This is a genomic window from Shewanella marinintestina, assembly GCF_023283845.1.
GTDB classification, from domain to species: domain Bacteria; phylum Pseudomonadota; class Gammaproteobacteria; order Enterobacterales; family Shewanellaceae; genus Shewanella; species Shewanella marinintestina.
Genome location: NZ_JAKILC010000002.1, coordinates 1 through 350847 on the forward strand (window position 1 = coordinate 1; position 350847 = coordinate 350847).

Genomic DNA, 350847 nt, shown 5'->3' on the forward strand with positions numbered 1-350847 from the left:
AAGCAAATAAGCCGGCATAGCTCAGTTGGTAGAGCAACTGACTTGTAATCAGTAGGTCCCGAGTTCGACTCTTGGTGCCGGCACCATAAAAACAAAAAAGCCACTCAATGAGTGGCTTTTTTGTATCTGCTATTTATAGCTTCAAGTTCAATAACCTTGATAGTATTAAATTCACCATTTAGCACTTCCGTTAGTAACTCGCTCCCCCTCCACTCTAGCCAAAATTCATAAAACCTATGTCGGGGATAAGGCTTTAAGTCATAACCAATCTCTTTTGTAACATAACCAGCAGATGCCCTCATTAATAATTAAGACACTCATAGAGCCAGTCATAAAGCTCTTGTACTCATTACTATGATTCTAAGTGGTCCTATCATATATCAAGCTTAAAATAGCTTGTGTACCTCGTATAGTAAGGTTACTGCTATAGCTAACTGTTGTGTAGCATCACCAGAAATACCTCCGCTTACTTTCAACCAAAGCATAATTGATACGGCACCTAACTAGCACTACGAAATTATGCCAAACTGAAAATAAAAAAGGAGCCTAAAAGGCTCCTTTATAACACAGTAGACTTGATTACCAGCTGCGCATCTTGTGACCTTTTAAGGCGTAGAATAAGATGAATAAATAGCATGGTAATGCAACCCAATAGGCTACCTGAGTATTATCAGCAAAGTGTGCAACCTTACCAAATACTAGCGGTAAAATAGCGCCGCCAGAAATCCCCATAATCAATAGTGCAGAACCTTGAGCGGTATACTTACCCAAACCTTCTAATGCTAGCGGCCAAATTGAAGGCCAAACAAGCGCATGAGCAAGCCCCATGAGTGCCACAAAAGTCACTGTATCAGGAATAACTGGAATACCGCTCCAGCCCCATAAAATATCCGCAATCATAGTGCTTTCACGAGAACCTAAAGACGCACCGATAACACATAAGATCCCCGCAATAGCTGAACCTAACAATGCCTTTTCTTGACTAATAAACTTAGGGATACAAGTCACACCAATGATGTAACCAAATACCATAAACACCATGGTATACGAAGTGAGTGAGGCGAAGTTATTCACACCTAAGCTTTCACCATAAAGACCGATGGTATCACCGGCAATCACTTCAACACCAACATAAGCAAATAGAGCTAAGGCACCTAATACAACTTGTGGGAAATGAGTAATACTGCCCTTTTCTTGGTGATCATCAGCGCCTTCAAACTCAAGCTCTGGTAACGAAGAAAACTTAACAAGACCAATCAAAAATGTCAGTGCGATAGCCATGTAGATATATGGCATAACAAGTCTAGAAGATAGCTCATTGATCTGTGCTTGGCGCTCAGTTTCAGTTAACGCAGCTAAGTGCTCTGCGGTAAAGTTTTCAAATCCAGATAACACTAGCGCTGTAAACAAAATAGGTACAATAACGCCAGCACCTTTGTTAATTAGCCCCATGATACTAATACGCATTGCAGCGCTTTCTTTAGGGCCAATATGTACAACATAAGGGTTTGATGCAGTCTGTAAAATAGTTAAGCCTGTACCCAGCACAAATAGAGCACCAAGAAACAGCATATAATTGGCACTTTGTGCTGCAGGTATAAACAGTAATGAGCCGACGACCATAATCGCCAAGCCTATTGCCATACCATTTTTATAGCCTGTTTTTTTAAGTATGGATGACATAGGTAACGCCATCACGGTATAAGCAATGTAGAAAGCAAACGTTACGAACAACGCTTGAAACTCATTTAACTCACAGATGATTTTAAGGAATGGGATCAGTGAGCCATTAAGCCAAGTCACGAATCCGAAGATAAAAAAGAGCACACCTATAATAGTCATAGGCAGTAAACTGCTCTTTGGGCTAGCTTGAGCCTGAGTCGTTGCTGTCATATTAAACCTGTTTCTTATAGTAATTGATTTTATGATACCAGATTAATCTGTTATCCCATCCTTCATTGTCGCTACTTTGTTGTTGCAGACTTCTAGCTGCTTATTATTTGGCAAGTGCAGTTCACAAGAGCCTAAATTCAACGAAACTAACAGTTCTATCTGGCCATCATTAACGTTGTTATTGATGTCTTAGCCCGCCTATTGTTTCACTGATGTTAAAACATTGCAGCCAAAAAGACAACGCTGTCATTTTTATTTTATTTGTGTTTTCGGATATATCATATGGATCCTATCTCCAATGAGCATGCGGTCTACGCCGCATTTAGAACCAATAATGACAAAACTATTGACGGCGCATGCTAAGCCGAAACGCTTAGCGAATAAAAAGATAAGATCCGACAGCGGTCTTCAGCCTAGCGTTGCCACATCAAAGGTTAAACTTTAACGAAAATTCCGCGCTTGTACATCCAATAAAGCACTAACCATTGCACCAAGAGTAAAGCAATAACACCGGCTAAAGCCTGTACATTATTAGGCAAGCTCGCTATCACACCACCAAATAAACTTTGTGCAGTGTATTTCCAATTAACGATACTGCTAGCGATATAAATCACAATCGAATTACAGCCTATGACGGTAAAGAAAAACGCCCACCTCTGCACTTTAACTACATCAATGATGGCGTAAAACAAAGCCAGCAACAGAATGCTCCACCCCGCTGTAACCAAAGTAAAACTGCTGGTCCATAGAGTTTTATTAACAGGTATCAGTGGTGAGATAAGCCAGCCCAACACAATTAGCGCGATCCCCGAAGCCGTTAATACCCCCACTTTAAACCACTCACCTTTTATATGAGGCTTAACGATAAAGTGACCGACAAACACACCAAATAATGCATTAACCACAGCCGGTATAGTAGATAATATCCCTTCTGGATCTACCGCTGCATTTTGATAAGTGCCCCCCGGTAGTAACAAAGTATCTACCGCTGCATTTATCGAACCAGTAGCACTGAATGCGCCGCTACCATTAAGGGTAATAAAAGGAAATGTTTGCAATAATGCATAACCAACTAATACGCTAACAGCGGTAATGATTTGCGTACGTAAGCTCGTATGCCACACTAATAACGCACAGAAAAACCAAGCGAAAGCAATACGACCTAATACACTGGCATAGCGCACCTCGCCTATGGCAAACGGTGCACCAGTGCCCCAACCATGGTTATAAATAACACCGAACAATAGTAGTAACAGTAATCGCTTTATAGCATGTTTATATAGAGGTGTTCGTTGCGGTAAAGGCAGTTTATCTAAGCGTTTTGGCGATAAGCCTAATGCGACACCAGATAGAAAAATAAACAGCGGAAAAATCAGGTCGTAAAACGTAAAACCATGCCAAGCACTGTGATGCATTTGTGCATCAAACCATTTAAACCCTGCCCAACCAGTTAATACGAGTAAAGCAGCAAATAACGCTTCACCACCTAAAATCCAAAACATATCAAAACCACGTAAAGCATCAAGAGATTTAAGCCTTAATTTCTTTACTGGTTTAATGGTTTGTTGCCCCGAGGGATTTTCCGCTGAGTTAGCTTTTTCAGCAGTAGTATTAGTTATTGTCGTCATCTAAAGAGCCTTTTATTTTAGTTTTATTGGCTTTATAAAGGGTTTGATTAAAACAAAGCCTCCGTAGTATTCACTACTGAGGCTCCATTTAATAGTTCAAGTTTAAGGGATAAACCCTGTGCAGCTCATCAACTGTCAACAACTAGCGAGTAAACGCTAGCTCTCCTCCAATATAGGTCTGCCCCACTTGGTAGTTATCATCAAGAGCCACCATATCGGCACGCCCACCCACTTGCAGCCTACCCATTTGATGACTTAACCCTAAATATTCAGCAGGGTAAAGAGATGCCATACGAATAGCCTCCTCAGGTGCAAGCCCTAGCATATTAACAGTGTTAGCAACGGCGCCAGCCATATCGAGTACGCAACCAGCAAGCTCGCCCGTCACTGCATTTAGCCTGTCGCCAACTCTTAATACCTGAGTCCCAAACAATTCAAAACTAACTTCTTCATCTAAGCCGACAGGTGGCATCGCATCAGTCACTAACATCACCTTGCCTTTAGGCTTAGCATTAATTGCGACTCGAGCAGATGCAGGGTGCACGTGATGACCGTCAACAATTAAGCCACACCAAGCTTCAGTGCTTTCAAGCGCTGCGCCAACCATACCTGGTTTTCTAGAGTCCAGCGCTGACATGGCGTTATAAAGATGAGTAAAACCGTTTGCGCCAGCATCGAGTGCAGCTTTCACTGTATCGTAATCAGCATTAGAGTGACCTAAACACACCTTAACACCTGATTTTACCAGCGCTTCGATAACTTCTGTCGACACATTCTCAGGTGCAAGAGTAACAACTTTAATACCAAGGTCTTGGCGGCTAAAAATCTCCAGCTCTGCATCTGAAATACGACGAATAAATGGCTGAGGATGCACGCCTTTTTTAGGTACGCTTAAGTGTGGTCCTTCAAAATGTACACCGACTACACCCGCAACTTTTTGTTCTAATGCTGCTGCAACCGCATCAGCAGCCTGATGCATGACATTCAGATCATCTGTAATTAATGTCGGTAGAAATGCCGTGGTGCCATATTTAGCATGGGCTTTGCCAATGGCTGCAATCCCTTTGACATTAGGAGATGAGTTAAATAGTACGCCTCCTCCGCCATTAACTTGTACGTCAATAAAGCCAGGAGTGACTAAACGACTTAAACGTGACTCTTTGGCACCTTGCATGGTATCAAATGCCAAGATGTGCCCATCTTCAAACGTGATAGGCAAGCCAGTATGGAGTTCATCTCCATCAAACACGCGATCTGCAATTATCGTTTGCTTCATTTTGTTCTCACTTACTTAAATGTACCGCTATCGTATCGACATATTTGCTTTAGAGTCTTAGGCCAATTAAGCCTTAGCATGTTGTTGCTGAGCGAAAAATGCTGCGCCCCACTCTGGTGGCTGTAAGGTAGGAGACATTTTTGCTACTACATCCTCATCAAGCCAAGGTGCGAGTGGCTCAGCAAGTCCACCTATCATTGAAAATCGCGGGGGATTAACTTCAAATAACTTACGTGCGAGTTCACTGATATACCCCGCGCCTTCACGGACAATATCGAGCGCAACGCTATCTTTCTTTGCAGCACTTTCAAACACGATTCTAGCAAGCTTTGCGTAAGTACTAGATGATTGACCTGCAAGGTTTTCAACGATCCCTAATGCACTATCGACACCAAAATAATCAAATAGTCGCTGGCTCAATACCGTTTTGTCACCAAAGCCATCTAAGTCTAATAGTGCACACTCGCCAGCTTTTAAACCAAGCCAAGCTCCACTGCCTTTATCGCCCAGAGCAAAGCCATGGCCACCGAGAAATAGTTCTGTATCTGCAACTTGTGCATAACCACAAGAGCCTGTGCCTGTAATAATAACGGCGCCTTCTTGGCCTTGATGTGCGCCAATACACGCGGTATGCAGATCAGTCGTCAAATACATACTGGCAAATGGATGCTGCCAAGTCGCAATATCTTGGTAAAGTCTTGGGACATTAACCCCTGCTAAACCTAACCCAGCAATTAAACGCTTGGCGTCGCTCGGCGCCAATCCTGCGTCAGCTAATGCTAGCTGCGTTGACTCTTCAATTGATTGAAACGTTTGAGCTAGGCCATGAAGTGGGTTAGCACGTCCCGCTACCCCTGTGCCTAAAATACGATAGTCACTAGTGTAAATTGTTGCACGGCACTTACTACCACCACCGTCAATTCCTATGTATAGCGACTCTTCTTTCGTCTGGCTCATGCCCATGACAGACCTCTTTATCGTTCTCATTCTTTTATAAACAGAATGGATCTAGACTTTATGTGTAAAAGCCCACCAAGTTAACTTCATGTTACAACAATAATGACAGCGTTGTCATTCGTTTTTTAAACTAGCTTTATAAAACATAAAAAAACGTAGCAACACCTTTGGTACTGCTACGTTCAAGCTTAGTTATTACTTACATATTTTGCAGATAACAACTGTTAGCCAATTGTTACTTAACAACTAATGTGCGACCTTTACGATTACCGTCTGCAGCTATCACTCGAACTTCAACAGGCGCTGTAACAGTTACGCCCTCAGCATACGCTTGCCATTGCCCACCAGCTGACCGATATTCAATATCAAGCCCAGGGAAGATCACATTAGCAAACAGTTTACCGTCTTTTATAACAGCGCCTGGTGTTGGTACTCGGTATGCAATATTAGCCTTATCAAGCTTTAATAGTTCTTTAGCGCCAAGAGTATTGGCTATGCGATACCAGTCGCTGGCCTGCGCGGCACGCATCTCTTCAGTAAAGAAACCACTTTGCTGATTATAAACCGCACCTTGGTATTGATATGGCACTTCCCAATTAGGCTTATGCCAAGCGCGCTCAGCAAGCATCATCACTCTCGGAAACATCATGTATTCAGCAACATCATCACTACGCACCGTTTCACTCCAGAGCTGACCTTGAATACCGGCAAACTTCACTGTTGCTTTTAGCGGGCCGCTGACCACGTTACCAGCTTCATCTTTTATTACAGTATCGTCAGCTTCAAAAGGTAAGTTTTCAATATCGGTCCACTGCTCTGCATTAGCCGGCAAGTTACCTGGCATAAAACTGTGGATTTTTTGCGAGTTAGTGTTTCGACTAGCCCAGTAATAGCCATGCTCTTTCGGGTCGGCCTCATAAGGGAAGTCAAAGTACAAGACTTCAGGCTGACCAAGTACGGCTTCCCAGCCTAAGTTTGCTTGCTGGTGAGCGCGTTTATGGCCGCCATGTGCTACAACATCCCAAATGTTTGACTGCACTTTCTTTGGCATGTTTTCTGGACGAGTATGACTCATGCCATCACTCCACCCAGCAGCTTCAATACCTTTGTTTGCCAATAGCTGAGAGGTTCTTTCGATAAAGTAAGCACCAAGCTCATCCATGCTCTTTACGCCTTTGTCATTATTGGCAATAAAGGCTTTACAGACAGGAGATTCAATCCATGCACCGGCAGTTTCATCGGCGCCAATATGGTAAAGATCTAATGGCACTCCAGCTTGTTTGTGTAGTGCTGCGATTTCATCAATCACCTTATCGATAAAGGTAAAAGTCGACTCCATACATACGTTCAATGTATTGTCGTTATAGTACTGAATCGATGAGTAAACCGTTTTATCATCACTATCAGATAATAAATATTGCTTTGCTTCTTCAGTTTTATCTGCCGCCATTAAGGTGCGGTATCTCGCTTCCATTGATTTAATTGCCGCTCTTGAATGCCCAGGCATATCCATTGATGGAATAACTTGTATTTGTCTGGCGTTAGCATATTGCAGAATTTCAATATAATCTGCTTTGCTATAGTAGCCATTGACCTTAGCATCGCTAAATGGACCACTACCTAACTGAGGTAATAAACAGGTATCTTCGCTTAAGTCATGACAACGCTTACTGCCAATGTCTGTTAATTCAGGTAAGCCATTAATTTCTAAGCGCCAGCCTTCGTCGTCAGCCATATGCAGATGCAATTTATTCAGCTTATATGCTGCCATCTGATCTAGCAGGTCTAAAATTAACTGTTTGCTATGAAAGTTACGTGATACGTCCACATGCATGCCGCGAAAATCATAACGTGGCTCATCATCGATAAAAATAGGATTAACCGCTAATGTTTCTGTATTTACTAACGAAGCAATAGACGCAAGACCATAAGAGAAGCCGGCATCATCAGCTGCAAAAATTTGGATCCCCTCTGCTGAAATATCAAGATGATACTGACCAGCTGAGGTGCTAGTCGTTAATGGTAATAACTCGGTTTTCACTCCTTTAGCACTTTGCTTAACACCAATGCGAGCGAGTCTTTGCAATGCCGCGCTGACAGCGGCAGCCCCCACATCATTAAGCTCAACATTTAAACCTGCATCTAGTGATACAGGCAGCTCTCCGGCTTTCAGCTTAACCTTAGCCGGTGTCGGTAAAATGCTATTTTCAGCAAGGACTGCATCAACAGGTGTATTTAGATTATTGTTATAAAGCACCGAGCTTGTAGCCCACTCAAGCTTATCTGTCTCACGGCGTTTATACTGCGTTTCACTATTGGTATACGCATCCACATAAGGGCGCACTTCCATACCCGTTTCAGCATCAACCGCTAGTTGCGTGCTACTAATAATGACAGGCTCTAGACCTTCAGCCGCAATATAATAATTTGGCATTCCGTCGATTTCAGATAATTGCCAAAGCTCACCGCGGAACTGAATAGTCGTTTTCTCGCCTTTTTTAAGCCCTTTAAAGCCAGCAGCAGGAGTGATTTTATGCAAGTCACCTTGCACACGAGTTATATCAAACTCGTCACCGACGATGCTCTGTATTGGACGCATTTGCGAATAATAAATCGACCAGTCTTTATTATTGATATCAATTGCAGAAGTTAAATCTATTTCAGCTAAGAAGCAGCGGCCATTGCCCACTTCTTTATCACAGTTCTCATCAGGCACATTTGTCACCACGCGATAGCGGATCTCTAATGTATGACCTATTTTATCGAGAACTGACTGCGTGAGTTGAGTGGTTGCGCTGGCAGCTTGAGAGCTCACAGTTACAGGGGATATTTGTTCATCTGCAGCCTGTTTTGAACAAGCTGTGGTTGCCATTGCAACCGCTACCGCTGCTACTATCAATTTAATCTTCATGACTTTCCTTATTCTATATTCTTATTTATAAGCGGAACGATTTAACAAGATCTCGTAACTTCTCCCCCTGTAGAAATAAACGATCACTCGATTGAGCTAGTCTTTCACTATCTGTAGATGCTGAACCTGATGAAGTAACTAACTGATTAAGAGTCATCGATATGCTTGAAGTCACTTCTGTTTGCTCTTTAGCAGCAGCTGAAACGTCTAGGTTCATATTACTTATGTTTGACACAATTTCAGAAACTTTAGTTAATAAGCACTTGATTTCGGTTGAATGCGTTACTGCATCGTCTGATAAACTTTTACTAGAGTGCATAGCATTTACAGTCTCTTTTACACTGCGCTGCACCATTTGAATCATCTTTTGGATCTCGCCAGTTGCCTGCTGGGTTCGGCTAGCTAACGTTCTCACTTCATCGGCAACAACAGCGAAGCCTCGCCCTTGCTCACCAGCGCGAGCAGCCTCAATGGCCGCATTAAGCGCTAACAGATTAGTTTGCTCTGCAATAGCATTGATCACCACCACAACTTCATCAATTTTCTGAGTTTCTTGTTGTAATTGTTCAACTGATTTTGCTGATAGGGTTAACTCTTGAGCAAGACTTTCACTCAAGGCAAGTCCGGAGTCAAATTCACTATAACTATGTTCAACCTTTCTATCCGCATCCGTCGCGGCATCAGCCGTTGCTCCAGCATATGCAGCAACATCATTAGCGCGACTGTTAAGCTGAGTCATTGCTGTTACTGCTGCTTCAGCATCGATTAATTGTGACTGCACACGTTGATTGTTAACGCTGGATAATGTCCCTAACGCTTCTGCATCAATAAGTATTTGCTGAGATGTTTCACTCACTTTGCTAATGCTTAGATGAATTTGACTGACAAATTGATTAAAAGAAGCCGCCAGTCGGCCAACTTCATCTTGGCTTTCAACCGGCAATTTATGACTTAAGTCTCCATCGCCACAGGCAATCTCATCCATAGCGTGAACAATATGCGTTAATGGTGTTGTCACAAGTACTTTTAAGATCACGTAAATTGCACCAATACTAAGTAACAAAATCATTGCAGCCATAAGCAAATACGTAATCAATAAGTCAGTTAACGCTGATTGGATAGGTTGCTGCGAATAAGCAATATTCATTTGTCCAGTTGCTTGCCCATTATGACTAAAGCTCAATTGATGCTTAGTGAGATCTGATTCAGCAATCTTTTCGCTCTGGCCAGCAGAACCTATATCTTGCCCACGATGATCTTGCAGCCCAATAGAATAAATCTGTGGCGATTTAAGCAAAGTCGATAGTACCGCATCTATTTGCTCGAAATCATAATTGAATACAGGTTGGGCCAAGGTGACTTCCAGGTTTGCTAGAGAATTAGTCTGATAATCAACAAACTGCTGTTGTAGGCGACTTTTCTCTAACCAATACGCTCCGCTGAATAAAATACTGATCACTACAAACAGCGCACAAGCTAAACCGATCTGGACCTTTAATGATAAAGACTTCATTTAATTGACTCCCTCAATATCAAATAAATCCAACCATAATTCAGGTCGATTAACAGGTGTTAGGTGATGTAACCCCGGAGTATCGAGTCTAATAATGACCCGTTGGTCAAACTTAGCCTTGGCGTATAATTCATCAATTTTAAAATACTGATTGTACATAGAGTCGAAGCTACCATCTGCCACCATAGACTCTAATCCTTGCTGTAAGTCTTGAGCTAATTGTGGTTGTTCGGGTGATACAAAATAATAAGCAGGCGAACGATATTGCAATAACACACGCTCATCGATTTTTAATGCGGGATCAGGGTGTTTATCTAACTCTTCCCAAATTTCTTGGGCACCTAAGGCTAGGTAATCAAAACGACCACCTTCTAGCATTGGATATAGATTTTTATACTTATAGCTAGTCACTATAGGAAGGTTAGCGGCTTTAATGATATCGGCATCGGGCCAGTAGTGGTTTTGACCTGCGGTAAACTGCGAAAAATCTGATTTTGAATCTACCTGATTAAATTGCTGCTGGGATTGCTGGCGGATAATAAGCAAGCGATTGCCTAGTAAGCCTTTAAATATAGGGATCCTGATCGGTAGGAGTTGCTCTTCAAGTGGCAAAGAGGTCATGCTCCAAAATACATCGACATTACCTGCTAGCGACTCTTCAACTTTACGCTTTTGATTCATATCTGTCGAAAGCTGGCGCAACTGATATTGACTATTGACACGAATTAACGCGGTATTCATTAGCTGTAGTTGCCAACTTTCGGGAATAGTTGTGGTGACCGTTTTCGCAACAACGTATTGGCTTACCACGATAGTAGAAGTAAGCATTAGTGCTAGATAAAAACGTGTTTTAATCACTTTAAGTACTCCATTCAAAACCTGACTAAAGATTGAATCAAATAACTTACTGCATCAGGTAACAACCGCGCCTAATTTAAAATTTTTTCGTCTTTAAAAAAATGGCCGAGTGTAATCAAACACTCGGCCCACAATAGTTTCTGGGGAGAGACTATATAGGAGTAACAAACATATTCGTTTGCTCAAAGGCATAAAGCAGGAGACCTCATCCTCTTCATGCAGACCTTACAAACAACATGTCACACAAGCAGATGACAACGCTGTCATTTGTGAACATACACAAACCAGAACAATATATCTACATTTTTTTGACATTTAAATGTGGTTATTTTTATGCCAAGGGCATTTTTAAGTTAATCAGTCATTCCTTAATAAAAGAGTTGAAACCAAAAATATGACAACGCTGTCAAACATTGATAACATCGCATTAGCTTTTAGCGTGATTAATAGGCAGCGATAAAAAGAATAAACTGGATATCTAATGAATGAGCTGACAAAAAATAGAATCGTTCGCAACTTATGGTCTATCCCTATTTTTTTGGGTTTAGTGGCCCTTTGGTCAAAATTAGTATTGCAATCACCCAACTCATTTGCACTTATTCAAGATTATCTTCACTATATTTTTCTAGGAATAACTGGCGCTATATTTGCCAACTCAACGGGAGCTGGCGGCGGGGTTATTTTCATCCCTGTTTTCAATAGTCTCAACTTAACAAACGAGCAAAGTATCTCTACATCCTTTGCTATACAGTGCTTTGGCATGACAACTGGTGCTGTCGCCTGGTTTAGTTACTACCTACAAAATAAAAAACACAGTTGGACACAACTGCCGTTATTGTTATTGCTGTTAACACCTTTATCTGTTGCGGGCCTATGGACGATAGAATCATTAATGATCCCGCCGTTAGCTAATCTAGAATATTCATTTAGCTTATTTTCAATTCTGCTCGGTATTACGCTAATTTATAGCCATTCCAAGTTAAATAAGTCATTAACGCCAATACGTCATCAAGTAGAGCTAACTGATTTTATTGCACTTGGTTGCATTAGTTATTTAGGTGGGATGATCACTGCTTGGCTTTCTGTCGGTGTTGGCGAACTAATAGTAATTTACCTGTTGTTAAGAAAAGTAGAGCCTACTTTAGCCGTAGCGACGGGGGTCATTGTCACAGCTATAACAGTGTGGACAACGGCAGGAATACACTTATCAGCTGATAGCGATACCAACTTTAATATTGTCACATTTGCAGGGCCAGGAGCCATCATCGGCGCATTAATAGCTAAGAAACTCGCGCTGTTTCTGCCGATAGATAAACTCAAGCTATTCTTTGCAGCTTGGATAATTGTTTCTGGTACAGCAATGTTAGTTATGTAATAAGAATGGCCAAATGCCTTAATCTGTAAACGACAAATAGTAAACCGATAAGCACTTAATAAATAATAACTAAAGGTTAAAAATCAATATGACTAATATCGTTCCACTTAACTCAGATTCCCATCAAAATATATGTATCACAGAATCGAAGGACTACCGCCGTTTTGCCAATGAGCAACTTATTCCGGTAGTGTTTCATGAGTTTCACCACCTAGCCTCCGAATTCCCTCTAGTTTTTGTAAAAAATACAGAAACCGGACAATTTATTCCCGTGGCTATGATGGGGGTTAAACAAGGCTTAAACCTCTACAGCCAAGATGCAAATTGGCCAGCGAGTGTCAATCCACGCGGCTTTAATAATGCCCCATTGTCGCTAGTCAAAACCAGCCAAGATAATGATAACGTGCTTGTTTGTATTGATACTTCGAGCCCGTTAGTCACAACGACAACTGAAGGCTCACACCCTTTATTCGATAGTCAAAAAGAACAAACAGATTATCTTAAAAAACGAACTCAAGCTTTACTTGAAATGGCTGAGTTTAACGAGCAAACCAATAATGTTTGTCAGTTATTAGCATCTAAAAACCTATTTACTAGTAAACAGCTAACGGTCAAGCTTACCCAGAGTGAGCAACCAATCAAAATCGATGGCGTTTATGTTATCGACGAGCAGGCTCTAAACCAGTTAAGCGATGAAGAGTTTCTGTCATTAAAAGCTAACGGATTGCTGCCTTTAATCTACGCCCATCTAGTATCACTGCAGCAAATATCACGCCTAATAGAGCTGCAAAATCAATATGATTTAAGCCACTAATTATGTATCTAAGTCTGCCGAAGATAAGTGTGAGTTAACATCAACGGCAGCTTACTTTTCTCTACTAAAGGCAGATTTAACTATGATCACCACTCCTCCTAAAGAAATCATCATTGTTGGTGGTGGCACTGCTGGCTGGATGAGCGCAAGTTTACTTCAGCATGCATGGGGTCATTTAGGCTGCAAAATTACTGTACTGGATTCAGTGGAGATCCCTAAAATTGGCGTAGGTGAAGGCTCAACTCCGGCATTAAAACGTTTTTTTGAAACTCTTGCTATTGATGAGTCAGAATGGATGCCAAAGTGCAATGCCACATATAAATGCGGTATTAGCTTTCCAAATTGGGCATCAAACTCATCAAAAAATAGTTATTTCCACCCTTTTTACTCCAACATTGATCTTAAAACGGGTAAAGCATTTATCCATAATACAGATTTAAGACGCCAAGGCTTCTTAGTTGATGAACATCCAGATAATTATTGGCTACAGAGTTTTCTTGCTAAGGAGAATCGCTCTCCGAAAACGAATATTCAACTAAATGGTGTTATGGAATACGGCTATCATTTTGACTCAGCTTTATTAGGAGAATACCTGAAAAACAGAGCTAAAAATTTGGGTGTGGGGCATCTATCCGATACTGTGACCCAAGTAAATATGAGTAGCTGTAACCAGATAAAACAGCTATTAACAGCATCAGGACGGAAGCTTGAATCTGAGTTATTTATCGACTGCACAGGTTTTAGTGCATTATTGATAGGTAAAACGTTAAACACAGCTTATAAAAGCTATGCTGACGGCTTACTAAACGACTCGGCTATCGCAATTCCATCATCTATTGATTGTTCTAAACCAATCCCACCATTTACAGAGTCTGCCGCGTTGACAGCTGGCTGGGCTTGGAAGATCCCCCTAAGCAGTCGCTACGGGAATGGTTATGTTTATTCATCTAAACATATTAGTCCTGAAGATGCCGAAGCAGAACTTAGAGCTCATGTCGGTGTAAGTTGTGAGGGAATGCCTGCAAAACATTTATCAATGCGTTTAGGCCGAGTAGAAAAGCATTGGAACGAAAATGTGTTAGCTGTGGGTCTTTCTCAAGGCTTTATTGAACCACTTGAAGCAACAGCGCTAATGTCAGTGCAATTTACTTTAGAGGAATTTATTAACAGCTACTCTCGCAACAACCAGATTCAGCAAAACCTCTTCAACAATAAAGTGAATAGCATACTCGATGCCATTAAAGATTATATTCAAGCACACTACTTTTTAAATACTCGTACCGATAGCCAGTATTGGTCTGATGCCCGCAATATCGACAATTGCTCAAGTAAGCTTAAGCAAATTATCGACGTATGGGATCATCCTACTGGAGATCTTGAGCAAGTACTAACCAATACCAATAGCCTTGCAGCATACCTGACTCCAAGTTGGTACTGCTTACTCGCCGGAAAAGGACGCTTTAATCAAGTAGCGATGAAACCTTTATCAAATGAAAAGGCCGTTAGTATCGAGAGCATTAAGCATTACTTCAATACTGTCACTCAACACTTTCCGCTCCATAAACAACAGTTACAAGCCCTTTATGGGCAGAAATGGGAAAAGCCTAGCTGAACGATTAAATCGTTTGGAACCCATATTGTTTTATTTTCTCTAATAGCTCTCTTTGCGGTGGTAGATTAGCCACCAACTGAGCCGAGATATTATCAAGTCTATGCTGGTAATCATTGGGCATTTGCATCTCAGTGTTTGATATAAATTCAGCTTTAGTTGGAAAATGCATTCCATAAAGCACATAGAGGTAGTTTTCTAAATCAAAAACTTCAAACTTACTAAAGAAGTCCTCTTTATTAGGTACAAAGTTTTGCCAAAGTGCTAAGCGCTGCAAAAGTTCATCTGACATTGTGCCAGTATCACGATTGTCTATCCAAAACTTTGAGTCAGAGCGGTCCGATAGACAGTAATGCATTTTTATAAAATCAACGACCCGCTCCCATGCGTAACTCATTACATGATTGTAGCGTTGACTCATACTCGGTAGATCCTCTACTGACTTAGGAAACCGACTCGCTAAAAAACTTGCAGCAAAATCTGTCAACAAAATCGATGTTGCCTCTAAAGGCTCCAAAAAACCTTGGGCGAGTCCCAACGCAACGCAGTTTTTCTCCCACGAACGCTCTCGGTAACCAACCGTCATCGGAATAGTTCTGAACTGATATTCAGCTAACTTACCATTTAAATATGTATCTAATTTACTAACAGCAGTTTCATCATCCATGTATTTAGAGCTATAGACAAAGCCAATGCCTCGGCGATTGCTTAGAGCTATATCCCAGATCCAGCCTGCCTGATGTGCGGTTGAAATCGTAAAAGGAGGGATAACGTCATTAGGTGAAGTCGGTACTTGCACTACAACCGCTTTATCGATAAATAATTGATCCGCCTTATCAATAAAAGGCACCTTAAGTGCTTTATCTATCATTAAGGAAGCAAAACCACTGCAATCAATATAAAAGTCAAAATCTAATCTGCCTTTGGTATCTGTGATAAGCGACTCAATCTCACCACTTTCTGCCAATATCACCTCTTCCACATTTGCGGTTATATGCTCAACTCTAAAACGCTCTTTTGCGTTTTCAGCTAATAGCTCAGCAAACTTTGCAGCATTAAGGTGATAGGCATAGCCCAAAGCACCTGCATACTCAGCATCACTAATACTTTTGGGCGCTTTATAAGCCTCACAGACAGCATGTTGAGGTGACACTGTTCCAGCATAGGCAACGTGTTTTTTAGCTAACCACTTTTGTGTCAGCGCCTCTCCCATTGCAGATGGCATATCAAAAAGGTGGTGATAGAAGTTATTCTCGCCATGAGCGCTTTTATCTAACCAATTCACAAATTTTATCGACTGCTTAAAGGTTACATCGCAACGCTTAATAAACTCTGTTTCGCTGATCCCAAAACGCTTTAATGACTTACGGATTGCAGGAACTGTACCCTCCCCCACTCCTATAGTTGGAATATCTGCAGACTCAATTAAAGTGACAGATAACGATTTGTGTGCCATTGCTGTTAGGCCTAAATGATTTGCAGCTAACCAGCCCGCTGTGCCTCCGCCAACAATAGCTACCCTTTGAATATCCATAGCCGCCCTCTTATATTTATGCTGAAAAAGAGTCTTAATCTAATAAGTTATCTCCGAAGAGACCGAGTTTAAAAAAAATATGATGTTAAATGTTTAATAAAAAGCCCAGCAAATGCTGGGCTTTAGTTACAACTATATTATTTATATTAGAAGCGTAATGCTACGCCAACTTTGTAACGTGCTTCACCTTCAAAGCTCCATACAGGGTAGTCAGCTTTGAACTCTGGGATAACTTCAGCATCAAGCGGAGCAACACCAGTTTGCACACTATCTTCCTCTGTTAGGTTAACAGCTTCGAAAGTTAGGTCCATCCACTCTGTAACACTGTATGTAGCGCTAAGATCAAGTGTTCCATAATCTTCGTGCTGGCGGTTACCGTAGAAGCCTGGTAGTTCACGCATCATGTACTCACTGCGCCAGTTATAAGCTAGACGCGCAGAGAATGATTCCATTTCGTAGTAACCCACTAAGTTAACTGTGTGCTTTGAAGAATCAGAGAACACGCCAACTTGGTCTGGGTAGTTTTCAGCTGGTGAGCCAGCATCTGCGTACGTATAGTTAGCAGAGTAACCTAAACCATTTTCAAATGAATCTTGAAGCTGTAATTCCACACCTTCAATACGACCGCCAGTAGCGTTATACTTTTCACTTACAGTCCAGCAATCGTATACGCCTACACCACATGCACTGCCGCCTTGAGCGATAAGGTCATTATCATCAATACCAATCTGTTGGTTAAGCTTTTGACGAGTAGAGATGAAAGAGTTTACGTCTTTAATAAAGTAAGTTACTGCTGCAAGACCTTCACCACCAAAGTACCATTCTAAGCTCACATCAGCTTGAGTCGCTTTGAATGGAGCAAGTGATACAGAGCCGCGGTTTAGCTTTTCGTTACCTGGAGTACCGTCATTCAAACCTGGAAGTGTTGAAGTCGCGAATAACTCTGAGTAGTTAGGACGAGAAATAACCTGCGCCGCAGAAGTACGTAGAATAAGGTCTGAAGTTAAGTCAAATGCAACGTTCACACTAGGAAGTACATCGCTATAGCTTGACTTAGCTGTGCTTAAGTTGTCAGCGAACTGACCTGTATCACTCAGCTCATAGTAATCAGACTCAACGTCGGTTGAGATATAACGCAGACCAAAGTTACCGCGAATACCTTCAGACTCAAAGCTAGCCATTGCATATAGTGCAAGGTTCTTTTCATTCAATGTACCGTAACCAGACTTATCGCGCTCGAAACCTGTAATAGCGGCATTTGCGTCTGCAATCATTGCATCAAAATCTGGCTTAGGTAAGGTAAAGCCAGCACCTGATGACATAGTTCCATTGTAGTAATGTGAAGCATCACGTACTGCAATATCACCTACAGTTGCAATATCAGTTTGCTGAGTTACATCGTGGTCAGCATAACGAATACCGGTTTTAAATGAGCTAATTGCACCTAAATCGACCGGAATAGTAAAGTCTAGTTGTGCATATGTTTCTTCATCAGTATTAGGCTGTTTCTTTAGTGCCCAAGCTGCAGTAGAAAGCTGGCCGTTAAAATCTTCAGCGCCAAAGTTTTGCTTAGCTATATCGATATCAATAATCTTACCAGTCGCATCATAGTGACCAGCAAAGTCACCAGGTTGACCGATTGAGTTACCATAGTTAGAAGTTAAGCTAGTACCACCATCAGATTTAGTGTTACCAACACGGCCTTCTACTGTAAAGTTTTCAGCTTCGAAGTTGAAATCAAAATCGATAGTATCCGAAGTCATTTCTGCTTCACGAGCCCATGTTTGAGCCCAAGCAAATCCGCCTTCACCAGTATGAGTAATGTCAGTACAAACACCAGCTGCATTTGTCTGGTTACAAGTATTAACACCCTGCTGTGTAGGGAATAAGAAAATAGAAGTGTTAGCGTTGTTTGCTTTAAGATCTAGTGCTGTATACGTTAAACCAAACTCTAGCGCGTCAGTTGGACGGTACTGAGCAGCAACGTTAAATGCTGTACGTTCACGGTCTTGTTGGAAAGTAGATGGAACAATTTCTCCCCAACCGAGTAAGGTTTCAATACCATTACGCTGATATTCAGTTTGTGAACCTGCACCAGAAACTAAAATACCGAAGTTTTCATCTTCGTTTTTCCAGCTATAAAGGCCAGATAGCTCAGGATCTATCTCTTCAGAAATTGTACCGTAATCGCCTTTAGCGCTAACGAAAGCTGTATTAGCATCAAGATCTAGCGGCTTACGTGTTTTAACGATAACCGTACCGCCAATACCACCTTCAGTGATATCAGCCTGTGATGACTTATAAACTTCGATGCCACTTACTAACTGAGGCGGAAGTAACGAGTAGTTAAAACTACGGTCAATGGCTTGCTGATCAAACCAACCTGTAGATGCAACAGCATGTCCATTAAGTAAAGTACGAGTCAGCTGGCTTGAAGCACCACGAATCGAAACCTGCTGGCCTTGACCAAACTGGCGGTTTACAGCAACACCTGGAATACGACCTAGTGACTCACCCACGTCGCCATCAGGAAACTTACCAATATCTTCAGCTGTTACAGCATCAACAACTGAGTCAGAGAATCTCTTTGCATTAACTGAAGCTTTCATTGACGCTCGCATACCGCGAACTTCAATTTTTTCAATGTTTTCATCTGCTGTTACTTTCGTATCAGCGTCTGCCGCCATGGCTGAAACAGAAACTGCTCCACTCATTAGTAGCGCGATATTTGTTGCTAGAACACTTTTCTTAAAGGTAGATGGTCGCATCTCGTTTTCCCTTCCATAACTTATTATCTTTTTTTATATCCATAACCATTCCAGAATCGGAATGACAACGCTGTCATGTCTAGTGCAAACATTACACAATTATTAACAGCTGCGCCACAACAAAATAACCAACAGGTTAATTTTGCCTACCAAGAATAACAGGCGTGTATTTTTTCAATATTAATTATCATTAAAATACAGTGAGTTAAATATAGAGGTGAATTGTAACGAACAAGTAGACTTTTTTTCTACTTGGTGTTGAAACTTAAAAAGTTAACCACTTCTCATTGCTAAATGACGTAAAACTTCGCACTATACCGTTAATTCTTCGGGCAGAACGCCTTCGAAAAACGCCATTTGTTAACTTTGTGTTACCCCGCTTGTCGTAAAAAGTGAGTGAGTAACTAACGAGAATACGCTTAATGAAAGTCACCATAAATGATGTCGCTAAATACGCTGGCGTATCGATAAAAACAGTGTCACGGGTTACCAACAACGAACCTTCTGTAAAGCAGGTCACCATTGATAAAGTCAATAATGCGATAAAAGAACTTAATTATCAGCCGAACTTGGCTGCAAGAAACCTCGCTGGAACAAAGTCTTATGTAATCGGTTTTATTTATGACAACCCTAACGCTTATTACATCATTGATATGCAAAATGGTATTCTTTCAGCCTGTAAAGATTTAGGCTATGAGCTACTTATTCACCCTTGTAATTCAAGGGCTGACAATATCTGCGAAGAATTAACGACTTTGGTTAAGCACAACCGTTTATCAGGCCTCGTACTCACACCGCCTCTTTCTGAAGACCCGGTGATTTTGGCTGCTCTCGATAAAATAGACGCCAGCTATGTACGTATCGTCGCCGGTGAAAAACTTGAGTCTGCTAGTGGACTAGCAGTTTTAGTCGATGATAGATCTGGTGCTATATCTATTACCCAGCACCTGATTGATCTTGGTCATAAAAATATTGCGTTCTTAAGTGGTGATCATGAGCACGCATCAACAAAAGAGCGTTTAGCAGGATATAAACAGGCATTAGCCAGCAATCAAATTAGCGTGAATAACAACTTTATTATTGACGGTAAATACTCTTTTGAGTCAGGAGTTCAAGGGGCTAAGTCACTATTACAACAAAGCATAAAACCCAGTGCTATTGTTGCTTGTAACGATGAAATTGCAGCTGGAGCATTATTTGCGGCAAGATTAGAAGGTGTGGATATTCCAGCTGAAATATCAATTGTTGGTTTTGAGGATAGTCCATTCTCACGCCAAACATGGCCGAAACTAACTACTGTCCACCAGCCTAATGAAGAGATAGCCCACATTGCAACCGAGCTATTAATCGCTAAACGTAGAGAAGAAACATCACAACTTTCAAAGGTTTTTGTACCTGAACCGGTGATCAGGGACTCAACCGCACAACCAAAAGAGTAAAACATACTTAAACACTCTAAATTACCTTTCAGTTCTGCTTTTTCGCATTACCTATCCAATACGTAGATAATGCGAAAAAGTGGGCAACTAATTAAACCGCCTCTTCGTTTTCTTCACCGGTACGGATACGAATTACACGCTCAATATCAGTCACGAAAATTTTACCGTCGCCAATTTTACCTGTACGGGCAGTATCAACGATAACTTCTAAAGCTTGCTCAAGTAGCTCATCCTGGATCACTAGTTCAATTTTCACTTTAGGTAGAAAGTCGACCATATATTCCGCGCCACGATACAGCTCTGTATGCCCTTTTTGACGACCGAAGCCTTTCACCTCAGAAACAGTCATGCCAGTAATACCGATATCAGCAAGTGATTCGCGCACATCATCTAACTTAAATGGTTTAATAATGGCTTCGACTTTTTTCATTGTAAAACTCCCTAAGAACTTGCTGAAAGACGCAATTTGATTGCGCAGTAGCTTACCATGCAGTAACAAAACTCTGAAGTACAAAGTGATTTATGCAGCACCAAGAAACTAAATGCTCTCTTCATAAAATAGAACAATTACAAAAAAATTATAAACTCGAAGCTATACTTAGCCAGTATTGAGATATTCCCAGTATTTACAGGATGTAAATACTTCAGTAATTCAAGGAAGAAATGGATATGAAGACCAAGCTATTTGGCTTTACTGTTATAGAGCTAATGGTCACTATGGCCGTTGCCACAATTTTAATATCTTCCTCCATACCTTCATTAAAAGCTTTTTATTCTCACGCACGATCAAACTCAAACATTCGAAAAATACAACAATCTGTTCAATTAGCGAGAAACCATGCTGTCGCATACGGATTAAGGGTCACTGTTTGCCCACTAGAAGCGAAAAAGTGCACCGATAACTGGCAAAAAAATATTACAGTTTTCACTGACTCCGGAGACTCTAATATTCTAGACGGAAATGACCAAGTCATTTATAGCATAGGACCTTTCAGTGATAGAGACACTATCAGCTACAATCGTGCAGCTATTCGATTTCAACCAGAGGGGCTTGCTTCTGGTACAAATGGCACTTTACGTTACTGCCCTGATTTACTTGATAGCGAGTATTCGCGAGCTGTTATCGTTAATCAATCAGGCCGAGTAAGATTCTCTAACAAGAGCGTTGACTGTCAATAACGCTTATTTACTCACAAGCGAATTTTCTTGCAAATATAGCAGCCAAGTATTCTTCGCTTAGAGTTTAATCAATACCCTGATTTTGCTAGTATTGACTGCTAAGAACATAAATTTAAAAAGTCAGAGAATGACAGTCAAACAGGGAATAGTCAGATGCAGATTAAACAACTAGGGGTAACGCTCGTTGAGTTGATGGTGACTATTGCCGTTGCAGCTATATTACTGGCGATTGGTGTACCTTCACTCACCTCTATGTACGAAGGCTACCGCGCAGAAAGTAATATTCGTACCATACAGCAAGCCATTCAATTTGGCCGCAGTCATGCGCTTAGTTATGGAACACGTATAACTGTATGCCCACTCAATAATAATACTTGCAACAGTAATTGGATTAACGGCTTTAGCGTATTTGTTGATAATGGAACTCAACATACTATAGATGGTACAGATCAAGTGCTGCTCAATATAGGCGGTTTTAATACGAGTGACTTTATCGACTACGATCAAAATAGTATTACTATCGGCAACGATGGCTTTGTTAGTGGTAGCTTTAGTTCTGGGATCTTAAGCTATTGCCCTGGTAGTAAAACAAGTTCTGATTCAAAAGGCTTACAGTTAAGCGTATCAGGAAAGGTTAAGTTTGCTACAGGTACAATTAACTGTAACTAACAGGCTCTTAAAATAATCTCAAAATACTCGTTTCTGAATGCTAGTAGGCATAACAAGAAGCTATATTCTTACGTTATAAAATAATTTATCAATGGATGTGTAGTCATTAATCACTACACATTCATGGTTCAATTAACGAGCTAAGTTAGCATCCAGCTTATTTGCCACTGCCGACTTAAAAGAAGAACTGCTTTCTACACACTCAAATACCTCTTTAATTAATGGTCTAGCTCCAGGGCCAGACTTAGGTATTTTCTTTAATGGCAGTCGCTTCATGTTATAATGCATTTTATCTGCAGGCCAACGATAGAGTGTTATTTGTTCACTAAAGCTGGTCGCAACATAACACTTATACTCCTTGAGCTCTGTATCAGCAGCCTCACTAGTCGATGATAATAGTACCAAGCCCCCTATTAAAAAACGGATCATTCCCAACACTCCTGAGGGGTCCGAACCCCTGTATCTGTGATTTGAATAGAAGTACAGCTTGTATCACGCGATGCCTGAGCTCCCAGCGCCGTAGCGATAGCAACAAAACTACCAGTACCGGTTGAATCAACACTATAGAAACCGTTTTCAACAACATACGGATCACTAGCTAAGCCTAGCTGTGTCATATCGGTTGCGTAAACTCGATTATCTAAATAATACTGCTCCTGCAAGTTAGCAACTTCCAATAATGCAGCAAGGCCATCGGCACGAGCGCCTTTAGCAACATATTGCACATATGATGGGTATGCTACGCTGGCTAAAATACCAATAATCGCAACGGCAATCATCAGTTCAATCAAGCTAAACCCTTTATTACTCTTCATAGTCTACTCATTAATATGATAATAAATACGATTGACACTTGGCCCACCGCCGACACATTTTTCGTCGCCAGGCTCACAGGTATCTGCAGTATTGTCAGGATCCGGAACTTTCAACATGTCAGATCCCGCTTTGCCGATCCCAATGAGGTACATATAAGAATCATCAGAGCCGTTAGGCGGAATAACTAACTGTGGCGTATCAGGTACTCGCTCACCAATCTCTAAATATTCTTGTTGGTAAGAACGAGTGCCTTTGTGTAAGTCGAAGCCATATAGGCGTCCCATACCCGATATTAAACATTGATTGGCTGATGAGTTATCTCCTGGTACATAAGAAGTGAAAAATACCCGACCTTCAATTATCGATGATGCCGATAAACTTTTTTCACCAGCTGCGCCAAAGTTATAATACCAACCTAGCTTACCACCAAAGCTAATATTTTCGCTCTTCGAATCGGGCGCAGCAGTTGTTACATCATACAAGTCGCTTATCAGCAAGGGAGCTGGTTTGGGGTTACCGATCCCCCCAAATGAACGGCTAATCACATTACGATCTTGTAATACATAAAACATATCTGCCCGACCCAAGTCACTTGGGTGTGGGCGATGACCGGTACCTAAGGTTACCGCATCATATGGCACGTTTTGGTAGGTCGTTGTAGTACTCGTATTTCCCCCCACGGTAACGCTAACCTCAGCAATATTTGTAAATACCGTTTGCGCAATCACAGGTTCGGCAAAGAAGCGCCTATCACTTGCTAACGTATTACCACCAAGATCAGCAAACTTATATGCGGTCCAAGGGTTAGTAGAGTCAGAAGGTGAGCCTGATGGTAAATCCATTCGCCATACATTTCCGCCAGTATCAGATGCGTAGATCCTATCAGTTAGCCCATCACCATCAGAATCAAGTACAGCAACGGCATTAGGCACACTGTCAACAATACCTGGTAGTTGGGTAGAGTTCCCCCCACTGCTAGGCCCAAATGCATGCACTAAGGTTCCGGTTTCAGCATCAACAACAAAAACACCTCTGCCTTGAGCATCGTTTAATCCTACGGCTGCAGAATCTTTTGTTGACGGAGAATAACCTGCACCAAAAATAATAACAGGTTTAGCACTTGCTAAATCAGTGTTTCCCACTGGCCAACCTGGAACCTTGGTCACAACTGGTTCAGCCCAAGTTTGCCCCAGCTCAGACATACCTGTTGAGTCAGGATCAATTTTCCACATAAAACTTGGTGAGTCAGGATCGGTAATATCAAGTGCATAATATGACTTACCTCCACGACGCATTCCGACAAATAGCCAAGCTTTGGTTATGCCACCCGATGCATTCTCTTCGGTATAAGCCACTGGCGAAGAATCTAAGCCGTACACAGAGTGAACACCTGTAGGAACGTTAGCTCTTAGCTCTGCAACATTAGACAGCAATTCATAGGGCATAAATGCCCACGACTCTTCTACATCATCTCCCTTGTCTTTTAGCATATGTAAAAAGCCGTGGTTAGTACCGACTAACACACGAATGTCTGGCGAACCTTGGCTACCAAAGTTAATTGCTAGAGGCTTGGAATGCAGCGGATCGCCAAATATATCGTCGCGCTTATCTGTGGTGCTTGAGTCATTGTCATCATCATCCGAGTCTTCACCAGTTGCCCAACTAAACATACTGGTTAACTGCGTTTTATCGACTCCCATAAAATCTGCAAGCAATGCCTCACTGCCAGCAGCACTCTGTGCATTAGCTTTAGTAAAGCTCTTTAATGCGCCTCCAGAGCCAAAGTTACCATACAGCACTCTTGAATCTGTTCCTCTAATAGCAAGCGACGCACCACCTGTCCGCACATCATTGCCATCCCCTCCCCCTGAAGTGGCCGCACAAACAGCATTAGGAGTCCAATAGGAGCAAGCAGACGATTTAAGATTTCCATCATCATCAATAGCTAAAACACCATTCTTATCGACAATATCGCCACTTCCAGTCACCTTAAACTTTTTAATATTCCCCATCCAACGTGCGCCTTTGTTGGGCAAAAACATTGCATAATAGGCTGAATCAAAAGTCTGCGTTCTATCAAAGTTATTGCTCGCAATTGAAGGAGAGGTAAAGCTAGCGTTAGTTTCTAATATTTGAGAAAAAACTTGTGAAAGTGCAGTTTGCAGCGCGGAAGCATTACTCGCGGCAAAATACTTACCACCACCCAATTCAGCCGCTTTCTTTAAAATAGGCTCAGCACTCGCAGCGCCATCACTAAACCCAATAGTAAAGGTCGTTACAAACTGATCTCCATCAACAGAAGTATTGACATCCTTATTATTCATAATACTTGCTAATGCAGGCAAATAACTGCCATTGACTTTATTATCTTTGTCATAGCCAGCCAATTTACTGACTGCCGTATCGGCCGCACTATCACGACTAGGAGCACCATCGGTGATATAAACTACATATGCTCTGTCAGTACATTGGCTACCCACGAATGGCGAAATATACTTACCATTTTTCTCTATGCTTTGATCTCTTGCAGGTGAAGCACTTCCCGCTTCTAGAGCAAAGTGGGGAGCCGCCCCCCCAAAGTATCGGTACGCTTCATACAAGGTTTCACACAATGGCGTCCATGTTTCAGCATTTAAATTACCAATTGTTTTAATTAGTGATTTTTTTTCTATCGTGTTAAGACGTTTAACGCCTGATATTATCCGTCCACCATCATCACTACTACCATTGTTATAGTTAAACACCGCTAGACCAAAATCCACACTCGGGGTAGTGACGACAGTGTCTTCCATAACTCTTTGAGCAATTTCCAGCCTAGAAATATCCTGTTTAGACTTGTTGCTGTGATACCAAGTTACGTACTTTTCAGTATAAAATGTGACTGACTTACCTATACCAAAATTAGTTAACAAAGCCTTATTTAAAGCAGCCTCTTTATCTACCGTGCTAGAGCTTGAAGAAGCGAGAGTATAGGGTTCTGGCGAGGCTGAAGATCCGAGACTATCAACCGGAAGCCCCTCTGGAATATCTTTAGCATTTTTATAATTAATACTGCTTGGATCTTCAAAATCTTCAAAACAGTCAGTATGTGTTACAGTAGTAGCGAGCGAGTCGGGGAACTCTGACCAAGTACCATTCTCACCGACAAAACTATATTCACGTATAAAACCAGTAAAAAAGCCATAATCCTTAAGATAGGTTTTTGAACGCTTACAACCATTAAACTTGTTTTTTATATAATTAGGGCTTGATAAATCAGGAACTCCGGCGCCTTTGCTATAAAACAATTTTGTTGAGCCACCAAGGTTTTCATCGCCTCTAGGGTAAAAAGTATCAGTGTACTCGTCGGTTCCCATACTGCCTGAATTATCAAAAATAATCAGAACCTGAGGCCGTGAGCCTGATCGAGCTGTTGATTCAAAAACATATAGCTCCGTATCATCAGCGAAACTGACGCTAGATAACATAGCGATACATGCTGCTGTAGCACACAGTAATTTTTTGATCCGCAGCATCATTATTTCCCCGTTGTAAATTCTTGTTCTATCCCGGTAACAACTGTCAGCTGACCAAGATCATTGCGACCAAAAACTGCAGTACTTGATACACTAATACGATTACAGCCTATCGAAGCACCATGGGCTTTTTCTCTACGCTTACAGCCACTGGCTATAGGCTCTAAGGTGTTAGTAACCCCTAACTGTGTATCGTTTGTCACCATAGTACTAGCCAGGTTTATCAGTGTAGCGCCACCATTAACAGAGATAACTCTATCTTGAGCACCTTGGGCTGCCGTCATAGCTTCTACACGCTCTGCCCCTGCTCCAGCCATCTTCATTGATTGATTAGAATTAACCGCCAGTGCCACACCAATAACGGTCATAATAAGCAAAACGATTAATGACAGAAATAGCACCATTCCATGTTCTTTATGCATATATCGTCCTCAATTAGCCCCAATGATTGGATTTTCAAGCACTAATGTAGTTGATACCACTTTACGCCTGAAATGATCACCAGGCGCTGTTATCGTTTTGTCACCTAACTCATAAGTATTATTATTGGTATAGCTATTATCGGCTTCTACTGAGCGGATAAGCATAAATATTCTCAGCGATACAATACGTTGAGCTAAACTGTTATCCCACATCAAATCCGTTACATTTTGTACCGGCATATAACTATCAGCGCTATTGTCACCATTACTATCAAAACCATAAAGCACCCGCATATTCTCAACCCCCTCGACAAGCTGCTCGTAACTGCCAGAAGTTTTCATTCCACCATTACGTAACACTCTGCGCCTAAGAACAGGCGTTCCTGAATCATCTTCAATGTAGTAAACGTGATGTAAATATTCCCAATAACGGGCATTGGTAATGACAGGGGCAGTCTGATCACCGCTAAACAAGACTCCGCGCTGAGAATTAGCTGCAATATAATAACGATTAGCATCATTTGGGACGGCAACCTCAGGCCCTGCTAAGCGTTTAATCTGTAAGACATCGGTAGCAGACTTAACCCCCGTTAGGCAAGTGAGCGATGTGCTAGAAACACCACTTTCATAACCCCAAAGCCTACGAAAGTGGGCCGGAACGGCAGAGGGGAAAGAAGCATTATTAACACCAGAGCCAATACAGTCACTCGCAGTTGCGATTGCTGTAGCATTAATATCGATATTTGTACCAACTTCAAAATCAGTGCCAGTTAAATCGCCCATAAAACCTAATTGGCTGACATCACGTTCTATCAACCACAGCGCAATTCGACCATTTTCTTGTAGCTGATTAAATTGACTTGTCGTCGTGACATTTGTTGCGGACATTACAAACATAGAAAAAATACCCGCAGTTAAAAATAGCCCTACAACCATAGCTACCATTAACTCAACTAAGGACAAGCCTGTTTGGGTAAGTTGTAATTGTTTCATTACACGACCTTAGATAATGACAGTATTAACACTGTATGCACGACGCCTATCACTAGCCGTGCCGCAACCACTGACAAAAGTATCAGTATTGCTTGCTGCAGCATCAGACATTTTACGGATCCCACGCCATGTAATAACCACTGTAACTTCGCCGCTAGCTTGAGCTCGAATACAGGCTGTAGGGGCATCAATCCCTCCCACATTCTGGGAGTGACTATTGACTTCAGCACTACCAGCCATATGCTGTTCCCACTGAAAAAGATCCCACTGACGCGTTTGATTAACAGTGCAAACAACATTAACTCCTGCTGCAACATCACAAGAAGTTCCCGGTTGCAATAAAGACCCGCTGTAAGTACCACTATATGCTGTCAACTGAGTTCGATTAAGCTTCATTCGATTAATAATATCTTGGGCGAAATAAGAAGCTTGAGTCTGCTGAAAAGACTCAAAACTGCCGCGTTTGGATACAAGGTGAAGATTAAATACTCCAACTAATCCAACCACTAAGATCACTAGTGCGACTAATACTTCTATTAAGGAAAACCCGTTTTCCCTAGTTCCCATACTGTCAACCTCTCCACTTTAGTCACTTTATTGACGCGACAGATAGTCTTTTATCTTTTTAAATCTGGTACTTATCTAGTAACGCCTAGCATACATGTTAATGCGTTAGCAGTCTAATGATAGAGAAATGTAATACAGATGTTTGGTGGTTTCTGGTGAAAGCAACTGAATTTTAAACAAAAAAAAAGAGGCAAAAGCCTCTTTTTTTATCGTAAATTATTTGTAGTTTTATCGAAGTTCAGCGGGTACTGCAAAAACAGTATCCTCAAGTTGTCCTTCAACTTCAGTCACGACACTTGGTGCCATCTTAGCTATCGCATCAACGACTTGTTTAACCAGTACCTCAGGAGCTGAAGCCCCAGCAGTAACCGCAACACGCTGAACACCATCAAACCAAGCTGAATCCACATCATCGGCATTATCAACCAAGAAAGACTTTGTGCCTTTCTTCTGCGCCAATTCGCGCAAACGATTAGAGTTAGAGCTATTTTGCGAACCCACGACAATAAACAAGTCGACATCTTCGGCAACGTTACGCACCGCATCTTGACGATTCTGCGTCGCGTAGCAGATATCATCTTTACGAGGGCCTTCAATTGAAGGGTACTTCTTTTGTAAAGAGGCGATTACGTCAGCAGTATCGTCCATAGACAAAGTCGTTTGGGTAACGAAACACAAATTATCAGGATCTTTAACCACAAGGTTTGCCACATCTTCCGGCGATTCAACCAAGTGAACCCCTGCTTCAGGGTTATCGTACTGACCCATAGTGCCTTCAACTTCTGGATGTCCAGCGTGACCAATCAAGATACATTCAATACCTTTACGGCTAGCACGAGTCACCTGCAGATGAACTTTAGTGACTAATGGACATGTCGCATCAAACACTTTAAGCCCACGGGTTTTAGCCTCTTTGCGCACCGCTTGTGATACACCGTGAGCACTAAAGATAACAATACTGTTATCAGGCACTTGATCAAGTTCTTCAACAAACACCGCACCACGATCTTTTAAGTTTTGCACCACGTAACGGTTATGTACCACTTCGTGGCGAACATAAATGGGTGGAGAGAACAGCTCTAAAGCGCGTTCCACAATGCTAATGGCCCGGTCAACGCCAGCACAAAAACCACGTGGATTTGCCAGAAGGATATTCATAATTAAAGTACCTGTACCACTTCAAGTTCAAAAGTAAGCACTTGCCCTGCCAAAGGATGATTCAAGTCAATAGTCACAGAATCACCAACAACATCTCTTACCATGCCGGGGATTTCACTGCCACCAGGGCCTGCAAAACTCACAATAACACCAGGTTCAAGCGTCATATCTGCAGGAAAGCGGCTCTTATCCATATGATGTACAGCATCTGGATTTGACTCGCCAAAAGTATCAGCAGCTTGTAATGTAAAGCTATGTTTATCACCTTCTTTAAGGTTAATAATTTCAGCTTCAAATGCTGGGCTTAAGCTTTCATCGCCCACATTAAACCTTACAGGTTTACCGCTAGAACGTGTGCTTTCTGCAGTTGAACCATCTTCTAGCACGATATTCATATGACATAAAATTGAATGCATTTCTGACACGTAAGTTACTCCTTTACAGCCTTTGCTTTTTTATCATCTTTCCCCGCAAAAAATGAGTCTAAAATGATAAGCGCGGCACCCACGCAAATAGCAGAGTCGGCAATATTAAATGCAGGGAAATGGCTGGTATTCCAATAGAAATGTAAAAAGTCGACAACATATCCATGCTGTAAACGGTCGATAAGATTACCTAATGCACCACCGATAACTAAAGTGTAGGCTAAGTTCAATCGCCACATCTTACTGGGTTGCTGACGTAGCCAAACCGAAAGTAGCACACTAAACCCTACGGCAACAAAGGTAAACAACCAGCGTTGCCAGCCACCTGCATCACTTAAAAAGCTAAATGCAGCGCCGTAGTTGCGCACATAGGTAAAGTTGAAAACCGGTAATAACTGAATCGATTCGTATAACTCAAAGTTTGATAATACCCATTGCTTAGATATCTGGTCGGCAAGAAATACCAACACAACGACCCAATACCAACGCAGACCACTGTCTTTCCAGTTAGTTGGCATTAAATGTTCCTTTTCCATAGATAGCATCTACTCGCATAATTTAACGGTGTTGATAAACAATACAGAATTAACAGACAAAAAAACAACGGCCCTATAAAAGAGCCGTTGCTATTGCATGATTAAGCAAACTGGCGAGTTTCGCCATCGCCTTCAATGTTTGTTACGCAGCGAGTACATAGTGTTGGATGCTCGACAACTGCGCCAACATCTTCTCTATGGTGCCAGCAACGCTCACACTTCTCAGCTTCAGACTTCTTCAAACTTAACTTCAATGAAGCAAGTTCAGTCTCGATTGCATCAGATGGTGCAGATGCTAGCGCAACAACTTCAGTCTTAGACGTTAGCAACACAAAGCGTAATTCATCACCTAAATTCTCAAGTGCTGCTTGCAAAGCTTCGTCAGCATACAGTGTCACTTCAGCTTCTAGTGAGCCACCGACTTGCTTTTCACGGCGTGCGTTTTCAATCACTTTGTTCACTTCTGCACGAACGGAAAGTAATTGATCCCAGTACTCATCACTTAGGTCTGACTCTAATGTCACCGACTTAAGTCCTTCATACCAAGTTTCGGTAAATACATATTCACCGCGCTCACCAGGAAGAAGCTTCCAGATTTCATCTGCTGTAAAGCTTAGGATTGGTGCAATCCAACGCACCATAGCTTCAGAGATAAGATACAGTGCCGACTGACAGCTACGACGCGCATTGCTATCTTCTTTTGCTGTGTACTGTCTATCTTTGATGATATCTAAGTAGAAGCTACCAAGTTCTACAGAGCAGAACTGCATTAGCTTCTGTGTCACTAAGTGGAAGTTGTACTGGTCATACGCTTCTAATAGCTCTTGTTGCAATGCTGCAGCGCGGCGAACAACCCAACGATCCAATGCAACCATGTCTTCAACTGCAACCATATCAGTTTCTGGGTTAAAGCCATTGATGTTAGCAAGTAAGAAACGAGCTGTATTACGAATACGGCGGTATGCGTCTGCACTGCGATTTAAGATCTGATCAGAAACTGTCATCTCACCGCTGTAGTCTGTTGCAGCAACCCATAGACGTAAAATGTCAGCACCTAACTTATTAGTCACATGTTGCGGAGCAATAACGTTACCCACAGATTTAGACATCTTACGGCCTTGACCATCAACGGTGAAACCGTGAGTCAATACTTGCTTGTAAGGTGCTTTACCGTTCATAGCAGTCGAAATCATCAGCGATGACATAAACCAACCACGGTGTTGATCGCTGCCTTCTAGGTACAAATCAATTGGGTGACCATTAAATTCTGGACGTGCAGCAACCACTGACGAGAAAGTAGAACCTGAGTCATACCAAACGTCTAATGTGTCAGTCACTTTACGGTACTGGTCAGCTTCATCACCTAATAGCTCAGATGCATCTAGATCCCACCAAGCTTGAATGCCTTGTTGTTCGATACGAGCAGCTACGCGCTCCATCAAAGACACGCTGTCTGGGTGTAACTCTTCTGTTTCACGATGTACAAATAAGGTGATAGGTACGCCCCAAGTACGTTGACGTGAAATACACCAGTCAGGACGGTTTTCTACCATCTTCTCAATGCGGCTTTGACCCCAATCTGGGATCCATTGAGTTTGCTCAATTTCACCTAGTGCTTGCTGACGTAAACCTTTTTGATCCATAGAGATGAACCACTGCGGCGTTGCACGGAAGATAATTGGTGTCTTGTGGCGCCAGCAATGTGGGTAGCTGTGCTTAATCTGTACGTGATTAAGTAGTGCGCCTTTCTCTTCTAATAGCTCAACAACATTCTTATTAGCTTTAAATACATGCAAACCTGCAAAGATTTCTGTATCTGCTTTATAAACACCGTTGTCCCCTACTGGGTTAGCCACTTCTAGGCCATACTTTTGACCAACCACGAAATCATCTTGACCGTGACCAGGAGCGGTATGAACCACACCAGTACCAGAATCGACAGTCACGTGATCGCCTAAAATAACTGGTACATCAAAATCATAGAATGGGTGGTTAAAACGCAGTAGTTCTAAATCGCTACCTGCGGCAGTGCCAAGTACAGTGTGTGACTCTGCACCAAAACGCTCAACACATGACTCATATAGGTCAGTTGCTAGCACTAGTGCTTGCGCCTGGCCCTCTTTAACCATTTCAACTAAGGTGTACTCAACATTAGCACCTACAGCCAACGCACGGTTAGCAGGTAGAGTCCAAGGTGTTGTAGTCCAAATAACCATTGAAATGTTATGTGCGTAATCGCTTAAACCAAACTTTGCTAGCAAAGCAGGTTTATCGACAACAGAGAAAGCAACATCGATTGCTGGAGACATCTTGTCTTCATATTCAACTTCAGCTTCAGCCAGAGCAGAACCACAATCTGTACACCAATGCACAGGCTTAACACCTTTGTGCAGATGGCCGCTATCAATCACTTTAGACAGTGAACGCACAATATTAGCTTCAGTGCTGTAATCCATGGTTAGGTATGGATTTTGCCAATCAGCAAATACGCCTAAACGGATAAAGTCATCACGCTGGCCATCAACTTGCTTAGCCGCGTACTCACGACACTTTTGACGGAACTCAGCAGCCGTTACTTTATGACCCGGCTTACCTACTTTTTGCTCAACTTTAAGCTCAATAGGCAGACCATGACAGTCCCACCCAGGAATGTATGGCGCGTCAAAACCAGACATGGTCTTTGACTTAATAATAATATCTTTAAGAATTTTGTTTACTGAGTGGCCAATATGAATGTCACCGTTCGCATATGGAGGACCATCATGCAAAATAAACGGTTTAGCATCTTTACGGCTTTCACGGATCTGTTGATACAGTCCGTTTTCGGTCCAAGATTTTAACATCTCTGGCTCACGATTAGCCAAATTACCACGCATCGGAAACTCTGTTTCCGGCAAATTCAAAGTAGATTTATAGTCGCTCATTGATCCTTTACCGTTTTGTTCGCTAAGCTGTTCAGCCTGCATCGCTACCAAGTAGTGCTTTCGCTCTATTGGCATCATCTTTAATTTGTTTTTTCAGCGCATCTAACGATCCGAATGGCTGCTCGTCTCTAATCTTTGCCACTAACTCAACTTCAACAGCCTTACCGTATAGGTCGCCATCAAAATCAAACAAATGGACTTCTAACTGACATACTTGCCCATTAACAGTGGGTCTAAAGCCAACATTAGCAACACCTTCATAGATATCACTATTGTCCCAATACAACTTCACCGCAAACACACCTCTAACAGGTGTTACTTTACGCTTTAAGGCAATATTTGCAGTAGGAAAACCTATTGTTCTGCCAATTTTTTCGCCATGAGCAACCTTGCCACTTAAGGTAAATGGGTGACCAAGCAAACGTCTAGCTTGTTCTAAATTACCTTTTGCTAGCAACTGCCTAATTTCTGTTGAACTAACGCGCTTATCGCCCAAAATAAAACTTTGTGTGCTGACTACTGCAAAACCATGCTTTTCACCGGCTTTACGCAGCATGTCGAAGTTACCTTGACGTTGCTTACCAAAACAAAAGTCATCACCGACAACTAAATACTTTACGCCTAACGCTTTAACCAGCAATTGCTCGATAAACTCTTCGGCACTGTAGTTGGCAAACTTCTTATTAAAGTTAACACACAACAAACGGTCTATTTTTAACTCATCAAGTAAAACGATTTTATCACGCAGCAAGCTCAATCTTGCTGGCGCATCTTCGCCTTGAAACAACTCTTGTGGCTGCGGTTCAAATGTCATCACTGCCGCAGGCAAACCTAAATGTTCAGCCTTTGCTACTAAGCGACTAATCACTTCCGCATGACCACGGTGAACACCATCAAAGTTGCCTATTGTTAATACGCAACCATGATGTTTCGGCAAAATATTATGTATACCGCGGATTAATTCCATTATCTTACACGACACATGAGAGTAAATGGGCGGATTATATACCAGCTAGCCTTCATAATCAGCACTCAAACTGCAGCTTTCATCTTCCAAGGGCGAATTCCTAGTAAAACTAAGCAAATAAAATACGCGACTGCTGCAAATACAATCAATTTAGCTAACGTATAGCTTCGCTCTATAAAGGATAGATCAAGCCATTGAGCTGTGGTGGGGTCAAATTTGAATAACACCAACACCATTATACTTGCGGCTAAAGCCGCTTTTACAAAAAACATAAGCGTCGCTTTATTAAACTTATATACATTAGCTTTATGCAAACCACGATACAGTAAAAATGCGTTTAACAACGCTGACATTGACGTCGCAATAGCAAGTCCAACATAACCAAATGGAATCGCAAATATCAGGTTGAATACCATGTTGCTGACCATGGCGATGATACCGTAGCGCACAGGTGTTTTGGTGTCTTGTCTTGAGTAATAACCCGGTGCCAAGATTTTAATCATCATAAAGCTGAGTAAGCCACTACCGTATGCCATTAAACTGTAAGATGCCATTTCAACATCTTGATAGCTAAATGCACCGCGCATAAAAAGTACCATTAACATAGGTTTGGCTAAAATGATCAAGCCACACATTGCCGGTAATCCAAGCAACACAATCGCTTTTACCCCCCAGTCCATGGTTTTTGCAAACTCGCCACTTTCAGCATTTACATGCCTTTTAGATAAAGCAGGCAAAATCACGGTGGCAATTGCAATTCCAAATAAGCCCAACGGAAATTCAAGTAAACGGTCAGAGTAATACAGCCAACTAATCGAGCCCGTCATTAAAAAGCTGGCTATAAAAGTATCAAGTAACAAGTTAATTTGTGATACAGATACGCCAAACAACGCGGGGATCATGAGGGTTCGAATTTTCGTTACTCCAGGATGATTCCAACCCCAGCTAGGTTTAACCAGTGCCTTTTCTTGCATAAGGAAAGGGATTTGAAACAAAAACTGGATCAAGCCACCTAAAAATACGCCGCAAGCTAAACCAATTTCTGGCTGCTGCATATTAGGAGCAAGAAAAATAGCCGCACTAATAATGGCAATGTTCAAAAATACCGGTGTAAACGCAGATACTGCAAAGCGGCCACGAGTATTAAGAATCGAACCAGCTAACGCAGTAAACGTAATAAACCACAAATACGGGAAGGTAATTTTTAACATTAACGAGGCAAGCTCAAACTTCTCACCATTAGGCTCATCATTAAGCCAAGCAAGAAACCAGCCGCCACCAAATAATGCCGTTAATACCGGTGATGCGATTACACCGATCAAAGTTACAATACTCACCAAAATACCTAAGGTGCCAGCAACCTTACCAATTAACTCATTAACCTCTGCACGAGTGTTTTTCTCTTGATACTCCGTTAAAACAGGCACAAATGCTTGGGCAAAAGCGCCTTCAGCAAATAGTCGTCTTAAAAAGTTGGGAATTTTATTGGCAAAGAAAAATACGTCCGCACTGCTCCCCGCTCCCATAAGGTTCGCGATCACGACATCTCGCACTAAACCTAAAACACGGGAAATCAACGTCATGGCACTCACAATGATGCCTGACTTTACTAACTTCTTGCTCAAAACGCCCCCTGCTCCTGTTTCGGAGCTAAATTACTTTGGCAATATCACGTAAAAATCGGTATTAGCCCTATTGTCTCTTGGTAATACCTGCTAGAATTGCGCCACATATTACACGAGTTAGGTTGAAGATAGCCAAGCTGGTTGGATTATTTTGAGTTAATCAAATTGATTCAATCATTGTCATTGACAAAGTGACATAAATAGGGCATATTCCTCGACCTTAAAAATACCAATCCCAGTTTTAGGAGTTGCACCTTGGCTAATAGCAAGTCTGCAAAGAAGCGCGCGCTTCAATCTGAAAAGCGTCGCCAGCACAACGCTAGCCGTAGCTCAATGCTACGTACTTACGTTAAAAAAGTAATCGCTGCAATCAATGCAGGTGACCACGCGTCAGCTACAGCTGCTTTCGCAGTAGCACAACCAATTGTTGACCGTATGGCGACTAAAGGTCTTATTCACAAGAATAAGGCTGCTCGTTATAAGTCACGCTTAAACGCTAAAATCAAAGCAATCGCTGCTTAATTTTTAGTTTTAAAGTAAAGATAAAAACCGGCCTCGGCCGGTTTTTTTATATCTACAATTTACCACGCCCGCCCCCCTTCATTGCTCTACATATTCTATATTAGTAAATTTTAGGCAAAAAAATAGAGAGGACATGCCTCTCCATTAATCATCTATTTTGTAGCGCTTATACAATCAATAAAAACCAGCCGTAGTAAAAACTAACAACTGGCTTTATTTTACTTAGCGTTCACTAAGCAACCGTTTTTAAGCTATCGCAATAAATGTTATTGAGTAACTTAATGATTTCAGCAACTTCTTCACTCTTTAACGAATAATAAACCGTTTGAGCTTCTTTGCGGGTTTCAACTAAATTATCTTTACGCAACCAAGCTAAGTGCTGAGACAGAGCAGACTGACTTAACCCCAACTTCTTATTCATTTCACCAACACACATCTCACCTTCATTAAGAAGGTAACACAAAATAAACAGACGACGTTCGTTGGCCAACGCTTTTAACAACACAACGGCATGATCTGCTCGTTGTTGCATTAGTTCTATATTCATTACGAGCCATTTCTCCTAAAACAAACCGACGCTCTAATATAGCGTTGCCTTACAGATATAGTCGGGACATAAAGCACACTTTTTGCTAGATTGTTTTTAAAAATGGGATATACGTAATAAAAACAAAGGAAACTTATGAAAAACAACTATCTCAATATGCTTTATGGCGTCATTTTCCTTGGCTTAACTGGTTGCCTGCATACTGATATTAACAACCCAGACAGGGCTATAAGTGCAAAATTACAACAAAAAGCACTAAATTCGACTCTGGCATATGAGCTGGTTGAATCATTAACTGTTGAGGTAGGCCCTAGACTTGCTGGAAGCGAACAAGATTTAATCGCTGTAGAATGGGCTGAAAATAAACTCAACAATTTGGGTTTCGATAAGGTTTATAAAGAAGCGGTACAAGTCCCTGTTTGGCATCGTGGTGAAGCAAAGGCGTCAATTACCTCGCCTTATGCCCAACCATTAGTTATCACTGCACTAGGTGGTAGTATTTCAACCCCTAAAGAGGGTATTGAAGCCAATATAATCCGATTTAATAGCTTAACAGAGTTACAACAGGCTTCGTCAGCCGATGTTCACGGTAAAATTGTATTTATCGACCATGTAACTGAACGACATAAAACGGGTAAAGGTTATGGTAAAAGTGTTGGTGGTCGCTCTAAAGGAGCCATTGCAGCGGCACAAAAAGGCGCCGTAGCGATAATGATCCGTTCGATTGGCACAGATCATGACCGTATGGCACACACGGGTATGATGCGTTATCAAGAAGGCGTAAACAAAATTCCGGCTGCAGCTATGTCTAACCCAGATGCAGATTTAATCAATGCCATGCTTAAGCGCAGCAAAAATATCAAAATAAAACTGCAACTGTCAGCTGAAAACCAAGGCTTTGCTACCTCATACAATGTTATAGCTGAAGTTACAGGTTCGACAAAGCCTGATGAAATTGTGTTGATTAGCGCGCATTTAGACTCTTGGGACGAAGGTACTGGGGCAATTGATGATGGCGCAGGTGTCGCAATTGTTACCGCGGCAGGCAAACTCATTCAGGACTTGCCAGTAAAACCGGCAAGGACAGTTAGAGTTGTATTGTATGCTGCTGAAGAAGTTGGTCTGATCGGCGGCAAAACCTATGCTAAAGCTCACCAAGCTGAACTTTCTCAACATTATATTGCAGCAGAATCTGATTTTGGTGCCGGGCGTATATATCAAATTGACTTTAGAGCCAGTCAGCAAGGCTATGAAGAGCTTACAAAGTTAAGCCAGCCTATGATTACAAACGGAGTCGTTATGGGGAATAACAAGGCCTCAGGCGGCCCTGACGTATCAATGCTTCCTTCAATGGGCGTTCCAGTCGCATCTTTAAGGCAAGATGGCAGCGATTATTTTGATTACCACCACACACCGAATGACACCTTAGACAAAATTGAACCTGCTGCGTTGCAGCAAAATGTTGCCGCTTATGCGCAATTTGCTTATTTGATGGCGCAGTCAAATATTGAATTGCGCCCAATCGTTGCTAAATAATAACCAATCGTTAAAACAAAAAAGCAGCCATTAGGCTGCTTTTAACTGTGTGCATTAGCTAATACTTATTGTTCTTCACGTAAAAACACTGGCTCATTAGCTGTAGAGTCTTTCTCGCTATAGTAATAGCCTGCAGTATTGAACTCAGTAAGTCTCTCAAGAGACTCAACGTTATTATCGAGAATATAACGCACCATCATGCCACGGGCTTTTTTAGCAAAGAAGCTAATCACTTTGTATTGGCCATTCTTGCAATCTTTAAACACTGGCGTAATCAAGCTTGCGTTGAGTTTTTTAGGTTTAACCGCTTTAAAGTATTCATTAGAAGCTAAGTTGACAATAAACTCACAACCCTGCTCAGCAGTCGTTTGGTTTAGCTCATCAGTAATGACATCGCCCCAGAACTGATAGAGATTAGTACCACGTTCATTAGCTAAACGCGTCCCCATCTCTAACCGATAGGCCTGCATTAAATCTAATGGCTTTAGTAAACCATAAAGCCCTGAGAGAATTCTTAACTGTTTTTGCGCCTTCTGCAGGCTCACCTCTGATAACGTATCAGCATCAAGCCCTGTATATACATCACCACGAAAAGCAAATACGGCCTGTTTGGCATTTTCTGGCGTAAAGTCTTTTTGCCACGAGCTAAATCTAGCCACGTTTAAACCCGCAATTTTATCGCTGACCTTCATCAAAGTAGCAATATCTGTTGGCGTCAGTTTGCGGCAAACTTCTATAAGCTGTTCACTTTGATCCAGCAATGTAGGCATTGAATACAGCTCGGTGCCGGGTGGATTTTCAAAATCTAACGTTTTTGCAGGAGAAACAAGAATCAGCATAGCCAAGTCCTTTCAAAAATATTATTTAATTAAGACAATCATACTGATCAAAAACAAAAAAACCACGCTTTAACAGCGTGGTTTTTTAGATTGAGCTAATAACGCTTATAGATTAAGTACGGGCGTCATGAGCAACTTCTTGCGCTTTAATTTCTTCAGCAACTGTTTTGCTTGTCCAGATATCACCTTCTAAGTTTGAAAGCTCAGGGAATTTACTTGCATCAAACGTTGGCGTTTTACCACTTTTAAGCTGCTGGCGATAATCGTTAATCACTCGAATAGCCAAGCCAGATAGTAATAACAAAGCAATGATGTTAACCGTGGCCATTAGGCCCATAGACACATCAGCTAAATTCCAAACTAGACTAATCTTAGCTACAGCACCAAACATCACCATACCCAGAACACATACTCTGAAGATAGGTAGCGCTTTCTTGCTGTTACCAGATAAGAAAATGACGTTAGTTTCTGCGTAAGAGTAGTTAGCAATAATCGAGGTAAAGCAAAACAGTAAGATAGCTAAAGCGATAAAACCACCGCCCCAAGTACCCACGTGCTGGCTTAGTGCATCAATAGTCAGTTTGATCCCGTCACCACTTGAGCCCATATCGCCTGCTAACAAAATAATCGCGGCTGTAGCTGTACAGATAACGATAGTATCAACAAATACCCCCATCATTTGTACAAAGCCCTGCGATGCAGGGTGATTCGGGTTTGGTGAAGCACTCGCTGCTACGTTGGCTGCACTACCCATACCCGCTTCGTTAGAGAATAGACCACGTGCAATACCAGCTTGCATAGCCTGAGCAATGGTATAAGCCACGCCACCAGCAACCGCTTCTTGTAAACCAAACGCACTCTTAATCACTAACATAAATACGTCAGGAAGCTTCTCAATGTTCATCGCAACCACAACAAATGCAATTAAGATGTAAGCGATAGCCATCACAGGTACAACAATCTCAGAGACTTTAGCTACTTTGCGTAAGCCACCCATAATCACAAATGCACTAAGAATAACGATGGCAATCCCCACATACATTGGGTCAAAGCCAAACACTTGGGTCATTGCGCCAGTAATGGTGTTTGCCTGCACTGCGTTGAACACTAGACCAAAGGCAATAATCAGGAAAATTGAGAACAAAATCCCCATCCAACGCTGACCAAGACCTTTTTCCATGTAGTAAGATGGGCCGCCGCGGTACTGACCATCTTCGTCACGTACTTTGTAAACCTGAGCTAGTGTCGACTCAACCATAGCCGTTGCCATACCTAGTACCGCAATCAGCCACATCCAAAATACAGCACCAGGACCTGCAGCGCCAATCGCTACAGCAACACCCGCCATGTTACCCGCACCGACACGAGCCGCCATACTGGTACAAAATACTTGGAAAGATGATAAGCCACCTTTGCTTTCACCTTGGCGACTTTTAAGCATAATTTCGCCAGAATGCTTAAAGTGAGTAAGCTGGATAAATGCCAATCGAATGGTAAAGTACAGCCCGGCACCAACCAGTCCGTATACTAATAATTTTCCCCAAAGCAGTGCATTGAGAAAGTTAACGGTTGTTTCTATCATATAATTTCAATCCCCATGACAAACATAATCTAGCGAATGTTTCGCTGGATTAGGTTCCCCCTGTGTTTGTCCTTCATAAAGTATTTAAATAACAGCAGATTTTATTTTCAAATTATCTTAAACGTGGAAAAGCTACATCACGCCTGCTGTAATCCGCGCAGCAAAATAGCATAGCATTGCTTCAACCCCGAGCGATATAGATCACAGTTTCTCATTTACCTGACAACCGCATCACATCGATCTTTATAGGCAGTTAAAAAACTTAACCAAATTAACATAACAACCACACGCAAACGACCAACATTTAATTGTACAAAAAGCTTTCAAAAAATCAGAGATAGCCCACGTTTTTGTAATAAAATTACAAATATAGTGACTAATATGAAATTTGTTTAACTTTATGATTACGTAAATGGGGTTATTTATGGCACATCAACAAGAAATTGTCGCACTGAAGAAATTTGTGAGAGCAACTAACTTTCTGGCGACTTCACAAATTTATTTGAAGCAAAACGTGTTGCATAAACGCGCACTTGAACACAGCGATATCAAACCAAGGCTGCTTGGACACTGGGGAACCTGCCCTGGTATCAACTTTGTTTATGCAAACGTCAACAGACTTATCACTAAACACAATCGTTCATTTGTTTATCTCGTTGGCCCTGGCCACGGATTCCCAGCAGTACAAGCTAACTTATTTATGGAAGGCTCATTGAGCCACTTTTACCCCGAAACCATTCCATATAATGAAGTCGGTATTACCGATATTTGTCAAAAGTTCTCTGCAGCCTATGGCTATCCATCGCATGCTAACCCTGAAGCTCCAGGGCAGATTCTTGAAGGCGGCGAACTTGGTTACTCATTATCCGTTGCTTGGGGAGCAGTATTAGATAATCCAGATTTAATTGCTGCCTGCCTAATCGGTGATGGTGAGTCAGAAACGGGCCCACTTGCTGCTTCTTGGTACGCTAACCGTCTAGTGTCTCCTAAAAACAATGGCGCCGTGCTACCAATCGTTCATATCAATGGCTATAAAATTTCAGGTCCGACTCGTATGGGCCGTATGAGTCATGAAGAGCTCGATTTAGAGTTTAGAGGTTTAGGTTATCACCCAATCATTGTCGATGATCAGTTAGAAGAGGACGTATACGTGCAGATGGCTGCCGCCATGGACACCTCTTATGCAATGATTAACGATATTCAAACTCGCGCTCGTGCAGGTGAAGATATCGTAAAACCACGTTGGCCTGTGATTTTAATGCGTACAGCAAAAGGTTGGACTGGTACTGCCGAATTTGACGGAAAGAAACTTGAAGGTAACTGCGAATCACACCAAGTTATTGTTAATAAGTGTGCTAAAGATAAAGCGCACTTAGACGCCCTTAATACTTGGCTTGCGAGTTACAAGTTCCATGAGCTTTATCAAATTAATGATAAAGGCGAACTAATCTTTGATGAAGATATTCAAAGCCTACTTCCACCTAAAGAGCTCACTTGTGGTCGTCAGCATTTAAGCTACGGTGGCGAAGTCGTTCGTGCCTTAACAAACCCTGATTTAGAAAAGCTAGCCTACGGAGCAGAAACCCCACGTGGCCAGCGCGGCTTATCTATGTTTAAGATGGGCGAGTGGATGCGGGATGCATTTAAACTCAATCGCGACCAACGTAATTTACGTATCTTCTGTCCTGACGAAACCTACTCAAACCAACTACAAGCTGTGTTTGAAGAAACCAGCCGTGCATGGCAATGGCCAATTGAAAGCTGGGATGAGGACATGAGTCGCGACGGCCGTGTAATAGAGCTGCTATCAGAGAACTTGTTGTTCGGTATGCTCCACGGCTACACAGTAACAGGTCGTCACGCAATGTTCCCGACATATGAGGCGTTTTCTCAAGTTGTATCATCAATGGCTGACCAATACTGTAAATATGTTTATGCCAGCCAAGGTGTGCATTTCCGCAAACCAGTGCCAGCATGTAACGTTGTATTATCATCACTACTTGAGCGCCAGGATCACAACGGTTACTCACATCAGAATCCATCTTTCTTAGGCGCTATGCTTGAGAAACATCCAAAGATTATCTCTGCTTATTTACCAGCAGATGGTAACAGTACACTTGTTTATACCGAGCGTGCTTATGCTGATCGCGACAAGCTAAACATTCTGGTTGCAGGTAAAAAAGACCTACCTCAATGGTTAACGCTTGATGAAGCTCGTCAGCAGGCAAAAGATGGTGTCATGGTTTGGGATTTTGCATCAGACGAAAATCCAGATGTCGTTCTAGTGGGCTGTGGTGACTACGTTACCCAAGAGGCAATGGCTGCGCTTGTGCTTATTCGTGAATTATTACCACGCGTACGCATTCGTTTTGTCAGCGTAACTGAATTAACCAGCAGCGGTTTAGGTAGTTTAGAATTCCAGAACAAGCCTTGGCTAATGGATGAAATCTTTACCGCCGATAAAGGCGTGGTCTTTAACTATCACGGCTATCCAAACACCATTAAGAAACTTGTGTTTGATTATAAAGGCAGTAAGCGTTTCAGAATTAAGGGTTATGAAGAAGAAGGGTCAACTACGACTCCATTTGATATGGGTGTACGTAACGGTACCTCTCGCTACCACCTCGTTATCGATATGGCCTATAAGCTGTTCCAACAAAGTGTTATTGATGAGACTCAACATGTCGCCATTACAACAGATATGTTGCAACGCTTAGTCGATCACAGAAACTACATTAAAGCTAACGGTGTAGATCCTGAGAGCATCGAAAACTGGGTTTGGACACGCTAATCAAAACGCCATTTTGGCGTAATTTAAGCTAAAAAAAGGGCGCTTTTATTATAAAGCGCCCTTTTTACAACCTTTAACTTACACAATAAATCACAATTAAAGTGGAAAATATTACATTTGCAACAGATAATAGTGTCAGCTAGCTAAAATATAAAGGAGCTCCGTAATAAGTGCTGGCCCTGTTTAGAATAATTTCTAACAGACGGAGGCGTTTTATAAATAAAACATAAGGATTTCGAATGATGAACAATACACTAAAAGCAGTTCTGCTTACTTCAATGTTACCTTTTGCTGCAACCGCAGCTGACGGCATGAGCCCCTGGTATGTAGGTGGCGGTGTCGGCATCAATAATTACGAGCCTAATTGCGATCAGAAAACCATGAAGACTTGTGGTGAAGATGATCCATATGCATGGGACGTATTTGCAGGTTACTTATTTAACGACTATTTCGGTGCAGAGGTTGGTTATCGTGACCTAGGCCGTGCAGAATGGGTCGACTATTCAAACAAACTAAATGATGTAGGTGCTAAAGGTATGAACCTTGGCCTTGTGGCATTTTGGCCTTTTGCTGGCAACTGGAGCTTGTCAGCAGAGGCTGGTGCTTTTAACTACGTTATCTCTAACAACAAGCAATGGGGTTCAGAATACTACAGTGACAATGGTGTAGCGCCATACTTTGGTGCAGGTATTGGTTACAATATTACCGATAACCTAAAGATCCAAGCTAAATATCGTCGCTATGAAAACCTCGACGAGGACAAGTGGAAAACACTTGAAATGGAAAGTAACTACTGGGGTCTAGAACTTAGCTACCGCTTCGGCAGCAAAGCAAAACCTGCTCCTGTTGTTGCACCAATCATAGTTGCCGACTCCGACAACGATGGTGTTAATGACGATATGGACCAATGTCCAAATACGCCATCAACTCATCAAGTTGATAACTATGGCTGTACGATTTATGAAGAAACTGAGTACACCTTTGACTTAGAAGCTAACTTTAAAAATAACTCGGCAAAAGTTGAACCTTCATCTCTTGGCGACATTGAAACGTTAGCAGACTTTATCAATCAACACCCTAATGCAGAAGTGTTGATTTCAGGTCACGCTTCTAATACTGGTAGCCCAGCTTACAACATGAAGCTTTCAGAGCGCCGTGCTGCTTCAGTTGCTGATATTTTAATTAATCAGTATGGTGTTGCCCCTGCAAAAGTGACTTCTAAAGGCTTTGGTATCACTCAGCCGTTAATTGAAGGCAGCTCAGCAGAAGCAAACCGCGTTAACCGCCGCATCGAAGCGCATGTAACTGGAACAGAGAAAACACCAGTTCTTAAATAAGCTGTACGATATACAAGCAAAGCTCACGGTTATCACAACCGTGAGCTTTTTTAATTTTGAATCAGCATAAAAAAGCTATACTTCTTGGTTAAACTGATAATCAACACCAATTCTTAGCAAAATCTCGTACTTAGATTACCAAAAAAGACCGTTTAAATGATTTTTAGCAACTTTTGTGTAATTTTTTTTCATATATAGTTGGAATGTTCATTAAAATGGCTTTTAATAGCTGGTAAATTAATTGTCCAAACGATGCTGTTCATAGAGTAAGGATGTAATACGCATGGCCAACACATTAGAACAACTTAAACCTTTCACTACCATTGTTGCCGATACTGGTGATATTGAAGCCATAAAACGTTACCAGCCAGAAGACGCAACGACTAACCCGTCTCTCATTTTAAAAGCATCCGAAATTCCGGAATACAGTGCACTAATCGAAAATGCTATCACTTGGGCTAAAAGTCAAAGTGATGTTCTTGCACAGCAAATTGAAGATGCTGGGGACAAGCTTGCAGTAAATATCGGTTTAGAGATCTTAAAAATTGTTCCGGGCCGTATTTCTACAGAAGTTGATGCACGCCTTTCATTTGACCAAGCAGGCTCTATTGCTAAAGCGCACAAGCTTATCAAGCTTTACCAAGAAGCTGGTATCGATAAGTCTCGTATCCTAATCAAGCTCGCATCTACTTGGGAAGGTATTTGCGCAGCTAAGCAGTTAGAACAAGAAGGCATCAACTGTAACCTAACCTTGCTATTTAGCTTTGCTCAAGCACGTGCATGTGCTGAAGCAGGTGTATACCTGATCTCTCCTTTCGTAGGACGTATTCTAGATTGGTATAAGAAAGATACTGGCCTTGAGTATTCAGCGACTGAAGATCCAGGTGTTGTTTCTGTTACTGGCATTTACAACTACTACAAACGTCATGGCTTTAACACTGTCGTTATGGGCGCAAGCTTCCGTAACACTGGTGAGATCATTGAACTTGCAGGTTGTGACCGTCTAACGATTGGCCCTGCACTTCTTGAAGAGCTACAAAATAGCAATACGCCTATTGTTCAAAAGCTATTACCTGCAACTGAAGTTGTTGCACCTGAAGCAGCAATGACAGAAGCACAGTTCCGTTGGGAGTTTAACGAAGACCCTATGGCGGTTGAAAAACTTGCTGAAGGGATCCGTAATTTTGCCATCGACCAAGGTAAACTTGAAGTGATGCTAAAAGACAAACTTTCGTCTTAATGGAATAGGACTCAAAATGACTGAACTCACTCAACAAGCCACTTGGCAAGCATTAGAGCTGCATAGTCATTCGCTGCCTCATATGCGCGAGCTATTTAGCACTGATCCTCAGCGTTTTAATGACATGTCGACTCAGGATTGTGGATTATTACTCGATTACTCTAAAAACCGCGCCTCAAAAGAGACTATGTCTCTTTTATTCAAGCTAGCTAAAGAGACCCAGCTTGAAGCAAAAATTAAGGCGATGTTTGCAGGTGAAATCATTAATAATACTGAACAAAGGGCAGTACTTCATACTGCTCTACGTGCACCTGCTGACCAAATTATTAATGTTGATGGCAATGATATTGTTGCCGAAGTGCAACAAACTCTGGCAAAAATGGGTGAGTTCGTTGACTCATTAACTTCAGGTAACTGGAAAGGCTACACAGGTAAAACGATTACTGACGTTGTCAGTATCGGTATAGGTGGTTCTTTCCTCGGACCCAAAATTGTGTCACAAGCGCTACGTCCATACTGGACTGGGCACTTAAACTGTCATTTTGTCGCTAACGTAGATGGGACTTCTATTACAGAAAAGCTAAAAAGCTTAGATCCGCAAACAACTTTGTTTGTTATGTCTTCTAAATCTTTTGGCACCCAAGAAACATTAACCAACACGCTAACTGCCAAAGAGTGGTTTTTAAACCAAGGCGCATCACAATCTGATGTCGCTAAGCACTTTGTCGCAGTAAGTTCAAATGTTGCTAAAGCGACAGAGTTTGGTATTGATGCTAACAATATTTTCCCAATGTGGGATTGGGTTGGCGGTCGTTACTCACTTTGGTCTGCGATTGGATTACCTATTGCACTGTTAATTGGCATGGATAACTTTCGCGAATTATTAGCTGGTGCCCATGAAATGGACAAGCATTTTGCCAATACGCCTTTAGAAAACAATATGCCAGTGATTATGGGCTTATTCTCTCTATGGTACGGTAACTTCTTTAATGCTCAGTCGCATGTAGTCTTAACTTATGATCACTACTTAAGAGGTCTTCCTGCTTACTTCCAGCAATTAGACATGGAAAGTAATGGTAAGTCAGTGACTCTTAACGGTACTGATGTCGATTACAGCACAGGTCCTGTTATTTGGGGTGGTGAAGGCACTAACGGTCAGCATGCTTACCATCAGTTATTGCACCAAGGGACAGCACTTATTCCTGCAGACTTCATTATGCCACTAAACAGCCATAACCCTGTTGGTGAGCACCATGTTCAACTTGCTTCGAACTGTTTTGGTCAAACCCAAGCATTAATGCAGGGTCGCACTTATGAAGAAGCACTTGCAGAATTAAGCACGAGCAATCTTGATGATGAGCAAAAACAGCTTATTGCCAAGCACAAAGTGATGCCAGGTAATAAGCCAAGCAATACCATTCTAATGGATAAGCTTACGCCAACAACATTAGGCGCGCTTATTGCACTTTATGAACATAGAACTTTTGTTCAAGGTGCTATTTGGCAAATCAATTCATTTGATCAATGGGGCGTTGAACTCGGTAAGCAATTAGGTAATGACGTACTTGAGCGCCTAACTGCTGACAAAAGTGCCGATGAGCTCGATACATCGAGTAATGGTCTAATCAACCTGTTTAGACAGGGAAACATCTAGCACTAACGCTAAAGTTTAAAAAGCCAGTTTCGACTGGCTTTTTTGTTTTTTAAAGCTAAGCATTCCAAATTTCCCTATAAAAATCTCATTTCTAGCTCCCTTAAAGCCAAATCAAAACATTAAAGCTTCATCTTGATTTAACATTTTTGAAACATTTTAGTTGCACCATGAACAAAAATCATGCTATTAAATTAGAAAAGAAAATAAACAAAAGGAGGTTGCCATGAATCGTCTCGATTATGGTAGTGCGCTAGATAGTATTGTTGAAAAGCCAAGCCGCTCAAGAAGCTCCAATAAAAAGCGCAAATGGCGAGAAATTGAAGTGCTGAAAGAGAAGCATCGTCTGCTCAAAGAGCTTCAAGAAATGGATAATGGCTTTGATGGCGAGTTAGACAGCCTAATGATGTAATAAGTTAATACCATTAAAAAGAGCGCTAGTAGCGCTCTTTTTTGATCTTAGGCTCGTACTACTCAGCACAATCTAAATATTCTCTTAGCTCTTCAAAAAGCGCAGAATCACTCTCATTAAACAATGGATCGTCAACTAAGCGTACTTTACACATATCACGCACTTGCAGCCAATCACTGTCAGTAATAACCTCCCGCCACTTCGGAAATACAATCGTTTCTTCAAATTGCATATGAGTCTTTTGCATACAAACATAACTAGTTAAATCACTGATCAACTGTTCTTTCGAAACAACAATATCACTGAGGATTAAATTCAATGTTGCCATTAATGATGACGATGCTTCACCTAAACGTTCATGCTCTGTTGTCAACTGTTGATTAATATGCTCTCTTCCTAACTTGCTCCAATAAAACTCAGAAATGACCTCTTCTAAAGGGTGATGGCTATGTTCTGCATAGCTTTGCATATACTCTACGATATCGCGGACGACATTGTAATTAATGGCCTCTCCTGCCGCTAACTTAGTGTGTTTGTCGGTTAACACATTTAGCAAAATAGTAATGTGTTTATGATCGTGCATGAGCCTTGCTAGCATAATTGTCTCCACCTTCATCCTCACCCACTACCTCTTATATTAGTAAAGCGTACAAATAACACCCAATATAACAGGCCACTAAAAACTAAATGAATGATGCAGATCAAGCAGTTTTAAACTAATGAACAATCGCTTAGGCATTAAATTAACTAGATAAAAATTTAATGCCTACAAAGATGCCAAGACCACTCTGTTCTCATGCCATAATGCCTATTATTACCCCCAATGGCAGGAACAGATTCAATGCAACAAACTCACTTTATTGGTGCCCATGTTAGTGCCTCAGGAGGCATCGCTAATGCACCACTAAATGCCGCAGCTATTGGCGCCAATGCATTTGCTCTATTCACTAAGAACCAAAGACGCTGGCAGGCTAAAGAACTGGAAACCAAGCAAATAGATCTGTTTCAGCGCCACTGTGATGATGCCAATATTAGAATGGAAGCAATTTTGCCACACGATAGCTACCTAATTAACTTAGGTCACCCAGATGAAGAACAACTCACTAAATCTCGGCTAGCATTTTTCGATGAAATAAAACGTTGTGAACAAATAGGCTTGAGCTTACTTAACTTCCACCCTGGTAGCCACTTACGCAAAATTCCAATCGACGACTGTTTAGCTAAAATTAGTGAATCAATAAACTTAGCGTTAGATTGCAGCTCAGGAGTTACTGCTGTAATAGAAAATACTGCCGGGCAAGGTTCTAATCTGGGTCATAGTTTCGAGCAACTTGCTCAAATAATTGAAGGTGTTGAAGATAAATCTAGAGTAGGAATTTGTATCGATACCTGTCACCTGTTTGCCGCGGGTTATGATATCCGTACGCAAAAAGCTTGTGAGCAAACTTTTGATTTATTCGACAAGATAGTAGGGAATCAATACTTAAAAGCAATGCACTTAAATGACAGCAAAACACCGCTCAACAGCCGTGTCGACCGTCATCAATCTTTAGGCCAAGGTGAAATAGGCCAAGAAGCTTTTGCAAGCCTAATGAAATTAGACGTGATGAAAGGGATCCCACTGATTTTAGAAACTGTGCAGCCGGAGATTTGGCAACAAGAGATAAACTGGTTACGCTTTCTCGCAAAGCAATAACGCTAACAAATCCGTTTAATCGATTAAACGTACCCTAACCTCTTAATGTCTGCATAAGCCTTCAATAAAGATTACATTAAGCATTTATAAATCACGGCAACAACTTTTGTTGGTTCACCTAAATCCGATTGCAGCCAAACAATATGAGTGCCCTTAAGCTCTTCACCTTGCTTAATGGCGCTTAACTTTGCATCCGCTAACGCATTATCTCCACGACCAAAGCCAGTCACCATTGCAAAGCTATCACAGTGCGTAACTTCAAAGTCATAGGCTTCGTTAATCCGGTGATATAGCTCAAAGTCTTCAGTTGCACAGCCGCTTAATAAACTTGCACACAAAACACCTATAACAAAACGCAACACTAGACTGACTCCAATTTAAAATCTGCGGCGCACGATATAGAAGTTTGCAGCCTACATTTGAGAGGAAGATCACACTATGTCAGGTTTCGATGCCACAAGTCGTTGCAGCTGTTAATAAATGTGCGTGCATGCCACAAACATAAAACATCACATAACAGGCAAGTGTCTAATTAAATGAACCGCTACATTTTCACAACAAAAAAAAGGAAGCATTAACAGCTTCCATTTTTATAAAACATTGAATTTTTATGCGGTCAGAACTTTAAAAAGATGCTGTTTTAGCTGGTCAAAATCAGCCTTTATCTCAGCAGATAAAATAGACTTAGGTACCACTCGAGAAAGCGCCTCAGGCAAGTCGAGTTCAATTTGTAAAATCCCCTCCACCACTTCGTTAAATTTAGCTGGGTGTGCTGTAGCTAAGAATATCCCTTGCTCATCTCCTACTAACGTTTGCTTAAGCGCAAGCGCTGCAATAGCGGCATGAGGCTCAGAAAGGTAACCGGCTTTATTTAATGCTTTTACTGACTCAGAAGTTGCAGCTTCTGAGGTCCCGACACCAACGATATCATCAAGTGACCACCCCATAACGGCAGCTATAGCTTCGACACGCGGCCAGTTACTCGGCTCTGCAACATCCATTGCATTTGACATCGTTGCAACTGTTTTAGCTGGCTGCCATTCACCGCTGTTTAAATAACGAGGAACTGTGTCATTACTATTAGTTGCAGCAACAAAGCGTTTAACCGGCAAGCCCATTGCTTTAGCAAATAGACCCGCAGTAAGGTTACCAAAGTTACCGCTAGGTACTGCGATAACAGGATCTGTTTTATGTTGCTGTTTAAACTGTGCAACTGCCTCAAAGTAATAACAAATTTGCGCCAACAATCGACTGATGTTTATCGAGTTTGCAGAATTTAAGTGCAGACCATCGCGAATATCTAAATCTTCAAAAGACTGCTTGACCAGTGTTTGGCAGGCATCAAAATCAGACTCAACCGCAACAGTATGAATATTGTCGCCTAAGGTTGTGAACATTTTCTCCTGCAAAACACTAATTTTACCTTTTGGATAAAGAACCACGACATTGATATTGTCTAGCCCAAAAAATGCGTCTGCAACTGCCGCCCCTGTGTCACCTGACGTTGCAGTCAGAATGTTAATCTTTTCAGACTGTGCTAACTCGTTTAAGCACTGCGCCATAAAACGAGCACCAAAATCTTTAAATGCTAATGTCGGACCATGAAATAGCTCTAAGCTATAAAGGTTATCGTCGGCTTTAACTAGCGGCAACTCAAAATTAAACGCACGCTCAACCAACCTATCAACAGTTTCTTGGCCTAGCTCTGATGCTAGCCATGCACCAATAACTTTTTTGCTTCTTTCGACAAAGGGTAATACTAATAGTCCATCAACATCTTGCAATTGTGGGATCTGCTTGGGAAAGAACAGCCCTCTATCTTTCCCCAGGCCTAACTTGACTGCTTGTGTAAAACTAACCACCTGTGACGGGTGCTTTAGATTATACAGTTCCATGATAACTTCCTTTAATTCTGTTATTAATTCTTATTTAAGCGCTGTTAATCGACGATGCGTGAGCCCTGATTATCGATATGGCAAATATGTGTAAAGCCTTTATCAGCCTCAATATAATGCTCGTTTAACCATTGCTGGGCGCGGTTAGCCACTTCTAAGTCGTCAGTAATGCTAAATAATGTTGGGCCGCTGCCTGAAATCCCTGTCGTCAGCATCCCAAGTTCAGCAAGAGCTGCTTTAGCCTGTGAGTATTTAGGGATTTCACTTGCGCGATAAGGCTCAGCAAGTACATCTTTCAATACCGCAATAGCAAGTTCAGCATCCTGCTTATAAGACGCATGTACAAATGCACTTAGATTACGACCAAAATCAATAGTTGTCTGTTTATCATATTGCAGCGGCATTAGTTGGCGCATTTTAGCAGTAGAAAGCGATATTCCTGGATACGCCACCACCCAATACCACTGCTTGAAATCAGGAATCGCTTCACAAACAGACTTTGGCGTATCTAGCATTAATTGCATGCCGCCCAAGTAGCAAGGAGCAACATTATCGTAATGAACTGAGCCGCTGATCTTGCCTTCAAACTCCCCCATTAAACGCAGTAATTCTTGCTCGTTAAAAGGCTTGTCGAAATACTCATTTAGCGCCATCAATGCTGCGACAACCGAGCTTGCACTTGAGCCTAGTCCACTTCCCACCGGCAAGTTTTTCTCAAGTGTTAGCTGCAAACCGGCTGTTTTATTTAAATGAGTTAAAAAGAACTCAGCACATTGATAGACAATGTTTTCTTGTGGGTTTTGTGGCAATTTATTTGCCCAGTAACCTGTTAACGTGAGTGAAATACCGCTATCAGCCGCAGCAACCTTCACTTTATCGCCAAGTAGACAGCCATCGATTGGCGCAAGTGCTGCGCCCAGCAAGTCAAAACCGACTCCCACATTGCCCATAGAGGCTGGGGCATAAATAGTTACGCTCATACTCCCACCTCACGAGTCCAGTTAAGTGTTCTTAAAATATCTGCAAACGCACCCGCAGCAGTCACATCAGTACCCGCTCCGTAGCCGCGAAGTACAAAAGGAATAGGTTGATAATAACGGCTATAGAATGCTAATGCGTTCTCTCCACCTTTAACGCTATACAATGGGTCTGTTACATCGACTTCTGCAATTTTCACTTTGCAACCTTCATCATCAATTTGACCTACGTAACGCAGAACTTTACCCATCGCTTTTGCGGCTTCAATACGCTGAGCAATTTGTGCATCAACTTCTGCCAATTTTGCCATAAAAGCTTCTACATCACCGGAGGCATCAAATGATTCAGGCAGCACTGACTCAACCTTGATATCACTAAGTTCCAATTCCATACCTACTTCTCGGGCAAGAATAAGAACTTTACGAGCAACGTCCATACCACTTAGGTCATCGCGAGGATCTGGTTCTGTGAAACATTTATCTCTCGCGATAGAAGTCGCTTCAGATAACGTCATTCCTTCATCTAGCATACCGAAAATATAAGATAAACTGCCTGATAAGATCCCGTTAAAACGAAGTAGTTTATCACCAGCAAAAAGTAGCTTTTTCAAGTTATCAATAACGGGTAAACCAGCACCAACCGTAGTTTCATACAAGAACTGGCGACGTTGTTTAAGCGCTGTTTTACGGAGTTCTTGGTAATAAGCCATATCTCGAGTATTGGCTTTCTTATTTGGTGTTACCACGTGCAAGCCAGCATTCATTACATCAAGATATTTGTTCGACACAAAATCGCTTGAAGTACAGTCCACCAACACTGGATTAAGCAACTGCTGCTCTTTGGCCCAAACCAACATGCCATCTAGATCGGCATCTTGTTCAGAGTCGGCTAACAACCCCTGCCAATTGTCCAAATTCACGCCTTGAGCATCGAGTAGCATTTGACGAGAGTTGGCGATGCCACAAACTCGAATAGCAATATGCTGCTCTTTTAACATATTGCGCTGCTGTTTAATCTGCTCAAGTAGTCCTGCTCCGACGTTACCGCAGCCCACTAAGAACACATCAAGATAATGCTGCACATCGAAAAATGATTGATGACAAGCTGAAATTGCATGCTTAGTTTTACGCTGTTCAACTACCGCTGAAATTGAACGCTCAGACGACCCCTGTGCAATTGCAACGATATTGACAGTCGCTTGAGCTAAAGCTTGGAAGAATTTAGCAGCAACCCCTTTGTGAGTTCGCATGCCGTCACCGATAAGCGATACAATCGCCAAATGATGACGCATTTCGATAGGCTCCAAAATGTCGCTCTTAAGCTCTAACTCAAATTCTAACTCTAAAGCCGATTTCGCTTTCGCCGCATCTTCTGTAGCAACACAAAAGCTAATACTGTATTCAGAAGAACTTTGTGTAATGAGAGACACTGATACGCCCGAGCGAGAAATAGCCCCCAATGTGCGACTCGCCATCCCTACCATACCTTTCATGCCAGGCCCTGACACATCAAACATAGTTTGATCATCGAGATTAGAAATCGCCTTAACATTTAGACCAGTTTCATCGGGTTGATCAGAAACCAAGGTACCAACTGCTTCTGGGTTAAAGGTATTACGGATATAACAAGGAATATGATACTGCGCGATTGGGGCAACGGTTTTAGGATGCAGTACTTTAGCGCCAAAATAAGAGACTTCCATCGCTTCTTGATAGCTAAGCTGCGACAACAATTTCGCATCCGACACAACACGCGGGTCTGTATTGTAAACACCGTCAACATCGGTCCAGATCTCGCAGCAGCTAGCACCTAAACAAGCTGACAATACCGCAGCTGAATAGTCAGAGCCATTGCGCCCAAGCGTGACTATATTGCCTTGGTTATCACCTGCAGTAAAACCTGGCATCACCCATACTTGGGCAGAATCTAAGTTAATTGCGTTGAAACGTAACTTACTCGCCTCGATATCAACTGCTGACTCTAACTGAGGACCGTATCCCACCAGCAATGACTCAGGCAGCAAAAGATCTGCACTATGATTAAATGATTTCATCACTTCAATCATTAGCGCTGCCGACAATTTCTCTCCACCGACTAATATTTGCGCTTCAACACTTGCAGGGCATTCACCCAGCAAGCTCATACCATTTAGCTTGCTACTCCAAAGACTTAACTGCTGTTGTAATTTGTCATTAAGCAAGCAATTTTGCTCTGAACTCAAGCTGTCAGCTGCTGCGCCGTATAGATTATTAAAAACTAGCTCTACTTTAGCTAAAACTTGGGCGTAATCACCACCACTCACCGCCACTTCAACCATTTCGATTAGGCCGTTTGTAACTGTCGCTGGCGCAGATAGGACGACAGCAGTGCGCTCTATGCCTGCAGATTGATTAACTATTTCAGCCGCATCTTTAAATCGCTGCCAATTAGCAAGCGATGTACCGCCAAACTTCATAACTTTCATCGTAAACTCCTTTTACCGCTCGCCCAAGAAACAAAAAAGCCCGCTCCTTTTGGGGGAGCGGGCTTGATATTTAGCTTATATCAGGTTGTGCTTAGCCCGCCCCCACGTTGGTAATCGTGGTGGTTGTAATAATGGTTGTGGTCATTAAAACGTGGCTAAACATAAAATTAGGTATTATCCAATTGGATTAATTTGTGTACTAACAGAATTGCTTTTTACTGGGGCGCTGTCAACCCCTAAATTTAACTAAATTGTTATTATTGAGGCTATTAGATAAAAAAGTAGCAAAAGTGTCATAAACTCTTATTTATAAGCATTTGCTGACTAATTATATCAATGATTATTGATTTACGTTAACGTAAACTAAAACCAACAAAAGATTAAACCGCATATAAAACAGCAGCTTAAACATCCAAAAAACATTATAGAAGTAGCATCAATAGCGAAAGAATAATATTAAGCGATAAAACCATCCAACAGCATATTCTCAACAATTTACTCTAAAATTATTTAACAAGCTGTAAGGAAGCCTTTATCTAAATAAAATAGTACAAAGTATATAGATAAGTTCTATACCGAATAAAACTTAGGCAACAATTTTGCACTTTTGACAAATAAAAGATGTGGTTTAGGTAGCAGAAGTGCACTGCGTCTATCGCTTATAGCGTTAAAGCAGGCTAGAATGCGCGCAAATTTCCGATTGGAGCGAATATGAAAATCACCGAAAAATGTGCTGTTAGCATCCATTACCGATTATCAGATGCAAAAGGCCAGCTTGTAGAAAGTTCTTTTGAAGGCGAGCCAATGATCTATCTGCATGGCGCAGAAAACATGATCCCAGGTTTAGAAGCGGCTCTTGAGGGTAAAGTGCAAGGTGACACCCTTGATGTAACTGTAGATGCGGAGCAAGGCTATGGCGCTTACCATGACGGTCTTCGTCAAGAAGTACCACTATCTGCATTTGGCGATATTGAAGACATCGTTCCTGGTATGCGCTTTATTGCAGAGACTGAAATGGGTCAACGCCCAGTACAAGTTACTGAAGTTAAAGATGACGTAGTCATTGTTGATGGTAACCACCCTCTTGCAGGCCAATCTTTAGTATTTAACGTAGAAGTACTTGAAGTACGCGCTGCGACTGAAGAAGAAATTGCCCACGGTCATATCCATGCACACGGCGGCGGATGTGGTGGTCACGAGCATTCTCACGAAGGTGGATGCTGTGGCGGCGGGCACGATCACGGCCATGAAGGTGGTTGCTGCAGCGAAGACGAAACTAAAGAAGCAAAAGAAGGCTGTGATGGTAACGGCGGCTGTGGCTGCAGACACTAATTGCAGTTCTTCAGAGCTAACGCTTTAGCGCTAGTTCTTTAGCATGAATCTAAGCCTGTTTCATTATTCACAATGAAACAGGCTTTTTTTATGACTACAATCAAATCGACTATTTATATTTACTTAGTTTAACGCCTGTGTTGACAGTCTTAATGCTAGCCAACTTAAGTAACAGAATGCTTTAATCATACTTAAGGATGATTAAAGCATTGCTTTGTAGCAAAGCCTGAGTGGTAAAAGGTATCAAAAGCCAAGTTCAAATGGATGGATTCAAACAAAGGGGTTGTTTGAGCTAAAAAATGAAAAGCAAAGGATCTGCAAATGTTATCTAAACCAATCTACGAAGCGCTCCCATTTTGTTATTTATCGCTCGGGAGCCTTAGCTTTATGTTACTCCCTTCTATTTATGCGCAAACACTGGGTATTGTAATCTTTTTATTTGGTAGCCATATTTACCTATTGCGCTCAAGTAATCGCCGTACCGATCCTAAAAGGCGTCGTAAAAAAGGTTGGCTCCCTGCCTTTATTTATGAGCATATACCACGCCTTTATCTACTATTGAGCCTATTACTTCTAAAAGTCGATTCGACTACTATACCAATCATTAGCCTTTTATTGATGAGCAGTGCGTTGTACCTTGCCTTAAGACGCTCCCAATATCGTAAGCACAAAACAACAGATGTGCATTGGCTGTCTTAATGGTTCATTCATAATTGAACTTGATATCTGAAAGTGAAATTAAGCTCCATCCATAATGAGCAGTTTAATTGAGTCTCTTTGCTCTACAGGCATATGCTTAAGATAATTAGAACAGCGTGTAATCGTCGCAATACTAATCTCAAACTCCTGCGCTATTTGGCGCTGGCTCATTTCGCCTTGCAGTAACATTTGAAATACTTTCAACCTACCAGCAACAGCACTGCGCTCTTCTTCTGTTAGCAATAGCTCAAATAATACAATTAAGCTTTGCTGATCTGGTTGCATTAATACCTTCTCTAATACCGAATCCCACTCTGCGCGCATCATAACTCCTATTTACAACTAATCACGTACTAGTGCGTCATTACGCACTGATTGTAGCAAGATTATCGAGCCAATACACTTTTGCTAATACCAATCAGTATAAGAATTAGCGTGGTTCAGAGCACTTTTGGGTAAGCTAACGCAAGGCGAATAACTGAAAGAATGGTAACTCGCTTATAAAGTTGCTCCACCAAAAAGTAGGTAGCCAAAACGCTCTAGAATGCCGAGTTTTTTTGTGGCCCTGATACTGCGACACCCAAGAAACAAGTGGGAGTTCATCCCTCGTTTCTCTATGATCCTCACGCGTTATAAACCACATAGAGCTGGTGAATCTCATTAAAGCAAGACTATACGGATATAGAAGGTAGAGTAGTGCAGGAGCAGTTACCGAGAAGCATTTAATGATCTTGTCTCGGTGTCGCTAAACTCTCGCTGAGCGAATAAACCTTTATATTAGTTGGTATAGATATCACTCATTTGTAACTAAGAGTAACTATTATGAAAAACGATTGGTGCTGATAGGATAAAACTATATACAATGGCGGCAGGACGGATCACATAACACAATAAAAACGTGAGAAATAACCATGAATAAGATTGCAAAGATGAGCCTTATCGCACTAGCTGCAACAACAACGTTCGCAACAAGTGTTTACGCAAATAACTTTAAAGAAGCGGAAGACGCAGTTCATTACCGCCAATCTGCTTTTAGTATGATTGCCTATAACTTTGGTGATATGGGTGCCATGTTAAAAGGCAAGAAAGAGTTCAACGCCGAAGTTTTTGCTATGCGTGCAGAAAATGTTGCAGCGCTATCTAAGCTACCATTAGAAGGCTTCATCGCGGGTTCTGACAAAGGCGACACCGAAGCCCTTGCAAAAATTTGGAGCGATAAAGCAGACTTTGACGCTAAGATGAAGACCTTTCAAGAAAATGCAGCAGTTCTTGCTCAAGTTGCAGCTAAAGGTGATAAAAGAGAACTTAAAAAAGCTTTTGGTAACACAGGTAAAAGCTGTAAAGGTTGTCACGACGTATATAAGAAAGACTAATTAGTCTTTCTGCCACACATAAAAGCCTGTTTAATTAAACAGGCTTTTTAATTGTAAATTCTATACCTTACTTAAAGCATATCAATCACAGGTAACATTAAGTAATTCACAACAAGAGCGCCAATCACAGCCGCAATAACAACAGCTTTAATAACAGAGGCAAAGGCAAGTTCATCAGCGTTAATAGCCGCAACCTTAGACTCGGGTAACTTCTTATAACCACTAAACATGGCACCAAGGATTTTGTCACCTTTAATCATATGAATCCCAACAGCGAGTACATGCACCGCAGCTAAGATTAAAATCAAATCAAAATTCTTCTTATGTAACCAAGTCAACCAACTTGCGGTATCGGAGCTCACTAAAGAATAAAGTGGACCTTCAGTAAAGATTTCGTCTGTGGCAAATAAACCTGTCACTAACTGTACGCAAACTAAGGTAATTAACGTAACTACCATGTAGCCACCAACAGGATTGTGTCCTACAGAAGCTGAGATCCCATCACGCTTAGTTTGAGCAAGATAGTTTATAACTGTTTTGGGGGAGCGAACAAAGTGACTAAAGCGAGCAGTCTCACTACCTATTATTCCCCAAATAAGTCTAACGCCAATTAACACCATCAAGCCGTAGGCTAAAATCTGATGCCATTCCATTTCGCCCGCATCGGCGGTCCACCATAATCCTGCGAGCGAGCACAACATCCCCCAATGGAAAACGCGAGTTGGAATATCCCACACTTTAACTTTGACTAGATTTTGTTCCATGTTACGGCACTCTTGAAAAATAATTCATCTGGTGGCGACATTATAAAGCGGGAATTACCTGAGGGCTATCGAGTTATTTACACTGGGATTTTTGCAAAAAAGGCTAAAGTAGAGTCAACTTATCTAATCCAATATGAGCCAATTTTTCAGGGTTTACAAGGAAATTTGCCCAGTTATTGTCTATATTTGTCTAAGTGATCAAATAAAAAGCGAACAGTTTAAAAGAGCCAACAAAACGTGATTTAGATCACGACTTTTGATTCTGAGATTGGTAGTCTGAATTCAAGGAAACAATAAAAGGTTCGAAATATGATAAAGATTACTAGCAAGCACTTTGAAGTTACTGAATCTATCCGCGAACGTATTGAAACCAGACTAGGTAAGTTAGCAAGACACGATGTGCAGCTAATTAATCCGCACGTTATTATTGAACAGGAGAAGCAAGGGTTTAAAATTGAAGCTTCTGTCGGCATCCCAAGTGCCAAGTTATTTGCCCAGGCGAAACACGACGACCTTTACGCAGCAATTAATGCAATGGGACAAAAGCTGGAGAAACAGCTAAATCGCCTGACTCATAAACCAGAAAGTCAACGTCACGCAGCGCTTAAAGTAGAAGATGATGCCATTGATGACGACTTTGATGACAACTTAGAGGAGGAATACGCAGCTTGATATCATTGTTAAATTTACACGCAAAGCGCACCCTCGGGTGCGCTTTTTAATGCAAAAAACTCAATAACAACAAGTTTTGATTGACACTCAAGCGCCCCACCTTTAGTTTTAATTGCATGAACAAAATCCACACTGCATTTTTTACTTTCTTTTTTATACCCCCTACTTCTGGAGGCGGAATTTCGGTGTAAAAACGAAAGTGAAAATTCCAAAGCCTCCCACATGGGAGGCTTTTTTATGTCAGCAAAGGCAAGTTCTAATTTTTAACTTCAAAAACTCAGTGCGCATTAAAAGATACAGAGGCCAAGATGAACAAACCACAACCTTTAGATCACACTCGTGAACAGATCACTAGTCTCGACAATGACTTATTAGCGCTACTCGCAAGACGAAGAGAACTTAGCCTAGATGTAGCACGCAGCAAAGAGGTTGATGTTAGACCTATCCGCGATACTATCCGTGAAAAAGAACTGCTTTCAAGACTCGTCAAGCAAGGGCGGGAACAAGGGCTAGATGCCCACTACGTGATTTCACTGTATCAAAGCATTATTGAAGACTCTGTGCTCAATCAGCAAGCCTATTTGCATGGTCGTGCTAACCCTGAAACCCAACAGCAACAATATTGCATTGCTTATCTCGGAGCCCGTGGTTCTTATTCATATCTAGCAGCAAGCCGCTACTGCGATAGACGCCAAGTGGAAATGCAAGACTTAGGCTGCCAAAGTTTTGATGAAATTGTGGAAGCTGTAGAGTCTGGACATGCGGATTATGGATTCTTACCAATTGAAAATACCTCATCAGGCTCAATCAATGAAGTTTACGATGTTCTGCAGCACACCAGTCTTGCTATTGTCGGTGAAACAACTATTGAAGTAGGCCATTGCTTATTAGCAAATAGTGGCAGCTCCATTAACGATATCAAAACCGTTTACGCCCACCCGCAACCAATAAGTCAATGCAGTCGCTACCTGAGCCAACACAGCGAATTTAAATTGGAGTATTGCTCAAGCAGCGCCGAGGCAATGGAAATGGTCTGTAATGCTAATGATAATAGTGTCGCTGCAATCGGCAGTGCAGAAGGCGGTGCATTGTATCAATTGGAAGCGGTTGAAACGGGTCTTGCCAACCAAAAAGTCAATCAGAGCCGTTTTATTGTGGTGGCGAGAAAAGCAGTTGAAGTACCGTCACAATTACCGGCAAAGTGCACCCTGATTATGGCTACAGGCCAAAAGCCTGGCGCATTGGTTGAAGCCTTATTAGTCCTTAAAGCTCGGAACCTAAACATGAGCAAACTTGAGTCGCGCCCAATTCCAGGCACGCCTTGGGAAGAAATGTTCTACCTTGATATCGACGCTAACCTCTCTAGTGAGCCAATGCAGGCTGCTCTGAAAGAATTAGAAAGAACTACCCGCTTTATCAAAGTACTAGGCTGTTACCCATGTGAAACCGTTAAACCGACTCAGTTAAGCAATAGTCAGCTAATGATTGAGCCTAACACCTCGAAAACGACCGCGGTTACAACGCCAACTAGCCATAAACAGCAGCGTTTTAGTAAGCAGTATAAAAATGAACCAACTCAAGTAATTTGCGGACAACTTAACCTTGGTAACGGTAATCTAGGTGCTATAGCTCAGGTGCAACTCCCCCTTGATTTACAACAGTTTGAGCAAATGGCCAAAGAGCTAAAAGAATCTGGGTTCCAAGCGGTTGTTATTCAAGGCTTGAGTCAACAAAGCGATCTCATTAGCTCCATCGATAAATTTAAGCATGCCCTAAGTCAATTTAACCTAGTGTGTATTTTAGCGATTGAACATGAAACTGATTTAAGCATGGCAATCCAATTTGCCGATGTGGTAATGCTTGCTGGCAACTTAATGTATAACCAAGCCATACTCAGCCAGCTCGGCAGTTTACTGGTGCCAGTGATTTTAGAGCGAAATGCAATGGCAAGCGTGGATGACTTACTTAATGCGGCAGAAGAAGTGCTCAGCCAAGGCAATCAACAGCTAATCCTATGTGAGTCTGGTGTAACCACACTTAATAACTCAGGTAAACCATCGCTAGATCTAGCCGCTTTAGTAGAGCTGAAGGCGATGAGTCATTTACCGGTTGTGGTTAATCCAAGTTATGCTATTGATGCTGATCAACTAGCAACATTTGCTAAAGCCATTAAGCAGCTAAAAGGTGACGGTGTAATGATGAATCTAAGCGCGATAGATACAACGGCTCCCGTTCGTCCTGATGAGCTAATAAAAGCGGTATTAGGCAACTTGTACCACTAACTCAAGTAAAGATTAAGGTTTGCGCTGAGCCTCGTGCTCAGCGTTACTTTTATCAATTAGACTCGGGATTGTAGTGCCTTGAACCAGTATAGAGAACACCACTACGGCATAGGTCATCACCATTAGAAGTTCACGTAAATCAATGTTACTGCCAGCTAAAATCGATACGCCCGTAGGTAAACTCATCGCCATAGCAAGTGCTAAGCCGCCACGTAGCCCGCCCCAAACTAATATCTTCTCCGCATAAGAGTTATAACGTCTAAAGCGTCTAAACCCGAAATAAGGCAGATAAATGCTGATAATTCGGCCAATAAGCACTATCGGCACTGCCAGTAACATAAACCACCATAGCTCAGCGTCAAAGTGGATCAGTAACAACAATAATCCAAGTAGTAAGAACAGTAATGAATTAAAGAAAGACTCGATCAGCAGCCAAAAACTATCTAGATGCTCCCACTCACTTTCTTTAAGTAATCTAGGCACACTGACATTGCCAATAATTATCCCCGATGCCACCATAGCTAAAGGCCCTGACACGCCAAGCATATCTGCTCCAACGTAGCCTGCACTAGGTACAAGTAGCGTCATCAATAAGTACTGAGTTCGCTCTTCAGAGAAATGCAGCATACCATGTAGCATCGCCGCTAAAATGCCGCCATAAAGCAGCCCACCTAATGCTTCGCGAATAAATAAGCCACTGACACCTGCTACTGTTAGCGGCTCTGTGGAGAAGGCCACCTGAGATATAGCAACAAAAATAACTAATCCAATACCGTCATTAAACAGTGACTCGCCTTCGACTTGAATAGCGATATCTTCTGGCGCACCTAACTGCTTAATTATGGCCAACACAGCAATCGGATCGGTTGGTGAGATCAACGCGCCAAACAGCAGGCAATAACTGAAGTTAAGCTGTAAGCCCAAAAAGCCAGACAACAGGTATAACAAACCGCCAATAACTAAGGTAGAGATAAGTGTCCCGACAAATGCCAGCACAAAAATTTCCCAACGTTGCTGCTTCAATACATTGAGTTTTATCTGCAACGCCCCGGCAAACAATAAAAAGCCTAACATGCCGTTCAGCAGCAAAGCTTTAAAATCCAGCTGTTCTAAGTCGGTTACTAAAGTTGAATAAACTGACACGCCGAAAATCTTACCCGCCGCCAAGATGACGAGGCTTAATCCCAGTGCTAATGCGGTGATCGTTATAGTCTGTTGCCAACGGTGTAATCGGGAAGAAATGAGCGAAATAACTAAGGAAAGTGCAGATAAAAGGCAAAGAATTTCGTAACTAGTCACAGGCGGGTCTCAGTCAGGTTCTAAATGTTAGGATTTGGCTATATAAGATTAGATATTTCGGCCTTCAATAAGACTTAACCAACCTTTAAACACACGCCCCGCAAACCACAAAGCGCCTGCGACATAAAGTGTTGTACTGAGCCATTGTGGGGTAGCGAGATAACCAACAATAAAAACGGTAAACAGGCCTATGATAGACCAACGCTGCCAACGTAAGTGCACTGCCATAGTACTATTTGAATATTGTTGCGGCTGGTAGATATTAATGAGCAGGCTGAGTGCTGCTGGAACAAGAAAAAGCGGAAAACAGGCCATTAAGCCATATAAGAGGTGCGCAAGACTCTTGTCTTCTAGTGCTAGCGGTTGAGAATGTAAAGTTGATGCCATACGCCACTCCATAGAGATATATTATCTAAGACGGTAAGAGACAGGCGCTATTCCATCAAGGCCTGTCATTAACCTTACTTTCTCAAACTGAGTTACGCAACTTTCACCGCTGATTTATTTCAGATTTACATCGATTAGCAAGCCAAATAACCGACTTTTAGCCCTCAAAGTTCTAAGGTTACATCTGACTTTAATTTACTCGAACATGCCAGTACGTAACCCGCTGCAATCTCATCCGCTGTCAGTGCCATTTGGCTTGAAGATTCGACTTCGCCTGCCACCACTTTGCACTTACAGGCGCCGCACACGCCCGAACGACAAGCGGCAATAATCGGTAAGCCTTCTGCTTCAATGCCGTCCAGCAGTGTTTGCTCAGCAGATAAGGGGCGATTTCTGTCACCAATACTCAGCATAAAGTCACTCGTACCAATGGTGTGATTTGCCGCTTGCTCGTTCGCCGCATCGAGTTCTGCACTATCACCTTTAAAACTGCCAAAGCTTTCTTGGTGAAACTTGCTCATATCAAAGTCTAGCGACTCTAGTAGTGCCTTAACTGCATTCATATAAGGCTCAGGACCGCAGACAAATACTGTACGCGCTTTAAAGTCAGGCACTAGGCGAGCGAGATTTTCAGCATTTAAGCGCCCTGCTTGTTTGTCGGTAAACTTAGCGCTAATTCCAACATTAGCGAATATGCCAAGCTCTTCTAAAATATAGTTAAGCTTAAAGTTACCACTTCGCTCAGCCATTTGCGCTATAGCAGCCTCAAAGATTAAGTCGTTATTGGTTTTAGCACTGTGTAAAAAGCTGATATCCGGACCGATTTCAGTATCAGTTAACCAACGAGACATGGAAAACATTGGCGTAATACCGCAGCCCGCGCTCAAAAATAGGTATTTCTGCGCAGTAATATCCACCAAGTTAAACACGCCATCAGGTCCTAAAGCACGCACAACATGCCCAACTTCAAGGTGATCAGCCAGGTAGTTAGATACCTTGCCGCCAGCAATTCGCTTCACCGTTAATACAATTGAATAGGGACGTGAAGGTGATGAGCTAATAGTATAACTGCGGCCAATTTTCTCGCCGTTAATTTCAAGTAATAACGTCAAAAACTGCCCCGGTTTGAAGTGGAACTTAACCGGTTGTGTGCCTTGAAAGCGAAAGCTCATCACGTCATGAGTTTCATTCCACTTTTCAACACAAACTAACTGATGCTCACCCGATTGCCACTGCTGGGCAAAAAATGGATCTGGCATAGAAACCTGACTACTGATTGCTACATTCATACGACACCTACCTATCACACATTAAAGCGAACAAACTTTAAAACTAAAAAATGGCCACACGCTGGTGACCATTCTTGACTTAACTTTCACCCAATCAGTTAATGCTACGCGACGTTAAGCACGCGGTTTAAATCAGCTTCAACTGTGGTGGTGTTACGAAGGCCAAACTTCTCCTCTAGCACTTTAGCTAGATTAGGCGTTAAGAATGCTGGCGCAGTTGGGCCTGTCATGATGTTTTTCACACCCAGAGACAATAGGGTTAGCAGTACCACAATCGCTTTTTGCTCAAACCAAGAAAGGACTAAAGTAAGCGGTAGTTCATTGATGTCACACTCGAACGCTTCAGAAAGCGCAATCGCAAGCTGAATAGCCGAGTAAGCATCGTTACACTGACCAATATCCAATAGACGTGGAATACCATTAATGTCACCAAACTCAAGCTTGTTGAACTTATACTTACCACAACCTAGGGTCAGAATAACTGAGTCAGCCGGTGCTTGAGTCGCGATATCAGTGAAATAACCACGCTCTTGCTTATCACCGTCACAACCGCCTACCAAGAAGAAATGCTTGATTGCACCACTCTTCACATTTTCAATTACGGTAGGAGCCGCAGCCATTAGCGCGTTACGAGCAAAACCTATGGTGATTAGATGGGGGATCTCATTATAGATGAAGCCTTCTAAAGACTCAGCTTTAGCAATAACCTCGCTGAAATCGTCACCAATGATGTGAGTCACACCAGGCCAACCAACGATACTACGAGTGAAGATACGGTCAGAGTAATCACCAACATTTGGGTCGATGATACAGTTAGATGTCATAACAACTGCGCCAGGGAATGTAGCAAACTCTTTTTGCTGATTCTGCCATGCACTGCCATAGTTACCCACTAAGTGTGAATACTTTTTAAGTTCAGGATAAGCCAGTGCAGGCAGCATCTCACCGTGAGTGAAGACGTTGATGCCTTTACCTTGGGTTTGCTCAAGGATAAGTTCAAGATCTTTCATGTCGTGGCCCGACACTAAAATCGCCTTACCTTTAACAGACTTAGTATTGACTTGAGTTGGCTCTGGGTGGCCAAAGGCGTGAGTTTCACCTTCATCTAGCATTGCCATTACGCGGTAGTTAAGCTGACCAATCTGCATTGCAGTATTAAATAGCTTATCAGCATCAACAGAGTCTTCACCAAGAAATGCCATGATCTGGTGGAACTCACCAGCCACTTCATCGCTAGTTTGTTCTAACACACGAGCGTGCTCCATATAGGCTGCAGCGCCTTTAAGACCGTATAAGCAAAGTAAACGTAAACCCATGATATCTTCATGAACTTCATCTTTACCGCGGTTAGGCACAGCTTGAAGCGCTTGAGTTAGCATTTCAGGTTTGCTAGTACCAAGTACCAACTGCATTGGCACATTCATTGGTTTGGCATCAATGCTTAGTTCGCTGCACTTAGCTTCATAAGCCGCTTTTAAGCGATTGCGGAAGGTTTCAGCTTGAGTTGTATAAGCAATAATACGCTCATCATCAAAATTCACATTGGTTAGTGTCGCAAAGAATGCTTTAGGAACGAAGGTATCAATCTCATGATCAACAATACCTACTTCACGAGCAAGGGCTGCGTATGAAGATACGCCTTGTAAGATATAAATAAGAAGATCTTGTAAGTCTGAAGTATCTGAAGACTTACCGCACATACCTTGCGTGTAGCTACAGCCATTACCCGCAGGTGTTCTAATTGTTTGCTCACATTGAATACAAAACACGACACTAACTCCTATAATTTAATCATGCATTTTATTTGCATGTTTTGAGGTTAGTCTACGCTTCTTGAAAATTTGCAAAAGGACTTTCTATGATTAAAGGCTGAAACTATGAAAGAGATCACTTTTAGTTTTCACTAATAAAGACTGAAAGCCCCAACGTGAAAACGATTTAAAACGTTTATTTTCAATAGTTAAGGTTATTCATATAAGGGGCTAAAAAGAGGAGGAACTGAAAAAACTCCGTCAGGGAGGGATTTAAGGAGTACTGATAAGCATTATCAACTGCAGCCTAAATTCAATAGCAAAACATAAAAAAGGCGCCTAAGCGCCTTCTATAACATATATTCATTTTTGCTAAAAGCGGATGCTAATCATCAGCCTTAAACTGTTAGCCGGTTTTCATATCGTTAACTGATTGCAACATCGCCCGGCTCTCTCGTTGGAACTGTGGCGCAAAGTCACCAAACCAACGCGAAACTTCAGCAAACTGCTCAACAAATGCATCGCGATTACCGGACTTTAGAATAGATAATGCTTGGGAGTAGTTATCTAAATAGTCACCAATCGCTACTAAACTTTCTTCTTGAGCAAAAATAATGTCGGCATATAACTCTGGGCTTTGAGCAAACAGACGCCCTACCATCGCCAGCTCTAAGCGGTAAATTGGCGAGCTAAATTGCAGTAATGACTCAATATCGGCTTCTTCTTTGTATAGGTTTAAGCCGTATACAAATGAGGAGAAGTGTCGCATCGCCTGCACTAACTGCATGGCTTTATCATGCTTACTAGGCTCAGCTTCAACAATGCGTGCGCCCCAAATTTCGATTTGCTCAATCAGCCATTGGTAAGCATCACTATCACGGCCATGGCACACCACCACAACTTGCTTAGCTAAACTGCCAACATCTGGACCAAACATAGGATGTAATCCCAGCACCGGACCTGAGTGTGTAGCAAGCATAGCCTCTACCGGCGCGCCTTTAATCGATGTTAAGTCAGCTAAAATACAGTCTTTAGGCAAATTGGTTAGCTTGTCAGCAATCAATTCACAAGTAATATTGATTGGCACGGTGACTATTACTAGGCCCGCACCATCAAAGATGCTTTCGCTATTGACCCAGTCATCTTTATCTAAGCTTTTTACTTGGTAACCAGACAAAGTCAGCATTTGCGAGAACAAGCCGCCAAGCTTGCCTTCACCGCCTACAATAACTACATGGCCTAAATCTTGTTTTATTTGCTTAAAGCCAACATCTTTCTCATTGAGGTAAGACTCACGCATCAAACGACGCAGAATATCTTCAATCAGCTGCGGCTCAACATTCATGGCTTTGGCTTCAGCGCGGCGTTTAGCGAGCATGTTAGCTTCACGCTGCGGCGCATAAATAGGTAAACCTGCACCATGTTTTACGGCGCCAACTTGGGCGACTAAATCGAGACGCTTTCTAAGTAAGTGCAGAAGCTGCTGATCAACACCATCAATTAAGCCTCTTAAGTTTTCAAGCTCTGCTGTCGTCTTCTCATTCATCAATCTATCTTCCATCAGCCATTTGCTACTTTGAGCATATCAAATCGAGTCGGTAATATTGGGGCTAATAAGCTAGCACCATCGCGCAACAAGGTTTCCGTGGTTTGCCAGTCGATACACGCATCTGTCACCGATACACCGTAAGCCAGTTCATTCATCGGTATGTCACTGCTTTGCTTACCCGCATTTAAGTGACTTTCAAGCATAACACCAATAATTGATTTATTACCCAAAGCGATTTGGTTAAATACGTCTTCACAGACAGGCTTTTGTTTGTTGTGATCTTTTGACGAATTGCCATGGCTGCAATCAACAATTAAACGTGCACTTAACTTTGCCGCATGCAGCTGCTGTTCACACTCTGCCACACTCGCAGCATCGTAATTTGGCGCTTTACCGCCACGTAAAATCACATGGCCATCAGGATTACCTGCCGTTTGTAATAGCGCAACCTGCCCTTTTTGGTTGATCCCCATAAAACGATGGCTACTTGCTGCAGACTCAAGTGCATTAATGGCGACACCTAACTTACCGTCGGTGCCATTTTTAAAACCAACTGGCATAGATAGACCCGATGCCATTTCACGGTGCGTTTGCGACTCAGTGGTGCGCGCGCCAATCGCTGACCAAGTGATAAGCTCAGACATGTACTGTGGGCTAATAGGATCTAATGCTTCTGTTGCCACGGGGAGTTCAAGCTCTGCTAGCCAAATCATCAACTCTCGGGCTTTTCTTAGGCCTTTATCGACATCAAAGGATTCATCCATATCAGGATCATTAATCATGCCCTTCCAGCCAACAGTAGTGCGCGGCTTTTCAAAGTAAACCCGCATTAATACAAAGAACTCATCACCTAATTCGTCATGCAGTTTTTTAAGCTTAAGCGCGTACTCTTTAGCTGCATCAATATCATGGATGGAGCAAGGGCCTGAAATCACTAATACGCGGTTATCGCGCTTATGCACTATATCTGCAACGGTTTTGCGTGCATTAAGTACATATTGATAAGCATGCGTAGACAAAGGCAGATCGCGCTTTAGCTCTTCTGGCGTGACCAGCACTTGCTCTGAACTAATATGGACATTGTTGATTGTGTCTTGTTGCATGATTATCACCTGTATTTATGCTTACTGTATTTCGCTGCCAGTTGCTATTTCACTGAAAAACGTCTCGATTTGTTTGCTTGTGATTGTTATAAATTCAACCTCAAGTAATATTGTAACGGTACACCATTACACCTTGAGAACACTATGCCTATACAAGCAGTTGAGATCAAGCACTGATTTTAAATAATGAAAAATTTAACTGTAGGAAAACGAAGTAGAGGACAGAAGAAGGCTTACTAAAATTTAGGCAACAAAAAACCGCCATATAGGCGGTTTCTCGTGCGAACACTGCATCTTTTTTTTAGCGAGTACTAAATTACTTAGTAGCAAGCTTCTCACGGATACGTGCAGACTTGCCTGAACGATCACGTAGGTAGTAAAGCTTAGCACGACGAACACGGCCGCGACGCTTAACTTCGATGCTAGAGATGATTGGGCTGTGAGTCTGGAACGCACGCTCAACACCTTCACCATTAGAGATTTTACGTACTGTGAATGCAGAGTGAACGCCGCGGTTACGCTTAGCGATTACAACGCCTTCAAACGCCTGTAGACGCTCTTTACCGCCTTCTACAACACGTACTTTAACAACTACTGTATCACCGGCACCAAATTGTGGTACGTCGGTTTTCATTTGCTCTTCGTTGAGCATTTTGATGATGTTATTCATTAAATAAACTCCATACTAGTAATAACTGCGCTTCGACTAATCATCTTGTTTGATGCTGTCAACAAATTCGGCTAAAAGCTTCTCTTGTTCGCCAGTCAGAGCTAGATTTTCAAGTAATTCTGGTCGTCTCAACAAAGTCCTACCTAGGCTTTGCTGTAAACGCCAGCGTCTAATATGTTCGTGGTTGCCACTTAGTAATACGGCTGGAACATCCAGTCCATCCAAACTTTCAGGACGCGTATAGTGGGGACAATCCAGTAATCCGTCAGAGAAAGAATCTTGCTCTGCAGAAGCTTGCTTTCCTAGCACGCCAGGAACCAATCTTGAAACTGAATCAATCAGAGTCATCGCCGGAAGCTCACCGCCCGAAAGCACGTAATCTCCTATTGACCACTCTTCGTCCACTTCAGTTTGAATAATGCGCTCATCAACACCTTCGTATCGACCACACACTAAAACCAAACTGGATGATTGAGCTAACTCTTCAACGCCTTGCTGTGTCAGCTTACGGCCCTGAGGAGAAAGGTAAATCACCTTCGCATCTTTTCCAGCTGCAGCCTTAGCTGCATGGATGGCATCACGTAGAGGCTGCACCATCATCAACATTCCAGGGCCACCACCATAAGGGCGGTCATCCACTGTTTTATGTTTATCATGGGTGAAATCACGGGGATTCCACGTTTGCAACTCTAGTAACCCTTTACTAACTGCACGACCCGTTACACCAAAGTCTGTTACGGCACGAAACATCTCGGGAAACAGGGTTACTACCCCTAACCACATATGTTCTACCTCGACTTAAAAGTCCGGATCCCAATCCACTAAAATCTGTTTTGCTGCCAAATCCACCTTTTGGATGAACTGGTCAGTAACAAAGGGAATCATACGTTCCGCTTTGCCAAAGCCATCTTTCGCGTTTGCTTTAACTAAAAGTACGTCATTTGATCCTGTTTCCACGATCTCTTGCACTGTACCCATGTTGTAGCCTTTGGTATTGGTAACTTCACAGCCGATAAGATCTCGCCAGTAGAATTCATCTTCTGGTAAATCTTGCATCTGATCCGCTGGCACAGCAATCTCACAATTAGTAAGCGCTTGCGCCTCATCCCGTGTTGATACGCCTTCAAGACAAGCAACGACGGCTTTACCTTGGAAACGCCACTGGGCGACCTTAACCTCGCGCCATTCGCCTTGTTCTTTAATAAGCCAAGGTGAATAGTCAAAGATACCTTCAACAGAGTCGGTATAGGTAGTGATCTTCAACCAACCTTTAATGCCATAACTTGAACCGATTTTGCCAAGGATGACGGGTTCTTGTTTACTACTCATCAATCTATACCTTAACGCTATTAAGCAGCAGCTTTACGAGCGTCTTTGATCAGTTTTGCTACACGATCAGTAGTAGCAGCACCGTTAGCAACCCAATGCTCAACACGGTCAAGATCTAAGCGTAGAGCTTCTTCTTGGCCACGAGCTACAGGGTTAAAAAAGCCAACGCGCTCGATGAAACGACCGTCACGGGCGTTACGGCTGTCAGCTACAACGATGTTATAAAATGGACGCTTTTTTGCGCCGCCACGAGCTAAACGAATGGTAACCATGCGTTTGGTATCCTCTAATGATTTGCTTTTTATCAAGCAAAAATAAAAACTGAAACTCCGTGTTCGCGGAGAGCCCCAGATAGAAAGCCGGCAGATTTTACCTGACTGACCGACGAATGCAACCGTAATCGGCGTTTTTTACACCTAAAACGATAAACAGACCAGAGCAAGTTTTACTCTAGTCTGTAAATTTAGCTTTGCAGAATATAAATAATGCCTAGCGGCCGGGCATTTTCATGCCTGGTGGAAGCATACCGCTCATACCACGCATCATCTTTTTCATGCCACCTTTTGACGACATTTTCTTCATCATCTTCTGCATTTGCGTAAACTGTTTCAATAAACGGTTCACGTCTTGAATTTGTGTGCCGCTGCCCATCGCGATTCTGCGCTTACGCGAACCTTTGATGATATCAGGGCGTTGACGCTCACCTGGTGTCATAGAATTGATAATAGCTTCCATCTGCCCAGTCATCTTGCCGTCTTGAACTTGAGCAAGCGCTTCAGGTGGTAATTGACCCACACCCGGTAGCTTCTCAATCATGTTCATCATGCCGCCCATATTCTTCATCTGCTGCAACTGCTCACGGAAATCTTCTAAATCAAAATTTCCGCCTTGCTTTACTTTAGCAGCAAGCTTCATGGCTTTTTCTTGATCGACGCCGCGCTCTACCTCTTCAATAAGAGAAAGCACATCGCCCATACCAAGAATACGTGAAGCCACACGATCAGGGTGGAACGCTTCTAGTGCGTCGGTTTTTTCACCAACACCTAAGAATTTAATTGGCTTACCTGTGATATGGCGAATCGATAATGCCGCACCGCCGCGTGCATCACCATCAACTTTAGTTAAAACCACACCGGTAAGTGGCAAGGCTTCATTAAAAGCTTTCGCTGTATTTGCCGCATCTTGACCTGTCATGGCATCAACCACAAACAGAGTCTCAACTGGCTTAACCGCCGCATGAAGGTCTTTAATTTCGTCCATCATGGCTTCATCGACGTGCAAACGACCTGCAGTATCGACAATAACCACATCAATAAACTTTAGCTTCGCGTGCGCAATGGCAGCATTAGCAATATCGACTGGCTTTTGGCTAACATCTGATGGGAAGAATTGAACGTCTACTTCAGCAGCTAAGGTTTCTAGCTGCTTGATTGCAGCAGGACGGTATACGTCGGCAGAAACCACAAGTACAGATTTCTTCTCACGCTCACGTAAGAATTTAGACAGTTTTGCAACACTGGTGGTTTTACCCGCACCTTGCAAACCCGCCATCATGATTACAGCTGGAGGCTGTGCCGATAGGTCTAAAGCTTCATTCGCTTCGCCCATCGCATTTTCAAGTTCGCTTTGAACGATCTTAATAAAGGCTTGGCCTGGACTTAGACTCTTAGAAACCTCTTGTCCAACAGCGCGTTCTTTAACGCTATTTACGAATTCACGAACCACAGGCAAGGCAACATCGGCCTCAAGAAGTGCCATGCGGACTTCGCGTAAGGTTTCCTTAACGTTTTCTTCCGTTAAGCGACCACGGCCACTGATATTTTTCAGAGTCCGTGACAATCTGTCAGTTAAGTTCTCAAACATTATCCAGTTCTTTACCGTTTAAAATTTACATTGATGGGGCTGTATTATAGCGATGCCCAGATATTATGCTACAGAATGACGCAAGTAACTTTTATAACTAGGCCTTACAATCGATAAATATTTAACAAAAATCGCTGTTAGGACAAAGAATCAGCCAATTTTTGCAATCAAGGTCACTGCCCAAAAGACCTTTGCTCATGTTATTCTAGTTGACAACGTTATCGGTGAATTCTGAGATATAAAACCTAATAACGTAAGCAAAGAGACCTAAAGCGATAATTTCGCTCATTCTGCGATTTAACTCCTGTTTGAATCAGGCTAGTATGCAACTCGTTTGGTCAGCTTTAGTTAAACGTTATTAAGTATGCGTAACGCATCAGACTCATAAACAATAGGTTAATACTCAATGGTCATTTTTTCCGCTTCAGCCATGTTATTTTATAGTATTGCTTTGGTTCTCGTCGCAAGTCGCCTGTTTCATGTAGACGGACCAAACAGAAAGCTCGTCGCAGGATTTGCAGCTGTAGGCGTGGTGTTGCATGCTGCAGCCCTATCTCAAACCATAATGACAAGTGACGGGCAAAACTTTAGCTTAACCAACGTAATTTCGATGGTTAACTGGATTATTACCTTTAGCTTTACCATTTTGTTATTCAGACTCAAAGTCATCGTAGTATTGCCAGTAGTCTACGTCTGCTCAATCATTTCTGTTGCGCTATTATGGTTAGTACCACCAGAATACATCATTCACTTTGAGATCCATCCTGATGTACTCGTTCACGTTGTCTTGTCACTAATGGCGTACAGTGCATTAATGATTGCGGCGCTTTATGCGATTCAATTAGCAATTATCCAGAACCGTCTTAAGAACAAGAAAATTGTGATGACATCGGCTATGCCACCGCTGATGACCGTCGAAAAACAGCTATACCACTTAGTGATTGTAGGCGTAATTTTATTGAGTTTGTCACTCGCCACAGGCTTTATCTTCTTAGATGATATGTTTGAAGAAGGTAAAGGACATAAAGCGGTATTATCGATTATGGCTTGGTGTGTTTATATCGCCATGTTAGCTCAGCAATACTGGGTTGGTTGTCGTATTCGTACCGCCGTTGCTTATACTTTAACAGGCGGCGTACTGCTATCACTTGCCTACTTTGGTGCGCGCATTGTTAAAGAGTTAATCCTCCGCTAAGCTTCATTTTCGTCAATTGACCCATCGCAGCTTGATGGGTCAAACTTGACACTCTTTAGAAAGTTCTGTAATTAGTTATTTTTATAGCGCTTTATCTAGCTTGAATTTTCGCCCTTTCTTTAAACAACAGCGGAGCTCCAACTCTTGGACGATATATCCACTGGCGTACTTTTATCTATTCTGTTCGTCTTAATCCTACTGTCTGCTTACTTCTCTGGCTCAGAAACAGCCATGATGTCACTAAACCGTTATCGTTTGCGCCACTTAGCTAATAGTGGTCATAAAGGGGCTAAGCGCGCGATAAAAATGTTGGAACGACCAGATAGATTGATTGGGCTCATTCTTATTGGCAATAACCTCGTTAATATTTTAGCGTCAGCGATAGCGACCATTATCGGCATACGTTTATTTGGTGACGTGGGGGTCGCCATCTCGACCGGTGTATTAACGCTCGTCGTCTTAGTCTTTGCTGAAGTCACTCCTAAAACTGTTGCCGCGCTTCACCCAGAACGTATCGCCTTTCCCTCCAGTGTTGTCCTACGAGTATTACTCACAGTACTTTCTCCTTTCGTAAAGGTCGTCAATTTTATTACCTCTACTTTTTTACGCTTGCTTGGCATCCACTCAGTAAAAGCCGATGATGCCTTAAGTCAAGAAGAGTTGCGGACAGTAGTAAACGAGGCTGGCGCCTTAATACCACAGCGCCACCAAGAGATGTTGTTATCGATTATGGATCTTGAGAAAGTTACTGTTGACGACATCATGATCCCGCGTAACGAGCTTTACGCCATCAATATAAACGATGATTTTAAAAGTATTAATAAGCAGGTTATTCAAAGCCCGCACACAAGGGTGTTGCTATACAGAGATACCGTAGATGATGCGGTTGGTTTTGTACATTTAAGAGATGCATTGCGCTTACAATCGAAAGGCCAATTTAGTAAGTCTTCCTTACTGCGTGCGGTAAAAGAGCTGTACTTTATTCCCGAAGCCACGCCGCTTAATGTGCAGCTATCTAACTTTCAGCAAAATAAAGAACGCATAGGGCTAGTTGTAGATGAATACGGCGACATTCAAGGTTTAGTAACCCTTGAAGACATTTTAGAAGAAATAGTCGGCGACTTTACCACTTCTATGGTCACCACTCCGAGTGAAGATATTACCCCTCAGCAAGATGGCAGTTTCCTGATTGAAGCAACAATAAACATACGCGACCTCAATAAAGAGATGGAGTGGCACTTCCCGATTGATGGTCCTAAGACCATCAATGGTTTAGTACTTGAGTACTTAGAAGATATTCCAGAGCCTAACACCTCCATGCGTTTATATGGCTACCCGCTGGAAGTGATAGATGTCGCAGACAATATGATAAAAACGGTTAGAGTCATGCCACAGCATTACCTTGCGCCTAAGACTGCAGATTAGTCGAGCAATGCTCTACTCACAATAAAAGGCGCTATCGCGCCTTTTTAATTATCTATGTTTATCGCTAATACCACTTAACCTGCTTTTCTTGCGGCCTCTAACGCCCTACGTTTATCTCGAGCTAGAGGCGTAATATCTGCGAGTAACTGCTTTTCTAGCCCGAACATAAAGTAAACCTCTGCCATCAAAAAGAACGGTCCTATTAACAATTGATTTAAGTCATCGACAAAAGCTGGCTTGGCTTTCTCGTAATGATGGCCAATAAATTGGATCACCCAACCAACAAAAAATACCACGACCGCAATCCAAAATGCATGGGATATTTGCGCCACAAGGCTTGATGTATAAAGCACGGGAATAATAAAAATCGTTAAACCAATGGCAAGTCTTGCATGTAATAGGAAATAATAGAGAAGCACGCCGACTGTAAAAATCGTGGCAACATTAAACGTGATGACGGGCTCATTAGACACGGCAAAATTAACAGGTATTAAATTCAGTAATAAAAATAGTGACCAAATAATCAAAGGTACGCCCACAAAGTGAGTCCGAATATTTTTAGGATTTAAATGCACACTCTTGTAGGTTGATAACTGCTCTTCGGCGGATTTCATCTGCTCTTCTCCATATAGGCTTGCCAGTATAGAAACATTGCTAGGGTTTGTATTCGCAAACGTTTCTAACATGGCGACTGTATTTGGCTCAGCGGGGCATAAATCGCACTAATCTCTCGATAGGCGTATTTTCAATGCCCCATTAACACTAGCCAAATTTAACTAAATATTAACCTAATGGATCTTGTCGCATTTTAATAGAGTAAAAATTCAAATTAGCCCTTTAAGCTGCATTACTCTGCAATAAAGCAGCTTATGCTAAGTCACCGCCGCCCTCTTCGCAAAGGGATTGTCCACTAGTGACTAGTCTGTTGTTGAATAAGTCACCCATTTAGATAAGTCATCATCAAAGTAGCTTTCTTGGATGATCTTACCTTTGCCATCAAGCTTTTTTATCACCACTGCCAGGCCATTCTCATCATAGATTTTAATCTGTTTATCTGTCACCACGCCGTTTACATAAGTACGCTTGGATATTAACTGGCCATTGCAGTGATATTTAGTAAACTCGCCATCTTCCACGCCCATATTGTAATGTTCGCGAGAATCAACTCGACCATTTTCACCACAAAAGGTTAACTGCACCCCATGAAGGGTATTGAGTGGGTTATAGCCATAATGTTGCTCTGAGCGTCGTTTGCCATCGGAGCGGTATGTTTCTAATATGCCGGTATTGGTTACCCTGTTGTAGGTAAATTTGCTTCTTAAGCGACCATTACGATAGTAAGTTTTCTCATTGAGCTTTTTATAATCGGCATAAATAAATTCACTCTCGCTCTCAAGCAGGCCATCTGCATAATAGTCCTTGTGACGTTGGCGCTTTTCACCATCAACAAAATAGTACAGACGCCATTCTCGGCCTTTTTCATAACTAATGCTCTCGACTTCTTTGTCGCCTTCGAATCGCTTATAGCTGAGGATTACGCCCTGCTCATCATAAAGCCAATGCTCCATTTTTACGCCAGCTTGATAAAGTCGCACCCACTGCGGCTTTCCAGTGGTGGAAAAGTGATAACTAATCTGCTTTCCATCTAACTTACCCGCCTTATACCAAGCCGTTTCATTGAGTTGATTGTTTAGCGTCGAGAAGCTATAGCCGTGTTCGAGTCCATCTTGATACTGAGTCACTCTATAAAACGCCTTACCATAAGCATAATTAGTCGCAATGCCGGTAAATAACTCACCTCGATAATACTCAGGACAATCGCTTTGATACTGCTTACTGCAGCGAGGTTGATCTAGGTCATCCTCATTAACTGGAAGCTGCACATTGCCGCTACACGCTGACAACAGCCAAAAACTCAATAGTACAATCAGTGGGTATCGGTTTTTATTTACATAAAACAACATAACAACGACTCTTATATTTGGATAAAGACCCCATCGGCCAACCTAAGTAATTTTCGCCAATATCAGCACTTAGAGCCTCGCTTGAGGACATGCAGGCAATCAAACAGCTGCAGAATACACAGAGCAACAATGATTAACAAACCCACAGCGTCGATAATCCGTAAATTCATAAGCAAGCTCACTTAAATCAATTAAAAAACGCTTTTACGCAAAATAAACAGCCAGCAAACTTATGAAAGCCAATCATAAATATTAACTGGAGTTAATTTCACATTCTTAATTAAAGGCGTATAGTTTTTTAAAGCTATTGATGAGTTCCACTACACTTTAATGAAGAACTTAATTACTCCTAATTTATTGTATGGAGACACCGTAAATGACACAGTTATGCTCACTTGCCCAACCTGGCGTATTATCTAATCCTAGTTCTCACGTTGAATACTTGACGTTTTCATTGATCCCGACAGCAGAATTAGCCACTGTCATAACCGATGGCATTAGTGCTATTGCTGGGATAGAGAAATCAATCAATCATAAAGATCTAACCGCAGATCTAAATATCTCAATCGGTTTTTCATCCAATGCATGGCCACAGTTGTTCCCAGACTCTCCAATGCCTGCTGAATTGCAGGTATTTCCAGAAATGCGTAATGGCGAGCGCCACTTCCCGTCAACACCTGGCGATATCTTCGTGATGATCAAGTCTGAAAGGATCGATCTCAACTTCCAAGCCGCTAAGTACATTCGCAATAGCTTTAGCGAGATAGCCTGCTTAACAGAAGACATACAAGGTTATAAATACTTAGATAATCGTGACATGATTGATTTTGTCGATGGCACAGAAAACCCTGATGGTGATGAAAGAATTGAAGCGGTATTGGTTGCCGATGATATTGAAATCCATCGCGGTGGCAGCTATTTACATGTGCAACGCTATATCGATCGCCAAGGTTTATGGGACAAGCAGACAACTGAATATCAAGAGCAAGTCGTTGGGCGCACTAAGATGGACAACATTGAGCTAAGTGATGAAGAAAAGCCTGCATGGGCGCACAACGCTAAGAGCAAAGTTGAAATTGATGGCGAAGAGATAAAAATGCTCAGGCAAAACCGTCCCTACGGTAATGCAATGGAACATGGCACTATGTTTGTAGGTTTTGCTGCCACACCGTCGATTATTAACACTTCACTGACTCAGATGATTAATGCCGATGATAATGGTCACTATGACCGCCTATTAGACTTTGTTGAAGCTAAGACTGGCTGCTTGTTCTTTATGCCCTCAAAAGCTTTTTTAGACCAGTTTGACGATGAATAGAGCACTTATTCATCTAAATTGCCTTTAACTGAACACTTTTAACAAAGCGTAACAATACGCTACCTGCGACTTAACGAACTAAGGCTTAAGCGAGTTATTTAACTTAAGTCTTAGTTCGATTACACTCGGGATAAATAATTGCCAGCAATCTCAACATGAACTTCCCAGCCCTCAGTATCCAAACTATTGACATAACCAATCGACAAACCGTTCTAGCACTAGAACTTAATAAAGACCAAAACGACTTTATTGAATCCATCTCCGACTGTTTACTTGAAGCCAAAGAAGATCCACGCTTCACCCCGGTAGCCCTTTATTATGGCGAAGATATCGCTGGATTTGCCATGTTCGGTCAATTTGAAGAATGCGAACAATTAACGGTTGATGAGCAAACAACACAAGCCAATAAAAATCCGTCAAGCAGAGTGTGGTTTGACCGATTTTTGATTGATAAGCGATTTCAAGGAAAAGGGTTAGGCAAAGGCTTCGCTAAACTATTACTCACAGCTCTTTTTGACCGCTTTAAGTGCAAGCAAATACACCTAAGTGTATATCCCAACAACGTTAATGCTATTGCCCTTTATCAGCAGCTTGGTTTTGAGTTTACTGGCGAACTCGTTTGTAAGGGAGAACAGGTGATGAGCTGTCAATTCGATGTATTTAACACAAACAGTTAGCTTTAAAAGCCTCTTTTAATGCAGCTATTCAGCTGCATTAACTGCCGCGCGATAACAATCTAAGATTCTAAAATCACCGTTGCAGTGGCATAACGCTGCTCATCTGCAATAGAAATATGCGCATGCTTAGCGCCAATCTCTACTAGCCTTTTCGCTGCACCGTCAGTAAACGCTATTAGCGGTGCGCCATTCGCGTTGTTACTGATCTCAATATGCTGGAATGATACTCCGCGGCCAATGCCTGTGCCTAACGCCTTAGCTGCAGCTTCTTTCGCTGCAAAACGCTTAGCAAGATAGCGTCCAGGCTGAGCACTGCTGACAAATATGCTAAACTCAGCAGCTGTTAATACTCGCTTGGCTAAACGGCAACTTAGCAATGCCTCATCTCCTACAGCAGGGATCCGCTCTTCAATCCGCGCTATTTCAACAATATCAGTGCCTAAACCTACAATCATTTTGAGCCTTTATAACAAGCTATATGGCGGTTGTTTGCAAACAACCGGCTAGAATAAACAAAAGCCGAGAGCAAAGGCCTCGGCTATTAATACCAATTAGATACTCGCTTTACTCGCCGCGACGGCCTTCTAACATTAACTGTTTCATGTCACGCACAGCTTTATCTAAACCATCAATTGCCGCACGAGCAATAATGGCATGGCCGATGTTAAGCTCATATAGCTCAGGGATAGCAGCAATAGCTTTAACGTTATGATAATGCAAACCATGACCCGCATTAACCACTAGACCTTTATTGTGAGCATAGCTCGCCATTTCGGTAATGCGCTTAAGTTCTGCAGCTTGCTCGCTATCAGTTTCAGCATCCGCATAGCAACCGGTGTGAATTTCAATAACCGGCGCGCCGACTGCCACAGCCGCGTCAATTTGCGTGCTATCTGCATCAATAAATAACGACACCTTAATGCCTTCTTTGCTTAAGCGAGCCACAGCCGCAGCGATCTTGTCTTGCTGCCCGGCTACGTCAAGGCCACCTTCGGTGGTTAGCTCTTCGCGCTTTTCTGGTACTAAACAAACGTAAGCAGGCTTAATTTCACAGGCAATATTAAGCATCTCTTCGGTAACAGCCATCTCAAAGTTCATACGCGTCTTTAAGGTTTTTGCCAGAGTGTACACATCGCGGTCAATAATATGACGGCGATCTTCACGCAAATGAATAGTAATGCCTTCTGCGCCGGCGTGCTCCGCAACGGCTGCAGCATGAACTGGATCGGGATAATTTGTACCGCGTGCCTGACGTAAAGTCGCAATATGATCGATGTTAACGCCCAATAAGATCCGGCCCATGTTTGTTCCTTAAAAAATAAGCAGAAATAAAAGACGATATTGTACTGATAGGGTTGCGGTTTAGCCAGTCTCGAGAGCTAAACAGTATTTAATTTGTTGTTGCTGAGTCTTGACAGGAATAAGCTAAATCTTCGGTTTCTTGGCAAATAAGCTTCTTGAATGCAGTGGCTTATCGCCAAGTACTGGCGCTAATAATTGTCGCATTAATTTCTTGGCTTCTAGATAGTGCTCTGCAGTCAATGTACGCTGATTCAAGGCAACCAACATTTCGCCAGTGAAAAATCGATGCTGATTGAAAGCTGTTGCAATAACAGGCGTAAAACCATGATCTGGCTCTAAACGATAAAAACCACTTGCAGTGATCGGTGCATCACTTGGGTCAAAATCAAGTGATGGCATAGTGCCTAGCTCTTTTAAAAGTGCGTGTTCAAAGTATCTAAGTTGACTTTGGTTGAACTCTGTCGCCATGGCAATCAAGGTACGATGGTAATCAAAAAACAAGTTTTCAGCGCTATGCTGCACGCTTAAACAACGAATTAACAGTTCATTAAGGTACAACCCAGAATACAAACAGTCACCCGTTAACGGAACAGCAGGACTTGCCGCTTCAACTTGTTTGAGATTCTTAAGATCGGTTTTCCCCTGCAACATAAAGATAATCGGCTGGAAGGGTTGGATAATGCTACGAATAGAGTTTTTAGCGCCGCCTAAGCGTGCAACAGCATCAACTCGTCCCTTACCATCGACCAGTAAGTTAACGATAACGCTACCATCACGAAAATGCCTGCTATGAAGAACGTAGCCACGTTCCATACTGATTATTCCAATTCAATAAGCCCATTTTGCTATGAGCAATATAAGACAATAAAAACGTAATACAAAATTCAATTATAACCAATAAAAATGCCTCTTCTTATTACTAAAAAGAGGCATCATTCGCGGTTAAGTCAATAAGGACTATTCGTCGCCATAACCTAAGCTGCGCAGTGCACGTTCGTCATCAGCCCAACCAGATTTAACCTTAACCCACATTTCCAAGAAAACCTTGTTATCAAACAACGTTTCCATATCTACACGCGCGGCAGAACTGATCTTTTTGATGCGTTCGCCTTTATTACCAATCACCATACGCTTTTGCGTTTCACGCTCAACCAGCACTAAAGCGTTGATCTGGTAAACACCATTTTCCATCATCTTAAACTGTTCGATCTCTACCGTACAATCGTATGGTAATTCGTCACCTAAAAAGCGCATTAGCTTTTCACGTACGATTTCAGATGCCATAAACTTTTGTGAACGGTCAGTCACATAATCTTCAGGGAAGTAATGTGGTGACTCTGGCACTGAAGCAACTGACATATCTAAAATACGCTGTACGTTAGTGCCTTGGGTTGCAGAGATAGGTAAAATCTCATCGAACGGAAACTTCTTCGATAACTCTTCAAGATGCGGGAATAACGCTTCTTTATCTTTGATATTATCGACTTTGTTAATCGCTAGAATTGTCTTACGACCATCGTCACGGCTTTGCAATTTACGCAATACCATTTCGTCATCTGGCGTCCAGTTCATACCATCAACAACAAATACCACTAGCGCCACTTCAGCTAGCGAGCTCGCTGCAGCACGGTTCATTAAACGGTTAATGGCGCGTTTTTCTTCGATATGCAAACCGGGGGTGTCAATAAACACCACCTGACGTGGACCGTCAGTATGGATCCCCATAATACGGTGACGCGTTGTTTGCGGCTTCTTAGAGGTAATACTGATCTTTTGCCCTAAGAGCTTATTCAATAATGTTGATTTACCGACGTTTGGACGACCAACAATAGCAACCATGCCACAATAGGTCACAGCGTATTTAACCGCTGATGACGGGTTGTTCATGTTTGCCAATAGTTCGTCTAAACTTGGCTCGTGGCTTTCAGGTAAATCTTTGTTGTCACTCATTTCTTAATTAACTCCAACACTTGAGCTGCAGCACTTTGTTCCGCTTTTCTACGTGAACTGGCTACTCCAACAACGGCTTGGCTCAAGTCTTCAACAATACATTCAACGGTGAAAGTCTGCTCGTGAGCATCACCTTCAGTATGAACCACTTTATAAATAGGCAGCGGTTTTCTAAACTTCTGCAAATGTTCTTGCAGTAAAGTTTTCGGATCTTTTTGGTTAATTGGTTCAATCACTTTTAAACGTGATTCATACCAACTAAGCACAAGTCCACGGCACTTTTCGATATTAGAATCGAGATAGATAGCGCCAATAATCGCTTCTACAGCATCGGCTAAAATAGACTCTCGTCTAAAGCCACCGCTTTTCAGCTCGCCTGGACCAAGCTTTAGGTAATCACCTAACTTAAACTCAATAGCTATTTCAGCGAGCATTTTTCCACAAACTAGGGTGGCTCTCATACGGCTAAGGTCACCCTCTGTCGCCGCAGGAAACTGATGGTATAGCGCATCAGAAATCACGATAGATAAAATAGAGTCTCCAAGAAACTCTAATCTTTCATTATGCTTATTAGACGCGCTACGATGAGTTAACGCTTGGTCTAAATAGCCTTGTTCACTAAATTCATACCCTAACGTTCGGCACAAACGTGGAATGTTCTTAATTGGTTCCATATTAAACTATTCCGCCTACACGGTTAAAACGAACACCTGTTGGGATCCAAGTCGGTAAAAAGTCTGAAGGCGTTCTATCAAATTCAAAGCTAATCCAAATTGCTACGGCCTTTCCCACTAAATTCTCTTCGGGAACAAAGCCCCAAAAACGGCTGTCAGTACTATTGTCACGATTGTCGCCCATGGCAAAGTACTGCCCTTCTGGCACGATGAACTCCGTCAATGGTACGTTTTCTTGGCGGAAGAAATGGTTAATTCTGTCAGGAATTGCAGGGTTCACCAAAATATCGTGACTAATATCACCTAACTGCTCTTTATAACGAATTAGAGGCATGCCACTTTGAGAGAATTCACCGCGATTAACTTCTGCTCTATCAACCTGCTTAAGCTCCGGACAAGGACTTTGTCCTTCTGCGCAAGCTGGTTGGATATATAGGTCTTTATTGCGGTAAACAATGCGGTCGCCCGGTAAACCAATAATACGTTTAATATAGTCAATCTGCGGATTCATTGGATATTTAAATACCGCCACATCACCACGCTCAGGCTTGCCAGTTTCAACCAAGGTTGAACGCCAAACAGGATCTTTTATTCCGTAGCTAAACTTTTCAACCAAGATGAAGTCACCAACCAATAGTGTTGGCATCATTGAGCCTGATGGAATTTGGAATGGCTCATAAATAAAAGAGCGTAAAATCAACACGAATGCGATAACAGGAAAGATAGACTTTGATGTTTCAACAACTGCAGATTCGCGCATGATGTTATCTACACTTTCTTCGCTCAAATCTGCCTGCGCAGCTTGTGCTATTGCCAGCTTCTCACGGCGCTTAGGTGCAAAAAATAGTGCATCAGCCATCCAAATTAAGCCACTACCTAAGGTCACCAATACTAATATTAGAGAAAAATGGGCTGCCATTATTAATTAACTCCTGCCAAACATAGTCGGGGCATAGCGAAAATGCCATTGTCTTTAAGGTTATACGCCAGTAATGAAAGCGCCGCAAATTGCGGCGCTCAGTCTAGCGATATATTAACAATTCTTAACGAGTTTGCTTAATCGTTAAGCTTCAGTACCGCTAAGAATGCCTCTTGTGGCACTTCAACGTTACCGACTTGCTTCATACGCTTTTTACCTTCTTTCTGCTTGTTCAGTAGCTTCTTCTTACGCGATACGTCGCCGCCATAACATTTAGCAGTTACGTCTTTACGCATTGCTTTAATCGATGAGCGGGCAATAATCTGGCTACCCACTGCAGCTTGAACAGCAATATCGAACATTTGACGAGGAATAAGCTCCTTCATCTTATTCACAAGTGCTAGACCCTTAGTACGGATCAAACCTTTATGAATAATCATAGCTAATGCATCAACTCTATCGCCATTAATCAAGATGTCTAGACGTACCATGTCTGCTGGCTCAAAGCGGATGAAGTTATACTCAAGCGATGCATAACCACGACTGGTTGATTTTAGACGGTCGAAGAAGTCCATAACCACTTCAGCCATTGGCAATTCGTAAGTCAATGCAACTTGATTACCGTGGTAGACCAAGTTTGTTTGTACGCCACGTTTTTCAATACATAGAGTAATAACGTTACCTAAGTATTCTTTTGGAACCAAAATATTGGTTTCTACGATTGGCTCACGCATCTCGGCAATGTTATTAACTGCAGGCAGATCTGATGGGTTATCAACGTAGATAATCTCACCATTAGTCTGAACGATTTCATAAACTACGGTCGGCGCTGTAGTAATTAGCTCTAGGTTGTATTCACGCTCTAGACGCTCTTGGATGATCTCCATGTGGAGTAGACCCAAGAAGCCGATACGGAAACCAAAACCCAGTGCAGAAGACGTTTCTGGCTCGAAGAACAATGACGCATCGTTCAAGCTTAGCTTGTTTAGTGCTTCTCGGAAGTTTTCGTAATCATCGGTAGAAATAGGGAATAATCCCGCATAAACCTGTGGTTTAACCTTTTTAAAGCCGCCTAGTGGCTTTTCAGCACCGTGCTTAGAATGGGTTAAGGTATCACCAACTGGCGCGCCGTGGATCTCTTTAATACCCGCAATAACAAAACCTACTTCACCGGTTTTAAGTTCGGTAGTATCGGTTTGCTTAGGCGTGAAAATACCCACACGATCTGCGTTATAGTTTTGTCCGGTAGACATCACCTTAAACTTGTCGCCTTTTTTCAGTACGCCATTTTTAATACGTACCAAAGAAACAACGCCTAAATAGCTATCGAACCAAGAGTCGATAATCAGTGCCTGCAGAGGCCCTTCTTTATCACCTTCTGGTGGCGGAATATCAGCAACGATAACTTCGAGTACATCTTTAATACCGATACCGGTCTTAGCAGAGCAACGCACAGCATCAGTTGCTTCAATACCAACGATATCTTCAATCTCTTCAGCCACGCGATCTGGATCGGCCTGTGGTAAATCGATTTTATTTAGAACAGGGACAACGTCCATATCCATTTCTAATGCGGTATAACAGTTTGCTAGAGTTTGCGCTTCAACGCCTTGACCCGCATCAACGACTAATAAAGCACCTTCACACGCCGCTAATGAGCGCGATACTTCATAAGAGAAGTCAACGTGACCGGGCGTATCAATGAAGTTTAACTGGTAAGTTTCACCATCATTAGCCTTGTAGTCTAAGGTCACGCTTTGCGCTTTAATCGTAATACCGCGTTCACGCTCAATATCCATTGAGTCAAGAACTTGCGCAGCCATTTCACGATCGGTTAAGCCACCGCATTCTTGAATAAGGCGATCTGATAGTGTTGATTTGCCGTGGTCAATATGGGCAATAATTGAAAAGTTTCTAATATGCTTCATTATGCTGGGATGACTTAACTCGAAGTTGATAAAAATTTTAAAGTGCAGAATTGTACCCGATTGCAGCTTTAATACCAATTTATATAGTGCAATTACTGCGGAAAAGATAACGGCAGCACGAATGCTGCCACTATGAGGCTATCTCAATCGGTTTACCTAAAGACTTGATTATCACAGGTTGTGCATCTGATTCTAACTTCTTAGCAGCTCTCTTTCCTATGTTCCAAAAGCCCAGAGCACCAATGAGAGCTGCAATAATTGAGAATAAATCTGGATGCGTTCCTGCCAATACCGCTAATTGATTACCAATAAAAGCCCCGATAAAAAGACCACTAAGAGGCATCATATACACTAATGCAGCTGCTTTTAAGATAACACTTTCGGGCAACCCCAATTTTAAACGCTCACCTTTTACAAATACTTGTTCAGTTTGAAGTGAAAAGCGTTGTACCTTGGGTGAGAAAGCTTTAGATACAGCAGAAGTGCCACACGAATCCCCACTGTCGCAGTGATTGCAAGCACTTTTGAGTTCAACTTCAACGACCACCCAACCAGAGTTGCCATTCGCGACAACTCTAGCAATTTCTTCCATCATGAGAAAACCTTCATCACTGCAGCATGATGCTCTTGGCAATACGACTCAGCGTCTCTGCAGGCACCTTTCCTACAGCGACCACCTCAGCATTGCCAACTCGCTCAGTCGCAAGTGACAAGCCATTACGGGTCACTAATTCGTCAGGTAATGGTTTATCACCCGCTTTAGCGACATAAACAGAAATACTGGCAAGACCGTCGCTGATGGCAATGTACTCAACAGCTTCTTTACTGCCAATTAAACGATGCTGATCTTTAATCAACACCTTAAAACCTGCGGGTAACCAACTAAACTGCCAATTTTCACCACCATCACGATCAGATTGTGACATTACTGCTGGCCATTCTTGCTTATAAGCCTCTTTTAAGATTGCTGGTACTTCATCAAGCACAAGCAATTCTACAACTAAAAGTTGCTCCAAAAGCTGTTTATCACCGCTTACCATATCAAAACGCAGTGGCAAGTAGGTATCCATGTCCAACCAAACTTGATAACCATAACGATTATTGTCAATTGGAATAATACGAACTAACTGCCCCGGACGACCTGCAATACGGCTGCGACCGCCCAATACAAATTGATAACCGTCTTCTAATTTAGATACGTCATCAGCAAATGCTCCAGGAATAACGCCTTGGATTCGATTTGCATGCACACTGTAAGCCGGCTGGTCATGCTCGATAAAAGTTACAGTATTTCCAACTCTTACAGCATTCTTTGGCGGTCCATTGAGGTGTTCTAAAAAGGCAACTTCCTCATCATTCACTTTACCATGGATATAAACCAAAGGGCGGATATGATCGGCTTGAAGTTGAATAAGGGAAATTTTAAATTCTTGTTCTCGCAGGGCTTGGCTCATATTTTCTAGCCAAGCTTTGGCGGGCATGTCTTCCCGCGCCATAGCGGGAAAACTCATGGCTATGATAGCCAATAGGATTAGACGCAAGCTAACTCCTCATTATTGAGCAACGGGTGTAGTATCGACCTCGCTATTGTCGTCGATATTCACTCCATTATTCAATCTTTGTTGCAACATATGATCTTGAATATAGGCATTAATACGGCGACGCTGGTCAGCAACCTGATCATTAGTGTAACTTTGGTTCTGTTGTACTGCACCTGTTTGTAAACTTACAGGAGACGCGCTACCAATTAATGGGCGTGTATTCAGCACCGGCAGTGGAGAGCTTTCAACCAAAGTTTCTTGATTATAATTTTGCACACCAACGACAGCAACCAAAGCGACGGATGCAGCAATAGCATATTGACCAAATTGCTTAAATAACGGAATAATCTTGCCCGCAGATGCAACCTTTGTCTCAGCGACTTTAGGCTCTTTAGTTACTACTGGTTGAGGCGCTACAATCGCAGGCTCATCTTCAATAGCCGCCATAATGCTTGCACTAAGATCTAAAGACATAGTCTTTGGAAGCTCACCGCGCATCGCATCACCAATCATATGATAATCACGCCACTGCTCATGTGAATCTGCGTCAGCCGCTAATTCAGCTAACGTGTGCTCGTCAATTTCACCATCAACGGCAGCAGATACCCATTCCTGACCTAACTTATCCATTATTCACCTATCTTTATTTAAGATGCTAACGTTCTAGCAACGGCTTAAGCTTTTTATCGATTGCTTCTCGGGCTCTAAAGATCCGTGACCTTACGGTTCCCACTGGGCAATCCATGACATTGGCAATCTCTTCGTAACTCATACCATCGAGTTCTCGCAGTGAGATAGCCATCTTTAATTCTTCTGGCAATGTGTCTAAGGTGTCAAAAACCACCTGTTGAATCTCTTCTGACAGCACGAGTCGCTCAGGTGAGGCAAACTCTTTTAACGCATCACTGCCATCATAGTATTCAGCTTCTTCAGCATCGACATCATTCGCAGGGGCACGTCGGCCCTGTGCAACCAGATGGTTCTTCGCAGTGTTGACTGCGATACGGTACAACCAAGTATAAAACGCACTCTCGCCGCGAAAGTTGGGTAATGCTCGATAAGCTTTAATAAAAGCTTCTTGCGAAACATCAGCAACATCAGCCTGATTTCGTACATAACGAGATATCAGGTTGGCAACCTTATTTTGGTACTTTTGTACCAAAAGGTTAAAAGCGTTTTTGTCTCCACGCTGTACGCGCTCAACTAACTGTTGATCACTTATTTGTCCACTCATCCGAGCCGACTACTCCTAAATCTAATACTGATTTCTCAGCCGCTCGAATCATATTCACTTATGTAGACTAGCGCGTTTCAAAAAAGTTCTAATTAATTTCGCAAAGATCTTAAATTATTTTCTGCAGGCGTTGATTTATTTATATGCGACCAATGAAAGTATCCATATTCAGCGTCATGGTTTACCATAGTCGGACTTCCTGATAACGCTATGATACCTGATGAAACAAGTAGTTGAACACCAATCTGATGTTTTGGTTATCGGCAGCGGTGCCGCCGGTCTCACATTAGCTTTGCATCTTGCTGAAAAATCAAAAGTTATTTTGCTTTCAAAAGGGCCTCTCAGCGAGGGCTCAACCTATTACGCCCAGGGCGGAATAGCCTCAGTCTTTGATGAAGAGGACACCATTGAGTCCCATGTAGCCGACACTCTAGTTGCTGGAGCAGGGCTTTGCGATGAGCCTGTGGTCAAATTTACCGCTGAAAATGCCAAGGCAGCAATGCAATGGTTAATCACTTGCGGAGTCGCCTTCGATAAAGAAGAAGTACCGGCAGGTAGTACCGCTGAAGCGCCTTATCACTTAACCCGTGAAGGTGGCCATAGTCATCGCCGTATTTTGCACGCCGCAGATGCAACGGGTAAAGAAGTGCAAGTCACCTTGCAAGACCGCGCTCGCAACCACCCTAATATTCAAGTACTTGAAAGATACAACGCCATCGATTTGATTACTACACGTAAATTAAATCGCCCGGGTAACCGAGTTCAAGGTGCTTATATATGGAACAGAGACGCTGAACATGTTGAAACAGTTAAGGCGCGCTTTGTCGCTTTAGCGACTGGCGGTAGCTCCAAGGTTTATCAGTATACCTCTAACCCGGATATCGCATCTGGAGACGGCATTGCGATGGCATGGCGTTCAGGTTGCCGCGTAGCAAATATGGAATTCAATCAATTTCACCCGACTTGTCTATACCATGCAGATGCACGTAACTTCTTGCTCACCGAAGCACTTAGAGGTGAAGGCGCATTTTTGCGTCGCCCTGATGGTACTCGTTTTATGCCAGACTTTGATGAGCGAGCTGAACTTGCGCCGCGCGATATTGTTGCCCGCGCAATAGATTATGAAATGAAGCGTTTAGGCTCTGACTGTGTCTATCTTGATATTACGCATAAGCCAGCTGACTTTATTATCAAGCATTTCCCAACTATCCATAAACGTTGTTTAGAGTTAGGTATTGATATCACTACTGACCCAATCCCTGTGGTACCTGCTGCTCATTATACCTGCGGCGGTGTGATGACAGACTTACATGGTCAAACTGACCTCAATGGCTTATATGCTATTGGTGAAGTTGCTTATACAGGTCTTCATGGCGCTAACCGTTTAGCCAGTAATTCGCTGCTTGAGTGTTTGGTGTTTGCCAGAGCTGCTGCAGAAGATATTGAAAGCCAGCTAAACAAAATTCCTATGCCTGGCATTTTGCCAGCTTGGGATGAAAGCCAAGTATCTAACTCAGACGAAGAAGTTGTTATTGCCCATAACTGGCATGAGCTACGCTTATTTATGTGGGATTACGTAGGGATTGTGCGTTCAGATAAACGTCTTGAACGTGCCCTTCGCCGCTGCGCTATGCTACAACAAGAGATCCAAGAGTATTACAGCAACTTTAGAGTGAGTAATAACTTACTTGAACTGCGTAATTTGGTTCAAGTTGCCGAGCTAATTATTCGTTGTGCAATGGAGCGTAAAGAAAGCCGAGGCTTACACTACAATATTGATCATCCCAATAAAGATGCGTCACCAAAGCCAACCATTCTACAACCGGACTAATTAGCTACAATTCTTGTTATTGAGTAGCCAACTGTAATAGACGACATAAATGTCGGTAATTTATGTCGTCTAACATATCCGCCCAAATCACTATTCTCCGAGTTTCCGTTGCAAGCTTAATATCAAACATCACCGCAAACGGCGTGATAACGGGTCTTGCTACAACCATAAACTCAGTTTGTCCCTCTAACTTCCCCTGTCCATCGCTTTTCAGCACAAATCGGCAACGCCATGTTCGTAAGTGCCATAATTGCCAAGTAAAAAAGCTCATGCAAACTGTGAGGAGTAAATATTTAAAATACAGATAAATTAGGCTTTCTGAATAGGGCCAGAAAACAAACGAACTTAAACAGACAAGGGAAATAACGGCCAATGAAAGGCATTGACCGAGAGAAGAGCTCACATCAAAACTATGCTGCTGGGCGTCCACGAACTCTGATGATCATTTCAGCGAATGCAGGATTTGAGCAAACTTCATGCCCCATAAACCATGCAAATAACTCAGGGTCTTCACATTCTAGCAGACTAACAAACGTTGCTTTATCTTCTATAGACATCCCTTCATATTGCTCTTCAACAAAAGGTTGAAACAATACATCTAGTTCAAGCATACCTCTACGGCATGCCCACTTAACTCTAGGTAACTTCATCGGCTCTTGGCTTGATTCAGACAAAGTGAACGCTCCAATTTTATAGGGTTTTATACTCGCTTTAGTGTACCAGCTGGCAAGTATTTGTGTCGATATTGACTCCGCACCGCCGCTGAGTCAAGACAGCTAATCAATTAAAGCTAGGGGGGCTTTGCTTATCAAGTATTAAAACTGTTGAACAGTTAAATCTTTACCTGCAAACAACTCACTGAAATCGGTTTCCAATAAGCGCTTTACCGCAGGGTGCTGGATCATTCGCTCGGCAAACATAACATGGTAAACCTCTTTTATTTCAGAGGTCTCACCTAGAAGCGTCATACCATGAGCTAGAATATCTTGCTTATAAATTGAAGGCGCTACAAAGATGCCTTGCTTAAAGAATCCAAATGTTTTCATCATTGCAGCGTCATCAAACTCGCCCAAAATGCTTACATTCAATGCCTTTTCATCAAACCAACGCACTAACTGTTGCCCCAGAGAGCTGCGCCTTCCAGGAATAAGCAGCTTACCTTGCTCTAAACATTGCGGAAATGGTTTTGAGTATTTCTCCGCTGAAAAAAAGGCAACACCCGACTCACCTAACTGTTTGGATAGAATTTCAGGGTATTTCAAGCTTTCACCAGCACAATCAGACAAAATCATATCTAATTTATGCTCGCGTAAACGTGTCATTAAATCTTCGTGAGTAGACTCATAACAGGCTAAATGCATAGAGCCGTCAGTAGGTACTACTGATAGCAGTACCCTGCTAGTCAAGGCTTTTGATAAAGCAGCTGCAATACCCACTTCAAATAGGATATTTTCATCTTTTTGATAATTCAGTAAGTCTAGCATTTCATAGCTTAAGCTAAACATTTTATCAGCATAGCGAAATACCAACTCTCCAAGCTCTGTTGGCTCAAGAGAGCGACCCACACGCTTAAATAAGCTACCTTTTAAACTCGCTTCAAGCACTCGTATCTGCCCTGTCACTGTTTGTGGAGTTAAACAGAGCGCTTCAGCCGCTTTGGCAACAGTGCCTTTCTTTTGGATCATCCAGAAGTAATAGAGATGGTTGTAGTTTAAATTTGACATGGTAAACACGGCCGTTTGGATAAAAAAAGAGGCAACCAATATAGTTGCCTCGTTATTTCATTTAGGATTACTTAAGACGTTGACAGTCTAATAATCCGGTCATTGCTGTCGTTAAATCATCGGTGGTTTTAATTTCTTTAGCAGAAAAAGCCTCAGCTAAACCTGCGACCAACGCATCCCTATCTGGCAGGTTGTCTTGGCAAAAAGTACGGTTTGCCTCTTGAAAACGCTTACCACCACGATATTTCAGTGCACGTGACTCATAACCGTCACTTTCTAACCTCTGGCCAACAGCTGCTGCTTTATACATTAAAGCACCGTCAACCACGCCCTCAAGATAGTTCTGACAAACGACACTATCAATCTCTTGATTACAAACTTCAATTTGATTTGCCGATGCTACAGAGCTAAAACCCAGTCCAACGACTAATGCTAATAACGTGATTCTCATGCTTTCTCTCCTTTTTCAGGTAGCACCTTAGACAACCAGAAATAACCAATTAGTGCCGATGCTAGTGATCCCAATAAAATCCCTAATCTTGCGTAGTCACCGTACATTTGACTGTCGCCTGTAAAGGCTAAAGAAGAAATGAACATAGACATTGTGAAACCAATACCACACATCACCGCTACAGGGGTAATATGTCTCCAGCCCATACCTTCTGGCAATACAGCAAGTTTTAGTTTCACTGCAATAAAGCTAAACAACATAATACCAAGTGGCTTACCTAGCAGTAATCCAAGAGCAATACCGATAGGTACCGGAGACAATAGTGAACTCAAACTCATACCACTTAGGTCAACGCCAGCGTTGGCAAAAGCAAATATCGGTAAAATAATAAACGTGCTCCAAGGATGTAGGCTGTGCTCTAAACTCTCTGAAGGAGACGAGCCATCTTTTGCTCTCAGCGGAATACAGAACGCAATAATAACACCGGCTAATGTCGCATGAACGCCTGACTTAAGTACGGCTATCCACAAAATCAAACCTACAACACCATATGGTCCAAGTGCGGTAACACCTTTGAGGTTTAATCCGATCAACCCCATAATTGCTACAGCAGCAACAATCAAGCTAATTGTTGATAAATCAGTACTGTAAAAGAGTGCAATAATGACAACGACGCCAAGATCATCAATAATTGCTAGCGCTAACAAGAACACTTTTAGTGCTACAGGTACACGGCTACCTAGTAACGCCATAATACCAAGTGCAAACGCAATATCGGTTGCAGCTGGAATAGCCCAACCCACTTGGGTAATAGGGTCTGAATAGTTAAATATTAGATAAACGGCTGCAGGGAAAACCATGCCACCAATTGCCGCAAACGTAGGCAACGAAGCCTGTGCACGGCTTGATAAAGCCCCTTCAAGCAATTCTCTTTTTACTTCTAAGCCAATAAGCATGAAGAAGATAGCCATTAACCCGTCATTGATCCAGTGAATCAAAGTCTTGTCGATATCAAGGCTACCAAGCCTAACTTGCATTTCTGTTTCTAGAAAGCCGTGGTACATACCCGATAAAGGTGAGTTTGCAAAAATCATCGCTATCACGACAGAAGCCATCAATAAGATGCCACCTGCCGATTCTTGGCTTAGAAAATTCCTAATTGCCCGTTCCATTAATACGCTCCATAAAATCTCAATACTTCGAGTGTAGCTGAATACGATTAACCTGAATAATCGTTTGCGTCAGCCATAAACCTCGGAATATCCGAAGTATTGAATTTAATCCTAATATGAATAAATATCAAACCTCAATAGAATAATCACGCTTTAAAAATCCACATTAACAATAAAGTGCTAAGGATCACACTTTTTTGGGAACTAAAACGGTGATCTATATTACAAGCCTATTATTTACACAAAGTAACAATTAAAAAAACAAACTTTTGACGACTCGAAAATAACGAGCATTTACTCAAATTATCAATTAGCAAACGCTGAAAATAGTATTAAAACAAGCTTAAACCACTAACGTAACAGTGATTTTATAGCAGGTAAAATTAACTTGGGCTTGATTTTTAGGGTGGGGTTCAAAAAAATAGGGGTTAGTGAAATGTTAAATCAAAAACTCGCCGTTAGGCGAGCTTTCTAATTGCAAGAATAGGCAAAAATCACACCGAGAACGGATAACTTATCGCTTCATGGTGTTCATAGCCGGTCACTTCAAAGTCGTCGACAGTAACCCAAGTTTCAAGATCTTCAAGAGACTTAATTGCTGGATTTATTACCAAGGTTGGCGATGCAAAAGGTTGACGCTTTAGCTGCACAGTTTGCATCAACTCTACTTGGTCTTCATAAATATGGGCGTTTACAATCTTATGATAAGCTTTACCTGCTTTATAACCCGTAATTTGCGCCATTAACGCCAACAGTGTAAATACCTGCACTTGATTAAAGTTAAGTCCTAGCGGTACATCACAAGAGCGTTGGAAGCTTGTAAGGTGTAAAGTGTCGCCAACTAACGAGAAGTTGTGAGTATGCATACAAGGTCTTAAACAGCCCATATGAAATTCGCCAGGGTTGTAAAAACTTAAAATCTCGCCTCTATCGTCAATCCCTTGTGATAAATCATCAACAATTTTACGTAACTGATCGATACTCCCCCCATCAGGCTTACTCCATGCACGTCCCTGCACACCATAAACCCGTCCCATATCATCAGCACCTTTACGATGCGGATTATCAAGCCAGGCTTGGTTGTCATTAGCGTTGGCGTTCCATGTATTACAGCCTATAGCACGAAAATCAGCAGCATTATCGTACCCACGGATATAACCTAACATTTCAGCAATAGCAGCTTTATAAAAGCTCTTACGCGTGGTAATTAGCGGGAATTCATTATTATCGACATGGTAAACTAAGTCAGCATTAATCACGGTAAGACAACGTTTACCTGTGCGGCTATTTTCAACCCAAGTGCCTTCGTCAATAATTCGCTGACAAAGATCTAAATACTGCTTCATGATTATTTACCTATATAAAAAACGACTGAGTAATAACTCAGCCTAAAACGAAGACATACTACCGAAATTAATTCGCTAGAGCATTATGCAAAAACAAGTTTAAGACCTACAAGGGTAAGGAAAACAGCAAATATCTTTTTAAGTTTTGCGGTTGGTAAACTTGTAGCGGCTTTGGCACCAACAGGTGCCATCAACATCGATGTTGAAACAATACCAATCAAGGCTGGTAAATAAATATAGCCTAAGGTCCATTCAGGCAAGCCCGCAGCGTCCCAGCCCGCTAAGGTATAACCAATGCTACCAAACAAGGCAATTAAAAGTCCTGTCGCGGCCGAGAATCCAACCGCAAAGCGCATCTGTAATCCGCACCAAGTTAAAAAAGGGACTAATAACACGCCACCGCCAATTCCCATCAGCGCTGCAATAATCGCAATTGCTGTTGCGGCAAAGAATAAGTTCATTGGTGCTGGCATAGCCCTGTTGGACTCAGCCTTAAACGGAAACGCCATCTGCAATGCCATCAAAATAACAAACACAGCAAAGATCTGCTGTAGCGATTTAGCTGCAATCATTTCAGAAATAAAACCAGAACATAATGCACCTAAAACAAACCCTGGCAGCATAGACTTAAATAATGGCCAAGGAATATTAGCTCTTTTATGATGAGCTCGTGCAGATGAAAGTGAGGTTAAAATAATGGCGGCCAATGAAGTTGCTATGGCGACATGAGGAAGTTTTTCAGCTGCTATCCCGACCTGAGGCAAAATATGTAATAACGCAGGAACCGCAATCAAGCCACCACCAATCCCCAATAGACCAGCCATAAAGCCGATGCCAGCCCCTAATACGAGGCAAATACACAATATATAGAGCCAGCTTTCCACAAGTACGACCTTTGATTGTTATTATGATTAAAGCTTAAATTATTTGTCGATACGATAACAAGCCTATGGACAGTTTTAACTGATGACAGCTAATAAACCGCGTTGCTCGCAGTAATGAGTGACTAAGTCTCTTACTTCATCGCCACTATTAAGGCACAGCGCTTGAGCTAGTAATAGGCTTAGTTCTTGCTTTGATACACGTCTTAATAAGTAGTTAATTCGCGCTAAACTTGCTTGGTTCATACTTAACTGCTCATAGCCCATAGCAATAAGCAAAATTGCGCCAATAGGTTCACCAGCTAGCTCGCCGCACACACTAATGGGTAGTTGGTGCTGATTGCAACTTTCAACAGCAAATTTAAGTGCTCTTAGTACACCGGGATGAAAACTATCAAATAAGGGGCTAACGCTTGGATTATTACGATCCACTGCTAGCAAATATTGAGTCAAATCATTAGAGCCAACAGAAACAAAGTCAACTCGTTGCGCCACTTCATCTAATTGATATAACAGCACTGGTACTTCAAGCATAATGCCTACTTTAGGCATAGTGATAATTTTACCGAGTTCAGCTGTTAGCTCGTGACAAGCTTGCTCTAAGTATATAAGTGATAAATCTATCTCTTCTAGATTACTTACCATAGGTAGCAGAATATGTAACTGCTCTGTATCAATAGCCGCTTGAAGCATGGCACGTAATTGAATTAAAAATAGCTCTGGATGATCAAGTGAAAGGCGGATCCCACGCCAGCCAAGAAATGGGTTATCTTCAATAATAGGGAAGTAATCTAAAGGTTTATCACCGCCAACGTCTAATGTTCGCATCACCACGGGCTTGCTCCCAGCAGCTTTTAACACTTTGCGGTATATTTCAAGCTGCTCAATTTCCCCTGGAAAACACTGCTTAAGCATGAACAAAATTTCTGTTCTATACAGGCCTATACCATCAGAATCTGCGCCAGTTTCAGAATCAACGCTACTCAATAAACCACTATTGATGTAAAGGTAGATCCGTTTACCATCAAGCGTCATAGTCTTTAGTGATGACTCTTGAGCATATTGCCTTTGCTGCTCTTCTTGCGCAGCAATCAAACTTTGATACTCAGCTAACACCAGCGCAGATGGCTCAATAATCACTTGGCCACGATTAGCATTAATAATCAGCTTAGACTTTTCAATATTGGCGTTAAGAATACCTTCAACGCCTATAATCGCAGGAACACCCATAGCTCTAGCCAAAATAGCAGCATGGGAGTTAGCCCCGCCAAATTCGGTAACAATCCCCGCTAGCTTTTGTCTGGGAAATTCTGCGAGTAAAGTAGTACTTGCCTCTTTAGCAATTAAAATAACCGGTGTTTCAGGCTCTAAGAATATTTTATCAGGCTCTATCAACTGCCTTAAAACGCGCTGACCAAGATCTCGAATATCACTGGCGCGCTCTTTTAAATACAAGTCAGTCATAGCGTCAAAGTGTTCAATATAACGCTTAGACACTAAACAGACAGCAGTTTCAGCGTTCCAACCGGAGCGAACTTCTTTTATGTACTCACCGCCTAAACTGGCTTTTTCAAGCAGCAATAATAAAGCTTTAAAAATGGAGGCAGCTTCTTCATCTTTCTCACGATCAAAGCGTTGAGACAAACTGATGAGTAAGTCCTTACAACGACCCATGGCATCATTCAGACGCTTTTCTTCTACTGTAACTGAAGCCGCTATAATTTCATCACGCTCAAATGATATTTGCCCTCCCAACACTAGAGCTTGGGCAATCGCAATACCTTTTGAGGCTTGGCTTCCAGTGTAATAGCGCTGCTGTAATCCTGCACTTAACTGCGCTCTATGGGTTAAACCTTTAATTGCGACCGCAAGCTGCGCTGCCAACGTCATCAAGAAGGCTTCTTCGCCTTCACTAAATTGGCGGGCCTTAACTTGTTGAACAACTAACACACCAATTACAGTCTTTTGATAAACAATAGGAACGGCTAAAAAAGCACTGTAGGCTTCTTCGGCAACTTCAGGAAGGAGTTTAAATCTTGGATGAGAAGGCGCATCTGCGAGATTAATCGCTTCTTCACGCTGAGCAACAAGGCCAACTAAGCCTTGTGTTATGGGAAGCCTAGCAGCATTAACAGCCGCAAGCGCAAGGCCATCAGTTGCAGACAATACAAGTTGTTGCTCCTCTATTATATAGATAGAGCAACACTCGGTATTCATCGCTTTTTTGGTTTGCGTTACCAGCTGCGCTAACGCGTATTCAAGATCATGTGCTTGAGCGACAGCTTGGGTAATATCTCTCAGTGTTTTAAGCACTAACGCAAACCTCTCTAATTAGTTTCTACGCATACCTCGTCTTTTAGTATTCGACTCTTTAACCTGTAAAGGTAAAGTGGTCGATGCAAACTCTTTCATGACTTTTCGGTAAACGTCCCTTTTAAAAGAAACGACTTGTCTTACTGGATACCAATAACTCACCCATCGCCAATCATCAAATTCAGGATGACCACTAGCGTTAAGGTCAATGGCATTTTCGGCACTTTTCAATTGTAGCAAAAACCACTTCTGTTTTTGCCCGATACACACGGGTTTACTATCTTGTCTGATTAACCGCTTAGGTAGCCTATAGCGTAACCATGATCGCGTCGATGTTAGAATTTGCACATGTTCTGGCTTTAATCCTACTTCTTCGTATAACTCACGATACATGGCTTCTTCTGCTGACTCTCCATCGTCAACGCCACCTTGAGGAAATTGCCAGGAATGTTGGCCAAATCTTCTTGCCCACATAACCTGCCCAAAGCGATTACAGATAATGATGCCCACATTTGCGCGAAAGCCGTCACTATCAATCACATGGACTCCGAACTATTAACTATTAATCTTTTGATTGTTTCACAAAGCGTGTCCGGCGGCAAATATCAGTTACCCACAAATCATGGGATAAAGTTAGCTTTTTCACCAACCTTATCAACAGCAACAACAATGCATAAGCAATGATATCCACAAAAACTGTGGATATCTCTGTTGGAAACTCAATTAAAGTCTAATAACTTAGATATTTCCCATTGGTTTATTAATTTTACCTTAGCCAAGAAAAACAATTAAAAACCTTATAAAACAATGGATAAATAAACATTAAAGATAACCAATATACTAACCCCCACAAAAACGCTCACAATTTAACCACCCCATTTAAAACTGATAAGTTGGCCCGTAGCCAAATAGGGTTATTCACAAGTGCAACTATTTTTGCTTTAAAAAAAGCAAATAATCCCAGTCTTATAGCATTGACAGATCACATTTATTGCAGTAGCTGCAGATATAACCATAGTTATCCAATAATTCTGTGGATAACTATGTTGGAAAAATAGGGAAAGAACTGGTGTAACTTAATAAAACAACAAAAGCTAATGCCGTCATGGTTAAAGATCATTACTTAATTCATAAACTTAGAGATGTAGAAGACGGTTATCACTCAGCTGTTTTTTTGTAGTACATTTTTTACCCGCATTTAATTTGTACCGCTGCTGAGGTAAAATCACATTATGAAGAAAGCATTAACCTCCCCAAATAGCATCGACGAATTGATGCAACGCGCAGAATCAATGGCAGGCCTAACCTTAGGTCAGTTAGCTCATTATCATGAAATTGAAATGCCTAAGGATCTAAAGAGACATAAAGGCTGGGTAGGTCAATTGATTGAACTAGAGCTAGGTGCGCTCGCAGGCTCAAAACCTGAGCAAGATTTTGTCCATTTAGGTGTTGAACTTAAAACCATACCGATTAGTCGCAGCGGTAAAGCGTTAGAAACCACCTATGTAACAGTGGCACCACTAACTGATATTCAAGGCCTAACATGGGAAACTAGTGTCGTTTACCATAAATTACAACAAGTTCTGTGGATACCAGTACAAGGAGATCGCGATATCCCACTTGTACAACGACAAATAGGTTCGCCTATTTTGTGGCAACCATCATTTGAGGAAAGCCAGTTACTGAAGCAAGACTGGGAAGAGATAATGGAATTTATTGCAATAGGACAGTTAGATAAAGTCACTGCTCGTCACGGGGAAGTTTTGCAACTACGACCAAAAGCTGCAAATAGTCAGGTACTAACAGACAGTATTGGTCGTGATGGAGAACTGACTCAAACCAACCCTAGAGGCTTCTATTTGAAGACGCAATTTACTCAAAAAATACTTTCTAGGCTACTTTGAGGTATTTTTGTACCAAAACAGACACTCATTTGACTTAGATCACAAATACTACTGGTAAAAGTAGGGGGATTTTCTATAAACTAGCGCCTCCTAAAAACAAGTAGCATTTGGATACCCCTTTAATAGTGAAAGCACGTATACAAGCAAAGAAATTGACCTTTGCTATATTCGCTTGGACTTCGGCCATGGCGGCTTTCGTATTCTTTCGATACGCGCAAACTCCGGAACTTCCACAGTGGGCTATTGGCTCCGCTGATTTAGCGACGCTTTCAATTTACATGGGGATTATTTTTGGCAGCCTGCATTGGATGTCGAACCTAATTGCTGACTTTAGCGCAATTAATCGCTTACCTTATGTTTTTTCAGTAGTCTTTAAAGGATTATTCCTGCTACTGGGTGCCACAACATTAGCTTATATCACTCAATACCTAAATATGTGGGCAATTGAGAACCATATGACGACCTTGCGCCAAATGCTAACCGCGCACATTTTATATAGCCCGTCATTCCAAGCACTTATCGTGTACCTAGTTGTAGTCCGAGTGGGCCTTGCCTTTATAGAGCAAATGGCGCTTCTTGTTGGCCCTAGAGTGTTATTTAATATCGGTTTAGGTAAATATCATAAGCCAAGATATGAACAGCGCTTATTCCTTTATCTTGATATGGTCGCATCTACTACTCATGCAGAGTCTTTAGGTGACTACCGTTTTAGCCGTTTGATTCAAGACAGCTTCAGCTTATTGGCCGATACAGTAACCAATAATGAAGCTGAGATTTATCGATATATGGGCGACGCAGTGTTAATTCATTGGCCGCTGAAAGATGGTATTAAAGAAGATCGATGCTTCAATATTTATCATGAGTTCAGTCAGCAACTTAGCTGGCAAAGACAGTATTTTGAAGAACAGTATGGATTTGTACCTAAATTTAAGGCAGCCGCTCATTGTGGACAAGTTGTCGCTGCCGTTGTTGGTGTACAAAAGCAAGAGATTAGCTTCTTTAGTGATGTGCTAAACACCTTAGCTAGACTGCAAGATCAGTGTAACCCATTAGGTCAACGTATGTTGATCTCAGGCTCTTTGCAGTCACGCCTAGAATATAGCGACTCTCAGTACAATCTAAACAGCCTAGGCCCTATAAAACTAAAGGGGAAGCAGCACTCAATTGAAGTGTTTGGTGTTTCGCCTAAAGCCACTTCTGTAGAATAAGTAACAAAGCCGATAACATTATCGGCTTTGTGCCTCATGCAAGATTAATCAACAAGCAACTAATTCTGTTCTAGTGATTGTTCCAATAACTTTTGGATCTCAAGACCTAATGTTCTAAAGGTCAAAATTCGACTCGACGTTTGTCTCCATACTAAGCCAATATCTCGATAAGGTGTCTCGCCAGGCGGTGCCATTGTCGTCAAATCAGTATTATTCAAAATACCTGCATCGATAGCCATTTGTGGTAAAAAAGTGGTTCCTAATTTACAATTAACCATCTGCACTAGCGTATGCAAACTCGTTGCAGCAAAGGGATTAATCTTTTCACTTTCACCTAACTGGCAGGCAGTAATCGCATGGCCGGTAATACAGTGCTCAGCTTGAAGTAAAAAAATACTCTCATCTGGCAAGTCTTGGTAATCAATCGGCTCATGGATCTCATCAGTTAGGTCTCTATGAACCACCATTTTAAACGGATCAATACCTACCTTCATACTATGAAATCCACTTGTATCCACTGGCAGCGCAAGTAATAACAGATCAAGTTCGCCCTTCCCTAACGCATCAATTAGACGGTCAGTCGTATCTTCTTTCAAGAACAGTGTTAAATCAGGATAAGTGTGTTTACAGTGCTGCACTACATTGCTTAACAAAAATGGCGCAATAGTAGGGATACAACCTAAACGGATCTCACCAGTCATTGGCTCACCTTGATGCTTAACCAGTTCGACTAAATCATCGACATCGGTTAGCAACTTACGCGAACGCATTACCACTTCTTCTCCAATAGCGGTAAAGATAAATGACTTGTGGTCTCGTTCAATAAGTTGGTGACCTAATTGTTCTTCAAGGTTTTGAATGCCGCTTGAAAGAGTCGACTGACTTACATGACAGATTTTAGCTGCTCTGTTGAAGTTCTGTTCTTGATGTAAATTCACCAGATAGAACAGATTTTTTAGGCTAGGTAGGTGTTTCATAAAACAGATTACCAATGACAGAATTTATCTAATCACTCTATCATAGATTGCTAAAATAACCGCGGTTAGCAAAGGTTAGAATGTGAAGTGAATCAAAAATGTACACGATAATCGTATTTTCATTGATAAACAGGCAAAAAAATAGCGCAGTGGAATTATCCAAACTGCGCTATTTTCCAGAGTAAAACTAATTAAGCTTTAGACTCTAGGTATTCTTTTAACTGCTGCAAATCTTTAGCTGCAAACTCTGCAATTTGATCTAACCATTCTTTATGGCCAGCATTCCAAGCAGCTTCTTCGCCGTGTTGCAGTAGTTGAGCATATTGCTGAATACGCTTTAAACCAACTGAACCTGCGGCACCTTTGAACTTATGCGCTTCAGAGCAAAGAGTATCTTTATCATTTGCTTCGTATGCACTGACTAGATTGCCTACATATTCAGGCATTAATTGTTCAAATAAAACGACGCTTTTAAGTAGCGTACCTGCACCAATTGCACTGCAGTACTGCTCCAGTGTATTAAGATCCAAGATTGATTCTAATTCAGCTGTTGCCATCTAGGCACCTCTCAAATATTGCCGTATATACAAAAGACGATTTTACCACATAATACCCGCTAAAATCGTGGGCGCAACAACTAGTGTCACATAGGGTTAAAAATCCTAACTTTTTAACCATTTAGCAACCTATCGTTAAACAAAGTTACTCATTAATGACTTACTTATAGCCACTTTAGTTGCTTTTTAATCACGCTACCTAGCAAATTAACAAGCATTTTTCAAATAGGCGCCCTGACCACCTTTCGCTTTAAGATCATCAACGATGGCGACTAATCCATTCCAGCGATAGGCACACCAATCAGGACCTAACAACATAGGCTTTTTAGCATACGCAGTAACACGATGAAATATAACATCTTCAGGAGTATAGCGTATTAGCTCACCAACACTATAAGCATAACTTTCCAGCTCAAGCAGGTTCATTTTATTAGCCCGCCATGCTTTTGCCATAGTACTACCTTCTACTATATGTAGTGGGTGTATCTTTAAACCATCGATGCCAACAGCAAGTACCTTATCTAATGTCTCAAGGTAATCTGAATGGCTTTCTCCTGGCAGACCTAAAATCAAATGAGTACAAACTTTAATACCTAAACTGCGAGCACGTGTGACTGTATCTTCATAAGCTGCAAACGTATGACCGCGATTGATTTTCTTGAGGGTCTTATCATTGGCTGACTGCAAGCCTAACTCAAGCCAAACATCGACACCATCATTTTGGTAGCCAACTAACAACTCAAGTACTTCGTCTGGAACACAATCAGGGCGCGTTCCTACGCAAAGCCCGACAATGTCGTTATCTTGAATAGCTTCATCATACTTTTGCTTCAACACTAAATACTCATCATAAGTACTAGTGTAAGCTTGAAAATAAGCAATATATTTAGAAGATTTAGACGATAACCGCTCGCGGCCTTGTGCTAATTGCTCTTGAATAGAAAGCTCGGTTTTATGTTCGTGACTAAAAGACGCCACATTACAATAAGTACACCCGCCTTTACCTAAGGTACCGTCGCGATTAGGACAAGTGAATTTTGCATCAATTGTCAATTTACGGATCCGCTCTCCGTACTTTTGTTTGCACACACCACCAAAGGTATTAACGTAACTGTCCAGTCCCAACTGCTCTATCTACCCAACTAAAAAATTTGCGCTATTTTAACCAGTTCTGAAAATCATTAATTAGCGCTAGCTCAAATAACCGTAAAGACCCTGTGTGCGGCCAAGACTTTTCACTGCCATAAGATTCTAGTGTAACTACATTACGATGTGCTTATGCATAAATACTCACAACCAAAAGTGATTATCATTTCACTGTATATGCAATAAAAATCACTTTACGCAAAACAGATACAATCAACATTCTCGTTACATTTATCATTTCTTCATTCTCACTAATTTTTAAAATTCTTTTTATTCATAAGGTTATACGAAGCATTTAGCAGCTTACGTTAAGGTAAACTTTGGTTTGCAAGTGTATAAAACAGCGACTTTTAGTTATTTTTTATGCAACAATTTGGTTTGACCTTTGACTAGCATGAGGTTAATTTGATTGATTCGGGTGCATATCTATAGAGATTTTTTGCTTTATCTCCCGAGTTGTATCAGTTGAGGTTAGGGAGTGTAGTAATGAGCTTATATCATCCAAGTTTTGAGCGGGACAATTGTGGATTTGGGTTAATCGCCCAAATGGACGGTGAAGCGAGTCACCGTATTGTACGTACCGCGATTCACGGCCTAGACCGAATGAAACATCGTGGTGGAATCGCAGCAGATGGTCGCACCGGTGACGGCTGTGGTCTATTAATGCAGTTACCTATTGAATTCTTTAAAGCTATTGCCGAAGAAAACGACTGGCACTTGAGTCGTCGTTTTGCCGTAGGCATGCTATTCCTTAGCCAAGATGCCATCTTAGCTGCACAAACTAAGCAACTGCTTGAGCAAGAACTACAGAAAGAAACCCTTAGTGTTGCAGGCTGGCGCGATGTGCCAGTCAATACCGATGTACTGGGTCCTATAGGTAAAGCCAGTCAACCGCAAATTGTACAAGTTTTGATTAATGCTCCTATTGGGTGGCGTGAAAAAGATTTAGAACGCCGCTTGTATATGGCGAGGCGCAGAGTCGAGCAACAACTAACCCACGATAAAGATTTTTACGTGGCAAGCCTATCAGGCCAAGTCATAGTATATAAAGGGCTAATGATGCCAGCCGATCTGCCGGCGTTTTATAGCGACTTAGCTGATATCCGTCTACAAAGTGCTATTTGTTTATTCCACCAGCGCTTTTCAACTAATACTTCACCTAAATGGCCTCTAGCGCAGCCGTTTAGATATCTCGCTCACAACGGTGAAATTAATACGATTACTGGTAACCGTCAGTGGGCTCGAGCACGTGCCTACAAGTTCCATGCGCCGCTTTTACCTGATTTACAGCAAGCAGCTCCCTTTGTGAATGAGACCGGCTCAGACTCATCATCGTTAGACAATATGCTAGAAATGCTATTGGCTGGCGGTATGGACCTTTACCGAGCGATGCGGTTACTTATTCCACCAGCATGGCAAAGTAACCCAGAAATGGATCCCGAGTTAAAAGCCTTTTATGACTTTAACTCGATGCATATGGAGCCATGGGATGGACCTGCTGGTATCGTGATGACCAATGGCCGACATGCCGCCTGTGCCGTTGACCGTAATGGTCTGCGTCCGTCACGTTATGTGATTACCAAAGACCGTATCTTAACTCTTGCTTCTGAAGTAGGTATTTGGGATTACGCTCCAGATGAAGTCATCGAAAAAGGCCGCGTGGGACCAGGTGAACTACTAGTACTCGATACGTTAAACGGTCAATTGTATTCGTCATTTGAGATCGATAACGACTTGAAACGTCGCCACCCTTACAAGCAATGGATGGCAAAAAACAGCAAGATACTCAAGCCAGCTGAAGAGTTTGGCGCCAACGAGCAAGGTAAGCGTGAGTTTGATAGTACCCAACTGCTACAGTACCAAAAACACTTTGGTTACTCGCGTGAAGAACTAGAGCAAGTCATTTGGGTTCTCGCGCAAAAAGGCGAAGAAGCAACGGGCTCTATGGGCGATGACACACCTATGGCTGTACTGTCGAAAAAATCGCGTACTATTTACGACTATTTCCGCCAAAAGTTTGCCCAGGTGACCAACCCACCAATAGATCCATTACGTGAAAAACACGTAATGTCGTTAACGACCTGCGCTGGTCGAGAGCAAAACCTATTTAATGAAACCACGGGCCACGCTTACCGCGTAATGTTTAATTCACCAGTACTACTGTTTAGTGACTTTAATCAGTTAATGGCGCTTGATAGCACTTATTACCGCGCGAATACCGTTGATTTAAACTACGACCTCAGCGAAGGCCTAGAGTCTGCGGTTAAACGCATTTGTGATGAAGCTGAACGTTTAGCTCGCTCTGGTACAACACTTTTAGTCCTATCAGATCGTGCAACAGCAAAATCCAAGCAAGTGATCCCTGCTGCTATGGCAGTAGGTGCAGTGCAGCAAGTGCTGGTAAATAACAGCTTACGCTGTGATACCAACATCATTGTCGAAACTGCATCTGCGCGCGATCCGCATCACTTTGCTGTATTGCTTGGTTTTGGCGCAACGGCGATTTACCCTTACCTTGTCTATGAATGCATCTCAGATCTCGCTCAGCGTAATGGTGTTACCAATACCCGAGATCTAATGCTCAACTTCCGTCAGGGTATCGATAAAGGCCTGCGAAAGATCATGTCAAAAATGGGTATTAGTACGGTTGCCTCTTATCGTTGTAGTCAGCAATTTGAAGCTGTTGGCCTTGCAGATGAAGTGGTAGAGCTGTGCTTTAATGGCGTTATAAGTCGTATTCAAGGTGCAACCTTTGAGCTAATTGAACAAGATCAACAATTGCTGCACAAGCATGCCTTTAGAGCACATCAGCCGTTATCACAAGGTGGCCTTCTTAAATATGTAGAGGGCGGAGAATATCACTGCTTTAACCCAGATGTAGTTAATACACTACAGTCAAGTTTGCGCGACCAAGATTACCCAAGTTACAAGCGTTTTACTGAACTTGTTGATGACCGACCTGTCGCAACTTTGCGCGATTTAATTGAGGTAAAGGGCGAGCTTCCTGCAGTAACAATCGACAAAGTTGAAGCAGCTAAAGCCTTATATCCGCGCTTTGACAGTGCAGCGATGAGCATCGGCGCATTAAGCCCTGAGGCACATGAAGCACTAGCGGTCGCAATGAATCGTTTAGGTGGCCGTTCAAACTCTGGTGAAGGTGGAGAAGATCCGCGTCGCTTTGGCACTGAAGGCAACTCAGCAATTAAACAAATTGCATCGGGTCGCTTTGGTGTTACTGCCCATTACTTAGTTAACGCTGAAGTATTGCAGATTAAAGTCGCTCAAGGTGCAAAACCTGGTGAAGGTGGTCAGCTACCCGGTGATAAAGTCAGTGTCGAAATTGCTGCATTGCGTAACGCACGTCCTGGGGTCACTCTGATTTCACCACCGCCACACCATGATATCTATTCAATTGAAGATTTAGCTCAGCTTATTTTTGATTTAAAGCAGATTAATCCTAAGGCACTGGTATCAGTCAAGCTCGTTTCAGAGCCGGGGGTTGGTACTATCGCTACCGGTGTAGCTAAAGCCTACGCTGATATGATCACCATATCTGGTTACGACGGTGGTACCGGCGCAAGTCCAATTACTTCAGTTAAGTATGCTGGTAGTCCGTGGGAGCTAGGCCTTGCAGAAGTGCATCAATCACTGGTTGAAAATGGCCTACGCCATAAAATTCGTTTACAAGTCGACGGCGGATTAAAAACTGGTAAGGATGTTATTAAAGCAGCCCTGCTCGGTGCAGAGAGCTTTGGCTTTGGTACCGTGCCTATGATCGCTCTTGGTTGTAAATACTTACGTATTTGCCACCTTAATAACTGTGCAACAGGTGTTGCCACCCAAAACCAAAAGCTACGTAACGAGCACTATCACGGTTTACCAGAACGTGTAATGACTTATTTTGAGTTTGTTGCACGCGAGATCCGTGAATATATGGCCACTTTGGGTGCCACCGAATTTGAACAGCTCGTGGGCCGCAGTGATTGGTTAGCAGCTATCGAAGGTGAAACCGCTAAACAACAAGCGCTAGACTTAGCACCTATTCTATACCGTCCTACTGTACCAGAAACCTCGGCAATCACTTGGCGTGAAATCAATCCACCGTCAGACCCTGGCCAATTGAACCAACGCTTAGTTGAAGATTGCAAAGAAGCTGTATTAGCTGGCGTACCTATCTGTGAAATGTTTAGCATTAATAACACTGACCGTTCTGTTGGCGCGAGTCTATCTGGATATATTGCTACCCATGTAGGGCGAGATGGTGCTAAGGCACCAATCACCTTAAAGTTTAATGGCAGTGCAGGCCAGAGCTTTGGCGTATGGAACGCGCCAGGCCTTGAACTGATGCTCTGTGGTGATGCCAATGACTATGTAGGTAAAGGCATGTCAGGCGGCAAGATCTGTGTTTATCCACAACTGGGTAGCCCGTTTAAAGCAGAACGCTCTACGATTTTAGGTAACACCTGTTTGTATGGTGCGTCAGGCGGCAAGCTATTTGCGTCAGGTCAGGCTGGAGAGCGCTTTGCAGTCCGTAACTCAGGCGCAATAGCCGTTGTTGAAGGCTTAGGCGATAACGGCTGTGAATATATGACTGGCGGCATTGTTGTGGTACTAGGTAAAACCGGAGTTAACTTTGGCGCTGGCATGACTGGCGGCTTTGCCTACGTATTTGACCAATATGGTCACTTTACCCCAAGAGTGAATACCGAGATGGTTGATACTCACAAGGTGCAGTCGCCTATTCAGCAGCAACACTTACGTGATTTGATTGAACAACATGTCAAAGAAACTAACAGTGACCATGGCAAAATGATCTTAAGTGATTTCGAGAACTGGTTAGATTGCTTCATTCTAGTTAAGCCTAAGAATGTAGAGCTAAGCGATTTATTAAAATTAGAACAATCAGAACCTGCACTTGCAGTCAGAGCGGGGTAAGACAAAATGAGCAATGATTTCCAGTTTATTGAAGTGGGGCGCAAAGATCCGACTAAACATGCAGCTAAACAACGTGCAACACAGTTTATTGAGATTTATCAACCTTTTGCCCAACCACAGGTAAAAGAACAAGCTGATCGCTGTCTTGATTGCGGTAACCCTTATTGCGAGTGGAAATGTCCACTGCATAATTACATCCCAAATTGGCTTCAATTAGCCAAGCAAGGGCGGATTATGGAAGCAGCAGATCTGGTTCATGAGACCAATACTCTGCCAGAGATCTGTGGCCGCGTTTGTCCACAAGATCGACTTTGTGAAGGTGCCTGCACCCTGAATGAAGAGTTTGGAGCTGTGACTATTGGTAATGTCGAGAAGTACATCACCGATACGGCTATTTCTCAGGGCTGGCGCCCTGATATGTCAAAAGTGACGCAACGTAAAGAGAGAGTTGCGATAGTTGGGGCTGGCCCTGCCGGTCTTGGCTGCGCCGACATATTGGCCCGTAATGGCGTTAATGCCGTGGTGTTTGATAAAAATGTGCAGATAGGTGGCCTCCTCACTTACGGGATCCCGTCATTTAAGCTTGATAAAGAAGTGATGCAAATTCGCCGTAACGTACTTGAAGGTATGGGCATCGAATTTAAGCTAGGTGTCACTGTCGGCAAAGATATCGACTTTAAAGACCTAATAGAACAATACGATGCCGTCTTCCTTGGTATGGGCACCTATACCGCCATGAAGGCTAATTTGCAGGGTGAAGACGCCGACGGTGTGCACCAAGCACTGCCTTACCTTATTGGCAATACACACAATGTAATGGGTACTGAGTGTCTTGAGAATCCTTATCTAAGTCTTGCAGGCAAACGCGTTGTTGTCTTAGGTGGAGGTGACACGGCAATGGACTGTGTACGTACTGCTGTTCGTCAAGGCGCAACTCAGGTCACTTGTGCATACCGACGTGATGAACAGAATATGCCGGGCTCTCGACGTGAAGTACAAAATGCTCGCGAAGAAGGTGTCGAGTTTCTATTTAACCGCCAACCCAGTGAGATTAAAACCGTCGATAATAAAGTGGTCGGGATTGAGTGTATCGAAACCCAATTAGGTGAAGCAGATGAGAGTGGTCGCCGCCGTCCAGAACCTATCGCAGGTAGTGAGCAGGTATTAGAGGCCGATGCAGTTATCATCGCCTTTGGTTTTCAACCTAGTCCCGCTAATTGGTTAGCTGATTACAATATTGAACTGAATGACTGGGGCTTAGTTAAAGCGCCAAAAGTTGCCGATAACCCATTCCAAACCAGCAACCCTAAAGTGTTCGCAGGCGGAGACATGGTGCGTGGTTCTGACCTAGTGGTTACTGCAATAGCTGAAGGCCGTGATGCTGCGATGGGAATATTAAATTACTTAGAAGACTAATGTAATAACTAATAACTGAGTGGTTCCTTATATCAATTGCTTGTGACTTGCGCTCCGAAAGGGGCGCATTTTTTTACTCTATTGAAAATGCCGCTATCAATAGCACTTAATATAGCTCCAAATATTAGTACTTATATTACTTCCTAAGCGAATCCTATAATTAGGCTTGCAGATCGTAATAACTCGCCTTCTACAACAGCTATTTCTCACTTCTTCCCTCTAGCGCTTTTATCTCTGTTTGCTTGCAGTAAATTAAAGGTTACGGTTAAAACTAATTTTAATTCTAAATTTATTTAAGCCTAATATGGCTGAGCTGCACAATTTTAAACCACTCACTTTTACTTATAATAAACAATAATTTACCGCCACCTCTTATTCAATTTAATTTCACAATATTTTTCCGTGAGGCGCGTCACACTATTCAGCAAAGCTTGATAGTTACATCACTAACCATTAGAGTTGTTATTAATTGAACGTTCAATTAACTATTAATTTTATAAAAACAACAACAAATTTAACGTTCCACTTAACAAGCAAAATAACAAGAATTATAAGACTCTGGAGGTTGCTTTTAATGCCACGCCCACCAATGAAAACGGTTCGACAACAACAGCTCATCGACGCCACTCTTATCTCTGTTGAACGTCACGGTTTACACAACACCACCATCAATACCATTAGTGGTTTAGCTGGGTTATCTTCCGGTTTAATTAGTCATTATTTCGGTGGCAAACAGGGGTTGATTGAAGCAACCCAAAAATATTTACTCGACCAGTTAAAACAAGCATTACTTAGTCGCACTCAAAACAAAAGCATGATCCCGTTAGAACGATTACATGCCATCGTAGAAGCTAACTTTACTGAGGTTCAACGTTCAAGACCGGCCACAAAAACTTGGTTAAGTTTCTGGTCGCAAGCAATGCACGAACCCGGACTTGCCAGACTACAGCACATAAATAGCCAACGCCTTTATAGCAACCTTCTGTTTTCATTCAAAAAGATACTACCTAAAGCCGCAGCAATAACAGCAGCTAAACAAGCTGCTGCAATGATTGATGGTTTCTGGCTACGAAGCGCTCTAAGCGGTGCACCGGAGAAAGAGTTCGAACAGGCACAAATTTTATGTAAGGCCTTTATCGAGGCAGTGATCATGCAGTACGGAGAAAACCGATGTCACTAGTTGTCTACAAAAATTATATCCATGGCCAAGCTTTGCAAAATAGCAGCGGCGAAACCTTTGAAGTCATCAATCCAGCAAATGGAGAAGTCAGCTATTTAGTTGAGGTTGCCGATGAAAAAATCCAAAAAGCAGCTATCGACAGCGCTAAAGAGGGCTTTGCTACTTGGTCAAAGATGACCGCAATGGAAAGAAGCCGTATCCTGCTTAAGGCCGTTGCGCTGTTGCGTGAACGCAACGACGAGCTGGCTGCTATTGAAGTACAAGATACTGGAAAACCCTGGCAGGAAGCGTCAGTAGTTGATGTCGTAACTGGAGCTGACTCAATTGAATTTTTTGCAGGTCTTGCTCCCAGTATTGAAGGCAACCAGCAAACTATTGGTGATGATTTTTACTATACTCGCCGTGAGCCATTAGGTATTTGTGCAGGCATAGGTGCTTGGAACTACCCATTACAAATCGCCTGTTGGAAATCAGCACCGGCATTAGCTTGTGGCAATGTGATGTTGTTTAAGCCATCAGAAGAAACCCCGCTTGGAGCACTAAAACTTGCTGAGATTTTTACCGAAGCAGGCCTACCTAATGGCGTGTTTAATGTCATTCAAGGTGATGGCCAAGTCGGCGCTTGGTTAACCAACAATGACGAGATCGCCAAAGTATCCTTCACGGGCGAAGTCGGCACCGGCAAGAAAGTGATGGCAGCAGCTTCAAGCTCACTTAAAGAAGTCACTATGGAGCTAGGCGGAAAGTCGCCACTTATCATTTTTAATGATGCCGATATCGACAATGCTGTATCTGCCGCTATGTTAGGTAACTTCTATACCCAAGGTGAGATCTGCACTAATGGCACCCGCGTATTTGTGCAGAAAGATATCTATCCACAATTTATCGAAAAGTTGGTAAGCCGTACTCAAAACAATATCGTCTGTGGCGATCCTATGGATCCTGAAACAAATTTTGGCGCGCTAATATCCCAAGACCACCAACAAAAAGTACTCAACTACATCGACATCGGTAAACAACAAGGCGCTGAGTTATTAGCTGGCGGCCATGCTTTAATTCCAGAAAATAGTCCTAATGGCTTTTTTGTTGCACCTACCATTTTTGGTCAGTGCACCGATGAAATGACCATAAGTAAAGAAGAGATCTTTGGTCCGGTAATGTGTGTATTGCCATTTAGCGATGAAGAAGAAGTTATTCACCGCGCTAACGACACGCGTTTAGGGCTTGCTGCTGGTGTATTTACTCAAAACATTACCCGCGCTCACCGAGTTATTCATCAGATGCAAGCCGGTATTTGCTGGATCAACGCCTATGGCGCCTCACCAGCAGAAATGCCTGTTGGTGGTTACAAAATGTCAGGGATTGGCCGTGAAAACGGTAGTGAGACCCTAAAAGCTTACACTCAAATCAAAGCCGTATACGTTGGTATGCAGCCTCTTGAAAGTCCATTTTAAGGAGCTGATATGACTGTAACAAATCCACAATACGACTACATAATTGTCGGTGCAGGTAGTGCAGGCTGCGTTCTAGCTAATCGCTTGTCAGCTGATGCCAATAACCGCGTACTACTGTTAGAAACTGGTGGTAGCGATAAGAGCATTTTTATCCAAATGCCAACTGCGTTATCGATTCCAATGAATACAGCTAAATATGCATGGCAATTTGAAACAGAAGCTGAACCTTTTTTAGATAATCGCCGAATGCACTGCCCTCGAGGCAAAGTGCTTGGTGGTTCATCATCAATTAACGGTATGGTTTACGTACGAGGCCATGCTCGCGACTTTGATGAATGGCAACAACAAGGTGCTAAAGATTGGGATTATGCTCATTGCTTGCCATATTTCAAGAAAGCCGAGACTTGGGCTTTTGGTGGAGATGACTATCGCGGCGCCGATGGCCCATTGGGGGTTAACAACGGCAATAATATGAAGAACCCGCTCTACAAAGCCTTTGTTGCTGCAGGTATTGATGCCGGTTACCTAGCCACTGATGACTACAATGGTGCACAGCAAGAAGGTTTTGGACCAATGCACATGACGATTAAAAATGGCGTGCGCTGGTCAACCGCTAATGCTTACCTCAGACCAGTAATAAAACGTACAAACTTAACTGTTATTACCCATGCTCAAGTCCACAAAGTACTATTTTCAACGAAACAAGGCGAGAGCAAGAAAGTGGTAGGTGTTCGCTTTGAGCGCAAAGGCAAAATGGTTGATTTAAACGCAAACAAAGAAGTCATCCTTTCAGCAGGGTCAATTGGCTCACCACACATTTTGCAGCTTTCAGGGATTGGTGCTGCAGACACTTTGGCAAAAGCAGGTATACAGCAAACCCATGACTTACCAGGCGTGGGCGAGAACCTACAAGATCATCTAGAGTTTTACTTCCAATTTAAGTGCCTCAAGCCCATTACGCTTAATGGCAAGTTAGACCCGTTAAATAAACTCTTTATTGGAAGTCGTTGGATCCTAAATAAATCAGGTCTTGGCGCGACTAATCACTTCGAGTCTTGTGGTTTTATCCGCTCAAAAGCAGGGCTTGAATGGCCTGATTTACAGTATCATTTTTTACCAGCCGCTATTCGCTACGACGGTAAAGAAGCTTTCTCTGGTCACGGTTTTCAAGTGCATATTGGTCACAATAAACCAAAGAGCCGTGGCAGTGTTAAAGCCGTTTCCAATGATCCAAAACAAGCACCAAGCATTCAATTCAATTATTTATCTCATCAAGAAGATATCGAAGGTTTCCGCGCTTGTGTACGCTTAACTCGCGAAATTATTAATCAACCTGGATTAGATGAGTATCGCGGTGAAGAGATCCAGCCTGGCACCGATATCCAAACAGATGAACAAATAGATAGCTTTGTAAGAAGTGCGGTAGAAAGTGCCTATCACCCCTCTTGCACTTGCAAAATGGGCGAAGATGCCCTGTCAGTAGTAGACTCGCAAACTCGAGTGCATGGTATACAAAACCTCAGAGTGGTGGACTCTTCGATTTTCCCCACCATTCCTAACGGGAATCTAAATTCGCCAACAATTATGGTCGCAGAGCGTGCCGCCGATTTAATTATGGGCAATACGCCATTAGCACCGAGTCAAGCTGTAGCCATTGTCAGTGATAACTGGCAAAAACAGCAGCGACAAAGACCTGCAGTTAGATAGTTGTCCGGCTTACCTTCTCTAAGGTAAGCCGAGCCCTCCACAAACGAGATGAAGATGTACGGCAATCTAACTGTCGCTTCTTCAAACTGTTTGGACATATACCCAAGAACGATCAGGGTATAGGCCCTACCAGCCTAGGCCTTAAAGGCTAAATGGTTTTAATCGCCATGTTTAATTTATCAAACCTTAACTGTCGTTAAAGCGGCAATTAAGGCTTGAGGGATTTTTGCGGCCAAAATTTGGCAACAAGCAGGCAAAACAACAATAAAAAAAGGACCGAAAAGGACCCATTTCATGTTTTATTTAGAAAAGAAAAACACTAATAAACAGCTAGGAGCTCACTCATGACCACTTGGCTAACAATAGGGATTTTATTTACGTTTGCTGCTATTGCCTTTGTTATTTACCGCTGGGGTAATGTCGAATGTATTGGCGTTACACCTGTACGCACTTTTACTTTTATTGCGATTTTATTTACCTCAGGCTTAGACGTAGGCTTAATCATGTTCCCGCTTACAGAGTTTGCAGGCTATGCGGATTTAGGAGCCAGTCCTGAGTATGGGTTCACTAACCCATTAGCAATTGAGTTTGGGTTCTGGGCATTTTTAATTTGGGCATTTTACTTTTTAACCTGTTTCTATTTTTGCGTAATAGAACCAAGAGTTAAATTCTTTGAAATTCCGCTTATCAAGTTCATTAATAACTTAGTCATTATCGGCACCTGTGCCTTTACTGCTTATTTGTTATTAACCAATCTACCGTGGTACTTGCCAGAAATGGGCGATGGCGAAACGATTGTAAGTAGTTTCTATCTTATCGTATTCGTAATTATTGCAGCGGCGGTGTATTCAAGCACCAGTATACGTTACGTACGCTTATTAAGCTTAGCCAGCACTTGGTTATTCTTGGGACTTATCGTACTCATGTGGGCCGGTGCATTTATGTCAAAAGAATCTGGTATGGGAGAATTCGTTAACACCTTTGCACTGCTCGGCGACTACTTTGGCAATATCCATCACTTTGTACTACCTATCAACGATTACCATGAATTCTACCTATTCTGGTGGTTTGCTTGGAGCATCATGATTGGTCAGTTTACTGCACGCTTTGTTGGTGGAATGAAGACTTATCAAGTCTTGATTGCCATGATGGTATTCCCATCTTTGCCAATCGCGGTGTGGTTTACGGTTCTGTATTACTACAGTGCTAACGAAATCGCCACCACAGGCTTTTATAACTTAGCCATGGTCATGGTTGGTATTACCTTCGTAGTTAACTCGCTCGACTCGTTAATTCGTCTTTATACCGACAACCTAAACCTCACTGTAGAACGCTTTGGTAAGCTTAAGTATATCGTTGGTAACATCGTATTGATGAGCAGCCTCACTTTATTGTTCCAATTAAACTTCCTCGAGATCCAATGGGTTGGCGCCCTTGCTATCGGCCTAATTTTAGGCTGTTTTGGCTACATCTTCGCGACTAAATATAGCAAAGTTGCCGCGATAGAGCGCTCACCAACAGAGAACAAAATTGATTTTAGTAAAATTGAATTAGCTAACTAATAAGAAAAGAGAAATGATGAAAACAACAATTAAAAACCTTGCATTACTAGGCCTTATCTCATTACCAATGACCTCTATGGCTGGCGTAAGCTCAACAGTAAAAGCAACCTCAGATTACACATTTAATGGTGTTAGCCAAACAGACAACGGCCCAGCACTTCAAGCGAGCCTAGATTACGCTGCTGACGCTGGCTGGTATGTAGGAACCTGGGCATCGAACGTGGATTACGGCTCAGCAGATGACACTTGGTTAGAACTCGATTTTTATGGCGGTATGTTCTATCAGCTTAGTGAAAGTGTGTCACTTGACGCGGGGATCGCCTATTACACTTACCATGGCGATTCATTCTCTGACGAATACCAATACCCAGAGGTTTACACTAAATTTGGTTATGGCTCTTCAGTTGGTCAAACAGAGCTGAATTTTTGGTACACATGGGACTACTTCGGCGGCGGTGCAGGCCATTACATTATGATGGCAGCGCATACATTTACGATTGCCGAAGGCCATGACATCCGCATTAGCTTTGACCGTTCAACATCCACCGATATAGACAAGGCGTCTTGGGATGGCGACAAAGCCTATAACCATTACCGCGCCGAATATATGACTAGCTGGAAAGGTTTTGACTTTAATTTAGCGGTTGAAGACACCAGCATGGATATCGACACAGCTGATACTCGTGCGGTATTTTCAGTTGCAAGAACCTTTAATTTCTAAACGACGCTATCAGTCATAGAGACTTGCACCTGATATAAATAGTGCGGTATAACGCTCAAACGTTATGCCGCACTATTTTTTATCACGTTTAACCGCTGTCACTAAAAGCACCTTCTTTTAAGGGCAATAAGCTGTTAATCACGGAGCAGACATGGAAAAGTACGAACAATTATTAATTTCACTGCGCCGAGTGATCCGAGCGATTGATATTCATTCTCGCCAACTCAACAAGCAATCAGGCTTAACAGGCCCCCAGTTAATGGTAATGCAAAATATTGCTCAGCTAGACTCTCCGCTCGCTAAGGATATCGCTAAGGAAGTTGCCTTGAGCCCAGCAACAGTCACCACCATTATCGATAGACTAGAAAGTCGTAACTTAGTGATTAGAACTCGTAGCGAAACCGATAAACGCAAAGTCCATTTATCACTCAGTAACACAGGTCTAGCACTGTTAAGCGATTCACCTAAGCCACTGCAAGAACACTTTATTACCCGTTATCAAAATCTTGAGCAGTGGGAACAAAGCCAGCTGTTATCGTCAGTTGAACGTATTGCAGCCATGATGGACGCCAATGAGCTAGATGCTGCACCGGTACTTTTAGTCGGACAAATTCAAGCAGATGAACAAAACTAGCGCAGCATTAGCCCAACACAAAAATCACCTTGCTCTTAATTTGCGAAGCTTCTATTGGGCCAATATCGTCAATGCCTACGCTCTGCTTGTTTTCGCCTTTAAACCAAAATCGACCAGCATGATCAACTCCCACTAACGTTTTGACTATGTAGCCATAGCGTGGATGCAATAGCTTAATAATATCACCCGCTTTTAAGCCTCTTCTATCAAAGTGCTCTGATAATAAGACAAAATTGCCGCTTTTTAGTCGGGGGAACATGCTGTTCCCTGCGACCTTATTAAAACTCAAACCAAACATGTTGCAGTCTTACTGCGCCAACTTTGGATATGTCACCACTTCGGCAGGCGGATAAGGGCATGGAGCACAATATACTTCAATGCCCTTAGACAACCAAAAAATCTCAGCTAAGCGATTAACTTTAGTAAGCAAATCTAAGGTGGCAGCCCGATCGATATGTTGTTTAGCCTTAGAAGCGGCCAACATAATGCTATGACTAAGTTGATGTAATTCAGGGTACGCATCCAGCTGCGGCTGCTTAATGTAGTCACCCCAAATAACCTGCACTTCATCTTTAACTTTACGGCCATGGAGCTCTTTTTCACTCACCAAACGATTGAACTGCGCTAATTGATTAGCTGTCATTACCGCAGGCTCTGGTAACTCTGCAAGCAAATCAACCATTCTTATCATGGTCAGTACCGCAAGCTGAGCCGTTATCGGATCGTAGATCTTACATGGGATATCGCAATGTGCTGACACCTCAACAAAAGGTCGTTTACTGTCTATTTTATTCAGTAATTTAGCTAACATACTCACTCCTACTCACAATCTTTAATTAACGGTTTGCTTTGCATGATCTTTCGCTGATGATTTCTTCGCTAACGTATGCTTGACTAATTTGTAGCTTAATACTGCCGCGACCAATATTGGCGCCGCCCATAAAAGGTGGATTAGATTAGCTGACTCAGCGCTATGGTCATGCCCAGGATGGGCTAGTACCGACGTTGAAAAAATCGTGAGTGCAGCGCCAATCGCGCTGCTTAGGTATAATTTGTTCATGAATAGTCCTTTATATAATCACTAATAATGATGGCGAATATTTAGCGATAACGGTTTAACACTGATACCTATCAAGCTTGTTTAAACTTCTACCGCTGCAATTGAGTTACTACATTGATTTAGCAAAAATAGCGTTAATGTATGGCACTGCTGCGCATACCAATAACATCTGCCGTTTGCTCTAGCGCTGACACGCAGTCTTCACACATAGGATGCCGCTTAGCAAAATCCAATAATGGCGGGATAGTGATACTTAAGCTTTGAAAAGCCGAACTGCGTACCTCTTCGCAAACCGTTTCATTGGTCGATAAGCTTTGCACTTCTTGGTGAGCATTCTTTAAATAATGCAGCGCTATGTCGCTTTGATTTTGGCACTCATATAAATGCGCTAAATTATGCATACCCGCGACCCAGGCAAACAGTAACTCTCTATCATCCACCTTATGTGACCACTGACTTTCAATCATAGAAACCGCTTGCTGATAGCAACATTGCGCATCTATCCAAGATGCATCTCTAAAGTGTTGATTGCCAGAGCTCATGAGTTGTTGCCAATCTTTCATTTCACCACCGCTGTAGTTATACAAGGTTAATCTCCAAGCATTGTTCCAGCGTATTAGCCGCTAAATGCTCGTAGGCTTTAATGCGTTATTGAAATACGTAATGAAGTAGTACATTCAAAAAGCATTAAATACGAATAATTCTCATTTAAAGTATCATAGGCAGAAAATGGGCTCAAATAGCAAAGACAAAATTTACTTATGTAAAGACAATACAGATGAACCGATTCAGACCTTAAGTAAGCAGATAGAGTAGGCTCTGATGCAGAGGTTTAGGTTTAGTTGCAGAAGTGCAGATTTAGGTGAAGCAAAAACAGGTTGAATCCAGCATACCGTAAATTGATCCTGGATTTAATCCAGTATCAATCGCTAGCCAAATAGAGGGTCATAAAACAGCTATAGGGATCGAGCTGATAATCAGCAAAAGGTAGACACTCTTTAAAACCAAACTGCTGATAAAGTTTCTTTGCAGGTAAAAAAGCCGCCATAGTGCCTGTTTCAAGGCTCAATCTTTGATAACCACGCGCCTTCGCTTCAACAATAATATGGGTTAATAGCTGCTGTGCCACACCTTGACGTAAAAAGTCAGCGGATGTGCGCATAGACTTAATTTCACCATGCTTAAGGTCTAGCTGTTTCAGTGCGCCGCAGCCTGCTAATCGCTCGCTTTGTTGCTGCGAAGTCCACAGACTCCAAAATGTTACGGCCTCACCTTCTAGCCCTGATACATCCAATGCATGCACACTTTCTGGCGGCGAATGGGACGCCATATCCTCATGGTGCGATTTCAAAAGTTCAAGCACTTGTACGTTGTCTAATTGCCCAGCTTTTATTTGCATTAGCACTCCATTAAGTTAATAAGTCTTCGCCTCTGAACTGCAAATAATAGGCTTAATTTAGCTGCAGCAGATCCCACTTCGTACCGTAAAGATCTTCAAAAACAACTACAGTGCCATATTCTTCGACTCTTGGTTCTTCTTTGAAAATTACACCTTGAGACTGCATAATCTCATAATCTCGCCAAAAGTCATTGGTATGCAAAAACATAAAAACTCTACCGCCGGTCTGATTCCCTACTGAGAGTTTTTGCTCATAGGTACTTGCTTGCGCCAACAACAAATTTGTTCCATTTGAGTTCGGGGGTGTAATTAGCACCCAGCGCTTACCATCGCCTAAATCGGTATCTTCAACCAATTCGAAACGCAATTTTTGAGTATAAAACGCAATCGCCTCATCATAATTTTCCACAACCAACGCGATAGCACCAATATTCTGCTTTATCTGTTCTTGCATTTTATTCTTCTGCCTAAGTTAAACAGTTCTAAGTAAAACAACTGAATCTCCACCGCCAGCAAGTGTGTTACAGGTTTTACTAGATAACAAGTATCTATGCTCGGCTTATCTCTCATCTTATCCACAAGGCTTTTTCACTAACACCAAATGCCGTGGTATATTAGCGCCCATATTCATTTAGGTAGTTAAAAAGGTCATTTCATGAAAATCGGTATTATTGGCGCTATGGAGCCAGAAGTTGCGCACTTAATTGAGTCAATGGAAAACCCAAGCTCTGCAACCATCGCGGGTATCGAATTTGTTGCCGGTCAATTAGCTGGCAAAGACGTTATTGTGACACGCTCAGGTATTGGTAAAGTGACAGCGAGCATTGCGACGACGCTACTTATCGAAAAATACGCACCAGATGCCATTATTAATACTGGCTCTGCTGGCGGTTTTGTTGATGACTTAGCTATTGGCGATATCGTTATTTCATCTGAAGTTCGCCATCACGATGTAGACGTGACGGCATTTGGTTACGAGATTGGCCAAATGGCACAACAACCAGCTGCATTTATACCTGATGCAAAGCTTGTGAGTGCTGCGCAAAAAGCGGTTGCTAGCCTTGGTGAAGTAAAAACAATTGAAGGTCTAATTTGCACTGGCGATAGCTTTATTTGCGATCCAGTGCGTACTAAGACTATGCTTGAAAACTTCCCAACTATGGCTGCCTGCGAAATGGAAGGCGCCGCAATCGCTCAAGTTTGTCATCAGTTTAACGTACCATTCGTAGTTATTCGTTCTCTGTCTGACAATGCTAACAATGATTCTCCTGTTGATTTTGACGAGTACATTGTAAAAGCGGGTCACCACTCAGCATTAATGGTTATTGCTTTACTTAAGCAGCTTTAAGCATCACCTAAAGTAATACAAGGGTAGCGCAACAATATGGTTCCAGAGTTTACGAAGATCTTTTCTCAAGATAGTCATCTTTACACTGGAGCCTTAGTGTTATTAGTGTCAATTTTATTGGCAAGAATAGCCCCATTACCGCGCAGCCTACAGCCACTTGAATGGCTATCTCAAGTGGCTAAAAACCTAAGTTTTAAAGTTAATCACACCAACCGCGCACCGTCTCAGCAAATCATTGCAGGTGTGTTAGCCAGTATATTACTGATTGTCCCTTTTTGGGCGATTTTGAGCTTTCTTATAGAGCTTGCAGAGTTTCCTTGGTTCTTTGAAGCGGTCTTCATTTACCTATGTTTGCAAGATGACCATTTTCGCTATATTGCTAATGAAGTCGCGATCTCAATTAAACGCGACAATACTATTCGTGCCCGAAGCTTATTAGAACCTTGGCTTAATAGAAGTACTCACTCTTTATCGAGTGTTGGCTTATGCAAAGCAACCATCGAGCGTCTTTCGACCACTTCAATTTATGGCACTGTGTCAGCTATTTTGTTTTATGCTATCGGTGGCGTACCGCTATTGATTATCGCCCGGATGGTGAAACAATTAGAATTTAGCTGGCCGATATACAATCCACAATTTAAATACTTTGGCCTCCCCATTTATGCTCTAAGCACTCTGCTGCATTTTATTCCGGCCAAGTTATGGACTCTGAGTATCGCTATACAAGGCGGTCCTAAAAGTATAGTGGCACTGGTCAACCCCAAAACGACTGCTACGCCAATGAATGAGTACCAAACCAATGAAGTTGTTGCTTGCGCTTTAACTATTGAACTGGGGGGACCGGTTAAGTTTAATGACGTAAAAGTTAATATGCCTAAACTTTGCTACGGTAATCATCCTAATGAAAACAGTATCCGCAGTGCACTCAAACTTAACTCTATTGCTTTTAGCTTATGGGCAATAGCAATTATAGTGTTACCGAGTATCTGGGCATTACTGCGAGTAATACAAGGTTAACAGCTACTGCAAGCCCTAATTTCCAACCATTTATTCACAAACCGCAACAACTGAAAGCAAGCATATTGTTGCACAGCTGAAAGCATGTCTATATTTGGTTAAAATGTCGCTAATTAGGCGCTTCAGCCATTGTAATCATCTTGTATAAATTGTTGGCATTGGTATCATCCCTTACACACTATGTTATCTCGTTTTAAGGCTGATTCCTTTGTTCGATAATATTCATGTTTCACTAACAACGCCTGCGTTACTTTTCCCTGCAATTTCATTGTTGCTATTAGCCTACACAAATCGTTTCTTTTCCCTAGCGGCGCTTATTCGTAATCTTAGTGCTGATGGTAAACCTATACACACCGACCAGCTAAAAAACCTACGTCAACGCATTAGTATCATTAGACGTATGCAAGAATCAGGCGTTTTAAGCTTTGCCCTATGCGTGCTCTGTATGATTTTTATTTATATCGGCTTTAACAAAACCGGCTCGTTTATTTTTGGCTGTAGTTTATTTTTGTTGCTGTATTCACTACTTTTGTCAGTAATTGAAATTCGCATTTCTGTTGACGCATTAAATATTCATCTGGAAGAGATGGATAAATGATTGATTGGATCTATTTCTTCGATCTCTGTGGTACCGCCGTTTTTGCACTTTCTGGTGCGCTAGCTGCAGGTCGTCATAAAATGGATCCATTTGGTGTCTTGGTACTCGCCTCCGTTACAGCGATTGGTGGTGGTAGTATTCGTGACGCTTTGCTTGGCACTACCCCAGTATTTTGGATCCAAGACCCTAATTATATTACGGTGATTTTAGCCACAGTATTAGTCACATTTATCTTTGTCCGCAAACCTAAACGTGTTCCACGTTATATTTTGCCGGTGGCCGATGCATTGGGTTTAGCATTGTTTACAGTAATTGGTGTAGAGAAAGCTCTCAGTGTAGAACTCAGTGGCATGATTGCAGTAGTGATGGGCTTAATCACCGGCGTTGGTGGTGGTATTATTCGTGATTTACTCTGTCAGCAAGTCCCTATGGTGCTACGCACAGAAATCTATGCCACTGCATCCATTGTCGGCGGGATCTGTTATACCGTAAGCTTACATTGGGGAGCCGCCGATATGTTCGCATTGTTATTTGCAATGAGTACCGCCCTTGTGATTAGATTAGCCGCTATTCGTTGGCACTTATCCTTACCAGCTTTTGATTTAAAGACACCGCAATAATGAGATTAAAATTTTTAGGTTTACTGCTTATATTTTTTAGTTTGCCAAGTTTGGCGAACATTGGTGATATGCCCAAGGAGCAGCAACTTGCGATTAAATACATCCAAGCTTTAACCCATCAAGACTATGCAAACTTAAGCGGGTTTTATAATCGAGAAAGCATCTTTAACGATCGAACTGCCGGACGTAAATACACAGGTAAGCGCCATATTCTTCAGTTTCTCAAACGCGCTCATCGCGGCGTACTGGAATATAACTTTAATATCGAACACATGTTCAATTCTGGCTCACTAGTAGTACTAATTGGGAATTATCGCTATAAAGGCCCTGGCGAGTTGTTTGGTAAACCTGGACGTATTATTGATATTGCCATCCCAGGTGTCACCACTCTCAGTTTAGATATGACCCATGAACGCGTAAAAGAGCACCAAGATCTAATGGACTACCAAACTATGGCGGATCAGCTGTCAGTGCAGTAACCATTGCTTAATACTGCTATTTTATCCGAAATAACAAACCTACTTAGATCACAAAACAACCATAGCTAGGGAAACTTTTCACTTAAGCTCTGTCAAAGTATTAAGAACTTTGCATGCTGTAGGTTGTTATGAGTTTTATTAATGCTATTCGCGTCATCCTTGTGTTAACCCCTATTTTTTGTAGCTCTGCTTTTGCGTTAGAGCAGCCAATAGTGGTGTCATTTGCCGATCAACCCATTAACCAGTTTAATCAGCAACTCAAACAAGCTCAGCAGCAAAAGCGTAGCTGGAGCAAGCAACCTGAAACAATTTCAGCCCACTATGCAGGTAAACGTTTTCGAGTAGCGAGAGTCAAACAGTATCAAGATAAGGTTGTCACTTATAACGTCAGTACAGAAAGTGCTGAACATCCTAAAATGCTCTTGATTTTATCGATGGAGAAACAGCGAAGTAATTGGCAGCTTGATGCAGCGAGATTAACTTGGAGATGTGAAAACGGCCTGCACTTTGGTACAGACCGTTGCTCAAACAGTCATTAGCACAACTTGTTAATAACGATTCTTAGGTTGGCTTAGTAAAGTCGTACAAGCCAACTTATTATAGTTCTTAAACCAGTGTGATTTTAGCAAACTTACGCTTACCAACTTGAAATACGCCTGTAGTGCCAGCATTCAGTTGCAGACGCGTGTCTTCAATTTTATCGCCGTCAATCTTAGCAGCGCCTTGCTTGATCATACGCATAGCATCAGATGTTGAGTTTACCAGACCCGCTTCTTTAAGCAGGTTAGCAATCGCAATACCCTCGCCAGCAGCAATCTCTAACTCTTCAATATCGTCAGGGATATTGCCTTTCTGGAAACGGCTAATAAACTCTTGATGCGCAGCTTCTGCAGCAGCTTCATCGTGGAAACGTGCGATGATTTCTTTTGCTAGTGCAATTTTGATATCGCGTGGGTTAGCACCCGCTTCAACGTCAGCTTTAAACTGTTCAATCTCGCTCAATGGACGGAAAGATAGCAGCTCAAAGTAGCGCCACATCAAAACGTCAGAAATTGACATGATCTTACCGAACATTTCACCAGCAGGCTCACTCACACCGATATAGTTGTGCGCAGACTTAGACATTTTTTTAACGCCATCTAGGCCTTCAAGCAGTGGCATCATGATCACTGTCTGTGGCTTTTGGCCTGCAGACTTTTGTAATTCACGCCCCATCAATAGGTTAAACTTCTGGTCAGTACCACCCAGTTCAACGTCAGCCTCTAATGCAACTGAATCATAGCCTTGTAGCAATGGATACATGAACTCATGAATAGCAATTGATTGACCTGAACCATAACGCTTCTTAAAGTCGTCACGTTCCATCATACGCGCAACCGTTTGCTGTGAAGCTAGACGGATCATACCTGCAGCGCCTAATGGCTCTAACCAAGTCGAGTTAAACTCAATACGGGTTTTCGCAGGGTCCAAGATTTTATAAACCTGTTGCTTATAAGTCTCAGCGTTAGCTAGAACTTGCTCACGAGTCAATGGCGGACGGGTACTGTTTTTACCGCTTGGGTCGCCGACCATACCGGTGAAGTCACCAATCAAGAAGATCACTTCATGACCTAGCTCTTGGAAGGTACGCATCTTGTTCAAAATAACGGTATGACCAAGGTGAATATCAGGAGCGGTTGGGTCAGCGCCGAGTTTAATTTTTAACGGGCGACCTTCTTTCAACTTCTCCAGCAGATCCGCTTCGAGTAAAATCTCGTCGGTGCCACGTTTTATTTCTGCTAATGCTTGCTCTAAATCAGCCATATTGGCGCTTACTCCTGGGAGCCTAATCAAAAAAATATGGGCACTCATGTTACTTGTTAGCAAGCACAAATGAAAGTGTGTACACTAAAGGGATCACTAAGAAAGGGTTAATTTGGTATCAAGGTCAATGGGAAAGGTTATAACTTTATTTAAATTACTGCCAAAATTACATCAAATGCTCTTATGCGGTTTAGTTTTTGTCACGGTAATTATTATCTTTATGCCATCTGACGATGTGCAAGCATCTAAGCAAACTTCTTCTGTGGATGGCGAATACGATGTCAATAAACGCTATAGCGTGCCATTGGCTTTCGGAAATCCTACGCCTCCCGCAGCGTCATTAAGTGAAACCGAACCAAAGCAACGCAGCCGCCCAACTCAACTTGCACCTGCATCCACTAAAACTGTCGAGCAACAAGTTCCAGACAACGCTAAAGCAGAAGTTTTAGCACAAAAAAACAAAACTCCTAAACTCAACGAAAAACGCTTCCAAGTTAAAAGTGGTGACACACTCGCCGCTCTATTTGAGCGTGCTGGATTAACAGCTAAAGATGTTTACGATGTAACTCAACTGCCCAAAGCTAAGAAAAACCTACTAAAAATCATGCCAGGCGATAACTTAGTTATTGCGAAAGGTGAAGACGGTAAACTTGTTCAGCTCAGATACCATCTCGACAAAATCACCACCCTTATTGTTGATAACAGCGTAGACGGTTACCAAGAGCATATTGTCACTAAAACAGTTGAAGCTCGTTCGAAGTTTGCTAGTGCAACCATTGAAAATAACTTCTGGAATGCTGGCGTAAATGCCGGTTTGACACCAAATCAGATTATGCAGTTAGCCACTATTTTTGGCTGGGATATCGATTTCGCTTTAGATCTGCGTAAAGGCGATGAATTTGCGATGATATTTGAAGAAGAGTTTGCCGATGGTGAGTTTTTGAAAAACGGTAATATTTTAGCCGCTGAGTTTACTAACCAAGGTGACCGATACACGGCAGTTCGTTATAAAGACGGTAATTATTATTCAGAAGAAGGCCGTAGTATGCGTAAAGCCTTCTTACGCTCACCAGTCGACTTTAAATATGTTAGCTCAAGCTTTAACCCACGCAGACTTCACCCGGTAACGGGGCAAGTACGAGCTCATCGTGGTGTTGACTATGTGGCAGCCGTCGGTACCCCAATTAAAGCTGCAGGTAATGGCCGGGTCATTAAGTCAAGCTACAACCAATACAATGGTAACTACGTATTTATTAAGCATAACGACACCTATACAACCAAATACCTTCACCTAACTAAACGTAAGGTCAAAACAGGCCAGTCAGTCAAGCAAGGGCAAATCATTGGTACCTTAGGTTCTACTGGGCGAGTAACTGGAGCGCACTTACACTATGAATTTATCGTTAACGGTGTACACCGTAACCCACGTACCATTAAGCTGCCAAAATCAGAGCCGATAGCCAAAAAAGAAAAGGCCCAATTCGCTAAACTTAGCCAAACGATGATGGCAGAGCTTGAGCACAATAAACAGATACAAATTGCAGCGCATTAGCGCTGTAGCACCTTTATCGCACCAGTACAGTTAACTCACTGACCCACCCAGTAGGTTTATAGGCTTAAATCATGGATAAAAAGTATTATATAGGCTTGATGTCAGGTACCAGTATGGACGGCATCGATGCTGTTTTGGTGGATTTTAACCAGCAACAACCAAGGCTTATTGCTACGCATACCCAAGCACTGCCAACAGCATTACTCTCTAGTCTGCAAAAGCTTTGTTTACCGGGAAATGATGAGGTAAACCGTTTAGGTCACCTCGACCGTAGCATGGGAAAATTGTTTGCCAAGGCAACCAATGCTTTGCTAGAAAAAGCCCAAGTGGATAAATCACAAGTCATTGCTATTGGCAGCCATGGCCAAACAGTGCGCCATATGCCAAATCTTGATATGGGCTTTACCTTACAAATTGGTGATCCCAATACCATTGCCGTTGAAACGGGTATTGATGTCATCGCAGACTTTAGGCGTAAAGACGTTGCCCTTGGTGGTCAAGGCGCACCTTTGGTACCCGCGTTTCATCAGCATGTCTTTGCCAGCCCAAACCACCAGCGCATTATTCTTAATATTGGTGGTATCGCCAACGTCACTTATTTACCAGGCAATACACAAGATGTAACCGGCTTTGATACTGGGCCAGGAAACGGCTTAAGTGATGCGTGGATCCAACATCAACTCGGCCTACCTTTTGATAAAGATGGCGAGTGGGCGAAATCAGGCACCACAGATCAAAAAATGCTACAACATCTATTGTCACACCCTTACTTTGCACTTGAGGCACCTAAAAGCACCGGCAGAGAGTTATTTAATCAAGCATGGGCTGAGCAGCAATTATCTGAATTTAGCTACTTAAGCGAAGCTGACATTCAGTCAACACTGCTGGATTTAACCTGCTACAGTATCGCTAATGATGCGCTTAAATTGTCAGAAAATGGTGAGCTTTATGTGTGCGGCGGCGGCGCCTATAACTGTGAGCTAATGCACCGCCTGCATAAACTGTTACCAAACTATAAAGTGGTCACCACCGCCGAGTTAGGCATGGATCCTCAATGGGTAGAAGGCATCGCCTTTGCTTGGCTTGCAATGCGCCACCACCTTGGTTTACCGGGCAACCTTCCCGCGGTAACTGGCGCGTCAAGAGAAGCGGTTCTCGGCTCCTTCTATCCAGCGGACTAAACTCTAATCAACTTATGCTTAATACAACAGCTTGTGCTGTAGCTTTATCACATCTCGCTTATAGTTTTGCGATAGAGTCATCAGCAAGCTGTTGTTATTATGAATATAGGTCATCGCCCCTGAGCGAGGAATACTGCCTGAAGGCAGCTTTAAAATTGGCGTAATAAGTCCAGTATTGAAACGCCAAAAGTTTATCAGCTGATAGCCTCGATGAATTTGTCTAAAGTAAATTCCTTTATCAGTCGCAACCCAGTTATAACCTTCACCAAAATCTTTACCATTAATGATTTCAGTTGGCTCTAATGGATCTGATAACGACAACATCCACAGTCCTGGCTCTTCAAGCCGAGTAAACACTAACTTATCTTCGCTAATGACCTTACCCAGGCGCATATCAAATGAGTTAATAACCTTAGGTAGCCGGTTATCAAGGTAAAACTCTGTTATACCGTCTTTGCTGCGTGCTAGCACCATATCATCATTCCAGCCCCAACTTGGCCGATTATGATCTAAGTATGGCGTTGCCAAGATGCTTATATTAGCCGTTTTCAAATCCAATACATGAATTTTATTGCCTTCGTTTTTATCATCAGGGGCTAAGAAAGCTACCTTAGATCCGTCATGAGACCAACTAGGGTAAGCAACTCTACGCTTGAGATCAGTATGCTGACGCCTTTGTTTACCATCCATATCACTAGTCCAAATCTCATTAAAACCTGTTTCATTAGACACATAAACAATACGCTGAGTAACGGCTGAATAATCAGGGTTACGATAACTATACTCAACTTGCAGTAGTGGGAAAGTCGCTGTAGGAATGGATTGCTCTAACGCAAACGAGGCCACTTGATAGTCCCGCATATAATTGGAGTACACTAACTCATCACTGTTAGGAATTGAACGGGGATAACTTAAACCTTCAACATCTAATGGCAGAATATTCTTATCATCGATCCCCACAATAAAGCCATTTCTAACCCCTGAGTTCTCAGTGCTAAAAATAAGCCGTTGGCTATCTTGGTGCCAACTTAAACCTCGAATATCTTCTAAGCCAAAACTTAAGCGCTGCTCTTGTGCCGTTTTGGTATTGATAATAAAAATATCTTCAGAAATATTACCAAAGCGTCTGGCTACAGCGAGCCAACTACCATCAGGGCTAAAGGCAAGATCTCGGTCTCGATAGCTACAATTTTCGGTACAGGATAACCGTTTAGGCCTTGCCAGCTCATCGGTTAAGGGCAGCTCATATAAACCGGAGCCATAACCTTCGCCCGCATCCCAAATATAGACAAGGCGGCTGCTATCCGGCGCAATATCGATGGCAGAGCTATAGCTATAGCATGCACCGAGTTTACTGGCTTCATTACTATCGAGATTTAGCTTAGTTAAATAACACCTATCTTCACCGCGATGCTCAGAACCGTAATAGAGTGCCGCTCCGTCTGGGCTCCAAACCGCCCTTATTTCGGCAGTTTTCGTTGAAGTTAGTCGTTTAGGTGTTTTTGTTGGATTATGTAAATCTTTCAGATAAAGGCTAGAGTATTTGTTATTGCTACGGCTGCCGTAAACTAGCCAGCGACCATCGGGAGAAACAGCAGGATACAACTCTGAACCGGCTGCCGTAGTTAGGTTTTTCTTTAATGTAGGTACGTAACGAATACTATCTTGATATAAATGATAGCCCCACCCTGTAACCATAATGAGTAACGCCACTCCTCCTGCGAGCATCAATCTTAAATTTAGTCGAGTTAACTGCGTTATCTTTAATTGCGCCTGTTGAAACAAGTCAAGATCATCAACTAAATCGGCTTCATTAAAACAAGGCTCTATCAGGAGGCGATAGCCCATCTTACGCACAGTTTCAATAGCAAGCTCATCACTCTGGCTTTGATTGAGATGTTTACGTAAATGCCAAATTGCATTGGTTAATGCTTTACTACCTACATAGCTATTACCGTCCCAAATATTTTCTATGAGTTCTTCGCGAGTAACAACTTTCGGGTAATGCCGTGCAAGATAGCTAAGCACCTCAATAAACTTAGGTTGAACAGAAACAGATTCAGCTTTGGCTTCATCATTGTCAGCGTTTAAAAAACTTAGGCTATTATCATTAGGGTTAACTTCGCAGTGATTTAATCTAAAAACAGCTTCTTTTCTTATCTCTACCAATTCATTCACCACTCATCCAAGATTTAACGACTACCAACCTCAACCCCGCAGCCACAATTTACATCTATTCAACATAGATAAATCATTTCCCCCCTTAAAGAAAGATACAGCAAAGCAATGAAAAATAAAACAATAGACATTAAATAGACATATAAACAACAAAGAAACGACTCAAGATTGATTGCTGGCAAGAAACAAAATATTTACAACTAACCTCAGTTGACAACCAAGCGTGTTCAAATTGGAAACTCGACAGTATTAACCTAGGAATGACCCGCTTTTATCAAGTGACGTTGTGGGCTAACACGATTAAAGCGTTGGAAAATTATAAAAATAAGGACTGCAATCAATGAAACCAAAGATGAACCTATCCGCTATTAGCTTGGCCATTACTATGGCAGCGCTAACACCAAATACCTTGTTTGCAGCCGAAGCAGCAGGTAAGTCTGAAGCTAAAGAAGAAATGGAAAAAATCGAAGTCACTGGCTCGCGCATTAAGCGTGCTGACTTTGAAGGCGTTGCACCAGTGACAGTGATTACCGCTGATGACATTGCTAATAGCGGCCTCAACTCTATCTCAGAAGTACTACAATCATCAGTTGCCAACACTGGCGGCTCTCTAAACGGTGAAAGCGACGGTTACACTGACAGCGCTAGCTCAGTTAACCTACGTGGTATGGGCGCTAACCGTACCTTAGTCTTGATTAATGGTCGCCGCCAAGCTTCCTTCCCTAGTGCTGCAGGCGGTACTTCAAACTTCGTTGACGTATCAGATATTCCAACAGCAGCTGTAGATCGTATTGAAATTCTTACTGGCGGCGCATCTGCTATTTACGGTTCAGATGCTGTAGGTGGTGTAGTTAACATTATCTTAAAGCAAAAATTTGAGGGCGCTAAAGTTGCCGCTAAGTATACCGAGCCAACTCAAGGTGGCGGAGAGCAGCTAGATCTGTCCTACCTACAAGGCTTTAATACCGATAGAAGCCAAACTTTATTAATGCTCGAATACAAAAAAGTTGAATCGATTCAAACTTATCAGCGTGACGATCTATACAGCCCAGCTTACTATGAAGATGAAGATGGCGATCTACGCTGGGGCGCTGGCCCTTATGGCGATGCATCAGCTTCTAGTTGGTCATCAAGAATCACCGATTACAGTAAGGTTTATCACGAAGATAAATACGTTAACCTTAATGAGCAGCAATGTAATGAACTATTCGGTGACAAAGGAATTTACACGCCTGTTGGCAAATATGATTGTTATTATGACAAGTATGCTGACCGTGGCCTAAAGTCTGCTTACGATCGTGTTAACTTAGTACTTAACTCCACTTATGATTTAAATGATGACTGGCAGATCTACGGCATGATCAATGCTTCATATAAAGAATCGACTAAATATAAAGATGAAAAAGGCTTTGGCACTAGCATATACCAGGATGAAGCTACTGGCGCCTTAAGTTACGATAAATATGAATTTGAAGATGACAACCGCTTCTACCTAGCTCGCAGAATGGAAGAGTATCCAGGGCCACGTACTTACGATACTCAAAATACTAAAGCGGCTATCTCATTTGGTGCAGATGGCACCATAGGTGATTATGAATTAGATCTATCTTGGTCAAGCAGCTACAACAAGTACGAAAAGCAAAACCATCACATGGTCAGAGCTGACGCACTACTTGATATTGTGACTTTTGATCCAAACGATGCAGATCCTTCTAAGTGGTATCCGAATCGTCAATTAACGACTGAACAAGCTAATATGCTTATCGCTGATTCAACCAAGAACTCAGATTCAAGCATGCACCAATTCCAAGCAGTGTTCACCGGTGATTTAATGGAACTACCTGCTGGCACCGTAGGCTTTGCAACAACAGCAGAATGGGCACGTGAAAGCTATGAAGATACCCTAGATGAAGTGACATCTAACGGTGGTTTAATTGGTATGGGTGGTACCGGTGGTAAAGGCGATCGTGACCGTGTTGCGGTTGCTGGTGAGATCCAAGTACCTATTCTAGCCAATATGACCGGCGTTAAATCATTAGATCTTTCTGCAGCGCTACGTTATGACCAATACTTAGATGATTCAGACGTTGGCGGCGCTACTACACCGCAAGTTGGTATTTCATATCGTCCAATTGAAGAAGTCATGTTACGTGCTAACTGGGGTAAGAGTTTTAGAGCACCAGATATGCACCGCCTCTATGCAGGTCGTACTATTGGTTTTGGTGGCACAGATTACCCGCATCCAACTATTCCAGATGAAATCTACGAAGATGATTATCGCTCTATAACGCAAGGAAACTTAAACCTTGAGGAAGAAGAAGGTGAGTTCTGGAATGTCGGATTTGTCGCTAATATTACTGACAATGCCGATATCACCGTTGACTGGTGGAACATTGAACTTGAAGGCGCTGTAAAAACGATCTCTACCGACGAAATGTTAGATGATCCTTCTTACTACCAAACTGGTAACTACAACAGCTGTGAAGAAATGGATGTTGTCGGCTACCTAACGGAGTACGATGATGATGGTATTGAGAACATTGCGTGTATGCGTAAAGGTCCTATTAACAGTGCTTATGAAGCCTCTGAAGGTATTGATACTAGCTTTAATTATCAGTTCCCAGAAACTGCTGTAGGTGATTTTAAGTTTAAAGTTGCTGCCTCATACTTAATCAAGAAAGAGTACCAAGAACGTGTTGATAGCGAAATTGAAGAGCAAACTGAAACAGATTACTTCCCGAAATGGAAAGGTAATGCCAGCCTAAGCTGGAGCTATGAAGATTTCAGAGCAACCGTTGCCTATTACTATACGGGCGAAGCTAAGGGTATCGATTTATTCGAATATCAAGACGAAAACGGTGACGATATTGAATCTATGGAAACCGATACGCTAGATGCATACCAAGTAGTCAACATTACCTTGTCCTATTATGCACCTTGGGATGGTAAGTTCACCGCTGGCGTAAAAAACCTAACTGATGAAATGCCACCTTTGTATGACGTTCGTAATGACAAGCACAATGACTGGCCTTTCTACGAAGATGACAACAGTAGCTATTCAAATACTGGTCGTAGCTTCTTCGTTGGCTATTCACAGAAGTTTTAAACTCGTATAAATCTCCCTTAATAACGAGCTCTGAAGCGCCCATCTAATGGGCGCTTATTTTCCAAGTAATCACTTCTATATCAGGAGATAAGAATGTCTCGAAATTCGCTCTTAATGTATGCCCTGATAACTTTTTGTAGTCAGCTAATATTTAGCTCAAACGCAATTGGTAGCAGCTATCAAATTCCAAGTCCAGCAGTACAAGACGTTGTACAACAGAGTAAAAATGTAAGTACTCGCTTATCTCATAATAAACAGTGGCTAGCCGTATTAACTCCACGAAAACACTTATCTATTGCAACCTTGGCGCAAAGCGAACGCAAACTCGCAGGCCTACGAGTCTCTCCCGAGCGATTAACGCCAAGTCGTATTAAATACACTTATCAAAAACTTGAGTTAATAAGTTTAACTAACGACAACTCAAAAGCCATCAGCATCGACTTACCAGAGGGCATGCTAGCAGCCAAAATCAGTTTTTCTCCCAATAGCCAATTTTTAAGCTATTTTGGACTAAGTGAAGGTAGCGCCAATCTTTACCTTTACGATATCAGCAAAAAACAAAGTTATAAGCTCAACCCTAAAGCACTTAACGCAACATTAGGCCTTAAATATATTTGGCAAAACGACAGTCAAGGCGTTTACACCAACTTGGCTATAGCAGCAGACTTAGGGCAATCTCTTAAAATCAACATCGGGCCCAATATCAGTGAAGCTTATGGTCAAAAAGCACCACGTCGCACCTATCAAGACCTATTAAAAAATCCACAAGACGAAGCTGAGTTCTCCGCCCTAACCACCAGCCAATTAAGTTTTATCGCCTTAGATGGTGGCATTACTCCAATTGGTAAACCTGCTATCAACATTAGCTATAGCCTGTCACCGGATGACCAATACTTGTTAGTAAAGCGTATTTCTGCGCCATTTTCATACATGGTCAAGTACTACGACTTTGCCCAACAAGTGGAGCTTTTTAGTCAATCAGGTCGCAAAATAAAAACCTTAGCCGACCTTGAAAGTAGTGAATATCGAGCACCAGGCAGCGATTCAGTAAGAAAAGGGCCACGCATGATCCATTGGCGCAGCGACAAACCTAATACACTGGCATTTGTAAAAGCGCTAGACAACGGCGATAGCCGTATTAAAGCCGAATTCCGCGATGAATTACTCACGCTATCAGCACCATTCAGTCAATCAGCAACCCCACTAACCCAAACTCCATGGCGCATAAAAAGCGTGCAATGGGGCGAACAAAGCACAGCGTTAATAACTGAGCGTCATTCCGGGAAAAAACAGATGCGAGTGAGTTTGCTCGACGCCTCAGCAACCAGCTCCAAAACATTATCGACTTGGTATCAAAAAGCGATACGCGATACCTATAAAGATCCAGGAAAAGTGCACCGCACTGCTGCAACACTTAATGGAAAAGCACTTGGTAATGTTTTTCAAATACATAACAACAGCCTATTACACTATGGTTTAGGTGCGTCTGCAGATGGTTATCGCCCATTTGTAAAGTCGCAGCCACTAGAAGCAGGCTTAACCGAAATAAGTAGCACTAGCAGTAACATTTTATGGCAATCATCGACCACACAGCTTGAAAATGTAAAGTACATCACTAACCTTGAGCCACTCACGCTGATTATTAGCCGGCAGTCGGCAGATACCCCTGCTCATTTAGTGAAAATTGATGTTGGTACAGGTAAAGAACGAGTGCTCTATCAAAACCAACATTCACTAAAAGCCTACCAAGGCATGACAAGACAATTAGTCAACTACACTCGAGATGATGGTTTACCTCTATCTGGCGTTCTTTACTTACCAGCAGGTTACTCAAAAGAAGACGGCCCTTTACCTGTGCTCATGTGGGCTTACCCAAGAGAATACAAAAATGCGGAAGTTGCTAGTCAGGTTAATTATTCAACCAATCAATATAGTCAAATAAGTAGTAAGGGACCGGTTCCTTTTGTTGCCAATGGTTTTGCCGTTTTCGATAAAGTCGCCATGCCCATTGTCGGTGAAGGTAATGAAAAACCCAATGATAGCTTTAGGCATCAGTTGGTCGCTAATGCAAGCGCGGCCATAGATACACTCGTCGATATGGGCGTTGCAGATAGAGAGCGCGTCGCCATTGGCGGTCACTCTTATGGTGCCTTTATGGTAGCAAACCTACTGGCGCACTCTGATCTATTTGCAGCAGGTATTGCTCGCAGCGGTGCATATAATCGTACTTTAACTCCCTTTGGTTTCCAGCACGAAAAACGTAACTTTTGGGAAGCACCGAGTCTTTATCAACAAATATCACCTTTTACCCATGCCGACAAAATAGATGAACCATTACTATTAATGCATGGCGAAATGGATGCAAACTCTGGCACTTACCCGATGCAGTCTGCAAGACTATTTAAGGCGATACGTGGCTTAGGTGGTCAAGCACGTTTAGTGACTTTCCCTTACGAGAGCCATAGCTATAAAGCCAAAGAGTCGATTATGCACATGTTATGGGAACAAGAAGCTTGGCTAGAGCAATACCTTAAAAAACCAGTAGTAGCGCGTGGAAGTGATGCATTTTCACCTAATCAACCTAATAACCAACAGGTAACGTTCCACTAGTCCACCACTAATTGCCTGCTCATCTAAACAGCGGCTAAAGCGTAAGTTAATAAAACACGCTTTAGCCGCTGAATATAAAAGGATTGCCCTAGTATGATTAGCTTAAACTCTGCGCTTCGTGCATCAGTTATTATATCCAGCCTAATTTACGCCAACTTATACAGCCCCGTCACTACAGCACAAACAGATGCTTCCTTTGCTCCTGTAATTGCAGCAGAATACTTACCTAAAAATATTATCTATCTAATTGGTGATGGCATGGGCCCCGCCTATACCACTGCTTATCGGTATTACAGTGACGACCCTAACACTAAAAGAGTCGACAAGACTATTTTCGATCAATTGCTCGTAGGCATGTCTAGCACGTACCCTGACGATGACACATATGTCACCGACTCTGCGGCCTCAGCAACGGCACTGGCCACCAGCTATAAAACTTATAATGGTGCGATATCTGTTGACCATCAAGGCGGTCCGTTCCCTACTCTGTTAGAAATGGCTAAAGCGCAAGGAAAAGTCACTGCAGTGGTGGTAACTTCACAAATTAACCACGCCACTCCAGCGAGCTTTTTAGCCCATAACGAAAGTCGTAGAAATTATAACCAAATAGCCGATAGTTACTTAAGTAACCTCATTCAAAAACGGCCCATCGCAGATCTCATGTTGGGAGGCGGAACTCAGTACTTTGTTCGTGATGATAGAGACTTGACCGCTGAATTCGAGGAATATGGTTATCAATATGTCGATAAGTTAAGCGATCTTGATAGCCTGGAAAGACTACCTGCATTAGGGTTGTTTGCAGCGAAAGGCTTACCAGCAGCACTTGAGAGTAAAGATCCACATCGCCTAGCATCAATGACTCGCAAGTCATTAGCATTACTGTCAAATCAAGACTCACCATTTGTCATGATGATAGAGGCAAGCCAAATTGATTGGTGTGGCCACAGCAACGATATCGCATGCGCCATGAATGAAATGGATGATTTTGCTAAAACATTATCTTTAGCTAAGCGCTATGTCGACAACCACCCAGACACCCTACTCGTTGCAACTGCGGATCACTCAACAGGAGGACTCACTTTAGGTAGAGATGGCACCTATCAGTGGCGAGGCCAACTGCTGCACCAAGTACATAGTCTGCCAAGAACCATAGCCAAGCTAATCGTTGAGAGCCCTGAAGTTCTCAATGACTTTGCTTCGTTCGGTGCATTTTTACACCCGCATATCGGTATTACGATCAAAGAGAACACCCTAGATGGGCTCAGACGCAAACTCAACTCTCGTTTATCAACCCATAAGCCTCAGCAAGAGATTAGCGACGATCTTAAGCAAGTAATTGATAAGTTGACCTATACTGGATGGACAACTGGCGGTCATGACGCGATAGATGTGCCAGTTTACGCTTATGGAAAGGGTGCGTTGTATTTTAGAGGTCATCAAGATAACACCGAGATAGCAGCCACTCTTATTCAAATGGTAAAAAGTGAACGCTACAAATCTAAATAATATTAAAACTAAGTTATATGCAGACTAAGCAGTACAAAATTAACCCACTGTAGAAGTTTACGCTAACGAAGAGATTGAGTAAGCACTTACACAATAAATTCATGCTGTTTTTATTTACTTTTTTATTTAGAACAACTTAAAGTAACAATGTCTTATTTTAATAATCGGCAAATTGTTAACGACAAACTGCCATGATTTAGAACACAAGGAACTGTTATATGAATATGACTCAAAAAATGACTGCCGAGTTTATCGGTACACTTTGGCTTGTCTTAGGTGGTTGTGGTAGTGCCGTCTTAGCTGCAGCGTTTCCAGAGGTCGGCATAGGTCTACTCGGGGTCGCATTGGCGTTTGGTTTGACAGTACTTACCATGGCGTTTGCCATTGGTCATATTTCTGGATGCCACTTAAACCCTGCCGTATCAATCGGTCTTTGGGCGGGGGGACGTTTCCCCGCATCAGAGCTATTACCCTACATTGTTGCTCAAGTAGCTGGCGCTATTGTGGGCGCTGGTGCGCTATATCTTATCGCCACGGGTCAAGATGGCTTTGCTCTATCTGCAGGCTTTGCGTCAAATGGTTATGGTGAGCACTCTCCTGGTGGCTACAGCCTAACAGCTGCACTTATTTGTGAAATAGTAATGACAATGTTTTTCTTAATTATCATTCTTGGCGCTACGGACTCACGAGCACCCAAAGGTTTTGCGCCAATCGCCATTGGTTTTGGTCTCACCCTTGTTCATTTAATTAGTATTCCGGTAACCAATACATCGGTCAATCCAGCCCGTAGTACTGGGCAAGCATTGTTTGTCGGTGATTGGGCTATTTCACAATTGTGGTTGTTTTGGTTAGCCCCCATTGTCGGAGCAATAATCGCTGGCGTTATTTATAAAGTATTTGATGCTAAAGAATAGCTTGTAATGAACATAAACAGAGCTAAATTAAGCTCTGTTTATGTTCAATTATGTCTAATAGCAAACAGTATAAAAATGTAAACTATCTCTTCCTAGTTCAACAACGCTCTTGTCGCAAAAGCACAAAACGGCTGCAGAATTAGCAAATCTTTATAGTGGTTGGTATAGATGTTATTATCCGCCTCAATCGGCGCGCTTTCATTAGTTTCAAGGCTCGCCTCATTTAATATTAAGAGATGTAAACCATGAGCAACAAAAGCAAAAGCCTTAAACAAATTACTGAAATGACTCCAGAAGCTCGCTACGACTATCTAGTTGAGCAAGTGAAAGAACACAAAACACTATGGTCATTACAGGATTTAGACGGTTGTGTAATGCTGACCACCGAAGAGGAAGATTGTATTCCTATGTGGCCAACAGAAGAAGCCGCTGCCTCATGGGCTGTTGACGAGTGGGCTGATTGCCAAGCACTAGCGATCCCTGTTGATGAGTGGTTAGAGCGTTGGGTTCCAGGTATGCAAGATGACGACCTATTTGTAGCCGTATTCCCAGTACAAGAAGATTTAGGTGTGGTAATTCCACCTTATGAGCTTGAAGAACGTTTAGTGCCTAAGAAGCGTCACTAATCATTAAGAGCCTTTGATGGTAAGCTGCACTAGCTTGCCATCTTGGTCTTTTTATCTGCTAATAAAACGACAAAGAGAATCAAAAAGTGGATAGTGAAAAGCCAGTAATCCCCGCAAAGTCAGAACCTAGCAAAACCTCACACGCTCCTAACGCCACTCATCACACAACAACCACCCAAGCTGAAAAAATCAACATGCCTAAGCGGCTAATTGCCTTGCTTATATTTTTAGTGGCGATCTCTATCAGTGGCTTAATGGCTAAGCAAGGCGTACTTTTTTGTATTCTGACCCTATTTATGGTGCTTGCCATAATTGGTAAACAAAAAGCTGGATTGCTTATGCTTAGGGTTTATACCTCACTGCAGTTAGCAATTGCGAGTGCGCTGCCTATTGTTCTGCAAGATCCTGACAATATGGTACCTGCAGAACCATCTAGCTATGGCATTGGCAGTTTTAGCATGCAGTTGCCTGATTGGTTCGTGTTTGCTGTACTTATCATCTTGTCATTTGTACAGGTTTGGATTGCGTTTACGCCTAAAGTCAGCCGCTACTTCAGCAGAGCACTAAACCTTAATATCATGCGCTAATCTGATCCGCTAGTTAAGCTAATAGCCAAGCTACAGACACAAAAAAGCCGTCATAAGACGGCTTTTTTAGTATTCAGAGTTATCAATCGATATGGATTACACTGAAAAGCTTGCACCACAACCACAAGTTGTTGTTGCGTTAGGATTCTTAACGAAGAAGCGTGAACCTTCGAGTCCAGATGTATAATCCACTTCGCCGCCAACAAGGTACTGTAAGCTCATTGGATCTACGACCAACTGAACACCTTGCTTCTCAACAGTGAAGTCGCCTTCATTTACTTTCTCATCGAACGTAAAGCCGTACTGGAAACCTGAGCAACCACCACCCGTCACGTATACACGTAACTTTAGCGCGTCATTTTCTTCCTCGTCGAGCAAGGTTTTTACTTTTGAAGCCGCCGCATCAGTAAAACGGATTGGCAAAGCATCGTCAGCTTGTTCAGTCATTACTACCTCTTACATCAGTTTGCTGTGCAGAATTATCTAATACCTGAGTGTTTTGTTCAAGTAATATGCCCTGCTCTTTTTCATCCACAAGTAAATCTTGTGCACTATATTCCTGTTCGGTTTGCGATCCTTTAGTCCAGCGGCTCGCAGGAACAACGACTTTGGCCTTCACTCTAGATAAGCTAAAACCTTCTGGCAATGTAAATTCACCATCTAGTACTTGAAAGTATCTAAATTTGAATTTAAACGAGTCATCAGTTAAATCTGCAAGCTTAAGACTAACCGTTTTCCCATCTTGTAAACCCACTAAAGTGATTTCGCTGCGGCCAGACAAAGAGCGCTTACGTTTCTCTAACTGAGTCAATACTAATTTAATTCTATATTGACGTGGCTCCAGACTTTCTTCTAGCTCAAGACCATTAATAGCAACACCATCAGCATTATTTTCAGGTGCCATTACGCTGCGATAAAACGCCAGTTCGCGCTCAAGTTCATTTTGTTTAGCGTTTTGCTCAACAAACATCGCCTGCATATTCTTATTAGCCTCACGCTCGAGCGCCAGTTCAATATTGCGAGCAGCTAATGTTTGAGCTTGTTGCTGCAACTCTTGTACATATTGTGCTGATTTGTCAATTTGAACCTCAACCTTTGGCAAGTAATGTTGCTTGGCGAAATCGTAGCTGAGCGCGCCTAATACAAAGGCTACTATGACTAAAAGCAATAAATACCCACTTGAGGGCCTAATTTGTCGTTCAATCACTTGCAAGCGATCGACCCAACGATGATAATTCGACATTAAGTAACAGTCCCTTAATAAAAAAGCTCACATCTATCTATCAATGTGACAAACATACATTCTGGAAATTACGTGCATCAGGCAATCGTAAAAAAGCGAGAGCAGTTTCAAAAATACCTACATACCGACCTTAAAGACATATTGTCTCAGTCCAAGGTCAGCGTGCAGTTATGTTTGCTCGCATTACTCTTTGCACTTTTTGCATCTGGCGTCATTCTTCTATTTCGATTATTACTAGTCTGGTGCGACACCTTCACCAAGACCCAAGAACTGAATTTTACGGATATCATCGAAGACTGGCGAGTATTATTACCGCTTTTCGGCTCCTTTTTAATCTGGGGTGTCGCAAAAATGGGATCTCAGCGTTATAAACGTATGGGGATAGCCTATGTTATTCACCGAGTTAAGCTACATTACGGTAAAATCCCCTTACAATCTGCTCCAGGCCAGTTCTTTCAGGCATTATTCGCACTAGCGACTAATTTTTCAGTCGGTCGAGAAGGCCCCGCCATCCATTTAGGTGCAGTTAGCGCTAGCGTATTAGCTGAAAAATTTAATCTCCCCGATAACAGTGTGCGAGTCATGTGTGCCAGTGGCATTGCAGCAGGTATTGCCGCTATTTTTAATGCGCCGCTGGCTGCGGTCATCTTTGTATTTGAAGTGGTTCTGCGAGAATACAAAATCCACTACTTCTTCCCTATCATGCTATCGGCAATCTGCGGGGCACTGAGCAGTCAGCTAGTATTTGGCGACGTACATGAGTTTGAGCAGATTGGTGTTGCAGTCATTCCTTTAAACCAATACCCGTTGCTGGCAATTTTCGGTGTGGTGCTGGGTTGTATCGCAGCCTTCTTTAATACCAGCTTATTAAAAGTCACCGAGATGGGCCAAAAGTGGCCTCTGCTAAATCGATTATTACTAGCCGGTGCAGTAACAACTTTAGTCGGCTTAGCCTTACCTCAAGCAATTGGCAGTGGAGAGTTAGCCATTGCGGAAACCATTAACCAGCACCCTAGCATTTTGTTTTTAACCCTAATTTTAATCGGTAAAATTATTGCGACCATTGCTGCGATAGGCTTAGGTATACCTGGAGGCTTAATTGGTCCGTTATACGGCATTGGAGCCTTACTCGGCACTATTTTAGCGTTAATTAGTGCGCTTATGTTCCCAAGCATCGCTCCTTATATTGGCTTGTATACCATCATAGGTATGACGGGTATGATGGGAGTTTGCTTAAGTGCACCGTTAGCCGCGTTAGTCGCATTAATCGAGCTCACCAACAACGCATCGATTATTCTGCCCTCTATGTTCGTGGTTATTCCTGCATTTCTTATCGCGCACCAGGGCTTTAATACCAAGTCGATATTCTTTAGGCAGCTTGAAATCATGGGGCTCGGCTACAAAGTTGCACCGGTAAATCTTGGCCTACAAAAAGTAGGTGTACGCCATTTAATGGATAAGCGTTTTGTGATTGTAGACAATAATGATGAGTTACTTTTAGAAGTATTAAAACGTGCAGAGGGTCGCTCTGTATTAGTCCGTAATAGCAGCGGTTTAGTCGAAATGTTACAGCTTGAACTACAAGTGCGCGATGAAGATACCACCTTAACTCACCACCCTATTCAAGGGTTACCTGACTCCAGCACCTTAAATGAAGTCTATCAACTACTTTCTAAAGAGCGTCGCGGTGAAGTGTATATATACCAACAAAGCAAGGACAATATCGTTGGAGTGATCAATTGGATGGCGCTGCAAAAAGAGATCCGCTCTGGGCAAGTTTAAGCTTTTTGATTACCGCCTAGCAAACAAAGGCATCAGCATAAAACGACTTTCTTTACTTCACAATAATGGTAATACTTTTATTAAGGTAGCGCATTACGCCTACGATAAGCGCGGATATAGTGTTGAACGCTTGCAAGTAAAAGTAAGTACAGGGTTGCCAATATAAACGACACTACAGTCCCTGCAATCAGTCCTACTTTTGGATACAAGTATGCGATTGAGGCAGCATATATCATTAACGCCCCGAGGCCGAAAGGATAATGTTTAATGATGGTATGCGCTTTTGCTGAACCATAACTTAGGTGAATAATCATTAAAAAAGGCAATAAGGTAATTGGAAAAGCCGATAATACTCCCGCCCAATTTTCATTAACGACCTTAGCAATCCCAGTGACAATCAACACGATTAACGCCGCAGTGACAGCCCTAAATAACGTAATTTTAAAGGTGATAGGCAATTTATCATCAACTTCTGCATCGCGTATTTTGCTAAGCAAGCCGCCAAACACCAATACGGCGAGCAAGCTTAAAATAAAACTGATGCTAAGAGTGAAGCTAAATAAGCTAATCAGATAAGCGGCAATTAAAAAGCTACTCACAGCTGCTATTGTCGACAGAAAGCAGTTTAACCCGTTAGTGACCTTTACTCTTAGCAGCAGAAGTGCACTCGTATAGTAATAGCTACAAACCAACACCAAAGACGCACTAAAGCCAGCTAAAGTATAAATTGCGCTGCTAGCAGCAAATTCAGGTGAAATCTCTAGGCCAATGTAAAACAATGCAATTGCCGTCCCGAGTGGATAGCCAGACAAAATCCCAGCCACTTTAGGGCTGACATGTTCTGCTACGAGGGATAATCCAAGCACAGCCATAATAGATACTAAAATTTTGGAAACAAATAACAGCTCAAACATTGGATATGAACTCAGGCCCTTTGGTTTGTTTATATTACTTAACTCCACATTAAAAATAACCCCGCATTAAAATCCATCTAGTTCTAAAATTAGTCCCATTTTGAAATTGGTTTCAACGTGTCCAATAGCTTTGGCTTAAAACAATAACCAACAAAAAATAAACTTAGTACATAACAAGAATTCCAAATCATGCTTAACAAACCTAATAGTTCGCACTGACAATTCAATCTTGCTTACTATCCAAAATAACTAAAATCCAATAAAGCGCCAACCCGAATAACATACAATATTGTTTATAATTCCCCCCTCCAGCGACTAACAACTTAATTCGCGTATATTCAATACCATAGACCAATAATCCAACAACAATCATTACACAACTCCGTTACCACCATTAATTAGCTGGCTAAAGCTAATTAAACGCAAAACCTTTCTAAAAAGTCGATACTTTCACAACTTTTTAGAATTTTTTACAGGCTAAAGGTCACATTTTTCTGTAGTTTTACGAACTCAATCGCCTTCTTATGCCACAAAACGAAAAGATGCATCCGATGGCCTTGATATAAAAACGTTGCAGGGTCGTGATTTGATATTTGTAGTAATCGAGCTCTTTGCAAAGGGAATGTGATTTTCTTATTGAGAAAGCCGCTGACCGAACGTAAATAACATAATCCCGATAAGGGCACGTAATGAGTGTATTAAAAAATAAAATAGCAGCACTAGTCATGATCTCTGCCTCAATGTTTGGCTTCTGTAGCCAAGCACAGGCTGAAGATGATCAGAAGCTGCTCAACATGTGTATCGCTTGTCATGGAGTCGACGGTAGTAATCAATTCGCCTCAATCCCTAATTTAAAGGGGCAAAACGTGCAATACATGGTTGGACAATTAAAGAACTTTAAAGCAGATAAACGCCAAGATAAGACTATGAGCAAAGTCGCCAAACTGTTAACTGAAGAGCAGATGCAGGCTATGGCGATTTATTTCAATACCGGTAAGGAGCAAGATTAATGGCTATCGATAGACGTAATTTTTTAAAGGGCGCTGCGGCGACCTCTGTAACAGCCATGCTGCCACTAAACTGGGCATTTGCATCTAATCGCCCAGCTGGTATTGAGCCAATGGACGTATCTGCTGTTAAGTGGAAGAATGTAGATGACTTACCAAGCCACTTTAAAGTGCTTAACTCAAGCCCATTAAACGCATTCCCTCCAGAACATCTGCTTGCCCCAGTAAAAACTCCAGCCGACGTAGCCTTTATTCGCTGGAACGGTCAGATGCCAGAATTCGATAAGATTGATCCAGATACTTGGGAGTTCACCGTTGATGGTGAGTCAATCGAAACGCCTAAGACATACACTATTGCTGAACTAAAGAAGAAGTTCAAAACTCACACTCAGCAGTTAGTGCTGGAATGTGGCGGTAACAGCCGTGAAAACTTCTACCCCAATGCCAAAGGTAACCAGTGGAGTAATACGGCGGTATTCTGCGCTGAGTGGACTGGCGTATTAATTAAAGATGTATTGGCAGACTGTGGTGTGAAGAGTGACGCTGTTTACACTGCTCACTACGGCGCAGACAAACATATCAGTGGCAAAGGCGCGGCAATATCACGCGGTGTACCAATCGATGCGGCAATGAACGAGAACGGCATGATTGCCTGGGGCATGAACGGCGAAGATATTCCATACATGCACGGTTACCCACTGCGTATCGTATTCGGTGGCCGTCCTGGCTCTGTTTCACAAAAATGTGCCACAGGTATGGGCGTTCGCGATCGCGTACATGACGGTAAGAAAATGGAAGCACCAGCTTACCAAGTACCAAAATTCCCAGTTGCACCTGGTGAGAAAGTAGAAAATAAAGACTTTAAGATTATCGAAGAGATGATTGTTAAGTCGTTAATTACTTCGCCACAAACCGGCACTGAAATGCCACTGGGCAAAACGCTTTCAGTAAGCGGCCATGCATGGGCTGGTATGCGTGATGTGGCAAAAGTTGAAGTCAGCTACGACTACGGTACAACTTGGCAAAAAGCTTCACTCACTACGCCTGTAAACCCAACAGCTTGGCAGCAGTGGAAAGTCGACCTTAAGTTGCCACAAGCTGGCTACTATGAGATCTGGGCACGTGCGACCGATACCAAGGGTGATACTCAGCCAATGGTTCAACCACAGTGGAACCCAAAAGGTTACCTATTTAACGGCTGTCACCGAGTGGCAGTAAGGGTCGTATAATGAGAAAGACTCTGTTTACGGCAAGCTTGCTTGCCTTAAGTTGCCTCTCTCCTGCGATGGCTGCTGATGCAGCTAAAAGCTACCCAGTAGATCCTGTTTCAGGGCTAATTATGGCTCCGGGTTGGGAGATGGTTAACTACCAGTGTAATGCTTGTCACACCTCGTTGATTATTCCTCAAAACAAGGGTAACCGCGAAGTTTGGCGCGATACTATTCAATGGATGGTTGATACTCAAGGTTTGTGGGATTTATCTGACACTTGGGATCCTGTTCTAGATTATCTATCAACTTATTATGATGAGACAGGTATCGACATGAAGATCTTTAGACGTAAGCCTTTGGATAGCGACCAAATGCCGCCTATGCCAACAGCGACTAAGGAAGACTAATATGTTGAAGTATAAAATCATAGCCGGCAGCTTGTCTTTGCTAATGGTTACTGGAGTGTCAGCGCAAGATACCTCTTTTAAGGATACTCTGGCATTACAAGGACTAAAGCTTGAGGCGAAGGCCTTAAACTATCAAGCTGATGCTAGCAAAGGTGAAGCACTGGCTAATCAACGCTGTATCGCTTGTCACGGTGATGCCATGCTCGGCATGATGAAGACATACCCTGACTTGAAAGGCCAAAAAGCAGCTTATCTGTTTAAGCAATTAGTCGACTTTAAGCGCGGCGATCGCGCTGACCCACTGATGCAAGCACAGGCGGGTATGCTATCTGAAAATGAAATGAAAGATGTTGCCTATTATTACTCAACGCAAACAGCGTCTAATTTAAGTCAGTAACAGACCTCTATTCAGTAAAGCAATTAAACTAAAGTCCAAATACCCGAACTTTGCATCGGTGGTTTGGGCTTTTTTATTGCCTGCTAATGTATTCAAAAGCCTTTGTTCAGCTAAAGGAATAAAAACAAAAAAAGAATCTTGGTCTGATTTAGGCTAAATTAAGTTAAGTATAAAGCCCCTCAAACATAAAGGACTGTTTATGCTTAAAAAGCCCCAAACACTTATTGCCCTTGCAGCCATCATGCTAGTCCTTGTCCTCTATGCAGCGAATTCTCAGTTTAACCCTGAAAGTGCAGGTCATACGGTTACGAATAAAACTCAAGAACCAATATCGCTAGAAAAGATTGAAAAATCAAAAACTGACTCTTCTAAACTCCAAGCAGATAACAGTCAAAAGCAAAATGTAACAGCAGCAGATTTAGCCACTACACCTAATTCAAATGAAACTCAAACCAGCTTTACTACCGTATCAGACAAGCGGCCGACCAAAATGCCAAAAGATATTCGTATCAACTCGCTTGATGAGTTGATGGCTTTATTTGATTCACTCAACTACAACACAAAAAGCTGGCAAGAAGGCAATAGAGAGGTTCCTCGCCTTACGTTTGAATCGGTAAGTGAGCGCTGGCAGAAGACTTCTAATGAAATACCGGTACAACAAAAAAAGATGGTGTTCTTTCGCTTGCTTGCACCTCTTATCTTGGTCGCTAACGAGAATATTTTACTAGAACGCAAGCTGATTACCGAAGCGCCGCTAAACGATGCAGTACTACAAAAAATTGCTCATAAATACAAAATCACCAAAGACGACAATACCGCACTTACCGAGGAACAACGCCAGGCACTATTAGAAGAAGTTGATATCATGCCGCCATCATTGGTACTGGCTCAAGCGGCAGAAGAAAGTGGCTGGGCAACATCTCGCTTTACGGTTGAGGGCAACGCATTTTTTGGTCAGTGGGACTTTAGCGGCAAAGGTATGATCCCCAAGCAGCAACGTAAAGAGTTAGGTAACTATGGTTTAGCCCGCTTTGATACGCCACTGGCATCTGTAGAAGGTTATATGCTTAACCTCAACACTAACAATGCCTATAAAAAACTAAGAGAGTTACGGGCAAAGCTGCGGACTCAAAATAAACCCATTACCGGAATGGAACTAGCGGGTACATTAGATAAATACTCAGAACGAGGCCAAGCCTATATCGATGGCATACGGCAGATGATTAGCTACAACAAGTTAGATCAAGTCGATGAAGCTTATTTAAGTGATGCAGCGCCACTGCATTTAATCCCCCGCCCCGACTAATTATTCGTTTTACAACTCACATAAAAAAAGCCGTAAACATTAAGTTTACGGCTTTCATTTAGTACAGCTGAATTTAGTTAAGCTTTCGGTTTTCTCACATAAGGCAAAACCAGTAGCACCACACCCACGACTAAGAAAGGAATACTCAGTAGCTGACCTGCGCTAAACGTCCATGCATCGGCGTACACAGCTTGCTTGACCTTCACCATCTCAATTAAGAAACGCGCACTAAATACTAGCACTAGGAATAATCCAAAAATCGCGCCGTGCTTTTGCTTCATATCAGTCAACTTATAGATAGCCCAAAGCAAGGCAAAAATTGATAAGTAAGCAATGGCTTCATACAGCTGTGCAGGGTGGCGCGGCAGCATATCGACACGCTCAAATACAATCGCCCAAGGTACAGTGCTCGGTAAACCTAAAATCTCTGAGTTAACAAAGTTAGCCATACGAACAAAGAAGCCAAATATTGCCGTGGCAATCGCTAAACGATCCAGTAAGAACAAGAAAGGCAACTTCACCTGGCGCTGATAATAGTACAGCGCTAAAATTGCGCCTAAACCACCGCCATGACTGGCAAGACCGCCTTCCCAGATAGCTAAAATTTTCAGAGGATGACTCAAGTAATACGCTGGGTCATAAAACAAACAATGGGCTAAACGCGCGCCAACGATAATGCCCACCACACAATACATCAGCAGATTATCAAGCGACTCTACCGGTAGGTTTTCTTTAATATAAATGCGTTTCATCACCTGAAAGCCTGACGCAATCGCCAGTGCAAACAAAATGCCGTACCAATGTACCGTGAGCCCCATTACACTTATCGCGATAGGGTCAATATTCCAAATAAAATGGTCCAAACTAAGCCTTCCAAATATATTGTTGTGCATTGAAAATATGATAACTCATGCGCATTTTTACGCTTCAACAAGCTGTTTGGCAAGGTTTTCGCTAGATTTGCCGCAACAGAATGTTTCAAGGCACCGTGATAAGTCAAAAATCTACATAATTTAATCCATTGTTCTGTACTTGTGATATTTATCTGCCTATTAGATTCTGCTATAGTGCCGCCTCAGCCACCCTACATAAATTTGGGCTATAGCGTCGCTATACCGCCCCTCAGAAATTGGAAATATAGGCTGATGACTCAGTTTCAAGGTTCGCACATTCTGTCGGTAAACCAACTTGATTTGGAAGCCGTTGAAAAAGTTTTCTCCGTTGCTACTCGCATGACTCCCTATGCTTTAAGACAAAAACGTACCACTGTTTTAGACGGTGCAGTTTTAGGCAACCTATTTTTCGAACCGAGTACCCGTACTCGCGTCAGCTTTGCTAGTGCTTTTAACCTACTTGGCGGTCGCGTTAACGAAACCGTTGGCATGGCATCATCGTCACTATCAAAAGGCGAATCGCTTTACGATACTGCCCGCGTGCTCTCTAGCTACTCTGATGTCATTGCTATGCGTCACCCAGACTCTTTCTCGGTGAGTGAATTTGCTAAAGGTAGCCGCGTGCCAGTTATCAACGGCGGAGATGGTGCTAACGAGCATCCTACTCAAGCACTTTTAGACCTGTTTACCATTCAAAAAGAACTGGCAGCAGGCGGTCGTGACATAAGCGGCATGAATATCGCCATGGTAGGCGATTTGAAATTTGGCCGCACCGTACACTCGCTTTCTCGCCTGTTATGCATGTATAAAGATGTCAGCTTCACACTCGTATCACCAAAAGAGCTAGCAATGCCTGACTCTGTGATCAATGACATTGAAAATGCTGGCCATAAGATCACAATAACAGACCAACTTGAAGGCAATTTAGATCGCGCTGATATACTCTATCTGACGCGTATTCAAGAAGAACGCTTCCCCTCTCAAGAAGAAGCGAACAAATACCGTGGTAAGTTCCGTTTAAACCAAAGTATTTATACACAGCATTGCAAATCAAACACTGTGATCATGCATCCATTGCCACGAGATTCTCGTGAACAAGCAAACGAATTGGATAACGATCTTAACGACCATCCAAATTTGGCTATCTTTAGACAAGCCGATAATGGTCTGTTAATCCGCATGGCGCTGTTTGCACTGACGTTAGGTGTTGACTCTCAACTTGAGCAGTACGAACGCCCTGTTAATTGGTATTCTCGAAAAGCTGATTTTTAAATCGGCTACAAATTTAAGGATTAAAAATGACTCGTTCTGACGAACTATTTGAACAAGCTAAAAAGACCATCCCAGGTGGCGTAAACTCTCCAGTACGTGCATTTTCTGGTGTAGGTGGATCACCTCGCTTTATCGAAAAAGCTGATGGCGCTTATATTTTTGACGCAGATGGCAAAAAGTATATCGACTACGTAGGTTCTTGGGGCCCAATGATTTTAGGCCACAATCACCCTAAAATTCGTCAAGCGGTATTAACTGCTGTTGAAAATGGCCTATCTTTTGGCGCACCAACTGAACTTGAAATCACTATGGCTGAGAAAGTCATCGAGATGGTTCCTTCAATTGAACAAGTTCGTATGGTGAGTTCAGGTACTGAAGCCACCATGAGTGCTATCCGTTTAGCACGTGGCTTCACTAGCCGTGACAAAATTCTTAAGTTTGAAGGCTGCTACCACGGCCACGCTGACTGCCTACTAGTAAAAGCAGGTTCTGGCGCACTAACTCTGGGTCAGCCAAGCTCTCCAGGTATTCCTGAAGATTTCGCTAAGCACACGCTAACAGCAACTTACAACGATCTAGATTCAGTTAAGGCTATCTTCGAGCAATACCCAGAAGCTATCTCTTGTATCATCATCGAGCCTGTTGCTGGTAACATGAACTGTATCCCGCCAATCGACGGTTTCTTACAAGGTCTTCGTGCTATCTGTGATCAGTACGGCGCACTAATGATTATCGACGAAGTAATGACAGGTTTCCGCGTTTCTAAGAGCGGCGCACAAGGTCACTACGGCGTCACGCCTGATCTAACAACACTGGGTAAAGTTATCGGTGGCGGTATGCCAGTGGGTGCTTTCGGTGGTCGTAAAGATGTGATGCAGTTTATTGCACCAACGGGCCCGGTATACCAAGCAGGTACGCTGTCTGGTAACCCAATTGCGATGTCTGCTGGTCTTGCACAGATGGAAGCGCTTTGTGAAGAAGGTGTTTACGAGCAACTAGCAGCTAAGACTGAGTATATTGCAGAAGGCTTTAAAGCTGCGGCTAATAAGCACGGCATTCCAATGGCAATCAACTACGTTGGTGGCATGTTCGGTTTCTTCTTCACTGACGAAGAAACTGTGACTAATTTTGCTCAAGTGACTAAGTGTGACACTGCGCTGTTTGCTGAGTTCTACCACCTAATGCTAGACGAAGGTGTTTACCTTGCTCCTAGCGCTTATGAAGCAGGTTTCTTATCACTTGCTCATGGTGAAGAAGAGCTTGAGGCAACACTAGCAGCTGCTGATCGCGTATTTGCCAAGCTTGCTAAAGCATAATTACGCTTAAGCATTCGCTTACACGTAATGGCTTAGTTAATAGCTAAACATCAAAGGAACACTCATTAGTGTTCCTTTTTTATATCTGTAACGCCCGTCAATGCAAAGGGGATGCGCTCGTTTAACTTCCCTTTCCTCTTCATCTTCATCTTCAACGCTTTCCGCGCTGCCACAGGAAAATAGGTGGAATACCTTACGCTACACGGTTAACGATAAGTTTCACTAAAAAAACTCTTAGAACAGCATAAATATCCTATTCAAATGATGCCGCATGTCCAGCAAAGACAACCGCAAAATTAGTAAAAACTAAACAATGACAGTTATTATCCCTATTTAGGTTGTAGAATTTAGTTTATATCGCTAAATACCCATAAAACCACCACAACACAGGTCACATTACACGAAAAAGTTAGAGGTAAGTATTAGTTGCCTTATGCTTTTCACTATGGTCTGATCGCCCCCGCTTCACCCACAAACCTTAAAATAAACTTAAATTGGCGACCCAACATAAGTTTAGGTACGTCATAACATCACCAATGTGAGTAGCCCTATGTTGTACGCATTTTTGATTTCACTCGCAGTACTGGCTTTATTAAGTATTGTGTTTGAAGAGGTCACCCACCTCAATAAAGCAAAAACCACGCTGTTTTTTGGCTGTATTTCCTGGATAGCCTTGTTTATGGCAGCTGGCGACCCAAGCCATGAAAAGCTCGTCGAACACCAACTCAATGAAAACCTGTTAGAGATAGCAACTCTTTGGCTGTTTTTAATGTCAACAATGACTTTTGTGGCCTACCTTAATGCCAAGGGCATGATTCAAATCTTGGTGCAAAAGCTGTTTCCTCAGCGTGTATCTGTACGTATGTTGATGATACAAGTCGCGATGTTTTCGCTGGTCTTATCGGCTATTTGTGACAATGTCACTGCAACCTTAGTCTCTCTTGGCTTACTCACGACGTTTAAACTCGATAAGCACATACGTAGGCGTATGGCCGTACTTATTATCTTTGCCGTTAACTCTGGCGGCGTTGCTTTGATTACAGGTGATGTCACCACCTTAATGATTTTCCTTGGCGGTCATGTCGGTATGTCAGAATTGCTCATGCTATTTGTGCCAGCGGCCATCAGCGTCATGCTCTTAGCCTTGCTGTTTTCGTTAAAAGCTGAGGGGCAAGTCAGTACCAGCCCTATCACTAAGCAAGTGCGATCGGTTGATATACTCATTGCGGTGATCTTCTTTACCACTATCGTCATGACGATGGCTCTCAATATCCTATTTGGTATTCCACCAGTTTTAACCTTTTTAACCGGCCTTTCAGTGATGTTTTTAGTTGGACATACGACTAGAAGTGATAAAGAAGAGCTGCAAATCCTTGAGTATATTCGCCAGGTCGAGTACGACACACTGCTATTTTTCTTAGGTATTTTACTGCTAGTTGGCATGCTTAAAGAAATAGGTACGCTAGATTTACTCGCCCAAGTTTACGCTCAGTATGATCCCAACATTTCGAATTTTGTTGCTGGTATTGGCTCGGCGCTGCTAGATAATGTGCCACTGACTGCCGCGCTATTAAAAGCAGAGCCAGTGCTCAACACGCCTGAATGGTTAGGTTTAACTTATGCCGTAGGCGTTGGTGGTTCACTGTTAGTGATTGGCTCTGCGGCTGGGATTATTGCCATGAGCAAAGTGAAAGAATTGACCTTTGTCAGCTACCTTAAATATGTACCAGCACTTAGCCTTTGCTACACAGTCGGTTATGGGCTAACACTGTTTTTGGCTTACTATTTATATAATTAATTGCTATTCGTCAGAATGATAAAAACAAAAAGGCCTAACGTGAGTTAGGCCTTTTTGTTAATGCTGCACATTGTTTTATATGCGCGTTACTCTAGATTGCAGGTACTTTAAATTCAGTACCTTGAATCGCTAGCACCACATCTCTTGGCCTTATTTCAACAATAGTCAATTTACCTTGAATACTGTCGCCCTCTTGCAACTCTGCCCCATCAACATTTAACCAACGGTTATCAGCCACACTTGAATAAACATGAGCATTGATATTGAATTCTGGTACTTGTAGCTGCAACCCTGCTGGTAATTGACCATATTTAGGGATAGCGTCAGACTTAGGTGTTGTAGGAATAGGATCCAGCTTCGCTTCCGTCACTGGTGTTTCTACCGATTTTTCTCGCTCTACATCTTTTAAAGCCGCCTCGAACGCTGCCAGCAGATTATTGTTAGGATCGGGCTCATTTGTTTTCAGTCCCACTTCATTGGCGGCGTACTCAACTTCGTATTTCAAAGAGTCGAGTAAATCGTTACCGCGCTTATTGCTATTGGCCCCTAAAATTATCGGCTCATCATCATTACTATAACGATTATTATCTTCTACGACGGTATTAACTTGCTGCTTTATCGCCGTCTGTGGAAATTCTTGTTCAACACTTTCTTGTGCGTTGAGTAAGGCTGCCATTAATGGGTTGTCTAACGCCTCATCAGAATTATTACTGATGTAATTAGCCGCTTCAGGTTGAGTAAAGTTAGCTCTTGAATTAGCCCCAGCATTAAAGCCTGAGCGACCACTCACTTGCAGCGCAGCCTGTGGTGCTAGCGTCTGCGTGACCGGTAAGGCGACTTTACCCGCTAAGCGCACCCCTTCTATAGGTGCTTTTTGAGTAGAACTATTTTGACTACTGCTGTTTTGGCTAATGCTAGCCGGAGCGGCATGTTCATCAATAGACGAGACTTGCTCAGTTATAGGATAAAGTACTTTACTTACTAGCCAAGCCGCTAAAACCATTAATAGTAATGCAAGCACGAAAAGCGCCGCAAATTTAACGCCTCCACTTGTTGCCTGTTTCGCTTTATATGGCGCTCTTGGCGTTAACACTACATCATGAGTTATGGCTTGAGACTGTTGTTTATCTCGCGTCACAGCATCGAGTAAAATCGACATTAATACAACCTCTTGCTTTGACCTAGGCGCGGGCCAGCCTCACTCAAGTACAAATTCAGCTGTATTAACGTTTGTGAGCCAGCAATGCCATCAGCAATTAATCCATGCTGACGCTGAAACGCCTTAAGCTTTTGCTCAAGTTCAGTGTCGAAATGGTCCACTAACCGTGGCGCGCTATCGGTCACCCGCGCTAAACTATTTTCTAACCACTGTACTTGGGCTTGATTCGCCGATTGACCAATCTCTTTGGGTTGATTTCGTGGCGCCTGCCACAATATTTCAAACGTACCGGTAAAGTGTCGATTAAACCAATCGCGGCTAACCCATAGTTGCTGCTCATTAAGTTGCAGTAGCACTTGTTCGCCTTGTCTAGATATCAAGGTGCCATAGAAAGCTTGTTGGTTATCATCGGCGAGATAAACCACTGCAGGGTAATTTAGCCGTACCAATGAGTGCCAATTACCTTGCTGCTGAAAACAATCTAAGCCTTGCTGCTGCGCAGACTGACAAGCTGATAGACCGATATAGGGTACTTTACCCCACAAGCCCAAAATACTGGCATAAGCGCTATCAATATCTCGACTTTGAGAAATCGCATTATTCAGCACTCGCTGGCTACTGCTTAATTTTTGGCTTTCCACTTTGGCCTGAGCATTCACTTGAGCCGCTGGCTCTGTTTTCGATACTGTTTTTGCAGTATTCACTGCCTGATTATTTTGCGGCAGAAACAGGTATAAGGCAGCGCCAAAAGTCAAAGCTAATGATGCCGCTATTGCCACGGGCTTTAATACATTGTTTTGTTTTGGTTCTTCACCTAACACTTCAGCTGATGCTAGGCGTATCATTTTGTTATCAATCGGCACTTTCGATTGGGCGTAACTCGCCATTAACGCGCGTTCGCATAATAGATTTATCAGGCGGGGAATACCGCCGCTGTATTTGTGTAACGCCTTAATCGCACTCTTATGAAATAGCGGCTCATGACGCCCAGCGACTTGCAGACGATGCTGCACATACAGCGCTACCTCTTCTATGGTTAATGGCAACAAATGGTATCGCGCTGTAATGCGTTGCGCCAATTGACGAAGCTCTTGGCGCTTAAGCAATTGCTGTAATTCAGGCTGACCAATCAAGATCACCTGCAGCAGCTTTTTAGTGTCTGTTTCTAGATTTGTCAGCAATCTTAGCTGTTCTAGCACTTCAGCCCTAAGATGCTGTGCCTCATCAATAATCAATACCGTGTTACGATCTTTACTGTGATTTTCAAGTAAGAATTTACTGATTAAATCCGTTAATTGTTTAAGACTTGGATCCTCGCCATAAACAATCCCGAGCTCATCGCATAAGGTCGCAAGCAGCTCCGACTCTGTTAGCGATGGATTAAGAATAAACGCGGTATCTGTATTATCTGGCAGCTGTTTTAATAGGCAGCGCGATACAGTGGTTTTACCTGTACCCACTTCTCCGGTTAACAATACAAAACCGCCGGTTTCACCTAGCCCATAAGTTAGATGTGCCAGCGCTTCTCTATGGCGATCACTTAAAAACAAATAGTGAGGATTTGGTGCAATAGAAAACGGATTGTCATTTAAGCCAAAGAAAGCCTTATACATGCGAGCTTTTATCCTTTTAAAACCATGCAAAACTTACCTCGATTTTGGGTAAGCACTTTAATACGCTAGTCACACTATACCACTGCCGTAGTGTTAAACACGGGTTAGGCATAATATTAACTAAATTGCTAAAACTAACGCTAGAGCTTTAAATACACTATTAATAGCCAATACGCAGCTCACGTTAAAGCTAAGAGCAATGCTTGTCAAAATTTGCCGCCACTAAATAAGCTTTAGCGCACATAATACCGCTTAACATAAAGCCGTGATTAACACTGTTTTTGAGCCTCGCTGTTATAGTATCAAAGCTGCATTAATTTAATGCAGCTTTGACCATAATGCGGGTAAATATGGTGATGTTGAACAAAACATAAATGCCCAAAGCAAAAACTCGAACCATGTTACAATCACAACCCTGTTATGTAAGTGAGCAATCTTGTGAAAATTTACCTCGTTGGCGGCGCTGTCCGCGATAAATTACTTAACCTTGAAGTGAAAGATCATGACTATATGGTTGTCGGTGCAACGCCTGAGCAGATGCTGGCTAAAGGATTTACTCAAGTAGGCAAAGATTTCCCGGTATTTCTACACCCAAAGACAAGCCAAGAATATGCCCTTGCGCGCACTGAGCGTAAAACTGCGAAAGGTTATGGCGGCTTCAGCGTGGATGCAGCCCCCGATGTCACCTTGGAGCAAGATTTACTTCGCCGTGATCTCACGATAAATGCTATTGCACAAGATGATGCGGGTAACCTATATGATCCTTACCAAGGTATTGTCGATCTTGAAAAGCGTCTACTCAGGCATGTATCAGATGCATTTATCGAAGATCCGCTTCGAGTTTTACGCGTTGCCCGTTTTGCAGCACGCTTTCACTCTTTAGGTTTCAAGGTTGCGCCAGAGACGATGGCATTAATGACTCAGCTTAGCGAAAGTGGTGAGCTAGAAGCATTAACGGCTGAACGTGTTTATGTCGAACTCAATAAAGCGTTATCCACTGATGCCCCGCAAATCTTTTTTGAAGTTTTGAGACAATGCGGTGCGTTAGCGGTTCTATTCCCCGAAATCGAAGCATTATTTGGTGTACCGCAACCAGAGAAGTGGCACCCAGAAATCGATACGGGCGTGCATACATTAATGGTACTAGAGCAAACCGCGAAGCTCAGCAAAGATAACTCTGTGCGCTTTGCCGCTTTAGTCCATGACCTAGGTAAAGCTCTAAGTCCAAAAGAGCATCTGCCAAAGCATCACGGCCACGGGCAAAAAGGCTTACCGTTAATCAAAGCACTATGTACACGCTTTAGAGTACCTAATGACTACCTAGATTTAGCGCTTTTGGTTAGCGATCAACATCAAAATATTCATAAAATCACCGAACTCAGAGCAGACACCATAGTAAAACTGTTTGATAAAGCTGATTTTTGGCGCAAACCCCAACGTCTTGAACAGCTCTTATTGGCCTGTGAAGCAGATAGTAAAGGTCGCAAAGGACTTGAATTGAGTCCTTACCCACAAGCTGCCTATCTAAAAAGCTGTTTTTCTGCAGCCTCAGCGGTTGCAGTTCAATCTATCATTGCACAAGGCTTTAAAGGCGCGGACATCCGTACGCAACTCAATATAGCTAGAATAGCTGCAGTCCAAGAGATTAAAGAGTTACGAGGCATTTAGACTAAATAAAAAACATAATAAGTTCACATTTATGAACTAAGATTATACATACCTTGTTCACGGTTTATTTGCACTTAACTTGCAATTGCTCAAATTTTCACTAAGTTATTCAGAGCTTAGCGTTAAAAGGCATAGCAAAATTTTTTCTCTGTGACATAATTAACGAGTTCAGTTGTGATGTGCAGCTGTGCTTATTTAAACCAACCTATATAAAGGGAATTCCCGATGAATAAAAAAGTACTTATGATTGCTGGTGTAGCAATGACTGCCCTTCTAGGTGGCTGTGCAAACACTACTGCTCTTGAAGAAAGCGTTGCAAACCTAGGTAACAAAGTTGACCAGCTTTCAGCTGAAGTTAGCTCTCTAAAATCAGATCACGGTAAACTGTCTGCAGACATCAACGATGCTAAAGCAGCAGCTATGGACGCACAAGCAGAAGCTCAGCGTGCTAACGACCGTATCGACAACGTAGCATCTTCTTACAAGAAGTAATTACGTTTAGGAGCTTTACCTGCTTTTAAGCAGGTTAGATCCAAAGGCTTGGTTTCGAGTATTACACTTGACCAAGCCTTAAATTTATCTGCTATCAGCGTTGTTAATCTGCTAAACAACGTCTCTATTTACCTTTACTACATTATCCGTAAATATAAACATCACATTCTATGAGCTCACTCCGTAAACTTGCAGACACAAAAAAGCGCCCACTAAGGACGCCTTTAAACAGTATTTGAATCTGTATTTAGCGATTAATAATTAGCTTTGAATATTTACAGGGATCCCTGCTTGGCTAAGTAAAGCGTCATTAGCTTTAGAGTAATCCACTTCATCTTTACCGATAAACTCAACCACACCACGTTTCATTTCACGAACAGTATTATCGCCACCATCAGCGGTAGATAAAGGTGAATGTACCTCTATAAGCTGACGACCATCAGGCTCAGTTGAGGTTTTAACGGTTTCATTAATGATAGTGACCTGCTCGCCGTACTTAACTTTATCAAACAACCATTCAATATCATCTGGATTTAGGCGGATACAGCCCGCACTTACGCGCATACCAATACCAAAATCCTTATTGGTGCCATGAATTAGGTAACTACCATCCCCATAAGAAAGCTGTATTGCAAACTTACCCAATGGATTATCTGGGCCAGCGGGAACAACTCTAGGAAGTACCTCTCCACGTTCTTCTAAGTGCTCTTTACGAATGCTCGCAGGTGGTGTCCAACTTGGGTTAGGAATGCGTGACTTAATCTTAGTGACCATTTCAGGTGTTTCACGACCAACCCGGCCAATACCAACCGGGAAAACATGCACTTCTTTACCGCCTTTAGGAAAGTAATATAAGCGCAGCTCTGCCAAGTTAATCACCACGCCTTTTCGCGGCACATCAGGGAGCAACATTTGCGTAGGGATCAACAAGGTCGTTCCCGGTGTTGGTAAAAATGGATCGACACCGGGATTAGACTGCATCAATTCCAAAATACCAATATTGTATTGCTTTGAAATTGTCTGGAAATAATCGCCCTTTTGCACCACATGTTGCTGTAGCTCACCAACGAGGCGACTACCATCTTGAGCAATAGGATAAACATTAGCAAAAGATGCCAGTGGCAAAAACGCTAAGATGAACAACAGCAAATTACGCATCATCAGTTTTCGATTTCCATTTAGTTGAATAAGCAAAGGTTACCCCGTGCGCAAATTATTTTCTAGTCATCACGTTAATAACAAAGTCGACTTCTAATGTATCGAACTGAGCGTGCTGGATATCATGTCTCACTTTGTCATTTGCTCGCCATGCATAAGGAGTCATCTCAAGCAAAGCAATCGCTTGCTCTCCAGACACGCTTACTGACAACGATATACGTTCACTATGTAACAAGGTTAGCTCTTTCGGTAAATTGTCGCTAACAGGCTTTTCAGATAGATCTGGGTAGATAAATTCACGTATTTGCCATAAATGTCTTGGACCAGCTGCAACCTGCAGTAACACGCCATCTTGCTTTAACACTCGGGTCAGTTCTTTACCTTTTAATTGCTTATCAATCAATGTCACTAAATCAAAGCTATCATTAGCAAAAGGTAAATGCTTAAGTGTTGATACAATGTAGGTTGGGCTACTCTCAGCTTTAGCTGCCGCGAATATCGCATTTTCAGCCTCACAAATTCCCGTTTGGCTTAATGCTAACTCTGGTTTTAACTCGGCTAAAATCCCTTTAATCGTCCGCAGGAAGTAACCATCACCACAATCATAGTCAAGTTGCGATAGTGCCTTTGCCGAGGTCACCAGTGGTAGATCTGCAATCACCTTCGCAATAGCTTGCGCTAACGGAATATAAATTCCTGACTCCAAAACATAACGCTTAGCGCGCATCACTGCACGTGAATCCGCTTTTGGCTTTTTCGGTTGGCTAAATACCCAGTAGCCATGTTCGTTAATGTCAAAATGGTGCTTGTTTTCGCAATGTAACCCTTTTGACTCTTCATGCACCTTAAATGGTGACTGACATACAGGGCAAAGATAAATACTATTCATATCGTGCTCATCATTAGCTTGATAACTAAAACGTTAAAGGAGTGGTCTATTTAAAGAAAAATAAGACCACACAACACCACACCTAATGCTAGGCGATAAATAACAAATGGTGTCATTCCCATCTTACTAATGATCTTTAAGAAATAATGGATACAGATGTAGGCTGCTAAAAACGAAACCACAATCCCTAAGCCTAACGCTTGATAATCGATAGCTTGACCACTTTCTAGTAAGTCCTTAGTCACCAATATTGCAGCACCGAGGCTGACAGGCACGGACATTAAAAATGAAAAGCGTGCAGCTGCCTCACGTGTTAAGCCTAACATTAGTGCTGCTGTAATGGTCGCTCCTGAGCGAGATGTACCAGGGATCAGTGCCATAGCCTGTGCAATACCGATGATGAGAGCCTTTTTCCAACCCACTTGAAACTCGTTAAAACCTTGGCGCTGCATTCTATCTGCCCACCAAAGTAATAAACCAAAGATAATTGTGGTAGCAGCTATGACTTCCATATTACGCAAATGCGTAGAAATAAAATCTTTTGCAGTAAAGCCCACAATAACCGCTGGGATAGTCGCTAAGATAATCCACCAAGCTAGTTTGCTTTCTTCAGTTTGTTTACGGCTAGCAATACTGCCAGTCCATGCGGTAAACATAGAGAATAGTTCGCGACGAAAATACATCACTACAGCTAATAGCGAACCGGTATTTACAGCAACATCAAATGATAAACCTTGATCTTCCCAGCCTAAAATTTGCGCGGGTAAAATAAGGTGTGCAGAACTAGAAATCGGTAAAAACTCGGTGAGGCCCTGAATTAGAGCCAATATAATCACCTGAAAGGTATCCATAACTATCCTAAATTAATATGGGTTTAAGCAGACCAATTAAATTCAACTGGCCATAGGGATTGCTGTTGCTTGTCATAATTATTCCAAAGGGTTTGGTACGACTGATTAACAACAGGGTGCAGCAAAGATGGGGCGACTTCCGCTAATGGCCATAATACAAAGGCATTATAAAGAATTTCAGCCCGAGGTAGTTCTATCGGCTGCGAACTGACAATGTCGTCATACAGCAATAGATCTAAATCTAACGTTCTTGGGGCAAACTTTTTAGCGCCTTTTACTCGGCCGTGATCTTGCTCAATCTGCTTAAAGGTACTGACCACCTCAGCGATTGATAGCTCTGTTTCGGCAGCAACAACCATATTTAAAAAGTTAGTGCCGTCAAAGCCGACCGCTTCACTTTCAAATACAGACGACAGTTCCAATTGTTCAAAATGATAATCAAGATCAGTTAAAGCAGCCTTAAGGTGACGCTCTGGCTCAATATTACTGCCAAGGCTAATAAAAATCTTAGCCATCTATGCGTGACCTCGCTCAATCTCAACACCAACCGCGGACGCTGTAGGCACTGCACCAGGCTTCATCACTTTGACTTTAACCCAAGGCACATTAAATTCAGCCATCACATAAGTTGCGATCATTTCTGCCACAGTTTCAATCAACTCGATAGGCTTTTCGGTAATTAAAGCCGTTAATTTATTTGAGACCGTTTCATAACAAAGGGCATGTTGGTAATCATCACTAGCCGCTGCAGGACGGTTATCCCAAGCCATATCTAAATCAATAAGCAAACTCTGGTGAATTTGCTTTTCCCACTCATAGACCCCGATTACGGTTTCAATTCTAAGCTCTCTAATCAGTACTTTATCCATGATTTCTCCAAAACTCTAATCCATGACACTGAGGTCTGATAAGCTAAAACGGACAAAAGGGATATAATCCGCCGCAAAGCTAAATAATACGCTAACGCTCTTTATAACGAGACCAAAGCAAAGTAGGATAAGCCTCGCTATATAAAGATTAATAAAAAGTTGTCGCTTTTAGAGCAAGGCTGCTAATAAAGTATTTCCGACAGCATTTTATGTACTCATTATGCGTTTAATTGTTCGGTAACGAACCAAGCACAATAAGCACATTCTTTTATGTGGCGCGATAATACCCTAAGACGGATAAGGAAACCAATTTGACCATAACAGTACTCACCATAGTCATGATTTTGGCCGCATATTTTGCAGGCTCAATATCCAGTGCTGTTCTGGTGTGTAAAATGCGTGGCCTTCCTGATCCTCGTAGCCAAGGTTCAGGTAATCCTGGCGCCACTAACGTTTTACGTATTGGTGGTGCTAGCTCAGCCGCTTTGGTACTGTTTTTTGATATGCTAAAAGGTGCAGCGCCAGCATATTTAGCTTTTAGGTTAGGTGTCGACCCAATCGCTCTTGGGATAATTGCTATTGCAGCCTGTCTTGGACATATTTTCCCCATATTCTTTAGCTTTAAAGGCGGTAAAGGCGTGGCAACCGCATTTGGCGCGATGGCTCCCATTGGTCCTGATTTAGCTCTTTGTTTAATGGGCTCTTGGATCGTCATCGCTTTAGTCACGCGTTATTCATCATTTGCAGCTATTTGCACCGCGTTACTTGCCCCAGTTTATACTTGGTGGCTTGACGACAGGTTCACCATTCCTGTCACCATGTTGTCAGCACTAATTGTTATTCGCCATAAAGATAACATTAAGCGCTTAATTCGCGGTGAAGAGTCTAAAGTATCGCGAAAAAAACACTCTAAAATACCGTAAAACGTTAACCTTTCACCCTAGCTACACGCGAAAATAGCTTACAGCTATTACTCAGCAGCTTTACCTAAACACAACCTTGGCAACAGCGGTTTTTAATTAGATTGCTTTTTCGTTATCCCAGTCTATAATCGCGCCGATTCTTACTGGAGATAGATCAAACAAATATCTCCTTCTGACACTACCTCGAATACAGTGCCTACTCAGGCCTGCCAGTACAGCTATCGTGTTTGCTCCCTTTTTCCGAGTACAAAGTTATGCTTCCACAACTAAGTGAAGCTGTGATGGATACTATTGCTGATGCATTGGTTGAAACCGGCTATATCGTGCTGTCCAACACCTTGCCTGCAACTGTTTGCGAACAGTTATTACAAACCTCTAAAAATGCAACTTGGGATGATTTTCGCCCTGCAGCCATTGGCCGTGGCGGTGAGCAACAATTTGTAGAGAGTATTCGTAGCGACCAGATCCGCTGGTTAACAGAGCAACGTCCTGCCGATAAACAATATTTAGATCTAATGACTCAACTGCGCGAAGGCATGAATAAGCGCTTATTTATGGGATTATTTGATTTTGAAAGCCACTATGCTATTTACGAGCCCGGCGCTTTTTATCAAAAGCATTCAGATGTATTGCAGGGTACCCGAAACCGTATCCTGACCTCTGTGTTATTTCTAAACCATGACTGGCAGCCAGAGCATGCTGGTGAACTGGTAGTTTACGATAAGGCCGATAATAAGCTTGAAACCATTACGCCTGAATTTGGTAAATGGGTGGTGTTTTTAAGCGAGCACTTCCCTCATGAAGTACTGCCTACTACAGTTAATCGTTATAGCATCGCTGGCTGGTTCCGCGTCAGTAATGCTAACCATGGTTTTTAACTAGTACACCTTATTCAGAATATAAAACGGCGCTCTAGAGCGCCGTTTTCAAAATCTAATTGTGCAGACTTTAATCTACTGGCTCTAGTGTGTCTAACGGCCATCTTGGCTGTCCTTTAACCGCTAAATCTTCAGTTTGTCCAGCTTTTAAACGCTGTAGGCCCGCATAAGCAATCATCGCTCCGTTATCGGTACAAAACTCTCCACGCGGATAATAAACCTTACCACCTAAGCCTTGCATCATTTCGGCTAAAGACGAACGTAAGCGGGTGTTAGCACTAACACCGCCTGCAATCACAAGATTCTTATAACCCGTTTGCTTAAGTGCTCGCTTACATTTAATTGCTAAAGTATCGACAACCGCTTCTTCGAATGCGCAAGCTATATTCGCGCGAGTTTGATCATCTTTAGGCTCTGCTGCAATGGTATTTGCCGCGAATGTTTTAAGGCCTGAGAAACTCATATTTAGCCCAGGTTTATCCGTCATCGGACGAGGGAAACGGTAACTATTTGGCACGCCTTTAGCGGCGAGTTTTGATAGTCTTGGTCCGCCTGGGTAATCAAGCCCCATAAGCTTAGCCGTTTTATCAAATGCTTCACCTGCTGCGTCATCAACAGATTCACCCAATACTTCATAACGACCAATACCTTCGACACCAACGATCATCGAGTGACCACCAGAAACTAACAAAGCAAGAAACGGAAATGCTGGCACATCGTCTTCTAGCATTGGCGCAAGTAGATGTCCTTCCATATGGTGTACACCTATCGCTGGCTTATCCCAAGAAAAAGCTAAAGCGCGACCAACACAAGCACCTACGAGCAATGCACCAATAAGACCCGGACCTTTGGTATAAGCGATACCATCAAGATCATCAATAGTCATACCCGCATCAGCAAGTGCTTGGCGTATTAAAGGCACAATCTTGCGAACATGGTCTCGTGATGCAAGTTCTGGCACGACTCCACCATAGTCAGCATGCAATTTAACCTGACTATAAAGCGCATGCGATAGCAGGCCCTTTTCATCATCATAAACTGCAATACCTGTTTCATCACAGGATGTTTCTATACCTAAAACCCGCATTATTTCTCGTCTTCGGTTGACATAATTACCGCTAATTCTACCTGCTGTGCTTTAATTACTCCATAGCGCTGTTGCGGTCTGCGGATAATATCGCCGATATTGACACATTCTGATCGCTATAAGGGGTTTACAAGAGGGTCTAAGTCGGTATAGAATTCCGCACCATTTTTAAATTATCTGAGTCAAGTAATTGTCTCAATACAACCTACACCTAAGGGGTGATGGCGTATGCCAATTATTAAAGTACGTGAAAACGAACCATTCGACGTAGCTCTACGTCGTTTCAAGCGCTCTTGTGAAAAAGCTGGTATCCTAGCTGACGTTCGCGCTCGTGAATTCTACGAGAAGCCAACTACTGCACGTAAGCGTGCTAAAGCCGCTGCAGTTAAGCGTCTTGCTAAGAAGCTTTCTCGCGAAAACGCACGTCGCGTACGTTTATACTAATCTCATTATGAGCCTAGTTGATCAGCTAAAAGACCAAATGAAAGAAGCCATGCGCGCGAAAGAAAAGCTGCGTTTGGGGACTATTCGTATGGCACTAGCCGCCGTTAAGCAGGTCGAAGTGGACACCCGCGAGACTCTGACTAACGACCAAGCTATAGCGGTCTTAACCAAAATGGTAAAACAGCGTCGTGACTCTATTGCTCAATATGAAGCAGCAGGTCGTGACGAGCTAGCACAAATTGAAGCAGATGAAATTCTAGTTTTAGAAAAATTTCTGCCTCAACCGCTTTCTGAAGAGGAAGTGATTGCGTTAGTTGATGCAAGCATCGTTGAGATGGGCGCGTCCACCATGGCGGATATGGGTAAAGTAATGGGAGCTTTAAAACCAAAAGTTATGGGTAGAGCTGACATGGCGGCAATTGGCGCTATGATCCGTGCAAAACTTAAGTAACTTTAGTTTTATTGCATGAATGAGCCGTGCTTCTGCGCGGCTTGTTTGTTTTAGAAATTCCCTAATTTTATTTTCGAAATTCCTGATTTCACGTAATTTTTGATTTCACGTAATAAAGGCGGCATTTAACAACACTAATGGCGATACCTCGTGATTTTATTAATGAGCTAGTAGCTCGCACTGATATTGTCGACTTAATCGACCCTAAAGTGCCCCTGAAGAAGGCGGGTAAAAATCACTCTGCCTGTTGTCCTTTTCATAGCGAAAAATCTCCCTCTTTTACAGTTAGCAGAGACAAACAGTTTTATCATTGTTTTGGCTGCGGCGCGCACGGCAACGTTATCGACTTTGTCATGGAATATGACAGACTCGACTTTGTTGATGCCATTGAAGAACTCGCTGGACAACTGGGACTTGAAGTTCCACGGGAACAAGGCACTGGCAAACCACGCGACCAAGAACTCAGTCGCGACTTATATCAGTTAATGGAAGAAGCCAGTAACTTCTTTCAAAATCAGCTTAGACAGCACACTGACAAACAAAAAGTCCTTGATTACCTTGAGCATCGAGGCCTTTCAAAAGAAGTGGTTGAACACTTCAATATCGGTTTTGCACCCGACGGTTGGGATGGCTTACTAAGTCGTTACCGCCAGAACCAAGATTCGCAAGATAAGCTACTCACCGCCGGTATGGTTATTGAGAATGATAGCGGTAAACGCTATGACAGATTCCGTGACCGACTCATGTTTCCTATTCGCGATAGACGCGGACGAGTCATTGGCTTTGGTGGCCGAGTTTTAGGAGAAGGTACGCCAAAGTACTTGAATTCTCCAGAAACGCCCATATTTCATAAAGGCAATGAACTTTACGGTCTTTACGAATTAAAGCAACGCCATAAAAATCCAGAAAAAGTCTTAATTGTTGAAGGCTATATGGACGTAGTTGCACTGGCACAATTTGACGTTGACTATGCTGTCGCTTCGCTAGGAACGTCAACCACAGCTGATCAATTCCAGCTATTACTACGTAGTGCAAAAGAAGTCATCTGTTGTTACGACGGTGACAAAGCGGGTAAAGCCGCTGCCTGGCGAGCGTTAGAAACCGCCTTGCCTTTACTAAAGCCTGGTAATCAAGTTCGCTTTATGTTCCTCCCAGAAGGAGAGGATCCTGACTCTTTGGTTAGGAAAATAGGCAAAGATGCCTTTGAAAAGATGTATGACGAAGCAAGTACGCTTGAGTCTTTTCTTTTTTCAAATCTTATTTTGATACACGGCACAGATGAGGGAGCTCTTGCTAAAGATGCAATCTCGTATATAGAAAAAGTACAAGATACGATTCTTCAAGATGTACTACTGAAGAACCTAGCTTACAAATTAAAGAAAAACAATGTACTCGAATTAAAACGAGACATTTTTATAAATACGAATGCGGCTTCTAATCAAGCCAATAATAAAGCGTTGAAAGGACGTGGTACTCCATTGCGATTAGCCATTGCATTGTTGGTACAGCACCCACGTTTAGGTGAGAACTTACCTGAACAACCAGCGCTAAAACATATACAGATGGCCGGCATTGACTTGCTGACCCTTGTATTAGATTTAACTCGCGGACAAGTGATAAGCAGCGCACAACTACTTGAACAGTTTAGGGGCGATAACCAATTCAGCACCCTAAAAAAACTGACCCAATGGGATCATCAAGTGGCGGATGAAAACTTGCTTCAAAAGTTAAAGGAAACACTCGTTTGGTTAAACAACCAGTATCTTGAACAACGTTATCAAGAACTGAGTATGAAGAAGAACCTAACGAAAGAAGAGCGGTTACAGCTTAGTAAGCTAATTTCAGTGATTAAAAACAAGGCTTAATTAAAAATTCAGCCTCAAAAGTAAACACTTGGACTAGCACAGACAAGCGCCGAAGGCTATAATTGACGACTTGCGTGGCTGTTTTTTGCCCGTCGTTTTAACTGTATTCCCAACTTGGATGATATCTATGGATCATACTCCGCAGTCGCAACTTAAATTGTTGCTCGCCAAAGGTAAAGAGCAAGGTTACTTAACCTATGCAGAAGTGAACGATCACTTACCTGCAGACATGGTCGATTCTGACCAGATTGAAGATATTATCCAGATGATCAATGACATGGGTATTCGAGTCTATGAACAGGCTCCGGATGCTGATGAAATCATGATGTCTGAAGACAGCACCGATGATGATGCTGCAGAAGAAGCTGCTGCTGCACTTGCAACAGTAGAAGCTGAATTAGGTCGTACTACCGACCCAGTACGTATGTATATGCGTGAAATGGGTACCGTTGAACTTCTAACCCGTGAAGGCGAGATTGTTATCGCTAAGCGTATCGAAGAAGGCATCAACACGGTTCAAGCATCGGTTGCGGAATACCCGCAAGCGATTGCCATGATCCTTGAGCAATACGACCGTTACGAAGCTGAAGAAGTCAGACTTTCTGACATTATCTCTGGATTTGTCGATCCAAATGCAGAAGATGTCGCTCCAACAGCGACTCACGTTGGTTCAGAATTATCTGATGATGATTTAGATGATGAAGATGACGATGACGATGATGATGACGATGATGCAGAGGAAGAGGAAGGTCCAAAAGGTCCGGATCCTGAAGAAGCTAAAGAGAAGTTCACAACACTTCGTCTAGCTCACGAAAATGCATTAAGAATTATCGCTGACAAAGGTCGTGGTCACCCAGAGTCGACTGTAGCACTATTTGAAATTGGCGAGATCTTCAAAGAGTTCCGTTTGATGCCTAAGCAGTTCGACCGCTTAGTTAAGAACATGCGCTCTATGATGGACAAAGTCCGTGTTCAAGAACGTTTGATCATGAAGCTTTGTGTTGAACAAGCCAAAATGCCGAAGAAAAACTTCGTCAAAGTATACACTAGCAACGAAAGCAGCATCGAGTGGTTCAACGACGAGTTAGCATCAGGTAAGCCATATGTAGAAGGTCTACAAATGGTTGAATTTGATGTTCAACGTTGCCGTGCAAAGCTTGACGCAATCGAGACAGAAACAGGTCTTGCTATTGGTGCTATTAAAGATATCAACCGTCGTATGTCTATCGGTGAAGCGAAAGCTCGTCGTGCGAAGAAAGAGATGGTTGAAGCGAACTTACGTCTAGTAATTTCTATCGCGAAAAAGTACACCAACCGTGGTCTACAATTCTTGGATCTAATTCAGGAAGGTAACATCGGTCTGATGAAAGCGGTAGATAAGTTCGAATACCGTCGTGGTTATAAGTTCTCGACCTATGCAACTTGGTGGATCCGTCAGGCGATCACTCGCTCTATTGCTGACCAAGCAAGAACGATACGTATCCCAGTACATATGATTGAAACGATCAACAAGCTTAACCGTATCTCTCGTCAAATGCTGCAAGAGATGGGACGTGAGCCTTCTCCTGAAGAGTTGGCAGAGCGCATGTTAATGCCTGAAGATAAGATCCGTAAGGTACTTAAGATTGCTAAAGAGCCTATCTCAATGGAAACGCCTATTGGTGACGATGAAGATTCGCACTTAGGTGACTTTATTGAAGATACGACGCTTGAACTACCTCTTGATTCAGCGACAGGCGAAAGCTTGAAGAACGCGACTCACGAAGTACTAGCAGGTCTTACAGCTCGTGAAGCTAAAGTACTGCGTATGCGTTTCGGTATCGACATGAACACTGACCACACGCTAGAAGAAGTGGGTAAGCAGTTTGACGTAACACGTGAACGTATTCGTCAGATTGAAGCTAAAGCGCTACGTAAGTTACGTCACCCTTCTCGCTCAGAGATCTTAAAGTCATTCTTAGACGAGTAGTCTAGTTATTGATATTGAGTAGCCGTTTTACACGGCATCTCAAATAGAAAAGCTGCCGAATCGGCAGCTTTTTTTTGCTTAAAATTAATGTCGGTAAACAAAATCAGCTGTATTAAACATTCTTACGAATCAAGTTTAGACCTTTCTTATTCAATGCTAAATTTCTGAATTAACCGCAAAAGTTCTATTCAGTTTAACTGCTAATATAAAAACTAACGCAATATTGATTAACAGATAGGCAGTCGTGCTGTTATAAGCAGTTTTTAGCAAAATCGCTGGTGACAAGCAGTTACAAACCTCGTATACTTCTTTCCGCTTTCGATAGTGACGACTATCTTAAGTCGGCCCCTTAGCTCAGTTGGTTAGAGCATACGACTCATAATCGTCAGGTCCACAGTTCAAGTCTGTGAGGGGCCACCAATTTAAACAAAAAAGCCTACCTCGTGTAGGCTTTTTTGTATCTGTAGAAAATGACATTACATCATGTAAAAGCCGTAATCGTCATCAATTCATGCAGTTCAAGGCTACGGATACATTCCCCACAACCTAAATGATTTAAGCTCAAACGAGCCTCTGTCTAGTCCTAAAATAAAAAAGCCTACACAGTGTAGGCTTTAAATATGGCATAAAACTGTCCTGAGATTAGTCGATACTAATATCACCGTCTCTATGGTCATACATATCAGGCGTGGTATGCAGATTGCCTGCAAAGCCAGCTTTCTCTAATTGCCTACGAACCGCTTTAACCTGCTCAGCTGTAACCGGCTCTTTTCTATCACCTAAATAGTAACGAACGAAGCTAATAAGATTTGCCAGCTCAGTATCCGTCAATACATTTTGGAAGCTGGTCATCGGCATAAAATTACGTTCTTCATCTAAGTAGGTCGGTGACAGCCCACGTATTGTCACAGCAATTGTATTAAACGGATCACTGTGCATAATGATGCCGTTATTTAGCAGAGTTGGTGCAATCGGATCTCGTCCTTTACCGTCTTCACCATGACAAGCCCCACAAGTCTCTGCATACAATGAATAAGCATTGAATTGCTTATCAGCATAAGCTTCTTGGGTAAAACCCGTTGGGCTCAGTTGCTGTGTATCTGCTGGAATGGTGTTGTATTCATCGCCCACCAGCAAATACCGTGAGATGGTTTTAATATCATCACGCGTCATTAAACTCGTGCTATTTTTCACTACATCAGCCATACCAGCAAATGCAGAGCCTTTTGAAGAGTGCCCGGTATGTAAAAAGTCGGTTAGTGACTCCATATCCCAGCGGTCTTGATAAAGCTCTTTAGCGCTAATATCAGGCGCGTTCCAGCCATCAATTAAATTACCTTGGAATATCTTCTCAGGGATCAAGGCCTGAGCAAGATTACGCGGCGTATGACACTCGCTACAATGACCAAGTCCCATCACCCAATACTTACCCTGTTGCCACTCTTTTAACTCTTGCTCAGTTAATTCAACATGTTTAGGAGCCTCATAAGATAGCGGCGCTGTATCCATAAAGACCAAGTTCCAACCCAATAGTCCGGTACGAATATTTGATGGAAAGATCATCTCATTCTTATCATTTTGCCTCGCGACTGCGGTAATCGACTGCAAATAACTCCACAAATCCTGAGTGTCTTGCTCTTTTAAATATTGATACGAGGTGTAAGGCATTGCAGGGTAGAGATAACCATGACGGCCCTTTCCCTCATACAAGGCAGCCTTAAAGTCGGCGTAATCATCACTGCCTATGCCTTCACTCACATGCGGGGTGATATTGGTTGAATATACGGTACCAAATGGGGTTTTAAATGGCAGTCCACCAGCAAAGCGCTCGCCACCTTCTGAGCTGTGACAGGCGACGCAATCACCGGCATTAACTAAATATTCACCACGTTTAACCGCTTCAGGATCAAGTGCTGCTAACCTCGCATCGCGTTCTAGACGCTGCTCTGTTATATAAGCGCCAACAGCTAAGATTTCGTTATTACTTAACTGCGATTCAAACCCAGGCATAAGATTATTTAGACCGAAATCAATGGTGTGTTTAATTTCTTCAATACTGCCACCATGCAGCCAAATGGCATCATTGAGTAAGGGCGCACCAATTTGCGTATTGGCAACCGTGCCATCGCCATGACAACTGGCACAATATTGAGTAAATATGCCTTTACCAAGATCAATCTTCACCTGTGGTGCATTTAAATTACGTCGCTCAGGCTGCAGTGAAGCAATGTAATAAGCCATCTTAGTTATTTGATCATCAGATAAAATACCTTTCCAGCCTGGCATTGCACCATGACGCCCCTTTTCTATCGAATGTAAAATCTCCGACTCGCTGCCTCCATAAAGCCACTCATTATCAACCAGATTTGGAAAGTGTTTTTGCCCTTGCGCATTACGGCGGTGACAAGCAGCACAATGAGTTTCAAATAATGATGCACCGCTATTGGTAATCACTTTATTTTTAGCCAGCGCCATTAAACTTTTATCATTTAATGGCGCCATTTCAATTTCTAAATCGGTTACAGGCGAGCTCAAAGCATCATCACTTTGCACCCAGCCCATTAAGCCATTCCAATTACCTAACCCCGGGTAGAGAATTAAGAAGATAACTGACATAACAAATGCGACTAGGTAAGAAATAAACAGCAATCTAGGAGGCGGCGCATCGTTTTCATCAATGCCATCAAAGGTATCAATGGTTTTATGTTCATCAGCACTGTGATTGTCACGCCAATACTTAATAATAACCAGCGCCATAAAACTAAGAAAAATAACGATGAATCCTACTACCCATACATTCCAGAAAACAGTCATATTAACGCTCCTGATCACTGGCTGTGTCTTGCCCTAAGCTTTGCAGATATTGAACCAAAGCCTCCCCTTTACTTACGCCTCTAACCGCAAGCCTCGCTCTTTCAATCTCGTTATCGGAGTATGGAACGCCTAATGTTTGCAGCGCCCGCATTTTGGCTTCAATTTCATCTCCAGTGAGCACCTGTTCAAATAACCATGGATAAGCAGGCATTAATGATGTCGGTACAACCTGTCTTGGATTTATTAGATGGATCCGCTGCCATTGCTCAGAGTATTTTCGGCCCAGATTCGTTAAGTCAGGCCCTGTGCGTTTAGACCCCCACAAATTAGGAAACTCGTAGATATCGTCCGCTTCTTTATTGGCTCTGCCATCACGCTTAACTTCAGGGTCTATGTTTCGTACCATTTGTGTATGACAAACATGACAGCCTTCACTGATATAAACGTCACGCCCTGACACCTCAATTGCTGTTAATGGTTTAGCCAGCGAGTTAGCCCTAATTTCGTCAGTACGTACTAAGTTCGGTACAATTAGCACTACAATTGAGAAACTCGCGACAACCACAGTTGCGACAATGAGGATCACCAAAGATTGGGTAAAGTCTTTACTAAGCATCTTTACTACCCTCCACTAATTCAGTTGCAGTAACCGTCTTATATAAGTTAAATGCCATCAATAACAGACCGAATACAAAGCATGCACCGCCAAAGAAACGTACAAACAACCAAGGAGCTTTAAAGTCCATGGCCTCAACAAAACTGTAGACAAGCGAGCCATTTTCTTGCTGAGCAAGCCACATGTAGCCTTCACCAATCCCAGCAACCCACAAGGCAATAGCGTATAGGGCAACACCTAGATGGGCTAACCAAAAGTGCCATTTAAGTAATCGCTGCGACCAGAGACCGTCCTTTCCCCAAAGCCTTGGAATGAAATAATAAAATACTGCGATACCTGACATTCCCACCCAGCCAAGCGCTGCGGAATGCACATGTCCAATAATCCATTCAGTGTTGTGAGCTAACATATTAAACCAACGGATTGCCAGCAATGGTCCCTCGAATGTCGCTAAGCAGTAATACAAAATAGCCGACATAAAGAACCACATGATGTAATCGGTTTTCAACTTGGCTTTATTCTGCAGTAGCGTCATCGCACTATTAAATGCACCTGCCCATGAGGGTAGCCACAAGATAAGTGACATAACAATACCGATGTTTTGCACCCACACAGGGACTGATGAGTAAACCAGATGATGGGTTCCCGCCCAAGTATAGAAACCGACTAGTCCCCAGAAATGAATAATCGACAAGCGATAGGAATAGATAGGACGTTCAGAGATCTTGGGGATGAAGTAATAGTTCATACCAATGATACCAGCTGTTAATAAGAAACCTACCGCGTTGTGGCCCCACCACCACTGCACAATGGCATCTTGGGCACCTGCAAACACTGAGTACGACTTCATAAAGTAAGCGGGCAAGGCTAGATTATTGAGGATAAAAATCAGTGCAATAACGATGATAAACGCACCAAAAAACCAATTAGCGACAAAGATATGATGTACTTTTCGTTTCGCGATAGTGCCAAAAAACAGTACTGCATACAGTACCCAAACAATGACAATTAAGATGTCTATTGGCCACTCGAGTTCCGCATACTCTTTACTGGTCGTATAACCTAACGGCAAACTAATCAGCGCAAGCATAAGCACCAGTTGCCAGCCCCAAAACACCATCCAAGACAGGCTTCTGTTAAATAACCTTGTTTGACCCGTCCGCTGCACAATATACAAGGATGTACCCATCAAGATATTAACCACAAAGCCATATATCACCCCAGATGTGTGCAAGGGACGTAGACGACCAAATTGAATATATTCAGAATCAAAATTAAGTGCCGGCCAGTAGAGCTGCGCGGCTAATACAACGCCAATAAACATACCCGCTATCGACCAGCCAAGTGCTGCAATAATAAAATACCGAACGACTTTTACATCATAGTTATCAGTGCCTACTAGCATGCCCTACTCCTCTTCTTTTTTCGTGCCCAAAACCGAGTAATAGTAGGAGATGTCTTTCATATCCTGTTCGCTAAGTGTGTCAGCTTGCTGTTGCATCAAAATAGCTAAACCACTGGTGCGCTGTCTGGATTGATAATCTTTTAAAGAGGAGATCAAATACCCCATCTTTTGACCACGTAAATTAGGGTAAGGATCAATAGTAGATATGCCGTCTTCACCGTGGCAGGTCATACAAACCTTGGCTTTCTCCTTGCCAATTTTAAAGCTGGGGTCATAGTCAGCGGCTGCAGCCGTTGTCCAAAATAGTAGTATTAATAGTAGGGATATTTGGTTCATAAGCAGTCTCTTATCTTCTTGTGCACCTTATTGAAACTAGTCGGTATAAATTGAATTGCCACAATTTGCGCAATTATTCACCTATTAATTCGTACGTAATGAACAACGATTGAGTTCAATAATTATTTTTCCGACTTGAACAGCCCTTTGACCGAAATGAATGTGCCTACTGAAATAGCGCATTTCATCTGCGATATTGATCTCACTAAAGCTAAAATTAACAATAATTAAGGCTGGTATTTTTGTGACTTTTATCAAGTATATATCTGACAAGCTATGGGATATTTATGACTCAAATTAGCTTTATCAAACCTAAATTAGAGGTCTTTTATGGATTTTATAAGACATGTTCCCGCGCTATTTTCTTTAATAATGGGAATTGCTATTGTTGAGTGCTGCGTCATCATTTTTGGCGTAACCATAAAACGACTGCAAAATATGTTTATAAAAACCTAAGCTCTACCTGTTTGATAAAGTCCGCTATAGCGGACTTTTTTATGCGAGTAAAGCCTTGGTAAGGACGCCTCAACCAGTATTCAATAACAACTATGCCTATTCACAAACTTGATTTACTCACAGCAATACAGCGCCTATATTTAAAGTAAGCAATCAATCACTAAACAAGCCAATAAAAGCCTTTATCGATACAGCAAAGCTAGGGATATAGGAGGGTGTTATGCGTAGCAAACAAATCCTTTGCCCAACTGACTTTTCAGAAACGGCATCACATGCAATAAGTTACGCAATTGAAATGGCAAACTTATATGAGGTAGGCGTCCGTCTTTTACACGTAGTCGACAAACCCTTTGGCGATAAACACACTCGTGTACTGGCAGAGACGCAAGATCAGCTCAACGAGAGAATGGAAAAACAAGCCGCAATAGAAATGCAACAGTACATTGACTCTATGGATGAGTACTTCCCTTTTGAAAGTGCCATTTGCCATGGTCATCCTGTAGAGCAGATCTTAGTAACCGCGAAAAATATGGATGCTGGCATGATAGTGATAGCCAGTCATGGACGTACTGGCTTAAACCATTTTCTGAACCCAAATACCGCAGAAAAGGTCGTTAACAAAGCACACTGCCCAGTATTAGTTGTTAAATAAGACACTAGCTATTTTTTTAACTTAGTTTGGGTTTATGGATTTAGCTTAAGGGGCGCTGGCTCGCCCCTATGATTCAATGACCGTATTAAACCGACATACAGATATATTTCATCTCTACGTACTCTTCAATCCCAAACTTAGAGCCTTCACGCCCCAGACCCGATGACTTGATGCCGCCAAAGGGAGCTACCTCGGTTGAGATTAATCCCGTATTTACACCGACCATGCCATACTCTAATGCCTCGGCCACTTTCCAGACTAATGAGATATCGCGACCATAAAAATAGGCTGCTAAGCCAAACTCGGTGTCGTTAGCCTGCTGGATAACATCATCAACATTAGAAAACTTAAACAGTGGTGCTAATGGGCCGAAGGTTTCTTCTTTAGCAACCAACATGGTTTTATCGACATCAGTAATAATAGTAGGCTCGAAAAAGTGGCCGCCAATACTGGCAAGCTTACCGCCAGCAAGCAGCTTAGCGCCTTTTGATAACGCATCATCTAGATGAGATTGCACCTTAGCGACTGCATCAGCACTAATAAGCGGGCCGGTTGTAACACCCGGTTCAGTTCCCACTCCGATGTTGAGTTTAGCCACTGCCGCAGCAAGCTTGCTAGCAAACGCGTCGTAGACTTTATCTTGCACATAGATTCGATTAGCGCAGACACAAGTTTGGCCAGCATTACGATATTTTGCGATCATTGCACCTTCAACGGCGGCATCAATATCGGCATCATCGAACACGATAAAAGGCGCATTGCCCCCCAATTCGAGCGACATTTTTTTAAGTGTAGGCGCGCACTGTTGCATCAGCTTTATCCCTACCGGCGTCGAGCCAGTAAACGATAACTTACGCACAGTGGGGTTAGCACATAGCTCATTACCTATCGCTACCGCATCACCTGTGACCACATTAAATACGCCTTTAGGAATGCCAGCTCGTTCGGCTAATTCAGCCAAAGCCAAAGCAGTAAAAGGAGTCTGCGGTGCTGGCTTAACCACCATAGTGCAGCCCGCGGCTAATGCCGGCGCGGCTTTACGGGTGATCATCGCTGCAGGAAAGTTCCAAGGTGTAATGGCAGCCGTTACGCCAACGCTTTGCTTAATTACCATCAAGCGCTTATCAGCCTGGTGACCAGGAATTGTGTCGCCGTATATACGCTTGGCTTCTTCGCTAAACCATTCAATAAAAGATGCAGCGTAAGCAACCTCTCCTTTAGCTTCGACGAGCGGCTTTCCTTGCTCTGTTGTCATTAACAAGGCTAAATCATCTTGGTGCGCTAACACTAATTCAAACCAACGAGTTAACTTACTACTGCGCTCTTTTGCAGTTAATGCCCGCCATGCAGGCAGTGCTGCTTCAGCAGCATCAATTGCCGCTTTAGTTTCATCTGCTCCCATAACTGGTACAGAGCCTATGACATCAAAAGTTGCTGGGTTAGCAATATCTATCGTGCTTTGATTATTTGCATCACACCATTGACCATTGATGTAACATTGCTGACGTAGCAAATTTATATCATTAAGCTGCATGGGCGTTCCTTTATTTGATAACACAATCAGTAAGTTTTTCGATAACTGGCAACAAAAATTCTTGCAACACTGAGGTTGCCGAACCATTAGGACTCTTAAGAAGAGCATTTGTTCCTGTAAACTTCACCCTGCAAAACCGTCAAACTCAGGTCATTGCGAGTAGCTACCCTGTAATGCTTCTTGCAACTGACGATAAGAATTGTGCTCTTCCATATCAGGAGTTAACCCCAAGCTTGCTGCTAATGCCAGTAATTCAGACTTATAACGTGCAAGAGAGGCCTCGTCATCAGTCATGATGGCAAGCTCAGCGAAGTCACCGACTCCAGCTAAGGTATCAACCGTGATATGAAACTCACCTAAAAAGTAGATACTGCGAGTCTTATGTAACTCTAAAACCCGCTCAAATCCCATTGTAAACAGCATGCTTTTAGCTCTATCACTGTCGCTAATATCGACCGCTTCGCAGCGATCCTTTTCGGGCCCTTTAACGATCCACAATTTAATGCCGGATGGCTGCATCTCTCGAATACATACACTCTTACGTTGCGTACCCAAAGTGTTACTCGGCATATCAAAGTAGCAATCATACTCTGCATTATCTTCAAGCATGACTTCAACGGCTAACAGCTTAAGCTTTTGTAAAAAATCGATTTTAGACTTCAGTCGATACTTAAATTCAACTTCATATTTACCAACAAAATGAGCCATTGTTATTACCGCTAAGCCAGATGAATGTAGTCAAAGAGTATACGCCGATAACACCATTAAAAACTGCTAAGTCTTCTAGAAAAATGGCTGAGAAATCAAATTTCTCAGCCATTTAGATAAGGCCATAATATCTTGTCTAACTCTTGTCTAACTAAGGCTATTAAACTTTAGCCACACTCGTTATGAACTGCCGCTATTTGAGCGGTTGCTCTGTAATAATTTCCGCCGCTACTTTACGCCAGCTTTGGCTCAGCTGCGTATGCTGCCTTTGGCGTTGGGGGAAAGTTTCAGATAAGTTTTCGAGGAGTTTGGCTTGTTTTTCACAAATCTCAAGCCAGCGATGCGCATTCGATATCGGCATAAAGTGTTTTCCCTAACCGTTTATGTTAACTATTAGCAGCGTTGATCCATTTAACGCCTCCACATTAAGGTAACGTGGATAGAATAAAAATTCCAATCTCGCGACATTGCCCTCTTTAAAATAATCAACCTGAGTAGTATCTTAACTTTAGGGCTTAAAGTGATTTAACGAAAAGGAAAGCGCATGACCCCAACCCTACTTAAAATTATTTTTATCGCCATAGCCATTTTTATTATCTACAAGCTGATTTTCAGCGGTAAAAAAGGTTTAACAGTGTTTGAGATGCACTTTAAGGATGGTCGCCTCACATCCCACAAAGGTAAGATTCCTGACAAATTTGCCAAAGAGTGCCGCTCCATTGCCAAATCAAATAAGCTGACTTGTACGGTTAGGGCTGAAAAACTTAATGGTGTGCGCCTGCATGTGTCTGCGAATGTCAGTGATGCACTGACACAGCGCATTAGAAATGTATTTCCATTTGAGTATTACGATAAGAAGCAGGTTGATAACAGCCGCAAAACATCATAAATGCTATAAAAGACCATTCAGTTCAAGGTTTGATATAGCCTTGAACTGATTCTTTTTAGTAAACCGGCTCACTATTCAACTTTAGATATCACCAAGGTGACCTCAGCCATGGTGATGCCGAACTTATTAATGTCACTACGATTGATTATCGTGTTGTCATCGATTAAAAACATCCAATCATCAAAGGTCACTTGGTACTCGGTGTCATCCACAGGCAACATCATCTCGTATTCCCATTGCAGCGCCATGCCCACAGCCTGCCCCTCGGCTTCGCCTAAAATATCATTTGCCGTACCAGAGTATTTGCCGTTACCAAGATAGGTGATTTTCCAAATCCTTATCTGCTTTTCGCCGTCATCGTAAATAAACCACTCTTTAATTTCGCCTTGATTACCTTGCCAACTGGCCAGCATATCAACAGTAAAACGCCTAACGACCTTGCCACTGTAATCTTGCACTGTGCCATGGGCTGTGAGTTTTCCGTCAAAGAACTGCTTTAAATCAAGATCCGGCGTTGTACCTTGATAATCATTAATATCGGAGCTTGAGCAGGCTGTTAGCAACAATAACACCATTGCGGCCATACCTTGTTTGACCTTATTTAACAGTCGCATGCAAGCTCTCCTAATAATTGTTTTCTCAGTTCTGGACGGCTGGTTGATTCAGATAACCAAATCGCTAGAAAGTCTTCACTAAAGCCTTTAGGCATCGGCTCCGATAACGGTTCACCATTAAAGTAAAATTGGCTTACACCCGAGCCCAATACTCGTAGAGTCAGCTTGTCGCCCTCACTCACGTCAGGCCAAATAGACTTGATGGCAGCGAGCCATTTTTGTTGGTTCTGTTCACTCACACCTAAATGCTGCCACTGATCTAAGGTGGCTTCGACTAAGCGTTTACTTGGAATATCTTGGTAGTATTCGATATCTAACACTAACGGTGAATCACCTTGTTTATAGTCACCGTCTAACGTGAGTAATTTGGCGCGATACAGTGCAAACCACCACCATTGCATTTCTCCACGACCAACTTCTTTAAAGTCATCAGGCTGATACTGAGATAGCGCCTTGTAGGTTGTCGACATCTCTTCTGAAGGGCCTACTTGAGAACTTGTTGCTTGAAGGTCAACACCCTCGCTCGATGAAGAAACGATATGTGTCGATTCATCAATCAGCTGCTGAACAATCTTCGCCTCAGCTGAAACTGTTGACGCAAACAGAATCGCCAGCACACTGATCATGAATTTTGCAGCACCTAGAGTTACCACGCGAACAAATGATGTAACACGCATAATTTATCCCTATCGTCATCAGCTAGGTCTACAGCTGAGGCCGACTAACATTAACAAACATGGGAAACATTACGAGCCAAACGAAGAACAGGATCAATGCGCTGTAGAATAATTCTAACGGCAACACTACCGCTTCAAAACGCGCCCCTGCCAAGTAACTTAAACAGCCAAAGATGCCGCCAAGCAAAGCATTAAACTGCCAATTTAGTTTATGGGCAAAGCCTAAACTGTAGCGTAAAGAAATAGCAAAGTGGCACCATATCAATAACAGCCAAAAAGGAAACTGCTGAAATTGAAACACACCCGCTAACATTAAGGCGCTATCGAAGGCAAATCCAAATATAGCGACCTTGAGCATCAAGCTTAAATCCTGGCGCACTTCGCTAGACAAACCAAAGTGAACCAGCAATAGCGGTATAGTCAGCCACAAGGATGAGTTTAAGTACAAGATAGATAGCCACCAAACCGCTTGAAACATTAGCAGATTGATGACTATCAAGTGCTGCTGCGCAAACTTAACCAAGCGATTTGGCATCATGCTAACTCCAGAAATCACAGAACACTCTCGACTAGCTATTGGGCTGCAAGCGATATTGTGGACGCACTGCGACTAAATGCACGGTACTGGTGGTTCTTTCCAAAAAGCCGCCTTCACAGTAGCTTAAGTAGAACTTCCACATGCGAATAAAGTCATCACCGTAACCAAGCGCTTTTATCTTAGGTAGCGCCGCATCAAAGTTATCGTGCCAGTCTTTCAGCGTTTTAGCATAATCGAGCCCCATATCATCAACCGACCAAGTAACAAAGTCAGTATGCATAGTAAGCTCATTGGTCATACGTGTCACCGAAGGCAGACAACCACCGGGGAAGATATAGCGTTGAATAAAGTCTGCCCCCTTGCGGTAGCTGTCGTAACGTTGATCGGCAATAGTGATGGCTTGGATCAGTAAGCGGCCATTAGGCTTAAGCAAATTCTGTAATTTTTTGAAAAATCCCGGTAAGTATTCGTGCCCTACCGCTTCGATCATTTCAATCGACACCACGCGGTCATACTCACCGGTTAAGATGCGGTAATCATCTTTAAGCAAGGTCACCGAATCTTGCAGCCCTTCTTCGGCCACCCTAGCCACCGCATAGTCATATTGCGCATCAGAAATCGTAGTAGTGGTGACCTTAACGCCGTAATGTTTAGCGGCGTAAATAGCTAGCGCGCCCCACCCAGTTCCCACCTCTAATAGAGTTTGCCCAGGAGTTAAATCTAGACGTTCACAAATCGTTTTTAACTTGTGTTGCTGCGCCTCATCAAGAGACGCACCGCTGTGTGGATAAAGCGCACTTGAATACAGCATATCTTTATCTAAAAACTGCTGGTACATTTCATTGCCCAGATCATAGTGGGCCAAGATATTACGCTTAGAACCAGCCTCTGTATTTCGGTTAAACAGATGAGTCAAGCGGCTAAAAGGCGCCGTCAACCAAGATAGCTTTTGCTCAAGCTTATCTAATAACGGCAAATTGCGCGCAAATAGCTGCACCACTTTGGTTAAGTCAGGGCTGGTCCAATGGGCTTGAATATAAGCTTCGCCCGCACCAATCGAGCCAGATAAGAGTATTTGTCGATAAAAACGGGGATTATTAACGATTATCGTGGCGTGTAAGTCAGACTCTTTACGGCCAAACTCGTAACTCTTATCACCATCGATAAGGCTTAAATGGCCTTCAGCCAAGCCTGGCAATGCGCTGAGCAATAACTTTCTCGCCAAACTGTCAGGTAGACGCTCTGTGGCCAGATTATTTTTAGTGGTTATATTTTCCATTATCTTTTCTCCGCTGGCTTACCTGGATGCCCAACAAAAGGCACACGTTTTATAAATAGTTTAAGTGCTTGCCAATAAATACCCTGAACGATTTTAAGCGTCATCAAGGGAAAACTAATCAGCATTGATTGCAAACTTTTGGCACTAATCTCGCGTTTGAATAAACATAAATTGGCATCAAATAACTTCTGCGTGTTGCGGTTTTCAATACCTACCCTCACTTCACTACTTGGCGCTTTCACTCGCCAAACGTATTTCATATCAAGATCCATAAAAGGCGAAACATGAAACACTTTATCTGTTGGCTGAGTATGCTCAAGATTGACCAAGTAATAGTGACGTTGATTCCAAGGCGTGTTACTCACCTCGGCCAATAAATACTTAGGCTGATCCCCCTGATAACAAAAAAAGCAGTTTATTGGGCTAAAATAGATGCCAAAGTGTCTAACTTGACCCACAAATACCACGCGATTACAGCCTGGTTTTGCATCTAATTCTGCTGCTTTGTTGAGTACTTTTGTCTTTAAATCTTGCTGCTGTTTGCCACAGTTTGCTAAATAATCTGTTTGCTCAAATCGCAATGGCGCAAAACCCTTTGACGAAAATACCCAACTCACCTCTTCTAATCGTTCTAGCTCATCGAGATCGATGCCCAACATTGCCATTTGATAATCGAAACTGTGCTTAGTGGGGCTATAGCGACGATGCATTACCTTGCCGCTATACACGCCGCTAACAAATGGTTCAGCCTTTAACGGTGCTTGTGTCATAAACGCATTCCAAAGGCTTCACACACATCAAATGCACTGTGAACACCATCTTCATGAAAGCCGTTATACCAATACGCCCCAGCAAAATGGGTGTGGTTAACACCGGAGATTAATTGTCGTTGTGACTGAGCTTGTAAGCTTTGCTCATTAAAAACCGGATGCGCATAATTAAATGTACGTAATACCTTGTCAGGTGAGATCAACTCAGATTGATTTAACGTCACACAAAATGTTGGCGTGCCAGCTGGCAGGCGCTGCAAGATGTTCATGTTATAAGTCACAGAAGCTTGTCGCTGAGTATTACCATCTAGGCGATAGTTCCAGCTTGCCCAAGCCGCTTGGCGCTTTGGCATTAAACTTTCGTCAGTGTGGAGCACCACTTCATTATTTTGATAGGCAAGCTTACTCAGCACTTGCTGTTCGTCGGCTGTGGCGTCTTGTAACATCGCCAGTGCTTGGTCGCTATGACAAGCCAAAACAACTTCATCAAACTCTTGCCACTCACCTTGGCTTATCTGTAATTGCGCGCCGCTGTTAGTGCGTTTAATGGCGGTTACAGGGCTGTTTAAATGAATCGATTGTTTAAAAGGGGCAATTAAGTCAGGAATATAACTTCGCGAGCCTCCCTCAAGCACATACCACTGGGGTCTATCTGCGATGTTGAGTAAGCCGTGATTTTCAAAAAACTGGATAAAGAAACGCAGTGAGAAAGCGCGCATATCGTCAATACTAGATGACCAAATGGCAGCGCCCATTGGCAGTATATAATGTTCACTAAAGAAGTCACTAAACCCTTCGGTATCGAGCAGTTCACCCAAGGTTTGATATTGATAGTTATCCGCCGAAAAAGCCTGCTTACAAAGCTTGTTGAAACGTAAAATTTCCCGAATAAACAACCAGAATCTAGGTCTGAATAAATTTCGTTTTTGTGCAAAAAGGCTAGATAAAGTATTGCCGTTATACTCAAGCCCAGTTGTTGCATTGTGCACACTAAAACTCATCTCTGTGGCTAAGGCCTTAACGTTAAGACGCGCTAATAGCTGCTCAAACCTAGGATAAGTTCGGTCGTTAAACACGATAAAGCCAGTATCAATAGCGTACTCTTTACCCGCCACTTCCACATCAACTGTAGCAGTGTGTCCACCTATGTAGTCATTGGCCTCAAAGACAGTGACATCGTGTTTTTGCGATAAAATATGTGCGCTAGTTAAGCCTGAGATCCCGGTACCGACAATCGCTATTCTTTTGCGCTGCTTGCTGTTTTCAACGATATTCATGGGCTCACCTTTTGTTTTTCTTTAGTGTTGGCTTTTTTATCTTTAGGTTGTTGCTGATTGCTTTTTGACTGGCTACTTTGCAGCTTATCTTTGGCAGGTAAATCTAATGCACCGTCTTCAATCTGACTAATCTCATCAGGCTCTTTTGCACCGCTTAAATGCTCCCAAATACCACGTGGTAGTAACGCAATAAACTTCAATAACAGAGTGAAACGCTTAGGAAAATGGATTTCCCTTACGCCTTTGTGCAAGCCTTTACGAATCGCATTGGATGCCTGTTCACTACTTTGCTGCATCGGCATAGCAAAATCATTTTTGTCAGTTAAGGGGGTTTTTACAAAACCCGGGCAGATGACGCTGACACCAATATCATGGGGCTTTAAGTCAATCGCTAAGCTCGATGCTAGATACTGCACTGCGGCCTTTGAGGCGCCATAAGCTTCAGCGCGAGGGAATGGTAGATACACAGCGCTGGACCCCATTAATGCCAGTCTACCGCCCTTGGCAATGAGCGGCGTGAAAGCCGATAAACAGTAGCCCATGGCAATAAGATTAGTACGGATCACGCGCTCAAACAGCTCGCCGTCAAAGTTAACCGCGTCATTGATATACTCACAACTTCCGGCATTTAAAATCACTAAATCTAGCGGTGCAGAAAGCTTAAGTTTGACGATAGCAACCTGTGCTTTAACCTCATCATTATCCGTGATATCAAATACCAACTGTTCAGCACCTTTAAGCTGCGATAGGGCTTGCTGATTACGACCACAAGCAAATACCTGCCAGCCTTCAGCGATATAATCTTGAGCCAGTTGCAAACCAATACCGGAACTAGCACCTGTGATAAGTACGCTATTTTGCTGTTTACTGATTAATTTGGCGGTATTCATTGTGATGCCTTTGACTTAACCAGCTTGACCAAGCTTCCTACTAAAGGAATATGTTCGTACAACATGGTTCCGAGGTCGAAAAAGTCCTGATGCTGATAAATTTTGTTGTTTAGCCCAAGAATGCTAACGCCTTCAACCGTAATATCCTCGCCTGCATTGAGCTTAGAGTGGCTAAATACCATGGTCCACTTGAGGGTTGCAGCACCTTGTTGATGGATAACCTGATGAATATCAAAATCAATTGACGCCACATTCTGATAAAGATTGGCAAAATAATGGGTTAGAGCGGGTAGACCTGATACATGATGTAGCGGATCGCTAAATTCGATGTCATTACTGTAAACCTGAGCAAGTAGGTGCAAATTGTCCTTATTGAGGTGTTGATACAGACGAATGAAGCTATCTATGAGTGCTTTTTCCTGCATCACTTGTGCTTGCGACGGTTTGTCACTTGATTGCTCATAGTCGCCTTGAGTCTCACTCAAAGATGACAAGTCTGTGGTTAATCGTTCTGCGCTAGCTGTCATCCGAAAATCTCCTTATCTAAATCCACACTACTGTCGCTACCTACTTGCCGTACTTGCTGAGCTCGAACTTGCAGAGCGTTAGCGCTTCCTTTCTTCATCGCTGACAAAACATCTATCGCGCGCATTCTGGCAAACTTATGCTCCACTATAGGAGAAGCATAGTCCGTTTCAACAAAAAGTTGTGCTTGAGTGGGTATTTTAAGCTTATGAATTAACTTCAAATCTACCTGTTCAAGCTCTGGTAAGTAGGTACGGATAAATGCGCCGGTTGGATCAAATTTTTCGCACTGTGAAATCGGATTAAATACTCGAAAATAGGGCTGAGCATCACAGCCTGTTCCTGCTGACCATTGCCAGCCACCATTATTAGCCGCTAAGTCGCCATCAATTAGTTTTTGTCTGAAATAACGCTCGCCCCAGCGCCAGTCGACCAGCAAATGTTTAGTCAAAAAACTCGCAGTCACCATACGTAGACGATTATGCATCCAACCCGTTTGGTTTAACTGTCGCATGGCAGCGTCCACTAACGGGTACCCTGTACGGCCTTCACACCAAGCTTGAAACTCCCGAGGGTTATTGCGCCATTTGATTTGGTCGGCCAAGGCATTAAAGTTGGCACTTTTAGATAACTTGGGAAATGCCACCAGCAAGTGACGATAAAACTCACGCCAAATCAATTCGTTTAACCAGCAGCGCCCAGGACTTTCGTCATGCACTAACGCATCAGGATAGTGACTTAACAGCACTTGCAAACATTGACGAGGACTAATGATGCCTACAGCGAGATAAGCTGAAAGCTGGCTAGTGCCATCAATCGCAGGAAAATCTCGACTCGCTTGATAATCTGCCACTTTATCTTTTGCAAATTGCCGTAGCTTGGCATGTGCAGCCAGCTCGCCGACCGGCCAGCGGCGGCTACTGGATTTTTCGCAATCAAACTCAACATAGTTTGGCATTGGTAATGGCGTAGCTATCGGCTCTGGGCGGGCTAAAGTTTGGATTGGAGCTTGCTTTGCTATCTCACGCCACTTTTTAGCAAAAGGCGTAAATACCTTATACATTTCCCCCGACAAGTTAAGCACGGATAAAGGCGGTAAAAAACAATGTTGCTGACTAAGCTCAAGATCGACTCCAGCCTCAATGACGGCGTGATCTCGGCGCTGCTCATTACACTCTGGCTCGCTAGTGGCAAACACCTTAGCAATCTGCCAATAGTTGATGTATTGCGACAGCAGTGCAGGCATCGCCTCAAAGTCATCCGAGTGACAAATATCCAGCGGGATCCCGAGCTCTGCGAGATCTATAGCAAGTTGATTAACCTGCCTTTCAATAAAGTCTAACTGAATCGATGCGGCGTCATGTAATGCCCACTGCTTAGGCGTAACAAAGAATATTGCCCGCACAACACCTTGATGCTCAGCAGCATACTGGCAAGCAGCCACTAGGCTTTGGTTATCATCAATGCGCAGATCATGTCTAAACCACACAAGCGTATTGCCATTCGTTGAGTCAGTATTTGGCATCTTGCTTTCCTTCCTCAGCTTCTTCAGAGACAATTTCTTGAGAGGTGTTTTCTATAGCGATATTTTCGTTGGAGATTATGGTTTTTGCTGGAGCTGCAATGCCACACTGCATCAGGAGTTTTGGTATATCGTAATGAGCCATTCCTAATGCTTGATTAACCACTTTGGCGTAATGACCTACCAGAAAAACTCCAGCATTGGCACTAGCAATAAACTCTTGTAATGCTTGGGTTTGCGTTGTAGTTAATTGTGGCTGCGCCACTAAAAACACTTGGCTACAGTTGAGTCGCTGCACGATAAAACTTAGCTCACTAACATTGGTGATTTTTATAAGATTATGATTAACGTGGTAGGCAGATAACTCGGCAGAAACAAGCAACGCATTGCTTGGTTTCCCCCCCAGAAAATCAACCAGCAACGAAGGCTTTTGAGCGTCGCCTTGCAGTTGAGCCAAGCGCCGTTTGGCGACACGAGCTGACAGTTCTTCAACAACCCAAGTTTCAATACTAGATGCATCGGGACGTCCCAGTAGCAAGCCTTCGAGTCCATTTAGCCAAGGCCAATACAGACCATTTTTTAGTACTGAAAACGGATACAGGCCTGAAAGCTCGGTAAGTTTACCGTTGAGGGCGGTGGCATTAAAATCGAGACAAGATTGATTTAAATATTCAATATGATCTAACCAAAGGTTTTGCTCTTCTACACTTAAGGCTTGTTTAGCTAAAGGCTTTACCGCAGCTTTTGTCTGCGAAGCTTTAAGCAGTGGCTTCACTTTGCTAATGGCCACACCTTGGTTTAGCCAAAACAGGATCTCTTCAATTTGGGCTAAATGAGACTCGCCGTATAGCCTGTGTCCTTTTGGGGTTCGTTTAGGGACAACTAAACCAAAGCGTCTTTGCCAAGCCCTTAAGGTCACCGGATTAACGCCTGTACGCTGGGCAGCGTCTCCAATGGTTAACCAAATTGCTTCATCTTCAATCTTATCCATGCTGCACTCCTCGTTAGAGTTCAAACAATATGCCTAATAGGCATAACGAAGCTTGAGCTCTTGAGGATGCGGGTTAAGGTACACTTGATTTTCAATGTAAGGCGTTGGAAACTCACGCAGATAATGGTTAATCAGCGTCATCGGCACTAAGATTGGTTGCAGTCCTTGGTTGTATTTAAGGATTGATTCAGCAAGTTCCGCTTTTTGCGGACTTGATAAATGCTTTTTAAAATAACCTTGGATATGCTGCAGCGCACTGGTGTGATTTTTACGGGTCGCTTTAATCTTTAAGATCTGCATAAAGCCGGTAAAATAAATGTCTGCAATCTTTTCTAGATCGCCGCTCATATCCGCGAGCAAAGGGCCTAGTTCGCGATATAACTTTGGATTATGGGCCATCAGCATGTATTTGTAGCGCGCGTGGAAATCTAAAATATTACTCTTGGTTAAACCTGACGCTTTTAGCATATGCCAATCATGGTAGGCATAAACTCGGGTGAAAAAGTTTTCACGGATAGGTAGATCATGTAAACGCCCTTCTTCCTCAACTGGAAGCAGCGGGTAACGCTCCATCAATTTTCGAGCATAAACACCAATGCCCGATTTCCAGCCATTGTTAGTGCCATACTTGTACTCAGTGACTCGCTCCATGCCACAGGTTGGCGACTTAGCACATAAAATGTAGCCTCCTAAGAAATCTAACTGCGCGACTTTTTTATCACTAAACTCATGGAGTTTGTCGGTAACATCAACCGAACCATCGGCACTTTTGACAAAGATAATATCGCCATCTTTTTCAAGACGGATTGATTTACGCGGCGCTCCCATGCCTATGGCCATTTCAGGACACACTGGCACATAATCGAAATGTTCGGCTATCTCTTTGCGGCAATAACTTGAAGCCTTATGACCACCGTCAAAACGCACTTTCTCGCCGAGTAAACAGGCACTAATACCGATCTGGATTTTATCTGGATTAAATTGGCTCATAGTCATAATACTCCCTTATAGACTGTTCAATACGCCACATACTTGTACAAGGATCACTTTTTTGTACAAGTTTTAATTTAGTCCAAATTCAAATCGCTTTCTAGTTGCTTTTAAACATAAAAAAAAGCCAGTTTAGAACTGACTTTTCAATGTATTAATGAATAAAACGCTTATCGTGTTTTATTGGCAAACCGCTCTAATCCCCACACCAGAAGAATACCGCCAAGCATTGCAATAACCGCATATAACAGTAGTGATGGCTGACCGGTGATTTGCTCATACTGCATAGGAGACAACACACGCTCATCAAGTGGTACAATTTCGCCTTTAGAGTTTTCACGGAAAGTCAGTACTTCTTTCCATGGCCAGATTTTACCAAGTGTACCCAGCATTAATCCGGTTAAAAAGACTAACGTTGCATCGTGGAACTTACGCAGCAACGCCGATAATACATGGCTAAAACAAAGGATACCGATCGCAGCACCTGCGGCAAAAGTTGCCATAATGCCCAGTTCAAAATTCTTAACCGCACCGATTACTGGGGTATATAAGCCCAGTAATAACAAAATAAAACTGCCAGAAATACCGGGTAAGATCATTGCTGTAATCGCGATACAGCCACCTAAGAATACATTTAAGTAAGTCATCTCAAGCGCAATTGGGTTGAGCATGGTGATGCCCCAAGCAAACACTACGCCTAAAGCAAATAAAGCTAAACGCGCGAGAGTAATGCCTTTAACCTGCTTAAGCATATGGATGACTGAGATGACAATTAAACCAAAAAAGAACGACCACACAGGGATTGGGTGAGTGTCGAGTAAATAAGTGATTAGCTTGGCTAAGGTCAAAATACTCGTCAAGATCCCACCAAAAACACAGACTAGAAATGGACCATTAATATGCATAAATGCCGCTTTAATGCCTTTTTCTTTAATCACTCCAAATAGAGACGGATTAATCTTCTTAATGCTTTCAAGCAGTGGGTCTAAAATCCCTGTAATAAATGCGATTGTACCGCCAGATACACCTGGGACCACATCTGCAGCGCCCATTGCCATCCCCTTGAGGTAGGTCTTTAAATAATTCACTTTATTCCTTAATTTACTGAGATGTTTTAATCGGCCGAAATTATACGTGCCACTTCCTCTAAAAAGAAATGAAATACAGTTTAATTTTCTGCACACGGAATAATCGATGCTAGCAATCAATGTTAATTCAATGTTAACCTCATCCGACCAGTTGCGCGACTAATTATAGTTCCAACTTTGAATAGGATACGAGCCTTAAGCTCACAACAGCGAATAACCAAAGGACAAACAGCAGATGAGCAATACTAATAATAAGCCCACTAAAGTCATGTCACTGTATAACCGAGTCACCAAGCTGCCTTTTGGCAACAAGATTTTCTCTATTATGGTGAGCCGTATGGCGCCTTATTTCGCAACAGTAAAACCCATGATTAGTGAATTAAATGTGAATCGCTGTGTGTGTTTAATCAAAAAACGTAAAGCGGTACACAACCACATCCAAACTGTACATGTGATTGCTATCTGTAACGGACTAGAAATGGCGATGGGTGTGATGGCTGAAGCGTCTATTCCTAACCATTTAAGGTGGATCCCTAAAGGCATGAGTGTTGATTATACCGCTAAAGCTGGCAGCGATATCACCTGTATTGCCGAAGTGAAACCTGAGCAATGGGTGCCCGGTGATATGCTGGTTGAAGTTAACGCTTATGACACCGACGGCGTAGTGGTTGTGAAAGGAACAATCAAGCTGTGGATCTCTGAAAAACCAGCGAAAATATCAACCTAGAGTAAGCATAGTCACTTGCTAATAAAAATATCACTTGTCGGTTAGCGGATTCCTGCTATTATTTCGATTATTATAGAAACATACTTATTGGTTGAGAGTTAGCATATGGATACTGAAATTGCAGCAAAAGCTTTAAAAGAGCTAGGCCACCCCACCCGCCTGACGTTATTTAGATGTTTAGTTAAAGCTGGCCATAAAGGCTTGCCTGTTGGGCATTTGCAAGAAAGCTTACAGATCCCTAATTCAACTCTATCGCACCATCTAGCAAGCTTAATGTCGGCAGGTTTAGTTAAACAACACCGTGAAGGTCGAGTATTACACTGCATTCCTCAGTTTGATTGCTTAGAAGGCCTTATTCAGTTTTTACAAGAAGAGTGCTGCTCAGACGAGTCTTGTTAATTATCCTAAATCTTAGATACATATCTAACGCGGGTGAGCCATTACACATGAACCATTGCGCATGGCCCATTCGCTGAATGCATATGCTCTGTTATCGTATCAATCACTATTAAAGCTAACATAAATGTCGCAAATCGGTGTTATAGAGAGTTGGGATGATGCCAAAGGCTTTGGCTTTATCCGCTGCAATAATCTCAAACAGCAGGTATTTATCCATATCTCCGCATTTAATACTAAGCTCAGACCTGTTGCAGGTGACTCAGTAGAGTTCGACCTAGTCAATAAACGCGGTAAAGTGCATGCTGAAAATGCTCGCTTACTCAAATCCAGTGCTACACAAAAGATAGCTCAAGGCAAAAAGACCAAAGCATCCAATAAAATCAAAACCTCATCTAACCCGCTAATACTCCTTATCGCAGTCAGCTTTATTGGAGTATTCGCTCTGGCTTACTCATTAGCAATTTTGCCGCTATGGCCATTTGTGTATATCAGCATAATCAGTCTGATGACTTTATTGACCTTTGCATGGGATAAACGTGCCGCCAGAAACAACAGCTGGCGCATAAGCGAAGCAAGATTGCACCTATTAAGCTTACTCGGCGGCTGGCCAGGAGCATTACTGGCGCAGCAATGGCTAAGACACAAATCAGCTAAAGGTCGCTTTAAAGTCATACTTTGGTTAGCCATTATTAGCAATATAACCATCTGTGCAGGCTTAGTTTATTTCGCTGAGCAACAGCAGCTGATAAATATCAACTTGGCTTAATATTTACAATGCTGGCTCAGATTTACCTATGGTGAGGGATTCGCTATTATTAGCGGTCAAATCAAAACAAGGTGTCTCAATAATGAAAGTGGTTTTAGCTGTTGTAGTGATTGCATGTGTGGTGTTTTACTTCTTTACCTCAATGAACAACCAAAAAGCGGCCAAAGAAAATATCGCTTTAGGCAATGCATTCCTTGCCGAGAATAAACTAAAAGACGGCGTAACAACCACAGTATCAGGCCTACAGTATCAAGTACTTGAAGCGGGTACTGGCACAGTACATCCAAAGGCTAGCGATACCGTTACCGTGCATTATCATGGCACCCTAATTGATGGCAGTGTATTTGACAGTTCAGTTGAGCGTGGCGAGCCAATTGCCTTCCCGCTTAACCGTGTGATTAAAGGTTGGACTGAAGGCGTACAGCTAATGATTGTTGGCGAAAAAGCCCGTTTCTTTATTCCAAGTGAACTTGCCTACGGTAATCGTAGTGCTGGTAAGATTGGCGGTGGTTCAACCTTAATCTTTGATGTTGAATTGATCAGTATCGACTAACACTGATTTATTGATTCTAAAAAACAAAGCCCGAATGGATAACCATGCGGGCTTTTTATTTGATACTGGCAACAGCGTTTTTTTAGTCAAATAAACCTCGTTACTGATAAAGAGGCAAACAACTATACGCTTAGATTATGCTTGGGTTACGCTTCGTAACCAAATGGGTCATCGATTGAGTGCGCAGGCTTAGTGAACCATACTGGGCCTGTTTCACTCATATACTCTTGTTTAAAATCAGGGTCTTCATGGCGCACACCGAATTCCCCTGATATACATCGCGCTTCTTACACAAAAAAATGCCTCGTTACTGATAACGAGACATTGCAAATATTACGCTTCGTAACCAAATGGGTCATCGATTGAGTGCGCAGGCTTGGTGAACCATACAGGGCCTGTTTCACTCATATACTCTTGTTTAAAATCAGGGTCTTCATGGCGCACACCGAATTCCCTTTATATACATCGCGCTTCTTACACAAAAAAATGCCTCGTTATTGATAATGAGGCATTGCAAATATTACGCTTCGTAACCAAATGGGTCATCGATTGAGTGCGCAGGCTTAGTGAACCATACTGGGCCTGTTTCACTCATATAGAAGTGGTCTTCATGGCGCACACCGAACTCGCCCGGTACACATAACATAGGTTCATTACTGAAACACATACCCGCAGCAAGAGGAGTATGGTCGTTAAGTACTAAATACGGCCATTCATGGATATCAAGGCCGACACCGTGACCTGTGCGATGTGGAAGACCCGGTACATCATAGCCTGGACCAAAACCTGCCGCTTCCAGTACATCACGGGCTGCGCGATCAACGCTGGCACACGTAGCGCCAATTTGCGCCGCTTCAAAACCTGCTATTTGCGATGCTTGCTCAAACTGCCATAATTCACGTTGACGTGGGCTAGGCTCACCATAAACGTAAGTACGGGTAATATCCGAGTTATAACCGTATAACTGACAACCGGTATCAATCAATACGGTGTCATTTAGCTCTAGTGCTTTAGGTGATTTAACCCCATGCGGGTAGGCACTGTCCTCACCAAACAGCACGATACAGAAATATGAGCCTGCAGGAATACCCACTTTAATGTGCGCAGCATTGATAAAGGCTTCCACTTCACTGGTGGTAATGCCTTCATGCAAAATACGCGCAACGGCTTTGTGCACTTCCATGGTCATATCTTTAGCGCGCTGCAACAAACTCAGCTCAACCGCAGATTTAATCATGCGGCAACCAGCTGTTACTGGCTTAGCGTTAACATAGTTATACTGCGGATGCGCTTGACGCATGCCATCAAAGATAAAGAAAGCAGCAGATTCATCGATGCCGATATCACCGGCTGTAATTCCCATGTTGGCTAATACATTGCCAAAAAGTGCAAATGGGCTTTCATCTTCTTGCCAAGTATTTACTTTGCCGCCAATGACCATGTAACCATTTAAGGTATCAACCTCAAAGGCTGGCGCTATGTATTCAACATCGCCCTTTGCAGGAAGGATTGCACCTACCATGCGCTCGCTAGCGTACCAGCGCGTGCCAGTGTAATAGTAAAGGTTAGTGCCTGCGTTTAGGTAAATGGCAGCAATTCCCTGCTCGCTCATGATGGCTTGCGCCTTGGCGATACGAGCTTGGTACTCTTCACGACTAATAGGCTCTGCACCTTGAGTCATATCTGTTAACTTTGCTAATTCCTGCTCTGCGGTAGAACCGCCAACACCTATGGTCATATACTTACCTTTCAAATTTGATTATTTATATTGTCATGCAGCCACTACTTAAAAGTAGTTTCCACAAGCGCCATATTTACAATGGCTCATGGTATGCCACACTTTCTAGCATAAAATATACAATCAGTCAGTAACTAATAGGGAAAAGTGCAAATAATTGTCGATGGTCGCGAGTTATATGTTGAGTAAAAGTGGCTTATTAGGCGATAAAAAACACCTGAATTAGCAATCAGAGCTTTTACATTGAGGCAATAAAAAGAGCAACGTCCTTGATGAAGGTTGCCCTTTTTATTTAATGGCTTACTATTTTAAAATTACTTATTCAGCATCACTTTAAGACCGCGGCAAACCATGGTTTCACGGTCATCAACACGGTTAACCTTTACCTTTGCCATAGGAATGGGTAATGCCATCTCTTTAATTGCAGCAACACACGCTTGGTAATAATGCGGGTTATCCATCAAACTACCCGCTAAGTAGATATGGGATGGGTTAAACAGATTAACCACCCAAGCTAAACTTTGGCCGATGTAACTGCCTGCACGTGCAATATCTTCATTGCGGGTCCAATTACGACGCTTAATCGCAGCGCCACTGGCTAGTTGCTCAAGACTAAACTCGCCAGACTCAGTCATCATACGACAATGCCCTAACTCGCCAGCCATACCTGATGCACCAGTGAATGGAATACCGTTTACCGCGATAGACATACCAATACCCATATCGCACATAACAAGTAACTCACAATCTTGCTTACTGTCCATTAATGCTTGCAGACCAGCATCGCTGTCATTAGCAATAATAATCCGTTTTGCTTTGGTGAATAGATCATCAACACTCAAGCCTTTTAGCCCAGGCAGTGATTGGCAGGACACCAATTGCTGCGCTTGCACTAACCCCGGAACGGCTATGCCTAACCCGTAACCTTCTAAGCCGTAGTCTTGTTCTAATTCAGCGATCTGCGTATTTAAATTATTAATATTAAATCCGTCTGTTATCGCTATTTTATATTGCTCTACTCGCCCTTGTGTTTCTATTTCAAATAAGGCTTTTGAACCACTAATATCGATTGTTAATGTTTGCACTTAGCACTCCCATGAGCATGGCTACACCACGACTAATCGCATCCTAACGACAAACAAAATTCTAACATAATAGAGACTTACACCATATAGCTGCTTAGATATTAACGACCTATAGAATATCGATTAACTGTAAACAATTCGATTAATTGAAATTTAAAACCAAGCTTTATCGCATTAATCACTCGACTTTGGCTAAAACGCTGACTAAACAACGTTGTTGATTTAAGGAACTGCAAACCTTTTTGTCCAGTTTGGTTCACACTAGCGACCTGCTAACTACACGGTTAATCCTATAGGGTGACTGCCATGCACTTGGCATTTATGCTAACCTCCGCCCTAAATTCGTACAAAAAGAAATAGCCTCGAGCTCAGTAACTTTCTAGCTTGAACGCTAATAATGGAGTTTGAATGTCAAATACTATTGCAGCACGCTTAACAGCCATCCGCAGCGAAATGGCTAAATTAAACCTAGACGCATTTATTATTCCAAGAGCTGATGAATATCTAGGTGAGTATGTTCCTGAACATAACGAACGTATGTTATGGGCCAGTGGATTTACCGGTTCTGCTGGCGCGATTATTGTCCTTAAGGAAAGCGCGGCAATCTTTGTCGATGGTCGTTACACAGTACAGGTTCGCCAACAAGTCGATGGCAGTTTATTCGAATACTTAAGCTTACATGATACCCCGCAAGCTCAATGGCTGATTGAACAGCTTGGCGCCAATGCGCAAGTTGGCTTTGACGCCCGATTGCATACCTTAGCTTGGTTTAATCAAACCCAAGCAGAGCTTGCTAAAGCGCAAATCACGCTAACTAAAGTTGCGCACAACCCTATCGATGTAAATTGGACAGACAGACCTGCGCCAACATCCGATCCTATTATGCTATTTAGCGAGCAAAGCGCCGGCCGTAGCAGTTTAGACAAGCGCACGACGATTGGCACGGATATCAAAGCACAGGGCGCTGATGTGGCAATTATTTCAGCATTAGACTCATTATGCTGGCTGCTCAACATACGCGGTAAAGACATTCCTTGTTTGCCAGTTGTACTTGGCACAGCATTGCTGCACGCCAATGGCGACATGGTGCTGTTCACCGACACCAAAAAGCTACCTGAAAATATCAACGAGCATGTTGGCACTGGCGTTAGCTTTAAAAATGAAGCAGAACTTGCTGCAGAGCTTGCCAAGCTAGAAGGCACAAAAGTGCTTGCTAGCCCAGATAACAGTAATGCATGGCTACAACTTACAGCGCAAGAAGCTGGCGCGCAGCTTATTGCCGGTAGTGACCCAGTAGCATTACCAAAAGCACAAAAGAATGCAGCTGAGCTTGCAGGTATCAAGGCGTGCCATATTCGTGATGGCGTTGCTGTTAGTCGCTTTCTTGCTTGGTTAGACCGCGAAGTTGATGCTAATCGGCTTTACGATGAAGCTGTACTGGCAGATAAGCTAGAAAGCTTCCGTTTAAGCGATCCTATGTACCAAGAGCCAAGCTTCGATACTATTTCGGCGACAGGCGGTAACGCAGCGATGTGCCACTACAATCATAACAATGGTACGCCAGCGCAGATGCAGATGAACAGCATCTATCTGGTTGACTCTGGCGCCCAGTATTTAGACGGCACAACCGACGTTACCCGCACTATCGCTATCGGTGATGTCACCGATGAGCAGAGAAAAATGGTGACTTTGGTATTAAAAGGCCATATTGCTATCGATCAAGCTAAGTTCCCTAAAGGCACCAGTGGTATGCAACTTGACGCGTTCGCACGCCAGTACTTATGGCAACATGGCTATGACTTTGACCATGGCACTGGCCACGGCGTTGGTCATTACCTCAGTGTGCATGAGGGACCGCAGGGCATAGCGAAAGGTCGCTCAAATGTGCCATTACTCGACGGCATGGTCTTGTCGAACGAGCCTGGCTACTACCGCGCTGAAGAATTTGGTATTCGACTAGAGAACTTAGTTGCCGTGCGTCCATGCGCTGCACTTGCCAACATTGAGCGTGAAATGTTTGAGTTTGAAGCGCTAACCTTCATTCCAATGGACTCACGTCTAATTGATAAACAGTATCTAACAGAGTCTGAGATTAATTGGTTTAACCAATATCATCAGCAAGTTAAAGACAAGCTAACGCCGTTTATGCAAGGTGAAGATTTAACTTGGTTAAATAAGGTCACAGCAGCCATTTAATTGCGTGTTTTGTTCCATAATTAAAGCAGCGCTTAAGCGCTGCTTTTTATTGCGTACTCGTTAGGCACAAAATTGCCAAAGCACAGGTTTTAATCTAATACCAGTCAGTATAAAAGTTTGCTATACTCCGCGGCCGCCATTTTAATGGTATTAGAAAATGCTAGCGTACCTGTTAGCAATTGAATTGTTGAACATAGGACTCCTCAATCATGAGATTTGAATCATTTAGTTTTGCTCCTGAGATTTTGCGTGCAATCTCTGAATGTGGTTATGAAAAAATGACACCAATTCAGCAGCAAGCCATCCCTGCCGTACGCCGCGGCCAAGATGTACTTGCTAGTGCGCAAACAGGTACGGGTAAAACGGCTGCGTTTGCATTGCCAATTTTACAAAAGATGCTTGATAACCCAAGCACTACCGGCCGCTCAAATGCACGGGCGTTGATCTTAACCCCAACCCGCGAGCTTGCAGCGCAAATTGCCGATAACGTTAATGATTACGCTAAGTACTTAGACATCTCTGTAGTCACCATTTTTGGTGGCGTTAAAATGGATACTCAGGCAACTAAGCTAAAGCGTGGCGCGGATATCATTATCGCCACTCCGGGCCGACTGCTTGAGCACATTGTGGCTTGTAACTTAAGCCTGTCTAACGTCGAGTCTTTAGTCCTAGACGAAGCCGACCGTATGCTAGATATGGGCTTTAGTGCCGATATTCAAAAGATTCTGCAAGCCGTTAATAAGAAGCGTCAGAATCTATTGTTCTCGGCAACCTTCTCAACTGCGGTTAAGCAACTAGCTAACACGATGATGGTTAAACCAAACGTGATTACTGCTGACAAGCAAAACACCACAGCGATTACTGTTAGCCAAGTGGTTTACCCAGTTGAACAGCGCCGTAAACGAGAGCTACTGTCAGAGCTTATTGGTAAGAAAAACTGGCGCCAAGTGCTAGTATTTACCGCTACTCGCGATGCGGCAGACAAGCTTGAAAAAGAGCTTAATCTAGATGGTATTCCAACTGCGGTTGTTCATGGTGAAAAGGCACAAGGTAGCCGTCGCCGTGCACTACGTGAGTTTAAAGAAGGTAAAATGCGCGTGTTAGTGGCAACCGAAGTTGCTGCACGTGGCCTGGATATTCAAGGCTTAGAGTACGTAGTTAACTACGACTTACCTTTCCTTGCTGAAGATTATGTTCACCGTATTGGTCGTACAGGCCGTGCAGGTAAATCAGGCGTCGCTATCTCATTTGTAAGTCGTGAAGAAGAGCGCACACTTGCTGATATCGAGAAGTTAATTGGTCAGCAACTGCGCCGTATTAGCATTCCTGGTTATGAAGTCGGTAGCCGCGATCTATTGATCAAACAGCTACAAAAACGCCGTAGCTTTGCTAAGAAACAGCAGCGTGTAGACAACGCTGGTGCACAGGTTATTGCAGAGAAGAACATGCAAGGTCGCCGCGTTAAAGTGAAGAATGCGTCACCAGCAAAGATTAAGAAGATAAAATAATCGCTGTACGGACACCGAATTATTTTATAAACAAAAAAGGCACCCAATGGTGCCTTTTTTGAACGTAACGTTTATTCCTTAAGCGGCGAAAGCAAATTGCGGCTTACGCGGTCTTGTCAAACACAAGCTCATTTTGCTTTTAAAAAGGAATAATAATGCTAAGAAATACCTTTGCAGTACTAGCGCTAATAATCAGCAGTGCTGCGCTAAGTCATGCAGCGAATGCTAAACCCATCGCCAGTGATGAACTCAATGTGATGCCGCTAATGAACGGCCAAACGATCCCTTCTACCAACCTAAAAGATCTTAACGATCGCACCATTGATATTGCCAAGATCACCCAAGGCAAACCAAGCGTGATCTTTTTCTACCGTGGTGGTTGGTGCCCCTTTTGTAATTCGCAAATGGGACAACTTAAAGCCATCGAGCCAAAACTCATTGAAATGGGGTTTCAGCTAATCTGCATATCACCCGACACGCCTGCCAAACTTAAACTGTCTATGACCGAACAAGAACTCTCATACACCTTACTATCTGACGCTAACCTTGATGTGAGTAAAGCGTTCGGTTTGGCCTACTTTACCAGTGAAAAAGTCACCAATCGCTACCTAAGTAAAATGAAGCTTGAAAACAAGCTTTGGCAAACACCAGAGGGCGAACAACGCTTAGTGTTACCTGTGCCTGCAGTCTACATTATTGATGGCAATGGCTTAGTGCATTTTCAATATGTTAACCCTAACTTTAGAGTACGCCCTGCACCGGAGCTCATCATGACAGCAGCAAGTTTAATTAAACAGTAAAAAGCTGCCCGTAAACCGACTAAAAGGATGTTTACGGGCTAAGTTAATTTCGCACTTGCCGCACATTAGGTATAATCACTTCGCCGTCATCTTTTATTACTTCCACGCGGCGGAGAATCAATGTCAGATATCACCTATAATCAAGCCGTTTTAGAATTCGCCACTGCTGGTTTAGCAGCACTAGCTGAAGCAAGCGCCAAAAGCAGCAGCGTCAGAACTCCTGCAGCAGAAAGCCACTTTCTATGTAGTTGGATGGTCACAGCATTAAAGCAGCGTACTTTCTCAAAGCTAGTCGCCGAAGACTTAACCTTGTGGATCCGCCAAGCTCGCAGCATGGGGGCTGGCGCAGAGCTAAAAACACTGCTTGAGAAGATTAAGGCGCAATATAGTTATATTAGCGACAAGCAAACAGGCTTAGGCGCTTCGATAAATAACATGATTGCTGATCTTGAGGCACTAGAGTGGCTAATCATTACCGATCAAGAAGTGACTAAAAAACTCAAACTTGATAGTGATGGCTGCAATAGCTTAATCATTTCAGATGATCAGTTCACTCAACGTATCGTCGGTGATGAGTTAATTAAACCTATCACTATTTTTGTGCGAGCAGATGAAACCTTACTGGCTAAAATCGCATTTCAGCATAACCTGCTATTAAGCCCTGGTAACAAAAAAGCCTCTTTAATTAAGCACCATAAAGCTTACCAAATTTGGCCTAGGAATGAGCAGCCAGCGTTGACAATATTGCAAGCCCTGCAAGCGTAAAGCCATAACTGCTAGTCACAACTTAAATAAAAAGGCCTGCTAATGCAGGCTTTTTTATGATTCTTATAAAAGTTATCTAAACTAATCATCTATCGGTGTTGCTTGCCAAACTCGACCTTTGCGTTTAACCAATACAACAAGGCTGCCTTCAGTAAATTCAACTTCAGTGTTCACTGGCTCAACAAATACATGATGTTCTTGCTGGTTTTTATCTACCACGATGGCAGCTCCTGGATAACCCAGCATTGCTCTTCCAAACTCAAGCTTTGCTACGCTACCGTTAAGATCTTCAATAGAGATAACATTAGAGATATTGCGCTGCAATCTATCAGCAATCGCAGCACCAAAGTAATGACAAGATAGTGCCATCAGAAACAATGCGAAAGGCAGGGAAACGAGCTGAGGTTGCAATACGAGCAGCCAACGCATAGACACAGCATTTATCACAAAACCCGCCATGCTAAAACTGAGTAAAGCTAACGCAAACCAAAGTAATACAGGCAAACGATTCATGCTAAGCCAACTAGCAAAACTCAGCATAACGCTAGAGTTCTTATTACTGAGCTCTATATTATCGACCACTTCTGCAGGGTGTAATAACCCGACAAGACTAGCGCCTATGACTAAAGATAATGTTTCAAGTAAACCAAAGAGCAGCACTAACCCTAACGAGATTGCGTAAGGTAAATTCTCTTGGCTCAACAAAAAGTCGACCATTAATCCTCCATGAATAAGTCAGTTGCACATCCCATACAACTTCATATAAGTCAAGCTTACATTTAACATTATGTTAACACAAAGAGGTGCGATAACAAGTAACAATACTTTTGATTATTAATGATTAACAGGCACTGTATCAAACACGACTTAATAACTCATTAAGTGTAGCCAATCCCCTCACTTTCTAAACTGATTAACATTGAGCCCCATTCGGATATTTAGCTGCTAGCACTTAGCTGCACTGTACTTACGTGCTAGCATAAAGCATATTTATCTTTTTATAGCCGATTGCATTATGAGCGCTAACAATAACCAGCACTACCTTACCCTTGCGAAACACTTTCAAAGCATTAGTCATTTTGAGCATTTAAGTGCCTTAGGAGATTGGGATCAAGCTACTATGATGCCAACTGGTGGTGGAGAAGCTCGTGGTGCTGCAATGGCTGAACTCGCAAAGCATATTCACAGCCTTAAAACGTCTCCTATGCTTGCAGAGACAATAGCCAAGGCTCAAGAGCTCACATTAACAGCCGAGCAGCAAGCCAATTTACGTGAAATCAATTATCAATATTTGCAAGCTAATGCTGTGCCAGCAGCTTTAGTCGAAGCCAAAACAAAAGCGGCCTACCATTGCGAACAAGCTTGGCGAGACCAGCGAAAAAACAATGACTGGCAAGGGTTTAAGCCAAACCTTGAACAGCTAATGAACCTAGTAAAAGAAGAAGCTGGTATTCGTGCAGAAGTGCTTAACGTTACCCCTTATGACGCCTTACTCGATAAGTTTGAACCGGGTATGACGACTGCTAGTATTGAAGCTATTTTTAACCAGGTGAAAAGCTGGTTGCCCGATCTAATACAACAAGTTCAAAATAAACAGGCATCAGAGCCAAGCTATGCAATTCCAGCGACAAGCGCAGAAAGCCAAGCTAAGTTAGGTCAACAGGTGATGCAAATTTTAGGGTTTGATTTTAATCATGGCCGCCTCGATATCAGCAGTCATCCTTTCTGCGGTGGTGTTGCCAGCGATGTTCGCCTAACCACCCGTTATGATGAAGCTGACTTCACTAGTGGCTTAATGGGAATTGTTCATGAAACAGGTCATGCTAAATATGAACAAGGTTTGCCGCTTGCTTGGCGTGGACAACCTGCAGGCCTTGCACGCTCAATGGCGCTGCATGAGAGTCAAAGCCTGTTTTGTGAAATGCAGGTTGGCCGTGGCAGTGGCTTTTTAAAGCTAATTCAACCTCACCTAAAAACCTTACTAGGTTGCGAGTTATCGCATCAGCAACTCACTAATATATACACTCGAGTCAAGCCCGGTCATATTCGAGTTGATGCCGATGAAGTAACCTACCCTTGCCACATTTTACTGCGTTTTGAAGCCGAAAAAGCCCTAGTGTCTGGTGAACTTGCAGTTGCGGATCTACCAGACTTCTGGTCTAGTCAGATGCAATCTTTATTAAGCATAAATACCGACGGCGATTACAAAAATGGCTGTATGCAAGACATACATTGGGCTGTTGGAGAGTTAGGTTATTTCCCCAGCTATACTCTGGGTGCAATGTACGCTGCCCAGTTTAAAAGCGCTATGGAAAGCCAAATTGGCAATGTGGAAAGCCTTATTGAGGCCGGCCGTCTTAATGATGTTATGCATTGGCTACAAACTCATGTTTGGTCGCAAGGTAGTCTACTAGAAATCAACGAACTTATGCGTCAAGCAACAGGTGAACCCCTTAATCCGGCTCATTTCAAGCATCATTTGGAAAGTCGTTACTTATAGCTGTTATACTATTATCAGCCCTGCTGTAGTTAGGCTTAGCAGGGCTAGAGAGACCCCTTTACTACAAGAGTAAAAATGATGACGCTACGATCCATTCAACCGTCTGACTGGCCATATATTCTCGATATTCAAATAGAATGCTATCCACAAATTGAACCCGAATCGCTCGAGGTATTACAAAGCAAATGGCTCACGTCGCCAGAAAGCTGCTTTGCCCTAACTTCTGAAGGTAGTGTTATTGGCTATTGTCTAGCCCACCCTTGGCATATAGATATGCCACCATCGCTCGAACAAGTATTGGGTACAATAGACCAAGCTAATACCCTTTATTTACATGATATAGCTCTATCAGCAAAGGCGCAGGGCAAGGGGTTGGGTAGCCTCGCATTAAAAGCACTTATCGAGTTTGCAGAGACGAATAACCTCAACACGATTTCTTTAGTCGCTGTGCAAGGCGCGCACCACTACTGGGGTAAACAAGGGTTTATTGCCAAGGCGATAAGTAAAGATCTTAGCGCCTATCCTGAAGATGCTCGCTATATGGTTTATACCTTATAGCCGAGATTTGGTATCATAGACCTACTTACATTAGAGATGCTAAAAATGGCAACCAGAATTACTTACAAATTTAAAAACCAAGCAAAAGAAATTAACTTTGCTTATGACAAGTTTCACGATATTTACGAAGCGGTTGCCGCAGCGGAAGGCGTTGATTTAACTCGATACCTGATGATGGAGCAACAAATTGCAATGACCTCAAAAGGCTCGTCGGCAGTTAAAGATTTTCGCGCTAAAGAGTTCGCTCGCTTTGGCTTTAGCGACATCTACTACCATAAAGATGAACCGAAAAAGTCATAATCAATAAGCCTGCAGCAGTTATCACCATCCAATAAACCTAATAAAAAGTGATATAAATGACGACTTCATATTTGCCAAATAACGAACATGCCAACTTTCCTCGTGCCGGTTTTTTTAAACGATGCGGTGCGATAATTTATGATCTATTACTTGCCGTAGCTGTATATATGGTTGCTGGCGCAATTGGTTTTGGCATATTCATAGCGTTAACGTCCAGCGGCTTAATCGATATGGCAGGGTTTGAGCATGTTTCTGACTTGCTTAATAATACTCCGCTTTATAAAGGCATTTATCAGTTCTGGATTGCCCTATGTGTCGGTCTATTTTATATCAGTTTTTGGAGCTATGGCGGACAAACCTTAGGAATGCGAGCATGGCGCCTTAAAATCCAACATCCAAACGGCCAAAACCTAAGTATGGTGACTGCAGCTGCAAGACTTGTATGGTCATTACTGGGAATAGGTAATTTGTGGATTTTGATTAACGGCGACAAGCTAGCGCTGCAAGATATGATGACTCGCTCAGAAGTGGTTGAACTATCTAAAGAAGCGAATCAGATGCGTAACTGGCGTGGTATATAATCAAATTTAACTTTTTGACGCTCAATAAAGAGTGAATTAAAAGTATTAAAAAAGCCAATAAGCAACGGCCTTAACCTCGTACTTATTGGCTTTTTTGTACCTTTAATTTAATGCAATTGGTATTATTTTCTTATGTAATACAAAGCACCAACACTAAAGATAAACGCTGGCATACCGGCACTAATAAAGGCAGGTAAACCATATACGATACTCAATGGACCAAAGATTTCGCTACAAATATAGAAGCTAAAACCAGCGACTACACCCAATAAAACCCTTGCGCCCATAGTCACAGTTCTAAGCGGACCAAACACAAATGACAAAGCCACCAACATCATCACTGCGACAGTAACAGGCTGCATTAGCTTACGCCACAGCGCTAACTCATATCGTTCAGCGGCCTGATTATTGCTCTTGAGGTAATCTAAATAATCTAATAGTCCCTCAATGGATAGCGCTTCTGGTTTAACAGAAACTACACTGAGCTTTTCAGGAGTCAGAGATGAGATCCATCGGTCTTCTTCAAGATTGACCAGTACAACTTGCTCATTCTTGAGGGTCGTTCTGCGTACATCTTTGAGTAACCAATAGGTATCTTTGTATTCTGCAGAGTTAGCGTGCACCGTACTGGTTAGATTAGTCGTGTCATCAAACTCATAAAGAGTAATATCACGCAGATTATTAATGTCGGCAGCGCCACCGATATTGACGAATAAGGCACCATCTTTAGCCCAAATGCCGCGGTTAGAGTCAATTAAACTGCCACCTGATACATTGGTTCTCTTGATCTCTTTTGCCCGCAATTCTGCAACTGGGGCAACCCACTCCGTTAGCATCATCACCAAAATCATCAAGGGAATGGCAGTTTTCATCGCTGACATAGTAATTTGTAAGCGTGATAAACCCGCCGACTGCATTACAACTAGTTCAGAGTTAGATGCCAGCATCCCCATACCAATCAAGGCGCCAAGCAACACCGCCATAGGGAAAAAAAGTTCAATGTCACGCGGAATTAAAAACAGTACATATACTGCAGCATCCATCATGGTATAAGTGCCACGACCAACCACACGCAGTTGGTCAACCCACTTAATAATGCCTGACAAGCCTGTTAATACTAATAGCGCTAATGAAGAGGTGCTAATCAGTACTTTAGCGATATAAATGTCTAATATTTTCATGCTTTAGCCGCCTTGTTACGCTTGAACAAGCCTGACAATTTAGCGCCAAACGGACGCTCTTTACCTAATAGCAATATCCCTATGGCAAGCGCGGACGCATGGATCCACCACATCCCAAGATACTGAGGAATGACGCCATCTTCGAGCGATTTACGCCCAGCAACCATCAGACCAAAATAGCCTAAGTACAGTAAAATAGCTGGGAACATCTTAGCAAACTTACCCTGGCGGTTATTCACTCGCGCCATAGGTACCGCAATCAAGGTCATCAATGGAATTGCTAAAGGAATTGCTAAACGCCAATGGAACTCAGCAGTTGCTTCTGGACTATCGATTTTCATCAACTCGCCAATCGGCATTGCGGACAATTTACGACGGCGCTCATCAACAGCCTGCTCTTTAATCTGCATTTGATAGCCACCAAACTCTACAACTTGGTAGTCAACACGCTTAGGGTTACCTTGATATTGCACACCGTCTTCAAGCTGTAATCGCTGACCACCAGTCCCGTCTTCAACCACTTTACCTGAACGTGCTACAACCACATTGGCAACACCAGTTTCGTCATCTGGTTCAGGTAACTGTGCCACAAAGACTTTATCTAATTTATTGTCACGTCCAATACGCTCTACAAATAACACTGCGCGGCCATTAGGACTGGTCTGGAATCGACCTTGGGTAAGTGCAGCAAGCCCCGCCTCAGACTTAGCATGCTCAAGCACTTGGTTTTGCTGTTCTTCTGCCCATGGCGCTACATACACCGACAAAAACAGTGTAAACACCATATTAATGACAGCAAGCAGTAAGGTCACTCGCGTGATATACCATTCACTAATGCCTACACCGTGAAAAATAACCATCTCATTTTCGGCATACATACGCCCATGGGCTAATAAAATACCCAAAAATAGACTTAGCGGTAAAACCAGGACGGTAAGAAACGGCATGTTAAGACCGAGCAAGGTCATAACAAGAGAGGCTGGAAACTCGCCATCAGAGGCATCAGCAAGCACACGCACAAAATGTTGGCTAATAAAAATAGCTAACAGCACTAAAAGTACCGCAATTTGCGCTTTCAAAACTTCTCGAATCAGGTATCTAAATACAATCACAGTGAGGATCCGGTCTCCAAACGTTCATTTATGCTGGTATCAATACAACTTTCATGTAGACTGTCTACTTTTAGTAGTTTTGTTACCAACAAGTACATAACATGGCCAGGGAAAACACCTGAAAAGAAAATTATAGGGTGCGCCATATTTTGGCCCTTTTTGGGCACAAGCAGACATTATCTAATAAATAATAAAATTTGTCTTTAAGAATCTAGGAGAGCTCATGGAGTTTAGCGTAAAGAGCGGCAGTCCAGAGAAACAACGCTCAGCTTGTATCGTCGTAGGTGTATACGAACCAAGACGCTTGTCCGGTATCGCCGAACAGTTAGATAAAATCAGTGAAGGCTATATCAGCAATTTACTTCGTCGTGGTGATTTAGAAGGTAAGCCAGGCCAAATGTTGTTGCTTCACCATGTACCTAATGTACTAAGCGAACGTGTTTTGCTAGTCGGTTGTGGTAAAGAGCGTGAGCTTGATGAACGTCAATACAAACAAATCATCACAAAAACCATCAACACTCTAAATGAAACTGGTTCAATGGAAGCTGTCTGCTTCCTAACTGAGTTACATGTTAAAGGTCGCGACACATACTGGAAAGTACGTGAAGCTGTTGAAACAACACAAAACAGCCTATACAGCTTCGACGCATTAAAAACCCGTAAAGGTGAAACTCGTCGTCCACTGCGTAAACTGGTATTTAATGTACCGACTCGACGTGAGCTAACTGTTGGTGAGCGTGCTATTGAGCACGGCATGGCAGTTTCTTCAGGCATGCATCTTTGCCGCGACGTGGCCAATATGCCACCAAATATTTGTAATCCAGCTTACCTAGCATCACAAGCACGCCAAATTGCTGAAAACACTGAAAACCTAACCGTTACAACGATTGGTGAAGAGCAGATGGAAGCCTTAGGTATGAATTCATACCTTGCGGTTGGACGTGGTAGTGATAATGAGTCAGTGATGACCATTATGGAATACAAAGGTGCAGTGGATAACACTGAAAAGCCAATTGTATTGATTGGTAAAGGCCTAACATTTGACTCTGGTGGTATTTCACTTAAGCCTGGCGAAGCCATGGACGAAATGAAGTATGACATGGGCGGCGCAGCCGGTGTTATAGGTGCGATGAAAGCATTATGCGAAATGCAACTGCCTATTAATGTAATTGGTATTTTAGCTGGTTGTGAAAACATGCCATCGAGCAATGCTTATCGCCCGGGTGATATTCTAACCACTATGTCAGGCCAAACTGTTGAAGTACTAAATACCGACGCAGAAGGTCGCTTAGTACTATGCGATGTACTCACTTACGTTGAGCGCTTTGATCCTGAATTAGTTGTTGATACAGCCACTTTAACTGGGGCTTGTGTTATTGCCCTTGGTAAGCACGCATCTGGCTTATTCTCTGGTCACAATCCTCTTGCACACGAGCTACTAAATGCTGGTGAGCAAAGTGGCGACCGAGCGTGGCGCATGCCGCTATGGGACGAATATCAAGAGCACTTGGAAAGCCCATTTGCCGATATGACTAATCTAGGTGGTCGTGCAGCAGGCTCTATCACTGCGGCTTGCTTCTTATCGCGCTTTGCTAAAAAGTATAACTGGGCACATTTAGATGTGGCGGGGACAGCTTGGAATAGTGGTGCAAACAAAGGCTCAACAGGACGCCCTGTACCTTTGTTAACGCAATTCCTAATTAATAGAGCGGGTGTTGAACAAGGTGAATAAGCCTTAATTCAAACCCTGTTGTAAAAGGCTAAACCTTTAGGTTTAGCCTTTTTTATATCTGAATCACTAACAACCTTGTAGCCGTTAAATAACCTAACTTGCTCGACAAACCCAAAACTTCAATTGATGTCAAAAAAAGATCAAAATTGAGATCTAGTTGACATTTTATCTGTGGCTAATTATCGACAGATATTTATTTACGTTTACAATACGCAGCATTCTCGCCGCAGCTGTTTCAACATCTCTCACCCGATAGAAAACAACGACCTCAGTAGCGCTAGGACATCAACGGTTGTCTCTTTCTAAGAGTCCAACCTGATAACTTCTGCCTGTGCGGATCACTTCTGAACACTCTTATGACTATAGAATCCAATTTAGGCTGCAATATGCGTCAGGCACTACTGCTATTAATTTTGTTTGTTTTTCCATTGTCTGGTAATGCGAATAGCGATACTGAAGGTACTTCGATACTAGATAACCAAGTAATCAACACCAACAAGGTTATTAAGGTGGGATACCCCGCACCCGACTGGCAGCCTTTCACCTATGTCAGTAAAGACCAAAAGGCTATTGGGTTATTACCTTCGTTGTTACAGGAAATTACTAAAAATGCTGGCTATGATATTGAAGTAGTGATCTACCCGAGCTACAAGCAAGTACTAGATGCTGTCAAACAGGGTAAGATTGATATTGTAATGGGCGCATCAAAAACCCCAGAGAGATCAACTTGGCTCAGCTTTAGTTCTTCGTTAATGCTTGTACCTAAAGCAGGCATAACCTATCAGCAAGACGACTTTAGCCTACTTAATTTACAAGGCAAGATAATCGCGACTGAAAAAGGTTTTGCGATCAATGAGCTGCTTAGAACCCACACTAACCAAGTTGAAATTGCCAACTTCCTTGATAGTCAACAAGCTTACAAATCAGTGTTAAATGGCACCTCAGACGCCTATATCGGTAATGCCATCACCCTGGACTATATACACACACATCAAGATGAATCGAATAACCTCAATATACATCTTATTAGTAATATGCCTTATGAAAGTCTCCACTTTGCAGGCCTGCACAGTAATGAATTATTGATCAATGAGCTCGATGATGCTTTAAAAGCAATTCCAGATGAGACTTTTGACAAACTATATGATGCTTGGTTAACCAGCTCACAAGTTAAGTACATATATCAAAGACAAGGTTTAAACCTTACTGAATCAGAACTAAATAGCATCAGACAAAAAGACACGATAAAAGTCCTTTACTCAGCTGACAACTACCCATTCGCTTTCACCAATAGTGACGGTGAAATGGACGGTATGAGTGCAGACCTATTAAAAGTCATCAGTACTAAGCTGGGGATAAAAATTGATGCAACTGAATTTCATGGCCAAGACATTGAAAAGTATTTAATTGAAAATGGTTTTGAACTGATCCCTGCCTATACCTGTGAATCTAACTCAATCAGCGAAGTACAGTGCAGCTCCGCTTATACGGAAGATCCTTGGATTGCGGTTGCAGCAACCAATTTATCTAAAATGCAGCTAAAGAGCAGCAAAAAAATCGGTGTATTGAGTAAACATGCACAGCAAGTCCAGGTTGAAACAAACTTCCCTAGCGCTGATATAACTGTTTATAACTCAACTAAGCATCTCTTAAATGCCGTTATCGCGGGTAAAGTTAACGTAGGGATTTTGCCGCTATCAATGTCCAGCAGTGTTATCAGCGAACGCTATTTCGGTCTGTTAAAAGTAATACCAGATCCGCTCGAACAACAAAAACGTTTGGTTAGCTTTGCCATAAATCAAAATAATCCTGTTTTATTATCTATTTTAAATAAAGCGAAAAACTCAATTGATGATGATGAGTTACAAGCGATCGCTCATAAATGGAATGATATAAGTATTAACTCTGACTTTTCATTCGAGAAAATCCCTACTTGGTTATTTCTAATCTTAGGTGGTGTTCTTACGGTTTTTTTCGTAATAGTCTATTCAAATAGAAAGCTAAAAAGTGAAATATCGCAAAGACATAGCGTTGAAAAAGAGCTGAGGCTTGTTAATAGTAACTTTGGTGGTATCGTTGCGCAACTTGTCCGCTATGGCGATGACATTGACGATATCTCTTGGAGCTATGTTAGTAGCAACATTGAAAAGTACCTTGGTCTTACACCTGAGCAACTCTATAAGAATCCGTCAATATTATTGGACTTCCTACGTCAACATGCCGACAACTACGAGTTTTTAAAGGATATTGATGTATCAAGATTCTCAGACTCCTTGTATACAACCCTCAAGCTAACAATCTCGGGGAAAACCTCTTGGTTCCAAGTAACAGGTGTCTGCACAAAAGTCAGTGCTAACAAACACTGGACCTACACGTTAGTCGATATCACATTAATCAAAGAAAAGCAGGCTGAACTTGATGAGGCTAGACTGTTAGCAGAATCAGCCACCGAGGCTAAATCACGCTTTTTAGCTATGATGAGTCATGAGATCCGTACTCCAATTAGTGGGATCTTAAGTTTGTTAGAGCTAATGGTTCCCCATCTCAATAGTAAAGATCTAGACGGGATCCATAAAAACCTTACCCATTCAGGCAACAACCTGCTTAACATCGTCAATGATGTATTGGACTTTTCAAAAATTGAAGCGGGTAAGCTAGAACTCAGTTTAGAGATCTGCCAGCTCAACAACTTCATATGTGAGTTAATACAACCTCATATTGCTCAAGTTGAAGCTAAAGGCCTTAAGTTTAAACTTTGGCTTGACCCCAAACTGGCGTATTCATTTACGTTAGATAACTTGCGACTCAAACAAATCTTAAACAACCTACTCAATAATGCGGCCAAGTTTACTACTGAGGGGGAGATTTGGTTATCGGTCGATCTTTTATCTGAAACCAACAGTGAACAAACCATAGGTTTTGCAGTAACCGATACAGGCATTGGTATTAGCGACGATAATATTGCAAAATTATTCCTTCCCTTTGAACAAGTAGATCTCAGTAGCGAACGCCGCTTTAGCGGTACCGGATTAGGTCTATCTATTTGCGAGCAACTCGTTAAATTAATGGGCGGCGAAATTGTTGTCACTAGCACTTATGGTCAAGGCAGTACTTTCCGCTTAAGCCTGACTTGCCCTATCGCGGCAGTTGCGGTCCCTACCCTAGTTAACAAACGCTACGGACTAATGCTAACCGATGAAAGCTGTTCTGATGTTCTAAATGCGTATCTCAAAAGCTGGCACTGTACACCTTATAACCTATCAGGTATTGAAAATAAGGCTGCACTGGCTAATTACGTTGCCAAAGCCGATATTGAACTATTGTTACTTCCTGAAAGTTGGTGCGAACAACAAGCACTTACTGCTAGTTGGGCTAAGCGTTGCCTACCTGACGTACAAATTATTCTACTTAAAAATCAGAGCTTATTGTCACCTGCACCAACAGACTTGGGCTGGAAGCTATCGATTAATCCCATACTTCCAGAACACTTATTACACTTAATCACCAAGCCGGAGTTTTTTGAATCTAAATATGCGAAAGTCGCTAACGACCAAAAGCCTTTGGTCACTCGTGAACAAGCCATTGCCGCTAACAAGCTCATTTTAGTTGCTGAAGACCACCCCATTAACCAAGATGTTATTCGGATGCAGCTTAGTAAGCTGGGGTATTTTGCCGATATTTATGACAATGGCCAACAAGCCCTGAATGCCTATCAGCAACGAGATTACAGCCTGCTACTTACTGATTGCCATATGCCTGAGCTCGATGGCTACGGCTTAGTTAGCGCTATTCGTAAACAAGAAAAACAGCAGGGTAAACGCCTTCCTGTTATAGCACTGACAGCCAATGCGATGTCGAGTGAAAAAGAGCGCTGCCATCAGTACGGCTTTGATGACTATTTAATTAAACCTGTCACCTTGATCCAATTGCAAAAAATACTCGATTGCCACCTAGTGCAAACCGCCCCGGTACTAATACAGCAATCTGATATTTATCGCGAAGCATCTTTAAGCGGCGAAACAAAAACAGGGTTAAAACAAATTATTGATATCGAAGCCTTAGAGGCTAATTTTGGTGATTTTGACCTATGCATTAACTTGCTTAAAAAGTTCATCACAACAAGCATGCAAGATATTGAACTGCTAGATACTGCAATCTCAAAGCAAGATTTTACCGCCACAGCTCTCAACGCCCACAAACTGAAAGGCGCGGCAGGTGTGATTGAGTGCGAACGTTTAGTCAAAAACTGTACAGAATTAGAAACCGCTGCCTCCGAACGTAAAGGCGCAGTGGTTCAGCAGCTATTTACTGAATTGAAATACCTAATGAGCCAGATCTCAGAACAGGTTGAGCAACTAAAATGAAAATCCTCCTGATTGAAGATCACCCGTTTCAACGAGACGCTATGATGATGCAACTTGAGCTCATCAATTTACCTAAACCTGCACAAATAAAAACTGCTGCTTCTGGTGTCGAAGCTCTGCACATAATGACAAGCTTTGCACCCGATGTACTTATCTGTGACTTGAAAATGCCGGAAATGGACGGGGTAACATTTTTAAGTCATATCAGTGAGCTAGCATTTAAAGGTTCAATTATCATCACCAGTGCCAGTAACCAGATAGTGCTCGATACCGTACAAAAAATGTGTATGAGTTATCATTTAAAAGTTATCGGGGCTATTAGTAAACCGGTTAAGATAAATATACTGAGAGAGCTGCTGCATCTTGCTTGGATTGAAAGCACCAATCCGACTAAATTTGTTTCTTCTCCATCAGAAAAAAGCAAAGTTTTTACAGAGCATGAACTAGAGCATGCACTTAAACAGGGGTGGATAAAGCCCTTTTTTCAGCCTTTAGTGGCACTAGATTCAACCCAATGGTTATACTGTGAAGCTCTGATTCGATTTGTCCATCCAGTTTTAGGCGTATTACCACCAGCAAGCTTTCTTCCTTTACTGAGAAAAATGCAAAAAGACGCTGAGCTAGCATTGATTAGCATCGAATATATATTGGCGCATCAACAACAACTTGCAGGGCGTCCAGTGGCAGTAAATATTACGCCAACCACATTGATGCATAACCACTTTGTTGATGATGTGCTCGCAATTGCAGACAAAAATCCGCAACTAAGCCAGAAAATTTATTTTGAAATAACTGAATCAGACGCGTTAGAAAATACCGGCAGAGCATTAGAATCGGCTTCTCGCCTCGCCATGCATGGTTTCAATCTATCTATCGATGATTTTGGTACAGGCTACTCGTCATTATCGCTTTTAGATACGCTGCCATTTGATACGTTAAAAATTGATATGAGCTTCATACGAGCAATAGAAACCAGTAATACTGCAGCTGCTATTGTAGAAGCCTGTTTACTCTTAAGCCGTCGCCTAAAGCTTGAGTCTGTGGCTGAAGGCGTCGAAACATTGGCTCTCTGGCATAGGTTACAATCCTTTGGCTGCACCTTAGCACAGGGTTACTATATTGCGGCGCCGATGCCTGTCGAAGCCTTGGTTCAGTGGCATCAAGAGTGGGAAATTAAAGCGGCAAAGAATCTACTTGCCATAGTCAGTAAGTAATATCTCGCCCTAACAATGAGGTACGCAACAGGCATACCTCATTCAGTTCTATGTGTAGCTCAATTCTATTCTGTAAGCCAGACAGCCCACAACTTCATTACTATGCTACTGAACCTGTATATATTGTAATTTTCTACTAAAGTTAACTAATACATAGTTTTATTAACTTGTTGAAAATGGACTTTGTACACGCGGTTTTATCAAGTTCTGCATTCATTGATGACTAAAGGAATAGCAAGTTGTGAATCAAATATGCCTTAAAGCCCTACAAGCAAGCCAATACACAGAAGTGATAGACTTACTGTCAAATCCTATTGCGATTGTTGACTATAACGGCGTGATCCAGCTGGTGAACAATAGTTGGAAAAACTTTGCATGCTTCAAGCGCTACAATGTTAATAATTGGGTTGGCTTAGACTATCTAAAATTTCACCAGCAAAATGAGCAAACCGCCTCCTCACAAACCAGTATTACTCAAACCTTAGGGAAAATACTCAGCAAAGATGTCGATTATGTTCAAGTTGAATATAAATGTGAAGAAAAGGATTGCAGTCACTTTTTTCAACTCTCGGCTAATAAGGTAAGAATTAATCATACAGATTACCTAATGGTGAGCCATGAACAAGTATTGGCAAAAGAAGAGCTAATAAAAAGCCAACAGCGCTTAAAAATCGCTGCCAATGCTGCCCAAATCGGTATTTGGGACTACGACTTAAAACAACAAGCTCTGCATTGGGATAACTGGATGTTCAAACTTTACGGTTTAAGCCCCGATAAAACCCAAGCTACCTACCAGATTTGGAAAAATAGTGTTCATCCCGAAGACTTAGCACATGCAGTCAGAGACTTTAATAAAGCTGTCAGTACTGGAGAAAACTTTGATAGTGAATTTAGAATTATTAGAGGCGATGGCGAGATTAGGCATATTCAAGCATCTGCCAAGGTTATTACCGATAAACAGAAGCTTGCGATACGGCTTATCGGATCAAATATCGATATCACCCAAAGTAAAAAATCTGAGAATAAAATTTATGAGTTAGCTAATTTTGACCACCTAACCAAACTTCCTAATATACGCTTACTTAAAGATAGGCTCAGCCAGTCATTGGTGCTGAACCGTAAATTAAGGTCCTTTAGTTCTCTATTATTTGTCGATTGCGACCATTTCAAAACCGTGAATGACCTCTACGATCATAATATTGGTGACCATGTGTTAGTCAAGCTTGCTGATAGAATTAAAGATAGCTTAAATGCAGAAGCCACCATTTGCCGACAAGCTGGCGATAAGTTCATCGTGTTTTTGCCTCATGTTTCTAATGAAAAAGTTGATGCTATGGGACAAGTCAAATCTATCGGCAGAAAATTACTACACAAAATACAGCAGCCGTTAAAAGTTAAGGGGATCAACTTTAAATTGACAGCAAGTATCGGGATAACACTATTTAATGGAGCTAATCCTTCAACGGAAGAACTATTAAAACAAGCCGAGCTCGCGATGTACAAAGTGAAAGAGTCGGGGCGTAATAACATGAGCTTTTATGACCCGCAAATGCAGACTGAAATTATACAACGTAAGCAGATGGAGACTGATTTAGAACAAGCCATTATCAATGATGAGTTTAATGTCTTCTATCAAGCGCAGGTATCAGCGGAGTATGGAGTTACTGGTGCTGAAGCCCTATTGCGTTGGTTCCACCCCAAAAAAGGATTAATCTACCCAGATAGCTTTATCCCTTTATTAGAAGAAACAGGACTTATCATTACTGTAGGTGAAAAAGTCCTCCATGATGGATGTAAAAAACTGCAGCAATGGTCGAGAACCCCAGAGTTCAAAGCATTAACCTTATCAATTAACGTTAGTGCTGTGCAATTACGCCACGAAGGATTTAGCGACTATATCAAGCAACTTGTGACTCAATTTCAAGTGCAGCCAGGAAAACTAAAACTCGAAATAACTGAAAGTATTTTCATTGAAAATATCAATGCGACCTGCGCCATAATGAATGACTTAGCGAGCTATGGAGTGCTATTTTCTCTTGATGATTTTGGTACCGGGTTTTCGTCACTTTGCTATTTAAAATCACTTCCCTTAGCCCAGCTAAAAATCGATAAATCTTTTATTAAAGATCTTTCAATCAATAACCGTGACATTGCTATATCACAAACAATTGTCAATCTTGCTAATAGCTTACAATTCGACGTTATTGCTGAAGGGGTTGAATTTGCAGAGCAAAAGGAGCTTTTACAACAAATTGGTTGTAATAACTATCAAGGTTATTACTTTCACCGCCCTGCCGAAGAAGATAAGTTTGAAGCATTCACACTCGCTTACAACAGTAACTCTATTGCAAACAAGAGTGCTCAGGGTAACCTAGAAATAGATAATAAAAACGCCCGATTAAGGGCGTAATTAAAATTGGCTAGTGCAGTATTTTTCCGCTTGATACTAGCTTTTAACTTCTAATACTTCTGGTACTTGTTGCTCATCAATACGAGTAACCAACAGCTGATCAACCTTATAGCTGTCGACATCAACAACTTCAAACTTGTAACCAGCGTGTACCACTGAATCTGTACATTTAGGGATTTTTCGCAGCATAAACATCATAAAACCGGCTATGGTTTCATAGTTATGATTTTGCGGAAACTCTTCAATATCGAGAGCACGCATCACATCAATAATTGGCGTAACACCATCCATTAACCAAGAGCGTTCATCACGAGCGATAATTTGCTCTTCACTTTCAGGTAAAGACCAAGCCCCCATCACCGCATCTTGCAGATCTTTAGCGGTAACGACACCAACAACAAGCGAGTACTCATTCATAACAATAGCAAAATCGGCACGACTGTTTTTGAAGTAGTCCATAGATTCCGACAAGCTCAAGGTGTCTGGAATAATAAAGCAATTAGTTACTAAGTTTTTATCTTTAAGACTGATGGTTTCACCATTAATAAGATAAATCAGTAATTTTTTGGCATTCACAATCCCCACAACGGTGTCTAACTGTTCATCACAAACAAGAAAGTTTGAGTGAGGCTGCTCTGCAATCTTAACCTTGATCTCTTCTTCACTATCTTGCAGTAAAAAATAAGCCAAACTTTCGCGAGCTGTCATTGCAGCAGTGACTGGAATGGTTTGCATCTCAAACACTTTTTCCATCATCAGCTGATCGCCTTTATCAAGTACGCCAGCCTCAGCGCCTGCATCCATCACTGCATAAATATCATCTGAGGTAACAGCATCATTGCGCGCAGTTTGCACTTGAAACACACGAAACACAAAGTTAGCTGAACCATTAAAAAACCACACCAGCGGCTTTAATACTACAATGCAAACCATCATAGGGCCGACAAAGGTCATGGCGACTTTTTCAGGAAATGCCATTGCTAAACGCTTAGGAATAAGGTCAGCAATTAAAATAAATAAGCTAGTCACTAAAGCAAATGATAATAAGAAACTAGTTTTATCCAGCCAAGGGCCGTCTAGCCATGAAGATAAAAAGGCATGAATATGTGGTGTAAATGCTGATTCACCTACGATACCGCCCATAATCGCTACGGCGTTTAAACCTATTTGCACCACAGTAAAGAAGTTACCTGGCTGCTCTTGCAATAACAGCACTTTATCGGCGCGAATATCGCCTTCGGCCGACAATTGACGCAAACGAATTTTACGACCAGCCGCGAGCGCAATTTCTGACATAGAAAAGAAACAACTGACTCCGATGAGGAGTAATATAATGACAGCATTATCAAAGAAGCTCATTTAGCACCTATCCTAAAACTAAAAACACACCTAACTTATTACTGCATTTAATTATTTCGACTTCGGTGATAACAAACCCACCTAAGCAAATTTAAGTATAATGACCAAGCACTATTTGCGCGAGCGCGGAGTATATCCGCAATGCAGATAACGCACCAGCTAATAAATTAGACAATGTGAGCGATTAATTTTTTATCTATTTAACTAAAGTTTACAGTGTTAACTAAGCCGCTGATTGTATAGAGAACAGCCAAGCACACCAGCCGAAAACTAACGCTCACTAAGACTGTTAGCAGTCATTTATCGCGGTAAATCTCTCTATGAATAAAGTAACAAAACGCCTAATAATCACGCTTGTTGATTTATTTTGACTTACTAACAGGCTTTTTAGAAACAAAGTCTTTAGCACTGCGCTTATTTTGGCTGCGGCGGTTGGCCTTTTTATCCCGCGGTGCGCGCTTACTTGCACCTGATGACGGTTTATCGGTGACTTCAAACCCAGTTAACGCTTCAAGCTTAAATGTGCGCTGCGTTAATGCTTCAATTGCCGCCAGAGTATCCGATTCACCATGGCACACGAGTGAAATGGCAATGCCATTGGCTCCCGCTCGCGCTGTACGGCCAATTCTGTGTACATACACAGGAGCACTAGTTGGCAGTTCAAGGTTTATCACCACAGGCAAGGCATCAATATGGATCCCTCGCGACAACAGATCTGTGGTCACCAATACTTGTAACTCGCCGGCTTTAAAATCGCTAAGGGTTTGCTCTCTTTGCTGATGGTCTTTATCACCATGCAGCGCTGATGCATTAATCCCAGCTTTAACCAATCGCTTAGTGAGTTTATCAGCCTCATCTTTGGCATTAATAAACACTAATACCTGCGACCATTTATGGGCTAATACAAGGGCTATTAACGCCCTCGCCTTATCACCTTTATTGACTAAATAGAGCAACTCCTTAATGTCGCTCACCACACTGTTAGCCGCTTGCGCACTCACCTTTACTGGCTGGCGTAGCAAGTTAACCGCTTTATCATTTAACTCTGCTGCCAAAGTGGCTGAAAACAACAAGGTCTGTCTACTCCGGGGAACAAAGCTCAGAATACGTTCAACATCAGGCCAAAAGCCCATATCCATTAGTCTATCAGCTTCATCTAACACCAGTTGTTTAACAGCGTTCAGAGAAAGGTTTTGCTGTTGCAATAAGTCGAGTAATCTGCCCGGCGTTGCCACCACAAGTTGCGGCTTATTCAATGATTGGGCTTGCTGTAACGCGCTTATTTGCGCCGTTTTATCAATGCCACCACATAAAACTGTCACTGCAATACTGCCAGAAAGCAAGCTTATTGCAGTCGTGACTTGCTGCGCTAACTCGCGCGTTGGCACTATCACTAGCCCTTCAATCTCACTGTGATTATTGTTAATCAGGGTTTGCACTATAGGTAAACCAAAGGCATAGGTCTTACCGCTACCCGTTTGCGCTAACGCCAGTAGGTCTTTTCCGGCGAGGACTGCTGGGATGGCAAGCTTTTGAATATCAGTAGCTGCAAGCAGATTATTGGGTAAATTAGATAAGATTTCGGTGCAAAGGTTTAGCTCGGAGAATTTCATAATATGGACTAATATCGACAATTAAGTGGAGTGTAGCGACAGCCAGACTATTAGTAAAATTAAGCGTTTATTTTAGGTCAAAATCCCCGTAAATCATCAAGCCTGAGATCCGTAGTTCAATCAATCGTCTTTAGCATTAAAGAAAACCAAGATTAGAGGCTGATCTCTGAGCGACTTTTAGTGTAAAATCCTCTCTTTCGTCAGCCAAAAGCCGAAGCTATAGCAAACTATCTCTTCGAGCAGGTCTTCAAGCAGGTTTTAAGCATGTCGCCAAGTCAGACTCAAGCTCAGTTTTATCTGTTGCCTAAGGATGTACAGCACGCACCAGCCGCGTCTAAATCAGCGCTGGAGCAAGTGTATTTTCTTGCCTGCCAACTAGCGCAGCGAGCCTTTACTCAACAAGAGCTAGTCTACATTCATTGCCAAGATCAACAGCAAGCTTATGCGATTGATGAATTACTTTGGCAATTTGAACCACAATCTTTCGTGCCGCATAACCTTAAAGGTGAAGGTTCGTTAGGCGGTGCACCAGTAGAAATTGGTTTTGATAGACTTGGTGCCAACAAAAAACGTCATCTTCTGATTAATCTTGCAGACCAAGTGCCGCAATTTGCGGTAAACTTTAACCAGATTATCGATTTCGTTGCTAACGACGATAGCCATAAAGCGATTGCTCGCGATCGCTACAGACAGTATCGCGCACTTGGGATAGCTCTAACGACCCAAGATATAGCAACACAACCTATTAATTTTTAGTTTGAGATAAACACGCTCCCATGGAAAAAACATATAACCCGCAGTCTATAGAACAGTCTCTTTACCAAAACTGGGAAGAGAAAGGTTACTTCAAGCCACACGGCGATGAGTCTCAAGGCAACTATTGCATCATGATCCCGCCACCAAACGTGACGGGTAGCTTGCACATGGGTCACGCCTTCCAAGACACCATCATGGATACGTTAACCCGTTACCAACGTATGAAGGGTAAAAACACCCTTTGGCAGGTCGGTACTGACCACGCAGGTATCGCCACACAGATGTTGGTTGAGCGTAAAGTCGCCGCTGAAGAAGGTTTAAGCCGCCACGATCTTGGCCGTGAAAACTTTATCGACCGTATCTGGGACTGGAAAGCGCAGTCGGGTGGCACTATCACTAAACAGCTACGTCGTCTTGGCGCATCTGTAGATTGGGATCGTGAACGTTTCACTATGGACGAAGGCATGTCTGACGCCGTACAAGAAGTGTTTGTACGCCTATATGAAGATGACCTAATCTACCGTGGTAAGCGCCTTGTGAACTGGGACCCAACCCTGCACACTGCTATCTCTGACTTAGAAGTTGAGAACAAAGAAAAGCAAGGCAGCATGTGGCATTTCCGCTACCCGCTAGCCGATGGCGCTTTAACAGCTGACGGTAAAGACTACCTAGAAGTCGCAACGACTCGTCCAGAAACCATGCTTGGTGACAGCGCAGTTGCGGTTCACCCAGAGGATGAGCGTTATCAGTCACTTATTGGTAAGTTTATTCTGCTACCCATCGTAAACCGTCTTATCCCAATCGTTGCTGATGACTATGTGGATATGGAGTTCGGTACAGGCTGTGTGAAAATCACTCCTGCCCACGACTTTAACGACTATGAAGTCGGTAAGCGTCACGAATTACCTATGTACAACATCCTAACTATCGACGCATCGATTCGTTCAAGCGCTGAAGTAGTGAATACCGACGGCACTGCAAACAACGATTTAGATAACAGTTTACCAGAGCGCTATGCTGGTCTTGATCGCTTTAAAGCACGTACCGCTATCGTTGAAGAATTTGAAACACTAGGTTTACTAGGCAAAATCGATCCACACGCATTGAAGGTACCTTACGGTGACCGCTCTGGCGTTGTTATCGAGCCACTATTAACAGACCAGTGGTATGTTGCTGTTGCACCTATGGCTAAGACTGCAATGGAAGCTGTTGAAAACGGTGACATCAAGTTTGTACCACAGCAATATGAGAACATGTACAACTCTTGGATGCGTGACATTCAAGACTGGTGTATTTCACGTCAGCTTTGGTGGGGTCACCGTATCCCTGCATGGTACGACGAAGCCGGTAAGGTTTACGTTGGCCGTGATGAAGCTGAAGTTCGTGCTAAGCACAAGCTTGACGATTCAGTGGTTCTTCGCCAAGACGCCGACGTACTAGATACTTGGTTCAGTTCTGCATTGTGGACATTCTCGACACTAGGCTGGCCTGAAGATACTGCTGAGCTTAAAGCTTTCCACCCAACAGATGTGTTGGTAACGGGCTTTGACATCATCTTCTTCTGGGTTGCCCGTATGATCATGATGACCATGCACTTCATCAAAGATGAAAACGGCAAGCCACAAGTTCCATTTAAGACTGTTTATGTAACTGGCCTTATCCGTGATGAAGCGGGTAACAAGATGTCTAAGTCTAAGGGTAACGTACTTGATCCATTAGACATGATTGACGGTATCGATCTTGAATCTCTAGTTGAAAAGCGTACTGGCAACATGATGCAGCCACAGCTTGCCGCTAAGATTGAAAAGAGCACCCGTAAAGAGTTTGCCGACGGCATTGAGCCGCACGGTACTGACGCACTGCGCTTTACTCTAGCGTCTATGGCGTCGACAGGCCGTGACATTAACTGGGACATGAAGCGTCTTGATGGCTACCGCAGTTTCTGTAACAAGATCTGGAACGCATCACGTTACGTGCTGATGAACACTGAAGTACAAGCGGATGATGCAAGCGATGATGCAATTGGTGAAGCACTAGATTGTGGTCAACTTCTTGTTGATGGCAAGCCGGGCGAGATGGAACTATCTCTTGCTGATCGCTGGATCATTGGTCTATTCAATGAAACCGTTAAATCTTTTGACGAGCACATGGCGAACTACCGTTTCGACTTAGCTGCCAACACGATTTATGAGTTCACTTGGAACCAATTCTGTGACTGGTACTTAGAGCTAACCAAGCCAGTAATGCAAAGCGGCACAGATGCGCAGCTTCGTGGTACTCGCCATACTTTGGTTACTGTACTTGAGCAGATGCAGCGTCTAATGCACCCAATCATGCCATACCTAACAGAAACTATCTGGCAGCGCGTTAAACCGCTTGCAGCAGTTGAAGGCGACAGCCTAATGCTAGCTCCATTCCCTGAGTATCAAGCCGATAAAGTTGATGCTGCTGCGATGGAAGATCTTGAGTGGGTTAAGCAAGTGATTGTTGCGGTTCGTAACATCCGCGCCGAGCTAAACATCGCACCTTCTAAGCCGCTAAACGCTCTATTACGTGGTGTGAGCGAGCAAGATAAGGCACGCCTTGAAGCTAACCAAACTTTCTTCAAGACGCTAGCTAAGCTTGAGTCTATGACGATTCTAAGCGACGGTGAAACTGCGCCAATGTCAACTACACAGTTAGTGGGCAACATGGAGCTATTGATCCCAATGGCTGGCTTAATCGATGTGGCTAAAGAAGTAGCACGTATCGACAAGTTACTTGAGAAAGCTGCTGGCGAATACAAACGTATCGAAGGTAAGCTATCTAACCAAGGTTTCGTTGCTAAAGCCCCTGCTGCCGTGATTGAAAAAGAACGTGCTAAGCAAGCTGAATATCAACGAGATATGGATAAGCTAACTGAACAGAAAGCTGAACTTGCTAAGCTAGAAGGCTAACTCTAACTAGTTTAATACTGGCTTCCATCACGGAAACTAGACATTAAAAAAGGGCTGTCATCGACAGCCCTTTTTGTTATTTCAATTTTATATTTCAGTCTAACTGCACCGAAACCTAATTAAACCCGGTAATAAGCAACTTCTTGCTGCATTGATTCAGCAAGGCTAGCAAGCTCGAGAGTCGCAGCTTGGGTTTGCTCTGCGCCAGCTGCGGTTTGATCTGAAATATCACTAATATTAGTAATGTTACGATTTATCTCCTCAGTCACTAAGCTTTGCTCTTCAGACGCCGTCGCAATTTGGGTATTAAGTGCGTTAATTTGCTCGATACTACTCATTATCTGCGATAGAGCATCACCAGCTTGCTGAGACTTACCTACGCTTAACTTTGCTTGCTCTGTGCCACGCTGCATCATCAACATTGAATCACGAGCCCCGTGCTGCAAACGTTGGATCATTATCTGGATCTCTTCAGTCGAATCTTGAGTACGTTTAGCTAACGAGCGCACTTCATCAGCCACTACCGCGAAGCCACGTCCTTGTTCACCCGCTCGAGCTGCTTCAATTGCTGCGTTAAGCGCAAGCAGATTAGTTTGCTCAGAAATCCCTTGAATAACATCCACCACAGAGCCAATTTCATCAGATGACTTAGACAAAGATTGCATAGCCACGGTTGCACCATCCATCTCTGTAGATAAAGTGTCTATCACAGAGATACTTTCATTTACAACCATTTGGCCATGCTGGGCAGCTGTATTGGCTTCTGTTGATGCCGTTGCGGCAGCTTCTGCACTTTGTGCGACATCCCGTACTGTTGCGGTGAACTGATGAATAGCCGCAGCAATCTGTTGAGTCTGTTGTTGCTGGTCTAAAACATTACGCTGTGTTTGGGTTGATACAACTGAGTTCTCTTCCGCAGCGCTAGCTAAGCGAGAAGTCGACACATGAGTATTTTGCACCGCTTGTTGGAAGCGAGAAGCTATTTGGTTAACGTAAGAGGCAATATGCGAAAACTCATCGTCACCACCAATTTCAATTCGGCGCGTTAAATCACCACCAGCAATATTATCAGCAGTCTTTTCAAGCTCGGTAACCGACGTACCTACTCTGCGAACAATAAGGGTTAGGCTAATAGTGATAACTAACATGCTGAGACTAGAAAACAGCGCAACTAATACCATATACACCTGCATATTTTGATTAAATAGCGCAAATGTTTGCTCCCCCTCTTCAATCTGCAAAGCAAGAAACGACTGCGCTTCTGCAGTAATTGTTTTAAATAGGGGGTTAATTTCGCTTAATAAAACCTGATTGGCAGCCTGATACTTTTCTTGTTGCAATGCTGAAATCGTAGGGGTAAAACCTACAATAACCACTTTATCTAACAAGCTTTTTAACTCATTAGCTTGTTGGCGCTCATCAGCATCTAAATCTGCACTTAAAATCTTATTTTCAACAATATCTCTTAGAGTCTTAATAGCAGCTTGTGCCTGCGCAATATGCAATGACAAAGGGTGATTGTGCATCTCAGCAAACTCACTACTTGGGTCATGTTGAAATGCCAATAATAGCTCGCTGCGAGCCGTTGCTAACTCACTTAATAAATGGCCAGCACTAATACTATGCTGCATACCTTGGGTATGCAGCTGTTCTATCGAATCACCAGCGTCTTGCATGCCTGTAATCCCTTTGTATCCTAAAAATAGGAATGAGATCACCGTTAGAAACACAATAAACTTAAGTTGAAATCTCACTGATTTACACAACGAAGCAAAGCCTGCTTCTGGTTGCTGACTACGACGGATCTCATCGTGCCCCAACTGATCGATTGATACAGACATTATAATCTCTGTTCCTTACATGTACTGGTGCTATCAAAAAATCAACTAAATAAATAAAGGCTTAAGTATCTAGTGACCATTTTTTGCTAGAGCATAGACAAATTGGCCTAATTTGATACACAAAGATAAAGACAGCGTAAGAATTATTGAGGTTGCTCACAGGGTTCCTAAAAATCCTATTCACCCAAATCGTCATTACATAGCTAAAGCTCAGTATTTAAGCAGGCTTAGACTTAATGATGACAGCGCAAATAGTTCGTACCAAGGAGACCTTAATGAACAGAAGAAGCTAAAAAACAAATGCTGAGTCAATTTGATGACAGCGTCAACAAAATGACTTAACCATTGTTTTTTAACGATATTTAATACATTCAATTGCTTTAAGTATAAAAAATACTCAGAATGTAACCAAATTGCATGGAGTGTTAAAAAAATGAAGCAATGGCTTTTATCGAGTTTTATATTATTAGGCCTATCAGCATGTGGTGGTTCAGATGATCCATCTACTGATGGCAACGAAGGAAATATCACGCCACCTGCGGCTCAAGCACCGACAGTGGAATTAGGTGATCCTATTACCGCATGGAATGACAATCAGTTTACGGTGTCGGCCGATGTAGCAACTTATGCTACTGGAACGCCTAGCTTTGAATGGCAACAACTTTCAGGCCCTGAGGTCGTATTATCCAACTTCAGCATAGATAACGTGACTATCGATGCCACTGCATTAGAGAACAACGCTCAGATAACACTCAGTTTAAGTGTTACCGACAGCATTAACCAGACGGCCACCGATAGCATCACCCTGCAATTAAACGATAAAATCAGCACTGCAATGCTTAGTGGAGATGCCGCTATCGCACAAGGCCAATCACCCAAAATAATAAAACGGGCGATAAAGCATATCGAACAATACCGGGCTGATGGTGCTTCACTGTTAAATGAAATCTACCAAAAAGACGCTGTTGTATACGACCAGGGGCGCCATTCACAGATGATTAGCTTATCTGGTGCAGAACATGCTTATCCACAAAGTAAGGCCTACGCCATTGTTACTGGCAATAAGGGACTAACCTTTGCCGCAACTAACGATATAAAGGGTCAGCGAAATGCTGCCTTCGGAACCGATATTATTTCGAGCATGGAGCAAGGTAACAACTCAGCGTTTGAAGCCAGCTTCAAACGTTTATTAGCCTGGATGTTGGCTCAAGATGAAGCCTCGGCAGCAGAAGTGCAGCAAGTAAGACTGTTTTTGATGAGTGGTAATACTGTCACTCGTATTAATAATTGGATTGGCAAGCATTACCCAAATTGGCAGGTAGAAACCTGTAGTGATGCCGCCAGTTTAAGCAGCTGCTTGGGTGAAGCGCAACTTGTTATCACAGGCTCTTCAGAACTATTTACTATCGACACAGTAAAGCCCCTTATTGCTCAAATCCAGAATAATAAGCAACCCTTACTCTATGTGCACTTGCATAGTTGGAATAGTAAGCCTCTAACTCAAACTGTACTTAATCCTATGGGCTTTGGCATGCAAGGGCCTGGTGGCCCAGGCAACTACTTCGCCCAAGATAAAGCCGATTGGTCGTCAGTCACAGCGATGCTCAAAAACTTCAGTGCCTTGGAAAAAGAGCAGTTGTGGTTAGCTATGTTTGATTCTCAGCAAGTCGATTTTAACTTAGCCAACTGCGCAAGTAGTTGTGACGACCTATTTAGTAGTGCTTATCGTTCCGCGTTATCAAGAATACGCAGCAATATTCAAACCATAGAAAGCAGTAAAATCGATATATTCAGTCAGCCAGATTACTCGCTGTATAAGTTACTAATCCTTTTAGGAGACAACTACCGCCAAGATATTCAGTATCCGATGGATGTCATCACAACTGACTCTTTGAACTACCTAAAAGCTTATTACGCCAACCATAGCGTATATAACTACCGTGATATCAATGCCGTACCAAAAGATTTAGGTAACTTTAGCCGCACCGACTTTAGCCATGTAACGCCAACAAACAAAGACGTAAGCTTAACAAGCAAGAAAGGTTTTCGCTCAGCTGGTGTGTATGCTTTACCAGGGCAAACCGTCAGCATAACGCGTAACGATAATAGTCCTGTCCGTACTTGGATATTTATTAATACACTGCGTTCAGGCTCGACCCATGAGTTTGCAACAAATGGTTATAACCGCCCTAAACTATTACAATCGACTCATATCGAAGTAAAAGCAGGTGAAACCATTAAGTTCACCAGTCCCTATGGTGGCCCAATGCAAGTTAACTTCGACGTCGGAGACTTTGCTACCGAGTTTACTTTTAAACAAGTTGGGCTACACCCATATTGGCGTAACGGCATTGATGGCAACCAATTTATGCAAGCATTGGCAGCTAACCAATATGACTGGGCAGAGCTCGCAACTGATCACTTCGAGGTTCACTCAAAACTCGATAAAATGCAACAAACTATGGACCATGAGCCACTTTGGAATACACCAGAAAAGATGGCCGATGCAATTATGACTCAGGTACATAATTACCCACATTTACTTGCTGGCTTTAAAGGACCATTTATCGATGAAGTCTCAGAAATCACCGATTTTGCCGCCAGCAAAGGTTGGCAAATAGATACCATTGATACCGTTAAACATATGAATGCCGACCAACCAACTTGCGGTGCAGGTTGTTCAGGTAATCCTTACGATGCTAGCTGGTCATTTAGCCCTACTGGCCATGGCGATATCCATGAACTTGGCCACGGCCTCGAGAAAGGTCGTTTGCGCTTTGATGGTCATGATGGTCATGCTTCAACTAACCCTTACTCTTACTACACAAAGTCACGCGCTTACACTGAACTTGGAAAGCTGCCTTCATGCCAAGGGTTAAATATTGATGATGAGTTTGCAGTGTTACAGGCTAGCGTTAATCAAGCAGATCCCTTTGCTTACATGCAGGCAGCTAAACTAACCAGTTGGTCAAATGGCATGGCAACCATGTTACAAATGATGGTTGCAGCCCAAAAGCACGGCGCGCTAGAAAATGGCTGGCACCTACTTGCTAGAGTGCATATTTTGCTACGAGAGTTTGAAAGGGCAAAAGCCGATGAGCAGACATGGCAGCAAAAGCGAGCCCAACTTGGCTTTGATCAATTTAGCTTAGATGCCGCCCAAAAAATCTCTAATAATGATTTCTTAATGGTTGCAATGAGTTATTCAACTCAGCTCGATTATCGACAGCTGTATCAGATGTGGGGACTGGCAACGACTCAAGCCGCACAATCTCAAGTCAGCTCATTTGGATATACTGCCGTTGCTAAACAGGTTTATATTTATGCGCCCGGTGATTACTGTAAGAGCCTAGACTTGCAGCCTGTTGCTGTTGACGGTGTTTCACCTTGGCCACTATAACTATCACCTAGAGTCCACCAGACAAAGCCATCTGATTTTTAGATGGCTTTTTATTTGCTTGAATACTACGTTTACAACATCAACAATATAGATTAAGTTTTAAACAGAGATATTTAACTTGAGTCTTGAAATAGGTAGATTTTTTAGCAAAAAACTTAATTGTTTTAAGGCCAAGATTTGTAATGAAGACAAAAAGGACATCAATTTATGGATACCAACAAGCTGTTACTCATCATCATCGCGATTTTACTACCGCCAGTGGCAGTCTTTCTCAAAAGCGGTGTAGGTAAAGACTTACTGATCAATATTATTTTATGTCTACTGTTCTTTATTCCTGGTTTACTGCATGCGCTCTGGGTCGTGACTAAATAATCCAAAGTTAATCTGTTAATAACTGAAATGTAAAAGCCTAACTCAAAGTCAGGCTTTTATCTTTTATATAATTAAAACCTACTCAAAGAAGCGCTCTGTTCAAGCTGTTGTTTCACTAACTCAATCATTGCTTGGGCTGCAAAAGAAAGGCTTTGCTGCTTGCGCCAAAACAGCGATAACTCCCAGCGTAAGTCTTCACTAGCAAGAGGTACATTTACTACAGCATCAACCCGATAACGTTCAGCAATAATTTGTGGTAACACCATTATCCCCGTGCCCGCAGCCACCAGCGCAATACCAAAATCAGCATGGCTAACTCGAGTAATTTCAGCCGGGACAAAGCCTACTTTATCACAGGCATCTAAAATCAACTCATAAAGGGCATATTCCGGCTCAAACATTACCTGAGCCAGAGAGGCTAAATCTTTAAGCTGTAGTTGTTTAAAGCTTGCCAATGGATGCGTCTTGGGCACAACCACCACCATAGGGTCGTTACGAATACGTAACCCATCAAACTCACCATCGAATGCAATGATCCCAGTTGCGAGCTCTATCTCATTCTTTTTCAGTGCTATCGTCTGTTCAACGCCACCACGCACTAATAACTGCATATCCACTTTAGGGTAAAGCTGCCTAAACTTGGCGATAACCGGGGCAAAGAGCTCTGCACTACCTAATGGTGCTAAACCTAGCTTTAAGCTGCCCCCCGTTAAATGCCGTAAACTATCAAGCTCCAGCAACATATCTTTGCGACCTGCAAGCAACAACTGTGCATGACGATAAACCACTTCACCTGCTGCTGTTAGCTTTATCTGAGTACCGCGCTTTCCTCGCTCTAGCAGCACCATATCGAGTTCTTCTTCAAGCATTTTTATCGCTTTTGAAAGTGCTGGCTGAGTCAAGAATGCAATGCGACTTGCCTTAGCAAAACCACCCGCATCAACTATCTGCGTAAAATACTGTAGCGCTTTAAGATCCATTTGGATAACCATAATTTATAGATTGCATCATTAATATTCATTTTTTCTATTAATTAAGCAAGCGTAAACTAACCTCAACCTATCTAGACTGTTAACGTTGAAATTACCATGACTTTTTTTGGCAGACTCGCCCCCTCTATAATAAAACGCAGCGCTTTAGCAGCAATTCAGGTTTGTGGATTCTGTTTATTCGCATGGGCTTGTCAGAGCGTAGCGACAAAAGTGTCTTCTCCTATACCTGGTAGCGTTATAGGGCTAGCAATTTTATTGCTATTACTCTGCCTAAAGTTAGTACCGGAAAAAAGCGTTAATTTAGGTGCATCTTGGTTGATAGCAGAACTACTACTGTTTTTTATCCCCCCCGTTGTTGGCGCAATAAAGTATCAGCCCTTACTCGCAAATTATGGCGTAGAACTCATTGCCGCAATGCTTGCAGCCAGTACCTTAGTCCTTATTGGAACAGCGTATACAGTCGACAAACTTTTTAAGTTTGAGCATCAACAAAACCTTAAACGACAGCAGAAAAAAGTGAATGCACAGGTCATTCACCTTCCTAGCACCGATTCAACCTCTAACTTGGCTACTAAAGAGCAAAAAGCAGCATGAACCACATCAATATTGGCTTGTTTTGTTTAGCGCTGACACTAGTCAGTTACTATGCCAGCAAGGCACTATACAAAAAGCAGCACAAAACTTGGTTTGCCCCCATCATTATTGCTCCAGCACTGATTTTGATTGTTGTCGTCACATTGAAAATAGATGTCGCAGATTACTTCAGCTATAGCCACTGGCTAGCGGCAATGCTAGCACCTGCAACCATCGCTTTTGCGGTACCTATCTACCGTGAGCGTCTGCTAATAAAACAATATCCACTGACATTAAGCTTAGGAGTGATAACAGGTTTATTTCTCGGCCTTGCATCATCCTGGTTACTCGTAAAATGGACTCACTTACCACCCGAGCTTTCCCACAGTTTAATGGTTCGTTCGGTTTCAACCCCTTTTGCGGTCGAAGCCACAACGGCCTTTGGCGGTGTCCCTGAACTTACCGCTATGCTAGTACTGCTTACCGGTATTATTGGAATGTTGATTTGCGAGCCTTTGTTTAAAATCGCTAAGATAAATAGCTCTATAGCAAAGGGCGTAGCGTTGGGTGCTTCTGCCCATGGTGCAGGGGCAGCGAAAGCGACAGAGATTGGCCGACAAGAAGGCGTAATTGCCAGCCTCACCATGATTTTTACTGGTATTGTTATGGTAATTGCAGCACCACTGTTTGCAACGTTAATCAACTAATGGCCATCAGTTTAGACTTTTACCTATTGTTATATAAGCAACTCGCTATTCACTATGCGTCACTAATTCATAATTAACTTATTACAACATGCTATACAGCTATCGATTACCAAGCCTATGTCTAGGCTTTTTCATTATGATATTTCCAACTAAGTAACTTCCATCAATACATCGCTTTACTGGTACCAATAACTGCAGCAGAGTGCGTTTAATACTGGCTGTATCACCAAAGCAACAATTAACACTTTGGCGTTTAACAACAAATTAGGTAAAGTGTCTGCTGCAATTACAAGCTTGCAGCGTTTTGGTAAAGAATCACACGTTCTACGAACCCAAAACCAACACAATAAAAACATACAAAATAACTATAAATAATTAGAAAATTTGAAGGGAAAGTTATGAGCGATTCGAAAGATACTTATGCAGATAACGACCTACGGGAAGTTAAGCAGCTGGGTATGTGGGCCTCTATTGCCAGCTTAAGCTATATATTCTGGATTGTAGGCGGCATGGAGCTGGTTGAGCGAATAGCCTATTACGGCGTAAAAGCCAGTGCAGGTCTTTATGCTAAAGCCCCAACCTCTGAAGGTGGCCTTGGTATTAGCCTAAGCGATTATGGTGTCATTATCGCGATCTGGGCATTTATGCAGACCTTTATTCCTGTTTTTACAGGCGGGATCTCTGACCGCGTCGGTTATAAAGAAACTATTTTTGCATCCACCCTCATTAAGATTGCTGGCTATCTAGTGATGGCATTTTTCCCAAGTTTTTATGGATTCCTATTCGGTGCCATATTACTTGCCGGTGGTACAGGTATATTTAAACCGGGGATCCAAGGAACTTTAGTCCTATCAACAGGTAGACAAAATACCTCGATGGCTTGGGGTATTTTTTACCAAGTCGTTAATATTGGTGGCTTCCTTGGTCCGCTAGTCGCAGTGCATATGCGCCAGCTTTCTTGGGACAATGTGTTCTACGCTTGTGCAGCAATAATCTCTCTCAACTTCTTGTTCTTGCTTGCCTATAAAGAGCCAGGTAAAGAAGAGCGTATGGAACGCAACCGCAAAATTAAAGCCGGTGAAATCCATCAAGAAGCACTTTGGAAAGATGCATGGCATGAGCTAAAAAAACCTGTGGTTATCTACTACATGCTTGTATTTGCGGGCTTTTGGTTCCTGTTCAACTCGCTATTTGACGTATTACCTATTCATATTGCGGAGTGGGTCGATACCAGTGTTATTGTGACTTCACTTTTTGGTCCTGAAGGTACTTCTAATGGTTTCTTCCAGTTCTGGTTAGGCCTTGATAATACTGGTACAAAAGTAATGCCTGAAGGCATGCTTAACCTAAACGCAGGTATGATCATGACGACCTGCTTCCTAGTCGCAGCCTTAACTGCAAAATACCGAATTACTACAGCTATGCTTGGCGGTTGTTTACTGAGTATCTTGGCATTTGTGCTAATAGGTGCAACTAATGCAGCTTGGATGATTGTATTAGCTATTGCCATGTTCTCTTTCGGCGAGATGATGATCAGCCCAAAGAAAAATGAGTTTATGGGCAACATTGCTCCAGAAGGCAAAAAAGCTATGTACCTGGGTTTTGTGATGTTACCTCAAGGTATCGGCTGGACATTAGAAGGCTACTTTGGTCCTAAACTATATGAAATGTACGCATCTAAAGAGATCTTCTCATTAGAGTTGCTTGCTCAGCGTGGCATGAACCCAAGTGAAATTAGTGCAATCCCACAAGGTGAAGCTTTTAGTACTTTGGTAGCCTATACAGGTGAGCCAGCTCAAGAGCTCACAACGCTGCTGTATAACACCCATAATATTGGTATGGCTTGGTACATTATTGCTGCTATTGGTTCTATCTCAGCAGTCGGTATTTTCCTTTACGGTAAATGGCTATTCAAATTGCAGCAACGTTAATCTCTAGCGAGTTAAGCTATAAATTACAGATACAAAAAAGCTGACCAATAGGTCAGCTTTTTTTATCGCTTTTAACTATGCATTATCGGAGATAAATGATAATTGGTGGTTAGCTTAAGCGGCTTGTTTTTCTGCAGCAGGCTCGTATGCAGCGACTGCAACTGGGCCTACTGGTAAAATTACGCGGCCAAACTCAGCATTTAATACTTGAGCCATGGCAAAGTAAATCGCACTTAAACCACAGAAGATACCTTCGTAGCCAGCGATAGTGCCGATTAACTCGCTACCGGTGAAATCACGAGCTGCAAGTAGGAAGAACAAAATCGTTAATGAAGCAAATACAACTTGCTTAGCACGTGGGTAACGTAGAGAACCTACAAATAGCGCAGCAGTAAACATGCCCCACAATAGTAAGTACCAACCCATAAATGCTGCTGGGCTAGCGGCTAGACCCATCTTTGGCATAACAATTAAGCCAACCAAAGTTAGCCAAAATAGACCGTAAGATGTGAATGCAGTAGTACCAAAAGTATCACCGCGCTTAAAGCACATAATACCAACGATAACTTGAGCGATACCGCCGTAGAAAATCCCCATTGCTAGAATCATAGAGTCAATTGGGAAAAAACCTGCGTTATGGATGTTTAATAGGACGGTAGTCATACCGAAGCCCATTAGACCAAGTGGAGCAGGATTAGCTAGTTGTGTAGACATTGAGTTCCCCTACAGGAAGTATTCACTAACAAATGCACCTCACTTAAAAGGCACATTATTAAATTAAGTTAATTTGAGCGCGCGCATTCTAGTTGAAAGCGATAACGGTGGGCAAATCTTCAGTTAAGCGAAGCGAAGGGTAAACTCATAGCAGTAAAAGACATTTAAACAATAATATTCAACAACTTAATTAAAAAACAGCCATTAATAGCCATCACCCCAGCCGCAGCCCAACCAAGATCACACAACAAGCAACAACCAGACGTGAATCACATATAAGCTTTGAGGGCACATTAGTAATTGATGAAATTCATTAAGCTAAACTGACGAAAAATTGCACCAGATCACAAACTAACAAAATGGTTCTTTATTTATCGATTTAAGCTTAATTTAAGAAAAACTTTCAGTTTTCAGCTATAAAAACTGAAAGTTCACCTACATAAATGGCTAAACTAAAAAGGCTAAGTTGATTTATATAGGGTTAGAAGGGCCAATTTAAGTATCAAAACATTCCTTTAGTCGATGGCTATTTCATCGTAAGATAGCTCACGACTAGCACCAACGACTAATTCAGGATCAAGCTCTATATCACCCACCGATAAACGATGTAAGCCCACTACTGGATTACGAAAGCGACCAAACATACGTTTTATTTGATGATAGCGCCCTTCCATTAGCGTCACTAGCGCAGTGTGTTCATCAACAATCTCAAACTTTGCCGGTAACGTGGTGATGTCTTCATACTCAAAGTACATACCATTCGCAAAAGCCGCGATATAAGATTCATCAATCGGGTTTTGTAGTGTGACTCGATACACCTTGCCAACTTTATGCTGCGGTGACATCAATTTTTTCGACCAGCGTCCATCATTAGTGAGTAGCAATAACCCAGAAGTATTTAAATCAAGCCGACCTACAATATGCAGGCTGTGCTTATCGTCTCTATCTAGCAGATCGATAACTGTTTTATGTTTATCATCTACTGTGGCACTGACGACACCAACGGGTTTATGCAGCATGACGTAGCTAGGCTGACAAGCTTGCAGGATCTGCCCATCTAAGGTGACATGAGAGAACTCATCAATAATTAAATCAATGTCACGGGCAATTTCTCCGTCCACCAGTACTTGGCCTTTTGCTAAAAGTACTCTGACGTTTTTTTTACTGACACCAGTTTTAACGCTAATAAATCTATCTAAGCGTGCACGTTTCGATTCCATAAGATATTAGCTACTCTTGCACTGGTGCGACTTTGTAGGCACAGCGACGTGCACCTTCAATAATATGCTCTTCACGGCTGATAACTGCATGCTCCGCTAACAAACTTTGGAACAGCTGCAATTCAGAACGACAAAAATTAAGACACTTGCTTGCAGCTGCACAGATAGGGCAATGATTTTCTAGTAACCAATAAACGTCACCTTGTTGTTCAACGCTAGCCATATAACCTTCTTCGATACGCAATTGAGCTAAAATTTGCAATTTAGCCGATAAGGTATCCGCGTCTTTTAGTGCCTCGCGATAAAGCACTAAAGAAGCTTGCTCTCGGTGAGCAATAAGTTGCTCTAAACCACCATCACCAAAAACGGTCTTAACAGAATCAATTAACTGAACCGTTAGCTCTTCATGTCTATCAGAAAAGTGGCTATTGCTTTCTGGCGTCAGAGCCCAGTAACGTGTTGGTCGCCCTCGAGTTGCTTTTCTATCCTCAAAAACTACATCTCGACTTTCTTCCAGACTTTGTAAATGCTGGCGCACCCCCATTGTGGTTAAACCCAGTTCACTGGCAATCACTTTGGCGGTTAATTCACCTTGAGTTTTGAGCATCTGCAAAATTTTGTCACTGGTCTTCATTATTATCTCTTTTAGTTGCATCGCTTATCAGCCGATACAAAACATCCTAGTTGCCATTATTGCTCAACCACCAATTAAGTAAACTTTTTTCTTTACTTTATTTTGTAAAGATATTACTTTACTTAAAACTTAAATAAACAAAAAGGTTTACTTAAATGGAGTTAGCTATTGTAAGTGCAAGTCAAAGAAGTCCATCACAGAGTGCTAAAGTTGCTCGCTATCTAAGCGAAAAATCATCCGCTTTCACCAAAGCGCATCACATTGAACTATGTCAGTACCAACTGCCATTTTGGGATGGTGAAGCTAATTCTAAAGCGGCAGACGGCAGCCGTTGGCCCTTAATCGCCCAACAAATAAAAAATGCGGATGCCTTAGTACTAATCACTCCCGAATGGGGCGGCATGGCATCACCCATTATGAAAAATTTCTTATTAATGGCAGACAACCAAGATACAGCTCACAAGCCCGCTCTACTTGTCGGTGTTGTTAGTGGAATAAGTGGTGCCTACCCGATTGCAGAGTTAAGAATGAATGCACTGAAAAACAATAAATTAGTGGCGACGCCCGACCATTTAATCATTCGCAATGTAGAGGAGGTACTTAACAGTCAAAAGGCAAGTTCTGAGCGTGATTTACATTTACGTGAGCGCATAGACTACAGTTTGCATATGTTAGCTCAGTACAGCGAAGCTTTAAAAATAGTGCGTATAAACCATCAACAGCACGCCTACCCTAAACAACAGGAATACACTTACGGCATGTAGTACCCACAATGGAAACTAAAGGAGCAAGATATGATTCATTTAGAACACTTAAACTTAGTAGTAAGAAATATTCCAACAGCCCTCAACTTCTACCAAGCAATATTCCCTCACTGGCAAGTTCGCGGCGGCGGAAAATCGACTTGGCATGGTGTAGAACGCAACTGGATGCATTTTGGCGACGACTATCAGTATTTAACTTTTAATGACGATGGTAATGCGGATAATCGAGACTTAAGCGGCCATCAGGTAGGTCTGGCTCATTTTGCTTATGCTACCGACGATCTAGATGGTGTTATCAGTCGTCTCAAAGCTGCTGGTTTTGAGATTGCTAAACCCGGAATAGATGACCCTTATAGACGTAATGTGTACTTTATCGATCCAGATGGCTATGAAGTTGAGTTCGTCGAATACTTAACTGACGTCCCAAGCTTACGTAATCGTTACGAATAATCTCTATAAAGCTCCAATCAATGAGCTTTGTGTTTGCACAATGAGCTTGATCAACTCATTTTCCGTATCCATCGACTTGGCAAAACCTTTAAAGGCCAGCGAATAAGAGCCCACGGCCAGCTCGGGACAAAACTATTGGCTTTCTCAGCCTCAATAGCCTTAACAATGGCTCGGCAGCCCACGTCAGTATCAACAATAAAAGGTACTTTTTCGACCTGTACGTTAATTTCACTATGAATAAACCCTGGGTGAATACAGCTCACCTTGATTGGTGTATTCATCACGTCAATACGCATCCCTTCCGATAATGAACTAACCGCCGCTTTCGTTGCAGCATAAGTCTAAAACCTCTTAACGCACTCACAGAAGATATAGTGACTAAATGACCAGCATTTTGGTCTCTGAAAATTGCCATAGCCGCTTCAGCCTGAGCCAACAAAGCAATAAAATTGGTCTCTGCTGTTTGTTTATTTGCTTCAAAATGCCCGGTTCCAATTGCAGCTCCTTTGCCCAGCCCTGCATTTAAAATAATTCTGTCGAGAGTGCCAAATTCAAGCTTAAACTCATCAAAAACCTTAAACACGGCTTGATGTTGATTAATATCAAGTACTTTAATCGACACCTTAATGCTTGAGTTAATCTGCAAAAGCTCATGTTTTAAAGCCTCTAAACGCTCAAATCTTCTAGCGCACAAAGCTAGGTTTCGCCCCTTCTTAGCGAATTCGATGGCCATGCCTTTTCCCAAGCCTGAGCTCGCACCTGTAATCAGTATTGTTTTTCGTGGTATCGCCATTTTAGTCACCCATAGCTAACGTGCTCAATAAACACCCAAACTACTAATCCAAACAGTGAATGTAAACCTTTGCGGCAGCGAGCTAAGTAAAGGCTAAATGTTGTCTGGTTTAACTTAACCAAACTGCCAATACAAACAATCCAATATAAAAGGCGAAACCGAGTAGAAAAGGTTTATCAAATTCTGAGCGCCCCCTGATTTTTGGTGCCGCTAAAAATCTTGTCACAGATAGAGGGTAATTAATTTTGCCTAAGCTAAACACATAAACTAGCATTGCACCGGTAAAATAAAATAGATAAGAAAATACAAAGTCCCATAAAAACCAAAACATTAATTCAGCTACTAATGCCAACATCACGCTCTCCTTAGCGATTCCTTGATAATGTATTTACCCGGCCACTTTTAGTAAAAAAAATATAAAGCCAGCGTAAGCAACTGCGCCAATGACAACCATCATAGTTAATAATCTAGATCGCCTCATTGATTGTATTAATGCCACCTCTGTCGGCATCAACTCTGAAGCTGTAGAGAAAACAGTATCGTTTGCAATACCAGAGTTTATGTTAGTAAAAACCAACTTGCTCTTTGGCGGCAATGGCAGCTTTCCTCGCTTAAAATCCGCTATACGTCGCTCAACTAACAGTACTTGCCCGAGCTTATTATCAGTAGAATTCATTTAACTTCTCCTTGTTAAGATCACCCTAAACAAGGAGCGAGTTAATGTCAGGTTAAACATTGTTAACAACTAAGTGATAAATTATATTTTGAATTTTCTTGAAATTAGATAAAAGCCAGTAAATGACATAGTCAAAATCAAATACTTAAAAACTGTAGACTGAAAAGCACTTACAAATAGCCGTTTAAGCGTGATTTGATCTTAGCAAACCCACGTATTTACTAGGCCATAGACTAAAGTAGATGCAGTGGAGAAAAAGGAGACGGAGTGTTCCTATGATTAGGTACCACCATACATTAACCTTAATAGACAATAATTCTGCAGCACAAGCCGCTTTAAGTAAGTCACTACAATTGGCTAAAAAAACTAAAGCTAAAGTCACCGCTTTAAAAATAGATCGCCCCTGTAGCAATCTATTAAGTCGTCTTGGGCTAATCCCAAAAAACGCACTGGATCCCATGCTATTCGTAAAAAAACTGCTCACTCAATATCAGCGTCAAGGTGTAGAAGTTGAAATTAAGACCATCAAAAATGTCAAAGATCATGTCGCCATTCTTAACGAAACTAATAATAGCAATTATGATTTAGTAGTAATTAACAATAATCATCACAATGCACTATTGAATGAATGGGTACCTAGTTGTGAGGACCATTTGCTTAGAGATTGCCTGCAACCTGTGATGATAGTGGGTAATAAGTCTTGGCAGAGCCAAGGGCATATTTTAACAGCATTAGATACCAGCGGCTCTAATTTAGAACATAAGCAACTCAATCAGTGCTTACTTGACGATAGTCAGCAATTAGCCAACTTATTAGATAACGACATTCACTTATTAAATTGCTATCAGTTGGATAACTGGAGTATGTCGGTTACCCCAGAAAAACACTATTCATCAGAATCAGATCAAAAACAGCTACTTTGGCAACGATTACTCGATAGCGCCAAAGGTCGACAATTCGCTCAAGATCACTTGCATCTAGAGCAAGGATTACCAGACTACGTGATTCCCCATATTGCTCACCAATGTAATGCCAATCTGTTAATTATTGGTGCTGGTGAGCATCATGGTTTAATCAGTGAACTTAAAGGTCACACTTCATCTGTGATTGTTGAACAGTTAAAGTGCGATATTCTAGCGATAAAGCCACAGCTACATTAATCGACAACAACGAGCGCTAATCGCGCTCAGACTGGCTTTCAGCCACGATATCAGAGTCTTTATGCGCCCAAAAATCGACTCTAAAGCAGGTGTCATCAGTTAAAAATTCAACTTTATGCCAATATTGCGGCGGCGAAACTCCAACATCCCCGACTTTAATCACTAACTCTTGTTCTATTTCACCACGCCTATCGGCAAAGCCGTAAAATTTAAGCTCTCCATTTAACACATGGATCTGCCCATACACCCCGGCTTTAGTGTTATGTAAGTGCAGAAACATTTTCGGTACCGTTGCCTTTTCAAAAACGGCAGTGGACTTATAATTAACGTAATCAACAGGAATTGCAGCCATACTGAGTCCTTAGTTTATTATTTAATTTGTTAAAGCGTAATTAATGCAATTTAAGCTCAAGTTAAGCGACTATAAGCAAACTAAACATTATAATCCCCAAATATACCGACTTTAAGCGTCACGCGATAACGAGAACCGATGAATCAAGAATATAGTTACACTACCCAATATACGCTAGATAAGAGTCACTTTAGCGAATGCTATGACGAATCTGTCGTTATTGACGCATCAATACGTGCTTATCGCAAAGCCATTTTGTTCGCTGTCGTGGGAGTCGCATTAATGCTAACCAATATTAACGGTTACGCTTCGTGGTTTCTTATTGCTTTAGGCGCACTAGAAGCATTAAGTGTTCGGTTTAGAAAACCTTGGTGGCTAATGCGTCAAATGATGAGTAAAGCGGCCAACAACGAAGTGACATTGACCATAGATAGCTCAGGGATCAGCAATGACTCTTTTTATGTTCAAGGCAAAATTTTATGGCAAGACATCAACCAATTTACAGAAACTAAACAAGGCTTTCTATTGAAGCAATCTAAAGCAGTAAGCTACCTATCGAAACGCAGCTTGGATGAAGATGCATTGCAATTTGTCATCGCTCAAGGTAGAGATAAAGGCTTAGAATCCCTAGCCGAAGAAGATTAGTCTCTGACATAGGCCATTAGAAATGCGTCAATATATTCGCCATCCCGAAAAGCATATTCACGCATTTCACCTTCAATCACAAAACCATGCTTTTTATATAAGCTAATCGCTAAATGATTGTCGGTATAAACCTCTAGTTCTATCCGCTTTACAGCCAGCCAATTTTGCGCCAACGATACTATAGCCTCAAGCAGCGCAGAGCCTAAACCAATACCACGATAAGACTCGTCGACAGCCATTCCTATATTGGCCACATGCTTCCGCCGTGGGTTGCTAAAGACTTCCATCCCTATCTGCCCAACAACCTCATCACCTCTCATTGCGACTAAGCTATAACAATTTTCAGGTAGGTCTATTAAACGCTTCTGCCAACGACTAAGTGATGGAAAAGGATGCTGCAGTGTTGAGCTATAGCAACTTTTTTGGCTATAAAGTTGGCAAATACCATTTATATCAGTATCTAAGCTGTGACGAATATCTATATCTATCAAAATACTTAAGCCTACTTCTTGGGGCATTTGCTCATTTTTCACTTATCAGTCTGCCTTATAAAAAACGTTTCTGTTTAATTAACCTTAAATAAAAGCGCTTTAGTGTCAACAACTAAGCCAATAATAACGTTTATTTTTAGCGAATCATCACCAAGAATAACAGCTGCGCTTTGATTGGTTTTCAACCTGTATCAGTTTGCAACATGTTTATTATCTCGCATGATGCTTTTTGGAATAGATGATACTCTATGGGTCCATTTGTTAATTTTGTAACTGCGAGTCAATGTTTTAGATGCCATATTTATTAGCACTACTGCTCAGTTTAAGCCTGTTTTCCGGAGCCACTTTTGCCGACGCTCCAGCAAGCTGTGATAACAATACCGACTGTATTGAAGTTGGCCGCTGGGATCTGGGTATAGCACTCGGGTACGGACAAAAATCTAACCCACTAAAAGATTTTGAAGATATCCCACTATATGTTGTGCCAACTATTGCATACTATGGCGAGAGCTGGTTTTTTGATAATGGTAACCTTGGCTACACCTTAGCTGAAGGTGAAAACTACACCGTTAACCTAATTACGACTTTTAGTAATGACAGCGCCTTTTTCCACCGTTGGGATCCCTCCAACATCTTTCTATTAAATACAGGTAACAGCCAAGCAGCGATCGCTCCTATGGCCAGCTCCCTCTCAAGGCTCACTCCTGATGAGCGCACTATTGGTGAACTAGAGAATCGAAACTTTACATATCTTGGCGGAGCCGAGGCTTTTATTTACACCCGATTTGGTATAGTGCATGCTAGCCTAGCCCATGACATATTAGATGTACATGGCGGCTTAGAGTCTAAGCTAAAGTGGTTTTATAATATTCCATTAGATAAATGGAATTTTGAATTTGCCGCCGTATTAGACTGGAAAAGTGAAGAAGTGGTGGACTATTACTACGGTATTAGACCAAGTGAAAGCCTCTATTGGAACCAAGTATATCAAGCGGAGTCGGCATTGAATAAGAGTCTTGAGTTTACCGGACAGTATGTATTAACTGAAAACTGGAATTTACTCTTCGTTGCTCGCTATACCGATATCGGTGATGCTATAGCCGAAAGTCCTTTGCTAGATAAAGATTACACTACGACCTACTTTGTTAGTGCAGCATATAGGTTCTAACACTCGTGTTTTCAAAATCTATACGCCTTTCAATATGTCTGCTTCTTGGCTCGCTTCTGAGCTCAAATGCTATGGCGCAAAACACTCTAGAAGAGTTAGAGCCTAACTTTAAACTCTCCCCAGAGATTTGTATCACTTCTGCTGATGCAAAAGCTTGCGATATTGAAGTGACGTTGCAATGGGATTCAGTAACAAATAAAACAATTTGCATAATCTCTGATTACAAAGACTTAAAGAAGTGGTGTGGTTCGTCACCAGACATTCACTCATTAACCGTTAATATCAGCGCTAACCGTGATATTCAGTTTGTGATGATAGACAAAGATACCCACGAGACAATTGCAGGTGTAAAATTAAAAATAACACCAGCTTCTCCGCCTCAAGTTAGGCGACGATACCGCAACCCATGGAGTTTATTTTAATGACCAACTCTCAATCTACGCATAGAGTATTATTAGTCGAAGATGATATTCGCTTAGCTAATTTGATTGTCGACTTTTTAAAGTCGCATGGCATGCACGTAGAAGTAGAAAGACGAGGCGATACGGTACTGACTCGTTTAATCAACTATAAACCAGACATCATTTTACTCGATATCATGTTACCTGGGATGGATGGGTTAACTCTGTGTGAAAAGCTACCAGATTACTTTGCCGGCCCTATTTTATTGATGAGTGCACTAGGCTCAAATGAAGATCAAATTAAAGGCTTAGAATTAGGTGCCGACGACTACGTTGTTAAACCTGTAGACCCAGCGCTGCTGGTAGCACGTATAAATAACCTACTTCGCCGCCAAGCCAAGCCAGCACAAGTTGAGTCACACTGCTTAAGCTTTGGTAAATTAAGCATTGACCCACATACTCAAGCGATTCGTTTAGGTGACACTGAAGTTGATTTAACCAGTCACGAATTTGAACTGCTTTGGTTATTGGCCTCTCAAGCAGGTCAGGTTATGAGCCGCCAGTATATCTATCAATACCTGCTCAATATCGATTTTGACGGTAAAGACCGAAAAATTGATGTACGTATATCTCGTCTAAGAAAGAAGTTAGGCGATAATATTGAAACGCCTTTCAGAATTAAAACGGTTTGGGGCCAAGGTTATCTATTCGCTCCTGAAGCATGGAACAACTAAACCTGCTAATTTAATAAGATGAAACGTCTTTTTATTAGCCTTTACCTTTTGCTCAGCCTTGGTTTTTTAGGCATTGGCTGGGCACTAGATAACTTATGGCAAAGCAACGTAGATGATAAAGGTGCACTCGATGCACCTTTAGTTGCTTTAGCACAAGTGTTAGCAGCGTTACCTGTTGACGAGCGCCAACCTATGCTTGATTCAATTGAGCTTGCGCCAAACTTTCCACTGACTCTACTCGATGCAGAACAAGTTGCCTTTTCTAGTAACCAATTAGTCCATTCAAATAAAGTTATTGCAACGCCTTATGATATTAATCATGAGCTACATTTCGTGGCTGTAGGCGAGCAGGTATTAATGGCTGGCCCAATAGAACTCGATCCACGAGCAAGCCTACGTAACCTCTATAATATCTTTTTCTATTTCTTACTGGGCTTTATCGTACTACTTTGGGTATGGCCACTATCAAAAGACTTAAAAGTACTAGGTAAAGCAACCAAAGAGTTTGGCCAAGCAAAGTGGGACACTCGCATTCGTTTAACCCAGCGCTCACAGGTATTGCCTCTTGCCACTACCTTTAATGATATGGCAGCCCATATTAGTGCGCTTATTGAAAACCAAAAACACTTATCAAACGCTGTTTCTCATGAAATTAGAACCCCTTTAGCGCGTCTAAAATTCGCCTTAGCTTTATTACCCCAATATTGCTTACCTGACTCAGATGAAGACAAACGACAACGTTTTTTAGATGAAATGAAGCTCGATATTAAAGAGATGGAAAACCTGTTACAAGAGCTGCTGACCTATGCCAGCTTAGAAACTCAGCGAGAATCACTTAACTTTGAGCGCTGTGATTTGAATAGTTTAGCACTGCAAACTATCAAACGTTTGCAGACACATCACCCAATACCTATTACGCTTGTCGCTCCTGAAGAGACTATATATCTGATAGCAGAGCCTTCTTTAGTTGAACGTGCACTGCAGAACCTCATAACCAATGCGCAACGATTCGCCGTAAATGGCGTGGTGGTTAAAATTAGTCAAACCAATGACTCAATCATGTTATCTGTTACCGATGATGGTGAAGGGATTTTAGCGGAAGATCAAGGCAAAATATTTGAACCATTTTACCGCAGCGCAAGCTGCAAAAATGGTAATAAAGGCCATGGTTTAGGATTAGCGATTATTAAGCGAATTATGGAAAGACACCACGGTGATGTGCAATTGATAAGCCAGCCGGGCTTTACTCAATTTAACCTGATATGGTCATTAGCCCAAACAAGCAATCGCACTAAAAGCTAATTAAGCACTAATGCTATACAGGCGAATAAGCAGATTTTACTTGTGATGTAATAATCCCCTTAGTCGTCATGCCTATTAGGATCTGGCATTAACTCTGTTTCTAACTCAAGACCAAAATCTAAATGGCTATTCACTTTAGATCTTTCATCGAGTATTTGCGCTTTTTTCGCTTTTAAGAAAGCCAGCTGACGCCTGCGCTTACGTTGTTTACACAAACGAATCACATCAAACTTCTGCGCATCGCTAAACTCAAGCCAATTAAAGCGCTCATTACGATTACGCAAACACCCCTTACAATAGCCACGCGCGTCACTTTGGCATACACCAATGCAAGGACTTGGGATCTCAAAAAACTCTAACTGCTCCATTCCTTAAACATATACTATCTTGACAATAAAAGGCTAAAATAAATACAGTAAATAACGTTTGTATTTGTATACCTAACTGATAATTTACTTACATACTGGCTAACGGGCTTTAATAGACTTATTCAATAAGAGAGCAAAAAATAATGAAAAAACCAATGCAGAGCGTATTTGTTGCCTTAGTGTCTATCCCTTTACTACTGCTGGCAGCTTGTAGCTCAACGCCAAAAAATGATTACGATGTTGATTACGATTTTTCTAATCTGAAAAGCTTTTCCCAGCTACCGCCGTCAGCTAACAGTGACCCATTAAGCGCCAATAGGATCCAGCAAGCTATCGCTACAGCGCTAATAAACCAAGGCTTCAATACTCAAGAAAAAGCTGCCGACTTTAATGTTGCCTACAGCTTTAAAGTAGAAGATAAGCCGAAAGACTCAGGCTTCTCAATTGGACTAGGAACAGGGTCTTGGGGCAGTTCAGGAGGTGCAAGCATTGGCACTAGCGTTGATGTGCCCGTAGGCAGTGATACCGCAAAAATTCAAACCATTCAAATTGACATTATAGATCCAAACAGCAATCAACTTATTTGGCGCGGTATGGACAAATTTACCTTTGATGAAGGGGGAGCAGCAAAGGCTGACGAAACCAATGCTACGGTAAGCAAGATTCTGGCTCAATTTCCCCCAAAAAAACAGGCTGATTAAGGCCATATAATAACCGTGCATTTTGCTTGCACGGTTTGCTTTTCCGCAGAAATACCAGTGATACAAGTAAATCTACAGTGATTGATGGGCATTAACAGTGCGACCTTCAGCCCATATTCTTATTGATTCCAGCTTTTCTCGCATCACGACAGACAAAGGTCGAGTTTTCATCAGTTCGGCCACTAATACCTGTTGATTGACCTCAATCTCTGACGCTTTTGCGGTATAAATCGCTGAAATAACCGCTTGTTCAATTTCGGCTCCAGAGAAGCCATGACTAAGCTTTGCCAACTGGCTTAAATCAAACTGGCTTGGCTCAAGCATACGCCGTTTAAGATGAATTAAAAATATCGCCTTTCGAATCGTCTCATCAGGTAAATCGACAAAAAATATCTCATCCATACGCCCCTTGCGCATCAATTCTGGCGGCAATGCACTAATATCATTAGCTGTTGCGACTAGAAACACGTCAGATGTTCGTTCTGCCATCCAGGTGAGAATCGCCCCTAGAATACGTTTTGAGGTACCGTCATCACTGCTACCGCTGCTTAAGCCTTTTTCTATCTCATCAATCCACAAGACACAGGGGGACATTAAGTCAGCTAACTCTAGGGCTTTACGTAGGTTTTTCTCTGTCTCACCGATATATTTATTATATAGGGCCGACATATCCATTTTAAGCAATGGTCGCTGCCACATACCAGCAACCGCTTTAGCAGCAAGGCTTTTACCACTACCTTGAACTCCGAGCAATAAAATGCCTTTAGGTTTATCGACAAGATCTTGTGTACCTAACGAAGGCATTCTATAACTAAGCCATTGCTTGAGATTATGTAATCCTGCAACTTGAGAAAAATCGCAAGTATCGTACTCATAATGCAACACACCGTGCATATCAAGCAGCTCGAATTTGCCCCGATTAATACTATCGACATCTGAATGTGTAATTGCACCATCATCAACAATCGCTTTATGGGCAAGCCGGCGCGCATCATCAAAAGTCATACCACGAAGATTATCAGCGAGTTTAACAACTGCGCTATCATCTACGTTCAACATTACCCCTTTAGCTCTAATTTTATCGACCTGCTCATAAATGATATTAAGCAACTGCGACACATCCGGAAGTGATAGCCTAAAGTGAGCGCAATAATGTTTAATTTCTGCAGGGATGGTAAATTCGTGACTAACTAACACCAAGGTGTGGTTTAACGACTCGTATTCCAGAGCGATCTCTTTTAATAAGCGAACATTCTTTGGTGCGTCTTCGACAAATGGATGGAAATCGCAAAGAACATAAATTCCTTTTTGAGTGGTTGCTTTTATTTGCCCCAAAATATCTTCCGGCTCACAATTGAATTTTTGCCGCCCAAGTCCGCTGTCTACTCGCATTAGTCCTTGGGTAATACTCCAGCTAAACAGTGGCTGATATAAGATATTTGATACCTTCCTCAGCAGATCGATCACCCTATACTCTTCATAAGTTTCGATAACTACAATAGGGGTATTTGAGCGTAAAATAGCGGTGAGATCTCGGATATCCTGCATGTTAATCCTTGAGCATATAATGACAAAGGTAACAAAACAAAAGGGACTCAAAAGTCCCTTTTGTTCACACTTTTAAAACGGTCTACCTTTTATTAGTGAGCAGCACTAATAAACTAAATCTTAGTGAAACAAATAGTTGAGCCAACCCTGCATTCTCAATAAAACCTTACGCATAATCGATACATGAGCAAAATGCTCAGTATAGATTGCAGCATGACCTGATACACCAGCAGGGAAACGAGTTCTAACCTCATGATCTTCTAGCTTTATCAACACTAAAGCACGACCACGGGTCATTAAACGATTTGACGATACCAATGCTCCTGAAGATTGAATTTCACCTTCGGCCATAGCAGGTAAAACCTTTGCAACCTTGCCCTTAAAGACTTGACCGGGTGCACCATCTAAAATCACCTCAGCTTCATCCCCCTCTTTTAAACGGAGTAAGGAGTTTTGCCAAAATGCGCCTACAAAAACTCGTTCCTCGTCAGGAATAAAGCTTAGCAAAGGTCTTAACGGCATAGGTACTGCGACAATGCCTGGACGAAGAGCCATTTGCGTCACCATACCATCAGCAGGTGCTTTTACCACTGTTTGCTCTAAATCAAATTGTGCTTTTTCAAGCTCACCTTGAATACCGGCAACTTTGGTATTTACACCATCAACATTAGATTCATAAGCTAAACGTACTCTTAATTCTTCAGCTCTCACTGCGGTGAGCTGTGCTTCAGAAGCTAAATAGAGCTGACGTTTATTGTCTAGTTCTAGCTCAGTAAACGGAGAGTTAGCGCCACCGCGCTTACGACCTTTTTCGTAGCGGTCAAATGCAGACTTAGTTCTATCCCTGTCAGCTGTCGCTCTAGATACTGAGGCCTGTGCCGTTTCCCAAGCAGCTTTAAGCTGTGGCACTTCAAGTTCTGCAGCCACTAAAGCAGCACGTTTTTGCTTAACAATGGCTTGAAAGGGCGTCGGATCTATTTTAAATAACACATCACCTTTTTTAATTGGCGTATTCGGTTCGACATCAACCGAAATAACGACACCTCTTACAGCTGGATTAATTGGCGTTGTAACAAAATACTCTTTTGCGAAAGGCGTATAAGGATGGTTGTAATTCATTAATAAAATTAGAGCGCCAACAATGAAGATACCACCAAGTATTGCTGTAGGCACCGTCCACTTAGTCAATGGTATTTTGAATATTTTAAAAACAGCAATACAGACTGCGGTATAGGTTAATACAAGTAGTAAATCCATATTACACCTCTACCTTATCAGCTTGATTATTGGAAGATTGATTCGATATATCTGTTTGGTCTAACTTTTCACTCGTAGCAGGAACATCGGCTGCCGTAGCTATTACGTTATGATTAGTAGCTTCCATTGCCACTATTTTTTGTTCTAGCTTTCTAACCGATTCGGTTAAGCCCTTAACTTCACTCTCCAGTAATTGCTCTTTCTCCACAACCTCTTGAAAGCCCCATCCCCTATCTTCTCGATAAAGCGTTGCCCAAATCCACAGAAATGGCCAAATAGCATGCAAAGTAAATAAGCTTACCCAGCCAGCAATGTGCAGTGCATCTTGCTGTGGATGGTTACGTTTTTTAGCTATTTCATAAGGAATATCATGAATCGCTATCACCCCATAAAAGATAAAAATCGCAACGAAAAATATGATGCCTAATGCAAAATAATCTAAAAACACAGCGCTCTCCTTATTAAACCGTTATTTACGGTGATGGAACCTGCCAACATCCTAGCAACATCTTGACAATATTAACCCAATAAATCTATTTTTTTCGATTTAAAACCGCACATTAGCAATAAGCGGATTAGTAAAGCCAAGTGATCTTGCGCACACTTGGCAGCAAATCTAACCTCAATAAATAAGCTGCACGTTACACTAGAGGCAAATAAAAATTGAAAGCCAAAGATGCTTTCAAATATTGCTCGGCCTATGACCTTTTGCTTAGCAATAAATAACGATTCCCTACAATCTAAAAGGTAACCCAAATGATAGGTACTGCTTTATCTGCCAATGCTAAACGCGCTATGTTGCTCGGCTGTGGTGAACTAGGAAAAGAAGTCGCAATCGAATTACAACGCTACGGTATCGAAGTGATTGGTGTAGACCGCTACCCCAATGCACCAGCAATGCAAATTGCACACCGCTCCCATGTAATTAATATGCTTGATGCAGATGCACTCAAAGGAGTAATTGAACTCGAAAAACCCGACTTGGTGATCCCTGAGCTAGAAGCCATTGCCACCCAAACTTTGGTTGAAATGGAAGCTAAAGGCGTGAATATTGTGCCAACAGCTAAAGCGACTCAGCTCACTATGGACCGCGAAGGCATTCGCCGTTTAGCCGCTGAAACTTTAGATATTCCAACTTCTCCATATTTTTTCTGTGATACAGAAACTGAGTTTAATGATGCTGTTGCCACAATCGGCATCCCTTGCGTTGTCAAACCGGTAATGAGTTCGTCAGGTAAAGGCCAAAGCGTTATTCGCCGCCAAGAGCAAGTGCAACAGGCCTGGCAATATGCCCAAGAAGGCGGACGAGCAGGTAAAGGTCGCGTTATTGTGGAAGGCTTTGTAGCCTTTGATTATGAAATTACTTTGCTCACTATTAGCGCTGTTAATGGCGTCCATTTTTGCGATGCTATTGGCCACCGCCAAGAGGATGGTGATTATAGAGAATCTTGGCAACCACAAGCTATGTCAGAGGTAGTACTGAGCAAGTCACGTGCTATTGGCAAGAAAGTAGTGGAAGCACTCGGTGGTTATGGTTTATTTGGGGTTGAATTGTTTATCAAAGGCGATGAAGTTTACTTCTCAGAGGTTTCTCCTCGTCCGCATGATACAGGTATGGTGACTCTAATCAGTCAGGATCTGTCAGAGTTTGCACTGCATGTACGTGCTATTTTAGGCTTACCTATTAGTAACATTGCCCAACATGGTCCAAGCGCATCAGCGGTGATTTTAGCTAATGGCACTTCAACGAATATTCAATTCTCTGGTGTGGCCGATGCGCTAACCCAACCTGATACACAAATAAGACTATTCGCCAAGCCAGAAATTGATGGCGCTAGGCGGCTAGGTGTGACTCTTGCTAGAGGCCCCAATATTGACTCTGCAGTTGATAAAGCCCTCACAGCTGCCAGTAAAGTGACTGTGATCCTCTAGTGAAAGTTTAGTCCGTCGATAAATGCAGCAGATTATCGCTACTATTGACTGTGCATCATAAAAATAGCCTCAAACTTAAGAAGTTGAGGCTATTTTGTATTTAAATACTTCAAGCACTAGATGTGTAGCTAATTAACCCGATTTTGAACCTTCCCTTGAACAAAACTCTGTAAATTGGCTATAGCAATATTTAGCAAGCTCTGCCTTGCTTCTATGGTCGCCCAAGCATTGTGTGGCGAAATGCTAATATTGCTAACATGAAGCAATGGGTTATCAGCACTTGGTGGTTCACTAGATAAAACATCCACCCCAGCAAATGCCAATTGTTTCGACTCTAGAGCCAATGCCAAAGCTGCTTCATCAATTAAGCCACCTCTTGCTGTATTGATTAACATTGCAGTTTGCTTCATCAATTTAAGTGTTGCGCTATTGATAAGCTTGTCGGTTGCAGGTGTGAGTGGGCAATGCAGTGACACAATATCTGCTTGGGTAAATAATTGTTGTTGATCTACCCATGCGCAGCCTTCGGGTAACTCAATACTAGAATGACGAGTATTCACCATGACCGTCATACCAAAAGCTAACGCTATCTGCGCCACAGCTTTACCAATATCACCAAAACCGACTAAACCGAGTGTTTTGCCTTTTAAAGATTGCAACGGGCTTAAGGTAAAACAAAAGTCTTGCGACGTGCTCCAAACTCCAGCTTTTACGGCGTCGGAATGTCGACTAACTTGTTGAGTAGAATGTAAGATATGGGCAAACACCATTTGCGCAACAGCATCAGGGCCGTAACCGGGCACGTTGGTAACGACAATCCCTCGTGCTTTAGCCGCGTCCAGATCAACCACATTGGTGCCAGTTGCTAGCACACCAATATATTTAAGCTTGGGTAGTTTGGCTAATAGCTTTGCGTCTAGCGCTGTTTTATTGGTTAAAATGACCTCTGCTGCTTCACTACGTGCCAGTACCTCATTAGATGCACTGCGCTCGTAACAGCTAAAATCACCAAATTGTTTTAACGGTTGCCAGCTAAGATCTCCAGGGTTTAAGGTAAAACCATCCAGTACTACGATTTTCATAACAAACAACCTTAAGCTTGCTGATAATTAGCAATACAGAGTTCAAAGATTAAAACGTTAGTTTAGCGCCTATATTAGCTTGGCCTTGCCACATAATGTCCGCCTGAATATTCCAAAGACAGCCTTCAACACCACAAAACAACGCATTATCTGCGTTAATAAAGGTCGCATAACCTTTTACCTCTGCAAACAATGAGAAAGCATCAGTTGCTTGGTACTCAACTCCACCACCAATAGCCATAGAAAAGCGTGTCTCGTTAGAATAATTTCCACCGGGACGCATATTTGTCACACCAATACTGGTTGTCACATAAGGCTGAATACTTTGATTTGGAAAGTACAAGGTGCCACCGACATGAAAATAATCAACATCCATAGATGTCAGTACGTTAGGACTAAAATTATCCCCACCTCTTAAGTCAGTAGCTTGATGGCTATACAATAGATAAACATTGCCGGGGTCTTTAGTACTAAGTCCTACCATTAGGCCATAGTTTTCCGACTCCCCGATCTTACCTTTACCAGATTCCTCCGATGCAGCTATTGAGATATCAAATTCACTGGCACCAAAGCTATAGCCACCAAAAGGAGCAACATAGATGTCAGCCGTAGCAGGAAACGCACACAATGAACCCAGCAATAACGCCAATTTAGTTTTCATAATATGTCCCTATTTTATTATAATAATCCCGCGACTTAGCTGATGCTAGCGCATACCTCTTTCACCTTTGACTCTATCATAAGCTGCTTGAATATCTTGCGCCTTTGTCTTAGCAAGCTCCATCATTTCAGCCGGTAACCCCTTAGCAACTAATTTATCTGGGTGATGCTCATTCATCAGCTTTCGATAGGCTCGTTTGATATCTTGATCAGACATTGATTCTGCGACCCCTAATAAATCATAAGCATCTTTAATCGATGTTTGATTACCACCACTGCGATGAAAATTAAACTCAGCTTGCCAGCGTGCCAATAGGTCATCGAGTTGTTGCTGGCTAAAACCAAGCTCATTGGCTACAACACTTAAAATAACTCGCTCTTTCTGATCGAGCTGTGCATCAGAGAGTGCAGTCTGAATTTGGATCTCCAAAAACATCTGCAAAACCTCTTTGCGCCCCATAGAAATAAGTCTAAAGGTCTTGAGGCAAGCATTAAGATCAAAGTCAGACTCTTTACCTTCTCTAAATGCTGCCTGAGCATCAGCGCGAGTTTGACCGCTTAAATTCAGCTGGTCCATTAAAGAACTCGCCATACGAATATCATTTTCAGTGACATGACCAGATGCTTTGGCTACATGGCCCATCACTGCAAAGGTGGTATTAAAGAACAGCGCTTGCCTTTTCCCGCTCCCGCCTAAACCAGCTTTTTTGTTTTGATAACGGTCATACATATGGCCAAGCCATAAACCAAAGATTGCTCCACCTAGTCGGCCAAACATAAAGCCAAGAATGAAGCCAAAAACCTTACCCCAAATACGCATTATCTAACCTTTTTTGTTTCACGTTTTTCAATTTGTTCAAGTCGAGCGATTGTGCCTACATCACACCAATAGTGGTCAAAGTAAGCACCTGTCACTTTTTGGTTTTTCATGGCCAATCGCAGCAAAGGAGCAAGTGCAAACGCACCATCAGGAGTATCATTAAATAACTTTGCTTGGTAAATTCCCATACCTGAAAACGTCAACTTATTTGGCCCAATATCATTGACATATTCACCTGATAAACCAAAATCCCCCTCAGGGTGTTGCACCGGATTATCCACTAGCCAAAGATGCGCTAATGCATCGCCCTTAAGTGGCTTAATATTTGGAAGTTTATCAATAAAAATATCACCATTAATGACAAAAAACGGCTCTTCACCCAATAAAGAAAGCGCTTGCTTAATTCCGCCTCCAGTCTCTAATGCAGTGAGCTCTTTGCTGTAACGAAGCTTCACTTGCCACTGGCTACCATCGCCAAGATGCTGAACTAATTTATGACCTAGCCATGCATGATTGATCACTATCTCAGTAAACCCTGCCGCCGCTAGTTTTTCGATGTGATAAACGATTAATGGTTTGCCAGCCACCTTAACTAAAGGTTTAGGCACTGAATCGGTTAACGGCCGCAAACGCTCACCGCGCCCAGCCGCTAATATCATCGCTTTCATAATTTGCCTTTCTCGTCGACTTTGCTATTCATTGACTTTCTACTTTTGTAGTTCTTTCTTAGCGTTAAAAGCTGGGATAATAACTTTATCAATCCAGTCAGAAAACGGTTTAAGTTCAGCGTAGCGTGCAGCAATATCACGGATATACTCCAGAGTAAGTGGAATATCCGCCATATAAGCTGGTTTATTATCACGATAATTTAGCCGAGCAAAAATACCTGCCGCTTTGACGTGTCTTTGGATCCCCATAAGATCAAACCAATAGCGATATTGCTCAATGCGGGTATCGGCTGCAATGATTTGATTATCGATACATTGTTTATAATGCTGACGCATCAACAACTCAACGTCACTATCAGGCCAACGAATGTAGCAGTCTCGCAATAATGAAACCGCATCATAGGTCACAGGCCCAATGACAGCATCTTGGAAATCGATCACTTTAAGTTGGCCATCTTGCAGCATCAGATTACGGCTATGATAGTCGCGGTGCATACCAACCTGAGGCTGGGCTAAAGCATTTTCAGTTAACAATTGAAACGCAGAGCGAGTGGCACGATTAACATCTTCAACGGCAAGCCCTAGGTGATGCACCGCTAACCATTCAGTAAATATGGCAAGTTCACGCTCAACAAAAGCGACATCATATCTGGGTAACCCACCAGCCTCAGTGTGAGTGACTTTAACAATATCAGTTAGTAGCTGTAAGGCTTCTGAATAGTATTGTTGCAAAGTTTGCTCACTTAATACCGACAAAAGCTGTACATCTCCTAAATCACTAAGCAACATAATGCCTTGCTCAACATCGCTCGCAATAACTTTGGGCACAGCAATACCTTGACGTGAATAACTGTCAGCCAATTGAATAAACGGTGTAATATCGATAAGGTTAGGCGGTGAATCAACTACAATATAAGACTGGTTATCGACGATAATTCGGAAATAACGCCTGAAACTAGCGTCACCTGATATTAACTGTGGCGAAACTTTTACATTAAAATACTGGTTTAGCCATGCATTTAACTGAAGAAATCTAAGATCTGACAAGGGCACCTCATGGCTCTTAAGAAGAAATTGCTTTATTATAACGACAAAATGGAATCAGCTAACCGATTGAAACAAAATTATTTGGCTGGGTTGCCCAGGAAAGGGTCAACTTTTCTCCTCTTTTCACCGTCCAGACTAAGAAATCATAATTAATTGACCTAAGATGCAGATCCGTTATTTTCTGGCCTTGAGCCTGCTTCCCCAATTAGTCTTAGCAGACGAAATCGAAACTGTGGACACAACAAGTTCACAGTGTGTTGTTGTGCCTCCTGTAAAGCCTTATGTACCGCTTTATGAGCTCAACACCCCCGCTGACTTAGCCCGTATTTATATTAGCTCCGATCGTTCCGATGCCCAAATGGGTCAAAAAGCGACTTTTAGTGGCGATGTTAATTTCAGTCAAGGTGGGCGTAATATTGCAGCTGATGAAGCCATCTTAAATCAACAAGCTGAAGAGTTACATGCCAACGGTAATCTTGTCTTTCAGGATGAAATGTTTACCGTAACCGCAGATTCGCTTGTGGCGAAAATGCGCAGTAATAGCGCGGTACTTAGTGGTGCGCAGTATTGGCTACACGGGCAACAGATCCATGGTGATGCAGAAACTTTAGAGATCACCAAAGAGAACAACCTACTCTTAGCTGGCACTAATTTTACCACCTGTCCAGGCGATGATCCTGCCTGGTTGTTAGAAGCTGACCGGATTAAAATAGACAGCACTGAAGAGTGGGGAGAGATTTGGGACGCTAAGATTAAGATTGCTGGCGTGCCTGTGATGTATGTGCCATACATGACGATTCCGGTATCCGATAAACGTAAATCAGGCTTCTTATTCCCAACATTTAGCACTAGCACCACTAACGGTGTTGAAGTCGCAACGCCTTATTATTGGAACATTGCACCTGAATACGATTTAACTTTCACACCCAACTATATGTCTGCTCGCGGCCTCTATACTAAGACTGAATTTAGATATTTAGCTGGTGAAAAACAGCAAGGTCAATTAAACCTAGAATACTTGGCAGATGATGACAAACTCGTTGGCAGCCCAGACCGATATTTGTATCACTGGGAACATCAAGGTGCGATTAATAAAAATTGGCGCGTCTTAGCTAACTACACTGATGTATCAGATAATAACTACTTTAATGATTTAAGCTCTGATGTACAGCGAGCGACAGATAATCAATTAACCCGTATTGGTGAGATTGCCTATTTTGAACAAAATTGGGATATCAGCGCCCGCGTCCAAGATATAAAAGTGCTGGGTGAGGAAGAGAAGCCTTATCAAGTGATGCCACAGTTTGTCTTTAACTACCGCTCACCAGACTATTGGAAAGGGTTAGATCTTAACTTTAATAGCGAACTAACCAATTTTGAGCATCAAGACAGCGAGTACTCGACGGCAACTCGTTTGCATCTTGAGCCGAGTATTTCGTACCCAATTCATGGTCCTGCGGGCTCGTTGACCAGTGAAGTAAAGCTTTTACAAACTAACTACTGGCAAGACGATCGCTCAGACTTAATGACTTCAGAGTTGAGTGACACAGTAAACCGTACATTGCCGCAAGTTCGCATTCATGGACAAGTCAATTTTGAGCGTTTTACCGATTATTTTGATACTAACTATCGTCAAACATTAGAGCCTCAGTTCCAGTACCTATATGTAGGTTATGAAGATCAATCTGATATTGGTATTTATGACACTGCGCTGCTTCAAGAAGATTACAACGGTCTATTTAGAGATCGCCGCTTCTCGGGTCTAGATCGTATTGCCGATGCAAATCAGTTTACCTTGGGCTTAACCACTAAACTGTTCAATGAGCAAAATCGAGAAGTGTTCAAGTTTAGCTTGGGCCAAATCATCTATATCGAAGACAGTCGTGTCGGTATTAACGATATAAAAGGTAGCAATGATACTTTTGTTCAAGAAAATACATCTAACTCAGCTGTTGCCGCCGAACTTAGTACTCAGCTTTACTCTGATTGGTTCTTAAGTGGTTCTATCCAATATGATGTAAAAGAAAGCGAAAACAAAAAAAGCGAAGTGACTGTTGATTACCGACCTGGTGAGAACAAACTTTTACAAGCGAGCTATCGCTATGTACCTGATTTGCTTAATACCAATACCAATGAGTCGGTTGATATTAAACAGCTTGGTTTTCGCGGCGCTTGGCCGCTTAACGATAGCATATACCTAGTCGGTAATTGGTATTACGACTTAAACGAGAGCCGCGCAGTGGAGACCTATACTGGTTTTCAATATGAATCATGTTGCTGGGCAGTGCGTTTGAGTTATCATTACCGCATCAAGACCAATTATATTGACGAAGATAATCCGGTACAGGATACTCGAGAGCTATTTGAAAGTGGGGTCTACCTAAACTTTGTCGTCAAAGGACTTGGTGGTTCAGGCCCATTAGGCGTGTCAGATATGTTGGATGACGGTCTATTTAACTACCGTAAACCACTTTATTTGAAGAATTAGCAAATAAATAACTTTAAAAAATGCTGAACCTAGCTGAAGACATGCAGTCAAAGCAGGACTATAGAATCATTAACTCGGCAATAAAATGCCGTAGATGACACTCAATAAAAGCCAAGGATTTTAGTGGATGAAACGCTGTAACCAATTAATTTTTGCCCTTATGACTTTGGCTATGAGCCAGTCAATTCAAGCTGCGCCAACGCCACTCGATCGCGTAACAGTGCAGATAAATGAAGGGATTATTTTAGAAAGTGAAGTTAGCGGCATGGTTAAAACCATTAAAGCTAATGCTCAAAGCGCTGGCCAAAAACTGCCTTCAGATACCGCACTGCGCACTCAGGTTATCGAACGTTTAATCTTAACTCGCTTGCAAATGCAAACTGCAGACAGAATTGGTTTGCATATTGGTGATTTACAGTTAGATCAAACTATTGAGAATATTGCTAAAGAGCAAAATGTTACTGTTGCGCAAATGAAAGCTCAAATTGAAAGTGAAGGCTCTACTTTTGCTGAATACCGTGAACAACTTCGCGAAGAGATCACTTTAGGTGAAATTCAACGCATCCAAGTTCAGCGCCGTATTCAAGTTTCTCCACAAGAAGTTAATAACCTAGTGAAGCTTATTAATGAACAAGGGCTTAAGGATGTTGAATTCCAAATTGGTCATATCTTAATTGATGTGCCAAGCGATGCTAATAGCCAACAGTTAGATGCTGCAAGTAAACGTGCAGCGACTGTAATGAAGCGATTACAAGATGGTGACGATTTTAGAAGTATCGCTATTGCTGCGTCATCAGGCCCAAAGGCACTAGAAGGTGGTATTTGGGATTATATGAACATCAATGAGATGCCAACCTTATTCGCTGAAGTAGTAGGCGATGCTAAAACTGGTGATATAATAGGCCCAATTAAGAGCGCATCTGGTTTTCATATTATTAAGATTATGGATGCCCGAGGCTTGCAGACTAAAGAAGTTGACGAAGTAAAGTCTCGCCACATTCTGCTCAAGCCATCACCGATTCTGTCTGAAGAACGTGCTAAAAACATGATGGACCGATTCCTTACACAAGTCAGAACTGGTGAAGCTAAGTTTGAAGATCTTGCTCGTCAATATTCAGAAGATCCAGGTTCGGCGGTTAAAGGCGGTGAATTAGGTTGGGCGGATCCTAATATCTACGTACCTGCTTTCTCACAAGAACTGAATAGCTTAGAAATTGGTGAATACAGTGAGCCTTTCCGTTCAACTCACGGCTGGCACATTGTTCAACTAGAAGATAAACGCACGACTGATGCAACCGACCAATTTAATACTAATCGTGCGCACCAACTAATTTTCCGTCGTAAGTTTAATGAAGAGTTACAAAACTGGTTAGATGAAATGCGTGCAGAAGCATTCATCGATATTTTTGAGCCGGAAACTAACCGAGGTTAATACTATTGTCGACTAAACGAATTGCCATCACGCCGGGTGAACCGGCGGGGATCGGCCCCGATTTAGTGATACAACTAGCTCAGCAGGCTTGGCCTGCTGAGCTAGTTGTTTGTGCTGATCCACAACTATTACAGTCTCGCGCTAAGAAACTTGGCTTACCTATTCAGCTACGTCCATATCAGCCGAATCAACCAGCCAAGGCGCAAGAAGCCGGCACACTAACAATAGTCCCCTTTGCTCTTGAAACTGAAGCTATATGCGGCAAGTTAAACGAAGCCAATAGTGCTTATGTTGTTGAAACGCTCAGATTCGCTGGTGAAAAAAATATGAGCGGAGAGTTTGATGCCGTCGTAACTGGACCAGTGCATAAAGGTATTATTAACGAAGCGGGCATTCCATTTAGCGGACATACAGAGTTTTTTGCTAACCAAGCAAACTGTCAGGATGTTGTTATGATGCTGGCGGCACCAGGGCTTCAAGTTGCACTTGTGACCACCCATATCCCCCTTGCTTATGTATCAAAAGCTATTACTCGCGATCGCCTACATCAAATCATTAAAATCTTACATAAAGATTTAGTTGATAAGTTTGCAATTGAAGCACCGAGAATTTATGTCTGTGGTTTAAATCCACATGCTGGTGAAGATGGTCATCTTGGCAGAGAAGAAATAGATACAATTATTCCTGCGCTAAATGAACTACGCGAGCTTGATATGGATATCGTTGGTCCATTGCCAGCAGATACCCTATTCCAACCAAAATACTTAGAAGATGCTGACGTTGTACTTGCTATGTACCACGATCAGGGGCTTCCAGTACTAAAATCTAGAGGGTTTGGCAGTTCAGTCAATATCACTCTAGGATTACCCTATATAAGAACGTCGGTCGACCATGGTACGGCCCTAGAGCTTGCAGGCACTGGTACTGCAGATATCGGCAGTTTCGTCTGCGCATTAAATAAAGCCATTGATTTGGCTGCAAAGAATTAGTGATAAAAGTTACCTCATGAGCAATAAAGTACATTTAGGCCATACGGCCAGAAAGCGTTTTGGACAAAACTTCTTAACCGACGAAAATGTGATTAATCGCATCGTGGGTGCAATTTCTCCAGATAACGATCATGTTATGGTTGAGATTGGCCCTGGTTTAGCGGCATTGACCGAACCTGTAGCAAGTGGCATTGATAAGCTAACAGTAGTTGAACTAGATAAAGATCTGGTTGAACGTTTACAACAGCACCCTGTATTGAAAGATAAGTTAGAAATACACCAAGGTGATGCGCTTAAGTTCGACTTCAATCAGTTAGTACGTGAAGACAAGCAGATGAAAGTATTTGGTAATTTACCATACAACATCTCTACACCGCTTATGTTCCACTTGTTTGAGTTTGCTCAGCATATTGAAAACATGCACTTCATGCTGCAAAAAGAAGTGGTATTAAGACTGTCTGCATCGCCAGGAACAAAAGCATACGGCCGCTTAACCGTAATGGCGCAATACCATTGCCAAGTTATGCCCGTACTTGAAGTGCCGCCAGGGTGCTTTACACCACCACCAAAGGTTGATTCAGCCGTTGTACGTTTAGTGCCATACAAAACTAAACCTTGGCCATGTAAAGACGTCGACTTATTAAGAAACTTAACGACGACTGCATTTAACATGCGTCGTAAAACGTTAAGAAATAACCTTAAGCAAATGTTATCAGATGAAGACTTTGCAACGCTTGGTATTGACCCAACGTTACGACCAGAGCAAATTCGCGTCGACCAATATGTTGCTATGGCTAACCACGTATTTGATAAAAAGTAACTTTATTCTTTACCAACAAATAAAAGGGCATTAACAGCCCTTTTTTTATACCTTTTTAATAGATAATGACCTATTAATTAAAGAAAACTCCCTTTAAGATGAAGTACGCACATAGCATTAAATATAAGATTAACTTCAGCTTTCTAGAGGTCTATATGAGCCATTCAGTTCCATCTGTCAGAGTCGACGTAAAAACAGAATATATAGAAACACAATCCTCCCCAGATGAAGATAAATATCTATTTAGCTACACTATTACCATACATAACCTTGGATATGACGATGTCACGTTGAAAAGTCGTCATTGGTGTATTACCGACTCTAATGGCCGAAAAAGCGAAGTCCATGGCGCAGGGGTAGTTGGGGAAACACCGACAATAAAGCCCAATAGCAGTTACCAATATACCAGCGGCACCGTATTAGATACTCCGCTTGGAGTAATGGAAGGTAGCTACACTATGGTCGATAACCTAGGTGCAGAATTCAAAGCACCAATTTCAGCTTTTCGTCTATCGATTCCAGGTTTACTTCATTAATTATAAATACAGGCAAAAATGGCAAATTATTTTGTAGGTGATATACAAGGTTGCTTTGAAGAACTCACCTTACTGCTTAAAAAAGTAGACTTTAACCCTTCTAAAGACTGTTTATGGGCAGTCGGCGATCTCGTCGCTAGAGGCCCTGGCTCGCTAGAGACGTTACGTTTTTTCAAGTCACTTTCAGGTTCCGCTAAAATCGTATTAGGTAACCATGACCTGCATCTAATGGCCATACACGGTAAGCTGAAACGTGCTAACCCAAAAGACCACTTAGGTGCCCTTCTCGCCGCTAATGATATTGAGAATATTATCGACTGGCTTAGGCTGCAGCCTTTGTATCAGGAATTACCAGAAAAAAATATCATTATGACCCACGCAGGCGTTCCGCCAGAGTGGGACTTAGCAACCCTGCGCCAACAAGCAAATTTAGTTAGCCACGCATTGCAATCAAAAGATTATTTACAAGATTTAATCAGCCAAATGTATGGTAATGATATTGACCAATTCAGTTTTGCACTTAGTCCACTAGAAAAACAGATTTATTGTATAAACGCCCTGACCCGCATGCGTTATTTAACCCTAGATGGCCGCTTAAATTTTAACTGTAAATCACCGCTACAGGATTGTAACCACGCAGATCTGCAACCTTGGTTTAGTCAAACCTCAAAATTACCAGATAACTATAGGGTGGTTTTTGGACACTGGGCAGCCATCATGGGACAAACTCACGTAGCCAATAGATTAGCTCTCGATACTGGCTGTTGCTGGGGGGAGTATATGACTTTATGGCACCTAGAGTCGGATCAAAAAATTCTTCAACCCAAATTAAAAGACGTTAAAACTAGTTAGAAAAAAGTTAAACTATTATAACATTTGGCCGATACATAGATCAGTAGCTGTCAGACTAACGCTGTGACTTAACTAAAAATAATAATAATGGAGCACTTATGAAGTTAAATGTAGCCACCAGGGTGATAGCTGGATTTACGGTAGTCACCTTGCTACTACTGGTACTTGGAGCGGCGTCTTGGTTCACCAATAGCCAACTAAAAACAAGTACTCAGGTACTACAAGAACTTAGCCTGCCAGCTTTAGAATCAAGTGGACTCCTGTCACAAACCGTTTCTCAGCAAGAGAAGCAAATTATACGAGCATATTACAGCCCGAATGCTAGTGAAATGCCTGCAGTAAACGCTCAATTTACAGCCAACAGCAAAGTATTTAGTGCAGAGCTAAAAAAGCTGAGTGCACTGCTTAATAAGCAAGCTGAATTTAGTTCAATAATCCAAACACTAGAAAGTAACTACACCCAATTTACCAACACCAGCAAAGATTTAATGGTCACCCATGAAAATGCGCTACTGACTAGTAAAAAAATTAGTGCTAAATATGATGATATTGAAATGGGAGCAGACGATACATCGTCTTTATTACTCGACCTAATTGACTTAGAAATGAGTGATGACCCAGTCGAACAAGGCATAGCTGCTACAGCCAGCAATTTAGAGCTAAGTTTCAGTAGTATTGTTAGTACCAGTTTTGATTTAAAAGCTAGCTCCGACAAAGCAAAGTTTGACGTCATTTCTAAAGAGCTCGATTACATCGTTAGCGACGCCCAGAGTAAAGTAGACTATGTCATCCATAACTGGGAAGGTATCGTAGACGCAGATCAAATTAATGAGATAGAAGCCGAAGCTCGTAAAGTCTTCAATATGATAAATGGAGACAACTCATTAATCGCATTTAAGCGCAATGAGATAACGTTAAATAATCGCGCGCAAACCTTACTATCAGATGTAGAAGTGACGGCCAGTAATGTCAACAAGCAGATGAAGGCATTAACAGCAAACATCGAATCTGTTTCGAATACAATTAGCAGCGACGCTATTACCAATATCGATACTGCTAGCGTTCGTACCCTGTTATTAATGTTAATTGCAATTGTCGTTGCAGTGGTTGTAAGCGTAGCGGTAGTGCGCCCATTAACTCGCTCTCTTGATAAAATAAACCACGCGTTAAACGTATTAGCTTCTGGCGATTTAACTCATAAACTCGATGATAGCGGCCATGATGAATTTGCAAAACTGTCAGCTAACTGCAATAAGCTCGTCGATAGTCTACGCAGTCTCATTCAAGGTATTTTAGAGCGTTCAGATCAGCTTGCTGCTGCTGCAGAAGAAACCTCGGCAATTACCGCGCAAACCACTGTCGGCATTCAAGAGCAAAAAAGCCAAGTAGACCAGGTTGCTACAGCGACAACTCAGCTTAGCTCTAGTGCGCAACAAGTCACTGCTAGCGCAGATGATGCATTAAGCCAGATTAAAGCTGCAGATGATGAAAGTCAGCATATGCGCTTAATCGCCGACGAAAACAAGCGTACTATTTTAGCCCTAGCAGATGAAGTATCTAAAGCGAGCGTAGTGATTAATAAGGTCCACGCTGACAGCGCATCAATCGGCTCAATTCTCGATGTTATTCGTGGTATCGCGGAGCAAACAAACTTACTAGCGCTAAATGCTGCGATTGAAGCTGCGCGCGCAGGCGAGCAAGGCCGAGGTTTTGCCGTAGTCGCTGACGAAGTCAGAAGCCTTGCATCAAGAACACAAGACTCAACTCAAGAGATCCAACAGATGATTGAAGTCCTACAACAAGGTACTCAAGAAGCTGTAGCAGTTATGGACTTAGGACGCACTCAGGCTAACTCTTGCGTGGATAAAACAGAGCAAGCTAACAATGCACTTGAAAGTATTAGTGACGCAGTACATCGCGCTCACGACTCAGGAACTCATATTGCTCATGCTGCTCAAGAGCAAAATTTAGTAAGCCAACAAGTATCTGAAAAGCTTGAACACATTGCAGCTATTTCAGAGGAGACTTCAACTGGCGCAGATCAAACAGCACAGTCGAGCCATCAGGTTGCTCAGCTAGCAGAAGAACTACAAGCCTCAGTTAAAGAGTTCAAGGTATAACCGATACTTATTAGAGTTAAGTAATAAAAGAAAAAGGTGCTAAATGCACCTTTTTTACTGTCTGTAACTAGAATGATTAAACCAAGCTGTAATCGACAGGCATAAAAATACCGGGATAAACCCGGTATTTTTTATATATACAATTAACCGCCAGCAATACGCGACTTAATCGCCGTGGTTATTTCACTGCCACTATGGCCATTACTCTCGGCCCAAGCAACAATCGTCTGTCCATCGGCTTCAGCAGAACCTAACTCCGATGCAGGTAGGCGTTTAGCCACAAAAGTTCCTACTTTATTAGAGCCACTTTTAAGCGCAGTTCTAAGCAGGCTATCACCATTACAAGATACACCATTGTAAATATTACGTAGCTTTACACGGCTTTCTTTTAGTTTTTTACGCAAACGGTTTTTATCATCTGCCTGAACATAATTACAAATGTTAGCGGCTAATTGATCTTGATTTGCGGTAGCAGTAGATGAAACGGAAATTGAAGATGCCACGATTAGTGCAGCGATGCTCAAAGGCAACAAGCGCATCAGTCACTCCTTATTTTTTTAGTTTTTATTTATTTGAAAAGTAGCGCTATCGAGTAGGCTATCTTTATCGTTATACAGGGTACTAAACAACCCTTTGAATTTAACATTTTTTTACCAATTTGATAAAGCTATATTCAACTTCTTTATCGTTTTTAGCTACATCTCGAGATGTTTCAAGCCAGCTTCCATCGTTCCATTCAGGAAAATGAGTATCGCCTTCTACATCTAACGCGATCTCAGTGAGATATAAAATATCAGCCTGAGGTAATAACATTTGATACAACTGACCACCACCTATCACGACAAGTTCTTCGCACGCACCTGCAACCAATTTGGCAGCCTCAAAACTTGTCACGGTAGTCACACCGTCAATCAACAGATCTGCCTGACGGCTAATCACAATATTATGTCGACCTGGTAGTGGACGCCCAATCGATTCATAGGTCTTTCGCCCCATAACCACAGGTTTTCCTAGTGTCATCGCTTTAAAGTGGCGTAGGTCTTCAGGAAGGTGCCATGGCATTTGATTATCTTTACCAATAACGCGGTTATTAGCCATTGCGGCAATCATAGCTATTTTCATTTTAACTTCCTTTTATGTGATCATTTGGCTCAATAAGGCAGACGCTACTGCAAAATTTGGGCAGTTTAATCATCTGCAAATAGCACTCTGAAACTTACTACTTTATGACAGGACGCGAGCGAAAATACAGTAAGCTAGGCATAGCAAGCCCCACAGATAATGCCCCTAAAATAAATACAGTTTTAAGACCGTTACTCACCACTTCGTAAATGAGTTCAGGGCTCATTTCCGCCTGCGCCGTTAACTGCACTAAACCAATAACGGTATTAAATGCGTAAGTGCCAGGGATCATGGGGATAATAGCAGCAACCGCGTACATCAAAGGCGGCGCAAGATGCTTTCTAGCAAAAGCAATAGTTACCACACCAACGAGCGCAGCGGCTAAAAAAGTCGCCCACTCTATCGGTAACCCAAAGCTCAACCACATAGTACGACTACCATGCCCCAAAGCTGCAGCAAGTGCACAATAAGGCAAGTAACGACGCGGGACGTTAAATACCATAGCAAAACCAATTGCTGGTATCGCTGAAAATATTGCGTCATTAAGCATGGTGAAGATAAGCGACATCATAAAAATAGACCGCCTATTTGCATAGCTATTGTGATGCCAATAACAGAAGCAACTGTCAATAGCGTCGCATGACCCCAGCGCGAGATCCCCACGTTAAGGTGGCCTTTAACCATATCTGATATTGAGTTAATCATCGGAAAGCCGGGGACTAACATCAACACACTTGCAGCCATTGGCAATTTTGGTGTTTCAGTTAAATCAAATTGGTATCCGGTCTGGGCGATTAAAGTTGTCACAAAGGCTGTAACACTAAAATTAAGCAATAAATTGTAGTGCCGCTTAGCAATAGAAAGACGCACAAACATACCCGCTGCAGAGGCGACAAAAGTTATCAAACAGGCAATGATATCGCCACCAAATAGGTGACAAAAACTAGCACAGGATAGGCCTATCATAGGTACTAAAAATTTAGCGGGGTAGGTTTTTGGTTGTATGCGTGCAACACGTTTGCGAACTTCGGTTAAGCCATAAATGCCTTTTTCCGTTAGAAGACAAATACGTTGTAGCTCGCAAACTACGGCCATATTAATGCCATGTTCGCGGATACGTCGGGTAGTTGTAATACAACGTCCGACTGAAAGACTGGTTAACACTAATGAGTTTGACGAGATTGATATCTCGACACTTTCTAAGCCTAAGGCATGGCCTAGGCGCTGAGTGATCTCTTCGATAAGTTCGGATTCAGCGCCATAAGCTAAAAGAAGTTGAGCAACCCTAACGACTTGACGAGTAATGTCATTTTGCGTTGTAGCGTACACCTTTTCTCAACTTCCTCTTTTGCAAACAATTATCTTTGGTAGATAATTTCTACATCATAATCATCTTCATCGAAGTCATCATCAAAATCATCGTCAAAATCTTCGTTAATGGAATCATTTGCATCTTGATGGTAGTTGTCCCACTTAAACTCAACTTCGGCATCAGCATCAACTTCTTCTTCTGGAGGAAGTGAATCGATGAAGTCTAATAGCTTAAGGGCTAACTCTGCTGTACCTTCGCGGTTATAAGCAGAAATAGTATAAACGTCACCTTCCCACTCTAACTCTTTAACAATGCGGTCGATACGTTCTTGTAGCTCTTCCTGCAGCATCAAATCAGCTTTGTTGATCACTAACCAGCGCGGCTTACCAGCAAGCTTTGGAGAGTGTTTCTCTAACTCACCAACAATTGCACGTGCAGATTCCACTGGATCGCTACCATCGATAGGCTCAACGTCTAATATGTGCAGTAATACGCGGCAACGTTCTAGATGCTTTAAGAACTGAACACCTAAGCCTGCACCGTCTGCAGCCCCTTCGATAAGTCCTGGAATATCTGCAATTACAAAGCTCTGACCAGGTCTTGGGTTAACCACACCAAGGTTAGGAACCAAAGTTGTAAATGGATAATCAGCAACCTTCGGCTTAGCCTTAGAAACAGAACGGATAAAGGTTGATTTACCAGCATTTGGCATGCCCAGCAAACCAACATCGGCAAGCAGCAATAGCTCTAGCTTAAGGCTACGAACTTCACCGTCTGTACCTAGTGTTTTCTGTCTTGGCGCGCGGTTAGTACTGCTCTTAAAGCGTGTATTACCTAAACCATGGAAACCACCTTTAGCCACAAGCAATTTTTGCCCATGGGTGGTTAAGTCACCGAGTGACTCTTCAGTATCGTTATCGATAGCGCGAGTACCAACTGGTACTTTAAGGATAAGATCTGCACCGCCGTGACCAGTACAATCACGTCCGCGACCATTCTTACCGCGCTCAGCGATATGGAAGCGTTCAAACTGAAAAGTGATCAGTGTATTTAGGTTTTCATCAGCTTGCAGGTAAACACTGCCGCCGTCACCACCGTCACCACCGTCTGGACCACCATCCGGAACATATTTTTCGCGTCTAAAGCTAACGCAACCACTGCCACCATTTCCGGCTTCAACACGGATAATAGCTTCATCGACAAACTTCATACCAACTCCTGGCACCACAGAATGAAAGAATTATACTCTTAACGATTCTAGTCGCCAAAACACAATTTACTTAATTTAAAAAAAACAAAGCCCCACCAATGGCGGGGCTTATATTAATTATTAGCTTAAGCTAAAAATTAATCTTCGATGCTGATGAACTTACGGTTCTGTGGACCTTTAACTTCAAACTTCACTTTACCATCGGTAAGAGCGAATAAAGTGTGGTCACGACCGATACCAACATTAACACCAGCGTGGAATTTAGTACCACGTTGACGAACGATGATGTTACCAGCTAGAACTGATTCACCGCCGAAGCGCTTTACACCAAGACGTTTACTTTCTGAATCGCGGCCGTTACGAGTAGAACCGCCAGCTTTTTTATGTGCCATGAGTTATTCTCCTAATTAAGCGTTGATAGCTGTAATTTTAACTTCGGTGAACCACTGACGGTGGCCCATTTTCTTATCGTGGTGCTTACGACGACGGAACTTAACAATAGTTACCTTGTCTGCACGGCCGTGGCTGATTACTTCAGCAACAACCTTACCACCTTCAACTAAAGGTGCACCTACGTGTACAGTTTCACCATCAGCAACCAAAAGAACTTGGTCAAATTCGATAGTTTCGCCTGTAGCAACTTCTAATTTCTCTAAACGAACTGTATGGCCGGCTTCAACGCGATGTTGCTTGCCGCCACTTTGAAAAACAGCGTACATAGCTATTTTACTCCGATATTCTAACACGCCGCTCAAAACATATTAGTTTGATGCAGGGGTGCTATAAAAGCTTTAATGACAATGGTCGCGGAGTTTACGCTAAGAACTGGCAGCTGACAAGTCTTAATTAACATAGAATAAAAAAAGACCCAAATAACTCTCACAATTACTTACAACTACTGTCTTGTACCGTAAATTTAGGTAGAATCCATTTATTATAACATTTAAGCCTTAATTGAGCTGCAATGTTAATCTGCAGCCAACAAAGAACTAGAGCCTACTTATGGATTTAAACGCCATTCGTCAATTGACTGATAGCGATATGCAAGCTGTCAATCAACTGATCTATAAACAACTAGAATCAGATGTTGCCCTAATTAATCAACTTGGGTTCTACATTATCAACGGTGGCGGTAAACGCTTGCGACCTCTGCTATCTATTCTAGCAGCACGCGCCATTGACTATAAAGGGGATTCTCACCTTAAATTAGCAGCAATTATTGAATTTATTCATACAGCGTCACTTTTACACGATGATGTGGTTGATGAATCAATGTTGCGAAGAGGCAGAGAAACCGCCAATGCATTGTTTGGTAACAGTGCAAGCGTATTAGTGGGTGACTTCTTATATACCCGTTCATTCCAAATGATGACAGAACTACGCAGCTTAGACGTTTTGGAAATTCTTGCAGACGCAACCAACGTGCTCGCTGAAGGTGAAGTCCTACAATTAATGAATTGTAACGACCCTGACACCACTGAAGACAGCTATATGCGGGTTATCTATTGTAAGACAGCTAAACTATTTGAAGCGGCAACACGTCTTGCAGGATTACTTGCAGACAGCCCTATCGAAGTACAGACCGCACTGGCTGATTATGGTAAATACTTGGGCACAGCTTTCCAGTTAACCGATGACCTCCTCGACTACACTGCAGAAACAGAAGAACTTGGTAAGAATATCGGCGACGACCTTGCAGAAGGTAAGCCTACCCTGCCACTTATCTTTGCAATGGCAAACGGTAACGATACTGAAAAAGCGCTTATCCGCGAAGCCATCGAAAAAGGTGACGGCACTGAGCATATAGAAGTCATTCTTGCAGCTCTTAAAAACTGCGGAGCATTAGAGTACACAGAGCAACGTGCAATTGAAGAATCAGAAAAGGCCATTGCAGCCCTGTCAATTATTCCTGACTCTGATTATAAAACAGCACTTATCTCTTTGGCGAAGATTGCGACTCAACGTAGCAATTAATCTAGCAGATTAAATCAAAAAAGGGAGCCTAATGGCTCCCTTTTAAATTGTGGCAAATTAAATTAACCACAACTCAACATTAACTACTTAACGAATTCAATACCTAGCTGGATATCAGCTTGAAGCGTATCTAGCATTGCATCACGAGCTGATGCTTCAAATGCACTCACTTCGCCGTAAGCTAATACTTCTTCTACGCCATTTTTACCTAGTACAACAGGTTGTGCGAAGAATTCAGCATGTTCACTGCCACCGTCAACGTAAGCGCACTCAACAACCTTTGCTTCACCTTGCAAGCCACGAACCAAAGACAGACCAAAACGACATGCAGCTTGACCCATAGATAAAGTCGCGCTACCGCCACCGGCTTTAGCTTCAACAACTTCTGTACCCGCATTCTGGATACGAGTCGTCAATGCAGCAACTTCTGCGTCAGTAAAGCTTACGCCTTCGACTTGAGAAAGTAGCGGCAAGATAGTCACACCGCTGTGACCACCAATAACAGGTACTTTAACATCAGCAACGTTCAAACCTTTAGCTTCAGCAACAAAGGTTTCAGAACGAATCACATCAAGAGTCGTGACACCGAATAAACGGTTTTTGTCATAAACGCCTGCTTTTTTAAGCACTTCAGCAGCAATCGCTACCGTTGTGTTTACAGGGTTCGTAATAATACCGATCAGTGCCTTAGGGCTAGTCGCAGCACACTTTTCAACAAGGTTACGTACGATACCAGCATTAATATTAAATAGATCTGAGCGGTCCATGCCAGGTTTACGCGCAACACCAGCAGAGATAAGCACAACATCAGCACCTTCTAGTGCAGCAGTAGGATCTTCACCAGCAAAACCTTTCACTTCAACTGCCGTTGGGATGTGGCTAAGGTCTACCGCTACGCCAGGTGTAACTGGTGCGATATCGTATAGCGACAATTTAGAACCCGCAGGTAATTGAGTTTTTAACAGTAGGGCAAGCGCCTGGCCAATGCCACCAGCAGCTCCAAGTACAGCAACTTTCATAATTATCTCCGTCAATTCTCGGATTTTTGTGATTTAGATCTGTTTTTCTAATGCCGCAACAGTACTGGATTCACAATTAAATTTCAATTATCCCTTAGTCGTGTTCAATATAATCTAGAACCCTAATATAAAATGGAAATTGTAAAACCGAGTGGCTATAAGACCTGCAGCCCATTTCGACCTGTAATTTAGCAGTTAAAAAATTAGAACAATCATTCTAACTTATATACACCACAGCCCCAAACAAGACTTTTCAATGAATTTTTATTCAGAAAAACGAATAATATTTGACAAAAAAAGCGAAAATAATCATCATGAAGCAGATCTTATTGAATAAAGAATAATAAAATATGCAAGCAAGTAAAAACCAAGATGATTTAGTTAGAACCTTCAAATCTATTTTGAAAGAAGAGCGATTTGGCTCTCAAAGCGAAATTGTTATCGCCCTACAAGCAGAGGGTTTTAGCAACATAAACCAATCTAAAGTCTCACGTATGCTAAGCAAGTTCGGAGCGGTAAGAACCCGTAATGCTAAGCAAGAGATGGTTTATTGCTTACCTGCTGAATTAGGCGTCCCAACAGCTGGGAGTCCATTAAAGAATTTAGTACTCGATGTTGATCACAACCAAGCCATGATTGTCGTCAGAACAAGCCCCGGTGCAGCACAGCTTATTGCTCGCTTACTTGATTCAATAGGCAAACCAGAAGGTATTTTAGGAACTATTGCTGGAGATGATACTATTTTCATCTGCCCTTCAAGCATTCACAACGTTGAAGACACTCTAGAAACGGTTAAGTCACTATTTAATTACGCTGACTAAAGTACAATGACTCGATTGTGGGTTTAGCTTACAAATGCCGCACTCATTCAGCACGGCATTTTTGTTTTAGTTGTTATCTATCCAGTTAAATCAAGCCGAAGTCCGAGTAATCAGAAGCATTTGATTTATAATCACCAATAGTCACAATGTCAGTGAGAGTCGCACGACTAAAGAATAAATGCCGCACAATTAATGAGTTACCCACTATAAATAGTTAACTTCTATTGATTAATATCTTCGTCCATATACAAAGTCTTACTACCAGTGATGACTCTTGAAGCTCCATTAGCTTCTACATGCTAATTCAGACAGATTAACTACCCACTTGCCTAGAACGAAAGCAAACTCTTCGCCGCCCCCAAACAGGTTTAAGACGCTAAAATTGTTCTGTAGCCATCTTACTCAAAACAATCTTTATACAATATATTGCATAGGATCTTTTTTCTTAAGCCGCAATAGTGATAACCTTGAAGCACAGTATTGTGAGTCGAGGGTGGATGATGAACAAAAGCAAAATAATAAATATCAATGATATATGCTGGGAATCTTGGCAGCACGAAGAGCGATATGCCAGCGAACAAAAACATATAGGTGACACTGCAGGTGGTGAAAAAATTGGCGTTACTATGGAGCGCTTAGCACCAGGTAAGTCTTCATCTGTTGCCCATTACCATACTAAAGAAGAAGAGCATATCTATGCTATGCATGGTGAAGCGACTCTTTACATCGATGGTGAAGCTCACCCTTTTAGCCAAGGAGAGTATATTTGTTTCAATGCTGATACAGGGATCTCACATAATCTAGTCAATCATAGTGAGCAAGATTTCGTATTCCTTGTAGTAGGTAATAGAGACATACACGATGTTGTTGTGTACCCAGAAAATAACAAGGTTCTGGTAAAATCAGTCAATGAAGTTTATGCCAAACGCCCAACTAACTACTGGGATAAAGATGGCGTAGAAAACCAGTAATGACTCTTTCAAAGCTATAAAAAAACGCACTCTAGGTGCGTTTTTTTAGTTTAACTCAATTGGATTAAGCGGTAATCATAAAATCTAAAGACGGCGCAAAGAATGAAGAGCCGGTTAACGCTTGTGTAAAGTGCATTAAATGATCATGGTTACCTTCACCGTCGCCGTGCACCATACTTTCAAGCATTTTTTCAAAGTTCACTGAATTGTGACAGGTTGAAATAAACATCAATCCCTGCTCTTTAACTGATCCGTAAGGCATACTCTGCCTTAAGATCTCCATAGACTTACCGTCGCTATCTTTTAAATTAACGCGCTTAATATGGCTAGTCAGCGGCTTATCTGCTGAGGCATATTCAATATTGTCAGCTTTAGTTCGGCCAATAACATCTTCTTGTTTCTTAACCGGTAAGCGATTCCACTTACTCAGATTATGAGCAAACTTTTGCACATGAATATAACTGCCACCTTTAAAACGGCTATCTTCTTCGCCGATTAATGCCACTTCTTGACGACTACGACCTTTAGGGTTCTCAGTGCCATCGACAAAACCTGTTAAGTCACGGGCATCCATAAATCTAAAGCCGCGTTCTTCATCAACTAGCTCAACTAGGCCTTCAAACATTTGGTTAACTTCGTTTGCTACCAAATGCAGAATATCAAAACGGTCACAACGGATGTGTACAAACAGATCATACTCGATAGCCGGTGCATCTCGGTTATCGCGATTCATCGCAGGAAAAGGCTTTAGCTGCTCAGGTCGAGCACTAGGATATAGAGTGTCCCAATAGTTTGCGCCAATGGCAACAAAACCATTAAATGCACTATCAGAATATTGATCAGCCAACTCATAAATATACTGAGCAACGTTCGCCACACAAGGGCGCATATCAGACTCAACATTGTCGTTAGCATTAAACATTAAATAGACACTGTGCAAGTTCCCTTCTGCACATACTCCAAGCTGTTCACGCGGCATAACCTGACTATCCATTATTATAAGTAACCCTTTTGCTGAATTTAATTTCGGCAACATTATGTACAACTTTAGTCATTAATATCATTAACTGACGCACAATAACTAGAATTAAAACAGAAATGTTGGTTATCGCGCAGGTTTAGATCACGAACAAATTGCGTTACATCTCACAATATTTGCCGCATCAGGTATATTCGCTAGCAAATAACACCTTTGAAGCTGTCGTCATTAGTTAAAGCCTGCCGCCTTTTGGCTAGTTTATACCCTTTAGCTAAACCTAAACTTAAACAAAACCTTCGTTTTACACTTTCACGAGAACAAAACTAGATTTTGATTTTGATAAGTTATCGCTACCCGCTGCCCTTGTACAAAATCAAGGTTAGTGCTGTGAACCTCTAATGTGCTTTCAGCTACCTTAATCTTATATTGACAAACATTGCCCAAAAAACGACGTTCAAGCACCTCACCGGCTCCGCTATCTTCACTCGCTAAATGCAGATGTTGTGGTCTTAATAAGATCTCTGTGTCTGTGCCTATGCTTAATGACAACGCCTGCTTGCTCGCAATAAGTCCGATCGAGGTTTCTACATGGTTGCTGTCTACAACGCGGGCTTTTAAATAGTTGCCAGTACCAAGAAAGTCCGCCACGTACTTATCAGACGGTGTAGCATAAAGGCTCTCTGCATCGCCACATTGCACTATTCGCCCTTCATTAAATAACGCCAGTTTATCAGCAAATACAAACGCTTCATCTTTACTGTGAGTTACAAACACTGCACTGACATTGTGCTTTTTAAGAATATCACGGATCTCTAGCATCATTTCTCGGCGCACTTTGGCATCGATATTCGAAAATGGCTCATCGAGCAACAGCACTTCAGGCTCATAAGCCAAAGCTCTGGCAATCGATACCCTTTGCTGCTGACCGCCTGATAGCTCATGAGGATAACGCTTAGCTAACCCCTCTAGCTTAACAAGGGCAAGCATCTCTTCTAATCGAGCTTTACGTAGTTGTTTATTACGAGTTTGGACGCCAAATAAAATATTTTCGGCAACAGTAAGATGCGGAAATAACGCATAATCTTGAAAGATCATCCCGACACCACGCTTCTCACTGGCAATAAACTGATGCTTATCGGCAACGACTCTATTATTGATAGTAATTGAGCCTTGGCTGATAGCCTGTAAACCGGCAATAGCCCGTAATAAAGTTGTTTTACCACAGCCACTTGGGCCTAGCAGTGCCACGATTTCGCCTTTTTCAACAGTAAGATCTAAGCCTTTTAAAATCACTTGCCCTTGGTAATCACTAAACACTTGTTGTATTGCTAATGTCGCCATATTAATTATCTTGCTCCAAGGAACGATTCAGATAGATAAGCGGAATTAGGCCAACTAGCACAATAACAATTGCTGCTAACGCCCCGTGCTCAAGTTGCTCATCCGATACAAACTGATATACATAAGTCGCTAAATTTTCAAAGCCTATAGGCCTGAGTAATAATGCTGCGGGTAACTCTTTCATGCATTCGATGAAGACCAACAATAACCCAGCAAAAATACCTTTTCGAAGCAGTGGAATATGCACTAAACGCAACAAATTCATCGGCTTTAACCCCATGGTTATGCCAGCCATATCAAGCGATGGCGAAATGCGTTTATAACTATTTTCGATACTGCCGATGGCTATTGCCGCAAAGCGAATGCAAAATGCGCACACTATAATAAAACTACTTCCAGTAAAGATTAAACCGGGTCCCTGAACACCAAAGTACACGGCTATGTCGTCAATCGCGAAATCAATTACCGTAAAAGGCACTAATATACCTATCGCTAGCACAGTACCGGGTAATGCGTACCCCGTTGAAGCTAACCGTGAAGGCAAAATATCTGCTCGCCGCGGGCTAATTCGGCGAATAAACATCAGCAAAATACCGATAGCAACACAAACAACACTCGCCACCATGGCTATCCACAAACTATTAAAACTGTATTCAAAAAACTCATCATTCCAGCTTTCAGCGAAATAGCCATAAGCGTATTGCAATAAAATGATGAAAGGCAGTAAAAACGCCAACACCAGCAAGATACTGCAATAACCCAGAGCCACCATAGCTTTGGCACCTTTCAAAGGGTAAATATCCAACTCACCGGGAGTTGATTGTTTTTGAAATAGCTTTTGTTTGCGACGGGCAAATCGCTCAAAACCCACCATGGCAAAAATCACCAACAACATTATGGTTGATAACTTAGCTGCTGCCGTCAAACTGCCGTATTCAAACCAAGTATCGTATACAGCCGTGGTTAACGTAGGCACTGCAAAATAGCTAACGGTAGCAAAGTCTGCTGCAGTTTCCATAGCAACTAACGCCGCGCCGACAGCAAATGCGGGCCGAGCCATAGGGAGGCTTAAACGCCAAAAGCTTTTCCAAGGCCCACAGCCCATCACTCGAGTCGCTTGGCTTAAACTGGCTGATTGCTCCATAAAGGCGGTTCTTGCCAGTAGGTAGATATAGGGAAATAATACTAACGCTAACATAATAGCAGCGCCGCCCAGCGAGCGAACTTCAGGAAAATGATAATCTTGCGGCGATTGCCAAGCAAAAAAAGCCCGTAAGCTTCGTTGAACAGGACCAGCATAATCAAGCAAGTCGGTATACACATAAGCGACAACATAAGCAGGCATCGCTAATGGAAGTAATAAAGCCCATTGAAAAATACGTCTACCGGGAAAATCACATTTAGCCACCAGCCAAGCGGCAGGGATAGCGATAATTAACGAGCCTAGCACCACCCAAAAAATCAGCCATAAGCTGTTACTAATATAGGTAGGCAACACGGTATTAAAAAGGTGGGGAAACACAGATTCGTCAGGCATAAGTGCCTGACCAATGAGTGCGATAAGTGGCATTATAATTAACAATGCCAAGGTGTAGCTCGTGACAGACCAGCCCTTGGCTAAGCCTAAAACCATAATTTTAACTACCTAAGTAAACGAAACAATGCGTTGTTAGAAACAAGAAAACCTATCTTATTGCCATCAGCATAAGATAGGTTCAATGAGGTGTTTCATTGGCGCCCACATATTACTAGCTTATAGCCAGTTTGGCGTAGTCTACGCCTAACGTGTTAGCTCAACCTTAAACAACTTTATCACTAAGTTACAGATCAAATTTTACTTCATCGAGCAATTTAATCGCAGCGCTGTGATATTCAGCTAGCTTGTAAATAGGCAAGTCGTCTGCTTTAAACTCACCCCAAGAAGCAACTAGCTTAGACGGTGCAACATCGACCTTAACTGGGTATTCGAAGTTAACTTCAGCATAAGTTTGCTGAGCTTTATCGCCTGATAAAAACTCCATCAACTTAAGCGCTGCAGCTTGGTTCTTTGAATGTTTTGCCATTGCCATGCCAGAAACGTTGATATGTGAACCACGGTTGTCTTGGTTAGGGAAATTAATCTCTATCGCATCAGCCCAAACCTTTTGTTTTGGATCTTGCAACATCTTACCTAAGTAATAACTGTTACCAATTGCCAAATCACATAAACCTTCACTTACTGCTTTGACCTGCGCTCTATCATTACCTTGTGGCTTACGCGCTAAGTTTGCTTTCCAGCCTTCTAACCATGTTTTGGTTTCTTGCTCGCCATGATGAGCAATCATAGACGCAACCAATGACACATTATATGGGTGCTTACCGCTGCGAGTACAAATCTTACCTTTGTACTTAGGATCGGCTAAATCTTCATAGTTAATATCAAGCTTACCAAGTCTGTCTTTTGAAGAGTAAATATTACGAACCCGCATAGTCAATGCATACCACTCATCATCTGGAGAGCGATATTTAGCTGGAATATTTTGTTTTAGAGTGTCGCTTTTAGCTGGTACAACTAAGTCTTTTTCAACCAGTTCCATTAGACGGTAAAAGTCTGACGTCAACACAATATCAGCCTTAGACAAGCGACCTTCGCGCATCATACGCTCAGCAATACCTTTTTTTGAAAACACCACATCAACACCGATGCCAGTCTCTTTGGTAAAGTCAGCTAAGATAGGTTCGATAAGAAAAGCTTGGCGATAGGAGTATACGGTTAAGTTTTCTGCAGCATTGGCTATTGATGCAAAACAGGCAAACCCCATTACAGCTAAACTCTTTATTACTTTCATTACTTCTCTCCCTTGAACAATATCTGACACATCATTGATTGATAGTGATAACAATTCTCAATTGCACAAAGGGTAATCAAAACTGACCTTAACAGCAAGTGTTTGTGCTCAACTTTAGCAAACAATTTACCCTTGATTAACATCAGCAAACGCTTAACTTATAAATGTTTATATCCAATTTATAGCCACATGCTTATAACTCTAACACCAACAATTCTTAGTGAGGTGAAGTCATGGTGAAGATTGGTTTTATTGCTATCTTCTTATGCCATATCTCCAAGGCTGGCACTAGATTGCGCCATAATAATTGCGGATGACGAAAATCTAAGTAATCCAATAAGCAAACTAACATCACTTGTTGCGCAGTAAGCTTTTGATAATTAACTAAACCTAATTGCTCAACTTGCTTTAGCCCTCTGAGCAATGCTTGCTCAAACCTTGCTGTCCAAAAATCAGAACGCAGACCTTCTTCAGCTCGCAGTTGTTCTTGCCTAAGGGCTACAGCGCTGTCTAACATGCCTTTTAATAACGAGAAGTGGCATTGATTTGTCCAATCGTCGTATTGCTCACCAAACAACTCAGCATCGCCATATTTTGCATCTACAAACCTCATTATTACTTCACTGTCATACAATGAAGAACCGTCATTTAGGCTTAAACAAGGAACCTTGCCAAGGGGGTTGCTACGTAAAAATACTTCTTCATTAGCAAAGGGGTCAACGACCACTTCGTCAATTTCAGTCACCTTATAATATTGAATAAAAATACGCACACAACGAGCATAAGGTGAAGCGTCTGAATAGAACAATTTCATGCTTAAACAACTCCTTTAAACAATCTTACCAATACTTCTCTACTGTTATCTGCCCAGGTGCACGGCGTAAGTTCTTCGTTAACCCCAATTCTTTTAGCACTTGCTGCGCATGGGTGATCATCTCAGGATTACCGCACAGCATCACTTGTGAATCAGTAGCATTAAGCGTTAATCCAACTCGATTTTCTAATTCACCCGTTAAAATTGCGTCTGGGATCCGTTTACCCATTGCGCCTTCAAAGGGCTCTCTAGTCACCGAAAGCACAAGTTTGAATTGTTCAGGATAAGTTTGTTGAAACTGTTTGAGGTGTTCAAGATAAGCGAGATCTTCAGCGTAACGAACGCCATAAACCAATATGACCTTCTCATAAGATTGCCACGGAGCAGGCGTATCCATGATAGAAACAAAAGGACCAACTGCTGTACCTGTTGCTAAAAACCACAAGTGGTTTCCTTTTTGCTCATCTTGCGGCAATTCATCTAGTGTCATAAAGCCGGTAGCTTTAGTTGCAACATCGATAACATCGCCTATATTAAGCTGTTGCAGGTTAGGCGACAGTTGACCATCATCAACCGCTACGGCTAGCACCTCAATGTAATCGGTACCAGGAGGGTTTACCAATGAATAGGCTCGCCCTATTCTTTTGTCATCAATAACTCGGCTGAGTTTAATAAACTGGCCAGCAATAAAGTCACCAATATCGACTTTAATTTTCAGAGAGAATAACTTATCGCTCCAGTCTACTCTTTCAATTACCTTACCTTCTATCCACATAGCATGCCCCTAATCAGTTTGTTTTGGCTTACAGCTAGATACTGGCAGCTCACTTTGTAAAAACCAAATAAGATAGTTAATCGCAGCCATAATCGCTCATATTGAAGTAGAGACAAATCGCAACTAACCGTTACCTAAGGATAAATCAGCATAAGCTTTTATTTCACTTACAGAAAGACTAATCTAACTAATTAATGCTCAAGTCAGCTTAATAGCTATTGATTAAGTATATCTAGGATTTCGGTTCTAATTTGAGATAAATGGAATTAACACAAGGAAGGTTTTTATGCGTTCAGTTAGACCAAGCATCACTAAAATCCGCTTATTATTGGTACTAGGTACAAGTTTAATGACCATGGTTTCTATCTCAAGCCAAGCCGAAAGCAATAAGAAAACCGCAGAACGAATCGATAATCAGCTAATGAGAACGGTGGTTTTAGTTCGGCATGCAGAAAAGCATCAAGATGGAACTCGAGACCCACAACTTAGTGCTGCAGGAGAACAAAGAGCTCAAGCACTAGTTACCGCCCTTACAGAAATAGATTTATCTCAACTAATAGCATCTGACTATCAAAGAACCCAATTAACAATAGCCCCTTTGGCAACCCAACTAGGGATACCAATAACCATTGCCACAACAAAAGCTGGTATTGATGCGCATATTAGCGAAATCGTTACATTAGTGAATAAGCATAACGGCAGCAGCCTCATTGCAGGGCATTCCAACACTGTTCCTATGCTGGTTACAGCACTAGGAGGTCCAAGTATTGCGACGATAGTTGAAGATGAATATGGAGCGCTTTATCTGCTTTCTATCACTCAAGATGGCAAGGTAGACTTAAAAATAAGCCACTACGGCAAACCTAGTGCACAGAAAAAAGGTGATTTGTGAAACGCATCACTGTAAAATACCTACTTAAAGTGATGAGTATAGTTTTACGCATTGAGCTTTAAATAATTGAATGTGCGTTTACTAGAAAAATTAATGCTAATCAAAGCTTAATTTAATGCCTTTTTCTAGCCAATAACATGCCAATTAATAACCTAATTTAGAATACAAAGCCGATACTATTTTTCAGTAGTATTGATCGAGATCATGCCCATATTATCAGCGCAACAGTAAAAGGAGAGCGAATAAAATGAATGATTTAAACGCTTCGCCTAAGCACAAAGTTTTATCAAATAGTTGTAATAGTTGTCAGCGTATGACGGTAATCGAAGGGGAGTTTATTTGCTTTAGAGAAGGCAAGATCACCAGTTTAACGCCGATGAAAAAGCCTTCACTAAAATCTAGCTTAATTTGTGATGGCTGGAAAATTGGCAAATTAAACTTCTAAGCGCTCAGCATTCCAGCATAATCTCTAGCGGAAAACTTAGGCTCATGTAATAGTCCTTGCAAAGGTGCTTCTGGAGTTGCTTTTGCAAGGCTTAGACCTCGAGTTGTTACTCGCATACCAGCGCACAATTCAAAATAAACAACCTCAAGCTCATCACGTTCTAGCCCACGCTTTTTAAGTGTCGCCATTATAGCTAGCCAGTCAGTATTCACTTTACTGTCCTGTCCTTCAATATGAGCAAGTATAGGTATATTTTTCATGATGACCTTCTTAGCGTTCGTTTCCCGTTAAATTATGTACAATTATAACCATGTGAAACTGAACCCATGCTGAACCCTAATCCGCCTTTCCTTAATTTAGTCAATATTACATTCGCCATTAATACCAATTAGGGTAAAAATTTGCTCACGCTGCGAGAGCTTAGCGATTCAGAGGCAAGGTCATTAAACGCTCATACTTGAATGACATTTACCTCTTCCTTGTTGTTTGCAATGTCCTAGGTTCAAGCTCGTTTAAACCGAATCTGAACTTCTAAACTTACCTATAAAGAATATTCTTGGCTGCTTAGTTCCACGTTGAATAAACTCATAAGAAAATAACCATTACATTATTCATTCGCCTTGGATTAGTTTGCAAAATACACTCAGAATAAATCAACGTCTTATACTGATTGGTATGACTGTTATTAATCAGTGATATTCCGAGATTCTTGTTGTACCCGCCAAAGTTTCGCATAAAAGCCATTAGCCGCCAGCAACTCACTATGGCCCCCGGTTTCAACGACTTTGCCCTTCCTGAGCACAATAATGATATCGGCATCAATAACTGTCGATAACCTATGCGCTATTACCAAGCTAGTATGGCCCTTAGCGACCTCTTTTAGGGCTGTTAAAATAGCTTGTTCTGAATGACTATCTAAAGATGAAGTCGCTTCATCAAATACTAAAATAGGCGCTTTTTTCAATATTGCTCTGGCGATGGCCATTCGTTGCTTTTCACCGCCCGATAGCTTTAAGCCACGTTCGCCAACTTTGGTTGATCTACCTTCAGGTAAACTTTCAATAAACTGACTCAAGTGTGCCATCTTAATAGCCGCATCGATTTCATCATTTGTCGCTTCAGGACGACCATAGCGAATATTTTCAATTAAGGTGTCATTAAATAGCACGGTATCTTGAGGCACTATAGCAATAGCCTGCCTTAACGCATCTTGGCTAACATCACGTATATCGTGGCCATCAATACAGATCCGTCCATCAACCACATCATAAAACCGAAACAGTAACTTAACTAAAGTCGATTTACCTGCGCCGCTATCGCCAACAATGGCCACCTTTTGGCCCGCTTCAATATTAAAACTGATATCGTCTAAAATGGATCTTGAGTCATAACTGAAACCAACATGCTCAAATGAAACCCGGCCCTGAGTTAACGGTTTATCATAGGCGTTATCGGTATCATTTATCATAGGTTTTTTATCGAGTAAGCCAAACATACGTTCGATATTGGCAAAAGCGCCACGGATCTCCCGATACACAAAACCAAGGAAATTAAGAGGGATAAAAAGCTGCATCATAAAGGCGTTAATTAATACAAAGTCACCGATTGTCATCACGCCACTAGCAACATCATAAGCAGCCATGCCCAGCATTAAGGTCATTGCCACAGAAATAATGCACGCCTGCCCCGCATTTAATGCAAATAACGATAAACGGTTTTTACGCTTAGCATCTTCCCATTTAGCTAACGCTGCATCATATTGCTTTGCTTCATACTGTTCATTATTAAAGTACTTAACCGTTTCATAGTTCAGTAGACTATCTATAGCCCGAGTATTAGACACGGAGTCAGCTTTGGCTGCATCACGCACATACCCGGTGCGCCATTCAGTAGCAATAATGGAGTAGGTTCCATAGGCAATCACAGATAACAAGGTCACCCCAGCAAAGGCATATCCGTAGTTATAAAATAAAATACCAACAACCAGTACAATCTCGATGATAGTCGGCACGATATTGAACACCATAAAGCGCATTAAAAAACTCATGCCACTAGTGCCACGCTCTATATCCCTAGATAAACCGCCAGTGCGACGCTCTAGATGAAAAGCCATATCTAATCGGTGTAGATGCTCAAACACCGCCATACCCAAACGTCTAATAGCCCGCTCGGTAACTCGGCCAAATAGGGTATCTCTCACCTCAGATATAAGCGTGTTTAATAACCTTATACAACCATAGGCAATGACTAACGAAATAGGCACTGAAATGAGCTCAGCCGTCGATGCTCCCGACAAGCCATCAACTAACGCTTTAAGCACAAACGGTAAGCCGACACTAGCGACCTTAGCCACAATCAAGCACAGTAGAGCTAAGCCAACCCTTTGTTTAAACTCAATAAGGTAGGGCCAAAGCATACGCAAAACGTGCCAATTTAACTTACCCACAGGTCCATCGAAGTATAATGAGGGGCGCATGCTCGCTTCCAAAAAAGTTTTAAAGTGAAAATGGAATCATTTTTAGTTAAATGACAATAATTTAGCTCTACCCCAACATAAATCAGAACAAACACCTGTAACTAAAAAGTTAACAAACACTTGCGAGCAACCATGTTATCGTACTACTTTAGGCTTAAAGTTGATGGTTAAAACTCTTAAATTGGGTTGGTTTACACATTTTTTGGCAATTTTGTACTAACAAATGCAAATACTGTTAACCCAAAGAAAAGAATTTGATACTCTCTGCGATACAAAATTAAAAGTGAACGGGCTAGAAGGGTGTAAAACACTCTTTTCGAGTTAACTATAAAAGGTGAAAACATGCTTGATTCATCCAAGCCAAAATACCCCCCCTTACCACTCATCCAAACATGGATATGGATGATGACCCAATCTGGAAATCCTGAAATTCAGGAGAAGGGACAAAATAATCTAATTACTTCTTTTGGCAGCTTAGCTAAGGCTAATGAGTACTTACTTGAACAAGAAAGAAAGTAAATACAAATGATTCAAGCATTTGATCAAAAAAGGAGGCTTTTGCCTCCTTTTTGTTTTTACGCAACAGCAGCTCTGCGGTTAACAACACTATCATTTAGTGTTTTAAGTAGCTTTTCAGTGTCAGCCCACCCAATACAAGCATCAGTCACGCTTTGTCCGTAACATAGTGATTGGCCTTCAACATGATCTTGACGACCTTCAATCAAGTTACTTTCAACCATCACACCAAAAATTGCCTGTTCACCGGCAGCCATTTGCTCAGCAACATCTTCACAAACAAGCATTTGACGAGCAAATTGCTTACTGCTATTCGCATGACTGAAATCAATCATTATATTTCGAGCAAGTCCTGCTTTATCCAGCTGCTGATTAATATCTGCTACATGCGCAGCACTATAGTTAGGTTCTTTACCGCCACGTAAAATAATATGGCAATCAGGGTTACCTTTAGTCTCTACAATTGCAGAATGGCCAAACTTGGTGACAGACAAGAAATGATGCGGGGCACTCGCCGCTCCAATTGCATCAATTGCCACTTTAATTGTGCCATCAGTGCCGTTTTTAAACCCTACAGGGCTTGATAAACCAGAAGCCAGTTCACGATGCACTTGTGACTCAGTAGTACGAGCACCAATAGCGCCCCAGCACATTAAATCAGCAACGTACTGTGGGGTGATCATATCTAAAAACTCACCCGCTGTTGGCAAGCCAGAATCATTTAGATCAAGTAATAACTTACGCGCTGTGCGTAAACCGTCATTGAGCTTAAAGCTATTATCCATGTATGGATCGTTAATTAAGCCTTTCCAGCCAACGGTTGTGCGTGGCTTTTCAAAATAAACTCGCATAACAATCTCTAGCTGGTCTTTATACTTTTCTCTTAAGTCAACTAGACGCTTACCGTACTCAAGCGCCGCGACGGGGTCATGGATAGAACATGGACCAATAACCACCAGCAGACGATCGTCTTTCTTAGCGAGAATATTATGGATACTTTCACGGGCATTGAATACGGTCGCAGATGCGTTCTCTGTTGCAGGAAATCGCTCCAAAATAGCAATTGGAGGTAACAACTCTTTAATCTTATTAATTCGAACATCATCATTTTGGTAATACATGGTAATACTTAGCTCCGTCTAGCCTATGAATACAGATCTCTCAATTGCGATACTGCATTCAATTTATCCAGTATGAAGCCTAATTGCAATCAAGTTATGATTATTAAACGGAAATATTTATAACCTGCTGTTTAGTATAGATATAAAAATAAATTTCATGTATAAAACTCTCATTTAAAGCGGGAGCTAAAGCGATATAACAATAGATTTTATTTCGTACATACAAATTTACTCACGTAAACTTCCTCTAATACATTAGACTAAAACTAAACTTGAATTTATTTCATCAAGATTGGATAAGCAGAACCGATTATCCATTAAAAGATAAGCCTGTTTTAATGTGAGCAATCCGCAATTATTTAGATCGGATAGCCCACGTATGTTTATATTAATAACTACACGACCTCAAAAGCGATAAACGTGCTCCATTAGTGACTTGCCATGGCATTTAACTTAGCTTGATAACGTCGCTTATTCTTACTGTCCTTAGTCAGTGAAAGCGCTTTTTTTAAATTTTTCTCCGCAAGCCGCTCATCACCAATAACCCAGTACGTACGTGAAAGACCAAAATAGAATTCATGGCGATAATCAGCCTTATCAATCGCACGTTTATACCAGCTTAGTGCGTCTTGATACTCTCGTTCCAAAAAAGCTTGTTGTGCCATTCCGTAGTAGTAATAAGGATTTCGTATACGTGCAAGCTCAAGCACTTTGTGCACTTCAGCCCATTCATCAATTCTGTCCTGCTCTGCCAATATGATGGCGTAATTATATAAAGCATTCATATCGTCAGGACTCACCGTTAAAGCGTAGCGATATAACGCCTCTGCTTCTTCATCCATACCTTTATAGCGATATAGCACAGCTAGAGTGTTCAAGGCTGGTAAAAAATGGCTTTGCTCTACAAGAGCAAGCTTTAACAAACCATAGGCACGGTCATAGTTTCCAGCGATTAACGCTTCAGCTGCAAGATTATTATAAAACATCGAGATTACAGTTGATTTATTAACTCTTTTCTTACTGTAACCTTGCATCGCTCGCTCTGGTAAAAAATCAATTTGAATAGCTGGTGTAGAGATATTAAATACATTACGTTTTTCTTGAGGTAGCAGCTTTAGATTAATATGGCCGTTAACAAGATAAAACCCACCTTGCCTATCCCATATTGGTGGAATACCAATATCCTGGAAGTCCACTTTAACATCAACAGCTTCAGCTAGCGCCGCAGTTAACACCACTAAAGATAAGCAATTACCTTCTCTATCATTAAAGGTTTCACTGGCTGTTCGAGTGACATTATCAGCATAACGAAAGCCACCGTTAGTAGCGTTAATGTAGTCTGCTAACCACTCATGCAGCATTTGGTTTGATAACTGACCGCTGTTTTTGCTGTGCAGTAACTCTCGCCTAAGCTCTGCAATAGCGGCATCTGGCAATGCAAACAACTCGTCTGGACTTGGTAAAGATGGCGGTGAATTAAAAGAAGCATCATGAAAGTAAGCAGTAAGATCAACATCAGCCACAGGCTTTTGGCTGGCACACCCTCCCAGCAGGCTACTTAACAAAAAAATTAAAAGCAAAATGGGTCGTTTCATTACAATCTCAACGCAAAGGCTTCATACACTAAGCATATGCCATTGGAATGAACCTGATTTAAAAAAGCGTTACAAAATGCAAAGTAATAAAGAAACGAATTACAGCTCATTAATACAGTATTGAAAATGCCTTACTCGTTACCCACAGCTTTTGGATCATCGATTTGAATAAAAACATCTTTATTTTGATGGTTATAAGGTCGGTAATATAAGCCCTGGCATGAGAAATATCGGTAAGGAGCAGCAATTGTGATACAGCCAAACGGCAAACTTTGTAATATTTGAATTTGCTGCTGATAACGCAATACCTCTTGCCATTGATGTTGCTTTTGCACTTCATCTCTTACGGCAAAAGCATCGAAAGGCTCACTTGATTTTCGCACCACAACTTGCCCTGCATTAACAGTGCTTACCACGAGTAATAATCCTAAACATCCTAGCCATTTTTGCGCTTTCATCGCATTCCTTATTGGCGCTTACATGTAACGAAAATATCATGTTGCCATCTTAAAATTAAGACGCTTAACTACACTCTAGCGCAAATTAAACACCTAATAAACTTAAACACAACCTGTATATTCACCAATAAAAAGCAGAGCTTATGCTCTGCTTTTTAATAATCCCCTTAATACCTTTATGGTATGTCAGTTAGCTTGCGCTTTTAATTGATACAAATTCCGGGTAAGCATCAATGCCGCAATCAGAGGCGTCCATACCGTTATACTCTTCCTCTTCAGTAACACGGATCCCCATGGTCACTTTTAGGAGTAACCATACTGCAGTTGATGCAAAAAATACCCAACCAAAAATCACTGCTGCTCCATATAGCTGAGTTAACAAAGATGCATCTGCATTAGATACTGGCACCAATACTAAGCCCAATAACCCTGCCACACCATGCACTGAAATAGCACCCACTGGGTCATCAATTTTAATACGATCAAAGGCAACAATAGAAAACACAACTAAACCACCTGCAACGATACCAATCACGCCGGCCATCGCTAAAGAAGGAGACAGAGGATCAGCGGTAATCGCCACTAAGCCTGCCAATGCGCCATTTAAAATCATGGTTAAATCAGCCTTGCCCCATATTAAGCGACACACTATTAGCGCCGAGAGCGCCCCAAAAGCAGCTGCAGAGTTAGTATTAACAAAAATCTTAGCAACAGCACTGGCATTTTCAGCATCAGATACCAATAACTGCGAACCACCATTAAAGCCAAACCAACCCATCCATAAAATAAACATACCTAATGTCGCCATGGGAAGGTTTGAACCAGGGATAGGATTAACCTGGCCATTTGCACCATATTTACCTTTGCGTGCACCGAGTAATAACACCCCAGATATCGCCGCTGCCGCACCCGCCATATGCACAATACCGCTACCTGCAAAATCAACAAAACCCGCTTGAGCTAAGAATCCCCCACCCCAAGTCCAATAACCTTCAACAGGATAAATAACCGCAGTCATAAACACCGAAAAGCTCAAAAAGGCCCATAGCTTCATACGTTCTGCAACCGCGCCCGATACAATCGACATTGCCGTTGCCACAAATACGACCTGAAAGAAAAAGTCAGACTCTAGTGCATGATCAGCCCCATCTGCTTGCGATCCTATTAATGCACCTAAAGAGGGTACCCACCCTCCTTCGGTGTTATCTACATACATGATGTTGTAACCCACGATCAGATACATCACGCAGGCAATAGAATATAAACATACGTTCTTAGTTAAGATCTCAGTTGTATTTTTAGATCTTACCAATCCAGCTTCAAGCATAGCGAAACCCGCCGCCATCCACATAACTAATGCACCCGAAATCAAAAAGTAAAACGTATCAAGGGCAAAGCGTAACTCTGTTACTGTGAGTCCTAACTTAGTTAAATCATCCATTTGCTTATCCCCTTAAAGTGCATCGTTGTCGAATTCGCCAGTACGAATACGTATTGCTTGCTCTAAATCCGTCACGAAAATCTTACCGTCACCAATTTTTCCTGTTCGTGCTGCGCCTGTAATTGCTTCTATCAGCATCTCTAAACGTTCTGTTTTAATAGCTATTTCCAGTTTTACTTTCGGTAAAAAGTCGACTTGATACTCAGCTCCACGATAAAGCTCGGTATGGCCCTTTTGGCGACCAAAGCCCTTCACCTCTGTAACCGTCATCCCCTCAATACCGACACCAGCAATGGCTTCTCGTACATCGTCTAATTTAAATGGTTTAATAATTGCGCTAACCAGTTTCATCACCCTCTCCCGAATGTTCTTCTTTATTTAACAGAAGTAATTCAATCATTAGGCCATAATTATTAATTCAATATATTCAAGTAGATAACTAAAACCCATAATTCACAGGTGAATATAAATGCACCATAAAAGTGCATTTAGTCAGTAGCTGCACAAATTTAACGCAAGCGTTATCGACAGTAATGAATAGCACGTAAATGAAAGGAGTAAGAGAAAGAAAAAGCCCAGTTACAACTCAAACTATTAGAGCAAATCAAACAACCACAATTTGTCTTATGCGCCTCTGTTGCTGTTAGACCTATTTCTAATTGGCGTAAGAGCAACAATGCGCTCTACTTGCATGCTCCTACCTTGATCAAAAAGAAGTCGAGCATGCTAAAAATAGAAGAATGTGTGTTGGTTGTTGTAGACGTGCAAGGACAACTCGCAAAAGTCATGCACCAAAGTGAACTATTGCACCATAAGCTAAAAACATTGATCCAAGGTGCACAGCTATTCGACCTGCCTATTTTGTGGTTAGAGCAGATCCCGCAAAAGCTTGGTGGTACTAGCGAATCACTTGCCATTGAGCTAAAAAAAACCACAACACCAATAGCTAAGTATCACTTCAGCGGCTGGCAAACAGATGATTTTCAACAGCAACTGCAAAATTTACGACGAAAGCAGATAATTTTGGCAGGGATAGAAACTCATGTTTGCGTTTACCAAACATGTCGAGACTTACTCGATAATGGATATCAAGCTCACCTTGTTACCGATGCTTTAGCTTCAAGAACCGAAGCAAATAAAGTTAACGGAATAAAGATGATGCAGCAGCATGGCGCACTAACAACTAATGTAGAGTCGTTATTATTTGAATTACAACATCTAGCACAAGGTGACCGCTTTAAATCCCTGTTAAAACTGATTAAGTAACGAGTATTAAAACAAAAAAGCCCTCAAATGAGGGCTTTTTAATTACACACTGATATTAATAAAAGTGTTTAATCAGGCTTACTTGTAAGTTGCTTCACGCTCTTTAGCTTCAGCATCCCACTTAGGTAAGATAGTCTTCTTGAACTCTGCTTTGTCTGCGTTCATCTTCTTCATATCCATACCTAGAGCCGCTTGTGCTTTAGCTTTAGTAGAGATGTCTGGAAGTGCTACTGGCTGTGGTACACCTTTCTTAGCAAGAAGTTGAGCTAGCTTAACACGAGCATCAGCAGCCTTGTTTAACGCAGTACCTAGTACACGTAACGCTTCATCTGGAGCGTGAGATGCAACACCGTGAGAAGCGATTGCATAATCCCAACGCCATTGACCGTGACGGATATCTGTTAGGATTGGCTTCATTTCAGCTTCTGTTGCGCCAGCTTTCCAAGCTGCACCAGCTTCGAAGTGAGCTCTAACTAACTGCTCTTCAGCTTGTAGTTGGATTTGCTTAACCTTAGCTTTACGCTCGTTGTCTAGGTTAACCATGAACTCTTTGCTTTGGTCATGACAAGTACCACAAGTTTCTTCGAAACGATCAAATGGGTTACCCACTTTGTGATCGGTAAACTTACGGCCTTCAGCATTCTTAACCTTAGGCATGTGACAGTCAGTACAACTTACGTTGTTCTTACCGTGCATACCTAGCTGCCAAGTTTCATAACCTGGGTGCTGTGCTTTTAGCATTGGCGTTTTAGAAACCGCGTGAGTCCAATCTGCGAAGTCGATAGCATCATAGTATGCTTCCATATCTTCAACAGTTGTGCCCTTGTCCCATGGGAACTTAACAAAACCTTTCTTATCGGCAGTCTTTTCGAAGTAGTACTCTACGTGACACTGACCACAAACCATTGATTGCTTATCTTTACGAGAAGCTTTATCAAATGGTGTGCCTAGTGCTTCCATGCCGCGCTCAGCGTATGGACGAGAGATACGTAACTTAGACTTACCTTTTTCGTGACAATCAGAACAACCGATAGAGTTAACGATTTCAGGACCGCCTTTAGCCCACTTACCTTTGAAGTAACCGTCTTCACCTTGCTCTTCGATCATACGAGGTACGTCTGGGCTCTTACAAGACCAACATGCCATTGGCATTGGACCATCTTCAGCATTTTTTGGTGCGCCAGTACGTAGTGTGTTACGTAAATCAGTTACGGCATAAACATGGCCACGAGCTTTGTTGTAGTCTTTTGCAAAACCGTAACCAGCCCAAAGAATCACAAGATTAGGATCTTGCTCAAGCGCATCAATGATCTCTACGCTTTCAGAAGTATCGTGCCAGCTGTTATATTGCTTAGAGAACTTATCCTTATAAACTTCGTTACGAGGTTCAGTCTTATCACTTGCAAATGCACTACCAGCTATTAAGCTTGCAGCTACGATTGCACTAAGTGCAAAAGTCTTTTTAGTTAATGTTTTCACCATCTCATCTCCATGTTACTTTTATAATCTTTATATAGTCCCACCTATTTCAAGCTCGAAGTTAATCACTTCTGCTTAACAAAAACATACCCCTTATGGGGTATCCGTGGTGAAGTTTGCGTTAGATCAAATTGTGAACGTGTTGTTGCTCACACTTTTGCGTATTTGTTAATGCAATCAATGGATCGCTAATATTCGGTAGCGATAAATAAGTAACAATTGAACCCAATTTATGAGAATTATTAGATGAAAAAAGGCAGACTGACTTCAGCAATTTGGGGCTTCATGTTAACGCTGATTTTACTGTCGAGTGGACTCGCGATCTTCGCTATTATCAACTTGTCTTACAGCCTTGGAGACGCACGAGCGATCAACGCTTCAGGTTCGCTTCGAATGCAAAGTTACCGATTAATGTTTTATGCCAACTCAGGCAGTGAAGCTGCCGCTGAAAAAATCGTAGAGTTCGAAAATACACTTCATTCTCAGGCACTTAAACGTTCTCTAACTTGGTATACACCACAAGATTTAAAAGATAAATATCTAACCGTTATCGATAAGTGGCAGGTGATGCGCTATTACATTGAGGCTGAAGAATCTCGATTATATGCTGCGGCGCTAAAAGACTTTGTCGATACTATCGATCTATTTGTACTCGAAACAGAGCAATATGCAGCATTAAAATTAAAGATTCTCGCCATCAGCCAAATAGGCGGTTTAGGGTTAATGTTATTCATTGCCTTCATTACGGTTAGAATAGCCAAACGCAAAGTTGTTAAACCTTTGCAACAATTGATGCAGGCAGCTGATACAATTTCGCAAGGTAATTTTAATGTAGAAATGCCTAAAACAGAGTACCTAGAATTAAGTGCTTTAAGTTGCGCTTTAGATTCTACAGTGAAAAAGCTGGCTACCGTTTACCAAGGTTTAGAAGAACAAGTGCAAGAAAAAACCATAGCACTGACCAGTGCTAACAACGAGCTAACTCTACTTTACGACAGTTTATTGATGCTGCATTCGAGTAAATTGAACAAATCCACACTATCACTCGCTCTTGATGCTCTGCAGTCCCATGAAAAAGCCGTTCAACTTAGGCTGGTTATGGTCGAAGATGGACAAGTTACCGATATTATTAGCGCGACAACAGATACAGAATGGCCGCATCACAACGACAATACTCAGCAGTTTCCACTTGAGTTTGAAGACAATAATTTAGGTTATCTAGAAGTGGTTTCCGCCGAACAGTCCTCCTTCCCACTATTCAACAACTTTGCCATTATGCTAGCGCGCTCAATGGTGATTTACAGTGCAGGTGAACAACGTCAACAACTCGCACTAATGGAAGAGCGTGGCGTAATTGCCAGAGAATTGCATGACTCTTTAGGTCAGCTTCTCTCATTTTTAAAAATCCAAGTTAACTTATTATCCAAAGAGTTAGATAAAACATCAAAAAGCCCAAGAGCTGCCGAGCAGCTACAAGAAATAAACGAAGGGGTAAATACCGCGTATGTTCAATTACGTGAGCTATTATCAACTTTCCGTCTCACGATTAAAGATCCAAACTTGGGCCATGCAATCGAAGCAATGGTTGAGCAGCTTCGCGGTCAATCTGATGCCAATATCACTTTGGACTATAAATTACCTGCGCAGTTGTTAGGTGCGCATCAACATATTCACATATTGCAGCTTACTCGTGAAGCCACTTTAAACGCGATAAAACACGCTAGCGCAAAACATATCCATATCAGTTGTCAGAAAATTTCTGAGCAAAAAGTCATAATTAGTATCAGTGATGACGGTGTGGGGATTGAGAAACTGAAAGAGAGAGACCAACATTTTGGCTTAGGAATTATGCACGAACGCGCCAGTCGCCTTTCTGGTGTGGTAGAATTTAGCCAAAATAAAAAAGGCGGTGCCACAGTGGCACTAACTTTCTCTCCCCAACAGGAGCCTACAACATAGGGAACACCTGACTTTAGGCACTATTTTTTAGGGGCGCGTTAGATTAACAACAGCTGTTTTTAGTAATTTTACTTAGACCTATATACCTCAGCAGGAGGCCTTAACATGGGAAAGCCCTATTCGGTTTTAGTTATTGATGATCACCCACTATTACGTCGTGGGATCTGTCAGCTTGTCACCTCTGACTCAGACTTCACCCTATTTGGTGAAGCAGGCAGCGGTTTAGACGCGCTTTCAGCCGTTAGCAATAACGAACCAGATATTATATTGCTCGATCTCAATATGAAGGGTATGACAGGCTTAGATACGTTGAATGCACTAAGACAAGAAGGGGTCACTTCTCGTATTGTTATCTTAACAGTGTCCGACGCTAAGCAAGATGTCATTCGCCTTGTTCGCGCTGGTGCCGATGGTTACTTGTTAAAGGATACTGAGCCAGATTTACTACTTGATATGCTAAAAAATGCCATGCTTGGTCACCGAGTCATTAGTGACAACGTACAAGAATACTTGTCAGAACTGAACAGTTCGGTCAATGAACAAGAGTGGATTGAAAACCTAACGCCGCGTGAGCTTGAGATCTTACAGCACTTAGCAGAAGGCCAAAGTAACCGTATCGTCGCAGAGCAACTGCATATCAGTGAAGGCACTGTTAAAGTTCATGTGAAAAATTTACTGCGTAAGGCCAACGCTAAATCTCGTACTGAAATGGCTGTACGTTACCTAAACCAGTAACACCATGGTTTGAGTTAAACGGTTTGAGTTGAGCAAAAAAGGCAGCTAATAGCTGCCTTTTTTTGTGTATTGTTGCCTAATACCAATCAGTATAGAGGTTTGGTCGCTCAACGAGAGTTTAGCGCTTAAGACTGCTAAATTCTGTGTTAAACAATGCCTTATACAGATTGGTATAATAATTAATCTGAAGATCGGCAATCATTTTTCGTCGATAAAACGACGCCAGCTAACAATCACATCATAAAAATCTTCTAAGCCACAAAAAGCCTCTGATTCACCATCATAAAATGACATAGACTCATCAAGTTCTTGGTCATCATTATCTTCAATGTCATTCGCAAAGATGCGTGCTTGCTCGATATCAAGTTCAAGCGATAACGCTTTACCCACTAAACGCCACTCGTTACCTTGACCGCTTTGCAAGCGCTCAATTTGTTGGCAGATCTGACTATATAACTCAGTATTGTCAGCAAGCTCTTCCGATAACCAAAAGCCTAATGCTTCATGATCCATACTAAAGCGAGCAAATACAGTATCAGTAATGGTGTTGCGTAAAAATTCGTATTCCATAGCTTGGCTCAACATTAAAAATCACTCTCATAGCTCATTTTAACCCAATAACACTCTGTACGCCCTGAGATATTCATTCTCATGCTCAGCGGTGCTCACTTAAGCATCATGGCAATCGGATGACTCCGCTATTGAAACCATTAAACTAGCTCATTGCCATCATATTCAACAGCCCTGCTAACTTTGATCACTCAATAATAAAACAGCAATAAAAAAGGACGCTCATTGCGTCCTTTCTTTTCTATTCACCTAAGCTCAACCGAGCTTGGGCATTAATCAGTGATTAATGTGCGTGCGCAGCATCTGCTGTTGGCGCGCCAGCCTTTTCAATATCCAGTAGCTCAACTTCAAATACTAGGGTTGAGTTAGCAGGGATAGTGCCAGTATCACGGTCACCGTAAGCTAGGTCTGCAGGAATAACAAACTTATACTTAGAACCAACAGACATCAACTGAACACCTTCAGTCCAGCCAGGGATCACGCGGTTTAGCGGGAATGTAGCTGGCTCGCCACGTGCAACAGAGCTATCAAATTCTGTGCCGTCAGTTAGCGTGCCTACGTAGTGAACTTTAACCGTGTCTTCAGCAACAGGCTTTTCACCCGTACCTTCAGTGATCACTTCGTATTGTAGACCTGAATCCGTTGTGACAACGCCTTCTTTAGCCTTGTTGCTGTCTAGGAAAGCTTTACTTTCAGCTGATGCTTTTTCTGCTAACAATGCAGCTTGTGCTTGACGCTTTTCATTTAGCTTTTCATCAAGAGTTTGCAAGATTGTTTGCATCTCTTCTTGAGTTAGCTTTAATTCGCTATTTAGGCCTTCGCTAAAACCAGTAACAATTAGGTTTCTATCAACGTTTAGACCAAGCTCTTCTTGCTCTTTAATATGGCCAGCCATATAGGTACCGATAGATGCGCCAACGCTGTAAGCTTCTTTTTGCGCTTCAGTTTTTAATTCTACAGGAGCTGCTACAGCTGCTTGCTCTTGATTACAAGCAGTTAGACCAACTACGGCCAAAGCCACTAGTGAATATTTATAAATCGATTTCATTAAAGCTTCCTCAGCATTTACACGTGGTTACATTAACCTAATACTTTTATTTAGGTGAACCACTCTATACTAGTTAAAAAGGTTATTCCAATCAGAATAGCTAAAAGCATCTTGACCATAATCAAGCGTTCTTTTTCCAGACATATTAATCAATTATGTACAGTTCAATCACACTCAATAGCGTTTGGCTTAATAACTTAGCAATGATTATCTTAATAGTCATCTAACAGACACGAGAAAACGGAGCAAGTTCCATAAAGCAGCGACTCAATAGTGAGTTACTTCAGCATTCATACAGCTTTCACCCTGTCGACAGACAAGTTATATACTTGAAAAGTTATCAATCTATATTGAGGTAAGTTTCTATAAACACGGGCAGATGTTGTATACTCAATCCCATTAATTAAGATCCGTATTAGCTGCTATACATTCCAATATATAGCTCATAAATACAGTATTAACGTAGCAGTCCCATTTGAGGGTGCGTTCATCAATGCCCCCTATCCATACAGAGGTTAATTTGGATAATTTAGAACGTCGTGTCGAAGAGCTAGAAATGAAAGTTGCTTTCCAAGATGGCACCATTGAAGAGTTAGACCAACAAGTCATTAAGCTTAATAAGGCCCTCGCCACGCAACAAGATCAACTGAGGCTTCTTGTCAGTAAGTTGCAAGCTGTTGAGCCAAGCAATATGGCCAGCCAAGCAGATGAGACTCCACCACCTCACTATTAATGAAGTATGACCAAGTTAGATGAATAACTTTAATCAAGTAAACACCGTAAAATGCGGGTTAATTAAGCAGGGATTAAAGGTATTCATCTTATGTTCAGCTTAACAAGGCTATAAAAACCTTGATATAACCCTGAAATATTATATGTTTTTATTATTGGCCTACTGTCTGTACCAATCATTTTTATCGTGAACTAATTCAACTCGACAGACTCTATAGGTAACAAGGATGGCGATGCTATTAACGCAAATAAAAGAGATCTGGGAATGAGAAGTCTACTTCTGCTGATAGCCATGATGCTAAGCCTAAGCGGCTGCGCGTTTAACAGCATTTTTATCAATTACCCCTCTCAAATTGCCCCCGTTAAGGCTCAGCTCAATTCTCCTACGCCACAAAATGCCGCCCAAATTGTCGAATCAAAAATAGATGGAGCAGACGGGTTACTCTACGCACAAGAAGCTGGCCGTAGCGCTCAGATAGCCGGTGACTTTGAATCTAGCAAAAAATATTATCAGCAAGCAGCTAACGCTTATCTTGAGTTTGATGACAAAGCAAAAATTAGCTTAAGTGATGCAGGTGCAACCGCAAGTAGCCTGTTTATTAACGACAACGTGATCCCTTATCGCGGCCCAGGCTATGAACGCATTATGCTACATCAGTATCAGGCATTAAATTACCTGTTTGCAGGCGATACTCAAGGAGCATTGGTTGAAGTACGCCGTAGTAATGAACTGCAAAGCCAAGAGCAGCGACGTTACCAAAAATCGAATAAATCCGTACAAGCGATGGCAAATGGCACCATAGATGCCGAGATGAATAAGTTAGGCAAAGCTGCTGGCACCACAACCAGTTCATTCTTAAACGCTTATAGCTACTATACTACAGGCATGTTGCATGAGATTTTAGGTGAGCCCAACGATGCCTTTATCGATTACCGTAAAGCGGCGCAAATTACACCTAATAATCCCTACTTACAAAAAGACTTAGTCAGACTGGCAAAGCAGTTGTCGATGCCGCAATACGATGAATTTAAAAGGCGCTGGGGCGATGCGGTTATGCCAAGTAAAGGTGAAGGCCAAATCATCATAATGCTTGAGCGTGGCTTTGTACCTGAAAAGCAAAGCTTTACAGTGCCATTCACCATAGAAGGCAACTGGCAAACCGCTTCATTAGCAACCTATTACCCTAATAAACAACCTGTACGTCAGGGCCAAATTCAAGGCTTAGGTACCGTTCTTAAAACTGCGCCGATTGCTGATATCGATGCATTGGCAATTACCGCCCTTAAAGAAGAGTTACCCGCCGCCCTTGTGAGGCAAGCCGCCCGTATTTATGCCAAGTCAGAAATGGCGCAAAGCGTCGAAAGTGACACCAAAAGACGCAACAATGATATCGATTACGCTTCTATCGCCATGCAGATTTTTAACGTGGTGACAGAACAAGCCGACAGGCGCAGTTGGCTAACCTTACCAGAACAGGCACAAATAGCCCGTTCATACGTTAAGCCTGGCAGCTATTCACTTATGCTGGACAATAATCCGGCAGACCCCATTGAAGTCAAAAGCGGTCGTACAACCTTAGTCTGGGTAATTGACACTGGTAATTACACCCGTTTTTATTCAATAATCATTTAGCAATCACTTGTATGGAATTAACTATGAAACATTTAAAAGTCGTTTTTATTCTTGCAGCAGTAATCGGTTTATCTGCCTGCCAATCAAAAGTTGAATACGGTGATGCCACAGAAGTGGAAACCGTTAACGAGAACTTCGGTTCTACCGATCTTCAAGCTATAGCGGCTAAGATGGTCGACAGCATGCTGACCTTCCCACCGGTTGTGGCAATGACAGCAAACGATCGCCCTATTATCTTCGTTGATAAAATTAAGAACAAAACCTCTGAACATATCGATACTGAATCTGTAACCGATTCAATCAGCAACAAGTTACTGCGCTCAGGTAAGTTCCGCTTTATTGATATGACCAAGGTTGACTCGGTACGTAAGCAGCTTGATTACCAAAACAACTCAGGCATGGTTGACCCGTCTACAGCGATTAACTTTGGTCGCCAAATTGGTGCTCAATACATGCTATATGGCAACCTATCTAGCATCGTTAAGCAAGATGGCAGTACTAAAGATGTTTACTACAAGATGACTATGCGCTTAATGGACCTAGAAACAGGTTTAATCGAATGGTCTGACGAAAAAGAAATTCGTAAAGTTAAGTCTAAGTCGTTTTTAGGTCTATAACCCAGCAAGCGCTGATTAGACTAAACTCGCCTAGTCAGACGGTTTTAATCGTTAACAAAGCCAGCATTAAGCTGGCTTTTTGCTATACAAAATTAGTCTGGCTGAATACAAAGGAAATAGAGTAACGTATGCGCTTGCTGTAGATCCCCGAATAATGAGAAAAGGATGCTGTTTTGAAGTTGTTGTTTATCGGTTTTACCACTGCCTTATTGTGCGTTGCCACTGCAAGCCATGCCAACACCAATGACGGCAATTTTTTGCGCGACAATAGTGCCTACATTAGCCAGCAAGCAGCTGCACAACGCGCCGCAAGGATAACCGATGTGCACTACCAGCTCGACTTAACCCTAACCGAGCACGACGGCTTTAACGGCGTAACCAAGGTGAGCTTTGACCTCAGTGACAATGACAAAGCCCTGAGCTTAGATCTAAACCAAGCACAGATCCAACGCTTTGTTATCAATGGTAAAAAGGTCTACCCAAATTACAACAACAGCTATATTAAGCTTAACCCTCGACTATTAAATAGTGGCAGCAACACCATTGAAGTCGCCTATAGCCGCGACTACAGCAATAATGGCGAAGGCCTGCATAAATTTGTCGACCCAGTTGATAACAAGGTTTACCTATATTCCCACTTTGAGCCAGCTGCCGCGCAGCAAATGTTTGCGCTATTTGATCAACCCGATCTCAAAGCCACATTTAATTTAACTGTCACCGCCCCTAAAAGCTGGACGGTGATAAGCGCCATGCGAGAAACGGCTATCACCAATGTAGGCAAACAGCGCCGCTGGCAGTTCCCAGAGTCACCCAAACTCAGCCCTTATAACTTTTCAATGCACGCAGGGCCGTATCACCAGTGGCAAGATAACTCTGGTAAGTACCCACTGCGCTTGTTTGCCCGTCAGTCCGTTGCCAAACAAGTTAACCAACAAGACTGGTTTAACTACACCCAAAAAGGACTCAGCTTTTTCAACAATTACTTTGGCATCGACTACCCGTTTGCCAAGTATGACCAAGTACTGGTGCCTGACTTCTTGTACGGTGCCATGGAAAACGCCGCCGCAATTACTTACAGCGAAAGTCGTTTTCTCAGCGATAGCGCCATGAGCACTGAGCAAAAGCAGCGCCTAGCAGGCGTGATCATGCATGAGATGGCGCATCAATGGTTTGGCAATTTAGTCACTATGAAGTGGTGGAACGGGCTGTGGCTCAATGAAAGCTTTGCCTCGTTTATGGCGACTTTGGCCACCAGCGAAACCACCGAATTTTCAGCATGGCGTAGCTTTTACGCTAAAAACAAACAAAGTGCCTACGCCCTCGATAGCTCAGCCAGCACTCACCCAATTGAAGTGCCCGTGCCAAGCAGCAAAAATGCTTTCGATAATATCGATGCCATTACTTACTCCAAGGGCGCAGCAACATTAAAGCAGTTAAGTCATTTGCTCGGCGAAAAAGTGTTTCAGCAAGGCGTGCAAAACTATCTCTCTCAATACAGTTACCAAAATGCCGAACTCAGCGACTTTATTGCTAGCCTTGAAAAAACCGCCAAACGTGACTTAAGCCAATGGAGTCAAGATTGGTTATACAAGGCGGGAGTGAATACAGTTCAAGCTGAGTTTAGCTGCAGTAATGGCCGCATCACTCAATTTAGCCTAAAACAAACGGCACCTAACGCTGAGCAGCCAACGCTGCGTGAACAGAAAGTGCTGGTAGGCTTATTTACTAAAGGCCGTAGACAACTGCACCACAATATTAGTGTTCCCGTTATCTATAGCGGTGCCAAGACTCACGTTAAGCAACTTATCGGCTTACATTGTCCCGATTTGGTCTACCCCAACTATCAAGACTGGGGCTATGTCAAAGTCAGTCTTGATCCTAAGTCATTTAAGACCGCGCAAACCGAGCTGACAAGAGTGCAAGATCCCTTGCTGCGCTCTATGCTGTGGCAAAGCCTTTGGGACAGTGTAAAAAATGGCAACTTAACGCTCAATGATTACATGGGCACAGTGCTAATTAACCTGCCGACAGAGCAAGATGAGATTATTTTAAATCAAGTTTTAGCCAGCTTAAGCCAAGCACGGATTTATCTGGATAAGATGAGCCCAAATAATCAACGCTATGCTAAAAAAGCCATCCGCGCGATGGAACAAATGAGCCTAAGAAAGGTGATGGCCAGCAAAGCTAATCGCGATATTCAGCGACGCTGGTTTGCCAGCTATATAGAGTTTGCACGTAGTACCACCGCACTTAACCATATGGATGCGTTACTCAATAGAACTGCACGTATTAACGGCTTAGACATAGACCAAGCACTGCGCTGGAAAATGATCATCCATCTTAATCGACATGATCACCGCAATGCGCGCTATTGGCTAAACAAAGAACAAATTGCAGACAACTCTGATAGCGGTCAGAAAGCTGCGCTAGCGGCCGAGGCTAGCCGCCCTGGAGCGGCTAAAAAGCGTCAGTGGTTAAGCCGTATTCAGCAACCAACTAACTTACCTTTTGCTAAGGTCCGCACCGTAATGGAAAACCTTTATCCCAGCGAGCAAAAGCGATTAAGCGCAGCAAGCGCCGAGCAGCGGCTAACTAGCCTAGATGAAATTGATAAGCAGCAAAGCCCGGTATTTATGCGCAGTTATAGCGCCGCATTAATCCCAACAGATTGCAGTTATGCCAGTATCAGTAACCTTAGCCAAACCTTAGCAGCTGAAAAAGGTTTATCAGTATCGACCCAGCGCGCGCTTAAAGATGCCATACAGCAGGAACGAACCTGCTTGCTGATTAAGACCAACATGAAGCATTGATAAAAAATGTTATAGCTGTAAACCTAAACCACACAATATCAGTCGGCATAAGCAATTATGCCGACTGCTGATCCCACCTAAAGCAAAGCTCGCTATCGAACTCAGCCCAATCCGCTTTTTAGCCACTATACTGGATGGGAATACCACTTTTTAAGCGTATTGAGGAGCGATTTATGGGGCCTTTTTCCATTGCGGCTATAGCAATAATTAGCGTATTTTTACTCACGGCATATAAAGAATATAACAAACAAAAAAGCCGCGTCGATGCCGATGAACTAGCAAAGGTAAACGCTGAAATAACTGAGCTTAAACAGCGGATCATTACCCTAGAGCAAATAGTCACAGATAAGTCATATCAGCTTAAAGATGAAATAGACCAGTTATAAAAAAATGCTACCTAGTTACTGAATATTAAGCTAAAAAAAAGCCACCTAATTGGTGGCTTTCATGCAAACGCAAACGCGGCTTAAATAAATAAGTCTTTGATGTTCTTTAAATCGCCCTTGCCTTCAGTAAGCTCTTCAACTGACAAACCAGAGACTTCATGTGGAAACACTAACCACTCATCTGATTCATGAATAAAATAATCAGGCTTTAACGGTACTGCTGTGTTTTGTGGCTTGTAGTATGGGCAAGCAATACGCACATCTTTTGGCATATTCAAACGCATCAAGTCACTTAAGTTTTCCATCAAAGCATGGATACTACGACCCGAGTCAAATACATCATCAACAATCAATAGACCGTCGCTAGCATTGGCGTTTTCAACAATGTAATGCAAACCGTGAACCTTGATCTGCTTACTTTGCTTATTAATACCGTAATAAGATGAAGTACGTACGGCAATGTGGTCAGTTTCCACTTTTTTGAAATCAAAAAACTCTTGTACTGCGATGCCGATTGGAGCACCACCACGCCAAATACCAACAATAAACTGCGGACGGAAACCGCTTTCATAAACTTGCGCTGCTAAACGAAACGAATCTTCTAGCAATTCTTGTGCGGTAATAAAGCGTTTCTCTGACATCTGACCGTCCCCATCTTGTTATTAATATCTAAATTAGGTCTTACACTCATGGCACTAAAATCTTACCTATTAGTGGCAATGCTGCATTGAATTTATCCACTAAGAATAGATCAAAAAATATAGGCTAAAGAGTATAAAAAGGCAGGTGATGATATCTATTCCAAGATCTGTAATAGGCGCTGATTAATCACTTAAAAGCATTAACCGCTTAACATCTAAACACCCACCGGATTTTGGAGGCGAATTTTATACTAAATCGATAAGTATTGCTGTAAAAAAGCCAAAAACTTACACCAGAATCACTAAAAAAATTGGGCTACCAGCAAAGGTAGCCCAAGATTTATCTTTCACTGACATTATGAGTTAGCAAGTACTAACTTGCAGGTTCAAGCTTATGAGAACCTGCTTTAGTGACCATAGAAAAGTTACGTTCAGTATTTTCAACGAACGCACGAGTATAAATCGTATCAACAAAACGCCAGTCACTACGCACTTCCTCATGCGTGAAGGTCAGCGTCATTAAGCCACGATTCATTAAGTTGGCGTAGGTAAGGTTATCCACTAAACCGACTATCGCTTCCTCGGTTGCTGGAATATCCTTTTCATCAATCCCCAAATAATACTCAAGCCCCGGTGATGATACCGAGCTGGTTGCAAACTCAACCCCTACTGGATAGCCGGCAGCATCAGCTAACACGTTCGCCCAAGCATTATGAGTATCACCCGCTATCACCACGAGGTTTTTAACCTGTGATTTTGCCGTCGCAAGAATCACCTCACGCTCATAGGCGTAACCGTCCCACGCATCTAAGTTATATGGAATAGATGGCAACTGCAGCAGAGCCATCACTTCAGGCGTTAGCTTGTCACCAAAAAAGGCTAAATACTTAAGCTCATCTTCAGTCAAAGTCGGGTCGCCAGCAGCCTGTCTTGCTGCAATCTGCGCCAGCGCAGCTAATTGACCAAACTCTGGAATAGACAACTGTTGAGTCGCAATTGCCGCAGGTAGCATCATTTGCCCCATCAACACTTGCTGACCTAAAACCTGCCAAGTAGCCGTAGATGTTAGCAGCGCGCTTTGCAGCCAAGCTTGCTGCTCTTGCCCAAGCATAGTGCGATTGGTATCTGTCACATCCGCCATAAAACGTGCACTGTCCAAGCCACCTGTCGCAGGATCCATATACTCAGCGTAATCTAATGGCTTATCACGACCAACAAGACGAGTATCCAACATATGTAAATCTAGCAGATCACCATATTGGAACGAACGATAGATCTCCTCATGGTTACCTTCACGCCATGGACGAATTGGCAACCATTCAAAATAAGCTTGCAGCGCCGCCTCTTTACGAGCATCAAAATCACCTTCGCCATCATTATGGTTTTCTGCACCATCACGCCAGCTATCATTCGCCACTTCATGGTCATCCCACACAGTAATAAATGGATTTTTACCATGTAGTTTTTGCAAGCTGATGTCACTGCGATACTGGCCATAGCGAGTACGATAATCCGCAAGGCTGATTAATTCACCTTCAGGCAACACTTCACGTTGCAGTTCGGCTGCGCGTTCACTGGCGTATTCACCGCGGGCATATTCATAAATGTAATCACCAAGATGAATCACTGCATCGAGATCGTCCATTCTTGATGCCATCTCATATACGTTGAAATACCCAGCAGGAAAGTTGGCACAAGATACTACCGCAAACTTAGCTTGCGATAATTCGCCCTGTGGTAAAGTCTTGGTTATTGCTGATTGTGAGGTTTTACTGCCGGCTTTAAAGCGATAGAAATATTGCGTCCCAGCTTCAAGCCCAACAGCATCGACCTTAACGGTATAATCTCTATCACTGTTAGTGATGGTTTCGCCAGTAACGAGCAATTGACTAAAAGCCGCATCGGTTGCCACTTCCCATGACACTTTTATATCACCATCTCGCTCAGGACTAACGCGGGTCCAAATAATCACCGCGTCATGGCTAGGGTCACCACTGGCAAGACCGTGTAAGAATTCGGCATAAATGCCACTGTCGTCATCATCGCTGCTACAGCCCATTAAGCCATACGATACTACTGCAGCGCCTACACCTTTAGCCGACATAGCTAGGAAGTCTCTCCGAGTAAAAGGTCGTTTCATTATTATTATTCCCTTAATTTTCTGTCTAAGTTGCCTTAGTTTTTTCAGTGTTTAGTGGTACGAGGTCTAATCAGATTTAATACTAAAGCACCAGCATTACACGAAGAAGACAATGATGTAAACAGCTTGTTAAAGCTGAAAAAGGTTTACACAACAGCAAAAATTAGTACAAAAAAAATGTGTAAACTTAGTTTTTAAAATCAATTGAGGCATATAGTATGGGCGTTTTTTATTAAGATGAATCCAGTGTAATAGGATGAATCGACTCTAAAAAGTTGTTAGTAAACGGCCTGTAAAAAGGGCGCCCAAAAGGAGTATAAATATGAATCGAGCGATTTTAGTCTTGAGTGTGTTGCTTGCTTTACTCGCAGGCTGTAGTAGCACAGAGCAAACAGTTCTCTATGACGACTTAGAGCAAAAAGGCGATGCTATCTATTATCAAGACGCCCTTTATACTGGAATATTTATACATAAGGACAGTCAGCAAAGAGTAAGAGCTAAAGGGTACCTTAAAGACGGTCTCCTCCAAGGAGAGGTTGTCAGCTATGACATTTATGCCAGAGTAATCAAAACCGAATACTTTAAAGATGGCAAACCCCATGGGCTCTTCACCAAGTTCTATGAAGATGGCAGCATAGAAGAGCAAGGCCAATTTGAAGCGGGCGAAGCGGTCGGCAAATGGCTGCTTTATTATGAAACTGGCGCCCTAGCTCGGGAGTCTTTTCACAAAAATGACCGTCCTGAAGGACAGTGGACATACTTTAATGAAGATGGAACGATTAAAGAAACACGCGTCTATAAAAACGGTCAATGGATAGAATAAAGCCCGCTTTGACGTTAGCGCCTAATACGTAAGGTGCAAATAACCGGAGCGTGATCGCTACTTTGGCTATCGCGCTCAAAGCTTGGATTCACTAGGTGCCTATCTTCGGTGTGATAATCACAAACCTCGGCAACGCTATTATCAAAACTGGGATCAAAGTCTGCTGAGAGTAATATGTAATCCAGTACATTACCTTGCGCGCCGTAGTAATGAGTCGGCGCCCGCGATGCCCTTGCTTTAGCAAGCATTCGCTCTTCTTCCACGGCAATTTCATCAGCGCTTGCATCGCTTGCCTTATCGCCAAATAAGTCCTGCAAACCTTGTTGAAACAGCTTATATCCATCGGTTAATGGGTAATTTGCTAACTCACCTAGACCCTCTTTTTCAAAACGCAGCTCACGGTTAGTTAACGGCGATAATACCGAGCTAGTCAGCTCTTCATTAAAGTCACCCATTAATACCATAGGCTGGTTGGTCTCAATCCGTCTTTGCAGCATGGCATGCAGCAGCAACACAGCTTCACTGCCGCGCTGAATACTCGACGCCCATTGGCCGAGACTGTTACGCCCTAATAGCTCACCGAAGTTAACTAAAGGCGCCGCTGTCGCAGACCCTTTTTGCTGTACAAACTTGGGCGGAGGCAATTCATCCAGATGCGGGCGTTTAGATTTAAAGTGCACCACGTAGATATCGCAAAGGCCTATTTGCGGCAACTGCACCGTGACCCGCAGTGGTTTACGGCTAAATGCAAAGTTAGCATTAAGGCCGAGCCCATGAATGTACTCAGGCTCAGCTTCAATCGCGGTAACTTCAGTGAAAGGATATTTTGAGGCAAGAGCAACTACCGGATCGCGACAGATATAATCGTCAATCACAGTTGGCTCACCCACAGTGGCAAAGTGCACATAGCCAGCAGCATGCATCTGTTCAGCGAGTGCCTGCGCAGAAAACACCTCTTGCAAGCCTATGATATCCGGCTGATGCTGCGCTAAAAAATCCGCCAACCAGGTTTGCTTTTTTTGCCACTGCTCTGCGCTATAGATATTTTCAAAATCATAATAGGCTAATGGCGGCTCAATGTAATTAAACAGGTTAAAGCTCGCCAGTTTGACTCTATTGGTTTTAGCGTCTGTATTCGAATTTGCCATGTCAGCCATTACTACCTTTTAACTACCTTTCACATATGGATGCCTAAGCGGGCGCTTTAGTTATAAAAGCAAGCTATGCAGCGCCTTTATTACCTTTTAATTTGATAAACAATTGCATCAATAACACAGCTAATGCGCCAGCAATCACGCCAAAAATCGCATTCAAAATACTGGGAGTGATAAATGCCACTACGGGGCCGACAAAATCAAACGCCTCAACCCAAGCGGCAGCTGCGCTAATCTTATCGCCAATCCAATGCCAGCCGTGAGTTAAAATACCGCCGCCGACCATAAACATGGCAATAGTACCCACCACCGACAACGTCTTCATTAAATAAGGCGCTGAGTTTAATAGCATCATGCCAAAGCGACGCTTAAATCGCACCCACAGAGTTTCACCCGGGCGCTGGCTTAAATACAGTCCAGCATCATCAAGTTTCACAATGCCAGCCACCAAACCATACACGCCAATGGTCATCACAATCGCGATAACACTTAAAGTAAAAAACTGGGTACTTAGGCTTTTGTCAGCCACAATGCCTAACGTAATAGCAATGATCTCAGCCGATAATACAAAGTCAGTGCGAATAGCGCCTTTGACTTTGTTTTTCTCGTACTCTTTAAGGTCGGTAATCGGCTCTTCACTTACCTCAGCACCCGCTTGCGAATGCTTTTTCGCTGAATAGCTATGATAGATCTTTTCAAAGCCCTCATAGCATAAGAACAAACCGCCAAACATCAGCAGCGGCGTTACCGCCCACGGGATAAAGGCGCTGATGAGCATAGCCGCTGGCACCAAAATGCATTTATTCTTAAAGGAGCCCACAGCAACAGCCCATACCACTGGCAACTCTCTATCGGCACTCACACCCGTGACTTGTTGGGCATTTAAGGCTAAATCGTCTCCTAACACGCCCGCTGTTTTGCGGGCTGCTATTTTACTCATTGCGGCGACATCATCTAAAATCGTCGCGATATCATCTAACAAGGTTAATAAACTGGCCCCTGCCATATCGACTCCTTTATCGCTTAAAGGCGCTTAATACTGCTTGCTATAGCAACTTGCCATAACTGCTCACTATTACCGCGCCGAAAATCCATCTCACAACACCATTAAAAACGGTATATCTGAAAAAGTACCGCACTTATGCTAAATAATCTAATGACAATATAATGTTAGCCGCTTCAAATCCTTTGTCTTCATATTTGCTAGATAAAACTTTTACCTAACCCAAAGCAAAATTCAGCCCCGCTAAGCTGGTTAAGCGAGTATACTGTCGCCAATATTTTTAACCTTGCCTATTACTTTATCTTTAATAAAGGATTTCATAATGACTCAAGATGAAATGAAAAAAGCTGCCGGTTGGGCTGCATTGCAGTACGTAGAAGAGAACAGCATTGTTGGTGTAGGAACTGGCTCAACGGTTAATCACTTTATTGATGCGCTAGCAACAATGAAGTTCGATATCCAAGGCGCAGTATCAAGCTCTGAAGCATCAACAGAAAAAATGAAAGCGCTAGGTATTCAAGTTTTCGATTTAAACAGTGTTAATGAGTTATCTGTTTATGTTGATGGCGCCGATGAAATCAACAGCCAAATGGACATGATTAAGGGTGGCGGAGCCGCGCTAACTCGCGAAAAAATCGTTGCCGCTGTCGCTGAAAAATTTGTTTGTATCGTTGATAACACTAAGCAAGTGGATATTCTGGGTGAGTTCCCACTGCCAATCGAAGTGATCCCAATGGCACGATCATACGTGGCACGTCAAATTGTTAAACTTGGCGGCGACCCCGTTTACCGTGAAGGTTGTGTTACCGATAACGGCAACATCATTCTTGACGTGTACAACATGCAGATCATGAAGCCAAAAGAGCTTGAAGAGCAGATTGACGGTATTGTTGGTGTTGTGACTAACGGTCTATTTGCTAAGCGCGGCGCAGACGTACTATTAGTCGGTACACCAGAAGGCGTCAAAACCGTTACTTTTTAATGGTTAACAGTTCGCGATAACAGCTACGCCGAAATTGCAAAAAGCCACTCATCGAGTGGCTTTTTTCATTTAGAAACCAACAGCGTTAGTCGCTAATACTCACTATGCGTGACGCTTGCTGCGGTACTTATTTCTTAACGCGGGTAATGCCTCTAACGAGCAAAGCAGTAATCCAGTCCAAATCAATGCAAAGCTCACCGCTTTAACTTGGTCAAAGTGTTCGTTAAACACTAATACCGCCAACAAGAACTGCAAGCTAGGCTCAACATATTGCATTAAGCCTATCATCGACAAGCTAGTAGCACGAATAGCTAGGGCAAAGAACACTAACGGCATCAAGGTCACTGGCGCAGAGCCGATATACAGCCACAGCATAGTCGCATCACCGGCTAATGCAGATGAAATTACCACACTTTGGTCAGAGCCCCACAGCCACAATAAATACAGCGCAGCAAAAGGAATAAGCAGCAACGCTTCAACGGTCACAGAGGTTAGCGAGTCAAAACGAATAAACTTTTTACACAGGCCATAAAGCGCGAAAAAGCTGCCCATACTCAGTGCCAGCCACGGCAACTCGCCATAGCTATAGACCATATAACTGATCCCGCAGACGCCCAAGATCACCGCCATCTTTTGCGCAGCAGACAGCTTATCGCCCAAAAACAGCACACCTAAACCAATAGCGAACAACGGATTAATGAAAAAGCCCAAGCTTGCAGCCAATACTTGGCCGTGGGTCATCGCCCAAGTAAAGCTATACCAAGACACGCACATGATAAGCGATGCCAAACCGCACAAGAGTACCGACTTTTTATCGGCTTTTAGCATCGCCAGCGACGGCATTTTGCGGCCCAACAGCACAAATACCAACACCATAAACGGCACAGAAAACAAAATTCTAAACGCCAGTAATTCGTTAATATCCGCATTAGGTAGAAATTGATAATACAGCGGCATTAAGCCCCATAATAAAAACGAAAACGCAGCAAGCGCATTGCCTTTAAATGAGGAGGCAGCATGAGTAGCAGTAGAGGGTTGCATAGAAAGTTTACAAGGCTAGAGACAAAATTAGAGTGCGCTATTGTCGCATTTAGTCCGCAATAAAAGCGTGACAAAGCTCACCCTGCGTTATCGATATTTTCCTTGCCACATTCCTTGCCACAGCCCTGGCGATAATCATTGTGATAGCCCTTGTCATAGCCCTTATGATAGCCCTTGCCATAAAAGCGCGTTTTGACGATTTATCAGCACGAACTTTTAAGCTATTAAGAGATCCCCATCACATAAAACCGTGCCACCCAAGCCGCGATTGTCAGCGTTTTTTTGAACAAACCTTACTTAAGTGTTTGCTTTTCAAACAGGTAATCAGCTAAGCGTTCAACAATTCGCTTCCTCCTGACAGCTTTTTACGATAGATTCCATTTGCTAAATTACATTTCGGCAAACCACTTGAAAAGGTGGGACGCAAAGCTTCCGGTCTGTCGGCGCAGTAAGTAGTCATTTATTAATGATTAACTGTGTCTATGATAGCGGGGTTGCCACTAGATAAATCGGACTTATTACCAAGGTATTGTGCCTAGGCAAAGTCCGACTGTTTTTAGTGCTCAGCATGCGCCGAGGTGTGGCATTAATTTGTCAACCATATATAGGACATGTGATGAAATCATTCCCAAAAAAATCGTTAGTCGCGTTAGCATTAGCCAGTCTTAGCTCAGGTGCTTTGGCACATGGTTATGTCTCGACCTATAGCGACGGTATAGCAGCAAGCCGCGTAGCACTGTGTAAGTTTCCAACTACAGATACCAACCAAAAAAATAGCAACTGTGGTGCGATTCAATATGAGCCGCAAAGTGTAGAAGGCCCTGACGGATTCCCAGAAGCTGGCCCAAGAGATGGCAAAATTGCCAGTGCTCAGTCTGCTCTAGCAACAGCGCTAGACGAGCAAACCGCAGATCGTTGGATCCAAAACCCAATTCAGTCAGGCGCACAAACCTTCGAGTGGACCTTCACCGCCAACCACGTTACCCATGACTGGAAATACTACATCACTAAACCAGATTGGAACCCGAATGCTTCGCTGTCTCGTGACTCATTCGACCTAACCCCATTCTGTGTGATTGAAGGCAACATGGTGCAGCCGCCTAAACAAGTTAGCCACAACTGTGTTGTGCCTGAGCGTGAAGGCTATCAAGTAATTTTAGCGGTTTGGGATGTAGGTGATACTGCAGCCTCTTTCTATAACGTGATTGACGTGAAGTTTGATGGCCAAGGCCCTGTTTTACCGGACTGGACACAAGCAGGGCAAATCAACCCAACAATGGATCTGAATATTGGTGATTCAGTGTATACCCGCGTATTCGACCAAGCAGGTGAAAACTCAACATACCGCACTGAGCTAACCATTAGCGATGCCAACATGGGCCAAGCTAAAAATTGGACTCATGCACTAGCAAGCAAAGTTAACCAACAGCAAACTCAGCTACAAGCCGGCCAGTTTAATCAAGGTAAATTCACCCCAGTTTACGGCGCGAACCCTGTATACATCAAAGCGGGTAGCGGCATCGAGCGCGTCGAAGTGGGTTACAACATCGAAACCCCTGAGCCAGAATACTCGTTAACAGTTGATGGTTTAGAACAGACTTACACCATCACCAGCGAGCCAACCACGCTTGAGCTAACACTGACAGCACAAGCTGATGTCACCACAGAGCTAACGGTTTACAACCATCACCGCGAGCCACTAGCAAGCTGGACAGCTGAGATGTTCGATGGTCAAAATGAAGCCGTAGCGTTAACACTAACTAAGTCAGAAGCTGGTCACCATATGCTAGTGACTCGCATCAAAGATGAAGACGGTAAGTTAGTTGATCAGCAAACCTTAGATTTCCACCTAGAAGATGAAGCCGTAACCCCACCGGCCGGAGATTATGACTTTGTATTCCCAAAAGGTTTATTAAGTTACACCGCTGGCACTAAGGTACTTGCAACTGACGGTAAGGTTTACCAATGTAAGCCTTTCCCATACTCAGGTTACTGCATGCAGTGGACAAGCACAGCGACTCAGTACCAACCAGCAATCGGTTCACACTGGCAAATGGCTTGGGATAAGCTGAACTAAATCCCAGCCCTAAGCGTTAATACCATTAATACCAAGCCTCAGTAAAACACTGGGGCTTTTTTATCATAGTGAGGAAAAGAGTCATCAGCCGCTAAACCAGTATTGCTAGCACAAAGCTGCGTTGCCCCGTTTTTATGTTAATGCTAAGTTACTTATCCTTTTGTTATAAAAGGCCGCTTATAAACTAGGTACAGGGAAAGGTCTCACTAATACCTAGCAGTATTAAAAGTCACTTAAAGGAGTAAACAGTGAAGCAGATGATTAGCAGTGCCATTGTCGCGCTAACAGTACTTATATCAGCCCAGGCGTCAGGCCACACGTTTGAGGGCAACTGGTACTTTGTAAAAGGCGAATACAAAAAGCCTGACGGCACTATTTTAAAAGCCGACAACAGCAGCCTAGTGGCAGTTAAATCAATTAAGGGCGATATATTCTCGCTAACCAACACCGAAGATGGCGTGTTTCTAGGTTACCTAGCAGGTGACTTTTTAGTAGATGGCGACAACTACACTGAAGCGGTAAAAACCGGCACTCGCGCCAAGCATCACGGTAAAAACTACCATTTCAAAGGCTGGCTAGAAACCAGTGAAGAAAACGGCAAAATCGTCACCTACTGGCACCATGAAGGCGAAGTAGAAGGTATCAAAGAATACGAAGTGTGGCGCAAGCTGCTCTAGCCTATTTGCCGCGAGAGACAATCTGTTTAATCAGAGCAAGCTAAACCCATTAGCTTGCTCTATTAGCGCATTTTGCCAAGCGCTTGAGTTAACTCTTGCAGCTAACTCAGCTTGTGATTAAGCAGTCTTACTATTTAGAAGCTGTTGCGACTCAAGCCAGCCCATAGCCACTAACGCCGCCAACGAGCAAACCGCTTCATCATTCATATCAACAAATTCAAGCTGTTCAATTTCCGCATCAGGCTGTAACTCCCCGCTAAAGTCAGCAAAGTAGCAGGTCAATTTAACCGACACACCCTCAGCCTTACCATCCGCCTGCGCCGTAAAGGTATTCATATACTTAATGCTAGCAGGCTCAAGATCGACAGACAGCTCCTCTTTAATCTCACGCACTAATGCCTGCTCATCACTCTCTCCCGCCTCACGCTTACCACCCGGCAGATAAAACAACGCTTTACCTTTAGAGCGCACCGCCAACAACTTACCATCTCGAATCAACACCCAAGCAAGCTTATCAATCACTTTCATTATTATTTACCTTTAAGTTGGTAGTAGCGTGTTTCGTGATAGGTATCAGGCGAAACTGTAAATAAAATATAGACAGCCATTTTAAATCTATTAATGTAGTTCTAGTGTGGCACTTAAATATTTGGTTAAAATTAACAGGGAAGTAGCATAAGCCAAGCATCTTACGTTTGCTTTAGCAACTTGCTAGCACTTACTGATATAAACTTTCAACGTATGCCGTAACAGGTTCTTCTAAAAGGTCTTGAGGGTGATCTCCTCCAAAAGTTGCCCACTTACTTTTACCTGAGAATGTAGTATTCGCAATTTCTTTTTTTGTTTTAGAATCAAATGTAATTATTTGAATTTCTAGTTTATCAGGAATACCTGACCATTCAGTTGCGCGATCCTCCCAATGAAGAATGATAGGCTGAACGTAATAGCCATATGTACTTGAATCAATAGTTTCTAGACAACTTACTCCTTCACAATCTTTTGTGATCGACACTTTGCGAGAGTTTTTGGAAAATGCTCTTCTTATTTCATTAGCAGTCATGCGACCAGAGTTTTTATACTCCGTTTGATCATAGAATCCGTTTTCCGGTGTTGAAATTAGAACGCCAACATTTCTATCTAATTGTACTTCTGGCTTTTGGAATTCATTGTGCTTATAAGAAGAACTACACCCAGCTAAAGTTAATAAGGTGGCTCCAATAAATACAAGATTACGATTCATGTACATAACTCCTTTGTACAACTAGCAGCTTATTAAACAGCAGCAGCACCGATAAAGTTGTTATCGGTGCTGCATCTTCAAATTCTATCTGTGCGTCTCGACAAAAACCTTAGCATCAATATAACCTATTGTTTTAATAGGTAGTACTAAAATCAGCAGAATATTATCGCAACGCTATAGCTCATTAAAACGCCAAAGCGAATCCCTCTTTTAATCTTTACTAAGCAGTGAGGTTTACGACAAAACCTACAGAAAACACCGATTCCCCATCGAAGTTGCCGAAGTACGTTGGAATAAATTTCGTGAGTCCAGACAAGGATGTCTGGCTAGCTTTCGCGGGGCAGGATGCCCCATCGGAAGCGTTAGAAATTTATCCATAAGTATGAGGATCAACAACTACGTCTGGGGCGCTGAGGGTTCGTTAAGGGGGACAAGCGCTTTCCCCCTTGACTCGGGTGTGGGCGAAGCGCCACGACTTTAGTTGTTAGACGCAGTCTAACTTAATCACTTTTATCAAACGAAGTTTGATTGCTATAGCTATAAAGCGTTAGTTAGACGCTGCCTAATAAACCTATTACATGAATGCCAACAACGGTGAAATACACAACAAAACACCCGTCACAATAATCAAATTAGTCGCCCAACCTTTGTACTTGTTCAAGTGCGGTACCTTGTACACCAAATAAGCTGGGATCAAACAACCCACCAAACCAAATATTGGGCTACAAACAGAAGTGAACGACAGGATTGGCGCATTTAACGCAATCGCCGACCACGCCAGTAAGATAATGAATACAGTGATGAGTTTATTCACTAACTCTTTGTTGATATCTGACTCTTTACGGCTACGCAGCAAGATGTTCATTGCAATACCACGACACGCTTCTTGGAAGGCTAAGAACACGCCGAAGAAAGAAGTCACTACCGCAAAGATGTTGATCACGATACCGGTAATGGTCGCCCAGCTACCTGGGAAGTACTGTGCAATAATCGCTAAGGCCGAGATATTTTGATTCATCGCCTCAGTTGCTTGGGTTTGGCTAATGGCAAAGGTAAACGATATTGCAAAGAAGAACACCACCACAAACAGAATAGCAAAGGCAATTTTCATTGCTCGCTCAGCCTTGAAACGTGCTACTTCAATCGATTTTTCATGTGAGCGATATGAGATCACCATTGGGCTTAACGACTGGATAAACAGAATCGAGGTTAAGGTAAATGGCAGGGTAATAATGGCATTTTTCAGCATAGGGCCAAACTCACCCATGCTTGGAATATTGGCCATATCCCAACGTGCCATCAGTAATATGCCCATTACCGCGACTAATGTCAGTACTGTTACCGCCATAAAACCTGACAGCTTAAACAGCAACTTCTCACCTTTTGAGCCAATAAAAGCGAGCACACAGATTAGGCCTAAACCATAGAACACATTGTCACTAAGCTTGCCTTCAGTCACCCCAAATGAATGCAGGTAAGAGGCACTGTCATTAGTTACCGCTAACGAGTAAACCAGCACCCAAATAACCAACATCAAGAAGTACAGCACACCGAGTGCGATGCCCCAGTTTTTACCAAGATAGTTTTCAATTACGCCAGGGTAATCGGTACACTTTTTTGATTCAGCGAGTGTATTGATAAATAGCTTTTGGAAGAGATACATGGCTGGGTAACCGATGATGGATGACAGTAAAAAAACCCATAATCCCATTACGCCAACTTGAACAGGCAAAAATACAATACCGGCACCGATAGCCATACCAATACTCATTACAATCCAGCCAAGGTCGACACTGTCAAACTTGGTCGCTTGTTGCCATTCAGCTTTGGTCATATTGGCGCGTTCGTGTAAGGGTTGCGCTTGTAGGTCAGCACTTGGTGCACCTTGGACTATTTCACTCATATATCAATTCCATTAAATTTGGCTAAAGCCACTGATATGATAAAAATTATAATTATATTTGTGCCTATGAGAACACATGGTTTTATAGCGTTTGCTTGGCCTGAGCATACTCAAGGATGGAGAGAATTTTTTTATTTAAAATGCCATCAATCAGCGTAAATTTAGCAAAACATGCTCTCAATTAAGTGAATTTTTCAGATGATTTATCCGTACTGATCCAGATCAAGAGTTAATCACTTTTAACCGCCCAATAGTTTGATGCCCTTCACCTTATTAGTCATTAATCTTCAGCTTACAAGAATATAAAAATGTGATTTATTTCAATATTTTAGATTTTAAGTTAGAGAGGTATGGCGCACATTTAACGAATTAAAGTGATAGCCACAGCTAAATCAAATCTAGATGTGAGCAAAATCACTCACCCCCAAAGGGGATGAATATGCTTAAAAATTAGACTTGTAGAGCATTTTTTAGTAAGGGTACTTAAGCCCGTTGTTATTAAGAGCGAGTCCCAGAGGCGGTACTGATATTGATTGGGATCTTTGAATCGGCCTTTCAATACTGGGCAGTAGAGTAGCTAGAGGATAATGTCGACAGAGAAAGAGCATGAGCCAGAAACTAAAAAGCCAAATCGACGCACAAGGAACGTCGATTTGGCTTTTGTTTTCGCATAAGCACTCAGCTTAAGCTTTTATTTTGAAACAGTAGATACACGCGGGTAATAAACGCAGTGACTTGGCTTTTATTTAGTTTTAGCCAAATCCCGTTTATTTGTGCATCATAATCTCTAAGATCTGCACATCAGTTTGGGTCATCGCGCCATTGGCTAATGCTGCAAGGTTACGAATGGTTTGATCGACATCATCAGCAACAATACCTTCAGTGCCAGTGACTCGAATGCCATCAATCGCCATTAAGGCCGCTTTTACCGCAGCGCCTGCCGATGAAGACACCTTCATGGCGCAAGCAGTTTTGGCACCATCACAAATAACCCCGCTAACATCGCCAATCATGCTGCAAATGGCGGCGCTAACTTGCTCTATTTCGCCATCAAGTAAATAGGTAATGCCTGCTGCTGAGCCCATCGCAGCGGTGGTTGCGCCGCATAGCGCTGACAGCTTGTTTTGATAGCTCTTAATGTAGATAGCGGTTAAATGCGACAACATTAATGCGCGAACGGTTTGCTCTTCACTCGACTTTAGAAAATCTGCACTAACAACCACAGGCATAGTGGCCGCAATACCTTGGTTGCCTGAGCCTGAGTTGCTCATGGCGGGCATCATAGCGCCGTCCATACGTGCATCAGATGCGCCAGCGGTGCGGGTTAATACTTCAGTTAATAAGCCGCCAGACAATAAACCTCTTTCTTGGTTTTTAACGAAGGTCGCGCCAATTTTTAAACCATAATTACCGCTAAGGCCTTCAACCGATAAGGCATCATTTAGGTTTTTAGCCTGCATGATAAATTCGATGTCTTGTAATGGTGCATGAATGGCAAAATCATAAATATCTTGCAGTTTTGCTTCGATAAATGGGTCGACTTTAGCATTGCCTTTAACCACCTCTGCCTTTGACTCAACTATGCATTGCTCGCCATTTTTTTCAATCGCAATAACTTTAGTGTGGCTATCGGCAATGGTCACGCTCGCCGTTTGTTGCTGATAATAAACCGTAACTTTAGCGTACAAGACATTAGCCACATCAGCCACACCAACGGTCACTTGGTTGTTATCCAGCATCAATTTGGCGATTTGAACATCGCTTGCGGTCAGGCCTTTTAGCACCTCAAGACCAGCATCACGCTCACCTGCAACAGCGCCGATTGCGGCAGCAATTGGCAAACCAACCATACCCGTGCCAGGGATCCCAACACCCATGCCATTTTTCATTAAGTTAGCAGAGACACTGACGTCAATCTTGATGTCCGATGAAACGATACTGGCTTGGTCTTTTATCCCTAGCTCATCAATAGCAATGGCTGCAGCTAATGCCACTGAAATTGGTTCTGTACAGCCAAGGGCTGGAACGACATCACGTTTTACTGCTTCAAGAAATAAAGGCCATAAGTGTTGGTTCATTGTTCTACTCGCTTTTAGTCATCGACACTACTTTAAATAACGTCATTGCAATCTTTGATTCATTGTAATGGATTGACTGAAGAAATATTTTTCCATTTTTTCTACAAATAACACAACAAAGAGAATATTTTTCTACTAAAATACATTCTTAAATTATAGAACTGCTTAATTAAGCAACTATAGATAATCAATTAATAAACGCATTAGGAAAACCTTGTGGTTGAAAAAGTAAAGTTAGATAAAGTAGACCGCCAGCTGCTCACCATGCTGCAGCACGATGTGACCTTATCGCTTAACGAGTTGGCTAAAGCGGTTAATTTAACGACCACGCCTTGCTGGAAACGCCTAAAGCGTTTAGAAGAAGAAGGCGTTATTAGTAAGCGTGTCGCCCTGCTCAATCCAAGTAAAATTGGCGTTGATTTCACCGCATTCGTACAGGTTAAGACTTGCGACCATTCTCACGCTTGGTATGAAACCTTTATTGAAGCTGTGTACGCTATGCCTGAAGTGATGGAGTTTTACCGCATGGCGGGAGAATATGATTATATGATGCGGGTACAAGTTGAAGATATGGCGGCTTTTGACCACTTTTATAAGCGTTTGGTTAACCAAGTTGCAGGCCTCACCAATGTCACTTCGACCTTTGCTATGGAGTCATTGAAGTTCAGCACGGTTTTACCATTAAAACCTGCCTAGTTTGCTGATTTACCAAGTTTTCTTCTGTAAAAATCAAACAAAAAAGGATGCAATCAATGCATCCTTTCTCTGAATATAGAATCCGTTCACGTTAGTTATAGACGATAGCTACTTAGGCTCTATCTGCTCAACCATCAACTGCAAGCTCTGATTGCCTCTAAACTCGTTTACATCGAGTTTATACACCACCTGCGCATATTGAATCGTAGCATCAGGCCAAGTCTTCAAGTCCACATTAAAGGCGATGGCATCGAGCATCACCCGGCCGCACTCAGTTTCTAGAATCAGCTTTAAGTGCTTTTCACCGACAATCCGTTGCTGTATCACTCTAAAGTAACCGTCAAATAACGGCTCAGGGAACGACTGTCCCCAAGGGCCTGCTGCACGTAATTCACTAGCAAGATCCAGTTTAAACTGCTCAGGCACTAGTTCGCCGTCAGATACCAGCTCACCGGTCAATAATTCTGGCGCTAACACTTCACGTACGGCTTTATCGTACGCATCAGCAAACTGGGCAAACTGCCCTGCTTGAATCGACAGACCCGCCGCCATGGCATGGCCACCAAACTTTAAAATCATTCCCGGGTGGCGGCTGTTGATTAGCTCTAACAGGTCGCGCATGTGCAGGCCCTTAATCGAACGTGCAGAGCCTTTAATCTCACCCTCGCCCGCTTCGGCGAAGGCGATCACTGGGCGGTGATATTTATCTTTAATCCGCGAGGCTAAAATACCGATAACCCCTTGGTGCCAATCCGCTTGATAAATGGCAATGCCCCAAGGCAGTTCAGCTTCATTAAGCTCGATACTCTCAAGACTCTTAAGCGCTTCTTGTTGCATATCCGCTTCAAGATCGCGGCGCTCAGCATTCAAACCATCAAGTTCCGATGCCATGCGTCTTGCTAGCATGATGTCATCGCACAGTAAGGTTTCGACCCCTAATGCCATTTCATCTAAACGTCCTGCGGCGTTTAGCCTTGGACCTACTGCAAAACCAAAGTCAGAGGCAACAATACGCGATGGTGTGCGTTTAGCCACTTCAAGCAGCGCAGTAATCCCCACGCGGCAGCGCCCTGCTTTGACTCGCTGCAAACCCGCTTCAACCAAAATACGGTTATTGGTGTCGAGTGATACCACATCGGCGACAGTACCAAGGGCAACAATATCCAACAATTGCGCAAGATTCGGCTCCACGATATTTTGCTGTTGGTACCAATTACGGCGTCTTAGCTCGGCTCGAAGCGCCGACATTAAGTAAAACGCGACGCCAACCCCTGCAATCGATTTACTGGCAAACTCGCAGCCATCTTGATTAGGGTTCACAATTGCATCGGCATCAGGCACTGTGTTGCCCGGCAAGTGATGGTCGGTAATCACTACTGTCATGCCCAGTGCTTTAGCTGCAGCGACGCCTTCAATCGATGAAATACCGTTATCAACGGTGATCAGCAGTTCGGCATTTTTACTGGCAGCAACCGCAACAATTTCAGGGCTTAAACCATAGCCGTAATCGAAGCGGTTTGGGATAAGGTAATCAATTTTTTGCGCGCCCATCATCCGCAGCGCAAGCACACATACACTGGTAGAGGTGGCACCATCGGCGTCAAAGTCGCCCATAATAAGAATCGCTTTTTGCGCTTCTATGCCATCAGCAACAATTTTCGCTGCTTGCGCTAATCCCGCCATAGTATCTGGGCGCAGCAACTTAGCTAAGCTCAATTCACAGTCAGATGCAGCAACGCCACGACTGGCATAAATCTGTTTTAAGATCGGCGAAAACGTATCGGGAAGGTGGCTATCATCCACTCTTGGACGGCGTACTATCTGATGGATCACGTGAGATTAAATCCTCTGAAAAATTGACTCGATTAGCATAACAAGACTGCCGCTAAAGGGGCACAAAAAAGGTGAGCCTTGGCTCACCTTTTTTTGTCGCTTAACTAAAATCGCTATTATTGCTGCGATTCAAGTGTGCGTAATAATGCCTCTGGTGGCTGGTAACCAGGGATCAAAGTGCCGTCGTCTAAAATAATTGCTGGTGTACCGTTAATGCCAAATGCTTGGCCTAACTGATATTGCTCTTTAATTTTAGCATCACATGAGGCTTTCTGAACTGCTCTGCCATTTTTAGCATCGCCCATCGCTTTTAGTGGGTCTTTAGCACACCATACTGATTCCATTTCATCAGCATTTGCAGATGGAACACCTGCGCGTGGGAACGCTAAGTAACGTACAGTAATACCTAAGTCGTTATAACCGTCCATTTCGTTGTGTAATTTACGGCAATAACCACAGCTAACATCAGTGAAAATAGTCACTACATGCTTTTCGTTTTTCGCTTTGTAAACCAACATATGATCTTCAAGCGGCTTCATCATATCGATGCGAGGACCTGCCATTGCCGCTTCAGTTAGGTTTTTCATGCCCTTATTTAAGTCATAAAGGTTACCGTGAAATAACTTTGAACCGTCTTTAGTAATATACAGCACGCCACGATCGGTAAAGGCTTCGTATAACTCAGCAACCGGTGATGGCTTAATTGAAATCACTTCAACGCTAAGGGTGTCGCTTAGCTTTTGCTTTAACGCTGCAGTGTCGTCACTAGTGTTTGAAGCTGCGCTAGCGGCTGGTGCAATTAACATTGCCATAATCAAAGAAAACGTTCGAGTGAACTTCATGGGTATTCCTACTCTTTTGTAAGGGTCAGACTTATTGGATATAAACGATTAGACCTAGTTTGGAGCTGAAAAGTTACAGACTCAACCAAGTTAAAGCAAATTATTTGCTGTAACTAAATCATACAGACGTGAAATCCATCAAATATTTAGCCAAAGTCTAGATTTAATAAGTGGCTTTCTCCAGTCAACAAATCTAATACTTAGCTTCAACTAAAGTGAATCAGCCAAACTAATAAGGCTTATAAATTAGCCTCTTGGATGATGTTCACTATGCAGGCTGGCTAGTCTGGCCGTGGCTACATGGGTATAAATTTGCGTAGTTGATAAATCGCTGTGGCCGAGTAATAACTGCACCACACGCAGGTCTGCACCATGATTTAATAAGTGAGTGGCAAAGGCATGACGCAAGGTATGCGGCGACAATTCAGTGCTAATGCCAGCTCTTAATGCGTATAGCTTAATTCGATGCCAAAATGTCTGCCGCGTCATCTGTTGGGCTCGTTTAGATGGAAACAACACATCGCTTTGCTTGCCTTTCAGTAGCTCTGCTCTAGCAAATTTTAAGTAAGCCTCTAGCTCAGCCACCGCTAACTCACCCAGCGGTACCAAGCGCTCTTTGCCGCCTTTACCGGTAATGCGCACTAAACCTTGGCGCAAACTGAGTTGTTCCATGGTGAGCCCCACCAACTCTGAAACCCGTAAACCCGTTGCGTATAAAAGCTCAAGCATGGCTTTATCACGGCTTTCTATCGGGTCATCATCAACCGGCTCTGCTAGTAAGCGATCAATGTCTTCTTCGCTAAGTGAATCAGGTAACTTACGTGCCAGCTTTGGCGACTCAATTAAGGCCATTGGATCTGTATCAATTTGCTTTTTAACGATTAAATAACCATAGAATCGCCTTAAGCTACTCATCATGCGCGCACTACTGGTTTTAGCGCTACCTTTATCAAAACGCTCAGCGAGGTAGTCGCGCACCTCAAATTGCGAGCAACTTATAAGCTTGCCACCACGCAGTTGTAAGTAACGGTCGAGATGGCGTAGATCCGTACGATAGGCACTTAAGGTATTATCACTTAAGCCTTTGGTCGACCAAAGATCATCTAAGAAAATATCAATAATGCTATCGGCCGTGTACTTTTCTGACACTTCTCATTCCTATTTACTTTAAAATAAGGCCCCAGCTCCTAGGACGCTTCACTGCGAGGACGGGCTAAAACCCTGCGAGGAAAAGCAAAAGCCAAAAGCGCAGCGTTTCGTACGTGACGCAGTCACATTCGTAAGGCCACAGGCCGTTCGCCTTCTAGCGTCTTGACTTTTCTTAGGGCCTAAAACCTGCTTTCCTAGCCCCTTCTTCTAAACCTTCTTTAAACAAAAAGGCGATGATTCAGTGAATCATCGCCTCAATATTATGCCATTGTGTGACGGTTCGCTATCTTAACGACTAACCGTCATCACTAAGTTAGCTCGCTGCTAACGGCTCTTTTGGTTTTTTAGCCATTAAACAAGCAATAATCACGATTGCGGTTGGTAGTAACCAAGCCATGCCTTCGTTATGTAGCGGCATAAAGTTAAAGATGCTTACATCAACTTTAGCAGCTTTAAAGCCGTCAATAATACCGAAGAATAGTGCCACACTCACGACCAAACGGTGCGCTGTTTTCGGGTGAGCAAAACGTTCAGTTAAGAAAGTCACTGCAACCAAAGCTATCGCCACAGGGTAAACAGTCATTAACACTGGAACGCTAATGTCGATTAACTGTGCCAAACCTACGTTAGCAACCGTTGCACACACAATGCTTACGATTACGACAAAACGGCGGTAAGAAATTTTTGGTGCCACTTCGTTAAAGTATTCACCACACGCACTGATTAAGCCTACAGAGGTAGTTAAACAAGCAAGCGTAACCACAGATGACAACAAGATCATGCCACTAGCGCCAAACTTTGCAATCACGTAGTTACTTAAAATCACGCCACCGTTTTCAGCACCAACAGCTAAATCGCCCGCTGTAGCACCTAGATAAAATAGTGAAACATAAACAAAAGCTAGACCAGCTGCAGCAATCAAAGCTGCTTTAATTAAATACTTAGTTTGCGCAGCAGGCTCGCTAATACCTTTTTTACGTAGAATATCGATAATCAACATACCGAAAATCAATGACGCTAAGGTATCCATGGTGTTATAGCCTTCCAAAACACCCTTAGTTAGTGGGTGAGTTTGGTATTCGCCAACGGCAGCGCCAATGTCACTACCAGGAATAACGATAACAGAGATCGCCAGACCCACTAGCAATAGAATAAGGATAGGGGTTAATACCTTGCCGACGCTATCGAGTAATTTACCAGGGAATAGTGCTAAAACCATTGATAAACCGAAGAAGGCTAAGGTGTAGAACAGTTGGGTTATATTCAGTGTTAAACCTGCAATCATAAAGGTTGCAGAAGAATCTTCTAGAAACGGCTTGAAGCCAACTTCATAGGCTACTAAGCCTGTTCTTGGCGCAGCAAATGCAGGGCCTATAATGATGAAGATCGACACAGCAAGTGCAGTTGCAGCGATGGGGGGCAGCAGTTGCATAATCTTACCGTTCGCTTTAGCGACAGCAATCAGAGTGATCAGTGGTAAGCCTACAGCAGTAATAAGAAAGCCAAACATGGCAAAGGTGATATTCTCGCCGGCTAAGAAACCTGCTAAAGGTGGGAAAATTAGGTTACCCGCGCCCAAAAAGAACGCAAAGGTCATAAACCCTAACCCCAACGTATCTGCAATACTCAACTGATTATTCTGCACTTTATTCCCCATCTAGATTTTTTTATTTAGTTAACGATTTCATGCCGTCATGCCTTCAAGACATCCCGTTAGGACGACAATAAAAATGTGTAATTATTACTTTACATGGTTCCGTGGTAAATACGGCCTATTCTTGGCGAGTTTTTGAACAGTAGCGGAAAACATTAACGCTTAAATTGCTTTAAAACTGGTTTACCTACTCTAAAACTGGGCTTTTACCAAGTAAAGAGGGGCATACTATTATCAGAGTCATATCTAATTAACAAGCAAGCATACGGAATAAACTGCATTCTCGATATAAACCAAAACACCTTATTAACAAGTGCTTTTCATAACTTACATTCGCCCTATTAGCCGCCACAACAAGACACATCTGCTTTAATAGCCAGCAAGCGTTTTAAAGCTAGTAACCACTTACCAGCAGCAAAATTCACCGTTTGCTTAATAATTAACAAATTCCATGGCATTGGCTAATTTCAGGCTTGGCTTGTTTAGCGTACAATTAGCTTCATCCTTATATTTAATGTTGCTGCTATGCCATTCACCTTTAAACGTTTTCATATTGATGACACTCGCTGCGGTATGCCTGTGAGCACTGATGGTGTGTTACTTGGTGCATGGGCGCCGTTAACTCAAGCTAAAACTATTTTAGATCTTGGTGCTGGCAGCGGTCTGTTGAGTCTAATGGCAGCACAGCGCAGTAACGCGAACATTACGGCCGTAGAACTTGACCCACAAGCCGCGCTTGATTGCCTAAGCAATTTCAGTGCTAGCCCTTGGGCTGCGCGTTTGTCACTTGTGTGCTGTGATATTCAAAGCTATTGCCTGCATCAAACGCAACAGTTTGACCATATCATCTGTAACCCGCCCTACTTTGCTAATGGTCCACAATCGAGCATTAGCGCGCGTGCCACTGCGAGGCACACTGATAGCTTAAGTTTTGACACTTTATTACTGTCTATCAAACAGCTGTTAGCGACTAACGGTAGCGCGAGTTTAATTCTACCTAGTGAATCGGTTGCTGAGCTTGAAGCAAAGTTGGCAAGTCACCAACTGCTATTACGACACAAACTACTGGCAGCCAGTGTTGAAGGCAAAACACCTAACAGGCAAATACTGCTACTGACCCACCTCAGTGGCAATGACGCAGAGCCTGAAATCATAGAGCAACTGACTATTCGTCAGAAAAACGGCCAGTACAGCGACCAATTTATCCAACTCAGTCAGGATTTTTATTTAAAGCTCTAGGATCGGCGATCTAATCGTTTAAAGTCTCTCCTATAAGCTTTATAATGTCCGGCTATTATTTATTGAGATGCCACGCATGCAATTTGAAGATCTCCAGCTTGACCCTTGTTTGTTAGAGTCACTGAAAGCAATGGGCCATAACAAGCCCACTACCATACAACAGCAAACAATCCCAGTCGCAATGGAGCAAAGAGATATCTTAGCTCGCGCGCCTACTGGCACGGGTAAGACGGCAAGCTTCCTTCTGCCTGCGTTGCAACACCTTATCGACTTCCCACGTCGATATGGCGGCCGTGCACGTGTATTGATCCTGACACCGACTCGTGAACTTGCTAGCCAAATTCACCGTTATGCTAGCCATTTGGCTACAGGCTTAGGTTTAGACACTGTGATTATCACGGGTGGCGTACCTTATGGCCCACAAGAAGAAGCCCTACAAAAGAACGTTGATATCTTAGTTGCGACTCCTGGCCGTTTAATGGAGTACTTAGATAAAGGTCACTTCAACGCAGAAGAAGTTGAAGTATTAGTTATCGACGAAGCTGACCGCATGCTAGACATGGGCTTTTCTGCCGTAGTTGAAAGTATTGCTATCGAGTCTGTAGGTCGCAAACAAACGATGTTGTTCTCTGCCACGCTTGAGGGCAGCGATGTAGGTCGTTTCTCACACAACCTACTGACTAACCCAGTTAAACTAGAAGCTGAAGCACCACGCAGTGAAAAAGCCAAGATCCACCAGTGGATCCACCTTGCTGACGATAAAGCACACAAGTTTGCTTTGTTGTGTGCACTTCTAAAACAAGAAGATGTGCAACGCACCATTGTTTTCGTTAAAACTCGTGAAGCGGTAGCAAGCCTTGAAGGCCTATTACAAAAAGAAGGTATCACTTGTGCATTTATGCGTGGTGATATGGAGCAAAAAGCGCGCTTCCAAGCACTGGGTCGCTTCACTAAAGGCGAAGTAAATATCTTGCTAGCGACGGACGTTGCTGCACGTGGTATCGACGTTGACGACATTACTCATGTGATTAACTACGATATGCCTCGTTCTGCCGACACATACGTGCATCGTATTGGTCGTACCGGCCGTGCAGGCGCTAAAGGTACTGCTATTTCATTAGTTGAAGCACATGATATTCGTGTTGTCGGTAAGATTGAGCGTTATATCGAGCAACCACTAAAACGCCGCTTCGTTAAAGATCTACGTCCAAAGAACAAAGAAGCCAAGCCACCTGGAAAGAAAAAGCCTGGTCCAGATAACAGCAAAAACTTCAGCAAGAAGAACAAGAAGAAAAAGAAGAAGTAGTCATACTTCATGCTCATTATTAGGGTCACATTATGTGACCCTTTTTTATGGCTAAAATTCAGCTAACAGCTTATTTTACTGCAAATATATCACTACAGTTTGAAACATTTCATTTACAAATAACGCTATCACCTTGACCTTGAGTCTGGTAATTTATGCAACTAGAAGAAGTCTTTGCATGGAAACGCAGCCTGATGATGAATAAAATAAAAACCATACTTCGAAGAATGTCACCGCTATTCATTCTTTTTGCCTTTATTGTTGTAGCCCAGATCCTAATTGGCACCAAAGAAGCCCCTGAGCAAAAAGCCGATGAAGTACCTGTCGCAATTGTTGATGTTACCGAAGTCAAACAGCAAACGGTTTCTTTAAACTTACCCTCTTATGGCGTAGTGAGCCCTAAATATAAAACCCAATTAGTTACCGAAGTTCAAGGCCGTATGCTGACGATATCGGCTAACTTTGTTGCCGGTGGTGTCGTTAAAAAAGGCGATGAACTTGCGGTTATTGAACCTTCTGATTATGAAGCTGACTTAATGCAAGCACAGGCATCACTTGCTCAAGCTAAAGCAGCGCTTGAAGAAGAACGGGCAAAAGGTGAAGTCGCTAAAAACGACTGGAAAGGCTATGACGGAGGCATTCCACCAGAGCTTGGTCTACGTTTACCACAGCTCAAGCAAGAACAAGCTAATGTGAAGTTCCAGCAAGCCGCACTAGCTCGTGCACAGCGTAACCTAGAGCGCACCGTTATTCGCGCGCCATTTGATGGCATCATTAAAGCCCGTAATGTCGACTTAGGGCAATACGTGACTTTAGGCACCAACTTAGGTGAGTTGTACGATACTCGTATTGCTGAAGTTAGATTACCTCTATCGAATAACGATCTTGCTTACCTAGAGTCAGTTGATAACCCTGATACCGATGTTAGCTTGAGCGCCGATTTAGCCGGTAAGACGATTACTTGGCAAGGACAAATCATTCGCAGTGAAGGGGTTATTGACGCTGAAAACCGTATGGTTTATTTAGTCGCTGAAGTCAAAGACCCATACCTACGTACCAATCGCGTTGAGGGCCAGCTGCCATTAAAATATGGCACCTTTGTTACTGCAGTGATTAAAGGCCGCACCGTTGAAGGTATAGTAAAACTACCACGTCATTTAGTACGCGATAATCAAGTCACCATAGTTAATAACGATAACAGTATTGAGCTACGTGAAGTTAACGTGGTTAAAAGTGATTTAGAAAATGTCTACATTAAAGACAGCCTGCAAAGCGGTGAACGTATATCGCTAACCAACCTGACCAATGCTGAGAATGGCCAAATCGTTAAAGTTTTAGGTGAAGAGTCTAATTCTTCTATCGAAACCGACTCTGATAGCGATAATAGTGAAGAGCAACTTGCTAATGCAGGAGCTCAATAATGACCACAGACAATAATCAAGACGCAACAACCGAACCAAGCAATATCCCGCGCGAACCACAAAAAGGGATTATTGCGTGGTTTGCCAAAAACAATGTCGCAGCCAACCTGCTGATGTGGGTGCTAATCATTGGCGGTTTATTCAGTACCTTAATTATTAATAAAGAAGTTTTCCCCTCGTTTGAGCTAAATTACTTACGGATCACTGTTGCCTACCCAGGCGCAGCACCACAGGAAATTGAGGAAGGGATAACCATTAAAATCGAGGAAGCTATTCAAGATATTAATGGCATCAAAAAAGTCACCTCTGTCGCCAGTGAAGGAGTGGGTTCAGTCTCGATTGAAGTGGAAGATAGTTACGATCCACAAGATGTTTTAGATGAAGCCAAACTGCGTATCGATGCGATTTCTACCTTTCCGGTGAATATTGAAAAGCCCGATATTTATCGAGTAAAACCCGAAAATAATGTGATTTGGATTTCTGTGTATGGCGATCAATCACTACAAGAGATGAAAGAGCTCGCCAAAACAATTCGTGATGAAGTGGCCGGCCTACCCGCAATTACCAAAGCACAAGTCACAGGGGTTCGTGATTACGAAATTGGTATTGAGCTGTCTGAAGATAAACTGCGTGAATATGGGCTGACTTTCTCACAAGTGGCCCAAGCCGTACAAAACTCTTCTATCGATCTACCGGGCGGTTCAATTCGCGCTAAAGATGGCGATATCCTGCTGCGTACTAAAGGCCAAGCCTATACAGGTGAAGACTTTGCACAAATAGTAGTGAGCACTCGCCCAGATGGTAGCCGTATCATGCTGCCGCAAGTAGCGACCATCAATGACAGCTTTGAAGAACGCTTAGAGTACACCCGTTTTAATGGTCAGCCTGCTGCGATTATTGAGATCCTCAGTGTCGACGACCAAAATGCGCTTGATATTTCAGCGCAAGTTAAAGACTACATAGAACAAAAGCGTGACGTACTGCCAACGGGCGCAAAGTTAGATACTTGGGGCGACTTGACCCATTACCTAAAGGGCCGCTTGAATATGATGTTATCTAACATGTTCTACGGTGCCTTATTGGTGTTCCTGATTTTGGCGCTATTCTTAGAAATTAAATTGGCGTTCTGGGTCATGATGGGACTGCCTATTAGTTTCCTTGGTGCCATGCTGTTTATGCCGCTAGAGCCTTTCTCGCTCTCAATTAATCTATTAACCCTATTCGCATTTATTCTAGTGCTAGGGATCGTGGTGGACGACGCCATTGTTATTGGTGAGAGTGCCTACAGTGAGATTGAAGAAAATGGTCACTCGCTAGAGAATGTGATTAAAGGTGCTAACAAAGTCGCCATGCCAGCCACATTCGGGGTTCTCACCACCATTGCCGCCTTTATGCCAATGCTAATGGTATCGGGCCCACAGGGGATTATCTGGAAATCCATCGGCATGGTCGTGGTGCTATGCCTAATATTCTCATTGATTGAATCTAAGCTTATTTTGCCGGCTCACTTAGCTCATATGAAACCGCGTAAGCCTCGCTCACAACTTGGGTTACTCGGCCGCTTAAAGGCTAAGCTTAACGACAAAGTACAGTACTTTATTCATAATAACTACCGCCCGTTTTTAGAGCGTTGTATCGTACAGCGTTATAACGCAGTAGCTGTGTTTATTGGTGTACTTATTCTATCGATTTCTCTGGTTATAAGTGGTCAAGTACGCTGGGTATTCTTCCCCGATCTGCCGTCTGACTTTATCCAAGTCAATATAGAGATGGAAGCGGGTAGTTCTGAAGAAAACACCTTAAAAGTGGTACAAGAAGTTGAAGAAGCCCTATATGCCATGAACGATGAAATGGAGAGCGAGCTTGGTTACCCTGTAGTTAAACACAGCTTTATTAATATGAGTTCGCGGACTTCAGCGTTCCTGTTTGCTGAACTCACCAAAGGTGAAGACCGTGACGTAGACGGCGAAACTATCGCTACCGCATGGCGTAAACAGCTACCTGAGCTACTGGCTGTTAAGAAACTTAATATCAACGCCAGCACTAATGACAACGGCGGTGATATTTCATTTAGGTTGACCTCAAGTAACCTTGAGCAACTCTCACAAGCCTCTAAGGAGCTAAAGCAGAAGCTAGGCACCTATGAAGGCGTGTACGACATTGCCGATAACTTCTCATCTGGTAGTCAGGAGATCAAACTGCAGATCCGTCCTGAAGCTGAAGCACTAGGGCTAACCTTGTCAGATCTTGCACGTCAGGTACGTTATGGTTTTTATGGTTATGAAGCCCAGCGTATTTTGCGTAATAAAGAAGAAGTTAAAGTGATGGTACGCTATCCGCTTGAGCAGCGACGTACTGTTGGCCACCTTGAGAACATGCTTATTCGCACACCAAGTGGCGCGGCAGTACCTTTCTCAACGGTAGCAGACTTGCAGCTAGGTGACTCTTACTCATCGATTACCCGTGTAGACGGTCGCCGAGCCATTACCATTAATGCTAATGCTGATACGAATAAGGTTGAGCCTTCAAAAGTGGTCAGTGAAATTCAGAAAGAGTTTTTACCGCAATTGCAGGCGAAGTATCCAAATATTTCAACCGCCCTCGATGGTGGTAGCGCCGATGAGCAAAGTGCTTTGATTAGCTTAATGCAGGGCTTCTTCTTCGCGCTATTTACTATCTATGCGCTAATGGCTATTCCGCTTAAATCTTATAGTCAGCCGTTAATTATTATGTCGGTTATTCCATTTGGCATGATTGGTGCGCTGTTTGGTCACTTTATCTTAGGTCTCAACATGAGTATTTTGAGCCTATGTGGCATCGTAGCGCTTGCCGGTGTTGTGGTGAATGACTCGCTGATTCTAGTCGACTTTGTTAACCGCGCTCGAGCAGAGGGCCATAGTATTGTCAAGGCCGCGGTCGATTCTGGTTGCTATCGCTTTAGAGCAATTATCTTAACCTCGCTCACGACCTTTGTTGGCTTAGTGCCGATTCTGTTGGAAAAGAGTTTGCAAGCGCAAATTGTTATTCCAATGGCAGCCTCGCTGGCATTTGGTATCTTATTCTCTACAGTCGTCACCTTAATATTGGTGCCTTTGCTGTACATCATCCTCGATGATATTAGGCGCACTTCACGTCGTTTCTTCAATTGGTGGTGGCGACCTAAAGCTGATAACGAAGCTGTATCTAAGCCAGTAAATTAACAGATACTTATCGATATTGTTCCAGTATTAAAGGAGGCTAATCGCCTCCTTTTTTATTGTCAGCAATCGGATTGAACATCGAGTTACTCGATCTAGCAAACAGATTTCACCGTGGCAAAGCGCTATTCTTAGCCGATATAAAAATCAAGCTAGGCTCATCATGACCACCAGCCAACCGACACTTGTCTACGATATTCGCAATAGCCGTTATCTCAACATAACCGGACGTTGCACATTAAGATGCCAATTTTGCCCAAAACATAATGGTAGTAAGCAGGTGCATGAGTATCAGTTAGATTTAAACCGTCAGCCAAAAGCAGATGAGCTTATCGCGCAACTTGGAGATGTAGAGCAATTTGATGAGTATGTATTTTGTGGCTACGGCGAACCCACGCTTAATCTTCGCACCCTGCTTAGCGTTGCTACCGAGATTAAACAACGTGGCGGTAAAGTAAGAGTTAACACTGATGGCTTAGGTAACCTATTCCATAAGCGCAATATTTTACCAGAGTTAGCCCTATGCGTTGATAGTCTGTCAGTATCACTTAATGCCGATACAGCAGTGCGATATCAACAACATTGTCAGCCAAAACTGTCTGGCTCTTACCAAGCCTTATTAGATTTCATTGCGCTCGCTCCACAGTATATTAGCGAAGTGCAAGTCTCTGCCATTAATGGCTTAGCAGGGGTTGATATTGAGGCATGCCGCCATATAGTGGAATCTAGAGGTGCGACCTTTAAACAAAGAGAGCTGGATGTGGTTGGCTAATTATCAACTTTGTCACTTTAAATCGCGCTGGGTTACAAAATGACTCAGCTTGTTATTAGTCACTCAATATCGCACTACAGTACTTTTTAGCGCTGGTAAACAATCAGTGTTAATCCCTTAATTTTATACTACGCCATGTTAACCCAGCGGCTAACTAACTCTGGTTAGCCTGAGAATTCGTGTTAAGATAAAGAGCATAATAACTGTAATAAAAATCGATACATGCTGACCCGCAAACTACCATTATTAATCAGTGCTCAAGGGATCCATTGGTCCCAACAACGTATCTTAGCCGCCGTTAGTCAGATCTGTATGCTGCTAGTGTCGGTGATCATCCTGACTAATATTATTATCACCTTAGGTGAAAGACGTTTGCAGGAAGATTGGGCAACGCAAAGATACAGTGAACTGCAAGCGGTTGGCGCACTGATCTCTGACAAAGTCACTTTTCAGCAATTTAGAACCCAAATGTTTGCTAAGTCAGGGCTGCTAAAACAGTATCTGGCGCTGCCGTCTTCAGAAAACCAACAACGCCTATTAGATAACTGGGACGTGCTAGTTGATAATGTGCCCGAACTATTAGGCATTGCGCTTTATGATCCCCAAGGCCAACATAAATTTGCCAGCAGCAATGACTTTGGTAAAGAAAGCCTTCCACCTGCACTACTCGGTAGCACTCGGAATATGGGCGGCAGTGAGATTTACACCTCACCACTCGAATTTACGCCAATTAACGGACAACTAGAGCCCTACCTTTATCAATTCGCTTGGTTAGAAAACCCTGACCAAAGTGTGCGCGGCTACCTAGTGACTTACAACTCGATGTCGAAAATGCTCAAAAGCATTAAACCGGCTTATTCGAGTAAACAAGCACCATTAATGATGCTCGACACACAAGGTTTGTTGTATGCAGGCGCACAAACTAATACCAGTGTTAGCCGTTTACCTGAAACCATGGGCGGTAGCTTAAAACAGTCTTATCCAGCGCTTTGGCGTAAAATGGCTATGAGTAACTTTGGCCAGTTCCACGGCGATGTAGCGACCTTTGTCTATTTAAAAGTTGAACTCACTACACAATATGAAACCCGTCGTGAGTACTTCCTACTGTCATATATTAAAAATGAAGATATCGCGGCTAACTTTGCCCAATGGCGTAATATTTTAATCATTGGCGCAGTGGTGCTCACTTCACTGTCGATACTGCTGATTTTCCTGACTCACATGTACAGGCTTGTACAACGTTCACGTGAATTTAGTATCTATATGACCAATCGTTTATTTGATACCGAAATGGGCTGTATTATTGCCAGCGACACAGGCCGAGTGGTGACATCAAATAGCGCCGCGTCAGTATTATTATCTTTGCCCGTCGATGACTTATCCGATCGCAGTTTACAGCGGATTTTGAATCTCGATGACGATGAGTACAGCCAGTTTATCAATCACCTTGAAACGGAAAAAGTTTGGCAAAAAGAACTCTATTCTAACTCGTCTGCCCGCACTTGGTTAATGGTGCGAGTAAAGTATGAAGTCAGCATAGATAACAAACGTCGTTATATGCTGGTCACTTTTGAAGATATTACAGAGCTTAAGCAAAGCCAAAAGCACGCCAAGTTAAACCATCTACTCAATGATGTTCCTATGGCGAGTGTTCTTACCGATCCAAAAGGCAATGTACTTAAGTCTAACCCTGCTTTTAATCAGTTATTGCAGATTGAGGCTGATAAGCCAATTAATGTCAGCAGCGTGCTTAGTGAAGACTTTAATAAGCAGTGGCCGCAAATTGCTCAACAGTTACAAATCCAAGGAAGCTGGATAGGCCAAGTGTTTGTGGTCGTCGATCACCTACAAGACCATTGTTTACAAGCTACCCTAAAAGGCCATTTAGACAGTGCAGGCGAGCTGCAATTTGTTTTATGTAGCTTTGAGCAGTCGCTGCAAAAAAACGCCTATAGAGAAGGGCCAAACTCGGTACCGCTGCGCAGTACCATCTTTAATCATAAAGATGACTTAGAACGTTACTTCAATAACCTAAGCCAGACTTGTAAAGACTTCTCCAGTTTACTGATGATTGATATCAGTGCTGAAGGCATGCTGAGCCATATGAGTGATCTTGGGCAACTTGAGACCCGTCAACGCGAGGTGGAAATCCACTTACTGCGCGACTTACCTCATCGCTACCAGATGTCTCATTGGCAGCTTGGTAAGCTTATTATTGTGCTCCCTGATACTAACTCAGATCAAGCACACTATTTTGCGCTTGAAAGCCTCAATAAACTCAACGAAAACGGCTTAGGCGATGGGATCTGTATCGGTATTGCTTCTTATCAAGCAGGGCAAGATCTTGAGCAACTTATCGCAAACTCAGAAGTAGCACTCAAGCGTGCTAAGCAAACAGGAGAGCAGAATATCTGCCAAGCCTTTACTCGCTTACTCACTTAAGTTGGCAAGCCGCAGTCAGATTAGTTACCGCTATTAATAAAAAAGCCCTTTCAAAGAAGGGCTTTTTTATTGGGCGTAGATTAGATACAGGCTACTCACTCAAGCTAACTTTATCTTTCAGCTCTTCTTTAAAAGGCGCATCTTCCATATTCTCAACGCCCGAGGGTAAATCGCTTTCGGTAATTTCAATAATAGCAGAGCGGTTCATAGTGATTTTATAGCGTGCATACTGCGGCGGTTGTTTGCCCTCTCTGAGCGCTAAAATAAGGTTCACTTGATAGCGACGCTCTACCGATTCATTACTGACTTTACCTTCATGCTCTTTATATATTTTATCTTTACCACGTTCTAAATTACGCGCAAAAGGAACAAAGCTAAAGTTCACTTGCTCTTGAATGGTGGTGTAGCCAGAAAGAAAGTCCTTTTGCGATACCCGAGTGTGTATGCCGTAATGCAAAATCTCAGCATCGACTTTGTTTTGGCTATGACGCTTTGTCAAAATCTCCGAAACCGTCTTAGGTAACTCTTTTTTACGCATAAACTCGAGCCAAACTAACTGGCGGGCGATAATGCTTTTACTGGTGGTATCACTGAGCATACGGCTCCAGCGTGGCCGGCCTTTTTGGATCAAGCGCCACAGAGCATTACGAATATCATCTTTAAATATTTCACGAAACCCATAAATCACCGCCAAGGTCAGTACCAAGGCAATCGTTAAACCGCTAAAGAAGCCTTGTGCCTTAATAATCAGCGCTGATACCACTAACATCACCATACCAGTGGCGATACCTGTGGTCATTTTCTTAAGGCCCACTCCTAAGGTCTTTAAGTCCTCCTTTAATACAACACCTTGTTGTATTAAACGGCGCAATAGCAGCATTTTATTAGCAATACGGTTAGGGTCTTTTACCGTTTGCGATGAGTTGTAATTACGCTCTTTTCTATACTGAGCTTCTGCGCGACATAGATGCAGCACTCGATCATTAATCTCATTGAAATCGCTGGTTCTTGGCGCATGAGATAGCAGTTTTAATAAACGCTGCTCACAAAACCAAGATAGATAGTTATCGGCGTTTTCAAAATAGGACTTCCACTTTTCATCACTTGGTTCATTACGTCTAAAACGTTTAAGCAAGTGAATAACTTGCTCACTCAACTCATCAAGTAAGCTATAGAATTTATCGAAGTCTTCTACCTGTGCGAGCTCTTTACTGTCGGTTTCAATTGCCACCGCAAATTGGTAAGCAAACAGGTTTAAGTAAAGCCTGAACTCTTCGACGGTACGCTTTTTCTGACTAGCAAAACGGCTTTGCACTAGCGGCAAATGTAATCCTGAGGAATAGTAAGAACGACGACCAACAACTGAAGAGTGGAAATACTCCTCCTCGTTGAGGCTTTGTGGATTGATACCCATTTCTTTAGGAAGGAAGAAGTACAGATCCAAGCGACGGTTATCACCAGATTCCATCTGGTGTAGAAATTTTATCGACAGTGACTCTTCTTGTTTTATCCTGACTTTAGACACAGATACCTTTTCAATCGACTAGAAAATAACGTTATGGATAGAGGAGATAGCGGATCTACTTACTGGGTTAAGTAGAGCTTACAAACTTATTATAGGTCGAGTTTACCGCATGTTTAAGTGCTTTATATAGAAAACAAATGATAACTAGAACTTGGAGCTTAGTTAGAGAGCTTTGAATATTAACGCTAAACCTGTTATCGAGTTTACAGGTTTAGCTTAATGAACGCAGAGAAGTGCAACAGCAAAAGCAGTAATCTACTTAAACTTACAGACCCACAAACTATTGCCAGGCTCAATTTGAATCGTAGCCACACCCGCAGCTTTATTCATCTCAAGCACTTTAATCAAAAATGGCTCACTGTGATTGTCTTCGACCATATATCTAGCCAGCATAATTGCTTCTTGCATGGTTTGACTCGGCTCTTGCTGCAACAATCCTTTTGAGTGTTGACCTCTAGATAGCTCTACAGCATAAGTCAAAATAGGGGCTTGGATCTGCTCAACCGTGCCGGATGCGGTTATTTTGTTAGTCAGGGTATCGCCATCATAAAAGCCAATTGAGGCTTGTACTCCATCTGCGGTACTTGTGATCTCTAAACGCTGACTTTGTTCAAAGCCATAGCCGACTCGATAAACATTAGAGTTACAGATTATGTTACTGTTTTCCGTCATAGATGCACTATGATCGAGTGCGAGACATAAACCAAAAATAACGGTTAGAGTAGCTAGAATTGGGGTTGCTTTAAATCCTGTAAAGGGCTTAGCTTTTATCAGCTTAATCACAGAAACCAACCTCTTCTAACCATTCTTTATTGATAAAACTCCAATCATTAGCGACATTTTTAACTTTCAAATTACGGCATGCCATACCGTCATCAGCCAAGTGATTCATCACAAATTCCAGCTTATCGCCATCGCTCGATGGGGCGACATAAATCCGTTGCCAACTCACTTTGTCACACAGAGATAACTGCAGAGCCAGCTCCTTAACTCGGCTATGGTATTTGGGCTTATCCTTATCATCGCTATAGATAGCCACGACAATGGAGTCACTGCCCTTAATATGTAACTTATCAGGTACCGACAGACTAATATCAGAGGTTGTTTTTAGATTTGTCGCTAAAAAAATGATCAGCATGATCCCCAAGATAAGACACAAAACATAGTTCTTAATCGAAATCGCGCACAAAGCGCATGTCAACGTTGGTCGCTCTTTCGCTTTCACATGCAATAAATAGCCTTGCTTGCCAATAACCTCAATCCAAGCAGAGTGCTCAGAGCCTAAAAAGCGCTTGATATTAGTTACCGCTACAGAAATTTCTTGAAAACTAACAACAGTCGGTAATAGCGATTCACACATCGATTCTGTAGATACAACCCGTCCTCTTGATAGCATGAGTTCATGCAATACCAAAAATTCAATGTTGGATAACTTGAAGGATGAAGCGAACTCCGAGCCCGTATGAATAAGCTCGCGTAACGCCAAATCAAATCGATATGGACCTATATACACATTAATAACTCTGACTTAATAATTGCTAAACAGTTTACTGTTATTCAAAGACGGAGTCCGTGATTTAATAAGCCAAAACCAAGCCTGATGCAGCTTTCGTGAGTTCTCGCACATAAATGTTGCTATTATAAAAAAAACCGCGGAAACAAACTGATACGAAGGATAATAAATAATTATCGACACAAGAAAAACCAACAAAGAAACCCAAAAAGCTTCACAACAAGCAAACAAAAGGCATCCAATGGATGCCTTATACTGACAAAAAATTACACAATGCAGTTAAGTGTCAATTTTTAAGCGTTAGCGTAACGCCATTTGTTAACAATGTTAAAAAGCGTATAACAGGGTCATGTTAGTTTCTGTATCGGTGCTTTTCTTATCATCTAGCGGTGAATCGTTATAACGAACAATCACAGCAAATTTCATTGCTAATGCACCAACGATATTAGCGGTGATTGCAGTTTCAGAACGACCTTCTAAGCTATCACCATAGTCAGCAACAAATAGCTGACTAAAACGCGAACTGTCGCTGATGTCATAAGTAAAGTTCAACGCGCCGTGAGCCACAACACTGTCTTCGTTGTCGTAACCTAAAATAGCCGCCTGCTCATCATCTAGCTTTTTATAGATGTAACCAGGACCCACTTCGGCGCTCAAGTACATGTCACCGCTATCGATAAATTTGTGACCATAACCGGCAGAAGCAACCGCTTTATAATCGTAACCAGTGAACGGGTCGACTTCATAGTTACCAGTAACATACATATAGTTCTTTTCATCGAACTTGTAGTCACCTTGAATGCCACCATAGTAGCGCTTAGCCGTTACTTCATCGGTATCTTCTTTATAAAGGCCTTCGAACAGATACACATTTTCCCAGTTACCTAGCTCTTGCATCATCTTTAAACGTGCTTTTACTGATGAGGTATCAGTGTTACCCGTAGTTAATGTTGCACCAAGTTCAGCTTCACCAGCAAAGGTCTTATCGCCTTCTACAAAGTCCGCACCAGCATGTGCAGCAAAAGGAGCTGCCATTACCACTGCCATAGCTGTAAGCATTTTTTTCATCTTATTGTTACTCCATTCACCAAGTTCCCTAAAAATCGGCGCAATATTAACATTTTGCACCAATAATTGAAAACACCAGTTACAAGTAACTTATGTACTTTCTATTATCTTCAGACAAAAAAATACCTGCGCTGGGCAGGTATTTTTATTCATGACCATAAAGACCATAAGCAGTAAGACTTACTTGATTTGTGGATCAAGTTCGCCTGACTGGTAAGCTTTATACATAGCTTGTAGAGACTTAGGCTTGATCTTAGACGCCATACCCGCACAACCAAATGCTTCGTAACGTGTAGTACAGATGTCAGCCATTGCTTCCATTGACGCCTTTAAGAATTTACGAGGGTCAAATTCAGCTGGATTTTCAGCTAGGAACTTACGAACTGCACCTGTTGATGCAAGACGTAGATCGGTATCGATGTTCACTTTACGCACGCCGTGCTTAATACCTTCAACAATCTCTTCCAATGGTACGCCGTAAGTTTCTGGAATAGCACCACCGTACTGGTTGATGATCTCTAGCCACTCTTGCGGTACTGAAGATGAACCGTGCATAACAAGGTGAGTGTTAGGAATACGCGCGTGGATCTCTTTGATTCGGTCGATACGCAGTACGTCACCGGTAGGCTTACGGCTAAACTTGTATGCGCCGTGGCTAGTACCGATAGCGATTGCTAGTGCATCAACGTGAGTGTCAGCAACAAAGCGCGCCGCTTCTTCTGGCGTAGTTAGCATTTGATCCATAGTAAGAATGCCAGCAGCACCAATACCATCTTCTTCGCCCGCTTCACCCGTTTCTAGGCTACCTAGACAACCAATTTCACCTTCAACTGACACACCACAAGCGTGAGCAAAAGCCACAGTACGACGAGTTACGTCAACATTGTATTCGTATGATGCTGGTGTTTTACCATCAGCCATCAAAGAACCGTCCATCATTACAGATGACATACCAAGCTGGATAGAACGCTGACAGATATCAGGATCCGTACCATGATCTTGGTGAATACATACTGGGATATCTGGATATTGCTCAAGTGCAGCAGCCATCAAGTACTTAAGAAACTGTGGACGAGCATACTTACGTGCACCGGCTGATGCCTGAACGATTACAGGACTATCAGTCGCTTCAGCAGCTTGCATAATTGCACGCATCTGCTCAAGGTTATTCACGTTAAATGCAGGAACACCATAGTCGTGCTCTGCTGCGTGATCTAACATTTGACGTAGGGAAATTAAGGCCATTTTTTACTCCAATAATAGGGTGAGTCGCCTCACCAAGGTCGCTATCGTTTGGATTGATTTTTATGTTTTAACGTTGCCAATAAAAAACTGGCTAACACTAAAACGGTTACTGTTAATTATTATTTTTATCGCAGTTGTAAAGCGGATTTAAAACCCGCTTAAATACACTGCATTTTATCACTGATTTGTTGGCGGCTAGTGTAACTCCGACAAATGTCGATTTAAAGCCCACCAACAAACAGTTTGGTAATTATTTTGTGTGTCTGCGACAGAACGTAATGATTACTCGCCGCGACTTTCTAACATAGCAACCGCTGGTAGCTCTTTGCCTTCTAGGAATTCCAAGAAAGCGCCGCCGCCAGTTGAAATGTAAGACACTTTATCAGCGATATTGTACTTATCGACGGCTGCTAATGTGTCACCGCCGCCAGCGATAGAGAAAGCATTTGATTCAGCAATCGCCTGCGCGATACGCTTAGTGCCTTCACCGAATTGATCAAACTCAAATACACCTACAGGACCGTTCCAAACAACAGTGCCGGCATTTTTGATGATTTCAGCTAGCGCTTCTGCACTGTCTGGACCAATATCAAAAATCATATCAGTGTCAGATACTGCGCTAACACCTTTAAGTGTCGCAGCCGCTGTAGGGCTGAACTCGCTTGCTACTACCACATCAGTTGGTACAGGAATATCACCACCACGGCTTTGTGCGTTAGCAACTAAGCGCTTAGCTTCTTCAATTAGGTCAGCTTCATAAAGTGACTTACCCACTTGGTGACCCGCTGCAGCAACGAAAGTGTTAGCAATACCGCCACCAACAACAAGTTGGTCAACTTTAGTTGAAAGGCTTTCAAGTACCGTTAGCTTAGTTGATACTTTAGAACCACCGACAATCGCCACCATTGGGCGCGCAGGGTTATCAAGTGCTTTACCAAGTGCAGCAAGTTCGCCTGCTAACAATGGGCCAGCACATGCGATTGGCGCGTGTAGACCCACGCCGTGAGTTGACGCTTGAGCGCGGTGCGCAGTACCGAATGCATCCATCACGTATACGTCACACAGTGCAGCCATCTTCTTAGCAAGTGCTTCGTCGTTCTTCTTCTCGCCCACGTTAAAGCGCACGTTTTCAAACACAACGACTTCGCCAACCGCAACTTCAACGCCGTTTAGGTATTCCGTTGCTAGGCGCACAGGGCAATCAAGTGCTTTTGTTAGGTAATCAACCACTGGCTGCATAGAGAACTCAGCATTAAACTCACCTTCAGTAGGACGACCTAGGTGAGACATCACCATAACTGCAGCGCCTTTCTCAAGCGCTAGCTTGATAGTTGGCAATGATGCACGTAAACGAGCATCGCTGGTTACAACACCTTCGCTTACAGGTACGTTTAGATCTTCACGAATAAGCACACGCTTACCTTGAAGGTCAAGATCTTGCATATTAAGAATCGCCATTTTCATGCTTCCTTACTATCTAAGTTAAAATTAAAGTTAAAATAAAACAGTGTGATATCGATGAAGGACAACTCACTTCATCAGCATCTTAATCATTAAAATCACTCGGTCTCACGTACTGCACGGATCATCTCTAAACTGGTATCTAGCATGCGATTAGCAAAGCCCCACTCGTTATCACACCACAGCAATAACTTGACTAAGTGGCCGTCACTGACTCGGGTCTGCGTGCCATCAACAATGCTTGAGCGAGGGTCGTGGTTAAAGTCACACGACACTAATGGCTCATTAGTAAAACCAACAACACCAGAGAACAAGCCTTCACTCGCTTGTTTAAGCACGCTATTTACCGTCTCGATATCGACGCGCTTATTTAGCGTCACGGAAAGATCGATTGCAGTGACGTTGATGGTCGGCACTCGCACTGAGATGGCTTCAAACTTGTCTTTCATGTGCGGCAAAATTCGCTCAATACCGCGGGCAAGTTTTGTGTCTACAGGAATAATCGATTGTCCCGCTGCGCGAGTACGGCGTAAGTCATCGTGATAGGCATCGATAACTTGCTGGTCATTCATTGCAGAATGGATAGTGGTGATGGCACCACTTTTGACTTCGAAGTGCTTATCGAGCACATCGATAACCGGCACGATACAGTTAGTGGTGCATGAGGCATTCGACACTATAGTGTGTTCGGCTTTGAGTAAATCTTGGTTAACACCATAAACAATGGTGGCATCAACATCTTGAGATGACGGATGACTTATGAGTACCTGCTTAGCGCCAGCTTTTATGTGGGCTTCACAATCGATTCTATCGTTTATGACCCCAGTTGCCTCGTAGACAATATCGATATCGAGCTCTTTCCAAGGCAAGTTTTCAGGATTGGGTTCATGCAGGAGTTTAATAGCGTCGTCGCCAATAATCATATGTTGATTATCAAGCTTAGCTTGGGTGTGAAAACGCCCATGGGTAGTATCGTATTGAGTCAAATGTAGCATGGCTTCAGGTTTAGCCAGCTCATTGATCGCCACAATCTGAATACGATCGCGTTTGGCAGACTCATAGACTGCACGAAGAATTGATCGACCGATGCGGCCGTAGCCATTGATAGCGACTCTGATCATGAAAGCTTTCTATTCCCTTTAACAGCCCATTTATTGATACAACAACGGCCTACCCCAATAGGTAAGCCGTTGTATCATAATTGCTTAACGTGCAAAACACGTAAAGCATTATTCTGCATCATAGAGCAATATGCTGATGCAATGTACCGATTAATCTTAAGGTTTCCCTTTTGATTTGTCAGCCATTGCACCGTTTGCTCTAACACGTTAGTTGCTTATAGACCGTTAGCGGTTGCAACAACGTTTTCAACAGTAAAGCCGAAGTGCTTCATCAAGTCGCCGCCTGGAGCAGATTCGCCGAAGGTAGACATACCCACAACAGCGCCACCAAAACCAACATACTTGTGCCAGAAGTCTACGTGAGCCGCTTCAATAGCAACACGCTTAGTCACAGAGCTTGGCAATACAGACTCTTTATAAGCCGCATCTTGCTTGTCGAACTCGTTAGTTGATGGCATAGAAACAACACGTACCTTTTGACCTTGCTCAGTTAGTGCTGCAGCAGAATCAAGTGCTAGCTGTACTTCAGAACCCGTAGCAATAAGGATTAGGTCTGGCGTGCCAGCACAATCACTTAGTACATAACCACCTTTAGCAACGTTGGCTAACTGCTCAGCAGTACGTGCTTGTGCAGGTAGGTTTTGACGGCTGAAGATTAGCGATGTTGGCGCTGTACGGCGCTCAATTGCATTCTTCCAAGATACAGCTGTTTCAGCCGCATCACATGGACGCCATACGTTCATGTTTGGCGTCATACGTAGGTTAGCAAGTTGCTCAACTGGCTGGTGAGTTGGACCATCTTCACCTTGACCGATAGAGTCATGGGTGTAAACGAAGATGTTCTGAATGCCCATCAATGCAGACATACGTACAGCGTTACGTGCGTATTCCATGAACATCATGAAAGTTGCGCCGTAGTTGATGAAACCACCGTGTAGAGAAGCACCGTTCATGATGCCGCTCATGCCGAATTCACGTACACCGTAGTAGATGTAGTTACCAGCTGGATCGTCTTGAATACCTTTAGAGCCAGACCAAAGCGTTAGGTTAGAACCGGCAAGATCTGCAGAGCCACCTAGCATTTCTGGTAGGATGGCACCAAATGCACCAATCGCATTTTGTGAAGCTTTACGGCTAGCAATGCCTTCAGCTTTATCTTGGCACTCTTGTACGAAAGCTTGCGCTTTTTCTTCGAAATCTGCTGGTAAGTCACCCGTAATAACACGGCGCTTGTATTCAGCAGCTAATTCTGGGAATGCAGCTTCATAAGCAGCGAACTTGTCGTTCCAGCTTGCTTCGTTAGCAGCGCCAGACTCTTTAGCATCCCAACCCGCGTAAACGTTTTCTGGGATTTCGAATGCACCGTGGTTCCAACCAAGGAATTCACGTGCCGCTGCGATTTCAGCGTCACCTAGCGGTGCGCCGTGACAATCGTGGCTACCAGACTTGTTTGGTGAACCAAAACCAATCGTGGTTTTGCAGCAAATCATTGTTGGCTTGTTAGTGACTGACTTAGCTTCTTCGATAGCCGCGCGGATAGCGTCGCTGTCGTGGCCGTCTACGTTAGCAATGACGTGCCAGCCATAAGACTCGAAACGCTTAGGCGTATCGTCAGTGAACCAACCTTCTACGTGACCGTCGATAGAGATACCGTTGTCATCCCAGAATGCGATTAGCTTGCCTAGACCTAACGTGCCCGCTAATGAACATGCTTCGTGAGAGATACCTTCCATCAAACAGCCATCGCCTAGGAAGCAGTATGTGAAGTGATCAACGATGTCGTGACCTGGCTGGTTAAACTGTGCAGCCAATGTCTTTTCAGCAATTGCCATACCCACAGCGTTACTGATACCAGCGCCTAATGGGCCTGTCGTCGTTTCAACACCTGGTGTGTAACCGTATTCTGGGTGACCAGGTGTTTTAGAGTGAAGCTGACGGAAGTTTTTCAACTCTTCGATAGGCAGTGCATAACCTGTAAGGTGCAGCAAAGAGTATATAAGCATAGAGCCATGACCGTTAGAAAGAATAAAGCGGTCACGATCAACCCACTCAGGGTTGTTTGGGTTGTGCTTTAGGAAATCATTCCATAGCACTTCAGCAATATCAGCCATCCCCATTGGTGCACCTGGGTGACCTGAATTGGCTTTTTGAACAGCATCCATGGTCAATGCGCGGATTGCGTTTGCGAGTTCTTTACGAGATGACATGCTCTCTCCTGCTTGGTTTTGAGGTATTGAGGCTTAGATAGAGTGAAAGGCCGCAACTTTGTATTTGCTTTTCCCTTCACCACAGCAAATTTGGGAGCCATATTTTCGCCTACTAGGCAGTAGGACGCAAATTTAATTCACTTAGAATGAAAAATATTGCCACATTAATCCAACTTGAATAAAGCTTACGCAATATATGACGATTAAATAGTAGTGCTAAACCACTATGTACAACCACTTTGATGTGACTATTTTAGGTTTCAAGGTAAATTTTTATCTTTTTTTTATCAGAACACTGATAAGCGAAGGCTAAAAATTTCTTTAGGTAACAGAGTGATAAGCTGAATCATAAATACTATTCATGATGCACCTATAAAATAAATAGCGCGAGTGACCGCACAAAATTTAGCGAAAGGGGTGTTATCGACTCCAATTTACACTAGAATAGCCGTCTAGATGTAGATACTTCTACACATTCAAATTGTTTAAAGACGAGATTTTCCATCATGGCAAAGCACTTGTTCACCTCTGAGTCGGTCTCAGAAGGTCATCCAGATAAAATCGCCGATCAGATTTCTGATGCGGTACTAGACGCAATTTTGGAGCAAGATCCAAAAGCTCGTGTAGCATGCGAAACTTATGTCAAAACTGGCATGGTTATGGTTGGCGGCGAAGTTACTACTTCTGCTTGGGTTGATATCGAAGAGATCACCCGTAAGACTGTACGTGACATCGGCTACACTCACTCAGATATGGGTTTTGATGCTGACTCTTGCGCCATCCTCAACGTGATTGGTAAGCAGTCTCCAGACATCAACCAAGGTGTTGACCGTGCTGACCCTAAAGAGCAAGGCGCTGGTGACCAAGGTCTGATGTTTGGTTATGCCAACAACGAAACCGACGTATTCATGCCTGCCCCTATCACTTACTCGCACAAGCTAGTAAAGCGTCAGTCAGAAGTACGTAAAGACAAGACTTTGCCTTGGTTACGTCCAGATGCGAAAAGTCAGGTGACTTTTGCTTATAACAGTGACGGTAGCGTTGCTGGTATCGATGCAGTTGTTCTATCTACGCAGCACAGCGAAGATGTAACACAAGCAGACCTAATTGAAGGTGTAATGGAAACCATCATCAAGCCAGTATTACCGGCTAAGTGGTTATCTAAAGACACTAAATACTTCATCAACCCAACTGGCCGTTTTGTTATCGGTGGTCCAGTAGGTGATTGTGGTCTAACTGGTCGTAAGATCATCGTTGATACATACGGTGGTATGGCTCGTCACGGTGGTGGTGCTTTCTCTGGTAAAGATCCATCAAAAGTTGACCGTAGTGCAGCATACGCAGCACGTTACGTTGCTAAAAACATCGTTGCAGCTGGCCTAGCTGACCGTTGTGAAATCCAAGTGTCTTACGCAATTGGTGTTGCAGAGCCAACATCAATCAGCATCGAAACTTTCGGTACTGCTAAAGTTGCTGAAGAGTTACTAATCGATCTAGTACGTCGTCACTTCGACCTACGCCCATATGGTCTAACAGAAATGTTGAACCTAGCTCGTCCAATCTACCAAGCGACTGCAGCATACGGTCACTTTGGTCGTAACGAGTTCCCATGGGAAGCAACAGACAAAGTTGACGCACTACGCGCTGACGCAGGTCTGTAATCGTTATCGATTAATTCGGCGTTGCTGGTTCAACGCCATGAAAAACCGCCACTTGGCGGTTTTTTTATGTCTGGAACACTTATGCCGTTTTACCATGGATGATTTCTAGCTTGGTTAGATATATGGAACCAAGTAAGTAACTTTATCTATTGTGGTTCCAATTGCCTGCGGCAAGCGTATGTGCAGATACTGCTTAGGCTCGCTACAAGCACGTCCCTGTGAGCTCAACGAAAACATCCCTGTTTTCGATGGCCTAATCCGCATCTACACTAGGTTTCAGACGCAACCATTTCGCTCCTTAGTACTGATTAAGAATAATTCGATTATTCCAGTCATCTACAACTAGCTGTAACTCCACTTTGGTGCGACAATTTTGCTTTGAAGACTAAACCAAAACCATTTTGTTTATGACAACTGCAATGAATACAAAGCTGCAATTAACTTGGTTAGCGCCTGATGAGCGTATCGAGGTGAAGAAGTTCTATCGCCAGCATATGCCCTATGCACGCTTGTTACAGAAAGAGTCTGTCTGCGTGTTAACGCAAACTGCTCCTAACCTTGATAGCTCTGGCGAAATAGATAGTGTTGCCGAAATCACTTCCTCTAAAACTATTTGCTCCAAAATAATAGCTAGTGCGCGTATTCGACCTATTGGTCAGTTAGCTATTTTAACCGGCATGTTGGTGCATCCCGATTTTCGCGGCCAAGGTATGGGGCATCAGTTGATGGATGAACTGTCATCCGTTATCAATGATGGCAAAACCTATATTTTTGCCTTAGCCCATTTAGAAGGGTTTTATGCACAACATGGGTTTAGCGCTGTGTCATCAGCGCCGAATGATATCGAGCAGTTGTTTCTCAAGTATCAGGATTCTGATAAGGAATTGGTGTTAATGGGATTGAGTCCCACTGTCTAGTGGGGCTGAGGCCTTACGGCCTAATTTCAAGTTAGACTACGTCTAACAACTAGCTCAATCAAGCTCTGCTTGATAAAGATCGTGAGCTTCCAGCTCACACTCGGGCAAGAGGGAAACAACAGCTTTCCCCTCTTGCATCTCCCCAGCCGCCCCGACGGAGTTACATGCATTAGATACGGGCCTCGTACTTATTCGAAATAACCTAACGCTTCCGATGGGACATCCTGTCCCGCGAAAGCTATGCCCACATCCGTGTGGGCATCACGATTATTTCTTCAACGTACTTCGGCAACTCCGATGGGGATTAGGTGTTTTCTGTAAGTTTTCGTTACTCACTTTTTGCTTTATTGGTATTACTTCGAGCCAACATCAATAGCAATGCTCACTTTTCGGCCTTTTGCTCGTTTATCGTGTACGACTCTGATAGAGTGCTTATTAATCAATAACTTTACTTTAAGCCAGCTTAAATAATAGGCTTTTTAAATGTGCATGCTCACTTTGCCAAATATACACGCATGTGCACTATAAAATAGTTAGCACTACAAGGATATGTAATGAAATATGGCCTCATCACCAATCTAGCTTTTTTTGCAGCCGTGACTCTAACTGGATGCACTGCAACATCAACCTCAAAGTTTGCTGAAGTAGAAAAAGGGACATCGGACTTTTGTTCAAAATTTAATGGAGTGAATAAAATGGGTAAGGAAATTAAAGTCACAAATTACACCATTAAAGTAAAAGAAATGGATAGCGCTGGTAATAAAATAGAAAACAATAAAACAGTAACTTGCGACGCATAGTACTGCTAACAAGCCATTAAAACGGACTTTTAACAGTTGGCTGTTTTCACTCTGTCCAAAAATTTTAGCCTATAAATAAAAGCCGCTTAATGGACGTTAACTCGCTTCGCGTTTGCCAAACATTTAGTTTTAATTAAGGAAGAATAAAATATGAATAGTATTAAGTGGTTTAAAAACCCAGAGATGATTGTTGCTCTATCAGCTCTTCTTCTCGGGCTAGTCACCGCTTTTACTTCAATTTATTCAGCATATATTGATCGAGAATATTCCAGAGCATCTGTTTGGCCAAGACTAGAAATATTTAGAAGCTTTAACAGCGATTCATTTAGTTACGGTGTAAGTAATAATGGTACTGGCCCTGCTTTGATAAAATATGCAAAAGTTAAAGATGGGCCTAAATATATAAAAACATGGAAGGACATAAAACCATTCCATGCTATTACTCAATCACATATTAGTAATCGCACGTTATCACCTCAAAACAGTATTACTCCACTTTTATACAAAGGAGATAATGCAAAAGCGCTTGTAAGAGCAGATGATTCAATAAGTATAGAACTTTGTTATTGCTCCATTTACGAAGAATGCTGGGTAATTGATAGGAGTAACCGCCCTACACCTGTAGAAGCTTGCTCTATCGACGACGAACAAATGTTCTTGGAATAAACAACCAGCTAATAAGTAAATTAACCAGGTCAAATAATGGAGGCAGAGGAAGCTTTTCACAAAACTACCAGAGCACGCTAGTTCCCTATCGGAGTTACCGAAGTGCAGAGACGAAAATGCCGTAGAATCATCATGGATGATGGTTCTGGCTCGGGAGGCATGGATGTCCCATCTGAGCCGTTAGGCGATTTTTATTGGAGCATGAGGGAGCACAACTTCATAGCGGCGGCTCGGACTCTTTTTAAAAGAAATGGTCAAGAGGGGGAAGCTGTTGTCCCCCTTTTACCCGAGTGTGAGCTGGAAGCTCACGACCTTTATCAAACGAAGTTTGATTACCCGCTAGTGAATAGGTAGGCTTAGACTAAGTTTTCAAAAATCTCACGGAGGAGTCAAAATTGAAACTCAACAATAAACTCAGCCGCGCACAATTCTGCGGTTTGACTCTATGTCTAGGGGCTTCACTTGGAATGAGTATTACCATTGTAGGCTCATCACCCTTCATAGGATTAATGCTTGCTGCAATCAGCATTGGCGTTTTCCTAATGATAATCTCTGGCAAGTGGATAAAAGAAGCAAAGTAAATGGTCTAGCTCTGCGTTTAGAACAGACATTGCTCACTATTGTGGCTTAATAAACCTGTACACCAATATGAGGTAAACTCTCCTTAATATGGAACGGTGTAAAAGTAATGAAGACTCAACCAACTTACTCAACAGAATTTAAGATTGA

313 protein-coding genes, 2 tRNA genes, 1 pseudogene, 1 riboswitch and 1 other annotated feature are annotated in these 350847 nt (G+C 42.5%); of the genes and pseudogenes, 138 read left to right on the forward strand and 178 right to left on the reverse strand.

Annotation, left to right across the window (positions count from 1 at the left end; genetic code table 11):
• The first annotated feature begins 10 nt into the window (after positions 1–10).
• Positions 11–86: transfer RNA gene (locus L2747_RS02340), tRNA-Thr, on the forward strand.
• 493 nt (positions 87–579) lie between these two features.
• Here the strand turns inward: L2747_RS02340 and L2747_RS02345 are convergent.
• From L2747_RS02345 to L2747_RS02375, 7 genes are all read right to left on the reverse strand, one after another.
• Positions 580–1893, reverse strand: a complete 1314-nt coding sequence (locus L2747_RS02345; protein ID WP_248997505.1) for a sugar MFS transporter — start codon at positions 1891–1893, stop codon at positions 580–582.
• A gap of 434 nt (positions 1894–2327) precedes the next feature.
• Positions 2328–3521, reverse strand: a complete 1194-nt coding sequence (gene nagX / locus L2747_RS02350; protein WP_248997506.1) for a transmembrane glucosamine N-acetyltransferase NagX — start codon at positions 3519–3521, stop codon at positions 2328–2330.
• A gap of 142 nt (positions 3522–3663) precedes the next feature.
• Positions 3664–4797 carry an N-acetylglucosamine-6-phosphate deacetylase gene (gene nagA / locus L2747_RS02355; protein WP_248997507.1) on the reverse strand — a complete coding sequence of 378 codons (1134 nt, stop codon included), beginning with the start codon at positions 4795–4797 and terminating at the stop codon, positions 3664–3666.
• Positions 4798–4863: 66 nt separating this feature from the next.
• A complete protein-coding gene (nagK, locus tag L2747_RS02360; protein ID WP_248997508.1) occupies positions 4864–5760 on the reverse strand; it encodes an N-acetylglucosamine kinase in 897 nt (298 codons plus the stop codon).
• A 229-nt stretch (positions 5761–5989) separates the two neighbouring features.
• Positions 5990–8665, reverse strand: coding sequence for a family 20 glycosylhydrolase (locus L2747_RS02365; RefSeq protein ID WP_248997509.1), 2676 nt, complete (start codon positions 8663–8665; stop codon positions 5990–5992).
• 25 nt (positions 8666–8690) lie between these two features.
• Positions 8691–10178: a methyl-accepting chemotaxis protein gene (locus L2747_RS02370; protein WP_248997510.1), complete on the reverse strand. Its 1488-nt coding sequence runs from the start codon at positions 10176–10178 to the stop codon at positions 8691–8693.
• Positions 10179–11006, reverse strand: a complete 828-nt coding sequence (locus L2747_RS02375) for a type 2 periplasmic-binding domain-containing protein (RefSeq protein ID WP_248997785.1) — start codon at positions 11004–11006, stop codon at positions 10179–10181.
• A 511-nt stretch (positions 11007–11517) separates the two neighbouring features.
• On the opposite strand from L2747_RS02375, the gene L2747_RS02380 reads away from it, so the two are divergent.
• From L2747_RS02380 to L2747_RS02390, 3 genes are all read left to right on the forward strand, one after another.
• Complete coding sequence (locus L2747_RS02380; protein WP_248997511.1) at positions 11518–12411, forward strand: sulfite exporter TauE/SafE family protein; 894 nt, start codon at positions 11518–11520, stop codon at positions 12409–12411.
• A gap of 88 nt (positions 12412–12499) precedes the next feature.
• Positions 12500–13225 carry a SapC family protein gene (locus tag L2747_RS02385; RefSeq protein ID WP_248997512.1) on the forward strand — a complete coding sequence of 242 codons (726 nt, stop codon included), beginning with the start codon at positions 12500–12502 and terminating at the stop codon, positions 13223–13225.
• A gap of 82 nt (positions 13226–13307) precedes the next feature.
• Complete coding sequence (locus tag L2747_RS02390; protein ID WP_248997513.1) at positions 13308–14837, forward strand: tryptophan halogenase family protein; 1530 nt, start codon at positions 13308–13310, stop codon at positions 14835–14837.
• Positions 14838–14841: 4 nt separating this feature from the next.
• Here L2747_RS02390 and L2747_RS02395 read toward each other — a convergent pair whose 3' ends face one another.
• Together L2747_RS02395 and L2747_RS02400 are read right to left on the reverse strand one after the other, a co-directional pair.
• Positions 14842–16368 (reverse strand): tryptophan halogenase family protein, encoded by a 1527-nt coding sequence (locus L2747_RS02395; RefSeq protein WP_248997514.1) that lies wholly within the window; start codon positions 16366–16368, stop codon positions 14842–14844.
• A gap of 146 nt (positions 16369–16514) precedes the next feature.
• Positions 16515–19136 (reverse strand): TonB-dependent receptor, encoded by a 2622-nt coding sequence (locus L2747_RS02400; RefSeq protein WP_248997515.1) that lies wholly within the window; start codon positions 19134–19136, stop codon positions 16515–16517.
• Positions 19137–19558: 422 nt separating this feature from the next.
• Between L2747_RS02400 and L2747_RS02405 the strand changes: the two genes are divergently transcribed.
• Positions 19559–20575 carry a LacI family DNA-binding transcriptional regulator gene (locus tag L2747_RS02405; RefSeq protein ID WP_248997516.1) on the forward strand — a complete coding sequence of 339 codons (1017 nt, stop codon included), beginning with the start codon at positions 19559–19561 and terminating at the stop codon, positions 20573–20575.
• A 91-nt stretch (positions 20576–20666) separates the two neighbouring features.
• On the opposite strand, the gene L2747_RS02410 is transcribed toward L2747_RS02405, so the two are convergent.
• Positions 20667–21005, reverse strand: a complete 339-nt coding sequence (locus L2747_RS02410) for a P-II family nitrogen regulator (RefSeq protein ID WP_012154353.1) — start codon at positions 21003–21005, stop codon at positions 20667–20669.
• Between the two features lie 239 nt (positions 21006–21244).
• Between L2747_RS02410 and L2747_RS02415 the strand changes: the two genes are divergently transcribed.
• Positions 21245–21754 (forward strand): GspH/FimT family pseudopilin, encoded by a 510-nt coding sequence (locus L2747_RS02415; protein ID WP_248997517.1) that lies wholly within the window; start codon positions 21245–21247, stop codon positions 21752–21754.
• A 153-nt stretch (positions 21755–21907) separates the two neighbouring features.
• Positions 21908–22423 (forward strand): GspH/FimT family pseudopilin, encoded by a 516-nt coding sequence (locus L2747_RS02420; RefSeq protein WP_248997518.1) that lies wholly within the window; start codon positions 21908–21910, stop codon positions 22421–22423.
• Between the two features lie 132 nt (positions 22424–22555).
• Here the strand turns inward: L2747_RS02420 and L2747_RS02425 are convergent, their stop codons facing one another.
• The 12 genes from L2747_RS02425 to murJ all read right to left on the reverse strand — a co-directional run bounded on the left by L2747_RS02425 (position 22556) and on the right by murJ (position 36371).
• Positions 22556–22852: a TapY2 family type IVa secretion system protein gene (locus L2747_RS02425; protein WP_248997519.1), complete on the reverse strand. Its 297-nt coding sequence runs from the start codon at positions 22850–22852 to the stop codon at positions 22556–22558.
• On the reverse strand, positions 22849–23238 hold the full coding sequence (locus L2747_RS02430; RefSeq protein ID WP_248997520.1) for a type IV pilin protein: 390 nt from the start codon (positions 23236–23238) through the stop codon (positions 22849–22851). Before L2747_RS02430 ends, L2747_RS02425 begins: the two co-directional genes overlap by 4 nt.
• A gap of 3 nt (positions 23239–23241) precedes the next feature.
• Positions 23242–26754 carry a pilus assembly protein gene (locus L2747_RS02435; protein ID WP_248997521.1) on the reverse strand — a complete coding sequence of 1171 codons (3513 nt, stop codon included), beginning with the start codon at positions 26752–26754 and terminating at the stop codon, positions 23242–23244.
• Between the two features lie 2 nt (positions 26755–26756).
• The gene (locus L2747_RS02440; RefSeq protein WP_248997522.1) at positions 26757–27176 is read right to left on the reverse strand and encodes a pilus assembly PilX family protein; all 420 of its coding nucleotides are present in this window, start codon (positions 27174–27176) and stop codon (positions 26757–26759) included.
• A 9-nt stretch (positions 27177–27185) separates the two neighbouring features.
• Positions 27186–28169: a PilW family protein gene (locus tag L2747_RS02445; protein ID WP_248997523.1), complete on the reverse strand. Its 984-nt coding sequence runs from the start codon at positions 28167–28169 to the stop codon at positions 27186–27188.
• A gap of 9 nt (positions 28170–28178) precedes the next feature.
• Positions 28179–28736: a type IV pilus modification protein PilV gene (pilV, locus tag L2747_RS02450; RefSeq protein ID WP_248997524.1), complete on the reverse strand. Its 558-nt coding sequence runs from the start codon at positions 28734–28736 to the stop codon at positions 28179–28181.
• A gap of 228 nt (positions 28737–28964) precedes the next feature.
• Positions 28965–29894 carry a 4-hydroxy-3-methylbut-2-enyl diphosphate reductase gene (ispH, locus tag L2747_RS02455; RefSeq protein WP_248997525.1) on the reverse strand — a complete coding sequence of 310 codons (930 nt, stop codon included), beginning with the start codon at positions 29892–29894 and terminating at the stop codon, positions 28965–28967.
• Positions 29895–29896: 2 nt separating this feature from the next.
• The gene (gene fkpB / locus L2747_RS02460) at positions 29897–30310 is read right to left on the reverse strand and encodes an FKBP-type peptidyl-prolyl cis-trans isomerase (RefSeq protein ID WP_283107156.1); all 414 of its coding nucleotides are present in this window, start codon (positions 30308–30310) and stop codon (positions 29897–29899) included.
• Between the two features lie 14 nt (positions 30311–30324).
• The gene (gene lspA, locus L2747_RS02465; RefSeq protein WP_248997527.1) at positions 30325–30837 is read right to left on the reverse strand and encodes a signal peptidase II; all 513 of its coding nucleotides are present in this window, start codon (positions 30835–30837) and stop codon (positions 30325–30327) included.
• Between the two features lie 119 nt (positions 30838–30956).
• Positions 30957–33779: an isoleucine--tRNA ligase gene (gene ileS / locus L2747_RS02470; protein ID WP_248997528.1), complete on the reverse strand. Its 2823-nt coding sequence runs from the start codon at positions 33777–33779 to the stop codon at positions 30957–30959.
• 31 nt (positions 33780–33810) lie between these two features.
• Complete coding sequence (gene ribF / locus L2747_RS02475) at positions 33811–34746, reverse strand: bifunctional riboflavin kinase/FAD synthetase (RefSeq protein WP_248997529.1); 936 nt, start codon at positions 34744–34746, stop codon at positions 33811–33813.
• A gap of 65 nt (positions 34747–34811) precedes the next feature.
• A complete protein-coding gene (murJ, locus tag L2747_RS02480) occupies positions 34812–36371 on the reverse strand; it encodes a murein biosynthesis integral membrane protein MurJ (protein WP_248997530.1) in 1560 nt (519 codons plus the stop codon).
• 255 nt (positions 36372–36626) lie between these two features.
• On the opposite strand from murJ, the gene rpsT reads away from it, so the two are divergent.
• Positions 36627–36893, forward strand: a complete 267-nt coding sequence (gene rpsT / locus L2747_RS02485; protein WP_248950055.1) for a 30S ribosomal protein S20 — start codon at positions 36627–36629, stop codon at positions 36891–36893.
• A 232-nt stretch (positions 36894–37125) separates the two neighbouring features.
• Here rpsT and L2747_RS02490 read toward each other — a convergent pair whose 3' ends face one another.
• A complete protein-coding gene (locus tag L2747_RS02490; RefSeq protein WP_028767516.1) occupies positions 37126–37440 on the reverse strand; it encodes an ArsR/SmtB family transcription factor in 315 nt (104 codons plus the stop codon).
• A 135-nt stretch (positions 37441–37575) separates the two neighbouring features.
• Between L2747_RS02490 and L2747_RS02495 the strand changes: the two genes are divergently transcribed.
• On the forward strand, positions 37576–38976 hold the full coding sequence (locus tag L2747_RS02495; RefSeq protein ID WP_248997531.1) for a M28 family metallopeptidase: 1401 nt from the start codon (positions 37576–37578) through the stop codon (positions 38974–38976).
• A gap of 65 nt (positions 38977–39041) precedes the next feature.
• Here the strand turns inward: L2747_RS02495 and yaaA are convergent, their stop codons facing one another.
• Positions 39042–39815 (reverse strand): peroxide stress protein YaaA, encoded by a 774-nt coding sequence (gene yaaA / locus L2747_RS02500; protein ID WP_248997532.1) that lies wholly within the window; start codon positions 39813–39815, stop codon positions 39042–39044.
• A 112-nt stretch (positions 39816–39927) separates the two neighbouring features.
• A complete protein-coding gene (locus L2747_RS02505; RefSeq protein WP_248997533.1) occupies positions 39928–41397 on the reverse strand; it encodes an alanine/glycine:cation symporter family protein in 1470 nt (489 codons plus the stop codon).
• Positions 41398–41821: 424 nt separating this feature from the next.
• On the opposite strand from L2747_RS02505, the gene L2747_RS02510 reads away from it, so the two are divergent.
• The 5 genes from L2747_RS02510 to L2747_RS02530 all read left to right on the forward strand — a co-directional run bounded on the left by L2747_RS02510 (position 41822) and on the right by L2747_RS02530 (position 48828).
• The gene (locus tag L2747_RS02510) at positions 41822–44188 is read left to right on the forward strand and encodes a phosphoketolase family protein (protein WP_248997534.1); all 2367 of its coding nucleotides are present in this window, start codon (positions 41822–41824) and stop codon (positions 44186–44188) included.
• 239 nt (positions 44189–44427) lie between these two features.
• Positions 44428–45525, forward strand: a complete 1098-nt coding sequence (locus L2747_RS02515; RefSeq protein ID WP_248997535.1) for an OmpA family protein — start codon at positions 44428–44430, stop codon at positions 45523–45525.
• A gap of 283 nt (positions 45526–45808) precedes the next feature.
• Entirely contained in the window at positions 45809–46765 is a 957-nt protein-coding gene (gene tal, locus L2747_RS02520) for a transaldolase (RefSeq protein ID WP_248997536.1), read from the forward strand.
• A 16-nt stretch (positions 46766–46781) separates the two neighbouring features.
• Positions 46782–48419: a glucose-6-phosphate isomerase gene (pgi, locus tag L2747_RS02525; RefSeq protein ID WP_248997537.1), complete on the forward strand. Its 1638-nt coding sequence runs from the start codon at positions 46782–46784 to the stop codon at positions 48417–48419.
• Between the two features lie 223 nt (positions 48420–48642).
• Positions 48643–48828 carry a DUF3545 family protein gene (locus tag L2747_RS02530; protein ID WP_248997538.1) on the forward strand — a complete coding sequence of 62 codons (186 nt, stop codon included), beginning with the start codon at positions 48643–48645 and terminating at the stop codon, positions 48826–48828.
• 58 nt (positions 48829–48886) lie between these two features.
• Here the strand turns inward: L2747_RS02530 and L2747_RS02535 are convergent, their stop codons facing one another.
• A complete protein-coding gene (locus tag L2747_RS02535) occupies positions 48887–49426 on the reverse strand; it encodes a hemerythrin domain-containing protein (protein WP_248997539.1) in 540 nt (179 codons plus the stop codon).
• A gap of 243 nt (positions 49427–49669) precedes the next feature.
• Here L2747_RS02535 and nfo point away from each other — a divergent pair, with 243 nt between their 5' ends.
• The gene (gene nfo, locus L2747_RS02540) at positions 49670–50524 is read left to right on the forward strand and encodes a deoxyribonuclease IV (RefSeq protein ID WP_248997540.1); all 855 of its coding nucleotides are present in this window, start codon (positions 49670–49672) and stop codon (positions 50522–50524) included.
• A 71-nt stretch (positions 50525–50595) separates the two neighbouring features.
• Here nfo and L2747_RS02545 read toward each other — a convergent pair whose 3' ends face one another.
• The 4 genes from L2747_RS02545 to thrA all read right to left on the reverse strand — a co-directional run bounded on the left by L2747_RS02545 (position 50596) and on the right by thrA (position 55861).
• Complete coding sequence (locus tag L2747_RS02545; RefSeq protein ID WP_248997541.1) at positions 50596–50886, reverse strand: hypothetical protein; 291 nt, start codon at positions 50884–50886, stop codon at positions 50596–50598.
• Positions 50887–51132: 246 nt separating this feature from the next.
• Positions 51133–52419, reverse strand: a complete 1287-nt coding sequence (gene thrC, locus L2747_RS02550) for a threonine synthase (protein ID WP_248997542.1) — start codon at positions 52417–52419, stop codon at positions 51133–51135.
• A 44-nt stretch (positions 52420–52463) separates the two neighbouring features.
• Positions 52464–53399, reverse strand: a complete 936-nt coding sequence (thrB, locus tag L2747_RS02555; protein ID WP_248997543.1) for a homoserine kinase — start codon at positions 53397–53399, stop codon at positions 52464–52466.
• A complete protein-coding gene (gene thrA / locus L2747_RS02560; RefSeq protein WP_248997544.1) occupies positions 53396–55861 on the reverse strand; it encodes a bifunctional aspartate kinase/homoserine dehydrogenase I in 2466 nt (821 codons plus the stop codon). Before thrA ends, thrB begins: the two co-directional genes overlap by 4 nt.
• Positions 55862–56572: 711 nt before the next feature.
• Here thrA and slyD point away from each other — a divergent pair.
• Both slyD and L2747_RS02570 read left to right on the forward strand, forming a co-directional pair.
• Positions 56573–57193, forward strand: coding sequence for a peptidylprolyl isomerase (slyD, locus tag L2747_RS02565; RefSeq protein ID WP_248997545.1), 621 nt, complete (start codon positions 56573–56575; stop codon positions 57191–57193).
• Positions 57194–57514: 321 nt separating this feature from the next.
• On the forward strand, positions 57515–57892 hold the full coding sequence (locus L2747_RS02570) for a hypothetical protein (RefSeq protein WP_248997546.1): 378 nt from the start codon (positions 57515–57517) through the stop codon (positions 57890–57892).
• Positions 57893–57931: 39 nt separating this feature from the next.
• On the opposite strand, the gene trpR is transcribed toward L2747_RS02570, so the two are convergent.
• Positions 57932–58216, reverse strand: a complete 285-nt coding sequence (gene trpR / locus L2747_RS02575) for a trp operon repressor (RefSeq protein ID WP_248997547.1) — start codon at positions 58214–58216, stop codon at positions 57932–57934.
• Between the two features lie 587 nt (positions 58217–58803).
• Between trpR and L2747_RS02580 the strand changes: the two genes are divergently transcribed.
• Positions 58804–59265, forward strand: coding sequence for a c-type cytochrome (locus L2747_RS02580; protein ID WP_248997548.1), 462 nt, complete (start codon positions 58804–58806; stop codon positions 59263–59265).
• 71 nt (positions 59266–59336) lie between these two features.
• Here the strand turns inward: L2747_RS02580 and L2747_RS02585 are convergent, their stop codons facing one another.
• Complete coding sequence (locus L2747_RS02585; RefSeq protein WP_248997549.1) at positions 59337–60029, reverse strand: cytochrome b/b6 domain-containing protein; 693 nt, start codon at positions 60027–60029, stop codon at positions 59337–59339.
• Positions 60030–60338: 309 nt separating this feature from the next.
• Here L2747_RS02585 and hpf point away from each other — a divergent pair, with 309 nt between their 5' ends.
• Positions 60339–60701, forward strand: a complete 363-nt coding sequence (hpf, locus tag L2747_RS02590; protein WP_220779648.1) for a ribosome hibernation-promoting factor, HPF/YfiA family — start codon at positions 60339–60341, stop codon at positions 60699–60701.
• 121 nt (positions 60702–60822) lie between these two features.
• Positions 60823–60941 (forward strand) — a sequence feature (Phe leader region).
• Between the two features lie 68 nt (positions 60942–61009).
• Complete coding sequence (gene pheA, locus L2747_RS02595; RefSeq protein WP_248997550.1) at positions 61010–62983, forward strand: prephenate dehydratase; 1974 nt, start codon at positions 61010–61012, stop codon at positions 62981–62983.
• 12 nt (positions 62984–62995) lie between these two features.
• Here the strand turns inward: pheA and L2747_RS02600 are convergent, their stop codons facing one another.
• The 11 genes from L2747_RS02600 to ffh form a co-directional block, all read right to left on the reverse strand.
• Positions 62996–64282: a cation:proton antiporter gene (locus L2747_RS02600; protein WP_248997551.1), complete on the reverse strand. Its 1287-nt coding sequence runs from the start codon at positions 64280–64282 to the stop codon at positions 62996–62998.
• A gap of 48 nt (positions 64283–64330) precedes the next feature.
• Positions 64331–64669 carry a hypothetical protein gene (locus L2747_RS02605; protein ID WP_248997552.1) on the reverse strand — a complete coding sequence of 113 codons (339 nt, stop codon included), beginning with the start codon at positions 64667–64669 and terminating at the stop codon, positions 64331–64333.
• Positions 64670–64833: 164 nt separating this feature from the next.
• Complete coding sequence (locus L2747_RS02610; protein ID WP_248997553.1) at positions 64834–65958, reverse strand: FAD-binding oxidoreductase; 1125 nt, start codon at positions 65956–65958, stop codon at positions 64834–64836.
• Positions 65959–66062: 104 nt separating this feature from the next.
• Positions 66063–67727 carry a hydroxylamine reductase gene (gene hcp, locus L2747_RS02615; protein ID WP_248997554.1) on the reverse strand — a complete coding sequence of 555 codons (1665 nt, stop codon included), beginning with the start codon at positions 67725–67727 and terminating at the stop codon, positions 66063–66065.
• A gap of 388 nt (positions 67728–68115) precedes the next feature.
• On the reverse strand, positions 68116–69255 hold the full coding sequence (gene tyrA / locus L2747_RS02620; protein WP_248997555.1) for a bifunctional chorismate mutase/prephenate dehydrogenase: 1140 nt from the start codon (positions 69253–69255) through the stop codon (positions 68116–68118).
• A 14-nt stretch (positions 69256–69269) separates the two neighbouring features.
• Entirely contained in the window at positions 69270–70361 is a 1092-nt protein-coding gene (locus tag L2747_RS02625) for a 3-deoxy-7-phosphoheptulonate synthase (RefSeq protein WP_248997556.1), read from the reverse strand.
• A 316-nt stretch (positions 70362–70677) separates the two neighbouring features.
• Positions 70678–71031: a 50S ribosomal protein L19 gene (rplS, locus tag L2747_RS02630; RefSeq protein ID WP_012276214.1), complete on the reverse strand. Its 354-nt coding sequence runs from the start codon at positions 71029–71031 to the stop codon at positions 70678–70680.
• A 36-nt stretch (positions 71032–71067) separates the two neighbouring features.
• A complete protein-coding gene (gene trmD / locus L2747_RS02635; protein ID WP_220779627.1) occupies positions 71068–71814 on the reverse strand; it encodes a tRNA (guanosine(37)-N1)-methyltransferase TrmD in 747 nt (248 codons plus the stop codon).
• A 15-nt stretch (positions 71815–71829) separates the two neighbouring features.
• Complete coding sequence (rimM, locus tag L2747_RS02640; protein WP_220764433.1) at positions 71830–72360, reverse strand: ribosome maturation factor RimM; 531 nt, start codon at positions 72358–72360, stop codon at positions 71830–71832.
• 20 nt (positions 72361–72380) lie between these two features.
• Positions 72381–72632: a 30S ribosomal protein S16 gene (rpsP, locus tag L2747_RS02645; protein ID WP_012154307.1), complete on the reverse strand. Its 252-nt coding sequence runs from the start codon at positions 72630–72632 to the stop codon at positions 72381–72383.
• Positions 72633–72849: 217 nt separating this feature from the next.
• Entirely contained in the window at positions 72850–74223 is a 1374-nt protein-coding gene (gene ffh, locus L2747_RS02650; RefSeq protein WP_220779625.1) for a signal recognition particle protein, read from the reverse strand.
• Between the two features lie 406 nt (positions 74224–74629).
• Between ffh and L2747_RS02655 the strand changes: the two genes are divergently transcribed.
• Both L2747_RS02655 and L2747_RS02660 read left to right on the forward strand, forming a co-directional pair.
• Complete coding sequence (locus L2747_RS02655; protein ID WP_248997557.1) at positions 74630–75418, forward strand: cytochrome C assembly family protein; 789 nt, start codon at positions 74630–74632, stop codon at positions 75416–75418.
• A gap of 144 nt (positions 75419–75562) precedes the next feature.
• Positions 75563–76843, forward strand: a complete 1281-nt coding sequence (locus tag L2747_RS02660) for an HlyC/CorC family transporter (RefSeq protein WP_248997558.1) — start codon at positions 75563–75565, stop codon at positions 76841–76843.
• 74 nt (positions 76844–76917) lie between these two features.
• Here the strand turns inward: L2747_RS02660 and L2747_RS02665 are convergent, their stop codons facing one another.
• Entirely contained in the window at positions 76918–77457 is a 540-nt protein-coding gene (locus L2747_RS02665; RefSeq protein WP_248997559.1) for an Mpo1 family 2-hydroxy fatty acid dioxygenase, read from the reverse strand.
• 303 nt (positions 77458–77760) lie between these two features.
• Complete coding sequence (locus L2747_RS02670; protein WP_248997560.1) at positions 77761–78807, reverse strand: toxin-antitoxin system YwqK family antitoxin; 1047 nt, start codon at positions 78805–78807, stop codon at positions 77761–77763.
• Between the two features lie 376 nt (positions 78808–79183).
• Here L2747_RS02670 and L2747_RS02675 point away from each other — a divergent pair, with 376 nt between their 5' ends.
• Positions 79184–80125, forward strand: a complete 942-nt coding sequence (locus L2747_RS02675; RefSeq protein WP_248997561.1) for a Dyp-type peroxidase — start codon at positions 79184–79186, stop codon at positions 80123–80125.
• 155 nt (positions 80126–80280) lie between these two features.
• Positions 80281–80802 carry a GNAT family N-acetyltransferase gene (locus tag L2747_RS02680; protein ID WP_248997562.1) on the forward strand — a complete coding sequence of 174 codons (522 nt, stop codon included), beginning with the start codon at positions 80281–80283 and terminating at the stop codon, positions 80800–80802.
• 59 nt (positions 80803–80861) lie between these two features.
• Here the strand turns inward: L2747_RS02680 and acpS are convergent, their stop codons facing one another.
• The 11 genes from acpS to rpoE form a co-directional block, all read right to left on the reverse strand.
• Complete coding sequence (acpS, locus tag L2747_RS02685; protein ID WP_248997563.1) at positions 80862–81257, reverse strand: holo-ACP synthase; 396 nt, start codon at positions 81255–81257, stop codon at positions 80862–80864.
• Between the two features lie 109 nt (positions 81258–81366).
• A complete protein-coding gene (gene pdxJ / locus L2747_RS02690) occupies positions 81367–82104 on the reverse strand; it encodes a pyridoxine 5'-phosphate synthase (protein ID WP_248997564.1) in 738 nt (245 codons plus the stop codon).
• Between the two features lie 123 nt (positions 82105–82227).
• Positions 82228–82917, reverse strand: a complete 690-nt coding sequence (gene recO, locus L2747_RS02695) for a DNA repair protein RecO (protein ID WP_248997565.1) — start codon at positions 82915–82917, stop codon at positions 82228–82230.
• A gap of 144 nt (positions 82918–83061) precedes the next feature.
• Positions 83062–84054, reverse strand: a complete 993-nt coding sequence (gene era / locus L2747_RS02700; RefSeq protein ID WP_248997566.1) for a GTPase Era — start codon at positions 84052–84054, stop codon at positions 83062–83064.
• Complete coding sequence (rnc, locus tag L2747_RS02705) at positions 84051–84728, reverse strand: ribonuclease III (RefSeq protein ID WP_248997567.1); 678 nt, start codon at positions 84726–84728, stop codon at positions 84051–84053. The genes era and rnc overlap by 4 nt, the downstream gene beginning before the upstream one ends.
• A gap of 1 nt (position 84729) precedes the next feature.
• Positions 84730–85647 carry a signal peptidase I gene (lepB, locus tag L2747_RS02710; RefSeq protein ID WP_248997568.1) on the reverse strand — a complete coding sequence of 306 codons (918 nt, stop codon included), beginning with the start codon at positions 85645–85647 and terminating at the stop codon, positions 84730–84732.
• A gap of 137 nt (positions 85648–85784) precedes the next feature.
• Complete coding sequence (lepA, locus tag L2747_RS02715; protein WP_248997569.1) at positions 85785–87575, reverse strand: translation elongation factor 4; 1791 nt, start codon at positions 87573–87575, stop codon at positions 85785–85787.
• Between the two features lie 130 nt (positions 87576–87705).
• The gene (locus L2747_RS02720) at positions 87706–88170 is read right to left on the reverse strand and encodes a SoxR reducing system RseC family protein (protein ID WP_248997570.1); all 465 of its coding nucleotides are present in this window, start codon (positions 88168–88170) and stop codon (positions 87706–87708) included.
• Between the two features lie 13 nt (positions 88171–88183).
• Positions 88184–89116 carry a MucB/RseB C-terminal domain-containing protein gene (locus L2747_RS02725; protein WP_248997571.1) on the reverse strand — a complete coding sequence of 311 codons (933 nt, stop codon included), beginning with the start codon at positions 89114–89116 and terminating at the stop codon, positions 88184–88186.
• Positions 89117–89128: 12 nt separating this feature from the next.
• The gene (locus L2747_RS02730) at positions 89129–89746 is read right to left on the reverse strand and encodes a sigma-E factor negative regulatory protein (protein WP_248997572.1); all 618 of its coding nucleotides are present in this window, start codon (positions 89744–89746) and stop codon (positions 89129–89131) included.
• Positions 89747–89771: 25 nt separating this feature from the next.
• Complete coding sequence (rpoE, locus tag L2747_RS02735) at positions 89772–90350, reverse strand: RNA polymerase sigma factor RpoE (RefSeq protein WP_248997573.1); 579 nt, start codon at positions 90348–90350, stop codon at positions 89772–89774.
• A gap of 220 nt (positions 90351–90570) precedes the next feature.
• Here rpoE and nadB point away from each other — a divergent pair, with 220 nt between their 5' ends.
• On the forward strand, positions 90571–92181 hold the full coding sequence (gene nadB, locus L2747_RS02740; protein ID WP_248997574.1) for an L-aspartate oxidase: 1611 nt from the start codon (positions 90571–90573) through the stop codon (positions 92179–92181).
• Positions 92182–92197: 16 nt separating this feature from the next.
• On the opposite strand, the gene L2747_RS02745 is transcribed toward nadB, so the two are convergent.
• The 9 genes from L2747_RS02745 to rppH all read right to left on the reverse strand — a co-directional run bounded on the left by L2747_RS02745 (position 92198) and on the right by rppH (position 100608).
• Positions 92198–92611, reverse strand: a complete 414-nt coding sequence (locus tag L2747_RS02745) for a protein YgfX (protein WP_346347772.1) — start codon at positions 92609–92611, stop codon at positions 92198–92200.
• On the reverse strand, positions 92592–92831 hold the full coding sequence (locus tag L2747_RS02750) for an FAD assembly factor SdhE (RefSeq protein ID WP_248997786.1): 240 nt from the start codon (positions 92829–92831) through the stop codon (positions 92592–92594). Before L2747_RS02750 ends, L2747_RS02745 begins: the two co-directional genes overlap by 20 nt.
• 165 nt (positions 92832–92996) lie before the next feature.
• Positions 92997–93905 carry a transcriptional activator NhaR gene (nhaR, locus tag L2747_RS02755; protein WP_248997576.1) on the reverse strand — a complete coding sequence of 303 codons (909 nt, stop codon included), beginning with the start codon at positions 93903–93905 and terminating at the stop codon, positions 92997–92999.
• 67 nt (positions 93906–93972) lie between these two features.
• Complete coding sequence (locus L2747_RS02760; protein ID WP_248997577.1) at positions 93973–94356, reverse strand: hypothetical protein; 384 nt, start codon at positions 94354–94356, stop codon at positions 93973–93975.
• Positions 94353–95528 carry a Na+/H+ antiporter NhaA gene (nhaA, locus tag L2747_RS02765; RefSeq protein ID WP_248997578.1) on the reverse strand — a complete coding sequence of 392 codons (1176 nt, stop codon included), beginning with the start codon at positions 95526–95528 and terminating at the stop codon, positions 94353–94355. The genes L2747_RS02760 and nhaA overlap by 4 nt, the downstream gene beginning before the upstream one ends.
• Positions 95529–96022: 494 nt before the next feature.
• Positions 96023–96874, reverse strand: a complete 852-nt coding sequence (locus tag L2747_RS02770) for a thymidylate synthase (RefSeq protein WP_248997579.1) — start codon at positions 96872–96874, stop codon at positions 96023–96025.
• Between the two features lie 83 nt (positions 96875–96957).
• Positions 96958–97758 (reverse strand): sulfite exporter TauE/SafE family protein, encoded by an 801-nt coding sequence (locus tag L2747_RS02775; RefSeq protein ID WP_248997580.1) that lies wholly within the window; start codon positions 97756–97758, stop codon positions 96958–96960.
• Between the two features lie 75 nt (positions 97759–97833).
• A complete protein-coding gene (gene ptsP / locus L2747_RS02780; RefSeq protein WP_248997581.1) occupies positions 97834–100068 on the reverse strand; it encodes a phosphoenolpyruvate--protein phosphotransferase in 2235 nt (744 codons plus the stop codon).
• Positions 100069–100086: 18 nt separating this feature from the next.
• Complete coding sequence (gene rppH / locus L2747_RS02785; protein ID WP_248997582.1) at positions 100087–100608, reverse strand: RNA pyrophosphohydrolase; 522 nt, start codon at positions 100606–100608, stop codon at positions 100087–100089.
• A 692-nt stretch (positions 100609–101300) separates the two neighbouring features.
• Between rppH and mutH the strand changes: the two genes are divergently transcribed.
• Entirely contained in the window at positions 101301–101972 is a 672-nt protein-coding gene (gene mutH, locus L2747_RS02790) for a DNA mismatch repair endonuclease MutH (protein ID WP_248997583.1), read from the forward strand.
• Positions 101973–102097: 125 nt separating this feature from the next.
• The gene (locus L2747_RS02795) at positions 102098–103180 is read left to right on the forward strand and encodes an adenylate/guanylate cyclase domain-containing protein (RefSeq protein WP_248997584.1); all 1083 of its coding nucleotides are present in this window, start codon (positions 102098–102100) and stop codon (positions 103178–103180) included.
• 59 nt (positions 103181–103239) lie between these two features.
• Here L2747_RS02795 and oxyR read toward each other — a convergent pair whose 3' ends face one another.
• The 3 genes from oxyR to mnmL all read right to left on the reverse strand — a co-directional run bounded on the left by oxyR (position 103240) and on the right by mnmL (position 105839).
• Positions 103240–104157, reverse strand: coding sequence for a hydrogen peroxide-inducible genes transcriptional activator OxyR (gene oxyR / locus L2747_RS02800; RefSeq protein ID WP_248997585.1), 918 nt, complete (start codon positions 104155–104157; stop codon positions 103240–103242).
• 191 nt (positions 104158–104348) lie between these two features.
• Complete coding sequence (locus L2747_RS02805; protein ID WP_248997586.1) at positions 104349–104714, reverse strand: Hpt domain-containing protein; 366 nt, start codon at positions 104712–104714, stop codon at positions 104349–104351.
• A 207-nt stretch (positions 104715–104921) separates the two neighbouring features.
• Complete coding sequence (gene mnmL, locus L2747_RS02810) at positions 104922–105839, reverse strand: tRNA modification radical SAM protein MnmL/YtqA (protein ID WP_248997587.1); 918 nt, start codon at positions 105837–105839, stop codon at positions 104922–104924.
• A 507-nt stretch (positions 105840–106346) separates the two neighbouring features.
• Here mnmL and gltB point away from each other — a divergent pair.
• From gltB to L2747_RS02850, 8 genes are all read left to right on the forward strand, one after another.
• On the forward strand, positions 106347–110795 hold the full coding sequence (gltB, locus tag L2747_RS02815; RefSeq protein ID WP_248997588.1) for a glutamate synthase large subunit: 4449 nt from the start codon (positions 106347–106349) through the stop codon (positions 110793–110795).
• Between the two features lie 6 nt (positions 110796–110801).
• Complete coding sequence (locus tag L2747_RS02820; RefSeq protein ID WP_248997589.1) at positions 110802–112211, forward strand: FAD-dependent oxidoreductase; 1410 nt, start codon at positions 110802–110804, stop codon at positions 112209–112211.
• A gap of 574 nt (positions 112212–112785) precedes the next feature.
• The gene (betI, locus tag L2747_RS02825) at positions 112786–113391 is read left to right on the forward strand and encodes a transcriptional regulator BetI (protein WP_248997590.1); all 606 of its coding nucleotides are present in this window, start codon (positions 112786–112788) and stop codon (positions 113389–113391) included.
• Entirely contained in the window at positions 113382–114845 is a 1464-nt protein-coding gene (gene betB, locus L2747_RS02830; RefSeq protein WP_248997591.1) for a betaine-aldehyde dehydrogenase, read from the forward strand. The genes betI and betB overlap by 10 nt, the downstream gene beginning before the upstream one ends.
• 9 nt (positions 114846–114854) lie before the next feature.
• Positions 114855–116552: a choline dehydrogenase gene (gene betA / locus L2747_RS02835; RefSeq protein ID WP_248997592.1), complete on the forward strand. Its 1698-nt coding sequence runs from the start codon at positions 114855–114857 to the stop codon at positions 116550–116552.
• Between the two features lie 344 nt (positions 116553–116896).
• Complete coding sequence (locus L2747_RS02840; RefSeq protein WP_248997593.1) at positions 116897–118114, forward strand: BCCT family transporter; 1218 nt, start codon at positions 116897–116899, stop codon at positions 118112–118114.
• Between the two features lie 16 nt (positions 118115–118130).
• Positions 118131–118835, forward strand: a complete 705-nt coding sequence (locus L2747_RS02845) for a TorF family putative porin (protein ID WP_248997594.1) — start codon at positions 118131–118133, stop codon at positions 118833–118835.
• Positions 118836–118986: 151 nt separating this feature from the next.
• Entirely contained in the window at positions 118987–119469 is a 483-nt protein-coding gene (locus tag L2747_RS02850; protein WP_248997595.1) for a MarR family winged helix-turn-helix transcriptional regulator, read from the forward strand.
• A gap of 7 nt (positions 119470–119476) precedes the next feature.
• Here L2747_RS02850 and L2747_RS02855 read toward each other — a convergent pair whose 3' ends face one another.
• The 6 genes from L2747_RS02855 to L2747_RS02880 all read right to left on the reverse strand — a co-directional run bounded on the left by L2747_RS02855 (position 119477) and on the right by L2747_RS02880 (position 122382).
• Complete coding sequence (locus L2747_RS02855) at positions 119477–119728, reverse strand: S24/S26 family peptidase (RefSeq protein WP_248997596.1); 252 nt, start codon at positions 119726–119728, stop codon at positions 119477–119479.
• A 48-nt stretch (positions 119729–119776) separates the two neighbouring features.
• Positions 119777–120280: a superoxide dismutase, Ni gene (sodN, locus tag L2747_RS02860; protein ID WP_248997597.1), complete on the reverse strand. Its 504-nt coding sequence runs from the start codon at positions 120278–120280 to the stop codon at positions 119777–119779.
• 21 nt (positions 120281–120301) lie between these two features.
• On the reverse strand, positions 120302–120529 hold the full coding sequence (locus L2747_RS02865) for a hypothetical protein (protein ID WP_248997598.1): 228 nt from the start codon (positions 120527–120529) through the stop codon (positions 120302–120304).
• A 134-nt stretch (positions 120530–120663) separates the two neighbouring features.
• Positions 120664–121116, reverse strand: a complete 453-nt coding sequence (locus L2747_RS02870) for a DUF2753 family protein (RefSeq protein WP_248997599.1) — start codon at positions 121114–121116, stop codon at positions 120664–120666.
• A 335-nt stretch (positions 121117–121451) separates the two neighbouring features.
• A complete protein-coding gene (locus tag L2747_RS02875) occupies positions 121452–121928 on the reverse strand; it encodes a GNAT family N-acetyltransferase (RefSeq protein WP_248997600.1) in 477 nt (158 codons plus the stop codon).
• Between the two features lie 52 nt (positions 121929–121980).
• Entirely contained in the window at positions 121981–122382 is a 402-nt protein-coding gene (locus L2747_RS02880) for a VOC family protein (protein ID WP_248997601.1), read from the reverse strand.
• A gap of 201 nt (positions 122383–122583) precedes the next feature.
• On the opposite strand from L2747_RS02880, the gene mtnN reads away from it, so the two are divergent.
• The 6 genes from mtnN to L2747_RS02910 all read left to right on the forward strand — a co-directional run bounded on the left by mtnN (position 122584) and on the right by L2747_RS02910 (position 126529).
• Positions 122584–123276 carry a 5'-methylthioadenosine/S-adenosylhomocysteine nucleosidase gene (gene mtnN, locus L2747_RS02885; protein WP_248997602.1) on the forward strand — a complete coding sequence of 231 codons (693 nt, stop codon included), beginning with the start codon at positions 122584–122586 and terminating at the stop codon, positions 123274–123276.
• A gap of 36 nt (positions 123277–123312) precedes the next feature.
• Entirely contained in the window at positions 123313–124293 is a 981-nt protein-coding gene (locus tag L2747_RS02890; protein WP_248997603.1) for a cobalamin biosynthesis protein CobD/CbiB, read from the forward strand.
• A 220-nt stretch (positions 124294–124513) separates the two neighbouring features.
• Positions 124514–124891: a DUF2721 domain-containing protein gene (locus L2747_RS02895; protein WP_248997787.1), complete on the forward strand. Its 378-nt coding sequence runs from the start codon at positions 124514–124516 to the stop codon at positions 124889–124891.
• Positions 124888–125511 (forward strand): trimeric intracellular cation channel family protein, encoded by a 624-nt coding sequence (locus L2747_RS02900; RefSeq protein WP_248997604.1) that lies wholly within the window; start codon positions 124888–124890, stop codon positions 125509–125511. The genes L2747_RS02895 and L2747_RS02900 overlap by 4 nt, the downstream gene beginning before the upstream one ends.
• On the forward strand, positions 125511–125990 hold the full coding sequence (locus tag L2747_RS02905; RefSeq protein WP_248997605.1) for a nuclear transport factor 2 family protein: 480 nt from the start codon (positions 125511–125513) through the stop codon (positions 125988–125990). Before L2747_RS02900 ends, L2747_RS02905 begins: the two co-directional genes overlap by 1 nt.
• A 128-nt stretch (positions 125991–126118) precedes the next feature.
• On the forward strand, positions 126119–126529 hold the full coding sequence (locus tag L2747_RS02910) for a hypothetical protein (RefSeq protein ID WP_248997606.1): 411 nt from the start codon (positions 126119–126121) through the stop codon (positions 126527–126529).
• A 67-nt stretch (positions 126530–126596) separates the two neighbouring features.
• On the opposite strand, the gene tyrS is transcribed toward L2747_RS02910, so the two are convergent.
• Entirely contained in the window at positions 126597–127793 is a 1197-nt protein-coding gene (gene tyrS, locus L2747_RS02915) for a tyrosine--tRNA ligase (RefSeq protein WP_248997607.1), read from the reverse strand.
• Positions 127794–127920: 127 nt separating this feature from the next.
• Here tyrS and L2747_RS02920 point away from each other — a divergent pair, with 127 nt between their 5' ends.
• Together L2747_RS02920 and L2747_RS02925 are read left to right on the forward strand one after the other, a co-directional pair.
• Positions 127921–129345 carry a peptidoglycan DD-metalloendopeptidase family protein gene (locus L2747_RS02920; RefSeq protein WP_248997608.1) on the forward strand — a complete coding sequence of 475 codons (1425 nt, stop codon included), beginning with the start codon at positions 127921–127923 and terminating at the stop codon, positions 129343–129345.
• Between the two features lie 71 nt (positions 129346–129416).
• The gene (locus L2747_RS02925) at positions 129417–130526 is read left to right on the forward strand and encodes an anhydro-N-acetylmuramic acid kinase (protein ID WP_248997609.1); all 1110 of its coding nucleotides are present in this window, start codon (positions 129417–129419) and stop codon (positions 130524–130526) included.
• A gap of 18 nt (positions 130527–130544) precedes the next feature.
• Here the strand turns inward: L2747_RS02925 and L2747_RS02930 are convergent, their stop codons facing one another.
• Positions 130545–132704: a winged helix-turn-helix domain-containing protein gene (locus L2747_RS02930; protein ID WP_248997610.1), complete on the reverse strand. Its 2160-nt coding sequence runs from the start codon at positions 132702–132704 to the stop codon at positions 130545–130547.
• Positions 132705–133044: 340 nt separating this feature from the next.
• Between L2747_RS02930 and L2747_RS02935 the strand changes: the two genes are divergently transcribed.
• The 6 genes from L2747_RS02935 (at position 133045) to L2747_RS02960 (ending at position 142053) form a co-directional block, all read left to right on the forward strand.
• A complete protein-coding gene (locus tag L2747_RS02935) occupies positions 133045–135810 on the forward strand; it encodes a TonB-dependent receptor plug domain-containing protein (RefSeq protein WP_248997611.1) in 2766 nt (921 codons plus the stop codon).
• 93 nt (positions 135811–135903) lie between these two features.
• Positions 135904–138420, forward strand: coding sequence for an alpha/beta hydrolase family protein (locus L2747_RS02940; RefSeq protein WP_248997612.1), 2517 nt, complete (start codon positions 135904–135906; stop codon positions 138418–138420).
• Between the two features lie 93 nt (positions 138421–138513).
• On the forward strand, positions 138514–139926 hold the full coding sequence (locus L2747_RS02945) for an alkaline phosphatase (protein ID WP_248997613.1): 1413 nt from the start codon (positions 138514–138516) through the stop codon (positions 139924–139926).
• Between the two features lie 218 nt (positions 139927–140144).
• Positions 140145–140840, forward strand: a complete 696-nt coding sequence (gene aqpZ, locus L2747_RS02950) for an aquaporin Z (RefSeq protein ID WP_248997614.1) — start codon at positions 140145–140147, stop codon at positions 140838–140840.
• Between the two features lie 245 nt (positions 140841–141085).
• Complete coding sequence (locus tag L2747_RS02955; protein WP_248997615.1) at positions 141086–141466, forward strand: DUF2750 domain-containing protein; 381 nt, start codon at positions 141086–141088, stop codon at positions 141464–141466.
• An 86-nt stretch (positions 141467–141552) separates the two neighbouring features.
• Complete coding sequence (locus L2747_RS02960; RefSeq protein ID WP_346347773.1) at positions 141553–142053, forward strand: hypothetical protein; 501 nt, start codon at positions 141553–141555, stop codon at positions 142051–142053.
• A 96-nt stretch (positions 142054–142149) separates the two neighbouring features.
• Here the strand turns inward: L2747_RS02960 and erpA are convergent, their stop codons facing one another.
• Positions 142150–142500 (reverse strand): iron-sulfur cluster insertion protein ErpA, encoded by a 351-nt coding sequence (erpA, locus tag L2747_RS02965; RefSeq protein ID WP_248997616.1) that lies wholly within the window; start codon positions 142498–142500, stop codon positions 142150–142152.
• Positions 142493–143296 carry a DUF6776 family protein gene (locus L2747_RS02970; protein ID WP_248997617.1) on the reverse strand — a complete coding sequence of 268 codons (804 nt, stop codon included), beginning with the start codon at positions 143294–143296 and terminating at the stop codon, positions 142493–142495. The genes erpA and L2747_RS02970 overlap by 8 nt, the downstream gene beginning before the upstream one ends.
• A gap of 72 nt (positions 143297–143368) precedes the next feature.
• On the opposite strand from L2747_RS02970, the gene L2747_RS02975 reads away from it, so the two are divergent.
• The gene (locus L2747_RS02975; RefSeq protein ID WP_248997618.1) at positions 143369–145078 is read left to right on the forward strand and encodes a chloride channel protein; all 1710 of its coding nucleotides are present in this window, start codon (positions 143369–143371) and stop codon (positions 145076–145078) included.
• Between the two features lie 80 nt (positions 145079–145158).
• Here L2747_RS02975 and L2747_RS02980 read toward each other — a convergent pair whose 3' ends face one another.
• A complete protein-coding gene (locus L2747_RS02980; RefSeq protein ID WP_248997619.1) occupies positions 145159–145950 on the reverse strand; it encodes a hypothetical protein in 792 nt (263 codons plus the stop codon).
• A 731-nt stretch (positions 145951–146681) separates the two neighbouring features.
• Between L2747_RS02980 and L2747_RS02985 the strand changes: the two genes are divergently transcribed.
• From L2747_RS02985 to L2747_RS03005, 5 genes are all read left to right on the forward strand, one after another.
• Positions 146682–147002, forward strand: a complete 321-nt coding sequence (locus L2747_RS02985) for a c-type cytochrome (protein WP_248997620.1) — start codon at positions 146682–146684, stop codon at positions 147000–147002.
• A complete protein-coding gene (locus tag L2747_RS02990; RefSeq protein WP_248997621.1) occupies positions 147002–148228 on the forward strand; it encodes a molybdopterin-dependent oxidoreductase in 1227 nt (408 codons plus the stop codon). Before L2747_RS02985 ends, L2747_RS02990 begins: the two co-directional genes overlap by 1 nt.
• Complete coding sequence (locus tag L2747_RS02995) at positions 148228–148617, forward strand: cytochrome C (RefSeq protein ID WP_248997622.1); 390 nt, start codon at positions 148228–148230, stop codon at positions 148615–148617. Before L2747_RS02990 ends, L2747_RS02995 begins: the two co-directional genes overlap by 1 nt.
• A gap of 1 nt (position 148618) precedes the next feature.
• Positions 148619–149014 (forward strand): c-type cytochrome, encoded by a 396-nt coding sequence (locus L2747_RS03000; protein ID WP_248997623.1) that lies wholly within the window; start codon positions 148619–148621, stop codon positions 149012–149014.
• Positions 149015–149213: 199 nt separating this feature from the next.
• Positions 149214–150320, forward strand: a complete 1107-nt coding sequence (locus tag L2747_RS03005; RefSeq protein ID WP_248997624.1) for a glucosaminidase domain-containing protein — start codon at positions 149214–149216, stop codon at positions 150318–150320.
• A gap of 77 nt (positions 150321–150397) precedes the next feature.
• On the opposite strand, the gene lgt is transcribed toward L2747_RS03005, so the two are convergent.
• Complete coding sequence (lgt, locus tag L2747_RS03010) at positions 150398–151213, reverse strand: prolipoprotein diacylglyceryl transferase (protein ID WP_371986276.1); 816 nt, start codon at positions 151211–151213, stop codon at positions 150398–150400.
• A gap of 252 nt (positions 151214–151465) precedes the next feature.
• Here lgt and L2747_RS03015 point away from each other — a divergent pair, with 252 nt between their 5' ends.
• The 3 genes from L2747_RS03015 to nhaD all read left to right on the forward strand — a co-directional run bounded on the left by L2747_RS03015 (position 151466) and on the right by nhaD (position 155599).
• Positions 151466–152485 carry an aspartate carbamoyltransferase gene (locus tag L2747_RS03015; protein WP_248997626.1) on the forward strand — a complete coding sequence of 340 codons (1020 nt, stop codon included), beginning with the start codon at positions 151466–151468 and terminating at the stop codon, positions 152483–152485.
• A gap of 26 nt (positions 152486–152511) precedes the next feature.
• Complete coding sequence (hemL, locus tag L2747_RS03020; RefSeq protein ID WP_248997627.1) at positions 152512–153801, forward strand: glutamate-1-semialdehyde 2,1-aminomutase; 1290 nt, start codon at positions 152512–152514, stop codon at positions 153799–153801.
• Between the two features lie 550 nt (positions 153802–154351).
• Entirely contained in the window at positions 154352–155599 is a 1248-nt protein-coding gene (nhaD, locus tag L2747_RS03025) for a sodium:proton antiporter NhaD (RefSeq protein WP_220782777.1), read from the forward strand.
• A gap of 91 nt (positions 155600–155690) precedes the next feature.
• Here the strand turns inward: nhaD and L2747_RS03030 are convergent, their stop codons facing one another.
• Together L2747_RS03030 and L2747_RS03035 are read right to left on the reverse strand one after the other, a co-directional pair.
• Entirely contained in the window at positions 155691–156758 is a 1068-nt protein-coding gene (locus L2747_RS03030) for a general secretion pathway protein GspB (protein WP_248997628.1), read from the reverse strand.
• The gene (locus tag L2747_RS03035) at positions 156758–158371 is read right to left on the reverse strand and encodes an ExeA family protein (protein WP_248997629.1); all 1614 of its coding nucleotides are present in this window, start codon (positions 158369–158371) and stop codon (positions 156758–156760) included. Before L2747_RS03035 ends, L2747_RS03030 begins: the two co-directional genes overlap by 1 nt.
• A 438-nt stretch (positions 158372–158809) precedes the next feature.
• On the opposite strand from L2747_RS03035, the gene L2747_RS03040 reads away from it, so the two are divergent.
• On the forward strand, positions 158810–160039 hold the full coding sequence (locus L2747_RS03040) for a multifunctional CCA addition/repair protein (protein WP_248997630.1): 1230 nt from the start codon (positions 158810–158812) through the stop codon (positions 160037–160039).
• A 225-nt stretch (positions 160040–160264) separates the two neighbouring features.
• A complete protein-coding gene (locus L2747_RS03045; RefSeq protein ID WP_220782781.1) occupies positions 160265–160531 on the forward strand; it encodes an Lpp/OprI family alanine-zipper lipoprotein in 267 nt (88 codons plus the stop codon).
• A 261-nt stretch (positions 160532–160792) separates the two neighbouring features.
• Here L2747_RS03045 and L2747_RS03050 read toward each other — a convergent pair whose 3' ends face one another.
• From L2747_RS03050 to folB, 5 genes are read right to left on the reverse strand one after another with little or no spacing between them, the layout of a single operon-like run.
• Positions 160793–161692: a L,D-transpeptidase family protein gene (locus L2747_RS03050; RefSeq protein WP_248997631.1), complete on the reverse strand. Its 900-nt coding sequence runs from the start codon at positions 161690–161692 to the stop codon at positions 160793–160795.
• 52 nt (positions 161693–161744) lie between these two features.
• Positions 161745–162578 (reverse strand): putative RNA methyltransferase, encoded by an 834-nt coding sequence (locus tag L2747_RS03055; RefSeq protein WP_248997632.1) that lies wholly within the window; start codon positions 162576–162578, stop codon positions 161745–161747.
• Between the two features lie 50 nt (positions 162579–162628).
• Positions 162629–163429 (reverse strand): undecaprenyl-diphosphate phosphatase, encoded by an 801-nt coding sequence (locus tag L2747_RS03060; protein ID WP_248997633.1) that lies wholly within the window; start codon positions 163427–163429, stop codon positions 162629–162631.
• Between the two features lie 23 nt (positions 163430–163452).
• On the reverse strand, positions 163453–163944 hold the full coding sequence (gene folK / locus L2747_RS03065; protein WP_248997634.1) for a 2-amino-4-hydroxy-6-hydroxymethyldihydropteridine diphosphokinase: 492 nt from the start codon (positions 163942–163944) through the stop codon (positions 163453–163455).
• Positions 163945–164298, reverse strand: a complete 354-nt coding sequence (folB, locus tag L2747_RS03070) for a dihydroneopterin aldolase (RefSeq protein ID WP_248997635.1) — start codon at positions 164296–164298, stop codon at positions 163945–163947.
• Between the two features lie 311 nt (positions 164299–164609).
• Between folB and plsY the strand changes: the two genes are divergently transcribed.
• Positions 164610–165221 (forward strand): glycerol-3-phosphate 1-O-acyltransferase PlsY, encoded by a 612-nt coding sequence (gene plsY / locus L2747_RS03075; protein ID WP_283107153.1) that lies wholly within the window; start codon positions 164610–164612, stop codon positions 165219–165221.
• 254 nt (positions 165222–165475) lie between these two features.
• On the forward strand, positions 165476–166099 hold the full coding sequence (locus L2747_RS03080) for a 2OG-Fe(II) oxygenase (RefSeq protein ID WP_248997636.1): 624 nt from the start codon (positions 165476–165478) through the stop codon (positions 166097–166099).
• 70 nt (positions 166100–166169) lie between these two features.
• Here L2747_RS03080 and tsaD read toward each other — a convergent pair whose 3' ends face one another.
• Positions 166170–167186, reverse strand: coding sequence for a tRNA (adenosine(37)-N6)-threonylcarbamoyltransferase complex transferase subunit TsaD (gene tsaD, locus L2747_RS03085; protein ID WP_248997637.1), 1017 nt, complete (start codon positions 167184–167186; stop codon positions 166170–166172).
• Between the two features lie 228 nt (positions 167187–167414).
• Here tsaD and rpsU point away from each other — a divergent pair, with 228 nt between their 5' ends.
• From rpsU to L2747_RS03110, 5 genes are all read left to right on the forward strand, one after another.
• Positions 167415–167630 carry a 30S ribosomal protein S21 gene (gene rpsU, locus L2747_RS03090; protein WP_006080725.1) on the forward strand — a complete coding sequence of 72 codons (216 nt, stop codon included), beginning with the start codon at positions 167415–167417 and terminating at the stop codon, positions 167628–167630.
• A 7-nt stretch (positions 167631–167637) separates the two neighbouring features.
• Positions 167638–168081 (forward strand): GatB/YqeY domain-containing protein, encoded by a 444-nt coding sequence (locus tag L2747_RS03095; protein WP_220765702.1) that lies wholly within the window; start codon positions 167638–167640, stop codon positions 168079–168081.
• A 137-nt stretch (positions 168082–168218) separates the two neighbouring features.
• Positions 168219–169946 carry a DNA primase gene (gene dnaG, locus L2747_RS03100; protein WP_248997638.1) on the forward strand — a complete coding sequence of 576 codons (1728 nt, stop codon included), beginning with the start codon at positions 168219–168221 and terminating at the stop codon, positions 169944–169946.
• A gap of 127 nt (positions 169947–170073) precedes the next feature.
• Positions 170074–171915 (forward strand): RNA polymerase sigma factor RpoD, encoded by a 1842-nt coding sequence (gene rpoD, locus L2747_RS03105; RefSeq protein ID WP_248997639.1) that lies wholly within the window; start codon positions 170074–170076, stop codon positions 171913–171915.
• Between the two features lie 343 nt (positions 171916–172258).
• Positions 172259–172335, forward strand: a tRNA-Ile gene (locus L2747_RS03110).
• A 222-nt stretch (positions 172336–172557) separates the two neighbouring features.
• Here L2747_RS03110 and L2747_RS03115 read toward each other — a convergent pair.
• The 4 genes from L2747_RS03115 to L2747_RS03130 are packed head-to-tail and all read right to left on the reverse strand — an operon-like array spanning position 172558 to position 177086.
• Entirely contained in the window at positions 172558–174729 is a 2172-nt protein-coding gene (locus L2747_RS03115) for a c-type cytochrome (protein WP_248997640.1), read from the reverse strand.
• A gap of 1 nt (position 174730) precedes the next feature.
• Positions 174731–175345, reverse strand: coding sequence for a cbb3-type cytochrome c oxidase subunit II (locus tag L2747_RS03120; protein WP_220779447.1), 615 nt, complete (start codon positions 175343–175345; stop codon positions 174731–174733).
• Positions 175338–176750, reverse strand: a complete 1413-nt coding sequence (gene ccoN / locus L2747_RS03125) for a cytochrome-c oxidase, cbb3-type subunit I (protein ID WP_220779445.1) — start codon at positions 176748–176750, stop codon at positions 175338–175340. The genes L2747_RS03120 and ccoN overlap by 8 nt, the downstream gene beginning before the upstream one ends.
• Positions 176751–176753: 3 nt before the next feature.
• The gene (locus L2747_RS03130) at positions 176754–177086 is read right to left on the reverse strand and encodes a c-type cytochrome (protein ID WP_248997641.1); all 333 of its coding nucleotides are present in this window, start codon (positions 177084–177086) and stop codon (positions 176754–176756) included.
• 676 nt (positions 177087–177762) lie between these two features.
• Between L2747_RS03130 and L2747_RS03135 the strand changes: the two genes are divergently transcribed.
• Positions 177763–178194, forward strand: a complete 432-nt coding sequence (locus L2747_RS03135) for a universal stress protein (RefSeq protein ID WP_248997642.1) — start codon at positions 177763–177765, stop codon at positions 178192–178194.
• A gap of 85 nt (positions 178195–178279) precedes the next feature.
• Here L2747_RS03135 and gabD read toward each other — a convergent pair whose 3' ends face one another.
• The 3 genes from gabD to L2747_RS03150 form a co-directional block, all read right to left on the reverse strand.
• Positions 178280–179728, reverse strand: coding sequence for an NADP-dependent succinate-semialdehyde dehydrogenase (gabD, locus tag L2747_RS03140; protein WP_248997643.1), 1449 nt, complete (start codon positions 179726–179728; stop codon positions 178280–178282).
• 150 nt (positions 179729–179878) lie between these two features.
• On the reverse strand, positions 179879–180436 hold the full coding sequence (gene cyaB / locus L2747_RS03145) for a class IV adenylate cyclase (RefSeq protein WP_248997644.1): 558 nt from the start codon (positions 180434–180436) through the stop codon (positions 179879–179881).
• 193 nt (positions 180437–180629) lie between these two features.
• Positions 180630–180797, reverse strand: coding sequence for a hypothetical protein (locus L2747_RS03150; protein ID WP_248997645.1), 168 nt, complete (start codon positions 180795–180797; stop codon positions 180630–180632).
• Positions 180798–180980: 183 nt separating this feature from the next.
• On the opposite strand from L2747_RS03150, the gene L2747_RS03155 reads away from it, so the two are divergent.
• On the forward strand, positions 180981–181325 hold the full coding sequence (locus L2747_RS03155) for a DUF3634 family protein (protein WP_248997646.1): 345 nt from the start codon (positions 180981–180983) through the stop codon (positions 181323–181325).
• Between the two features lie 71 nt (positions 181326–181396).
• On the opposite strand, the gene L2747_RS03160 is transcribed toward L2747_RS03155, so the two are convergent.
• From L2747_RS03160 to L2747_RS03215, 12 genes are all read right to left on the reverse strand, one after another.
• Positions 181397–181939 (reverse strand): DUF3833 domain-containing protein, encoded by a 543-nt coding sequence (locus tag L2747_RS03160; RefSeq protein ID WP_248997647.1) that lies wholly within the window; start codon positions 181937–181939, stop codon positions 181397–181399.
• Positions 181927–182616: a chalcone isomerase family protein gene (locus L2747_RS03165; protein WP_248997648.1), complete on the reverse strand. Its 690-nt coding sequence runs from the start codon at positions 182614–182616 to the stop codon at positions 181927–181929. The genes L2747_RS03160 and L2747_RS03165 overlap by 13 nt, the downstream gene beginning before the upstream one ends.
• Positions 182617–182644: 28 nt before the next feature.
• On the reverse strand, positions 182645–183154 hold the full coding sequence (locus L2747_RS03170) for a DUF2878 domain-containing protein (RefSeq protein WP_248997649.1): 510 nt from the start codon (positions 183152–183154) through the stop codon (positions 182645–182647).
• A gap of 31 nt (positions 183155–183185) precedes the next feature.
• On the reverse strand, positions 183186–184433 hold the full coding sequence (locus tag L2747_RS03175) for an SAM-dependent methyltransferase (RefSeq protein ID WP_248997650.1): 1248 nt from the start codon (positions 184431–184433) through the stop codon (positions 183186–183188).
• A complete protein-coding gene (locus L2747_RS03180; RefSeq protein WP_248997651.1) occupies positions 184433–185203 on the reverse strand; it encodes a DUF1365 domain-containing protein in 771 nt (256 codons plus the stop codon). The genes L2747_RS03175 and L2747_RS03180 overlap by 1 nt, the downstream gene beginning before the upstream one ends.
• Entirely contained in the window at positions 185200–186480 is a 1281-nt protein-coding gene (locus L2747_RS03185) for an NAD(P)/FAD-dependent oxidoreductase (RefSeq protein WP_248997652.1), read from the reverse strand. The genes L2747_RS03180 and L2747_RS03185 overlap by 4 nt, the downstream gene beginning before the upstream one ends.
• Complete coding sequence (locus L2747_RS03190) at positions 186477–187370, reverse strand: SDR family NAD(P)-dependent oxidoreductase (protein ID WP_248997653.1); 894 nt, start codon at positions 187368–187370, stop codon at positions 186477–186479. Before L2747_RS03190 ends, L2747_RS03185 begins: the two co-directional genes overlap by 4 nt.
• A complete protein-coding gene (locus L2747_RS03195) occupies positions 187367–187897 on the reverse strand; it encodes a nuclear transport factor 2 family protein (protein WP_248997654.1) in 531 nt (176 codons plus the stop codon). The genes L2747_RS03190 and L2747_RS03195 overlap by 4 nt, the downstream gene beginning before the upstream one ends.
• Entirely contained in the window at positions 187894–189420 is a 1527-nt protein-coding gene (gene phrB / locus L2747_RS03200; protein ID WP_248997655.1) for a deoxyribodipyrimidine photo-lyase, read from the reverse strand. Before phrB ends, L2747_RS03195 begins: the two co-directional genes overlap by 4 nt.
• Positions 189407–190408, reverse strand: coding sequence for a MerR family transcriptional regulator (locus tag L2747_RS03205; protein WP_248997656.1), 1002 nt, complete (start codon positions 190406–190408; stop codon positions 189407–189409). Before L2747_RS03205 ends, phrB begins: the two co-directional genes overlap by 14 nt.
• A 33-nt stretch (positions 190409–190441) precedes the next feature.
• Positions 190442–191398, reverse strand: a complete 957-nt coding sequence (locus tag L2747_RS03210; protein ID WP_248997657.1) for a YbgA family protein — start codon at positions 191396–191398, stop codon at positions 190442–190444.
• Positions 191399–191568: 170 nt separating this feature from the next.
• Positions 191569–192486, reverse strand: a complete 918-nt coding sequence (locus L2747_RS03215; RefSeq protein WP_248997658.1) for a polyprenyl-phosphate transporter — start codon at positions 192484–192486, stop codon at positions 191569–191571.
• 235 nt (positions 192487–192721) lie between these two features.
• Here L2747_RS03215 and L2747_RS03220 point away from each other — a divergent pair, with 235 nt between their 5' ends.
• The 4 genes from L2747_RS03220 to bamJ all read left to right on the forward strand — a co-directional run bounded on the left by L2747_RS03220 (position 192722) and on the right by bamJ (position 194931).
• Positions 192722–193213 carry a hotdog fold domain-containing protein gene (locus L2747_RS03220; RefSeq protein WP_248997659.1) on the forward strand — a complete coding sequence of 164 codons (492 nt, stop codon included), beginning with the start codon at positions 192722–192724 and terminating at the stop codon, positions 193211–193213.
• A gap of 105 nt (positions 193214–193318) precedes the next feature.
• The gene (locus L2747_RS03225; RefSeq protein ID WP_248997660.1) at positions 193319–193612 is read left to right on the forward strand and encodes an ArsR/SmtB family transcription factor; all 294 of its coding nucleotides are present in this window, start codon (positions 193319–193321) and stop codon (positions 193610–193612) included.
• 124 nt (positions 193613–193736) lie between these two features.
• Complete coding sequence (locus L2747_RS03230) at positions 193737–194378, forward strand: DUF1294 domain-containing protein (protein ID WP_248997661.1); 642 nt, start codon at positions 193737–193739, stop codon at positions 194376–194378.
• Positions 194379–194460: 82 nt separating this feature from the next.
• The gene (bamJ, locus tag L2747_RS03235; protein ID WP_248997662.1) at positions 194461–194931 is read left to right on the forward strand and encodes a BamJ family beta-barrel-assembly machinery protein; all 471 of its coding nucleotides are present in this window, start codon (positions 194461–194463) and stop codon (positions 194929–194931) included.
• A 520-nt stretch (positions 194932–195451) separates the two neighbouring features.
• Here bamJ and L2747_RS03240 read toward each other — a convergent pair.
• Complete coding sequence (locus tag L2747_RS03240) at positions 195452–196669, reverse strand: M24 family metallopeptidase (RefSeq protein ID WP_248997663.1); 1218 nt, start codon at positions 196667–196669, stop codon at positions 195452–195454.
• 314 nt (positions 196670–196983) lie between these two features.
• Positions 196984–197754, reverse strand: a complete 771-nt coding sequence (locus tag L2747_RS03245; RefSeq protein ID WP_248997664.1) for an ROK family protein — start codon at positions 197752–197754, stop codon at positions 196984–196986.
• Positions 197755–198162: 408 nt separating this feature from the next.
• Between L2747_RS03245 and L2747_RS03250 the strand changes: the two genes are divergently transcribed.
• The 4 genes from L2747_RS03250 to L2747_RS03265 all read left to right on the forward strand — a co-directional run bounded on the left by L2747_RS03250 (position 198163) and on the right by L2747_RS03265 (position 203023).
• On the forward strand, positions 198163–199950 hold the full coding sequence (locus L2747_RS03250; RefSeq protein WP_248997665.1) for an aminopeptidase P family protein: 1788 nt from the start codon (positions 198163–198165) through the stop codon (positions 199948–199950).
• A gap of 209 nt (positions 199951–200159) precedes the next feature.
• Entirely contained in the window at positions 200160–201458 is a 1299-nt protein-coding gene (locus L2747_RS03255; RefSeq protein ID WP_220779391.1) for a DEAD/DEAH box helicase, read from the forward strand.
• Between the two features lie 155 nt (positions 201459–201613).
• Positions 201614–202258 carry a peroxiredoxin-like family protein gene (locus L2747_RS03260; RefSeq protein ID WP_248997666.1) on the forward strand — a complete coding sequence of 215 codons (645 nt, stop codon included), beginning with the start codon at positions 201614–201616 and terminating at the stop codon, positions 202256–202258.
• A gap of 120 nt (positions 202259–202378) precedes the next feature.
• Positions 202379–203023, forward strand: a complete 645-nt coding sequence (locus tag L2747_RS03265) for a DUF2913 family protein (protein WP_248997667.1) — start codon at positions 202379–202381, stop codon at positions 203021–203023.
• A gap of 81 nt (positions 203024–203104) precedes the next feature.
• Here L2747_RS03265 and L2747_RS03270 read toward each other — a convergent pair whose 3' ends face one another.
• Positions 203105–203740: an OB-fold-containig protein gene (locus tag L2747_RS03270; protein ID WP_248997668.1), complete on the reverse strand. Its 636-nt coding sequence runs from the start codon at positions 203738–203740 to the stop codon at positions 203105–203107.
• A gap of 298 nt (positions 203741–204038) precedes the next feature.
• Between L2747_RS03270 and L2747_RS03275 the strand changes: the two genes are divergently transcribed.
• The 4 genes from L2747_RS03275 to L2747_RS03290 all read left to right on the forward strand — a co-directional run bounded on the left by L2747_RS03275 (position 204039) and on the right by L2747_RS03290 (position 206962).
• On the forward strand, positions 204039–205523 hold the full coding sequence (locus L2747_RS03275) for a carboxypeptidase M32 (RefSeq protein WP_248997669.1): 1485 nt from the start codon (positions 204039–204041) through the stop codon (positions 205521–205523).
• Positions 205524–205601: 78 nt separating this feature from the next.
• Positions 205602–206081, forward strand: coding sequence for a GNAT family N-acetyltransferase (locus L2747_RS03280; protein ID WP_248997790.1), 480 nt, complete (start codon positions 205602–205604; stop codon positions 206079–206081).
• Between the two features lie 45 nt (positions 206082–206126).
• Positions 206127–206381, forward strand: a complete 255-nt coding sequence (locus tag L2747_RS03285; RefSeq protein ID WP_248997670.1) for a DUF2960 domain-containing protein — start codon at positions 206127–206129, stop codon at positions 206379–206381.
• A gap of 71 nt (positions 206382–206452) precedes the next feature.
• Complete coding sequence (locus L2747_RS03290; RefSeq protein WP_248997791.1) at positions 206453–206962, forward strand: RDD family protein; 510 nt, start codon at positions 206453–206455, stop codon at positions 206960–206962.
• Between the two features lie 122 nt (positions 206963–207084).
• Here L2747_RS03290 and lptG read toward each other — a convergent pair whose 3' ends face one another.
• Positions 207085–208143: an LPS export ABC transporter permease LptG gene (gene lptG, locus L2747_RS03295; RefSeq protein ID WP_248997671.1), complete on the reverse strand. Its 1059-nt coding sequence runs from the start codon at positions 208141–208143 to the stop codon at positions 207085–207087.
• The gene (gene lptF / locus L2747_RS03300) at positions 208140–209255 is read right to left on the reverse strand and encodes an LPS export ABC transporter permease LptF (protein WP_248997672.1); all 1116 of its coding nucleotides are present in this window, start codon (positions 209253–209255) and stop codon (positions 208140–208142) included. Before lptF ends, lptG begins: the two co-directional genes overlap by 4 nt.
• A gap of 223 nt (positions 209256–209478) precedes the next feature.
• Between lptF and pepA the strand changes: the two genes are divergently transcribed.
• The 4 genes from pepA to L2747_RS03320 all read left to right on the forward strand — a co-directional run bounded on the left by pepA (position 209479) and on the right by L2747_RS03320 (position 218975).
• Positions 209479–210987 (forward strand): leucyl aminopeptidase, encoded by a 1509-nt coding sequence (gene pepA / locus L2747_RS03305; RefSeq protein ID WP_248997673.1) that lies wholly within the window; start codon positions 209479–209481, stop codon positions 210985–210987.
• Between the two features lie 356 nt (positions 210988–211343).
• Entirely contained in the window at positions 211344–215351 is a 4008-nt protein-coding gene (locus tag L2747_RS03310) for a transporter substrate-binding domain-containing protein (RefSeq protein WP_248997674.1), read from the forward strand.
• Entirely contained in the window at positions 215348–216565 is a 1218-nt protein-coding gene (locus L2747_RS03315) for an EAL domain-containing response regulator (RefSeq protein ID WP_248997675.1), read from the forward strand. Before L2747_RS03310 ends, L2747_RS03315 begins: the two co-directional genes overlap by 4 nt.
• A 241-nt stretch (positions 216566–216806) precedes the next feature.
• Positions 216807–218975, forward strand: a complete 2169-nt coding sequence (locus L2747_RS03320; protein WP_248997676.1) for a putative bifunctional diguanylate cyclase/phosphodiesterase — start codon at positions 216807–216809, stop codon at positions 218973–218975.
• A gap of 36 nt (positions 218976–219011) precedes the next feature.
• Here the strand turns inward: L2747_RS03320 and paeA are convergent, their stop codons facing one another.
• Positions 219012–220334: a polyamine export protein PaeA gene (gene paeA, locus L2747_RS03325; RefSeq protein WP_248997677.1), complete on the reverse strand. Its 1323-nt coding sequence runs from the start codon at positions 220332–220334 to the stop codon at positions 219012–219014.
• A gap of 362 nt (positions 220335–220696) precedes the next feature.
• Positions 220697–221947, reverse strand: a complete 1251-nt coding sequence (locus L2747_RS03330; RefSeq protein ID WP_248997678.1) for a DEAD/DEAH box helicase — start codon at positions 221945–221947, stop codon at positions 220697–220699.
• A 264-nt stretch (positions 221948–222211) separates the two neighbouring features.
• Between L2747_RS03330 and L2747_RS03335 the strand changes: the two genes are divergently transcribed.
• Both L2747_RS03335 and L2747_RS03340 read left to right on the forward strand, forming a co-directional pair.
• Positions 222212–222703 carry a DNA polymerase III subunit chi gene (locus L2747_RS03335; protein WP_248997679.1) on the forward strand — a complete coding sequence of 164 codons (492 nt, stop codon included), beginning with the start codon at positions 222212–222214 and terminating at the stop codon, positions 222701–222703.
• 20 nt (positions 222704–222723) lie between these two features.
• Complete coding sequence (locus L2747_RS03340) at positions 222724–225639, forward strand: valine--tRNA ligase (protein WP_248997680.1); 2916 nt, start codon at positions 222724–222726, stop codon at positions 225637–225639.
• 119 nt (positions 225640–225758) lie between these two features.
• Here L2747_RS03340 and L2747_RS03345 read toward each other — a convergent pair whose 3' ends face one another.
• Positions 225759–227480, reverse strand: coding sequence for a methyl-accepting chemotaxis protein (locus L2747_RS03345; RefSeq protein ID WP_248997681.1), 1722 nt, complete (start codon positions 227478–227480; stop codon positions 225759–225761).
• Positions 227481–227913: 433 nt separating this feature from the next.
• On the opposite strand from L2747_RS03345, the gene L2747_RS03350 reads away from it, so the two are divergent.
• Together L2747_RS03350 and L2747_RS03355 are read left to right on the forward strand one after the other, a co-directional pair.
• Positions 227914–230880, forward strand: coding sequence for an ImpA family metalloprotease (locus L2747_RS03350; protein ID WP_248997682.1), 2967 nt, complete (start codon positions 227914–227916; stop codon positions 230878–230880).
• Between the two features lie 207 nt (positions 230881–231087).
• Positions 231088–231252 carry a YqaE/Pmp3 family membrane protein gene (locus tag L2747_RS03355; RefSeq protein WP_012144718.1) on the forward strand — a complete coding sequence of 55 codons (165 nt, stop codon included), beginning with the start codon at positions 231088–231090 and terminating at the stop codon, positions 231250–231252.
• A 71-nt stretch (positions 231253–231323) separates the two neighbouring features.
• On the opposite strand, the gene L2747_RS03360 is transcribed toward L2747_RS03355, so the two are convergent.
• Positions 231324–232232, reverse strand: a complete 909-nt coding sequence (locus L2747_RS03360; protein WP_248997683.1) for a LysR family transcriptional regulator — start codon at positions 232230–232232, stop codon at positions 231324–231326.
• Between the two features lie 222 nt (positions 232233–232454).
• On the opposite strand from L2747_RS03360, the gene L2747_RS03365 reads away from it, so the two are divergent.
• From L2747_RS03365 to L2747_RS03375, 3 genes are all read left to right on the forward strand, one after another.
• A complete protein-coding gene (locus tag L2747_RS03365; RefSeq protein WP_248997684.1) occupies positions 232455–232838 on the forward strand; it encodes a CidA/LrgA family protein in 384 nt (127 codons plus the stop codon).
• On the forward strand, positions 232835–233524 hold the full coding sequence (locus L2747_RS03370; protein ID WP_248997685.1) for an LrgB family protein: 690 nt from the start codon (positions 232835–232837) through the stop codon (positions 233522–233524). The genes L2747_RS03365 and L2747_RS03370 overlap by 4 nt, the downstream gene beginning before the upstream one ends.
• Positions 233525–233922: 398 nt before the next feature.
• Positions 233923–235455, forward strand: a complete 1533-nt coding sequence (locus tag L2747_RS03375) for an MFS transporter (protein ID WP_248997686.1) — start codon at positions 233923–233925, stop codon at positions 235453–235455.
• Positions 235456–235569: 114 nt separating this feature from the next.
• Here the strand turns inward: L2747_RS03375 and L2747_RS03380 are convergent, their stop codons facing one another.
• The 3 genes from L2747_RS03380 to L2747_RS03390 all read right to left on the reverse strand — a co-directional run bounded on the left by L2747_RS03380 (position 235570) and on the right by L2747_RS03390 (position 238023).
• Positions 235570–236169 carry an acetate uptake transporter gene (locus tag L2747_RS03380; RefSeq protein WP_248997687.1) on the reverse strand — a complete coding sequence of 200 codons (600 nt, stop codon included), beginning with the start codon at positions 236167–236169 and terminating at the stop codon, positions 235570–235572.
• 515 nt (positions 236170–236684) lie between these two features.
• Positions 236685–237389: a pseudouridine synthase gene (locus L2747_RS03385; protein WP_248997688.1), complete on the reverse strand. Its 705-nt coding sequence runs from the start codon at positions 237387–237389 to the stop codon at positions 236685–236687.
• 10 nt (positions 237390–237399) lie between these two features.
• Positions 237400–238023, reverse strand: coding sequence for a helix-turn-helix transcriptional regulator (locus L2747_RS03390; RefSeq protein WP_248997689.1), 624 nt, complete (start codon positions 238021–238023; stop codon positions 237400–237402).
• A 155-nt stretch (positions 238024–238178) separates the two neighbouring features.
• Between L2747_RS03390 and L2747_RS03395 the strand changes: the two genes are divergently transcribed.
• Together L2747_RS03395 and L2747_RS03400 are read left to right on the forward strand one after the other, a co-directional pair.
• Entirely contained in the window at positions 238179–238787 is a 609-nt protein-coding gene (locus L2747_RS03395) for an NAD(P)H-dependent oxidoreductase (protein ID WP_248997690.1), read from the forward strand.
• Between the two features lie 30 nt (positions 238788–238817).
• The gene (locus L2747_RS03400; RefSeq protein WP_248997691.1) at positions 238818–239237 is read left to right on the forward strand and encodes a VOC family protein; all 420 of its coding nucleotides are present in this window, start codon (positions 238818–238820) and stop codon (positions 239235–239237) included.
• 50 nt (positions 239238–239287) lie between these two features.
• Here the strand turns inward: L2747_RS03400 and L2747_RS03405 are convergent.
• The 3 genes and pseudogenes from L2747_RS03405 to L2747_RS03415 all read right to left on the reverse strand — a co-directional run bounded on the left by L2747_RS03405 (position 239288) and on the right by L2747_RS03415 (position 240706).
• Positions 239288–240030, reverse strand: a pseudogene (locus tag L2747_RS03405) (SDR family oxidoreductase).
• Positions 240031–240139: 109 nt separating this feature from the next.
• Positions 240140–240388: a hypothetical protein gene (locus L2747_RS03410; protein ID WP_248997692.1), complete on the reverse strand. Its 249-nt coding sequence runs from the start codon at positions 240386–240388 to the stop codon at positions 240140–240142.
• A 30-nt stretch (positions 240389–240418) separates the two neighbouring features.
• Positions 240419–240706 (reverse strand): hypothetical protein, encoded by a 288-nt coding sequence (locus tag L2747_RS03415; RefSeq protein ID WP_248997693.1) that lies wholly within the window; start codon positions 240704–240706, stop codon positions 240419–240421.
• Positions 240707–240981: 275 nt separating this feature from the next.
• Between L2747_RS03415 and L2747_RS03420 the strand changes: the two genes are divergently transcribed.
• Positions 240982–241866, forward strand: coding sequence for a universal stress protein (locus tag L2747_RS03420; RefSeq protein WP_248997694.1), 885 nt, complete (start codon positions 240982–240984; stop codon positions 241864–241866).
• A 16-nt stretch (positions 241867–241882) separates the two neighbouring features.
• Here the strand turns inward: L2747_RS03420 and L2747_RS03425 are convergent, their stop codons facing one another.
• On the reverse strand, positions 241883–242218 hold the full coding sequence (locus L2747_RS03425; RefSeq protein ID WP_248997695.1) for a TehB family protein: 336 nt from the start codon (positions 242216–242218) through the stop codon (positions 241883–241885).
• Positions 242219–242356: 138 nt separating this feature from the next.
• On the opposite strand from L2747_RS03425, the gene L2747_RS03430 reads away from it, so the two are divergent.
• Positions 242357–242863, forward strand: a complete 507-nt coding sequence (locus tag L2747_RS03430) for a YcxB family protein (RefSeq protein WP_248997696.1) — start codon at positions 242357–242359, stop codon at positions 242861–242863.
• On the opposite strand, the gene L2747_RS03435 is transcribed toward L2747_RS03430, so the two are convergent.
• On the reverse strand, positions 242860–243381 hold the full coding sequence (locus L2747_RS03435; protein ID WP_283107164.1) for a GNAT family N-acetyltransferase: 522 nt from the start codon (positions 243379–243381) through the stop codon (positions 242860–242862). The two genes, L2747_RS03430 and L2747_RS03435, sit on opposite strands and share 4 nt — an antisense overlap.
• 265 nt (positions 243382–243646) lie before the next feature.
• On the opposite strand from L2747_RS03435, the gene L2747_RS03440 reads away from it, so the two are divergent.
• From L2747_RS03440 to L2747_RS03455, 4 genes are all read left to right on the forward strand, one after another.
• Positions 243647–244522, forward strand: coding sequence for a MipA/OmpV family protein (locus L2747_RS03440; protein WP_248997698.1), 876 nt, complete (start codon positions 243647–243649; stop codon positions 244520–244522).
• A 71-nt stretch (positions 244523–244593) separates the two neighbouring features.
• Positions 244594–244944 carry a DUF3019 domain-containing protein gene (locus L2747_RS03445; RefSeq protein WP_248997699.1) on the forward strand — a complete coding sequence of 117 codons (351 nt, stop codon included), beginning with the start codon at positions 244594–244596 and terminating at the stop codon, positions 244942–244944.
• Entirely contained in the window at positions 244944–245657 is a 714-nt protein-coding gene (locus L2747_RS03450; RefSeq protein ID WP_202720571.1) for a response regulator, read from the forward strand. The genes L2747_RS03445 and L2747_RS03450 overlap by 1 nt, the downstream gene beginning before the upstream one ends.
• Positions 245658–245675: 18 nt before the next feature.
• Positions 245676–246959, forward strand: a complete 1284-nt coding sequence (locus L2747_RS03455) for a sensor histidine kinase (RefSeq protein WP_248997700.1) — start codon at positions 245676–245678, stop codon at positions 246957–246959.
• A gap of 59 nt (positions 246960–247018) precedes the next feature.
• Here L2747_RS03455 and L2747_RS03460 read toward each other — a convergent pair whose 3' ends face one another.
• The gene (locus L2747_RS03460; protein WP_248997701.1) at positions 247019–247327 is read right to left on the reverse strand and encodes a DUF1289 domain-containing protein; all 309 of its coding nucleotides are present in this window, start codon (positions 247325–247327) and stop codon (positions 247019–247021) included.
• A 143-nt stretch (positions 247328–247470) separates the two neighbouring features.
• Between L2747_RS03460 and L2747_RS03465 the strand changes: the two genes are divergently transcribed.
• Positions 247471–248028: a DUF4136 domain-containing protein gene (locus tag L2747_RS03465; protein WP_248997702.1), complete on the forward strand. Its 558-nt coding sequence runs from the start codon at positions 247471–247473 to the stop codon at positions 248026–248028.
• 72 nt (positions 248029–248100) lie between these two features.
• Here L2747_RS03465 and L2747_RS03470 read toward each other — a convergent pair whose 3' ends face one another.
• The 3 genes from L2747_RS03470 to L2747_RS03480 all read right to left on the reverse strand — a co-directional run bounded on the left by L2747_RS03470 (position 248101) and on the right by L2747_RS03480 (position 251281).
• Positions 248101–249576 (reverse strand): AAA family ATPase, encoded by a 1476-nt coding sequence (locus L2747_RS03470; RefSeq protein WP_248997703.1) that lies wholly within the window; start codon positions 249574–249576, stop codon positions 248101–248103.
• Between the two features lie 120 nt (positions 249577–249696).
• Positions 249697–250833 carry an HlyD family secretion protein gene (locus L2747_RS03475; RefSeq protein WP_248997704.1) on the reverse strand — a complete coding sequence of 379 codons (1137 nt, stop codon included), beginning with the start codon at positions 250831–250833 and terminating at the stop codon, positions 249697–249699.
• Position 250834: 1 nt separating this feature from the next.
• Entirely contained in the window at positions 250835–251281 is a 447-nt protein-coding gene (locus tag L2747_RS03480; protein WP_248997705.1) for a DUF3302 domain-containing protein, read from the reverse strand.
• Positions 251282–251589: 308 nt separating this feature from the next.
• Here L2747_RS03480 and purT point away from each other — a divergent pair, with 308 nt between their 5' ends.
• Positions 251590–252765, forward strand: coding sequence for a formate-dependent phosphoribosylglycinamide formyltransferase (gene purT, locus L2747_RS03485; protein ID WP_248997706.1), 1176 nt, complete (start codon positions 251590–251592; stop codon positions 252763–252765).
• 128 nt (positions 252766–252893) lie between these two features.
• Here the strand turns inward: purT and L2747_RS03490 are convergent, their stop codons facing one another.
• Genes L2747_RS03490 through L2747_RS03510 form a run of 5 tightly spaced genes read right to left on the reverse strand, consistent with a single transcriptional unit; the run spans position 252894 to position 257048 of the window.
• The gene (locus tag L2747_RS03490; protein ID WP_248997707.1) at positions 252894–253847 is read right to left on the reverse strand and encodes a D-2-hydroxyacid dehydrogenase; all 954 of its coding nucleotides are present in this window, start codon (positions 253845–253847) and stop codon (positions 252894–252896) included.
• Positions 253848–253896: 49 nt separating this feature from the next.
• A complete protein-coding gene (locus tag L2747_RS03495; RefSeq protein WP_248997708.1) occupies positions 253897–254508 on the reverse strand; it encodes an outer membrane beta-barrel protein in 612 nt (203 codons plus the stop codon).
• Between the two features lie 45 nt (positions 254509–254553).
• Complete coding sequence (djlA, locus tag L2747_RS03500; protein WP_248997709.1) at positions 254554–255327, reverse strand: co-chaperone DjlA; 774 nt, start codon at positions 255325–255327, stop codon at positions 254554–254556.
• Positions 255327–255995 (reverse strand): N-acetylmuramate alpha-1-phosphate uridylyltransferase MurU, encoded by a 669-nt coding sequence (gene murU / locus L2747_RS03505; RefSeq protein ID WP_248997710.1) that lies wholly within the window; start codon positions 255993–255995, stop codon positions 255327–255329. Before murU ends, djlA begins: the two co-directional genes overlap by 1 nt.
• Before the next feature lie 39 nt (positions 255996–256034).
• Positions 256035–257048 (reverse strand): aminoglycoside phosphotransferase family protein, encoded by a 1014-nt coding sequence (locus tag L2747_RS03510; protein WP_248997711.1) that lies wholly within the window; start codon positions 257046–257048, stop codon positions 256035–256037.
• A 157-nt stretch (positions 257049–257205) separates the two neighbouring features.
• Between L2747_RS03510 and lptD the strand changes: the two genes are divergently transcribed.
• The 7 genes from lptD to L2747_RS03545 all read left to right on the forward strand — a co-directional run bounded on the left by lptD (position 257206) and on the right by L2747_RS03545 (position 266279).
• Entirely contained in the window at positions 257206–259530 is a 2325-nt protein-coding gene (gene lptD, locus L2747_RS03515) for an LPS assembly protein LptD (RefSeq protein WP_248997712.1), read from the forward strand.
• Positions 259531–259657: 127 nt separating this feature from the next.
• Complete coding sequence (gene surA / locus L2747_RS03520; RefSeq protein ID WP_248997713.1) at positions 259658–260962, forward strand: peptidylprolyl isomerase SurA; 1305 nt, start codon at positions 259658–259660, stop codon at positions 260960–260962.
• 5 nt (positions 260963–260967) lie between these two features.
• Entirely contained in the window at positions 260968–261951 is a 984-nt protein-coding gene (pdxA, locus tag L2747_RS03525) for a 4-hydroxythreonine-4-phosphate dehydrogenase PdxA (protein ID WP_248997714.1), read from the forward strand.
• Positions 261952–261967: 16 nt separating this feature from the next.
• Positions 261968–262771 carry a 16S rRNA (adenine(1518)-N(6)/adenine(1519)-N(6))-dimethyltransferase RsmA gene (rsmA, locus tag L2747_RS03530; RefSeq protein ID WP_248997715.1) on the forward strand — a complete coding sequence of 268 codons (804 nt, stop codon included), beginning with the start codon at positions 261968–261970 and terminating at the stop codon, positions 262769–262771.
• Positions 262772–262926: 155 nt separating this feature from the next.
• Positions 262927–263307: a Co2+/Mg2+ efflux protein ApaG gene (gene apaG, locus L2747_RS03535; protein ID WP_248997716.1), complete on the forward strand. Its 381-nt coding sequence runs from the start codon at positions 262927–262929 to the stop codon at positions 263305–263307.
• Positions 263308–263325: 18 nt separating this feature from the next.
• Entirely contained in the window at positions 263326–264159 is an 834-nt protein-coding gene (locus L2747_RS03540; protein ID WP_248997717.1) for a symmetrical bis(5'-nucleosyl)-tetraphosphatase, read from the forward strand.
• A gap of 98 nt (positions 264160–264257) precedes the next feature.
• Complete coding sequence (locus tag L2747_RS03545) at positions 264258–266279, forward strand: methyl-accepting chemotaxis protein (RefSeq protein ID WP_248997718.1); 2022 nt, start codon at positions 264258–264260, stop codon at positions 266277–266279.
• A 143-nt stretch (positions 266280–266422) separates the two neighbouring features.
• Here L2747_RS03545 and L2747_RS03550 read toward each other — a convergent pair whose 3' ends face one another.
• The 7 genes from L2747_RS03550 to rplU all read right to left on the reverse strand — a co-directional run bounded on the left by L2747_RS03550 (position 266423) and on the right by rplU (position 270642).
• Entirely contained in the window at positions 266423–266818 is a 396-nt protein-coding gene (locus L2747_RS03550; RefSeq protein ID WP_248997719.1) for a DUF3718 domain-containing protein, read from the reverse strand.
• Positions 266819–266918: 100 nt separating this feature from the next.
• Positions 266919–267401: a type 3 dihydrofolate reductase gene (gene folA, locus L2747_RS03555; protein WP_248997720.1), complete on the reverse strand. Its 483-nt coding sequence runs from the start codon at positions 267399–267401 to the stop codon at positions 266919–266921.
• A 97-nt stretch (positions 267402–267498) separates the two neighbouring features.
• Positions 267499–267972 (reverse strand): threonine/serine exporter family protein, encoded by a 474-nt coding sequence (locus L2747_RS03560; RefSeq protein WP_248997721.1) that lies wholly within the window; start codon positions 267970–267972, stop codon positions 267499–267501.
• Positions 267969–268730 carry a threonine/serine exporter family protein gene (locus L2747_RS03565; RefSeq protein WP_248997722.1) on the reverse strand — a complete coding sequence of 254 codons (762 nt, stop codon included), beginning with the start codon at positions 268728–268730 and terminating at the stop codon, positions 267969–267971. The genes L2747_RS03560 and L2747_RS03565 overlap by 4 nt, the downstream gene beginning before the upstream one ends.
• Before the next feature lie 29 nt (positions 268731–268759).
• Positions 268760–269923, reverse strand: coding sequence for an Obg family GTPase CgtA (gene cgtA / locus L2747_RS03570; protein WP_248997723.1), 1164 nt, complete (start codon positions 269921–269923; stop codon positions 268760–268762).
• Between the two features lie 137 nt (positions 269924–270060).
• Positions 270061–270315, reverse strand: a complete 255-nt coding sequence (gene rpmA, locus L2747_RS03575; RefSeq protein ID WP_012154114.1) for a 50S ribosomal protein L27 — start codon at positions 270313–270315, stop codon at positions 270061–270063.
• Positions 270316–270330: 15 nt separating this feature from the next.
• On the reverse strand, positions 270331–270642 hold the full coding sequence (gene rplU, locus L2747_RS03580; RefSeq protein ID WP_012154113.1) for a 50S ribosomal protein L21: 312 nt from the start codon (positions 270640–270642) through the stop codon (positions 270331–270333).
• 283 nt (positions 270643–270925) lie between these two features.
• Between rplU and ispB the strand changes: the two genes are divergently transcribed.
• A complete protein-coding gene (ispB, locus tag L2747_RS03585; RefSeq protein ID WP_248997724.1) occupies positions 270926–271897 on the forward strand; it encodes an octaprenyl diphosphate synthase in 972 nt (323 codons plus the stop codon).
• An 83-nt stretch (positions 271898–271980) separates the two neighbouring features.
• On the opposite strand, the gene mdh is transcribed toward ispB, so the two are convergent.
• On the reverse strand, positions 271981–272916 hold the full coding sequence (gene mdh / locus L2747_RS03590; RefSeq protein WP_248997725.1) for a malate dehydrogenase: 936 nt from the start codon (positions 272914–272916) through the stop codon (positions 271981–271983).
• A gap of 350 nt (positions 272917–273266) precedes the next feature.
• Between mdh and argR the strand changes: the two genes are divergently transcribed.
• Together argR and L2747_RS03600 are read left to right on the forward strand one after the other, a co-directional pair.
• Positions 273267–273737, forward strand: coding sequence for a transcriptional regulator ArgR (argR, locus tag L2747_RS03595; protein WP_248997726.1), 471 nt, complete (start codon positions 273267–273269; stop codon positions 273735–273737).
• 500 nt (positions 273738–274237) lie between these two features.
• Positions 274238–274708, forward strand: coding sequence for a cupin domain-containing protein (locus L2747_RS03600; protein WP_248997727.1), 471 nt, complete (start codon positions 274238–274240; stop codon positions 274706–274708).
• Positions 274709–274772: 64 nt separating this feature from the next.
• On the opposite strand, the gene L2747_RS03605 is transcribed toward L2747_RS03600, so the two are convergent.
• The 6 genes from L2747_RS03605 to L2747_RS03630 all read right to left on the reverse strand — a co-directional run bounded on the left by L2747_RS03605 (position 274773) and on the right by L2747_RS03630 (position 281445).
• The gene (locus L2747_RS03605; RefSeq protein WP_248997728.1) at positions 274773–275702 is read right to left on the reverse strand and encodes a Dyp-type peroxidase; all 930 of its coding nucleotides are present in this window, start codon (positions 275700–275702) and stop codon (positions 274773–274775) included.
• Positions 275703–275996: 294 nt separating this feature from the next.
• Complete coding sequence (locus tag L2747_RS03610; RefSeq protein WP_248997729.1) at positions 275997–277028, reverse strand: ABC transporter ATP-binding protein; 1032 nt, start codon at positions 277026–277028, stop codon at positions 275997–275999.
• 1 nt (position 277029) lies between these two features.
• Positions 277030–278661 (reverse strand): ABC transporter permease, encoded by a 1632-nt coding sequence (locus tag L2747_RS03615; protein WP_248997730.1) that lies wholly within the window; start codon positions 278659–278661, stop codon positions 277030–277032.
• A 187-nt stretch (positions 278662–278848) separates the two neighbouring features.
• Positions 278849–279856, reverse strand: a complete 1008-nt coding sequence (locus L2747_RS03620; protein WP_248997731.1) for a Fe(3+) ABC transporter substrate-binding protein — start codon at positions 279854–279856, stop codon at positions 278849–278851.
• Positions 279857–280073: 217 nt separating this feature from the next.
• Positions 280074–280670, reverse strand: a complete 597-nt coding sequence (locus L2747_RS03625; RefSeq protein WP_248997732.1) for a glutathione S-transferase family protein — start codon at positions 280668–280670, stop codon at positions 280074–280076.
• A gap of 25 nt (positions 280671–280695) precedes the next feature.
• Positions 280696–281445: a ferredoxin--NADP reductase gene (locus L2747_RS03630; protein ID WP_248997733.1), complete on the reverse strand. Its 750-nt coding sequence runs from the start codon at positions 281443–281445 to the stop codon at positions 280696–280698.
• A 286-nt stretch (positions 281446–281731) separates the two neighbouring features.
• On the opposite strand from L2747_RS03630, the gene L2747_RS03635 reads away from it, so the two are divergent.
• Both L2747_RS03635 and L2747_RS03640 read left to right on the forward strand, forming a co-directional pair.
• Positions 281732–282337, forward strand: a complete 606-nt coding sequence (locus tag L2747_RS03635; protein WP_248997734.1) for a SixA phosphatase family protein — start codon at positions 281732–281734, stop codon at positions 282335–282337.
• A gap of 247 nt (positions 282338–282584) precedes the next feature.
• Entirely contained in the window at positions 282585–282782 is a 198-nt protein-coding gene (locus L2747_RS03640; RefSeq protein WP_248997735.1) for a hypothetical protein, read from the forward strand.
• Here the strand turns inward: L2747_RS03640 and L2747_RS03645 are convergent.
• Both L2747_RS03645 and L2747_RS03650 read right to left on the reverse strand, forming a co-directional pair.
• A complete protein-coding gene (locus L2747_RS03645) occupies positions 282779–283042 on the reverse strand; it encodes a hypothetical protein (RefSeq protein ID WP_248997736.1) in 264 nt (87 codons plus the stop codon). The two genes, L2747_RS03640 and L2747_RS03645, sit on opposite strands and share 4 nt — an antisense overlap.
• Positions 283043–283467: 425 nt before the next feature.
• The gene (locus L2747_RS03650; protein WP_248997737.1) at positions 283468–285258 is read right to left on the reverse strand and encodes an ABCB family ABC transporter ATP-binding protein/permease; all 1791 of its coding nucleotides are present in this window, start codon (positions 285256–285258) and stop codon (positions 283468–283470) included.
• Between the two features lie 342 nt (positions 285259–285600).
• Here L2747_RS03650 and L2747_RS03655 point away from each other — a divergent pair, with 342 nt between their 5' ends.
• On the forward strand, positions 285601–285777 hold the full coding sequence (locus L2747_RS03655; RefSeq protein WP_248997738.1) for a hypothetical protein: 177 nt from the start codon (positions 285601–285603) through the stop codon (positions 285775–285777).
• 56 nt (positions 285778–285833) lie between these two features.
• Here the strand turns inward: L2747_RS03655 and aroG are convergent, their stop codons facing one another.
• From aroG to L2747_RS03680, 5 genes are all read right to left on the reverse strand, one after another.
• The gene (gene aroG, locus L2747_RS03660) at positions 285834–286895 is read right to left on the reverse strand and encodes a 3-deoxy-7-phosphoheptulonate synthase AroG (protein ID WP_248997739.1); all 1062 of its coding nucleotides are present in this window, start codon (positions 286893–286895) and stop codon (positions 285834–285836) included.
• A gap of 428 nt (positions 286896–287323) precedes the next feature.
• Positions 287324–288490 (reverse strand): tetratricopeptide repeat protein, encoded by a 1167-nt coding sequence (locus L2747_RS03665; RefSeq protein WP_248997740.1) that lies wholly within the window; start codon positions 288488–288490, stop codon positions 287324–287326.
• 131 nt (positions 288491–288621) lie between these two features.
• Positions 288622–288948 (reverse strand): hypothetical protein, encoded by a 327-nt coding sequence (locus L2747_RS03670; RefSeq protein WP_248997741.1) that lies wholly within the window; start codon positions 288946–288948, stop codon positions 288622–288624.
• Between the two features lie 190 nt (positions 288949–289138).
• Positions 289139–290389 carry an ammonium transporter gene (locus L2747_RS03675; RefSeq protein WP_248997742.1) on the reverse strand — a complete coding sequence of 417 codons (1251 nt, stop codon included), beginning with the start codon at positions 290387–290389 and terminating at the stop codon, positions 289139–289141.
• A 12-nt stretch (positions 290390–290401) separates the two neighbouring features.
• Positions 290402–290740: a P-II family nitrogen regulator gene (locus L2747_RS03680; protein ID WP_248997743.1), complete on the reverse strand. Its 339-nt coding sequence runs from the start codon at positions 290738–290740 to the stop codon at positions 290402–290404.
• Between the two features lie 372 nt (positions 290741–291112).
• On the opposite strand from L2747_RS03680, the gene L2747_RS03685 reads away from it, so the two are divergent.
• Complete coding sequence (locus tag L2747_RS03685; protein WP_248997744.1) at positions 291113–291655, forward strand: isochorismatase family protein; 543 nt, start codon at positions 291113–291115, stop codon at positions 291653–291655.
• 78 nt (positions 291656–291733) lie between these two features.
• Here L2747_RS03685 and nrfA read toward each other — a convergent pair whose 3' ends face one another.
• On the reverse strand, positions 291734–293137 hold the full coding sequence (nrfA, locus tag L2747_RS03690) for an ammonia-forming nitrite reductase cytochrome c552 subunit (RefSeq protein ID WP_248997745.1): 1404 nt from the start codon (positions 293135–293137) through the stop codon (positions 291734–291736).
• A gap of 243 nt (positions 293138–293380) precedes the next feature.
• Here nrfA and narQ point away from each other — a divergent pair, with 243 nt between their 5' ends.
• Both narQ and L2747_RS03700 read left to right on the forward strand, forming a co-directional pair.
• Positions 293381–295093 (forward strand): nitrate/nitrite two-component system sensor histidine kinase NarQ, encoded by a 1713-nt coding sequence (narQ, locus tag L2747_RS03695; RefSeq protein WP_248997746.1) that lies wholly within the window; start codon positions 293381–293383, stop codon positions 295091–295093.
• Between the two features lie 105 nt (positions 295094–295198).
• Positions 295199–295828 carry a response regulator gene (locus L2747_RS03700; RefSeq protein WP_248997747.1) on the forward strand — a complete coding sequence of 210 codons (630 nt, stop codon included), beginning with the start codon at positions 295199–295201 and terminating at the stop codon, positions 295826–295828.
• Positions 295829–296026: 198 nt separating this feature from the next.
• Here L2747_RS03700 and L2747_RS03705 read toward each other — a convergent pair whose 3' ends face one another.
• Together L2747_RS03705 and fkpA are read right to left on the reverse strand one after the other, a co-directional pair.
• Positions 296027–296398, reverse strand: a complete 372-nt coding sequence (locus L2747_RS03705) for a YacL family protein (RefSeq protein WP_248997748.1) — start codon at positions 296396–296398, stop codon at positions 296027–296029.
• A 283-nt stretch (positions 296399–296681) separates the two neighbouring features.
• Positions 296682–297446: an FKBP-type peptidyl-prolyl cis-trans isomerase gene (gene fkpA, locus L2747_RS03710; protein ID WP_248997749.1), complete on the reverse strand. Its 765-nt coding sequence runs from the start codon at positions 297444–297446 to the stop codon at positions 296682–296684.
• Positions 297447–297939: 493 nt separating this feature from the next.
• On the opposite strand from fkpA, the gene L2747_RS03715 reads away from it, so the two are divergent.
• The 5 genes from L2747_RS03715 (at position 297940) to L2747_RS03735 (ending at position 303624) form a co-directional block, all read left to right on the forward strand.
• Positions 297940–298179 carry a SlyX family protein gene (locus L2747_RS03715; RefSeq protein WP_371986475.1) on the forward strand — a complete coding sequence of 80 codons (240 nt, stop codon included), beginning with the start codon at positions 297940–297942 and terminating at the stop codon, positions 298177–298179.
• 264 nt (positions 298180–298443) lie between these two features.
• Positions 298444–299811: a COG3014 family protein gene (locus tag L2747_RS03720; protein WP_248997751.1), complete on the forward strand. Its 1368-nt coding sequence runs from the start codon at positions 298444–298446 to the stop codon at positions 299809–299811.
• Positions 299812–299834: 23 nt separating this feature from the next.
• Complete coding sequence (gene lpoB, locus L2747_RS03725; protein WP_174208590.1) at positions 299835–300428, forward strand: penicillin-binding protein activator LpoB; 594 nt, start codon at positions 299835–299837, stop codon at positions 300426–300428.
• A 173-nt stretch (positions 300429–300601) separates the two neighbouring features.
• A complete protein-coding gene (gene pepN / locus L2747_RS03730) occupies positions 300602–303238 on the forward strand; it encodes an aminopeptidase N (RefSeq protein WP_428848506.1) in 2637 nt (878 codons plus the stop codon).
• A gap of 173 nt (positions 303239–303411) precedes the next feature.
• Positions 303412–303624, forward strand: coding sequence for a hypothetical protein (locus L2747_RS03735; RefSeq protein WP_248997752.1), 213 nt, complete (start codon positions 303412–303414; stop codon positions 303622–303624).
• Between the two features lie 80 nt (positions 303625–303704).
• Here the strand turns inward: L2747_RS03735 and L2747_RS03740 are convergent, their stop codons facing one another.
• On the reverse strand, positions 303705–304265 hold the full coding sequence (locus L2747_RS03740; protein WP_248997753.1) for a phosphoribosyltransferase: 561 nt from the start codon (positions 304263–304265) through the stop codon (positions 303705–303707).
• 373 nt (positions 304266–304638) lie between these two features.
• Positions 304639–306405 carry an alkaline phosphatase D family protein gene (locus L2747_RS03745; RefSeq protein WP_248997754.1) on the reverse strand — a complete coding sequence of 589 codons (1767 nt, stop codon included), beginning with the start codon at positions 306403–306405 and terminating at the stop codon, positions 304639–304641.
• Between the two features lie 322 nt (positions 306406–306727).
• On the opposite strand from L2747_RS03745, the gene L2747_RS03750 reads away from it, so the two are divergent.
• Entirely contained in the window at positions 306728–307228 is a 501-nt protein-coding gene (locus L2747_RS03750) for a toxin-antitoxin system YwqK family antitoxin (RefSeq protein WP_248997755.1), read from the forward strand.
• A gap of 14 nt (positions 307229–307242) precedes the next feature.
• Here the strand turns inward: L2747_RS03750 and L2747_RS03755 are convergent, their stop codons facing one another.
• Positions 307243–308376 carry an endonuclease/exonuclease/phosphatase family protein gene (locus L2747_RS03755; RefSeq protein ID WP_248997756.1) on the reverse strand — a complete coding sequence of 378 codons (1134 nt, stop codon included), beginning with the start codon at positions 308374–308376 and terminating at the stop codon, positions 307243–307245.
• A gap of 73 nt (positions 308377–308449) precedes the next feature.
• A complete protein-coding gene (locus L2747_RS03760) occupies positions 308450–309388 on the reverse strand; it encodes a DUF808 domain-containing protein (protein WP_248997757.1) in 939 nt (312 codons plus the stop codon).
• Between the two features lie 319 nt (positions 309389–309707).
• On the opposite strand from L2747_RS03760, the gene rpiA reads away from it, so the two are divergent.
• Entirely contained in the window at positions 309708–310367 is a 660-nt protein-coding gene (rpiA, locus tag L2747_RS03765; RefSeq protein WP_248997758.1) for a ribose-5-phosphate isomerase RpiA, read from the forward strand.
• Positions 310368–310469: 102 nt separating this feature from the next.
• Here the strand turns inward: rpiA and rarD are convergent, their stop codons facing one another.
• Positions 310470–311408: an EamA family transporter RarD gene (gene rarD, locus L2747_RS03770; RefSeq protein WP_248997759.1), complete on the reverse strand. Its 939-nt coding sequence runs from the start codon at positions 311406–311408 to the stop codon at positions 310470–310472.
• A gap of 388 nt (positions 311409–311796) precedes the next feature.
• A riboswitch (cyclic di-GMP riboswitch) is annotated at positions 311797–311910 on the forward strand.
• Positions 311911–312024: 114 nt separating this feature from the next.
• Here rarD and gbpA point away from each other — a divergent pair.
• Together gbpA and L2747_RS03780 are read left to right on the forward strand one after the other, a co-directional pair.
• On the forward strand, positions 312025–313485 hold the full coding sequence (gene gbpA / locus L2747_RS03775; RefSeq protein ID WP_248997760.1) for an N-acetylglucosamine-binding protein GbpA: 1461 nt from the start codon (positions 312025–312027) through the stop codon (positions 313483–313485).
• Between the two features lie 257 nt (positions 313486–313742).
• Positions 313743–314162: a hypothetical protein gene (locus L2747_RS03780; RefSeq protein WP_248997793.1), complete on the forward strand. Its 420-nt coding sequence runs from the start codon at positions 313743–313745 to the stop codon at positions 314160–314162.
• 117 nt (positions 314163–314279) lie between these two features.
• Here the strand turns inward: L2747_RS03780 and L2747_RS03785 are convergent, their stop codons facing one another.
• From L2747_RS03785 to L2747_RS03800, 4 genes are all read right to left on the reverse strand, one after another.
• Positions 314280–314690: an NUDIX hydrolase gene (locus tag L2747_RS03785; RefSeq protein ID WP_248997761.1), complete on the reverse strand. Its 411-nt coding sequence runs from the start codon at positions 314688–314690 to the stop codon at positions 314280–314282.
• A gap of 190 nt (positions 314691–314880) precedes the next feature.
• The gene (locus L2747_RS03790) at positions 314881–315402 is read right to left on the reverse strand and encodes a DUF4823 domain-containing protein (protein ID WP_248997762.1); all 522 of its coding nucleotides are present in this window, start codon (positions 315400–315402) and stop codon (positions 314881–314883) included.
• 574 nt (positions 315403–315976) lie between these two features.
• A complete protein-coding gene (locus L2747_RS03795) occupies positions 315977–317236 on the reverse strand; it encodes an amino acid permease (RefSeq protein WP_248997794.1) in 1260 nt (419 codons plus the stop codon).
• 836 nt (positions 317237–318072) lie between these two features.
• Positions 318073–319383 (reverse strand): L-cysteine desulfidase family protein, encoded by a 1311-nt coding sequence (locus L2747_RS03800; protein ID WP_248997763.1) that lies wholly within the window; start codon positions 319381–319383, stop codon positions 318073–318075.
• Between the two features lie 216 nt (positions 319384–319599).
• On the opposite strand from L2747_RS03800, the gene L2747_RS03805 reads away from it, so the two are divergent.
• The gene (locus L2747_RS03805; protein WP_220778627.1) at positions 319600–320079 is read left to right on the forward strand and encodes an Lrp/AsnC family transcriptional regulator; all 480 of its coding nucleotides are present in this window, start codon (positions 319600–319602) and stop codon (positions 320077–320079) included.
• Between the two features lie 108 nt (positions 320080–320187).
• Here the strand turns inward: L2747_RS03805 and recJ are convergent, their stop codons facing one another.
• The 4 genes from recJ to brnQ form a co-directional block, all read right to left on the reverse strand.
• On the reverse strand, positions 320188–321912 hold the full coding sequence (gene recJ, locus L2747_RS03810; protein WP_248997764.1) for a single-stranded-DNA-specific exonuclease RecJ: 1725 nt from the start codon (positions 321910–321912) through the stop codon (positions 320188–320190).
• Positions 321913–322028: 116 nt separating this feature from the next.
• Positions 322029–322754, reverse strand: a complete 726-nt coding sequence (gene dsbC, locus L2747_RS03815) for a bifunctional protein-disulfide isomerase/oxidoreductase DsbC (RefSeq protein ID WP_220778632.1) — start codon at positions 322752–322754, stop codon at positions 322029–322031.
• 246 nt (positions 322755–323000) lie between these two features.
• Entirely contained in the window at positions 323001–323903 is a 903-nt protein-coding gene (gene xerD / locus L2747_RS03820; RefSeq protein WP_248997765.1) for a site-specific tyrosine recombinase XerD, read from the reverse strand.
• Between the two features lie 313 nt (positions 323904–324216).
• Positions 324217–325560: a branched-chain amino acid transport system II carrier protein gene (gene brnQ, locus L2747_RS03825; RefSeq protein WP_248997766.1), complete on the reverse strand. Its 1344-nt coding sequence runs from the start codon at positions 325558–325560 to the stop codon at positions 324217–324219.
• Between the two features lie 522 nt (positions 325561–326082).
• On the opposite strand from brnQ, the gene L2747_RS03830 reads away from it, so the two are divergent.
• From L2747_RS03830 to L2747_RS03855, 6 genes are all read left to right on the forward strand, one after another.
• The gene (locus L2747_RS03830) at positions 326083–326796 is read left to right on the forward strand and encodes a tRNA1(Val) (adenine(37)-N6)-methyltransferase (RefSeq protein WP_248997767.1); all 714 of its coding nucleotides are present in this window, start codon (positions 326083–326085) and stop codon (positions 326794–326796) included.
• Positions 326797–326872: 76 nt separating this feature from the next.
• Positions 326873–328102: an ATP-dependent RNA helicase SrmB gene (gene srmB, locus L2747_RS03835; RefSeq protein ID WP_248997768.1), complete on the forward strand. Its 1230-nt coding sequence runs from the start codon at positions 326873–326875 to the stop codon at positions 328100–328102.
• A gap of 194 nt (positions 328103–328296) precedes the next feature.
• Complete coding sequence (locus tag L2747_RS03840) at positions 328297–329523, forward strand: efflux RND transporter periplasmic adaptor subunit (protein ID WP_248997769.1); 1227 nt, start codon at positions 328297–328299, stop codon at positions 329521–329523.
• Positions 329523–332723: an efflux RND transporter permease subunit gene (locus tag L2747_RS03845; RefSeq protein ID WP_248997770.1), complete on the forward strand. Its 3201-nt coding sequence runs from the start codon at positions 329523–329525 to the stop codon at positions 332721–332723. Before L2747_RS03840 ends, L2747_RS03845 begins: the two co-directional genes overlap by 1 nt.
• Before the next feature lie 160 nt (positions 332724–332883).
• The gene (locus L2747_RS03850; protein WP_248997771.1) at positions 332884–333492 is read left to right on the forward strand and encodes a TatD family nuclease-associated radical SAM protein; all 609 of its coding nucleotides are present in this window, start codon (positions 332884–332886) and stop codon (positions 333490–333492) included.
• A gap of 222 nt (positions 333493–333714) precedes the next feature.
• The gene (locus L2747_RS03855) at positions 333715–335934 is read left to right on the forward strand and encodes a PAS domain-containing protein (RefSeq protein ID WP_248997772.1); all 2220 of its coding nucleotides are present in this window, start codon (positions 333715–333717) and stop codon (positions 335932–335934) included.
• A gap of 91 nt (positions 335935–336025) precedes the next feature.
• Here the strand turns inward: L2747_RS03855 and L2747_RS03860 are convergent, their stop codons facing one another.
• From L2747_RS03860 to tkt, 8 genes are all read right to left on the reverse strand, one after another.
• Entirely contained in the window at positions 336026–337459 is a 1434-nt protein-coding gene (locus L2747_RS03860) for a hypothetical protein (protein WP_248997773.1), read from the reverse strand.
• A gap of 255 nt (positions 337460–337714) precedes the next feature.
• Entirely contained in the window at positions 337715–338242 is a 528-nt protein-coding gene (locus L2747_RS03865) for a hypothetical protein (protein ID WP_248997774.1), read from the reverse strand.
• The gene (locus L2747_RS03870) at positions 338235–338972 is read right to left on the reverse strand and encodes a winged helix-turn-helix domain-containing protein (protein ID WP_248997775.1); all 738 of its coding nucleotides are present in this window, start codon (positions 338970–338972) and stop codon (positions 338235–338237) included. Before L2747_RS03870 ends, L2747_RS03865 begins: the two co-directional genes overlap by 8 nt.
• A 327-nt stretch (positions 338973–339299) precedes the next feature.
• Positions 339300–340040 (reverse strand): DUF481 domain-containing protein, encoded by a 741-nt coding sequence (locus L2747_RS03875; RefSeq protein WP_248997776.1) that lies wholly within the window; start codon positions 340038–340040, stop codon positions 339300–339302.
• Between the two features lie 180 nt (positions 340041–340220).
• Complete coding sequence (gene fba, locus L2747_RS03880; RefSeq protein ID WP_248997777.1) at positions 340221–341285, reverse strand: class II fructose-bisphosphate aldolase; 1065 nt, start codon at positions 341283–341285, stop codon at positions 340221–340223.
• Between the two features lie 282 nt (positions 341286–341567).
• On the reverse strand, positions 341568–342743 hold the full coding sequence (locus L2747_RS03885; RefSeq protein WP_248997778.1) for a phosphoglycerate kinase: 1176 nt from the start codon (positions 342741–342743) through the stop codon (positions 341568–341570).
• 101 nt (positions 342744–342844) lie between these two features.
• The gene (gene epd / locus L2747_RS03890; protein WP_248997779.1) at positions 342845–343867 is read right to left on the reverse strand and encodes an erythrose-4-phosphate dehydrogenase; all 1023 of its coding nucleotides are present in this window, start codon (positions 343865–343867) and stop codon (positions 342845–342847) included.
• 215 nt (positions 343868–344082) lie between these two features.
• Positions 344083–346074, reverse strand: coding sequence for a transketolase (gene tkt / locus L2747_RS03895; protein ID WP_248997780.1), 1992 nt, complete (start codon positions 346072–346074; stop codon positions 344083–344085).
• A 506-nt stretch (positions 346075–346580) separates the two neighbouring features.
• On the opposite strand from tkt, the gene metK reads away from it, so the two are divergent.
• The 4 genes from metK (at position 346581) to L2747_RS03915 (ending at position 350118) form a co-directional block, all read left to right on the forward strand.
• Complete coding sequence (gene metK / locus L2747_RS03900; protein WP_248997781.1) at positions 346581–347735, forward strand: methionine adenosyltransferase; 1155 nt, start codon at positions 346581–346583, stop codon at positions 347733–347735.
• A 419-nt stretch (positions 347736–348154) separates the two neighbouring features.
• The gene (locus L2747_RS03905) at positions 348155–348652 is read left to right on the forward strand and encodes a GNAT family N-acetyltransferase (protein WP_248997782.1); all 498 of its coding nucleotides are present in this window, start codon (positions 348155–348157) and stop codon (positions 348650–348652) included.
• Positions 348653–349206: 554 nt separating this feature from the next.
• Positions 349207–349452, forward strand: coding sequence for a hypothetical protein (locus L2747_RS03910; protein ID WP_248997783.1), 246 nt, complete (start codon positions 349207–349209; stop codon positions 349450–349452).
• Between the two features lie 150 nt (positions 349453–349602).
• A complete protein-coding gene (locus L2747_RS03915) occupies positions 349603–350118 on the forward strand; it encodes a hypothetical protein (protein ID WP_248997784.1) in 516 nt (171 codons plus the stop codon).
• Positions 350119–350847: the final 729 nt, after the last annotated feature.

Excerpts from the sequence above, each read along its gene's own strand:
- L2747_RS02345 (WP_248997505.1), bottom strand. The coding sequence starts at position 1,893 with ATGACAGCAACGACTCAGGCTCAAGCTAGCCCAAAGAGCAGTTTACTG.
- nagX (WP_248997506.1), bottom strand. The coding sequence starts at position 3,521 with ATGACGACAATAACTAATACTACTGCTGAAAAAGCTAACTCAGCGGAA.
- nagA (WP_248997507.1), bottom strand. The coding sequence starts at position 4,797 with ATGAAGCAAACGATAATTGCAGATCGCGTGTTTGATGGAGATGAACTC.
- nagK (WP_248997508.1), bottom strand. The coding sequence starts at position 5,760 with ATGGGCATGAGCCAGACGAAAGAAGAGTCGCTATACATAGGAATTGAC.
- L2747_RS02365 (WP_248997509.1), bottom strand. The coding sequence starts at position 8,665 with ATGAAGATTAAATTGATAGTAGCAGCGGTAGCGGTTGCAATGGCAACC.
- L2747_RS02370 (WP_248997510.1), bottom strand. The coding sequence starts at position 10,178 with ATGAAGTCTTTATCATTAAAGGTCCAGATCGGTTTAGCTTGTGCGCTG.
- L2747_RS02375 (WP_248997785.1), bottom strand. The coding sequence starts at position 11,006 with ATGCTTACTTCTACTATCGTGGTAAGCCAATACGTTGTTGCGAAAACG.
- L2747_RS02380 (WP_248997511.1), top strand. The coding sequence starts at position 11,518 with ATGAATGAGCTGACAAAAAATAGAATCGTTCGCAACTTATGGTCTATC.
- L2747_RS02385 (WP_248997512.1), top strand. The coding sequence starts at position 12,500 with ATGACTAATATCGTTCCACTTAACTCAGATTCCCATCAAAATATATGT.
- L2747_RS02390 (WP_248997513.1), top strand. The coding sequence starts at position 13,308 with ATGATCACCACTCCTCCTAAAGAAATCATCATTGTTGGTGGTGGCACT.
- L2747_RS02395 (WP_248997514.1), bottom strand. The coding sequence starts at position 16,368 with ATGGATATTCAAAGGGTAGCTATTGTTGGCGGAGGCACAGCGGGCTGG.
- L2747_RS02400 (WP_248997515.1), bottom strand. The coding sequence starts at position 19,136 with ATGCGACCATCTACCTTTAAGAAAAGTGTTCTAGCAACAAATATCGCG.
- L2747_RS02405 (WP_248997516.1), top strand. The coding sequence starts at position 19,559 with ATGAAAGTCACCATAAATGATGTCGCTAAATACGCTGGCGTATCGATA.
- L2747_RS02410 (WP_012154353.1), bottom strand. The coding sequence starts at position 21,005 with ATGAAAAAAGTCGAAGCCATTATTAAACCATTTAAGTTAGATGATGTG.
- L2747_RS02415 (WP_248997517.1), top strand. The coding sequence starts at position 21,245 with ATGAAGACCAAGCTATTTGGCTTTACTGTTATAGAGCTAATGGTCACT.
- L2747_RS02420 (WP_248997518.1), top strand. The coding sequence starts at position 21,908 with ATGCAGATTAAACAACTAGGGGTAACGCTCGTTGAGTTGATGGTGACT.
- L2747_RS02425 (WP_248997519.1), bottom strand. The coding sequence starts at position 22,852 with ATGATCCGTTTTTTAATAGGGGGCTTGGTACTATTATCATCGACTAGT.
- L2747_RS02430 (WP_248997520.1), bottom strand. The coding sequence starts at position 23,238 with ATGAAGAGTAATAAAGGGTTTAGCTTGATTGAACTGATGATTGCCGTT.
- L2747_RS02435 (WP_248997521.1), bottom strand. The coding sequence starts at position 26,754 with ATGCTGCGGATCAAAAAATTACTGTGTGCTACAGCAGCATGTATCGCT.
- L2747_RS02440 (WP_248997522.1), bottom strand. The coding sequence starts at position 27,176 with ATGCATAAAGAACATGGAATGGTGCTATTTCTGTCATTAATCGTTTTG.
- L2747_RS02445 (WP_248997523.1), bottom strand. The coding sequence starts at position 28,169 with ATGAAACAATTACAACTTACCCAAACAGGCTTGTCCTTAGTTGAGTTA.
- pilV (WP_248997524.1), bottom strand. The coding sequence starts at position 28,736 with ATGGGAACTAGGGAAAACGGGTTTTCCTTAATAGAAGTATTAGTCGCA.
- ispH (WP_248997525.1), bottom strand. The coding sequence starts at position 29,894 with ATGAATATCCTTCTGGCAAATCCACGTGGTTTTTGTGCTGGCGTTGAC.
- fkpB (WP_283107156.1), bottom strand. The coding sequence starts at position 30,310 with ATGCATTCAATTTTATGTCATATGAATATCGTGCTAGAAGATGGTTCA.
- lspA (WP_248997527.1), bottom strand. The coding sequence starts at position 30,837 with ATGCCAACTAACTGGAAAGACAGTGGTCTGCGTTGGTATTGGGTCGTT.
- ileS (WP_248997528.1), bottom strand. The coding sequence starts at position 33,779 with ATGAGCGACTATAAATCTACTTTGAATTTGCCGGAAACAGAGTTTCCG.
- ribF (WP_248997529.1), bottom strand. The coding sequence starts at position 34,746 with ATGGAATTAATCCGCGGTATACATAATATTTTGCCGAAACATCATGGT.
- L2747_RS02490 (WP_028767516.1), bottom strand. The coding sequence starts at position 37,440 with ATGAATATAGAACTAATGCAACAACGAGCAGATCATGCCGTTGTGTTG.
- L2747_RS02495 (WP_248997531.1), top strand. The coding sequence starts at position 37,576 with ATGAAAAACAACTATCTCAATATGCTTTATGGCGTCATTTTCCTTGGC.
- yaaA (WP_248997532.1), bottom strand. The coding sequence starts at position 39,815 with ATGCTGATTCTTGTTTCTCCTGCAAAAACGTTAGATTTTGAAAATCCA.
- L2747_RS02505 (WP_248997533.1), bottom strand. The coding sequence starts at position 41,397 with ATGATAGAAACAACCGTTAACTTTCTCAATGCACTGCTTTGGGGAAAA.
- L2747_RS02510 (WP_248997534.1), top strand. The coding sequence starts at position 41,822 with ATGGCACATCAACAAGAAATTGTCGCACTGAAGAAATTTGTGAGAGCA.
- L2747_RS02515 (WP_248997535.1), top strand. The coding sequence starts at position 44,428 with ATGATGAACAATACACTAAAAGCAGTTCTGCTTACTTCAATGTTACCT.
- tal (WP_248997536.1), top strand. The coding sequence starts at position 45,809 with ATGGCCAACACATTAGAACAACTTAAACCTTTCACTACCATTGTTGCC.
- pgi (WP_248997537.1), top strand. The coding sequence starts at position 46,782 with ATGACTGAACTCACTCAACAAGCCACTTGGCAAGCATTAGAGCTGCAT.
- L2747_RS02530 (WP_248997538.1), top strand. The coding sequence starts at position 48,643 with ATGAATCGTCTCGATTATGGTAGTGCGCTAGATAGTATTGTTGAAAAG.
- L2747_RS02535 (WP_248997539.1), bottom strand. The coding sequence starts at position 49,426 with ATGCTAGCAAGGCTCATGCACGATCATAAACACATTACTATTTTGCTA.
- nfo (WP_248997540.1), top strand. The coding sequence starts at position 49,670 with ATGCAACAAACTCACTTTATTGGTGCCCATGTTAGTGCCTCAGGAGGC.
- thrC (WP_248997542.1), bottom strand. The coding sequence starts at position 52,419 with ATGGAACTGTATAATCTAAAGCACCCGTCACAGGTGGTTAGTTTTACA.
- thrB (WP_248997543.1), bottom strand. The coding sequence starts at position 53,399 with ATGAGCGTAACTATTTATGCCCCAGCCTCTATGGGCAATGTGGGAGTC.
- thrA (WP_248997544.1), bottom strand. The coding sequence starts at position 55,861 with ATGAAAGTTATGAAGTTTGGCGGTACATCGCTTGCTAATTGGCAGCGA.
- slyD (WP_248997545.1), top strand. The coding sequence starts at position 56,573 with ATGAAAATCACCGAAAAATGTGCTGTTAGCATCCATTACCGATTATCA.
- L2747_RS02570 (WP_248997546.1), top strand. The coding sequence starts at position 57,515 with ATGTTATCTAAACCAATCTACGAAGCGCTCCCATTTTGTTATTTATCG.
- trpR (WP_248997547.1), bottom strand. The coding sequence starts at position 58,216 with ATGCGCGCAGAGTGGGATTCGGTATTAGAGAAGGTATTAATGCAACCA.
- L2747_RS02580 (WP_248997548.1), top strand. The coding sequence starts at position 58,804 with ATGAATAAGATTGCAAAGATGAGCCTTATCGCACTAGCTGCAACAACA.
- L2747_RS02585 (WP_248997549.1), bottom strand. The coding sequence starts at position 60,029 with ATGGAACAAAATCTAGTCAAAGTTAAAGTGTGGGATATTCCAACTCGC.
- hpf (WP_220779648.1), top strand. The coding sequence starts at position 60,339 with ATGATAAAGATTACTAGCAAGCACTTTGAAGTTACTGAATCTATCCGC.
- pheA (WP_248997550.1), top strand. The coding sequence starts at position 61,010 with ATGAACAAACCACAACCTTTAGATCACACTCGTGAACAGATCACTAGT.
- L2747_RS02605 (WP_248997552.1), bottom strand. The coding sequence starts at position 64,669 with ATGGCATCAACTTTACATTCTCAACCGCTAGCACTAGAAGACAAGAGT.
- L2747_RS02610 (WP_248997553.1), bottom strand. The coding sequence starts at position 65,958 with ATGAATGTAGCAATCAGTAGTCAGGTTTCTATGCCAGATCCATTTTTT.
- tyrA (WP_248997555.1), bottom strand. The coding sequence starts at position 69,255 with ATGAATGAGAAGACGACAGCAGAGCTTGAAAACTTAAGAGGCTTAATT.
- L2747_RS02625 (WP_248997556.1), bottom strand. The coding sequence starts at position 70,361 with ATGCAACAAGACACAATCAACAATGTCCATATTAGTTCAGAGCAAGTG.
- rplS (WP_012276214.1), bottom strand. The coding sequence starts at position 71,031 with ATGAATAACATCATCAAAATGCTCAACGAAGAGCAAATGAAAACCGAC.
- trmD (WP_220779627.1), bottom strand. The coding sequence starts at position 71,814 with ATGTGGTTAGGGGTAGTAACCCTGTTTCCCGAGATGTTTCGTGCCGTA.
- rimM (WP_220764433.1), bottom strand. The coding sequence starts at position 72,360 with ATGAGTAGTAAACAAGAACCCGTCATCCTTGGCAAAATCGGTTCAAGT.
- rpsP (WP_012154307.1), bottom strand. The coding sequence starts at position 72,632 with ATGGTTACCATTCGTTTAGCTCGTGGCGGCGCAAAAAAGCGTCCATTT.
- ffh (WP_220779625.1), bottom strand. The coding sequence starts at position 74,223 with ATGTTTGAGAACTTAACTGACAGATTGTCACGGACTCTGAAAAATATC.
- L2747_RS02655 (WP_248997557.1), top strand. The coding sequence starts at position 74,630 with ATGGTCATTTTTTCCGCTTCAGCCATGTTATTTTATAGTATTGCTTTG.
- L2747_RS02665 (WP_248997559.1), bottom strand. The coding sequence starts at position 77,457 with ATGAAATCCGCCGAAGAGCAGTTATCAACCTACAAGAGTGTGCATTTA.
- L2747_RS02670 (WP_248997560.1), bottom strand. The coding sequence starts at position 78,807 with ATGTTGTTTTATGTAAATAAAAACCGATACCCACTGATTGTACTATTG.
- L2747_RS02675 (WP_248997561.1), top strand. The coding sequence starts at position 79,184 with ATGACACAGTTATGCTCACTTGCCCAACCTGGCGTATTATCTAATCCT.
- L2747_RS02680 (WP_248997562.1), top strand. The coding sequence starts at position 80,281 with ATGAACTTCCCAGCCCTCAGTATCCAAACTATTGACATAACCAATCGA.
- acpS (WP_248997563.1), bottom strand. The coding sequence starts at position 81,257 with ATGATTGTAGGTTTAGGCACTGATATTGTTGAAATAGCGCGGATTGAA.
- pdxJ (WP_248997564.1), bottom strand. The coding sequence starts at position 82,104 with ATGGGCCGGATCTTATTGGGCGTTAACATCGATCATATTGCGACTTTA.
- recO (WP_248997565.1), bottom strand. The coding sequence starts at position 82,917 with ATGGAACGTGGCTACGTTCTTCATAGCAGGCATTTTCGTGATGGTAGC.
- era (WP_248997566.1), bottom strand. The coding sequence starts at position 84,054 with ATGAGTGACAACAAAGATTTACCTGAAAGCCACGAGCCAAGTTTAGAC.
- rnc (WP_248997567.1), bottom strand. The coding sequence starts at position 84,728 with ATGGAACCAATTAAGAACATTCCACGTTTGTGCCGAACGTTAGGGTAT.
- lepB (WP_248997568.1), bottom strand. The coding sequence starts at position 85,647 with ATGGCAGCCCATTTTTCTCTAATATTAGTATTGGTGACCTTAGGTAGT.
- lepA (WP_248997569.1), bottom strand. The coding sequence starts at position 87,575 with ATGAAGCATATTAGAAACTTTTCAATTATTGCCCATATTGACCACGGC.
- L2747_RS02720 (WP_248997570.1), bottom strand. The coding sequence starts at position 88,170 with ATGATGGAAGAAATTGCTAGAGTTGTCGCGAATGGCAACTCTGGTTGG.
- L2747_RS02730 (WP_248997572.1), bottom strand. The coding sequence starts at position 89,746 with ATGGATAAGTTAGGTCAGGAATGGGTATCTGCTGCCGTTGATGGTGAA.
- rpoE (WP_248997573.1), bottom strand. The coding sequence starts at position 90,350 with ATGAGTGGACAAATAAGTGATCAACAGTTAGTTGAGCGCGTACAGCGT.
- nadB (WP_248997574.1), top strand. The coding sequence starts at position 90,571 with ATGAAACAAGTAGTTGAACACCAATCTGATGTTTTGGTTATCGGCAGC.
- L2747_RS02750 (WP_248997786.1), bottom strand. The coding sequence starts at position 92,831 with ATGAAGTTACCTAGAGTTAAGTGGGCATGCCGTAGAGGTATGCTTGAA.
- nhaR (WP_248997576.1), bottom strand. The coding sequence starts at position 93,905 with ATGTCAAATTTAAACTACAACCATCTCTATTACTTCTGGATGATCCAA.
- L2747_RS02760 (WP_248997577.1), bottom strand. The coding sequence starts at position 94,356 with ATGAGAATCACGTTATTAGCATTAGTCGTTGGACTGGGTTTTAGCTCT.
- nhaA (WP_248997578.1), bottom strand. The coding sequence starts at position 95,528 with ATGGAACGGGCAATTAGGAATTTTCTAAGCCAAGAATCGGCAGGTGGC.
- L2747_RS02770 (WP_248997579.1), bottom strand. The coding sequence starts at position 96,874 with ATGAAGCAGTATTTAGATCTTTGTCAGCGAATTATTGACGAAGGCACT.
- mutH (WP_248997583.1), top strand. The coding sequence starts at position 101,301 with ATGAAGAAAGCATTAACCTCCCCAAATAGCATCGACGAATTGATGCAA.
- oxyR (WP_248997585.1), bottom strand. The coding sequence starts at position 104,157 with ATGAAACACCTACCTAGCCTAAAAAATCTGTTCTATCTGGTGAATTTA.
- L2747_RS02805 (WP_248997586.1), bottom strand. The coding sequence starts at position 104,714 with ATGGCAACAGCTGAATTAGAATCAATCTTGGATCTTAATACACTGGAG.
- gltB (WP_248997588.1), top strand. The coding sequence starts at position 106,347 with ATGAGCTTATATCATCCAAGTTTTGAGCGGGACAATTGTGGATTTGGG.
- L2747_RS02820 (WP_248997589.1), top strand. The coding sequence starts at position 110,802 with ATGAGCAATGATTTCCAGTTTATTGAAGTGGGGCGCAAAGATCCGACT.
- betI (WP_248997590.1), top strand. The coding sequence starts at position 112,786 with ATGCCACGCCCACCAATGAAAACGGTTCGACAACAACAGCTCATCGAC.
- betB (WP_248997591.1), top strand. The coding sequence starts at position 113,382 with ATGTCACTAGTTGTCTACAAAAATTATATCCATGGCCAAGCTTTGCAA.
- betA (WP_248997592.1), top strand. The coding sequence starts at position 114,855 with ATGACTGTAACAAATCCACAATACGACTACATAATTGTCGGTGCAGGT.
- L2747_RS02840 (WP_248997593.1), top strand. The coding sequence starts at position 116,897 with ATGACCACTTGGCTAACAATAGGGATTTTATTTACGTTTGCTGCTATT.
- L2747_RS02845 (WP_248997594.1), top strand. The coding sequence starts at position 118,131 with ATGAAAACAACAATTAAAAACCTTGCATTACTAGGCCTTATCTCATTA.
- L2747_RS02850 (WP_248997595.1), top strand. The coding sequence starts at position 118,987 with ATGGAAAAGTACGAACAATTATTAATTTCACTGCGCCGAGTGATCCGA.
- L2747_RS02855 (WP_248997596.1), bottom strand. The coding sequence starts at position 119,728 with ATGTTCCCCCGACTAAAAAGCGGCAATTTTGTCTTATTATCAGAGCAC.
- sodN (WP_248997597.1), bottom strand. The coding sequence starts at position 120,280 with ATGTTAGCTAAATTACTGAATAAAATAGACAGTAAACGACCTTTTGTT.
- L2747_RS02865 (WP_248997598.1), bottom strand. The coding sequence starts at position 120,529 with ATGAACAAATTATACCTAAGCAGCGCGATTGGCGCTGCACTCACGATT.
- L2747_RS02875 (WP_248997600.1), bottom strand. The coding sequence starts at position 121,928 with ATGCAAATAAAAGCTGGGCAATTAGACAACGTACAAGTGCTTGAACTT.
- L2747_RS02880 (WP_248997601.1), bottom strand. The coding sequence starts at position 122,382 with ATGCAAGAACAGATAAAGCAGAATATTGGTGCTATCGCGTTGGTTGTG.
- mtnN (WP_248997602.1), top strand. The coding sequence starts at position 122,584 with ATGAAAATCGGTATTATTGGCGCTATGGAGCCAGAAGTTGCGCACTTA.
- L2747_RS02890 (WP_248997603.1), top strand. The coding sequence starts at position 123,313 with ATGGTTCCAGAGTTTACGAAGATCTTTTCTCAAGATAGTCATCTTTAC.
- L2747_RS02900 (WP_248997604.1), top strand. The coding sequence starts at position 124,888 with ATGATTGATTGGATCTATTTCTTCGATCTCTGTGGTACCGCCGTTTTT.
- L2747_RS02905 (WP_248997605.1), top strand. The coding sequence starts at position 125,511 with ATGAGATTAAAATTTTTAGGTTTACTGCTTATATTTTTTAGTTTGCCA.
- L2747_RS02910 (WP_248997606.1), top strand. The coding sequence starts at position 126,119 with ATGAGTTTTATTAATGCTATTCGCGTCATCCTTGTGTTAACCCCTATT.
- tyrS (WP_248997607.1), bottom strand. The coding sequence starts at position 127,793 with ATGGCTGATTTAGAGCAAGCATTAGCAGAAATAAAACGTGGCACCGAC.
- L2747_RS02920 (WP_248997608.1), top strand. The coding sequence starts at position 127,921 with ATGGGAAAGGTTATAACTTTATTTAAATTACTGCCAAAATTACATCAA.
- L2747_RS02925 (WP_248997609.1), top strand. The coding sequence starts at position 129,417 with ATGGATAAAAAGTATTATATAGGCTTGATGTCAGGTACCAGTATGGAC.
- L2747_RS02935 (WP_248997611.1), top strand. The coding sequence starts at position 133,045 with ATGAAACCAAAGATGAACCTATCCGCTATTAGCTTGGCCATTACTATG.
- L2747_RS02940 (WP_248997612.1), top strand. The coding sequence starts at position 135,904 with ATGTCTCGAAATTCGCTCTTAATGTATGCCCTGATAACTTTTTGTAGT.
- L2747_RS02945 (WP_248997613.1), top strand. The coding sequence starts at position 138,514 with ATGATTAGCTTAAACTCTGCGCTTCGTGCATCAGTTATTATATCCAGC.
- aqpZ (WP_248997614.1), top strand. The coding sequence starts at position 140,145 with ATGAATATGACTCAAAAAATGACTGCCGAGTTTATCGGTACACTTTGG.
- L2747_RS02955 (WP_248997615.1), top strand. The coding sequence starts at position 141,086 with ATGAGCAACAAAAGCAAAAGCCTTAAACAAATTACTGAAATGACTCCA.
- erpA (WP_248997616.1), bottom strand. The coding sequence starts at position 142,500 with ATGACTGAACAAGCTGACGATGCTTTGCCAATCCGTTTTACTGATGCG.
- L2747_RS02970 (WP_248997617.1), bottom strand. The coding sequence starts at position 143,296 with ATGTCGAATTATCATCGTTGGGTCGATCGCTTGCAAGTGATTGAACGA.
- L2747_RS02980 (WP_248997619.1), bottom strand. The coding sequence starts at position 145,950 with ATGGCTGTGCTTGGATTATCCCTCGTAGCAGAACATGTCAGCCCTAAA.
- L2747_RS02985 (WP_248997620.1), top strand. The coding sequence starts at position 146,682 with ATGAGTGTATTAAAAAATAAAATAGCAGCACTAGTCATGATCTCTGCC.
- L2747_RS02990 (WP_248997621.1), top strand. The coding sequence starts at position 147,002 with ATGGCTATCGATAGACGTAATTTTTTAAAGGGCGCTGCGGCGACCTCT.
- L2747_RS02995 (WP_248997622.1), top strand. The coding sequence starts at position 148,228 with ATGAGAAAGACTCTGTTTACGGCAAGCTTGCTTGCCTTAAGTTGCCTC.
- L2747_RS03000 (WP_248997623.1), top strand. The coding sequence starts at position 148,619 with ATGTTGAAGTATAAAATCATAGCCGGCAGCTTGTCTTTGCTAATGGTT.
- L2747_RS03005 (WP_248997624.1), top strand. The coding sequence starts at position 149,214 with ATGCTTAAAAAGCCCCAAACACTTATTGCCCTTGCAGCCATCATGCTA.
- lgt (WP_371986276.1), bottom strand. The coding sequence starts at position 151,213 with ATGCACAACAATATATTTGGAAGGCTTAGTTTGGACCATTTTATTTGG.
- L2747_RS03015 (WP_248997626.1), top strand. The coding sequence starts at position 151,466 with ATGACTCAGTTTCAAGGTTCGCACATTCTGTCGGTAAACCAACTTGAT.
- hemL (WP_248997627.1), top strand. The coding sequence starts at position 152,512 with ATGACTCGTTCTGACGAACTATTTGAACAAGCTAAAAAGACCATCCCA.
- nhaD (WP_220782777.1), top strand. The coding sequence starts at position 154,352 with ATGTTGTACGCATTTTTGATTTCACTCGCAGTACTGGCTTTATTAAGT.
- L2747_RS03030 (WP_248997628.1), bottom strand. The coding sequence starts at position 156,758 with ATGTCGATTTTACTCGATGCTGTGACGCGAGATAAACAACAGTCTCAA.
- L2747_RS03035 (WP_248997629.1), bottom strand. The coding sequence starts at position 158,371 with ATGTATAAGGCTTTCTTTGGCTTAAATGACAATCCGTTTTCTATTGCA.
- L2747_RS03045 (WP_220782781.1), top strand. The coding sequence starts at position 160,265 with ATGAATAAAAAAGTACTTATGATTGCTGGTGTAGCAATGACTGCCCTT.
- L2747_RS03050 (WP_248997631.1), bottom strand. The coding sequence starts at position 161,692 with ATGATGCGTAATTTGCTGTTGTTCATCTTAGCGTTTTTGCCACTGGCA.
- L2747_RS03055 (WP_248997632.1), bottom strand. The coding sequence starts at position 162,578 with ATGAATAGTATTTATCTTTGCCCTGTATGTCAGTCACCATTTAAGGTG.
- L2747_RS03060 (WP_248997633.1), bottom strand. The coding sequence starts at position 163,429 with ATGGATACCTTTCAGGTGATTATATTGGCTCTAATTCAGGGCCTCACC.
- folK (WP_248997634.1), bottom strand. The coding sequence starts at position 163,944 with ATGGCTAAGATTTTTATTAGCCTTGGCAGTAATATTGAGCCAGAGCGT.
- folB (WP_248997635.1), bottom strand. The coding sequence starts at position 164,298 with ATGGATAAAGTACTGATTAGAGAGCTTAGAATTGAAACCGTAATCGGG.
- L2747_RS03080 (WP_248997636.1), top strand. The coding sequence starts at position 165,476 with ATGCTTCCACAACTAAGTGAAGCTGTGATGGATACTATTGCTGATGCA.
- tsaD (WP_248997637.1), bottom strand. The coding sequence starts at position 167,186 with ATGCGGGTTTTAGGTATAGAAACATCCTGTGATGAAACAGGTATTGCA.
- rpsU (WP_006080725.1), top strand. The coding sequence starts at position 167,415 with ATGCCAATTATTAAAGTACGTGAAAACGAACCATTCGACGTAGCTCTA.
- L2747_RS03095 (WP_220765702.1), top strand. The coding sequence starts at position 167,638 with ATGAGCCTAGTTGATCAGCTAAAAGACCAAATGAAAGAAGCCATGCGC.
- dnaG (WP_248997638.1), top strand. The coding sequence starts at position 168,219 with ATGGCGATACCTCGTGATTTTATTAATGAGCTAGTAGCTCGCACTGAT.
- rpoD (WP_248997639.1), top strand. The coding sequence starts at position 170,074 with ATGGATCATACTCCGCAGTCGCAACTTAAATTGTTGCTCGCCAAAGGT.
- L2747_RS03115 (WP_248997640.1), bottom strand. The coding sequence starts at position 174,729 with ATGACTGTTTTCTGGAATGTATGGGTAGTAGGATTCATCGTTATTTTT.
- L2747_RS03120 (WP_220779447.1), bottom strand. The coding sequence starts at position 175,345 with ATGCTTAGTAAAGACTTTACCCAATCTTTGGTGATCCTCATTGTCGCA.
- ccoN (WP_220779445.1), bottom strand. The coding sequence starts at position 176,750 with ATGCTAGTAGGCACTGATAACTATGATGTAAAAGTCGTTCGGTATTTT.
- L2747_RS03130 (WP_248997641.1), bottom strand. The coding sequence starts at position 177,086 with ATGAACCAAATATCCCTACTATTAATACTACTATTTTGGACAACGGCT.
- L2747_RS03135 (WP_248997642.1), top strand. The coding sequence starts at position 177,763 with ATGCGTAGCAAACAAATCCTTTGCCCAACTGACTTTTCAGAAACGGCA.
- gabD (WP_248997643.1), bottom strand. The coding sequence starts at position 179,728 with ATGCAGCTTAATGATATAAATTTGCTACGTCAGCAATGTTACATCAAT.
- cyaB (WP_248997644.1), bottom strand. The coding sequence starts at position 180,436 with ATGGCTCATTTTGTTGGTAAATATGAAGTTGAATTTAAGTATCGACTG.
- L2747_RS03150 (WP_248997645.1), bottom strand. The coding sequence starts at position 180,797 with ATGCCGATATCGAATGCGCATCGCTGGCTTGAGATTTGTGAAAAACAA.
- L2747_RS03155 (WP_248997646.1), top strand. The coding sequence starts at position 180,981 with ATGACCCCAACCCTACTTAAAATTATTTTTATCGCCATAGCCATTTTT.
- L2747_RS03160 (WP_248997647.1), bottom strand. The coding sequence starts at position 181,939 with ATGCGACTGTTAAATAAGGTCAAACAAGGTATGGCCGCAATGGTGTTA.
- L2747_RS03165 (WP_248997648.1), bottom strand. The coding sequence starts at position 182,616 with ATGCGTGTTACATCATTTGTTCGCGTGGTAACTCTAGGTGCTGCAAAA.
- L2747_RS03170 (WP_248997649.1), bottom strand. The coding sequence starts at position 183,154 with ATGATGCCAAATCGCTTGGTTAAGTTTGCGCAGCAGCACTTGATAGTC.
- L2747_RS03175 (WP_248997650.1), bottom strand. The coding sequence starts at position 184,433 with ATGGAAAATATAACCACTAAAAATAATCTGGCCACAGAGCGTCTACCT.
- L2747_RS03180 (WP_248997651.1), bottom strand. The coding sequence starts at position 185,203 with ATGACACAAGCACCGTTAAAGGCTGAACCATTTGTTAGCGGCGTGTAT.
- L2747_RS03185 (WP_248997652.1), bottom strand. The coding sequence starts at position 186,480 with ATGAATATCGTTGAAAACAGCAAGCAGCGCAAAAGAATAGCGATTGTC.
- L2747_RS03190 (WP_248997653.1), bottom strand. The coding sequence starts at position 187,370 with ATGAATACCGCCAAATTAATCAGTAAACAGCAAAATAGCGTACTTATC.
- L2747_RS03195 (WP_248997654.1), bottom strand. The coding sequence starts at position 187,897 with ATGACAGCTAGCGCAGAACGATTAACCACAGACTTGTCATCTTTGAGT.
- phrB (WP_248997655.1), bottom strand. The coding sequence starts at position 189,420 with ATGCCAAATACTGACTCAACGAATGGCAATACGCTTGTGTGGTTTAGA.
- L2747_RS03205 (WP_248997656.1), bottom strand. The coding sequence starts at position 190,408 with ATGGATAAGATTGAAGATGAAGCAATTTGGTTAACCATTGGAGACGCT.
- L2747_RS03210 (WP_248997657.1), bottom strand. The coding sequence starts at position 191,398 with ATGAGCCAATTTAATCCAGATAAAATCCAGATCGGTATTAGTGCCTGT.
- L2747_RS03220 (WP_248997659.1), top strand. The coding sequence starts at position 192,722 with ATGAGCAATACTAATAATAAGCCCACTAAAGTCATGTCACTGTATAAC.
- L2747_RS03225 (WP_248997660.1), top strand. The coding sequence starts at position 193,319 with ATGGATACTGAAATTGCAGCAAAAGCTTTAAAAGAGCTAGGCCACCCC.
- L2747_RS03230 (WP_248997661.1), top strand. The coding sequence starts at position 193,737 with ATGTCGCAAATCGGTGTTATAGAGAGTTGGGATGATGCCAAAGGCTTT.
- bamJ (WP_248997662.1), top strand. The coding sequence starts at position 194,461 with ATGAAAGTGGTTTTAGCTGTTGTAGTGATTGCATGTGTGGTGTTTTAC.
- L2747_RS03240 (WP_248997663.1), bottom strand. The coding sequence starts at position 196,669 with ATGACCATAGGTGTTGGCGGTTCTACCGCAGAGCAGGAATTAGCAAAG.
- L2747_RS03250 (WP_248997665.1), top strand. The coding sequence starts at position 198,163 with ATGTCAAATACTATTGCAGCACGCTTAACAGCCATCCGCAGCGAAATG.
- L2747_RS03255 (WP_220779391.1), top strand. The coding sequence starts at position 200,160 with ATGAGATTTGAATCATTTAGTTTTGCTCCTGAGATTTTGCGTGCAATC.
- L2747_RS03260 (WP_248997666.1), top strand. The coding sequence starts at position 201,614 with ATGCTAAGAAATACCTTTGCAGTACTAGCGCTAATAATCAGCAGTGCT.
- L2747_RS03265 (WP_248997667.1), top strand. The coding sequence starts at position 202,379 with ATGTCAGATATCACCTATAATCAAGCCGTTTTAGAATTCGCCACTGCT.
- L2747_RS03270 (WP_248997668.1), bottom strand. The coding sequence starts at position 203,740 with ATGGTCGACTTTTTGTTGAGCCAAGAGAATTTACCTTACGCAATCTCG.
- L2747_RS03275 (WP_248997669.1), top strand. The coding sequence starts at position 204,039 with ATGAGCGCTAACAATAACCAGCACTACCTTACCCTTGCGAAACACTTT.
- L2747_RS03280 (WP_248997790.1), top strand. The coding sequence starts at position 205,602 with ATGACGCTACGATCCATTCAACCGTCTGACTGGCCATATATTCTCGAT.
- L2747_RS03285 (WP_248997670.1), top strand. The coding sequence starts at position 206,127 with ATGGCAACCAGAATTACTTACAAATTTAAAAACCAAGCAAAAGAAATT.
- lptG (WP_248997671.1), bottom strand. The coding sequence starts at position 208,143 with ATGAAAATATTAGACATTTATATCGCTAAAGTACTGATTAGCACCTCT.
- pepA (WP_248997673.1), top strand. The coding sequence starts at position 209,479 with ATGGAGTTTAGCGTAAAGAGCGGCAGTCCAGAGAAACAACGCTCAGCT.
- L2747_RS03310 (WP_248997674.1), top strand. The coding sequence starts at position 211,344 with ATGACTATAGAATCCAATTTAGGCTGCAATATGCGTCAGGCACTACTG.
- L2747_RS03315 (WP_248997675.1), top strand. The coding sequence starts at position 215,348 with ATGAAAATCCTCCTGATTGAAGATCACCCGTTTCAACGAGACGCTATG.
- paeA (WP_248997677.1), bottom strand. The coding sequence starts at position 220,334 with ATGAGCTTCTTTGATAATGCTGTCATTATATTACTCCTCATCGGAGTC.
- L2747_RS03330 (WP_248997678.1), bottom strand. The coding sequence starts at position 221,947 with ATGAAATTCTCCGAGCTAAACCTTTGCACCGAAATCTTATCTAATTTA.
- L2747_RS03335 (WP_248997679.1), top strand. The coding sequence starts at position 222,212 with ATGTCGCCAAGTCAGACTCAAGCTCAGTTTTATCTGTTGCCTAAGGAT.
- L2747_RS03340 (WP_248997680.1), top strand. The coding sequence starts at position 222,724 with ATGGAAAAAACATATAACCCGCAGTCTATAGAACAGTCTCTTTACCAA.
- L2747_RS03345 (WP_248997681.1), bottom strand. The coding sequence starts at position 227,480 with ATGTCTGTATCAATCGATCAGTTGGGGCACGATGAGATCCGTCGTAGT.
- L2747_RS03350 (WP_248997682.1), top strand. The coding sequence starts at position 227,914 with ATGAAGCAATGGCTTTTATCGAGTTTTATATTATTAGGCCTATCAGCA.
- L2747_RS03355 (WP_012144718.1), top strand. The coding sequence starts at position 231,088 with ATGGATACCAACAAGCTGTTACTCATCATCATCGCGATTTTACTACCG.
- L2747_RS03360 (WP_248997683.1), bottom strand. The coding sequence starts at position 232,232 with ATGGATCTTAAAGCGCTACAGTATTTTACGCAGATAGTTGATGCGGGT.
- L2747_RS03370 (WP_248997685.1), top strand. The coding sequence starts at position 232,835 with ATGAACCACATCAATATTGGCTTGTTTTGTTTAGCGCTGACACTAGTC.
- L2747_RS03375 (WP_248997686.1), top strand. The coding sequence starts at position 233,923 with ATGAGCGATTCGAAAGATACTTATGCAGATAACGACCTACGGGAAGTT.
- L2747_RS03380 (WP_248997687.1), bottom strand. The coding sequence starts at position 236,169 with ATGTCTACACAACTAGCTAATCCTGCTCCACTTGGTCTAATGGGCTTC.
- L2747_RS03385 (WP_248997688.1), bottom strand. The coding sequence starts at position 237,389 with ATGGAATCGAAACGTGCACGCTTAGATAGATTTATTAGCGTTAAAACT.
- L2747_RS03390 (WP_248997689.1), bottom strand. The coding sequence starts at position 238,023 with ATGAAGACCAGTGACAAAATTTTGCAGATGCTCAAAACTCAAGGTGAA.
- L2747_RS03395 (WP_248997690.1), top strand. The coding sequence starts at position 238,179 with ATGGAGTTAGCTATTGTAAGTGCAAGTCAAAGAAGTCCATCACAGAGT.
- L2747_RS03400 (WP_248997691.1), top strand. The coding sequence starts at position 238,818 with ATGATTCATTTAGAACACTTAAACTTAGTAGTAAGAAATATTCCAACA.
- L2747_RS03415 (WP_248997693.1), bottom strand. The coding sequence starts at position 240,706 with ATGAATTCTACTGATAATAAGCTCGGGCAAGTACTGTTAGTTGAGCGA.
- L2747_RS03420 (WP_248997694.1), top strand. The coding sequence starts at position 240,982 with ATGATTAGGTACCACCATACATTAACCTTAATAGACAATAATTCTGCA.
- L2747_RS03425 (WP_248997695.1), bottom strand. The coding sequence starts at position 242,218 with ATGGCTGCAATTCCTGTTGATTACGTTAATTATAAGTCCACTGCCGTT.
- L2747_RS03430 (WP_248997696.1), top strand. The coding sequence starts at position 242,357 with ATGAATCAAGAATATAGTTACACTACCCAATATACGCTAGATAAGAGT.
- L2747_RS03435 (WP_283107164.1), bottom strand. The coding sequence starts at position 243,381 with ATGCCCCAAGAAGTAGGCTTAAGTATTTTGATAGATATAGATATTCGT.
- L2747_RS03440 (WP_248997698.1), top strand. The coding sequence starts at position 243,647 with ATGCCATATTTATTAGCACTACTGCTCAGTTTAAGCCTGTTTTCCGGA.
- L2747_RS03445 (WP_248997699.1), top strand. The coding sequence starts at position 244,594 with ATGGCGCAAAACACTCTAGAAGAGTTAGAGCCTAACTTTAAACTCTCC.
- L2747_RS03450 (WP_202720571.1), top strand. The coding sequence starts at position 244,944 with ATGACCAACTCTCAATCTACGCATAGAGTATTATTAGTCGAAGATGAT.
- L2747_RS03455 (WP_248997700.1), top strand. The coding sequence starts at position 245,676 with ATGAAACGTCTTTTTATTAGCCTTTACCTTTTGCTCAGCCTTGGTTTT.
- L2747_RS03460 (WP_248997701.1), bottom strand. The coding sequence starts at position 247,327 with ATGGAGCAGTTAGAGTTTTTTGAGATCCCAAGTCCTTGCATTGGTGTA.
- L2747_RS03465 (WP_248997702.1), top strand. The coding sequence starts at position 247,471 with ATGAAAAAACCAATGCAGAGCGTATTTGTTGCCTTAGTGTCTATCCCT.
- L2747_RS03470 (WP_248997703.1), bottom strand. The coding sequence starts at position 249,576 with ATGCAGGATATCCGAGATCTCACCGCTATTTTACGCTCAAATACCCCT.
- L2747_RS03475 (WP_248997704.1), bottom strand. The coding sequence starts at position 250,833 with ATGGATTTACTACTTGTATTAACCTATACCGCAGTCTGTATTGCTGTT.
- purT (WP_248997706.1), top strand. The coding sequence starts at position 251,590 with ATGATAGGTACTGCTTTATCTGCCAATGCTAAACGCGCTATGTTGCTC.
- L2747_RS03490 (WP_248997707.1), bottom strand. The coding sequence starts at position 253,847 with ATGAAAATCGTAGTACTGGATGGTTTTACCTTAAACCCTGGAGATCTT.
- L2747_RS03495 (WP_248997708.1), bottom strand. The coding sequence starts at position 254,508 with ATGAAAACTAAATTGGCGTTATTGCTGGGTTCATTGTGTGCGTTTCCT.
- djlA (WP_248997709.1), bottom strand. The coding sequence starts at position 255,327 with ATGCGTATTTGGGGTAAGGTTTTTGGCTTCATTCTTGGCTTTATGTTT.
- murU (WP_248997710.1), bottom strand. The coding sequence starts at position 255,995 with ATGAAAGCGATGATATTAGCGGCTGGGCGCGGTGAGCGTTTGCGGCCG.
- lptD (WP_248997712.1), top strand. The coding sequence starts at position 257,206 with ATGCAGATCCGTTATTTTCTGGCCTTGAGCCTGCTTCCCCAATTAGTC.
- surA (WP_248997713.1), top strand. The coding sequence starts at position 259,658 with ATGAAACGCTGTAACCAATTAATTTTTGCCCTTATGACTTTGGCTATG.
- rsmA (WP_248997715.1), top strand. The coding sequence starts at position 261,968 with ATGAGCAATAAAGTACATTTAGGCCATACGGCCAGAAAGCGTTTTGGA.
- apaG (WP_248997716.1), top strand. The coding sequence starts at position 262,927 with ATGAGCCATTCAGTTCCATCTGTCAGAGTCGACGTAAAAACAGAATAT.
- L2747_RS03540 (WP_248997717.1), top strand. The coding sequence starts at position 263,326 with ATGGCAAATTATTTTGTAGGTGATATACAAGGTTGCTTTGAAGAACTC.
- L2747_RS03545 (WP_248997718.1), top strand. The coding sequence starts at position 264,258 with ATGAAGTTAAATGTAGCCACCAGGGTGATAGCTGGATTTACGGTAGTC.
- L2747_RS03550 (WP_248997719.1), bottom strand. The coding sequence starts at position 266,818 with ATGCGCTTGTTGCCTTTGAGCATCGCTGCACTAATCGTGGCATCTTCA.
- folA (WP_248997720.1), bottom strand. The coding sequence starts at position 267,401 with ATGAAAATAGCTATGATTGCCGCAATGGCTAATAACCGCGTTATTGGT.
- L2747_RS03560 (WP_248997721.1), bottom strand. The coding sequence starts at position 267,972 with ATGATGTCGCTTATCTTCACCATGCTTAATGACGCAATATTTTCAGCG.
- cgtA (WP_248997723.1), bottom strand. The coding sequence starts at position 269,923 with ATGAAGTTTGTCGATGAAGCTATTATCCGTGTTGAAGCCGGAAATGGT.
- rpmA (WP_012154114.1), bottom strand. The coding sequence starts at position 270,315 with ATGGCACATAAAAAAGCTGGCGGTTCTACTCGTAACGGCCGCGATTCA.
- rplU (WP_012154113.1), bottom strand. The coding sequence starts at position 270,642 with ATGTACGCTGTTTTTCAAAGTGGCGGCAAGCAACATCGCGTTGAAGCC.
- ispB (WP_248997724.1), top strand. The coding sequence starts at position 270,926 with ATGGATTTAAACGCCATTCGTCAATTGACTGATAGCGATATGCAAGCT.
- mdh (WP_248997725.1), bottom strand. The coding sequence starts at position 272,916 with ATGAAAGTTGCTGTACTTGGAGCTGCTGGTGGCATTGGCCAGGCGCTT.
- argR (WP_248997726.1), top strand. The coding sequence starts at position 273,267 with ATGCAAGCAAGTAAAAACCAAGATGATTTAGTTAGAACCTTCAAATCT.
- L2747_RS03600 (WP_248997727.1), top strand. The coding sequence starts at position 274,238 with ATGAACAAAAGCAAAATAATAAATATCAATGATATATGCTGGGAATCT.
- L2747_RS03605 (WP_248997728.1), bottom strand. The coding sequence starts at position 275,702 with ATGGATAGTCAGGTTATGCCGCGTGAACAGCTTGGAGTATGTGCAGAA.
- L2747_RS03610 (WP_248997729.1), bottom strand. The coding sequence starts at position 277,028 with ATGGCGACATTAGCAATACAACAAGTGTTTAGTGATTACCAAGGGCAA.
- L2747_RS03615 (WP_248997730.1), bottom strand. The coding sequence starts at position 278,661 with ATGGTTTTAGGCTTAGCCAAGGGCTGGTCTGTCACGAGCTACACCTTG.
- L2747_RS03620 (WP_248997731.1), bottom strand. The coding sequence starts at position 279,856 with ATGAAAGTAATAAAGAGTTTAGCTGTAATGGGGTTTGCCTGTTTTGCA.
- L2747_RS03625 (WP_248997732.1), bottom strand. The coding sequence starts at position 280,670 with ATGAAATTGTTCTATTCAGACGCTTCACCTTATGCTCGTTGTGTGCGT.
- L2747_RS03630 (WP_248997733.1), bottom strand. The coding sequence starts at position 281,445 with ATGTGGATAGAAGGTAAGGTAATTGAAAGAGTAGACTGGAGCGATAAG.
- L2747_RS03635 (WP_248997734.1), top strand. The coding sequence starts at position 281,732 with ATGCGTTCAGTTAGACCAAGCATCACTAAAATCCGCTTATTATTGGTA.
- L2747_RS03640 (WP_248997735.1), top strand. The coding sequence starts at position 282,585 with ATGAATGATTTAAACGCTTCGCCTAAGCACAAAGTTTTATCAAATAGT.
- L2747_RS03645 (WP_248997736.1), bottom strand. The coding sequence starts at position 283,042 with ATGAAAAATATACCTATACTTGCTCATATTGAAGGACAGGACAGTAAA.
- L2747_RS03650 (WP_248997737.1), bottom strand. The coding sequence starts at position 285,258 with ATGCGCCCCTCATTATACTTCGATGGACCTGTGGGTAAGTTAAATTGG.
- L2747_RS03655 (WP_248997738.1), top strand. The coding sequence starts at position 285,601 with ATGCTTGATTCATCCAAGCCAAAATACCCCCCCTTACCACTCATCCAA.
- aroG (WP_248997739.1), bottom strand. The coding sequence starts at position 286,895 with ATGTATTACCAAAATGATGATGTTCGAATTAATAAGATTAAAGAGTTG.
- L2747_RS03665 (WP_248997740.1), bottom strand. The coding sequence starts at position 288,490 with ATGAAACGACCCATTTTGCTTTTAATTTTTTTGTTAAGTAGCCTGCTG.
- L2747_RS03670 (WP_248997741.1), bottom strand. The coding sequence starts at position 288,948 with ATGAAAGCGCAAAAATGGCTAGGATGTTTAGGATTATTACTCGTGGTA.
- L2747_RS03675 (WP_248997742.1), bottom strand. The coding sequence starts at position 290,389 with ATGGATGATTTAACTAAGTTAGGACTCACAGTAACAGAGTTACGCTTT.
- L2747_RS03680 (WP_248997743.1), bottom strand. The coding sequence starts at position 290,740 with ATGAAACTGGTTAGCGCAATTATTAAACCATTTAAATTAGACGATGTA.
- L2747_RS03685 (WP_248997744.1), top strand. The coding sequence starts at position 291,113 with ATGCTAAAAATAGAAGAATGTGTGTTGGTTGTTGTAGACGTGCAAGGA.
- nrfA (WP_248997745.1), bottom strand. The coding sequence starts at position 293,137 with ATGGTGAAAACATTAACTAAAAAGACTTTTGCACTTAGTGCAATCGTA.
- narQ (WP_248997746.1), top strand. The coding sequence starts at position 293,381 with ATGAAAAAAGGCAGACTGACTTCAGCAATTTGGGGCTTCATGTTAACG.
- L2747_RS03700 (WP_248997747.1), top strand. The coding sequence starts at position 295,199 with ATGGGAAAGCCCTATTCGGTTTTAGTTATTGATGATCACCCACTATTA.
- L2747_RS03705 (WP_248997748.1), bottom strand. The coding sequence starts at position 296,398 with ATGGAATACGAATTTTTACGCAACACCATTACTGATACTGTATTTGCT.
- fkpA (WP_248997749.1), bottom strand. The coding sequence starts at position 297,446 with ATGAAATCGATTTATAAATATTCACTAGTGGCTTTGGCCGTAGTTGGT.
- L2747_RS03715 (WP_371986475.1), top strand. The coding sequence starts at position 297,940 with ATGCCCCCTATCCATACAGAGGTTAATTTGGATAATTTAGAACGTCGT.
- L2747_RS03720 (WP_248997751.1), top strand. The coding sequence starts at position 298,444 with ATGAGAAGTCTACTTCTGCTGATAGCCATGATGCTAAGCCTAAGCGGC.
- lpoB (WP_174208590.1), top strand. The coding sequence starts at position 299,835 with ATGAAACATTTAAAAGTCGTTTTTATTCTTGCAGCAGTAATCGGTTTA.
- L2747_RS03735 (WP_248997752.1), top strand. The coding sequence starts at position 303,412 with ATGGGGCCTTTTTCCATTGCGGCTATAGCAATAATTAGCGTATTTTTA.
- L2747_RS03740 (WP_248997753.1), bottom strand. The coding sequence starts at position 304,265 with ATGTCAGAGAAACGCTTTATTACCGCACAAGAATTGCTAGAAGATTCG.
- L2747_RS03745 (WP_248997754.1), bottom strand. The coding sequence starts at position 306,405 with ATGAAACGACCTTTTACTCGGAGAGACTTCCTAGCTATGTCGGCTAAA.
- L2747_RS03750 (WP_248997755.1), top strand. The coding sequence starts at position 306,728 with ATGAATCGAGCGATTTTAGTCTTGAGTGTGTTGCTTGCTTTACTCGCA.
- L2747_RS03755 (WP_248997756.1), bottom strand. The coding sequence starts at position 308,376 with ATGGCAAATTCGAATACAGACGCTAAAACCAATAGAGTCAAACTGGCG.
- L2747_RS03760 (WP_248997757.1), bottom strand. The coding sequence starts at position 309,388 with ATGGCAGGGGCCAGTTTATTAACCTTGTTAGATGATATCGCGACGATT.
- rpiA (WP_248997758.1), top strand. The coding sequence starts at position 309,708 with ATGACTCAAGATGAAATGAAAAAAGCTGCCGGTTGGGCTGCATTGCAG.
- rarD (WP_248997759.1), bottom strand. The coding sequence starts at position 311,408 with ATGCAACCCTCTACTGCTACTCATGCTGCCTCCTCATTTAAAGGCAAT.
- gbpA (WP_248997760.1), top strand. The coding sequence starts at position 312,025 with ATGAAATCATTCCCAAAAAAATCGTTAGTCGCGTTAGCATTAGCCAGT.
- L2747_RS03780 (WP_248997793.1), top strand. The coding sequence starts at position 313,743 with ATGATTAGCAGTGCCATTGTCGCGCTAACAGTACTTATATCAGCCCAG.
- L2747_RS03785 (WP_248997761.1), bottom strand. The coding sequence starts at position 314,690 with ATGAAAGTGATTGATAAGCTTGCTTGGGTGTTGATTCGAGATGGTAAG.
- L2747_RS03790 (WP_248997762.1), bottom strand. The coding sequence starts at position 315,402 with ATGAATCGTAATCTTGTATTTATTGGAGCCACCTTATTAACTTTAGCT.
- L2747_RS03795 (WP_248997794.1), bottom strand. The coding sequence starts at position 317,236 with ATGACCAAAGCTGAATGGCAACAAGCGACCAAGTTTGACAGTGTCGAC.
- L2747_RS03800 (WP_248997763.1), bottom strand. The coding sequence starts at position 319,383 with ATGAACCAACACTTATGGCCTTTATTTCTTGAAGCAGTAAAACGTGAT.
- dsbC (WP_220778632.1), bottom strand. The coding sequence starts at position 322,754 with ATGAAGTTCACTCGAACGTTTTCTTTGATTATGGCAATGTTAATTGCA.
- brnQ (WP_248997766.1), bottom strand. The coding sequence starts at position 325,560 with ATGGGGAATAAAGTGCAGAATAATCAGTTGAGTATTGCAGATACGTTG.
- L2747_RS03830 (WP_248997767.1), top strand. The coding sequence starts at position 326,083 with ATGCCATTCACCTTTAAACGTTTTCATATTGATGACACTCGCTGCGGT.
- srmB (WP_248997768.1), top strand. The coding sequence starts at position 326,873 with ATGCAATTTGAAGATCTCCAGCTTGACCCTTGTTTGTTAGAGTCACTG.
- L2747_RS03840 (WP_248997769.1), top strand. The coding sequence starts at position 328,297 with ATGATGAATAAAATAAAAACCATACTTCGAAGAATGTCACCGCTATTC.
- L2747_RS03845 (WP_248997770.1), top strand. The coding sequence starts at position 329,523 with ATGACCACAGACAATAATCAAGACGCAACAACCGAACCAAGCAATATC.
- L2747_RS03850 (WP_248997771.1), top strand. The coding sequence starts at position 332,884 with ATGACCACCAGCCAACCGACACTTGTCTACGATATTCGCAATAGCCGT.
- L2747_RS03855 (WP_248997772.1), top strand. The coding sequence starts at position 333,715 with ATGCTGACCCGCAAACTACCATTATTAATCAGTGCTCAAGGGATCCAT.
- L2747_RS03875 (WP_248997776.1), bottom strand. The coding sequence starts at position 340,040 with ATGAAAAAAATGCTTACAGCTATGGCAGTGGTAATGGCAGCTCCTTTT.
- fba (WP_248997777.1), bottom strand. The coding sequence starts at position 341,285 with ATGGCCTTAATTTCCCTACGTCAAATGTTAGATCACGCAGCAGAGCAC.
- L2747_RS03885 (WP_248997778.1), bottom strand. The coding sequence starts at position 342,743 with ATGGCGATTCTTAATATGCAAGATCTTGACCTTCAAGGTAAGCGTGTG.
- epd (WP_248997779.1), bottom strand. The coding sequence starts at position 343,867 with ATGATCAGAGTCGCTATCAATGGCTACGGCCGCATCGGTCGATCAATT.
- tkt (WP_248997780.1), bottom strand. The coding sequence starts at position 346,074 with ATGTCATCTCGTAAAGAACTCGCAAACGCAATCCGCGCATTGACCATG.
- metK (WP_248997781.1), top strand. The coding sequence starts at position 346,581 with ATGGCAAAGCACTTGTTCACCTCTGAGTCGGTCTCAGAAGGTCATCCA.
- L2747_RS03905 (WP_248997782.1), top strand. The coding sequence starts at position 348,155 with ATGAATACAAAGCTGCAATTAACTTGGTTAGCGCCTGATGAGCGTATC.
- L2747_RS03910 (WP_248997783.1), top strand. The coding sequence starts at position 349,207 with ATGAAATATGGCCTCATCACCAATCTAGCTTTTTTTGCAGCCGTGACT.
- L2747_RS03915 (WP_248997784.1), top strand. The coding sequence starts at position 349,603 with ATGAATAGTATTAAGTGGTTTAAAAACCCAGAGATGATTGTTGCTCTA.